The sequence below is a fragment of the Posidoniimonas polymericola genome (genome assembly GCF_007859935.1).
Classification (GTDB): Bacteria; Planctomycetota; Planctomycetia; order Pirellulales; family Lacipirellulaceae; genus Posidoniimonas; species Posidoniimonas polymericola.
Genome location: NZ_SJPO01000006.1, coordinates 57,672 through 463,608, shown reverse-complemented (window position 1 = coordinate 463,608; position 405,937 = coordinate 57,672). Strand labels below are relative to the sequence as shown.

General features: G+C 66.6%; 331 protein-coding genes, 4 tRNA genes and 1 pseudogene (1 of these 336 running past the window's edge). 154 read left to right on the top strand and 182 right to left on the bottom strand.

Annotation, left to right across the window (positions count from 1 at the left end; all coding sequences use genetic code 11):
* Positions 1-192: 192 nt before the first annotated feature.
* Together Pla123a_RS14625 and Pla123a_RS14620 are read left to right on the top strand one after the other, a co-directional pair.
* Positions 193-495, top strand: coding sequence for an HNH endonuclease (locus Pla123a_RS14625; RefSeq protein ID WP_197527979.1), 303 nt, complete (start codon positions 193-195; stop codon positions 493-495).
* 32 nt (positions 496-527) lie between these two features.
* Complete coding sequence (locus Pla123a_RS14620) at positions 528-1,019, top strand: SMI1/KNR4 family protein (RefSeq protein ID WP_197527978.1); 492 nt, start codon at positions 528-530, stop codon at positions 1,017-1,019.
* Between the two features lie 603 nt (positions 1,020-1,622).
* Here Pla123a_RS14620 and Pla123a_RS25300 read toward each other — a convergent pair.
* Together Pla123a_RS25300 and Pla123a_RS25170 are read right to left on the bottom strand one after the other, a co-directional pair.
* Positions 1,623-2,222: an integrase core domain-containing protein gene (locus Pla123a_RS25300; protein ID WP_391542511.1), complete on the bottom strand. Its 600-nt coding sequence runs from the start codon at positions 2,220-2,222 to the stop codon at positions 1,623-1,625.
* Between the two features lie 12 nt (positions 2,223-2,234).
* A pseudogene (locus tag Pla123a_RS25170) lies at positions 2,235-2,363 on the bottom strand (hypothetical protein); the annotation flags it as partial.
* A 933-nt stretch (positions 2,364-3,296) separates the two neighbouring features.
* Here Pla123a_RS25170 and Pla123a_RS14610 point away from each other — a divergent pair.
* The 14 genes from Pla123a_RS14610 to Pla123a_RS14545 all read left to right on the top strand — a co-directional run bounded on the left by Pla123a_RS14610 (position 3,297) and on the right by Pla123a_RS14545 (position 20,062).
* The gene (locus Pla123a_RS14610) at positions 3,297-3,518 is read left to right on the top strand and encodes an ArsR/SmtB family transcription factor (protein ID WP_391542503.1); all 222 of its coding nucleotides are present in this window, start codon (positions 3,297-3,299) and stop codon (positions 3,516-3,518) included.
* Positions 3,519-3,751: 233 nt separating this feature from the next.
* A complete protein-coding gene (locus Pla123a_RS14605) occupies positions 3,752-4,549 on the top strand; it encodes a sulfite exporter TauE/SafE family protein (RefSeq protein ID WP_146588166.1) in 798 nt (265 codons plus the stop codon).
* Positions 4,550-4,600: 51 nt separating this feature from the next.
* Complete coding sequence (locus Pla123a_RS14600; protein ID WP_146588165.1) at positions 4,601-6,040, top strand: MBL fold metallo-hydrolase; 1,440 nt, start codon at positions 4,601-4,603, stop codon at positions 6,038-6,040.
* A 70-nt stretch (positions 6,041-6,110) separates the two neighbouring features.
* Positions 6,111-6,509, top strand: coding sequence for an FAD/NAD(P)-binding oxidoreductase (locus tag Pla123a_RS14595; RefSeq protein WP_197527977.1), 399 nt, complete (start codon positions 6,111-6,113; stop codon positions 6,507-6,509).
* A gap of 343 nt (positions 6,510-6,852) precedes the next feature.
* On the top strand, positions 6,853-8,316 hold the full coding sequence (locus tag Pla123a_RS14590; RefSeq protein WP_197527976.1) for an outer membrane protein assembly factor BamB family protein: 1,464 nt from the start codon (positions 6,853-6,855) through the stop codon (positions 8,314-8,316).
* Positions 8,317-8,333: 17 nt separating this feature from the next.
* Positions 8,334-9,173 (top strand): hypothetical protein, encoded by an 840-nt coding sequence (locus Pla123a_RS14585; protein WP_146588161.1) that lies wholly within the window; start codon positions 8,334-8,336, stop codon positions 9,171-9,173.
* Positions 9,170-9,787 carry a 4Fe-4S binding protein gene (locus Pla123a_RS14580; protein ID WP_146588160.1) on the top strand — a complete coding sequence of 206 codons (618 nt, stop codon included), beginning with the start codon at positions 9,170-9,172 and terminating at the stop codon, positions 9,785-9,787. Before Pla123a_RS14585 ends, Pla123a_RS14580 begins: the two co-directional genes overlap by 4 nt.
* Positions 9,784-10,833 (top strand): 4Fe-4S binding protein, encoded by a 1,050-nt coding sequence (locus Pla123a_RS14575; protein ID WP_146588157.1) that lies wholly within the window; start codon positions 9,784-9,786, stop codon positions 10,831-10,833. Before Pla123a_RS14580 ends, Pla123a_RS14575 begins: the two co-directional genes overlap by 4 nt.
* A gap of 35 nt (positions 10,834-10,868) precedes the next feature.
* Positions 10,869-13,301 carry an NAD(P)H-dependent oxidoreductase subunit E gene (locus tag Pla123a_RS14570; protein WP_231956478.1) on the top strand — a complete coding sequence of 811 codons (2,433 nt, stop codon included), beginning with the start codon at positions 10,869-10,871 and terminating at the stop codon, positions 13,299-13,301.
* The gene (locus Pla123a_RS14565; protein ID WP_146588155.1) at positions 13,301-14,863 is read left to right on the top strand and encodes a 2Fe-2S iron-sulfur cluster-binding protein; all 1,563 of its coding nucleotides are present in this window, start codon (positions 13,301-13,303) and stop codon (positions 14,861-14,863) included. The genes Pla123a_RS14570 and Pla123a_RS14565 overlap by 1 nt, the downstream gene beginning before the upstream one ends.
* A gap of 180 nt (positions 14,864-15,043) precedes the next feature.
* On the top strand, positions 15,044-15,952 hold the full coding sequence (locus Pla123a_RS14560; RefSeq protein WP_146588153.1) for a DUF1559 family PulG-like putative transporter: 909 nt from the start codon (positions 15,044-15,046) through the stop codon (positions 15,950-15,952).
* A gap of 13 nt (positions 15,953-15,965) precedes the next feature.
* Positions 15,966-16,352, top strand: a complete 387-nt coding sequence (locus Pla123a_RS14555; protein ID WP_146588152.1) for a BlaI/MecI/CopY family transcriptional regulator — start codon at positions 15,966-15,968, stop codon at positions 16,350-16,352.
* Positions 16,349-17,443 (top strand): M56 family metallopeptidase, encoded by a 1,095-nt coding sequence (locus tag Pla123a_RS14550; protein ID WP_146588150.1) that lies wholly within the window; start codon positions 16,349-16,351, stop codon positions 17,441-17,443. Before Pla123a_RS14555 ends, Pla123a_RS14550 begins: the two co-directional genes overlap by 4 nt.
* 159 nt (positions 17,444-17,602) lie before the next feature.
* Entirely contained in the window at positions 17,603-20,062 is a 2,460-nt protein-coding gene (locus Pla123a_RS14545; protein ID WP_146588148.1) for a glycosyltransferase, read from the top strand.
* A 57-nt stretch (positions 20,063-20,119) separates the two neighbouring features.
* On the opposite strand, the gene Pla123a_RS14540 is transcribed toward Pla123a_RS14545, so the two are convergent.
* Positions 20,120-20,617, bottom strand: a complete 498-nt coding sequence (locus Pla123a_RS14540; protein ID WP_146588146.1) for a hypothetical protein — start codon at positions 20,615-20,617, stop codon at positions 20,120-20,122.
* A 246-nt stretch (positions 20,618-20,863) separates the two neighbouring features.
* Between Pla123a_RS14540 and Pla123a_RS14535 the strand changes: the two genes are divergently transcribed.
* Positions 20,864-23,050 carry a serine/threonine-protein kinase gene (locus Pla123a_RS14535; RefSeq protein ID WP_146588144.1) on the top strand — a complete coding sequence of 729 codons (2,187 nt, stop codon included), beginning with the start codon at positions 20,864-20,866 and terminating at the stop codon, positions 23,048-23,050.
* Here the strand turns inward: Pla123a_RS14535 and Pla123a_RS14530 are convergent.
* Positions 23,028-24,155: a bile acid:sodium symporter family protein gene (locus Pla123a_RS14530; protein ID WP_146588142.1), complete on the bottom strand. Its 1,128-nt coding sequence runs from the start codon at positions 24,153-24,155 to the stop codon at positions 23,028-23,030. The two genes, Pla123a_RS14535 and Pla123a_RS14530, sit on opposite strands and share 23 nt — an antisense overlap.
* On the bottom strand, positions 24,124-24,741 hold the full coding sequence (locus Pla123a_RS14525) for an ECF-type sigma factor (protein WP_197527974.1): 618 nt from the start codon (positions 24,739-24,741) through the stop codon (positions 24,124-24,126). Before Pla123a_RS14525 ends, Pla123a_RS14530 begins: the two co-directional genes overlap by 32 nt.
* 535 nt (positions 24,742-25,276) lie before the next feature.
* Between Pla123a_RS14525 and Pla123a_RS14520 the strand changes: the two genes are divergently transcribed.
* The 3 genes from Pla123a_RS14520 (at position 25,277) to Pla123a_RS14510 (ending at position 27,971) form a co-directional block, all read left to right on the top strand.
* Positions 25,277-25,936, top strand: coding sequence for a hypothetical protein (locus tag Pla123a_RS14520; protein ID WP_146588138.1), 660 nt, complete (start codon positions 25,277-25,279; stop codon positions 25,934-25,936).
* Between the two features lie 144 nt (positions 25,937-26,080).
* Positions 26,081-26,836: a PDZ domain-containing protein gene (locus tag Pla123a_RS14515; RefSeq protein WP_146588137.1), complete on the top strand. Its 756-nt coding sequence runs from the start codon at positions 26,081-26,083 to the stop codon at positions 26,834-26,836.
* 451 nt (positions 26,837-27,287) lie between these two features.
* Positions 27,288-27,971, top strand: a complete 684-nt coding sequence (locus Pla123a_RS14510; RefSeq protein WP_146588135.1) for a hypothetical protein — start codon at positions 27,288-27,290, stop codon at positions 27,969-27,971.
* Positions 27,972-28,184: 213 nt separating this feature from the next.
* On the opposite strand, the gene fucP is transcribed toward Pla123a_RS14510, so the two are convergent.
* From fucP to Pla123a_RS14460, 11 genes are all read right to left on the bottom strand, one after another.
* Positions 28,185-29,507, bottom strand: a complete 1,323-nt coding sequence (gene fucP / locus Pla123a_RS14505) for an L-fucose:H+ symporter permease (protein WP_146588134.1) — start codon at positions 29,505-29,507, stop codon at positions 28,185-28,187.
* A 248-nt stretch (positions 29,508-29,755) separates the two neighbouring features.
* Entirely contained in the window at positions 29,756-30,307 is a 552-nt protein-coding gene (locus Pla123a_RS14500) for a hypothetical protein (protein WP_146588132.1), read from the bottom strand.
* Positions 30,300-30,905 (bottom strand): hypothetical protein, encoded by a 606-nt coding sequence (locus Pla123a_RS14495; protein WP_146588130.1) that lies wholly within the window; start codon positions 30,903-30,905, stop codon positions 30,300-30,302. The genes Pla123a_RS14500 and Pla123a_RS14495 overlap by 8 nt, the downstream gene beginning before the upstream one ends.
* The gene (locus tag Pla123a_RS14490; protein ID WP_197527973.1) at positions 30,902-31,525 is read right to left on the bottom strand and encodes a PilN domain-containing protein; all 624 of its coding nucleotides are present in this window, start codon (positions 31,523-31,525) and stop codon (positions 30,902-30,904) included. Before Pla123a_RS14490 ends, Pla123a_RS14495 begins: the two co-directional genes overlap by 4 nt.
* Positions 31,522-32,559, bottom strand: coding sequence for a hypothetical protein (locus Pla123a_RS24665; protein WP_197527972.1), 1,038 nt, complete (start codon positions 32,557-32,559; stop codon positions 31,522-31,524). Before Pla123a_RS24665 ends, Pla123a_RS14490 begins: the two co-directional genes overlap by 4 nt.
* A gap of 28 nt (positions 32,560-32,587) precedes the next feature.
* Positions 32,588-33,796 carry a type II secretion system F family protein gene (locus Pla123a_RS14485; protein ID WP_146588126.1) on the bottom strand — a complete coding sequence of 403 codons (1,209 nt, stop codon included), beginning with the start codon at positions 33,794-33,796 and terminating at the stop codon, positions 32,588-32,590.
* Positions 33,797-33,816: 20 nt separating this feature from the next.
* Positions 33,817-35,547, bottom strand: a complete 1,731-nt coding sequence (locus Pla123a_RS14480) for a GspE/PulE family protein (RefSeq protein WP_146588125.1) — start codon at positions 35,545-35,547, stop codon at positions 33,817-33,819.
* Entirely contained in the window at positions 35,544-35,879 is a 336-nt protein-coding gene (locus Pla123a_RS14475) for an STAS domain-containing protein (RefSeq protein ID WP_146588124.1), read from the bottom strand. The genes Pla123a_RS14480 and Pla123a_RS14475 overlap by 4 nt, the downstream gene beginning before the upstream one ends.
* Positions 35,879-37,312 carry an ATP-binding protein gene (locus Pla123a_RS14470; protein ID WP_146588123.1) on the bottom strand — a complete coding sequence of 478 codons (1,434 nt, stop codon included), beginning with the start codon at positions 37,310-37,312 and terminating at the stop codon, positions 35,879-35,881. The genes Pla123a_RS14475 and Pla123a_RS14470 overlap by 1 nt, the downstream gene beginning before the upstream one ends.
* A gap of 183 nt (positions 37,313-37,495) precedes the next feature.
* The gene (locus Pla123a_RS14465) at positions 37,496-37,900 is read right to left on the bottom strand and encodes a response regulator (RefSeq protein ID WP_146588122.1); all 405 of its coding nucleotides are present in this window, start codon (positions 37,898-37,900) and stop codon (positions 37,496-37,498) included.
* A 60-nt stretch (positions 37,901-37,960) separates the two neighbouring features.
* Complete coding sequence (locus Pla123a_RS14460) at positions 37,961-38,374, bottom strand: type II secretion system protein (RefSeq protein WP_146588121.1); 414 nt, start codon at positions 38,372-38,374, stop codon at positions 37,961-37,963.
* Between the two features lie 331 nt (positions 38,375-38,705).
* Between Pla123a_RS14460 and Pla123a_RS14455 the strand changes: the two genes are divergently transcribed.
* The 6 genes from Pla123a_RS14455 to Pla123a_RS14430 all read left to right on the top strand — a co-directional run bounded on the left by Pla123a_RS14455 (position 38,706) and on the right by Pla123a_RS14430 (position 44,783).
* The gene (locus Pla123a_RS14455) at positions 38,706-40,322 is read left to right on the top strand and encodes an HD-GYP domain-containing protein (RefSeq protein WP_146588120.1); all 1,617 of its coding nucleotides are present in this window, start codon (positions 38,706-38,708) and stop codon (positions 40,320-40,322) included.
* A gap of 29 nt (positions 40,323-40,351) precedes the next feature.
* Positions 40,352-40,849 carry a GspH/FimT family pseudopilin gene (locus tag Pla123a_RS14450; RefSeq protein ID WP_146588119.1) on the top strand — a complete coding sequence of 166 codons (498 nt, stop codon included), beginning with the start codon at positions 40,352-40,354 and terminating at the stop codon, positions 40,847-40,849.
* Positions 40,840-41,922, top strand: coding sequence for a hypothetical protein (locus Pla123a_RS14445; protein WP_146588118.1), 1,083 nt, complete (start codon positions 40,840-40,842; stop codon positions 41,920-41,922). The genes Pla123a_RS14450 and Pla123a_RS14445 overlap by 10 nt, the downstream gene beginning before the upstream one ends.
* A 53-nt stretch (positions 41,923-41,975) precedes the next feature.
* A complete protein-coding gene (locus Pla123a_RS14440; RefSeq protein ID WP_146588117.1) occupies positions 41,976-42,602 on the top strand; it encodes a hypothetical protein in 627 nt (208 codons plus the stop codon).
* 16 nt (positions 42,603-42,618) lie between these two features.
* On the top strand, positions 42,619-43,848 hold the full coding sequence (locus Pla123a_RS14435; protein ID WP_146588116.1) for a hypothetical protein: 1,230 nt from the start codon (positions 42,619-42,621) through the stop codon (positions 43,846-43,848).
* 236 nt (positions 43,849-44,084) lie between these two features.
* On the top strand, positions 44,085-44,783 hold the full coding sequence (locus Pla123a_RS14430; protein ID WP_146588115.1) for a hypothetical protein: 699 nt from the start codon (positions 44,085-44,087) through the stop codon (positions 44,781-44,783).
* Positions 44,784-44,806: 23 nt separating this feature from the next.
* Here the strand turns inward: Pla123a_RS14430 and Pla123a_RS14425 are convergent, their stop codons facing one another.
* Both Pla123a_RS14425 and Pla123a_RS14420 read right to left on the bottom strand, forming a co-directional pair.
* Positions 44,807-46,738 (bottom strand): type II secretion system protein GspD, encoded by a 1,932-nt coding sequence (locus Pla123a_RS14425; protein ID WP_146588114.1) that lies wholly within the window; start codon positions 46,736-46,738, stop codon positions 44,807-44,809.
* A 409-nt stretch (positions 46,739-47,147) separates the two neighbouring features.
* Entirely contained in the window at positions 47,148-48,107 is a 960-nt protein-coding gene (locus tag Pla123a_RS14420) for a sigma-70 family RNA polymerase sigma factor (protein ID WP_146588113.1), read from the bottom strand.
* Between the two features lie 171 nt (positions 48,108-48,278).
* Here Pla123a_RS14420 and Pla123a_RS14415 point away from each other — a divergent pair, with 171 nt between their 5' ends.
* From Pla123a_RS14415 to Pla123a_RS14405, 3 genes are all read left to right on the top strand, one after another.
* Positions 48,279-49,151 carry a B12-binding domain-containing protein gene (locus tag Pla123a_RS14415; protein ID WP_197527969.1) on the top strand — a complete coding sequence of 291 codons (873 nt, stop codon included), beginning with the start codon at positions 48,279-48,281 and terminating at the stop codon, positions 49,149-49,151.
* Between the two features lie 161 nt (positions 49,152-49,312).
* Complete coding sequence (locus Pla123a_RS14410) at positions 49,313-50,170, top strand: SpoIIE family protein phosphatase (RefSeq protein WP_146588111.1); 858 nt, start codon at positions 49,313-49,315, stop codon at positions 50,168-50,170.
* 354 nt (positions 50,171-50,524) lie between these two features.
* Entirely contained in the window at positions 50,525-51,037 is a 513-nt protein-coding gene (locus Pla123a_RS14405; protein ID WP_231956476.1) for a fasciclin domain-containing protein, read from the top strand.
* 87 nt (positions 51,038-51,124) lie between these two features.
* Here the strand turns inward: Pla123a_RS14405 and Pla123a_RS14400 are convergent, their stop codons facing one another.
* The gene (locus Pla123a_RS14400; RefSeq protein ID WP_146588107.1) at positions 51,125-52,660 is read right to left on the bottom strand and encodes a cryptochrome/photolyase family protein; all 1,536 of its coding nucleotides are present in this window, start codon (positions 52,658-52,660) and stop codon (positions 51,125-51,127) included.
* 5 nt (positions 52,661-52,665) lie between these two features.
* A complete protein-coding gene (locus tag Pla123a_RS14395; RefSeq protein WP_231956474.1) occupies positions 52,666-53,730 on the bottom strand; it encodes an SAM-dependent methyltransferase in 1,065 nt (354 codons plus the stop codon).
* Between the two features lie 126 nt (positions 53,731-53,856).
* Here Pla123a_RS14395 and Pla123a_RS14390 point away from each other — a divergent pair, with 126 nt between their 5' ends.
* The 5 genes from Pla123a_RS14390 to Pla123a_RS14370 all read left to right on the top strand — a co-directional run bounded on the left by Pla123a_RS14390 (position 53,857) and on the right by Pla123a_RS14370 (position 58,899).
* A complete protein-coding gene (locus Pla123a_RS14390) occupies positions 53,857-54,591 on the top strand; it encodes a DUF1295 domain-containing protein (RefSeq protein ID WP_231956472.1) in 735 nt (244 codons plus the stop codon).
* Between the two features lie 76 nt (positions 54,592-54,667).
* Positions 54,668-55,633, top strand: coding sequence for an acyl-CoA desaturase (locus tag Pla123a_RS14385; RefSeq protein WP_146588103.1), 966 nt, complete (start codon positions 54,668-54,670; stop codon positions 55,631-55,633).
* Position 55,634: 1 nt separating this feature from the next.
* The gene (locus Pla123a_RS14380; RefSeq protein ID WP_146588102.1) at positions 55,635-56,948 is read left to right on the top strand and encodes an NAD(P)/FAD-dependent oxidoreductase; all 1,314 of its coding nucleotides are present in this window, start codon (positions 55,635-55,637) and stop codon (positions 56,946-56,948) included.
* Positions 56,894-57,658, top strand: coding sequence for a DUF1365 domain-containing protein (locus tag Pla123a_RS14375; RefSeq protein ID WP_146588098.1), 765 nt, complete (start codon positions 56,894-56,896; stop codon positions 57,656-57,658). Before Pla123a_RS14380 ends, Pla123a_RS14375 begins: the two co-directional genes overlap by 55 nt.
* 119 nt (positions 57,659-57,777) lie before the next feature.
* Positions 57,778-58,899 carry an SAM-dependent methyltransferase gene (locus tag Pla123a_RS14370; RefSeq protein ID WP_197527968.1) on the top strand — a complete coding sequence of 374 codons (1,122 nt, stop codon included), beginning with the start codon at positions 57,778-57,780 and terminating at the stop codon, positions 58,897-58,899.
* Here Pla123a_RS14370 and Pla123a_RS14365 read toward each other — a convergent pair.
* Both Pla123a_RS14365 and Pla123a_RS14360 read right to left on the bottom strand, forming a co-directional pair.
* Positions 58,896-59,654: an SDR family NAD(P)-dependent oxidoreductase gene (locus tag Pla123a_RS14365; RefSeq protein WP_146588095.1), complete on the bottom strand. Its 759-nt coding sequence runs from the start codon at positions 59,652-59,654 to the stop codon at positions 58,896-58,898. The two genes, Pla123a_RS14370 and Pla123a_RS14365, sit on opposite strands and share 4 nt — an antisense overlap.
* Positions 59,655-59,754: 100 nt before the next feature.
* Entirely contained in the window at positions 59,755-61,272 is a 1,518-nt protein-coding gene (locus tag Pla123a_RS14360; RefSeq protein ID WP_146588093.1) for an SDR family oxidoreductase, read from the bottom strand.
* 532 nt (positions 61,273-61,804) lie between these two features.
* Here Pla123a_RS14360 and Pla123a_RS14355 point away from each other — a divergent pair.
* From Pla123a_RS14355 to treZ, 3 genes are read left to right on the top strand one after another with little or no spacing between them, the layout of a single operon-like run.
* Positions 61,805-64,033 (top strand): HAD-IIB family hydrolase, encoded by a 2,229-nt coding sequence (locus tag Pla123a_RS14355; protein WP_146588091.1) that lies wholly within the window; start codon positions 61,805-61,807, stop codon positions 64,031-64,033.
* On the top strand, positions 64,017-65,999 hold the full coding sequence (locus tag Pla123a_RS14350; RefSeq protein WP_146588089.1) for an amylosucrase: 1,983 nt from the start codon (positions 64,017-64,019) through the stop codon (positions 65,997-65,999). Before Pla123a_RS14355 ends, Pla123a_RS14350 begins: the two co-directional genes overlap by 17 nt.
* 47 nt (positions 66,000-66,046) lie before the next feature.
* A complete protein-coding gene (gene treZ / locus Pla123a_RS14345; protein ID WP_146588087.1) occupies positions 66,047-68,656 on the top strand; it encodes a malto-oligosyltrehalose trehalohydrolase in 2,610 nt (869 codons plus the stop codon).
* 24 nt (positions 68,657-68,680) lie between these two features.
* On the opposite strand, the gene uraH is transcribed toward treZ, so the two are convergent.
* From uraH to allB, 3 genes are read right to left on the bottom strand one after another with little or no spacing between them, the layout of a single operon-like run.
* The gene (uraH, locus tag Pla123a_RS14340; RefSeq protein WP_146588085.1) at positions 68,681-69,022 is read right to left on the bottom strand and encodes a hydroxyisourate hydrolase; all 342 of its coding nucleotides are present in this window, start codon (positions 69,020-69,022) and stop codon (positions 68,681-68,683) included.
* On the bottom strand, positions 69,022-69,567 hold the full coding sequence (gene uraD, locus Pla123a_RS14335) for a 2-oxo-4-hydroxy-4-carboxy-5-ureidoimidazoline decarboxylase (RefSeq protein ID WP_197527967.1): 546 nt from the start codon (positions 69,565-69,567) through the stop codon (positions 69,022-69,024). The genes uraH and uraD overlap by 1 nt, the downstream gene beginning before the upstream one ends.
* Entirely contained in the window at positions 69,564-70,886 is a 1,323-nt protein-coding gene (allB, locus tag Pla123a_RS14330; RefSeq protein WP_146588083.1) for an allantoinase AllB, read from the bottom strand. The genes uraD and allB overlap by 4 nt, the downstream gene beginning before the upstream one ends.
* 66 nt (positions 70,887-70,952) lie before the next feature.
* Between allB and pucL the strand changes: the two genes are divergently transcribed.
* Positions 70,953-71,807 (top strand): factor-independent urate hydroxylase, encoded by an 855-nt coding sequence (gene pucL / locus Pla123a_RS14325; protein ID WP_146588081.1) that lies wholly within the window; start codon positions 70,953-70,955, stop codon positions 71,805-71,807.
* A 9-nt stretch (positions 71,808-71,816) separates the two neighbouring features.
* Here pucL and Pla123a_RS14320 read toward each other — a convergent pair whose 3' ends face one another.
* From Pla123a_RS14320 to Pla123a_RS14310, 3 genes are read right to left on the bottom strand one after another with little or no spacing between them, the layout of a single operon-like run.
* Positions 71,817-73,070 (bottom strand): M20 family metallo-hydrolase, encoded by a 1,254-nt coding sequence (locus tag Pla123a_RS14320; protein WP_146588079.1) that lies wholly within the window; start codon positions 73,068-73,070, stop codon positions 71,817-71,819.
* Positions 73,067-73,837 (bottom strand): (S)-ureidoglycine aminohydrolase, encoded by a 771-nt coding sequence (gene allE / locus Pla123a_RS14315; RefSeq protein WP_146588077.1) that lies wholly within the window; start codon positions 73,835-73,837, stop codon positions 73,067-73,069. Before allE ends, Pla123a_RS14320 begins: the two co-directional genes overlap by 4 nt.
* Positions 73,834-75,084 (bottom strand): allantoate amidohydrolase, encoded by a 1,251-nt coding sequence (locus tag Pla123a_RS14310; RefSeq protein WP_197527966.1) that lies wholly within the window; start codon positions 75,082-75,084, stop codon positions 73,834-73,836. The genes allE and Pla123a_RS14310 overlap by 4 nt, the downstream gene beginning before the upstream one ends.
* Before the next feature lie 168 nt (positions 75,085-75,252).
* Between Pla123a_RS14310 and xdhA the strand changes: the two genes are divergently transcribed.
* Genes xdhA through xdhC form a run of 3 tightly spaced genes read left to right on the top strand, consistent with a single transcriptional unit; the run spans position 75,253 to position 79,913 of the window.
* Complete coding sequence (gene xdhA, locus Pla123a_RS14305) at positions 75,253-76,767, top strand: xanthine dehydrogenase small subunit (protein ID WP_146588073.1); 1,515 nt, start codon at positions 75,253-75,255, stop codon at positions 76,765-76,767.
* A gap of 3 nt (positions 76,768-76,770) precedes the next feature.
* A complete protein-coding gene (gene xdhB, locus Pla123a_RS14300; protein ID WP_146588071.1) occupies positions 76,771-79,140 on the top strand; it encodes a xanthine dehydrogenase molybdopterin binding subunit in 2,370 nt (789 codons plus the stop codon).
* A complete protein-coding gene (gene xdhC, locus Pla123a_RS14295) occupies positions 79,137-79,913 on the top strand; it encodes a xanthine dehydrogenase accessory protein XdhC (RefSeq protein ID WP_146588069.1) in 777 nt (258 codons plus the stop codon). The genes xdhB and xdhC overlap by 4 nt, the downstream gene beginning before the upstream one ends.
* On the opposite strand, the gene Pla123a_RS14290 is transcribed toward xdhC, so the two are convergent.
* The 3 genes from Pla123a_RS14290 to Pla123a_RS24660 form a co-directional block, all read right to left on the bottom strand.
* A complete protein-coding gene (locus Pla123a_RS14290; RefSeq protein ID WP_146588067.1) occupies positions 79,910-81,025 on the bottom strand; it encodes a pyridoxal-phosphate-dependent aminotransferase family protein in 1,116 nt (371 codons plus the stop codon). The two genes, xdhC and Pla123a_RS14290, sit on opposite strands and share 4 nt — an antisense overlap.
* A 168-nt stretch (positions 81,026-81,193) precedes the next feature.
* Positions 81,194-83,587 (bottom strand): response regulator, encoded by a 2,394-nt coding sequence (locus Pla123a_RS14285; protein ID WP_146588065.1) that lies wholly within the window; start codon positions 83,585-83,587, stop codon positions 81,194-81,196.
* Positions 83,588-84,147: 560 nt separating this feature from the next.
* A tRNA-OTHER gene (locus Pla123a_RS24660) sits at positions 84,148-84,228 on the bottom strand.
* Between the two features lie 206 nt (positions 84,229-84,434).
* On the opposite strand from Pla123a_RS24660, the gene Pla123a_RS14280 reads away from it, so the two are divergent.
* The 14 genes from Pla123a_RS14280 (at position 84,435) to Pla123a_RS14215 (ending at position 93,998) form a co-directional block, all read left to right on the top strand.
* Positions 84,435-85,154, top strand: a complete 720-nt coding sequence (locus tag Pla123a_RS14280; protein WP_146588063.1) for a hypothetical protein — start codon at positions 84,435-84,437, stop codon at positions 85,152-85,154.
* Positions 85,155-85,252: 98 nt separating this feature from the next.
* Complete coding sequence (locus tag Pla123a_RS14275; RefSeq protein ID WP_146588061.1) at positions 85,253-85,483, top strand: hypothetical protein; 231 nt, start codon at positions 85,253-85,255, stop codon at positions 85,481-85,483.
* Positions 85,484-85,502: 19 nt separating this feature from the next.
* Complete coding sequence (locus Pla123a_RS14270; RefSeq protein WP_146588059.1) at positions 85,503-86,504, top strand: hypothetical protein; 1,002 nt, start codon at positions 85,503-85,505, stop codon at positions 86,502-86,504.
* Positions 86,504-86,749, top strand: coding sequence for a hypothetical protein (locus Pla123a_RS14265; RefSeq protein WP_146588057.1), 246 nt, complete (start codon positions 86,504-86,506; stop codon positions 86,747-86,749). The genes Pla123a_RS14270 and Pla123a_RS14265 overlap by 1 nt, the downstream gene beginning before the upstream one ends.
* Positions 86,746-87,369 (top strand): hypothetical protein, encoded by a 624-nt coding sequence (locus Pla123a_RS14260; protein WP_146588055.1) that lies wholly within the window; start codon positions 86,746-86,748, stop codon positions 87,367-87,369. Before Pla123a_RS14265 ends, Pla123a_RS14260 begins: the two co-directional genes overlap by 4 nt.
* Positions 87,366-88,370, top strand: coding sequence for a S49 family peptidase (locus Pla123a_RS14255; RefSeq protein ID WP_146588053.1), 1,005 nt, complete (start codon positions 87,366-87,368; stop codon positions 88,368-88,370). Before Pla123a_RS14260 ends, Pla123a_RS14255 begins: the two co-directional genes overlap by 4 nt.
* Positions 88,371-88,420: 50 nt before the next feature.
* On the top strand, positions 88,421-89,449 hold the full coding sequence (locus tag Pla123a_RS14250) for a hypothetical protein (protein WP_146588051.1): 1,029 nt from the start codon (positions 88,421-88,423) through the stop codon (positions 89,447-89,449).
* A 58-nt stretch (positions 89,450-89,507) separates the two neighbouring features.
* Positions 89,508-89,708: a hypothetical protein gene (locus Pla123a_RS14245; protein WP_146588049.1), complete on the top strand. Its 201-nt coding sequence runs from the start codon at positions 89,508-89,510 to the stop codon at positions 89,706-89,708.
* Between the two features lie 94 nt (positions 89,709-89,802).
* Positions 89,803-90,159, top strand: a complete 357-nt coding sequence (locus Pla123a_RS14240; RefSeq protein WP_146588046.1) for a hypothetical protein — start codon at positions 89,803-89,805, stop codon at positions 90,157-90,159.
* Between the two features lie 217 nt (positions 90,160-90,376).
* On the top strand, positions 90,377-90,940 hold the full coding sequence (locus tag Pla123a_RS14235) for a hypothetical protein (RefSeq protein WP_146588044.1): 564 nt from the start codon (positions 90,377-90,379) through the stop codon (positions 90,938-90,940).
* Positions 90,937-92,505, top strand: a complete 1,569-nt coding sequence (locus tag Pla123a_RS14230; protein WP_146588042.1) for a hypothetical protein — start codon at positions 90,937-90,939, stop codon at positions 92,503-92,505. Before Pla123a_RS14235 ends, Pla123a_RS14230 begins: the two co-directional genes overlap by 4 nt.
* 282 nt (positions 92,506-92,787) lie before the next feature.
* The gene (locus tag Pla123a_RS14225) at positions 92,788-93,285 is read left to right on the top strand and encodes a hypothetical protein (protein WP_197527965.1); all 498 of its coding nucleotides are present in this window, start codon (positions 92,788-92,790) and stop codon (positions 93,283-93,285) included.
* Positions 93,282-93,581, top strand: coding sequence for a hypothetical protein (locus Pla123a_RS14220; RefSeq protein ID WP_146588038.1), 300 nt, complete (start codon positions 93,282-93,284; stop codon positions 93,579-93,581). Before Pla123a_RS14225 ends, Pla123a_RS14220 begins: the two co-directional genes overlap by 4 nt.
* Positions 93,582-93,734: 153 nt before the next feature.
* Positions 93,735-93,998, top strand: a complete 264-nt coding sequence (locus Pla123a_RS14215; protein WP_146588036.1) for a hypothetical protein — start codon at positions 93,735-93,737, stop codon at positions 93,996-93,998.
* Positions 93,999-94,086: 88 nt separating this feature from the next.
* Here Pla123a_RS14215 and Pla123a_RS14210 read toward each other — a convergent pair whose 3' ends face one another.
* Entirely contained in the window at positions 94,087-94,602 is a 516-nt protein-coding gene (locus Pla123a_RS14210) for a hypothetical protein (RefSeq protein ID WP_146588034.1), read from the bottom strand.
* Between the two features lie 67 nt (positions 94,603-94,669).
* Between Pla123a_RS14210 and Pla123a_RS14205 the strand changes: the two genes are divergently transcribed.
* Positions 94,670-95,833, top strand: a complete 1,164-nt coding sequence (locus tag Pla123a_RS14205; RefSeq protein WP_146588032.1) for a tyrosine-type recombinase/integrase — start codon at positions 94,670-94,672, stop codon at positions 95,831-95,833.
* Here the strand turns inward: Pla123a_RS14205 and Pla123a_RS14200 are convergent.
* The 3 genes from Pla123a_RS14200 to Pla123a_RS14190 form a co-directional block, all read right to left on the bottom strand.
* Positions 95,834-95,917: transfer RNA gene (locus tag Pla123a_RS14200), tRNA-Leu, on the bottom strand.
* 147 nt (positions 95,918-96,064) lie between these two features.
* A tRNA-Arg gene (locus Pla123a_RS14195) sits at positions 96,065-96,138 on the bottom strand.
* A 122-nt stretch (positions 96,139-96,260) separates the two neighbouring features.
* Positions 96,261-96,554, bottom strand: a complete 294-nt coding sequence (locus Pla123a_RS14190; protein WP_231956470.1) for a membrane or secreted protein — start codon at positions 96,552-96,554, stop codon at positions 96,261-96,263.
* A 370-nt stretch (positions 96,555-96,924) separates the two neighbouring features.
* Here Pla123a_RS14190 and gcvPB point away from each other — a divergent pair, with 370 nt between their 5' ends.
* From gcvPB to Pla123a_RS14170, 4 genes are all read left to right on the top strand, one after another.
* On the top strand, positions 96,925-98,376 hold the full coding sequence (gene gcvPB / locus Pla123a_RS14185; protein ID WP_146588030.1) for an aminomethyl-transferring glycine dehydrogenase subunit GcvPB: 1,452 nt from the start codon (positions 96,925-96,927) through the stop codon (positions 98,374-98,376).
* A gap of 16 nt (positions 98,377-98,392) precedes the next feature.
* Complete coding sequence (locus Pla123a_RS14180) at positions 98,393-99,193, top strand: lipoate--protein ligase family protein (RefSeq protein WP_146588028.1); 801 nt, start codon at positions 98,393-98,395, stop codon at positions 99,191-99,193.
* A 373-nt stretch (positions 99,194-99,566) separates the two neighbouring features.
* Positions 99,567-100,265, top strand: a complete 699-nt coding sequence (locus Pla123a_RS14175; RefSeq protein WP_146588026.1) for an FHA domain-containing protein — start codon at positions 99,567-99,569, stop codon at positions 100,263-100,265.
* A 42-nt stretch (positions 100,266-100,307) separates the two neighbouring features.
* Positions 100,308-100,556: a hypothetical protein gene (locus tag Pla123a_RS14170; protein WP_197527964.1), complete on the top strand. Its 249-nt coding sequence runs from the start codon at positions 100,308-100,310 to the stop codon at positions 100,554-100,556.
* A gap of 107 nt (positions 100,557-100,663) precedes the next feature.
* On the opposite strand, the gene Pla123a_RS25020 is transcribed toward Pla123a_RS14170, so the two are convergent.
* Positions 100,664-101,167: a hypothetical protein gene (locus Pla123a_RS25020; RefSeq protein ID WP_231956468.1), complete on the bottom strand. Its 504-nt coding sequence runs from the start codon at positions 101,165-101,167 to the stop codon at positions 100,664-100,666.
* Positions 101,168-101,518: 351 nt separating this feature from the next.
* Between Pla123a_RS25020 and Pla123a_RS14160 the strand changes: the two genes are divergently transcribed.
* Complete coding sequence (locus tag Pla123a_RS14160; RefSeq protein ID WP_146588022.1) at positions 101,519-102,259, top strand: tetratricopeptide repeat protein; 741 nt, start codon at positions 101,519-101,521, stop codon at positions 102,257-102,259.
* Here Pla123a_RS14160 and Pla123a_RS14155 read toward each other — a convergent pair.
* Positions 102,243-103,541 carry a glycosyltransferase gene (locus Pla123a_RS14155; RefSeq protein WP_146588020.1) on the bottom strand — a complete coding sequence of 433 codons (1,299 nt, stop codon included), beginning with the start codon at positions 103,539-103,541 and terminating at the stop codon, positions 102,243-102,245. The two genes, Pla123a_RS14160 and Pla123a_RS14155, sit on opposite strands and share 17 nt — an antisense overlap.
* Before the next feature lie 208 nt (positions 103,542-103,749).
* On the opposite strand from Pla123a_RS14155, the gene Pla123a_RS14150 reads away from it, so the two are divergent.
* Positions 103,750-104,508: a hypothetical protein gene (locus tag Pla123a_RS14150; protein WP_146588018.1), complete on the top strand. Its 759-nt coding sequence runs from the start codon at positions 103,750-103,752 to the stop codon at positions 104,506-104,508.
* Between the two features lie 559 nt (positions 104,509-105,067).
* Entirely contained in the window at positions 105,068-106,045 is a 978-nt protein-coding gene (locus Pla123a_RS14145) for an SUMF1/EgtB/PvdO family nonheme iron enzyme (RefSeq protein ID WP_197527963.1), read from the top strand.
* A gap of 245 nt (positions 106,046-106,290) precedes the next feature.
* Here the strand turns inward: Pla123a_RS14145 and Pla123a_RS14140 are convergent, their stop codons facing one another.
* Together Pla123a_RS14140 and Pla123a_RS14135 are read right to left on the bottom strand one after the other, a co-directional pair.
* On the bottom strand, positions 106,291-106,539 hold the full coding sequence (locus tag Pla123a_RS14140) for a hypothetical protein (RefSeq protein ID WP_146588014.1): 249 nt from the start codon (positions 106,537-106,539) through the stop codon (positions 106,291-106,293).
* A 56-nt stretch (positions 106,540-106,595) separates the two neighbouring features.
* Positions 106,596-107,315, bottom strand: a complete 720-nt coding sequence (locus tag Pla123a_RS14135; RefSeq protein WP_197527962.1) for a PEP-CTERM sorting domain-containing protein — start codon at positions 107,313-107,315, stop codon at positions 106,596-106,598.
* A 406-nt stretch (positions 107,316-107,721) separates the two neighbouring features.
* On the opposite strand from Pla123a_RS14135, the gene Pla123a_RS14130 reads away from it, so the two are divergent.
* The 4 genes from Pla123a_RS14130 (at position 107,722) to Pla123a_RS14115 (ending at position 112,102) form a co-directional block, all read left to right on the top strand.
* Positions 107,722-108,369 (top strand): PAS domain-containing protein, encoded by a 648-nt coding sequence (locus Pla123a_RS14130; protein WP_197527961.1) that lies wholly within the window; start codon positions 107,722-107,724, stop codon positions 108,367-108,369.
* A 198-nt stretch (positions 108,370-108,567) separates the two neighbouring features.
* A complete protein-coding gene (locus Pla123a_RS14125; protein WP_146588010.1) occupies positions 108,568-109,239 on the top strand; it encodes an RNA polymerase sigma factor in 672 nt (223 codons plus the stop codon).
* Positions 109,236-111,158, top strand: a complete 1,923-nt coding sequence (locus Pla123a_RS14120; RefSeq protein ID WP_146588008.1) for a protein kinase domain-containing protein — start codon at positions 109,236-109,238, stop codon at positions 111,156-111,158. The genes Pla123a_RS14125 and Pla123a_RS14120 overlap by 4 nt, the downstream gene beginning before the upstream one ends.
* A 2-nt stretch (positions 111,159-111,160) precedes the next feature.
* Positions 111,161-112,102 carry a DUF1559 family PulG-like putative transporter gene (locus tag Pla123a_RS14115; RefSeq protein ID WP_146588006.1) on the top strand — a complete coding sequence of 314 codons (942 nt, stop codon included), beginning with the start codon at positions 111,161-111,163 and terminating at the stop codon, positions 112,100-112,102.
* Here Pla123a_RS14115 and Pla123a_RS14110 read toward each other — a convergent pair.
* The gene (locus Pla123a_RS14110; RefSeq protein WP_146588004.1) at positions 112,077-112,703 is read right to left on the bottom strand and encodes a hypothetical protein; all 627 of its coding nucleotides are present in this window, start codon (positions 112,701-112,703) and stop codon (positions 112,077-112,079) included. The two genes, Pla123a_RS14115 and Pla123a_RS14110, sit on opposite strands and share 26 nt — an antisense overlap.
* 237 nt (positions 112,704-112,940) lie before the next feature.
* Between Pla123a_RS14110 and Pla123a_RS14105 the strand changes: the two genes are divergently transcribed.
* The 7 genes from Pla123a_RS14105 to Pla123a_RS14075 all read left to right on the top strand — a co-directional run bounded on the left by Pla123a_RS14105 (position 112,941) and on the right by Pla123a_RS14075 (position 120,295).
* Entirely contained in the window at positions 112,941-113,681 is a 741-nt protein-coding gene (locus tag Pla123a_RS14105) for a peptidoglycan recognition protein family protein (protein WP_197527960.1), read from the top strand.
* A gap of 77 nt (positions 113,682-113,758) precedes the next feature.
* Entirely contained in the window at positions 113,759-114,910 is a 1,152-nt protein-coding gene (locus tag Pla123a_RS14100) for a pseudouridine synthase (protein WP_146588002.1), read from the top strand.
* A 39-nt stretch (positions 114,911-114,949) separates the two neighbouring features.
* On the top strand, positions 114,950-115,870 hold the full coding sequence (locus Pla123a_RS14095; protein ID WP_146588000.1) for a dihydroorotate dehydrogenase electron transfer subunit: 921 nt from the start codon (positions 114,950-114,952) through the stop codon (positions 115,868-115,870).
* Positions 115,871-116,012: 142 nt separating this feature from the next.
* A complete protein-coding gene (locus tag Pla123a_RS14090; protein ID WP_146587998.1) occupies positions 116,013-116,516 on the top strand; it encodes an RNA polymerase sigma factor in 504 nt (167 codons plus the stop codon).
* The gene (locus tag Pla123a_RS14085) at positions 116,513-117,070 is read left to right on the top strand and encodes a hypothetical protein (protein ID WP_146587996.1); all 558 of its coding nucleotides are present in this window, start codon (positions 116,513-116,515) and stop codon (positions 117,068-117,070) included. Before Pla123a_RS14090 ends, Pla123a_RS14085 begins: the two co-directional genes overlap by 4 nt.
* Before the next feature lie 85 nt (positions 117,071-117,155).
* Positions 117,156-118,634, top strand: coding sequence for a hypothetical protein (locus Pla123a_RS14080; protein ID WP_146587993.1), 1,479 nt, complete (start codon positions 117,156-117,158; stop codon positions 118,632-118,634).
* A 68-nt stretch (positions 118,635-118,702) separates the two neighbouring features.
* A complete protein-coding gene (locus Pla123a_RS14075; protein ID WP_146587991.1) occupies positions 118,703-120,295 on the top strand; it encodes a DUF1559 family PulG-like putative transporter in 1,593 nt (530 codons plus the stop codon).
* Positions 120,296-120,435: 140 nt separating this feature from the next.
* On the opposite strand, the gene rpsT is transcribed toward Pla123a_RS14075, so the two are convergent.
* Together rpsT and Pla123a_RS14065 are read right to left on the bottom strand one after the other, a co-directional pair.
* On the bottom strand, positions 120,436-120,708 hold the full coding sequence (gene rpsT / locus Pla123a_RS14070; RefSeq protein ID WP_146587988.1) for a 30S ribosomal protein S20: 273 nt from the start codon (positions 120,706-120,708) through the stop codon (positions 120,436-120,438).
* Between the two features lie 76 nt (positions 120,709-120,784).
* Complete coding sequence (locus Pla123a_RS14065) at positions 120,785-122,362, bottom strand: tetratricopeptide repeat protein (protein WP_146587986.1); 1,578 nt, start codon at positions 122,360-122,362, stop codon at positions 120,785-120,787.
* Between the two features lie 145 nt (positions 122,363-122,507).
* Here Pla123a_RS14065 and cobA point away from each other — a divergent pair, with 145 nt between their 5' ends.
* Positions 122,508-124,016: a uroporphyrinogen-III C-methyltransferase gene (gene cobA / locus Pla123a_RS14060; protein ID WP_231956466.1), complete on the top strand. Its 1,509-nt coding sequence runs from the start codon at positions 122,508-122,510 to the stop codon at positions 124,014-124,016.
* A 64-nt stretch (positions 124,017-124,080) separates the two neighbouring features.
* Here cobA and Pla123a_RS14055 read toward each other — a convergent pair whose 3' ends face one another.
* The gene (locus tag Pla123a_RS14055; RefSeq protein WP_146587984.1) at positions 124,081-124,425 is read right to left on the bottom strand and encodes a hypothetical protein; all 345 of its coding nucleotides are present in this window, start codon (positions 124,423-124,425) and stop codon (positions 124,081-124,083) included.
* A 411-nt stretch (positions 124,426-124,836) separates the two neighbouring features.
* Here Pla123a_RS14055 and Pla123a_RS14050 point away from each other — a divergent pair, with 411 nt between their 5' ends.
* Both Pla123a_RS14050 and Pla123a_RS14045 read left to right on the top strand, forming a co-directional pair.
* Positions 124,837-126,528 carry an ABC1 kinase family protein gene (locus Pla123a_RS14050; RefSeq protein ID WP_146587982.1) on the top strand — a complete coding sequence of 564 codons (1,692 nt, stop codon included), beginning with the start codon at positions 124,837-124,839 and terminating at the stop codon, positions 126,526-126,528.
* 102 nt (positions 126,529-126,630) lie between these two features.
* Positions 126,631-127,149 carry a hypothetical protein gene (locus Pla123a_RS14045; protein ID WP_197527959.1) on the top strand — a complete coding sequence of 173 codons (519 nt, stop codon included), beginning with the start codon at positions 126,631-126,633 and terminating at the stop codon, positions 127,147-127,149.
* Between the two features lie 11 nt (positions 127,150-127,160).
* On the opposite strand, the gene Pla123a_RS14040 is transcribed toward Pla123a_RS14045, so the two are convergent.
* Positions 127,161-130,049, bottom strand: a complete 2,889-nt coding sequence (locus Pla123a_RS14040; protein WP_197527958.1) for a cytochrome P460 family protein — start codon at positions 130,047-130,049, stop codon at positions 127,161-127,163.
* A gap of 438 nt (positions 130,050-130,487) precedes the next feature.
* Between Pla123a_RS14040 and Pla123a_RS14035 the strand changes: the two genes are divergently transcribed.
* A tRNA-Glu gene (locus Pla123a_RS14035) sits at positions 130,488-130,560 on the top strand.
* Positions 130,561-131,015: 455 nt separating this feature from the next.
* On the opposite strand, the gene Pla123a_RS14030 is transcribed toward Pla123a_RS14035, so the two are convergent.
* The 4 genes from Pla123a_RS14030 to Pla123a_RS14015 form a co-directional block, all read right to left on the bottom strand.
* On the bottom strand, positions 131,016-134,138 hold the full coding sequence (locus Pla123a_RS14030; RefSeq protein ID WP_146587976.1) for an efflux RND transporter permease subunit: 3,123 nt from the start codon (positions 134,136-134,138) through the stop codon (positions 131,016-131,018).
* 7 nt (positions 134,139-134,145) lie between these two features.
* On the bottom strand, positions 134,146-135,405 hold the full coding sequence (locus tag Pla123a_RS14025) for an efflux RND transporter periplasmic adaptor subunit (RefSeq protein ID WP_197527957.1): 1,260 nt from the start codon (positions 135,403-135,405) through the stop codon (positions 134,146-134,148).
* A 356-nt stretch (positions 135,406-135,761) separates the two neighbouring features.
* On the bottom strand, positions 135,762-136,835 hold the full coding sequence (locus tag Pla123a_RS14020) for a TolC family protein (RefSeq protein WP_146587971.1): 1,074 nt from the start codon (positions 136,833-136,835) through the stop codon (positions 135,762-135,764).
* A gap of 1,233 nt (positions 136,836-138,068) precedes the next feature.
* The gene (locus Pla123a_RS14015) at positions 138,069-139,259 is read right to left on the bottom strand and encodes an AraC family transcriptional regulator (RefSeq protein ID WP_146587969.1); all 1,191 of its coding nucleotides are present in this window, start codon (positions 139,257-139,259) and stop codon (positions 138,069-138,071) included.
* A gap of 179 nt (positions 139,260-139,438) precedes the next feature.
* Here Pla123a_RS14015 and Pla123a_RS14010 point away from each other — a divergent pair, with 179 nt between their 5' ends.
* Complete coding sequence (locus tag Pla123a_RS14010) at positions 139,439-140,740, top strand: aspartate aminotransferase family protein (protein WP_197527956.1); 1,302 nt, start codon at positions 139,439-139,441, stop codon at positions 140,738-140,740.
* A 47-nt stretch (positions 140,741-140,787) separates the two neighbouring features.
* Here the strand turns inward: Pla123a_RS14010 and phnX are convergent, their stop codons facing one another.
* From phnX to Pla123a_RS13995, 3 genes are read right to left on the bottom strand one after another with little or no spacing between them, the layout of a single operon-like run.
* A complete protein-coding gene (gene phnX / locus Pla123a_RS14005; RefSeq protein WP_146587964.1) occupies positions 140,788-141,606 on the bottom strand; it encodes a phosphonoacetaldehyde hydrolase in 819 nt (272 codons plus the stop codon).
* Between the two features lie 14 nt (positions 141,607-141,620).
* The gene (locus Pla123a_RS14000; RefSeq protein WP_146587961.1) at positions 141,621-142,775 is read right to left on the bottom strand and encodes a TIGR03364 family FAD-dependent oxidoreductase; all 1,155 of its coding nucleotides are present in this window, start codon (positions 142,773-142,775) and stop codon (positions 141,621-141,623) included.
* Positions 142,776-142,783: 8 nt separating this feature from the next.
* Complete coding sequence (locus tag Pla123a_RS13995; RefSeq protein ID WP_231956464.1) at positions 142,784-143,359, bottom strand: phosphonate degradation HD-domain oxygenase; 576 nt, start codon at positions 143,357-143,359, stop codon at positions 142,784-142,786.
* Positions 143,360-143,768: 409 nt separating this feature from the next.
* Between Pla123a_RS13995 and Pla123a_RS13990 the strand changes: the two genes are divergently transcribed.
* From Pla123a_RS13990 to Pla123a_RS13970, 5 genes are all read left to right on the top strand, one after another.
* Positions 143,769-145,427: a PEP-CTERM sorting domain-containing protein gene (locus tag Pla123a_RS13990; RefSeq protein ID WP_146587957.1), complete on the top strand. Its 1,659-nt coding sequence runs from the start codon at positions 143,769-143,771 to the stop codon at positions 145,425-145,427.
* Between the two features lie 156 nt (positions 145,428-145,583).
* A complete protein-coding gene (locus Pla123a_RS13985; protein WP_146587955.1) occupies positions 145,584-149,996 on the top strand; it encodes a PEP-CTERM sorting domain-containing protein in 4,413 nt (1,470 codons plus the stop codon).
* A 121-nt stretch (positions 149,997-150,117) separates the two neighbouring features.
* Entirely contained in the window at positions 150,118-151,251 is a 1,134-nt protein-coding gene (locus Pla123a_RS13980; RefSeq protein WP_197527955.1) for a DUF1559 domain-containing protein, read from the top strand.
* A 73-nt stretch (positions 151,252-151,324) separates the two neighbouring features.
* Positions 151,325-152,554 carry an alkaline phosphatase family protein gene (locus Pla123a_RS13975; RefSeq protein ID WP_146587951.1) on the top strand — a complete coding sequence of 410 codons (1,230 nt, stop codon included), beginning with the start codon at positions 151,325-151,327 and terminating at the stop codon, positions 152,552-152,554.
* Between the two features lie 24 nt (positions 152,555-152,578).
* Positions 152,579-154,477: a LamG-like jellyroll fold domain-containing protein gene (locus Pla123a_RS13970; RefSeq protein WP_146587949.1), complete on the top strand. Its 1,899-nt coding sequence runs from the start codon at positions 152,579-152,581 to the stop codon at positions 154,475-154,477.
* Here Pla123a_RS13970 and Pla123a_RS13965 read toward each other — a convergent pair.
* The gene (locus Pla123a_RS13965) at positions 154,474-155,712 is read right to left on the bottom strand and encodes an iron-containing alcohol dehydrogenase (RefSeq protein ID WP_146587948.1); all 1,239 of its coding nucleotides are present in this window, start codon (positions 155,710-155,712) and stop codon (positions 154,474-154,476) included. The two genes, Pla123a_RS13970 and Pla123a_RS13965, sit on opposite strands and share 4 nt — an antisense overlap.
* Before the next feature lie 155 nt (positions 155,713-155,867).
* Between Pla123a_RS13965 and Pla123a_RS13960 the strand changes: the two genes are divergently transcribed.
* Positions 155,868-157,196, top strand: coding sequence for a DUF5690 family protein (locus Pla123a_RS13960; RefSeq protein ID WP_197527953.1), 1,329 nt, complete (start codon positions 155,868-155,870; stop codon positions 157,194-157,196).
* Between the two features lie 788 nt (positions 157,197-157,984).
* Here Pla123a_RS13960 and Pla123a_RS13955 read toward each other — a convergent pair.
* A complete protein-coding gene (locus Pla123a_RS13955; protein WP_146587946.1) occupies positions 157,985-159,238 on the bottom strand; it encodes an outer membrane protein assembly factor BamB family protein in 1,254 nt (417 codons plus the stop codon).
* Positions 159,239-159,760: 522 nt separating this feature from the next.
* Between Pla123a_RS13955 and Pla123a_RS25295 the strand changes: the two genes are divergently transcribed.
* A complete protein-coding gene (locus Pla123a_RS25295; RefSeq protein WP_391542509.1) occupies positions 159,761-159,991 on the top strand; it encodes a glycosylhydrolase-like jelly roll fold domain-containing protein in 231 nt (76 codons plus the stop codon).
* 151 nt (positions 159,992-160,142) lie between these two features.
* On the opposite strand, the gene Pla123a_RS13950 is transcribed toward Pla123a_RS25295, so the two are convergent.
* The 4 genes from Pla123a_RS13950 to Pla123a_RS13935 form a co-directional block, all read right to left on the bottom strand.
* On the bottom strand, positions 160,143-161,069 hold the full coding sequence (locus Pla123a_RS13950) for an ABC transporter ATP-binding protein (protein ID WP_146588205.1): 927 nt from the start codon (positions 161,067-161,069) through the stop codon (positions 160,143-160,145).
* 50 nt (positions 161,070-161,119) lie between these two features.
* On the bottom strand, positions 161,120-163,180 hold the full coding sequence (locus tag Pla123a_RS13945) for a hypothetical protein (protein WP_146587944.1): 2,061 nt from the start codon (positions 163,178-163,180) through the stop codon (positions 161,120-161,122).
* A gap of 70 nt (positions 163,181-163,250) precedes the next feature.
* Positions 163,251-163,559 carry a MazG nucleotide pyrophosphohydrolase domain-containing protein gene (locus Pla123a_RS13940; RefSeq protein WP_146587942.1) on the bottom strand — a complete coding sequence of 103 codons (309 nt, stop codon included), beginning with the start codon at positions 163,557-163,559 and terminating at the stop codon, positions 163,251-163,253.
* A 31-nt stretch (positions 163,560-163,590) separates the two neighbouring features.
* Positions 163,591-164,400 (bottom strand): SDR family NAD(P)-dependent oxidoreductase, encoded by an 810-nt coding sequence (locus Pla123a_RS13935; RefSeq protein WP_197527952.1) that lies wholly within the window; start codon positions 164,398-164,400, stop codon positions 163,591-163,593.
* Between the two features lie 243 nt (positions 164,401-164,643).
* Here Pla123a_RS13935 and pyk point away from each other — a divergent pair, with 243 nt between their 5' ends.
* Positions 164,644-166,119 (top strand): pyruvate kinase, encoded by a 1,476-nt coding sequence (gene pyk, locus Pla123a_RS13930; RefSeq protein ID WP_197527951.1) that lies wholly within the window; start codon positions 164,644-164,646, stop codon positions 166,117-166,119.
* Positions 166,120-166,210: 91 nt separating this feature from the next.
* Here the strand turns inward: pyk and Pla123a_RS24655 are convergent, their stop codons facing one another.
* Positions 166,211-166,354, bottom strand: a complete 144-nt coding sequence (locus tag Pla123a_RS24655; protein ID WP_197527950.1) for a hypothetical protein — start codon at positions 166,352-166,354, stop codon at positions 166,211-166,213.
* A gap of 518 nt (positions 166,355-166,872) precedes the next feature.
* On the opposite strand from Pla123a_RS24655, the gene Pla123a_RS13925 reads away from it, so the two are divergent.
* Complete coding sequence (locus Pla123a_RS13925) at positions 166,873-167,844, top strand: cytochrome c (protein WP_197527949.1); 972 nt, start codon at positions 166,873-166,875, stop codon at positions 167,842-167,844.
* A 448-nt stretch (positions 167,845-168,292) separates the two neighbouring features.
* On the opposite strand, the gene Pla123a_RS13920 is transcribed toward Pla123a_RS13925, so the two are convergent.
* A complete protein-coding gene (locus Pla123a_RS13920; protein ID WP_146587935.1) occupies positions 168,293-169,981 on the bottom strand; it encodes a sulfite reductase subunit alpha in 1,689 nt (562 codons plus the stop codon).
* A gap of 374 nt (positions 169,982-170,355) precedes the next feature.
* On the opposite strand from Pla123a_RS13920, the gene Pla123a_RS13915 reads away from it, so the two are divergent.
* Positions 170,356-170,718 carry an STAS domain-containing protein gene (locus tag Pla123a_RS13915; protein ID WP_146587933.1) on the top strand — a complete coding sequence of 121 codons (363 nt, stop codon included), beginning with the start codon at positions 170,356-170,358 and terminating at the stop codon, positions 170,716-170,718.
* Positions 170,719-170,726: 8 nt separating this feature from the next.
* Here the strand turns inward: Pla123a_RS13915 and Pla123a_RS13910 are convergent, their stop codons facing one another.
* The 11 genes from Pla123a_RS13910 to hisN all read right to left on the bottom strand — a co-directional run bounded on the left by Pla123a_RS13910 (position 170,727) and on the right by hisN (position 185,498).
* A complete protein-coding gene (locus tag Pla123a_RS13910) occupies positions 170,727-171,842 on the bottom strand; it encodes an EAL domain-containing protein (protein ID WP_146587931.1) in 1,116 nt (371 codons plus the stop codon).
* On the bottom strand, positions 171,839-175,195 hold the full coding sequence (locus Pla123a_RS13905) for a protein kinase domain-containing protein (RefSeq protein ID WP_146587929.1): 3,357 nt from the start codon (positions 175,193-175,195) through the stop codon (positions 171,839-171,841). The genes Pla123a_RS13910 and Pla123a_RS13905 overlap by 4 nt, the downstream gene beginning before the upstream one ends.
* Complete coding sequence (locus Pla123a_RS13900; RefSeq protein ID WP_146587926.1) at positions 175,192-176,553, bottom strand: AAA family ATPase; 1,362 nt, start codon at positions 176,551-176,553, stop codon at positions 175,192-175,194. The genes Pla123a_RS13905 and Pla123a_RS13900 overlap by 4 nt, the downstream gene beginning before the upstream one ends.
* 188 nt (positions 176,554-176,741) lie before the next feature.
* On the bottom strand, positions 176,742-178,316 hold the full coding sequence (locus Pla123a_RS13895) for a DASS family sodium-coupled anion symporter (RefSeq protein WP_146587924.1): 1,575 nt from the start codon (positions 178,314-178,316) through the stop codon (positions 176,742-176,744).
* A gap of 55 nt (positions 178,317-178,371) precedes the next feature.
* Positions 178,372-179,631: a lactate racemase domain-containing protein gene (locus tag Pla123a_RS13890; RefSeq protein WP_146587923.1), complete on the bottom strand. Its 1,260-nt coding sequence runs from the start codon at positions 179,629-179,631 to the stop codon at positions 178,372-178,374.
* Entirely contained in the window at positions 179,628-180,755 is a 1,128-nt protein-coding gene (locus tag Pla123a_RS13885) for an NAD(P)/FAD-dependent oxidoreductase (RefSeq protein WP_146587921.1), read from the bottom strand. Before Pla123a_RS13885 ends, Pla123a_RS13890 begins: the two co-directional genes overlap by 4 nt.
* Positions 180,756-180,761: 6 nt before the next feature.
* Positions 180,762-182,249: an Asp-tRNA(Asn)/Glu-tRNA(Gln) amidotransferase subunit GatB gene (gatB, locus tag Pla123a_RS13880; RefSeq protein WP_146587919.1), complete on the bottom strand. Its 1,488-nt coding sequence runs from the start codon at positions 182,247-182,249 to the stop codon at positions 180,762-180,764.
* Between the two features lie 76 nt (positions 182,250-182,325).
* Entirely contained in the window at positions 182,326-183,864 is a 1,539-nt protein-coding gene (gene gatA / locus Pla123a_RS13875; RefSeq protein WP_146587917.1) for an Asp-tRNA(Asn)/Glu-tRNA(Gln) amidotransferase subunit GatA, read from the bottom strand.
* A gap of 77 nt (positions 183,865-183,941) precedes the next feature.
* Complete coding sequence (gene gatC / locus Pla123a_RS13870; RefSeq protein ID WP_146587915.1) at positions 183,942-184,232, bottom strand: Asp-tRNA(Asn)/Glu-tRNA(Gln) amidotransferase subunit GatC; 291 nt, start codon at positions 184,230-184,232, stop codon at positions 183,942-183,944.
* A gap of 46 nt (positions 184,233-184,278) precedes the next feature.
* Positions 184,279-184,542, bottom strand: coding sequence for a 50S ribosomal protein L28 (rpmB, locus tag Pla123a_RS13865; RefSeq protein ID WP_146587913.1), 264 nt, complete (start codon positions 184,540-184,542; stop codon positions 184,279-184,281).
* Between the two features lie 110 nt (positions 184,543-184,652).
* Positions 184,653-185,498 carry a histidinol-phosphatase gene (gene hisN, locus Pla123a_RS13860; RefSeq protein ID WP_146587911.1) on the bottom strand — a complete coding sequence of 282 codons (846 nt, stop codon included), beginning with the start codon at positions 185,496-185,498 and terminating at the stop codon, positions 184,653-184,655.
* Between the two features lie 266 nt (positions 185,499-185,764).
* Here hisN and Pla123a_RS13855 point away from each other — a divergent pair, with 266 nt between their 5' ends.
* From Pla123a_RS13855 to ccsA, 4 genes are all read left to right on the top strand, one after another.
* Positions 185,765-186,094, top strand: a complete 330-nt coding sequence (locus tag Pla123a_RS13855; protein WP_146587909.1) for a hypothetical protein — start codon at positions 185,765-185,767, stop codon at positions 186,092-186,094.
* A gap of 94 nt (positions 186,095-186,188) precedes the next feature.
* Positions 186,189-187,697, top strand: coding sequence for a helix-turn-helix domain-containing protein (locus Pla123a_RS13850; RefSeq protein WP_146587907.1), 1,509 nt, complete (start codon positions 186,189-186,191; stop codon positions 187,695-187,697).
* A 254-nt stretch (positions 187,698-187,951) separates the two neighbouring features.
* On the top strand, positions 187,952-189,046 hold the full coding sequence (locus Pla123a_RS13845) for a hypothetical protein (RefSeq protein ID WP_146587905.1): 1,095 nt from the start codon (positions 187,952-187,954) through the stop codon (positions 189,044-189,046).
* A gap of 9 nt (positions 189,047-189,055) precedes the next feature.
* Entirely contained in the window at positions 189,056-192,880 is a 3,825-nt protein-coding gene (ccsA, locus tag Pla123a_RS13840; RefSeq protein ID WP_146587903.1) for a cytochrome c biogenesis protein, read from the top strand.
* Positions 192,881-193,657: 777 nt separating this feature from the next.
* Here the strand turns inward: ccsA and Pla123a_RS13835 are convergent.
* The 13 genes from Pla123a_RS13835 to polA form a co-directional block, all read right to left on the bottom strand.
* The gene (locus Pla123a_RS13835; RefSeq protein WP_197527948.1) at positions 193,658-194,614 is read right to left on the bottom strand and encodes a carbohydrate kinase family protein; all 957 of its coding nucleotides are present in this window, start codon (positions 194,612-194,614) and stop codon (positions 193,658-193,660) included.
* A gap of 57 nt (positions 194,615-194,671) precedes the next feature.
* Positions 194,672-195,019 carry a P-II family nitrogen regulator gene (locus Pla123a_RS13830; protein WP_146587899.1) on the bottom strand — a complete coding sequence of 116 codons (348 nt, stop codon included), beginning with the start codon at positions 195,017-195,019 and terminating at the stop codon, positions 194,672-194,674.
* 1,229 nt (positions 195,020-196,248) lie between these two features.
* Positions 196,249-197,613, bottom strand: coding sequence for an ammonium transporter (locus tag Pla123a_RS13825; protein WP_146588203.1), 1,365 nt, complete (start codon positions 197,611-197,613; stop codon positions 196,249-196,251).
* Between the two features lie 513 nt (positions 197,614-198,126).
* Positions 198,127-199,479, bottom strand: coding sequence for an outer membrane beta-barrel protein (locus Pla123a_RS13820; protein ID WP_231956460.1), 1,353 nt, complete (start codon positions 199,477-199,479; stop codon positions 198,127-198,129).
* Between the two features lie 245 nt (positions 199,480-199,724).
* Entirely contained in the window at positions 199,725-200,657 is a 933-nt protein-coding gene (gene ftsY / locus Pla123a_RS13815) for a signal recognition particle-docking protein FtsY (RefSeq protein WP_146587897.1), read from the bottom strand.
* A 92-nt stretch (positions 200,658-200,749) separates the two neighbouring features.
* Complete coding sequence (gene nusB / locus Pla123a_RS13810) at positions 200,750-201,142, bottom strand: transcription antitermination factor NusB (protein WP_146587895.1); 393 nt, start codon at positions 201,140-201,142, stop codon at positions 200,750-200,752.
* A gap of 80 nt (positions 201,143-201,222) precedes the next feature.
* On the bottom strand, positions 201,223-201,693 hold the full coding sequence (gene ribH / locus Pla123a_RS13805) for a 6,7-dimethyl-8-ribityllumazine synthase (RefSeq protein ID WP_146587893.1): 471 nt from the start codon (positions 201,691-201,693) through the stop codon (positions 201,223-201,225).
* 607 nt (positions 201,694-202,300) lie between these two features.
* Positions 202,301-203,794 (bottom strand): transcription termination factor Rho, encoded by a 1,494-nt coding sequence (gene rho / locus Pla123a_RS13800; RefSeq protein WP_146587891.1) that lies wholly within the window; start codon positions 203,792-203,794, stop codon positions 202,301-202,303.
* A 275-nt stretch (positions 203,795-204,069) separates the two neighbouring features.
* Positions 204,070-204,684, bottom strand: coding sequence for a dephospho-CoA kinase (coaE, locus tag Pla123a_RS13795; RefSeq protein ID WP_197527947.1), 615 nt, complete (start codon positions 204,682-204,684; stop codon positions 204,070-204,072).
* Between the two features lie 801 nt (positions 204,685-205,485).
* Entirely contained in the window at positions 205,486-206,580 is a 1,095-nt protein-coding gene (locus Pla123a_RS13790; protein ID WP_146587887.1) for a type III polyketide synthase, read from the bottom strand.
* Positions 206,565-207,752: an NAD(P)/FAD-dependent oxidoreductase gene (locus Pla123a_RS13785; protein WP_146587885.1), complete on the bottom strand. Its 1,188-nt coding sequence runs from the start codon at positions 207,750-207,752 to the stop codon at positions 206,565-206,567. The genes Pla123a_RS13790 and Pla123a_RS13785 overlap by 16 nt, the downstream gene beginning before the upstream one ends.
* Complete coding sequence (locus Pla123a_RS13780) at positions 207,752-208,447, bottom strand: methyltransferase domain-containing protein (RefSeq protein WP_146587883.1); 696 nt, start codon at positions 208,445-208,447, stop codon at positions 207,752-207,754. The genes Pla123a_RS13785 and Pla123a_RS13780 overlap by 1 nt, the downstream gene beginning before the upstream one ends.
* A gap of 108 nt (positions 208,448-208,555) precedes the next feature.
* On the bottom strand, positions 208,556-211,351 hold the full coding sequence (gene polA / locus Pla123a_RS13775; RefSeq protein WP_146587881.1) for a DNA polymerase I: 2,796 nt from the start codon (positions 211,349-211,351) through the stop codon (positions 208,556-208,558).
* Between the two features lie 415 nt (positions 211,352-211,766).
* On the opposite strand from polA, the gene Pla123a_RS13770 reads away from it, so the two are divergent.
* On the top strand, positions 211,767-213,131 hold the full coding sequence (locus Pla123a_RS13770) for a hypothetical protein (protein WP_146587879.1): 1,365 nt from the start codon (positions 211,767-211,769) through the stop codon (positions 213,129-213,131).
* A gap of 13 nt (positions 213,132-213,144) precedes the next feature.
* On the opposite strand, the gene Pla123a_RS13765 is transcribed toward Pla123a_RS13770, so the two are convergent.
* Together Pla123a_RS13765 and Pla123a_RS13760 are read right to left on the bottom strand one after the other, a co-directional pair.
* Positions 213,145-213,558, bottom strand: coding sequence for a hypothetical protein (locus tag Pla123a_RS13765; RefSeq protein ID WP_146587877.1), 414 nt, complete (start codon positions 213,556-213,558; stop codon positions 213,145-213,147).
* Complete coding sequence (locus Pla123a_RS13760; protein WP_146587875.1) at positions 213,555-215,210, bottom strand: HEAT repeat domain-containing protein; 1,656 nt, start codon at positions 215,208-215,210, stop codon at positions 213,555-213,557. Before Pla123a_RS13760 ends, Pla123a_RS13765 begins: the two co-directional genes overlap by 4 nt.
* 205 nt (positions 215,211-215,415) lie before the next feature.
* On the opposite strand from Pla123a_RS13760, the gene Pla123a_RS13755 reads away from it, so the two are divergent.
* Together Pla123a_RS13755 and Pla123a_RS13750 are read left to right on the top strand one after the other, a co-directional pair.
* Positions 215,416-215,688 (top strand): hypothetical protein, encoded by a 273-nt coding sequence (locus tag Pla123a_RS13755; protein WP_146587873.1) that lies wholly within the window; start codon positions 215,416-215,418, stop codon positions 215,686-215,688.
* Between the two features lie 4 nt (positions 215,689-215,692).
* A complete protein-coding gene (locus Pla123a_RS13750) occupies positions 215,693-216,502 on the top strand; it encodes a TatD family hydrolase (RefSeq protein WP_146587871.1) in 810 nt (269 codons plus the stop codon).
* A gap of 341 nt (positions 216,503-216,843) precedes the next feature.
* On the opposite strand, the gene Pla123a_RS13745 is transcribed toward Pla123a_RS13750, so the two are convergent.
* From Pla123a_RS13745 to Pla123a_RS13695, 11 genes are all read right to left on the bottom strand, one after another.
* Positions 216,844-217,809, bottom strand: a complete 966-nt coding sequence (locus tag Pla123a_RS13745; protein WP_146587869.1) for a WD40 repeat domain-containing protein — start codon at positions 217,807-217,809, stop codon at positions 216,844-216,846.
* A gap of 8 nt (positions 217,810-217,817) precedes the next feature.
* Positions 217,818-219,071, bottom strand: coding sequence for a DUF1501 domain-containing protein (locus tag Pla123a_RS13740; protein WP_197527946.1), 1,254 nt, complete (start codon positions 219,069-219,071; stop codon positions 217,818-217,820).
* A gap of 64 nt (positions 219,072-219,135) precedes the next feature.
* Positions 219,136-221,262, bottom strand: coding sequence for a DUF1553 domain-containing protein (locus tag Pla123a_RS13735; protein ID WP_146587865.1), 2,127 nt, complete (start codon positions 221,260-221,262; stop codon positions 219,136-219,138).
* A gap of 2 nt (positions 221,263-221,264) precedes the next feature.
* Positions 221,265-222,197, bottom strand: a complete 933-nt coding sequence (locus Pla123a_RS13730) for a hypothetical protein (protein WP_146587863.1) — start codon at positions 222,195-222,197, stop codon at positions 221,265-221,267.
* Positions 222,198-222,764: 567 nt separating this feature from the next.
* Positions 222,765-223,139 carry a hypothetical protein gene (locus Pla123a_RS13725; protein WP_146587861.1) on the bottom strand — a complete coding sequence of 125 codons (375 nt, stop codon included), beginning with the start codon at positions 223,137-223,139 and terminating at the stop codon, positions 222,765-222,767.
* A gap of 55 nt (positions 223,140-223,194) precedes the next feature.
* The gene (locus tag Pla123a_RS13720; RefSeq protein ID WP_146587859.1) at positions 223,195-223,887 is read right to left on the bottom strand and encodes an AIM24 family protein; all 693 of its coding nucleotides are present in this window, start codon (positions 223,885-223,887) and stop codon (positions 223,195-223,197) included.
* Positions 223,888-223,920: 33 nt separating this feature from the next.
* Positions 223,921-225,261 (bottom strand): alkaline phosphatase family protein, encoded by a 1,341-nt coding sequence (locus Pla123a_RS13715; protein ID WP_146587857.1) that lies wholly within the window; start codon positions 225,259-225,261, stop codon positions 223,921-223,923.
* Between the two features lie 28 nt (positions 225,262-225,289).
* Positions 225,290-226,123: a sugar phosphate isomerase/epimerase family protein gene (locus tag Pla123a_RS13710; protein ID WP_146587855.1), complete on the bottom strand. Its 834-nt coding sequence runs from the start codon at positions 226,121-226,123 to the stop codon at positions 225,290-225,292.
* A complete protein-coding gene (locus tag Pla123a_RS13705; RefSeq protein WP_146587853.1) occupies positions 226,120-227,061 on the bottom strand; it encodes a UbiA family prenyltransferase in 942 nt (313 codons plus the stop codon). The genes Pla123a_RS13710 and Pla123a_RS13705 overlap by 4 nt, the downstream gene beginning before the upstream one ends.
* A gap of 8 nt (positions 227,062-227,069) precedes the next feature.
* Positions 227,070-227,915, bottom strand: coding sequence for a sugar phosphate isomerase/epimerase family protein (locus Pla123a_RS13700; protein ID WP_146587851.1), 846 nt, complete (start codon positions 227,913-227,915; stop codon positions 227,070-227,072).
* Between the two features lie 31 nt (positions 227,916-227,946).
* Positions 227,947-229,146 carry a class I SAM-dependent methyltransferase gene (locus tag Pla123a_RS13695; RefSeq protein ID WP_146587849.1) on the bottom strand — a complete coding sequence of 400 codons (1,200 nt, stop codon included), beginning with the start codon at positions 229,144-229,146 and terminating at the stop codon, positions 227,947-227,949.
* Positions 229,147-229,293: 147 nt separating this feature from the next.
* On the opposite strand from Pla123a_RS13695, the gene Pla123a_RS13690 reads away from it, so the two are divergent.
* From Pla123a_RS13690 to Pla123a_RS13680, 3 genes are all read left to right on the top strand, one after another.
* Complete coding sequence (locus Pla123a_RS13690; RefSeq protein ID WP_146587847.1) at positions 229,294-230,136, top strand: DUF6690 family protein; 843 nt, start codon at positions 229,294-229,296, stop codon at positions 230,134-230,136.
* A gap of 65 nt (positions 230,137-230,201) precedes the next feature.
* A complete protein-coding gene (locus Pla123a_RS13685; RefSeq protein WP_197527945.1) occupies positions 230,202-231,146 on the top strand; it encodes a GNAT family N-acetyltransferase in 945 nt (314 codons plus the stop codon).
* A 568-nt stretch (positions 231,147-231,714) separates the two neighbouring features.
* The gene (locus tag Pla123a_RS13680) at positions 231,715-233,160 is read left to right on the top strand and encodes a DnaA ATPase domain-containing protein (protein WP_197527944.1); all 1,446 of its coding nucleotides are present in this window, start codon (positions 231,715-231,717) and stop codon (positions 233,158-233,160) included.
* A 14-nt stretch (positions 233,161-233,174) separates the two neighbouring features.
* Here Pla123a_RS13680 and Pla123a_RS13675 read toward each other — a convergent pair whose 3' ends face one another.
* Genes Pla123a_RS13675 through Pla123a_RS13665 form a run of 3 tightly spaced genes read right to left on the bottom strand, consistent with a single transcriptional unit; the run spans position 233,175 to position 236,395 of the window.
* A complete protein-coding gene (locus tag Pla123a_RS13675) occupies positions 233,175-234,683 on the bottom strand; it encodes a hypothetical protein (RefSeq protein ID WP_146587841.1) in 1,509 nt (502 codons plus the stop codon).
* A 26-nt stretch (positions 234,684-234,709) separates the two neighbouring features.
* A complete protein-coding gene (locus Pla123a_RS13670; protein WP_146587839.1) occupies positions 234,710-235,444 on the bottom strand; it encodes a hypothetical protein in 735 nt (244 codons plus the stop codon).
* A gap of 24 nt (positions 235,445-235,468) precedes the next feature.
* On the bottom strand, positions 235,469-236,395 hold the full coding sequence (locus Pla123a_RS13665; RefSeq protein WP_197527943.1) for an AraC family transcriptional regulator: 927 nt from the start codon (positions 236,393-236,395) through the stop codon (positions 235,469-235,471).
* A 261-nt stretch (positions 236,396-236,656) separates the two neighbouring features.
* Between Pla123a_RS13665 and Pla123a_RS13660 the strand changes: the two genes are divergently transcribed.
* The 3 genes from Pla123a_RS13660 (at position 236,657) to Pla123a_RS13650 (ending at position 240,435) form a co-directional block, all read left to right on the top strand.
* Positions 236,657-237,511: a phytanoyl-CoA dioxygenase family protein gene (locus Pla123a_RS13660; RefSeq protein ID WP_146587835.1), complete on the top strand. Its 855-nt coding sequence runs from the start codon at positions 236,657-236,659 to the stop codon at positions 237,509-237,511.
* A gap of 79 nt (positions 237,512-237,590) precedes the next feature.
* On the top strand, positions 237,591-238,991 hold the full coding sequence (locus Pla123a_RS13655) for an SUMF1/EgtB/PvdO family nonheme iron enzyme (RefSeq protein WP_231956458.1): 1,401 nt from the start codon (positions 237,591-237,593) through the stop codon (positions 238,989-238,991).
* Positions 238,992-239,046: 55 nt separating this feature from the next.
* Complete coding sequence (locus tag Pla123a_RS13650) at positions 239,047-240,435, top strand: Gfo/Idh/MocA family protein (RefSeq protein ID WP_146587833.1); 1,389 nt, start codon at positions 239,047-239,049, stop codon at positions 240,433-240,435.
* Here Pla123a_RS13650 and Pla123a_RS13645 read toward each other — a convergent pair.
* From Pla123a_RS13645 to Pla123a_RS13575, 15 genes are all read right to left on the bottom strand, one after another.
* Positions 240,432-241,421 carry a D-cysteine desulfhydrase family protein gene (locus tag Pla123a_RS13645; RefSeq protein WP_146587831.1) on the bottom strand — a complete coding sequence of 330 codons (990 nt, stop codon included), beginning with the start codon at positions 241,419-241,421 and terminating at the stop codon, positions 240,432-240,434. The two genes, Pla123a_RS13650 and Pla123a_RS13645, sit on opposite strands and share 4 nt — an antisense overlap.
* Before the next feature lie 34 nt (positions 241,422-241,455).
* A complete protein-coding gene (locus Pla123a_RS13640) occupies positions 241,456-243,036 on the bottom strand; it encodes a glycoside hydrolase family 28 protein (protein ID WP_146588197.1) in 1,581 nt (526 codons plus the stop codon).
* 357 nt (positions 243,037-243,393) lie between these two features.
* Entirely contained in the window at positions 243,394-244,107 is a 714-nt protein-coding gene (locus Pla123a_RS13635) for a hypothetical protein (protein WP_146587829.1), read from the bottom strand.
* Between the two features lie 454 nt (positions 244,108-244,561).
* Positions 244,562-245,713, bottom strand: coding sequence for a CNNM domain-containing protein (locus Pla123a_RS13630; RefSeq protein WP_231956457.1), 1,152 nt, complete (start codon positions 245,711-245,713; stop codon positions 244,562-244,564).
* A gap of 218 nt (positions 245,714-245,931) precedes the next feature.
* Entirely contained in the window at positions 245,932-247,695 is a 1,764-nt protein-coding gene (locus tag Pla123a_RS13625; RefSeq protein WP_146587827.1) for a multicopper oxidase family protein, read from the bottom strand.
* A 296-nt stretch (positions 247,696-247,991) separates the two neighbouring features.
* Positions 247,992-248,399, bottom strand: a complete 408-nt coding sequence (atpC, locus tag Pla123a_RS13620; protein ID WP_146587825.1) for an ATP synthase F1 subunit epsilon — start codon at positions 248,397-248,399, stop codon at positions 247,992-247,994.
* A gap of 213 nt (positions 248,400-248,612) precedes the next feature.
* On the bottom strand, positions 248,613-250,058 hold the full coding sequence (gene atpD, locus Pla123a_RS13615; protein ID WP_146587823.1) for a F0F1 ATP synthase subunit beta: 1,446 nt from the start codon (positions 250,056-250,058) through the stop codon (positions 248,613-248,615).
* Between the two features lie 86 nt (positions 250,059-250,144).
* On the bottom strand, positions 250,145-251,029 hold the full coding sequence (gene atpG, locus Pla123a_RS13610; RefSeq protein WP_146587821.1) for an ATP synthase F1 subunit gamma: 885 nt from the start codon (positions 251,027-251,029) through the stop codon (positions 250,145-250,147).
* Between the two features lie 81 nt (positions 251,030-251,110).
* Positions 251,111-252,649 (bottom strand): F0F1 ATP synthase subunit alpha, encoded by a 1,539-nt coding sequence (atpA, locus tag Pla123a_RS13605; RefSeq protein WP_146587819.1) that lies wholly within the window; start codon positions 252,647-252,649, stop codon positions 251,111-251,113.
* A gap of 56 nt (positions 252,650-252,705) precedes the next feature.
* The gene (gene atpH / locus Pla123a_RS13600) at positions 252,706-253,338 is read right to left on the bottom strand and encodes an ATP synthase F1 subunit delta (protein WP_146587817.1); all 633 of its coding nucleotides are present in this window, start codon (positions 253,336-253,338) and stop codon (positions 252,706-252,708) included.
* Positions 253,339-253,383: 45 nt separating this feature from the next.
* On the bottom strand, positions 253,384-254,199 hold the full coding sequence (gene atpF / locus Pla123a_RS13595; protein WP_197527941.1) for a F0F1 ATP synthase subunit B: 816 nt from the start codon (positions 254,197-254,199) through the stop codon (positions 253,384-253,386).
* Between the two features lie 67 nt (positions 254,200-254,266).
* The gene (gene atpE / locus Pla123a_RS13590; protein WP_231956455.1) at positions 254,267-254,581 is read right to left on the bottom strand and encodes an ATP synthase F0 subunit C; all 315 of its coding nucleotides are present in this window, start codon (positions 254,579-254,581) and stop codon (positions 254,267-254,269) included.
* 77 nt (positions 254,582-254,658) lie between these two features.
* Positions 254,659-255,870 (bottom strand): F0F1 ATP synthase subunit A, encoded by a 1,212-nt coding sequence (gene atpB, locus Pla123a_RS13585; protein ID WP_146587814.1) that lies wholly within the window; start codon positions 255,868-255,870, stop codon positions 254,659-254,661.
* Between the two features lie 49 nt (positions 255,871-255,919).
* Complete coding sequence (locus Pla123a_RS13580) at positions 255,920-256,381, bottom strand: hypothetical protein (protein ID WP_146587812.1); 462 nt, start codon at positions 256,379-256,381, stop codon at positions 255,920-255,922.
* 7 nt (positions 256,382-256,388) lie between these two features.
* Entirely contained in the window at positions 256,389-256,640 is a 252-nt protein-coding gene (locus tag Pla123a_RS13575; protein WP_146587810.1) for a hypothetical protein, read from the bottom strand.
* 600 nt (positions 256,641-257,240) lie between these two features.
* On the opposite strand from Pla123a_RS13575, the gene Pla123a_RS13570 reads away from it, so the two are divergent.
* The 3 genes from Pla123a_RS13570 (at position 257,241) to larE (ending at position 260,265) form a co-directional block, all read left to right on the top strand.
* Positions 257,241-258,329, top strand: a complete 1,089-nt coding sequence (locus Pla123a_RS13570) for a DUF4912 domain-containing protein (protein ID WP_146587809.1) — start codon at positions 257,241-257,243, stop codon at positions 258,327-258,329.
* 218 nt (positions 258,330-258,547) lie between these two features.
* Positions 258,548-259,360, top strand: a complete 813-nt coding sequence (locus tag Pla123a_RS13565) for a UvrB/UvrC motif-containing protein (RefSeq protein WP_197527940.1) — start codon at positions 258,548-258,550, stop codon at positions 259,358-259,360.
* A gap of 77 nt (positions 259,361-259,437) precedes the next feature.
* Positions 259,438-260,265 carry an ATP-dependent sacrificial sulfur transferase LarE gene (gene larE / locus Pla123a_RS13560; RefSeq protein WP_146587807.1) on the top strand — a complete coding sequence of 276 codons (828 nt, stop codon included), beginning with the start codon at positions 259,438-259,440 and terminating at the stop codon, positions 260,263-260,265.
* A gap of 37 nt (positions 260,266-260,302) precedes the next feature.
* Here the strand turns inward: larE and Pla123a_RS13555 are convergent, their stop codons facing one another.
* Positions 260,303-261,880, bottom strand: a complete 1,578-nt coding sequence (locus tag Pla123a_RS13555; protein ID WP_146587805.1) for a S10 family peptidase — start codon at positions 261,878-261,880, stop codon at positions 260,303-260,305.
* Positions 261,881-262,235: 355 nt separating this feature from the next.
* On the opposite strand from Pla123a_RS13555, the gene Pla123a_RS13550 reads away from it, so the two are divergent.
* Positions 262,236-263,777, top strand: coding sequence for an OprO/OprP family phosphate-selective porin (locus Pla123a_RS13550; protein WP_231956453.1), 1,542 nt, complete (start codon positions 262,236-262,238; stop codon positions 263,775-263,777).
* A 70-nt stretch (positions 263,778-263,847) separates the two neighbouring features.
* Positions 263,848-264,480, top strand: coding sequence for a hypothetical protein (locus Pla123a_RS13545; protein ID WP_146587803.1), 633 nt, complete (start codon positions 263,848-263,850; stop codon positions 264,478-264,480).
* A gap of 12 nt (positions 264,481-264,492) precedes the next feature.
* Here the strand turns inward: Pla123a_RS13545 and Pla123a_RS13540 are convergent, their stop codons facing one another.
* The 6 genes from Pla123a_RS13540 to Pla123a_RS13515 form a co-directional block, all read right to left on the bottom strand.
* Entirely contained in the window at positions 264,493-265,788 is a 1,296-nt protein-coding gene (locus Pla123a_RS13540) for a flavohemoglobin expression-modulating QEGLA motif protein (RefSeq protein ID WP_146587800.1), read from the bottom strand.
* Between the two features lie 83 nt (positions 265,789-265,871).
* Positions 265,872-266,279 carry a response regulator gene (locus tag Pla123a_RS13535; protein WP_146587798.1) on the bottom strand — a complete coding sequence of 136 codons (408 nt, stop codon included), beginning with the start codon at positions 266,277-266,279 and terminating at the stop codon, positions 265,872-265,874.
* A gap of 25 nt (positions 266,280-266,304) precedes the next feature.
* Positions 266,305-267,495, bottom strand: a complete 1,191-nt coding sequence (locus Pla123a_RS13530) for an HD domain-containing phosphohydrolase (protein ID WP_146587796.1) — start codon at positions 267,493-267,495, stop codon at positions 266,305-266,307.
* 18 nt (positions 267,496-267,513) lie between these two features.
* Positions 267,514-268,731: a response regulator gene (locus Pla123a_RS13525; protein ID WP_146587794.1), complete on the bottom strand. Its 1,218-nt coding sequence runs from the start codon at positions 268,729-268,731 to the stop codon at positions 267,514-267,516.
* A complete protein-coding gene (locus Pla123a_RS13520) occupies positions 268,728-270,047 on the bottom strand; it encodes a PAS domain-containing sensor histidine kinase (RefSeq protein WP_146587792.1) in 1,320 nt (439 codons plus the stop codon). The genes Pla123a_RS13525 and Pla123a_RS13520 overlap by 4 nt, the downstream gene beginning before the upstream one ends.
* Before the next feature lie 54 nt (positions 270,048-270,101).
* Positions 270,102-270,527 carry a response regulator gene (locus Pla123a_RS13515; protein ID WP_146587790.1) on the bottom strand — a complete coding sequence of 142 codons (426 nt, stop codon included), beginning with the start codon at positions 270,525-270,527 and terminating at the stop codon, positions 270,102-270,104.
* 219 nt (positions 270,528-270,746) lie between these two features.
* Between Pla123a_RS13515 and Pla123a_RS13510 the strand changes: the two genes are divergently transcribed.
* The 3 genes from Pla123a_RS13510 (at position 270,747) to Pla123a_RS13500 (ending at position 273,356) form a co-directional block, all read left to right on the top strand.
* Complete coding sequence (locus Pla123a_RS13510; RefSeq protein WP_231956451.1) at positions 270,747-271,607, top strand: MIP/aquaporin family protein; 861 nt, start codon at positions 270,747-270,749, stop codon at positions 271,605-271,607.
* Between the two features lie 3 nt (positions 271,608-271,610).
* Positions 271,611-272,405 carry a DUF6498-containing protein gene (locus tag Pla123a_RS13505; protein ID WP_146587788.1) on the top strand — a complete coding sequence of 265 codons (795 nt, stop codon included), beginning with the start codon at positions 271,611-271,613 and terminating at the stop codon, positions 272,403-272,405.
* 207 nt (positions 272,406-272,612) lie between these two features.
* On the top strand, positions 272,613-273,356 hold the full coding sequence (locus Pla123a_RS13500; protein WP_146587786.1) for a YbaN family protein: 744 nt from the start codon (positions 272,613-272,615) through the stop codon (positions 273,354-273,356).
* Here Pla123a_RS13500 and Pla123a_RS13495 read toward each other — a convergent pair whose 3' ends face one another.
* From Pla123a_RS13495 to Pla123a_RS13475, 5 genes are all read right to left on the bottom strand, one after another.
* Positions 273,357-274,574 (bottom strand): DNA cytosine methyltransferase, encoded by a 1,218-nt coding sequence (locus Pla123a_RS13495; RefSeq protein WP_146587784.1) that lies wholly within the window; start codon positions 274,572-274,574, stop codon positions 273,357-273,359.
* 60 nt (positions 274,575-274,634) lie between these two features.
* On the bottom strand, positions 274,635-275,084 hold the full coding sequence (locus Pla123a_RS13490; protein WP_146587782.1) for a very short patch repair endonuclease: 450 nt from the start codon (positions 275,082-275,084) through the stop codon (positions 274,635-274,637).
* A gap of 565 nt (positions 275,085-275,649) precedes the next feature.
* Positions 275,650-276,717, bottom strand: a complete 1,068-nt coding sequence (locus Pla123a_RS13485) for a hypothetical protein (protein ID WP_146587780.1) — start codon at positions 276,715-276,717, stop codon at positions 275,650-275,652.
* A 63-nt stretch (positions 276,718-276,780) separates the two neighbouring features.
* Positions 276,781-277,908: an HlyD family secretion protein gene (locus Pla123a_RS13480; protein WP_146587778.1), complete on the bottom strand. Its 1,128-nt coding sequence runs from the start codon at positions 277,906-277,908 to the stop codon at positions 276,781-276,783.
* On the bottom strand, positions 277,905-278,162 hold the full coding sequence (locus Pla123a_RS13475; RefSeq protein WP_197527939.1) for a DUF3302 domain-containing protein: 258 nt from the start codon (positions 278,160-278,162) through the stop codon (positions 277,905-277,907). Before Pla123a_RS13475 ends, Pla123a_RS13480 begins: the two co-directional genes overlap by 4 nt.
* Before the next feature lie 181 nt (positions 278,163-278,343).
* On the opposite strand from Pla123a_RS13475, the gene Pla123a_RS13470 reads away from it, so the two are divergent.
* The 4 genes from Pla123a_RS13470 to Pla123a_RS13455 all read left to right on the top strand — a co-directional run bounded on the left by Pla123a_RS13470 (position 278,344) and on the right by Pla123a_RS13455 (position 280,786).
* A complete protein-coding gene (locus Pla123a_RS13470) occupies positions 278,344-278,841 on the top strand; it encodes a MarR family winged helix-turn-helix transcriptional regulator (RefSeq protein WP_146587774.1) in 498 nt (165 codons plus the stop codon).
* A 114-nt stretch (positions 278,842-278,955) separates the two neighbouring features.
* Positions 278,956-279,654, top strand: coding sequence for a pirin family protein (locus tag Pla123a_RS13465; protein ID WP_146587772.1), 699 nt, complete (start codon positions 278,956-278,958; stop codon positions 279,652-279,654).
* Between the two features lie 24 nt (positions 279,655-279,678).
* On the top strand, positions 279,679-280,101 hold the full coding sequence (locus Pla123a_RS13460; RefSeq protein WP_146587770.1) for a DoxX family protein: 423 nt from the start codon (positions 279,679-279,681) through the stop codon (positions 280,099-280,101).
* A gap of 58 nt (positions 280,102-280,159) precedes the next feature.
* Positions 280,160-280,786, top strand: a complete 627-nt coding sequence (locus Pla123a_RS13455; RefSeq protein ID WP_146587768.1) for an FMN-dependent NADH-azoreductase — start codon at positions 280,160-280,162, stop codon at positions 280,784-280,786.
* An 8-nt stretch (positions 280,787-280,794) separates the two neighbouring features.
* On the opposite strand, the gene Pla123a_RS13450 is transcribed toward Pla123a_RS13455, so the two are convergent.
* Both Pla123a_RS13450 and Pla123a_RS13445 read right to left on the bottom strand, forming a co-directional pair.
* A complete protein-coding gene (locus Pla123a_RS13450) occupies positions 280,795-281,346 on the bottom strand; it encodes a hypothetical protein (RefSeq protein WP_146587767.1) in 552 nt (183 codons plus the stop codon).
* Between the two features lie 389 nt (positions 281,347-281,735).
* A complete protein-coding gene (locus tag Pla123a_RS13445) occupies positions 281,736-282,527 on the bottom strand; it encodes a hypothetical protein (protein WP_146587765.1) in 792 nt (263 codons plus the stop codon).
* 315 nt (positions 282,528-282,842) lie between these two features.
* Here Pla123a_RS13445 and Pla123a_RS13440 point away from each other — a divergent pair, with 315 nt between their 5' ends.
* Positions 282,843-283,946 (top strand): phytanoyl-CoA dioxygenase family protein, encoded by a 1,104-nt coding sequence (locus Pla123a_RS13440; protein WP_146587763.1) that lies wholly within the window; start codon positions 282,843-282,845, stop codon positions 283,944-283,946.
* Positions 283,947-283,995: 49 nt separating this feature from the next.
* On the top strand, positions 283,996-284,913 hold the full coding sequence (locus tag Pla123a_RS13435) for an SDR family NAD(P)-dependent oxidoreductase (protein ID WP_146587761.1): 918 nt from the start codon (positions 283,996-283,998) through the stop codon (positions 284,911-284,913).
* Here the strand turns inward: Pla123a_RS13435 and Pla123a_RS13430 are convergent.
* Together Pla123a_RS13430 and Pla123a_RS13425 are read right to left on the bottom strand one after the other, a co-directional pair.
* Positions 284,897-286,786: a c-type cytochrome domain-containing protein gene (locus tag Pla123a_RS13430; protein ID WP_197527938.1), complete on the bottom strand. Its 1,890-nt coding sequence runs from the start codon at positions 286,784-286,786 to the stop codon at positions 284,897-284,899. The two genes, Pla123a_RS13435 and Pla123a_RS13430, sit on opposite strands and share 17 nt — an antisense overlap.
* A gap of 140 nt (positions 286,787-286,926) precedes the next feature.
* On the bottom strand, positions 286,927-287,439 hold the full coding sequence (locus tag Pla123a_RS13425; protein WP_146587757.1) for a hypothetical protein: 513 nt from the start codon (positions 287,437-287,439) through the stop codon (positions 286,927-286,929).
* Between the two features lie 839 nt (positions 287,440-288,278).
* Between Pla123a_RS13425 and Pla123a_RS13415 the strand changes: the two genes are divergently transcribed.
* The 3 genes from Pla123a_RS13415 to Pla123a_RS13405 are packed head-to-tail and all read left to right on the top strand — an operon-like array spanning position 288,279 to position 291,156.
* Entirely contained in the window at positions 288,279-289,079 is an 801-nt protein-coding gene (locus Pla123a_RS13415; protein WP_197527937.1) for an SAM hydrolase/SAM-dependent halogenase family protein, read from the top strand.
* Positions 289,076-290,428 carry an adenosylmethionine--8-amino-7-oxononanoate transaminase gene (gene bioA / locus Pla123a_RS13410; RefSeq protein ID WP_146587752.1) on the top strand — a complete coding sequence of 451 codons (1,353 nt, stop codon included), beginning with the start codon at positions 289,076-289,078 and terminating at the stop codon, positions 290,426-290,428. The genes Pla123a_RS13415 and bioA overlap by 4 nt, the downstream gene beginning before the upstream one ends.
* Positions 290,425-291,156, top strand: a complete 732-nt coding sequence (locus Pla123a_RS13405) for a type 1 glutamine amidotransferase (RefSeq protein ID WP_231956449.1) — start codon at positions 290,425-290,427, stop codon at positions 291,154-291,156. Before bioA ends, Pla123a_RS13405 begins: the two co-directional genes overlap by 4 nt.
* A 45-nt stretch (positions 291,157-291,201) precedes the next feature.
* On the opposite strand, the gene Pla123a_RS13400 is transcribed toward Pla123a_RS13405, so the two are convergent.
* The 4 genes from Pla123a_RS13400 to Pla123a_RS13385 all read right to left on the bottom strand — a co-directional run bounded on the left by Pla123a_RS13400 (position 291,202) and on the right by Pla123a_RS13385 (position 295,315).
* The gene (locus Pla123a_RS13400) at positions 291,202-291,771 is read right to left on the bottom strand and encodes a hypothetical protein (protein WP_146587750.1); all 570 of its coding nucleotides are present in this window, start codon (positions 291,769-291,771) and stop codon (positions 291,202-291,204) included.
* Positions 291,772-291,887: 116 nt separating this feature from the next.
* Positions 291,888-292,421: a hypothetical protein gene (locus Pla123a_RS13395; RefSeq protein WP_146587748.1), complete on the bottom strand. Its 534-nt coding sequence runs from the start codon at positions 292,419-292,421 to the stop codon at positions 291,888-291,890.
* Between the two features lie 11 nt (positions 292,422-292,432).
* On the bottom strand, positions 292,433-294,385 hold the full coding sequence (locus Pla123a_RS13390) for a preprotein translocase subunit SecA (RefSeq protein WP_231956447.1): 1,953 nt from the start codon (positions 294,383-294,385) through the stop codon (positions 292,433-292,435).
* Between the two features lie 114 nt (positions 294,386-294,499).
* Positions 294,500-295,315 carry a hypothetical protein gene (locus Pla123a_RS13385; RefSeq protein ID WP_146587744.1) on the bottom strand — a complete coding sequence of 272 codons (816 nt, stop codon included), beginning with the start codon at positions 295,313-295,315 and terminating at the stop codon, positions 294,500-294,502.
* A gap of 285 nt (positions 295,316-295,600) precedes the next feature.
* On the opposite strand from Pla123a_RS13385, the gene Pla123a_RS13380 reads away from it, so the two are divergent.
* Positions 295,601-299,479, top strand: a complete 3,879-nt coding sequence (locus tag Pla123a_RS13380) for a hypothetical protein (RefSeq protein ID WP_146587742.1) — start codon at positions 295,601-295,603, stop codon at positions 299,477-299,479.
* 23 nt (positions 299,480-299,502) lie between these two features.
* Positions 299,503-300,777, top strand: coding sequence for a hypothetical protein (locus Pla123a_RS13375; protein ID WP_146587740.1), 1,275 nt, complete (start codon positions 299,503-299,505; stop codon positions 300,775-300,777).
* Positions 300,778-300,788: 11 nt separating this feature from the next.
* Here the strand turns inward: Pla123a_RS13375 and Pla123a_RS13370 are convergent, their stop codons facing one another.
* On the bottom strand, positions 300,789-301,865 hold the full coding sequence (locus tag Pla123a_RS13370) for a tRNA dihydrouridine synthase (RefSeq protein WP_231956445.1): 1,077 nt from the start codon (positions 301,863-301,865) through the stop codon (positions 300,789-300,791).
* A 60-nt stretch (positions 301,866-301,925) separates the two neighbouring features.
* A complete protein-coding gene (gene queG, locus Pla123a_RS13365; RefSeq protein ID WP_146587736.1) occupies positions 301,926-303,086 on the bottom strand; it encodes a tRNA epoxyqueuosine(34) reductase QueG in 1,161 nt (386 codons plus the stop codon).
* Between the two features lie 109 nt (positions 303,087-303,195).
* Here queG and Pla123a_RS13360 point away from each other — a divergent pair, with 109 nt between their 5' ends.
* On the top strand, positions 303,196-303,612 hold the full coding sequence (locus Pla123a_RS13360; protein ID WP_146587734.1) for a hypothetical protein: 417 nt from the start codon (positions 303,196-303,198) through the stop codon (positions 303,610-303,612).
* Here the strand turns inward: Pla123a_RS13360 and Pla123a_RS13355 are convergent.
* The 4 genes from Pla123a_RS13355 to Pla123a_RS13340 form a co-directional block, all read right to left on the bottom strand.
* Complete coding sequence (locus tag Pla123a_RS13355) at positions 303,587-304,687, bottom strand: hypothetical protein (protein ID WP_146587732.1); 1,101 nt, start codon at positions 304,685-304,687, stop codon at positions 303,587-303,589. The two genes, Pla123a_RS13360 and Pla123a_RS13355, sit on opposite strands and share 26 nt — an antisense overlap.
* Before the next feature lie 31 nt (positions 304,688-304,718).
* The gene (locus tag Pla123a_RS13350) at positions 304,719-305,498 is read right to left on the bottom strand and encodes a WecB/TagA/CpsF family glycosyltransferase (RefSeq protein WP_146587730.1); all 780 of its coding nucleotides are present in this window, start codon (positions 305,496-305,498) and stop codon (positions 304,719-304,721) included.
* Positions 305,499-305,584: 86 nt separating this feature from the next.
* Positions 305,585-307,003, bottom strand: coding sequence for an O-antigen ligase family protein (locus tag Pla123a_RS13345; RefSeq protein ID WP_146587728.1), 1,419 nt, complete (start codon positions 307,001-307,003; stop codon positions 305,585-305,587).
* A 51-nt stretch (positions 307,004-307,054) separates the two neighbouring features.
* Positions 307,055-308,560, bottom strand: coding sequence for a GumC family protein (locus tag Pla123a_RS13340; RefSeq protein ID WP_146587727.1), 1,506 nt, complete (start codon positions 308,558-308,560; stop codon positions 307,055-307,057).
* 306 nt (positions 308,561-308,866) lie between these two features.
* On the opposite strand from Pla123a_RS13340, the gene Pla123a_RS13335 reads away from it, so the two are divergent.
* From Pla123a_RS13335 to Pla123a_RS13305, 7 genes are all read left to right on the top strand, one after another.
* On the top strand, positions 308,867-309,970 hold the full coding sequence (locus Pla123a_RS13335) for a GNAT family N-acetyltransferase (RefSeq protein WP_146587725.1): 1,104 nt from the start codon (positions 308,867-308,869) through the stop codon (positions 309,968-309,970).
* Positions 309,971-309,994: 24 nt separating this feature from the next.
* On the top strand, positions 309,995-310,864 hold the full coding sequence (locus Pla123a_RS13330; protein ID WP_146587723.1) for a polysaccharide deacetylase family protein: 870 nt from the start codon (positions 309,995-309,997) through the stop codon (positions 310,862-310,864).
* A 70-nt stretch (positions 310,865-310,934) separates the two neighbouring features.
* The gene (locus tag Pla123a_RS13325; RefSeq protein WP_146587721.1) at positions 310,935-312,398 is read left to right on the top strand and encodes a lipopolysaccharide biosynthesis protein; all 1,464 of its coding nucleotides are present in this window, start codon (positions 310,935-310,937) and stop codon (positions 312,396-312,398) included.
* Positions 312,395-313,627 carry a glycosyltransferase gene (locus tag Pla123a_RS13320; RefSeq protein ID WP_231956443.1) on the top strand — a complete coding sequence of 411 codons (1,233 nt, stop codon included), beginning with the start codon at positions 312,395-312,397 and terminating at the stop codon, positions 313,625-313,627. Before Pla123a_RS13325 ends, Pla123a_RS13320 begins: the two co-directional genes overlap by 4 nt.
* Positions 313,628-313,769: 142 nt before the next feature.
* Entirely contained in the window at positions 313,770-314,387 is a 618-nt protein-coding gene (locus tag Pla123a_RS13315; RefSeq protein ID WP_146587719.1) for a lysophospholipid acyltransferase family protein, read from the top strand.
* 118 nt (positions 314,388-314,505) lie between these two features.
* A complete protein-coding gene (locus Pla123a_RS13310) occupies positions 314,506-315,465 on the top strand; it encodes a phosphatidate cytidylyltransferase (RefSeq protein ID WP_146587717.1) in 960 nt (319 codons plus the stop codon).
* Positions 315,466-316,380: 915 nt separating this feature from the next.
* Positions 316,381-318,675 carry a transglutaminase domain-containing protein gene (locus Pla123a_RS13305; protein ID WP_231956442.1) on the top strand — a complete coding sequence of 765 codons (2,295 nt, stop codon included), beginning with the start codon at positions 316,381-316,383 and terminating at the stop codon, positions 318,673-318,675.
* Positions 318,676-318,682: 7 nt separating this feature from the next.
* Here the strand turns inward: Pla123a_RS13305 and Pla123a_RS13300 are convergent, their stop codons facing one another.
* Together Pla123a_RS13300 and Pla123a_RS13295 are read right to left on the bottom strand one after the other, a co-directional pair.
* Complete coding sequence (locus Pla123a_RS13300; protein WP_146587714.1) at positions 318,683-318,889, bottom strand: hypothetical protein; 207 nt, start codon at positions 318,887-318,889, stop codon at positions 318,683-318,685.
* An 18-nt stretch (positions 318,890-318,907) separates the two neighbouring features.
* Positions 318,908-319,939 carry a hypothetical protein gene (locus tag Pla123a_RS13295; protein ID WP_146587712.1) on the bottom strand — a complete coding sequence of 344 codons (1,032 nt, stop codon included), beginning with the start codon at positions 319,937-319,939 and terminating at the stop codon, positions 318,908-318,910.
* A 296-nt stretch (positions 319,940-320,235) separates the two neighbouring features.
* On the opposite strand from Pla123a_RS13295, the gene Pla123a_RS13290 reads away from it, so the two are divergent.
* On the top strand, positions 320,236-321,660 hold the full coding sequence (locus Pla123a_RS13290; protein WP_146587710.1) for a cytochrome c peroxidase: 1,425 nt from the start codon (positions 320,236-320,238) through the stop codon (positions 321,658-321,660).
* Positions 321,661-321,731: 71 nt separating this feature from the next.
* Positions 321,732-323,126: a hypothetical protein gene (locus Pla123a_RS13285; protein ID WP_146587708.1), complete on the top strand. Its 1,395-nt coding sequence runs from the start codon at positions 321,732-321,734 to the stop codon at positions 323,124-323,126.
* Between the two features lie 30 nt (positions 323,127-323,156).
* Here the strand turns inward: Pla123a_RS13285 and Pla123a_RS13280 are convergent, their stop codons facing one another.
* The 5 genes from Pla123a_RS13280 to Pla123a_RS13260 form a co-directional block, all read right to left on the bottom strand.
* Complete coding sequence (locus tag Pla123a_RS13280; RefSeq protein WP_146587706.1) at positions 323,157-323,540, bottom strand: carbon storage regulator; 384 nt, start codon at positions 323,538-323,540, stop codon at positions 323,157-323,159.
* Between the two features lie 481 nt (positions 323,541-324,021).
* Entirely contained in the window at positions 324,022-324,768 is a 747-nt protein-coding gene (locus tag Pla123a_RS13275; protein WP_146587704.1) for a UvrB/UvrC motif-containing protein, read from the bottom strand.
* A gap of 217 nt (positions 324,769-324,985) precedes the next feature.
* A complete protein-coding gene (locus Pla123a_RS13270; RefSeq protein WP_146587702.1) occupies positions 324,986-325,450 on the bottom strand; it encodes a hemerythrin domain-containing protein in 465 nt (154 codons plus the stop codon).
* Positions 325,451-326,313: 863 nt separating this feature from the next.
* Positions 326,314-326,745 (bottom strand): alternative ribosome rescue aminoacyl-tRNA hydrolase ArfB, encoded by a 432-nt coding sequence (arfB, locus tag Pla123a_RS13265; RefSeq protein ID WP_146587700.1) that lies wholly within the window; start codon positions 326,743-326,745, stop codon positions 326,314-326,316.
* 26 nt (positions 326,746-326,771) lie between these two features.
* A complete protein-coding gene (locus tag Pla123a_RS13260; protein WP_146587698.1) occupies positions 326,772-327,611 on the bottom strand; it encodes a sugar phosphate isomerase/epimerase family protein in 840 nt (279 codons plus the stop codon).
* A gap of 447 nt (positions 327,612-328,058) precedes the next feature.
* On the opposite strand from Pla123a_RS13260, the gene Pla123a_RS13255 reads away from it, so the two are divergent.
* From Pla123a_RS13255 to Pla123a_RS13245, 3 genes are all read left to right on the top strand, one after another.
* Complete coding sequence (locus Pla123a_RS13255; RefSeq protein ID WP_146587697.1) at positions 328,059-329,576, top strand: VWA domain-containing protein; 1,518 nt, start codon at positions 328,059-328,061, stop codon at positions 329,574-329,576.
* 242 nt (positions 329,577-329,818) lie between these two features.
* Complete coding sequence (locus Pla123a_RS13250) at positions 329,819-330,577, top strand: TylF/MycF/NovP-related O-methyltransferase (protein WP_197527935.1); 759 nt, start codon at positions 329,819-329,821, stop codon at positions 330,575-330,577.
* A 178-nt stretch (positions 330,578-330,755) separates the two neighbouring features.
* Positions 330,756-331,766 (top strand): potassium channel family protein, encoded by a 1,011-nt coding sequence (locus Pla123a_RS13245; protein ID WP_146587693.1) that lies wholly within the window; start codon positions 330,756-330,758, stop codon positions 331,764-331,766.
* Between the two features lie 7 nt (positions 331,767-331,773).
* Here Pla123a_RS13245 and Pla123a_RS13240 read toward each other — a convergent pair whose 3' ends face one another.
* From Pla123a_RS13240 to Pla123a_RS13225, 4 genes are all read right to left on the bottom strand, one after another.
* Complete coding sequence (locus Pla123a_RS13240) at positions 331,774-332,934, bottom strand: TlpA family protein disulfide reductase (protein ID WP_146587691.1); 1,161 nt, start codon at positions 332,932-332,934, stop codon at positions 331,774-331,776.
* 77 nt (positions 332,935-333,011) lie between these two features.
* Positions 333,012-334,151, bottom strand: coding sequence for a (E)-4-hydroxy-3-methylbut-2-enyl-diphosphate synthase (gene ispG / locus Pla123a_RS13235; protein WP_146587689.1), 1,140 nt, complete (start codon positions 334,149-334,151; stop codon positions 333,012-333,014).
* 69 nt (positions 334,152-334,220) lie between these two features.
* Positions 334,221-334,931, bottom strand: coding sequence for a YggS family pyridoxal phosphate-dependent enzyme (locus tag Pla123a_RS13230; RefSeq protein ID WP_146587687.1), 711 nt, complete (start codon positions 334,929-334,931; stop codon positions 334,221-334,223).
* A gap of 14 nt (positions 334,932-334,945) precedes the next feature.
* On the bottom strand, positions 334,946-336,796 hold the full coding sequence (locus Pla123a_RS13225) for a hypothetical protein (RefSeq protein WP_146587685.1): 1,851 nt from the start codon (positions 336,794-336,796) through the stop codon (positions 334,946-334,948).
* Positions 336,797-337,015: 219 nt separating this feature from the next.
* Here Pla123a_RS13225 and Pla123a_RS13220 point away from each other — a divergent pair, with 219 nt between their 5' ends.
* Complete coding sequence (locus Pla123a_RS13220) at positions 337,016-337,915, top strand: YdjY domain-containing protein (RefSeq protein ID WP_146587683.1); 900 nt, start codon at positions 337,016-337,018, stop codon at positions 337,913-337,915.
* Positions 337,916-337,921: 6 nt separating this feature from the next.
* Here Pla123a_RS13220 and Pla123a_RS13215 read toward each other — a convergent pair whose 3' ends face one another.
* Positions 337,922-340,174: an FdhF/YdeP family oxidoreductase gene (locus Pla123a_RS13215; RefSeq protein WP_146587681.1), complete on the bottom strand. Its 2,253-nt coding sequence runs from the start codon at positions 340,172-340,174 to the stop codon at positions 337,922-337,924.
* 168 nt (positions 340,175-340,342) lie between these two features.
* On the opposite strand from Pla123a_RS13215, the gene Pla123a_RS13210 reads away from it, so the two are divergent.
* The 3 genes from Pla123a_RS13210 to aroA all read left to right on the top strand — a co-directional run bounded on the left by Pla123a_RS13210 (position 340,343) and on the right by aroA (position 344,054).
* Positions 340,343-341,473: a hypothetical protein gene (locus tag Pla123a_RS13210; RefSeq protein WP_146587679.1), complete on the top strand. Its 1,131-nt coding sequence runs from the start codon at positions 340,343-340,345 to the stop codon at positions 341,471-341,473.
* Positions 341,470-342,714, top strand: coding sequence for a PQQ-binding-like beta-propeller repeat protein (locus tag Pla123a_RS13205; RefSeq protein ID WP_146587677.1), 1,245 nt, complete (start codon positions 341,470-341,472; stop codon positions 342,712-342,714). Before Pla123a_RS13210 ends, Pla123a_RS13205 begins: the two co-directional genes overlap by 4 nt.
* Before the next feature lie 62 nt (positions 342,715-342,776).
* Positions 342,777-344,054 carry a 3-phosphoshikimate 1-carboxyvinyltransferase gene (gene aroA / locus Pla123a_RS13200; RefSeq protein ID WP_146587675.1) on the top strand — a complete coding sequence of 426 codons (1,278 nt, stop codon included), beginning with the start codon at positions 342,777-342,779 and terminating at the stop codon, positions 344,052-344,054.
* Positions 344,055-344,213: 159 nt separating this feature from the next.
* On the opposite strand, the gene Pla123a_RS13195 is transcribed toward aroA, so the two are convergent.
* Positions 344,214-344,453, bottom strand: a complete 240-nt coding sequence (locus Pla123a_RS13195) for a hypothetical protein (protein WP_146587673.1) — start codon at positions 344,451-344,453, stop codon at positions 344,214-344,216.
* Between the two features lie 245 nt (positions 344,454-344,698).
* Here Pla123a_RS13195 and Pla123a_RS13190 point away from each other — a divergent pair, with 245 nt between their 5' ends.
* The 9 genes from Pla123a_RS13190 (at position 344,699) to Pla123a_RS13150 (ending at position 355,632) form a co-directional block, all read left to right on the top strand.
* Entirely contained in the window at positions 344,699-345,235 is a 537-nt protein-coding gene (locus Pla123a_RS13190; protein WP_197527934.1) for a hypothetical protein, read from the top strand.
* Positions 345,236-345,435: 200 nt separating this feature from the next.
* On the top strand, positions 345,436-346,359 hold the full coding sequence (locus Pla123a_RS13185; RefSeq protein WP_146587669.1) for a hypothetical protein: 924 nt from the start codon (positions 345,436-345,438) through the stop codon (positions 346,357-346,359).
* 58 nt (positions 346,360-346,417) lie between these two features.
* Positions 346,418-347,221 carry an ABC transporter ATP-binding protein gene (locus Pla123a_RS13180; protein WP_146587667.1) on the top strand — a complete coding sequence of 268 codons (804 nt, stop codon included), beginning with the start codon at positions 346,418-346,420 and terminating at the stop codon, positions 347,219-347,221.
* Positions 347,222-347,224: 3 nt separating this feature from the next.
* Positions 347,225-349,060 carry a putative ABC transporter permease subunit gene (locus Pla123a_RS13175; protein WP_146587665.1) on the top strand — a complete coding sequence of 612 codons (1,836 nt, stop codon included), beginning with the start codon at positions 347,225-347,227 and terminating at the stop codon, positions 349,058-349,060.
* A gap of 91 nt (positions 349,061-349,151) precedes the next feature.
* Positions 349,152-349,949, top strand: a complete 798-nt coding sequence (locus tag Pla123a_RS13170) for a menaquinone biosynthetic enzyme MqnA/MqnD family protein (protein WP_146587663.1) — start codon at positions 349,152-349,154, stop codon at positions 349,947-349,949.
* 84 nt (positions 349,950-350,033) lie between these two features.
* Entirely contained in the window at positions 350,034-351,170 is a 1,137-nt protein-coding gene (mqnC, locus tag Pla123a_RS13165; RefSeq protein WP_146587661.1) for a cyclic dehypoxanthinyl futalosine synthase, read from the top strand.
* Between the two features lie 94 nt (positions 351,171-351,264).
* Complete coding sequence (locus Pla123a_RS13160) at positions 351,265-352,074, top strand: ABC transporter ATP-binding protein (RefSeq protein WP_231956440.1); 810 nt, start codon at positions 351,265-351,267, stop codon at positions 352,072-352,074.
* Positions 352,071-354,293, top strand: coding sequence for an ABC transporter permease subunit/CPBP intramembrane protease (locus Pla123a_RS13155; RefSeq protein WP_146587659.1), 2,223 nt, complete (start codon positions 352,071-352,073; stop codon positions 354,291-354,293). Before Pla123a_RS13160 ends, Pla123a_RS13155 begins: the two co-directional genes overlap by 4 nt.
* A 97-nt stretch (positions 354,294-354,390) precedes the next feature.
* Positions 354,391-355,632 (top strand): amidohydrolase family protein, encoded by a 1,242-nt coding sequence (locus Pla123a_RS13150; RefSeq protein ID WP_146587657.1) that lies wholly within the window; start codon positions 354,391-354,393, stop codon positions 355,630-355,632.
* Between the two features lie 67 nt (positions 355,633-355,699).
* On the opposite strand, the gene Pla123a_RS13145 is transcribed toward Pla123a_RS13150, so the two are convergent.
* Complete coding sequence (locus Pla123a_RS13145; protein ID WP_146587655.1) at positions 355,700-356,377, bottom strand: response regulator transcription factor; 678 nt, start codon at positions 356,375-356,377, stop codon at positions 355,700-355,702.
* A 429-nt stretch (positions 356,378-356,806) separates the two neighbouring features.
* Here Pla123a_RS13145 and Pla123a_RS13140 point away from each other — a divergent pair, with 429 nt between their 5' ends.
* Both Pla123a_RS13140 and Pla123a_RS13135 read left to right on the top strand, forming a co-directional pair.
* On the top strand, positions 356,807-357,379 hold the full coding sequence (locus tag Pla123a_RS13140) for a sigma-70 family RNA polymerase sigma factor (protein ID WP_146587653.1): 573 nt from the start codon (positions 356,807-356,809) through the stop codon (positions 357,377-357,379).
* Positions 357,376-359,775 carry a transporter substrate-binding protein gene (locus tag Pla123a_RS13135; RefSeq protein WP_146587651.1) on the top strand — a complete coding sequence of 800 codons (2,400 nt, stop codon included), beginning with the start codon at positions 357,376-357,378 and terminating at the stop codon, positions 359,773-359,775. Before Pla123a_RS13140 ends, Pla123a_RS13135 begins: the two co-directional genes overlap by 4 nt.
* Positions 359,776-359,790: 15 nt before the next feature.
* On the opposite strand, the gene Pla123a_RS13130 is transcribed toward Pla123a_RS13135, so the two are convergent.
* From Pla123a_RS13130 to Pla123a_RS13105, 6 genes are all read right to left on the bottom strand, one after another.
* Positions 359,791-361,473, bottom strand: a complete 1,683-nt coding sequence (locus Pla123a_RS13130; RefSeq protein WP_146587649.1) for a hypothetical protein — start codon at positions 361,471-361,473, stop codon at positions 359,791-359,793.
* A 20-nt stretch (positions 361,474-361,493) separates the two neighbouring features.
* Positions 361,494-362,000, bottom strand: coding sequence for a DinB family protein (locus tag Pla123a_RS13125; protein ID WP_146587647.1), 507 nt, complete (start codon positions 361,998-362,000; stop codon positions 361,494-361,496).
* Positions 362,001-362,018: 18 nt separating this feature from the next.
* Positions 362,019-364,067 (bottom strand): transketolase, encoded by a 2,049-nt coding sequence (tkt, locus tag Pla123a_RS13120; RefSeq protein ID WP_146587645.1) that lies wholly within the window; start codon positions 364,065-364,067, stop codon positions 362,019-362,021.
* Between the two features lie 175 nt (positions 364,068-364,242).
* Entirely contained in the window at positions 364,243-365,253 is a 1,011-nt protein-coding gene (locus Pla123a_RS13115) for a Gfo/Idh/MocA family protein (RefSeq protein ID WP_146587643.1), read from the bottom strand.
* A 145-nt stretch (positions 365,254-365,398) separates the two neighbouring features.
* Positions 365,399-366,670, bottom strand: coding sequence for a formylglycine-generating enzyme family protein (locus tag Pla123a_RS13110; protein WP_146587641.1), 1,272 nt, complete (start codon positions 366,668-366,670; stop codon positions 365,399-365,401).
* Between the two features lie 45 nt (positions 366,671-366,715).
* Positions 366,716-367,321 carry a Maf family protein gene (locus Pla123a_RS13105; protein WP_146587639.1) on the bottom strand — a complete coding sequence of 202 codons (606 nt, stop codon included), beginning with the start codon at positions 367,319-367,321 and terminating at the stop codon, positions 366,716-366,718.
* 41 nt (positions 367,322-367,362) lie between these two features.
* Here Pla123a_RS13105 and Pla123a_RS13100 point away from each other — a divergent pair, with 41 nt between their 5' ends.
* Positions 367,363-368,040: an RluA family pseudouridine synthase gene (locus tag Pla123a_RS13100; RefSeq protein ID WP_146587638.1), complete on the top strand. Its 678-nt coding sequence runs from the start codon at positions 367,363-367,365 to the stop codon at positions 368,038-368,040.
* Positions 368,041-368,247: 207 nt separating this feature from the next.
* Complete coding sequence (locus tag Pla123a_RS13095) at positions 368,248-370,131, top strand: Xaa-Pro dipeptidyl-peptidase (RefSeq protein ID WP_146587636.1); 1,884 nt, start codon at positions 368,248-368,250, stop codon at positions 370,129-370,131.
* A gap of 381 nt (positions 370,132-370,512) precedes the next feature.
* On the opposite strand, the gene Pla123a_RS13090 is transcribed toward Pla123a_RS13095, so the two are convergent.
* Positions 370,513-371,403, bottom strand: a complete 891-nt coding sequence (locus Pla123a_RS13090; RefSeq protein WP_391542506.1) for an ankyrin repeat domain-containing protein — start codon at positions 371,401-371,403, stop codon at positions 370,513-370,515.
* Positions 371,404-371,469: 66 nt separating this feature from the next.
* The gene (locus Pla123a_RS13085) at positions 371,470-372,144 is read right to left on the bottom strand and encodes a transposase (RefSeq protein ID WP_146587632.1); all 675 of its coding nucleotides are present in this window, start codon (positions 372,142-372,144) and stop codon (positions 371,470-371,472) included.
* A 569-nt stretch (positions 372,145-372,713) separates the two neighbouring features.
* Here Pla123a_RS13085 and Pla123a_RS13080 point away from each other — a divergent pair.
* A complete protein-coding gene (locus Pla123a_RS13080) occupies positions 372,714-374,111 on the top strand; it encodes a serine/threonine-protein kinase (protein WP_146587630.1) in 1,398 nt (465 codons plus the stop codon).
* Positions 374,112-374,133: 22 nt separating this feature from the next.
* Here the strand turns inward: Pla123a_RS13080 and Pla123a_RS13075 are convergent, their stop codons facing one another.
* The 10 genes from Pla123a_RS13075 to Pla123a_RS13030 form a co-directional block, all read right to left on the bottom strand.
* On the bottom strand, positions 374,134-375,561 hold the full coding sequence (locus tag Pla123a_RS13075; protein WP_146587628.1) for a hypothetical protein: 1,428 nt from the start codon (positions 375,559-375,561) through the stop codon (positions 374,134-374,136).
* Positions 375,562-375,569: 8 nt separating this feature from the next.
* Positions 375,570-377,834 (bottom strand): ABC transporter substrate-binding protein, encoded by a 2,265-nt coding sequence (locus Pla123a_RS13070; RefSeq protein ID WP_146587626.1) that lies wholly within the window; start codon positions 377,832-377,834, stop codon positions 375,570-375,572.
* 7 nt (positions 377,835-377,841) lie between these two features.
* Entirely contained in the window at positions 377,842-381,126 is a 3,285-nt protein-coding gene (locus Pla123a_RS13065; RefSeq protein WP_146587624.1) for an outer membrane protein assembly factor BamB family protein, read from the bottom strand.
* Between the two features lie 34 nt (positions 381,127-381,160).
* The gene (locus tag Pla123a_RS13060) at positions 381,161-381,664 is read right to left on the bottom strand and encodes an ExbD/TolR family protein (protein WP_146587622.1); all 504 of its coding nucleotides are present in this window, start codon (positions 381,662-381,664) and stop codon (positions 381,161-381,163) included.
* Positions 381,665-381,701: 37 nt separating this feature from the next.
* Positions 381,702-382,202 (bottom strand): ExbD/TolR family protein, encoded by a 501-nt coding sequence (locus Pla123a_RS13055; protein WP_146587620.1) that lies wholly within the window; start codon positions 382,200-382,202, stop codon positions 381,702-381,704.
* Positions 382,203-382,241: 39 nt separating this feature from the next.
* Positions 382,242-382,874, bottom strand: coding sequence for a MotA/TolQ/ExbB proton channel family protein (locus Pla123a_RS13050; protein ID WP_146587618.1), 633 nt, complete (start codon positions 382,872-382,874; stop codon positions 382,242-382,244).
* A 78-nt stretch (positions 382,875-382,952) separates the two neighbouring features.
* Positions 382,953-383,831, bottom strand: a complete 879-nt coding sequence (locus Pla123a_RS13045) for a hypothetical protein (RefSeq protein ID WP_146587616.1) — start codon at positions 383,829-383,831, stop codon at positions 382,953-382,955.
* A gap of 34 nt (positions 383,832-383,865) precedes the next feature.
* Positions 383,866-385,353 carry a hypothetical protein gene (locus Pla123a_RS13040; RefSeq protein ID WP_146587614.1) on the bottom strand — a complete coding sequence of 496 codons (1,488 nt, stop codon included), beginning with the start codon at positions 385,351-385,353 and terminating at the stop codon, positions 383,866-383,868.
* 433 nt (positions 385,354-385,786) lie between these two features.
* A complete protein-coding gene (locus Pla123a_RS13035; protein WP_146587613.1) occupies positions 385,787-387,961 on the bottom strand; it encodes an ATP-binding protein in 2,175 nt (724 codons plus the stop codon).
* Positions 387,962-387,983: 22 nt separating this feature from the next.
* On the bottom strand, positions 387,984-389,453 hold the full coding sequence (locus Pla123a_RS13030; protein ID WP_146587611.1) for a sigma-54-dependent transcriptional regulator: 1,470 nt from the start codon (positions 389,451-389,453) through the stop codon (positions 387,984-387,986).
* 443 nt (positions 389,454-389,896) lie between these two features.
* Here Pla123a_RS13030 and Pla123a_RS13025 point away from each other — a divergent pair, with 443 nt between their 5' ends.
* Positions 389,897-391,543 (top strand): alginate export family protein, encoded by a 1,647-nt coding sequence (locus Pla123a_RS13025; protein ID WP_197527933.1) that lies wholly within the window; start codon positions 389,897-389,899, stop codon positions 391,541-391,543.
* A 153-nt stretch (positions 391,544-391,696) separates the two neighbouring features.
* On the opposite strand, the gene Pla123a_RS13020 is transcribed toward Pla123a_RS13025, so the two are convergent.
* Together Pla123a_RS13020 and Pla123a_RS25165 are read right to left on the bottom strand one after the other, a co-directional pair.
* Positions 391,697-392,113 (bottom strand): globin family protein, encoded by a 417-nt coding sequence (locus tag Pla123a_RS13020; protein WP_146587608.1) that lies wholly within the window; start codon positions 392,111-392,113, stop codon positions 391,697-391,699.
* A 412-nt stretch (positions 392,114-392,525) separates the two neighbouring features.
* A complete protein-coding gene (locus tag Pla123a_RS25165; protein WP_146587606.1) occupies positions 392,526-392,993 on the bottom strand; it encodes a c-type heme family protein in 468 nt (155 codons plus the stop codon).
* On the opposite strand from Pla123a_RS25165, the gene Pla123a_RS13010 reads away from it, so the two are divergent.
* Positions 392,913-394,007, top strand: coding sequence for an ISAs1 family transposase (locus Pla123a_RS13010; RefSeq protein ID WP_231956436.1), 1,095 nt, complete (start codon positions 392,913-392,915; stop codon positions 394,005-394,007). The genes Pla123a_RS25165 and Pla123a_RS13010 overlap by 81 nt on opposite strands.
* A gap of 193 nt (positions 394,008-394,200) precedes the next feature.
* Here Pla123a_RS13010 and Pla123a_RS13005 read toward each other — a convergent pair whose 3' ends face one another.
* The 8 genes in view from Pla123a_RS13005 to Pla123a_RS25010 are tightly spaced (at most 49 nt apart) and all read right to left on the bottom strand, a layout consistent with a single transcriptional unit that may run on beyond the window.
* Positions 394,201-395,757, bottom strand: coding sequence for a sulfite reductase subunit alpha (locus Pla123a_RS13005; protein WP_146587603.1), 1,557 nt, complete (start codon positions 395,755-395,757; stop codon positions 394,201-394,203).
* 24 nt (positions 395,758-395,781) lie between these two features.
* The gene (locus tag Pla123a_RS13000) at positions 395,782-397,617 is read right to left on the bottom strand and encodes a NirA family protein (protein ID WP_146587601.1); all 1,836 of its coding nucleotides are present in this window, start codon (positions 397,615-397,617) and stop codon (positions 395,782-395,784) included.
* Between the two features lie 10 nt (positions 397,618-397,627).
* A complete protein-coding gene (locus Pla123a_RS12995) occupies positions 397,628-399,877 on the bottom strand; it encodes a molybdopterin oxidoreductase family protein (RefSeq protein WP_146587599.1) in 2,250 nt (749 codons plus the stop codon).
* Positions 399,874-401,562: a 4Fe-4S dicluster domain-containing protein gene (locus Pla123a_RS12990; protein WP_146587597.1), complete on the bottom strand. Its 1,689-nt coding sequence runs from the start codon at positions 401,560-401,562 to the stop codon at positions 399,874-399,876. The genes Pla123a_RS12995 and Pla123a_RS12990 overlap by 4 nt, the downstream gene beginning before the upstream one ends.
* A gap of 26 nt (positions 401,563-401,588) precedes the next feature.
* Positions 401,589-402,515, bottom strand: coding sequence for a GAF domain-containing protein (locus Pla123a_RS12985; RefSeq protein ID WP_146587595.1), 927 nt, complete (start codon positions 402,513-402,515; stop codon positions 401,589-401,591).
* 37 nt (positions 402,516-402,552) lie between these two features.
* Positions 402,553-403,494: an ABC transporter ATP-binding protein gene (locus tag Pla123a_RS12980; protein WP_146587593.1), complete on the bottom strand. Its 942-nt coding sequence runs from the start codon at positions 403,492-403,494 to the stop codon at positions 402,553-402,555.
* Positions 403,495-403,520: 26 nt separating this feature from the next.
* Positions 403,521-404,378, bottom strand: a complete 858-nt coding sequence (locus Pla123a_RS12975; protein ID WP_146587591.1) for an ABC transporter ATP-binding protein — start codon at positions 404,376-404,378, stop codon at positions 403,521-403,523.
* A 49-nt stretch (positions 404,379-404,427) separates the two neighbouring features.
* Positions 404,428-405,937 carry the 3' portion of an ABC transporter permease subunit gene (locus tag Pla123a_RS25010; RefSeq protein ID WP_146587589.1) on the bottom strand. The gene runs 149 nt beyond the window's last position, so only the last 1,510 of its 1,659 coding nucleotides appear in the window; its start codon lies off the right edge, out of view — the gene reads right to left on this strand; the stop codon is at positions 404,428-404,430.

Below are 405,937 nucleotides of genomic sequence, written 5' to 3'. Positions count from 1 at the left end.
CACGCGACCCTCCTCCTCTAGACCCACGCCACAAACGCTACATATCTTGGGCCGAACAGTATTGGACCTGTCCCCGTTTCCTGCTCTAGTGGGCGTAGTCTGGCCGGGAGGGCCAAGCAAGCTGCATTGCGGTTTGCAAACTACCGGGCTAGCTATTCACATCTGATACATATAGCCGATGCAACGGGATACTTGCACACCGTCAAGGTCTTCCGCCATCCGAAATACGGGAGGCTGATTCAATTTGGGGACGCTGCTATAAAGAGGAAAGTTAAGATCAAGCCGACAGGAAATCCGAGAGCCGACTATGCGGCGGCCAACAGGGAACTTGGAAAGCCTGCTGGATATGACTGGACCAAAGAGCCGGGGATTAATGAACCGATGACTTGGCATCACGATAACAAGAAAGGATGGATGCATCTCGTCCCGTTTTCAGTTCACGACAAGATTGGTCATTCTGGCGGAGCAAAGATCTGGGGCGGTGGATACAGGTAAAGTTGTCAACTCGTACTATCAGGGAATGCAATATGGAATTCGACATGGCGAGACGGCGTGTGCCGATTTCAGAGTCCGAAGTTAACAATCTGGAACTGCAGCTTGATTGTCAACTGCCATCGGAGTACAAGGATTTCTTGAGTTGTCACAATGGCGGCCTGCCGGCGAGGAATGTTTTTGCGATTGGTTCAGATACTGACTATTGGGTGGATTGGCTGTGCTGGGTAGATAACAATCTAGCTAAACCTTCAGAGTTTGCAGACCACGAAAGTTTGGCATTCACACTCTTCAAGTATGCCGGCCTGGTTCCGGACGACACTCTAGCTATCGGGCGATGCTGTCGAGATGACTTGCTCCTCCTTAGGATTGCGGGCAACGAGAAGGGACAAATCGAGTACAAGGAGATCGCTGGGTTGCTAGGGGCTTCGAGAGTGAAAAAGGAGGCAATGCGGAACGAAGGAATTACGGTCCTTGCGCCCGACTTTGCAGAGTTCTTTGACTCTCTCATGCTGCCTCGGCTGTGAAGAGTTGGTCTATCGACACCTTGTACCCTAGTCCGTTGCCTGTCCCTGTCCCTCCCGAAAACCCAATTCGAGAAGCTGGGCAAGGCGTCGCGGAGTAACCTTGGAGAAAAGCGGAGCTGCAAAACAGACGACCGCCGGTCGTCAGAAAGCCCGTCAACGACTTAAAGTGACGCTGCTTTCGCATTCGGCGCAGACGCTGAGGCAGCCCGCGTAGCGGGCGACGAGAAAAGGTACTCTCAGGCCGCGCGGCGTGAGTAGCTGTGGTGCAAACCGCCGAGCACCTGAGTGGCCACGACCGGGCCAAGCTCGGGCGGCTCCTAGTTGCGGCCCGTGGGCGCGTCGCCATCGAGACCTTGGTGCACGCGGCGATCGTTGTAATAGGCGAAGAATTGCGAGAGCACGCGGCGCAGATGGTTGTCCCTCCCGAAAACTCAATCTGGGAAGCTGGGCAACCTCTACGACGCAGGTTCAAGGAAGCATCGTCGTGGAACGCGACCGTGGAGCGAGCGACGCGAAGCCCACGCGCCGCCCATTTTGAAGTGGTTTTCGCACTCAGTGCAGACGCCGAGCCAGACCGCGCAGCGGGCAACAGAAAAGAGACTCTCACGCCGCGCGGCGTGAGTAGCTGTGGTGCAAACCACCGAGCACGGGCGTGGCGACGACAGGGCCACCGTCGGGCGGCTCAGGCTCTCGGCTAAGCGGCGTGTCGCCATCCAAACCTTGATGCGCGCGACGACCGTTGTAGTAAGCGAAGAATTCCTTGAGCACGCGGCGCAGGTGATCCTCCCCCAAGATGATCACATGGTCCAAACATTCCCGTCGCACCGAACCGACCAGCCGCTCGACGTACGGGTTCTGCCACGGACAGCCGGGCGTGGTCGTGCGATCTTCCATCCCGAGCGCCGCGACGCGTTGCTGAAATACCTGGCCGTAGATCGCGTCGTTGTCGCGCAGCAAACAGCGTGGCGCCTCGTCGAACGGGAACGCCTCGGTGAGCTGCTGGGCCGTCCACCGCGCCGTCGGATTGCTCGTAACATTGAAGTGCAGCAAGCGTCGGCGGTCGTGCGACAGCACGACAAAGCAGTACAGCAACCGGATGGTGGCGGTCGGCACGACAAAGAAGTCGCAGGCGGCGATCTCGTGAGCGTGGTTGGCAAGAAACGTCTTCCAGCCGGGCGAGGGATTCCCGCGACGCCGCACCATGTACCGGGCGACGGTCGACTTGGCGACCTCGTAGCCCAAGAGTCGCAGCTCCGCCCGGATCCGCGGCGCTCCCCACAGCGGGTTCTCACGCGACATCCGCCGGATCAACGCACGAACTTCGGCGTCCACAGGTGGCCTGCCGGGCCGCCGCGACTTCCACCGCCAGAAGAGGCGGAAGCCCCGCTGATGCTACCGACAAACCGTGTCCGGCTGCACGAATACCAGGGCCGAAGACCAGTCTCCCCACAACCGCCTCAGCCCCACCCAGAAGACACGGTCCAGCCTCCCGATCCGCGGCCGGCGCCCTGTACGTTGGTAACAAGCCAACTGCTGCCGCAACGCGGCGTTCTCGGCGATCAGGCAGGCCCGCGGAACTAATGCAGCCCTGAAAGCCCAATAGAGCGCCCGTGCGAAGATCATGGAAAGCAGAGACTTGATTCAAGTGGCGGCAGACGGACCTGCTCGGTAGGAGTCTTGTCGATTGTCGCCTCTGTCTGCACGACGGCCAAGCCGCCGTGTCTCCTGCTCAGTCCGGATCTTGCATAACCTCCGTGAGTGCCTTAGCTTGCGAGATCGTTAGCTCGACAAGCCTGCGCAGGAAGAGTTCAACTGGCGTCCAGTTGCCCCGACTTTTGAATCGGTGGCCAGCTAGGCCGTTCTCGCTGATTCGCTGGAAGTGGGTTTCTTCAACCGCTTGACATGCCGCTGCTGCGGACTGTGCCGGGTGGCGGATTGCCCGCGGTCCCCTGCCCTGCCTCCGGTGCTCTTCGACAGAGCGGCAGACGGTCTGCCTAAGTATGCAGGCCGTGGATGGGCTGTCGTTGGGTGTTGTCTTTTCGCCCTTCTCGGGTTGGCTGGGGCAGAACGCGTTGCAGGAAGCTGCGGAGTACAAACTTGGCTACCGGGTGGAAATACTAGTGGACATGTCGTGAGGTGACGATACAATGGTGTGTGAGCGGGACTCATGGCCGCAAAAGCAACCAAGAACGCCACGGGGAGGAAGCTTCCGCCGGCAGATTCAGAGTCGCTATTGAAAGCAGCGGAATGCCTCCGCACCCGGCGCGGATCCGGATGGTGCAATTGCTGCTGCACCATCGGTACACCGTAGGCGAGCTAGCAGAAGACTGCGGCGTGCGAGAGCTACAGAACGTCGCCTCGGAGCTTCTGATGCAGCGGTGTGGGTTCTTTACAAGTGAGAAGGAAGGGCGGAAAGTGTATTACCAGATTGCTGGACCGCAATTGGAGCGTTTTCTCGACCGCATCGAGAGTCGCTTTGAATCGCACGTTGTCGGCTAGCGGGTCTTTTTTTGCGGCGACATGTCGTCATGTCGCTAGTTGTTGACTCGATGGGATTGGCTTTGGGCGTGACCGGCCGACTCGGGCTGATTCCGGCTGCTGAATCGACAGTTCTAGTGGGCTTTGCCGTCGCCGTCTGAGAGTGTGTCGGACAAGGCCGGAGCAACCAGAGTTAGCGAGTTCGGTGTAGCGAGGTGGCGATTGCCGCCGTTTCCTCCCTGGGGGGCTGAATCGTGTTGGGTCTAGCGATAGCAGGAGGCGTCGCCATTGGCTTCGCCCTTGGTCTCACCGGAGGCGGCGGGGGCGTGTTTGCCGTGCCGCTGCTGGTCTACGGACTGTCGTTCCAGCCGCGGGAAGCTGTGGGGGTGTCGCTCGCCGCGGTGGGGACCACCGCGTTTCTCGGAGCGGTGGGGCGGTTGCGTCGCGGAGAGGCGGACCTGCGCACCGGGCTGTTGTTTGCGGTGGCCGGCATGATCGGGGCGCCGCTGGGGACGCGGCTGGCGAGGCTGCTGCCAGAAGCGACGCTGCTGCTGCTCTTCAGCGGCCTGATGCTGGTGATCGCGGCTCGTATGTGGACCAATTCACGAGCCAAGCCGCTCGACGAATCCGACGCGGGCCGCTTTGTCTGCCACCGCGACGAGCACGGCCGGCCGAGCCTGGGCCCACGGTGCGTGGCTTTGCTCAGCGTGCTTGGGCTCACCACGGGGGTGCTATCGGGGCTGTTCGGGGTGGGCGGCGGATTCGTTATCGTGCCGGCGCTCGTGCTGTTCGGTGGACTACAAATCCACGCCGCGGTGGCGACCTCGCTGCTAGTGATCTTCCTGATCAGCGTCTCGGGCGTCGCGTCCTACGTCGCGACTGGTGGGCATCTCTCGTGGGACGTCGCGGGCCTGTTTGCCGCCGGCGGCGTCGTCGGGATGCAGCTGGGGTCGCGGGTGTCGGCCATGATTTCTGGCTCGACCCTACAGAAAATATTTGCCGTCGCGATGGTCGCGGTGGCGGGATTCATCGTGATCAAGTCTCTGGCCTAGGTTAAGGCCTCTGGCAATTATCAGAAACCTGACTCAGAAAAGGAGTTTCCTATGCTACTCCGCTATTTTTATGACCGAACGCTCGCGCACGCCTCGTACATGGTTGGCTGCCAGCGGGCCAAAGAAGCCGTGATCGTCGACCCGGGCCGTGACATCGGTCAGTACCTCGAGGCCTCCGAACGGGAAGGCGTCAAGATTGTCGCCGTGGCGGAAACTCACATCCACGCCGACTACGTGTCGGGGGCGAGGGAGCTGGCCGACCGGATCGGCGCCAAGCTGTACGTGTCCGACGAGGGGCCGGCGGAATGGAAGTACCGCTATGCGGCGGAGTACTCCCACTGCCTGTGTAAGGATGGCGACAAGTTTAGCATTGGCAAGATTGACTTCGAGGTTGTGCACACTCCAGGGCACACGCCGGAGAGCATCTCTTTTGTGCTGACCGACCGCGGGGGCGGAGCCACCTCGCCGATGGGCATCTTCAGCGGCGACTTCGTTTTTGTCGGGTCTATCGGGCGACCCGATCTGCTGGAGGAGGCAGCGGGCATGATGGGAACCGCCGAGGTGGGGGCCCGCCAGCTGTTTCACTCGGTCGAGCGATTCCGCGACCTGCCGGACCACCTGCAGGTGTGGCCGGCCCACGGCGCCGGCAGCGCCTGCGGCAAGGGGCTGGGTGCGATCCCTTCATCGACCGTTGGGTACGAAAAGTTGTTCAACCCTGCCCTTCAGCACCACGACGAAGAGGAGTTTGTGCATTACATCCTCGCCGACCAGCCTGAGGCGCCTAGGTACTTTGCCGTGATGAAGCGGGTGAACAAGGAGGGACCGAAGGTGCTCGGCCCGTATGTCGCCCCGAAGTACTGTGAGCCGGGTTGCCTGGACAAGGTGCTAGATGAGGGTGCGGTTGTCGACCTCCGTGCGCCCGCGGATTTTTCGGCCAATCACGCCCCTGGAACCCTCAACATTCCCGCGGGCATGTTGGCGGGGTGGGCCGGCTGGCTGCTCGACTACGACGAGCCCTTGCGATTGATCGCCGAGCCGGGACAGCTCTCCGAGGCGGTGCGTGTGCTCAACAAGATCGGTCTCGACGAGGTGGTGGGCGTCTTCTCCGCTAACGAGTTGGCCGAGGCCGGACTGATGCAGGGGGCGTACCGCACCGCGACGCCGCAAGAGCTGGCCGAACAGATCGCCGCTGGCGACGTGACGCTGGTTGACGTCCGTGCCCAGGGCGAGTGGGAAGCGGGCCATATCCCCCAGGCAGAGCACTACTTCCTAGGCAAGCTGAAGGACTCCCACGGCGAGATCACCCGTGACAAGCCAGTGGTGACGCAGTGCCAGAGCGGCATGCGTTCGTCGATCGCGGCCAGCGTCTTTACTGACGCGGGCTACGACGTTATCAACATGACCGGGGGCTACGCCGCCTGGCAGAAAGCCGGATTCCCTACTGAGCTCGGGGGGGCTTGCGAGGGCGGCTCTGCCTGCGTTTCGCATTGATGGTTGCTTCTCCTAGAGCTAGAGCTTGCCATTAGAGCAGGGCTCCCATGCAAGCCCCAGTAGCAGCGGATTGGAACACCGTTCGCCGCACACTGCCCGCGGCTGGGTGGACGTCGACAAGCACACGCTGCGTCACACCCGGCGTCCGAACGTGTTTGGGATCGGCGACGCCTCGCGCCTGCCGACCTCAAAGACCGCCGCAGCTATCCGCAAGCAGGCGCCGCTGCTGGTCGAGAATCTGCTGGCCGTGGTCGAGGCCCACGCGCCGACCGCCGCCTACCATGGCTACACGTCCTGCCCGGTTGTGACCGGCTACGATAGCCTCGTGCTGGAGGAGTTCGACTGCGACAAGACGCCGCAAGAGACCTTACCGTTCAACCAGGCGAAGGAACGCACCAGCATGCTGTTGCTCAAGCAGCTCGGCCTGCCGGCATTGTACTGGCACGGGATGCTCACGGGCCGCGTGTAGCTCGCATCGCCCCCTACGTTGAGGAGGTCGCACCGGCGGCGGTTTTTCGACTAACGCCACAGCGGGCCCAAGCCATGAGCAGAGCACAGCCTTGAGGGGGTGCGATGCTGCAGGTCTTCCACAGCGGCCGTGCGTATTCGCACGTTCTGCGTGCGGACTTCGAACGATTCGACGAACGAGCTTGTCTAGTCAAATCCCTCGTGCCGGAGAATCGAGTTGATTTGACACGTGTTTGACGCACGACGATCGGTTCTCGGCTGGTTCGGCATGAATGGTGCTGCCCGTGGACACAAAGTGGATCACTTTGTCTCTAGGGCGTATTTCGTCGCTGCCTCGATTAGCCATGACCGCCAAACAAGTCGCAGTGCTGGGGTTCTCTATTCTTGTCGGGGGGACGTTGGGCTGCAGCCCGGAGCCGGCTGCCGACTCTCCCCGTCCGGCGAACGCCTCGCCGGATAAAGGTGTCGGTCCGGTCGAGCCGCCGCAAACTGCCGATAGCGGCCCACGTCAGAGCGGCGCACGTCAAAGAGGCGTCGTCGCGACCGCAGACCTGCCGAAGCCGGATACCCTGTCAGAGGACGACTGGCCACAGTTCCGCGGAGCGAAACGCGACGGAGTCGTCCGCAGCAGTGTCCGACTGGCCCGCTCGTGGCCCGCTGACGGCCCGCCGAAGCTGTGGGAGGTCGCGGTAGGCCAGGGCTACTCGGCGCCGTCGGTCGTGGGAGACCGCGTCTTCTTGAACGACTACGACGAAGAGCAGAGCGAGTGGATGGTCCGCTGCCTATCGCTGGAGAGCGGCGCAGAGCAGTGGGCGTACAAGGTCCCTAAACGCATCCGCCCCAACCACGCCATCACGCGATCGGCGCCGGCGACCGACGGCGGTTTTGTGTTCTCGATCGACCCCAAGTGCGAGCTGCATTGCGTTGATGCCCGCAACGGAAAGCTGATCTGGAAGGTCCGTCTGCCGCAAGCGTATGACAGCCCGATCCCTGCCTGGTACAGCGGGCAGTGCCCGTTGATTGACGACGGAAAGCTCATCGTGGCGGTCGGGGGCCGGGCCTTGTTGGTCGCGCTCGACAAGGCGACCGGCGACACGATTTGGGAGACCCCCAACCCCGACGCCATCCCGGTTTCGCACTCGTCGGTCATGCCGATCGAGATCGACGGCCAGCGGCAGTACGCGTACCTCACGCTGCAGGGACTGGTCGGAGTTTCGGCCGAAACCGGCGAGCAGCTCTGGTCATTCCCTTGGAAGTTCAACACGGCAGTGGCGCCCTCGCCATTGCCGCTCGGCGAAGGACGGCTGCTGCTGACCAGCGGCTACCACGCGCAGAGCGTCGTCTGCCAGGTAACGCGCGTTGACGGCCAATGGTCGGCCGCGGAGGTCGCGGCGTTCCCGCCCCCGCCCCGTGGGTGGAACTCGGAGGTGCACACCCCGATCTACTACCAGGGCCATGTCTACGGGGTTGGGAAGTCGAAGCGGGGTATGTGGACCTGCCTGGACCTCGACGGCAGTGAGCTGTGGACCAGCGGCCGCGAAGCGTCGTTTGGCATGGGCGGGTACGTGCTGGCCGATAGCATGTTCATCGCGTTGGACGGCAAGAGCGGCGCCCTGCGGCTGATCGACGCCGGGGCGGGTGAGTACCGCCAGCTCGCGGAGGCCGAGATACTCTCGGGGCCCGACGTCTGGGCGCCGCCGGTGGTGTCGGCCGGCAAGCTGCTGGTGCGAGACCTAGGCAGGCTCGTTTGCCTAGATGTCGAGGCGCACGGAGAGCCGCTGGCCGCCAGCCCGGGCCCCAAGAACTAGCGAGGGAAATGCCACCGATGCAACTCGTTCACGCAAGCACGCTCGCCGGCCCCCGAGGCGGCGCCCTCTTCGATATGCGGCTCGCTGGGGTTGCGGTCGACGCAGGCGATCGTTGCTACACGCTAGGCGACAACCTGGTGCGGCGGTACTCGGCCGACCAACAGTTTGAGCACGAGTTCCAGCTGCCCGCATTGGGCTGGTCGGTGTGTGCGGAGGGCGACTCGGTGTGGGTCGGCTTCGACGGCCAGCTGCGTGCGTTCTCGGCAAACGGGGAGGAGCTCGCCCGAATCGACGATCACGAGCGGCTTGGCCGGGTGACCGCGATTGCGGTTGTCGATGGTCTTCTGGCGGCGGCCGACGCCACCCACAAGGAGGTGCACCTGTACTCGACGACAGGCGAACACGTTGGGGAAATGGGGGCGTCCGCCAATACCCGCGGCTTCATGATCCCCAATGGCGTGCTCGACCTGGTCGCCGATCCGCGCACCGATACCGTGCTGTTGGCTCACCCGCAGAAGCACCGCGTGGAGCGGTACGGGGCCGATGGTCGGTTGGTCAACAAGTGGGGGCGGTTTGGGATGCACAGCGCGGCCGATTTCGGCGGGTGCTGCAACCCAACCAACATCGCCGCGGCCGCCGACGGGACCGTCGCGGTCAGCGAGAAGGCCCCGCCACGGATCAAGCTGTACGACGAGGCAGGCCACTTCCTGCTGTCGGCGGGCGAGGAGTGCTTTGATGCCAACAGCAAGAACATCGACCTGGCGTTCGACTCCCGCGGGAGGCTCTACGCCACCGACCCGCTGCGGCGGGAGGTGCACGTGTTCCAACTGCTGAGCGGCGAGGAGCAACAGCAATGAGCGAGTCCTGCCGACGCGATTTTCTGAGCCACTCGGGCCGGGCCGCCTGCGCAATCGCCATCGGCGGCGTCGGGGTCGAGCTGGGCCGTCGGGCGTGCGCCCAGGACGCGTGGACCATCGAGGCCAACCGCTGCGTCAATATTCGTCTGGGCGTGACCGGGGCTTCGAATGTGTGTGAAAGCTGCGCCACAAGCTGCGTGCTGCCGCTCTCCGCGGTCCGGGCCGTCAACGACCACTCGCAGTGCGGCCGCTGCTGCATCTGCCCGGCGTACTTCGATGTGCTCAGCCCGGTTGGCCCGGATGGGCTGCCGACCAAGAAGCTGTGCCCCCGCGATGCGATCACACGAACCGCGATCGGTGAGGTCGACCCCTACGACCCGCTCAACAACTTCTACGAGTACGCGATCGACGAGGAGAAGTGCAACGGCTGCGGCCGGTGCGTAATGGAGTGCAAAGACCCCGCCGGCTTGGGGTCGATCCGTCTGGAAGTGCGCCACGATCTGTGCCTGCGGTGCAACCGCTGCACGATCGCCAGCAACTGCCCCGAGGACGCCTACCGCCGCGTCGGTCCCGAGCCGCCGCCCGCGTCCAAGCTGGAAGGGGCGCACGGGTGACTCCGCTGAGTTCCCTTGCAGCAATCCTCCGACGCGCCGCGTCTCTAGAGATCGTGGTGCTGGCCTTCGCGTTTCTCTTTGCGCTGGCCACGGGCGTCGAGGGGCAGGAGGCGTACGATCGCCCTGTGAGTTCGGCGCCTCAGCCGGACGATATCGGCGCCGGCTACCAGACACCCGAGGTGCAGCGTACCAGCCCCCGCTCGGCGGCATTGCAGATGCTCGACGTGGTGCTGCTAATCGGCGGTATGGCGGCGATCGCCTGGGTCTCCCGCCGCGGTCGTCGGCGGTGGGTGGTGACCGCGGTGACGTTAGCCTCGCTCGCCTACTTCGGCTTCTACCGGCAGGGGTGTGTCTGTCCGATCGGAGCGACGCAGAATGTCGCCGCGTCGCTATCCGACGCATCGCTCGCCACCCCAATGGTGGTGCTGGCCTTCTTCCTGCTGCCGCTGGCAGCCTCGCTGTTGGCCGGCCGGGTGTTCTGTGGCGGGGTTTGCCCGCTCGGCGCCATCCAGGACCTTGTTCTGCTGCGCCCGGTGCAGACGCCCCAGGGAGTTGACCGCTGGCTGGGAATGTTCCGGTACGTGTACCTCGGTTTGGCGGTTTGGTTTGCGGTCCTGCCCGCCGGCCAGCGGGATTTTGTTATCTGCCGCTTCGACCCGTTCGTTGGGTTTTTCCGCCTGAACGGACCGGCCTGGATGCTGGGAGTCGGCGTCGCGTTGCTGCTGCTTGGCACGGTGGTCGGGCGGCCCTACTGCCGGTACCTCTGCCCCTACGGTGGGTTGATATCGGTAGTCTCGCGGTTCGCGATCTGGCCCGTGCGGATCACGCCCGACGAGGAACTCGACTGCGGCCTGTGCGTCGACAGCTGCCCGTTTGGGGCGATCAAAGACCTTCGCGCAAAGCCGAGCGAGTGCCTAGCCTGTGCACGATGTTTCGCACATTGCCCGCGGCAGCAGCTCGCCTGGGGCGAAATCGAACTGGTAGAGCTAGACGAACTAGTTTCGAGCGCGAAATGTGTCGCCCAGAGGTCCGGGGGAAACGAATGAGCCTTCCTCGCAGCGAACTCCGCAGGGTCAGCGCCTTGGCCGCCGTTGTTGCGCTGGTCGTCTGTGTTGGTTGCTTGCTGACTGACCACCTGCGGTGGGCGACGCACCGAACAACCGAGGTTCAGGCGTTGAGCGAGGCCGAGGCCGCAGCGCAGCAAGACGCTGCATCAGCGCCTGCGCTGGAGCGATTGGTCGAGCGTCAGACCAGCCAATCGCTCCGGTTGCGTAACCGTGAGCGGGTCCTGGGCATCACCGCGGTGGCGGCCGCGGCCCTGCTGGTCGTCGCGACCCGGCGGCCAGCCGGGACCAAGCCGCCCCTGCCGGCGACGCTCGACCGCTGCATGCCCCGGGCGCCTGTCGAACCCCTGTCCGACCCAGCAGAAACGCCGGTCGATCCGAATCGCGGCGACGACCAAACCGCGCCCGAGGTCGACCTCATTCCGCTGCGAGAGATAGTCGACCGCGTCGGCCGCGAGGCCCACCGGCTGATCCCGCTCCTGCACGCCGTTCAGGCAGAGTACCGCTACCTGCCACCCGCGGCGCTCGACGAGCTGTGCTACCTTACCGAGGTGACGCCGACACAGCTTGCCGGGGTGGCTTCATTCTACGCCCGGTTCCGCACCAAGCCGTGCGGCAAGCACCTGGTCGAGGTCTGCCGCGGGACCGCCTGCCACGTGGCGGGCGCCGACCGCGTGCTGGAGGAGCTGAAACGCGGGCTGGGGATCGCCCCCGGCGACGACACCGACCCCACCGGGCAGGCCACGGTCGAGACCGTTGGTTGCATGGGTTGCTGCAACCTGGCGCCGGCGGTATCGCAACACGGCGAGCTGGTCGCCAACGTGAGCGTAGAGGACCTGCCAGAGATCATTGCCCACTGCCTGGACAAGTCGAAGCGGCGGAGCGGAGGCTACCGGCCATTCAGGAAAAAGACCGCGGCCCCGATCGAGTCGGGCACACCGCTGCTCGAAGGCCCAAGCGGCCTGCCCAACGTGGTTACTGCCGGCTGGCGTGCTGGCGCGCACTCGACTCTGGAGGACTACGAACGCAGTGGCGGGTTCGCCGCGCTCGCCAGGTGTGTTTCGGCTCTCAGTCCAGAAGAAATCATCGACCAGATCGAGCAGAGCGGACTCCGGGGCCGCGGTGGCGGCGGGTTCCCCACGGCGCGGAAGTGGCGGGTGGTGAGCCAGCAATCGGGTGAGAAATACGTCGTAGCGAACGGCGACGAGGGGGACCCCGGAGCCTATATGGACCGGTCGATCATGGAGTCGGCGCCGGCGGGCGTGCTCGAGGGGATGCTCATCGCCGCCAGGGCGATTGGCGCCAACCGTGGGGTGGTGTACGTCCGGAACGAGTACCCAGTCGCCGTGCAGCGGATGCGCGAGACGGTCGATCAGATGCGGTCCAAGGGCTACCTCGGCAAGGGCATCTTGGGGAGTTCGCTAGAGTTTGACGTCGAGGTGGTCGAGGGGGCCGGGGCCTTCATCTGCGGCGAGGAGACCGCCCTCATCGAGTCGGTGATGGGACGCCGTGGCACGCCGCGCAGCAAGCCCCCCTACCCTGCCGAGTCGGGGCTGTGGGGCCGTCCTACGCTAGTGAACAATGTCGAGTCGCTCGCCTGCGTGCCGTGGATCCTGCGGCACGGCGCCTCGTCGTTTGCCGCCCTAGGCACGGAGTCGAGCAAGGGGACCAAGGTGTTCTCGTTGGCCGGCAAGGTCCGCCGCGGCGGACTGGTCGAGGCGCCCATGGGCGTTACTATCCGTCAGCTGATCGAGGAGTACGGCGGCGGCGTGGCGGTAGGCAGACGCTTCAAGGCGGTGCAGATCGGCGGGCCGTCGGGGGGCTGCCTGCCGGCCGAACTCTCAGACATCCCGATCGACTACGATGCGCTCCGGCAGCAGGGCGCCATCATGGGGTCGGGGGGGCTGGTCGTGCTCGACGACACCGACTGCATGGTCGACGTGGCCCGCTACTTCTTGGAGTTCACGCAGCAGGAGTCGTGTGGGCACTGCACCTTCTGCCGTGTCGGGACACGCAAGCTGCTCGACCTGCTCGAGCGCCTGTGCGCGGGAAAGGGGACGCGGCGCGACCTTTCTGAGATCGAGTCGCTGGCGGTAAGTGTGGCGCACGGCAGCCTCTGCGGGCTCGGCAAGACGGCGCCCAACCCGGTGCTGACGACCTTCCGACACTTCCGCGACGAGTACGAGGCCCACCTGGAAGGCCGCTGCCCGGCGGGACGCTGCAAGTCGCTGATCAGCTACCACGTCACCCAGGACTGCGTTGGTTGCACGCTGTGTGCGCAGCACTGCCCGGTCGCCGCGATCGAACCGACGCCCTACCGCCAGCACGTGATCGACCTCGACCGCTGCACCCGGTGCGACGCTTGCCGCACGACGTGCCCCGAGCAGGCGATCGTCACCACCAGCCCGGCGTCGCCCCGGCGACGCAAGACCCAACCGAACGCCGCCTGATGATTCAGCTCTGGATCGACGACGCCCGCGTCGAAGTCGACGACAACGCGACCGTGCTCGACGCCGCCCGGCAGTTAGGGATTGACGTGCCGTCGATGTGCAGCCTGGCCGACCACGGGCCGAACACCTCGTGCATGTGCTGCCTGGTGCGGGTGGACGGCGCCGAGGGTTTTGTGCCTTCGTGCGCGACGAAGGTCCGCGATGGGATGCGGGTTGAGTCGGAGACCCCGGAGGTTCACGCCCTGCGGAGGACGGGCATCGAGTTGCTGCTTGCGGACCACGCGGGTGACTGCCACGCGCCCTGCCAGAACACGTGCCCGGCGAAGATGGACATCCCGAATATGCTGCGGCTGGTGGCCGACGGCGACTACGCCGCGGCCGTGGCGACCGTCAAGCGCGAAATCGCCCTGCCGGCTATCCTCGGCCGGGTCTGTCCCGAGGTCTGCGAGCAGGCGTGCCGGCGCGGGCAGCACGACAGCCCCGCCGCAATCTGCAAGATCAAGCAGTTCGTTGCGGACAAGGACCGCGCTTCGGCTACTCCCTACCGCCCCAGCACGGCGCCTGACAGCGGCAAGCGGGTCGCGGTGATCGGCGCGGGGCCGACCGGGCTGACCGCCGTGTTCCATTTGCGGCGGCTGGGCCACCGTTGTGATCTTTTGGACGCAGAGTCTGAACCGGGGGGCCGACTGCGGACCGCGTTCGCCGACGAGCTGCCAATCGATGTGCTGCGGGGCGAAGCACAAGCAGTGATTTCACTCGGCGTCGGGACACGTTTTGGAGACTCGGTAGACCTGCCGGGCTTCCTCGAGTTGTCATCGCGTGACTACGACGCCGTGTTGCTCGCCACCGGCAGGCCCCGCTCAGCGGACGGCGATCTTCCCGAACTCGCCGCGACCAAGAGCGGCCTCAAGGTTGATCCGGCGACACGGATGACCAGCCAGAGTGGCGTCTTCGCGGCGGGCAACGCGGTGCGTCCGTACAAGCTGGTGGTGCAATCGGTCGCCGAGGGGAAGCTGGCGGCCGACTGCATCAACAGCTGGCTCCGCGGGGCCCCGCCACCCGACCGCCGCGCCTCCTACGAAACTCGTCTGGCCAAGCTGGCGGGCCATGAGGTGTGCGACTACTGCGCCGGCACGGAGCCGACCGTGCGAGCCGATCGGCAGTTCCTCGAGTGCGACTCGCCAGAAGAGGCAGCCCAGCGCGAGGCCCGCCGCTGCCTAGAGTGTGACTGCCGAGCGCTCGCCAGTTGCCTGCTACACCACTACGCGGCGATGTACGACTGCAACGCCCTGCGCTACCGGGGCGAAGGGAAACGCTACCAGGGGCGCCTGATGGGAGAGCGGGTTACCCTCGAGTACGGCAAGTGCATCCTCTGCGGTATCTGTGTCCAGCTAGCCGCGGACGACCCCGAGGCGGTCGGATTGGCGGTGACCGGTCGTGGCGCTGAAACTCGGATCAACCCGCCCTCGGGCGTTTCGCTCGACGCCGCACTCGGTGGGGCCGTCACCGAATGCGTCGCCAAATGCCCAACCGGGGCTCTGTTGCTCCACGGAACGCTATAGGTCCGGCCCCAGGCTTCGCCGCGGCGTGTGCTAGCAGTCGGCGGTGCGGCTTGTGGAAAGTGGCGGCTCGCAGGCAAATAAGTTCTCACGCAGATCTGGCATAGCCGAATTACTAAAGCGTTAGTAGTATACTGCCTGTACCCGACGAACGCCTCGACGCCGCGGCCAGATTCGCCCTCGATGCCCACCGCCACCCAACCTCGACGCAAGCCGCCAACGCACGGGTTCACCGTGTGTGAGCTGCTGGTTGTGATGGCGTGCACTGGCGTGCTGCTGGCGTTGTTACTGCCTGCGATTGTGTTTGCCCGGGAGTCGGCCCGCCGAGCGACTTGTGGAAGCCAGCTCCGCCAAATTGGCCTCGCGACCCAAGCCTACCATGACAGCCATCGCCGGTTTCCAGCGGCCTGGAGTGACGACAATCGGGAGCCGGGTTTCGTCTCTGGCTGGGCGACCTCGCTGCTTGCCGAGCTGGGGGAGCCGAGCCTGGCGAGAAGGTTCGCCGATCCAGCCCAGTCGCCGAGTCGAATGAACGAGGCGTCGCTGAAGATTTTGGTTTGCCCTTCCGACATTGCCGAGCCCCAGTTTGAGCTGCGGGCCGACACCGACACTGACACCGACGACGATGCGTTCGCCGCTTCCGCCGCCGCCGATCAACTGGGTGACGTGCTGCTTACGCTTCCTACGGCAAGCTACCTGGGCGTATTCGGCACCACCGAGGCCGACGACCATGACCAGATCAACGGCGTGCTGCAGCGGACGCCAAGCGACGGCACAATTGTCCATGACCGGCGGGTCCGATTCGCGGACCTCCGGCGTGGCGCCAGCGCGACGATCTTGGTTGGAGAGCGCACGATGGCCAGGGCGCCGTCGACCTGGCTGGGGGTGGACGTCCTCGGCGAAGACGCGGAGTGTCGCTTGGTGGGGTCGGCGATCACGCGGCCCAATTGCGAGGAGTGCGACGAGTGCGAGTTTGATAGCCGCCACCCCGGCGGCGTCAACTTCTTGTGGGCGGACGGGCGTGTCGAACTCGTGTCGGACAGCGTCGATACCGCGGTCTATCGTCAGTCCTCGCAACGGTTTGTCCGGTAGTCGGAGCCCAGCAATGCCACATCGACCCGAATCAATGATGCTGACCGGCCCCGAAGCCGAAATCATGAACGTGCTGTGGAACGTTGGCGAGGCCACGGTGGCGGAGGTTGTCGAGCGTCTGCCTCGCGAGCTCGCCTACACAACCGTGATGACGACAATCCGCATCCTCGAGGAAAAGGGCTTCGTCGCAAATAAGGGGAAGCGGGGACGCGCGTTTGTCTACGCGGCCGCGGTTGAGAAGTCGGCCGTCACCGGCTCGATGACTAGTGAGGTCGCCAACCGGCTGTTCGGCGGATCGGTGAAGTCGCTTGTGCTGAACATGATCAGCGACCCGAAGGTGAACCACGAAGACCTGGCTGAGATCAAACAGTTGATAGAGCAGTTGGAGGCGCGGAAGTGAACAGTCTTCAATGGCTTCAGGTCTTGCTCTCGCTCTCGCTGCAGGCGACGCTGGTCATCGGCGTCGCCTGGGGCATGGAGCGGTGGACCGACGCCGCTGTGACCAAGAGCCGCGTCTGGAACGCGTGCTTCGTCAGCCTGTTGCTGCTGCTGGCGATGGGGGTCTTGCTGCCGCGTCTCGAGTGGATCCATCCGTGGTCGGGCCTGGGGCCCAAAGGCCTGCTGGCGGTCGCCAACACCGAATTCGTGCTGGGGGCCAGCTTGCTGGCGGTCTGGGTTGGCGGCGTTGGCGTGATGATTGTCAGGTGGTGCATGCAATTCTTTGCGGTGCGCTCATTCCTGTCGCGCTGCCCCCCCTACCCGGAAGCGGTCCAGGAGCAGCTGCGGCGTCGGGTCCCGGCCGAGCTGCTCACCCCGCTAATCGATGAGCTTTGTTACCGGGAATCCCCGCAAGACCTAGGACCGTTCTGCTACCAGTTTCACCGACCGCTGGTTTTTTTGCCGAGGACTCTGGTGGAAGGCGACCCCGTTGAGCTAGAGCATGTGCTGCGGCACGAGCTGACGCATCTGAAGACTCAGCACCCGATGCAGTTGTTCCTCCAGAAGGCGGCCCAGGTGTTCTTCTGGTTCCATCCATTGGTTTGGGTGAGCGGGAGGCGCTCTTCGTTGGTTAGGGAGTTTGTCTGCGATGACGCAGCCAGTGGCGACGCGCAATCTACCGCCCTCTACCTGAGGACCCTGCTGCGGTTGGTCGAGAACCGTTCGGCGCCGCCCGAGGGTTCGCTCATGTTCTGGCGTAGCCAGAGCGAGTTGAGGCTGCGGGCCAGAAGGCTTGCCTTCGCGGTCGATCGCCCGACGTCGGCCGGCAGGCTGGGGCCCGTACTCGTCTGCGCGGCCGCGCTTGCGGTGTCGCAGCTGTGGCTCCCCACCAACCCGCTGGCGTCGCACTACGCAAGCTACTCGCCATGGCCAAGTTGGACCGCGACAGTCGCCCATTCGTTCGGAGTCCGTCTGCGAGACTTCGAGAGTTACGACACGGCCGTGCAGCTCGAGGAGCTACTCGAGGCCCATGAGGCGCTGGCTTCCGAGTGAGTTTGCGTCACTTGGCCCCCGACTTCTAACAAACTCCTCACTTCGAACGCCCTCACCAACTCCTAGAAACTTAGTAGCCCTCTGAAAACTAGCTGGTTCGCCCACGGATGGGGCCTCTGGCATCAAGTTCAAGCAAGCGACAACGCAAGGAAGCGACAAGTGTCAGAATCGACAGCAGGCGTTGCTGGTGAACGGAGTGGACGCACCGCAGCGAGCATCTCGCTCGTCCTGCCCGCCTGGAACGAGAGCGAGGCCCTACCCCGGGCCGTTGGAGAGGCGGACCGGGCGCTCCGAGCCGTGTCCGACCGGCACGAAATCATCGTCGTTGACGACGGCAGCCAGGACGACACGGGCGAGTGCCTAGTAACGCTGCGGGCAGAGTACCCGGCGCTGCGGGTGCTGCGGCACGACCAGAACCAAGGGTACGGCGCCGCGTTGCGGACCGGTTTCGCCGCCGCCGAGTGCGACCTGGTGGTCTTCACGGATTCGGACGTCCAGTTTGACCTGGCCGAGATTAACCGCTTTGCCCTGCTGGCAAGAGACTACGACATCGTCTGCGGTTACCGGATCGACCGCAAAGACGCCCCGCTGCGGTGCTTCTACTCACGGGTTTACAACCTGTTGGTAAGGACGCTTGTGGGGACCTCGGTGCGTGACATCGACTGCGCTTTCAAGATGTTCCGACGCGACAAGCTGCAGCAGCTTCCCGTCACCACTGACGGGTTCCTGGTCAACACCGAGTTGCTGACCGCCGCCAGGCAGAACGGCTTCTCGGTTGTTGAGGTCGGCGTGACCCACCGCCCTCGGGTGGAGGGCGAGAGCACGGTCTCGGTGAGTCACATCCCGGTCGTGCTCGCGAGCCTGGTTCGGTTCTGGTGGAATCGCGTGCAGTTCCCCGGAACGGCGGTCGCCGCGCGAGAGCCGGCTGGCCCGACCCAGTCCGGTCATTCCGATCGCCGCCTCGCATGGCTGCAGGCCTCGCTGCTGGTGGTGGCCGCGGTGCTGCTGCTCTCGGGGTTGTCCTACCCGCTCATCGACCGCGACGAGACCCGTTACGCCGAGATCCCGCGCGAGATGGTAGTCTCCGGAGACTGGCTGGTCCCGAAGCTGAACTACAAGACGTACTACGACAAGCCGCCGCTGCTGTACTGGGCGTGCGCGGCAAGCTATTCGGTGTTCGGGGTTTCGGAGTGGTCGGCGCGGCTTGTCCCGGCGCTGAGCGGCGTGCTGACGCTCGCGATGACGATGGCCTTCGGCAACCGGCTCTTCAACCGCCGTGTTGGGCTCCTGGCCGGGGGGGTGCTGGCGTTGTCGGTCGGCTTTCTCGGCGCGAGCCGCATCCTGCTGATCGACGGCCTGCTGTCTGCATTCGTGGCTTTGGCGCTATTTGCGGCGTGCGAGGCAATCCGTGAGCAACGGCTGCGGCGCGGCTGGTGGCTCTTGGCGAGCTTCGCGGTGGGCGTCGGTTTCATGGCGAAGGGGCCGATTGCTCTGGTGCTGTTCTTGCCGCCGGTTACCGCCTACGCCTGGCTGACGCAGGGGGCGGCTAGGCTGAACGCTGTGAGCTGGCTCTTGCTCACCGCGGTAGTGACCCTCATCGCGGCGCCGTGGTTTATCGCCGTGAGCCGCGAGGTCCCCGACTTCGCTTACCAATTTTTCTACCTGCACAACGTCGAGCGGTTCGGCGGCGCCTTCCACGCCAAACCACTCTGGTTCTTCCTGCCGGTGCTGCTGATCGGTGGTCACCCGTGGTCGTTCCTCGCACTGCCGTGCGCCAGCTACCTTGGCACACGATCGCAGGCGGTCGGCGAGCGGCGGACCCCCATCCTCGGCTTTATGGTCCTGTGGGCCGTGTGGTGTTTTGCCTTCTTCACGATCTCGCGTTGCAAGCTCCCGCCGTACATTCTGCCGGCTGCTCCCGCTCTTGCTCTGGTAGTTGGCAAGTGCCTGGAGGACATCCTCTGGCAGCGGGAGGGAATCAAATGGAGTCGGTACACCACCGGTTGGGCGCCTTGGTTGGCGACCTCCACGACGATCATCGCAAGTGTCGGGTTCATCGCGCTTGGCGCGTGGTCGGGATTCGAATCGTTGCGTCTATTGATCGTGTCGAGCATCATTGGCATTTCGCTGCTGTTCGTGGTCCGGTGGACGCGTCAGAACCTGCAGGGCCCAAAGACTGCCTGGGGGATCTGCGCCGTGGCCACGCTGCTGGCGGCGACTGTCGTGCTTCACCGAGAAATCCCCCGCTACGCCACGGCTCAAACGCTGTTCGGCCCCGCGTCCCCATTGAGGGGCCAATTCGCCGCGACCCCAGACGTCCCCGTGGTCACGGTCGGTCACGAGTGGTCTGGCGTGCCGTTCTACCTGCACCGCGATGACATCGCCAACTTCGATCACCTGGATGGCCAAGAGCTTGTCGAGTGCGCGGACGACGCAGGGCGGGTGCTGTTGATCTACCGAGACCGCGGGCACCAAGAGCTGGCGCCGGCGTTTCTCCCCGCCGGCGCCCGCGTCGTCGCGACCGCCGACCGCGGTCAGGCGAGGCTGTTCCTCATCGAACTCGACGGTCCCGGTGAGCTCGTCGCACGCCCCGCGTCTCTCGACGCGCCGCTCCGCTAGTGGTAGGCCTTTGCGGAGCGGGTCGCCCGTTGCTTCGTCGCACAAGCTCCATTTACCTCACTTGTTAAGGGCCAGTCGCGGCGTGGCGGGGATCAGCTGGACCTGCTTCTCCGTGACCAGGCTCCCGTCCGCCCGCCGGACGGTGAGCTTGGCGGGCAGGGCCAGGTCGAGGTCCATCTCCGGCATCCGGATGCGGACCACCTGGGCGTTCCAGTTGTCGACCTTCACCGGCATGGTGAGCGGGCCGACCTTCATCTCAACGCTCCCCTGATTGCGGCCGAACGGCATGCCGTCGAGGATCAGGCGGGAACCGCTGACGACCGTTGGCAGGGGGGCGGCCGGGGGAGCCGGCTGCTGGGGCGCCGGCTTCGCAGCAACCACGCGTTCGTGGACCACCGGCTTGACGACCACGCGCTCCCGGACCACGGGGTGGTAGATGGGGCGTGGGTAAACGATGGGACGCCCGCCACCGCCGCTGCAACCGCCGGCGTGGGCCGTGGCGGCAGAAGACGATAGTGCGGCGAGCAGCAGAGCAGCGAGAGTCGAGCGGTACATGATTGGTTTCCCTAGTAAGAGTGGTGATTCGGCGCCCGGTTGGCCGTTGGTCGGCGATGGGCTACACCCCTAACTGCCGGTTTACCCCTGCCATCCCGCGCGGGCGGCCAAAACTTTCTAGAAAAAGCTCAAACCCCTGGAATTACAGTGTCTGGCGAGCCGAAGGGGCCCTAGTTAAGATCGTGGGGTGCGGGCAGCTTCGTGGACACGCACCTCTCCTGGAGCCTCAAGAACGTCTGATCACTTATGCCCTCTCGGGACCTGCTGGTAGAGCTTGTCGATCGCTGGGCCGACGCCCACGAGCAGGGCGACGAGCTGAAACCCGAGGAGCTTTGCCACGACTGCCCCGAGCTGCTCCCGCAGCTTGAGCAGCAGATCGCCATGCTGCGGGCGATGGACGCCCGTCTGGCCGGCCAAACCACCAACCGCTCGTCCGACGCTCCGTACGACTCCCTGGCGGCTCAGACCGAGCTCGACGAGCTGACGCTGCTCGCCAAGGGGGGACTGGGGATTGTCTACTCGGCAGAGGACCAGCGGCTGGGCCGCCGGGTGGCGGTCAAGTTTCTGCAGCAGGAGCACTTCCACGACGAGCTTTCTCGGCGGCAGTTCCTGTTGGAGGCCGAGGTCACCAGCCGGTTGGAACACCCCGGTGTGGCGCCGGTCTACTGCGTTGGCGAGGTCGACGAGGGCCGCCCGTTCTACGCGATGCGGCTGATCGATGGTCAGACCCTCGACCAGGCGATCGACGACTTCCACAGCGCCCACCCCAGCGGCGTCTACGACGAGCAGGGCAGCGAGCTGCGGACCCTGCTGCAGCGGTTTATCACCGTCTGCCGGACGATTGCCTACGCCCACAACCGGGGCATCCTGCACCGCGACATCAAGCCCTCCAATGTAATGCTCGGCCGCTACGGCGAGACGCTGGTTGTCGACTGGGGGCTGGCGATGGCGGTGGGCCGTGAGGACGAGTTCAAGCTCGCCGACGAACGGACCCTGATGCCGCAGGTCACCAGCGACTCGTCCAGCAGCGACAGCATGGCCGGCACGCCGGCCTACATGAGCCCCGAGCAGATCTCCGGCGCGGCCGAGCTGCAGCCCGCGAGCGATATCTACTCGCTCGGCGCCACGCTCTACCGGCTGCTCACCGACCACAGCCCCATCGAGACCGCCGACATCTCCGAGCTCCGCCAGCGGGCGATCCGCGGCGAGTTCCCCCGGCCCCGCGTCCACGCGCCGGCGCTCTCCAAGCCGCTCGAGGCGATCTGCCTCAAGGCGTTGGCGACCGACCCGGGCGACCGCTACCGCACGGCCCTCCGCCTTGCGGAGGACCTCGAGCACCACCTGGCCGACGAGCCCGTTTCGGCCTACCAAGAGTCTTTCAGCTACGTCGCGGCCCGGTGGGTCAAGCGGCACCTGCGGGTGGTGCAGACCGCCGCGGCGGCGCTGCTCTCACTGCTACTGCTCACCACGGTGTTCTCTGCCTGGCAGTCCAGCACCGCCCAGCGGGCTAACGCCGCTCGGCGGGAGGGGCTGGTGTCGCGGGCCACGCTGGCCGCCGGCGGGCTGGCGTCGGAGCTCGACCGGCGGCTGCTGGTGCTGGAGGGCGCCGCCCGCGACCAGCGGCTGATCGACGCGGTTCGCGCGGCCTACGATGCGCCCGACGACCAGGCCGCGTGGGAGGCCGTCAACCAGTGGCTCACCAACCAACGCGACTACTGGGCCGGCCAGCGCCGCCTCAAGTCGTACTGCTGGATCGTCAACCTCAACGACGGCCGGGGCACACAGATCGCCCGGGCGCCGAAGCTCGACGAGGCGACCGGCGAGCCTGCCAAGTCGCTCGGCCGGTCCCTTGCGCGTCGCGAGTACTTCCACGGGCAGGGTCCTATCTACCAGGCCGACGAAACCTCGGAGATCACGCCGACCGCCAACCCGATTATCTGCACCCCGTTTCAAGGCACCAACAACGAACCGGTGCTCGCGTTCTCCGTTCCAATCCGCGACACACTCACCCCCAACAGCGATCCAGTTGTCATCGGTGTGCTCGGCATGGCGGTCGAGGTGTTCGACATCACCAACCTCGACGCCCAGCTCGGCGAGGGCCAGGCGCTGACCATCGTGCACCGGCGTCTCGACTTGTTCGACAAGCAGCAGACCCGCCGTGGGCTGGTGATGCAGCACGATTTGTTCCACAAGCAAGGGGGCGACGGCGCCCCCCACTGGGCGCCCTACTGGCTCACCGAGGCGACGCTCGACCGGATCGAGGCCGCCGACTGCGAGCCGATGCTGATGACCGACTACCAGGACCGCCTGGCCGAAGTAAGCCCGGCGCTCGGCGGCGCGTGGCTTGCGGCTGTGGCGCCCGTGCTGCTCCCCTCCCGCGACGACGAGACCCAAGACTCCGGCTGGTGCGTCATTGTTCAGGAACGCCTGTAGCCGAGACCGCCTCGTCGCTGTTGGTCGCGTTCCCGCGATTGAACAACGCGTCGACCACGCCGGCCAGCACGTGCTGCACCAGCGCGTAGCAGATGATCGGCAGGAACACGGTCGACTCCTGCGGCAGCACGGTGTCCGCCAGCAAGAGCGCGACCCCGTTGTTGTGCATCCCGACTCCGTACACCAGGGCCGCGGTGGTGGGCCTGGACGCCTTGGCCAACTTCGCGATCAGCCACCCGGTCGAGAAGGCCGCTACGCACAGCACCCCGGCCAGCATGATCGCGGTCGCCAGCCGCTCGCCGGCGCTGCGGGCCTCGACAATCTGCAGCGACGCCGACGCGAACGCGTAGATCAACAGCAGCAGCAGCCCGCTGCCGGCGAGCCGGATCCAGGGCCGCAGCCGAGCGGTCCGCTGCGGACCGAGCACCAGCCGGACGCCGACGCCCACCGCCGACGGCAGCAGTACCCACAGCAAGAAGTAGCTGCCGAGCACCGCCCGACCGATGCCGTGGGCGACTTCGGGATCGCCGCCGGCCGCGGCGGCGAAGTACGGCAGCCAGTACTGCCCCGCCCACGGGCCCAGCAGCGTTGAGCCGACCACCACGCCCAGGGCGAGCGCCACGTCGCCGGCCGAGGCCTGAGTCCACGCCGGGCAGCTGGCGGCGGCCGGCATGGCGGCCACAATCGCCAGTCCGAGCAGCATCTCGGCCGGCAGCACGCCGCCGAGCAGCGCCGACCCCCAGCCGATCGTCGTCACGACGCCGACCGGAACGATCAGCTTGGCCAGCAGCGCCCCGCCCAGCAGCCGCGGCCGCAGCAGCGACTCCCGCACCCGCGTTGGGTCGATGCCCACGCCGGCGATCGCCAGCAGCAGCGCGAGCAGCACCTGCGACACCGATACGCCGCTCCCAGCGCCGAACTCCAGGTCCCGCAGCCAGACGCCCGCCCTGGGGGCGGCGATCGCCAGCGCGTAGCACAGCGCCAGCAGGCCCAGGAAGTAGTCGTGGACCCGCTGGGCGACGCGTTCGACGGCGACCCGTGGCGGCGGTTGATGGGCTGCTTGCTGCGGCACGTTACTCGCCGCGGGCTCGGAAGTAGGTTTCACGCTCCAGCCAAACCTGTTTGATCTTCGACACGCGGCGCTCGATGTGACCGGTCGAGTAGTCGAGCTCCTTGGCGATCTCGGCGTGGCTGTGCCCCTCGAACTTGAGGATGGCGATCTTGCGGTCCAGCTCGTCGAGCGACTTGAGCAGGTCCTCGCACTGGCTCAGCACGGCGTTCATCGAGTCGGCCGCCTGGGTTTCGGCCCCAGAGAAGCCGTCCAGGCCCGGGCCGCCGGCGTCGCGTTGGCGGGCGAACATCGACTCGCCGCGGAGGTCGGCGCCGCCCCGCTTCTGCGCCTTCTGCTGCCGGACGTGGCCCTGGGCGGTGCGGAACGCGATGCCGCAGAGGATCTTGCGGAGGTCGTCGCGGGTCTCGACGTCGGTGAAGCGGCCGTCGCGGATCCCTTGCCAGAAGATGTAGATCGCCTGCGCGGCGATGTCCTCCTCGTCGGCTACCTTGCGGAACTTGCCGATCTTGCGGCGGCTGTAGGCCTCGACCGAGGGGAGGAAGTTCTCACACAGCCAGGCGAGCGAGTTCTCGTCGCCGTCCTGCAGGCCCCCGATGTGATTGACCGTCGCGTCTCCCATGGCAGCCCCCTCGGGCGTGGTGGTTAGGAACCAGTGTTTGTGGTCGCCGCCGGGGCACGCCGACGCGGCTGGCGGGTTTAGTCCGAAAAAACGAGCGGAGGGGACAAAACCCGGGCCGTGCCGCCCCCCTCGATTCGTTTCAGCCTGGTATCGCAGTGTTTTCTCCAGCGCCGGCCGGCCGTCGTTCGCGGGTTTTGTCCCAGGTGCGCGGCCCAACCGGCGAAACTCGACGCCGCAGGGGCCGGCTACTGGCCGGTCATGGGGCTTCATCAGCAGCTGGCGAGGCGGTTTTGGGACGCGGAGAGCCCGCGGCGTCGCCCCTATTGGAACACGAACCGCGGCTCATTGCCTCTTAAAAATAGGCCCTCGTGGAACTTATCGGGCCGCTCGGGCCGGGGTTCCTCGGCAGCTTGAGAAGTTTTTCTGGAAATCCTTGCCGGCGGCGCGGGATCTCAGGGCGGGACGGGCAGTCAGGGGTGTAACCAACTCCCGCCGAGCCCAACTCGGCCCTCCCGCGAAACGAAGGACCCCTAAGATGAAGACTTCACTCACTGCCCCGTTGCTGACCCTGTTGCTCGCCCTCACCCCTGCCCTGGCAATGGCCCAATCGGCCGAATCGGGCGTCGATGTTGGCCCCGGCGGCTCTGGCGCCTCGGCCGGCTATGTTGGCGACTGGGGCATCGCCGATACCGAGAGCCGCGACGGCTTCGGCCGGGCGTTGGGCGTCGGCGTCTCGAAGGACGGCGTCGCAATCTCGCACAGCATCGGCGCCTCGAACGGCTCGTCGGGCGTCGGACACAACTTCAACATGGCTATCGGCCGCGACGGCGCCCACGTCAGCCAGGGCGGTGTCGTGACCAGCGGCGGCAACGGCCGGGTAGAGGCCGGCGGCAGTGCTTCGCAGTTTGGCGGCGGCAGCGACGTTGTCGGCTGGGGCAACAACACCAAGGCCTGGACCGAGAGCCGTACCCGCCGCTGGAGCAACAACGGCCCGCAGAACGGCGGCAACGGACAAATCGTGCCTTGGGGCGGCGCCGGCTACGGCTCGAACGGCTCGTCGAATTCCGGCGGCTACCAACCGGCCGTGATGCCTAGAAACTCGGGCGGCTACCAGTCGGCCGTGATGCCCAGCAACTCGGGCAGCAGCCGCAGCTTCTCGATCCCGGGCGGCCGCAAGCTCCGCTTCGGAAAGTGATTCCCACCGGCCGACGCCCGCCAGGGCGTCGGCCGGCCTTTTTCTTGATTCTCTGCCCATTCCGCGCTGGGTCTGACTCGCCAACCGCCAGTCAGTCTTAGACGCAAACGCCCTCCCCAACTTCCAAGACAAGGAAACCAAGTCATGTCCCGCACGTTCCTGCTGCTGATCGTCGCCGTCGTCGCCGCCCCCGCAGCCGACACCGCGACCGCTCAACTCCCGTTCAACATCGCTCCCGCCGGCCCGATCGACATCAATCAGCTCAAGCAAGACACGCTTAGCCAGGTGCTGCCCGCGGCAGCCCAACTCCCCGCCGCGGCGCTGGGCGCCAAGGTGGGGGGCCTGCCGGCCGACCCCGTGATGCTCAGCTGGGGACTCAAGACCGACGCCATGCCCGAGCTCTACCACCGCCTGCCCGAACTCCAGCAGCGGGGCGGCATCTACATCAGCCACGTCGAGCCGGCCAGCCCGGCCGCCAGGGCGGGCCTGGTCAAAGGGCTGGTCGTGCTGGAGATCAACGGCGAGCCAGTCGACGAGTCCCGCTCGCTGGGCTTCCTGCAGCAGCCGACCGAGCTGACGCTGCTGACCTCCAAGGGCCCGCAGCGGGTGACTGTTCAGCCGCGGGTCCGGCTGCACAACTACGGCCCCGGCACGATGCACCCGCACCTCGGCAACTCGCTCCGCAACGTCAACGTCGGCCGCCGCATCGGCGGCTGGAACGCCACACCCGGCTCGGCCGTCGCCGTCAGCATGGTCAACGGCGCCTACGCCATTGAGGCGAGCGTCCCCACCGCCGACGGTCAGCAGAAGGTGCAGCTCTCGGGGACTCGTGAGGAAGTCGAAACCCAGCTGGCGAAGCTGCCCGCCACGGTCGCCGACGCGATCCGCAGCCAGATGTAGGCAGCAGGCTTAGGTCAACAACCTGATCCCCGCCGGGTCGGTCTTCCCCGTGAAGGCCGGCCCGGTTTTCGTTGACAAACGATTGAATCCGGCGGGAAGTAGATGGCCACGAAAAGGCACGAAAAGACACAAGAGTAGGGAGGCCTTCGTTTCACCTGAGCACGAGTTCACCTGAGCACGAGTTCACCTGGGCACGGGGCTGATGGCTCTGACGCGTTTGCCCCACCCTGAGTGCTGGAACGAAGCCCTCCTCTTGTGCCCTTTTGTGCCTTTGCGTGGCCAACCTTCCGTCACCACGACCGCGTCGGCATAGCTTCGGCAATTGGCTTTGAAAAACTTTCACATTCTTACCGGTCGTGCGCGGGGTGTCGGGCCTCAACCGGCAGGTAAGGGTGTTACCCGAACCCGCGAGCCGCGACGGCCCGCCTACCCCGAACAAGGAGTTACTACGATGTCTCGCTCACTCGCTCTTGTTGCCCTGCTCGCCCTGCCGCTGATCGCCGCCGACGCCTCGGCCCAGGTCCGCGCCAGCAGCTTCTCCAACGGCGGCGTCGCCCGGGCGACCGCCAGCGGCCGCGGCAACACCAACATCAGCGCCCACGCCTCGGCGACCAACGGCGGCACGGCGATCGCCAACATGCGGGGCGACGGCCGCTACGGCGGGTACGCCACCGGCACGGCCATCGCCGCGGCCGACGGCGGCACCGCGATCGCCAGCGGCAACAGCTCGGCCCGCGGCTGGGGCGCCCGCAGCAACTCCAACGCCATCGCGGCCACCCAGGGCGGCTACGCCCGGGCGACCGACGCGGCCCGCGCCCGCGGCAACGCCTACGCCGACAGCACCAGCGCCGCGTTCTCGACCAATGGTGTGGCGATCGCCGAGGGCGGCGCCAACGCGTCGGGCTACTTCGGCGGCTACGGCGAGGCGATCAACAGCTCCACGGCCGTGTCGAACGGCGGCTTCGCCGTGAGCAAGAGCCAGGCCAACTCGTTCGGCGTGTTCGGCGGCCAGTCCTACAGCCGCAGCACCGGCGTGGCCTTCGCCAATGGCAACTACCGCTCGGCCGACGTGCAGGCCGACAGCGCCGCCATCTGGGGCGTCAGCGAGACCGAAGCGTCGCAGATTTCCTGGTGAGCCTGAAAGCGAGTACGAAACGCCAACAGGCCCCGGCAAACTTGCCGGGGCCTGTTCTTTTTTGAGTTAGGCGGCCTGTTTTTTTGGCTGGGCGGATAGTTGAGAAACGGGGACTGGCTCGATGCGTCGTGGGGCGACAGAAGCCGTTGCTACCAATGCCGCTTCGTGCCTGTCCCCGTTTCTCAACGGGACCTCGGATCTCCCCGCCGGCTGCTACGCCGTGCGGTGGCGACTCCGCAGCCCGTACAGCCCGACCACCACAAAACAGATCAGCGGCAGGATGAACGACACTCGCGTCGACGACAGCGTCATGGCGCCGAAGTTGAAGGCGTCGAGGTCCATGATCGAGGCCTGCAGCGGCGGCATCACGCAGCCGCCGCCGATCGCGCAGATCAGGCCGGCCGAGGCGAGCTTGGCGTCGTCGCCGAGCCCTTCCAGGGCGATGCCGTAAATCGTTGGGAACATCAGCGACATGCAGGCCGACACGCCGATCAGGCAGCCGAGGCCAATCTGACCGGGCAGCAGGATCACGCCGAGCACGAGCAGGATCGCGATCGCGGCAAACGTCGCCAGCATCATGGCCGGCTGGAAGTACTTCATCAGGTAGGTGCAGATCCAGCGACTGCCGATAAAGATGCCCATCGCGACCATGTTCAGGCCCTGAGCATTCTCCTTGGGCATATTCACGACGTCCTCGGCGTACTGGATGATGAAGGTCCAGCACATGATCTGGGCGCCGACATAGAATGCCTGGGCGATCACGCCCTCGACGTACCGGCGATTGGTGAACAGCCGCCCAAGCTGGGCTCCGATCCGCTTATCTCCGACGTCATAGGTTTCGCCGGTGGGCAACGGCGCCAACGCGAACGCCAAGAACACGACGCCCACGACGCACCCCAGCACCACGTACGGGGTGACGATGACGCCCAGGTCGTTCTGCTGAATGGCCAGCAACCCAGCCGGGTCGGTTTCCGACATCGCCAGCCGGGCCGCCTCGTCGGCCTTGTCGAGCCGGGCGAGGATGAACTCCTTGGCGACAAACATCCCACAGATCGACCCCACCGGATTGAACGCCTGCGCGAAGTTGAGCCGCCGAGCGGCGTTGTGGTCGGGGCCCATCGCCAGGATGTACGGGTTGGCGGTGGTCTCGAGGAACGCGAGCCCGCAGGTCATGATAAAGTACGCGCCGAGGAACGCCGAGAACAGCATCGTCTTGCCGGCGGGCACAAACAGCAGGCAGCCCGCCGCGTACAGCGCCAGGCCCATGATGACGCCGCTCTTGTAGCCGAAGCGGCGGATGAACAACGCCGCCGGGATCGCCATCACGCAGTAGCCGCCGTAGAACGCGGCCTGCACCAGCGAGCTCTCGAAGTGGGAGAGCAGCAGCACATTCTTGAACGCCGCGACCATCGGGTTGGTGATATCGTTCGCGAAGCCCCACAACGCAAACAACGATGTCACCAAGATAAACGGCGCCAGGTAGCGGCTCGGCACGACGGCGTCACTGCCGTGACTCGGTGGGGTGGATTGGCTCATGGTCCCTCAAACGAGAATCGCCGGGCGGCTGCCCTGAGTGGGCGCGGCCGCCAGGGCCGTTGACGAAAAGCGAGAAGTCCAGCGGCAGGGGCGCCGCCGAGCCGTGTTGGTATAAACCAACGCGCATGCCGAGGCAAGGCTGCTACGCGAACCGAAAAAGCTTGTCCTAAATCGGGCCACGATTCGCAGTGAAGATGCCGGTCAGGCAGGCGGGGGCAGCCCGCCAGGAGGACGAGCAGGCCCGCCCGCTACTCGCCGACGTACTCGACCCGGACGCTCTGCGGCAGCACCTCGACGATCCGCCAGTGCCCATTAATCGTGTCGTGCAGGCCCGCGATCTGGCCGTCGATCAGCACGGTGGGCTGCGCGGCGTCGTGGATGATCGCCTGGACGGCGACCTGCCTGACGGCGCGGGCCTCGCGTTCGACGGTCGAGACGCCGGGCGCCTGGCCGCCGGCCACGGAGAGGGCCCCGATCCCCTGTTCCGCCAAAGAGAGCCGGCGGGCCGACACGAACGGGTTGGCCGCGATGACCTTCTCGAGCTCTAGCTCCGGCAGCTCGGCCAGCGGGCGGACGTAGCGGGACGCGTCGGGCGTGGGAGCGGCGTCCGTGGCGGGTTGGCCGATGGCCGGTCCGGCTGCGACGCCGGCGGCGGTGGGAGATGGTTTGTCCTGTCCGCCATTCGGCGACGAAGGGAACATCAGCACCGCCACCAGCACCGCCGCCAGCAGCGAGGCGACCGCGAGTTGGATGCGTTGCTTCTTCGCCTGCTCGGCGGGCGCGAGGGTGCGGCTAGACATGGTCGCCCCCCTTTTCTTCGGTCTTGGTGGCGCCGTGCAGCAGTTCGATCTGCAGGACGAAACCGAAACGCTCGCGGTCCTGGCCCTCGGGGCGGATGGTCATCGACGCGAGCCGCGTCATCTGCGAGCGCCCGCGGATCGCGAACAGCACCCTGCAGATGCCCTCGTAGCCGCCGGTCCCCGAGATCTGCAGCGCGCGCCCGGCGAAGGCTCCGTGCGTGACCTGGCCGTCGGGGCGGTAGTTGGTGAGTGAGAGCGAGCACCGGGTCGCCTGCTCGCCCATCCAGCCGAGGAAGGCGACCTCGTCGGGCTGGGCGTTGCTCCGCTCACGCAGCCGTTTCAGCTCTTCGGCGTAGCTCTCGTTGGTGCTGGCCTCGTCGCGGAGCCGCTCGATGAGCGTGGTCTCGGAGTCGAGGTACGCGTACTCGGCGGTCAGGTTCGCCGCGTGGGCGTCGAGCTGCTCGGCGGCGGGGCAGAAGCAGACCAGGTACCAGGCGCCGGCTCCAGCGGCGATCGCCAGAATCCCGAGCCACGACCAGATCCGCCGCACCCTGCGGCGGACCTGAGACAGCGCGTTCTTGTCGTGCGGCGTGCTCATGAGGTGGCTCCTTCTACGGCGGGTCGCGCCGCCGACGGGGTCCACTGGCAGCGGATCTGGAACGTCCGCTCGGCCGCGTAGCCGCTGCTGCTCTGAGAAGACTCGAGGGCGACTTCTGTGAACAGGCCGCTCTTTTTCAGGTCGCGGATGAATTGAGAAACCGCCACATCGGAAACCGCTGCGCCCTTGAGGATCAGGTCGCGCGAGGGCGCAGGGGTCTCGCCGGGGTCGCGCGCGGCGACACGCCCCGCGTCTTCAAACCGGAACAGGTCCAGCTCGATCTCGTTCCGCTGGCAGGTCAACGCCACGACGTGGAGCGTCGCGAGCGGCACGTCGGCCTGCTCGAGCAGGACCCGCTGACTGACCGAGGCCGCCAGCACCGCCGACGACGACTTGAGCGACTCAATTTGCTCGGTGATGCGGTACAGCGGGCGGACGCGGTCGTGCAGCTCCGCGACGGCCACCTTGGCGTCCTCGACGCGCCACTGCAGGAAGAGCTGTGCGCCGACCAGCAGCGCGAACGCCCCCGCCCAGACCGGGGCCCATTTGCGGAGCTGGCGGCGGTGCTCGTGCCGGACGACGATCGCGTCGGGCAGCAGGTTGATCGATGGGGTGCTCACGGGGCCTCCTCCGCGGTCGCAATCGCGGCGGCCGCCGCGAACACCGGCGAGTAGGGCTCCGCGGCTTCCCAGCTGGCGGACGCCGGCGGCGGGCAGGCCCGCACCGGCAGGCTGAGCCGGCTGGAGGTCCAATCGCCAACGCCGCGGACCGCGGCCCCGCCGCCGCACAGCAGGATCGACCCCGGCTCGGCGCCGAGCCCGGCCGCATCAAGGTACGTCAGCGTCCGCGATAGCTCAAAATGCAGGCCCCGCAGCCATTGGTCGAACGCTTCGTGAACGAGTTCCGACACGCCCGCGGATTGCACCCCTCCGCCTTGTCCGGTTGCGATCGTCTCGGCGGACCCGCGGCTGAGGCCGGCGAGCTGCTGCAGGTGGTCCAAAGCCGCGCTCGCGTCGAGCGCGACGCGGGGCCGCGCGAACAAGACCCGCCCGCCATCGACCAGCGCGATGGTCGCGCGGCTGTGGCCGAGGTCGACCACCAGGTGGGCCCCCTCGCCGGCCCCAGCGGCGACCAGGCCGAGGGTGGCCGGCGACGCGACAAGCCGCCGGCACGTCATGCGGTGCTCGTCGAACTCGCGGGCCACGCCGCAGGCGAGGTCGGTCGACGACCACAAGAGGTGCAGCACGCGACGGCCGCCGGACGCGTCGGTGATCCAGTGGTCGGCCGTGACGCGGGCGGCCTCGCCGCCGAGCAGCTCGGTGAGCTTGTCCGAGGCGACCGCCCCGATCGGGCCGGCGTCGGCGTCCAATGGAGACGCCTCGTAATCGATGAGCGACTGCGGCAGCGAGCAGGTAACCCCGCGGACCGGGTGCGACGAGCACCGCCGCAGCCAGTCGCCGATGAACCGGGCCTGCCGGATTGGGTCGCCGGCGGTCGGCGTGTCGTAGACCAGGCGGGCGGCCGCCAGGACGCGGCGGGGCGCGGCGACGCTGGCCAGCACGACCTTGGCCGAGTGGGACCCCATGTCGACGCCCGCGACGCAAGCAACCAGGCTCGCGTCGACGGGGGCGGTCGGTGTTGGTAGTTGGAGCACGCTCATGATCCTGGCCGCCGGTGCGGGCCTACCTACCCCCCGCGGACGAGAGGTCGAGCATCGGCAGCATGACCGCCAGGACGATGCCGCCAACGACAATGCCGAGCAGCACGATGATGATTGGTTCGGCCAGCTTGACGAGCTCCTTGAGCTGCTGCTCGCCCTCGCCTTCGAAGAACTCGCCGACCGTTTGCAGGACCGGCGCGAGCTGGCCGTTGGACTCGGCGGTCGCGACCATCTCGAGCGCGCCGTCGGGCACGCAGCGGGAATTGATCATCGCCGACGACATGTTCTTGCCGACCAGCACCGCCTGCTGCATGTCGTGGTTGAGCTCGCGCATCAGCGTGCTGCGTGAGGCCTGCTGGGTGAGCTCCAGCACCTCGAGCAGCGGCACGCCGCTGTCGAGCAGCACGCCCTGCAGCCGGAACGCGCGGCCGATCGAGAGTGACCGGCACACACTCGACAGCAGCGGCAGGCTGTAGCAGAGGTTGTCGAAGAACCGCCGCCCCGAGGTCGAACGGCCCACCTGCCAGAACGCGACGCACGTCCCGGCGGCGGCCAACGCGACCAGCCACCAGTAGGCCCTGAGCAGCGAGGATCCGTTCAGCAGCAGCTTGGTGACAACCGGCGTGGGGGCCCGCGACGACTCGTAGATGCCGGCGAACTGCGGCAGCACAAAGAACACCATGCCGGTCAGCACGCCGAACGTCACGACCGTCAGCACGATTGGGTAGCTGAGCACCGAGCGGAGGGCCGCCTTGGTGCGGAGCTCGTCACGCATCAGCCCGCCGAGCCGGCCAAGCACCTCGGGGAGCGTGCCGGACGCCTCGCCGGCTGTGACCGAGGCGATCACCACCCCGTCGAACCGGCCCGCTTGGGCGGCCAACGCCTGGGACAGGCACTTGCCCTCCTGCAGCAGCTCGTGCAGCTCTTCCATGGCGGCCCGCAGCGCGGGACGCTTGGCCCGGGCCGAGATGCTCCGCAGCGCGTCCGCGACGTCGACGCCCGAGCGGGTCATGATGGCCAGCTGCGTGATGAACATCACCTGCTCGCGCTTGGTGATCGCCCCGCCCACCGCCCGCGGCGGCGCGGCGGCAGCCGCTTCCGGCGGCTTGGGGCCCGCATCGGCGCCCGGTGGCGGCGCAGCCCCGGCCCGCGCAGGGGGGCCGAACGCAGCGGCGCGGGCGTCCCCGGCAGAGGCGTTGGCGGCGAGATCGGTTGGAGCGGCGACGCTCATGGGCACGTTGATTTCAGGGGTTAATCGCCGGCGATCACTCGCACGACTTCGTCTAACGACACAACGCCGTCTTCGGCGGCCTGCAGGCCCTGCTGCAGCAGCGGCTGGTAGCCGGAGGCGCGGGCGTGGTCGCGGAGCTCGTCGAGCGAGGCCCCGTTGGTGATCAGCTCGCGCAGCGTGCGGTCGACCGACAGCAGCTCGTAGACGCCGACGCGTCCCTGGCAGCCGGTGTCGAAGCAGCGGTCGCAGCCGGAGCCGCGGACGAACTGCCTCGAACGGTCGCCGCCGTAGTTGATGGCGTCCAGCATGGTGGGCGGCGGGTAGTACGAGCCGCGGCAGGCGGGGCAGACCCGGCGGAGCAGCCGCTGGGCCACGACGCCCAGCAGCGAGGCCGAGATCTTGAACGGCGCGACGCCCATGTCGACCAGCCGGGTGACGGCGCTGGCGGCGTCGTTGGTGTGCAGGGTGCTGAGCACCAGGTGGCCGGTGAGCGCCGCCTGGACCGCGGTCTCGGCGGTCTCGAGGTCGCGGATCTCGCCGATCATGATGACGTCTGGGTCCTGGCGGAGGATGGACCGCAGGGCCTTGGCGAACGTCAGGCTGGCTCCGGAGTTGACGTGGACCTGGTTGATCAGGTCCAGGCGGTACTCCACCGGGTCTTCGACCGTGACGATGTTCCGCTCGACCGACTTGATAAGCTCGATCGCGGAGTACAGGGTGGTGGTCTTGCCGCTGCCGGTGGGGCCGGTCGCCAGGATCAGCCCGTGCGGCCGGTCGAGCATGGTCTTGAGCGTGCCGAGCTGCTGCTGCGGGATGCCCAGCTCGTCGAGGCGGAAGGTCACGCTGCCGCGGTCGAGAATACGCAGCACCACCTTCTCGCCGAGCACCGTGGGGAGCGTCGAGGCGCGGACGTCGATCTCGCGGCGGTCGACGACGATGTGGATGCGGCCGTCCTGCGGGAGCCGGTGCTCCGCGATGTTCATCTTCGCCATCACCTTCAGGCGCGAGACCAGCGCCGGGTGGAACTCGCGGCGGGGCTTGAGCACCTCGCGCAGGGTGCCGTCGATGCGGAACCGCACGGTGGTGGTGCGGGGGCCGGCCTCGATGTGGATGTCGCTCGCCCGCTGACGCACCGCCTGCAGCAGGATGTAGTTCACCAGGTTGATAACCGGGCTCTCGTCGACCGCGTTGGCCATCCCCTCGAGGTCGAGCTCGATCGCCTCCTCGTTCAGCGAGACCGCCCCCTCCTCCAGGTCCGCGGTGACGGTCTCGACCTGGAAGCCCTCGCCGTAGACGCGGTTGAGGAACTCGGTGATCGCGGACTCGAGCGCCAGCACCGGCCGCACGCGGAGGCCGGTCTGCTGCTCGACCCGGTCGATCGCGGCGAGGTCGCGCGGGTTGGTCATCGCGAGCGTCAGCTCGCCCTGCACCCGGAACAGGCCGATGCACTTGAGCTGCTCTGCCAGCGGGCGCGGGATCATCCGGGCGGCGACCGGGTCGATGCCCCCTTCGCGGAGCAGGATCCAGGGCGCGTTGCACTGCTGCGCGAGGAAGGGCAGCAGGTCGGTCTCCTCGAGGAAGCCGAGCTTGACGAGGGTCTCGCCGAGCATCTGGCCGTGGCGTTGCTCTTTGAGCGCAGCCTCGAGCTCGGCCTGGGTGATCTTGCCGCTCGAGAGCAGCTGCTCGCCCAGCCTCATCCGCCGCTTGGGCGGCGCCGAGTCGGTCGTCTTGAGGGTGGGGGCGGGGGTCACTTGGTGAATTCTCCCGCCGCGGTCAGGACGTCGTCCGCCACCTGGAGCCGGGCGTCGAGCCCGGTGACGCCGAACACGTCGCGGACCAGCCGGCTGGGGGCGGAGACCCAGAGCTCGCCGCCACGGCGCCGGCAGTCGGCGTGCGTCTTGCAGAGCAGCTCCAGGCCGGCGCTGTCGACAAACTTGACGCGGCGCATGTCGATCACCAGCTGCGGGATCCCCGCGGCGAGCGCCTCGTTCAGCGGCGTGAGCGCCTGGTCGACGTTCTCGATGCTGAACCGATCGTCCAGCGTCACGACGTCGACGCAGCCCTGTCGGTGGAGCGTGGGCATCAGGCCTCCTCCACCGGGATCGTCATTCGGAAGATCGAGCCTACATTGAGCTCGCTGTCGACCGTCAGCTCGCCGCCGTGCAGGCGGGCGATCTCTTGCGTCAGCGACAGCCCCAGCCCGCTGCCCGGGATCTCCTGGATGCGGTCGTCGTCGCTGCGGAAGAAGCGGTCGAAGACGTGCTCGAGCTCCTCGGGCGCGATGCCGATGCCGGTGTCGGCGACCGAGAACTCGAGCATCCCCTCGGACAGGTCGACGCGGAACGTGACGCGGCCGCCCTCCGGGGTGTACTTGACGGCGTTGCCGAGCAGGTTCACGACCGCGGCCGCCAGCTTGCTCTTGTCGGCCACGATCTTCGGGTACTTGGGCGGGGTCTCGCAGCGGAAGTCGATGCTGGCCGACTCGATGCTGGCGGCCACCTTCTGCGTGACCTCCTCGACCATCCGGGAGAGGTCCATCTCGCGGCGGTCGATCGCCAGGGCGCCCGCCTGCATGCGGCTGACGTCGAGCAGGTCGTCGACGAGCTGCGACAGCCGGACCGCCTCGGACTGGATGATGTTGTAGAAGCGTTTCTGAGACTCGGGGTCGATGTCGTCGACCGTGGCGAGCGACTCGGCGTACGCGCGGATGTTGGCGAGCGGCGTCCGCAGCTCGTGCGTCGCGGTGGTCAGGAACCGGTCCCGCATGCTCTCCGCGAGCCGCTGCTGCGTGACGTCGCGCAGGGTCCAGACGTGCCCCGACAGGGTCTCTTTGGCGTCGGCGCCGGGGGTGCGTGTGATCCGCAGGGTGCGTGGGTTTTCGCCAACCGCGGCGGCGAATTCGACATTCACCCGCATCGCGGTCGGGCTGGCCGCGATCTCCTGGCTGGCTTCTTCGGTCAGCGGCGTCAGCGAGGGGACCGTCGCGCCCGCCGCCTCGGCGGCGTCGGCGATCCCGCAGATCGCGGCGAACGCCTGGTTGCAGTAGACCACCCTGCCGGACTCGTCGGTCACCGCCACGCCGTCGGTCAGGCAGTCGAGCACCTCGATGCGCGACTCGCCGCCAGCGGATGCCAGCCCCTGCTGGACGCGTTCGGCCAGTTCGCTCAGCGCGGTCCACTCACGGGCCTGTCGGGCGATGGCGTTCCAGCCGGCCGCGATCGGCGACGCGATGCCCAGCGGCGGCAGCCGGCAGGGCTCGGCGGCGTTGGGGTCGATGCCGGCCAGCAGCCGCTCGACGACCGCGGTGGGGCGGAGCAGGCGGCTCAGCCCCCAGTGACTCGCGAGCACCATTGGCGTCAGGCAGATGGCCCCGAACGTCAACGCCGTGAGCAGCGACGCCTTGCCGGCGAGCACCGTCAGCGCGACCCCGGCGGCCACGGCGAGCGTGAGGCTCGCGAGGTGCAGCCCGATCGCCTTGGAGACGCCGGGCGTGGTGCTGTTGGGTAGGCTGATCATTGCGGGACGCAGCGGGCGTGGTTGGCGGGGAAAACGGCCTCCCAACTCTAGCTCACCACGCGCGGCGGCCGGTGTAGGGCGCGTGGTCTCGGGCGCCGCCGCACCGGGTTGGTCGCGTGGGGGCCGGATCTGCCGGTGCTGACGGCTGGGCCGCCGGTCAGACTACGGGCTCAGGCGATGGGCTCAGGCTACTGGGGCGCGCGACGCGAGCCCCTGCTGCGCCGACTCGGTGATCTCGGCCAGGCTGAACGGCTTGTAGAAGATGGCGTGCAGGTTGAGCTCGCGGGCCATCCGTTCGCAGTTGAGTTCGTACGACTTGGCCGAGCAGAGGATGCAGACCGCGTGGCGCGAGGTCTCGCTCGCCCGCACGCCGGTCAGCAGCTGCTCGCCGTTGACGTGCGGCATCTGGTAGTCGCTGCAAACGACATCCCAGCTTTCGGCGGCGGCCGCCGCGAGGGCGTCGCGGCCGTTGCGGAAGACTTTGGTCTGGAAGCCCTTGCGTGTGAAAGCCAGCTTGAGGACGTCCGCCAGGGCGGGGTCGTCCTCGGCGATCAACGCCCGGGGCGGCGTCTGGGGGGTGAGCGTCATAGGGGTCGTTGCTGCAAGCGTCGGGCCGCCGCTCGAGGAGCGGGCGGCGGTGCGGCCGGGCTACCAGGTAGCGCCAACCGCGTTGTTGACAATAAAGTCGCCTGTGGTGTTATCGTAGGCCCAGCTCTCGCTGCCGCTCGCAGAGAGCGCGGCGCCGGAGGTCTGGATGCGGACCGTCGAGCCGACGTTGCCCACGGAGGCCTGGGGGAACGGGCCGTTGAGCATCGTGGCGAGGTCGGCCACCAAGTCGGCCTCGGTGCCCGCCTCGCCCGGCAGGGCGTTGTTCTGCGCCCGGTACAGCTGGATCGCGTCTCGCACGATGGTCAGCGAGTGCCGCGTGGCGTTGGTGCGGGCGTCGCCGGCGGTGTCGAACATCCGCGGCGCGGCCACGGCCGCCAGGATGCCGAGGATCAGCACGACGATAACCAGTTCAACGAGCGTGAACGCCGAGTTCCGGCGGTGCAGATGGTTCATGGCAATTACTTCCAGCGAGGGTGGATATCGCTCGTTGGTGCGGTCTTGTGCACCCCGGCGACTTTCTCTTCCAGGCTTTGATTCCGGAGCCCGTTTCGGACCCTTTCAAGCGAGCAAAACCTGCATACGTCGCAGGCTCTAGACGAATTTAGGTCACAAATGGTGGGCAGACCGGCAGATCGCATGTTCCGCAGCGAACCACGGCCCCGGCAGGGCCCAGTGAGCTATTAGTCAGGTAGACAAAGCCGGTGTGGGCCGGAGGGTCTGACCGGTCGTGACCGGACAACCGTTCGAACCCGCACGCAACGCACAAGTGGCGCGAGACCCAGCGATGCACGACCCTACCGACACAAGTAGCCGCGAGCTCGCGAACCAGCTGTCGACCCAGTTCGGCTCGCCGTTCGACGCCTGGCAGGCAGCCCCCGAGGGGTGGGCCTGCGGGGACGATCCGCGCGGCACGGCGTCCGCCGAGCTGGCGGCGTGGTTCGACAGCCTCGCGGCGAGCGGAGCGAAAGAGCCGTCGACGACGCGGCTGGCCGACGGTTTGTGGGTCGCCTGCCCGGTGGGCGGGGGGCGGGTAGTCGCCGGGGTTGTCGCGTTGACGCCCGAGCAGATGGCCGGCCGGCTGGCGGCAGCGGCGGTGGAGCACGGCGAATCAAAACAACAGGTTGTCGAGCTCCGCGAGCTCTCCGACGACTACGCGAACAAGCTGGCCGACAGCTTCGAAGAGCTCGCGTTCTTCCGCCGGCTGGCGAGCCATGTCGAGTTCTGCGACGCCACCCGGCGGCTGGAGGAGGTCGCCGAGGGCGTGCTGCCGTCGATGCGCCGCGTGGCGGGGCTCGAGGGGATCGCCCTGGTGCTGGCCGACGAGCACGCACCGGGTCAGGTCGGCGCGATCACCCTGCACAACGGCGACACCGCCGCCGATGACGACGCCTGGGCCGAGGCGGTCCGCGCGGTCTTCGCGCGGCAGTCGGGCGTGGCGGTGATCAACCTCAACGCACAGCACGCGACCCACGACATCGACTTCGAGCTGCCAGGCGTCCGCAACTTTGTCCTGACGCCGATCAGCAAGGACGGGCACCGCTACGGCTGGCTGCTGGGGGTCAACAAGATCGCCGCCGCCGTGGCGGGCCATTCGAGCGACGCCCTGGGCCACGACGAGATCGGCTCGACCGAGGCCTCGCTGCTCGAGGCCGCCACCGTGCTGCTGGCGACCCACGCCGCCAACGTGCGGCTGGTGAGCGAGAAGGAAGACCTGGTGGTCGACGCCATCCACACGCTGGTCGGCGTGATCGAGGCCAAGGACGCCTACACCTGTGGCCACAGCGACCGCGTCGCGCTGTTCGCGCAGCGGATCGCGCAGGAGCTGGGCCTGCCCGCGGCCAAGTGCCACGAGATCTACCTGACCGGCCTGCTGCACGACGTTGGCAAGGTCGGCGTCAGCGACGACGTGCTGCTCAAGCCGGGGCAGCTGACCGACGAGGAGTTGGACCAGATCAAGCGCCACCCGGAGTGCGGCTGGCGGCTGCTGCAGCGGCTCAAGCCGTTCCGCAACTTCCTGGACGGCGTGCTGTACCACCACGAGTCGCTCGACGGCAGCGGCTACCCAGAGGGCCTTGCCGGCGACGACATCCCGCTGCCGGCCCGCGTGATCGCCGTGGCCGACGCCTGGGACGCCATGACCAGCGACCGCCCGTACCGCGCCGGGATGCCGTGGGAGAAGGCCGAGGGGATCCTCCGCAACGGCGCCGGCCGGCAGTGGGACCCGAAGGTGGTGCAGGCGTTCTTCTCGGCCGCCGACGACGTGCACAACATCACCCGCACCTGGCAGGACCACCTGCGGCAGCTCCTCAACCCGGACGCAGACGAGCCCCAGACTCGGCCCGCGCCGATCGACGCCAGCGAGCTGCTGACGCACGCGGTCGCGGTCGACCTCGGGCTGTAGGGGCCGACGCCCGCGGGGGGACAAGCACCATGAGCACACGCAGAATCTTCGACCGACCTGCCCGGCGCCGACGCGGGTTCACGCTCATCGAGCTGACGATCACGGTGCTCATCCTCGGAATCCTCGCCGCGGTCGCCGGGCCGCGGATGATCGGCGCCATGAACCGCGCGCAGGCCCGCTCGGCCGCCCGCTGGGTCGTGGCCGACCTCGAGCGGGCCCGGCAGCACGCGATGAGCCAGGCGGTCAGCCAGCCGGTGGTGTTCGACGCGGCGAGCAATTCCTACGAGCTGACCGGCATGACCCTGCCGGACCGCGTCGGCCAGGCGTACACGGTCGACCTGGCGGGCTCACCCTACCCCGCTGCGATCGAGAGCGTGGCGTTCGGCGTCAGCGGCACGGACACGGGCGTCACGTTCAACCCGTTCGGGCGTCCCGACCAAGGGGGCTCGATATCTGTCAGCGTGAACAGCGTGCAGCAGACCGTCGTGGTCGACGGCGTCACCGGGAGGGCCCGCCTGTGGCCGTGAATCAACGCGCAGCGTACACGCTGGTCGAACTCGTGCTGAGCATGGCCGCCGCCAGCGTGCTGATGGGCGGCCTGGCGGCGTCGCTGTTCCTAACGCTCGAGGCCTGCGAGGGCCAGCCGGCGGCGGCCGCCGCCACGCAAGCCGCCGGCGTCCAGGCCGAGATGCTCCGCGACCTGGGCCGGGCCACCGGCTTCACCACACGCACCGCCAGCACCGTCACCTTCACCGTCCCCGACGAGGACGACGACGGCGTTGAAGAGACCCTGACCTACGCGTACGACTCGGCCGCGGGGACGCTGAGCCTTACCAGGCAAGGCTTCACAGCGTCCCTGCTGACGGGCGTCACCGACTCGACGTTCGGCTACTTGAGCCGCGACAGGACCGGCGCCGCGCCGACGCCCACGCCGTACGACACCGGCGACTGGGGCATGCGGTGGTACGTGGGCTTTGAAGGGTTCGCCGAGGTGAGCGGTAAGAATGTATCAAGCATCGCGGTTCCCGTTCCCGTGGGAGTTGAATCAGGCGAATTGCTTATTTCCGTCGTGGTGACTAACAGCGATGAGGTCGCTACGCCTCCCGCAGGTGGTGGATGGATAGAGATCGATCAGGAGGTGCACTCTTCTTCCGAGATCACTCTCGCGGTGTGGTGGAAGATCGCCGAGGCGTTCGAGCCCCTTGACTACACTTTCTCGACAAGTGCGAGCCATCAGTTTTATGGCTGGATCATGCGGTTCAGTCGCTACGACCGAGACAACCCGTTCAACGCAGTCAGCAGTGTACAGGACGGTTCTGCGTCATCGACGCCTGCTAGTCCTGCGGTTGTATCGACCGTCGAACGGACCATGATTCTGCGAATCGGCGCCTTCGACGACGACGACATCACCACGGGCGATCCAGGATTGAGCGGGCATCGGATTGTGACGATGGGAGCTAGCGGCTCCGGGAGCAAGTCGTGCTCGGGGGGAGCCGGATTCGTCTATCAGGACGAAGCCGCCGACAGCGGGTCCGCAGATTTTAATCTCAATGCCAGTGAAGAATCGTTAACGATCACAATCGCTATCGCGCCCGAATGACGCTTGCGAGAATGACCCCTATGCACACGAATCACCCATACGCAGAATTGCCGATGCGACATCGCGGCAAGCGGCCCGCTCGCCGACGCGCAGGGATTTCGCTTGCCGAGGTGGTGGTGTCGATCCCACTGGTCGGCCTAGTGATGGTCGGCGCAATGAACGCCACCGGCAGTGTGCTCCGCACCTGGAGCCAGGCCCGCGAAAGTTACCAAGGGCACTCGCTCGGCGAGCAGCTGATGGCCGAGGTGCTGCAGCAGGCGTACGAGGACCCCGACGACCCGCCGACGTTCGGCGTCGAGACCGGCGAACCGGTCGCCGTCCGCACCGCCTGGGACGATGTCGACGACTACTACAACCTCTCGCAGTCGCCGCCACGCACGAGGGCGGGCGCGGCAATCTCTGGCTACACCGGTTGGACACAGCAGTGCAGCGTTGTCTACGCGACACTCGCCGACCCGACGCAGGCCTCGGCTACTGACGCGGGGCTGAAGCGGATCACCGTGACCGTGACCGACCCGGCGGGCCGCGCCACCGTGCTGACCGCGTACCGCTCGCGGTGGGGCGCGGGGGAGCAGCCGCCGGCGGTCGACACGACCGTGCAGGGGTACGTCTCGCACGACCTCACAGCCGGCGGCGGCACGCTGCGCGGCGGGGCGAGCCTGTTCAACCACGCCGAGTAGTCGCTGGGACCTCCCGATGCATCGCCATCATCGACAACGCCGCGGAACGCTCTACCTGGCCGTGCTGGGGGTCAGCACGATCGTGTCAGTGATTGCGCTGGCCGGCATGCACGCCGCCCGCACGCAGCTGGCGGCGACCACCCAGGCGGCCGACCGGCTCGAGGCCCGGCTGTTGGCGCAGTCGGCGATCGAGCACGCGGTCGCGGTGTTCAACGCCGACGCCAACTGGCTGACCACCTACGCGGTCGACACCAACTACCCGGCCACGCCGGTCGCGGCCGGGCGCGGGGCGTACAACTGGCGGCTCGGGGGCGCCGGCGGCCTGAACCGCACACTCTCTGGGACCGCCAAGGTCGGCGACGCCGCCTGCACGCTGACGGTCGACCTCGCCCTGCCGGTCGACCTCGGCTGCGGTCTGTTGGTCGAGGGGAAGCTGCAGATTGATGGCGATTGCGAGTTGACCGTCGAGGACGCGCCGGCCGCGTGCAACGACGAGTTCCGTGTCGACGGCGTGGTGACCGGCGATGTCGAGGGCCAGTCGATCGACAACAACGGCACGATTACCGGCTCGCAGACCGCGCCGGCGACAATGCGAGCCCTGCCAACCCCCAGCATGGTGTTCGATTACTATGAGCAAATGGGCACGGTGGTTAAGCCAGCGGTCTTTGGGTCGGCGATCATCAGTATGACCCTCCTCAGCCCAAACTCCAGCTGGGCCGGCAAGAACTCGGATGGGATCTATGTCATTGACACGCAGGGGAAAGACTTATCCATTTCCACCAGTCGCATCGTGGGCACCCTAGTCGTCACCAACTTGGCGCCCGGTAAAAAGGTCTACCTGTCAGACAAGATCAACTGGGAACCCGCCTACCCGCACTACCCCGCTCTGCTGGTTGATGGGGACATCGAAATATCAACCAAGGATGGGAACCTGGCCGAGTGGCTTCTATCGCCGTCTTATAACAACACCGGCACGCCGTACCAGGGCGAGGAAGACACCGACAAGTCCGACTCGTTCATTTCTTCGATTGCCGGCCTCATCTACTGCACCGGCAACCTCACGATCGACGGCGGGGGCAACGACCGCCAGCCCGACCTCCGCGGCGTGGTTCTCGTCGGTGGCGAGTGCCGTCTGCAGAACCAGACGCTGCCTGTCATCAAGTACGACGATGCCTACTCCACCACCCCGCCGCCGGGCTTCGACCAGACCGACCCGGTCGTCATCGTGCCGGGCAGCTGGCGGTAGCGGCGCCCTCCTTCGGAGCGGTACGGCGGGCGATCGCACGCTTGTCCGGCGTTGCGTTTTGGCGACGCCCCCCGGGGCGTTTCCGCCACAGGGCGATTCACGTCGCGGCGGGCGATCGGCTGCAGACACTGCGATAGCAGGCTCAAACGCGTCGCACAGCCCGCGGCGCGGCTCCTGGCGCCCCGATTGCGAACTCTGACTGGCGAACCCCTGGCTCGCCTTTGGAGATTGCCGCCGTGACCCGCCCTGCCCTGGCTGTCGTCCTTGTGTTGATCGCCGGCGCCCTGCCGCCGGCGGGCGCCGAGCCGTGGAGCGGGATCGAGGTAGGCGAGTCGGTGTGGGTCGCTACCGTCGACGGCCGCACCCTGCGGGGCGAGATCGACCCCCGCACCACCAACCAAGAGCTGTGGCTGGCCGTGACCCGCGCAGGGGTTACGCTGGCCAGCCGCACGCCGGCCGCCCATGTGGTAGCGGTCGGTGCGATCAGCCCAATCGAGCTGCCGCCGGCGGGCGACCCGGCCGGCGGGGTGGTATTCGTCGCCGCCCCCGCGCCGACGCCGCGGCCGCCGGTCGCCGCGTTGCAGGCAATCGCCCAGGCCGCCAACTGGGACGCCGACGCCGGCGTCGACGGCGTCCAGCTCTACGTGCAGCTGCGGGACATCGCCGGCAACCCGGTCCCTGTCGCGGCGACCATCAACACCGAGCTGCACCTCTACGGTTTCGGCCGCCACGGTCGGAGCCAACCGGTGGAGGTGCAGCGCTGGTCGGGACGCATCGCCGCTGACAGCGGCGACTTCCGCGGGGCCGCGCTCCAGGTCCCGCTGCGGCCCGTCGACCCAGACGCCATCGCGCCGGCCTACGCGGTGCTGAAGGTGCGGGCGATCGTCCCGGGCGTGGGCGCGTTCGACGCGGTGATTCCCGCTATCGCCCTGTAGGTGCTCGGCAAGCCAGGGGCGTGCTAGTTGATCGCCGGCAGGCGGAGGACTTCAAGTGACTCCGACGGCTGCTCGACAACGGTGGGTTGCATTCCGAGTGGCTCTGCGACAACCGGCTCCGCGACGACCGGCTCCGCGACGACCTCGGTGCACTCCCCTGCCTCGTTGTGCGCGGCTGCTGGCGCCGACTTGATTGCCCACAGCGGGCGGTGGGTCGCGTCCGGCAGCGCGGGTTCCCAGGGCCGGTAGGCCGGGGCCAGGTGTGGCTCGAGCAGCGGCGTGGTGGCCCGGTCGTACTCGGTCGCCTCTTCGCAAGAGCCGCACGGCACAATCCGCGGCAGCAGGGCGACAATCACCTCGTTCCGCTCGCGGTCGACCGAGCGGCGTTGGAACAGCCTGCCGATGCCCCACAGGTCGCCCGCCCAGCCGAGCTTGCTCTGCCGCTCGGTGTTGAACTCCTGGATCAGCCCGCCGATGATGATGCCGTGGCCGTCCGGCACCAGGACCGACGTGTCGACCTCGGTGGTTTCTTCTTCGGGCAGCGTGGTCACGGGGTTGATGTCGCCGCTCGAGACCTTCGGCGCCACCTGCATCAGCACCTGCCCGTCCGCGGTGATCATCGGCGTCACGTGCAGCACGACGCCCACCTCCAAGAACTGGACGTCCTGCAGGGTGCTGGTTTGGGTCGTCGTGGTGACGAAGTAGCCCAGCCGGCTGCCGATTTGAATCTTCGACTCCTGCCCGTTGATCACCAGCGTCTTGGGCGAGGCGAGCGTCTTGGCGTCGGTGGTGTTGGTGATACAGTCGATCACGCTGTTGAAGTCGGTTCCGTCGACCGTGAACACCATGCCCGGGCCGTCCTCGCTCGCCAGGCCCTTGCTCCAGAGCTGCACCTTGGCGCCGCTCAGGCGGGTGAGGGCGTCGAAGTTGACGCCGTGCGCCTTGTCCTTGCCGAGCCGCACCTGCAGGATGTGGGCCTCGATCATGACCTGGCGCGGCATCTGGTCGGCCTGGGCGATGTAGTCGGCGATCCGCTCGATGAACGGTGGCAGGTCCTCGACCACCACCTGCTCGACGGTCCGCAGCTTGTCGGTCGGGCTGACCTGGCGGATGAACACCTTGCCGACCGGCGAGAGCAGACCGGCCACCACCTTCTCGACGTCCTCGGCCGAGGCGTAGTTCAGCGAGAACAGACGCACCTCGCGCCCCTGGAAGAACGGGCTGGAAGAGCCCTCCTTGGTCATCGCCGTGACGTAGATCACGCCGTTGCGGCTGGTCCAGGTGCAGCCCGCGACCGCGAGCAACGCGTCGAGCGCATTCTCCAACGAGGTCGGCTGCAGCGTGACGGTGACCGGCTGGGTCAGGCTGCTGCTGGCGACGATGCTCAGCCCCTGCTGCTGGGCGAGCAGCGACAGCACCGAGTGCAGCGGCGCCTCGCGGACCGCCACCGAGACCAGCTCGCCGGTGGCCTCGACCGAGCCGTTAATCGCGCCTGCTTGATCGATCGGCAGCAGGACTTGCCTGGGCGGCTCGTTGGTCGTCGGAGACCCGTTGGCTGGGGTCGGCGGCGACGGAACCGGCGGCGGCAGCGGCTCGCGGGGCAGGTACTCCGGCGTCAGCGGCGCCTGCGCAACCAGGTACCGGTCCGAGACCACGGGCGTCACGCTGTGCGCGAGCGGGGCCTCACGCCATTCCACGGCTTGATGGACCGCCGCCAGCCGCGGCCCGTCTACTGCCAGCAGGTCGACCGGCCGACGGACCACGGACGCGTCTGCCGCGCCGGTTTGCGTGGCCGCAGGGCTGGGGACCGGCGGGTTGTTCGCGAGCGGGCGCGGGGCGCCGCTCGCCCAGAATCCGACCCAGCCGGCGCAGAGCAGCATGGCGACCAACGCGCCGGGGCCCTTCGGCCCAAGCGAGCGGTGTTTGCCCTGCGGTTGCGACCGTTGGGTTGGCATGAATTCTCGGGTGGCGTGATAGTAATGCTATCGCTTCGCCCTGCGCGCAGCATGGCAGAGTCTTTCGGGTGTATCGGATATTCGGCTGCCCCGGCTTACCCGGTAGTCCGAAGACGATGCCTAATCGCCCGACTCAGCCCATTGCCGTGGTAGCAACCGCGGCCCGCAGCGGAGAATTTCCCGTGAGTGGGGTGGCTGCGTGGGCGAGGGGGCTTGGGAGGTCACTTGAGAGAGAATGTGACCGAGGAACGCTGGCGACAGAAATCACCACGCCGATGCCCTGCTGCCCACTGGCAGAGGGCCACTGGCAGAGGGTTGGGTGCGGGGCAGCAAAGATCGGCGCCGCCAATCGTAGAGCGGGGGCACTGAGTCGCGCCGCGGAGCTGACTCGCGGAATCGCGTCGCCGAGCTAGGCCAGCGCGGCGCCAAACAGCTCGTCGTGGTCGAGCTGAGAGGCCATCTCGTGCAGCTTGTCGCTGGCACGCTTCTCGAGTTGCCTGACCCGCTCCTTGGATATCCCCAAGCGATTGGCGATGTCCTGAAAGCTGCGGACCTTGCGGTGGGCGCCGAGGGCGTAGCGGCTGCGGATGATCAGCTGCTCTCGGCGATCAAGCTTGTCGACCATCGCCGCCGCGGCAGAACGGAGGCGTTCCCCCACGACGTCGTGAGCCAGCGAGGGGCTCTCCTCCGGCTGCTGCTCGAACGCCCAGTCCTCGGCGTCCCGGGCGAGCCGTGACTCTTCCTTCTGGGCGGCAAGCATGGCCCGGTAGACCGTGCGGGCCACCGATCGGTACGCGTAGGTGCTGAACCGGAAACCGCGGCTGTAGTCGAACTTCTCAACCGCGTTCATCAACGTGCAGACGCCGTCGCTGACGAACTCGTCGAACCCGAGCGTGCTGTTCGATCCGAGCGTTTTCTTGACGACCGCGTAAACGAGTCGCAGATTCGAGCGGATAATGTAGTCGCGGACCTGCAATGCCGCCTTGGACAGGCTCTCGATCTCGTCGAGTTCGGCACTCTTCGGGTTGCTCCGGTTCACACCCTCCGCGATTTCGGCGGCGAGCCGCTTCAGCAAGTTGAGCGAGTGGAACAGGTCGCGTTCGTGCTGCGGGGTGAGGATCTCCTCCTCGCACATCTTGCCGACCCGGTCTTGGTCTCCGTCTAGCAGCCGCTCGGCTTGGCGGATTGCTTCGGCGGGCTGGAGGTCTGCCGAAGCGATCGCTTCGCAGCCGATGTAGGTGAATCCCGATGAAAGCAGTTGTTCGCCGCGCTGGACCCTAGCAGCCCGTGAGCGGCGATTGGGAGTGCGGGTAGCAGTGGCGGTCGCCATCGGAGACTCCAAGATTAGTGAAACGTTCAAATCGTTCATTTGAATCGTATCGGTTTAAGGGGCACCTTGCAAGCTGCTTCTACCGAAAAATGTTCTTTTAGTGGTCGAATGCAGAGGCTAAGGTTGAAATAAGGGAGGGCCTGCTCAGCGATGCGGTTGGTTGCAGCGATAGAGAAGCGGGCAAAACGGGCGCCATCGAGACCAAATTCCGTGAGCGGTACCGATTTACAGCAGCTACTCTCTCCCAAGCAGATCGCCCGGGCGCTCGATGTCAGCGAGTCCTCGATCAAGCGTTGGTGCGACGGTGGGCTGATCCGCGCCGAGCACACCGCCGGGGGGCACCGTCGGGTGCCGATGAGCGAGCTGCTCGATTTTCTGAAGCGGACCGATCGGCGGGTGGTGGAACCCGCGGCCATAGGCCTGGTGGCGCCAGCGACTGTCCGCAGGCCCTGCCTGGCGGGCGCGGTCGATCGATTCACGGCCGCCATCACCGCAGGCGAGGAGGCAACCGCCAGACAGATTGGCGTCGAGCTGGCGGTCGCAAGGGTGGGCATGGCCGAGCTGTGCGACGCGGTCCTTGCCCCGGCAATGCACCGCGTCGGCGCCCTGTGGGAAACAGGGCAAGTGTCGATCTACCAGGAGCGCCGGGCGTGCGGGATTGTCGAGCAGACGCTCGTCGACCTGCAGAACCTCTGCCAGCCGCCCGAGCCAGACGCGCCGCTCGCGATCGGGGCGTCGACCGCTGGCGACTACTACAGCCTGCCGAATGACATGACCCGCCTGGTGTTGAGCGACCTCGGCTGGCGGGCGACTTCGCTCGGCGAGAATATCCCGCTCGCCAGCCTGGCAGACGCGGTCCAGAGCGAGCGTCCGAAGGTAGTCTGGATTAGTTGCAGCTACCTCACCGACCCGCCCGGGTTCTTGGCCGAGTTCCAGGCGTTCCGGTCGCAGGTCGCCGACAGGTCGCAAATCGTGGTTGGCGGGCGAGCGCTTACCGACGAGATTCGCAAGCAGCTCCACTACTCGGCCTTCTGCGACACAATGGCTCACTTGCAGGGGTTCGTCGAGGCGATTAAGGCATAGCCGCGGGTTAGAGGGGAGCTGATTGCAAAGTTCTTGGTGGTCGCCCCGGCGGCGGCTGCTACAGTAAAGGCAAAGACACGCATTGGACGCCTGGCTGCCAACTTGCAAGCTCACCGCGCCGCGTGCTCACCCGCGAGCTACCCAAGCTGTCGCTGACGCCCATGACTACCTTCGATGCCTCACCGCCGCCCGTCGACCGTCTCCGCTGCATGGAAGTCTGGGGCGGGAACTCGCCAGGCGAGCACGAGCTGTCACGCCCCGGATTGGACCTGTGGCTGTCTGCCCGTGCGTCGGGCCCCGAGGGCGGTGGGCTGCACTTCGTGTCGTCCTGCGCCTCGGGTCGAATCACGCGGTTCCTGCTGGCCGACCTAGTCCCCGGCCGGGGTGCGTTCGTCGACATCGCGGCCAAGTTCCGCGAGCTGCTCAAAAAGCACGTCAACCGTATTCAGCAGGGCGGCTGCGAGTCGGGCATGCGTAGGGTGCTCGAAGATTCCGCCGACCAGGGCGGCTGCGGAGCCGTGATGATGGCGACCTACTTCGCCCCCAATCGGCGGCTGACGGTTTGCAACGCCGGCCACCCGCCGCCACTGCTGTACCGTGCGGCGCTCCGCGAGTGGTCGCTCTTCCCCGCGTCGGCTTCGGCCGACACTAAGACGACGGTCGACGAGCCGCTGCTCGAGTCGGGCGAGTACCAGCGGGGTTCGTTGCAGCTCGGCCCGGACGACCGGGTGCTGTTCTACGGCGAATCACTGCTCGAGTGCCGGACGTCCGACGGCATGCCGCTGTCGGTAGCCGAGCTGCTCAATCGCCTGCGCGGGTTGGGCCCACTCGACCCGCAGCGTCAGGTAGCGAAGTTGCTCGCGGACCTCGAGCGGGAGCATGAGGATAATCTCAAGCAGATGGACACCACGGTCATTCTCTGCAAGCACGCCGCGCGTCGTTCGACGCTGCGTGACAACCTGCTCGCGCCGCTGCGGCTGATGCTTCCGGTCGGCGACAAGACGCGGTTCTCGAGCTAGCGGTCTAGCGCTCTTGTTCGGAGCAGTGGGCCACGTCTCTTCGGCCTGCCCGCGGTCGGTTCTGAACGCCCTGCTCTTCTAGTCGCCATGTCGGCGACGCGCCTTTCCAGGCGAGCAGCGACCGCCAAAAAATTTATGTCGGCGACTTCCCTTGTCGACGCAGACAACGGCGCTAGTGTCTTTACAGCTGCGAGAGAACGGCGGCCGCCACAGCTTCTCGCCCTCGACCCGGTAGCGCGGGGAAGAATCACCTAACCAAGTTTAACGGGAAGAATAAGACACATGTTTGCCACTATCAAAACGTTTGCGTCATGCCTCACCGCCGTAACGGTCCTGTCACTCTCTTCGGCCGCCATGTCCGCCGAGAAAGACATCGTTGACACGGCGGTTGGTGCGGGCTCATTTAAGACGCTGACCACCGCGGTTGGCGAGGCCGGTCTGGTTGAAGCCCTCAAGGGGAAGGGCCCGTTCACCGTGTTCGCCCCGACCGATGACGCCTTCAAGAAGCTCCCCGAGGGCACGGTCGCCGAGCTGCTGAAGCCGGAGAACAAAGAGAAGCTGACCGCGATCCTGACCTACCACGTGGTCGAGGGCAAGGTGACCGCTGAGCAGGTGACCAAGCTCAAGCAGGCCAAGACCCTCAACGGCAAGATGGTTGACATCGCCGTGAAGGACGGCAACGTCATGATCAACGGCTCCAAGGTTGTGAAGGCCGACATCATGTGCAGCAATGGCGTGATCCACGTCATCGACAGCGTCCTGCTGCCGAAGGAAGAAGCGAAGACGAGCCAGGCCTCGCACGACTCGGAGACCAGCTACACCTCGCTGAAGGCCGAGGCCGCGTCGAGCTGCCCCGCGAGCAAGTAGAGCGAGATCATAGCGTGAAGACAGCGAGGCCGCGGTTCTGCCGCGGCCTCGCTTTTTTTGTGCGCCAACGCGAGCCGCGGAACACGCCTAACGCAGCCGCGCCGCCGCCTCGCGGATCGACGCGAGCTCTTCGTCGGTCTTCCTGTCCAGGTTCTTGACCTGCAGCTTCATCCGCTGATTTTCCTCCAGACGCTCGCGGTTGCGGTCGAGGAAGTCCCAGTAGAGCGTAGTGAACGGGCAGGCGTCGTCGCCGGTCGCCTTGGCCGGGGCGAACCGGCACGACTGGCAGTAGTTGCTCATCCGGTCAATGTACTTGCCGGACGCGGCGTACGGCTTGCTCGCCATCACGCCGCCGTCGGCGAACTGCGACATGCCGAGCGTGTTGGGCAGCTCAACCCACTCGACCGCGTCGACATAGACCGCCAGGTACCACTTGTGGACCTCGCGCGGGTCGACCCCCACCAGCAACGCGTGCAGGCCGGTCACCATCAGCCGCTGGGTGTGGTGGGCGTAGCCGTAGGTGAGTGTCTGACCGATGGCGTCCCGCAGGCAGGCCATCTCCGTTTCGCCTGTCCAGTAGAAGTCGGGCAGCGGCCGGTCGGCGCCGAGCTCGTTCCGCTCGAGGTAGCCCGGCATGTGCAGCCAGTAGACGCCGCGGACGTACTCGCGCCAGCCGAGGATCTGCCGCACAAAGCCCTCGACACAATTCAGCGGCGCCGAGCCGTCCTGGTAGGCGTCGACCGCGGCCTGAACGACCTGGGCGGGGTTGATCAGCTTGAGGTTCATCGCCGCCGACAGCAGCGAGTGGTTGAGGAACGGCTCGCCGGTCCACATCGCGTCTTGGTAGTCGCCGAAGCGGGGGAGCCGGTTCTTGATGAAGTCTTTCAGCGCGTGGGCGGCGTGCTCTGGCGTCACTGGCCAGTCGAACGCGTCCATATCGCCCGGGTGCTCGGCGAACCGCCTGTTGACCAGCTTGATCACCCCGGCGGTCACCGCGTCGGGCGGGAACGCCTTGGGAGGGTGGGGGTCGGGGCCCTGCTTGCCGTACGACTTGCGGTTGTCGTGGTCGAAGTTCCACTTGCCGCCCACCGGCTTACCGTCTTTCATCAGCACGTTGTGCCGTCGGCGTATCTCGCGGTAGAAGTACTCCATGCGGAGCTGCTTGCGTCCCTCGGCGTGCTCGGCAAACTGCTCGGGCGTCGAGAGGAAGTGGCGGTCGGCGCGAAACTCGAGCGCCACGCCAAGCCGCTCGGCGGCGTCCTTCAGCTCCTGCCGCACCCGCCACTCGCCCGGGTCGACGACCACCAGCTTTGAGCATTCGAGCTCGGCGAGTGTTTGCTCGAGGGCGTCACTGAAAGTCTCGATCGAGTCCTTGCCCGTCGCCGGTAGTTCGCGGTACAGCACCCGCAGCCCGCGATCCTCCAGGGCGTTGCGGAAGTGCCGCATGGCGGCGAGGAACATGACGATCCTTGCCTTGTGGGTCCAGACGTGCTCGGACTCGTGGCAGACCTCCGCCATCCAGACGCCGTCGGCATCGCGGTCGAAGCCATCGAACGCGGCCGAGTCGGCGTTGAGCTGGTCGCCGAGCACCAGCACCAGGTTGCGTAGTGGTTTGCTCTTCATGCGGCCTAGGCCTGGTGTGCAAGCGGCCGGGTTTCGCTGGTCTGCGGAGAGGCGGCCTGCTCGAAACGGTAGTGGCACACCAGCCACCGCTGGCCCTCTTCATAGCGGAACAACTCGGCGCACGCCATGAAGAACATCCGCCACCGCTGCAGCATCCGTTTCGCTTCGCCGGCCTCGAGGCCCTCGCCCAGGATCTTGAGCAGCTCTGGCCGAGTGGCGTCGAGGTTCTGCAGCCAGTGCTCGCAGGTCCGCCAGTAGTGCGTGCCGTCGACGCGCCACTGCTCAGCGATGCGGAGGTGTTTGTCGAAGCACGCGAACAGATCGTCCGACGGCATCGTGCCGCCGGTGAAGAAGTGGCGGCTCATCCAGTCGTTCGGGCCGTTGTCTTCAAACAGGTACGGCTCGCCCGCGTGGCAGAACACGTGAACAAAGGCGACGCCGTCCGGCTCGAGCCAGCTCGACACGCGGCGGAACAGCTCCTCGTAATTCCGCATGTGCTCGAACATTTCTACCGACACGACGCGGTCGTACGTTCCTGCCGGCTCAAACTCGGTGACGTTGGCGGTAATCACTTCCAGGTTTTCGAGCCGACGCTCGCCGGCCCTCGCCTGGATGAACTCGCGTTGGCTGTTCGAATTCGATACGGCCGTTACCTGAGCGTCGGGGTATTTCTCTGCCATCCAGAGCGACAGCGACCCCCAGCCGCACCCGAGTTCGAGGATCCGCTGACCATTCTGCAGGTCGGCCCGGCTGCAGGTGAGGGTAAGCATGGCTTCCTCCGCTTGTCGGAGGGTCGCGTTCGGATCGTCGAACAGGCAGCAGCTGTATTTCAGTCGCGGCCCAAGCACCTCATTGAAGAACGCCGCGGGCGCCTCGTAGTGCTGCTCGTTAGCGGCGTCGGTCGCGATGGCGAGCGGGCCCTGCCGCAACTGGTCGGCAAACTCTTGGACCGACGCCCGGCGTTCGGCCTGCTGAGGGTTTTGTTTGCGCTGGGCGAGCAGCCGGCGGATGCCCGCGCGGATCAGCCAGTCGGGCAGCAGCCGGCTTTCGGCGAGATCGATGACGTTCACTTTCGCTCCTGCTTGTCAGCGGGCTGTGGTCGGTAAGAGTAGGATGCTGGGATTGTAGAAGTTCGTGATTGGTGGGCCAGGATGACGATAGACGTGCTCGCGGTTGGTCTCTTAGCAGTAATCCTGTTGCAACTAGCCGCGTGGGGCCTGAGCCTGGCAAAACGCGACGCCAGCGTCGCCGATCCGGTATGGGGTCTGTGCTTTGTACTGATTGCGTGGGTGGCGGTATCTCGTTCCCAGAGCCCGGCGGCCGGCGAGTGGTTAGTCGCCGCGATGGTGACCCTCTGGGGGCTGCGGCTCTCCGGGTACCTAATCTACCGTAACTGGGGACACGGGGAGGACCACCGCTACGCGGCGATGCGCGACAAACACGGTGGGTGGTTCCCGCTGATTAGCTTGGCGACCGTTTTCGGGCTCCAGGCCGCGCTTGCCTGGATCATAGCTCTGCCGCTCCAGGTGGGAATGGTTGAGCCAGACGCAATCGGCCCGCTGACCCTGCTCGGCGCGGCGGTCTGGGCTGTTGGGTTGGCGGTGGAGTCCACGGCCGATCTGCAGTTGGCGCGTTTCAAGGCCGATCCGTCCCACCAAGGGCAGGTCATGGACCGTGGTCTGTGGCGTTACAGCCGGCACCCCAACTACTTCGGCGAGTTCGTGCTCTGGTGGGGAATCTACTTGGCGGCGGCGGAAAGTGGGTCTTGGTGGTGGACAATCATCGGGCCGCTGACCATCTCGGTGCTGCTGTTGAAGGTTTCCGGCGTGACGCTGTTGGAGAAGTCCTTGTCGCAGCGACTCGACGCCTACGGCGACTACGCCCGGCGGACGAGTGCGTTTGTCCCGTGGCCGCCGAAAAACTCACCCTAGACGGGTGGTCATCGGCGGGCGTCCTGCTAAAAATCTGGATCGCAGCGTGCCCGCCCCAACGCCTGGCCAGAGGTTAATGACCAATCTCCCCCCAACCCTCTCCGATAGCCCCTACCAGGTAGAGCCGAGCCCCGGGCCCGCCCCCGCAGTAGAGTGCCTAGCCTGCCAGGGCGAAGAGGACCGCGTCGAGTGGTTCCGGGTCGCCCCATTCCTGCTGCTGCACGCCGCTTGCCTGCTGGTTTTATGGGTGGGGTGGAGCTGGACAGCGGTAGGGTTGGCATTGTTTCTGTTGTTCCTGCGGGTCTTCGCGCTCACGGCGTTTTACCACCGCTACTTCTCGCACCGGGCGTTCAAGACTAGCCGGGCGGTGCAGTTTGCCGGCGCTCTGCTCGGCAGTGCGGCTGCGCAGCGGGGGCCCATCTGGTGGGCCGCCCACCACCGGCACCACCACCGCGCTTCGGACAGCGTCGACGACATCCACTCGCCGCGGCAGCAGGGCTTCTTGTGGAGCCACATGCTGTGGTTCATGACGCGGGAGAACTACGGGACGAACGAGAAAATGGTCAAGGACCTGCTCAAGTTCCCCGAGCTCCGCTGGATTGAGCGGCACGAGTTTGTCGCGCCGGCCGTGCTGGCCGTAGCGACCTACGCACTCGGCGTGGCTCTCGAGGCCTACGCCCCCGGCCTTGGTGTCAGCGGGCCGCAGCTGCTGGTCTGGGGGTTCGTGATCTCGACCATCGCGCTCTACCACACCACGTTCGCCATCAACTCGCTGGCCCACAAGTACGGCAACCGCCCCTACCAAACCAACGACGACAGCCGGAACAATTTCTGGCTTGCCCTGCTGACCTTCGGCGAGGGCTGGCACAACAACCACCACTACTACCCAAATTCTGCCCGGCAAGGTTTCCTGTGGTGGCAGGTGGACGTCTCCTACTACCTGTTGGTGATGCTCTCCTGGCTGGGCCTAGTGTGGGACCTGAAGCCCGGCCCTGCGGAGCTGCGGCGAGAGAATCTCAACCTCCATAAAGCCGAGGCCTAGCATGCGGGTCGCGGTGATCGGATCAGGCGTTAGTGGCTCGCTGGCCGCCCGGCTCCTGGCGAGCCGTCACGAGGTGACGCTCTACGAGGCGGCCGACCACCTCGGCGGGCACGCCCAGACGGTTGATGTTGAGGTGGACGGCGTGCGGGTCGCGGCGGATGTCGCGTTCATGGTGTTCAACCGCCGCACCTACCCCAATTTCTGCCGGATGCTGGAGCTGCTCGGCATCGATTCCCGCGCGAGCGACATGAGCTTCAGCGTCCGCTGCGACGCGACCGGGCTGGAGTACCAGGGGAGCTCGCTTGACGGCCTGTTTGCGCAGCGTCGCAACGCGGTCGACCCGCGGTTCTGGCGGATGATTGCCGACATCGTGCGGTTCAACCGATCGGCGCGTCGGGCGGCCAACAACCCCGCGGAATTGGCCAACCTTTCAGCCGGCGATTTCGTCGAGCAGTGCGGCGTCGGCCGGCGGTTTGTGTCACACTACCTGGCGCCGATGGCAGCGGCTATTTGGTCGAGCCGGCCGAGCGGGGTGCTGGCTTTCCCAGCCCCCTTCCTCATCGGGTTCTTCCAGAACCACGGCCTGCTGCAGCTGCGAGACCGGCCGCAGTGGCGCACCATCACGGGCGGCTCGCGGAGGTACGTCGCGGCGTTGCTGAGCCCGCTCGAAGAAGCAGGCGGAATCAGGACTGGCGATCCGGTTGTCGCTGTGGAGCGGCGGCCCGCGGGCGTCGCCGTCCGCCGGGCGAGCGGCAGCGAAGAGTGCTTCGATGAGGTCGTGTTCGCCACCCACGCCGATCAGACCCTGGCGATGCTCCACCGCCCCACAGCGGACGAGCGGCAGGTTCTCTCGGCATTCCCCTACCAGCCCAATCGAGCCGTGTTGCACACCGATGCGTCCGCCCTGCCCTCCCGCTCGGCGGCTTGGGCAAGTTGGAACTACCGGCTCTCGACCGAAAGCGACTCACCGGCAACCGTTACCTACGACTTGACCCGGCTGCAGGGGTTGAAGACACCGCGGCCGTTGCTGCTGACGCTCAACCCAACGACGCCGATCGACCCGGGATCGGTGATCCGCGAGTTCCATTTTACCCACCCGGCGTACTCGGCAGACTCGATAGGCGCCCAGCCGAGGTGGGACGAGATCAGCGGCCGCGACCGGATACACTACTGCGGAGCGTACTGGGGCTACGGCTTCCACGAGGACGGCGTCAACAGCGCGCTGGCGGTCGCCAAACATTTTGGAATCGGACTAGAAGCATGCACAGCTGCTTGTACGAGGGGGTCGTTGCCCACCGCCGCCGGCAGCCGCTGAAGCACCGCTTCCGCTACCCGCTGGCGATGGCGTGGCTCGACCTCGATGAACTCGACGAGGTTGTCGGCGCCGGCCGGGCAATAGCAAGTAGCCGGTGGTCGCTTGCTTCTCACAGCGCTGGCGATCATCTGGACGGGAGCACACGGGATCTCCGCGAGGGTGTCTGTCGGTCGATTGCGGGGCTGGGAGGACCTTCGCCTGGCGGCCCGATCAGAGTCCTCACGCAGCTGCGGTGGTTCGGGCACTACTTTAGCCCGTTGAATTTGTTTTACGTCTACGACGCGAGCGGCAGCCGGGTCGAGCAGGTGCTGGCCGAGGTGAACAACACGCCGTGGGGCGAGCGGCGGCTGTACTTGTTGTCGAACGCCAACCGGCGGCCCGGGGGCGACGCGCTGCGGTTCGAGCACAGCAAAGACTTTCACGTGTCGCCGTTCATGGGAATGGACGCGGACTACCACTGGCGGCTCACCCCGCCCGGCGACCAGCTCGTTGTAGCGCTCGCTAGCTGCGGCGGCGGCCACGGCCGGTTCGACGCCTGCATGCGGCTCACGAGGCGGCCGCTCACGCGGCGTGCGATCCAGTCGCTGGCCTTCAGGCGGCCGCTGGCGACGACCCAAGTGCTGATGGCGATTTACTATCAAGCGTTCCTGCTGTGGTGGAAAAAATGTCCCTTCTATCCTCACCCACAAAACCTGCCCTCCAGCCCGTAGCCGTTGACGACCGCAGGCCCGCCCGAGCGTCTTGGCTGGAGCGCCGGCTCCGCGCGTTGGTTTTGGGGCGGCTCAAGGGTTTACTGCATGGCGGTCTGACGCTGCGTGAGCCGGGCGTCGTGATTGACCTTGGGCCCGAGGAGCCGACCGCAGAGATTAACGTGCGGAACCCGCGGTTCTACCGTCGGGTCGCCCTGGGCGGGGCGCTCGGCGCGGCCGACGCTTACATCGATGGCGACTGGGACGCGCCGGACCTCACCGCCACCCTGCGGGTGCTGGCCCGCAACGCGACCGCCCTGCAGCAGGTCGAGCGTGGTGTGCCCCGGGCGCTCCGCCCGCTCCGCTCGGCCGTCAACCGCTTCCGCCGGAACACGGCCCACGGCAGCCGCCGCAACATTGCCGCGCACTACGACCTCAGCAACGAATTTTTCGCGCTGATGCTCGACCCGACGATGACCTACTCGAGCGGCATCTTCCCGAGCGCCCACGCCACGCTCGAAGAGGCTTCGGTCGAGAAGTACGATCGCCTGTGTCGCAGGCTGCGGATCGGCCCGGAGCACCACGTGCTCGAAATCGGCACGGGCTGGGGCGGCTTCGCCGAGCACGCCGCCCGCACCTACGGCTGCCGGGTCACGACGACAACCATCTCCGAGAATCAGCACAGCTACGCGAAGCAGCGTTTCGAAGAAGCACGCGTCGCGGACCGGGTCGAGCTGCTTCAGAGCGACTACCGCGATCTCCGCGGGCAGTACGACCGGGTTGTTTCGATCGAGATGATCGAGGCGGTTGGCGAGGAGTACCTGCCCGGCTATTTCCGGCAGTGTTCGGGCCTGTTGAAGCCAGACGGGGCGATGGGGCTGCAGGCGATCACCATCCCCGACTGCCGGTACGAACGCTACCGCCGCTCGGTCGACTTTATTCAGCGGTACATTTTTCCCGGTGGGTTCCTGCCGAGTCCCAGCGCCATTACCGGATGCCTGGCGGAGCAAACCGACCTGCGGCTGATGCAGCAGGAGGACTTCAGCGACCACTACGCCCGGACGCTGAGCGAGTGGCGGGAACGGTTGTGGGGCCAGCTGCCTAAAGTGCACGCATTGGGCTTCGACGAGCGATTCCTGCGTACCTGGGAGTACTACCTTGCGTACTGTGAAGCCGGCTTCCGCGAGCGGCAGGTTGGCGTGTCGCAGTGGGTGCTGACGAAGCCGCTCAACCGCACCGTTGCTGGTGCACCAGCCGCCTAGCTAGGCTTTTTGCGGGCGGCGGTGCGGACCGTGCTCAGGCCGCCGTCGACGGTGAGCACCTCGCCGGTGAGCCAGCTGTTTTCGGGGGCGAGCAGCCAGGCGATTGCGCTGGCGATGTCGTCCGGTTCGCCGAGTCGACCCACGGCGTGCATCGCCTCGGAGGCAGCCCGCGACGCGTCCTTCGACCAGATCTGCTCGGTCATGCGGGTTCGCACCAGGCCCGGGGCGACCGCATTGAACCGCAGGCCGAAGGGGGCGTACGTAGCCGCCGCCGAAGTTGTCAGCCCGATGACGCCCGCCTTGGCGGCGGCAATTGCCTCGTGGTTCGCGAATCCGTGCCGCGCCGCCGCGGACGAGATCAAAACGACTGAGCCACCGCTGCGGCGCATTGTCTGCGCCGCGCCCCGCACGACGGCAAACGCCGAGGTGAGGTTGATGCGGAGCGTGTCTGCCCAGTCGTCGGCGCTGGTGAGGTGCGCCGGCTTCAGCATCAGCGACCCGACGCAGTTGACCGCGCCGGTCAGCCCGCCAAGCTGCTCCGCAGCGGCGCCGAACGCCTCCTCGACCTCGCCAATCTCGGTGGGGTCAATCTCGAAGCACGGGGCGTCGAGCTCCGAGGCGAGCTCTAGCAGCCGATCACTTGACCGGGCGGCGAGCGCAACCCGGGCGCCCGAAGCCGCTAGCCTGCGGGCGGTTGCCGCGCCGATCGAGCCAGATGCCCCGATTACTAGATATGCAGCGGTTGAATCGCCCATCGTGGTCTCGCAATAGGTGGCTACGCTTTGCCGAGCCAGTGCCGGCTCGGTCTGCTGACTTACGATAGAGGTCAGGGCAGCAACGCCAAGCGGCAAGATATCAAGCCGAGTGCGCGTTGCCCGCGGGCACGGGCCGGTCGGCCGCGGTCGCTTTGGCCGCGGATTCGGCCGACGACTTGATGCCCTGCAGCATCCCGCCGAACACAAAGTGGTGCAGCGGCAGCACCGCGTACCAGTAGAACAGCCCGAACAGGCCCCGCGGGCGGAACGAGGCCGCCATGAATAGACGCGTGCGTGCGGGGGCGTCGGTAGGCTCGAGGCGGAACTCGAGCTGCGCATCGCCGGGCAGCTTCATCTCGGCCCGCAGCCGCAGCAGGCGGCCGCGCTCGATGCCGACTACCCGCCAGAAGTCGAGCGCCTCGCCGTACTGGATGTTCTCTGGGTGGCGGCGTCCCCGGCGGAGGCCCGGGCCGCCGACCAATTGGTCCATCCAGCCGCGGATCTTCCAGAGGATGTCGCCGGCGTACCACCCGTGGCCGCCGCCGACCCGGCAGACCGCGTCGAACACCGCGGAGGCCGGAGCGTCGATATCAATCTGGCGCTCGTCACGCAGCACCGAGCCGCCCGCCCAGTCGGGGTCTCCCGGGATCGGGCCGGCGGCCGACCAGTGGGTCTCAACCTGGTTGACTTCGGCGGCGTGGACCGCGGCGCTGATCGCCTGCTCGGAGGTGAGCGGCTCGTGGGGGAGCACCGCCTGCGCCGGGCGGTCGCCAACAACCACGCGGTTGCTGAGGCCGTCGGCCAGGGGGCGGGCAATTCGATAGGTGACCGGCGTGATCAGGCTGATCCAGGCCGAGCTGAGCCGCGGCGTGAGCACCGGAACGCCGAAGATCCAGCGGCGGCCTAAGCCGAGCTGCCGGGCGGTGATCTGCATCAGCTCGCGGTACGTGTGCGAGTCGGCCCCGCCGATATCGAGGGTCTTGCCGACGGCCTCGGGCGATTCCCCGGCGGCGATCAGCCAGTGCAGCACGTCGGTTATCGCCACGGGCTGGCACTCGGTGTCGACCCAGCGGGGCGTAATCATGATCGGCAGCCGATTGACGAGGTAGCGAAGGATTTCGAACGACGCCGAGCCGGCGCCAATGATCATCGCCGCGCGCAGGGTCGTTACCGGCACACTAGTCGACGCGAGCGCCTGTTCGACTTCGCGCCGCGATTGGAGGTGCGCGCTGAGGTCATCGGAGTCCTCGCCGAGCCCGCCGAGATAGATGATCTGCTCAATACCGGCGCGCTCCGCCGCGGTCGCAAAGGACCTGGCGAGCTTGAGGTCTCGCTGCTGGTACTCGTCACCCGCGGAAATCATTGAGTGAACCAGGTAGTAGGCCACTCGGCAGCCGCGCAGGGCCTCGGTGACGCGGTCGGTCTCCATGAGATCGCACTCAACGACCTCGAGCTTCTCCGCGCGGCGCCAGGTACGCTGTTCGATCTTGCGAGGCGAGCGGACGAGGCAGCGGACCCGCTGCCCACGTTCGAGCAACGCCGGGGCTAGGCGGCCGCCGACGTAGCCGGTCGCGCCGGTGACCGCGAAGGGGGCGTCGTATCGTTCGTTAGCGTGCATAGTGAGAGCGAAACCTGTTTCGTCGGGGGTGCGAAGCGCTGCTCGCACCCAATCCAAGCGAGTTGCGTTCCGTCAATACAAACGGCGCACTGGTGTTGTAGCGAGCGACAACACTGCTGGCGAATGCGGTAAGGTAGAAACCACAATGGTTGCAATGCTCTCAGGTGGTTTCTCGGCTGTCAGTGACGAGGCGAGACGCCCATAGCTCCTTTCGGACGGTTGAACCGTTGGGACGGAGATCGTATCCTTATATCTAGCAAAGCTTTATAGCATCGCAGGCGATTCGAACACCGTGTGAAGCCAGAGAGCCGCAACGGTACGGAGACCAAGCCACCCGATCGGGCGGGACTATTTCGCCTCACGGGGCGCTCCCGCAGCCTTTGCGGGCATGCGAACGCCTAACCGTTTGGGGGAAAATCTGAGCGAAGGCACGCCGTTCGCTCATCTGACCGTTCCTGCCAGCCCGCAACCCAGTTGCGGCGACCTTCCCGCCTAAACAGCAGCACAAACCGAGACCCACGCCATTGCTCCAATGGAAAACAGCCTCGAGACCGATTCCCAACTCGCCCCCAGTAAGTTTGCCGCAGCGAGTGACGATGTGCTCGTGCCGTTCACGCGGCCCGGCAAGCTCAAGGTATCGCTGATCAGCCTGCACGGCTTAATCCGGGCGCACGACCCGCAGCTGGGCTGGGACGCCGACACCGGGGGGCAGATCAAGTACGTTCTTGACCTAGCCCGCTGCCTGGCCCGCCAGCCCCAAGTGAGCGGCGTCGAGCTGGTGACTCGACAGATCATCGACTCGTCGGTTGACGACTCGTACGCTCAGCTGGAAGAGCCGATCTGCGAAGGGGCCAAGATCGTCCGGATCCCGTTCGGCCCCAAGCGCTACCTGAAAAAGGAGTCGCTCTGGCCGTACATCGACATCTTTGTCGACCAAGTACTGCAGCACTTCAAGCGGAACGGACTGCCGGCGATTATCCACGGCCACTACGCCGACGCCGGCCTGGCTGGGGCGCAGCTCGCGCGGCTGCTGCACATCCCGTTCGTGTTCACGGGGCACTCGCTCGGCAGGGTCAAGCGAGAGCGGCTCTCGCTCCGCAAGGGCCAGTCGGACGGCCTGGAGTCGAAGTACAAGTTTTCGTCCCGGGTCGAGGCGGAAGAGATCGCCCTCGAGACCGCGGCGATGATTGTCACGAGCACCAACCAAGAGGTGCAGCAGCAGTACGAGATGTACGATCATTACGTGCCGGCCCGCATGGAAGTGATCCCGCCGGGCGTCGACCTCAACGAGTTCTGGCCCGCCGGCGACGACTGGCAGCGGCCGGCGATTGCCGACCAGCTCGACCGGTTCCTGAAGGAGCCGGAAAAGCCGATGATCCTGACGCTCGCCAGGCCGGACGAGCGGAAGAACCTCGAGAAGCTGGTCCAGGTCTACGGCGAGAGCGAGGAGCTGCAGGAGCTGGCCAACCTGGTGCTGATCCTCGGCTCACGCGACAACATCCGCGATCTGCCGAAGGCCCAGCAGGCGATCCTGACGAACATCCTCCACGCGATCGACCGCTACGACCTGTACGGCAAGGTCGCCTACCCCAAGACCCACGCGCCTGGCGACGTGCCCGACCTGTACCGCCTGGCCGCACAAGGGAAGGGCGCGTTTATCAACCCGGCGTTGACCGAGCCGTTCGGCCTGACGCTGCTCGAGGCGGGCGCCACCGGTCTGCCGATTGTCGCCACCAACGACGGCGGGCCCCAGGACATCATCGCCAATTGCCGCAACGGACTGCTGATCGACCCGCTCGACAGCGCGTCGATCGAGCGGGCGTTGCTGCGGACCCTCACCGAGCCTGAGCAGTGGGAGGAGTGGTCGCAGAACGGCGTCACCGGCACCCGCGAGCACTACTCGTGGGACAACCACGCCCAACGCTACCTGCGCGACCTGACCGACATCCTCAATCATTCTCCCCCGCCGGTGCTGAGTCACAAGTCGGCCTCGCGGCGGTTGCCGGAGTTTGACCGTCTGATTATCACCGACCTCGACAACACGCTGACAGGCGACGACGAGTCGCTGCGGCGATTCATCGAGATGATCGACCAGAACGAGCACGTTGGCCTCGGCATCGACACCGGCCGCACGCTCGACAGCGCGATGGGGCTGATCGAGGAGCTGCACCTGCCGAAGCCGGACCTGATCGTGACGGACGTCGGCACCCAGCTGCACTACGGCGAGCACCTGACGCCGGACCGCAGCTGGCGGAAGGCGATTGGCTACGCGTGGAACCGCGACGCGGTCTGCCAGCTGCTCGACGGGCTGCCGGGGTTCTACAAGCAGGACGAGAGCCACCAGTCGGAGTACAAGGTCAGCTACCAGATCGACCCCGAAAAATCCCCTAAGGTCGCTGCAATCAAGAAAATCCTCAGGGAGGCCGGGGTCCGTGCTAAGGTTGTCTTGTCGCTGGGAATGTACCTGGACGTTATCCCGGTCCGCGGCGGCAGCGACATGTCCGTAAGGCATATTTTGTGGAAGTGGAGCTTCGCCCCGGAGGACGTCCTGGTGGCGGGCGACTCGGGCAACGACGCCGGCATGCTGCAGGGCCGCTCGCTTGGGATCGTCGTCGGGAACTACAGCCCGGAGCTCGAGCGGCTGAGGAGCCGGCCGCGGATTTACTTTGCCGAGGCGTCGCACGCCGCGGGCATCATCGAGGGGATTGATTACTACAACTTCTTGGACAAGCTAGTCATCCCCAATGACAGGATTGAATAACAACGGCGTACTGGATGAACTGTCGTTTAAGGCCGACCTAACGTTGCAGCGCCTCCGCCCGCGTCTCGAGGAGCACTGGCGCGAGTCGACGCTGGACGAGGCCTCGCGCCGGTCGTTCGAGCACCGCTTGGCCGAGCACTGGCCGCTGCTGTTCAAGCTGCTGTACCGGCTGTACGGCGGCCGCTACGACTTCTTCTACCACGTCGAGCAGGTGCTGCTGACCGCCGCCCGCGCGTGGGCCGACCGGTCCGAGCGGCTGAAGAAGACCGACCAGATGCGGGCGAACAACCCGGAGTGGTTCTTGTCGGAGAAGATCGTCGGCGGGGCGATCTACGTCGACCTGTTCAGCGAGAACCTCAGCCGGCTCCGCGACCAGGTCGGCTACTTCAAGGAACTGGGGCTCACCTACCTGCACCTGATGCCGCTGTTCGCCGTCCGCCCCGGCGACAACGACGGCGGCTACGCGATCAGCAACTACCGCTCGGTCGACCCGCGGCTCGGCACCATCGACGACCTCCGCCTGCTGGCCGAGGACCTGCACGAGAAGGGCATCCTGCTGGTGCTCGATTTCGTGTTCAACCACACCGCCGACGACCACGAGTGGGCCCAGCTGGCTCAGGCCGGCAGCCGCGAGCACCAGGAGTTCTACTACATCTTCCCCGACCGCACCGAGCCGGACCGCTACGAGCACACGCTCCGCGAGGTCTTCCCGACGGTCCGCCGTGGCAACTTTACCTGGCACGACGGCATGCAGCAGTGGGTCTGGACCACGTTCAACAACTTCCAGTGGGACCTCAACTACAGCAACCCGGCCGTGTTCCGCTCGATGCTGGAAGAGATGTTCTTCATCGCCAACACGGGCGTCGACATCCTGCGGCTCGACGCCGTGGCGTTCATCTGGAAGCGGCTGGGCACCAACTGCGAGAACCAGCCGGAGGCCCACGCCCTCATCCAGGCGTTTAACCGCCTGGCCCGGATCGCGACGCCCGGACTGCTGTTCAAGTCCGAGGCGATCGTCCACCCCGACGAGGTCGTGCAGTACGTCAGCTCGAAAGAGTGCCAGATCTCGTACAACCCAACGCTGATGGCGTTGTTGTGGGAGTCGCTCGCGACGCGGCGGGTGTCGCTGCTGAAGCAGACGCTGTCGCACCGGCACAAGCTGCCGGAGACCACCTCTTGGGTCAACTACCTGCGGTGCCACGACGACATCGGCTGGACCTTCGACGACGCCGACGCCGCCGCGATCGGCGTCAACGCCTACGACCACCGCAAGTTTCTTAACAACTTCTACACGGGCCAGTTCCCCGAGTCGTTCGCCCGTGGGGTGCCTTTCCAGGAGAACCTGCAGACCGGCGACATGCGGATCTCGGGCACGATGGCCTCGCTGGCCGGCCTGGAGCAGGCGATCGACGAGGACGACGAGGAGAAGAAGGAGCTAGCCCTGCGGCGGATGCTGCTGCTGCACGGCGTGACCCTCAGCATCGGCGGCATCCCGCTGCTGTACCTGGGCGAAGAGTGGGGCATGCTCAACGACTACGAGTTCGCCAAGGACCCCGCCAAGGCGGCCGACTCGCGCTGGATCCATCGCCCAAAGATGAAGTGGGAGTTCCTCGAGGAGCTGGACGACCACATCGCTTCGGGCAACGGCTCGATCCGCACCCGCATCTTCACCTCGATGCAGCGGATGATCCGCCTCCGCAAGGAATCGCCGGCGTTGGCCGGCCAGACCATGGAGCTGATCGCCACCTCCAACGACCACGTGCTGGGGTACGTGCGGCGGTTCGAGGGGCACCGACTGGTTGTGCTGGCGAATTTCTCCGAACATGAGCAGGTGATCGAGGGCAACAAGCTCCGCACCGCCGCGCTGGGCCGGTTCTTCCAGGACGAGTTGTCCGAGGCCACCTTCGCGACCAGTGAGCCGATGAAGCTGCAGGGCTACCAGGTCCTGTGGCTCAAGAGCGTCTAGCCCACGGCCCGCCCAGGCAACCCACTCCCCCGCCACCAAGGACCCGGATGTCCACTCCCCCCCGACGCGCGCTCGCGACCGATCTCGACGGCACGCTGATCCCCCTCGACGGCAACGCACAGAACCAACGCGATTTGCGAGCGTTGGGCGAGCGGCTGAAGTCAGGCGGCGTCGGCTTGGTGTTTGTCACCGGCCGGCACTTCTCGTCCGTGCAGCAGGCGATGGGCGAGCACCACCTCCCAACGCCCGAGGCGATCATCTGCGATGTCGGGACCTCGGTCTTCGAAGGCGGCGGCGACGGCCGATTCCAGCCAGTGCAGGCGTACGCCCAGCACCTCGGTGAGATCATTGCGCCGATGCCGATCGGCGAGTTGCGCTCGCGTCTCGAGTCGATCGAGGGGCTGCGGGCGCAGGAGGACGAGAAGCAAGGCCCCTTCAAGCTCAGCTACTACGCCGACGCCGACGCATTGCCCGGCCTGGCCGAGCGGGTGCAGCGGCTTCTCGACCAGTGGGACGCGCCGTACTCGTTGATCCACAGCGTCGACCCTTTCAACAACGATGGCCTCCTCGACCTGCTCCCGCGAGGCGTCTCGAAGGCCCACGCGCTCGACTGGTGGGTAGAACGCTGTGGGTGGGACAACCGCGATGTTGTCTTCTGCGGCGACTCGGGCAACGACCTGGCCGCCCTCACCGCCGGATACAACGCGGTCGTCGTAGGGAACGCCAGCCGCAAACTGGCCCGCCAGGTCTACGACGCGCACCGCGATGCGGGTTGGCGGAATCGGCTCTGCCTGCCCAACGCCGCCGCCACCAGCGGGGTGCTGGCCGGAGCCGGCTGGTTCGGACTGGTCGCCTTCGAGCAAACGCCGCCCGAACCGATGGGCGCGACGCCGGTGTCCGCCAGCAAGACACACTTCCGCGTCTGGGCGCCCAAGTGCAAGAGCGTCAGCGTAGAAATCGGCGAGCCGGGCGACGCGGTCCGGCACGAGCTGACCCCGGGCGAAGACGGCTGTTTTGCCGGCTTCGCCTCCGCCGCCCCGGGCGACAAGTACAGCTACCTGCTCGAGGGGCCAATCGCCCGGCCCGACCCGGTCTCGCGGCGGCAGCCCGATGGCGTGCATGGGCCCTCGGAGGTTGTCGACCCCAACGCGTTCCCCTGGACCGATGCCGAATGGCGAGGCGTCGCGAAGCGGGACCTTGTCATCTACGAGCTACACATCGGGTCGTTCACCGAAGAAGGCACGTTCCGCGCGGCCATCGAGAGGCTTCCCGAGTTGGTTGAGCTGGGCGCTACGGCGGTTGAGGTGATGCCGGTTGCCCAGTCGCCCGGCAAGTGGAACTGGGGCTACGACGGCGTCAACTTGTACGCGGTCACTCACAACTACGGGACGCCAGACGACTTCCGGACGTTGGTCGACGCCTGCCACGCGGCCGGCTTGGCGGTGCTGCTCGACGTGGTCTACAACCACCTCGGGCCGGAGGGGAACTACCTGGGTGAGTTCGGTCCGTACTTTTCCCGCAAGCACCACACGCCGTGGGGCTCGGCCGTCAACTACGACGGGCGGCGTTCCGACCCGGTCCGCCGGTGGGTCGTTGAGAACGCGCTCTACTGGCTCCGCGACCTGCACCTCGACGGGCTGCGGCTCGACGCGGTGCACTTCATGCACGACGACAGCGAGCACACGATTCTCGACGAAATCCGCGCCGCTACGCTCGAGTTCGAACAGCGGTCGGGACGCGCGATCCACCTGATCGGCGAGTCCAACGTGTACGACGAGCGGTTGCTCGCCAGCGTCGGGGGACTGAAGGGGTACGACGCCATCTGGTCGGACTGCCTGATGCACTCGATCTACACGCACGCCTCGCCCGACTTCAAGCTCACCAACCGCGAGTACCACGGCACCCACAACCTGCTCGAGGCGATGGAGCACGGCTACCTGTACGAAAGCAGCCAGTACGTCCGCGTGGCCCGCGAGGCGCTAGGGGGCGACCTGCCCGACCGATCGTACATCGGGTCGCTGGTGACCGCCCTGCAGACGCACGACGCGGTCGGCAATCACCCGGAGGGCAAGCGGCTGCACCAGCTGGCGTCGAAGGACTACCAGCGGTCGGCGGCCGCAATCATGCTGCTCTACCCAAGCATCCCGCTGCTGTTCATGGGCGAGGAGTCGGCCGTCGAGGCGCCCTTCCCGTTCTTCGCCGACTTTCATGACCGCGGGCTCCGCCGCGCTGTCGACCGCGGCCGCATCGCCGAGTACCCACACCACGACTGGTCGAACGCGCCGCTGCCGTCGGAGCGGAAGTCGTTCCGCATCTCGAAGTGCGCCGACCCAAAGCTCCAGGACCCGCAGATGCGGGCGTGGTACCAGCAGCTGCTCACGCTCCGCAGGCACGGACTGGCAGCCGGCTGGCTGACGCCCGACGCGATGCGGTGCGAGCACGACACGGAGTCGCACGTTTTCAAGCTGCACTACTCAAACGCGGATGGCGGGGTAACCGTGCTGGCCCGGCTGACGCCCAACGACCACGACGCCCAGCCGATTGAGATTGAACTGCCCGGCGAAGTGCTGATGTCGTCACTCGAAACGGAGGTCAATGGCGGACAAGCAGTGCTGCGGCCCAACCAGGCGGTCGTTGTTGGCCCGCCTGCGGGGTAGCCGCCGCGGCCTAACTACCGCGACCTAACTCCCGCGATACGTCGAGTAGCCGAACGGCGAGAGCAGCAGCGGAACGTGGTAGTGCCCGCCCGTCGGGTCGAATCGGAACGTAATCTCGACCCGCGGGAAGAACGCCTCGATGCCGAGCGCAGCAAAGTAGGCGCCGGTGTCGAACCTTAGCGTGTAAGTCCCCGCCTCGAGCCCGCCCGGCCCAAGCAGGTCGGCGAGACGGCCATCGGCATTGGTGACGCCCGCGGCGAGCTCGCTTGGCTCACTGTCTTCGCCGGTGGTGTAGAGCTCGACCCGGACGCCGGCCGCGGGCCGGCCGACCGAGGTGTCGAGCACGTGGGTCGTGATCGGGCTCATCAGGTTGGTGGTTCTGGTTTGGGTTGCTGATCCGGGGGAGTAAGCTTGTCGAGTCGCAGCGCGGTGATCTTGCGTTGCTCGCCGCAGGCGACCTCAAACTCGTCGGCGGGGGCGTTCTGAAGCCGCTCTTCCAAGATCTCGAGCATCTCCGCGGCGGACTTGCCGGTCGCGCAGACAATAAAGGTGGCGCCGAAAGTCGAGTGGTAGTCGTCGTTCCCCTCGGCAAGACGCTTGATGGTCTCTTCGTCGGCGCCGCCGGCGCCCGCCTGCTCCGAGGCCGACCACTGCTGGTTGCCGGCGTACTTCATCCGCAGCGAGTCAATGTCGCCGATGCGGGGGTGGCTCTCGAACGCCTCGATCCAGGCGGAGTTCGGCATCGCGTTGAAGGCCAGCCGGGCGGCGTGCTCGGCGGCTGTGACGTCGGGGAACGGCCGGGCGGCGGACATCTTGCGGGCCCAGTAGGTCGACCCGCAGCACGCCTTAAAGGTCGCCTGGGCCTGCTTGTCGGTGAGTGAGTTCAGCCAAGCAATTACCGCAGAAGTCACAGCGTCCTCCCTTCGCCTGCGGCGGCGTCGCGGCCCCGCAGCAGGGTTTGCCTCACAACGCCCCGCAAGTCGCGGCCTTCGTAGGGCGTCAGCTTGTGTCGGTGCAGGAGCTGCTCGCCCCGCACGGTGAAGGTTGCATCCGAATCGAAAACGACGAGGTTGGCGTCGGCGCCCGGAAGGATGCCGCACTTTATTCCGACCAGCCGGGCCGGCGCGGCGCTGAGCCACTCAACGACCTGCTCCAGAGAATGCCCGCGTCGGTGGGCCTCGGTCCAGACCGCCGGCAGCCCGATCTGCAGCGAGCTAACCCCGCCCCAAGCCTGGGTAAAGTCGCCATCCTCGAGACGCTTCAGAGACGGCGGGCAGGGCGAGTGGTCGGTAGCGATCAGGTCGATCACGCCATCGGCGAGTCCCTGCCACAACCCCTCCCGGTTGGCGACGTCGCGTATTGGTGGGGCGCACTTGTACTGGGTGGCGCCGTCGGGAATCTCTTCGGCGGCGAAGGTCAGGTAGTGCGGGCAGGTCTCGACCGTGAGGGGCAGGCCCTTCGCACGGGCGAACTTTAGTAGCGGCAGGGAGCCAGCGTCGGCCAGGTGAACGATGTGGGTGCGACAGTTGAATTTGCGGCATAGCTCGATCAAGAGCTCGATCGCCTGCCGTTCGAAGCTGGCTGGCCGGCTGGCGGCGTACTGCTGGTAGCTGCCTGGATCAGAGGGCGTTGGAGCAGAGTCGCTCGAGATCTCGGCGTGCGCCAGCAACACCGAGCCGCGTTCGGCGATCAGCGGCATCGCCGCGCGGAGGTCGGCCTCGTTCGCGGCGGGAAACTCATCAATGCCGCTGTGGCACAGGAATGCCTTGACGCCGAGCACGCCGGCCTCGAGCAGCGCCGGCAGTTGATCCGCGTTGCCCGGGATCAGCCCGGCGTGGAAGCCGACGTCGACAGACAGCTTGCCGCCGGCGGCGGCGCGCTTCTCATGAAGCGCGGCAAGCGAGGTAGTCACCGGCGAGCTGTTCAGCGGCATGTCGACGAGCGTCGTCACGCCGCCAGCGGCCGCCGCGGCGGTTCCGGTTGCAAAGCCCTCCCATTCGGTCCGGCCCGGCTCGTTCAAGTGGACGTGCGGGTCGACTAGGCCGGGCAGCACGGCGGCATCTTCGGCATCGCGCAGCTCGAGATCGGCTGGCGACGAATCATAGGGCCGCAGCTCTTCGATCTTCCCGGACCGGACTACGATGGCAGCCGGCGCTACGCCGTCGGGCGTGACGACGGCGCGACTGCGGAGGACGAAATCAGCGGCAGGATTTCGGGTCGAGGCTGGCACGGTGGGGCCGATTGGCTATCCTGTTGAGGGTTGCCCCACCTTAGCACGAATCACCGAGCACTGCCTATGGCCAGCCACGTCACCCACAACGCCTACGGCAAGCACGGTGTCCGAATCAGCAAGGTCCGCCGCCCGCGCACGGCGCCGCCCAACAAGGAACGCCACGAGTTCGTCGAGGTGACGGCCGACGTCGAGCTGCAGGGTGATTTCGAGGCCGCCTTTACCCAGGGCGACAACCGCCAGGTCGTCGCGACCGACACCTGCAAGAACACCCTATACGTGCTGGCGAAGGACCACCCACTTGATTCGATCGAGTCGTTCGGCATCGCGGTCTGCGCCCACTTCCTGGGACGGTACGACCACGTCGCTCAGGTCGAGGTGCGGCTGGTCGAACAGCTGTGGGACCGCCTCGGCGGGTCCGACCACTGCTTCACGGCCGCCCAGAAAATGCGTCCGACGGCAGTCGTCACACAGCACCGCGGCGCCGACCCAATGGTGGTCGGCGGGCTCGACCGGCTGACCATCGCGAAGACTACCGAGAGCGGCTTTGAGGACTTCCACCGCGACGAGTTCCGCACGCTGGCCGACACCTCCGACCGAGTTCTGGCGACCGAGATGACCGCCAGCTGGAAGTACGCCGCCGCGGCCGGCTTCGGATCCGCCCGCGCCGCGATTGTGAAGGCGATGCTCAAACGCTTCACTGACCACTACAGCCGCAGCGTTCAGGAAACCATCAACCTGATGGCCGAGGCGGCCCTCGACGCCTGCCCCGCGGTCGCGGAGATCACAATCACGATGCCCAACAAGCACCACATCCTCGCCAACATGGCGCCGTTCGACCGGGAGAACGAGAACGAGGTGTTTGTAGTCACCGACGAGCCGTTTGGCTACATCACCGCCACCATCGCCCGCGACAAGTAGCGGTGTGGGTTACTTCGCAAGCTCGGCGAGCGTCAGCGCAAGCGTCTGAACGCCGGCTTTGATTTGGTCGGGCGTGCTGAACTCGTCGGGGCGGTGCGAAACGCCGCCGCGGCACGGGATAAAGATCATTCCTGTCGGCGCGACCCGGGCGATGAACAGCGAGTCGTGGTACGCGCGGCTGATCATGCGGCGGTGGCTCAGGCGGAGCGCGTCGGCCGCCGCCTCGACCGCGTCGATGATGCTGTCGGCGGCGATCGCCGGCGGGTCGGCGTTGAGCACACGCGACCCGATGGCGACGCCCCGCCGCTCAGCAATGGCCTGAGCCTGAACGCCGATTTCTCTTACGACCGCGTCTCTGTTGTCGTTGTTGATGTCGCGGATATCCAGCGAGAACCTCACACGGCTCGGGATCGAGTTCACTGCGCCCGGGTGCACGTCGAGCTGGCCTACGGTGGCGACCAGGTCGGGGCTGCGGCTCTGCTGGGCGAGCCGCTCAATGGCGAGCGTGACCTCGGCCGCGGCGGTCAGCGCGTCGTGCCGGGCCGGCATCAGCACGCCACCCGCGTGGCCCCCCTGCCCCGTGACCGTGAATTGCAAGGCCGCCGGCGCCGCGATTGCCGTCACGACGCCGATGTCGAGCCGCTCGGCCTCGAGCACAGGGCCCTGCTCGATGTGCAGCTCGACGAACGCGTGGTAGTATTCCGAGGGTAGCTCGACCGAGTCGAGCGGGCCGTTGAACCCTGCCGCCTGGCGGACCTGATCGTAGTCCTGGTCGTCAGAGTCGCGGAGCTGCGCAAGCTCGTCGGGCGTGATGGCGCCGCTCAGCAGGCGGCTGCCGGTGCAGCCCATACCGAATCGCGTCGGCTCCTCGGAAGTGAACATCAACACCTCGATCGACCGTCGCGGCTGCGCGCCAGCCGACTTGAGCGCGCGGATCGCCTCGAGCACGCCCAGCACGCCCACGGTCCCGTCGTACATGCCGGAGTGCGGGATGGCGTCGGTGTGTGAGCCAGAGCCGACAGCGGGCAGCGCGGGTTCGGCGCCTTCCCAGCGGGCGAAGGTGTTGCCGATCGCATCAACGCGGACCGCGAGGCCCGCCTGCTCGTATAGCCCGGTCAGGTAGTCGCGTGCGCGGAGGTCGGTCTCGGTGAACACGACCCGCGTCACGGCCGGGGGCGGCTCGGGGCAGTCGCTGATGGCGGCCAGGCACTGCAGCTCGGCGATCAGGCGGTCGATATTGATTCTTGGATCTGGCTGGCTCATGCGGGCTCGCTGGGGGCGACGAAGTCGCCGGTGCTGAGTGGGTCGCGGTGGATGTCCTTGTAGTAGATGTAGGCGGCCGGTCGCTTACCCATCGCGACAAACCACTGGGTGCAGTACGAGGCCATCCAGATCGCGTCCCCTTTGGCGACAGGCATCCACTCGTCGGCCAGCCGGTAGACGCCCTGGCCCGACTTCATGTACAGGCCATGCTCCATGACGTGCGTCTCGACAAAGGGCAGCGTTGCGCCGGGCTGGTAGGTAAATACGTTCACCGCCATGTCAAACCCGGGGGTGATCGGCAGCAGGGTCGACAGCACCGCATCGGGGTCGCCAAGGAACGCCTCGCTGGGCGCCTTGGCCAGTGTGCCGACGACTCGCCCCGGCGCCGCCTCCGCGGGGAGCGGCTGGTAGCGTTTCTCGAAGACCAGCAGCGTGGTCCCCTCTGGCGGCCGCAGGTCGTGCGGCTCGTCCGGTGGCAGCCACGCAAAAGCGTCGGCCGCCAGCGCCTGCCCGTCGAGCTGAGCCTCGCCCTCGAGCACGTAGACGAGCCGTTGGACGCCCGCTGCTGCGCCGACGCTGCGGGCGTCCCGCGAACCGTGGACCAGGTACTGCACAAACCGCGGCCCGGGCTGCATCACCGGACTGATCAGCACCACGCCCGATGCGTCCTGCCAGCCTGATAGCGGTGAGCTCACGTGCCCGTCCGGCGCAATCAGCGCGTGCGTCGGGCGGACGAGTGTGCGGGTGGATCCGTACGGGCTATTCAAGCGGTGCTCCTTAGCTGGCGGGCGAGACGCAAAACAAACCGGGTCAGCACGTCGATGCCGACCGCGACATCCTCCGCTTCAACGCGTTCATCGGGGTGGTGGCTTACCGCGCCGGGATGCCGCAGGAACAGCATCGACACCGGGAAGCGGCCCGCCATGATCACGGCGTCGTGCCCGGCGCCGCTCAAGATCGATGTGGGCGGGCCCCCACACTCCTCGATCGACTCCCGGAGCAGGCTCGATAGCTTGTGGTCCATCAAGACCGCCGACTGCGAGGTCTCTTCGAGGACCTCGAATCGGGCGCCCTCGCTCGCCGCTGCTTCGTGACCAGCCGCGATAAGATCTCGGACCGCCGACTCCCGTTGCGCATCCTCGGCGTGACGAACGTCGAGCGATAGCTCCGCCGCCGCCGCCACGACGTTTGGGGCGTTCGGAGTCACTCGGACCGAGCCGACCGTCGCCCGCAGCCCCTCGACGCTGAGCGCACGGGCGCGCACGGCGGTCACGAACTGTGCCGCACAGAGCAGAGCGTCTTGGCGGCGGTCCATGGGCGTCGTGCCGGCGTGGGCGGCCGCGCCGTGGAACGCCACCCGCAACCGGCTCTGCCCCGCGATGCCGCTGACCATCCCGACCGGCAGCTTGGCGTGTTCGAGCACAGGACCCTGCTCGAGGTGCGGTTCGATAAACCCGAGAACGTCGGCCGGGTCGTAGATGCAGGAACCTACGGCGTCGGGATCGAGTCCAAAATCGGCGATCGCCTGCCGCATGGAAACACCGGCGGCGTCACGGCGGTCGAGCCACTCGGGGAGGAAGTCGCCTGAGAGGGCGCTGCAGCCGAGGTACGGCTTGCTGAATCGGACCCCTTCTTCTTCGCTGAACCCAACGACGTCGAGGTGGAACGGCAGATCCTCGCCGCGGAGCCGCTCGGCGACCGCCAGGCCCATCAACACCCCGAGGACGCCGTCGTACTTGCCGGCGTTGGGCACGGTGTCGAGGTGCGAGCCGATCAGCAGCACCCGCCGCGTGCCGCGCCCCGACAGGCGGCCGATGAGGTTCCCCGCGTTGTCGACGCGGGGGGTGAGCGACGCGTCTGTCATCCAACCCGCAAGCCGCTGGTGGACGATCTTTGCGGGGGGCGTCAGGTACCGGCGGGTCAGGCAGCCAGGCTCTTCAGAGACCGCCGCCAGCTCGTCGCAGCGCGCCATCACCGCGTCGCTCAGCGAAGGCGAGTCTGCTTGGCGGGACACTTGCGGCGGCACAGGCGGGACCTCTGGCATTGACGACCATGGCGGGCCGACCTATCGTGAAACAAGGCGGTACCTCCCCAGCATATCTTGCGCCCGCGTGTCGGACAATCTGCCCGTGCGTCACGTGGGGCGCCCAGCCGAACCCCTCCGCCCCGCTCTTCTGCAGTCATGCGCGACCACCTAGTGTTCTACTTGAACGGCGCCCGCCAAGAGGTCCGCGGTCCGGCGGTCGGCATGACGGTCACCGACTACCTGCGGTACGGCGTGGCGTGCCGCACGAAGCCGCTCACAGGGACCAAGGTCGCCTGCGCCGAGGGCGACTGCGGCGCCTGCACGGTGCTGGTCGGACGGCCCTCAGCAGACGGCGCGCGGCTCATTTACAATACGATCGACGCCTGTATTGCGTTTGTCTACCAGCTCGACCACGCGAGCGTCGTGACAGTCGAGGGGATCGCCGACGCCGACAAGCTGTCAACGGTCCAGCAGGCGATGGTCGACTGCCACGGCAGCCAGTGCGGCTTCTGCACGCCCGGCTTCGTGATGGCTCTACACGGTTTGCAGGCGGAGCGACCTGGGCAAGAACTCTCTGATGAAGAACTGCGGATCGGGTTGTCGGGCAACCTGTGCCGCTGCACGGGGTACACACAGATCCTCGAGGCGGCACACGCGGTCGACGCCAAGCAGTGCGCGACGGGCGACTCGCGCTATCAAGTTCCAGCGATGCTGGAAGACCTTGTTGAACGATCTTCCGAGTCGGCGCGTGTTAACCCGGCGCCAGCCGCGGGACGCAATGGCGCGCCGGCTACGCACGTCGAGGCCGTGATTCCCGCGACGCTTGCTGATTTGCTCGCCGCCCGCGCCGAGAATCCCGACGCGAAGCTCGTCGCCGGTGCGACCGACCTGGGAGTGCAGCACAACCACGGCCGGTTCACGCCGGAAAGCGTGATCGTAGCCTCACGCGTCGCCGAGCTGATGCGGGTTGAGAAGAAGCCGGGCCAGCTAACGATCGGGGCGGCGGTCACGTGGGACCGCGTTGAGCAGGCCGTTGTAGAGGTCCTGCCAGAGTTCGCTCACATCCTCAGCCGCTTCGGCAGCCCTCAGGTGCGACACGCCGGAACGATGGGCGGCAACCTGGCCAACGCCTCGCCAATTGCAGACTCGATACCACTACTCTACGCCGCCGGCGCGACCCTGCAGTTAGCCAGCCTGGGGAGTGGGAAAAAGGTCGGCACGCGTAGCGTCGAGATCCAAGACTTCTACCTCGGCTACAAGCAGCTCGACCTCCGCCCTGATGAGATCATCGAGAGCATCAACCTTCCGCTCCCCGCCGAGGGGACCGCGGTCAAGCTCTACAAGGTGTCCAAACGCCGCGATATGGATATCAGCACGGTCACGGCCGCGTTCTGGATGGCGTGGGGCTCGGGCCAGGTGAAATCGGCTCGGGTCGCATTGGGGGGCGTCGGACCGACGGTAGTGCGTGCACCTGCTGCGGAGGCGGCCCTGACCGGTGCTACTTGGTCCCTCGAAACCTGCCGGCGGGCAGGCCGGGCCGCCCGCGGCGAGGTCCACCCGATCAGCGATGTACGCGGAGCCGCCGACTATCGGCTGCAACTGGTCGAGAACCTGTTCGCCAAGTGTTTCCACGATTTGTCGGCCGATCTACCCGCGTCGGAGCTCGCCTAGCCCATGCCCGCTGTCGGAAAGCCACTGCCGCACGACTCGGCCCGCGGCCACGTCACCGGCGAGGCCCGCTACATCGACGATCTTCCGCGTCAGGTGGGCGAGCTTTGCGTGGCGTTTGTCGGGGCGCCAGTCGCCAGCGGCGCGATCAAGTCGATCGACACCACCGCCGCGAAGAACTGCCCCGGAGTCGCCTGCGTGCTGACCGCGGCCGACCTCAAGGGCTCCAAGCAGTTTGGCCCGATCATCCCGGACGAGTTTTTCCTGGCAGACGGCGAGGTCGCTTTCCTTGGCCAGCCGGTGGTGGTGATCGGCGCCGAGGACCCGGAGGCGGCCGCCCGAGCGAAGGCGCTCGTGAAGATTGAGTGCGAGCCGCGCCGCCCGATCCTGACGATTGATGAGGCAGTCGCCGCCGGCGCCTACATCGGCCCCGAGCGGCGGATGACGAGCCCGCTGGCCGAAGACGACAGTCAATTTGCCGCCGCGTTTGCCAAGGCGGCGCACGTCGTGCAGGGGACGTTCCACAGCAACGGGCAGGAGCAGTTCTACTTCGAGACCCAGGCCGCGCTGGCGACCCCAGCCGAGGGGGGCGCTATCCACCTGCACGCGTCGACCCAAAACCCCACGGAGACTCAGGCCGTCGTCGCCGAGGCGTTGGGTCTCGAGTTTCACCAGGTTGTCTGCGAGTGCCAGCGGATGGGTGGCGCATTCGGCGGCAAGGAGACCCAGTCCGCTATCGCCGCTGTGATGGCCGCGTTGGTGGTGCAGTGCACCGGGCGGCCGGCGCGAGTGGTGCTCCCCCGCGGCGACGACATGCAGATCACGGGTAAGCGGCACCGCTACCAGACCAACTACCGCGTCGCGTGCGACGCCGAGGGCAGGCTGGTCGCCGCCGAGATGGACTTCTATTCCAACGGCGGGGCGTTCGCCGACCTGTCGACCTCGGTGATGGAGCGGAGCATGCTCCACGCCGACAACGCCTACTACATTCCGAAGATGCGTGTGACGGGCAAGATCTGCCGCACCAACCTGCCGCCGAACACCGCCTTCCGAGGGTTCGGCGGTCCGCAGGCGGTCGCCGTGATCGAGAACGCCCTGCAGCGGCTGTCCGAGCAGTCGGGCATCGACCCCTGGGACCTCCGCCGCAAGAACCTCTACCGCGACGGCGACCCCGACCGGCAGCTCACCCAGTACGGCCAGATCGTCCGCGAGCACGTCCTAGAAGAGCTCTTCGACCAGCTGGAACGAACGTCCGACTACCGGGCGCGGCGAGAAGAGATCGAATGGTTTAACGCCGAGAGCCCTACTACGGTTAGGGGGCTGGCTATCAGCGCGGTCAAGTTTGGCATCTCGTTCACGACCAAGTTTCTGAACCAGGCCAACGCGCTGGTCAATGTCTACACGGACGGCTCCGTGCAGGTGTCGACCGGCGGCACGGAGATGGGCCAGGGGCTCAACACGAAGATCGGTCAGCTGGTCGCCGACGAGTTTGGGCTTGATCCGGCCCTAGTGCGGGTGATGGCGAGCTCTACCGAGAAGAGCAACAACACCTCGCCGACCGCGGCGAGCGCCGGCGCCGACCTGAACGGCGCCGCGGCGCTGGAGGCCTGCCGGCAGATCACCGGCCGCATGAAGCATTTTGCCGCGCAGCTGTTTGGCAGCGCGGAGCGTGGGTTGGTTCCGGCGCCCGAGCACATCGGCATCGCAGATGGACTGGTGTACGACGACCGGGACCCGACGCGGCAGATCCCGTTCGGCGAGTTCTGCGCGATGGCCCGTCGCGAACGCGTCGACCTCGGCGCGCGGGGTTTCTTCGCCACGCCCGGCGTCGACTACAACCGCGAGACCGGCCGCGGCAACCCGTTCTACTACTACACCACCGGCGCCGCGGTAGCCGAGGTCACGATCGACCGCTTCACCGGCGAGATGGTCGTCGATCGCGCCGACCTGCTGATGGACGTGGGCAAGATGATCAACCCGGGCATCGACCGCGGGCAGGTGATCGGCGGCTTCGTGCAGGGGCTCGGCTGGGTCACCAACGAGGACCTCCGCTACGACGACGCCGGGCGGCTGCTGTCTACCGGTCCAACAACCTACAAGATCCCCAATGTCACGGACCTGCCCCAAGTGCTGAACGTCGACTTCATCGACAACCCGAAGCAGACCTGCAACATCCGCCGCAGCAAAGCGGTCGGCGAGCCGCCGCTAATGCTGGGCATCGCGGTGTGGCTGGCGGCGCGGCACGCTCTGGCGAGCCTGTCGGGCGGCACGCCATTCGAGCTCGCAATCCCGGCGACCGGCGAGGAGTTGCTGACCCGCATCACCGAGATCGACCACGCGAAGTCGGCCCCCACGCCCCCGCGGGTGGCGTCATGACCGACCGCGCTCTCTGCGAGCGGCGGCTTCGGCTGCACGACGAGTCGCGCCCTTACGTAACGGTGACGGTCGTCGAGTCGACCGGGTCTACCCCCGCAGACGCCGGCGCGGCGATGCTCGTCACCAAGGACGGCCTTGAGTACGGCACGGTCGGCGGCGGCCGGCTCGAGGCCAAGGCAATCGACCTTGCGCAACAATTGCTGGCGGAGCCGGAGGGGACTCGGCTCGTCGACTGGAGCCTGAAGACCGACGTCGGGATGACCTGCGGCGGCCGGGTGAAGCTCTACCTGGAAGTCGCCGCACGTTCCGACTGGCCAGTCGTGATCTTTGGCGCCGGGCACGTCGCGCAGGCGCTGGCCCGGCTGCTGGCGGCCCTGCCCTGCCAGGTGACCTGCATCGACCCCCGCGAAGACTGGCTGGCTAGGCTGCCCGCCGGCGTGATGAAACGGTGCGTGCCCTCCCCCGCCGACGAGGTCGATCGGCTGGCCGCGAACACGTTTGTGCTCTGCATGACGCGCGGGCACAGCAGCGACCTGCCGGTGCTCGACCGGATCTACAGCCTGCCGCACGCGTTCCCGTACGTCGGCGTCATTGGCAGCAACGCCAAGGCGAAGACGATCCGCCAGGAATTAATCGCAGCGGGTAAGGAAGCCGATCGCCTGCAGTTCTCCTGCCCGGTGGGACTGCCCATCGGAACCAACCACCCGGCCGAGATCGCGGTCAGCATCGCCGCCCAGCTGCTGCAGGTCCGCGACCTGTTGGCCGCCCGCTAGCCAAGTGAGTCGAGCGCCGTCAGGATGGCGCCGACGTTCTCCGAACGGGCGCCGTGGCCCATCAGGCCGATCCGCCAGCACTTGCCGGCCAACGCCCCCAGCCCGCCGCCGATCTCGAGGTTGTTCTCGGTGAGCAATTGCTTGCGGGCGGCTGCCTCGTTGAAAATCGACTCCGGCACGCTGACTAGGTTGAGCATCGGCAGCGAGTGCTCGGGGTCCGACGCGAACTTGAAACCACGCTGCAGCAGCCCCGCCTTGAGCTGCTGATGGGCGGCCTCGTGGCGGGCGAAACGCTCCTCCAGGCCCTCCTCCAGCACCAGCCGCAGCGCCTCGTGCAGGGCGTAATTCATGTTGACCGGCGCGGTGTGGTGGTAGGCCCGGCTGCCGCTCCAGTAGTTGCCGACTAGCGTGAGGTCGAGGTACCAGGAATTGACCTTGGTCGCGCGGTTGTTGACCTTGTGCATCGCCCGCTCCGACAGCGTGACCGGGGCCAGTCCCGGCGGGCAGGACAGGCACTTCTGCGTTCCGCTGTAGGCGGCGTCGACTCCCCAGGCGTCGATCTCGACCGGAGCCCCCGCGAATGACGTGACACAGTCCATCACCAGCAGGCCGCCGTGCTTGTGGACCGCTTCGCCCAGCCGGTCGAACGGCTGCAGCACGCCGGTCGACGTTTCCGCGTGCACGACGGCGACCAGCTTCGGCTTGGTCTCTTCGATCTTGGCGATCAGGGCGTCTTGGTCGAACGCTAGGCCCCAGTCGAGCTCCATGGTCTCGACCACGCCGCCGGCGCGGCCCGCTTTTTCGGCCAGTCGACCGCCAAACACCCCGTTGACGCCAATCAGGCAGGTGTCGCCCGGTTCGACCAGGTTATCCATCAGCATTTCCGCGCCGGCCGACCCGGTTCCCGAGCACGCCAGGGTCATCTCGTTCTCGGTGCGGAACACGGCCTGCATCATTGCGCGGACCTCGTTCATCACCCGCATAAACTCGGGGTCCATGTGCCCGATGCACGGCTTCGCCAACGCCTCGAGCACCGACGGCGCGACCGGTGAGGGGCCCGGGCCGTGCAGCAGACGCGTCGGCAGGGCAAGCGGGGGAAAAGTGGTCGACATCGTCGGGCGGCCTCGTGAGATGGGGGCGTATCGGTCGCCCGGTTTTCTAGCACAGAAGTGGGGGTGGGTCGAGAAGAGCCAGCGGGGACAGGCCGGGCCGGAGGATCTTGCCCTGCATCTGGCCGCAGGCGCCGAATCGACTGCCCTGTCGGCGGGCGGGTCCGGTTATTAGCGGTAGTCGCGTAAGAACGCCAGCAGGTTGGCCACCTCGGCGTGCAGCGACTTGACCAGTGGCGGCAGCGCGTCCGCCCGGCCATCGTGCGCGGCCTGTTCGACGTCGCGGGCGGAGCTGACGGCCGCGACCGCGTCGAACGTCGAGGCGAGCCCCTTGAGGCTGTGGGCCCCGCGTTCGACCTCGGCGAGCTGGCCGCTCTCAAGGTTCTTGTCGACCGCGGCGAGCAGTGTCGGCGCGTCCTGCTCGAAGAAGCCCATCATATCCAGCAGCAGGCCGCGGTCGCCCCGCAATCGCTTTAGCGCTGTGTCCAAATCGGCGGCGGGCGCGGCCATCGGCGACTCCGGCTCTGCGGCGGCCTTGGAAGCCTCAACGTGTTGGGGCTTGGCGGCGTGATTCTTGATTCCGTTTTCGCTCACGCTCTCCACCATCCGGATCAATTTTGGCAGGTCGAGTGGTTTCGAGAGGTAGTTGTCCATCCCGGCCCGGAGGCATTTCTCGCGGTCCCCGCTCATCGAGTGGGCGGTCATCGCGATAATCGGTGTTGGGACGCGACCGCCGGAACGCTCGATCTCGCGGATCGCCTCGGTCGCTTGATAGCCGTCCATGATCGGCATCTGCACGTCCATCAGCACCACGTCGAACTCTTCCTTGCGGAACAGGTCGAGCGCCTCGCGGCCATTCACGGCGACCTCGATCTCGTGTCCCCGCTTGCTGAGCACCCGTTGAGCAACTTTGCGGTTGGCGGGCGTGTCCTCGACTAGCAAGACACGCAGCTTCTCACAGGTGGGGGCGTCGAACAAGGCTTTGCGGGGCGGCCCGTCGAGGCTGGCAACGCCCGAAGCCTGGACCACCGCACTGAGGAGTTGAGATTGACTAATGGGTTTCTGGATGTACGCCGCGGCGCCCGCTTCGGCGCACCGGCGGCTGAACTCCAGCCGATCGGTGGTTGAGGCCATGATAATCGGCTTGGTGCTGATACGCTCGTCGCCCTCGATTTTCGAGGCGACCGTGAAGCCGTCCAGACCGGGCATCAACGCGTCGACCACGGCGAGGTCGAAGGGGGAGTTCTTGTCGAGCGACTTTTCTACCAGCCGCATCGCCTCGCGGCCCGAGGACGCAATCGCCGGCCGCATCCCCCACGCCGCAAACTGCTCCGTCAGCGTGTCCCGGCTCGCCTGGTTGTCGTCGACAACCAGCACGGTCATGCCGCGGAGCTTCTCGGTCGCCCTCGAAACGGTGTCTTCAGGCTTCGAAGCCAGGGGCAGCGTCAGGCAGAAGGTAAACCGACTCCCGACCCCTGGCTGGCTCTCGAGTTCTAGTTGGCTGCCGAAGCAATCGATCAGGTGCTGCGTGATGGTCAGCCCGAGCCCCGTGCCGCTGTAGCGCCGAGTCGTCGCGCCGTCGACCTGAGTAAACGGTTTAAAGATCCGCTCCTGGTCCTTGTCGGAAATCCCAATGCCAGAGTCTTTCACGCTGAACTGCAGCTTGCACCGCTTCTTCTCAATCGACACCGGTGACACGTCGACCACGACCTCGCCGGCGGCGGTGAATTTAATGGAGTTGCCGAGCAGGTTCGTCAGCACCTGCCGCAGTCGCATCGGATCGCCGATTACTGCGGTCGGTACATCGGGCGCGACATGGCACACGAGCTCGAGGCCCTTGGCGTGGGCCGCGGTCCCCAGCACCTTGATGGCAGACTCGGACAGCTCGCGGGGGTCGAACGGGACCTCTTCCAATTCGAAGCCGTCGGACTCGAACTTGGCGAGGTCGAGCACGTCGTTCACAAGGTGGAGCATCGAGTCGGCCGAGTCCCGGATGGTCTCCAGGTAGTCGCGGAGCTCGTGGGAGATATCCTCCTCGAGTGCGAGGGCAGTCATCCCTACGATCGCGTTCATCGGCGTGCGGAGCTCGTGGCTGGCGTTTGCGAGGAACCGCGACTTGGCGGCGTTCGCCTCTTGGGCCTCGGTGAGTGCGATACGCAGCGTGTCGGCCGCCTGCATCCTGCCAGAGATGTCCCGTTCAATCGTCGCGTAGCCGACGACCTCTTCTCTCTCATTGCGGATCGGAAAACCGCAGATGGCCGCCGGGAACGACTCGCCCGACTTGCGGGTCCGCAGCGTGTCGAAGTGCTCGATCGACCTGCCCTGGATGGCAGCCTCGCGAAGGCGGTCGTTCTCGCCGACCCGATCGCGTGGCGTGGTGAGTTCAGCGGGGCTGCCGATCGCTTCCTCTTGACTGAAGCCGTAGATCTCCTCGGCGCCGCGGTTCCAGGCCTCGATTTGGCCGTCCAGCGAGTACGCAATGATGGCATCCCGGCAAGACGCCATCACCGCCGAAAGCAGTCCGCGAGTCTGACCGAATGGCATATCGGCAGCGTTGCTGGTCATTATGGGCTGCTGGATCGCTGACAACACGTTCGTCGGATTGCCTACTCAGAGGAGCCACACGGACAACGGTCCCGGACACCAATTCAACCTACTGACCGCGTCGGGAAAAAGGGAACGGCGACCGCTACGGACGGTCCGCCTACCTAGATGGCGTAGAGCACAATCCGTGCCGCCTAGTGACGATCTTTAGCCGCTTACGGGCAGGAACCAGCGCTGCGGTGGGGATTAGGGGGTGGTTTGACTGGGGTCGGCCAGGCGTCTTACGGGCCAGGTTGGTGTATCTGCGGCCACCGGATGCCTCGCCCGCGGTGGCGGACCACGATCGGCCGCTCTTGCCTTGATTGAATAATCCGATGGTCGGCACGCGAGCCTGACAAACTGTCAGTGGACGTCCCAATCGGTAGGGGCGATCGCCGCCGGTCGTACATCGCCCCGCACGGCGAATCGTAAGCGATCCGAATCGGGCAGTGCCGTCGTGGCCCAAGCCACGGGGGGCGGAGCATCCCGCCGCCTACGCCGATCGATGAGAAGAGCGGCGTGCTCCCCAAGAGCTCGCCGAGTACCGGAGGAGGGACTTGAACCCTCACGGGATTACTCCCACTGGATTTTGAATCTCAGAAAGCGTACCGGTAATGTCCGGTTCGCTCTGAAACCGCTAGGATTCGCACTGGTTGACCCTGCGTTCGCCAGTTTCAAACCGCCGTTGGGGGACACTTGGGGGGACACCCCCGGGGACCTCTGTCGGCCCAAATTGCAGCCGGGGAGTAGCTACCCCACGCTCCGCCCGCTGTCGGCTCCATCCTGCCGGCGCCGGGCGGGGCAGGCTGTTCGAAAAGGATGGTTTTCGATGTCCGAGACGCGTGGCCAGCTGAGTTCGATTATCGCCGCCGAGCAAAAGCTCTGGGCACCGCACCGTGCCGCGCTCAACGCGATGCGCGGCGAGCGATCTGACTCGCCAGTCGAAGTGGCAGAGTGGCTGTGGAAGTGGTGGGGGATGTCAGCTGAACTCTCGGGGGTTCACGCTTGGCTAAGCGAGGAGGAGACGGAGGCGTGGCGTTTGCACATGGAGCAGAACCCGCATCACCAGATGCATCCGTGGTTGGAAACCGCGGAGCGGGCGTGCACTTGGCTTGTTGCTCGAGGGATCGACGCCGCTCCTCTCAGCGATCTCAGTTTTTACCTCGCGCGGCTCATCGAGCCGCACGAGACTGATGACCGCGGCTTGCTCGAACTATCCCTGGCGAAGGTCCAGAACCGCGTTGCGCTGCTAGTTATTCCGGCAGTCGAGGCACTGATCGACGAGGAACACTCGGCGGGCGACGATGAGTCCAACAGCTCTGGGAAAATCGGGAATGAAGTTCGAATGTCACGCCCAATGTCTCTAGCCGAGGCTGGCGGGCTTCTGGGCTGTCGAGACTCGAAGAAGGCGGCCTATGTCCATCTGCTGATGAGAGACGGCACGGTGCGGGGGCACGCCAAGAATCGCCAGAAGTGGGTTTTCGAGTTGGATTCGATCGATATCGCGGTTCGTCACCAATTCGAGATCAACTCGGCTAGTTCGCCCTAACTCGTGCCAGCTTGGCTGATTACGCGTCAGGCGGGATAGATTCCTCGCAAGTGAGTTTGCTCCAGCCGGAGCCAACGAGAACCCTCGCGAGGAATCAAATGGCTTCCCCTACCGCCTACGCGGCCGAGACTTCCGCGATCGTGCCTGGCGTGCTCTACACGCTCACCGGCTTCATCCGGGTGAGCGGCATCTCTAAGAGCCGGATCTCATCCGAGCGGCTCGACGGCAACGTGCTGGCGACGGTGAAGGCCGGGCGTCGGGTTTACGTCCGCGGCGAAGACGGGATCGCGTTCATTGAGCGCATCGCCGCGCAGCACGCGGCCTCCTAGAGTCGCGAGAATTGCCCTCTTGGGAAAGGAGGCCATCGTGAAGGTCCGCACTACTGAGCTGATGAAGTTCAGGCGGCTCTGCCGCACGCTCAACGAGAGCACTCGTGGGGTGGTGGGGCTGCTCGAGCTGCTGTGGAAAGGCGCCGCCCAGAACACGCCGCAGGGCGACCTGGGTAGGTTCAGCAACGTCGATATCGCTCTGCTAGTGGATTGGGAGCACGACCCGGACGCGCTGATCAGCGGCCTCGTCAAAGAGGGGTGGCTGGACGAGCACCCCGAGCATCGGCTGGTTGTGCACGACTGGCACGACCACGCGCCGAGCTGGGTCTCAATGAATCTCCGCAAGCAGGGGCTCGATTTCGTCACGCGTCGACCAAGCGAACCGGCACCCGACTGCCCTGCAGACACTTCTGCGGAGAGCCCCACAGACACCTCTGCTGAAGTCTCTGCAGAAGCAACGCCCGAGCGTTCTAACGAAGCCTCCACCTTACCCCCCCTTTCCTCTCCTAACCTTACCTCTCCTTCCCCTCCCCCACCGCCGGCGTCGGACGACGCCAAGCGATGGGAGAGGGTGGGGAAGAAGCTGGTTGATCTGAGGGTCAGCAAGGCTACCCAGGCAGTGGAGGCTGCCCAGCGGCGTGGCTTGTCAGTCGAGGAGGCGCGCGAGCTGATCCGTGAATTCGAGTCCAAACCCAAAGCGTGGGAAGCGGGGGCATTATTTGGGCGCCTGACCGGAAGCCTCGAGCACTGGCCGCCGACCTCGGACGCCTATCGGCCGCCTGTAGACCAGCGGGCCGCTGCTGAGCGTGCGGCCCGCGAACGCGAGCTCACCGATCTACAGAGCCGTCATGACCGAGAGGTGCAGGCGCTGCCGACGGCCGCTCGAGCGCGACTCTATCGAGAGGCACAACGTCGCGAGCCCGAGGCCCGCGCCGGGCTCCCCCAGCAGCTCGCCGTGCTGCGAGTGTTCGACGAGGACCCGGCGCGTTGGATGAACCCCGAAGTCATGGAGGTCGCGTGATGTCTAGAACCGCCCCCACAGCGACCGAGATGCGCGAACGACGTCGCGCCGTCGCCGCCGACCGCGAGAGGCTCGAGGGCCTGCACGGCGCCGAGCTCGACGCGATGGAACCCGCCGACGTCGAACGCCTTGCCGGATTCCTGTTCCGCGACCCTGCGGCGGGCGACATGGCTCGGCGGGTTGCCCCACGCATGTGGCGGGCCGCGCTGGTGGCGGCATTGGCTACTGGAGGCCCTGACCTGTGAGCCCTGCACCCAAACAAGCCGAACTCTGGGCGGGCGCCCTGGACCAGCTGCCGCCGCACTTGGCCGACCTCGAGGTCGCCGTGCCGACGTGGCGGATCGACGTCGCCAGCGTCGCCGTCGTGGAAGCCTTCGGGGCGATTCGCCACGCGGAGTGGCTGCAGCTCGCCGCGGCGATCGACGCGGCCGTGCAGGCTGGCGCGGCCGGCCTGCTCTTGCGGATCAGTTCGCGAGCCCAGCAGCTGCGCGGCTTCGGTGTCGCGCTGATGCGATTGGAGGCCGCGGCCGCGAAGGTACCGACCACTGCGTTCATCGAGTCCGCCGGGGTCGCAGGTGCGGCCGCAGCTCTTGTTCAACACGCTGGGACCGTCGCCGCCGATGACGAGCGGGTCCTCCTCGGCGTCGGCGAAGTCGCCGGCCGGTACCCGACGGCCCAGCACGATCTCGTCGACGCAGGTGCGGCCCTACTAACGGCGTTGGCCGGCCGGCTGCGGGACGACACTAACCGGCCCAACTTTGCGCAGGTGCTGGGGCATCTCGTTGCCGACAGGGCGGTCGCCACGGGCGACGCCCGGAGATTGTTCGCCCTACTCACCGACATTCGACCGGAGCAGTCCAAATGAGCACGCACTCAACCCCCGGCATCCAATCCGTGCGGCCGCTGGCCTGCCTGCCCATGTCGTTCGAAGCGATCGAGGCTCTGCGAGCGGCCCCGCGCGAGACCGTCGCAGCGAGCTACCGAGAGGGCCGCGGCAGACTCGGGCACGGTCGGGCAGCTGTCGTGGAGCTGGTCGGCTATCTCGACGGCGAATACCTGCGATCGGTCCGACGCCAAGTCGACCGGCTGGCCGCGGACGACGGCGTTGCCAGCATCGTGCTGTGGGTCAACAGCGGCGGCGGGTCGATCGAGGGCGTGCCCGAGCTGGCGGCCGCGATCCGAAAGGCCCGCGATCGTAAGCCGGTGGTCGCCTGCGCCGAGGGGCTGTGTGCGTCGGCCGCGTTCTGGATTGCGGCGGCCGCTAGCCCGTTGGTGGTGGCGCCGAGCTGCTTAACGGGCGGGATAGGAGTTTTCCTGCTCGCAGTCGACGACCACGAGCTGCACCAGCGCCTCGGCGTGCGGGTCGTTAGGGCACGCACCGGGTCGTTAAAGGCTGTCGGCGTCGCTGGTCAGGCGATCAGCGACGAAGAAGCCGCATGGATGCAGTCCCACGTCGACAGCCTGCTCCGGCTTTTCCACCTGGACGTTTTGAAGACTGAACGCATGAGCCCGAGCGAGTTGCTGAGGCTCTCGACTGGCGAAGTGTGGGTCGGCGCCAGCGCCGTGAGTCTCAAGCTTGCCGACCGAGTTGGTCTGCTCGAGGACGTGCTCGCGGAAGCCGACGCAGCGGCCGAGAAGCGCCACGACCAGCAGCTCGCGAGCGGCAAGCGGGCGTTGGCAGAGTACAACGCGCTCGTTTGTCAGCTCGCAGGCGTGAACGACGTCGAGGAAGCGTTCCAATGCGACCACGAAGAAGTTCGGGAATCTCATCCCGAACTGGCCGCCGAGGTCGACGAGTATCGAGCGCAGGCCGGTCTCAAGAAGTACGAACCACCCAAGCGGTACGAGCGGCCACGGCAAGCGTAGGCTAACGCCCGCGACCCCATTCCCCCCCACACAGGAGGCGACCCTACCCTATGCCACCCTTCGACCCAAAAACGTTACACGACGGAGAGACCACCGACGCGGCTCCTGCCGCAGTTGTCGCAGTCGAGGAACCGCCGAAGCGGAAACGCCGCACCGCCAAGAAAACGCCGCAGCGTGCCGAGACGGGAGCCGGCGACCATGTCGACGAGATTCTGCACGAGGAGTCACTGCGCGAGAAGCGTCGGATCGTCGCCGCGCACGCGGTGCTCAACCGACTAGCCGACCGAAACCAGGATGCGGCGAACTGCCAGCGGCTGGACATCGACCCGGAGGAGTGGCGGTTGGTAGCGGCGGTGTTCGACGACGTGCGGAACGAGCCGGAGCTGCGACGCGTGATCAGCTCACGGCAGGGAGTCCTGCAGGCGATCGCCAACGGCGCCACGCGAGAGGAGATCAGCGCCGCAGAAACCGCCCTGGCGGAAGCAGTGCGGGCGGAGAACGAGGCGGCCGCGACTGTCGATGATCTTGCCGGCGTCGAAGCGGGGCCGGTGCTGCTGCAACAGATCCAACGCCTCGAGGCGAGGCTCGCCGGGTTGCGCAAGACGCGAGCCGAGGCGCAGTCACATCTAAACCGGGCGCGGAGCCAGTTTGCGATGGTGTGCAGCCGGGCGCCCAAAGAGCTGCAGCGGCGCCGCGACGAGGGCGTCGCGGACGTGCACCGCAGCGAGGAGGGCGTGCGGCTGCAGGTGCTGGATCGAAAGATCGACGGCATTCGCAGTCGGTGGGCCAGCGGTCGCGTCTACAAGTGGGCGCATGAGGCCACCAGTGGAGCCTGGTGGTGCTTCCTCGCTCGCGAGTGCCCCGCGGCGATCGTCACAGGCGGGCGGCACGGCCCGGGGCGACACATTGATGCAACCGTGATCGAGGAGTTTCGACGGGACCAGGTGCAACGCGTGCTGCCCGAGCTGCTGGCCGAGGCAGACGAGCTGCGGCCGCGTGTCGCGGCCATGCTCGAGGAGGCCGAGGCGCCCGTCCACGCGTGGGCGGCGACCGGCTGTCTGACGTTGGAAATGTTGTAGTCAACCAAGTCGGCGGCGGCGTGCTGCCGGATCTTTGAACCGATAGGAGGAACCCCAGATGCCCAGTCACTCAAGAATGGTCGACCGCGAACCCGACCACCAATTCACCAGCGTCGCCGAAATCAAAGCGGCGGCTGCGGAGCTCGCCGAGGAACGTGGGCTGCGACCGCGGCAGGCGTTGCACGCGGTTCTCAGCGCCTACCCGAAGGCCCGCGAGCTGTTCGTCGCTGAAGGACGCAAGAAGCCCTTACCGCTGTAGGTGTTGGGAACGTCGTCGGCCGCCCCTTTTTGATCGGCTTTCGGGGCGGCCGGCGGCGCCTTACCTCACCTCTCATTCCCAAGGAACTAGTACGATGACAACCAGACTCGAGGAACTAACGGAACCGCTGGCGTGGTTCCCAGCCAGCGAGCGCCTGCCAGGCGCCCGGCTGGTGCGGCTCGACGGATCAGGCGAGCTGGCCCTCGCGGCGGCGGCGTCGACAGACGTAATCGCGGCCACGCTGCCCAGCGACGCCCTTCACGGCGATGGGCCGACGCGGGTGGCGATGCGGTCGGCGGCGGCGGTGTTGGTGGTGGAGGCGTCGGGCGAGGTCACGCTTGGCGCGGTCTACCAGGCGGCCGACGGCAAGGTGGCGGCGTCAGGGACCGTACGCGTCGGCGTGGCGATCACCGCGGCGACCGACGACGTGGTGAGGGTCGTGCCCGACTAGGCCCGCGAGGCGGCCTGCTGGGCCGCTGAGACGCAGGGCTTTTGGCCTCGGCGGAGGCCGTCGGGCTGCCCCCGGGGGGGGCGGGGGGGGCTTGGGGTCCTTCCCCGGGCCCCCCGCGGGGGCTCCGCCAGGAGCGATCGACAGGATTTTTTGCGTGCAGGATCTGGGAAAATCGGGTCCGGCGGATTCTCTCTCTCCCCCATAACCGGAGCAGCTAATGGCGAAGACGAGTAGGGCAGCGGGCGGGAAGCCGGCAAGTCTTCTGCGGCTGCCGCAAGACGTGGCGGCGCAAATTGCCGGCGTGCCGCGACACAAGTTAAAGGACCACCCCGAACTCCGTGGACGGAATCTCGACGGCACCTGGAACCTGATCGAGCTCGTGCAGGGACTCTGCACAGACTACAGGCCGGCAAAGCTCAACGACGACGAGCTCGAGGTTGTGCTCCGCGCGGTTGAAGACATGACCGTCGAGGTGCCCACGAAGCTTGTCGACGACATCGAACGTGTCGCCGCTCGCCACGGCGCGGCCGGCCTGGCCGCGATTGGCACCGTGGTGCTCGACGAGCTCAAGCGGTGGCGGTGCACGAGCACGCGATGGGAAGAGGCCGGCGTGCTGCGAGACCCTGGCGAAACAGAACGCAGTGAGGCGATCGCCAGCGGGCAGACGATCGCTTGCTGCGTCCACTGCGGCAAGTACAGGTGGGGCTCCAAGTGGCGTAAGAAGCCGGAACGGAGCGGCCTGGTCGAACTCGAGACCGTCTGCCCGGACTGCCACGCATGAACACCAGCCCCACCTACGCGAGCGTCCTGCACCGCCTGGCCGCCGGTGAGGCGATCGACGGCGCCGAGCTGCTCGCCGGCAAGTACCGTCAGCAGATGGAGCGGGTGACGACGGCGAGCAATTCCGCCTTTAGTTCCAAGCTGCTCGGGCAGGTGACGTCAATGGCGACCGGGCTCCTGTCTGCAGGCTCGGCCGTGCAGCTGGTTCGACGCGAGCTCAACCTGCTGCGTGAGGCGAGCGAACGAGTCAATGCAACTCAGGTTGGCGCGGCGCAGGCCCGCGAAACCTTGAAGCAGAATATTGCGGTCCTGCCCGCGGCGCAGCGCACCGCCTTCCTGGCCCGCGCCGACAAGCTCGGATCGTCGCTCGGTCAGGATCAGAATGTTATCGACGTCGCCCTTGCCGACGCGTTCAGCGGCTCAGGCGGCAACGTGAACGCCGCATTCAGTAACGTGCGAGCGGCCGCGGGCTACAACCCAAACTCTCCGGGAAATATCGCCGTCACGGCCGGCGGCCTGTCGGACGTTTCCAAGGCGACCAACCGCGTCGACCCGGCGTTCAATCTGGGCGTGCTCAACAAGGTGGGCGCCGCGTCCCGCGTGATCGACCCAAAAAAGCAGCTGCTGGCGATCCCTAAGACGATGGGGGGACTGGCCAACAGCGAGTTCACCTATCAGGAATCGGGTGCGATGTTCGCCGCGCTGTCGAACCGGCTGGTGGACCCCGAGGGGAACACCACCAGGACCGCCGCGCTCAACTTCGGCTCTCGGCTCGAGCAGTTCGTCGCCGAAGCGATCAAGTCGGGGAAGGTCGCTGGAAACGTGGACACATTTGGTGAGCGTCTGCAGGCGGTGCGGTCTAACAAATCGCTGGCAGATGACTTTCTCGGCAGCCTAGGCGGCCCGATCGAAGCGCAGGGCGAGCTCGAGCAGTTCGTACGCAGTAGCCGCTCCCCGCTCGCGATGGAGTTCAGCCGTGTGAAGCAGAGCCTCGCAGACGAGGCGAGCATTGCGTCGCACGGGCGAGGGCTTCTCGATTGGGTGGGCAGCGGTAAGTTTTCGCGAGCCGCGAGCACCGAGCTCGTGGTGGCCGCCGGCTCGGACAAGGTTCGACGGGTGTTCGCTGACGCCGAGCTGAGCTTGAATGCGGCCAACGACGTGTACGATCTGCTGGGTGACACCTCCTCGCGCGTACGCACCGGCAAACTAGGCCGATCCACAAACTGGTTCCCGCGGGCAACGACCGAGGCTGGCATCTACAGCCGTGTCGGCGAAACCATGAGCCGCAGCGAGGCGATCGCGGAACTCGACAACAGGGTCCGCGAGCTCGAGCGGATTTCCCCTGCGGTGCCTCGAGGATCATTGACCACCGCTGAGCGTACCGCGTGGCACCTGCAGCAAAACGATCCGGCGTTTGCGAGCGAGACCAATGAGATGCTGGAAGAGCTGCGGGCGATGAGGAGCAGCCTAGTCGAGCTGCAGGAGCGAGCAGCGACCGCCGCCGAGCGAACTGCCGACGCGGTCGAATCCGCCGACCGCGTCGACCGCGGTTCACGTCAGGAGTAGCCTGCTAGCGGCCGCGTCTGTCGGTCCTTCCCCCCGCCGACGATTTGAGCAATAATCCGGGGGTCAAAGCTACCCGGCTGGCGGCTGCGATTGCTCGCACCTGCCGACCACAGCACGTAGAAGAAGAGATGTCAAACTCTCGTAGAAAACAGAGCGCCGAGGTGCGCAGGTGTGGGGAGTCCGTAAGGCCCCCGGGTGGTTCTACGCCGCCTGACAACGCCAGTGCACCTCGGCGCTTTCTTTATGCGCCGACATTCTGCCGGCGCTGGAAAGGCCAATACGATGGCAACCGCAGCTCTGCGGACGCGTACGCTATCGCCCGTCTCAACCCCCTCCGCCCCAGCGTGGAGAGACCCCCACAGCAGCCTGCCCGAGATCGTGGGCTCTGCTCGTGAGGAGCTCGCCGAGGGCAACTTCGAAAACGCCTGGTCGGGATTCCAGATCGCCCTGGACCACTGGCTCCGTGTGAAATGGGTCGAGCATTCGGGCAAGCCCGGCTCGCCGATCGCGGAACGGTTTCAGCTGGTCGACAAGCTCACCTCGGGATGTGCCTTGGACGACTGGACGAACAAGGCGATTCGACTGGTGCTGACTCGCCCTCTGCCAGTTGAGGCATGGCACGCCGAGGTTGTCGCCGCCCTAGTAACCGCACTGGCGGTCGACGGCGTCGACAGCGCTCCCAAGCTGGCCGGCAACGTCCGGCGCCAAACTCTCGAGGACTCGTGTCGCGGGCAACGGGCGGCCTCCGGCGCCCTGACGAGAGGGGGCATGCCCCGATGAAGCCTCTCAAAACACTCTCCGAGGCCAAGGTCGCCGAAGTCGAGCGGCTGCTCGAGACCGGTGCCGCGTGGATCGACGTAGCGACCGCGACTGGTCTTGCTGGCACGACCGTACGCATCATCGCCAGAGGCCAGCATTACCACCAGCAGCCTAAGGAGGAGCAAGCCCGACGCAGCAACTGCCATCTACGCGGGTGGGTCCCCTCCCTCGAGGAGATCGCCCGCGAGTGCGAGCGGATCCGCCAGCAGGCGCCGCGTCTGACGGTTGGGGATCAGTCCGTGGAGTTCAGCTGGTAGCCATTTCGAGCCCGTCGCGCCAGACGCACCGGATAGCGTCTGGCGCCCGGGCCATCGATTCGAGAAGTATCCCTGCAGGGCCGCCGAATTTGGCGGCGAAGTACTCGCCAGCCCCTGTGAGAACGCCCCTCGTCAACGATCACGGAGTCAATCATGGAAAGTGCCAACTCGCCCACCACGCGGCCGCTGAGCCTCCCTATCGTCTCGATCGAAGCCCTGGCGGCCGAGCTCGGGCTAACACGTCGCTGGATCCTCGAGCACTGGTGCAGCCAGGAAGCCCAGCAGCCGCGCGCCCCGCACTTCCGCGACGGCAACCACGTGTTTTTCGAGGTCGAATCCCTCCGAGCGTGGGGGCAGCAGCGAGCCGCCCAGCAGCTCGATAGGTATCCCTGCAGGGCCGCCGACAACGGCGACTAGCGATCGACGCCAGATCCGGCGGCGCAACCAGGTGGGGCGACAAGCGATCGTGACGAATGACGCCGGCTGCTCACTGCTGCGGTCGGGCTCATTGAAATTGATCCGCACCCGCCACGAACACTCGAAAGGAACTGTCGAGGTGCTTGATCTTCGTTCGAACTTCGAACCCACATGCTGTCTTTGCCCAGACGCCCGTATAGGTCATGCCTTTCTCAGCTGTCTCCGGCTTCGCCCGCATAACGAACGAGGCGGCCTCTCTGGGTCCGATGGTTGCCGGGATGTTTTCGCCCATGACGGGCGGCTGGTCTGGAATCACGTGGGCGCGATGCTTTTTGGCTTCCACCTCGGGGATGATCCAACCAGCGCCGGTGATCGTGAGGGGGAAGGTCGACATGTTGACCACATGGACACCCACAAACCTGACGCCTGCGCGATTCCCGACCCCAATTGCCTGCGTCGGCGTAACTCTCAGCTTGGGGCGATCGCGGACCACATTCCGCCAGAAGTTGAGTATTCCGAGAACCGTACCGATGGCACCGAGAGCGAAGCCGGCAATCGGTAGCCAGGTGGGTGCGGCGTCGGCCAAGAAAAGAGCAATCTGCACAGCGATCTCCGATCGTCGGATCAGTGGTGAAGCGCCGAGATTCTAACCCAAAACGAAAGGTTGAACGATGCACGCAATCAAGGTGCACGTGGTCAGCAAGGGCCGCAAGTACCTCTACATGCGGTTCCGGTGCCCGCTGACCGGGGAGGAAGAGACCCGCAGCACCGGCGAGACCAGCCCCAAGGAGGCCGCCAAGGCCGCCGCGAAGTGGGAGGCCGAGCTACAGGAAGGACGCTACCGAAAGTCGGCGGCAATGGCGTGGGACCAGTTTCGCGAGTTCTACACCGACAATTGGCTGGTGACTCTCGCGCCCGGTACCGCGGTCAACTACTGCGCGACGCTCAACAAGTTCGAGGAGCACTGCAAACCGAAGCGGCTGGGCGACCTCACGACCCCCAGGGTGACCGCGTTCGCCGCCAAGTTGCGGGAGGCCAAATGTCGGCCAGCGACGATTGCCAGGCACCTGCGTTGCCTGAAGGCCGTCAGCAACTGGGCCCACGGCGAGAAGCTGCTCGCCGCGGTCCCCACCTTCAAGATGCCCAAGCGCGTCGCCGGCGCCAAACTCATGCGGGGGCGCCCGATCACGCTCGAGGAGTTCGAGCGGATGCTGCAGAAGGTCGCCGAGAACGCCCCCGACGAGGCTCTGTGGACGTTCTACCTGCGGGGGCTGTGGTTGTCTGGCTTGCGGCTTAGCGAGTCTCTGACGCTCTCCTGGGACGCCAAGCCGGGGGCGATCGTGGTCGACCTGTCCGGCGCCTACCCGATGCTGAGGATCCCTGCAGAGGCCGAGAAGGGGCACCGAGACCGAATCCTGCCGATCACCCCAGACTTTGCCGAGCTGCTGCAGAGGGTCCCGGACCCGCAGCGGCGTGGCCGAGTCTTCAAGGTGGAGGGCAACCGCACGAAGGTAGGCAGCACCGTGTCGGCGATCGGCAAGGCGGCCGGCGTGGTGGTGGACGATACCGACGGGAAGCGGAAGTTCGCATCGGCGCACGACCTGCGTCGCGCGTTTGGGGCCCGCTGGTCCCGCAAGGTGATGCCGACCGTACTACGCGAGCTGATGCGGCACTCGAGCATCACCACAACGATGGGCTACTACGTCGGCGACGACGCGGAAGCGACCGCCAAGGCCCTGTGGGAGGCCCAGGGGGACACTTTGGGGGACACTTCGCAAAATCGAGCGTTGCAGAAGAGCGGCGAAAATCGCCGCAAGTCGTTGCACAGTCAATAGTACCGGAGGAGGGACTTGAACCCTCACGGGATTACTCCCACTGGATTTTGAATCCAGCGCGTCTGCCAATTCCGCCACTCCGGCAATGTGCGACGAGTGCAGTAGATCCGGAATTATGGTGAGTCGACGCCCACGCCGCAAGCGTGGATGGCTGTCGTGGTAAGAATCGCGGGCGGGCCGTTCTGGCGAGCCGGAGCGGAGATCGCCACCGAACGGCGGCGGTTGCGAGAGTATCCCCGACAGGATTCGAACCTGTAACCTTCGGCTTCGGAGGCCGACACTCTATCCAGTTGAGCTACGGGGACAAGCGATTTCGCACGCCAGACTGGTGGCGATTTCTGCCTTACGGGCCGGGCCGCGGCCCGTGAAGCCCGAATGCGGCAAGCCAGTATTCTCTTGCTACCGGCGTCCGCTGGCAAGGCCCCGCCTAATAAGCGTTGGAGCTGGCCTGCGGAGCTCGGAACAGCCTGCCCCGCGTGACCTGCGGCACCTCACGCTGGTACTCACGCGGACGGCCGCCGACGATCTCGGGGGCGACGTCGTTGAGCGGGTAAGGGTCGTGGTAGATGGCGTCGTACTGCTGCTGGCCAGCGGTGCCGGGGTGGAACAGGCTGGGCATCCGCGTGCCGGCCCCACAGCCCGTGCAGCAGGCGATCGCGACAGCCAGCGACCCGCTGAGTGACAGCTGACGGCGGCGTTGGGTTCGGGGGAAGCGACGCACGGGGAACTCCTTTTCCGGGGCGAACGCCGGGCGCACCGGGCGCCCCGCGGTCGGGCACGGTACCAAGATCCGCCGCAGGCGTCCAACGGGATTACTGGGACCGCTGGCGCCGGACGAGTTGTCCCGACTGTCAGTGCATCGGCTTGGCGGCGGCGCCGCTCGACTCGTTTCGACAGCGACGCGTTCCCCCCTGTGGCGGTCGGCCGGGTCACGCCGGTCGCGGAAACCTTGCGGCGCCAGACCGCTGTCGACTTGGTCGGCAGGCGGCTATAATCCCTGCTATCACCCGTCGCGTTCCCAGATCTGTTGAGGGGGACCCGGCGCGAGACCCCTCCCCACCCGCCATCCAGTCACGGCACGAAGCCCCCCTATGAAGAACACGCGTGATACGCAGCTGCTGTTCGAACTCTCCAAGCCCGGACGGCGGGCCACGCGACTGCCGGTCTGCGACGTACCCGAGAGCCGTGTCGCGGACCTGCTGCCCAGTTCGATGCTGGCGGAGAACCTGCCGGCGCTGCCGGAGCTTTCTGAGCCGGCGGTGGTGCGGCACTTTGTTAATTTGTCGACCCAGAACATGAGCGTCGACACGCACTTCTACCCGCTCGGCTCGTGCACGATGAAGCACAACCCCAAGCGGAACGAGCGGGCCGCGGCCCTGTCGGGCATGGCGGACGTGCACCCCTACCAGCCGACGGAGTCGCTGCAAGGGATGCTCCGGCTGCTCTACGAGATGCAGCAGTACCTCAGCGAGATTTCGGGCCTGCCCGCGTGCAGCCTGCAGCCGGCCGCTGGGGCGCACGGCGAATTGGCGGCCTTGTGGGTGGCGGCGGCGTACTACCGCGACCGCGGCGAAGCCCGCACCAAGGTGCTCGTTCCGGACAGCGCCCACGGCACCAACCCGGCCAGCGCGGTGATGGCGGGTTTCCAGACGGTTACCGTCAAGACGCTGCCGACCGGCGCGGTCGACATGGACGATTTTCACTCGAAGCTCGACGATCAGATCGCCGTCTTCATGATCACCAACCCGAACACGGTAGGCGTGTTTGAGCCGTCGATGCGGGCGATTGCGGACGCGGTGCACGCCAAGGGCGGCCTGATCTACCTCGACGGAGCCAACATGAATGCGGTGCTCGGGGTGGCCCGGCCCGGCGACTTTGGCGCCGATATGCAGCACTACAACCCGCACAAGACCTTCAGTGGGCCGCACGGCGGCGGTGGGCCCGGAGCCGGCCCAATCTGTGTCAGCGAGGCGCTCGCGCCCTACCTGCCGACTCCGCTCGTGGTAAAGCAGGGCGACGCCTACGCCCTGGAGTTCGACCGCCCCAAATCGATTGGCCGCGTGCGGTCGTTCTTCGCGAACACCGGCGTCCTGGTGCGGGCCTACTGCTACATCCGCGCCCACGGGCCCGACGGCCTGCGGCGGGTGAGCGACATGGCTGTCCTGAACGCCAACTACCTGTTGAGTAAGGTGAAGCACTTCCTGCCGGTTCCTCAGGGGGACCGCTGCATGCACGAGTTTGTCGCGACCGGCGCCAAGCTCAAGGCAGAAAAGGGCGTCAGCGCGATGGATGTCGCCAAGCGGCTGCTCGACTATGGCTACCACGCGCCGACGGTCTACTTCCCGCTGACCGTCAAGGAAGCGATCATGGTCGAGCCGACCGAGACTGAGAGCAAAGAGACCCTCGATCACTTCGCGGAGACGCTCTTCCGGATCACCGAGGAAGACCCCGAGTTGCTGCACGACGCGCCGCACACCACCACGATCAGCAGGCCCGACGAAGTCCAGGCCGCGCGGCAGCCGGTGATGTGCTACTGTGGCTGAGCGTGAGGAGGATGCGATGCGTCTGGCGTGCGGCCTGCGGAACGATTCCCCTGCCGACGGGGCGTGGAACATGGCGCTCGACGAGGCCCTGCTCAATCTGGCCGCCGAGCAGGGAGTCGCCACGCTCAGGCTTTATCAGTGGACGCCCGCAACGTTGTCGCTCGGCTACTTTCAGAGCGAGTCCGATCGCGCCTCGCACGAGCAAAGCACCGGATGCCCGGTGGTCCGCAGGCATAGCGGCGGGGGTGCGATCGTTCACGATCGCGAGCTGACGTACAGCTTGGCGGTCCCGCCAGTGCTGGTATACTCCCGCGACCCCTACGCCCTCTATTTCGCCGCGCACGAAACCTTACGGGATACTCTGCAGCAGGACTTCTCACCGCCCGCGGGAGTTGCGGTCGAGCTGTGCCAGCCGCCGCCGTCGCGGCCGCGGTCGGAAGACCCCTTCCTCTGCTTTCTTCGTCGCTCAGTCGGCGACCTGCTGATCCGCTCCGCGGCGGCGGGGCTGCCGGAAACGGTCGACCAATGCCACAAAGTGGGAGGGAGCAGTCAGCGGAAGCGTCAGGGGGCTATTCTCCAGCACGGCAGTATTCTGCTGCAGGCCTCTCCGCGAGCGCCCGAACTCCCTGGTATCGAAGAACTTATCGGTCAGGAGATCACAGCCGGTGGGCTGGCCGAGGCTTGGCTGCCTCGGTTATCTAGCAGACTATCGCTCGAACTCCACACTTCAGAGTGTCCCCAGACTAAGCTTGAAGAGGAGGCTCAGGGGATTTTGGCAAGCAAGTTCGGGAGCGACGCCTGGACCTACCGGCGCTAATCGCCGGGCGTCAGGATGGTCGATGAGAGCCTTGGAGCACGATTCAGACGCCTGTCGTGCAGGAAGCCGCAGGGTTGCCGCGTGGAAAAAGAGTGACAAGAACGCGCAATAATGCAATCCCAAGAGCCATTTTTGCGTATACAATTTGCGTACTAGTCGTAGAGGGTGTCCGGGACGAGTAGCCCGAGAACGCCCACCCAGCTGGCAAGCCGGCTGGCGTTGGAGGTCGAATGCCGAGTCGCAGGAGCTGTCATCCATTTCTTAGTACCCACTCCGCGGTAAGGCTGTAGGCAAGATTGATCGAGTATTTCTCCGCACGCACGTCGCTATTTTTTGTTTGTAAACTCCTCGTGCGGAGGAATGGGGGCTCAACATGAAGTTGAAAGTCTTGGCGGGCGCTAAGGAGGGAACCGAGATCCCATTGAAGCGATCGAAGTTCCTGATTGGGCGCTCCAGTGAATGTACGTTGCGAGCGGGCAGCGACGCTATTAGCCGTCGGCACTGTGTCGTGCTGACGCGTGAGAGCGGCGTAAGCGTGCGCGACCTCGGCAGCCGGAACGGAACACTCGTCAACGGCGAGCGTATCGAGTCCGAGACGCCGCTCAGTATCGGCGACCGGCTGAAGGTCGGTCCGCTTGAGTTCGAAATGATCGCCGCCGGCGCCGAGCTCAAGTCGGCGAAGAAGCCGCCGGTAAAGAGTGTCGCCGAGGCGGTAGACCGCGCCGCGAATCAGGCTGCTGGCGACGTCGCGGAAGACGACATCAGCAACTGGCTGCTGGGCGGCGACCCGACGTCGTCGGTCTCAATGCGCGAGACGATGAGCTTCCGCGTCGACGAGACCCGGTCGTCGAAGATCGCTGCTCCCGCCGGAGAAGCCGCAACGGACGCCGACGCTGAAGATGTCTTGGCGGAGGGCGGCGAAGAAGCCGAACACGACAGCGGCAGTGACAAGAAGGACAAGAAAGACAAGAAGCGCTTCGGCAAGCTGCCCGAGCTCCCTAAGAAGCCGGGCACAAAGGACAGCCGGGAAGCCGCGGCGGATATCCTTCGCGAGATGTCGCGGCGACGTTAAGCGCGGCGCCGCTGGTTTTCTTTCCGTACGGGAACGATCGAATTGAAGTCTAATCAGCCTAAGCAGAAGTCGGGCGTGCTCGGCCTGGCGTTCGACGCCGAGGACGGTCACAAGAGACTGACCCGCGGCAAGGACTTCCTGCTTGCCGGCGGGTCCGAGGAGACCCACGGCCGCATGCAGGAAACGCTCATCAAGGTTGGCGAGCGGCTCGAGCAGCGGGGCAAACGCATCTCGGACGCGTCGACCAGCGAACTCCGCGACGTCTTCCACGACGTGCAGTCGACCAGCTGACGCGGCGCCGCTTGTGGCGGCTGACAGTAAACAGACACGAGGCCCGCTCGGCAGAGCGGGCCTCGTGTTCTTTTGGTCGCTGATGGCCGGCGGCGCCGGATAATCGGCTACTCGGTAGCGGCGAGCTCGGCCGATTCGGCCAGGGCTTCTTGGGCCTCGGTCTCGGCCTGGGCCTCGAGGTCGGTCTCTTCGGCCGGCGCGCGAGCGGCGAGTTCCGCCGGCGAGAGCTGGACGTAGCCTAGGCCGCGGATCACCTCTAGCACCTCGCTGCAGGTCGGGAACATGCGGCCGCTCTTCCGCTTGTAGTCGTCCAGGGCGTTCATGAACTGCACCTCGCAGTCCGAGTAGTCACGCTCGCAGGTGGTCGGGTCGATCTGGCGGCGCCGGCTGACTTTCTCGCGACGCTCCAGCTTTGGGGCCTCCGCGGGCTGCTCTGCGGTCTCCTCCTTCGTGCGGCGGGCGGTGCGGCGGCGGTCGACGCTGACCTCCTTGGCTCCCGCCTTGCTGCTGGCGGCTTTCTTCTTCGGAGAGGCCTTCTTGGTCGTCTTCTTGGCGGTCTTGGTTGCGACTTTCTTGCTGGTGCTCTTAGCTGCGGTCTTGGTCTTGGCCACCTGGTCTCTCCTTGTCGGCGTGGGTCTGATCGCCCGGGCGGGGCTGACGGTTGGGGAAAGCCGTCGGGCAGGGCAGTCAGGGTGGGATGGGGTGTCGCTAGGGTTCCAATCGGGGGCCGGGGCCTGCGTTTTAGAGGGTCCTGGAAAAATACACAGTTCGGGCGGATTTGCAGGTTTGGCCAGTCGTTGCGTGTGAGTCAAACATGCGCGACAGGGCGCGCCGTGCGGCCGATCTAGCGCGAAAACGAGGGCCATTTCGCTCGCCTTGCGTCCGTTTGGGCGGGTTGGTACGGTCCGCGGGTCCTGGGCGGTCCCCGCCCACCCGATCCGGCCGACGCGGAGAAACCGAACGTGCTCTCAAACTGCCAAAACCCGCGCCCCTGGGCCGCCCCCGCCCTGCTGCTCTCGCTCGTCTGCCTGAGCGGCTGCAACACGGTCAACAGCCAAGCCAATAATGCCGAGGGCGTGCGGCTCTACACGCAGGGGGCTTACGACCAGGCGGCCGCCAAGTTCCAAGAGGCGATCGCCACCAACCCCGACTCCCCCGACGGCTACTACAACCTGGCCGCCTCGCTCCACAAAGCGGGCTCGATGTACCAGCGCCCCGAGGACATCAAGCAGGCCGAGGTGCTCTACAATCAGTGCCTCGAACGCAACCCGAACCACGTCGAGTGCTACCGCGGCCTGGCCGTGCTGCTCAGCGAGACCAACCGCCGCGAGTCGGCCTTCCGCCTGCTCAACAACTGGAGCTCCGCCAGCCCGCAGAACCCGAACCCGCGGATCGAGCTCGCCCGACTCCTCGAGGAGACCGGCCAGCTCGAGCAGGCCAAGGCCCAGCTGATCGCCGCGCTGGAGGTCGCCCCGACCGACGCGCGGGCGTTCACGGCGCTCGGCCGGCTGCGGGACCAGGCGGGCGACTACCAGCAGGCGCTCGCCAACTACCAGCGCTCGCTCTCGATCAACGGCGCCCAGCCGCAGGTCGCGGCGCGGGTCGCCGCGCTGCAGGCCGCCACCGGAACGGCCGGTTCGCTGGCGCCCGGGACCGACCCTTCGCGGGTCGCCAACCAGTACCAGTCTACGGTCCGCTACTAACCACCGGCTTGATGGTAGGCGGACGGTCGGCGTCGGCCGCAAGCAGCCCCTCGAGCAGGTCGCACGCCCGGTCGCGGGCGGCGCGGCCATCGCACTGTTCGGCGTAGCGGCGGCAGCTCGCGCCGACCGCTGCGGAGCCGATCAGCCGCCCGAGCGCCTCGGCCGCCGATTGGCCGGCGAACCGCCGCGGCGAGAGCTCCTCCGCCACCCCCAGCCGCCGCAGCCGCTCGGCGTTGTCGTGCTGGTCGAACGCCAGCGGTCGGATCAGTTGCGGCACGCCCGCCGCCAGCCCCTGGGACGAACTGCCGATGCCGCCGTGGTGCACGAACGCCGCGCAGCGGGGCAGCAGCTGGCTGAGCGGCTCGAACTCGAACCGCCGCACGACGTCCGGCAGGTCCGCCGGCAGCTGCTCGGCAAACTTGGTCAGCAGCACCCCCCGCCGCCCGAGCCGCACGCACGCGTCGACCGCGTCGGCGAAGAACCGCTCGCCCTGCCGGTTGGCAGTGCCCGGCGTGAACGCAATCGGCGGCTCGCCAGCGTCGAGGAACGCCTGGCAAGCGTCGCTCAGTGGCCGCTGCTGGCCGCCGTCCCACTGGGGGAAGCCGACGCACGCCGAGCCGCTCGGCCAGTCGGGCTGTGGGGCCGCGAACCACTCCGGGAACAGGCACACGTTGCACGCGCCCGCGTACCACCAGTCGGGCATCAGCCGGCCGGCGGGCGGCAGACCGAGTTCCCTCCGCAGCTTGTTCAGCTCCGGCGCGATCAACGGCCGCAGCCCCAACCGCTCGCCGATCGCAAACTGAGTCGCGTTGACCCACCGCGGCAGCCACGGCCTGGCCAACGCCACCGGCAGCTTGGGCGGCGCGGTGCTGCTCCACACGGCCAGCGGCGCGAACGTCACCGAGGCGACCGGCGCCAGGCCCTGGTCGCGGACCACGCGGCTCGCCAGGTCGAGGCCGTGGGCCGCGATGACGGTCTCGCCCGGGCGGCAGCGCTCGGCGACCGTGCGGTGCATCGGCGCCAGGTACTTGAGGCTCGCCTGGCGGACGATCATCGGCAGGCTCTGCCGCGGCCGCCACAAGTCGGGGTGCCGGGTCAGCTCGAGGTACTCCTCGGCCGTGCCCATCGGAATAAAACCGAGCCCCGCCCCATGAACCTCCTGCTCGAAGTACGGGTTGGCTAGCAGCTCGACCTCGTGCCCCCGCCCCGCCAGCGCCGAGCCGAGGCCGATCATGGGGTGCACGTCGCCGTAGCTGCCGAGAGCGGTGAGCAGGAAGTGCATCGGTCTGAAGTATCTCCGTAGGTCAATCGACTAGTCTGAATGTAGGAATGCGCCCCGTCCCCGTGAAGCGGCCCCAGGCGGGCGTCCGGCGGCCGAATACTCCCCGTTGCCCGCGCTGCGGTTGCCTGCCGCGGCCGCGGATGGGAAACTGGGGCAGCCGCACGATACTAATCGAGCCCTTGCCCTCCCGATCGACCGTCCCCGTTCTATGCCGCACGAACCCCTCTCCCACGACGCCGACGACGACTACGAGCTCGAGGCGCCCGACGAGTCGGTCGAGCAGCTCGCCCGTCAGCGGGCCGCAGCCGAGTTCCGCCACGCCACCGACTCGCTGGAGATCGACAACGCGCAGCGGGCGATGGAAGAGCGGCACATGCTCGACCCTTCCGACAGTTTCCAGTTCCAGTTTCAGACCAAGCACCTGTTGATCGCCACCGCGGTGCTGGCGATCGGCCTGACGCTCGCCAAGCTGACCAACGGCTTCGCGGTGCTGATGGTCGGCACGACCGTCGCGCTGATCATCACCCACTGGTACCTCAACCGCCGCGAGCAGCAACGCATCGACGAGGCCGCGGCCCGCCGCGCCGAGGTAGTCCGCCGCTCCCGAGAGCGGCAGGCCACCGAGAACATCGGCGGCCCCCCCACGATGTACGACGAAGAACTCGAGGAGGCCGACGCCGAGCTCGAGGCCGCCGTCCAGGAGTCCCGCTTCCGCCTCAGCTTCTCCTTCCAGGACATGATGATCGCCGTCACGGTGGCGGCGGTGGTGATGGGCATTGGCGCCGCGATCGGGGCCAAGGCGCTCGCGGTCGTGCTCGGCCTGGTGGCGGTCACCGGCCTGCTGACCTACGCGGTCGGCGTGCAGCCCCCGGCGCGGGTCGTGATGGTGTGGTGGGTCACCCTGCTGCTGTACATCGTGGTCTGCGTGCTCCAGGCAATCGGCACGCTCGGCGGTGCGGCTGCCTAAGCGTGCCGGCGGAATATTGTCCCCGTAGAGTTTTGTCCGCTATTCCGACATCGATTCATAGCGACAAAAGTCGGGCCCCATTTCCGGCGAAGATCGCCGTAAGTCGTTCCAGTTGTGGCCGTTGCGAAAACAGCCCTGATCCGCCTCCGCTGACTTTTGTCCGATCCTGCCCGCTAGCGCGGACAAAAGTCGTTTCGCGAACGCGATCGGCCGCTCGGGGCCTAGCTTCTGCAGCCCCTCTATTGGACCGCGCTACCGGCCCTATTTCTACCGAAATCCGGTGAGAAGTCGGGATCGATGCAGCGCTAGAAATCGCTCTCAACGGCGGCAATAAAAAGGGGGAACACTGATCAACGCTAATCGATTGCGACCCCCGCGCTCAACCTAGCGTGGGCCGTCAGGCCCACCCCGTGCCGCGGTCGCTCCAACCACCGGCGATCACCCGCTCTCTTTCCCCACCGCGCGAGTGCTCGTTGGCGGCCCCCACCAACTTCGGGCTAGAATGACCCTCACCGCCGCAAAGCCAAGCCCCCCAACCGCGACCCGAGCAGGAAAACTGATGGCCGATCGATCCACGCAGCGTGTCTGTTTGCTGACACTGATCTTGGTCGGCCTACTCTTCGTTGACTTGCTCCCGGGCGCCTCGCCGGCCCACGCCGACTGGTTCGGCTCAGGCGAGCACCGCTTCGAGATCCCGTTCGTCACGATCGGCGCCCCAGGCAACCCCGCCGACACGACCGGCGCGCCCAACCCCGCCGGCCGGGTCGACTACGTCTACCAGATCTGCAAGTACGAGGTCCCTGAAGAGGCAGTCCGCAGCGCGAACGCCCTCAGCGAACTGGCCGGCGAGCCGCTCGGCCTGACACTCGACGACCGCGGACCGCAGAAGCCGGCGACCAGCCTCAGCTGGTTCGAAGCGGCCCGGTTCGTCAACTGGCTCAACGCCGACCAGGGCCACCCGCCCGCGTACAAGTTCGATGAGCAGGGCGCGTTCCAGCTCTGGTCGCCCGACGACGCCGGCTACAACCCGGCCAACCCCTTCCGCAACCGCGCCGCCGTGTACGTGCTGCCGAGCGTCGACGAGTGGTACAAGGCGGCGTACTACGACCCCATCGCCCAGGTCTGGTGGGACTACCCTACCGGAAGCGATGAGCCGCCAATTCCGGTTGCCAGCGGAACGGACCCTGGCACGGCCGTTTGGAACCAGGTGACCGGGCCCGCCGACGTACAACTTGCAGGTGGGGCGAGTCCTTTCAGGACCATCGGGCAGGGTGGGAATGTGATCGAGTGGGAGGAAACAGCGGCAGACTTGGTCAATGACAGGGGTGGGGAGTTGCTCGGCCTTAGAGGAGGCGACTCAGGACCAACGATCGGAGCAATAGATCTTTCGTCATCTTTCCGTAATACGTTTCCGCCGACTGGGAATCCCGTGAATGTTGGATTCCGAGTTGTTCGTGTTCCGGAGCCGACAGCATCCCTATTCCTTCTTGTATTCGCACTACTAGCAGTCCCTCGCCGTGGTTGCAACTTCGAATGAATCCACATTCGAACTTGCAAAGGTGTCAGGAACCAATTGCAGGGAGATTCTTGCGGCCGATATTCAAGGAGTCTTCGTTCCCTTCTGTTCATCCCGGCGAGTCTCAAGGACAGAAGGCAACGAAGAGCGAAGGCGGCAACCGGCCCGTCCGTTTGCTGGGGAACACTAATCAGCGCTAATAGCCGCTAATCATTGGGGGCGACGCCACTGGCGGATATCAGTGCTCCCCTCTCTGATTGGCCACCCTACCCCAGCCAAGCGACCAGCAGCCGCAGGACCACCAGGCCGCCGAGGACGAACAAGACCGCCTGCACGATCGACTTCTCGGTCGAGTCGCGCTGCGCGGCGCACTCGAGGCAGACGAGGCGGGTCTTGGTCTCGGTCGGCTCGCCCGCACGCCCGGCCGGGCCGCTCTTCTGGCTGAACTCCACCGTGCGGCACTTGTCGGGCCCGCACCGCCGCCCGCACTGTTCGCAAGGTCTTCCGGAAGCCATGTTGTGGTTGATCCTCTGGTGCGGTCCAGTTGGACGCAAGTTCGACGGGACACAAATCAGCGCTGAGGGCGATAATCACCGCGCGAGCCGTCATTAGCGAAAATCAGCGTCGATTGGCGTTCCCTTGACTTTCTAGGCGTCCGCCGCCGCAGCAGCAGGGTCGCGGCGGCGCTCGCCAGCAGGCCGAGCTGGGTCGGCTCGGGTGCGATGGTGGTGATGACGGCCGTGAAGCGGGTGAGGTCGGCGTAGTCGTCGGCGGCCGGGTTGATGACGATGTCGATGATCGAGCCAACATGCACGTCCGCCTCGATCGAGTAACCGATTGGCAGCGAGCCGTCAGGCAGGTTGGTGATGAACCGCTGCACCCCGTCTACATGAATGTGCCCGCGGGCGCCGAGCGTGCCTGGGTACGGGTCGCGGTCGGCGAGCTCGCCGGCGATGGTCACCAGGCCGGCGACCTCGCTCACGTACCTCCGCGCGGCCCGGTGCTCGGCGGGTGTGCGGCCGCTGCTGGTGTACGAGCCGTTGGGGTGCCCACCAAACCGGTCGAGCATGGTCCAGTAGACGGGCGCCGGCAGGCTATCGTCGACCTTCCAGGCCTGCTCGATGGGGTCGTACTCGGTCATCGGGATGAAGTCGTCGGGGGAGCTGGGGGCGCCGGTGTAATAGCCGTAGTACCAGCCGTCCTGCCCCTGCACGCTTGAGAACTCGGCTACCGAATCGGCCACCACAATTGTCGCCGGCGCCGCCTGAGCCTGCGTGGACCAAGTGCTCAAGATCCCGACCGACGCCAGAACCGCTACCCCGCCAAACCTCATGAGACCGCCCCTGTGCTAGGTAAGCCGAACGTCGCAAGACGTGCTGCTCGCCATTGTACGACCGGGTCGCACGGGTCTCAACGAAGCGAGGGGACTGGCAGCCGAGCGAGCAGGAGCGGGGAGTCGCATGGGTTGCGGATTCTCGGGCCCCGTCGGGGCGTTGCTTGCCGAGAATGCTATTGGAATAGAGGCGTCAGGAGGGCAGAATTGGGGCGTGGCGTGTGGCGCCCGGCGGGCGTCGCGGCACGCGACGGAACCTCTTCTCTTCTGATCCAGCACGGGTGTCGGCGTGGAAAGCGACGGTAGCCTTAGTAGGCAGTCGGCCGAGCAGTTGCGCGACCAAGTCGCTGAACTTAGGCGGCAGGTGACCAATCTAACGGAGTCTGCCGAGCTGTCCGCCGACCGCGAGACGCGGTGGGCCTTCGCGATGGAGGGCAACCGCGACGGCGTGTGGGACTGGAACGTGGTCACCAGCGAGGTGTTCTTCTCCAGACGCTGGAAGCAGATGCTCGGGTTCGGGGAGCACGAGATTTCGAACGACCTCTCCGAGTGGGACAAGCGGGTGCACCCCGACGACCGCGAGGCGGTCTACGCCGACCTGAACGCCCACCTCAGCGGCGGCTCTCCCTTCTACCACAACGAGCATCGGGTGCAGTGCAAAGACGGCTCGTACTTGTGGATCTGCGACCGGGGCAAGGTCATGAGCTGGACCGAGGCCGGCGAGCCGCTGCGAGTCGTCGGCACCCACACCGACATTACTGCCCGCAAGCAGGTCGAGCTCGAGAACGAACGGCTGATGCGCGAACTGCAAGAGGCAGTCGACAACGCCCGGGTGCTGCGGGGGCTGCTGCCGATCTGCGCCGGCTGCAAGAAGATCCGCGACGACGACGGCTACTGGAATCGGATTGAGGCTTTCATTGCCTCGCACACCGGAGCCGACTTCACCCACAGCATCTGCCCCGAGTGCGTCGAGATCTATTACCCCTCGAGCGGTCAGCCGGCGGCAGAATAAGCTGCGTCAATCGGTTGGAGAATGCCCCGCGGGCGATGCTCGTGATTGGTTGGGCAAGGCTTCGATGGCGTGCTCGCCGTCGGTAGCGCGGGGCTAGCGGCCAAACTAGTTGCGGCCATTGCGAACGGGCGCTTAGAATCAGGGCAATTCCGCGGTAAACGGCCCGCAGACGCCCATTTTCTCTTCCAGGCCTGCTTGATGAAATGCTCCTCCGTTAGTCCTGCGGACGAACCTGTGAGTGTGACGTCGTTGACGCTGCTGCGTGCGGCGGGCGACCAGCAGCCTGCTGCCTGGGAGGACCTGGTGAGAATCTACGGCCGACGCATGTACCGCTGGTGCCGCGTGGCCGGCCTGCAGCCGGCCGACGCCGCGGACGTGGTGCAGGACGCGCTGGGGGCTGTGGCGCGGAACCTGGCCACGTTCCGCCGCGACCGGCCGGGCGACACCTTCCGCGGCTGGCTGCGGCGGATTGTGGACAACAAGGTACGCGACCACTACCGCGGGCTCGCCAAACGGAACGACCAGGCGCTCGGCGGGACCGATGCGCTGGGCCTGCTGGCCGCGGCGCCCGCTGCCCCACCGCAGGCCCAAGCGGCGCCCCAGCCGGAAGCATCACGGGCCGTGGCATCCCCGACGCTCGACCCCCGCGCCGCCGCCGCGATCGAGCGGGTGCGGCGCGAGGTCGGCCCCCGCAACTGGCGGTTCTTCTGGCGGGTGGCGGTCGACGGCCAGTCGGCGGTCGAGGTGGGCAGCGAGTTCGGAGTCTCGGCCAACACGGTGCGGATCGTCAAGATGCGCGTGCTGCGGAGGCTGCGGGCCGAGCTCGAAGGGGGCGGAGCGCCGGGCGAAGCGAAGCCGGAACCGTCATGAACGCCGCCCCGCCCACTGACGCCGGCGGCCGCTGCCCGCTCAGTGCGAGGGTTGCCGAGTACTACGCCGGCACGCTCGATGACGCCCGCTGCCGCGAGCTCGAGCAGCACCTCGAAGAATGCGACGCCTGCGCGCAGGCGGCCGACACGCTGACCGACGCGAGCGACGCGACCATCCGCGCGTTGTCGTCGCTCACCGCGGTGGACGACGACGAGCCGGAGTTCCAACGACTCGAGGCGACGCTGCTCGGCACGCCGGCGACGGCGGTCGGCTGGCCCCGTGCGGGCCGTCCGGCCGACCCGCCGGTGGGCGCCCTGCCCTGCCAGTTCGGCAACTACGAGCTGCAGCGCTGCATCGGCCGCGGGGCGTGGGGCGCGGTCTACCACGCGCGGCACACGCGGCTCGACCTGCCGATCGCCGTCAAGGTGCTCGACCCCGGCCGGCTGCCAGACGCCGAGGCCGCTGAGCAGTTCCTCCGCGAGGCCAAGGCGGCGGGCCAGCTCAGGCACCCGGGCATCGTCCGGGCGACCGACGCCGGGCAGCACAACGGGCTGTACTACTTGGCGATGGACCTGATCGAAGGCGTCGACGCGGGTCGGCTCGCGGGCGAGGGGCCGCTGCGTGTGGCCGACGCGTGCGAAGTGGTGCGGCAGGCGGCCGAGGCGCTCGACCACGCGCACGCTCTGGGCTGGGTGCACCGCGATGTGAAGCCCTCCAACCTGATCGTCGACCACGAGGGCCACGTCCGGCTGCTCGACCTGGGGATCGCGGGCCGGCACGACGCGCCGCCCGCCGCCGCCCCGCCCGTACGCCCGCTCGGCACCGCCGAGTACATGGCGCCGGAGCAGTGGACCGACTTCGACCGGGTCGACGGCCGGGCCGATGTGTACAGCCTCGGGTGCACGCTGTGGCGGCTGCTGGTAGGCCGCCCGCCGGTACCGGGCGGCGGCAGTCTGCGTAGGGAACGCCCCGACGCGAGCCGCCGCCTAGAGCGTCTGGTGGCGCAGATGCTAACGCGCGAGGTCGCCCTGCGGGTCGGTTCGGCGGCGGAGGTCGCCAAGCGGCTCCGCGGCCCGGCCCGGACGGCGAACCTGGCGGCGTTGGTCGCTGCGGAATCTCTCTCGCAGGACGGCAAGGACTCACGCACAACCTCCGTAGTCCAGGAGCGGGCGGGCGTGAGCCGGCGGCGTTTCGCCGCCGCGGCGGCGGCAGGTATCGGCGGCATCGGGATCGGGGCGTGGTCGAACGGCGCGTGGCTGTTTGCCAAGTCAGAGCAGCGGCTCCGCCGGTCGCACTGGCGACCGCTGCAGCCAACGGACGGGCTGTGGCTATCGTTCGGCGCTGCCGAGGAGGTCGAGCACAAGCAGCTCGCCGACGGCACGCTCCGCCTCGACGCTGCCGAGCTCGCCCTGCTGAGCCTGGGCCACGCGGTGGCAGCGCCGCTGGGCGTGCGGGTGCGGATCCGGCAGAACGAGTGGCTCGGTGCGTCGGGGGTGTTCTTTGCCGGCAGGCAGTTGGCGGATGGCGGCGTCGAGTCGTTTCAACTGATCGAGCTGAGGCCGCCCGACAACCCAAAGGATCTGTCCGCCCGGCGGCTACTGTGGAGCGCGTGGTCGGTTGGCTCCGACGGCGGTCCGCCGACGCGGACGCCGCTCGCCGAGACGCTGGTGCGGCTCGACCGCGCGGCGGGCGATCAGCTGCTCGAGGTGACAATTGGAGCCGGCGCTTTCCCCGCGGTGCGGTGGAACGGCGGGCTGGCGCCCGAGGAGGCGTGGACGCTGTCGGCCGAGGGGCAACGCCGCGCCGCGAGGGGGCCGCGGGGCGCTGCGGCCGCGTGCGTCGGACGCATCGGCGTGGCGGCGGCCGGCGGGGAGAGCGTGTTTCTGCAACCCGAGATGACCTACTTGAGGGTGTCGTAGCTATGGGGTCCCGCAGGGCGATGTCGCTGGTAGAGCTGCTGGTAGTGATCGCGATCATTGGCGCGCTCGCCGCGCTGATGCTGCCCGCCGTGCAGGCGTCGCGCGGGGCGACCCGCCGGATGGCGTGCCTCAACAACCTGCGGCAGGTCGCCCTGGCGATTGCCAATTGCAGCGAGGCTCACGGCGGTCGGCTGCCGGCCATGTGGGCCAGCGACCACGCGGCCCCGTGGGAAAATTTCGGCTGGCGGTCGGCGATCCTCGGCGAGCTTGAAGAGCAGCCGCTGGCCGATCAGCTAGACCGCCAGCGGCCGCCGCTCGACCCCGTGAATCGCCGCGCGGCCGCGACGCCGATCGCGGTCTACGAGTGCCCGTCGGCGCCCGGCTTCCCGCGGGTCGTGACCGGGCTGGGCGTGTCGGCTAGCGGTGGGGTGCTGCAGGACGACTTGGCCCTGGCGGCGGCGGACTACGCGGCCTGTTTCGAGGTGACCGCCGCGCCGGACGCGACGCCTCAGGCCGGGGCCTGGAGTCCGGGGTGCGGCGTTAGGGACGCCACCCAGGTCCCCGGCGTTGAGATCGCACCGGACGCGGAAGGCCTGCGGCGGCGGACTGAGCGGGTCCCGCTGCGGGCGATTGCCGATGGGCTCTCGCAGACCATCCTGCTGGTGGAGCAGGCGGGCAAGCCGTCCCGATTCGACGGCGGAGGCGTCCCCAGGCCGGCGTCGCCGACCGAGGGCCCGTGGGCGACCGCCGAGATGGCCGCTTACTACACGACCGGCGTCAACCTCGACAACTATTCGGGGCCGTACGGGTTCCACGCCGGCGCCAACGTTGTGATGTGCGATGGGGCTGCACTCACGCTTGGCGCCGACGCGGAATGGGGCGTGGTGGCGGCGCTGATGAGCCGCCACGGAGAAGAGATCATTGACGACGGCGACTGGCGATGACGCCGAGCCACGCAGAGCAAGAGAGCAGCAGCATGCCGGCGGCGGGCTCGGGCACACGGAAGCCCGTGAAGTCGCCCTCGATGAGTTGGCCGCTGACCGCGAACACGACATCCGGCTCCATGGGCGAGGTCGCTTCCTGCTGGATACCGCCGGTGAGCGACAGGCTCTGGCCGCCGTTGGTGATGTCGACCAACAGTTCCCAGCCGCCGCGGATCAGCCCGTCCGGCACGGTCGGCGTGAACACCAGAGAGATGTCGCCCTCGTTGGCCGGGGCGGCATACACACCGGTTAGCAGGTCGAAGTTGCCCCACACCTCGGGGCTGATCGCCGCTGGGCTGTTGGGCGTGCCGCCCGGGTGGAGCATGATGTCCGACTGCACATTGATCAGCCGCGGCGTGACCGGGTCGAGGTCGAGCTGCAGCCCTCCACGGATGGGGTAGGTTTCGAAGTAGATCCCGGCGGGGAACTCGGTGGCGGTGCTGGTTTCGGCGCCGTTCCAGGTGAGGTCGTACACGCCTGTCAGTTCTGCCCGAGTCTGCGTTGGGCAGACGAGCGCAGCCGCCGCGACAGCGACGCCGGCAATGCTTCTTAGCGAATTCATGGGATTCAACTCCGTTCGTTGGTAGCGGTAGTGATTGGGGGCCGCTCGGCCCCTTCAACTGGTTAACGCCGGTGCATTTCACGCCCGCGGCGATCGGCCCGCGTAAAGATCGGCAGCGATTTGCGCAAAACGCCCGCGGCGGCCAGATAGGCAATTGCGGGCGTCGGGGGCGTTTCCTTAGTGTGGGGTGAGAGCGGCCGCCCGGTCGCCCCGCACTTGCTTACGCCGAGATCAGTCGTGATCAGAACCTGTCTTGCTATCGGTCTTCTCGCCGCCTCGGTCGGCCTGTCGTTCTCGACCGCGGCGCGTGCCACGGGAGCGGAGGTCGACGTTCCCAGGCCCGAGAGGTTTGTGTCGGCCGAGCAGTGGGGCTCGGACCCCGACCCGATTGACGACAGCCGGCGGCACACGCCTAAGTACGTGACCCTGCACCACGCCGGTGTGAAGTGGGACGCCGGCCGCGACCCGGTCGCCTTCATCCGCAACATGCAGTCGTGGGGCAAGCGCCGCCCGGAGGTCGAGCCGCCGCCGCGCAACACCTACTGGCCCGACCTGCCGTACCACTTTTTGATTGCGCCCGACGGGCGGATCTACGAGGGGCGGCCGCTCGACTACGAGCCCGAGTCGAACACCAAGTACGAGCTGGCGGGCCATATCGGCGTCGAGCTGATGGGCAACTTCGAGGAGCAACGCCCCAGCCCGGCGCAGGTCGACTCCGCGGTGCGGCTCACGGCCTGGCTGCTCGGCAAGTTCGAACTGCCGCTCGCGGCGATCAGCACGCACGGCAAGGTCGCCAAGGGGCAGACCAGCTGCCCAGGGCGGGACTTTGCGCGGTACTTCGAGGGCGACCCGCCCGAGTTCAATACTTGGGTAGGCCGGGTGCTCGACGGCGAAGAGCCGCGCATTGAACTGGGGGCGCCGCTTGCCGAGGGGCCGAAAAAGCTGATCACCGAGTCCGAAGGGGTCCCCCAGGAGTAGTTGAGGGCGCGATCGTCCCTGTCGAGGGACAGGCGGCCAGGGTACAATGGGCAACCCTCCCGCCGCACAGAGAAACCATGCCCAAACGCGCCTCGAAACCCCGCAAGAATACGCCCATTGGTGGCAAAGGCCCCAAAGCAGGCGGCAAGCCCAAGCGTCCCGGCCGCGGTTCGAAGACGGCCGGCGCCAAGACGGCAGGTCCGAAGAAAGGCGCCCCAAAGAAGGCCGGCGCGAAGGCCACTGGAAAGCCTGGCGGCAGTAAGCCCAGCGGCAGCAAACCCAGCGGCAGTAAATTCAGCGGCGGCAAGCCCAGCGGCAGCAAAGCGCCCTACGCCAGGAAGCCCGCAGCCGGCAAACGCCCCGCCGCGCAGAAGCAGCACCCCGACGACGGCAAGGACCGGCTGCAGAAGGTGCTGGCCGCGGCCGGGATCGCCAGCCGGCGGGAGTGCGAGCAGCTAATCCTCGAAGGCCGGGTGATGGTCGACGACCAGCCGATCACCGAGCTTGGCGTGCGGGTCGACCCCTCCAAGCAAGAGATCTGGGTCGACGGCGAGCCGCTCAAGAAAACCAAGAAGGTGTACTTCGCGGTCAACAAGCCCGAGGGCTATGTCTGCACCGCCCGCGACCCGTCCGGACGGCCGCGGGTGACCGAGCTGCTGCCGCCGCAGATGGGCCGCGTGTTCAACGTCGGGCGGCTCGACATGGCCAGCGAGGGGCTGATCCTGCTGACCAACGACGGCGAACTCGCCAACCAGCTCGCCCACCCGCGGCACGGCGTGCAGAAGACCTACCTCGTGCAGGTCGCGGGGCACATCACGGCCGAGGAGCTCAAGACCGCCCGCGACGGCATCTACATCGCCGAGGGGAAGGTGCACTTCGTCGGGGCCAAGATCAAGTCGCGGCACAAGAAGTCGACCCTGCTGGAAGTCGTGCTCGACGAGGGCCGCAACCGCGAGATCCGCCGCGTGCTGGCCGCCATGGGTCACAAGGTGCAGAAGCTGACCCGCGTCGCCCACGGACCGATCAAGCTGGGCGAGATGCCCGCCGGCGCCTACCGCCCGCTGACCCGCGAAGAGGTCAAGGCATTGCGGCAGTGCGTCGTCGACTCGGAGGCCGCCCAGGAGGGCAAGCTGGCGCCAAAGAAGAAGCGGAAGCCGGCCGTAAAGAAGCCGGGCGCCAAGAAGTCGGCCTCCGCGACCAACAAGGCCGGCCGGCGAGTCATCGAGTAAGCCCGCCGCCGCCCCCTCGCGGGAGAGAAAAGGTACGCCATGGACGACGCCCCCGACTGTCACGTTGCCAACGGGCACGACTCGCTGCACGCCGCCCACTACGCCGACCATGCCGCCTTCACGCCGGCCGTGGTGCTCGAGAACGAGCAGCTCGCCCGCGGCACGTACCGCATGCGTATCGACGCCGCCGGGATCGCCGAGCGGATCGTGCCTGGTCAGTTCGTGATGGTCCGGGTGGCCGGCCAGGTCGACCCGATGCTAGGCCGCGCCTTCGCCATGTACGACGTCGTGCGGGACGGGTCGGGCGCCGCGGTGGCGCTCGACTTCGTGTACCTGGTGCACGGCAAGCTCACAACCGCACTGGCCGCCTGCCAGCCCGGCCGCACGGTCGAGCTGTGGGGCCCGTTGGGCAACGGGTTTGATCCGGTGGAGTGCGACCGCCGCATCCTGGTGGCCGGCGGCATCGGCTACACGCCATTCCTGGCGGCGGGCAAGGAGTCGCTCGGCGCCGCGCGGTACGGGGCGCCGGCCCGTGTGGGAGGCGCCGCCGCCGAAGTCGTGATGTGCTACGGCGTCCGCACCGCCGACCTGCTGGCGGGCGAGCCCGCCTTCCGCGCCGCCGGGCTCGACCTCCGCATCGCCAGCGACGACGGCTCGGTCGGCCACCACGGGCTGGTGACCGACCTGCTCAATGAGGCCCTTGACGAAGCGCGCGACGATTACGCCGGTAAGCGGGTGCAGGTCGACTGCTGCGGGCCCGAGCCGATGATGGAGGCGGTCGCCAAGATCTGCCTCGACCGCGGCGCGCCATGCCGGGTGTCGCTCGAAACGCCGATGGCCTGCGGCATCGGCATCTGCTTCTCCTGCGTCGCGAAGGTCAAGCAACCCGCGGGCGACTGGGACTACAAGCGGACGTGCGTCGATGGCCCGGTGTTCGACGCGGCGAAGATCGAGTGGTAGTGTTGCAGCTGACGCCGCTGCGGCTGCCCCGACCCTCTTCGTGACGCGTCCTTTCCCTTTTCTGGGCAATTTCGCGGCCCGGTAAGAAATCCGCTAGTCTGGCGGTGACTCTCTTCCAAACGGATGGTCACGGGGTCGCCGGATGCCTGCTTCACACGAATCGCCTTCGCCTGAGCTGATCGGCCGACTGCTGAACCAGCAGGGCGCTGTGCTGGCGTTGTACGCCTCGCAGTGGACGGCGTCGCCCGACGACTGTGTGCAGGAGGCGCTGGTCGAACTCGCCCGGCAGCCGCGGACGCCCGACTCGCCGGTCGCCTGGTTGTACCGGGTGGTGAAGCGAAGGGCGCTGAACGCCGCGCGGGGCGACCGCCGCCGCCGCGAACGCGAGCAGGCCGTTGGCCAGAGCCGCGTCGCGACCGCCGGCTCTCAAGCGACCGACTTTGCCGAGATCGCCGAGCTGCTCGCGCAGCTCGATGGCCCCGACCGCGAGGCGGTGGTGCTGCGGCTGTGGGGCGGGCTCACGTTCGCCGAGATTGCCGACACACTCGGCCTGTCGACCGCCACCGCGCACCGCCGCTACGAGCAGGCGCTAGAGACCCTCCGTCAAGTTTGTGACGCCACGACCCCTACCGAGCGCGAACCATGAACGAGCACTCCAACAACGACTTCGAGGCGCGACTCGCCGCGGTCCGGCCGCCGGCCGTGCAGATCGACCGCGACCGGCTGATGTACGAAGCGGGCTGGGCCGCGGCCGAGGCGCAGCTCGCGCGGCCCACGATTCAGACAACCAACTGGTGGAAGGCCGCGTCGGCGGTCTCGACGCTGGCCGCGGCGGCGCTGCTGGCGGTAGTAGTGCAGCAAGCTTCGCCATCGACAAGCGGGCACACCGAGCAAGCGGTGTCGCCGGTCGCGTCGGCAGTCGTCGAGGTGACCGAACCTGTCGAGGTCCCCCCTGTCTCGACACTTCAGAAGACCAGACCGCAAACGTCCACGCCGCCCTGGGCCGCGCCGCTCCGCTCCAACCCATCGGCGCCGTACCTAGTACTGCGGCAGGCGGTGGTGGCGGGCCAGTTTGACGAGTTTGGAATCGAGCCGGACAAGGGCGTCACGGTTGTTGGCCAGCCGCGTGTGCTGACGACCTCACGCGAACTTATGAAGCAGATGCTCGCCGAGCAGGGGCTCGACGGCAGTCGCTCCTGACTCGTGGCGTTCGAGACGCTCGACTCGGACGTACTGCTAGGCATTCCAGTCAATCCAATTCGCTCCTCTCGGGAAGGGTCTCTCGATGAAACTATTTGCTCCTATCCTCCTGCTAGCTCTAACGGCGCCGCCGTGCTTTGCGGAGCTCGTAACGACCGACGAAGACTCCAAAGACGGGGACCACCAGGTCGAGGTCTTCCGCCTGACGGTCACGCCGGCGGCGGAGCCGACGCCGGCGTTCGCGTACCGTTTGATCAAGCCGCTCGACCAGCTCAAGGAGGGCAACGCCCCGGCGTACTATCGCCGGATCCACGCCGAGAACATCCTGCGGGGCGCCCAGTCCGCGATGGAGCAGAAGGTTGGTCGGGAGTGGTACGACTGGCTCGACGCCGATGTGCCGATTAGCCAGTTGCCGCTCGACAAGGTGCGTCAGGCTGCCAACCTTTCGGAGAAAGTCGTCACCCACGGACCCCGCGCTGGGGCCGACTGCAAGCGGGTCGACTGGGGATTCGCACCGGAAACGCTGGAGGGAATGGAGGCCATCGAGTTCTTGCTTCCCGAGATCCAGGCAATGCGCGAGCTGACGCGGATGGTCGCTCTGCACACCCGCCTGGCCATCGCCGAGCACCGCTACGCCGACGCGGTCGATTTGATGCGGATCAACTACCGCATGGGCCACGACACGGCCCAGGTCCCATTTCTTGTTTGTGGTTTAGTCGGCATCGCGGAGATTGGCATCACCAACAACAACGCGCTCGACTTGATCGCTGCGCCGGACTCGCCCAACCTCTACTGGGCGCTCGCCGAGCTGCCCGAGCCGAACCTCTCGCTGCGGGAGGCGGTGCAGTTCGAGATGTCGCTCGGCCCGCGTGTGTTTCCGCTGCTGCGTGATCCAGAAAACGCCTCTTACGCACCCGCAGAGTGGAACCGGCGGTTCAGCGGAGCGTTCGCCCAGCTAGAGCGATTTAACGGCAATTCGAGGGACGTCTCTAGTCAGTTGTCCTCGACGTTCGGCGGCGTTGGGGCCGGTGTGCTTGGCTACTCGCACGCCAAGGAGCGGCTGGTCGACTGGGGCTACGGCCGCGACGAGGTCGAAGGCATGGCGGTTGGCCGGGTGCTGGCGATCTACAGCGCGCGGGTCTATCGCGTGCACGCCGACGCGGCGGCCAAAGACATCTACCTGCCGTGGAGCGAGGTCCGCAAGGGTGACCCCGCGTGGGAGCGGCTGCGTCAGTCGGGCCCCTTCTCGGACGACCCGGACCGGGAACTGATCCCGATTGCCCACATGCTGACCCCAGCGGTGAGAACGTGCTGCAACGCGGTGGCCCGGACCGAACGCGAGACCGCGCTGCTGCGGGCAGTTGAGGCCGTGCGGATGCACGCCGCCGAGGCCGGTGAGCTGCCGGCCGAGCTGGCCGACGTGACGTGCGTCCCCGTACCGAACAACCCGTCGACCGGCGAGCCGTTCGAGTACACGCTGGAAGCCGGCGTAGCTACATTCAACCTGCCGTGGTCGGACGGCCACCGTGTGAATCGTCGGTACGAGATCCGGCTCGCGGATTAGCAGGCGGCGCCGACCGTAACCTGACTCGACGCCGCTCCGAAACTTTCCTCGTGAGGAGAATCATAGCCGTGCTCACAAGAATCGCTGTTGCTGTTGTCGTCCTGATTGGTGTCGCCACGTCGCGCGCCGCGGACACCGTCTGGCGCCGACTTGCCGACGACCAGACGCTGCTGGTCGCAACGGCCGAAGTCCAGAACGCCGAGCCGCCCACTATTGCGAGAGAGCTCGCCCGCTACTCGCCGGAGGTGGCTGACGAAGCACGCCGCGCTCTCGAGGCCCTGCGAGAAGTCGGGGTGGTCAACGCCACGCTGGTGCTCGGCGTGCAGGACCTGCAGACTATGTCGGGCCCAGTGTTGGCGATTAGCCTGGCGGAAGACGCCAGTACGTCTGACGCGGCGGCCCGCCTAGATGAATTGTTCGCCGGCTTCGGCTGGCCCCGCGACACGCCGCACAGCCTGCGGATTCAGCAGGCCGACAAATGCCTGCTCGTTGGATCCCAGCGGGCACTCGACCGCTACAAGTCCGAATCAGAAGTCGATGCCAAGCGAGAAGAACTTGCTGCCGCATTGCAGGAGGCTCGCGGCGACGAACCGGCAATCACCATCGTCGTGTCGCCCGGCCAGGACGCCCGACACGTGATCCGCGAGCTGTGGCCCGCGATGCAGACGCCCTGCGAAGCGTTGACCGGCGACCTAATCGCCGACGCCCGGCACGCGTCGGTGACAGTTTCGCTTGACCCCTTTGAGGTCGAACTTTCGGTTGCGGGTAAGGATGCGGCTGCCGCGCAGGAGTGGAAGCCACTGGCGTCCGCGGGACTGTCGGCGTTGGATGGACTCCTCGCTCAGTGGCGGAACGGGGGGAGCGAAGCCCAACCGCTCTCCACCGCGTTTCCTGCTAAGGTCGACGGGGCGAGCATCACGCTGTCGCTCCGCGGCGGCTCGCCAGCAGCAGATGAACTGCTCGGCGCTGTCTTGCCTTCCGTCTATCGTCAAGTCGTCGAACGGGCCCGCACCGAGGGGCGGATGCAGCAGTTGAAGCAGCTTGCGTTGGGCATCCTCAACTTCGAGAGCGCCAACGGCAGCCTGCCCGCGATGGCCGCCCTCCGCGACCCTAAGGGCAGACCGCTGCTCTCCTGGCGGGTCGCGATCCTGCCCTATCTTGAGGAAGGCGACCTCTGGCGCCGCTTCCGGCTCGACGAGCCGTGGGACAGCCCGCACAACTTGGCCCTTGTTGCGGAGATGCCCGACGTGTTCGCCAACCCGGCCCGTCCCGACCTTAACCGCCGGGGAATGACGGTCTACCAAGTCCCGGTAGGGCCGAGGACCATCTTCCCAACCGCCGCCGATGCCGAGCTGATTGAGAATCGTGGCTTCACGATGGCCAAGGGGCTGACATTCCGGGATATCACCGATGGCAGCTCCAATACGCTTATGATCGTCGAGGTAGCGCCGGAGCACGCCGTTCCTTGGACCAAGCCGGCCGACTGGCAGTTTCATGAAGCAAACCCACTAGCAACGCTGCGACAGGAGGGTCGGAGCAGCTTTGTCGCCGCCCGGGCTGACGGCAGCGTGAAGCCGGTAAGTATCGAGATTCCCCCTGCCGAATTTCTGAAGGCGCTCACGCGGAACGGCGAAGAGATCCGTGACCTCAGCCAATGGTAGCCGCGTTGCGCATGCCGACGCCGCCAACGCAAAAAGCCGCGCTCGTCAGTTGACGAGCGCGGCTTGGTTTGTGTCGCCACGCGTAGGTGCGCCGGCCGCAGCTCCGCCACGGCTCGTGATTGGCTTGCTGCCGACCGGCCTTAGCTGGCGGTCTTGATGCCCTTGATCGCCTTGCTCAGGCGGCTCTTGTAGCGGGCAGCCGCGTTGGCGTGGATCAGGCCCTTGGCGGCCGCCTGGTCCAGACGCTTGGTCGCGGTGATGAATTCTTTCTCGCTGGTCTCGACCTCGCCGGCCTCAATGGCCTTGCGGAGCTTCTTCAGCTGGGTGCGGACCGAGGCCTTAGCCGAACGGTTGCGGAGGCGACGGGCCTGGTCCTGACGGAGACGCTTACGAGCACTGGCGGAATTTGGCATGGCCGACGAAAAAACTCTTGGGGGTGAATGGCGCAGACTTGAACGGCGCTGGGCGATCGCAGCCTCCCGCTGCGAGTCACGCATTTTTACGCAAATCGGCGATCTTGTCCAGCCGGTCACTAACATCCCGGTAGCCAAAATCGTGCCCGGCCAGCTCGGTCAGGCGGTTTTCGGCCCGATCGAGGTCCCCCAGCCCTAGGGCGAGCACCCCGGCGCGGTACAGGGCCAGCTTGTGGGTCTCCTCCGAGGCGTGGGCCGACTCGGTCGCGGAGGCCTTTATCGCGGCTTCGTAGCTGCTGGCCGCGAGCTTGAACTGCTCGATGTGCTGGAAGCACTCCCCAAGGTGCAGCTGCACCTCGGCTTCCCGCCGTGCGTCCCCGCGGGCGGCCTGCAGGGCCTTGATCGCCTCACGGTGGTTCCCACCCCGCTTGAGCCTCAGCCCGAGCTCGAGCTGGTCCCGCACGCTGGCCGGGTTCCGCTTCGCCCGGGCTGCAAAAACCTCCAGCTCGGCCTGGTTGGACAGCACCATCGCCTGCTTGGCCTGCTTGATTTCCGCCGGCTTGCGGGTCGCCTTGGCGCGGTCCTGAGTCGCCTCGACGTGCTCGCGGGTCATTTGGAGCTGGGCCTCTTCGAGCTTGGCCTGTTCGGGCGACTCGGGATCGGGCGACTCGGGATCGGGCGACGCGGCGAGCGTCCGCCGCAGCAGCTCGATCGCGGCCGTGCTCTCCCCCGCGACGTGCAGGATACGGGCGAGCTGCCCTGCGGCCGTCAGGTTCTTGGGCTCTTCCTCGACGACCTCCTCGAGCTCTTCGCGGGACAGCGGGGGGACAATTGATTCTTCGGCTGCTGGTTCGGCAGAGATTGTTGCCGGGCGGCGGGGCTGGCCGTCGGACTCTTTGGAGGCAAGGTCCGACACGCGGATGGCCGGCAGGTCGGGCGTCGCGCCCTCGCCCTTCAGCAGTTCGTGGTCGTAGCCCCCCTCGTGCAGGGTCTGCTCGACGCTGAGCCGCGAGATGGCCCGACGGGCCTCCTCGTCCTCGGGCTTCTGCTTGAGGACCCGCTGCCAGCAGGCGATTGCCTGCTCGTACTGCTTCGACTTAGCGGTCGCCTCGCCGCCGAGTCGGTTGGTCTCGACGTCGTGCAGATCGAGGTCGAGGGCCCAGCGGAGGTAGAAGAGCTGGGTCTCGGTGTGGCCGAGTTCCCCGCAGCCGGTCGCGAGTTCGCGCAGCACGGGCAGGTCGACAGGGTTCTTCTTGAGCGCTTGGCAGCCGGCGGTGAAGGCCTCGGTCCAGGCTCCCTTGCCGGCCGCCTTGGCGACCGCGGCGCGGCCGGTTTTGCCGACCAACGAACCGAACATCGAGCTCTTCTTGCCGCCGCCGGCGTACTTCTTGGCGATATTCGCCCGGAAGGTCTGGGCGTAGATCAGCGATCCAGGGTCCTCGGCGATGCACTGCGTGAGCAGGTCGTGGGCGTAGTCGTGGTCGCCCCGCTCGAGGCACGCCTTGGCCCGGGTGTGCAAGGCCTCGAGCCGCTGTCGGGTGGCGGCCGTGACGCCGCGTCCCGCGCGGGGGGCGAAGTCGGTCGGGGCTTCTGAGGGGTCGGACATGAATGTCGTCGACGCGGTGCGGTTGAAGAGCGGGCTCGTACTATCCATCGTATCACCGCGGGTTGGCTAGGGCTGCGCCGGGGCGCCTCGTTGAGGCGGCTCCGAGGCGGCATAATGCTGTTCAGGCCGCTGGTATCGATTAACGCGGTCGTCGGCTTGGAATCCACACCCCGCGAGCAAGTCTAGGCGCCACATGAATCCGCAACCGGGAATGGTCTACCTGATCGGCGCCGGCCCAGGCGATCCGGGCCTGATCACGGTGCGGGGACGCGAATGCCTCGAGCGGGCCGACGTCGTGCTGTACGACTACCTGTCCGGCCCGCGGGTGCTGGAATGGACTCGCCCCGGGGCCGAGCTTTATTGCCTGGGCCGCCACGGGCACGGCAAGCTGTGGAAGCAGGACGAGATCAACGCCAAACTGGTCGAGTGCGGCAAGGCGGGCAAGACCGTAGCGCGACTCAAGGGGGGCGACCCCAGCATCTTTGGCAGGCTGGCCGAGGAACTCGACGCCCTAACCGCCGCCGGCATCCCATTCGAGATCATCCCCGGCATCAGCACCGCGGTCGCTAGCGGCGCGTACGCCGGCGTCACCATCACCGACCGCGACCAAGCGAGCTGCGTCACGTTCCTCACGGGGCACGAGAAGCCGGGCAAGGACGAGGACTCGCTCGACTACGCGGCGCTGGCGAAGCTGCCCGGCACGCTGGTCATCTACATGGGGGTCACGACCGCCGAGCAGTGGAGCAGCAGGCTGCTGGAGCACGGCAGGCCCGCCGACACGCCGGTGCTGCTGGTGCGGCGGTGCTCGCTGCCCGATCAGCAGGCGTTCGAGTGCACGTTGGGCGAGGTAGCCGGTGTGCTGGCGCCCGGCAAGGTGCGCCCGCCGGTGGTGGCGATCGTCGGCCCGGTGGCGCGCCGGCCCGAAGCGATGGAGTGGTTCAGTGGCCGGCCGCTGTTCGGTCAGACCGTGCTGGTCACCCGACCCCGACACCAGGCCGCGCCTATGGTCGAGCGGCTGCGCGAGCTCGGCTCGGAGTGCCTGGTGCAGCCGGCGATCAAGATCGGACCGCCTCCGCAGATCGAGAACCTCCACGACGCGGCGCTCCGCTGCGGCGACTTCCACTGGATCGTGTTCTCCAGCAGCAACGGCGTCGAGTCGTTTATGTCGGCCGTGTACCAGTGTGGCGGCGACGCCCGGCGGCTTGGCGGCGTAAAGCTGGCGGCAATCGGACCCGCCACGGTCGAGACGCTGGCCGAGCACTACCTGACCGCCGACCTCTGCCCCGCGGAGTACCGGGCCGAGGCGCTCGCCGAGGCCCTGGCGCCCGAGTGCAGCGAAAAACGCGTGCTGCTGGTCCGCGCGAGCCGAGGGCGTGAGGTGCTGGCCGAGATGCTCGCCGACGCCGGCACCGAAATCGAACAGGTCGTGGCCTACCTCAGCTCGGACGTTACCACGCCAGATCCCGATATCGCCGAAGCCCTGAATACTGGCCAAGTCCCATGGACAACGGTGACGAGCTCGGCGATCGCTCGGTCGTTGGTCGCGTTGTTCGGCGAGGCGCTCCGCAACACCAAGCTGGTGGCGATCAGCCCGCTGACCGCGGGCGTGCTCGAGGAGCTCGGCTACCCGGCGGCGCTGGTCGCCGACGAGTACACGGCCGACGGCGTCATCAAGGCAATCCTCCGCGGCTGCGGCGCATAGAAAAAGCCGCCCCGCGTGGTTACGCGGGGCGGCTGCAACTTTTCGCTTGGTCCCTCAGGGCCAATTACTCCTTGTCGGCGTCGACGTCGACGTTGACGTCTCCGGTTACCGGATCCTCGCTTACGTTGACATCGCCCAGCGGGCTGTCGACGTCGACCTTCTCCTCATCCGGGACAACCGCGTCGGTGGCGTCCTCGGCGGCCTCCTTGGTGTCATTCCAAGCCTCTTCGGCGTCGTTCTCCATTGCCTCGCCGGTGGCGTCGAGGTCGGCCTCGGTCTCGTCGTACTCGTTCTCGATGACCGGCTTGTTCATCTCGTGACGCTCGTCGTCGACGCAGCCGGTCGACAGGGTCAGGCCGGCGCCCAGTAGACTCGCAAGGCCAAGGCTCAGCAGATTCGTAACGCGCATGGGTAGCTCCTTTTCAGTAGGTGACGACGCAAGCCTCCGGTCGCGACAAGCGACTCCGTCCTCAGGCAGCCCGCGTCGCCTTGTTTTAGTCGCGGGGTTGAGACCCTGGGAAGCAACAGGCGTGCCACTTCCGAAAACCCGGCTTTCCTAGGCTTAGTTGGTCATCGGTGGACCAGGCTGGCCGCCGGCCGGTCGGATGCTAGGCAACCACGCCGGCATTGGCTGTCGGATTTGACGGCCACTGGCCTCGCGACGTCCTGAATAGCGGCAAATGTGCCGGTTCCGGGCACGCAAACGCCAAGAAAACGGCCGCCATCTTACCCATTGTCACAGGAATTGCTTCTCCCTCGCTGCGGCGTCCCGACAGCGGTCGGTCGCCGTCGAGCTAACTCTCCCTCCGACCCTGGATTTATGAGGCCCGCCTTGATCGCTCTGCAGCCTAAAAAACTGTCTCGCTATGCAGCAATCACGAAACTGCTAGTCAAGTATGGCCGTTCTGATCTACTCGACGACGCCGGGCTTCGTGACCAGTGCGGCGACGTCCAGGACACGGCCGCGTCGGAGGATGAACGGCAGCGGGCAGAGCAACTGGCTAACGACCTCGAGCAAATGGGGCCGGCGTTTATCAAGCTGGGCCAGCTCCTCTCGACCCGCGCCGACCTGCTGCCGCCGGTTTACCTGGCGGCGCTCGAACGCCTGCAGGACGACGTCGAGTCGACTCCGTATGAGACGATCGAGAGGATCGTATCCGAAGAGCTTGGCGTGCGTCTTTCCCGCGGGTTCTCTGAGTTCAGTGAGCGGCCGCTGGCGACCGCCTCGATCGGCCAGGTCCACCGCGCCAAGCTCCGCGACGGCCGAGACGTCATCGTCAAGGTGCAGCGGCCCGACATCCGCGGCCAGATTGTCGACGACCTCGACGCGATGCACGAGATGGCCGAGCTGCTAGAGGCACGCACCGAATTCGGCCGCCAGGCGGGGTTGGTCGCCCTGATTGAGACCCTCCGCGAGAGCCTGCTAAACGAGCTCGACTACCGCCAAGAGGCCGCCAACGCCGCCGCGCTCCGCGAGAACCTTGCCGACTACGAGCAGTTCATCATTCCCGAGGTGATAGACGACTACACCTCGTCGCGGGTGATCACGATGCAGTACCTGTCGGGCGCGAAGATCACCGATGTCAGCCCGGCTGTGCTGCTGGAGGTCGACCGCCGGGGCCTGGCCGAGGCGCTGGTCGCCGTCTACCTGCACCAGCTGCTGGTGGACGGCGTGTTCCACTCCGACCCGCACCCGGGAAACCTCGTGCTGACGCGTGACCATCGCATCGGCCTGCTCGATTTCGGCATGGTGACCCATGTCCCGAAGGACCAGCGGCGGTCGCTGCTGCAGCTGCTTTTGGCGCTAGCCGATGGTGAGGGGGACGAGGCTGCGCGGGCCGCCCTCGATATGGGCGCGGCCGGACGTAGCTTCGACGAGGGGGCGTTCCACAAGCAGATCAGCCAGCTGGTTGCCGAAAACGAGAGCAAACGCGTCGACCAGCTCAGCGTTGGGCCGGGCATCATGGAAATCCAGCGGATTGCCTCGAGCTGCGGCCTCCGACTGCCGCACGCGCTCCACATGCTCGGCAAGACGCTGCTGAACCTCGACCGCGTGGTCGAGACGCTCGACCCAACGCTCGACCCGACCGAGATTATCCGTGCGCAGTCCACCGAGATCATGCGGCTGCACAGCCGGCAGCGTCTGTCGCTGCAGCAGGCCTACAACGCGATGCTCGAGGGCGCCGACCTGCTGCAGCACCTCCCGCAGCGCGCCAACCGGATCACCGAACTGATCGCCAGCAACGGGCTGAAGGTTGAGGTCGACGCGATTGACGAGCACAAACTGATCGCCGGCCTCGAGAAGGTCGCCAACCGGGTCACTACCGGGCTGGTGCTGGCCGCGTTGATCGTGGGGGCGTCGCTGATGATGCACCTCGAAACCTCGCTCACCCTGCTGGGCTACCCAGCCATCGCCCTGGTGTTCTTCATCTCGGCCGCGACTTTCGGCCTGGTTCTCGTGTACCGCTCGATGACGACCGACCAGGCGGACCCTACCGGTCAAGGGAAATAGGGCAAACGCACGTTTTGGGGCTTGCCTGGCCGACCCCGCGGACCGAAATTACTCCTTAGAAACCCCACCGTTGATCTGCCGCCCTGGGCCGGAGCCTCACCCGTGATCCTCGACGACTGGTGTATACACACCGCCAACCTGTTCTACCTGGCTTCGTTCCTTGGCCGCGATATGCTTTGGCTGCGGATCCTGACCTGCTGCGGTCTGGCATTCGGCGTGGTGTTCTTCACGACCTGCTCGCCAACGCCAATGTACGGGCCGACGTTCTGGCACGTCGCGTTCCTAATAATCAACTTCGTGCAGATCCACCGGTTGATTGTCGAGCGGCGGCGGCTATCGCTGTCGCGCGAGCAGGAGGTGGTCCGCCGGGCGATGCTCGAAGGGCTTACCGACGAAGAGCTCGCCAACACGCTCGCCCACGCGGTCATGACTGCCAACGACGACATCCCGCTGATCACCAGCGGCAGCAGCGTCGTGCTGAACGCCGACGAGCTGGCGCTCCGCGACATCGCGTTCAGCCGATTGAGCCGCACCGAGATCATCAACCTGTTGTCGCGGCGGGTCTGGAGCTCACTGGAGGGGCTCCGCATGCGGCACGGCATCGAATCCACCCTCGCCTGAGCAACCGGCGCCTACTCGCCAGCAGGCTTACTCACGGCGTTGGCGATCAGCAGTTTCCAGTTTTCGATCGGCGTGCCGGCCAGCTTGGCGTTGCTGAGCAGGAAATGCAGCCGCTGGGTCGCGGGCCCATCGGGCGAGCGGTCGAACAGGTTCTTCAGGAAGTACGGCGGCATCGCCTGGTAGTACAGCGCTGCCCGCACTTCGACTCGCTCCGCGTCGACGCCCTCTGGCAGCCGCACCCGGTAGGTCACCTTGTCGGCGCCGCTGCCGTCTCGATAGAGCGGGTCTTGGGCGGCGTCTCCCTTGGGGTGGGTCGCCTCGAGGTACCGTCCGGTGAGGTCCGGCGAAGGCCCGAGCGGCGTCCAGCCCTTCGGCAGCAGGCGGTTGTCCTTGATGGTCTCGCAGCCGCGGAGGAAGCTGGTGGTGAAGCGGCCCTCGGCGTTGCAGAGCAGCGACTCGTAGATCTGCGCCTGGTCTTCTTGGGTGATCTCGGTGTGGTGGGGCTGGTGGCGCTGTTTGTCGAGCAGGTCCTCGTCGAACAGCTCGGTGGGGAGTGGCCGCCCCCGCCCGTCGACTAGGACGCCGACCGAGTTGGTGCGTCCCGATCCCCACACCACCCGCTCTTCGCCCCCCTGCTCCGCCGGCAGCTCGACCACCGTCAGCTCCACGAATGCCCGGCGGAACCCGACTCCCGACGGGAAGCGGTGCCCGGCCTTGTTGCGGACGGTCACCGTGGCCACCAGGTCGTCGCCGTCGCGCCGAGAGGCTACCTCTAATTCGGCGGTCTTGTTCCGCGCGGTGTTGAGGAAGTTGCGGCGGGCGTTCTCAATCTCGAGCTTCGACCCGGTCATGTAGTCCTGCGTGCGCACGCCGAGGACGTCGTCGAACTGCTCGAACAGCTCTAGCAGGAACAGGTTGAGTCCCGAGAAGTTGTGCCGGGCGTACCCCTCCTCGCGGACCCGGACGTCGATGTCCTTGTGCGACGCCAGGTTTTCGGCGTCGGGGTAGGTGACGTCCTGAATGATCGCCATCCGCGTCGGCAGCGAGTCCATCGCGATGCCCTGCTCCTCGTCGTGCAGGCCGCGGGACATGTGGCAGTCCTGGCAGGTCTGGGCGTCGGGGTTGGCGGTGTTGAATTCGTTCTCGTAGCCGCTGTTGAGCCACTCGAGGTAGGTCGCCTGCTCGACGTGGTGATGGAACGAGGCAAACTCCTTTACTACCTGGCTGGCGTTCAGCTCGTCGGCCGCGTGCCCCCCAAGCGGCGCGTCGACCGCCGGCAGCGTCACGGTGTGACAGACGCCGCACATCCGTGAAGTCTGCAGGAATCCGCTGTGCTTCGGCGTGATGCCGAGCGCGTGCTGCATCGGGTACGCGGTGATCTCGTTGTCCTTGAAGGGCCCGTACAACTCGTCCGGCGGGCCGAGGTACAGGTTGCCGGTGACCGAGGTCTCGAGGAAGTACTGCAGGTACGGGCGGTCGTCGTCCTCCGGCTGGGGGCGCTCCTGCATCCGGTGGCAGACCATGCAGCTGATGCCGTCCCGGGCGAGCGCGCCGAGGCGGGCGTCGCCCTCTCCGATCGGCGAGTTGGGGTCGTGGGTAGCCTCGCACAGCTCAAGCCCAAACGTGTCGCCCTGGCGGTCGCCGCAGGCGTGGAACTCGTGCCGGCCCATCGCGCCGTGGCACTTCAGGCAGGTGTCTTCCAGCAAGCACGACAGCCGCGACGCCTGGTCGGGGTCTTTGCCGAACTCGCTGGCGAGCATGGCCTTCTCGCTCTCGAGCTGCGCCAGGAACACCGGGTCGCGCCCCGCCAGACCCATTGGCGTCCACTGCCACTCGCCCTGAGGCGAGATGTTCCGGCCCGTGGCTCCGTAGGCGTGATCGTCGCCCGTGGGAACGAACATGGTCGGCCCGTATGGTTCCATCAGCCCGGCGTGGCAGCTCATGCACTGCTTGGAGGTGACGAACTGCTGCGGCTCGCCCGCCTCCTGCTTGGCGACCCAGTCGTGCGTGGTCGGCGGCAGGTCCTGGACCTCGGCCCGGTCGATAGACTGGTAGCCGTCGTAGAACGCGACAAAGTCTGGGTTCACGCCCGGCACGCACGGCGTCATCCCCCCCGAGCGTGTACAGCTGGGGTGAGAGCCGGAGGTCGACTCGGCCATCTGCTTGCCCGACTCACCCTCGGAGGAAGGGGCGGACTCGGTCGGCCTGCGCCACGACTCGTCAACGCGGAACACAATCGGCTCGCCGTCGTAGCCGGCGATGTTGCGGAGCGAAGAGAACGTGAACTCGTTCTCGGGGCTAGCGGCCGCGACGCCCGGCGACTGAGTCGAGGCGTGGCAGCGGACGCAGTACAGCCCGAAGCCAGAGATTGGGTGTGAGAAGTCTTGATGGTTGTCGACCACCTCCTGCTCGGCGCCCGGGTTGCTCCAGAACCACCCGTCGTGCGACCCCTTCGAATCCTTCACCATGATGGTCCACGACTCGAGCGAGTCGCGTAGCTCTTCCTCACTCTTGCCGGCGTGCCTGGCCGCCGGAGGCGGGTACTGCTCCTTGATGATTACGGCGCCGTCCGGGATTGCGCCTTCGCGTCCCCCCTCGAGCCACGCAATCACCTCTGGCGAGTAGAACACCCGCACTGCCGGGTGGGTGCCGTAGTAGACGCCGCGGATGTACGGGCCCGTATCGCGGACCCGCTTGTCCCGTTTCCAGTCGAGTTCGACATACCGCCTGTCCTTCACAAAAGCAAACAGCTCGGCCTCAAACGCGGCGACCGAAATCTCGCTTGGGGTTGGCAACCCCGCCGCCGCGGGCGCCGCAGTCTTCTCGGCGTTAGCCGCCGGCCGTTCGACACAGCCTGCGGTCGCCTGCAAAGCGGCCGCCAGCAACAGCCATAAAATCAAGCGGTGAGGGTTCGGTGAGGGGGGCATCAAAGCAGGTTGCTCAGGCGGGTGGCGTCACAGGCACAGACGCCCTATTGTAGCCTCGTTCTGGCGGGTCGCAGGACGTTTGACGCCACGAGATGCCGAGAAATGACGAGTGATCGCTCGCCCGATGGCTCCGCAGCTCGCGGCAGAGCGTCGGGCCCCCAGCGAGACCGCCGCACGACCAGGAGTCGACCCCCGTTAGGGCTTGTGCAGTCCCAGCCAGATCGGCATACTGACGCGTTCTTGGGAGGTGAGCGGCGTCCACCGGCGGCGGCGATCACTGGCAGAATCACTAGCCCTGCCGTCCGAGATCTGGTGAACCCGACCCGATTGCCTGATGTCAGGTGCTCGTGTCAGGTTTACCACCGCTAGCGGCAGCGAGGCCTACGCCTCGCTACCCGCTGCGTCCAAGATGCCCCGTTCGTCTAGTGGCCCAGGACACCGCCCTCTCACGGCGGAGACAGGGGTTCGACTCCCCTACGGGGTACTACGTGTTCTTGCACGCTCTCGCAGTTTGAAGCAATCCCCGGCAATCCCCGGGGGAAACTGCCTTCTTCGCTTTCTTCTTGCGAGGCGTTTCCACCCTCTGAGTGCGCTTGTTGCGTCGGATTTTGCGTCACATTCTCGGCCGCAGGCCGGTCGCCGGCGGCTTTCTCACGGTCAGACTTGCGGGATAGTCGTCCGACAGCTCTGTCTGGCGAGTCGCCCTCAGGTTGTAAGAGAGCTCAGCGTTCCGAAGGATTCACTGAATCTGCGTCCGGAGGTTGGGTTTGGATCTCCGGTAGCTGAGGATCACGTACCACGCGTCCGGCTCAGGCTGATTACGCACCGCTTCTAGGTCGGGCGGGAGTTCAAGAAACAGCGGCATCGTCCTCGACTCGCCATCGACGTGGTGTTATGCGAGAGGGGCGCCTTGGCGTGGCGCTAGGTGGCGCCGTAGCGTTAGCTCGCTGTCGGCTGAGATTCTTCGTTGACGACGGCAAACACCCCGTAGAGGACCGGCAGCAGGAACAGGTTGACTATTGTCGCTCCTGCAAGGCCGCAGAGGATGACGAGCGCCATGGGGTGCTCGATTTCCTGCCCGGGGAGCTCACCAGTGATAACCAGCGGCGTGAGGGCCAGGCCGGTGGTCAGGGCGGTCATCAGGATCGGGGCGAGTCGCTCCTCGGCGCCCTGGAGGATTAGTTGCTTGCGGTCGGTGACGCCTTCTTCGGCCTGCAAGTGCCGGTAGTGGCTGATGAGCATGATGGCGTTGCGGGCGGCGATCCCCAGCACGGTGACAAACCCGACCAGCGAACCAAGGGACACGATCCCGCCGCTCGCGAAGACGCCCAGCACACCGCATAGCAGCGCCATGGGCAACGCGGTGAATATCAGACCGACGGTCCGGAGGTCGCCAAAATCGATGTAGAGCAGCAGGGTGATCGCTACGATCGATCCCAGGCACAGGTACAGCATCCGCTGCCGGGACGCTTTCGCTTCGCGGTACTCGCCTAGGAATTCGGGGTGATAGCCTTCTGGGAACTTCACGCCGGAGTTTACTGCATTCTCGATCTCAGTCGCCACCGAAGCGAGGTCGCGCCCCGACACGTTGCAGGTGATGTCGAGACGCCGGGACGCGTTCTCGCGGAGCACCTGGTTGGGCGCCGGGACTACCGTGACGGACGCCAACGCGTCTAACGGCGCCTGGGCGCCGCTGGGGGTGTCGATCATCAGGTCGCGGAGGCTTCCAACGTCGGAACGCAACGACTCTTTGCCGCACACCACGACCGGGTAGATCGCCTGGTCGCGATAGATCTCGCCGACCCGCGTGCCGTTCACGAGTGTGGCGACGCTCTGCATCAGAACGCCCGGCGTGATGCCGAATTGGGACGCCGCCTGGGGGCGGATCTCGACCGCGATCTGTGGCACAAGCACCTGCGGCTCGACCTTGAGCGTCGTCACGCCCTCAATATCAGCGATTTGGCTTGCTACGTCGGCCGCAGTCGCCCTGAGTTGATCGAGATCGGGACCGTAGACGCGCACCACGATCGACGCGCTCGTCCCGGTCAGGACCTCCTTGATGCGTTCGCTCAGATACGTGAGCAGGTCGCGGTAGAGCCCAGGGTAGCCGTCGACCACCGATTGAACCTGTGCGACCGTCTGGTCGTAGTCTTGCTCGTCGATGCTGATCCACAACTCGGTGAAGTTTGGGCCCACTACCTCGTCGGCGACGGTCGCGCGCCCGATGTGGGAGCCAAAGTTGCGGACCCCGGGGACCTCCAGTAGTTCCTGTGACGCCCTGAGGGTGATGCGGTCCATGGCGTCGATGCCGATGCCGGGCTTTTCAACCCAGTGCATCAGGAAGTCGGTCTCTCGGAACTTGGGCATCAGTTCCTCGCCGAGCCAAGGCGTCATTGCCGCGACCGCAGCAAAGAACACCAGCGCGGCGCCAAGGGCGAGGCGGGAGTGCCGAAGTAGCCCGCCGAGCACGCCCCGGTACCACCGCTTGAGCTTTGCCACCAGAGGACCATCCTTCGAGCTGTGCTGGGCCGATTGCGGCAGCAGGAACAGCGACATCGCTGGGGTGACGGTTAACGCCACGACCAAAGAGGCCAGTATCGCGAGGATGTAGGCGGAAGCGAGCGGGCGGAAGAATGAGCCCGCGAGCCCGGTCAAGAAAAAGACCGGCAGGAACGCCAGGATGACGATGATCGTGGCGTAGACCACAGCGCTCTGCACCTCGAGGGACGCCTCGAGCACGACGAGGAACGCGGGTTGGGGGCTGGCGGACTTGGCGTTCAGCCGGAGTCGGCGGATGATGTTCTCCACGTCGATTATCGCGTCGTCAACCACCTCGCCGAGCGCAATCACCAACCCGGCGAGCACCATGGTGTTGACCGTTCCGCCGCGCCAAGAAAGAACCATTACGGCGGCCAGTAGCGACAGCGGGATCGCCGTGGCGCTGATCAGGGCGCTCCGCCAGTCGAACAGGAATAAGAGCAGCACGACCACGACTAACACGCAGCCGGCGATCATCGAATGGCCTAGGTTCGTAAGGGCTCGTTCGATGAAGGTCGCCGGGCGGAAGATCGTGGTGTCGTACTCGATGCCCGGGAATGCCGGCCGTAATTCTCGCATCGCATCCTCGACGCCCCGCGTGACGTTGAGCGTGTTGGCCCAGGGCTGCTTCTCAATTATTAGCAGCAGCCCCGGGCGGTTGTTGATGATGGCGTCGCCGATAGGCGGGGCGTGGTCGTACTCGACGATGGCCACGTCGCGGATCCGCAGCGGGGACGGGGCGTTGGCCGTGGCGCCTGCGGCGGGCTGAGACGGCCCGCGGAACGACACCACAATCTCCCCCAGCTGCTCGGGGGTGTAGACGGCGGGCACATGCCGCAGGGCGAGGCGTTGGTTCGGGGTGTCCACAAACCCACCGGTCCCAACGGCCGTCGCGTCTCTTACGGTCTGCAGAACGCTGTCGAGGGTCAGGTTGTTGGCGCGTAGCCGGTCCGGGTCGACCGTGACTCGGAGCTCGGCCTCCTTCTCCCCCCAAACCGCCACATTCGCGACGCCCGGCACCGCCATCAATCTCGGCCGGATCGTCCAGCGAGTGACCGTGGTCATCTCCATCTGCGATTTTGTGTCCGACCACATGCCGATCTTCAAGCAGCGGCTGAGCGACGAGAGGGGTGGCAAGATCACCGGTGGTCGCGCCACAAGCGGCAGCTGTCGAGCCGCGAGCGCGAGTCGTTCCTGCACCAGCTGGCGGGCGGTGAGCAGGTCGGTCCCCGGCTCAAAGATCAGGCGGACGCTCGACAGGCCGAGCACCGACTTGGACCGCACGGTCTGCACGTACGGGACGCCGTTGAGTGAGTTCTCGATGGGAACCGAGATCAGACTTTCGATGTCCTCGGTCGCCATGCCGGGGGCCTCGGTCTGAATCTCGACCAGCGGCGGGGCGAATTCCGGGAACACGTCCAGGGGGATCTCGTCGGATGTGCGGACGCCCACGACGACCAGCGCAATCGCCAGCGCAATCACGAGAAGTCGCAGACGCAATGCGTTTTCGATTAGCCAGCTCATCGCGTCGCTACTTTCCTGCGCCGAATTCAGAGCCAAAGAGTTCCGCCGCGCCGTTGGTAACGACTGGCATTCCTGGTTCGGGCCCGGAGGAAAGGACCGCGTTGGCGCCGTCTACCCAATCCAGAATTACGCGCCGCCTGGTGTACTCCAGGTTCGCGGTAGCGGCGTAGACCCAAGTCCCGCCGTAGATGTCGTAGATGATGGCGGCGGCCGGAGCGACAAGTGATTCCGAGTTGCCGATGAGCGGCAGGTCCATTCCGACCCGCTGCCCAGGCCGCAGCCCAACGCCCTGGTTGCGGAGCTCGTAGTACAAGTCGGCGGACGAGGTCATCGGGTCCGCGCTGGGGGGCGCGGCAATCGGCCGGGCCTCAATAGGACCGGCCGATGCAGTCCGGGGCAGCGGCTGGCCGCTGAGCATTGCCAGGTAGGCCGGTTTTTCCTTGTCGATGGTTCCTAGGAGGTCGACGAAGACCGGCACTCGAATCCAGATCGTGTCGAGATCGACTATCTCAAACAGCGGGGCTCCAACCGAAACCGCCTGGCCAACGCGGACGTTTACGGCCCGCACAACCCCGCTGATGGGCGCCGCTAGTGCGAGTGGGCTCGCCGCCGATGAGTCGCCGTCCCGCTTCAACTGTTCCAGCATCCGAGCCAGCTGCTGCTCCCGCGTTTGAGCCGCCTGCAGGTTCGACTGGGCAATGTTGAGTTGCGCCGTCGCGTCGTCGACTGCCTTGCGTGCGCCAGCCCCGTCCCGAAAGAGGTTTTCAGCGCGTTCGAGAGCGATCTGAGCCCCGTCTACCTCGGCCTGGCTCCGCTGGCGGTCGCCCAGGGCGGTCTGCTGGCTGGCGACGACATTGGCCCTGGCCGCCACCAATTGGACGCGCTCGGCAGGAGTCATGAAGTCGCGTTCTGGCGACAGTAGTGGCACAAGGTTGGCAACCACTTGGTTGCGCTCGACCTGAGCGCCGGGGAGTGGCACTGCCGCGCCGGCATGTTGGGTGATGACGCCCGGGACGGGAGCGGAAACGACGAGCGAGTTTCCCAGCGGCGCCATCGCCTCGCCGCCCAGCGTTCGGCGTTTCGAGACGGCGCGGCGTTCGACCGGGGTCGTGGCGATCCCCAGGCGTCGCGCCGCCTGCTCGGTGAGTCGGACCGTCGCTAGCTCGGTTTCTACGGGGAGCTTCTCAACGACCGCCGGCTTGGCGTCCCCGTCGTGCTTGGCATCCTGGCTCTTGCGACAACCCGGCGTCGTGACGGTGGCAGCCACGGCGAGCAGCAACGCCGCAAGCGACCGGGTGCGCGTACCGAATCGCCGCAGTCGCCTGGGTAAGAGTCGCCAAGATGGGGCCGCAGAGGAGTTCACCAATGGAATCCGTTTGGGAGTTTGGTGGCGGAGCCTCTCGAGTACCAAGCGGAGACTTCTGGGCGCTGCCAGCAGATAGCTGGAACCGGTGTACCCCCGCCTCGACTGTCCGGAACTCTCGCCTTCGGAAATCGCGGGATTGATGAGCGGCGGAGTGACCTCTTCTGGCGGCGACGTCGCTTTTAGCATCTGTTCAATATTAATCGGGCCGGCGCCAAGGCGGCGGCCCACGCTCCGCTCCAGCTGGGCGACCGCGCGTCCTATCGCCGCGGTCTGGTCGAGTACGCGGCTCCTGATGTCCAAGTACTGGCTCGAGGTTTGCAGAACGAGCAAGTAGTCCGTACCACCGTCGGCGAACCCCTTCTTGGCGATCGACAACGCCTCGGCGATCGCGGGCGAAACTTCCCGTTCCAAAATACCGAGGTTCTCCCGGGCCTGATGATACTGCCGCGCGCGGTGCGTACATCTTGCACTACTTGATCGCGAATTGCATCACGTGAGTGCAGGGCGGCGTTCAGTTCCCAGTCCGCCCGCACGATTCCGCCCTGATTGCGATTGAAGATCGGCAAATCGAACCGGACGCCGCCGCCGGTTCGCGAGGGGGCGGACCGCACGTCAAGCAGCCCGTCCAGCCGGAGCCAAGTCCAGCGCGACAGCTTCGAACGCTGCGAGGCAGCGGCGACAGCCCAGCGGGCCGCGTGGTAGTCGGGGCGGCACGCGAGCGCTTGTGCCACAAGCGCCCGCTCGTCCAGTTCCCCCAATTCGGGGCGCGGCAATCCCGCAGGCAGCAGCGGCTCCTCAACAAGCGGTATCCCCATGAGCGTGGCCAGCTTGGCCTCGGCGATCGCCACGTCTTGCTGACGTACCCCTTCGGTCGCCGCGGCGTTCAGCTTGTCAACCTGAGCACTAATCGACTCGAGCTGGCTGATGTCGCCCTCTGCGAGCCGCTGGTTCGTCAGTTCGAGCACCTGCTCGCGGATTTCGATTGCCTCGTGAGCGAGCCGCGCCTGAGCATCGGCCAACGCCAGATCGATGGAGGCGAGCCGCGTGTCACGTGCAACGTCCAAACCGTTCTGCACCAGCTGCTGACCGACCCTGCGGTACTCACGATTAGCGGCTTTTACTCGCGCCGGTCGCAAGAAGTACGATTCAATCGGCGCGTACAGTGTGTACTGTCCTTCTTTGATGCTCGTAGGAAAGTAGATCAGCACGGTCGGATTGGTGATCAATCCCGCCTGGATCGAGTCGCCGCAGGCCATGCCGAGCTGCGCGAGCGTTGCGTGGAAGGCAGAATTGTTCGCAAGAGCGGTTTCGACCGCCTCGGCTTCGGTCACACCGTCCCCGTGAGTGACTCCTGACAGGGGGGCAGCCGCTCGATCTCATAGCCGGTGCGGCAGACAAGTTGCCGGGTAGGCCAGCAGGGATCGCAGGCCGGCTTCGCACAACGGCACCCCACCTGCGCCAGCAATGCCATTAGGGCAAGGCCGCCGGCTACAAACCTTGCGGTTCCACCCGATGGCGATATGCATTTCGGGATGCTGGCGGGCATCGGTGACCACTGGGTACGGGAGAGGGCGTGCAACTACTATAGGCGTAGTTGAAGGATCGACCGTTGCAACGCGAACCAGTGACCCCAGGCGGAAATGCCGTTGGCAATGCCGTAATCGTCAAGGTGGCCACCCCCTGCATGGCTTTGTTCTTAGCAAATTGCTTCGAAAGTCAGTGCGTACCACGCGGCGGCGGCCGTGAGCCTGTCGGCGAGCTGTAGGAGTAGCGTTGTCTTCTCGTCGATGATCTCTGACCATCTCCGCGAGCGCCTCTTGGGCGTGCGGTCCAGCAGAAACTTCGCCAAGATTGCCGGCGGGGAGCGGCCGACGCCGCCGTCGCCGCCAGACCGCCACCAGATGACGTTGTTAACCCCACCAAAGCGCCACGTGAGGGCGACTAACGGACCGCCTCTGTTTTCGGAGATTACAGACGCGTCCGATGGGACGGAGTTTTTTCGTTGGGCAAACCCAATGCTACGAGGAGTAACGGTGACGACGCCCCCGGCAAGGCTCGACCCCCTAGAACCTGTTGCGGAGTAAGCCAGCCACGGCGGTTGCGCGTTCAGGTGGAGAAAGTGCACCGGCGGCTCTTTCTTTCTACTCGGTGGCGAGCCCTTCAGAACTATGCCGCAGCGGGAATTGTCCCGTCATGCCTACAGGGCAACTCGTTGGGCCAGCGTGCTACCGCTCATCGGCGATCGCCAAGCCTCACTATTCATGACTGCGCGGCGAATGAACCCGCCGTATTGAGCCTGCTCACACGGAAACCGGCCTTCCGTTGGTCAGCCTCGGTCCATTGGCGGCGCAGGGATCAGTAGTAATGCGGCCAATGATCTGACCACTAGAACTTCGCGTCGCGTTCTAACGTTTTCTTGACCGTGACCATGATCAGTACGTGCCCATCAAGGCTCACCTCAGGCCCTAGCCGCTATGGCTGCCAGACTCTGCTGTTGGCCTGGTCCGAGTGTCGGGGGCTCAGACCTTGGTCCCCTTTCTCGAGGATCGGAATGCTCGATCCCGTCACGCGTCACATTCTGATTGAGTATGCGCTGGGCGTCCGCCGCGCTTGCGGAACTTTGATGGCGTGGTGTCGAGTTCCCTGCGGAACGCGCGGGTGAGGAGTTCGGGGCGATCGAAGCCGCAGGCGCTGGCGATCCGCGTGACGGGCCAATCGGTGTCGCACAGCAGCTGCACGGCGCGCTCGATACGGGCGCGTCGGATCTCTTCGCGGGGCGATCGCCCGAGGTGCTTGCGGAAGCCGAGCTCCATTGCCCGGCGGCTGATCGGCACCTCGGCAAGCAGGTCCTCGATCTGAAAATTCTCGCCGGCGTGTTCGCGTATGTAGCGCACCGCCATCGACAGCATATCGTCGGGCAACGCAATCTTGTCGGTTGACCGTCGGGCCACGACCCGCCGCGGGGGGAGCATCTGGTTGAACTGCTTGAGAGGCTCTCCACGTAGCAGCTGGTCGAGCATTTCCGCGGCGTGGTAGCCGACCTCGAGGGGGTCCTGGTCGATGCCCGAGAGTTCTGGCGAGGAGATACGCGAGCTGAGCTGATCGTGCTCGCCCCCCAGCACCGCAATATCCTGCGGCACCAGCAGTCCCGCCTGCGCGCAGGCCTCGGTGATCTGGCGCCCCTGGATGTCGTCGAAGGCGAGTACAGCCAGGGGGCGCGGCAGCTCGACGAGCCAGTCGGACAGTCGTCTGAGCTGGGCCTCGCTGTCGAGTTGGGCGAACTCGGCCGGCTCTGGCTGGAAGCTCCGGCACTCGCGTCCCCGGTTGGCCAAGGCGCTTCGAAAGGCTTCGCCAAAGCGGTCGTGGTAGTTGGTTCTTAGGGTCGAGCCGCAGTAGGCAAACTGCCGGTACCCCTGCCCCAGCAGGTAGTCGGCGGCGAGCTTGCCAGCCGCCTGTTCGTCGCAAGTGCAGCGGGGGATTACGCTGGCGCCGAGCGAGTACCACGAGACGTTGACCGCGGGAATCTTGAGGGAGATCAGCTGATTTGCAAGGTCTGCGTGCGTGAGCCGGGCGATGACGCCGCTGCCTCGCCAGGTGGGGGGCAGCAGCATGCGGTCGTACTTGCCACGCGGCTCGATGGAGAACAGCCAGTTGCGTTCGTGGTCGCGTGCAAAGCTCGCGATGCCCTCGATTAACCCCTGCCCCCAACTCGTGGCGGTGTCGATGAGCAGCGCGATTCTCTTTGCCTGATTCATGCAACGTCGCCATTCCTGAGTTGCGTTGCGGATGAAACACGCCCGCCCCCCTCGCCACCGACACACTGCGCAAACAAGTTGACGTGGAGCCCACACGCGTGGCCGAGGCGTCGTGGCGCCGGTATTCTAATGCCGGTCGTCGAGGATGAAAGCTTCTCTTGCAAACGAATGGAGATTTAGTGGTCGACGCAATCAGCAAGCGCGCCTGGGCCGCCTTCCCGGCGGGGAGCAACGGCGAGTTCAATCTTCCCGAAGTCTTAACAAAGGTTGTTGTCCGCGGAGAAGGCCCTCGGCTCTGGACCGCCGACGGCGCCGAGATGCTCGACTTCTCGATGGGGTGGGGTTCGGTCCTCGTGGGGCACGCCGACCCGCGGATCTGCGTGCCGGTCGCCGCGCGGATCGGCCAGGGCGCCAACTTTGCCAGCGTCACCGACGCCTCGCTGGAGCTGGCCGAACGCCTGATCGACCTCTCACCGGCGTGTGACCAGGTGCGGTTTTGTGCGTCGGGCACCGAGGCCACCATGTACTGCCTGCGCCTGGCTCGGGCGGCTACCGGGCGCCGTGCAATTCTACGTTTCGAGGGGGCCTACCACGGGGCCCACGACGTGGGCGTCACGAGCCTGTTCCCTGACAAGCCAACCCCGTTCCCGACCGCTGCGCCCTCGTGCGACGGGTTGACCGCGCACGAGGAGAACGGTGTGCTGGTTGCGCCTTTCAACGACCTAGACACTACAGCCGCGATCATCGAGCACCATCGCGAGACCCTCGCCGGCGTCATTGTTGAACCGCTGCAGCGGTGCCTGCCGCCCGCTCCGGGCTTTCTGGAGGGGCTGAGAGATATCACTTCGCGGTGCGGGATCAAGCTGATCTTCGACGAGGTCGTGACCGGCTTCCGGCTTGCCTACGCGGGCGCTCAAGAGTACTACGGCGTGGTCCCCGATCTGGTTGCCTACGGCAAGGCGCTCGGCGGGGGGTTCCCGATTGGCGTCTTTGGCGGCGTCGAGGACGTGATGAACCTGGCCGCCGAGCACCGCATGGGAGCCGACGGCCCGTACGTCTGGACCGCGTCGACGCTGGGCGGCAACCCAATCTCGGCGACCGCCGCGTTGGCGACCCTCGACGTGCTGGAACGCGACGGCGTGTACCAGCAGCTGCACAGCCTGGGCGACTACCTGCGTGCCGGAATGCGGCGGGCCCTGGACGAAATCGGCGTCGAAGCCCAGGTCCTCGGGGACGGCCCGCTGGCTCAGTTTGCCTTTACTGGGACGCACCCTGTCGACTTCAGGACGAGCCAGCACCGGGACAAGCAGTTTGCCCGGCGATTTATGCTGCGGCTGTTCGAGCGGGGGATCTACCTGAACCCTATGGGCACCAAACTGTACCTGTCGCTGGCCCACGACAAGGGCGTGTGCGACCAGATGCTGGTTGAGCTCACCGCCGCACTCGCAGAGACTACCGAGGCCAGGCCCGTGTCGGCCTAGAGGGTTTGTCGGCCTAGAGGGTTTGCGCTGTTCGGTGGCGCGCGTCATCAGGGCGTCTCGCCTCGGCCTAGTCTGGAATTGATTTCGGTAATGACGCCGGGCAGATCGGCAATCGTGTCGATCAGCAGGTGCGCGCCGGCGGTTTGCAGCCGCTCTGACGCAGCCGACCGGCGATCTAATTGATCCGCGTCGGATAACGCGTGCCACTGTTCTAGGCTAAGTCCAACTTCGTTGCCACTGACGACGACGCCAACGACCCAGGCGCCTGCGTTGCGACCCGCCGTAACGCCGGCCGGCGTGTCGTCTACCTTCACAACTGACGACATGGGAAAGACGCCAAGCAGGCGGGCGTTCTCAAAGCACAGCCAGGGCTCGGGGCGCCCCGGCGAAACATCTCCCGCGCACACGGTCGCGTCCGGACGGTATCCCAATGCGGCCGCCCGCTCCGCTACCGGTCGCAGCAGGGCGGGTGTGTACCCCGTGCTCGAACCGATCTGCATTCCGGCGGAGCGGCACGCCGCCACCGTCTCGAGGCAGCCATCAATCAAATCGGAGTGGGACGTGATGCAATCTTCCTGCAGGTGCAGGAAGCCTTCGTAGATGCGGTCGAGGTCGGCCGCTTCGGCGGGCTTGCCGTGGCGCCCCTCCCACGCGTCACGCACGCGGGGAAGCTCCAGGATTGCCGACAAGTGTTCGCGTTTGGCCTTCCCCATGTGGGCCCGCACTTCCCGCTCAGTCACCGGCACGCCCTGTTCCTCGAAGGCGGCCAGCATAGCGAGGACCGGCGCGCGGCTCCCGAAGTCAACGGTGACGCCGGCCCAGTCGAATATGACCGCGGCGAGTCTGTCGGGAGGGGTGAATGCCATCGTTCTGCTCGGTTCTAGGTGAGTGCTGGGACGCCTGAGAGTGTGCGATCTCCGCTGGCGAGCCGCTCCGCGAGCCCAAACGACATCGTCATGCCGGCGCCGCCGGTTGCGACGACAATCGTCACTCTCTCGTAGGGGCGGTAGACGAACTGCACCTCTCCCGGCAGGGTTGAGTAGACGCCGTGCCAGCGCTGCTCTACCGACCAGTCGGGCAGGTGGAGGAACCGCCGCAGCTCGCGCATCATTAGATCATCAATGGCCGATTTGTCGAACGGCTCGATTTCTTGGTTGTGCTCGTGCGAGTCACCCAGCACGACGTTGCCGTCGCCGTTCTGCGACGCCATGACGTGGATTCCGTAGGCGTCGAGTTCTGGCGTCTCTTCCGCGACGCGTCGTTTTAGCGACTCTAAGGAGTCGCAGATCCCGAAGGCCAAGTAGTGCCGGAGCGTAAGTCCGCTGGCCAGCATCGGTCCGATCCGCCAGCCCTCTGGCTGCGGCACGGTCCGCATCATTTGGAGCTTGCAGGCCCCGAGCCCCGCGTTGGCGTGGACCTCAGGAAACAGCGACTTCAGATCGACCCCGCTTGCTACGATGACCTGATCGAATTCCCAAACCCGTCCGCGATCATCCACCAGCCCAGTGGGCAGCACCTCGCGAACGGTGACCCCGTACTGCAGTTCGACGCAGTAGCGGTCTCGCAGCCAGCCGGGGGCCTGGCGGATCACCTGCCTGGGGTCGACGCACATCTCGGTTGGGCTCCAGAGGGCCCCGACGAGGTCCTGGGCGCGGAGTGCGGGGCTGGCCGCGGCTGCCTTTTCGGGGGTGAGCAGCTCGCACTCGTAACCGAGTTGCGACGACTTCTGAGCAAACTCCGCCAGCACCTCGAACTCGTCGTCCCGCGTCGCGACATGGATCGAACCGCACGGGTTGCTCCACGCGCGGGCGCCGACGAGCGCCTCGTCCCAGAGCTCACGACTCCGCAGGGCGGTCGCGTGCAGCGGCCCCTTCGGTTGACCGATTGGCCAAACCATGCCGAAATTGCGCACGGACGCTCCGCAGGCGACTGGATTTCGTTCGAACAGCGTTACACTCGCACCAGTCTTCGCAAACTGCCATGCATTTGCAATACCGACAATTCCCCCGCCTATTACCGCGATTTTCTCGGCCATGAATAGTCTTAGTTGGTCGGGGTGCTTGCTTGTCTGACGCACGCCTGCTGGACGTACTGCATGAAGTGGTCAAGGTTCGGCGTTTGCATATCCGGGTCCTTGGCAAGGTCGTCCCAGCGGCGGAGTCGTACGGCGTCCTCAAAGTGTGGATTCGAACGAAAAGCCTCGCATTCGACCCGGTTCATCGGTCCCCCCTGCAATTGCAGGCTGATCTCGGAGGGCTCGCTCAGACCAGCCCGGTAATTCGGGTCGGCGGCGCAGAGGTATCGCTTCGCGTCGACGTGCATCCGAACCGGCTCGAGAACGCTTTCGGGAAAGCGATTCCCCAACCACTCAGCGCCCAGCACTTCGTGAAGGTCGTCGACGCCGTTGTCGGGCGCGTCGTCGGGGAGATTGTGCAGCAAGTGTCCTACGTCGTGCAACAAAGCGGCGGTGATTAGCTCTGCCGAGGCGCCTTCCCGTTCGGCCCAAGTCGCGGCCTGAATACCGTGTTCCAACTGCGAGACGGCCTCCCCACCGTACTGTGATTCACCGTGCTCGGCAAACAAGCTCAAGACTTCCCTTACGTTTTCTTCTTTGGGCACGGTTACTCCTCGCTGAATTGGCGTCGCGTTTTCGGGCACTGCGATCGTAGACGCGATCTTTGACTCGGTCGTGGTGATCCTGCGCAAACGATTTGACATTGTGTGCCGCGGCGCTACGAGGCGTTGCTCGCCTGCGATCTGCCGGCCGGTGAATTGGGAGGAGCGTCGCCGTGGTTTCCCGCCGCCGCCAAAAAGGCAATTTGGCTGGTCGGCGTGCGCTGTTGGTCAATTCCGGCGCGGTGACACGCATCAAAATCTGTGATTAACACGATTTGCTCGATTTCCAACGAGAGATCTTCACATTTAAACCTCATCATCCTGGCCGTTGACGCAGGGGAGGTCATCAGTCGCTCGCGATGCTGGCTGGGCCCCGATCGGTTCCGATGTTACGCACCCCAGGGAGAGAGTCATGCTCAGGAGACTAGCGAGTGGCGCGATGTGCGCGGTTTTGTTGGGAGGGGCAGCGCACGCCCAGTACGGTACGGTTCTCTGGTCCGAAGACTTTGAGGGCGTGACCCTGCAGGACAGCACCAACGAGCGCGTTGGTGCGGCGATCTCGGAAAATGTCGCGACTGAGCCCGGCACCTCGCCGATTGCCGGCGTCTGGAGCGCCACCGGCCCTGCGGGCTGGACTGTTGACAACACAGTGAGCACCTACGACGGCGCGGCCACGGTAACCCCGGGCGTCCCGGGCACCGGCTTGGCCGACTACGGTGTCGACGAGTGGGATGGATGGGGTTTCGCCAGCAAGGAATTCTGGTCTGCCGCCGCCGGCGACCAGGACCGCTCGCAGTTCGGCACGACCAGCGGCGCCTCCGGCACCGTGGCGATCGCCGACCCGGACGAGTACTTCGACCTCGGCAGCCAGAACGACCCGGTCAACGGCGGCTACTACAGCACCGCGATGACCACCCCGTCGTTCCCGGTTTCCGGCGGCCTGCCGCATGGCGTCGGCTTCGACTCGAGCTGGCGCGACGAGGCATTCGACGACTCCGCCCTGGGCGACACCTACGTCGACCTCAACAACCAGGCCGTCGAGGTGATCGTTACCTACAACACCGGCTTTTCAGAGAGCTTCCTGAAGTGGAATTCGGACAGCGCTGATGGGGACTTCAAAGATGACGCCGCGGATGAGAATTTCCCGGGAGACGGCTCGGGGCCGGCGTTCGTCGCCCCCGGCGACGCCACTAGCGCTACGCTGACCTTCAAATTGGCCAACGGCGGCAACGACTGGTGGTGGGCCGTCGACAATATTGAGGTGAACGACCTCGGCGGTGGCCAGGGTCGGGTGTTCTTCGAAGATTTCGAGGGGGTCACGCTCGGCGACAGCGTCAACGAGCGTCTGGCCGCCGGAGCCAACGTCACGACGCCCTCTACCGGGGTGACGAACATCCTCGGCGTTGACTACCCAACCCAATCGGTGCCGAACGCCTACACCCACGATTTCCCGGCGGGCTGGAGCACCGGCAACGCCGGGACTCCCGGCGCCGGCGGCGGCGACGACGCCTTCGGTGTCCTCGAGTGGGAGCAGTGGAGCATCACCGATAAGGATTTTTGGGCCGAGGTGGGCGGCTCTAGCCGCAATCAGTTCGACAACGCCAGCGGCGCCGTCGCAGTGGCCGACGGCGACGAGTGGGACGACATCGGCAACCCCGACGCCGACGGCGTAGACGAGCTCACTACATTTATGCGTTCGCCTGCGATCGACGTATCGTCGGAAGACACCATCACGTTCGATTTCGACTCGAGCTGGCGTCCGGAAGACAGCCAGGCCGCCAGCCTGGTCGCCTACTTGGACGGCGTAGCGCAGGAGCTGTTCAGCTGGAGCAGCGATAGCGCCGCGGCCGACTACAAACCGTCCGCTGTGAACGAGAACCTGATGTTCGTGATCGACACGACGGGCGTCTTGTCGGTCGAGTTCGAGTTCTCCTACGCCGGCAGTGACGACTGGTGGTGGGCCGTGGACAACCTGCAGGTTCGTTCGGGCGCCATCCCCGAGCCGTCGGCAGGTCTGCTCGTGCTCGCCGCCATCAACGGTTTGGGCCTTGTCTCGCGCCGCAAGCGCTAGCCTGATTGCTGCCCCGCCGCCGCGCGTCGTCGCGGCGGCGGGGACTTTCTGAGTGTCGCCGCCATGTGCTCTAGGCCAACCAAAGGCATCGTGTTCACGAAGAACGCCGCCCCCCATAACGCCCTTGAACCTCACGGTCCTTTCGAAGCTCTCACCATGAACCACACGTCCATCTTGTTGCGACGGCTCGCTCGATCTGTACGGGCGGCCTCCTTGGCGGTCACTTTCTCTGCCTGCGGCTACGCGCCAGCGGTCGACCTCCTGTACGAGGACTTCGAGGGCGTGACCCTTCAGCCGACCGTGACCTTCGAGTCGGAGCTCCGCAGCCGCGAGGCCTGGCAGCAGGTAGGCGCGAACGGGCCGACCGGCTGGACCGAACTAAACCTGACGACCTCCGTCGGGAACACCGAGAGCGGCGTCCTCGAATTCGAGGGCTGGCGGTTCGTCGACAAGCAATGGTGGATCGAGACCGCCGGCGATCAGGGTCGCTCAAACTTCGTCAGCGGCGTGGGCACCATCGCGGTCGCCGACCCCGACGAGTGGGACGACTTTGGCAATCCCAGCGGCAGTAGCGAAAGCGACTTGGACCCGTTGGACGGGGTTTTTGACTCGACCTTGATCACCCCGACGGTCTCGATTAGCGGCGTCACCGAGCCCGTGCGGCTGGCGTTCAGCTCCTCATGGTTCGACGAGGACCAGCAGACCGCCACCGTCACCGCCCGCTACAACAACGGCGCGGTCGAGGTGCTTGACACCTGGACCTCGGATGTGGCCGATCCGAACTTCAAGAACGAGGCCTTCGACGAGAGCCTGACCTACACACTCCATTCGATCCCCGCCGGGGCGAGCAACGTGCAGTTCGAGTTCCGTCTGCAGGGTAATAATGACTGGTGGTGGGCGGTCGACAACGTGCGGGCCTACACCGGGGACGCCACCGGGGCAGATGGCGTCCTCCGCGCGGTGCTCGACCGCGACACCGGCGAAGTGACCATCACCAACAACACCGGCGCGGCGGTTCAACTGCGGGGGTACTCAATCACCTCGGAGGAAGGGGCCTTCGACGAAGGAGCGGCTAGCTTCCTCTCCGCCACCGACTCCAGCTGGGTCCAAGCAACCCAGGTGGGTGGACAGATCAACGACCTCTCGGAAGTCCACCTCAGCGCCGCCACGCTCGCCGCCGGAGAGACGATCGATTTCGGATCGGACGTCTGGCTGCGGTACTTCGAGGAAAGCGGCGATGTCGCGTTCCACTACCTGATAGACGGGAGCGACGATCAGATCGAAGGCGTCGTCGAGTTTGTCGGCAACGGTGGGGCGTCGTTCGAATTCCTGGATCTCAACTTTGACGGCGCGGTCGATATTGGCGACTGGTCGGAGTTCATCGCGATCACCGACACCGCCAACCTCTCTGACCTCCCGACCGCCCAGGCCTACCTGAAGGGCGACCTCAACGACGACGGCCGTCTCAACGCCGCCGACTTCGCCACCTTCCGCAGGGCGTTTGACGCCGCTGTCGGAGCCGGCGCCTTCTCGGCCATGCTGAGTTCCGCCGCCGTGCCCGAGCCGGCCACCGCCGCGGTCCTCGCGGTCGCGGGCGTCGGTCTGCTGCTGCGGCGGAAGCCGCGGGTCGCTCCCGGTTTGATCGCCGCACTGGCGTTGATCTTGCTCGCCGTGCCCGCCCAACAGGCCCAGGCCCAAAGGCTCAGCGACGGCGTCGGCGTGACGGAGTGGGAGGAGTGGGCGTTTGCCGACCGCGAATGGTGGTCCGACGTCGCCGGCGACCAGCAGCGTTCGCAGTTCACCCTCGGCTCGGGCGTTGTGGCGATCGCCGACCCGGACGAGTGGGACGACATCGGCGGCCCCGGTGGCGCCACGACCCTGAACACCCAGCTACGCAGCCCGGCGATCAATATCAGCGGGGTCGGCGCGAACTCGCTGACCCTCTCGTTTGCGTCTAGCTGGCGGGACGAGGACACGCAGGGCGCGAGCCTGGACGTCTTCTACGACGGCGTTGCGACCGAAGTCTTCCAGTGGAGCTCCGACCCGCTCAGCGCGAACTTCAAGGACGACGCCCCCAACGAGATGGTCACCATCACCCTCCCGGACTCCGGTGGCGCTTCCACGATGCAGCTCGGCTTCAACATGTTCAACGCCACCAATGACTGGTGGTGGGCGATCGACAACATCAGCGTGAGCGGCAACACCGGATCGCTCTTCACGGAGGATTTCGAGAGCGTTGTTCTCGGCGACCCAATCGACGAGAACAACCCGCCCGCCGAGGGACCGGTCTACTCGCAGGACGGCCCTGCGGGATGGGTGATCAATACCGACAACTACAACCCGCCGGTCACCCCGTTCCGTGAGCGGCACGTCGAAACCATCACCCGCTTTATCCCGCCGCCCCCCCCCGCGACGCTTGAATTGCAGGTCAACACCACGACCGGCATGGCGACGCTGGTTTCCGTCAGCGACGAGCCCGTGGTGCTGACCGGCTACTCGGTCAGCAGTGAGAGCGGCGACCTCAGCCCGACCGAGTGGGCTTCCACAAACCTCGACGCCCGCGGCGTCGACCAGTCGGGCCCGGGCGCCGGCGAGGCCTGGGAGACGGTCGTCGCCAACGGGGGCATTGTCTTCGAGGCCTTCTTCGACGGCCAAACGACGATCGCGCCGGGCGAGTCCCTAGAAATTGGTCGCCTGTTCGCTACCCCAGGCGGCATTGAGGACCTGCTGCTGACCTACGCGTTCATCCAGGAGGACCAGTTCGGCCAGGTGCTTGACCAGTCCTCGGACGTGGCGTTCTCCCCGGTTGTGGTGAGTTACTTCTCGGTGGCGCTGCCGGGTGACTTCAACGGCAATGGCGTCGTCGACGCCGCGGACTACACCGTCTGGCGGGCTAGTGTAGGCACCGCCAACGACCTAGCGGGCAACGGCAACGAGGCCGGCGGTAGCGCCGGCGTTGTCGACAACGCCGACTACGCCCTCTGGAAGGCCAACTACGGCGCGACTGTCTCGTCGGCGGCATCGGCGGGTCAGGCTCCCGAGCCAGCGGCGGCCGTGCTGGGACTGCTCGGCGTGCTCGCGCTGGCGGTCCGGCGACGACCCTCGATCGCCGTGGTTGTGCTAGTGGCGGCCGCGGTAGGAGGCGGCGCCGACCACGCGTTCGCCCAGGCCGACGGGCCCGCCCCGTTTGTTGACCGCGACTACGGCTTCGGCGACGTCGACCCGGGGGCAACCGTCGGCCAGGTGATGAGCAACACAGACTCGAACGGCAACGTGGTAACCTACGACAACGCGGGTCAGACGGGCGCGAACCAGCTGATCGACCTCGTCGCCAAGGGCCGCTTCAATTTCTACCCGAAGTACGTCGACACGACCGACCGGCCGGATGGCCAGGGCGGGATCGGCATCGCCCTGAACCAGCAGACCTTCGAGCGACAGTACCTCCGCACCGGCTTCAGCGAAGCGCTGAATAATCCCGAGCAGTCGCCGTCCTCGGTGGCGACTCTCACCAGCTTGGAGTACGGCCCCGGCACGCTGAACTACTTCCGAGTCAGCGACCGCGGCTTCCAGCTGTGGACCAAGCCGACGGATGTTGCGGCGGGCGAGCAGCACATCGTGATGGACACGCAGCAGCACGGCGTGCTGATCAACTCCGACGGAAAGTTCGCGATGCGGTACGCGAGCGAGTTCGACATCGAGATCACGATTGATCCGGGGCTGGACGGCGTCGAGGGGACCGAAGACGACGAGCTGATTACCGGCGAGCCGATGATCACGCCAGCCGACTACGAGACCGATATCTCGCCCGTAGACAACCAGTGGTACCACCTCGCGGTTGTCCGCCCCCGCGGGCCCGGCAACGGCTCGATCCTCTATGTCAACGGCGTCGCCGAGGCGGTCGGTTTTGGCGCCTACGCTATCGAGACGGTGGTCAACATCGGCGAGGGCGACAACTTCACCAACATCGCCGCGGTCGACCAGAGCCCGCTCTACATCGGCGCCCGCACCGACGCCGACAGCCTCGACCGGAACCTCAACAGCAGCACCCCGGACGACGACCGCTACTACCACGGCGTCGTCGACGACCTCGAGATGTTCGTCATGGGACTGAACGACAACGACAACATCGGGGGCGGCGGCGACAACGTGCTGAACGACTGGGGCGAGTGGTACTTGCCCCGCGACAACCAGTACGCCCAGGCGTTCGCCCCGGCGGTCGACGGCGATCTCAATGGCGACAACCTGGTAACGCTGGCCGACGCGAACCTGTTTGCCAGCAACTGGCTCGCGGAGAAAACGATCTCCTCGGTCGACCCGTTCGACGGTTTCGTCACCAGCCGCCGCATCGGCGACCTCGAGACACGCGCCCTCGGCGACTTCAACTACGACGGCCTGGTGGACCTTAACGACTGGGCGGTTCTGAACAACGCGAACCCGGCGGCCGGCGTGGCGGCGATGCGCCTGATCACCGGCGCCGTGCCGGAGCCGAACTCCAGCTTGCTGGTGCTAGCGATTGCGGGCTGCTGCGGATCTCGCTGCCGCGGTCGGATCAAGAAGGATGCGCAGTGAGTGCTCACGCCCCCGGCGCGAACGCCTGAAAATGCCACGGAACGCCCCCCGGCCTCACCCGGGGGGGCGTCCTCACCCATCTCTGCCCAGAGCGGGCGCTGCAATCAACGGAGCAAACCCAATGCAGCATTTATGCCACAAGGAAACGGCAGCATTCCCCCGTGCTAAGCGGGTCGGTTTCACCCTGGTCGAACTGCTGGTGGTCATCGCCATCATCGGTGTGCTCATCGCGCTCCTGCTGCCGGCGGTGCAGGCCGCTCGCGAGGCGGCCCGACGGTCGCAGTGCTCAAACAGCCTGAAGCAGATGGGGCTGGCCTGCCTGAACTACGAAACCACCTACGGCACGCTGCCGCCGGGAACCTATCTTGGCGAAGGCAGCGCGTGGAGCGCCTTCATCCTCCCCTACCTCGAAGAGGGGTCGATGTTCGAGTACCTCGAAATTGGCGAGGATAAGAACGGCAACTATCAATGGGCTCACCCGGGCGCCTACGACAACGTCGCTGACCTGGGGAAGACCTACCAGAACATCGTGCTGTGCGAAACGGTGCTGCCGGTCTACCGTTGTCCGTCGATGGGTCTGCCGGAACACATGTACGACCTGTCGGCGGTAAGCTGGGTAGTGAACCAGCGGGTGCCCGGCTCGTACATTGGCGTCGCGTCCGGCCTGATCCGATCTCAGTACCCGACCTACTGGATACGCGGCCGCCGTTCGCCCGACGCCCCGCCGCTTTACAAGGGCGCCGACGGGGTGCTGGTCGGAGTGCACCACCAACAGGACCGCAAGAGCGGCTCGATTGCGCTCCGCAAGATAACCGACGGCACGTCCAAGACCGCGATGATTGGCGAGGCGGTCTCTGACTTTGAGACCAACGAGACACTCGGTCACGAGAAAGAGGCCCGCGAAGGCGACCGCAAGGACCACTGGTACGGCGGCAGCGACGATATCGACACCACCATCAGCGGCAGCGAGAACGACTTCAGCGACCCGTCTGAATTCCTCGGCTCGACAGGCGTCGGCATTAACCTGCTGAGCGAACCGGCGGAGAACCAACGGCTCTGTCGCACGGCGACCTCGCCCGAATGCCAGGCGCTGCAGCTCAGCTTCGGCAGCTCGCATTCCGGTGGCGTGGTGCAGATGGTGTTCGTGGACGGGCACGTCGAGACGATCAACGACTCGATCGAGGCCGAAGTCTGGAGCGACCTTGGCAGCCGCGCCGGTCAGGTGCTGAGCACCGGCGGCGCCGACCGTCGGTAGCGACTAGCTTTAGCCACGCACCGGCGGCGAGCCGGAGGAGAATGCCTTCTTGTTTCGCTATTTGACGATTGTTATGACGGTTGCGGGAGTGCTTGCCTGGCAGAGTCGTGGGCAGGCGAGCAACCGCGTTCTGGTGATCGGGATCGACGGGGCCGGCGGCCAGTACGTGACGCAGGCGAGCACCCCAACCCTCGACGCCCTGGCGGCCGCCGGCGTGGCGCGATACGACTTCCTCAACGAGGGCGCTTTGGTAGAGTCGCCGCCGGACGGCTACGGCGCCAGCGGCGTGAACTGGTCCACTATCCTCACCGGCGCATCGGCGGCGCACCACGGTGTATCCGACAACAGCTTCGCCGGCCAGAATTTCGACCAATTCCCACATTTCTTCCAGCACGCCAAGCAGCACGACAGCTCGCTCACGACGGTCTCCCTGGCCAACTGGACGCCGATCAACACCCATATCGCTCCCGATCAGTACACAGACATCGAGGTTGGCTACGACCTCGGAACGGTCGAGCAACAGGACCAGGCCGTCGCGGACGACGCGGCAGACCTGCTCGGGTTTACCGACCCGGACGCCCTGTTCCTGCACTTCGATCAGGTCGATCACGCGGGGCACGCCTACTCCTGGGGGAGCCCGCAGCACCTATTGGCCATCGAGAGCGTGGACTCGCTGGTAGGCGCCGTTGTTGACGCGGTCAACGCGCGCCCCGGCGTTCTCTCTGGCGCCGAGGACTGGCTGATTCTGGTCACCGCCGACCACGGCGCGGCTCCGGGCGCGTTCGGCCACTACGCCAGCCAAGGCGAGCCCAACTGGGAGGTTCCGTTCTTCGCCAGCGGCCCCAGCGTAGCGCCGGGGACCTCGCTGCAGCAGGGGACGCTCCGCGACGTTGCGGCGACCGCGCTCTGGCATCTGGGGGTCGACCCGTTTGCCGCCGGGCTCGACGGCGCCGTTCGCGGGCTGGAAGTGCCTGCCCCCAACGGAGTCGCCGGCGACGTCAATCAGGACGGCCTGCTGTCGGGCGACGGCTCAGGCCTTGCCGCGGAGGACGACGTCACCGCGTTTCTCGACAACTGGCTCGTGCGTGGCGTAGGCGGCGTCGAGAGCCGCTACCGTCGAGGCGACCTGAACTTTGATGGCGTCACGGACCTGTCCGACTGGGCATTGCTCAACAAGCTAAACCCCGCCATCGGCCAGGCGACCCTACGGGGTCTGTCCGGCATGGCGCCGGAGCCGAGCGCGGCAGTCTTGTCGCTTGCGGTTTCGTCGCTGCTGGCGAGCCAACGGCCGCCTCACAATTAATCCGCCAACGAAAGAGGAATTCGTATGCTTAGGACCACGCTCGCCTGTGCTCTGGCGGTCGGCGCCTCGCTCGCTGCTCTCCCAGCCAGCGCGCACAAGGGGCCCGACCCACTCGCCCGTTGGGTGTTCAACAACGACGCGGTCAACGGCCGCACTTGTAAGGCGGTTATTGGTCCCGACGCCCGCATTGAGGGCGGCGCGGAGGTTGTCGCCGACGGGCTGGGCGAGTCGCTCCACTTCAGCGGCCGCGGATCGATGGTCGTAGTCGCCGACGACCTGCTCGCCGTAAAAGACAAGCTGCCTAGCCGGGCGATGACGGTGTCGGCCTGGGTGTCGATCGAAAAGCCGCAGGAGTTCGGAGGTCTGTTCGGCGTGCTCCAGGACAACGGCGGGGCAGAGACTGGCTGGCTGTTGGGTTACGACCGCGAGCACTTCTATTTCGCCCTGGCCACCGACGGGGCCGACGACGGCGACGGTCAGATGACCTACCTACGCGGCTCGGCGAGGCATGAGCGCGGCCGCTGGGCGCACGTCGTGGCGGTGTACGACGGCGAGACCATGGAGCTGTACGTCAACGGCGAGCTCGACGGCTCATCGGACGCACAGTCGGGTGACATCCTCTATCCCGAGCACGCGGCAGTCACGATCGGCGGCTACCGCGACGACAACGAGAACTACCCGCACGCAGGCTCTGTACGCGAGGTTGCGGTCTACGACTCGGCCGCCACCGGCGCCTGGGTCGAGCACGAGTTTTCCCATCGCAAGAACCTGGTTGCCCTCCGCCCCGAACGGACGCGTCCGCCCGGCCGGGCCGACGCGTTCAATTTCCTCGTGCGGCCCTACCTGCAGTACGGCACAAAGCACGAGATGACCGTCATGTGCCAGACCACCACGCCCGGCACGACGGTAGTCCACTACGGCCCGACCGCGGACTGCGAGCTGAGCGAGAGCAGCGACAACCTGAACGAGATCCAAGAAGTCACGCTCTCCGGCCTGGACCCTGAAACCCAGTACTTCTACCGGGTTGAGTCGCAATCCGATACCGGCGAGACGGTGCTCAGCGACGTCTCTACGTTCGCCACCGCGGTCAACGACGACACCCCATTCGCGTTCGCCGTGTTCGGCGACACCCAGTGGAACGCGGTAGTCGCGGCCCGCGTCGCCTCGCACGCTTGGGCGCAGCGGCCGAGTTTCCTCCTGCACGCCGGCGATCTGGTCGACACCGGCACGAACGACTCGCACTGGACACAGCACTTCTTCCCCAGCATGCACGAGCTGATCTCCCGCGTGCCGCTGTTCCCGGTGCTCGGAAACCACGAGCAGGACGCCGAGAACTACTACCAGTATATGTCCCTTCCGGATCCCGAGCACTACTACAGCTTCCGCTACGGCTGCGCCGAGTTCTTCATGATCGACAGCAACCGCAACGTGGGCGCCGACTCTGAGCAGTACGCGTGGCTCGACCGGCAGCTCGACCAGTCGACAGCGAAGTGGAAGATCGTTTGCCACCACCATCCACCCTACTCGTCGGACGAGAACGACTACGGTGACCTCTGGAAAACCAACCAGAGCACCCGGGGCGCCGAGCGGGTGCGACCCCTCACCCAACTCTACGACGCCCACGGCGTCGACATCGTCTGGAACGGCCACATCCACTCGTACGAGCGCACCTGGCCTGTCCGCGACGGCAAGGCGGTCGAGGCCGGCGCCGGGCCGGTCTACATGATTACCGGTGGCGCCGGCGGCGGGCTAGAGACCCCGGCCCCCACCCGCTCGTTCTTCCAGAACGTGGTCCGCCGCGGCCACCACTACGTGATGGTGCACGTGAACGGCGACACGCTCGAGATGCGATCGTTCGACATCGACGACCGCATGTTTGACACGCTGACGATCCAGAAGCCCACGGCCAAGACGGCAGACTAATCGTCGACCGCGGCGGTCCTGTCTCTGACGTTCCCATCCCAGGCCTGGCGATAGATGGCATGCAGCTGATCACTCGTGAACCGACGGGGGTTGTTGCCCAGCCGGGTCGGGTCGACCCCCGCGGCCAGCGAGGCCAGGTCGTCGGGATTAACGCCCGCGTCCCGCAGGTTCGTGGCGAGCCCAAGCTGCTCGAGCAGCGAGGCGACTCGTCCAGGAAGACCGGCGGGGGCGACCCCCAGCCAGGCTCCCGCAGCGCGGACCGACCGCCGCACGTGCTCGTCTCCGCCGGGGTGGTTGCAGTCGCCCGCGGACGCGACTGCATTGGCGGCTCCGACCCAACCGAGCAGCAGGGCAACGGCGTGGCCGTGCGGTATCTTGTAGCGGGAAGTAAGCTGGTACGACATCGCGTGCGCCGCGGTGGTCTTGCTGCGGTTGATCGCCTGTCCTGCGAGGAACGCGCCGATCATCATCCGCAGACGCGCGGACTCGGTCCCCGCGGTGACACTCTCGACCAACGAGCCGGCGATCAGGCCGGCGGCCGCGGCCGAGTACTCGATCGAACGCTCGTCCGCCCCGACCGCCCAGCGCGATTCGAGCGACTGCGCCAGGGCGTCGAGCCCCGCTGCGGCGGCCAAGCCGGGCGGCATCGCCAGGGCGAACCGGCGGTCGAGCAGCACGTGCCGTGGCCGCAGCGTCGGGTGGGCGAACGACTTCTTCTTGGCGTTGGCGTAGGCCACGGCGAAGTGCGTCGCCTCGCTGCCAGAGCCCGAGGTCGTCGGCGCGGCAATCAGCGGCGCTCCATCGCACCCGTCGGACGACGGTGGGATCGCAGCCAGGTCGAGCCCGCCGCTCTGCCGAACCCCAACCGCGGCAAGCTTGGCGACATCCAGGCACGAGCCCCCGCCAACCGCAACGACGCAGTCCGCCCGCACGTGTTTCGCGGCGGCCGTGGCGGCGGCTGCGTGCTGCACTGTTGGATTCGGCCCGAATTGGGTGAAGAGCTCATGCGGGTAGCGATCGAGGACGTCCTCGAACTCGCGTGCGACGCCGGCCGCCCGCACGGCGCCCTCGTCAACGACTGCAAGCACGCGGGTCGCTCCGCAAGCCGTCAGCGCGGCGGGGAGTTCATGAAGCCCGCCGTGCACCGCCTGCCCGACGCCCCGCACCAGCGTCAGGTCTTTTGTGCCGATCCATTTGGACCAGGTTGTCGGGGCGTCGCTGTCGGCGATGGGCATCGATGCTTTGGTTGTCAGCTGGGGCTCGGTAAGGGACCGCGTGTACTACCACCGGATCATATTCGCTGACTGATGTGCGGACAACCAAGCCCTGCGCAACTCACCCAACGGACTGCACCTCCAGAGACGATTGGCAGACGACAATGTTCCCCCGCGTGACCCGCTGGCTATCGACCGCGCCGGCGCCGCTGTTCTCGGCGTACTGCATTGTTGCTGCGTTCGGCGCCTACTTCTGCATGTACGCGTTCCGCAAGCCGTTCACCGCCGGCACGTTTGCCGACGAGGCGCTCTTCGGCGTCGACTACAAGACCGTGCTCGTGATCAGCCAGGTAATCGGCTACACAATCTCGAAGTTTGTTGGCATCAGAGTGATCGCCGAACTGCCGGCGACCCGCCGGGCCGTTGGCATCGTGGCGTTGATCGCTGCGGCCCACGCGGCGCTGCTGCTGTTCGCCCTGACGCCCCGCCCGTACAACTTTGCCCTGTTGTTCCTGAACGGGCTGCCGCTCGGCATGGTGTTTGGGCTGGTCCTCTCGTTTCTCGAGGGGCGCAGGATGACCGAGTTGCTTTCGGCCGGCCTGTGCGCCAGCTTCATCATGTCGTCGGGGTACGTGAAGTCGGTCGGGCAGGCGATTGTGCTCAACACGTCGATCGGCGAGTACTGGATGCCGTTCGCGACTGGCCTGGTCTTCTGGCCGCCGCTGCTGGCGTGCGTCTGGATGTTGGCGCACGTTCCGCCCCCCGGTGAGCTGGACGTGGCGGCGCGCTCCGAGCGGGCCCCAATCAACGCCCAGGAGCGGCGTGGCATCCTGCGGAAGTACGGTTTTGGGCTGGCGGCGCTGATCACGATCTACACCCTGCTCACCATTCTCCGCAGCCTCCGAGACGACTTCGCGGTAGAGATCTGGGCCGGGCTTGGCTACACGGAGACCCCTAGCGTCTTCGCCATCTCCGAAACTCTTGTCATGGCCGCAGTGATCGCCGTGAACGGCGTCGCGTTTCTCATAAAGTCTAACCGTGCCGCGTTCTTTACGGCGCTGCACACCATCACTTTTGGCGTGCTGCTGATCGCCGCTACCACCATCCTGTACCTTGCCGGGGCCATCAACGGGTTTAGCTACATGGTCGTGATGGGGATCGGCGCCTACGTGCCGTATGTCGCGTTCCACACGACGCTATTCGAACGGATGATCGCCCTGTTCCGCGACAAGGCCAACATCGGCTACCTCATGTACCTCGCGGACGCGATTGGCTACCTCGGCTACGTCGCCGTGCTGCTGCTGAGGAACTTTGCCACGGTCGACGTCGACTTCCTGCGGGCCATGACGCTTACCGCCGCCGTCATCAGCGTCTGCAGCCTACTGGCAGTCGCGGCGGCCGCGATCTACTTCCGCCGAATGGATCGCGAGCGCGCATCGGAGCATGGAAAGCATTCCCTCGCCCCATCGAGCGGTGTTGCCTCAGCGCAAATTGAGACAGCTTGAGTTCCGCGCGGCGATTGAGCCCCTAAGCTTGCGGCTCCTAGCGAGCAGGCAATCCAATCACCCGATGAAATGCGACAAGTCGGCATCGTCCAATCCGGACAAGTCCGACGAAGATCGGTTGACCTACGGTATGGCGACATTAATCAGCAACTGCAGTCCCTGATTTGCGACTTATTCCACTAGGCACTGCGAGACGAACCGAATCTCGAGTGGTTGTTCTCCAACGAGCAGATTGAACCGACCGCCGTGAAAAACCTAGAGAAGGTCAAGAGCGGTAAGCGGGAAGTAATGAACTATTCAGTGTCGTTCGAGAGAGCCGCTGCGGGAAAGTTCCCGGTCGATTTCCGGGCCATCAATCGAAGCGACGGTGAACGACGGCTAAATGTAGCAGTAGCTCGCGCTAGGCAAGCGCTACTCGTCTATTCGTCTTTTTCCTCCGACGAATTGCAAGTGGAGTAAACCGCCTGCCATGAATGGGACGAATTCTCCCCGGTGATAAGGCAGCGACGAAGTAGGGCCCGACGACCTTAGGTGCGTAGCCTCGGCCTGCGTTATCCGGCAGAAGTGTCGGCGCATCGGCAACGTGGTCCGGAAGACGCCGAAGCCTGCGGAGGCGCATAGTCCTGGTCTACCGGTAGCAAACACAGGGCCGCCGCGTGCCGCCTTGACGCTCGTTCGCCAACGGCTGAAAGCAATCGAGAGCTCCCCCGCAGATGCCGCAACGCAGGCGCGTCGTTTAGCTTTGGATCCGAGCTGCCCGGTTGGCAACTTGGCTCACTCATCTTGGCTCACTCATCCGCAATGCAGAATAAATGACGCTCACCGCGGATGAAGAGCTGATTGTCGACCGGGGCCGGTGTCGCGTCGATGGTTTCACCGATGTTGTTGGTAGCGACCTCCTGGTACTCGTCGGCGTCCTTGATCACGAGCGTCGTGCCGTCGCGATCTGACAGGTAAACGTAGCCGTTGGCGGCCACTGGCGAGGCGTAGGTCGTCCGCAGCTTGGTACGCTCAGACGCGTAGTGCGGCTCCCCAGTCGCCGCGTCCAGGCAGGTCAGAATACCGGTCTTTGCTTTGAAGTAGTACAGCCGACCGTTGGAGAGCAGCGGCGAGGCAATGTCGGGCGTGTCGCGGCTCTTTGTCCAGAGCACATCGGGGGTGCCCTCGATGTCACCGCGGCCGTCGAGTTCGAAAGCGCCGAGGAATGATCCCCGAAAGCCGCTGGTCACGAACACCGTGTCACCCATCGCCACCGCCGATGCCGCCGGTCGCTGCGTCTGGCCATCGCACCGCCAGAGCTCGTCGCCGGTTTTTAGGTCGTAGGAGCGGGCGTAGTTCTGACCATTCATGACGACCTGCTCGCCGCCGTCGTGCTCGACGACCAGCGGCGTAGACCAGTTGGTGGGCTCGTCCCGCTCGACCCGCCAGATGACTTCGCCGGTCTTCTTGTCCAATGCGTAGAGGAACGACGGGCCCTCGTGATCCCACGGCACGAGGATCTTGTCGCCGGCGATGGTGGGCGAGCTCCCCTCGCCGAACTCATTGCGGGTCCTCATCTCGCCAAAAACACGGCTCCAGACGGGTTGGCCGTCGAGTGTGAAGCAGTACAGCCCCTGAGAACCGAAGTGGGCGTAAACGTGCTGGCCATCGGTGGTCGGCGACGCCGAGGCGTAATTATTAGTGCTGTGAGTTCCCTCGTGCGGCGTGCCGGTCGTGGCGGTCTGCTTCCAAAGGAGGTCGCCAGATTGGCGATTAAAGCAGAGCACGACAAAGTCGAGGGCGCCGCGTGCGCCGCCTTCGGCAGGGACGCCGGTCACGACAAACACCTGGTCTTCCCAGACGATTGGCGACCCAGAGCCGCGACCAGGAATCGCCACCTTCCACTTCACATTCTTAGTCTCTGACCACTCGGTAGGCGGCTTGGCGGTTGTTGAAACCCCGTTGCCCCCTTCGCCCCGCCAGTGCGGCCAGTTGTCGGCGCGCGTTGGCGAGCAGACGAGCGAAAGGGACAAGAGAGCGAACAGCGATCTGAGAGACGACATCGGCAGGACTCCGGTCGATCGTGAGGGCGGCTTCAGGACGACGGCACTGCAGCGGATTGTAGCAGACCCAACCCCTCCATGGCATTTCGAGGGTTGGCCACCGGGGGCGATCCGTAGTTTTCGATTCGGACGCAGGAGCTGGCAGATCGTAGGCAGCGAGGCGCCGCTGCGACTAGGCCAGTTGTCGCCGTGCCACTCGCCTCCGCAACCCCGGGGAACCAGCAGCTGCGGTAGTCCTTGGCGGTTTGGAAATGCCATGATGCCTAGGGCAACGGACCGTGCCTTGCGGTTCTAATTCGTATCTGCCGGCCCGCCCGCGAATCCAAACTTAGAATCGGAAGCTTGGCCAATGCTGGCGAAAGCCGCATCCGTCTCCAGTGGCGGCGGGGCGATCAACTTGTCCCGCTGCTCACTCGCTACGATTGATAAGCCGTCCGGCGCCAGCTGATCCCAAGTGGCCGCGACAGCCGATCTGTCCGATAGCAACAGCAGCAAATCTGAGCGGCCGCTCATGAATGCGGCCTGCTCACGCGGAACACTGCCCCGTGCACCCAAGGGGGGGCGAAGATAGGCGTAGCGTGGAGGACGCCCTACCGACTGGCCACGAAAGACGCTCTGCACGCCGGCGACAACACGTTGGAAGTCGAGGTCGCAAACCTTTGGCCCAACCGCCTGGTCGGCGATTCGCAGCCCGGCGTTAAGCGGACCTACGCAAAGACCAACATTACCCGTTCACCGCGGACTCGCCACTGAAGCCGTCCGGGCTCCTCGGGCCGGTGAAGGTGTCTACGACCAGCGAAGGCGAGCTGGTCGAGGTGATCGCAGGAGAACGGGACCTGAAACGCGACTAGCATTCACTAGCGAGAGCACAACGGTGCGCTGCCGCAGGAGGCCGCGATCCCGGCTACGCCGTGATGCCCTTGGTGAGGGTCATGAACGCGGTTTCCAGGTCGATCTCCTTCTCCGCGAGGAGCTGCACGCGGTAGCCTTCGCCGACCAGCTTGGCGGACAGGTCGCTCGGGTCGCGCGAGCCCTCCTGCAGGGTTGCGTGCAGCTCGTCGCCGACGGTTTCGACTTTGTCGACGACCGGCAGCATGCGGAGTGACTCGGCCGCCTGGTCTTGGCTCTCGGCGACGCGTACGCGGATGACAAGCTGCTTGCGGAGCAGGCTGAGCAGGCTCTCGACGGTGTCGTTGTAGACCAGCTCGCCGCGCTCGATGATGCCGACCTTGTTGCAGATGTCGGCCAGCTCCGGCAGGATGTGGCTAGAGACCATGATCGTCTTGCCGAGTCCGCGTAGCCGCTTCAGCAGATTGCGCATCTCGATGCGTGCGCGGGGGTCGAGGCCGCTCGCCGGCTCGTCCAGCAGCAGCACCTCGGGGTCGTGCAGCAGCACCCGAGCCAGACCCAGTCGTTGGGTCATGCCGCGTGACAGGCTGGTGGCGAGCGCCTCGCGTTTGAACTCGAGGTCGACCAGGCCAAGCACCTCGTCGCACTTCTTGCGGCGGGCGTCGCCGTCGATGCGGTAGGCGGCGGCGAAGAACTCGAGGTACTCGATGACTTTCATGTCGTCGTACACGCCGAAGAAGTCGGGCATGTAGCCGATGGTGCGGCGGATTTCTTTTGGCTTGGTGTAGATCGAGTGGCCGCCGACGTAGGCCTCGCCCCAAGTCGGGGTAAGCAGGGTCGCCAGGATCCGCATCGTGGTGGTCTTGCCGGCGCCGTTGGGGCCGATGAAGCCGAACACGTCCCCGCGGCAGAGGTTGATGTTGATCTCGCGGATCGCGAACAACTCGCCGTACTTCTTGGTGAGGCCGCGGGTCTCGATCATCGGCTCGCCGGCAGAAGGATCGGGGCTGGGGGCGCTGTCGGACATGGTAGTCAGGGTTGGGGCTCGGTGATGGGCGGGCCAATAAATCGGTAGTACGTCCCGCCGGCGTCGCTCGGCGCATCGAGGTCCAGGACGTCTTGCCGCAGGTCGCACCGGGGTTGCTCGGAGCGCGCCACGAGGATCGGCCTGCCGGCGGCGAGCGCGTGGCTCAGGTCGACCCGCGACTGCCGGAAGTCGGGCAGCGGCGACGTGTCGAGTCCGCCGAGGGCGTCGTAGAACATCAGCAGGTAGGCGATCGACGGCGCCGTCAGTCGGTTCGCGGAGAGCCGGCGGTCGGTCTGATTGGCGTCGCCGAAGTCGTTCAGCAGCAGCGTGCGGAGGCGCGCCGGCGAGCCGCTGGCGTCGATGCTCGCGATGTCGCCGGGGGCGAGATCGGGCAGCCGCCAGGCCCAATTGCCAGCGATGAGCTTGACGTCCTTCAGCTCGAGCTGCGAGTCGTTCGTCAGCACCCCCTCGACCAGCCCGGTGCCGGTCGCCGCCAGCTCGAACGCCACCGAGGGTCGGCCGTCCATGAGCCAGCGGGCGGCGAGGGACTTGCTCGCCCGGCGGTTGATCGGCACGCCGGTCATGCCGTCGAGGGCGGCGTCGGTGTGGTAGCTCACTTCGCCCGCCAGCAGCGACTCGGCGGAGGTCTGCATGCCGCCGAGGCCGCGCCCCGGCAGCCCGCACCAGCTGAGGTAGCCGATGGTCGGCTGAGCGGAATCGCGCGGCTCGCAGCTCAGGTCGTAGAGGTTGGCCTGCGGGCTGAGCAGCTGCCCCCAGACGGTGGCCCGTTCGCGGCCGCTGGCGGCGTCGATGTCGATGACCTCTAGCTTGTTGAGGCGGGCCGTGTCTCCGGTGGACTGCTCGCCCCACCAGAGGGCGGCCCCGGCAACGGCCAACGCGATAAGCGGGTACGCGACCCAGGCGGTGGTCATCCGACCGGTGACGTTCTTGCCAAGGTAGTACGCGCCGGGCCCGAGCAGTGCGAGGTAAACCCCTGCCGCTGCGACGAGCATCAGGATGGAGGTCGACTGGACTCCTGCAAACTGCTGCCCCAGCTTGGTCTGGAGGGCGCCAGAGAGGTCGCTGTAGGCGCTGGTGACCAGCGCCCCCGACCCGCCGTCCGAATCGTCGGCGTTGCGGGTCTGCAGCAGCAGGGACCAGAGGCGTTCGCGGCTGGGCCAGTTGGTGAACGCCGGGTCGTACAGGTCGAACGCGGCGTAGGTGACCGAGCCGAACCCGTGCACGGTCCGCACGACCAGCGGCATCTCGACCGCCCGGCCGCCGGCGTGCAGCTCGACAACCCCGCGGACGTTGTCCAGCCGGGCTGCCGTCAGGCCGCCGAAGGGGGCGTCGATCGGCTCTTCGGAACCGGCGTAGTCTTCGATCACGCCGGTGTTGCTCACCCGCACGGTCTCGCGGTGCTCGCCCGGGGCGAGTGTGCGGAGTGGTCCGTCGGCGCCAACCAAGTCGGCGGCGTGCTCGCCGCCGCCCAACAGAATCTTCCCGCCGCTGGCGACCCACTGCTCAATTGCGGTTGCTTGCTGGTTGGTCAGTCTCGCGATCTCTTCTGGCGAGACCCCGGAAACGACTAGTGCGTCGACCCCCTCGTAGGCGAGCGGATTGGTGGGGAGTTCGGCGAGGGGGGTATCTCGCCCGGCTTCGACAATCAGGGGTTCGGCGACCGGGAGTCCACGGACCGGGGCGTCCAGGTCGCGGCCGCTCCGCCACTGGTCAGCGAGCCGGTCGCCATCGAACAGCCGGCAGCGGATGACTGCGTCGCGACGGCCGACCCGTGTCAGCGAGTGGATGCGCCCCGACGCGTCAGGGGGGCCCAGGGTGGACACGGTGGCCGGGGCGCCGTCGCCGTCGGGGGCCGTGATCTCCAGACGCAGATCGCCGGCTTCTCCGGCGACCGTGACGACGACCGGCGTCCAGCTGCCGAGCTTGTACCGGCCAGCGAAGCCGACCTCGACCTTTGCCAGGCTTGCCGGCTCTCCTGCGGCCGCGTGCGCAGCGGCGATCAGTATCAGCAGCGGCGGTAGTTTCTGGAGAAGCCGGGAGAGCATAAGCGTGCGGTGCGTGCGGGTAATCCCTTATTGTGACCTACGCACCACAGGGCGCCTAGTTCTGCGTCGGCTACGGTTTTTCGCCTTCGCAGCAGCAGACCAACGCGCCGCAACCGGGGCAGCCGTCGCCGTACTTCTCGCGGACGGCCTGGGTGAGGTCGATGTCCGCGACGTTGGCGATGGTGGTCAGCCAGGCGAGCACGTCGGCGAATTCGCCCCGCAGCTCTTCGGGGGTTCCCTCCCGGAGCGCGGAGGCCAGCTCGCCTACCTCTTCCATCAGCCACATGAAGGTGGCGTCGACGCCACGCTGGCGGTCCTTCTCAAGGTACATGTCCCGGATCAGTTGTTGAAAGTCAGAGAGAGAGAGCTGGCTGGCCATCGGGAGACTTGGTGTGAGTGAAGTGCGGTGACTACTTGCTAGTTTGTTTGCTGAGCGCCCAGTCGCCCCACTTGGGGCTGAGCTGCGTCAGGGCGGCGAGGATCCGGGCCTTGGCGGGGATGACCAGCTCGCTCTGACGCTTCTCGCACGCCGCAAGCAGCTTTTGGGAGAGGACGTCGGGCGCGATTGACTTAACCTTGGCTCCGCCCCCCGGCCGGTTGGCGGCCTCTGGGAGGTCGCTCGTTTGCTGCTGATAACGCTGCCCACCATCGGGGCGGGCGATGGGGCCCGGGCAGACAAGCAGCACGTGCAGTCCCTCGGGGCCGCGTTCGAGCCGCAGCTGCTGAGCCAACGCCGCGACCGCGTGCTTGCTGGCGGGGTAGGCGCCGAGGTACCGGGGGGCGAACTTGCTCGCCAGCGAGCCAATAAACGTCAGGTGGCCCCGATTCGCCTCGAGCAGCGGCCCGGCCGCGTGCGCCATGTCGACCGCGGCCAGGAAGTTGACCGCCATCAGCTCCTCGAACCGCTCCCGCGAGGTCGAGATCACGTCGCCCCGCATCGATTCTCCAGCGCAGCAGCACGCGAAGTGGAGCCCGCCAAACCGCTCGGCCGCAGCGTCGACCGCCCGCCGGGTCTCGCCGGCATGAGCGACATCGCACGCAACGCAAAGGACGTCGCCGCCGAGGCCGCGCAGACCGTCGGCGGCCTTCTCGAGCCGATCGGGCCCGCGGCCGCAGATCGTCACCCGCGCGCCCTCCGTGACGAGCGTCCGGGCCAGGGCGAGCCCCAGCCCGGCCGAACCGCCGGTCACTAAGGCCGATTTACCGTTCCAGTAGCTCACAGTGCGCGAATCCTGCCGCAGGCGTGTGGTTATCCGGCGACCATCTTAACCTGCGGGGCGGCTGATGAGCTACGGTTGAGGGCGCCGTGTGCGTCGCGAGGTTTGTGCAGTTCCCGTTAAAAAGAAGACGGTCCTATGTCGCCACCATTCCCAGACACGTGCCCAACGCCCACAATAGGGCCCGGCGACCCTCACCTGGCGCCGACCATTGCAGGCACGAAGCCCACCTCACCCGACAGTATCATGCCCCTACCCAACGATATCCGTCACCTCGCCCGCACCAAGATTGTCGCCACGGTCGGCCCTAGTTCGTCGGACCCGGAGACGCTGGCCGCGATGATCCGCGCCGGAGCCGACGTGTTCCGGCTGAACATGGCCCACGGGGGGCCCGAAGAACAGCAGATTAATGTCGACAATATCCGCCGGGTGAGCGAGGAGCTGGATACCCCGATCGGGATCCTGGTCGACCTGGCTGGTCCCAAGTTCCGCCTGGGTGAAATCGACAACGATCGGATCTTCTGCGAGACCGACGCCGAGTTCTGGTTTGTCGAGGGTAAGGAACGCAAGGAGCCCAACGAGTTTACCTGCAGCTACGCCCCGTTGGTGCGCGAGCTCTCAGTAGGCGACCAGGTGATGCTGGCCGACGGCACCGTCAGCATGGTGGTGATCGGCAAGGAGCCCGGTCGCGCCCAGATGCGGGTTGTGCAGCGGGGCGTGATCCGCAGCCGCCAGGGCATCAACCTGCCCGGCGTAAAGCTCAGCGCGCCGGCCATCAGCGTCGTCGACCACCAGCACGCCATCTGGGCCGCCGACGCGGGCGTCGACTTTGTCAGCCTCAGCTTCGTCCGCGCCCCGGACGAGGTGCGGGCGCTGCGTGACATCCTCCGCTCGAACAACTCCGAAGCGTACGTGGTCTCGAAGATCGAGAAACGCGAAGCGATCGACCGGATCGAAGAGATCGTCTCGGCGAGCGACGCGGTGATGGTCGCCCGCGGCGACCTGGGCGTCGAGATCGACGTGGCCGAGATGCCGGTGCAGCAGAAGCGGATCATCCAGACCTGCCACCGCTACCAGAAGCCGGCCATCATCGCGACCCAGATGCTCGACAGCATGCACGAGTCGCTGCGCCCCAAGCGGGCCGAGGTGACCGACGTGGCCAACGCTGTCCTGGACGGCGCGGACGCGTGCATGCTGTCCGGCGAGACCGCGATCGGCCAGTACCCGGTTGAGACGGTCGCCATGATGAACCGCATCTGCTTGGCTACTGAGGCCAGCATCGCCGATCAGCCGCCCCGCCACAACGACGGTGGCGTGTCCCCGGTGCTGCACGACATCACCCGCGCCGTGGTGCGGGGGGCTGGCGCCATGGCGCACTCGCTGCGGGCCAAGCTGGTGGTGGTGGCCAGCTACTCGGGCAGAACCGCGTTGGCGCTCTCGCAGCAGCGGCACACGACGCCCACAATTGGGGTCAGCCAGAACCAGCAGACGCTGCGGCGGATGTGCCTGTACTGGGGCGTGACCCCACTGACCGGCGCTCCCGCGGAGGACATGCAGCAGCTCATCCGACACGCGGACACCTGGGCCTGCCGCGTCGGATTTGCCTCCAAAGGCGACCGGATCGTGATCCTCGGCGGCAGCCACCTGGCCGCAGGGCCGGGCGGAAACGCCAAGGGCGTGCACGACGTGGTCGTCGTGCACGAGGTCGAGGGCGCGGTCTAGGCTGGCGGCTCCGCCTCGTTCCCGGCGACCACAACTCTTGCCAGCCGACCAGCATCGTTGGCCGACCAGGGTGGTTAGCCGACCAGCGTGGTTAGCCGACGAGGCGGCGGCCCTCCAGGGCCGTCAGCAGGCGTCGCTGCATGAGCCGCGCCATTTCGGTGCGGCGGCGTTTCTCTTGGTCGGTCCAGTGGCGTCGAATCGTGTTCTGGACCGAGTGGATGTTGGTGCGTCGCAATCCGGTACTCCCCGACCCGGGCGGTAGCCCTGCTGCAATGGACATGTTGGCGTCTCCTAAGTGGCGGGGTCTCCGCTAGCGTCACGCCAGGGAAATCCCGCTGCCAGCCCCGTTGGTCTAGAAAAGCCTGTCGTTGTTAAAACGCTTCTAGCCGCGTCCCGCTTGCAGGACAGCGCCCCGACAGCCGAATCGCTCGGGGCTGCATAACCAACGCTCGAAACTCATCCTTGACCCGCTTCCGCGGGAGGGTGCCTAGTCGACCGTTCTACGCGAGAGGGTTCGAACAGGTTCGAACTGCCTGCGTGATCTGCCCGCACGAGCGACTAATCCCAATAACAACTGCCAGTTTAATCACCGGCCGCCTTGGAGTATTCAAAAACGGGCCCCAAAATTCCAAAAAAGGTACGCGACGTTGAAGTCGTGCCGTCGCGCTGCCGCTCCTGTTCCGTTCTCGTAAACGTGCTAGTATGGCAATCGCTCGTCGATCGTCGTTTTCTTCCCGAACCCGCAGAGAAAGCATGAGCAACGCGAGACCGCCCGCCGCGTTTCGGCGGTCCTGCTTCTTTTTGGCCTGCCTCGGGCTGGCCTCGCTCGCACACGGCAGCCACGACTGGGCGCCACAGCCCGTTGCGGAGCCCGCGCTGCCAAACGCGATGTGGCTCACAGAACGAGTTATTTCTGGCGGTTCCCCGGTGGGGGACGAAGGCTTCGCCGCGCTCAAGCGGCTTGGCGTAAATACGGTGCTGAGCGTGGATGGCGCCCGGCCCGATATCGCCGCCGCCAAACGCCACGGCCTGGCGTACGTGCATCTACCGCACGGGTACGATGGTATCCCCGCTGTGCGCGCGAAGGAACTCTCCAAGGCGGTCGCCGACCTGCCGGGGCCAATCTACATTCATTGCCACCACGGCAAGCACCGCAGCCCGGCGGCGGCGGCGGTCGCCTGTATCGGCGTAGGCAAACTGAGTGTCGCTCAAGGCAGCGAGGTTCTAGCGGCCGCCGGCGCGAGCCCAAGGTATATCGGGTTGTTCGCGTCCGTTAGGGCTGCTGAGCGATTCGATCGGGCGACGCTCGACGCGCTGTCTTCGGACTTCCCGGAAGTCTCCGAGCCGCCGCTACTGGTGCAATCGATGATTGATCTCGAGCACGCCAGTGACCGTGTCGCCCAAATCCAGCAGTCCGGCTGGCAGACGCCGGCCAACCACCCCGATCTTGCGCCTGCCCACGAGGGGTTACTCCTCCGCGAGCACTACACCGAGCTGCTGCGTCTCGAAGAGGCCCAGGCCAAGCCCGAGGGATTCCGAAAGCTAGCCCAGCAGGGGGAAGAGGCCGCTGCCAGGTTGGAGGACGCCCTGCGGCAGGCAAACAGCGAGCGGCAACGGCGGCTAGCGAACGACGCCTACGCTGGCGTGACGCAGAACTGCCGCGATTGCCACGCCCGATTCCGCGACGTCTCGCCGGCGTCGCACAAAGTTGTTTCGGATAAGTAGCAGCTTCTGTGTCTAGAGCGGGCCGGGCCACCGCGGTTGAACGGTGCGTAGTGTCCGTGGGCTGGGCGTGACGCCTCGCAATGACCGCCCTTGCTCTTCCGACTCCCGATCTAGTCGTGGCCTGCCATGTCGACACTCCGCGCAGTCACCTACTGTGCTCGGCTGGTATGTTGATCGGCCCCAGACCAAACTGAGCCACTCTGACGGGACCCTGCCGAACGACGTTAGTCGCGGGGTTCTCTGACTCGCTCAGTTCCAGACCTGGCGTGCAAGCTAAGGCGCCAAGGCGGGGCCATCAAAGAACGGCGGCATGACAATGCCCAAGCCCGGGGGGTGCCCTGCCCTCTTGGCCGAGATCCTGTGCAAGCTGCACTAACGCCCGCGGAGCCGCTGATCCGACGCGGTACGGTGTCTGCGGGATTGGCGGCGGGCCAGCCGCGGCCAAGCTCTAGTAGACGTCGCGGACGTAGCGGTGGGTCTTCCGCAGGTTCGTGACGTACTTCTTGGCGTCTTCGGGGCTCATGCCGCCGTGCTCGGCGACAATCTCGTGCAGCGCCCGGTCGACGTCGCCGGCCATCCGCTTGGCGTCGCCACAGACGAAGAACCAGGCGCCCTCTTCCAACCAGTTGTAGAGCTCGGCGCCCTCTTCACGCATCCGTTGCTGGACGTAGATCTTCTCTTCCTGGTCGCGGCTGAAGGCGGTGCTTAGCTTCGTGAGCAGGCCCTGCTCCTGCATCTCGGTGAGCTCGCCCTTGTACAGGAAGTCGGTCGCCTCGTGCTGGTCGCCGAAGAACAGCCAGTTCTTGCCGCGGGCCTTGAGCGCCTTCCGCTCCTGCAGGAACGCTCGGAACGGGGCGATGCCGGTGCCGGGGCCGACCATAATCATCGGGGCATTCGAGTTGCTCGGCAGCGTGAAGTCGGCCGATGGCTGGACAAACACCCGCACGGTGTCGCCGACGCCGATGCGGTCGGTGAACATGGTCGACGCGACGCCCTTGCGTTCTCGGCCGCCGAGCATGGTCGTGACCTTGGCGATTGTCAGGTGGACGCTGTCTGGGTGGGCCCGTAGCGAGCTGGCGATCGAGTACAGCCGCGGCGCCAGCGAGCCGAGGGTCAGCGAGAACGCCCCCTTCGAGATCCGCGCCGACGGGGCGAGCCGCAGGACGTCGAGGACGTCCATATCGTCGAGTTCATCGCCGTCGCCGTCGACCAGGTCGCGGAGCCGCTGCTTCTCGTCGAAGTCCGATGTGCTCGAGGCGATCAGGCGGACCAGGTCCTCGCCGACGTGCTTCAGATTGCTCTTCACCGTCAGGGCCTCGCGGAGCGGCGCCTCGACGCCGTCGCACGCGGTGACGTGCTCGGTCCCGTGGGCCTTGAGGGCGAACAGGATCTCGTCGACAAGATCAGGGCAGTTAGTCGGGAAGGCGCCCAGCGAGTCGCCCACCCGGAACGAGATGTCGCTGCCGGCAAGGTCGAGCTCGACGTGGCAGGTGTGCTTGGCGGACTCTTCGCCGTTGAGATTGTAGAGTGTGTTGACGCGGGCCCGGTACGGTTTCGCGCGGCTGTAGGGGATCGGCCCGTCGGCCACGGCGACTGCCGTCGCCTTGGCGTCCGAGACGGGCGCCGGCTTGATGCCGCCGTTATCCTTGACGACCTTCTTGAGCATCTTGGCGGTTTCTTTGCCGCCGGGGGTGCACAGCGCGGTGCTCTTCTCCTTGCCGCTGGCGATGGCGATCGCGTAGGTGTCGCACATGTAGCCGCAGGCGCCGCAGTCGAGCTGCGCCATGGCGGCCATCAGGTTTTTGGTGACGCCCTGGCCCTCGGCGAGCTTCATCCGCTCTTCGATGTCGAGGTTGGGGTCGTGCCAGGCAAAGTCGCCGTCGTCAAGCGACGTGTCGACCGCGACAGCCGCCGATTCCGCGGCGGGTTCGACCGGCTTGGCGGCCGATTTCTTGGGGGGGGCGCCGTTCGCGCCGCCGGCGCCGTTCCTGGGCGCCTCTTTCAGCCCGGTGAGGTCCGATGGCAGCCGGCTGCCCGACTGTTCGGCCACGCCGGCCCAGGCGGCCAGGAAGCCGTTGAGCCAGGCGCGCTGCTCTGGGGTGAACGGGGCGGAGTCGGGGATCGAGGGGATCGGCATGGGTGCGGCGGGGCCTTCAATGGCTCCCGGGGGGTTGTCTTCTACGCCCAGCATGGTCGGCACATTTCTGTCGGCGGTCAAGCGACACGACTATAACGGTGAAACATAGCACGCCGGGCAGGATTTGGCAGCCGCAAAGCAAACCGTAAAGGTTTTTCTGCGCCAATTGAGGCCCCTTATAGCGTGACCGAGGGGCCGACTTCTCCCCCTATGGTACGCGTTGCCGGTGCAATCATCCATTGCCACATTCCCGGCGCCACCGGACCGGCAGCAGGCGGTTTGCTTGCGGGTCGCTCCATCGTCTATAATCACGCCAGTCCGGCGGCTGATGCCGCCCGGCCCCCTCCCACCGGATCCCCTCTCGCAGAGTCCCCATGGCGATTGCAACCCAGTCTCGCGACGGCATCCTCATCATCCAGGTGAAGGACCCCCGGCTGGTTGACGAGGTGGTGCTGGAGCAGCTCGAGAAGGACGTCCTAGGGGCGATCGACCAGTCCGAGGCCGAGCGGGTGATCATCGATTTCACCCCCGTGCAGTTCATGTCGTCTTCGATGCTGGGGAAGCTGGTGAAGATCCACAAGAAGTGCAAAGAGTACAAAGCCAAGCTCAAGCTGAGCGGCGTCACGCCGGATATCCGCGAGGTGTTCAAGATCACCCGACTCGACAAGCTTTTCGACTTTGAAAAGGACCTCGAGTCGGCGCGCAAGGCGTACCTGAAGCGCGGGCTGTTTGGCTGACGGGAGCGTCAGCTGGCGCCCGTGTCCTTGAGCCCCAGGATCTTGCCCGCCGAGGCGGGCCGGCCGTAGAGGAAGCCCTGGGCGCAGGCGAAGCTCATCTGCTGGCAGGCTTCGTGGTCGGATTGGGTCTCGACCCCCTCGGCCAGCGGGATCGTCCCCAGCTCGATCGTCATTTGGACGAGCCTCGCAACCATATTCTGGCGTTCGCGCGGCGCCGATCCGAGGCCGCGGATCAGCGAGATGTCGAACTTCAGGTAGTCGGGGGGCACGTCGGCCATCTCGACCAACCGCGCCTGCCCGGCGCCGAAGTCGTCGTAGGCGAGCCCGATGCAGAGCTCGTTGAGGATCTCCCGTACCTGCCCCATTACCTCGCCGTTGGTGGCGGTCGCCTCGTGGATCTCAAGGACGATCGGGCGGTTCGGCGCGATCTCGCGGGCCTCCCGGAGCGACAGCTCCAGCAGGCCGGTGTCCTCCAGCTCGGAGGGGTGCGTGTTGACGAACAGCAGGTGGTTGCCCGGGAGCGGGGCTCCGTCTCTGAGGGCCTCGTCCCGCAGGATGCGGCTCAGCTCGGCTTCCAGGTTCAGCACGGCCGCCGCGGAGAACATGGTCTGCGGGTCCGACAGCCCAAAGAGCTTGCTCCGGCCTAGCGCCTCGTAGGCGAAGGTCTGCCTCTGCATCGTGACGATCGGCTGGTAGTGCGGGGTCACCGCCCGTTCGGCCAGGAGCTTGTCGAACTGAATCAACGCCAGAGCGCGGTCGGACGAATCGTTCTGCATGGTCTGGCACTGGGTCGCGGGTTTGTCGACCCCCACCCGCAGCACCACCTGGGCGAACTGCACCAGGTCGCCTGGGTTGAGCTCGCAGAGGTCGTTCACCCGGACGCCGTTGACGAACGTTCCGTTGGTGCTGCCCAAGTCGTGCACGAACAGCTGATCGCCTTTGGTCAGCAGCTCGGCGTGGCAGCCAGAAACCGAAGAGTTGCCAAGCGTGAGCGAGACGTCACGCCTGCGTCCCACGACGAACGGGGTCCGGTCGATAAGCACCTGCCGGACCGGAGAGTCCTCTTCGAACTGCCCGCTGAGCTTCCAATCGGAGACGCCGGTTATGGTCAGTGTGTCAATCATTGAACTGCCTCAGGCATGGGAGACGCTGGTGCAGTGCCTGAGACAGACCCGCACTCGATGTTGACTTGCAGGGTGCCGCAGGAATCCGTGGACTCGCTGCGAATTTGCGTCTGGGCTAGGAGATCGTTCCAGGCGACGTCGCGACGCGTCGCGACACGCTTGGCGAACTCCGCGTAGTCGCGGCGTCCTCCCACCAGCGCCACGGCGGCGTGGGTGGCCGAGAGTCCCTCGTACTCGCTGACCGCGTAGGAGTCGTTGGTGGTATTCTCAATCACGATTGCCGCGTCGCGGGACTCCGTCGGCTCCGACGCCCCGGGCGGGGAGAGCAGTATGCGTCGGAAGCCGGTGCAGCATTCGGCCAAGGGCGACACGCTCACATCGGCGTTGAACTCGACAGCCTCTCCGCCGCCTCGCGTCATCAGGGCCTCGCGGACGCACTGCTGGGAGTGTCGTTTGACAGCCGACACGATCTCACGACGCCCCTCGTCCGACTCGAGCAGCTGCGCGAACGAGACGCTGCCGCCCTGCCACTCCTGTTGCAGCTGGCCGTCGAGCTCAACGGCCAAGCGGGCGGGGGAAGTGTTGGCGTCGGCCAATATTCGATGCGTCTCACGCGGGTCGCCGCGGTCCTCTGTGGAGAGGTCCTTGGCGACGCTGCCGGCCGCGACGCGGAGCTCGCTGAGCCGGCCCATGATCTCGCGGAGCTCGGTCTTGAGCCCCGCGGTAATCAGCGCCGCCCCTTCGAGCGCGGCGAGGTCGGTCTTCAAGTGCGTGTACCGATCCTCGACTGACCTGGGGTCTGCGTCCGGCGCCGACGCCTGCTGCGCGACCTGCTGAAGCTTTTGCTGGGTGGCGGAGCCGTATCGTTGAAATTGCGAGGTCAACGACTCGCAATGGTCGTGCAGCCAGTCCGCGGCCTGCCTCCCCCCATTGAGTCGGTCGCCGGGCTTATCCAGCTGCGAGAGGACCCACTCGGCAATCGACGCCTGGAGCTCTTCCGCGAAGGGCCGCACCAGGTCCACTATCGAGACCTCCCCAATCTGATTTGTCGCCGACTCACCCAGGAGAGGGGTGTTGAGGTCTGGCGAGGGCACGAAGAACGCGTTGATCGCTTCTAGACGTTCCAGCATGCTGGTCGACTCGCCGGTATCCACGGCGAGGCTTGCTGCTTGTTCTTCCACGATTGCTCGGCTTTGCGTTGCGATGTGGGCGGCGTCGAGTTTCAGCCGCCCGACCAATTCGCCGGCGCCCATGACCACGCGGTTGGTGCCGGAGGCGTCCTTCGCAGAGCGGTCCGGCTTGCTCTCCCCGAGCCACGCCGAGAGCAGCAAATTGATCAGCAGCTGCTCTGCGTCCCGACGGGCGTCTGCCGGGGCGGCCTCGTGCCGCTTCACGGCAAAGGTCCGCAGTTCCAGCGGCGAACGGTCCTCGCCGCTCGCTTGCCGGCACGCTTCCAGGCACGGCGCCGCAGGCGTGGAGCTGGTGGCGAATAGGTAGTCGGCGACCGACTTGCAGCCCTGCAGGAAGGCGCCGTCGTCAAGGCGTTCCCCGAGGTGCGCCAGGTAGCTGTGGTCGAACGGGCGCACGCCCTGCTCGTGCGGCGGGAAGCCGGCGGCGTCGTCTCCCAGGTAGGCGTTGGCGGGGTGGCAGAAATGTTGGTGTTCGGTGAGCCACGAGTAGGCGTTGACCCTTGCCAGCCCCGCGCGTTCCGCCTCGCGGCCGGTCGAGAACAAGTTGATCCCGACCAGCTGGGTGTCGGCCAGCCCCAGTTTTTCGAGGAAGCCCCTCACGGCGTACGCGACGTCCAACGCCATGCCGCCGCCGGTTGCGCCGGCGATCGAGGAGACGATGAACACCCGCACCGCGTCCCGTCTGAACTTGCGTCCGGTGAGCTCCTCAGAGGCGTCGATGTTCTCCGCCGAGACGCACTCCGCCAGGGCGCCGCGGATGCGTTGCAGCGTGCGGCGTGAGTTGTCGACCAAGGCGAGCCTCCCTAGCGGCCGGATGCCTTCAGTCTGCAGGGACTTCGGGATATTGTAGAGCCAGCGGCGGCCGAGCCACCCCAAGATCTTGTCCGACTTCTCACGGTACTCCTGCGGGCGCCTGAGATTGAGGCAGACGGTTTCTTCGCGTTTCAGTCCGGCGCCGCCGTCGGCGTTGCGGCTCACGGCCGAGATGGTCCGCGGGTCGGTGTCCATCAACAGCATCGGGCCGGCCGGGATAGGGCCGCTCAGCTCGTACCGCTCGCTCTGCTGCTGACGCAGCTCTCTTAGAACACACGCGGCGGCGCCGCCGATTCCCAGATAGAACGTGGGCACGGCGGCCTGGTCATGGGAGTCCCATTCCGGCTCGTCCAGCTCGGTAATCGGGGGCAGCTCGGCGTCTGGGAGCTGCATCCGGAGGTCGGTGCTGATCGGGCCGCCCTGGTCGGCGCACGGCACGGTCGCCTGAACGTCTCGGTGGCGCGATGCCTGGTCCGAATCACCGGCTTGGGCGGCGGGCGCGGAACGACCGAGCTGAACCGGGCCCTCGCTCTGGGGGGTGAACGTCCGCTGCGGAGCGGAGAGGGCCTGCACAAACTCGGTGCACGTGGAGTAGCGGTGGGCAGGAGTCTTCGAGAGCGCGCGGGACACGACGTAGCGATCGTCGGCGGAGAGCACGTCGAGGCTCGGCTCGTCGTGCAGGTGCTGCATCGTGAGCTCCGCCGCATTCTCGCCGTTGAACGGGAGCGTGCCGGTGAGGAGCTGCTGGTACAAGACCGCGAGGCTGTACTGATCGCTGGTCCTGCCGGGCGCGCCCTTGAAGACCTCGGGGGGCGCGTACGCGGGGGTCATGCCACCGACGATCGACTGGGTTCGGTCGTCGATGGCCTTCACGAGACCAAAGTCCGCCACCTTGGCGTGCCCGGCCAGCAGGAGGATATTCTCCGGCTTGATGTCCAGGTGCTGCAGCCCGTGTTTCGACGAGAGGTAGTCCAGGGCGTCGGCGGCGTCTCGCAGGTACCGGAGCAGCTCTTCCCGAGGAATGCCGCAGAGGCCCATCTGAACACAGTCGCGGTGCCGATCCCGCAGGCTCCCCTCGGCCAACTCGCTCACCACGACGAGCCGGTTGTCGACAAACTCGACCCGCTCGAGAGAGACAACAAACGGGTGCCGGACCTCGCGGATCCGCTCGAGGGACTTGAGCTCGTTCGCCGCGCGCGACTCGTCATGCCGGCCGTGGATCACCTTAACGGCCTTGATAAGCCCGCCGGGGACCCGCGCACTCCACACCTCACCGTACCCACCACTGCCGAGGTGATCGAGCAGCTCGTAACCGGTTAGTTGCGGCTTGTCTGCTTGTTCGCTGCTCATGACTGACCCCCTGGCGTTGCTGGCGACGTCGCGTTGTCGCCGCAGGTGGCAAAGTAGCCCGCGACCGCCCGGTCCAGGTAGTCGGGGCGAAGCTCCATCGGCAGCCCGCGGTAGACGCAGTAGTTCTTGATCTGGGTGAGCAGGTCGCGGGCCTGGCAGCGGCGGAGCGGGCGCCCCAGCGGGCGGTAGTGCTTCTGCACCAGGTAGTCGACCGCCTCGGGCCGGTACTGGCAGCCAAGCGATTTGCAGGAGAACTGGAACAGCATGCGGAACTCTTCGATGCTCGGGTCGCCGACCTCGACCTTGTACGGGATGCGGCGGAGGAACGCCTCGTCGGCGAGGTCCATCGGCTCGAGGTTGGTCGAGAAGATGATCAGCTGGTCAAACGGGACCTGGATCTTCTTGCCGCTGGCGAGTGTGAGGAAGTCGTGGCGGTTTTCGAGCGGCACGATCCAGCGGTTCAGCAGCTCGGTCGGCTCGCACTTCTGGCGGCCGAAGTCGTCGATCAGCAGGCAGCCGCAGTTGCTCTTCAGCTGGAGCGAGGCCTCGCTGATGTTGCTGACCGGGTCGTGGCGGATCTCGAGGGCGTCGAGGGTCAGCTCGCCGCCCACCACCACGGTGGGACGCTTGATCTTGACCCACCGCTGGTCGGAGTTGCCGCTCTTGAGCAGCGACGACTTGCTCTCAGTGACCCGCTCGTGGAAAGCGGCGTCGTAGAATTTGACGATCTGCCCGTCTTCGATGATGGTGTGCGGCACCCAGATGTGCGAGCCGAAGCACTTGGTAATCCGCTTGGCGATGGTGGTCTTGCCGTTGCCTGGGGTCCCGTAGAGGAACAGGCCAGCGCCGGAGTTGATCGCGGGGCCGAGCACGTCGAGCATCTGCGGCTCGACGCTGATGTCGCTGAACGCCTGGGCGAGGGCGTCCTCGCCGGCGGCCTCGGCGCGGATCGACTGGGCCTCGACCGACAGGATGTAGTCGTCAAGCGGGACGGGGGCCGGACCGACGTAGGCGTTTGAGGCCATAGCGGCCTGTGCGCGGTCGACGCCCTGTTCGGTTAGCGCGTACTGGTAGTCGCCCAGCTGCGCCTGCCCCTGGTGGAACAGCAGCTGGCGGCCGCGGAGGTCGGCGAACATCGGCTCGAGCAGCGCGAACGGCAGCGCGATGCTCTCGGCGATCCTACGCCCGGCCGCCGAGCCGACCTGCAGCAGGTACTTGCACAGCAGCGATTCGATCAGGACCGGACTGAGGCCCAGCTCGCGGACCGACTGCGGCTCGGATGGCAGGTAGACGTCTTCGCTATTGAACAGCGTGTCTAGCAGACCGCCGCCAACGATTTCTGACTCGACTGTCGACATAGGGGCGAGGGGGCTCGGTGGGCATCGGGCGCAGTGTTCCACAGAAACCTAGGTCGCCTGGCGGCCCGCGCCTGCCGCGGGGGTCAGAGAACCGCGGCTGGCGAGCAACGCCCAACGCCGAGGACTGTCGCAATCGGATCAGCGATAGTCGTCCCAACCGGTCCAACCGTCACGGCCGGCATGAGGGGCTACCACCAGCCGAGCAGCTTCCAGTAGGGGAGTCCCACTCCGAGCCAGACAGCCAGGTGCACCAGCCCCACCACAAACCCGACATAGAACCACTTGGGAGCGGTGACATACCCCAGCCCGTAGTAGATCACAACAGGACCGGTCGAGTAGTTGGTGGTGCAGCCGCAGAGGTTCGAGAAGTAGGCGATGAGGGCGACCATCAATAGCGGCGGCGCGCCGGCCGCCAACGCCGTCGCGAAGAAGACCCCGGCGAACGCCATGATGTGCCCCGTCAGCATGCTGAACGCGTACATCGAAAAGAAGTACACCAGCGTCAGCGTGACCGCCAGCACCAGCGGCGAGAGCCCGGTGACATGGCCCCCTACCGAATCGGCGAACCAGCCGGTGAAGCCGGTCTCGCGGAGGGCGTTGGCCATGCTCACCAGCCCGCCGAGCCAGATCAGGGCGTCCCAGGCGCCGGAGGTCGAGGTGACTTCTCGCCACGAATCGACCCCCAGGACGACAATCGCGGCGACCCCCAGCAACGCGACTAGCGTGGTGTGCAGCGAAAACCCGATCCACATTTGCTGCAGGGGGGCCGTCATCCAGAGCGTCAGCATCGAGACCAGAATCGCCCCCATCGTCAGCTGCTTGGGAGTCCAGGGGCCCATCTCTTGGAGGTCGGCCTGGGCCTTCTTGCACGCCTCGCCGGAAGCAGTTGCCTCGGGTCGGGCAAGCCAGTAGATCACCAGCGGGAGCAGCGCCAGGCTCAGCAGCCCGGGCGCCGACGACCCGAGCAGCCACTGCCCCCAGCTCAGCTTAGCCTCGGGGCCGAACACGTCCTCGGCCGCCTTGTTGACCAGCGGGTTGGCAGCCATGCCGGTCAGGAACATCGCCGCGGTGATGAGGTTGGCGTGCGCGCCGACCAGCACCAGGTATTCCCCTGCCTTCTTCGGCGAGTCTTCTGGCCGGGAGCCAAGCACCTGCGACAGCGAGTTGACAATCGGCGCCATCACGCCGCCGCCACGGGCCGTGTTGGAGGGCACGAACGGGGCAAGGATGAGCTCGGCCGCTCCGATCGCGTAGCCGAGTCCCAGCGTGGTGCGTCCGAACAGGGTCACCATAGAGAGCGCAACTCGCTGCCCCAGCCCCGACCGGATCATGGCGCCGGAAATCATGAACGCCGACACCACGAGCCAAGTGGTGGTGTCCGCGAAGCCGGCCAGCGCCCTGCCGAGCGCCTGCTTCATCCCCGCGCTGTCGAGTGTTTTGTGCTCTGCCAGCCACTCCCGCGCAGCAGCGACTTCGTCGGCAGTCGCCCCGTCGGCCTGGCCTGCGAGGACGACGGCATAGTCGTCGGTCGCGAGACGCAGGTCGCCGGAGGTCGTCAGCGCCAGCAGTCCCAGCAGCACACACGGTCCCATCGGCAGCGGCCGGATGAGGAAGCTGAAGATGGTCGCGGCAAACACCGCGAAGATGTGCCACGCGGGGGTCGTGAGCCCCACAGGGGTCGGCAGCGACCACAGCGCGGCCCCAACTGCAACGCAGACCGCTAGTCCGACCAGGCTGCGTGGTTCGCTAGCGTGCGTCTGCATGAGGACTCAGGCTCGAGGAGAGACGCGCTCGCAGCCGCTGAATACGATGTAAGCGCTAAGCAGGTAAACGCGACGCGTGCGCCCAGAGGCCTAGCGCGGGGTTCGCGATGTAGAAGATACGCTCCCCCCGAACCTCGTTCCAGCCGTGCGTTAAATTCTCGGGTTGGTATTGCGCATTCATCTGGTCGAGGTCGCCGTAGCCGTAGCCGACCCCCTCAATCTCGTCCCGGCTCAGATGACCGGGGCAGTAGGTCACGCGGAACCGGTTCTCGGGCGAGCCGTGGATCAGGTGGGCCGCGGCGGACAGATTGCCCCGCAGGTCCTCGTTCTCGGCGACCAGCCGCTGGACCTCTGCCGAGGGCCGGTAGCCGTACTTCCGGATCAGACGGTCGATCTCGGGGTCCTCACCGAACATCCGCACGCCCGGCGCCAGGACGATCAGCTCGCCCTCGTCGGCGATTGCCATGCGGGTTCGGTAGATCGACTTGTTGCCCAGCCACGTGCTGTGGAACTCGTGCGGGTCGAGGCTCACGACGACCTTCTTCGGCGCCCGGTCGAGGATGTCGAAGTTAACCTGCAGCGAGAGCTCCGCCGCCCGCTCGAAGCAGTCGTGGTGGTCGCCGATGAACAGCCCGCGGATCTTGCCGTCGCTCACGACGGTCATCACGTACACGATTGGCAGGCCGCCGCAGTACAGGTCCTGCGCCCGGTTCATGATCCGCCGCAGCGGGTTGTCCGCGCGGCCCATGATCCGCTCCATGCCGTAGGCGGCGCTCAGGTAGTGGCTCTCGTTGATTCCCCGCACGCCGCCCGCGCCGACAAAGATGTTCTTGTTGTAATTGGCCATGCCGATCACCTCGTGGGGCACTACCTGGCCGATCGAGAGGATCAGGTCGTGCCCGCCGTTGGCGATCAGGTCGTTCGTCTGGGCCGGCCAGGCGTCGGTCCAGGCGCCTTCGGTCTGCTCGCTGACGTAGTCGGCGGGCACCTCGCCGAGCGTGACGATGTCGTCCCGCCAGCGGTGAACCCGGATCAGCTCCCGCGGCACAGCGGGGTACATCTCGGCGAGTTCCGCGTCGGTCATCGGCTTGTGGGTGCCGAGCGCCGGCATCACGTCGGTCAGCCGCTCGCCGAGCAACTCGTGCAGCAGGCAGGTGATTGGGCCCGCCTGGCTGTGGGCCCGCGACATGTCGGGCGGCACCGCCATCACGCGTTGGCGGTCGCCAAGCTGTTCCAGCATGCTGGCGAGGGCGGAGCGGAGGTCGTCGGTGGTCAGGTCAATGTCGGCGCTGCCGTGGGCGTAGAAGAGCGTCATCGATCAATCCGGAAGGGAGAGACATCCATGGTGGGCGGCTGCCCGAGCATCTGCTCTCTGATAAGCATCGCCGTGGCGCTGGCGAATTGCAAACCCGCACGGAAGTGCCCCGCCGCAACATAGGTGCGTTCTGACGCAGGCCCGATCAGCGGCAGCTCGTCGGCGGTCGCCGGACGCAAGCCCGCCCACGCCTGCTCGAGACGCAACCCGCCCAAGCCGGTTTGATTGACAAAATGCAGCAGCCGTCCGCAGCCCGCGGCGGTGGTCGACTTGTCGAATGCCGCCTCCTCAACCGTCGCGCCGGCCAGCACGCGGCCGTCGGTACGGGGGGCCAGGTAGTGCGGGCCGACGTGCAAGTTCATGCCCAAGGGCTCGATCGACTCGGGCCGGCTGAGCAGCAGCATCTGTCCGCGTACCGGCCGCACCCAATCGATTCCGTCCCGCTGCGGGAGAAAACGCGACGCCCAGGCGCCGTTGGCGATGACGACGCGTCCCGCGACGAAGCGATCGCCATCCGCCAGCCGCAGCGTCACCTGCTCCGGGCTTTCCGCGATCTCTACCACCTCGCTGTGTTCAATCACCCGACCGCCCCACGCCTGGCACAAGGCCGTCAGAGCTCGCAGCCGCCGTGGGTTACGGGCCTGCGACTCGCTGGGCACGTAGTGCGCGCGACCCTCGGCCGCGAACCGCTCGAGTTCGTCCGAAGCGTACGGCGCCAGATCGGCCAGGTCGGCTTGGTCGATCACGTTGACCGCGATGCCGCGTCCCCGCCAGCGGTCGTACATGGCAGCTAGTTCGCGGTGCTGCCGGTCGTCGCCGGCAAAGTAGAGCGCGCCGCACCGCCAGAACCCGTCGTCCAGGCCCGTGAACTCGCGAAGCCGCTGGGAGAGCCGCTCGTTGAGCGGGTCGGACAGGGCGGCAAGCTCCTCGATGGCCGGATGCGAAGAGTAGCGGGACCCGGGCGGCAGGATGCCGGCGCCCGCCCAGGAGGCCTCGCGCCCTGCCCGCTGGCGGTCGAACACCGTAACCGTCAGGCCGTGGGAGAGCAGCTCTTCCGCGACCGACAGTCCGACGACGCCGGCGCCAATCACAGCGACATCGCAGCTCGGTTGGCTTGCGGTCACGTGGGATCAGCCTTTGGCGATCAACGCCAGGCAGGTCGCGCGGAACTTGCCGGGGTCGATGTTGGGGTTCTTCTTCTTGGCCTGGCCGATCAGGGCTCCGATCGCCTGCTGCTTGCCGCCCTGCACGTCCGCGACCACCTTCGGGTTGGCGTCCAGCAGCTCTTGGCAGAGCGACTCAATCTCCGAGTCGTCGACCTGCGCAATGCCGAGTTTGTCCATGGCAGCGTCGACCTCGAGGCCGTCGTCGGCCATCAGCTCGAACACCTCTCGGCCCCGGGCGCTGGGCAGCTCGCCGGCCCCGATCTTCTTGACAAAGTTGGAGAGCCGCTCGGCGGGGATGCTGAACTCCTCGATCGCGAGCTCACGATTCTTGAGGGTGCGGAGGACGTCCTGCGTCAGCCAGTTCGCCGACGACTTGGCGTCGCCCGAGCCGTCGGCGACCGTCAGGTAGTAGTCGACCGTGGGCCGGCCCTGATTGACGATGACGTCCGCGTCGTAGAGCGACAGTCCGTAGTCGGCCACGAGCCGCTTGCGGAGGTCGGCCGGCAGCTCGATCAGCCGCTCGCGGACCTTGGCGACCACTTCCGCGGAGATCACCACCGGCGCGAGGTCGGGGTCCGGGAAGTAGCGGTAGTCACTCGACTCCTCCTTGCTCCGCTGGGCGCGGGTGACGCCGGCGGCGTCGTCCCAGCCGCGGGTCTGCTTGGGCGACTGCCCGAGTCGGCGGCCGGTCTCCTTCCACTCGCGGTACTGGCGGTCGGCCTCGTAGTCGATCGCCCGCTCGACCGCGCGGAAGCTGTTCATGTTCTTGATCTCGACGATGGGGGTCGCGATCTTGCCGTCCTGTGCGTTGTCGTCGTTGGCGGCGGCGTCGGACGGGATGTGCAGGTTGACGTTGGCGTCCACGCGGAGGCTCCCCTCCTGCATGTTGCAGTCGGAGACCCCCAGGTAGGTCAGCAGCAGCCGCAGCTCGGTCAGGTAGGCCTTGGCCTCGGCGGAGCTGCGGAGGTCGGGCTCGCTGACGATCTCCAGCAGCGGCGTGCCGGTGCGGTTGAGGTCGATGAGCGTGTCGCCCTTGCCGGCGGACTCGTCGTGCAGGCTCTTGCCGGCGTCTTCCTCGAGGTGAGCGCGGAGGATGCGGATCTTCTTGGGCTCGAACGCGCCCTTCGGGTCCTCGATCTCTAGCCAGCCGTCGTGGGTGATCGGCAGGTCGTACTGGCTGATCTGGTACCCCTTTGGCAGGTCGGGGTAGAAGTACTGCTTGCGGTCCCACTTGGTGAATTTGGCGATCTGCAGGTTGAGCGCCAGCCCGGTCTCGATGGCGAGGGCGACCGCCTCTTCGTTCATCACCGGAAGCGACCCCGGCATGCCGATGCAGACCGGGCAGGTCTGGGTGTTTGGCTCGGCCCCGTACGCCGTGCTGCAGCCGCAGAACAGCTTGCTCTTCGTGGCGAGCTGCACGTGGACTTCCAGGCCAATGACGGTGGTGTACATAGGGAAGCTGTTGGCTATCTGCTGTTGGCTGTCGGCTGCGAGCCCGTCCGGCCCACCCCGCCGGGGGTGGGGCAATCTACAACGCGCACCGTTTGCTCTTCCACACGCCGCTCTGCTCGAACATCCGGGCGGCGCGCAGCAGTCGGGATTCTTCCAGCGGCGGCGCGTGCAGCTGTAGACCGATCGGCATGCCGCTCTTGGTCGCTCCGCACGGCAGGCTCATCGCCGGCAGTCCGGCCAGGTTGGCGCTGACGGTGTACAGGTCCAGCAGGTACATGCCGAGTGGGTCGTCGGCGAACTCGCCGAGCTTGTTTGCGGGTCCGGCGGTCGTGGGGCCGACGATCATGTCGACCTTCTCGAACGCCTGGTCGAAGTCCTGGCGGATAAGCCGCCGGACCTTCAGGGCCTTGAGGTAGTAGGCGTCGTAGTAGCCGGCGCTGAGGGCGTAGGCGCCGAGCATGATGCGTCGCTTGACCTCGGGGCCGATCGCCTCGGAGCGGCTCTGCCGGTACATCCGCACCAGCGCGGTGTCGATGTTGTCGAGGGCGTCGGCATCGCCCGCTTCTTGAGCGGCCTTGCGTTCTGCCTGCAGCGACGCGAGCATCGCCCGCTCTTCGGTGCGGCGTCCGTAGTGGGCGCCGTCGTAGCGGGCCAGGTTGCTCGAGGCCTCGCACGGCGCGATGACGTAGTAGGTCGCGACCGCGAAGCGGCTGTGCGGCAGCGAGAGCTCAACGATCTTCGCGCCCTGCGCTTCGTAGGCGGCGATCGCGGCCCGCACGGCCGAGTCGACCTCGGGGTCGAGCCCCTCGCCAAAGTGTTCCTTGACCACTCCTAGCCGCAGGCCCTCGAGCGGCTTGTCGACGTCGGCGGTGTAGTCGGGCGTCGGGGCATTGAGCGAAGTCGAGTCGCGCGGGTCGTGCCCGGCGATCGCCTGCAGCAGCAGCGCGGTGTCGGCGACCGTGCCGGAGATGGGGCCGGCCTGGTCGAGGCTGCTGGCGAAGGCGACCAGACCGTAGCGGCTGACCCGGCCGTAGGTTGGTTTCATCCCCACGACGCCGCAGAAGGCCGAGGGCTGCCGGATCGAACCGCCGGTGTCGGTTCCGATGGAGAGCGGGGCCATGCCGGCCGCCACGCACGCGGCGGCCCCGCCGCTCGACCCGCCGGGGGAGCGTTCGAGGTCCCACGGGTTGCGGGTCGGCTGGAACGCCGAGTTCTCGGTCGAGCCGCCCATGGCAAACTCGTCCATGTTGGTGCGTCCCAGCAGGACCGCGTCGGCCGCCTTGAGCTTGGCGACCACGGTTGAGTCGTAGGGGGGCCGGAAGTCTTCCAGCATCCGCGAGGCGCAGGTCGTCGGCTCGCCGGTCTGACAGAGGAGGTCTTTGACAGCGACCGGCAGGCCGCCCAGCACCCCGATTTGCTCGCCCGCGCCGCGGCGTCTATCGATTGTGTCGGCCTGCTTGAGAGCCGCCTCGGCGTTGACGCGGAGGAAGGCGCCGACCCGCGCGTCGTGCTGCTCGATCTGATCCAGGTACGCCTGGGTGAGCTCGCGAGAAGTCAACTCGCCCGCGGCGAGCTGCTTGAGCAGGTCGGCGGCGGATTGTTCGACGAGGGTCATACCCAGGCAGACGGTTAGCGGGGTTGCCGGCAGCGACGCCCCACAGCCGGCGCCACTGTACCCGGTGGAACGGGGAGCTAGTCGCCCAGCACGGCGGGCACGAGATAGCCGGCGCCTGAATGCTTGGGCGCGTTGGCTAGCGCCGACTGACGGGGAAGGCTGTCGCGGACCTCGTCGGGGCGGAGGACGTTGTGCACCTCGATGGCGTGGGCCATCGGCTCAACGCCGTCGGTATCGACCTGCGACAGTTCGTCGACATAGGATACAATGTCGTTGAGCTGTCGCGTCATCAGCTGCGCCTCGTCGTCGCTCAGCGTGAGCCGGGCGAGCAGCGCAACCTTCTCGACCTCTTGGCGGGAGATGGACATCCGCGGTCCGTCATTCCTGACTTGGTGGCAGCGATTCGCAGCGACGCTACTTGCTGGGCACGACGAACGGCGCCTGGCGGACGACCTTCGCGATCGCTCCCGAGCGGATGCACGACACGCAAACCAGCGCGTGGCGGTTCTTGCCGTCTGGGCCGGCAACCTTCACGCGCTGCAAGTTCGGCTTGAACCGCCGGCGGGTGATGCCGGTGACCTTGGTGCCGACGCCGCCGAGGTACTTCTTCTTACCACGGGTCGTGACTTGATTGCCCATCTGGGCCTGCTTCTCACAAATCTCGCACTGCCGAGCCATCTGCTCCGCTCCTAACTCGTGTGTGTTGCTTTGCTTCGGTCTATCCGAAGTCCGCCAATATAGCCGATTCTCGGGATGCCACAATGGCGAGAGGCCCCCTTAGACCCGGCCTACTTCCCGCGAGTGAAGCCAAGCACCTGCTCGGAGACCCGCCGGTTGGTGGCGACCGCGTCTCCCGAGTGGATGCTCGGCTCGCCCTGCCAGTCGGTGTAGACCCCGCCCGCCTCTTCGATGACTGGTTTCAGCGCCGCGGCGTCCCAGAGGCTGAGCTTGGGATCGATCATTACTTCGGCACGCCCGGTTGCCACCATGAGGTAGCCGTAGGCATCCCCCCAAGTTCGGCTGAGACGGCAGGCGTGCATCAGCTCGAGGTAGGCGTCGAGCGCTGCGGGGTTCCGTTCTCGCGCCATCGCCGCGACATCGGTCGTCAGCAGTAGTGAGTCGCTAAGTTGTTCTGTTTCAGAGACTTGCGTCTTGGTTGGGGGGCTGTCTCCGGTGCGGTACCAGCAGCCCCCGCCGGTCGCGGCATAGACGGTTTCACGCGTGGCTGGCGAGTGGATGACGCCGATGAGCGGCTGCTCGCTCTCGGTGTCGCTCTCGTGGGGCGGAGTGTAGGTAACCGCAACCAGTGTGGTGTAGAGCGGGGCCCCGTGGATAAACGACTTGGTGCCGTCGATCGGGTCGAGGATCCAGCGGAATGGCGAGGTCCCGGCGGTTTCGCCGAACTCCTCGCCCAGGATACCGTCGTCTGGAAAGGCGGCCGCGATACGCTCACGCAACAGGGTTTCGGAGGCTCGGTCAGCCGCAGTCACGGGCGAGCTGTCCTGCTTGCGGTCGACCTTTAAGTCCTTGTTGCGAAAAAGCTTAAGTGTTTCTTCGCCGGCCTCCATCGCGATCGCAACCGCGGTGGCCAAACGGTGCGTAACCTCTGCGGAATTGGCGGGGATGCTGTTCATGCCAATCAGCCTACCGGGCGGCGTCTTCTCCGCAAACGGTCGGTATGGCTGTGCGGGGCGCCACGGTCTAAATTCACAGGGTCCGCCCGGGCGGGATTTGCGTGTCGCGCAGGATACGCGGGTCGTCTCAAATGCCTTGCGGTAGAGGATTTAGCTTGAATCGGTTGGGCGCCCTTTTAGAATGAGGTTACGCCTGCCGGTTCTTACCAGGAACGGTCTTCGGCCGCCGCCGCGCGGTTCGAGACACACCCGAAGGAGCCGTCAAGATGACCGGAACGAGCCGCGTTTTGCTGATTGCGATCCCTTGCTTGGTCGCCCTCTCGTGGGGGAGCCAGTGGTTGGGCGCCCAGCAGCCTGTCACCCTGCCGCCTGCCCAGGTGGGTTTAGTCACACACGTGATCGAGCAGGAGGGTCGGCCCCACACGGTTGTCGTGGCGGACGTAAACCGCGCGGTGGTTGCTGTGTATCACATCGATCCGCTGAGCGGTAAGCTAGCACTCAAGAGCGTCAGGAACGTCTCTTGGGACCTGCAGATGTTGCAATTTAATAGCGAGAGCCCCCTGCCAGAGGAAGTGCGGAGCGGGCTTGAGCGGTAGGAACGCTTAGATAAACCATCTGACGCCCACGCGGAGGAGCCGTGCTGGTGTCTGGAGTCCCGGTCTAACGGACCGGGTTAGACGACAGAACGCCATGGCAAACAAGTTCATCGGACTCGAAGACGCCGCGACCCAGCTCGGGATCAGCAAGGATCAGCTCAACGAGATCCGCGAGTCGGGCAAGGTCCGGGCCTACCGTGATGGCGCGAGCTGGAAGTTCCGCACCGAGGAAATAGACTCCCTCGTCGAGGACATCAAGAGCGGCAATCTGCCGTCTGGGATCGATCTCGGCGATTCAATCTCGCTAGATTCTGACGAGAGCACCGGGCTGAGCTCGCTCGCCCTGGCTTCCGAGAGCGACTCCATCGAAATCGACGAGCCGGCCGAGAAGAAGGAGGCCTCGGCCGAGGTTTCGGACCTCGACCTCGCCGCACTCGACGAGCCCACCGTCGAAGCCGAGGGCGACGACGACAACGAGTCGATCCTGCTGAGCGAAGAAGAGCTCGGCGACTCGCCCGACCGGCCGCCAAGCACGATCATCGGACGCTCGCAACTCCGCAACGAACCCTCCGACGACGACCTCCAGTTCGCTAGCCCCGACGAAGCTGCCGGCATGAGCGACGTCCGCCTGGCCGACGACGACGACCTGCTGGGGGCATCGGGGTCGGGTGCGGGCAAGTTTGAAGACCTCGAGGAACTCGAATTCGACCTGGAGGCCGAATCGAGTCGGATCCTCGAGGCCCAGGACATCGCCGCCGCGCAGGCCGCGGCCAAGAGTGCGGCCGAGGAATCGGCAGTCAAGCCGAAGGCCGATGCGCCGTCGGGCATGGGGAGCGAGCTTTCGCTCGAGTCGCTCGACGAGGGCTCTTCTGCCTCGGGTGCACCGGCCGCTAGCGACGCCTTCTCCCTCGCCGCGGACGAAGACGACGAGCTCGAGCTCGACCTGGCCGCGTCGGACGCGGGCCTGCAATCGGGCTCCGATCTCCAGTCCGACGGGTCGGACGACATGGTGCTGGACGCCTCGGACGACGACTTCACGCTTTCTGGCGGCGACAGCGGCATCAACCTCAAGCCGTCGGACAGCGGCCTCGCGTTGGACGATGGTTCGTTCGCGCTCGGCGGCTCGTCGCTGGGCTCGTCGCTCGACCTGGGCGACTCGCTTGCCGCCAGCGGCGACTCGCTCGCGATTGGTGGCGCGTCGGAGGTCTCGCTGGAAGGCTCGACCGCGTTTGCTTCGAGCCCCGACTTCAATCTGCAGCCTTCTGACGACGGCGACGATGAGGACGAGGACGACAGCTCGCAGATTATTGCCCTCGACGCTGTCGAGGAACCAGGGCTGGAGGAGGACGACGAGGTCCAGCTGACCGACGCCTCGGCCGTGACGATGGGCGTGCCCGGCGCTACGGCTTCTCCGGTGATGGCTCAGGAAGCCGTGTTCCCGGTTTGGATCGTCGCCTTCTTGGGGCTGAGCGCCATGCTGATGGCGGTCTCGGCTATCATGGCGGCCGATCTCCTGCGGACGATGTGGGCGTGGGACGAGCCGTACTCGCTCGGCAGCCCGCTGATCGAGGGCTTCCTCGGCCTTATCGGCATGAACAACTAGCCGCTCGGCTAGCGGGGCCGACCGAGGGGCGCGTCCGACTGCAGGAAGTTGCAGGCGGGTGGGTCTTGCCTCTGCGGTGGCTGACGGCAGGTGCGACAAACCGACGCGGGTCGAGTCGGGTAGGAATCGCCGAGCCGAAACTCCTATAATGCGGGATTGAAACCACCGGCGGCAGGCTGCTTGCCCCGGCGCGTCTTTCCTCACCCGCGTTTTCTCACCCAAGGCCGCCGGCGCCTACGTGCCGACGGACCCCGATGACCCGCCCTGCTCTGCCCCTCTCGGCGACGCTGTCGTTGGCGCTGCTTGCTGTCCTGGCCGGCTGTCAGCCCGCCGACGAAATCCGCACGTACACGGTTCCGAAGGAGCGGTCGGCGCCCGCCGCTCAGTCGGCGCCGCCGGCCCAGGCGACGCCGAGTCGGATGATCGCCGCCATGCTCGAAGGCGAGCAGCGGGCCTGGTTCTTCAAGGTGATGGGACCGGTCGAGTCTGTCGATCAGGTTGCCGACTCGGTTAAGCAATTCCTGAATTCCGTTGCGTTCGACGAGCAAGCCGGCCGGCCCGTGTGGGAGACCCCGGCTGGTTGGACCGAGCGGCCGGCGTCGCAGATGCGGCTGGCGACCCTGGTGATTCCGACCAGCGGCCAGCCGGTCGAGCTCTCGGTGATCGGCCTCGGCCTGGCCGACGACTGGGACGCCTCGGTGCTGGACAACGTCAACCGTTGGCGGGGCCAACTCGGGCTAGAGCCCATCGCAGCAGGCGACGCCGAGCAGCTCGAATCGATCAAGCTGGGCGACCGCCGCGCAGTGATTGTTGACCTTTCTGGAGAAGCCGAGGCCTCGGCCATGATGCCCCCAATGGCGGGCGGCATGCCGGGCGCCGCTTCGACGCCCCCGATGGCGAGCGCCCCGCCGAGCGGTCTTTCCAAACCCCTTGTGCACGAGCTGCCCGACGGCTGGCGTGAGGTCGCCCCGACAAGCATGCGGGTCGTGAATCTCCGCGTTGGCGAGGGGGAAAGTGAAGCAGAGGTTACGGGGATGGCGTTCCCGGCCGGAGCGCCCGATATCGCAAGCGTGTTGAGCAACGCCAACCGCTGGCTGGGGGAAAACAGCATGTCACCGGTCACCGAGGAGGGCCTCGACGCGATCACCGATTCGATCCGGCTCGACGAGCAGGACGCCACCTACTTCGAGCTGCTGTCGGACGACCACGAAAAGAACACGCTGGCCGCCATGGTCGAACGCGGGCCAATGGTTTGGTTTTTCAAGCTACGCGGGCCGGCCGCGACCGTCAGTGGGAATCGCGATACCTTCCGCCAGTGGCTGTCGACCGTGCACTTTAATGTTCCGTAAGGAGGCCTCATGGCCACAGGCGAGATTGTGCAGGATGAGCAAGCGGCGGCCGTAACGAGCGGGCGCACTACGCCCCCGCGCGCGTCGTCGCAGCGGTCGCCGCTGATGGCGGTGCTCGAGGTCGTCGCCTCGCTGCGTCTGACCGTGACGCTGTTCGCTCTGCTGATCTTCCTGATCTTCATGGGCACCCTAGCCCAGAAGGACCAGGGCGTGTGGCAGGTGGTCGAGCAGACCTACTTCCGCGTTTGGTTTGCGTGGATCGATTTCCAGGCCTTCGCCCGCCTGTTCGAGCTTTGGACCCGCTCGCCGATCGACAACGTGCCGGGCGGGTTCTGGTTCCCCGGCGGCACGCTGCTCGGCGCGTTGCTCGGGATCAACCTGCTGGCGGCCCACTCGATACGCTTCCGCGTCAACGCCCGCGGCAGTCGCCTGGTGGCCGGAGTGGCGATCACGGCGATTGGGGTTGGCCTGGCGGCCGCGCTGGTCATCGCCGATCAACGCGGCGCCGTCGAAGGGGTGTTCACCGCCGGCGTGCAGTCGCTGCTGTGGCACGCGTTGCGCGTGTCGGTGGCTGGGGTCGCGTTGTTTGCTGGCTACCTGTTCGCTGCCAGCACCAGGGCGTACCTGTCCCCTCAGCGTGCGCTCGCCGGTGGCGTGGCGCTCGTCGTTGGCGCGGTCGCAATCTGGTTGTACGCCAACCCCGAGGTCCGGCTGAACCCGTCCGGGCTCCGGATTTTGTGGCTGCTCGCGGTCTGCATGGCGGTCTCTGCGATCGGCTACGTGGGTTGCGTGCTGCTGTTCAAGAAGCGGAGCGGCGTCGTGCTGCTGCACGCGGGCGTGATGGTGCTGATGCTCGGCGAGCTGATCGTTTACACGGCCGACGAGGGCCAGATGCTCATCCCCGAAGGGGGCAGCAGCAACTACGCCGTCGATAGCCGCACCTCGGAGCTGGCGATTGTTGACGCTTCGGATCCCGGCCACGATGTCGTGACGGTGGTGCCGCAGGGTTACCTTGCGAACAGAGGTGTGGTCGAGGCCGAGGGGCTGCCCTTCAAGATCAAGCCGCTCGAGTTCCAGCTTAACTCGTTCCTGGTTCCGCTTAATTCGGGAACCAAGTACCCATCGACCAAGGGCGCCGGCTTGGGTATCAGCGCGGCGGGGGTGAAGCAGGTGAGCGGCGTCGACCGCAAGCAGCGGTCCGATATGCCGTCGCTCTACGCGGAGCTGCTGGACCCCGAAACCGACGAGTCCCTGGGCGTGTACCTCTTCTCAACCGCGATCGACCGCGAGAACCGTGGGCTGAACCCCCAGCCGGTAGAGGTCGACGGCAAGACCTACCAGGTTGCCCTGCGGATGAAGCGGCAGTACAAGCCGTACTCGGTCGAGCTGATCGACTTCAGCTTCGATAAGTTCATCGGCACCTCGACCGCCAAGAATTACTCGTCGGACGTCATCATCCACGACGACTCGCGGAGCGTGGACCGGCAGGCGCACATCTCGATGAACAACCCGACCCGCCACGCGGGCGACACGCTCTACCAGTTGAGCTTTGACCCAAGCGAGACCGCCACGGTTCTGCAGGTCGTCACCAACACGGGGCGGTTGATCCCGTACCTGGCGTGCACCATGGTCGGTCTGGGGCTGTTCTCTCACTTCGGGCAGACGCTGCTAAGGTTCTTCGACCGCCGCGAGCGAGAGCTTCTGCCGGTTGGAGATCGCCCCGAAAAGAAGCGTGGTGGATCGTGGAGATCGCCCGCGGCGCTCGTGCCGGCGGTGGTCGCGGTTTTGGCGGCGGGGTACGTGCTCGGCAAGGCCCGACCGCAGGACCGCGGTCCTGGGGCGATGCCGGTCGAACGCTTCGGCGCCCTCGCTATGGTTGAGGGTGGGCGGGTCAAGCCGTACGACAGCTACGCCCGGACGGTGCTGCAAAAAATCTCCGAGCGGCAGGAGGTCGGGCTGTCGCGTCTGAGCGAGTCGGAAGTCCCGGCGTGCGCTAAAGACAAGAAGAAGGTCACCGCGGTCGAGTGGATGCTCGACGTCATCTCCGGTCGAGAGGGCGCCGACGACTACCGCGTGTTCCGCATTACCAACCTGGACGTGCTCAACGCACTGGGCCTGGAGCCCCGCACCGGGTCGTTCCGCTACAGCCTGAACGAAGTCAACGAGAAGACCGCGGTCGTCAAGCCAGACGACCCCGCTAATCCCGAGGGCGGACAAACGGCGCCCGAGCTCAGCCGGCAGGTGGACCTAGCGGTTCAGGTCCCCGAGGAACAACGCTCGCTGTTTCAGCGGCAGGTATTAGAGCTGGCCTCGAAGGTGACCCAGTACCGTGTGATGGACGGGGCATACCGCTCGTTTGATATCCTCAACCGGGAAGAGATCCCCAGCGGCTTTGCCACCGCGGTCGCCCAGGCGGCCGTGAGCCTACGCAATGCGGGCGCCCCACTGGTTGTGCCCCCGTCGGGCGTGGAGGACACCTGGAAGACGGTGGTCGACGCCGAGATCCAAGCCTTTATGCAGCGACGCGACGGCGGCGCGGGCGAACCCCCGGTCGTCGCGCTCGACAGCGCGATCGCCGCGTACCGCGAGCAGGACCTGCGGGCGTTCAGCGAGAGCCTCGACGAACTCGAGGCCGAGTACGCCAAGTTCGAGAAGCAGCTGAACTCGCCGCTCAACATCGAGGCGGTCGGCGCCCTCAAGCCGGCCGAGCGGCTGAGCCTCGCCAAGGCTCGGTTCGAGCAGTCGTTCAACGAGTTCAGCCCGTTCTCGGTCGCCGCCGCGCTCTACGTGGCCGCCTTTGTCGCCGCCGTGCTGTCCTGGGTGGTTGCGCCGCGCGTGCTGGGCCGCACCGCGATGGCGATCGTCGCGGTGACACTCGCTTTGCACACCTACGCGATCGTGGGGCGGCTCTACATCTCGGGCCGGCCGCCGGTCACCAACCTCTACTCGTCGGCGGTGTTCATCGGCTGGGCGATGGTCGTGTTCGGCCTGCTGATCGACGGCGTCTACCGCGTGCGGCTCGGCACGGCCCTCGGCGCCGCGGCCGGCTTCCTGACGATGATCATCGCGTACTTCCTCGGGCAGGACGGCGACACGTTTACCGTGATGCAGGCGGTGCTAGACACCCAGTTCTGGCTCGCGACCCACGTCGTGTGCATCACGCTCGGCTACAGCGCCACGTTCATGGCGGGCGCGTGTGGCCTGGCCTACCTCGCCTCACGGACGCCGGCATTGTTCGGCTTCGTGCTGGCCGCCGGTCTGCTGACGCTCCGGCCGCTGCTGCACATCGGAGCCGATGAAACTTGGGGGATGGCGATGATCGGCGCCGCGGCCGCATCGATCGGCCTCTCTCTGCTGGTCGGCAGCAGGCCCCGCCAAGGCGACCCGGTCGAGGTTGAGCGGCTGCTGGAGCGGGTCACCTACGGCGTGCTCTGCTTCGCCCTCTTCTTCAGCTTCATCGGCACCGTGCTCGGCGGCCTGTGGGCGGACGACTCGTGGGGGCGGTTCTGGGGCTGGGACCCGAAGGAGAACGGCGCGATGATCATCGTGCTGTGGAACGCGTTGATCCTGCACGCCCGTTGGGGCCGGATGATCACCCCCCGTGGGTTTGCGGCGCTCGCGGTGCTGGGCAACGTCGTGACGACCTGGAGCTGGTTCGGCACCAACGAGCTCGGCGTCGGCCTGCACGCCTACGGCGGCGTCAGCGATGAGATGTCGCTTGGGCTGGCGATCATGACCACCGCCCTCGTGACGCACCTGCCGCTGCTGCCGCTCGCCAACTGCCCACGCGACGCGTGGCGGGTCTGGTTTGGGGGCTCGGCCGCCCAGTCGTAGGCGACCGACAGTTGCCCTACGGCGAGCACTAGGTTGCGGCGCACGTTGGGGTTGTCTGAGTGTTGAGTTCAGCAATCAACGCGTCTACTAGGTTCCCCATGGAAATCTCGGGGGGACCAGGTTTGTTGTAGAGAACGGCCACCCGGCGCGGTCCAATAGCGGTAGTCGTAGTCCTTGGCCTGTTCGGTTCGCCCGTCGCCCTCCGCATAGGCGTGACGAAGGCGGCCTTCTGGCAGTCATTCCCGATGCTCGTTCGGCGGTGTCCCCTCTCATACGCAGTGGGCTGGGCGTGCTGCTGCGCGATTGGCGTTTGCTGGGCAGTTGGGGTGACGCGAGGCTCCTCCACGGAGACGCGGACAAAACTCCCCCGGCGGGCAGGTCGCCCGGTAGCGAGAAAGGCTGCTATTCAAGCGGCAAGTGAGATAGCGGGGCGTCAGGTCGGCCGGGGTTTTGTCCCCTCCGCCCGTAATTCCGGACAATAACTACGGCGCCCGGCTGCCAGAGGCGCCGGGCAGAGCCGGCTTGCGGGGCTCGTGCGACACATGTTTCTTCCGCTCGGGTGGCGTGGACAAATCCCCTCGCGGGCGAGTCTCCTCAGGAGCAAATAACGCTGCCATGCATGGAACAAACGAGTCCACTGGGCATCAGCGCGGTGGGGGTTTTGTCCCCTCCGCGGGTTTTAGCGGACAGAACCCCGCCGGCACGACCAATCACCGCCCGTGCGGAGAGATTCCGACCTTGGCAATTCGTGGGACGGCAACTGCTGTGGAGCTACTCTTAGAGAGGCAGGCCCGCCAGCCTCGCGGTCGAGCCGTAGTCGCCCAGGGCGGTTGTGGCGCCCATTTCCGTGACGCACCGCGCGCCGCACGCGGCCGCCAGCCGACCGGCGTCGGGGAGGGGCAGGCCGCGGAGGACCCCGCACAGCAGGCCGCCCAGGAAGCAGTCGCCGGCGCCGGTAGTGTCGACGACAGGCCCCGGCGGTTTGACCGCTGCGACGCTGACGAACTCGCCGGGCTTCGAGCTCAGCAGCGCGCCCTCGCAGCCGAGCTTTACGCCAATCGTTCCCGTGGCGCCGGCCTCGCGGTAGGCGGACAGGATCTGTTCCGGATCGGTCAGGCCGGTTTGGTGCGCGGCCTCGTTGAGGCTCGGCACGTAGAGGTCCAGCCACGGCAGCGAGGGGGCCAGTCCCTCGAGCGTGCCGCCGTCGCCCGCGGCGTCCATCGCGGTCAGGCAGCCCGCGTCCTGGATGAACTGCAGCACTTCCGGGAGGTCGGGCCCCAGCTTCGGGAGCAGCGGGAAGTAGCCGAGCAGCATCGCGCGGCTCGCGGCGAAGAGCTCGCGGTTGGCGAAGAACGCCTGCTTGTCGAGCAGCTTCGGCGCGCCGACCGCGTGCAGGAAGCTCCGTTCGCCCGCCGGGTCGACCAGCACGGCGGTGGTGCTGGTGGGCGCCTGGTCGTGCGGCAAGAGCCCGCGGGTGTCGATCCCTTCGCCTTCGTACCGCGACCGGAGCAGCTCGCCCCAGGCGTCGCGGCCGACGTAGGTAAAGGCAGCCACCCGCATCCCGAGCCGCGCCAGCGTCACGCCGGCGTTCGAGACAATCCCGCCGGGCGCGAGCTCGAGGGGCTCGGTCCGCACGAGTTGCCCGCCGCCGATTGGCCGGTCCAGCGGAACGGGACGCACCAAGACGTCCACCACGCACGAGCCACACACCACAACGTCACGCGACGCTTGCACCGTCCGCCTCGCCTGGTTGGAGGAGTCGTGTCGCAATGGCCGCCCACGTGGGGGCGGTCAGATCGCTTCGGGCCCGCGTTCGCCGGTGCGGATCCGGACGCAGTCTTCGAGCGGCACGACAAAGATTTTGCCGTCGCCGATTTCGCCGTGGTCGCCGGTGCGGCCCCCCTTAAGGATCGCGTTGACGGTCGGCTCGACGAAATCCTCGTTCACCGCGATCTGCAACTGCACCTTGCGGAGCAGGTTCATCGAAACCTCTTTGCCGCGGTACAGCTCGGTCTGCCCCTTCTGCCGGCCAAAGCCCTGGACGTCCATGATCGTGAGGCGCACGACCTCGACTTCCGAGAGCGCCGCCTTGACGTCCTCCAGCTTGGTCGGCTGTATGATCGCGATGATGAGTTTCATTGAGGGAGCGAGAAGGGATCGTGGTGTTGCTAGAAGCCTTCATGATAGCCCGACCGCCCACAAGGGTGGTAGGCCTTGCCAAGTTCTCCGGCACGCGGCTGCCAGACGCCGAGAACCGCAGCCGCCGGCTGCCCTGCGAGACAAATCGCAGCAGAGGACGCGGCCTGCCGCCCGATTGATCAAGGACACCCCGGCTTGGGCAGGTTAGGCGGAAAACCCACCCAAGCCTTACGGGGCATCCTTCTGGATCGCATGCGGTCGAGGTCCGCTGCTCGGTCGGGGAACCGGCAGCCGGACCGGCGCGGGGATTGGGGTCGGGCCCGGGGAGAACAATCGGGCGGCGAGTTCCAGGATCCTCGCCAGGCTGTTCCGAAGAGCCGACGAGGCGATGGGGCGTGGCATCTGCATTGCCAGACTACCGGGCGTAGGCCGCGGCAAAGATAAAGTCCCACCAACTCGGGCGAGCCAGGCGGATAACCCGCCCGAGTTGGTAGGGACACTCGGTTGGACGCTCTTGTTTCGTAGCAAAGGTTCCCAGCCCGGGTGAGCCAGGCGGATAACCCACCCGGGCTGGAAATGAACCTTATTTCATTGGGCCCGGTTGTTTGGTCGGGCCGCGTTTGACTCTTTAAAAGGTTCCCAACCCGGGCGAGCCAGGCGGATAACCCACCCGGGTTGGAAATGAACCTTAGTCGTTGGGCCCGACAGGGGTCGGACCAGTGATTGGTTTGAGAGGCTTCCAACTCGGACGAGCCAGGCGGTGAACCCGCCCGAGTTGGAAGCGACACTCGGTTGGACGTCGTTGGTTGCGGTTAAAGGTTCCCAGCCCGGGCGAGCCAGGCGGATAACCCACCCGGGCTGGTAATGAACCTTGGATCGTGTGAGTGTCGCCTCGTGAGAGGCCCCCAACTCGGGCGAGCCAGGCGGATAACCCGCCCGAGTTGGAAGGGACACTCGGTTGGATGGTTAGTAAAGGTTCCCAGCCCGGGCGAGCCAGGCGGATAACCCACCCGGGCTGGCAATGAACCTTGTCTCGTTGGGCCCAGTTGTTTGCTTGGGCCGCGTTTGATTCTTAAAAAGGTTCCCAGCCCGGGCGAGCCAGGCGGTAAACCCACCCGGACTGGAGATGAACCTTGTCTCGTTTGCCTGAAGCTCAGGCAGGTATCTGTTCGACGTTCTCTATCCGCTTGGTGTCGATGGTTTCAAATCGCGGCAGCCGCTGTTTTCGACTAGTGAGTCGAGTAGGCCTGCATGCCGTGCTCGCTGATGTCGAGGCCCTTCTGCTCGTCCTCAGCCGAGACCCGCAGGAGGCCAGCGGCCTTCAGAGCCCCGAACAGGACCAGCATCGTGACGAACGACCAGCCGCAGATCGACACGGTGCCAATCAACTGCGTCATGAAGCTGGTGGTGCCGTCTTCGAGGTAGCCGTTCGGCAGGATGCCGATGGCCATGCAGCCCCACACACCGCACAAACCGTGGACCGGCCAGGCGCCGACCGGGTCGTCGATCTTGAGCTTGTCCAGCAGGATGATGCCACCGATCACCAGCACGCCGGCGACGGCGCCGACCAGCATCGCTTGCCAGTCGCTCATGCAATCGCAGCAGGCGGTGATGCCGACCAGACCGCCGAGGATGCCGTTGAGGCCCATCGACAAGTCGGGCTTGCCGAACATGACCCAGCTCAGCAGAGTGGCGGTCAAGCCGCCGGCTCCAGCCGCGAGGGTCGTGGTGACGGCACAGTGCAGCGTGCCATCCATGTCGCCGGTGGCCTGGAACGCCAGCATCGAGCCGGGGTTAAAGCCGTACCAGCCGAACCACAGGATGAAGACACCCAGGCCAGCCAGTGTGATGTTGTGGCCAGGGATCGGCACCGACTTGCCGTCGACGTACCGACCGATTCGCGGGCCGAGCAACATTGCGCCGGCCAAGCCAGCGAAGCCACCCACACCATGCACAACCGCGGAGCCGGCGAAGTCCTGGAAGCCCATCTCGGCCAACCAGCCACCGCCCCACTTCCACATGCCGCTGATCGGGTAGATCAAGCCGGTGAGAATGGCGCTGTAGATCAAGTAGCCGCTGACCTTCATGCGTCCGGCCACGGCGCCGGAAACGATTGTCGCCGCGGTGGCGGCAAACACCGCCTGGAACAGCCAGTCAACTTCCGGGCTGAACGTGCGGTCTGGCTCGATAACATAGTCGTCGAGTCCAAAACCGCCGAACGCCGCGAACTTGGTCTCGATCCCCTCGACACCGTAAAGACCGGGGTACATCAGCCCGAATCCGACGATGAAGAATAGCAGCACGCCGACGCAGATGTCCATCGAGTTCTTAAACAGGATGTTTACGGCGTTCTTCGAGCTGTTGAAACCAGCTTCGACCATTGCGAAGCCGGCCTGCATCAGGAAGACCAGCACGGCAGCGATAAACAGGAAAGCGTTGTCGAGGGCGTATCCGACACCCAGGTCGACGTCTTCAGTCGCGGCTTCTTCTTCAGCTGGCGCGTCGGCCTCGGCCGTCTCTGCGGCCTCGGCTTCTTCTTGCGCAAGGACCGCCGGCGTGGCGATCAGCGTGACGGCGAATCCCAGCAGCATCATCGCTGCGAGACTACGCCAAGAAAAGTCGGTAGTCATGAAATAGTCGTCCTCAGAAATTAGTGATCGTTCAGAAGGATTTTGGAGACGCTTCAGCGACGCAACTCGGTCTTCCACCAACGTCGCTGAAACGCTTGGCCCACTTGGGCCGGGGAGGGATAGCTAGCTATGACGAGGCGATAAAGCAACGGTTGTGCCAGAACAGCAGGCGTCGGCGTGCGCGAGGTCGTAAGTCGTTTGTGGAGAGTTGTTTAGGTTTTTTCGATGGCCCGCCAACGGGGGGGGCCGCGTGCCGCGAACCCCTGATGTCGCCGGCTTTGCGCGCACACGAAGCTTGCTCATTGGGCACAGCTTTTTGCGCCGGGAGTTGCTAGGCGTATTCGCTCACAACCTGTAGGCGCCAACGCAAAGAACCCCCGGACGCAGCGCGTCCGGGGGTCTGTGAGGTCAGTCAGCCGGGTTGTTCGTCTTAGAAGTAGTTTCGTGCTCTGCGTTGGTGAATCTTTGTGGCGCCGCCTAGTAGGTGAGAATCCAGTCGATGCCGAAAGTCGTTTGGTGATCAGAGTTGTCTGCGTAGGCGCCCGAAGTCGGGCTCCAGTCGTGTCGGATTTCAGGCCGCAATATCATGTTGGAGTTCACGCGGTAGTTCATTCCGTAGGTCATCTCGTAGTAGGAAACGCCGTCGCTCTTCCACCACTCCAAGCGGGCCCCCAGGGCGACGCAGTCGTTCAGGTCGTAGAACACGTACTGGTTGATCCCCAGCTGGTCGTCGCTCAGGCCCGCACCGCTCTGGTCGACGTAGTCAACGTAGTCGCTCTGCAGCACATAATTCAGGCTGTCGGTCAGGGTGAAGTCCAGCACGATGCTGTGCGAGTAGCCGCTGCCGCCCGAAGACCGGGCGCCAAAGTTGCCGATTGTCGAGATGTACGTCACGGTGATGTCGTCGCCGATGTCGCCGCTAAAGCCGCCCAGGTAGTTGCTGCCGCCGTTGGCCTGGTCGAAGCCGGTGTCCCAGCCGGCGGTCCAGCCACCGTACAGCGTCACCCCATCGAGCCCGCTGTAGGTAGCCAACACGCCCGTATGGGCGAACGGCTCGCTGTTGAACATCGTCAGCGAGTGGCTGTAGAAGAAGTTGTCCGGCGCGGTCACGACCTCGTACCCAACCAAGGTGAAGAAGTGGCCCGCGATCACCGACCAGTCGCCGAAGGCGACCTCGCCGTACAGCTGCGGCATCGCCCAGCCGTACTCGCCGTGGTCGAGCGACGCGTCCCAGCTGCCGAAATAGCGGTTGGCGGCGCCCGGGTTCCCAAACGCCTGGGTCTTCTGCGCGTCGGAGCCGTACATCACGTCGAAGCGGAACCCGAAGTCGAGCCCGCACGAGCCGTCGGCCACCCGTTCAAAGTAGAGCCACTGCTGGTGGAGGTTCAGGCGGTGCGGCATGTCGTTGAACGACAGCCCCTGGTTGCCGGCCCCGGGCCGCGAGAGGGGCGTGTAGTCGCTGTGGTAGCCGAGCTGGGTCCAGCCGCCAATCTCCATCCACGGGTCGCAGCCGCAGACCGCCTCGCCGAGCGACCACGGCTGACTGTCACGGCGGCTGCACGAGCGCGGCACGCATGTGTCGCACGGTTCGGCCGCGCTGGGGGGGGCGACCGGAACCGGGGTGATCGGCGCCGCGTTGCTTGGGGGCGCTGGCGTCGGGGCCGGCACGGCGTCGCTGGGGGAGGTCTCGTCGGAGTAGTACCGTTCGTACTGGAACGACGACGGCCTCACCGATCGAGGCTGGGCGATGTCACTCGCCGAGGCCCCAACGCCGGTTAGGGCAATCAGGCCGGTCGCCAGGGCGACCTGGCGAGGGGGGAAGGAGGGCATTGCTGGAAGCTCCGCGGGTAGGAAAGCGGGGAGGGAGCCGGCCAGTCAGGGGGGTCGGATTCAGGATCGAGACCGGCTAGAGGAGGAGTATCGGAGCCCCGGCCAGTCCGCCTGCTAGCATCTCTGGCGGAATGAGGGGAATCCTCGCTCCGGGCGCGCAGCAACGCGGCGCAGCGAAGGGTTCCGGGCCGCTCAAACACGGACGGTGGCGCCCGTGCAGCCGGTTGTGGCGGTCGTGCGGCGGGCTAGGCGTCGGCGCTCATCACGTCGGCGAACAGGGCCTCGACGAACTCGTCGGGCACGAAGGGCGCCAGGTCCTCGTGCTTCTCGCCGACGCCGATGTACTTGACCGGCAGGCCGAGCTGCTGGCGGATCGCGACCACCACGCCGCCCTTCGCGGTGCCGTCGAGTTTGGCGAGCACCAGTCCGGTGCAGCCGGCGGCCTCGGCGAAGCTGTTCGCCTGGCTGATGCCGTTTTGCCCGGTCGTGGCGTCAAGCACCAGGAGGGTCTCGTGGGGAGCGCCGGGCACCGGCTTGCCGATCGACTGGCGGATCTTCGTCAGCTCGTCCATCAGGTTCCGCTGCGTCTGCAGGCGGCCCGCGGTGTCGACGATGCAGACGTCGATGCCGTCCTTGGCGGCCTGCTCTGCTGCGCGGTACGCGACGCTGGCCGGGTGGCTCTGGGGTTCGCCGGTGACGATCTGCGCGCCCAGGCGGTCGGCCCAGATCGTGAGCTGCTCGACCGCCGCCGCGCGGAACGTGTCGCCGGCGCCGAGGATCACGCTCTTGCCGTGGCTCTTGAACAGGTGGGTCAGCTTGGCGATCGAGGTGGTCTTGCCGGCGCCGTTGACGCCGCACACCATCACCACCGTGGGACCGCTGTCGGCGAACTCGATCGGCGACTCCGGCTGCGCCATCAGCTCCTTCAGCTTGACCTTCAGCGCGCCGACCAGGTCCTCACGGTGCACCACGCGGGCGCGGAACTGCTGGGCGATCTCGGCGACCAGGGCCTCGACCGAGTCGTAGCCCATGTCGGTCTTGAAGAGGATCGCGCGGATATCTTCCAGGAACTCCTCGTCGACCAGCCGGCCCTCGCTCTTGAAGAGGTCCCGGATGTCGGTCTTCAAGAGGTCGCCGGTCTTCTTGAGTCCCTTCTTGAAGTTGTCGAATAGGCCCATTGCAGTCGTTGAGTAGGAGTTGTCGGTGGGAAGAGGGTAAAGGCCGCAAGCCAACAGCGGCCCACCCCGCCAGGGGTGGCGCCCCCGCGTGCTTACTTCTTCATCTTGTCGAGGATGCCGTTGACGAACGGCGCCGAGTTCTCGCTGCCAAACCGCTTGGCGAGGTCGACCGCCTCGTTGACCGCCACCTTGAAGGGCGTGTCGCCGTACAGGATCTCGAAGGCCCCCAGACGCAGCACGTTGCGGTCGGTCGCCGCCATCCGGGTGAGCGACCAGTTCTGGGCGATCCGCTCGATCTCCTGGTCGATCTCGCCGCGGTTGCGGCGGACCCCCAGAATCAGCGTCTGGGCGAACGCCTCGGCATCGGGGTTGTTGAGTCGCCCGTGCAGGAAGTCCTTCAGCTCGGCGACCGAGTCGCGCGAGTTGTGCTCGTCCTCGAACAGGATCTGAAGGGCGACCTCGCGGCTGCGGCTGCGGACGGACATAGGAAAGGGGCCGGCCTAGGGGGCCGAGTGCGGGGGTCGGGGGCGACGCGGTGCCCGCCGACGTGGCGGGCAATCCCTTATTATCGCGTTGGGAGGGCCGCCAGCAAGCCGGCCATGTGAAGGGCCGCCTCGGCGCACTCCGAGCCCTTGTTGCCGACGCTCCCGCCCGCCCGCTGGATTGCCTGCTCCAGCGTCTCGCAGGTCAATACGCCGAACAGCACCGGCAGGCTGTGCTCAATGCCAATCCGCATCAGGCCGTCCGTCACACCGGCGTTGATCCAGTGGTCGTGCACGGTGTCGCCCTTGATCACCGCCCCCAGCGTCAGGATCCCTGCGTACCGGCAGGTGTCCGCCAGCCGCTGGGTGATTACCGGGATCTCCCAGGCCCCCGGCACCCACGCGACATCCACTGCGTCCTCGGCCACGCCCCGTTCGGCGAAGGTCGCCACGGCGCCGTCGAGCAGCTTCTGGGTGATCGACTTGTTCCACTCGGCGACCACAATCGCGAAGCGGCAGTTGTCGGGTGCGTCCACGGGGGTAATGACGTTCATTGGCTTATTGAGGGTGATTGGCCTGACTCAAGGGCCGATATTAGCACGGAGTCTGTGGGCGCCAGACAGTGCGTTGCCTGTCGGGATAGGAAATCCAACCCAGCTGCTTCGAATTCTCGATCTTGATCGAGGTGTATTCCATAACATTCGAACAAGCCGGACCGAGCACCCGCGCCTGGCGACTTCTTCCTGATCGTAGTCGCCAACTCGCGCGCCCTTGACCTCGGTAGCACCATGACCTCCCCACCAGGCGTCAGCCAGTCAAGGTGTGACAGATAGTCAGGGTGGTAGCCATCCGCGGAGTTGATCCTGTGCACCACCTGCAGCCAGTCGTGCAGGCATTCCCACATGTCGATGGTGTAGCCCTGCAGTTCATCGACCGCGGTCATGGCCTGCAGCGATCGCCAAACCGGTAGTGCTGGGTCGAGTGACAGCAGCTCGCCTTCCGAAATAACAAACGATTGGATGGTTGCTTCGGCGGCTAGCTCCCTTTTGCACGCTGTCTCTTGATGTAGGGCGAACCCCCTCCCCTAGCCCCTCCCCCTGCCGGGGAGGGGGATTCTGGAGTTCGCTTGCGACTCAATCCGCAATCTGAAATCTAGAATCGCTAGGCTTCCTTCATGCTCATCAAGAATTCGGCGTTGCTGCCGGTCTTGAGGAGCCGCTTGGTGAGCATGTCCATCGCATCGGCCGGGGCCAGCTCGTTGATGACCCGACGCAGCAGGCAGACCCGGCGGTACTCCTCGGGGTCCATCAGCATCTCCTCCCGCCGGGTGCCGGAGCGGTTGATGTCGATGGCCGGCCAGATCCGCTTGTCGACCAACGCCCGGTCCAGCATGATCTCCTGGTTGCCGGTCCCCTTGAACTCCTCGAAGATCACCTCGTCCATCCGGCTGCCGGTGTCGACCAGCGCGGTCGCGACAATCGTCAGCGAGCCCCCCTCTTCGACCTTGCGGGCCGAGCCGAAGAACCGCTTGGGACGCTGCATCGCGTTGGCGTCGATGCCGCCGGACAGCACCTTGCCGCTCGACGGGCACTCGGAGTTCCACGCCCGGGCCAGCCGGGTGATGCTGTCCAGGAAGATCACGACGTCCTTGCCGTACTCGACCATCCGCTTGGCCTTCTCGATGACCATCTCGCTGACCTGCACGTGGCGGGCGGCGGGCTCGTCGAAGGTGCTGCTGATGACCTCGCAGTTGGGGCCCTTAACCTCTCGCTCCATGTCCGTGACCTCTTCGGGCCGCTCGTCGATGAGCAGCATGATCACGTAGGCGTCCGGGTAGTTTGTGAGCACCGAACGGGCCATCTTCTGCATCAGGATCGTCTTGCCGGCGCGGGGCGGGCTGACGATCAGGCCACGCTGGCCGAACCCGATCGGCACGATCATGTCGACCACCCGCATATCAACCTCCTCGGGGGTGGTCTCCATGCGGATCCGCTCGCCCGGGTGGCACGCCGTCAGGTCGTCGAACGAGACCTTCCGCGACAGCATGTTCGGGTCCTCGTCGTTGATGGTCTCGACCCGCAGCAGGGCGAAGTACCGCTCGTTCTCCTTGGGCGGGCGGATGGCGCCGGCCACCGTGTTGCCGTTGCGGAGGTTGAACCGCCGGATCTGGCTCGGCGACACGTAGATGTCGTCCGGGCAGGAAAGGTAGTGGTAGTCCGGGCTGCGGAGGAAGCCGAACCCGTCCGGCAGGATCTCTAGGGTCCCCTCGCCGAACATCAGGCCGTTGAGCCGGACGCGCGACTTCAGGATCTTGAAGATCAGCTCCTGCTTCTTCAGGCCGGCGCAGTCCTCAATGCCCTCTCCCTTGGCGATCTCGATCAGGGACGGCATGGTCTGCTTCTGCAGCTCGGCAACGTGGATGTTGCTGTCGAGCTCCTTGGCTTTACCCAGGGCCGGGCCGGCGCGGCGGACCCGCTCGGCGGCCTTGTCGAGTTCTTCGGCCAGCGACAGCGGTTCTTCGCGGTCGAGGCGGCGGAGCAGCTCTTGGTCGATGTAGCGGCTGTTGTCGCTGCCGCCGCTAGAAGTTCGGTTGGGGCGGCGGTGATGGGGCGGGCGCACGCCGTTGCGTGATCCGCGATTGCTCGCGTCAGCCATGATGAATTTTCACTCCTGAACAGGACGAGTGGAGGGGTGGCCGAGGTGTGAGACCGTGGGCCGGTAGGTGGGGGGAGGGATCGAGGGCGCCCAAGCTGCTTATCGCCCGCCGCCAGGCCAGAACAGGCCCGCACGATCAGTTCGCTTGGGAACTCTCAGATAGCTCTAGTATGACAAAAATAGTCGCGATGGGGATGCTTATTTTTGCGATTGTTCTAAACGAAGGGGTTACGGATCCCCTCAAGCGGGTCACCGAATCGGTCGGCCAGCGTTCGTCAGCCCGCTAACCGGGGGGCTATCTCTCGACTCCAGAGCTCAGCGATCTCACGCTCGAGGGTCGCGAGGTCGGCGTCGTTGCTGATCACCAGGTCCGCACGCGACCGTTTTCGGTCTATCGGCAGCTGTGCCTGCTCTCGTTGACTCAACTCAGCGGAGTCCCAGCCGCGTGTGGAAGTCCTATCCGACCGTGCGGATTGGGGGGCATCGACAAACAGGACGAGGTCGCAGTCGTCGGCCCAGCCGGCCTCGATCAGCAGCGGGATGTCGAGCACCGCCACCCGGCCGCCCGTCGCCGCGTAGTCGCGCAGGGCTTGCTTCAGCAGCTCGCGGACCCGCGGGTGGACGATCCCCTCGAGGAAGCGCCGCTCGGCGGTTGCCTCCGGCGATTCGCCGAATACCCGTTGGGCGACCTGCCGGCGGTCGAGCTTCCCCGCGGGGGTCAGGATCGCGTCGCCCCACCGCTTGGCAAGCTCGGCGAGCACCTCCGGCTCGGCCAGCACCTGGTGGGCAAACTGGTCTGCGTCGAGCACCTGGGCGCCGTGCTCGGCCAGCAGCCGGCCGACGGTCGATTTTCCACTGGCGATCCCGCCGATGAGTCCTAGGGTGAGCACGTTCGCGGTAGGGTTCCTGGTTGGTTGCTGGGGGCCCCGGCCCGCGGGGGGCGGGCGGCCGACCGTTTTGTCCGAAATATCGATCGGAGGGGACAAAACCGGCGGCTGTGAGGCAGCCCGGTTGTAGTAAGGTACTTGCCAGTAAGGCTTTTCGAAGGTTGTTTCGCTAGGGCCGCTGGGGTTTTGTCCCGTTTCGTCCCGTTTTGTCTCCGGCCAGACGCCCCTCGAGCCTTGGAACCTCCGCCCCTCATTGGACGCTCGACGCTGTCGTGTAATCGGACCCAATGAGGCCGAGTGGGTGCGTGATCCAGTGATTCGGGCTACCCCCATTTGACCGCGCAGAGCGGTAATTTTCAGCTCAGAAGTGGCCCGGTTTTTGAGATTCTTGGGCGCCCCGCTGCGGGGCGGCCTAGCGCGCCGGCGCCCACAGAAACGCGACCATCAACGCGCCCGCCGCAAGGCCCGTCATCGCTAACACGCGGACTGTCGAATTCAGCCGTCGCCACCTCAGCAGGACCGCCACGCTGCCGGCGCCGCCGAAGACCGCCAGCACGATCGCAGCGATTGCCGGCCCTTGGTGCTCGGTTGCCGGCGGCAGCACGCGGTAGACCACGGCCAGGAGAATTGCCCAGCTCAGCAGCGAGCAGGCAGCGGCCAGAATGGCGCCGAGCAGCAGCCGCGTTAGGGTGCGCGGGGGTATCCAGAAGCGCCGAGGCTGGTGATTGGTAGGGGTTCTCGTCCCTACTCACGAATTGGCGCCCAGCTTGTGCATTGGGATGGGTACGCGACGGGCGACCCTTTTTACCCGACCAACGCCGCCTCGATCGCCAAACCGGGCCCGAAGCCGAGCATCACCGTCGGCCCAGGGCCGTTCGAGCGGAGCAGCTCGCGGAGCACGAACAGCACGGTCGGCGACGACATGTTGCCGTACTTGCTGAGCGTCGCCCGCGAGGCGGCCAGGGCGCTGGGCGGGAGCTTGAGGGTCGACTCGCACGCCTCCAGGATCTTCGGCCCGCCGGGGTGCACCGCCCAGTTACGGACGGTCTCGACCGTGAGGTCGTGGCGACCGAGCCACTGCTCCATGCAGGCGGGCAGCGTTTGATCGATCAGCGTCGGGACCTCGGGAGAGAGGGTCATCTCGAAGCCGTGGTCGCCGATGTTCCAGGTCATCGCGTCCGCCGAGTCCGGCGCGACGTGCGACCAGTTGTCGCGGACCGCCAGGCCGTCTTCGCCCGCATCGGCGCCGCGGACCACCAGGGCGGCGGCGCCGTCGGCGAACAGCGAGTTCGAGACAATCCGCTGCGGCGTCCAGTCGTACTGGTAGTGCAGGCTGCAGAGCTCGACCGCCACCAGCAGCACGCACGCCGAGGGGTCGGCGTCGGCCATCATGCGGGCGACACGCAGGCCGTTCAGTGCGCCGTGGCAGCCCATGAACCCGACGTGCGTACGGCCCACCTGGGCGTCCATCGGGAGGCCCTGGATCAGCGACACGTCGAAGCCCGGCGCGTAGAAGCCGCTGCACGAAACGGTCACCAGCTGAGTCACCTGCCCCGGCTCAACGCCGGCGTCGGCCAGGGCCTCGCTGGCGGCCTGGTGGGCCAGCGTGCTGGCGTACGCCCTGTACGACTCCATCCGTTCGGCGGTCGACGGGCCGTTGCGGTACTCTTCGCTCGCCGGGGAATAGTAGGACTGCTGCACCGGCTCGCCCGCCTGGGAAGAGGCCTCCAGCAGCACGCTGTGCCGCGACATGATGCCGGCGTTCGAGTAGACGCGCGCGGCGAAGTTGCGCTGGCCGTTGCTTGCAAGTGAGGTCGCCAGGGCGTGCTGCGTGGCGTCGTCTTGGGTGACCCAGTGCTCGGGGAGAGCGAGGCCGATTCCGTTTATCGTGGCGCCCATGCGGCGTAATCCTTGCGGTGCGACGAAGTGGAGCTGATACGTTTGGCGGTGTGAGCGCCGAGAGCGGGCCAGTACTCCAGCAACCGCAAAGTGAGGTGCGTCATGCGGGGACGGCGGAGCAGCCAGGCGAGGCGTGAGCAAGCGCGTTGGCGTGTACGCACCGACGCAGTGTAGGTGGTTTGCCAGGATTCCGCCATCCTTGGGCGCCAGTCGTTGCCGGATTGCGCGAGCAGGTCCGCCGCTAGCACGCTCCCTTCCAGCGCTGCGGCCATCCCCTCGCCAGTGAACGGTTCCACGTAACCGGCGGCGTCGCCGACCAGCAGCAGGCGGTGGTCGGCAACTCGCCCCACCCGCTGAGACAGCGGCTTGGTGCCACGCCACGCGGCCTCTTCCAGCGCCGGCTCGTCTGCCACGCGCGCCTCGCGGAGCACGGCCCGCAGCGTGTCGGCCGGCCCGTTGCCCGTGGCGATTGCCCCACGGTCGACCGCGGCGGCGATGCTGACTCGGCCCGCTTCGCAGAGCGAAAACCCGACGTAACCGCTACGCCCTACCACCATCTGCAAGGCGGCAGCTGGGTCCAGCGACTTGAGCGACCCGGCCGGGACAATCGCACCCAGCCCCAGCCGGGAGTTGCTGGACACCGCCGGCATCAAGCCCGGCAGTTCGGCGAGTGACGGCCGGCCGAGCCCGTCGCAGGCGATCACGACCCGCGCCCGGACCGTCTCGGGGTTCTCTGCCCGCGGGCCGCCGAGGCGAACCTCGCGGTAGTCGTCCTGCGCCGCGGCGGCGACCCGGGCGCGGACGCCGTGCTGGAAGGTGACGCCGGCGCCAACGGCCCGCTCCACCAGCAGCTGGTCGACCGTCTCGCGGGTGGCAGCCAGCCCCGCGGGGATAGGGAGTTGCACGCTCCGCCCGTGCGCGTGCAGCCGCATCTGATCGTAGGGGCGTGCGCCGGCCGATTCGAGCAGGTCGCCGAGGCCGATCTGACGGAAGGCGTCGATGGCCCGTTCGTTGAGGCAGCCGCCACAAACCTTGCCGCGCGGGAACTCCTTGGCTTCGACGAGCAGCACCCGCTTGCCCCAGCGGGCGAGCTGGTAACTGGTCGCCGCGCCGGCCAACCCGGCGCCGATCACGACGGCGTCCCAGATCTCGGCGGCGTGCCCTTCGCTCATCAGGCCTCCCAGGTTAGCAGGTACCGCTGCGGCCAGTGGAGCTTGCACCGCGCGCCCGGCAGGCCCGCCTCGGCCGCCAACGCGACCGCCTCTTCCGGCGTGAAGGCGCCCCGCACTGACACCGGCCCGTCGTTGTGAACGATCGTGCTGCGCGACAGTATCCTGCAGCCGGTCCAGGCGAGCCAGTAGCCGATCCGCGAGCGGATCAGGTCGTCGACCAGCACGGCCGCCTCCGCCGCTGCCGCCATCTGACGGAACAGGGCAACCCCCTGCGACTCGGTCATGTGGTGCAGGAACAAGGTGCACAGCACTACATCGTAGCGGTGGGGGAACGGGGCGGCGAGCGCGTCGTGGACATAAAAACGTGTACCGGTTTGGCCGGCTCGGTCGGCGAGCTGCTGGGCCTGCTCGACCGCCGCCGGGCTGATGTCGCAGCCGTCGACTTCCAGCCGTACGCCGCCGGCAAGCGGCCGGGCGGCAAGCGACCGCGCCATGTCGCCGCTGCCGCACGCCACGTCGAGCACCCGTAGCTCTGTCAGCGACCGGTGGGCGGCGATGCGCGACAGCTCGCGACGCAGGTAGCTAGCGGTGCGGCTCCAGGTGTTGATCCGCCGCAGTCCGGCGTAGGCCGCTTGGTGCAACGATTCGTCGAGTGCGGGGTCGTCCAGCAGCTCGGGCGTCAGGACTCGTTGCATCGGCAGCAGCTTCACTCAGAGAGGATGGTCGGTGGGGATCGGTTAACTGTCAGGCAGGGGCAGGCAAACGTCAACCCAATCGGGGGGCCTTGGGCCGGGTCTCCGCGGCTAGCACTCGGCCCAGTTATCGCCGCTTCCGATGTCGACCCGCAGTGGGACGAGCAGCGACATCACGCCCTCCATCTCTTGCTGCACGAGCTGGCTGAGCTGCTCGAGCTCAGACTCGGGGGCGTCGAAGACCAGCTCGTCGTGGATCTGCAGGATCAGCTTTGACTGCAGCTTCTCCTCACGCATGCGGCGGAAAACGGCGAGCATCGCAAGCTTGATCAGGTCGGCCGCGGTGCCCTGAATGACGGTGTTAACCGCGGTCCGCTCGGGCAGGTTGAGCTGCAGCGGCGCGGGCCGGTCGTCGAACAGCCGGTCCTTGGGGGGCTCGATCTTCCGCACGCCGGCGATCGCCCGGCGGCGGCCGAGCAGCGTCTCGACGTAGCCCTGCTCGCGGCAGGCGTCGAGCGTCTGGTGCATGAACTCGCCAACGCCCGGGTAGCGGGCGAAGTACTCGTCGATAAAGCGGGCGGCCTCGTCCTTGGGGATCCCGAGCGACTTGGCGAGCCCGAACGCGCTCTGCCCGTAGATGATGCCGAAGTTGACCGCCTTGGCTCCGCGGCGCATTTCGCTGGTGACCTCCTCCAGTGGCACGTCGTTCACCTGGCTGGCGACCAGGGTGTGGATGTCCTGCTCCTCGCGGAAAGCGCGGCAGAGGGTCTCGTCTTCGGTGAAGTGGGCCAGCACCCGCAGCTCGATCTGCGAGTAGTCGGCGGTGAGCAGCTTCCAGCCCGGCTCGCCGGCGGTGAACGCCGAGCGGATCTCCTTGCCCTCGGCGGTGCGGATCGGGATGTTCTGCAGGTTGGGGTCGCTGCAGCTAAGCCGGCCCGTGGCCGCGACCACCTGGTTGAACGAGCAGTGGACCCGGCCGGTTTCTTCGTTGATCAGCTCCGGCAGCGCGTCGACGTACGTCCCCTTGAGCTTGGCGTACTGGCGGTGCTCGACGATCAGCCGCGGCAGCGGGTGCATCTCGGCGAGCTGCTCGAGGACGCTGGCGTCGGTGCTGGGGCCGGTCTTGGTCTTCTTGAGCACCGGCAGCCGCTGCTCCTGGAACAGCACCTCGGCCAGCTGCTTGGGCGAGGCGATGTTGAACGGGTGGCCCGCGATCTCCTCGATCTCCTCCGCCAGCTCCTGCAGCCGGTCGGCAAACCGTGTGCTGAGCTCGCCCAGCCGGTCCCGGTCGACGCGGACGCCGTTCCACTCCATCTCGGCGAGCACCTCGATCAACGGCGCCTCGACGTCGTCGTTCAGGGTGACCAACTCGGCGTGGTCTAGTCGTTCCTCCAGGATCGGCTGCAGGCGGAGCGGCACGTCGGCGTCCTCGGCGGCGTAGTGCCCCACCTTGGCGACCGGCACCTCGTCCATCCGCTTCTGGTTCTTCCCCTTGCCGATCAGCTCCTCGATCTTGACGTTCGTGTGGCCGAGGTAGCGTTTGGCCAGGTGGTCGAGGTTGTGCGTCCGCTCGCCCGCGTCGAGCAGGTAGCTGGCGACCATCGTGTCGAAGCGGATGCCAGCAAGGTTGACGCCGGCGCCGCGGAGGACGATGGCGTCGTACTTGAGGTTCTGGCCCAGCTTGGGGACCTCTGGGTCCTCGAGCACCGGCCGCAGCAGGTCGAGCGCCGCCTGCTCGTCGAGCACCGTGTCGCCCGCCGGGCCGCGGACCGGCAGGTAGTACGCCTGGCCGGGCGCCGTGGCCAGGCTGATCCCGACCAGCTTGGCGGCCCGCGGGTTGATGGCGGTGGTCTCGGTGTCGATCGACAGCCACTCCGCCTCGCGGAGCTCAGGGATCAGCCCCTCGAGCGCGGCGAGCGAATCGACAATCTGGTAGTCGCCCGAGAGTTCTTCCTGCGGCTCGGCGGAGTCTCCGTCGAGCTCGGCGGCGCGGTCGGCCAGGCTGCGGAATCCAAAGTCGGCAAACAGCTCGGCCAGCCGCTCCTGGTCCCGGCCGCCGACCCGGGACGCCGGCCAATCGACTTCAATCGGCACGTTGTTGTCGAGCCGCACCAGGTCGCGGGACAGCATCGCCTGGTCGCGGTGGTTGCGGAGGTTCTCTTGGGTCTTCTTGCCGCGGGCCTGCTCGGGCTGGGCCAGGATCTGCTCGAGGGTGCCGAGCTCGGTCAGCAGCGTGCTGGCCGTTTTGGGGCCAATCAGCGGGACGCCGGGCACGTTGTCGATCTTGTCTCCGACCAGCGCCTGGAAGTCGACCACCTGGTCGGGACGGATGGCCCAGTCACCGAACAGGGCTGTGGCGTCGTAGACCTGGTCTTTGCGGATGTTGTAGACCGAGACATGCCGGGTAATGAGCTGGCGGCAGTCCTTGTCGCCGGTCACCAGCAGGCAGCGCGCGCCCGCCTCGTCGCACTGGCGGGCGAGCGTGGCGAGGACGTCGTCGGCCTCGAAGCTGGGGACGCTGAGCACCGGGATCCCGAGCGCCGTGACGACCTCGTGGATCTTGGGGATCTGCGAGCGGAGCTCGTCGGGCATGCTGCCGCGGTCGCCTTTGTAGGCCTCGTAGAGAGCGTGGCGGAAGGTGTCGCCGGGCGGGTCGAACGCACAAATGAGTGCGGTTGGCCGTTTTTCGTGCAACAAATAGAGCAGGTCTCGCGTAAATCCAAAGACGGCGTTAACCGGCTCGCCCCTTGGGCTGGTCATCTCTGGAATCGCGTGAAACACCTGAAAAATCAGGCTGTGCGCGTCAATGACGTACACGGTCCAGTCGGGCCCGGGGGCTCCTGCGCCGGCATCCGTGTCGGTGGGCCCAGTTTCGGGCGAGGGGAGGAGATGCTCGTCGGTCGCCATCAATTTGCTGGTCGGTGTCGCTGATCCGTGACGCGGTTGGCAGGGCGACGGGGCCCGGCAGAGGACCGCGGTCGACCGGCCGCAGCGGTTGTGGCGGTCGGCCGGCCGCTCGCGGACCGTCTGTGCCGGTTATAGCCCGTTCGTTGACAGGCGCTAAGCCTCTAATTATTTTGCACTTATGCCAATTCGGGCAGGTTGTTCCGGAGGGCGGACCTTTTGACGGTTGCCGACCTCGCGGAGGAAGCTGTTGCCCGAGCGGGCTATCGGAACAGCAGAGTACAAACCAGTTGAGTACGGAACAGCGACCGTCGCCCAAGCGCCCAAGCTAGCGACGACCCCCAAACGCACCCGACCCGCCTTCTCGCCGCGACAGCACGACCCGTTGTCGCCGTAACGCGTCCTAAGAGGTAGATGCATGGCTGCTCGCCAAGATCAAACGCTGCAGATTGTCACCATTATCGTGTCCGGCCTGGCCGTGGTGTTCTTCGCCCTCGCGGCGTGGAAGTGGTCGCAAGTCGACGCGCTGCGTCAAGAAGCCGCCGCCGCCGCGCAGAGCGAAAGCAGCACCAAGGGCGCGCTGAACACCAAGCAGAACGAGGTGGACGCCTTCAAGGAGATGATGGGCTACAAGCAGGCCGACAACCTGACCGACGTGCAGGCGCAGTTCGAGAAGGACATGCAGAACTACGGCGGCACCTTCGCCGAGACCGACCGCAAGTACCGCGTCATCCTCGAGACCCTCGCCGCCGAGATCCAGAACAGCGCCGAGCAGGAGAGCCAAGCCAAGAAGCGGCTCGAAGAGGCCGAGGCCGAGTACGCCGCCAAGCTCGCCCAGAAGGACGGGCAGATCACCGAGTTCAAGAAGAAGTTTGACGAGGACGCCGCCGAGACCGCCAAGCTCCGCAGCGAGTTCGCCGAGTCGCGGGCCGCGTTCGAGAACAAGGTGAAGGAGCTCGAGCAGACCCTCGCCAACAGCCGCTCCGCCTACGCCAAGCAGCTCGACGACAGCAAGCAGCAGCTCACCAGCACGCAGGAGACCCTCGAGAGGAAGGACGCCAGCCTCACCAAGCTGATGGAGGAGCGCAAGCAGGAAGACCCCAGCTTCGAGGTGGCCGACGGCCGCATCACCTGGGTCAACCAGCGTAACCGCACGGTCTGGATCAACCTCGGCGAGGCCGACTCGCTCCGCCCGCAGGTCACCTTTAGCGTCTACGAGCAGGACCTGGCCGACGCCGGCCGCAGCGACAAAAAGGGCAGCATCGAGGTGGTCCGCCTGCTCGACGACCACCTGGCCGAGGCCCGCATCACCGGCGACGACATCCGCGAGCCGATCATGCCGGGCGACCACATCTACAGCCCGGTTTGGCACGAGGGCAAGCAGATCCACTACGCCCTGACCGGCGACATCGACCTCGACAGCGACGGCGCCAACGACATGGACACCGCCAAAGACCTGATCCGCATGAACGGCGGCGTGGTCGACATGGTGCTGGAGTCGAACGGCGAGGTGACCGGCGAGATGTCGGTCGAGACCCGCTACCTCGTGATTGGCGATTTCCCGCGGAGCGGCGCCGCCAACGCCGCCGCCAAGCGGAAGGGCTACGCCGACATGGAGAAGGAGGCCGCCACCTACGGTGTCGAGACCATCACGCTGCAGGAGTTCCTGAACCAGATGGGCTATAAGCCGCTCGACAGCACGACCGACCTGAAGGGCGGCACCAAGTCCGGCGCGAAGAGCCGCTTCCGCCAGCGGTCGGCCTACGTGCCCATCGGCGCCTAGCGGGGCTTCATGGCTAGTGCGGGCTCAGCTCCGCGAAGAGCTTCTTCTGCAGCTGCTTGAACGCCACGGGCATCGCCTCGGCATCGGGCGGCAGCGGCGACGCGCGGAACGCGTCGGGGCGGACAAACACCTCGGCCGGCTGACGCAGGCCGAGTCCCTCGCCCATCTCACGCAGCAGCTTGCGTTCCCAGCGGTTCAGCCGGTGTGCGCGGCAGAGGTCGTTGAACAGCCGCCGCGGGTTGGGGCGCTTCAACCGGCCCTCCTGCCAGCGGGCCGCCACGCGCAGCAGCCAGATCAGCAGCCCCGCACCGACCACCACGGCGAGCAGCGTCAGCAGCTCCTCGGTCTGCAGTTCGGCGGCCTCGCCGCTGAAGCGGTCGCCCATCCGTTCCCAGTTGGCTCGCTGAGCGAGGATGAGAGCATTCAAAGGGGAAACTCCTGCTGCATGTCCGAAACCAGCCCCGACGCGAGGTCGATCGGCGGGAGCGGTCCGAGGGCCTGATCCGCGGCCTCGCGGACCGTGCTGTTCTTGTCCTTGAGGGCGGCGGTGAGTGCTTTGCGGGCGGCCTCGTTCTTGGCTCCGCCCAGCGCCCTGGCCGCGGCCGCACGGATGGCCGGATCGTCGTCGCTGATGTGTTCGAGCAGCGCCTCGGAGAGCTGGTCCCCGATGCCCAGCGCGCCGGCGACTTCGAGCGTCCGCAGCCGCTGCTTGGGCGAGGCGGTCGACAGGTCCCGCCGCACGGCGGCCGCGCACTTGGGGTCGGCCTTGCCGACCAGCCGCCCCTGCACCTGCCGGGCCGGCTCTTCGAGCAGGTCGAACCGCTCGCAGAAGGCGCGGTAGTTGTGCTCCGGCAGGCTCGACTGGGCCGCCCCCTGGGCCGCCTTCTGCACGGACTCGTGCTGGTGGTCCAGCAGCGATATGAGCTTCTCGGTCGAGCCGTCGATGCCGCGGTTGCGGAGCTGCGTCGTGGCGGCGGCGACCACTGCGTTTTCGGGGTCGGTCAGTGCGCGGGAGATAAGCGACGAAGCGACCCGCGAGTTGAGCCCGCCAATCACGTGGCAGGCGCTGACCCGGCCCTCGACCTTGCCCGACTCGAGCATCGCCTCACAGAGGGCGGACAAGCGGCGCTTGCTCATCGAGGTCGCCGCCAGCAGCTTGAGCGCGGTCGCCTGCTGCGGGCCGGTCAGCTGCATCAAGGTTGGCTGGTGCTGCGGCTCTCCCCAGGCGAAGCCGGCCAGGCCGCGGGCAGACTCGAGCGCCCGCAGCGGCGGCTGCTCGCCGAGGTCGGTGAGCAGGTACTCGACAAACGCTCGGTCGGTGCGCGAGGTTAGCACGCCGATCAACGGCGCCGGCGGGTGCTCCTGCAGCAACGCCGCGCACACCACGTGCATGGCGCCGGGCGCGGTGCTGTTGGCCAGTGATTCTAGCATCGGCTGGTGCGCCGCGTGGGTCGGGTCGGTCAGCACCCGGCGGAGCACCAAATCGTCGGGCACGACCAGGAGCAGGAACGCCTCGACCAGCTCGAGGTGCCCGTGCTTGCCGAACAGGTCGACCGCCCGGATCAACGCGTTGAGCGCCGCCCGGCGGGGGAACGCGGGGTCCTGGACCGGCCCGTCGGGCGCAACTTGATCGGGCGTGTAGATCCGTTCGGAGAGCAGCTTGGCCAGGTGCAGCGCGGTTGTCGCGAGTCCGAGGCCGTACGGGTGGTCGGGCCTGCTGGACTGCTCGGCGAGGGTCGGCAGCACGTAGGCGTCGCCGGCGTCGTGCGCGTAGCGGGCGGCCCGTTTGCAGAGGTGCAGGTCGTCCCCCTTGATGGCGGACAGAACGCCGGGCCTCAGCCGCAGCGCGGCGTCCGGCGTGGAGACGGCCCGCTGCACGTCGGGCGGGGTCTCGGCGAGGGCCAGCAGCAGCGTGTGCACCGACGCGGAACCCCGCCGCCGAGACAACGCCCGGGCGGCGGCCTCGCGCATGACCGGCTCGTCCGACCGCAGCCCCGCGTCCAGCACCTCGATGGCGGCCGGGTTGGCGGTCCTGGTCAGAAGGCGGAGTGTTCTTTCGATGCCGCGGGTGGTGGCCATGCGTAGCGGTTGGGTAAGCGGCGCTGGTGAGCGCGCAGCGGCGCTCCGACCAGTAGCATCGGCCGGCAGTCGCCGCGGTTGCGACACAAACGCCGGCCGTTACGGTTATGACGGTCGAGTTGCGTCGCCGGGCCGATCGGGCGAAGATGCACAGACAGCGTCGGCGGACAACCCGCCGCCGCGCCGACTAAGCAGAGGTGAAGCGATGCCGTCCAACCGCCCCGCCCCGCAGGTCCTCGACGAGGAGTTTCTGATCATCCGCGCAAAGGTGCTCGAGGTCGCCGCGGCGCTCGACCGGCTCGACCGCGGCGCCGGCGAACTGGCCGCCGAGCCCCGCCACGCCAAGCTGCGGCAGGCGATCGAGCTGCTGCTGGACGATCAGCCGGGCCGCGCCGAGCGGCTGCAGCTGCTGTTCAGCCGTGAGTACGAGCCCGACTGGCGGGCCGCGATGGGGGTAGGACGGGAGGACGGGGAGTAACCACATGGACTACATCGACCCCCACATCCACATGGTCAGCCGCACCACAGACGACTACCGCACGCTCGCCCAGATGGGCTGCGTCGCGGTGAGCGAGCCGGCGTTCTGGGCCGGCTACGACCGCGGCAGCGTCGACGGTTTCCGCGACTATTTCGAGCAGCTCACCGGTTTCGAGCCAAAGAGAGCCGGCTGGTACGGCCTGCAGCACTACACTTGGCTCTGCATCAACGCCAAGGAGGCCGAGGACGTCGCGCTGTCTCGCGAGGTCATCGCGATGATCCCCGAGTTCTTGGGGCGGCCGGGCGTGCTGGGGATCGGCGAGATCGGCCTCAACAAGAACACCAGGAACGAGGCCACCGTGTTCCTCGAGCACGTCGACCTGGCGACCCGCACCGACGAGCTGATCCTGATCCACACGCCGCACCTGGAGGACAAGCACCAGGGGACGCGGATGATCCTCGACATGCTCACCGGCGACAGTCGCATCAACCGCGGCCGTGTGCTGATCGATCACGTCGAAGAGCACACCATCCGCCCGGTCCGCGAGGCCGGCTTCTGGGCCGGCATGACCCTCTACCCGACCTCCAAGTGCACGCCCGAGCGGGCGTGCGACATGGTCGAGATGTACGGCCCCGACCAGCTGATGGTCAATTCCGCCGGCGACTGGGGCCCGTCCAAGCCAACCGCCGTGCCCGACTTCATCCTTGAGATGCGTCGCCGCGGCCACGAAGAGTCGCTGATCCGCAGGGTGGTGTATGAGAACCCCCTGGAGTTCTTTGGGCAGTGCGAGCGGTTCGAGTTCACGCCCCGGTAACGGCGGCGGAGTGCATCGCCGTTTTTCCCGAACGGCCGTGCCGCAGGCGGAAGCGTGCTCGCGGCAAAGCCGAGCTCAAACACCACTCCGCGCCGAATGAGGAGGGCGGGGATTTGAGTGTTAAGCCATCACGCCCACGCCGGATTTGGTGGGAACCAGGCAATTCCGGGAATTGTGAGCGGGCGCGGGCGTTTCGCTTCATCGCTGCGACTTCGCTGGTTGGAGCACGTGGTTCGTCAAAACCTGCCCGATTTCCCGCCCGGCGTGTTAGATCGCAAGTCTCACTTGGGTGCTTGGCGTTGCCTCACCCACTACCACCGGTGAGTTAAATCGGCCAGCGATTACTCGCTCGACGGCACGACGCGGGTGATTAGGCCGTGCGTTCCACCAACGACGAAACTGCCGTCAGTCGCGGCACAGACGCTGTAAATCCAGCCGTCGACGCCGTGGCAGGTTTGATCGACTTGCACTGTCGCCGGGTTGATAATACGCAACTTGCCATCCGCGCAACCAGCGGCAAGCCGGGTCCCGTCGCGGCTCCAAGCCAGGCAAGTCGGTTCGACCGGCGACCTTGCGAACTTCACCAATCGGCCGATGGTGGGCTGCCACAGCCGGACTGTCTTGTCGACGCTCGCCGAGGCAAGCAGCGGAAGCGGCCGTTGGACCGGGCACAGGGCAAGAGCGCACACGGCGCCGGTGTGATTGTCGAGTTTGCGGATTGGTTGTGGCGACTCGACTTGAGGCAAGTCTGCTGGCCAAACCCTCAACACCTGATCGACACCGGCCGTAACGAATAGATTATTCTCCCGCAAAGCTTCGACACTTAACACGCTCCGCGAATGGCCGTCGATCGCCACGACTTGTTCCGCGGTCTCCCCACTAAGTTTCCAAACAATGCATCTGCTATCGGCGCCGGCGGTCACGAAACGATCGTCCGCGAGCCAGGCGACAGAATCAATCGAATCATCGTGCGAGATGCTCTTGGCGACGACTTCGAGCGCTGGCCAAGAGACGATCTGCCATTCGCCGTACTCGCTTGGTGCACCGCCGCCGACGAGCAGCCGACTGCTATCTGGCGAGAAGGCTAGATCGTGAATGCTGCGAATTTCGAGATCTCGCCTGGCGACCGGTTGTAGTTCGGGCCATCGACGGATTTCGATGCCCGACTGCGAACCGGCGACGAGCCGCGTCTCATGAGGCGCGAACGCTAATGCTGTGACAGGCGATTGTGCCCGAGCAGGAGTGCAAGTCAGCGTAAGGGCGACGATCAGAGATACTGCGAGACTCGAATTTGCGGGGACGGACATAGAGTTCTCTACCCCACCAGTTCTTTGAGCGGGGTTCCGTCGTGGCTGACCTGCACGGGGCGACCGTCGGAGGTGTAGAGCGTGTGCTGCGGATCGATACCAAGCAGTTGATAGATGGTGGCGGCCAGATCGGCTGGGGTGACCGGTCGTTCAATGGGGCTCTCGCCCATGCTGTCACTGGCGCCGATGACCTGCCCGCCGGGGATTCCAGCCCCTGCCAGCATCACACTAAAGACGCGCGGCCAATGGTCGCGGCCGGCTTGCGTATTCAGCTTCGGGGTCCGCCCGAACTCGCCCATCACCACCACCAGTGTGTCGTCGAGCAAACGCCGCTCGTGCAGATCGGTAATCAGCGCCGAGTAGGCCATGTCGAGGGCGGGCACGAGGCCAACCGGAACTTTCGCGCCTGTGTAGCCTTCCTTGAGTCGCGTGACGAGGTCGTTGTGGGTATCCCACCCCCGGTTGTTGACAGTGACAAACGGCACGCCGGCTTCGACGAGCCGCCGGGCTAGCAGGCAGCACTGGCCGATCGATCGGTCGCCGTAGCGACGTTTCGTACCGGGGCTCTCGTCCGCCAGATTGAAGGCCCGCTTGGCGGCGGGGGAGGTCATCAGTCGATAGGCTTGCTCGAACGCGGGATCGGAAGGCGCGGCGGTTTCGGCGGCGTGCTGCGCACCGTTGAGCCGGTCGAGGTAGCGACGGCGTTGTTCGAGCCGCTCGTCGACGATGCCGGGGAACATCTCGAGATCGCGGACACGGAAGTCCGGCTTGGCCGGGTCGCCACCCACTTCGAAGGGAGCGACCCCCCCTGGCAAATAGCCGGGGGCGACAAACTTGCCACCACCCACACGCATGTCGGGGATGGCGACGTGCGCCGGGATATCGCCGATTTGGGGCTGGAGGTGCGACACCACCGACCCGATCGCGGGGTAGTTGAGCGCGGGGGTGGGCTTGAAGCCGGTCAGGAGATAGTGTGTGCCGAAGTTGTGCTCGCCGAGCGGCGAGGTCATCGAGCGAATGACCACCGAATGCTGCATGGCCGCCGCCGTGCGTGGCATGAGTTCGCTGACGTGGATGCCCGGAACCGAGGTGGCGATGGAGCCAAACGGCCCACGGACTTCTCGGCTGGCTTCCGGCTTCGGGTCGAGAGTCTCGAGATGGCTGGGCCCGCCATCGAGCCAGATCAGAATGCACGATTTGGCGCGTGCAGTTGTCGCTGCAGCGGCAGACCGCGTGCAGTAGCTCGCGAGTCCGAGCCCCATGGACGCCAGTCCGCCGACCTGCAGGAAGTCGCGGCGCCCCAAGCCGCGGGACGACGCTCGGACTCTAGTTGTTCGTGGAGAATTCATGGCAATTCAGCAGTGCCCAGAGAAAGTCTTCGAGCCGCGTGGCTCGCAGTTGTTCGTTGTCAGTCGAGTCGACCTGCTCAACCCAGCTGGCTAGCTCGGCGTCGGTCGGTAACCGTTGGAGCGCGCGTAGGTAAAACTCTCGGACGATCTGGTCTGTCGAGCTCTCCAACTGCAATAGTAAGGCGAGTCGACCATCGGGGTCTTGGATTTTCTTGTTCAAGAGATCGCCATTCATCAAGTGCAATTGAGCGGCGACTCCCCGGGTAGCGATTTGCTCGCCTTGGCACGCTTCGCCTGGCAGGCATTGGTCAAGGAATTCGAGCTTGGGGGCGGAGACGGTTCGATCGACCACGTTGATGGCCCGCGTGGCGCCGGCGTAGTTGTCGGGCACACCGGTCACGTCGCTGATCGCATCGGCGAGCACCTCGGCCGAAAGCGGTTTTGGAAGCGAATACGAGTAGAATCGGTCGTCTGCCGAGCTGGTATCGCCGGTGTGGCGACCTCGCTGGTAAGCAGCCGAATTGCAGATATTGCGGATGAGCGGCCGGAGCCGATAACCTCCCGTGGCGAAGTCGTCGGCCAGGCGATCGAGAAGCTGGGGGTGGGTGGGCGGATTGGTCGACCGCAAATCATCAACCGGCGTCACGAGGCCGCGCCCCATCAGCGCCTCCCAAACTCGCCCCGACATGGCTCTGGCAAAATAGGGGTTGTCGCGACTGATCAGCCAATCAGCGAAGGCTCCGCGGGAGTCGCCCTCGCGAGTCAAGAAACCTTCGCCCGGCAACTTTGCGACCGCGGCATCGCCGGTGCGGGGGTGGGTGACTTCACCCCCCGGACGGAATCGCACCACCTGCCCCCGTTCGAGCCCGGCGAACACTGCCGCGAGGCCGTGGTAGTCGTCCTGCGTCCAGAGGTCCAGCGGATGGTTGTGGCAGTTCGCACAGCGGAGGCGAACGCCCATCAGCGTTTCGCTCATGTACTCCGCCTCCTCCCGGGCAGTCGGAAAGAACCGATGGACGGTCGCCGCTCCGACGCGATGCGAGTCGCCGGTTGAAAGGACGATCTCGCGGGCGATATGGTCCCATCCGACGCCATCGGCAACCTGCCCCCGCAGCCAATCGTAGAGGGCTCCGGCCGCTTGTGTGTCGGCGCCCGGCGTTTGCACCCGTAGCTGCGTCGCCAGGCGATGCGTCCAGTAGTCGATAAACTCGTCAGAGCCGAGCAACTCGTCGATAAGCTCTGCTCGCTTGTTTGGGTTGCTATCGGCCAAGAACTTCTCGACAACCTCAGGCGCCTGCAGGCGGCCGGTGAGGTCGAGCGAGACCCGGCGCAGGAATTCGCTGTCGCTGGCAGTCGCAGCCGGAGCGAGGCGGAGGGACGCCAGCTTGGCATTGATCTCGTCGTCGATCCAATTGCTCCGCGACGATTCTGGCAATTCTGGCACGGTCGTGCCGAGCGGTGAAACGATCGTCACGGCCCGCACCTGATCGGCAAATCGGACGATCACCGTTTGCTGCCCTGGCTTTCGCACGGCAACGCGCCCGGCCGGATCGACCTGTACCGCATCGTCGTCTTGGCTGACATAGACCGTGTCTGCCGTGACACGGCGTTCGCTCCGGTCGTCGAATTGGGCCAAGACGTGGAGCTGAAACTCCGCCGGCAACTGGTCCGTTTCAAAACTTGTTGGCGTGACAACGATACGCTTAAGCGTTCGCGACTCGCGACGCGTTGCGCCTTGCTTGATCCATCGCTCGATGGTTTGCGCGGTCTTGCCGCCAACTTCTAGCACCTCACCGCCGCCGTGGTCCAGCACGCCGGTTGGTTTGGCGAGCAGCAGGCTGTCGGCCGGCGACGGGTAGTCGATCCGCCTGGCTTCAAACTCATGGGCTATCGAGCGGTGGTCGAATTCCGGGTCCCCGCCAAAAAGCGAGAGGCGAAAGCCGGCTTGGCCGGCCGAGCTGCCGTGACAACTGGCGGCGTTGCAGCCCGCCTTAGAGAGCAGGGGGAGGACCTCCGTATCGAAATCAATCGCCTCGGCGGCCACGGCGGCCACGGCGGTGACGCAAGTGCAGGCGAGTACGAGGATGGAAGCGGCGTGGTGCATAGCTACCCGTTGTCGCCAGTCGATGCTTCGGTCGACTCGTCTGCCGACTCTGCGGGGGGGGACTCGCCACGCGGTTCTTCGGCGGCAGGTTGGCCGCTGGGAGCATACTGCGTGGCCCACTTCTTGAGGTACTCCTGAGCCTTGTCCGTGCCATACTCGGTGAGCCGCGGGCCTTCGGTGATCTGTTTTGATGCTCTGTGCACACGTTCCTTGAACCAGGGGGTAGAAGCGGCGAATTCCTCCACCGCCTTCGCTGCAGCCACAACGTCGTTGGGCGTCGCCGTTTTTTGAATCACTGGAGCCATGTACTGGCGATACAACGCGTCGCGCTCGGGGACCTGCTGCCGGCGAGCCATTCCCATCCGCTGCTCATCGAAACCCATCTCTTTCAGCGTTGGCGCCTCGGCGCCGCCCAGGACTTTTGCAATCTCGTAGCCGATCTTTGGGGCGTCGGCCTGGATGCTGGGTTGAACCAAGGGGAAGTTCGCTGTCACCACGCCTTTGGAGGCCACCAGCACAGTGAGCGTTATCTTGCGGTTCAGTCCGTAGGCGCCGGGGCCCTCGATACCTTCGGTCGAAATGCTCGGCTCGACCCCGCGGGGAAGCGCGCGGCGGGCCCGCTGCAAGAAGGCCTTCGTGTCTGTTGGGTCTGCGGTTAGGAAGACCAGTCGGGACTGGAGTCCTGTTGTCTGCTTGGTCGCCGCGTACTCCATCAGTAATCGCGTGAGACCAATCGAGGGGCGAGTGACTTGGTGGACGAACACCAGCAGCACCGGCCCGTCCATGGCGCCGTCGAGCACCGCGACCTTTTCTGCCTCACCGAAGGCTGGCAGCGCTTCGAAAGGGGGGAGCTCTTCGCCCACCTGTGGCCCCGAAAACAACTGCGCGAACTCATCCGCCGCGTCGGCCGCGGACGTCGCAAGGAGGAGGGGCAAACACGCTAGCGTAAGTCGCCATAACATAGTCATCGCCGGACCTCAAGAAGAACAGGGACTCAGCCGAAGATACGCCAGTTATTGTATCAACCCTGGCCGAAAGACAACGCGTCGAAGAATCGAGCCGACGCAGGGTAGATCGATCGGGACCCGAACCGCCGAAACGCCCCCCCCACGAAATCATGGCGTTTTTGGCAGCCGCTAGCCACCGACCGCCGCGACCTGGAAGTCAGCCGGGGCGCCACGAGTAGCGGCAAACGCATTCGTTTGTCGCGACGATCTGGTCCCGGAAAGGTCGACTGTCAGGGCTGGATTCGGCGCCAAGTGACACCACGTTCCCCCCAAAACGGCTTCGACCAAGACCACCGTGCCCGACTCTATCCTCGCGATGCGCCGCCGCGGGCGCGAGCGGTCGCTGATCCGGGGGTGGGGTACGAGATCCCCCTGGAGTTCTTCGGCCAGTGCGAGCGGTTTGAGTCCAAGCCGCGGCGAACGGTGGCTGAGTGTGTCGCCATTTATCCGAAACGGCGAAATGCTGATGCCCTCAGAGCGACTGAAGACTGCGGGCTAGTCGAGTTCGAGCGTTGCGCCGCCGATTTCCAGTGTCGCACCTGACCAGGTGGTTGATAGCGACACGTTCTCGCCCGGCCGGACGACGTGCTTGCTTCGGACTCCGTCGACGTCGATCGAATAGGTGTCGGGTATATCCGTCGCGTGGAACTCGATCTCGTAGCCTGCAATACTGATCCTCGTAAGGCTCTTGAGCTCGCCGACCCCGAATCCTCCGAGACCCGCGACGATCTCGATTGGCATGCCATTCGGCAGACTTGCCGAACCGGTCACCCTGGCGGTCGCCAGCAAGAACCCGGAAACCCCGAGGAGGATCGCCAGTACCAGACATGCCAGTATTGGGGTTAGTCGAACTCTGCTGCGATGAGGCATTTGCCAAATCCTTGGAGGGGCTGGGGGAAGAAGCCGAGTCGACGCGCACCGAGTGCTACGCCCCGTGCTGCATCGCGACCTCTTCATACGGCTGAACCACCACAAAGCCGTCGCCCTCGAACTTCATCTGGAACGACTCGCCGCTGCCGCGGCCCAGGAACGTCTTGAACGAGACGTCCGTCTTCAGGTCCGGCTGCAGGTTGCCCGACCACGCGACCGTGGCGTTGGGGTCGGTGAACACCGGCTGGCCGGGCGAGACGCGGAGCGTCAGCGGGTCGTAGTGCGAGGTGATCGCCAGCAGTCCGGTCCCCTCGAGCCGGACGTTGAACAGCCCGCCGGCCAGCACGCCCGTGAGCCGCTTCATCATGTGGATCTTGTTGGAGAGCGAGGTCTCGAAGGCAAGCACGTCGTTGCCGTTGACATAGATTGCCTCGCTCTGGAGCGTCAGCACGGTGATCTTTTTGGCGCTGTCGGCCAGGTAGACCCGCCCGGCGCCCTCGGCCTTGGTGAGGCGGCAGCCCTCGCCGCTGATCGACTTCTTAAACAGGTTGCCAATGCCCTGGTCGAGGATCCCCTCTCGCGTGAACCGGACGCTGCCGTTGTAAGCGACCATCGCGCCCATCTTGATCCAGACCGAGCCGTTCAGGTTGACCTCGAGCATCCGCTCGGTCTCGAACTCGAACAGGCCTTGGCCGCGGTCGGTCTCGCTGGTGCTGGCGAGGAAGTCGTCGAGCGTGTAGCGGTTCATAACGCGTCCTTACGTTTGAAGGGGGAACGGTGGTTACACTCCGAATTGCCGCAGCACCAAGTCCGCGACGTCGGTGTCGGTCATCGTGCGTTCGACGAACGCGCCGCGTTGGGACGACAGGATCACCCCGCGTTGCTCGTCCGTCACCGGCGGCGCGCCGTGCGAGCCCTTCACCAGCGAAGTGTCGAGGGGCGTCGGTCCAAGGCCGGCCTGCATCGCCGCCGGGTCGAGGTACATCTCGACCGGGTCGTAGCCAGGCTTGCGGTGGATGTCGACCGAGCGGGCGAATGCCGGGGCGAGGTTGTCGTCCCGCCAGTAGTAGTAGGCGAACCACGCGTCGGGATCGGCGACTAGGATGATGTCGCCGCTCCGCTCGTGCACCAGGTCGTACTTGCCGCGGTCGTCACCGGTCAGGACCTCGGCAACCCCGGGCAGGCCCGATAGCGCGTCGACAGCCGCGCTGGTGGTCGCCATGTTGTGATCGCGGACAAAAACGTGAGCGATCTGGTGGTCGACCAGCGCCCAGGCGGGCGTGCCGGCGAAGTCGATCAGCTCGCGGCCGTCGGCGTCTTGGGTGACGTTCATCAGCCCCGCGTCACGCAGCGCCCGGTTAGGGTAGGCGACTTGGCTTACCGGGCGGATGACGTACTCGCTGGCGGCCAGCCAGAGCGGCGGCTGGTCGTAGGCGTCGGCAAACCCGGCGACGAGCCGGGCGATCTGCTCGTCCAGCACACAGCAGGCCTCGAGCCCTTCGGACGAATCGGGCCCATGCTTCTGCGCGGCGTAGTCGAGGTGCGGCAGGTAGACGAAGAAGAAGTTCGGCTGATGCTGCTGCGCGGTCCAGACCGCCGAGTCGACTATCCACTTTGTCGAGGCGACGCTCGCCATGGGGCCCCAGAAGTTCTGTAGTGGGAAGTGCCCGAGCGCGTCACGCAGATCGCCGTACAGCATCTGGGGCTTGGTGTAGCACCACAGCGACTCGCTGCCGTCGGGGTTGTGGACCGGCGCCGGCAGGCAGACGTAGTCGGCGCCGCAGCCCTTGGCGAACATCGGGAACCAGACCGCTGACGTGATCGACGCGTCGTGCTCGTGCAGCAGGTCCCACAGCTGGGGACGCTGGATCTTGTCGTTCCAGGCGGTCCACATCTCGACTTCCGACGTGTCCCGCCAGAAGTAGCCATTGGCGACCACGCCGTGCTCGCTGGGCGGCAGCCCCGTGGTCATGTTGGCCTGCACGGGCAGCGTTACCGCCGGGAAGCTGGCCGCCAACGCGGCGCGGTCGCCATCCGAGGTCAGCCCGCGCAGCGCCGGCATGTGGTCGAGGTCTTGGCCGCGGAGGCCGGGGATCGAAAGCAGGACGACGTTGTCGGGCATGGGCGGCGGGCGGCAGTGGAGAAGAACTCTAGCCAATGAGCGGGGATAGAAACTCGAACGATTCACGCGCGACGGTCGGAGCCATGTGGCTGTGCCTGCTGAGCTCGACGCTCAGCGGGCCCTCGTAGCCCGATTCCTGCAACGCGGCGATGACCGGCGGGAAGTCGATCTCGCCGTGGCCGAACCGCAGGTGCTCGTGGGCGCCCGCCCGCATGTCCTCGATGTGCACATTGACGATCTGGTCGGCCGCCGCGCGGATGGTGTCGACGACTGGCAGTTCGCCGTTGCAGTGCAGGTGCCCGACGTCGAGCGTCAGCCGCAGCTCACTCGCCGCCTCGACCCGGCCGGCCAGGGCGCGGTAGGCCGCCACGGTGTCGATCAGCATGCCGGGTTCTGGCTCGAGCGCAACAGTGACGCCCCGCTCGGCGGCGTGGTCGAGCACCTCGCGGAGGGCGGGCAGCAGCCGCTCGAGCGCCTCGTCGTGGGACGCGCCGTCCGGCACCACGCCCGACCACAGCGAGACGCACCCCGCGTTCAGCCTGGCGGCGACGTCAATCGCGTAGCGGTAGAAGGCGACCCGCTCGCCGCGAGCCCGCTCGTCGGGCGAGACCAGCGTCGGCTCGTGCTTGTGGAGTGGGTCGAGCAGGAAGCGGCAACCGGTCTCGATGTCGCACCGCAGGTTGCACTTCTGCAGCAGGTTGGCGGTGCGGTCGAGCTGCTCAACATTGCGGCTGTCGAGCGGGTTGAGCGCCGAGTGATCGATCGTAATCGAGACGCCGCCGTAGCCCAGCGAGGCGAGCACCTCGATGGTTTGGTCGAGTGAGTGGTGGGCGAAGCCGTTGGTGTTGTAAGACAAGATCATGTTTGCGGAACGCGTCGTGAGAGGAGCATCGTCGGGGGGAGGAGGGCGAGGATTGCTAGTCCCCACAGCTGACCAGCGTAACCCCAGGCGAGCGCCGCGTCGATGACGATCACCCCCTGAATCGCGTTGCCGACCGCCGCCTGCACGGTGGCGGGACGGGGCTGGAGCAGCGCAGCGGCGAATCGGCGAGCGATTAACAGCGCCGTGACCACCCACAGCAGCCCCCACGCGAGCGGGGCGACACGCAGCTCCACGCCGGCGCCGTTGGCGGGCAGCAGCGGGCCAGCCGCGAGCACCGCGACGCCCAGCAGCGCCGTCAGCGACCCGCGGGCGAGCGCGGCGCGGCGGCTGACGGCGGCCTCGTTCCGGGCGAACAGCGTGACGCCGACAATATAGATCAGCAGGCCGAGGGGGATTGCCGCCAGCCGCGGCCCGAAGCCGACCGTGTCGCCGCCGACCGACGACTGCACCAGCGACATTCCCAACAGCGCGTTAAGCCCACGGCACGCGCCCATCAACAGCGGCTTGAGCGGGCTGGGCTTGGGCCACGCGTCGTACGCGTAGATTGTGCAGGCGAGCGCCACGCCGACCGCCGCCGGCAGTGGGCTGCTCGTGAGCACCGACGCCAGCCCGGCCGCGACGAGCCCGGCGCCCATCAGGCCCAGCCCGAACGTCATCGCCTGCTCGCGGCCGACCCTCCCTGACGGGATTGGCCGCGTCGAGCGGTCACGCGCGTCATGGGCGGCGTCGAGCACGTCGTTGAGCACCATGCCGCTGAGGTACAGGCAGACAGATGCAACCGTGATGCACGCGGTCAGCGCCGGTCCCGGCAACGCGCCGAGCGACACCGCCATCCCCATCCAGACATCGGCCACCGCGGTCAGCACGTTCGAGAACCGCATCAGCTCCAGGTATGCCGCGAGGGCGCCCCTACGCATGACTGATCCTAGGCTTGTTCGAGCAGTGGCAGGAGGAACTCGCGGGCCTGGTTGGCGGCCGAGTCGGGGTCATCGCCGTACGGGTAGAGCTCGACCGTCAGCCAGCCCTCGTAGCCGGTGGAGCGGATCGCGGCGAGCGTCGCGGTGAAGTCGATCGCGCCCTGGCCGGGGATCAGGTGCTGGTGCACGCGCGTCGGCGCGATATCCTCGAGGTGGTAGTGCACGGTGTGCGAGTGCATGCGCTCGACCCAGTCCTCCGGGTCTTCGCCGACGCAGTACGCGTGGCCGATGTCGAAGTTGAGTCCCACCACCGGCGCGTCTAAGCGGTCGACAAACTCGAGGTACTGGTCGAACCGCTCGATCAGCAGCTCCGGCTCGGGCTCGATGAGCAGCCCGACGCCGAGCTCGCTCGCCAGCTCGACGCACGGCATCAGCTCCTCGTAGAAGCAGTCGACCGCGGCGCCACGCGGTTGACCCTCGAAGGCGGGCCCGCCGGGTTCGGTCGTGATGTGCGGCGCGCCGAGGTCCTTAGCCAAGCGGAGCGAACGCAGCGTGTGCTCGCGGCGGATCGCGCGGTAGTGCGGGTCGGGGTCGGTCCAGCTGGGGTGCCAGTACGGCTGCCGCGGGTCGGCCACGGCGTTCATCATGAACGCGTTGATGTTGGAGATCGTCAGGCCGTGGCGCTCGAGCGATTCGCGGATCGACTCCTTCTGGCACTCGAGCAGCCCGGCCGGCCAGGCGTGGGGGACGTCGGCCAGGATCTCGATGCCGCTGTACCCGGCGGCGGCGATGCGGCGGCAGGTCTCGTCGAAGGGGAAGGCGAGGTAGGCGTTGCTGCTGAAGGCGAGTTTCATGCCCCTATCGTAAGCTCCCTGCCCCGGTTCGTCAGGGCTGGTCGGGCGTGACGCGTTCGGCCAACGCCGCGACGCCGCCGCTTGCGGTGGGGAACGCGATGAGGATAGCCGCGTTGTCGCCGCGGAGCTTGAGCTGCTTGCGGAAGGTGTGCGGGTCGAGCCGCACGCCGCGGTGCTTGATCTCGAGCCTGCCGACCGACCGGGCACGCAGGGCGGCAGCGATCTGCTTCTGTTTGAGCGGCAGGGTCTCGAGCAGGCGGAAGACGCGGCACAGCGGGTGGGCGGGCGGAGCGTCGCCGGTCAGGTAGGCGATGCCCCGCGAGACCCGCTTCAGGTCCAGTTCGGCCGCGAAGGCATTGGTGAGCTTGGCGGCCAGCACGGCCGCGTCGGGCTCGACGAGGAACTCGCCGAGCTTCCCCGCGATCCGCTGCGGCCCCTTCGGTTTGCCGTCGAAGGCGCCGGCCAACTCGCCGGCTTGGTCGACGCTCGCCGCGCGGCGGCTGCCGGGGCGGGCGGCCAGGGCGCCGGTCCACACGCAGAGCTGGCGGCACTCGCCGTCGCGGCTCAGCCACTCGAGCTCGTGCTGCTCCTCCCACTCCGGCGGCGGTTCGGCGGCCGGCGCGAGTTTGATCGCCGCGCTCGGCTGAGCGGCGAGCATCGCCTCGAGGGTCTCCCGGCCGGGCGAGTGCAGCTCGAGCTGCGTGGTCCGGCGGCCGTTGTTCCTGCGGTCGGGGTCGGCGTGCCACGCGGCGGCTTCGCTGAGCGATTCGACCCCGGCCTGCGTGACGACCACTTTGGTTTGCCCGTGGCCGCAGACGGCGAGGTTCGCTTCGGCAATCAACGCGCACGACGGGTCGTTGTCGACTCCGACCGCGTCGGCATGGCCCGCCAACGCGATCAGGTCGCCACCGATGCCGGTGCAGACGTCTACCACACGGGACCCGGCGGCGAAGCGACTCGCTTTGTACCGTGCGGCTGCTTCGTCGGTCGCCTGCTGCAGGCCGACACGCGTGAAGAACATCTGCTCGGCGCGACCAAACTTGGCGTGGGCGCGGCCCCGGAGCTCGTGCTGCTCGAGCAGCAGCGCGGTCCGCTCCGCCGAGTGGGTCTTCCGGAGCCGCGCGGCCTGGGTGTGCAGCGGCGCGTCGTCCGCTGCGACGCCGGCGAGCGCGACGCGGCCCTCATCGCTCAGCAGCCAGCACAGATCGGAGAGGTCGGCGGGGGTGGTCATCGTAGCGGTTGCGGAGACGTTGCGGCCTGTGCGTGCAGGATGCACGCGGTGGGTTGAGCCGTCCTCTCGCAGGGCGGCAGCCGATACAGGGGATAGGCGTCGTTGTGGCGTGAGGTGATTCCCTAAGGTACCCAAAGGAGCCGTGCTGTGCTTGCCAGACCCGTCGTGATGACCGGTATGCTAGGCGCCGCGGTCGGGGTGCCGTACGCGATCCACAACCCGCCGGACGAGTGGCCGGCCTGGCCCACGCAGCAAGCCGCACCGGTCGCCGAGCAGTCAATCGAGGCCGCCGGCGCCCCTGCGCCTGCCGTGAAGTCGCTCCCCTCGGTGCAGGGCCCGCAGTTCCCCAACTCGTTGGTCTACGAGAGCCCGATGCCGCTCGAAGGGGGCGGGTTCTACTCCATCGAGCAGGTGCTGAGGATGGACATCACCAAGGACTGGGTCTACCAGCACTGGGCCCGCAAGTCGACCGGCCTGTCCGAGCCCGACCTGTTCGGGATCCGCGTGCCGCTGGTGACCGGCACCGGCATGGCCGACCTGGCCGGCTCCCTCTCGTACTACTTCAACGGCCAGGGGCAGGTCGACAAGCTCCGCTTCCGTGGCGTCACGGCCGACACGTCGCGGCTGGTCGCGCTGGCCCAGCAGCAGTACGGACTCACTTGGCAGCCGCCACGGGTTCCCGGCGAGCAGCTCCTGCAGTCCCGTGCGGGAGACAAGGTCGTCAGCCAGCTGCGGACCTTCCCGGAGCCGGTCCTCTGGAGCACCAAGCCGCATGGCAGCTTCGGCGTCGACCTCGAGTTCAACCGCCCCGGATCGAACCGCTTTGTCGACTCGCTAGGGCCGCGTCTGCAGGTTCCCGAGGCGACCGCCCAGGCCCCGCCGCCGGCGCCCGAGCCGCAGCAGGCGTCCGCGTCTCCCGGGGCGCCGGCCGGGGCGTCCGGCCCGCAGCTGCAGAACGCCCAGCGGCCCGATTTTCGCTGGCCGAACTAGGCTCACCTTCCGCATTTTCTGGGCTGGCGGCGGCTTTCTAGATGACATCGCCGCGGGCGTCCGCTATGCTCCGCGCTATGCTCGGTAACTTCCAGATCGACCGTTGTGGGCAGAGCGACCTGCGCGAGGCGCTGACGCTCGTGCTGCGATCGCTGCCGGCGGACCAGCGGGCGCCGCTGGTCGACTCGCTCGCCAAGCTGCGGGGCGAGCCGCTCGGCGCGTTCGACGCGCTGCTGGTCGCCAAGCAGTCGGGCAAGATCGCCGCGGCCGCTTGGGGGCAACCCCAGTCGGGCAAGGGGTGCTCGCTGTGGCCGCCCCAGGCGACCTCGGGCGAGCCTTCGGTCGAGCTCTCGGCCGAACTCATCCAGCGCGTCACCGCCATTGCCGACAAGGCGGGCGTGGCGCTCATTCAGACCCTGGCCGAGCACCGCCACGGCCCGCTGCACGCGGCGCTGGTGGCGAGCGGTTTTGTCGATCTGGCGGAGCTCCGCTACCTGCAATGGAAGCCGCAATCGACCTACCCTTCCCCACCCGCCCACTCGGTGAGCTTCGAGCCGTTTGACGACGGTCGTCAGGCGCGGCTGGAGCGGATCACGAGCCGGACGTACCTCGGCACGCTCGATTTCCCTGAGCTCGACGGCATGCGCGAAGTGCGTGACGTGCTGCACGGCTACAAGTCGGTCGGCGAGTACGACCCGGAGCTGTGGAGCTACATCCGCAGCAACGGCGAAGACGTCGGCGTGCTGCTGCTGGCCGAGCACCCCGATTCGCGTCAGCTGGAACTCGTCTACGTGGGCGTCGCGCCCGAGGCCCGCGGCCGCGGGCTCGGCGTGGTCGCGGTGTCCGAGGCGCAGCGCGTCGCCTGCGAGCGCCGTGTCCTGCGGCTGGTGCTGGCGGTCGACGCACGCAACAAGCCGGCGCAGGACATCTATCACCGGGCGGGTCTGCGAGAGTGGGCGCGGCGTCACGCCTACCTACGCAAGAACGGCGCGCCTCCTCCGGTTGGGTGACACTTTATCCACCGCGGTGCGATTCGGTTTGGGGGGGCGCTGACGGCTGTTTCTGCAGGGATAGCGGCGGCCGAAGACTTTCTTCACGACTTCTTCATTGGCCGGTTTGACAGGCCTGCTAGCAGTCGTACAATCGGGCTCTCGGGTGACAACGACAGCCGCAATTCAGCCACGAGCGGGAACGCAAAAGGCATGCAAAACTTCGCCAGTCTTTCACAACGCGAAGTTGCAACGCCGACACGAGTGGCCACGCCGCTGCGACCGGGTGTTCGGGTAACCGGGCAACGGGGTGATCGAGAGAGTGCGGGCGGGGTGGTTGGGCCTGGGGCCTTTGGGTCTCAGGCCGAGCAGCTTGCCGGCCTCGCCGACACTCTGGTGATGACGTAGTTCGATGGGCAGTTCGCCGGGTTTCTTTCCCGGCGTTATCTAATCGCGTAGCGGATTCCAAACGAGCGACGGGCGCCAACGCCGTCGCACTCCAATGGCCAAGACGGCATTGGTGCGTGGGGATGCTATGCGCGGTTCAGGAGGCGCACAGGAAGTGGTCAAGGACGATGCTGCGGCAGTGATGCCGCGTCACGATGATAGCGATGACTGCTCGAGGTTCGTCTCAACCCTGCGGCAGTTAATCGGCGAGAAGCGGCACCGCGCCTGGTTCGCCGGCAGCGTCGAGTTCGACTTGACCGTCGAAGGCGCACTGACCGTCCGTGCCGGCAGCACGATGCAACGCGACTGCCTGAAGAAGCACTTCAAGGCCGAGCTCCGCGAGGCGTGCCGGCGGGCCAACCTGGGCGCCCGCACGGTCGAGTTCGTCGTCGACGCCGAGATGACGCCCCAGCAGCTAGGTGCGGATCAACCGGCCGCCTCGGCGTCGGCCGTTGGGTCGTCGGAGAATGGGTTGTCGGAGAACGGGTCATCGGCAAACGGGTCGCAGGACAACGCCCCCACGGCTAATAAATCTCCTGTCGGCAAACCACCCGCGCCCGCCAGGAAGGCCCCGCCGTACTTGGTCAGCGACTCCAACCGCGAGGCGGCCCGGCTGGCCGAGCTGGTCGCCGCCGGCAGCCCGGCGCCCTGCCCCGTCATCCTCTGGGGGCCCGGCGGGTCGGGCAAGACGCACCTGCTGCGGAGCATCGCCGAGGGCTTCCGCAGCCATCACCGCCGCAAGCGGGTGGTGGCGCTCACCGCCGAGCAATTCACGTCTGGCTTTGTCGAGGCAGTGCACGGACGCACGCTCGCCAGCTTCCGCGGCCGCTGCCGCGGCGTCGACCTGCTGCTGATCGACGACATCCACTTCCTGCTCGGCAAGCAGAAGACGCTCGAAGAGCTGCAGTACACGCTGGATACGCTCGCCTCGCAGGGGGCGATGGTCGTGCTGACCAGCGACCGCAGCCCGGCCGAGCTCCGCAAGATGAGCGGCGAGCTGCTCTCGCGGCTCGGCGCCGGCGTGGCGGTCGAGATCGCCGCCCCGGACCTAGCCCTCAAGCACCGCCTGACCGAGCGGTTTGCCGACCAGTCGGGCGTGCGGCTCGAGGAGTCGGCGGTGCGGATGATCGCCTCGGGGGTGATCGGCGGGGCGTGGGAGATCCGCGGCATTGTGAACAAGCTCGGCGTGTCGAGCCGGCTGTTGGACCTGGACATCTGCGACACGGCGGTTGGCAAGGCGATCGACGACATGAACCGGGTCTGCATGCCGAGCGTTGGCGTCAAGGCGATCCAGGACGCCGTCTGCCAGGTGTTCGGCGTCGAGTCGGGCGTGATCAAGTCAAAACGCCGCACCAAGAGCGCGACCGAACCCCGCATGCTCGCCATGTGGCTCGCCCGCAAGTACACCCGCTCGGCGCTGAGCGAGATCGGCGACCAGTTCGGCAGCCGCAGCCACAGCACAGTGGTCTCGGCCTGCAAGCGGGTCGAGCAGCTGATGGGGAGCGAGGCCTCGGTCCAAGTCGCCGGCGGCGCGTGCCGCGTTCAGGAAGCCGTGCGGCTGGTGGAGTCGATCCTGCGGACGGCGTAGGGCACCGTCACGCTTTATTGAGCCGAGGGAGGTTGCTCCATCGGTTTGGCCTGGAGCCAGATCCACTCTGGTCCCGCTTTGAGGTCGACCTCGATCTCTTCAAAGACCGCGCCGCCGGGAAAGGCTTTCGCTTCGACCATTGGGTCCTTGTTGAGGGCTTTTGCTCGGAGCGTCGGCTTGAGCTCCGCCGGGACCCGCATTCCGGAAGAAAGGGGCAGCCCACCGTAGAGTCCCATGCCCGCGTAGGGCGGCTTGGTACGCTCCACGATCTGCAGCGGCAGGGTCTCGTTGGTTTGCCACTTAAGAACGGTGTCTTCGGAATTGTCGGTCGCAAGATCTAGCCAGATGGTCTCGCCGGTCGGCGTGGCTGCGCCGTTGTCGCCCGCGTTGCCGGCTGTGATCGTTCTGTCGCCGACCTTGAGCTGGCGCCAGAGGTGGTCGGTTCCGCCTAAGAGCCGGAGCCGCCAGCGAGTAATCTCGTCATTGGCGGGCGTGTCCGCTAGTCGCAACGCTGCCTCGTCCGGTCGGTTAGTATCCCACATGATCTCGACAACCGGGGCCCGCGAGTCGACCGATCCGAATAGCGGGTGGAGGAAGGCCGAGTACGTTAACTGCTTAGGGTCCGCTTCCCAGCTCAACGCGTCTTGTCCGGTGGCGTCGTTGCGTATCCGCCACGATTGAAACGTTTGGCTGTTGCTCGACAGCACCACGTCGTCGCCGGCAAAGAATGTGGCGGCGATCCTTATCGCCGGATCGTTCGATTCCAAACTCGGCCGCGTGAAGTCCCACTCGTATGGCTTGCCGCTGATTGGTCGGAACCGCAACCCATCTCGCAGGCCGATCCCTTTGTAGGCCGGGTCGCGGCCGATGCCGATCATCGGCGAGCCCGATTGGTAGACGTTGTCCGAGGCGTCGATCCAGAGCCGGTAGCCGTTCCGCGTCACGAAGTTGTCGTAGCCACCGTTAAAGTAGCGCCCGCGACCCTCGCCAAAGTCAAGTCGAGGGGTGTAGCTGCGGGCGGCGAGTTGCAGGGGGGCCGGATCTCGTTCTGGTTCACGCGGCCACCCAATACCACCGGCCGAAGACCAGCCTTCCGGCATCCAATCGCTGCCCATCGTTTGTTCGATCGCCTGTTCGCCGTCGACGTAGACAACGAAGCGATACTCTTCGCTGGGAGAGTCGCCGGCGTAGAGCGTGACCCGGTGTCGTCCGGCAGGGATCTTCACTCCTGCTGCGATCGGCGGTATTCCTGTGGTCGAGATTTTCCCCAGTCCCAGACGTAGTTCGTAGTCTTCTCCCGCTGGTATGTGGACGTTCCACGAGTTGAAGTTGCCGGCGACCTTGGGGAGCGCGGACGATGCTAGTTTGTCGGCGTCTTCAACCAGCAGCCGACTGGAGAGGGAGAGCAGTGTCTCGCGGTACTGCAGCAGGGAACGGTGCTTGCGATAGGCTGTGCCGGCAGCCATTCCAATCGCAAGCACAGCGGTCAACGCCAAGAGGTTCAGCAGAGAGAATTGCGGCATCAGTGATCGGTTCGACGCGTCATCCGTCATTGAGCGGTCCCCTCTGCAACCCAGTGTGCTTCGAACCCATCGGGGGTCTCACCGCGTCGCAGCTGGCCAAATGCCTGCTCGCGTGAACCTGGGAAAATCGCGAACATCCCGCCGTCGTAGGTCGTCAGGGGCTTGCCCGCCACGTTCCTCTCCTCGGCAGAACTGGGGTCGTATATCTTCAGGAAGGGGAGGATGGCGTCGGTGGGAAACGATTGTGGCCCTTGTTCCTTGTTCACGAGTTTGTGGACCACCAATGCCTCATCCAGCCGCTCGGGTGCGAACCCCGGCCAGGAGGACGTTCCGGACGACCCGCCGAATGCGTTGTAAACCTTGAGGTGATCGCCATCCCGATAGAAGCTCACCGTTAGCAGTTGCTGGATCGCTTCGGCTTGGGGAGATTCCGAGCCAGAACCGAAGCCGCCTTGGAAGTAAAGGCCGGACTCGGCGACTCGGCCCTCCCCGCCAAACCGCCTCATGTCGTAGCCAGCGGGCAGGTAGCAGCGGAACTGCCAGACGCGCTCGAGCTGCGAGGCGACCTCGGGAGGCACCTCCGGCGAGCCGATCTCGGCGATGTGCACCCGGTCTGGGTCGCCGATCGGCATGTGTCCGAGCTCGGCTTCGAGTTGAGTGATCTGCTTGCCGAGGGTGTTGTTCTCAACCGATAACCAGATCAGGGCGCCCACTCCGACGAGCAGGGCGAGGGTTACCGTTGATCGCTGCAATAGCTTCATTGATGTCGCCGGATGATGTGTAGGTCAACCGCTGCCTATTCGCTGGTCGGCGTCAAATCTTGGATGCTTTTCCTGCCGCCGAAACTCCCGCGGCGACGCCCCTGCCGCCCGGCGGAACTGGCGGTTGAAATTCGACAAGTTTTCGAAGCCGACGTCCAGGGCGATCTGGCTCACGGCGTCGGCCGTTTCTAGCAGGCGGCGGCGGGCGTGGTCGATGCGGGCCTCGTTCAGGAACGCCACCACGCTGCGGCCGGTGTAGCGGCGGAAGTAGCGGCACAAGGTCGCCCGGGACAGGCCGACCGCCTGGGCGATGTCGTCAATGCGGAGCGGCTCGTGGTGGTGCTCGAGCAAGAGGTCGATGGCGTCGCGGATCTTGTCGGCGTGCGCGGCGGACGCGGTGATCGTGCAGGGCTTGTCGCACAGCGTGTTAGCTTCGGTCAGCCCATCTGCGAGCAGCGACACCACCTGCATCAGCTCGGCGAGTCGTTTGACCGACCCAGCGCCGCGCAGCCGCGCGAGTCGCCCGCCGATCTCGATTGCCAGTTCTTTCCCGAATATCGCGCCACGCGACGCGTGGGACCACAGCTCGGAGAGCGCGCTCAGCTCGGGCAACGCCCCTAGACCGGCGGCCGGAGCCAACGCGAACTGCACGGCGGCGCCCTCTGAGTCGTCGAGCCCTCGCCAGTAGTGCGGCAGGTCAGCGCCAATCAGCACGAGCTCGGGTGGGTTGATAGCGCCGATGTGGTCGCCGATGAACCGTGTGCCGGCGCCGCGGTGGATGTAGGTCAGCTCGACCGCCCGGTGGGCGTGCCAGCGCTCGCCGCTGCCGGTGATCGGCTCCCACTGCTCGGGGCCGGTCGAGGTCTGTACCTCGGCCAACGAGTGTTCCCAGTACAGCAGCCGGAACGACTGGTCGGCGGGGGTCTCGATCGTCTCGCGGTAGACGCCCATGGTGCGATTGTACCCATTTGGAACGCCTGTTTCAGTGCATTTGGAGCCGATAGTACCAGTTTGTGCCCCGAAACGCGGAGACGCAGCAGTCAACGGGCGGGTAGATTCAGTCGCATAGGACCGAGGGCGGACCTCACCCCGCGGCATTCGCTGCGGTTACGCCCGCGTCCGGTCAACTGCTTCAAATCACCTGACTAGGTCTCGACGCGCGCTCCGGTGCGCGGACGTGTCGTCGCCTATATCCTGGAAGGAAGAATCCCAATGTCGGTAGATCAACAGACTCAGTACGGCGCGGTTGGCAACGAGTACCTGCTCCGCGAAGAACAGATCCGCGAGTTCCACGAGCAGGGTTACGTCGTGCTGGACGACGTGCTGACCGAGGAGGAGCTCACTCCGATCGAAGAGGTGTACCAGTTGTTCATGGAGGGGGGAGTGCCCGACATGGGCCGTGACTTCTGCGACATGAGCGGACCCTACACGCGGGCATTCGAGGACTTTCAGATCGTCAACGCCGTGCTGCCCCGCGTCTACCGCCCCGACCTGCAGGGCAACATCTACGAGCTGCGGGCCGCGTCGATCTCTCGGCAGCTTCTAGGCGACGATGCGACGCTCGATTACGACCAGTTTCTTGCGAAGCGGCCTAAGAAGGGCGGCGCGCAGTTCGCCTGGCACCAGGATCTGGGCTACTGGCCGAGCACGCCGCAGTTCGACACCCTGACCGCGACCTGCTCGCTCGCTCTCGACGACGCCAAGGACGACAACGGCTGCCTGCAGGTGGTGCCGGGCTCGCACAAGGAGCCAAGGCTGCGGCCGCACCGCCCGATGATCAAGGCGAGCACCGTGGGCAACGAGCGTGAAGAGTCGCACACGCTGGCGGTGCAGCTCGAGGATTCGGACGAGCGGGTCTCGCTGCCGGTCAAGCGGGGAAGCGTCAGCGTGCACAACGAGCGGATCCTGCACGGCTCGCCGGGGAATGGCTCCGAGCGGTGGCGGCGGACCTACATTATTGCTTATCGCCACAAGGACTTGGTGGATTACGAGCGGAGTGTTGGCTTTACGCACTCGCACAATGATAAAATCAGCTGGACCACCCACCTCGAGGCGTTGGAGGCGTAGCGTACTCCCGCCCCGCGTGCGGCAATAGCAGCTCAGGTTTCGTATGCAAATGTTTCAGGCAAGGCGACACGCGCTCGGTGTGTGGTCAGTACCGGCGGTGATGGTGGCGGCGCTGTGTAGCCGCGGCGCCAGCGCGGTCGACTTCGCGTCGGATGTGCAGCCGATCCTGGAGCAGCAGTGTTTGTCGTGCCACAACGGCGAAGACGCCGACAGTGGGTACGACTTGTCGACCCGCGCGGCGGTGTTCGACGACGATTATGGCGAGCCGTTGGTGGCGCCAGGTAAGCCCGACGAGAGCCCGCTGTTCACGACGATGAATGCGTCTGCGGACGCCGACGAGCTGATGCCGCCGGCCGACGCGGGCGGCCCGCTCGACAAGCAGTCGATCGAAACGATCCGCGTATGGATTGCCGACGGCGCCCAATGGCCCAACGGCGTCACGCTGCGTCCGCGTGCCAAGCCGGTCGACCGCTCGGCGACGCCCGACAACCGTCAGCTGCTCGAGGAGATCCACGCGAAGATCGTGAATACCGCCGCCGAGTCAGCGGGCGGCGAGATGGCCGACTACCGCGGCGAGATCCCGCGCACCGGCGTGCCGTACGAGATGAAGGCGATCCCCGCCGGGACTTTCCCGATGGGCAGCCCCGCCGACGAGGCGAACCGCCAGGCGAACGAGGGCCCGCAGACCGAGGTCGGCGTTGGCGCGTTCTGGATGGGTGCCCGCGAGGTTTCGTGGGACGAGTACGAGCCGTTCATGATCTCGTCGATCGAGCGGCGGAAGAACGGCGCCCGCAAGGACTACGACCCCGCCAAGCATACCGCGGTGGACGCCGTCAGCGCGCCGACCGCGCCGTACATGGAGATGAGCTTCGGCATGGGGCAGTCGGGCTACCCGGCGATCAGCATGACGCAGCACGCGGCGAACAAGTACTGCCAGTGGTTGAGCGCCCAGACCGGGCACTTCTACCGGCTGCCCACCGAGGCCGAGTGGGAGTACGCCTGCCGGGCCGGCGCCACCACCGCGTACTCGTTCGGGGACGACCCCGCCCGGCTGGGCGAGCACGCCTGGTTCTACGACAACAGCAATGAGAAGTATCAGAAGGTCGGCATGAAGAAGCCCAACCCGTGGGGCCTGTACGACATGCACGGCAATGTGAGCGAGTGGACCGCCGACCAGTACGCCGCGGACTACTTTGCCCAGATCAGCGGCCAGGCCGAGAACCCGTTCCTGAAGCCAACCACCCTCTACCCGCGCAGCGTCCGCGGCGGCAGCTGGTACGACGACCCGGAGCAGCTCCGCTCGGCGTACCGGACCGGCTCCGACCCAATCTGGAAGCAGCAGGACCCGCAGCTGCCCAAGAGCATCTGGTACCACACCGACGCGCAGTGGCTGGGATTCCGCATCGTGCGGCCGCGGCGGCTCCCGACAGTCGACGAAATGGACGCGTTTTGGAACAGCGCGGCAAACCTGATAAAGTAGTTCTGCGGACTCTTCTTGAAAAATCACTCATCCAATCTCTTGGGAGACCCACGCCGTGCCCGATAGCAATCAAAGTGAGTCCAGCCGACGTGGTTTTCTGAAAACGGCCGGCGCGTTGTCGTTCTTGTCTGCCGTGCCGCGAAACGCGTTCGCGCAGCAGGGGACCGACAACACCATCCGCTGCGCCCTGGTTGGTTGCGGCGGGCGTGGCACCGGCGCCGCGGCCGACGCGCTTTACGTACAGGGCACGCCGCTCAAGCTCGTAGCGATGGCCGACGTGTTCGAGCACCGGCTGAAAGGCAGCTACGACGCACTGACCCAGGAGTTCGCCTCCTCGCCCAACAAGATCGACGTGCCAAGCGATCGCCGCTTCGTCGGGTTTGACGCGTACCGCGACGCCCTCGACCAGCTGCGTCCCGGCGACATCGCCATCTTCGCCACCCCGCTGGCGTTCCGCGGGCCGCACTTCGAGTACGCCATCGAACGTGGCCTCAACGTGTTCATGGAGAAGCCGCTGACGGCCGATGGACCCACTTCGCTCCGGATGCTCGAGCTCGCGAAGCAGGCCGACGACAAGAACTTGAAGGTCGGCGTCGGGCTGATGGTCCGCCACTGCCGCGGCCGGCAGGAGCTGCACCAGCGGATCGCGGACGGTGAGATCGGCGACATCATCTCGATGCAGGGCTACCGCATGCACGGCCCGGTGGTGACCTGCTTCTCGACCCGCAAGCCGGAAGGCCGGCCCGAGCTGATGTGGCAGGTCGAGCGGTTCCACAGCTTCCTGTGGTCCAGCGGCGGGTTGTTCAGCGACTTCAACATCCACCAGATCGACGAGCTCTCTTGGATGAAGAACGCCTGGCCGGTCAAGGCGGTTGGTATCGGCGGCCGCCACTACCGCGGCGACTACGTCGACCAGAACTTCGATAACTACTCGATCGAGTACACCTACCCCGACGGCTCGACCATGCACTTCGGCACCCGCATCATGCCGGGCTGCAAGAACGACATGTCGAGCGTCGCGCACGGCAGCAAGGGCTCGGCGATTGTCAGCGCCTCGGGACACTCGCCCGGGCGGGTCCGCACGTTCAGCGGGCAGCGGCAGAACCGCCGCGAGGTCGTGTGGGCGTACCCTCAGCCAGAGCAGAACCCCTACCGGCTAGAGTGGGAAGACCTGGTCGATGCGATCGTCAACGACAAGCCGTACAACGAAGTTCCGCGCGGGGTCGAGGCGAGCCTCGTGACCAGCATGGGCCGCATGGCGGCGCACACCGGGCAGGAGATCACGTTCGAGCAGATGCTTAACTGCCCGCACGAGTTTGCGCCAGGCGTAGCAAGCTTCACGCCCGACGGCCCGGCGCCTGTTTCTCCCAACAGCGAGGGCCGCTACCCCGAGCCGATGCCCGGCATCATCCGCGACACCGAGTACGAGGTGCAGGACGCCTAACCGACGTCGCCCTCCAATAGCTCGTCGGCGTAGGCGTGCAGAGCTGACTCGTCCCCGGTGTGCCAGTACAGCACCCGCTGGCCGGCAGCGACCTTTCCTTGGGCGATCATGTCGAGCAGCGCGCCGAACCCCCGGCCGCTGTACACCGGACCGAGCAAGATGCCTTCCTGCCGGCCCATTAGGCGGATGGCGTCGCGTTCGGTGTCGCCGACCACGCCGTAGCCGCCGCCGAGGTAGCCGTACTCAACTTCGAGTTCCGCTGGAGATATAAGGACGCTGTCCCCCAGCATCCCGGCCGCTTCGGTGGCGACCTGCGCGACTTCCTCTAGGAACGCGTGGTCGGTTGGCGCGGCGTCGATGCTGATGGCGGTCACCACACCCCCAAAACCGGCGCGCTTTGCCCCCAGCGCCAGTCCGGCATGCGTGCCGCCCGAACTGGTCGGGAACACGACGCGGTCGAACGCCACGCCCGCTTCCTCGGCCTGGCCGAGCAGCTCGTCCATCGCGGCCACGTAGCCGACTGCGCCGATCGCGTTGGAGCCGCCGATCGGGATCACGTACGGCGTGCGGCCGGCGGCGCCAAGCTCCCCGGCCAGCTCCTGCATCCTGGACTTGCGGTTCGGCTTGGGCGTCCAGTGCACCTCGGCGCCGAGCAATCGGTCGAGCAGCAGATTGCCGAGCGGCGGCTGGGGTTCGCCGCCGAGCACCAGGCAGCACGCGAGGCCGTGCTGCGCAGCGGCCGCCGCCGTCTGGCGGCAGTGGTTCGACTGGGGGCCGCCCGCGGTGACCACGCAGTCGGCGCCCCGCGCGAGGGCGTCGGCGATTAAGTACTCGAGTTTGCGGGTCTTGTTGCCGCCGGTCGCCAGGCTGGTGAGGTCGTCGCGTTTGATCCACAGATCGACGCCAAGCTGGGCGGACAGCCGCGTCAGCCGGTGCAGCGGGGTCGGCAGGTTGGCGAGGGAGACGCGGGGCAGGCGGTCGGTCATCGGTCGGGTGGCGTGGGTGCGGGTGGTTTGCCTCCTATTGTGACCTCGACGGCGAGTTGCGGAAGGCGCCGGTCTGCCAGCCCGCCGGGCGTGGCGGTTGGCAGTCGCGGAAACGGATTTCGGAGCTGCGGTCGCCGGAGATACTTACCTCGACCTGGCCGCCCGGCACGTCGAATGTCACGTTGTCGAAAAGCAAGCCGCGGGCGTCCGTCAAGTGGAGCTGGCTGATCTGGCTGTGGATCGCGACGTTGCGGAACGTCATCTGCTCGACGTCGTCGGCGGTGATCAGCAGCTCGCCGCGGATGTCGGCGTTCTCGATTGTGAAATCGGTGAGCGGCGACTCGGGGATGCCGGTGACGTGCACCATCCGTGTGGCGCCCTCGACCAGCACGTTGCGGATCGTGACGTTGCGGAAGAACGGCGTCAGTTCATCTACTGGCCGCGGCGGCAGTCGGGTTGCGAGTTCGCCGACGTACATGGCGCTGCCGAGCATGTCGCAGCGGAACATCTTTCCCGACAGCCGCATCCGCAGCCGCTCGTAGGTCAGGTGCTCGCCGCCGCCGCCCCGCGGCCGGCGCGTTTTTAGTCGGATGCCGACGTCGGTATCGTCGAAGACGCAATCGTGCACGTACAGGTTGCGGATCACGCCGGCCGTTTCGCTGCCGACCGTTACGCCGCCGTGCCCCTGCTTCGCTAGGCAATGCCGGATCACGACGTTCTCGGTCGGTCGGTTCACCCGGACGCCGTCGGCGCCGCGGCCTGCCTTGAGCGTGAAGCAGTCGTCGCCGCAGTTGAGCGTGGAGTACTCGATCAGCACGTTGCGCGACGACTCGATGTCGATGCCGTCGCCGCGGGGGATGCCGACCGAGTTGACGGTCACGCCGCGGATGATCACGCGGTCGCAGTACACGGGGACGATGTTCCAGAACGCGGTCTGCTCGAGCGTCACCCCCTCGATCAGCACGTTGGTGCAGCGGGTGGGCGAGATGAACATCGGCAAGAAGACGGGCGCCCCGCCCTGCCCCTCGTACACCCGCTCGGCGACCGGTTTGTCGAGCGGCACGAACTTCTCGACCACCGCCTGGGTCATCATCTGGCGTTTAACCGGCCCGTCGGCTGGCCCGTACAGCGTCCCCCGACCGGTGACGGCGATGTTGTCGGCGTCGAGCGCGTAGATGCACGCCCCCAGCGACATCAACTCGACCCCCTCGTGGCGCGTGAACACCGCCGGTCGGTAGTCGGCCAGTTCGCCGCTAAAGTACAGCTCGGCGCCCTCGGCCAGGTGCAGGTTGACGTTGCTCCTGAGCGTGATCCGACCCGACCGCCATCGGCCGGCAGGGATCAGTACCGTCCCGCCCCCGGCGCCGTGGACCTCCGCGATCGCGGCGTGGATGGCGTCGCTCGCCTTGCGGTCGGGCGTCGCACCCTTGTCGCGGATGTCGACCGTGAGCGGCGGAAACTCGGGACGGCGAAGCTGCGGCATTGCAAACGGCGCGTCGATTGGTGCGATCGTGTCGGGCAGGCACGCGGCGCCTACCTGGTCGATTGTTGGAAGCGGAGCTTGCCAGTTTTGGGCGCGTGCCTTGCCAGCGGCGATCGGAACGTAGCCCAGCATCAGCAGCACCAGAACACGCGTGGTAGGAGCAGCAGACCTTTGCACGATGTTTGCCGTGGGTGATCGTGACCGAGGGGCAGGTGTGGTAGAGATGACCGTTCGGTGAAGACAAGGTCGGCCGGGCAGGATTCAATCGTAGCCTGCCGCAAGCCGGGCGAACGACGGCGCGTCTCAAAACAACGCGGGCCGCAGCGAATGGCTGCGGCCCGCGTGAGAAAGGCGTCGCTGTCCTGGCGTGTTGCTGCGATTGGCCGCTTGCGCCGTCAACGGAGTGTTGCGACTGGCTCCGCGAGCGTCCGCAGGGCCAGCAACGCCGGCACTGGCGTTGAGGACCGCTGACGACGCTGCTCGATGCGGCTACGCTAGTCGGCGGCGACGAGACGGTGACAGACCACTGCAAACCACCAGCGTAACCGCCAATGCAGCGGCGATCGGTTCGGGCGTGATCGTGATCACCCCGCCCGCGAGCACCGATCCGACCACCGGGTCATTGATAGGGTCGATCGTCGGGCCGAGCTGGTATCGCACGTCGACGTCTTGGGTGCCGATGAAGATGTCGCCGGATTCAAACGGCAGCGAGTCCACCGACGCCACAAACACATACGGGTCCACGGTGTACAAGGTAGCGCCGTTCGCCAGGACCTGACGGAACGGGCCGCCGACGCTGCGGAACGCTGAGATCAACTCGCCGGTCACTGGGTGATTGACGATTGACGTCAGCGACCCAGTGAAAGCTCCCAGGTCGGGCGCTTCGTTGATGCCGCCGTAGAGGTCGAACGGGACCGGGGGCATGCCGGCGATGAAGCCGGACGACAGGATGCTCGTCAGTTCGTCTTGGATCTCGTCGCCGACCTGCTCGCCCCAGACTTGGGTAAAGGCGCCTTGGGCGAAAACCGGCACGTCCACTGCGGAGGCAGTTGGGTTGAACGGCGTCCCCGGGTAGAGCCGGGTGAAGAACGTGTTGTCGAATGTGTAATCGGCGGAGCCGGCCAAGATAGGCCCGGCCTGCGCGACCGAGCCGGCGGCGAGCGCCGCCAGCAGGGCAACTATCAACCTGGATGTGTGATTCATTAGACGCTCGCGAGTTGCTCGACCTGGCGAACCGGCAGCTGCATCAACTGTGCCGTGGTCGATATGATGTCGGGTGAGGTGCTTCAGGGAAGTGCGGCTGTCCGTTGGGCCGAGTACATGCGGCGCCACGCAGCTTGCAAGCATCGAAATGTTGCGTTTCACGACTTCTTAATCGAATCGCCGGATCGATCGCCACCAACATCGGGGAATCCTAGAGTGAGTGGTCCAGCGGCAGGTGCCCGACTGGATTGCGATCCCTGCGGCAGCCGCGGTTAGCACGCAGCCCACAAACGCCCGGAGTGAGCTCGAAACGAAGTTCGGCGTGCGATGGCGTCGCACTCGGTTCGTTCAGCGAACCGGCGCCACGGCGTGAGATCACGGCCCTGCCCGGGCCGACGGCGGTTGGGACTCTGCCGCCGGGACCGAGTGGAGTGGCGCGGTAATGCCGTAACGGCTACGACGCGTCGGCCGGGTTGTCGGCTGCAGCGTTCGGCTCTTCCACCTCCAGCCCGACCGCCTCGAGGCGTTTTTTCCACTGCCGCCGCGCCACCCGCTGCATGTCGGCGGCCTGGTCGTGCTCGTCGATGATCTCGGCGCCGAGCAGGGTCTCGATGACGTCCTCCATGGTGACCAGTCCGTCGGCCCCGCCGTACTCGTCGACGACCAATGCGATGTGCTCGCGCTGGTTGAGCAGCAGCTCCAACGCGTCCGACAGCGAAGCGGTCGCCGGGATCGCCTTGAGCGGCCGCCGCAGCTCCTTGAGTTTGGTGTCCGGCTGGTCGTTGGCCTGGGCGAGCAGCACGTCGGTCTTGAGCACGAATCCGGTGGTGCGATCGATCGAGTCTTCGAACACCGGGATCCGCGACACCGGCAGCTTGGACCGTTTTGAAAGCAGCTCGCCAACCGTCGTCTCCTCGGGGAACGCGAAGATGACCGTCCGCGGAGTCATGATGTCGTCGACCTGCAGCGAGCGGAGTTTCAGCAGGTTGGTGAGGATCCGGTGCTCGCCGTGCTCGAGCTCGCCCGCCTCGCTACTCATGGCGGCTGTCGCGGCGACCTCTTCGCGGGTGACAATTTCCTGCTTTTCGCCGGCGATCAGCTTGGTCATCAGCTCCGACATCCAGACCAGCGGGAACAGCAGCCAGATCAGCACCTCGAGCCCCTGGGCGACGCTAGGAGCGAGCTGCCGCCAATAGACCGCGCCGATGGTCTTAGGGATGATTTCTGACAGAATCAGGATTAGCAGCGTCATCAAGGCCGACGCGTACCCGACCGCCGAGCTTCCCCAGATGCCCGCTGCCTGGGCGCCGACGCCGGCCGCGCCGACGGTGTGGGCGATGGTGTTAAGGCTAAGAATGGCCGATAGCGGGCGGTCGACGTTCTCCTTCATCCGCTTGAGCCGCGCCGCCGAGCCTCCGCCCGAGTCTTGGAGGGTCGCGATGTACGAAGGCGAGACGCTCAGCAGCACGGCCTCCGCGACTGAGCAGAGGAAAGAGAAGCCGAGCGCCACGATCGCGTAGATCGTGAGCATGCCGTAGCTTCCCTCCTGCGGCGCGTCGCCCGTCGTGGGGATCACGGCCAGCAGGTTGATTGTCAGTTCTGCCACGCACTCGCTCCTTGAACCGCGTTTGCTCTTGGGTTACCGCACTATGGTAACGCAACCGCCGCAACTACGGCGCCCAAACCTAGGGGAATCTTGCAGTGTTCTCAGCAGCAAGAGAGCCCATTGGACATTTTCTGTCGAACGCCGTCCTCGAGCGCTGCCTAGCTGCGTGTCGCCAGGCTGGGGGGCGTCTCGCAAGGCGTCGACGCCGCGCTCCGATTTTATCGGGTCCGCCGCCGAGTCCGGCGCAGACTGCCCGCTGCGGCTAGCAGGCCGGTCAGCAGCGCGGCTCCGGGCTCGGGCGCGTCCACGATCCGGAAGGTTCGCATCATCTCGGAGTCTTCGTGCTCTAGGATGTGGCAGTGCCAGACAAAGGTGCCGGTGTACTCGTCGAACTTGACGGCGATCCTGAGGGTCTCGCGTCCGCCGACGTTGACGGTGTCTTCCCAGCCCAACTCCCACGGCTCGAGGGCCACATCGTTGCCCGATAAGTCTTGCCGCCCGACCACCTGGAAGGCTTCCATATGCAGGTGCATTGGGTGTTCCATGTTGGTCATGTTGACGAACTCCCAGATCTCGAGCTGCCCCCGCTGGATAATCTCGGTGGTTTCGTCGGACCACTTCTTGCCGTCCAGCAGCAGTTCCATGCGGCCGTACTTGTCAAAGTCGCGGACGAGTTCCAGGCGACGCACCGGGGCGTTGTCAAGCTCTTCTTGCGAGTACCGGGAGATCGACGACAACGCGTTCGGCAGACTGCTGGCGTCCGGCGCGCTCAGGTCCTTGATGCGGAACTGCATGACCTCGTCGGTGGTCCCGGCCACGGCCCGGCGATCGTCGTTCTTGAGATACACGGTGTCGCCGGGGCTGAACTGCGAGAAGTCGACCACCACGTCTACCCGGTCCGCCGGGGCTAGGAACAGGTCGTCCCGCTCGGCCACCGTGCTGAGCAACCCGCCGTCCACGCCGATCTGGGAGAACCCCAGCGAGCTGGCGCCGGCGCCTGCCGCGGGCTCGAGCGTCAGGTTGTAGTTGCGGGCGTTGGCCCCATTCAGCAGGCGGAGGCGGTACTTGCGGGGCTCGACCTCCATGTACGGCCACACAACGCCGTTCACCACGTTGGCGTCGGCGTAGAACGACGACACCTGCGACGCCGCGCTCGGGAAGTCATCACCTAGCGGCCCGAGCGGGTCGCTTATCGCTCCTGGGCCTTCGGGGTAGTACAGGGACCCGTCGTTGTAGAACGAGCGGTCCTGAATCAGTATTGGGATTTCGTATTCGTCGGACGGCAGGTTTAGTGAGTTCTCTTCTGCGTCGCGGATGAAGTACATCCCCGCCATGCCCGCGTAGACGTTCAGCCGCGTGATGCCCATGGAGTGGTCGTGGTACCAGTTGCCCGCCGCCCGCTGGTTGTTGGTGTAAGTAGCGACGAAGCTGTTGCCGGCGGGTCCCGAGGGGGCGTGGGTCGTGATGCCGTTGGCCGGCGCGTTGGGGTCCGACGAGAACCACTGCTCGGGGAAGCCGTCGCTCATCTCGTTGGCCACCGCGCCGTGCACGTGGGTCACGGTGCGGGCCTGCGGGAACTGCGGGCCGGCGCCGTGGATGGTGGTGTCGTACGGCAGGATGTGCTGCAGCCCTTGACCGTTGTCGTCGCGGAGGTTGTTGGTCCACTCGACCTTGATGGTCTCGCCCGAGTTGACGTTGAAGGTCGGCCCCGGGAAGACGCCGTTGTAGCCCCAGAGCGTGGTCGGTGCGAGCTGGCTGTGGAGCTGCTGCTCGAACTGCTTGATCTCAACCTCGTAGAGCGGAGCCCCGTCGAGCGTGCCGGTCGGCGTGAGCACGTTGCCCGACGCGAGCGGGTTCGGCGCCGGGTCGAGGTACTTGGTCAGGGTGCTGACGTCGAGGATGTTCTGCGCGCGAGCCGCGGCCGGGGCGAGCAGGAGAAAAGCAGACGCGGTGAATAGCGTCAGTGATCGGAGTCGGGTCATCGTGTGTGGGGCGTCGGGGGAAGCAGATGCAAGGAGGCAAGCCACCTCAAGGAAGGGGTAGGCGTGACAAGCGTGTTCGCTGTCAGAGACGCAAACAGAGCCGCGAAGATAAAGAAGCGCCCGCGAGAGAAACGTGGGGGGGGCGCAACGGCGGCTAGAAGCAGAGCATTAGGCGAGCGGAATCGGCGATTGAGTCGGGGCTGGCTACCAACTTAGGCTAGCCGCAACGGATGGCCGGGTCAAACAAGAAACCGGCGTACGGGGGCCCTGTCGGCCGATTGCAACCAAAACCCCGACTAGTGCGAGGAGCCGCCCTTCGCGACCCGCAGCTTGCCGCGGGCCTGGGCGATGTCGCGGTCGCGGGCGGCGGCCTCGGCCCCGGCGGCCGATCGGGCGATGGCCGCGTCGAGCTGCTGGCGGGCCTCGGCGACGTCGATTTCCGAGACCAACATCGCCTTGCCGGTCATGACCGAAACGACGTCGTCGGCGATCTGGACGAAGCCCCCCTCGACGAAGTAGCGGTGGTTCTCGCCGCCGATGCGGTAGCGGAGCTCGCCGTAGCCGAGCCGACCGATTACCGGGGCGTGGCCCGCCGCGACGCCCAGCTCGCCGTCGAACAACGGCGCCACGACAAAGTCGACCGACTCGTCAAGGACGGTCATCTCGGGCGTAACGACAACTAGTTTGATGGGGAGGTCGGCCATGGCATTTCAAGGCGAGGACCGAAGGTCCTCGGTTGATCCCCCTCCCTCTCAGGGAGGGGTTAGGGGAGGGTTGTCGTTATCCGTTAATGTTGCTCGCGATTTCCGGAAGCACTTTGGCCAAAAGGCGTTCACACGGGCTGCAACCGTGCTACCCTCCCCCGGCCCCCCCCTAGAAGGGAGGGGGGAAAGGTCGCCTGCCGGCGACAGTTTGCTCTACTTCTTGTCCTTCTTCCACTGCTCCTCGGCCTGCTCGATCGGGCCGACGTACATGAAGGCCGACTCGGGGAGGTGGTCCCACTTGCCGTCGCAGATCTCGTTGAAGCTGCGGATGGTGTCGGCGATCGAGGTGAACTCGCCGGACTTGCCGGTGAACACCTCGGCGACGAAGAACGGCTGCGACAGGAACCGCTCGATGCGACGGGCGCGGTGGACGATCTGCTTGTCGTCTTCCGACAGCTCGTCGACGCCGAGGATCGCGATGATGTCCTGCAGCTCGCGGTAGCGCTGCAGCGTGGTCTGGACGCGGCGGGCGCAGTTGTAGTGCTCCTCGCCGACGTACTGCGGGTCGAGGATCCGGCTGGACGACGCCAGCGGGTCGACCGCCGGGTAGATGCCCTTCTCGGAGATCGACCGCTCCAGGTAGATGAACGCGTCGAGCTGGCCGAACGCGGTGGCCGGCGCCGGGTCGGTTGGGTCGTCCGCCGGCACATACACCGCCTGCACCGAAGTGATGGCGCCGTTGTTGGTCGAGGCGATGCGCTCCTGCAGGGCGCCCATCTCGCTAGCCAGGGTCGGCTGGTAACCGACCGCCGACGGCATGCGGCCGAGCAGCGCGGAAACCTCGGAGCCGGCCTGCGAGAAGCGGAAGATGTTGTCGACAAACAATAGCGTGTCGGCGCCGGTCTTGTCGCGGAAGTACTCGGCCATGGTGAGGGCCGACAGCGCCACGCGGAGGCGCGAACCCGGCGGCTCGTTCATCTGCCCGAACACCATGCATGTCTGGTCGATGACGCTCTTGTCGCCGTCGCCGCCCATCTTGGTCTCTTGCATCTCGAGCCACAGGTCGGTCCCCTCGCGGGTCCGCTCGCCGACGCCAGCGAACACCGAGTAGCCGCCGTGCTCCTTGGCGATACGGGCGATGAGCTCGGTGAGAATAACCGTCTTGCCCAGGCCGGCTCCGCCGAACAGGCCGGCCTTACCACCGCGGACGAACGGCGTCAGCAGGTCGACGACCTTGATGCCTGTCTCGAAGATCTCGGTGCTGGTCGACAGGTCCGCAAGCTTTGGGGCGTCGCGGTGGATGGGCCAACGCTCTTCGGTGTCCACCGGGCCACGCCCGTCGACGGTCTCACCGATGACGTTGAACACGCGGCCGAGGGTCGCCTCGCCGACCGGCACGCTCACGGGGGCGCCGGTGTCGACCACCTCCTGACCGCGGACCAGGCCGTCGGTCGAGCCGAGGGCGATGCACCGCACGCGTCCGCCGCCCAGGTGCTGCTGGACCTCGGCGGTGAGGTTGATCTTCACGCCCTTGTGCTCAGAGACGATCTTCAACGCGTTGTAGATCGCCGGCAGGCTGTCGTCCGGGAACGCGACGTCGAACGTCGAGCCGATGACCTGGGTGATGTGTCCGACGTTGTTGGCGGTGGCAGTGGACATGGTTCGCTATGCGGTGAAAGAGGTGTTTGGTTTGACTGGTGTATTGTCTCGGGTCGGCCCACCCCGGCGGGGGTGAGACCCCGGCGTTAGCTGATCGCTTCGACGCCGCCGATCAGGTCGATCAGCTCCGAGGTGATGCGTCCCTGGCGGGCGCGGTTGTACTGCATGCTCAGCTTCTTGATGAGGTCGTTCGCGTTTTCCGTGGCGCCCTTCATGGCGATCATGCGGGCGACCTGCTCGCTCACGGCCGAGTCGAGGAAGCACTTGAAGAGCTTGATCTTGAAGCTCATCGGGATGACCTCCTCCAGGATGCTCTCCGGCGAGGGGAGGAACTCGTATAGCGAGACGCCCGACTCCTCCACGGCGGGGTCGGCTTCGTCGCCGACCACTGAGCCGAGCGGCAGCAGCGTCTCAACCGCGACCTGCTGACGCGCGACGCTCTCGAACTTCATGTAGACAACGTCCAGCCGGTCGAGCCGGCCGGCGATGAAGTCGTCGAGGTAGCGGGTGGCGATGTCGTCGACTTCTTCGAAACGCGGCTTGTCCTCGAAGTGCGTGAAAGACTGGTCAACGTCGAGCCCGCGGAACTTGAGGCCGGTGATGCCCCGTTTGCCACTCACCTCGAGCGTGCAGTTGGGGACCGCCGCCTTCAGCTCGGTCCATGCGCCGAGGCTGGCCCGGATCAGGTTGCCGTTGAAGCCGCCGCACAGGCCGCGGTTGGCGGTCAGCACCAGCAGCTTGCCGTGCTGCGGGTTGTCCCGCTGCTCGAGCAGCGGGTGGCTCACCTGCAGGCCGGCCTGGGTCAGGTCGCGGACCAGCTTCGACACGCGGTTCGTGTAGTCGGTGGCCGCGGAGGCGCGGTCCATCGCCTTCTTGAACCGGGCGGTCGCGATCAATTCCATCGTCCGAGTAATCTTGGAGATGTTCTTGACCGACTTGCGGCGCTTGTCGAGAACTTTTGGGTTGGCCATGTTTGGCAATCGGCTGTTGACTGGAAGCTATCGGCTGCTCGAAAGCCCACCCCGCCTGGGGTGGGACGACGTCAAGCTGGGCTAGCTCGCCGCCCCGGCGGTCGCCTTCGCGTGCCCGGCGAACTGCTTCTGGAACAGCGCGATCGCCGACTCGATCTGGGCGACAATCTCGTCCGACAGGGCCTGCTCCTGTTCCAGCTTCGTGCGGAGCTCGGGGACCTGGTCGTGCAGGAAGGTGACGAACTCGCTCTCCCACTGCTGCACCTTGTCGACCGGGATCTCGTCCAGGTGGCCCTTGGTGCCGACGTAGATCAGGATCACCTGGTCCACCATGTCCAGCGGCTGGTACTGACCCTGCTTGAGCAGCTCGACCATGCGGTAGCCGCGGTCCAGCTTCGACTGGGTGGCCGGGTCGAGGTCGGTGCCGAGCTGGGCGAAGGCCTCGAGCTCGCGGAACGCGGCCAGGTCAAGACGTAAACCGCCGGCCACCTTCTTCATGGCCTTGGTCTGGGCGTTGCCGCCGACGCGGGACACCGAGATGCCCGCGTTCATCGCCGGCTTGACGCCCGCGAAGAACAGGTCCGGCTGCAGGTAGATCTGGCCGTCGGTGATGGAGATCACGTTTGTCGGGATGTACGCGGAGACCTCGCCCTCGAGGGTCTCGATGATGGGGAGCGAGGTCAGCGATCCGCCGCCCAGCGCGTCGGAGAGCTTGGACGAGCGCTCCAGCAGGCGGCTGTGGCAGTAGAACACGTCGCCTGGGTACGCCTCGCGGCCCGGCGGGCGACGCATCAGCAGCGACAGCTCGCGGTACGCCACGGCCTGCTTCGAGAGGTCGTCGTAGACGATCAGGGCGTGCTGGCCGTTGAACATGTACTCCTCGGCCATCGCGGTGCCGGAGTACGGGGCGATGTACTGCAGCGGCGCCGGGTCGCTGGCGCCGGAGACGATCACCGTGGTGTAGTCCATCGCGCCGTTCTCGCGGAGCTTCTCCACGATGCCGGCGACTGTCGACTCCTTCTGGCCGACCGCGACGTAGAAGCACTTCACGCCGGAGTTCTTCTGGTTGATGATCGCGTCGATCGCGACGGCTGTCTTGCCGGTCTTGCGGTCGCCGATGATCAGCTCACGCTGGCCGCGCCCGATCGGCGTCATGGCGTCGATCGCCTTGATGCCGGTCTGCAGCGGCTCCTTGACCGGTTGACGCTCGGACACGCCGGCGGCGATCACCTCGACCGGGCGGCTCTTGCTGGTCACGATCGGGCCCTTGCCGTCGAGCGGGTTGCCCAGCGGGTCGACCACGCGGCCGAGCAGCTCGTCGCCGACCGGCACGCTCAGCAGGGTGCCGGTGCTCTTGACCTCTTCGCCCTCGGAGATCTTCAGGTAGTCGCCCAGGATGATCACACCGACCGAGTTCTCTTCCAGGTTGAACGCCAGGCCGGTGACGCCGCTGGCAAACTCGACCATCTCGCCCGCCATCACGCCCGACAGGCCGTAGACCTGGGCGATGCCGTCGCCGACTTCGAGCACGCGGCCGACCTCGCGGACGTCGATCTGCGAGCTGAAGTTAGAGATCTCTTGCTGAATGACCGACGCGATCTCGTCGCTGTTAAACTTCATCCGATAGCTCCGAAGAAGCTGGGCTGTGTTGTGGCAGCTGCCGGGGCAGCTTGTGACTAGTTGGTCGAGAAGAACTGCTGTGGGTTCTGCTCAATCTGCTGAATGGTCGAGTTGACGATCGCCCGCCGCGCCTTGGCGAAGGCCGTCCGCAGCGAGCTGTCGTACACGGTGTCGCCGACGTGCACCTGCATGCCGGCGATCAGGTCCGGGTCGACCTCGGTCGTCATAATCGGCTCCTGCCCCGTCTGCGAACGGAGCGCGTTGGTGATGTCGCCTAGCAGGGCGTCGTCGAGCGGCTCGGCCGACACCACCCGGACCCGAACGTTGTTGTTGCGATCCTGATACAGTCGCACCGTCTCGCGGACGATGGTCCTGAGGATGCCCAGCCGGTTGTGGGCGGAGAGCACCTTCAGGAAATGGAGCACGGTATCGGATACCTTGCCCCCGAACACCCTGTCTAGAATCTGCCCCCGCTCTTCGTGCGAGACGAACGCCGATCGCAGCGGCTCGATAAAACCGGGGTGCGGGTTTAGGATCTCGTCGACAATCGCCTGCAACTCCTCCACAACCGTCCACTCGTTCCCGGCGGCGGCGCCGAGAACTGCTTTGGCGTAGGTCTTCCCGATCTGCTCTTCGGTGACGTCGAGCACGGTGTCGTGGTTCGGCAGGTTTTGCGGGTCGATCGGCATGCTTGGCAGTTGAAACGGAGTGGCTGCGTTCGGAAGGACGCGTGGCTAGTTCGCGTTGGAGCCGGGGCCCATCAGGCCGAGCGCCTCGCGGACAATCTCGCTCTGGCGGTCGTGGCTGATCTCCTGGCGGACCACCTTCGAGGCGAGGTCCACCGCCAGAGCAGCGCTCTGCTCGGCCAGGCTCTTCACGGCGCCGTCCTTGGCGTTCTCGATGTCCCGCAACGCCCGTTGACGCTCGGCGTCGGCGGCGTCGCGGGCCTCGGAGACGATCTGCCCCTTGGTCGCCTCGGCGTCGCGCCGGGCCTCCTCGAGCATCTCGCGGACCTCGTCAGCCGCCGCGTCGATCTTGGCCCGGTGTTCCGCCAACAGGGCGGCGGCCTGATCGTGCTTCTCCTGGGCCGCGGCGATGTTGTCCGAGATCGCCCGCTCACGCTGGTCGAGCGCCTCTGCGATCTTGGGCCAAGCGAACTTGGCGAGCAGCGCCATCAGCACCAGGAACACGAACAGCGAGTAGATCGCCAGGTCGGCCTGCAGCTCCGAAGGGCTCATCAGGCTCTCGTGGGCGTTGCCGTGGCCCAGCTCGTGGCCGTGCCCGCCGGCGTGCTCGTCATGAGCCGCGTCGCCGTGTGCGACTCCGTCGTGAGCCGCCTCGTCATGCTCATCTTCGGCATGCCCGGCGTCCCCCTCTTCGCCCGAGTCCTCAGCCTCCGTCGTGGCTTCCTCCTCGGCCTCAGACTCGGTGGCTTCTGCCGCCGCGGGGGCTTCGCCTTCAGCGCCTTCCGTCTCTTGCGCCTGCAGCCCCTGACTGGCGGTTAGCGCCAAGCAGGCGAGCACGAGCAACGCCAGTCGCAGCGATGGCATCAGTTTCAACATCGTAGACAACTCACAGGGACGAAACGGAAAGGAAGCCTTCACTCGGGTTCGGCGACTAGCCGGCGGTAAACGGATTCTGCGTCGAGCAGACGTAGATCGCGTAGAACGTGAAGCCTTCGATCAGGGCGGCCGAGATGATCATGGCTACCTGGATGCCGCTGGCCATCTCGGGCTGGCGGGCCATGCTCTCAACCGCCGAACCGCCGATGCGGCCGATGCCGAGGCCGGCGCCAATCGCGACCAGGCCAGCGCCAATGGCTCCCGGGATCGCGCCAGCGTAGTTTCCGCCGGCTTCCTGAGCGGCGGCGGGCGAGACCATGATCAGGCCGGCCACGATGGCGTAAGCAGCAATCTTTGTGAAGTTAAACACTCTGGCACTCCTCGTTAAATCGGAAGAACAACTGGATCAAGTTTGAAATCGCAACGGGCCGGCCCGCCAGCACCTACTTAGTGGTGATGGATGGCCGCCCCGATAAACAGACCGCTTAGGAACGTAAACACGTACGCCTGCAGGAAGGCGACAAACAGCTCAAGGCAGTCGATCGCCACCGCGCCGAAGATCGACAGCGGCGCCGCGATCCACCAGCTGGCGGCCCCCGCCGCGCTGACGGCAATACCCATCAGGGCGAGCAACACCAAGTGTCCGGCGACCATGTTAGCGAGCAGACGAACGCTTAACACCGCGTGTTTGATGAAGAAGCCGGCGACCTCGATGATCCAGATCATCGGCACGATGAGCAACGCCATCGTCCAGTGCAGGTCCATGCCCGGCACCTGGTTTTTGAGGAAACCGAAGACGCCGAACCGCTTGATGCCTGAGCCGATCGACACGGCGATCACCATCAACGCCAGTGATGTGGTCACAGCGAATGACGCAGTTGGGGCGCCGAGGAACGGGATGATGCCCAGCAGGTTCATGATCAGGATGAACAGGAACAGCGTCCACAGGAACGGCACGAAACGGTGCGCGTCCTTCTCTCCGATGGTCGGCTTGGCGATTTGGTCGCGGATGAACTCGAGGAACACCTCGATGATGCTTGTGACGCGGCTCTTTTGGCCGCTGAGCAGCATCTCCCCCGCCTTGCGGCACAGGTAAAAGATGACGATGGCGCCCACCGTCAGCAGGATCATGTACTTGGAAATTCCAATGCCCGAGTCCATCGCGTAGTGGTTACGCAACTCGCCGAATGGCTGCGGGATGACCAGCTTGCCGCTGAGCTGGTGGTTGTAGTCGGCGATCTTCTCGGGGGACCACTCGTGGGTCGCGGTGTAGCTGTCCTCGCTACCGCGGACATCCTCCGCCGCCGCCTTGATCCCCTGCCACTCGGTCTTCGCGGCCGAGTTCTCTTCGATGATGGTTTGGAACCACTTCTGCGAGGGGGCCTCCTCGAGGAACACGTCGAACGGCTTGGCGAAATTCGCGTCGGCGCTCCGCCACTGGTGGTACTCCGCGAGCAGCGCTTCGGGGCTCTCCGGCAGCTCGATCGAGGATCCCTCGAGAGCGTCGACCTGCCGCTTGGCTTCCCAGTCCTGGTAGTCCGGGTCGAGCCGGATCCAGTAATTGTCGAACTCGCTGAGGTGCTGCTTCTTGCTCGGCGCAAAGACCTTCGGCACCTCGAAGTAGTAGCTGTCCTTAATGTGAAGGATGGCGCTAGACATAGGAGCCGTTCAGTTTGGCAACGAGTCGAAGGTTAAGGGCGGAATTGGATCAGGCCGCCGGTTTGGTGGCCGCCACATCGGTAGCCCGCGCGCCGATCGGCTGAAACTTGCTGGCGAGCCTCGCGGCCACCACGGTTTCCACCGCTAGGCCCGCAAGATAGTTCAGCATCAGCATATGCACTAGGCCCGACGCTAGGATCGGGAGCGAAGTTAGTTGGGGCACCGCGGCCGGGGCCGCTAGGACCAGCGTCATGGTGCAGGCGAGACGCACCAGCATGCCGGCGAACACACTGGCAATGCCGTGCCCTGCCTGGGTCATGCGGAGCATCACCTCGAGCGATGCCAAGCAGATCAGCCAGACCGCTGCGGAAGCGGCAGTGGCGGCAATCCAAACGGTGGGCGAACCGGCTCCCCACCACCAGGCGGTCGCTACCAGCACTGCCGCGGAGACCCCGGCCATGGCGAGCATGGTGCGGGCGGGGGTGACAGGAAGCGTCCAGTGGGGCGTCATGCGAGGTTTAGTCGCGGTCCGGCGAGTCCGAGGAGGGAGTCTCGCCGCGGCGGGGTGATTTGCGATAGGCGACCAGCAGGTACGTCAGCCCGATCGGCGGCCCGATCATGAAACCAACGAAACCAATCCAGTCGACGCCCCAGCGGGCGCCTAACCAAGAACCAAGGATGCCAGGCAGAGCCATCATGGCGCTGGCGGCGAACACACGGCCCAGGGCGTCGTAGGCGGCTGCGTTAGGCGAGGGTCTCTGGTCGTTCACAGGCACATCTCTGCTGTCGTTGTGCCGCGAATGGCCAAGAGAGGGGCGGTGAGAGCCTCAAATCCTCGCTTTGCAGGCCGCTGAGGGGTGAAGTCTATTTGGCCCAACCCTAGAGCGTCAACGCCCTTGCGGCGAAATTGTGCTTTTTTTCACAAACTTTTCAGCGTCCGAGAGTCGCGTTCTTGCGCAAGACGCGACAGTTTGGGGGGGCCGTGCAAAGATTGACGCCCCAATTTCGCCTGCGGAGACCTGCCTTACGCGGATATAAGTCTTTCGGCAGAAGTGGTTTGCGACCTGCGTTGTGGTCGCGCTGGACGAGGATTTTGTTGCGGAATACGGCAGGTCAGTTATACTAAATATCACGAGTTAGATGATGCGAAGGCCTGTGCAGCCCGTAGGGTTTCAACGGGGCCCGGTGAGCCCCCGCTCGCTGGGGTGCACAACGCCTTCTCGGACGATCGCTTTCGCCATCCGTGCTGAACGCCTCTGCCCTCCTCTGCTCTACCCGCCCGCTCAACGAACGGCGTCCGCCGTTCGGACACCGCGCCCAAGACCGGGGCGCGCCCACCGCGATCCACATAGATGCGGAGACTGAAAGCAATGACCGCTTCCACGCTGAAGTCGTACACGTGCAAAGACCTTGCTCAAATGGCCCGCAGCGAAGGGATCCCGGGCTGGCACTCGATGCGGAAGGACGAGCTGATTGCCTCGCTGGTGCGAGCGAAGCGAACAGCGTCGTCGAAGCCCACCGCGAAGGCAATCCGCAAGCCGCCGGCGGCCCAGCCGGTTCAGAGCCCGGAGCGTCGCCGCGTGCAGCGTGAGATCAGCCGCGTCCAGCAGCAGACCGCTGAGCGCAAAAACCTGAGCAAGGCGGTCGAGGGCCGCCCCGAGCCGCAGAAGGACCGCATCGTCGTGCTGGTCCGCGACCCTTACTGGTTGCACGTCTGCTGGGAAATCACCCCTCAGAGCGTCGAGCGGGCCCGCTCGGTGCTCGGTCAAGACTGGCACAGCGCGGCCCCCACGCTGCGTCTGATCCGCGTGCTGGACGACGGCGGCGGGCGGCTCGAGCGTTGCATCGAGATCCACGGCGGCGTTTCGAACTGGTATGTCGATGTGTCGGATCCGCCAAACTCGTACCGGGTTGAAATCGGCTACGCGGCGACCGGCGGCGAGTTCTACTGCCTGTCGCGCAGCAACACGGTCACCACCCCGGTCCCTGGCTCCGCGGACGTGGTCGACAACAATTGGACCGACGTCGCCGCGAACGCCGACCGGATCTACGCGATGAGCGGCGGCTACAGCTCCGACGGCGCGAGCATGGAACTGCAGGAGCTCCTCGAGGAACGCCTGCGTCGCCGGCTCGGCCGACCCTCGGAGATCCGCTACGGCCTGGGCGCCGCTGGAGTTGGTCGCGACGGCAGTGAGTTTCACCTGGCTGTCGACACCGAGCTGGTAGTCTACGGCTCGAGCGATCCAAACACCCACGTGACGGTGTCGGGCGAGCCGGTGGCGGTCGGCCCGGACGGCGGCTTCGCGGTCAAAGTGCACTTCCCGGACCGCCGCCAAGTGATCCCAATCGTCGCCAGCTCGGCCGACGGCGTGGAGCAGAAGACCATCATCCTGGGGGTGGAACGCAACACCAAGATGCTCGACCCAGTCGTCCGCGACACCGCCAGCGTCAGCTCCTAGCCCAGGCGGTCTCGTCGCTACGGCCATAGGCGGGGATTCTACGCATACGCCGTTGCGCTGGTTGGTACGCGTTCCCCGTATGCCCCGAATCCGCTACCATCGGGGGAAGCGATGCATCGCCCCCGCTGAGGCGGTCCGGCCGTGGGTCGGCTCGAGGTTGGGCGAGCGGGGCGGCCGCACGCGCAGGGTTCGCACTTCTTCTGACCTGGTTGTGATCTGTGACTCGCGATATCCGGAAGATCATCGATGACTGGAACTACGCTCCCGACACGGTCACGACCCGCCTGATCACCGGCGACGACGGGCGAGAAAAGGTCCAGCTGCGGCTCGACCTGGGGCTGCTGCAGATGGAGCTCGAGGGGCGGCCAGACGGCCAGACGATCCAGGGCGCCGAGTCGCTGCTCACCCATCACCAGATCCGCCAACGCGAGCACGACGCCGCCAATCCCGACGGCCTCCCCTACCTGCTCGAGAGCGAGGACTGCACCGAGCTGATGCGCGAGGGGGTGCAATATTACCACCGCTACATCTGCTTCTGGCAGCTAGAGCGGTATGAGTTGTGCGCGCGGGACACCAACCGCAACCTCGACCTGTTCCGCTTTGTCCGCGAGCACGCCCGCTACGACCGCGACAAGGTGCAATTCGATCAGTGGCGCCCCTACGTCACGATGATGCACGCCCGAGCGGTGGCGACTCCGCTGGTCGAGCTGCAGCAGTGGGAGGCGGCGATCGGTGCGATCGACGCCGGCATCCGCGGCGTCGAGGGGTTCTTGTCGGACTACGGGCAGGTGGACCAGGCCGAGCGGATGAGCGAGCTGGTGTTCCTCAAGCGGTGGCGGCGCGAGCTGGTCCGCAAGGCGGCGCCCGAGTCCGAAGAAGACGACTCGGACGACGACCCGGTCGCCCAGGTCAAAAGCGATCTGGAGAAGGCGATCGAAGAAGAGCGGTACGAAGACGCCGCACAGCTGCGGGACGAACTCAAGCGGCTCGAAAACCCGCCCCCGCCTACCGGGCACGGCGGGCCGCAGTGACTTGCCCGCTGCAGGTCCGCGTCGGACAATAGCATCAGGCCTGTCCTTTCTTTAGCTGCTCGTACCCAGCCCCCACCATGCGCGAAGCCCAGCAACTCGTCGAGCAACTCCGAGGCTACAGCAGCTGCGCGGTGGCGTTCTCGGCGGGCGTCGACAGCACGGTGGTCGCCAAGGCGGCCCAGTTGGCGTTGGGCGAGCACGCGGTAGCGGTGACGGGCGTCGGCCCGGCGCTCGCCGAGGGTGAGCTGGACGAGGCCAAGCGACTAGCCTCGCTGATCGGCATCCGGCACGAGGTGGTCGCCACCGACGAGATCAACACGGCGGGCTACATCGCCAACGCGCCCGACCGGTGCTTCCACTGCAAGACCGAGCTCTACACCCACGTCGAGCAGATCGCCAAGGGGTTGGCCCTGGCCACCCTCGCCAACGGCGCCAACACCGACGACCAGGGCGACTACCGCCCCGGGATGCAGGCCGCCGCCGACTTCCAGGTGCGCAGCCCGCTGGTCGAGTGCGGCTTTGGCAAGGAGGTCGTCCGCGGCCTGGCGGCTTACTGGGAGCTGCCGGTCTGGGACAAGCCGGCCGCCCCGTGCCTGGCGAGCCGTGTCGCCTACGGCCAGCAGGTCACCCCCGAGCGGCTGCGCATGATCGACGCCGCGGAGCGTCGGCTCCGCGAGCTCGGCATCCGCGAGCTGCGGGTCCGCTACCACGAGGGCGACCTCGCCCGCATCGAGGTCCCCGCCGAGTGGCTGCCCCGCCTCGTTGAGGACGGCCCGCGGCAGACGCTGCTAGCCGACCTCAGGGCGTTGGGCTTCAAGTCCGTAACATTCGACCTGGCGGGCTTCCAGAGCGGCAGCCTCAACCAAGTGCTCGACGCCGCGACGCTCACCAAGTGGCGGCGCTAGATCCGCCGGCCGTTGCGCCAGGCGACGGGGCGCGAGGCTACGGCGCCGGTTCCTGGGGCGATGCACCCTGCGGCGTCGCGTCCTGGTAGAACTGCAACAGGTCCTCGCGCAGCTGCTTCAGGGCGGGGTCGTAGATGTACATCATGTGGCCGCCCTCGTAGAACTTGGTCGTGAAGTTCTTCTGCAGCGACTCGTCGAGCAGCAGGTGGTCGCGGGAGTGCTGCATCGCGAACTGCGGAGTGGCCAGGTCGTAGTAGCCGCAGGCCGCGAAGACCTTCAGGTACGGGTTGACGCTCATCGCCTCGCGCAGGGCGGTGGCCGCCTCGACGTAGCGGTTCTCGAAGGGGTCGTAGTTCCAGGGGCGGACATCGCTCGTCAGGATCTCGTAGACCCGGTCGTCCTCGTACTTCAGGGTCCCACGCAGGTAGGTGTTCATCCCGCTGGTGAAGATGCCGAACGCCGCGGCGCCGCTCGGGTCGAAACCGGTATGCTCTCCAATATCTTCCGAATCCTCGCCCGTGTAGCGACCGTCGAACCGGCCGACAATCTGGCCCCGCTCGCGGAGCAGCTCCTTGCCGAATCGGCTCATGCTGACCCGCAGGTTGGCGTCCCACAGGTACTCCTCGGAGAGGCCCGTCAGCCGCGCCATCTGCCGGCAGATCCGGCGGCGTTGCTCCTCGGGCATCGAGGTCGCCTGCAGCAACGCGTCTGCGTAGGGGCCGTAGGCAAACTCCTCGGCCTCGGCGACCACGTCGGCTACTGGCCGCTTGAGCAGCTCTTCGCTGAGGGCTTTGTGGTAGTGGGCGGTCGCCGTGTAGCCGGGCAGGAACAGGACGTACGGCAGGTCGTTGTTGGGGGCGAAGGCCAGGGTCGAGAAGTCGACGACGGCCGAGACCAGCACCACGCCGTTCAGGTACAGGTTGTACCGGTCCTGCAGCATGCCACTCAGCCCCGCCGCCCGCAGGCCGCCGTAGCTCTCGCCGAGCACAAACTTGGGGGACCGCCAGCGTTGGTGCTGGCTGGTGTAGTCGTGGATGAACTGGCCGACGCTGCGGAGGTCTTCTTGGTATCCGTGGAACTGCTTCTTGTCTTCCCCTTCGGCCGGTCGGCTGTAGCCGGTGCTGACCGGGTCGATGAACACCAGGTCGGTGACGTCGAGCAGCGAATGCGGGTTGGGTTCAATGCCAAACGGGGGACGGGGCTGGCTCGCGTCGTCCGGCATGCGGACCCGCATCGGGCCGAGCATCCCCATGTGCAGCCACACCGAGGACGACCCGGGGCCGCCGTTGAAGCAGAACGTCACGGGCCGGGACGCGTCGATCTCGGCGCCCTCGCCTCCGAGCGTGTAGGCGACGTAGAACATCTGCGCCTTGGACTTACCGGCGTCGGTCTTCATCTCCATCTTGCCGGCCGTGGCGGTGTACTCGATGGCGCGGTCGCCGATAGTCGCGGAGCCGTAGGTAATGGATGGCTTTTCGGGCTCGGGCGCCTTTTTCGCCCCATCGGCTGCTGTCGACGCCTGTTTCTTGTCGTCGCCCTCAGATTCTTTACCAATTGCCACCCTACCCGGCAGGCAGGCGAGAGCGGCGAGCAGAGCGAGTAGGCAAATCGGCATCCGGCAGGTGTGCATGTTGTGGATCTAAGCTGTTAATGGTCAGTGACTTACGCTGTAGCAGGATACGTCAAGATATCGCTTGAGGGGCGGTATTGCGACCCGGCGAGGTCCGATCGTGAGACGCTGCTTGGCGGTCTTCACCGGTGTAAAGAAATGACGGTTGGTGCGGTCGTGCGAAGATCTTAACAAGATCTTCATCGTCGGTGTGGCTAGACCCCTCCCATTGGCGCGATTGTCACGACGATATCAAACCTGTCGCCCATCTTGGTTGCGGCGATTCTCAGCTCTGTAGGGTCCGCGATCCGTTTAGCGGTTGTGCGCCCCATCCTTTGTCTCTCGCTGAAGGACCCCCACCTTGTCTTTTGCACTAATTAAGAGCCGCCGTCGCCAGGTCGGGGCTTGGGTAGCATTGTCGGCGGCATTTGGATTGGGCGCCACGGCCGGCGCCGAGGGATTCCGCCCCCTCCCGGCGGTCCCGTCCACCAAAGTCGTCAATCAGGTGGGCTACAACTCTTGGCTGGCAGAGGGCGAAGATGTTCCCGGCGCCAACATCGACGACAAAACAATCGAAGACCGCATGGGCGAGTTGGAGAAGAACTACAGCGCCCTGCAGGAAGACTACGACTCGCTGTCCAAGACGCTGGCGGGCTACGCCAAGACGGGGCACAGCAAGGCGACCATGAAGGTCAACGGTCGCATCCACGCCGATATGTGGACCTTCCCCGATTCTTCGCCGGGGGTGAACGAGATCGAAACCGAAGACCCGAACGTATCGCCGGCCGACCGGGTTGGCTTCCGTCGGATGCGGTTCGGCGTCAAGGGCGACCTGCCGTACAACATGGTCTACAAGATCGAGATGGAGTTTGCCGGCGGCAACGACGCCGAGTTCCGTGACGCCTACCTCGGCTGGGAAGAACTGCCGTTCGTCCAGACGCTGCTGATCGGCAATCAGAAGCGTCCCTACGGTTTGGACCACCTCAACAGCAGCCGCTACAACGTGTTCATGGAGCGGCCGTGGGTTATCGAGAGCTTCAACCAGGACGCCCGGCGGTTCGGCGTCTGCTCGTATGGCATCTCGGACGACCTCGCCTGGAACTGGCGGTACGGCGTCTACAATCAACGACTGATCCAGGACGAGGGCAACTACGTCAGCGACAACTTCCAGGCGCAGATCGCCGGCCGGCTGGCCAACACCATCTGGTACGACGAGTGCTCCGGCGGCCGTGGCTACGCCCACTGGGCCGTGGCCGGCACCTGGGCCGACACCGACGACGACGCCCTGACCAATAACTACGCGGGTTCGGGCGTCAGCGAGGCCCGCTTCCGCCACCGCCCCGAGGCCCGCTCGGCGAGCCGCTGGCTCGACACCGGCATCATCCCGGGCGGCGACGACTACACGCTGCTCGGCCTCGAGGGCGTCGTGAACGTTGGCGCCACGCAGCTCGTGGGCGAGTACCAGTTCGTCGACATGGACCGCACCGTAGGAAATGACGTCAACCTGCACGGCGGCTACGTCTACCTGTCTTACTTCCTGACCGGCGAGCACATCCCCTGGGACCGCGAGACGGGCTGTCTCGATCGCGTCGTGCCGTTCGAGAACTTCTTCCTGGTCGACCGCTGTCGCGGCGGCAGCGGCTGGGGCCTCGGCGCCTGGCAGGTCGCCCTGCGTTACTCGTACGCCGACTTCAACGACGAGGACATCTTCGGCGGCATCGGCGAGAGCATCACCGCCGGCATCAACTGGCACTGGACCCCCTACGCCCGGATGCAGTTCAACTACATCTACGGCGAGGTGACCGACCGCGACGCCGACAACGGCGAAAGCACGCCCGCCCCTGTGAACCTCGTGTCCGGCGATTACCACATCCTCGGCACCCGCCTGATGGTGGACTTCTAGTCGACCGGCGATCGTTCTCACAGGACCGAGTCCAACCTATCAACACCAACGGGTGAAACCGATGAAATCGATGCTTAAACTCACTGCCGCGGCGCTGCTGGCGCTAGTCTCGGCGCCGGCGATGGCCTCCGACGACGCCCTGCAGCAGCCTGACGTTACCGTGGCCGGGTACGACTGCTGCGAGCCGGCCTGCGACTTCCCGGCTGGCGGATGCTGCGGCGCCGCGGGCGACTGCGGATCTTGCTGTGGCGCGGGGGGCTGTGGTGACAACTGCTGCGGCGGTCGCGACTGCTGCGTGGCGACCGTGGAGAAGGTCAAGGTCGAGAAGCACTGCTGGTGCACCGAGACCAAGAAGGTGTGCGTCCCCAAGGTGGTTTGCCCGTGGGGCGAAGGCGGCTCTGGCCTGACCATCTTCAACTTCCTCCACAGGTCGAAGAATGGCGGCGGCAGCTGCGGTGACGCCTGCTGTGGCGACGCCTGCTGCGACACCGGGTGCTGCGGCGGTGGTTGCTGCGACAGCGGTTGCGGCGGCAACGGCTGTGGCTGCCTCAAGCCGCGGTGCGGCAAGGTTAAGTGCGTCAAGGACCTCGTCAAGAAGACGTACGAGTGCGAGGAGTGCGTCTGCAAGTGGGAGGTGCGTCGTCTGCCTCCGTGCGGTGACTGCTGCTCAACCGTGGACGCGTGCTGCGGCTGCGTTGAGTAGCGCCGCCCGGCGTTAGAGGATCGCCGAGTAGTCGGCCTCGATGCTCTCGAGCCGGAGCTTACGCAGGAACCCCGAGTAGCACATCCAGGCCGCCAGCCCGTGGAGGTTCTGGAACACGGGGGGGAGGTACGCGGGCGGTTGGACCAGGCCTTCTTCCACCAGGTTCGCCAGGACGTGCAGGTCGCCGAGCGTCGTCTTGCCGCAGAACAGCAGCGGCGCTCGGTCGAGCTTGCCCTTGCGGATCGCCAGCTGAAGGTAGTTGTAGACCAGCACGAAGCCCTTGCTGTAGCTGACGTCCTTAGTAAAGGGGCCGCCGTCGGGGGTGCTGCCGCGGAAGACGCGTGAGGCGAAGGTGTAAGCCTCGTCCTCACCGATGCCCTGGTCGCAGAAGAAGCGGTAGACCTCGATGAAGTCGGCCCCGTTCTCGGCCATGTTCACGGCCAGGATCCGGTTGGTGACCCGGCGGAGCCGTTCCGGGTAGCTCGCCAGCGAGACGTTCTCCACAAACACCGCGAGCCCCTCCTGGGTGACGGTCGCCGAGGGGGGGCCCTTGCTGAGGAAGGTACACACCGGCTGCGACTTGCCGTTGATGGTCGTGCCGAGGTGCACCCACCCCTCGTGCACCTCGAGCAGGCGGAGGTCCCGGTCGTTGAACATGGCGTCGGTGCGGAGCTTTATATAGTCGGAGCCCGCCGCGGCGTCCGACACGATGCCGTCGCTCGGCATGACCGTGACCTGCTCGTGCACGTCGGGCATCGACTCGGCGAGCCGGGCCTGCAGCACGGCGACCGCATCGGCGCCGCGGATCGTGCGGGGCTCGGGTTCCAGCAGGCCGCTGCGGTCGATCTCGCCGAGCGCCTCGGCCATCATCATGCCGAAGTCGGCCAGCGTTGGCTCGCCGGCGTGGAACGCGTCGAGCGGGCTGCCGTACAGCTCGCGTGACAACAGCGAGAAGGTGGGCGTGCCCCGCGAGGCGAGCATCTGCACAACCTCGCCGTACTCGCGGCACATCCGCCGCATGATCGCGCCGGCCGGGCTGTACTCGCCCAGCTTGCGGCGGATCTTAAGCTCCAGGTCGAGCAGCTCTTCACGCTTGCTCGCGGGCTCGAACCCGAGGTCCCGCCGGGCGTAGTAGTCGGCGTCGACCCGGGGCAGCCGGGACGCGCCGCCGGCAAAAAAGTCCGCCCGGACCGAGTCGTCCCAGTTCACGGCGTCGAGGATCCGCAGCGGCTGCTGCGCAGCGACCAGCTGGTCGCTGAGTTCGCGGATGGTTTCTTGCTGCTTAGTGAGCGTCGATATGTCGGGCACGGTGGGGCTCGGGAGGTGGGGCAACTGACGCCTGCCCGAGCATTAGAGCGTGCGGCGGCGGCCGCGTGAATGCCGACCGCGGGCTAGACCGCCGCCACGCCGCGTGCGGCGGCCTTTTCGCGGTGGTGGATCTCCAATCCTTGCAGGATTGCCTCGGCCAAGTCGACGGTGTCGAAGGGCTTTGAGAAAAATCGGAATACCTTGCCCTCTCTCACCGCCCGGCGGACGATCTCGGGGTTGGGGAAGCCGGTCAGCACGACCCGGACGATCTCGGGGCAGTTTTCTGCCACCCAGCCGAGCATCTCGGTGCCGGACTTGCCCGGCATGTTCTCGTCCGAGACCACTACCGACACCGGGTGCCGACGGATGACCTGCTCGGCCTCGTCCGCGGTCCGCGCGGTAAGCACGTGGTACGGCTGATTCCGCAGGGCGCGTGACAGGCCGTGGAGTAGGTTGATGTCGTCGTCGACGAGCAGGACAAAATCGTTCATTGCGATCCTCGCTTTCACTAGTTGACTAGGACGCCGCGGCGACCTCGGGGGCCATCCTGAGCCGTTCGGCTGCCTGCCTGCTGGCAAGCACGTGGATCGGTTGCTTGACGGAGTGGGTCTTGCAGTAGTTCGACAGCCGCTGGCGGAGCGTGAGGGTCACCTCCTGCCCCTGCGAGACGAGCATCGCACCCTCGGTGGTCACGACGTCCTCGGCCAGCTCCATGCCGTCCTGCAGCTCGGAGACCCGCACCTCAATCAGCACGTGGTCCTCGGCGCCCTCCAGGTGGCTGCGCATCCCCGCCAAGAGCTCGTGGTCGTGGCGGTGCGACGAGTCGCCCAGTTGTTCCAGCGCCAGCAGCGGGGTGATCCCCTGCCCCGCGGTCAGTTCGTCGAAGCTCTCGGCCAGGTCGATCAGTGCGCGGCCCCGTTCGATGGGGTCGACGACCTGCTCGTCGTGGTTTGCGGTGGCCGCGGGCGGCGTGCCGCACCGGCGGACGATCTCCGCTACGCGGTCGAGCTTCGGGCACTCGGCGATCAGGTCGGCCGCGGCGTCGAAACGCGAGTCGAGCGTCTGTCGCTCCTCTTTGGTCAGCTTGGCGCCGGAGCGGTGCTTGTTGAGGGTCTCCTCCGGCACGGTGATCCACCCCAATTGCGACAGCACCGCTGCCGTTTCGTACTCCCAGGCCTCGGGCAGCTTGAGCTGTTCGGCCAGCGAAGCGACAAACTTCTTGAGCCGCGCTGCGCGTCCGAACGCCTCGGGCTTGGTGATCGCCAGCACCCGGGACATCATCTCGATCGAGCCGCTCACCGCCTGGCGGACCAGCTCCAACTCTTCAATCCGACGTTGGTGCTCGTGGATGGCGTCGTCGATGGCCTTGGCGAGGTCATCGGCGTCGCAGGGCTTGTTGAGGAACCGGAAGACCTGCCCCTCGTTGATGGCGGCGGCCGCGGTCGCCTGGTCGGCGTTGCCGGTCAGCATGATCCGGACGCTCTCCGGAGCGACCGACGTGATGCGTTGCAGGAACTGCGCGCCGTTCACGCGGGGCATCTGCATGTCCGACACGATCACGGCGAACGGACCCAGGAAGTTGACCGCCGTCACGCCCTCCTCGCTGCAGAGGGCGGTCTCGAGGTCAAACCGGCGGCGCAGCCTGCGCTCGTACGCCTTGAGCACGTTAGCGTCGTCGTCGACGATCAGCACTTTCGCATTGGACATGGACGTGGTCGCGTGGGGCTAGGCGTTTGTGAGGTTTTTGGCGGGGTGGTCCCACTCTGCCTGCCAGGCCTCGATCCGGTCGGTCTTGCCGACGCGGTGCAGGTACTCGGCGTCGAGGCTCTCGTGCTCCGGCACGCCCTCGTTCTCGGCGTTGACGCCGACCTCCGCTACGTGGATGGTGGTCAGGGTGTCGAACTCCTCGCCCAGCGACCGCTGCGGGTCGTGGTGGTAGGTGACCGCGTTGACGATGTCGCCCGGCAGTCCCCACAGGCTCAGCAGATGGCCGCCGATGTCGGCGTGGGTGAAGCCGAAGGTTTCGGCCTCGAGCCGGGCGAGCGGCTGGCCCGAGGTGCACGCGAGCTCGATCGTGGCGTCGTAGTCCTCGGTGAAGTTCTCCGCCATGATGATCTGGCCGACGTCGTGCATCAGGCCGGCCAGCAGGGCGTTGTCGACAAACTCGACCGGCGACGACTCGGCGACCGCAATGCGGCGGGCCATCATCGCCACGCACAGGCTGTGGTCGACCAGGCCGCTCAGCGAGAGCCTGCCGAGCGACGCCTCCTCGAACTGACGGAAGACATTCGCCGAGAGGACCAGCGGCCGGATGATGTTCAGCCCCAGCAGGGCGGTCGCGTGCTCGACGTCGGTCACGTGGACCGGCAGGCCGAAGAACGACGAGTTGATCAGCTGCAGGATCTTGGCGGACATGCCGAGGTCCTGAGAGATAATCCGCCCGGCGCTCTCGATCGAGGCCTGCGGCGAGTTCATCTCTGCGATCAGCTCGGCGTAGGCGTCCGGGAGCGAGGGCAGCGACGAGAGCCTCGCGACAGCGCGGCGGACGGCCTTGCTGCGCGAGTCGTCGTGGGCGGCGCACGCCCGCTCGATCGTCTTCTCCAGCAGGTGCGGGTCGCAGGGCTTGGTGAGGTACTGGTGCGCGGGTCCGACGGCGCGGAGCGTCAGCTCCTGGTCGCTCTGGCCGGAGAGCACCAGCCGGATGGCGTCGGGCCAGTCCTCGCGGATGGCGCCGAGCAGTTCGGCGCCGTTCATGCCCGGCATACGCATGTCGGACACCACGACGTCAAACGGCTGCTCGCGCATCGCGGCCAGAGCTGCCTCGCCGCTGCCGGCGAAGGTCATGTCCCACTCCCGGCGTTTGCCGTGCAGCATGCGCCGCAGCCCCGCCAGGACGTTCGGCTCGTCGTCGACAAAGAGGACCCGAATGTTTCCGTTGCTCATTGCTTTTCACTCCCTACGGGGACGCGGATCGTGAACGACGCTCCGCCTTCTGGCCGGTTGCTTGCTTCCAGAGAACCGGCGTGCTTGTCTACGATGACGCTGCGGCTGATCGCCAACCCCTGACCCGTTCCGACGCCAACGTCCTTGGTGGTGAAGAAGGGGTCGAACACCTTAAGCAGCACATCCTCCGGGATGCCTGTGCCGGTGTCGGACACCTCGATCTCAACCGAGTCGCCCGCCGCGCGGGTGGCGATCCGGATCAGCCCCTTGTCGCCGCCCTTGCCCACGACGTCGCTGATGGCGTGGGCGGCGTTCACGACCAGGTTCAGAATCACCTGGTTGAAGTCGCCCGGCAGCACGGGGACGCTCGGCAGGTTGGGGTCGCAGTCGATCTGCACCTCCGCGACGTACTTCCACTCGTTCGTGGCGACCGTCACGGTGTTCTTGATGGCCGCGTTCAGGTCGGTCGGGATCTTTGCGGCGGTTCCAGGGTGCGAGAACTCCTTCATGGCCCGCACGATCGACGCCACGCGGTTGACGCCCTCGAGCGTCTGCGAGACCGCCGCCCCGATCTCCTCGGTGAGGTACGCGATGTCGGTCTCCTCGAGCAGCCGGTCGACCTCGGCCAGCGCCTGGTCGACCCCCTCGCCCGACCGGGCGGCCTCGGCGAGCCTGCCGTAGGTGTCGATCACCGCGAACAGCTCGTCCATGGTCTCTTGGACAAAGCGGGTGTTGTCGCCAACGTACTGGGTGGGCGTGTTGATCTCGTGGGCGATGCCCGCGGACAGCTGACCGATCGACTCTAGCTTCTGGGCGTGGGTGAGCTGCAGCTGCAGCTCATGCCTGGCCGAGATGTCGTGGATGAAGGCGTTGAAGCGGATCGACGAGCCGCACTGCATCATCGAGACCGAGGCCTCGACCGGCAGCTCTCTCCCGTCTTTTGTGCGGGTGTTGAGCTCGTGCCGCTTGCCCGCGCTGCTCGCGCAGATGAGCGTTTTGAGCCCACCGTTGGACTTGCCGCTGGCGTTGACAGAGAAGATCGTGTCCGCGAGCCGCAGCCCGACCGCCTCGTTGGCGGTCCAGCCGAAGAGCTGCTGCGCCTTGATGTTCCATTCGAGAATCAGACCCGCGGCGTCGGTGCAGATGAAGGCGTCGTTTGAGGTGTCGATCACCTCACGCCAGTCGATCACGCACTCGACCTTACCGCTGTCGGGGCGGTCCTTGTCGCGTTCGAGCGCCTCGAGTTGCGAGTTCAGGGCGGCGATGCCGGCGCTCAACTTACCCTGAGTCAGAGTGTCTTCGGTGAGTAGCGTCATGTGTCCCCTAAAGAGCGAATCGCGAGTACTTGCTATAGACTCCGCCACGGATCCCTATGAAACGCACCGTCGCAGCACTGCCTCGAGCACCTTAAAGTCAACCGGCTTCTGCAGCACCGCGACTACATTCTTGGCCGCCAGCCCGTACCCCTTCGCCTGGTTGGCGTAGCCGCTGAGCACGATTGTGGGAATCCCGGCGGTGGCCTGGTTCTCTTGTAGGCATTCTAGGAGATCTTGGCCCTCCCACCGTGGCATCCGCAGGTCGGTCACAATGACGTCAGGGCGGTTCATGAGGGTGAGCCAGTAGCCCTGCATGCCGTCGCTGGCCGGGGTGACGTGGAACGAGCGGCGGAGCAGCCGGCGGGCGTACGCGGCCGTGAGGTTCGGGTCGTCGTCGACCCACAGCACCTCGTGCTTCGCACGCCGAGACTTCGGGGCAGGGGCTGGGAGCTTGATCATTGGCAGGTCGATCGCGGACATAGGGCAGGACTCCGTGCGCTTTGCACTATCGATTAGTGGGGCGACCCCACGAGCATGTGGGGAGCGAAAAGAGAAGCACAACACGAGGCGCCATAGGCAGGGGCTGGCCCGCGGGCATGGCCGTGGACGCGCCGGCAACGTTGGGTGGTGGGTGGTGTAGACACCGCCCCTGCATCGAAAGAATAGCTTGCAAAAGACCCCCGGGAGAAGAATTTCGGTGTGGATTCTACGTGGTTCGCCGAGGCCGCGGCGCTGACAACCGCGGCGCCGGCCGGTATCTTGGTGGCCTGGACGACCTCCTCTAGCCCGCTGGTAATGATGCACCCCTACGTAGGCGAGTTTGTTGGCACAATGCTGCTGCTGATGCTCGGCAACGGCGTCAACGCGAATGTCTCCCTGCCGCGAACCGCCGGAGAGGGTTCGGGCTGGATTGTGATCAGCATCGGCTGGGGCATGTCGGTCTTTGTGGCCGCCTGGTGCGTGGCCGAGGTGAGCGGCGCCCACCTGAACCCCGCGGTTACGGTCGGGCTGGCCGCGGCCGGCAAGTTCGACTGGATGATGGCGCCCGGGTACATCGCGGCCCAGCTCTTGGGCGCGATCGCCGGCGCAGGAATCATGTACGCCATGTACCGCGACCACTTCCACGCCTGCGACGACCCCGACACCAAGCTCGGCGTGTTCTGCACGGCGCCCTGCATCAGCAGCCCGCTGCGCAACCTGTTCACCGAGGCGGTCGGCACGGCGATGCTGATCCTGGCGATCCTTGTGGTGGCCGACCCGAGCATCGCCACGCCGCTGGACTCGTCGGCCCCGGTCGGCGGCGGCGGCGAGGTAAAGATCGGCTTGGGGACGCTCGGCGTGCTGCGGGTCGGACTGCTGGTGGTGGCGATCGGGCTGTGCCTGGGCGGGCCGACCGGCTACGCAATCAACCCGGCCCGCGACCTCGGCCCGCGGATCGCCCACGCCCTGCTGCCAATCCCCGGCAAACGCGACGCCAACTGGTCGTACAGCTGGGTGCCGGTGGTTGGTCCCTTGCTCGGCGGGGTTGGCGCCGCATTGGCCTACTTGCTGTTGTGGTGACGCATGCAGTGGTTTGGTGAGATGATCACTCGGGAGCGGCTGCTCCAACGCCGCTGGTCGGTGGCGTCGCTGCTGGCGGCGAACCTGCTGCCGCTGCTGGGCGTGGTGTTCTTCGGCTGGAGCACGTTCGAGGTTGTCATCCTGTACTGGTTTGAAAACGTCGTGATCGGCGTGATCAACGTGCTGAAGATGATCACCTGCGCTCCCGATTCGTACGAGGAAAGCCTCGCACGCCTGACCCGTGGCGAGGACGAGGTCACCGCCCACCTGATCAAGGAGCAGGCCAAGGCGATCTCTGACTCTCCGTGGCTCAACCACGGCGCCAAGTTCTTCTTCGTTCCGTTCTTCATTGTGCACTACGGGATGTTCTGCCTGGTGCACGGTGTGTTTGTCGTGGTGCTGCTCGGCGGCGACAAGCCGCTCGAGGGCCGCATGGGCCCGCCCTCTGGATGGCTGAGCCCCGGCCTCTTGGTGGCCGCCGCGGCCCTGGCCGCCAGCCACCTGGTGTCGTTCTTCCGCAACTACCTGGCAGGCGGCGAGTACCGCCGCACCATCCTTCCCGAGCTGATGGCCAAGCCGTACCCGCGGATAGTGGTCCTCCATATGGCGATCGTCCTCGGCGCGTTCGTTACGCTGATGCTGAACAGCCCGATCCTGCTGCTGGTAATCCTGGTTGTCGGCAAGACGCTGCTGGACCTCAGCCTGCACCTAGCCGAGCACCGAGAGCCCGACGCCGACTCGCCCGGGCTTGGCGGACCCGCCGCGCCAACGACGGTCCCTGTGGCGGACGGCGAGTAGGGATCTGTGACGGACCCCGAGTAGGGCTGGCGAGCCTCCACCCTCTCCCGCACCACCGGCACGACCCGCACGCCCCGCCGGTAATGCCGCGGGGATTCCACGGTGGCCACCGCCCCGCCGCCGTAGCGCTGCCGCGGGAAGCTACCTCTTTACGTTGCGGTCCCGAGGCGGGGCCGCCGCCAGAGCGACTCCCCCAAGGCAGCCCGCATGTCCTCCCGCCAGCCCAGCGTGACCCTCACCTTCGGCATCCCCGCGGTCCCCGACTTTTGTGTCACCGAGGACGCGATCCGGGTCCGCTGCAAGGACGTCGACGCCGCCGGCATTGTGGCCAGGCGGCTGCTGCGTTCGGCCGATGTCCGCTCGGTGGTGTACGACGCCCAGCAGTCGCAGGCCAAGGTCTGCCTCCGCAGCGGCGCGTCGGCCAGCCGGATCCTGGGCGAGGTTGCGCTGCTCGCCAACAACCAGACCACTGCGCTCAAACGGGCCGCCGCCACCCTCCGCCAGGTCGACGATGTGGTCACCTGGACCGACGTCGCGCTCGGCGCCACCAGCTATGTCCGGGCGCCGTCCCAGGCGACCGGCCTGAAGCGGGCCCTGCTGTTGTTCGGCGCCGCGGCCTCCTTTGCGCTGGCCGCGATCGGCGTTGTGGTGCCTGGTCTGCCAACCACACCGCTGCTCTTGATCACCAGCTACTGCCTGCTGCGGACCTCCCGCACGCTGCACCAGCGGCTGATCAACTCCCGCGTGTTCGGGCCGTTCCTGAAGGACTGGCACGCCCACCGCGCGGTGCGGCCCGGCGTCAAGCCGACCGCGCTCGCCACGATGGCGTTGGTCCTTGCCGCTTCGCTCTGGTTGGGCGGGCTGCCGGCCGCGGCCAAGGTGGGCATTCTGGCAATGGCCGCCATCGGCGCTCTGGTCGTTCTGCGGATCCCGGTGATCAAGCACACGTAGTCAATCGCTCTGGGCAGCCGGCGCAGCCGCGTGCGGCTCGAGCCAGTGCTCGGCCAGCCACGCCACCACGTCGACGCACACCGCGTCGCCGAAGCCAAACAACGCCTGGTTCAGCCGCGTCGTGACGTTGTAGCCGTCCGCGCCCATCAGCCGGGCGCACTCGTCGGCGTTCAGCAGCCGCACCCGGTGCTCGCCGTGGCCGGCCTGGAACAGGATCTGCCGCCCGCTGCCCCCCTTGGGCGTTCGCAGGCAGCCGGCGATGCCGTCGGTCCGCAGCTCGGCCATGCTCTTCTTGTTGCGGACCCGGCGAAACACGGTGCCGTAGCTCCACCGCTTGCCGGCGATCATCTTGTCGGCGGTCGCCCGGTGCCGCTCGCTCATCTGGTTCAATAAATAGTCCGCCCGCTCCCGCGACCACCACTCCGGCGAGTCGTCCGCCGGGTGGTCGAGGATCTCGTCGAGCTTCACCTGCCCCCGCTCCGGCGGCTCGGGCAACGCCGCAATCGACCACCGCGCGTCGGCCGCCGATTGCATCGCCGCGATTAGCTGCTTCGGCCGCAGCGCCGACGGCTGCAGCGTCTCCAGGTCCAGTGCACCCTCTGCCCTGCCCTCCCCTTCGCTCGACTGCACACCGAGCACAAACAGCCGCGGCCGGCTCTGCGGCACAAAGCACGCCGCGTCCAGCACCACCGAGTCGACCGCGTAGCCCTGGGCGGTCATCGCCGTGAGCAGCGAGCGGTAGTCGTCGCCGTTGTGCGAGGTCAGCAGCCCCGTGACGTTCTCGATCAGCAGCAGCGGCGGCTTCCGCTCGCCCAGGTTCTCCAGCAGCCGCATGAAACCCCAGAACGCGGACGACTCGCCCTGGTTGATGCCCCGCCGCGCGCCCGCCAGCGACAAGTCGGTGCACGGGAACGACGCGTGGGCCAGCGTCGCCGAGGGAATCGTGTCGGGCCTCTCGGCCAGCTCGTGGATGTCTTCTAGCAGGTAGTGCGGCGAGGGGCCGAAGTGCCCCTCGTACAGCTGCTTCTTGTCGGCCGCTAGGTCGTTGGCCAGCACCACCTCCCACCCCGCCCGCTCGAAACCCATCCGCGCCAGCCCGACGCCGGCAAAGAACTCCAGCACCGTCCGACCCTCCCGCGGCGGCGGGCACGGCGTGGCGTCGAACAACGCCCGCTGCTTGCTGGCGGCGGGTTGCTTCGCGGCGGCTCGGGTAGGCATTCCGTTGCACTCGATTTGGGGAGTAGGGAACGGCGATTATCCTGTTTCCTCAGACGCCGATCAACCGCCTCGCCGGCGGACCTCGTTCAGCAGCCGGGTCGGCAATTCTCCGGACTTTTCTATTGGCTTCAGCCCGCATTCCCACAGCGTCCAGACCGCGTAGCCCGCCTCACGCAGCTCCCGGGCGACCCGCCGGTCGCGGCGGCGGTTGCGGGCGATCTTCGCCAGCCAGTAATCACGGTTGTTCTTCGGCGCCCGGGCGCCGCGGGGGCAGTCGTGCCCGTGCCAGAAGCAGCCGTGCACAAACAATGCGATGTCGGCCTCAACCAGCAAGAAGTCTGGCCGCCCGGGCAGCCGCGCCACATCCCGCCGGTAACGGACCCGCGCCCCGCGCAGCAGCCGCGCGACCAGCAGCTCGGGCCTCGTGTCGCGGCTCTTGACCGCCCGCATCGTGCGGCTCCGCTGCAGTGCTGATTCGCGGGCCGATGCCTGGACTGATTCCTTCGCCATACCGCTCACTAATTCACTCCGCGCGAGGCGAGCGACTCTTGTCCTGGCTGAGTTTTGTCCGCAATTACGGCATTGATTTATAAGGACAAAAGTCGGGGGCCATTTCGGGCGCCGGTCGCCCTAAGTCGTTTTCTTGGTTGTCGTTGCCGCGCTGCCCCTCCGCGTCGACCGCCGAATTTCGTCCCTTTTTGCGCGCCGCAGGGACAAAACTCGGACGCCGCGTCGGCGCCAGACACGAACCACACGCCGCACGGACGTTCCCCGAGCCCCCTCTTCAGAGGCGGCAGAGAACCCCCGGTAATGCCCTTATTGGACCGCGCTGGGAGGCATTTTTCTACCAGAAACTGGCGAGAAACCGGATCGATAGGATTCGTTACCTGTGCTGACTCTTGTTCCCAAAGTCGTATGAGAACAGGAGGAAACAAAGCAAACAAAGAGCAGGGTGCGATGCCGATACTGGTTGTCGCAATGCAAACGGAAACCAGCTGCGGCGAGAAGCCCGCCCAGAACCTAATTCGCATGCCTACGTAGGCGTGGCGCCCGGCGTCGATCGGTAGTCATCGCATCAGTCCAACACCATCGGGTCGTACGGGCTGTCGCCGTACTCGAAGCGGAGCGACGGCTTCGTCCGGTGGTCGATAACCTGCAACCCCTTGCGGATGCCGGGCCAGTGGTGTGCGTCGAAGTAGTTGGCGGGCAGCTCGAAGTCGCCGTACTCGACGGAGTCGATCGTGAGTTCTGCCTTAGAATCCTCGGCTCGGTTGTCCACTTCGGCGAGCGTTCCCGCTTCGCGCTGGGTCCAGACGCCGCGCGAGAGGAAGAATACACCCGGGGCAAGTTCGGAGTACTCGCTGGTGATGCGCCGGTGGCTCACGTAGTCTCTTGGCGTTCGACCGCCCGATTGCCGCTCGATGAAGTCGGTCATGAGGAAGCCCCTGGCTGGGTCGAGCGTAACTTCGGTGAACGCGTTGTGCGGAGGTTCGGTCATTTTCCCTTCGACAACAATCCGAAGCGGACTTCCTTCGACCACCCGAGTAGTCCAGTGTTCAGTGTCGATTTCGTTGCCACGGATCGTGCTTGCGAGCTCGCGGCAGAACTGGCTGACCGTCAGCACCTCTCCGTTCCAAGCAACCCCGAAGAACAATGCCAGCCGGCTGGAGAGCCACGCCGGCATCCGCTCCCGCTGCGCTAGCGGCGGGTCGATGACGAGCGTGTTGCGGCTCGAGCTGTAGAAGGCGACGCCGTCGTCGAGCCAGTAGGTCGTGGTCCCCGCCGACGGCCTCTTGGTGAAGTGCAGGTCGAGCCGGCCCCGGCCGTTCTGCACGGCCATGTCGTACCGCTCGCCGCGCGGCTCGATGTGGGCCTTCACGTGGAGGTTCGCGAACTGGCGTTCCCGCTTGGCGGCGGCGTCGGCGATCTGCGTCAGCCGCTCGGCGACTTCCTGGAGCGAAGTGGCCGCCTGGAGCGAAGTGCCCGTATCGCGCCTACCGGCCTGCCTAGGCTCCTCGGCCGGCAGCCGCTGGGGCGCCAGGCATAGCCCAAAGCCGACAGCGCAGATGGCAACGGGTACGAGGCGGGCGAGCGGCGCCCTGGATTTGCAAATGTTTACGCTGCGAGAGATCCATCCGGACATCCTTGCCTGACCTTCCGTGAAGCCGTTTGTTTGTCGTTTAGCGACGCCACCGCACCGCTTCAGTTACCACAGGTAGTTCGTCCAGGCCGTCATCCGCAGCATCACCTTTCGGATCACGTGGGCGAAGGTGACGTGGTCGGTGTAGATCGCCGCGACGCCGACTGCGCCGCCCGGCAGCGTGTTGGCGTCGACGCTCGGGTCGGTCAGTTCGAGCACCACCTGGTAGGGCTCGGCGCGTTGCTGTTTGGCGGTGATGTCTTCCACCACGCCCGAGGTGCGCACCTGCCCGCCCGAGGTGACTGCCGCGACTCCCACAACCTTGGCGGCGAAGGTGCGGCCCGGGCGGAACTTCAGGACGACCTCGGCCGGCTGGTCGGCGCGGACGTAGCGGAGCTGGTTCTGCTGGATCGCCACCGCGATCCGCGTGCGGTCGGTCTCGACAAACAGCAGCGAGCCCCGCATCGGCATCGCCGCCACCCGCGTGCCAGGGCTGAGGGCAAGCTGCTGCACGACGCCCTTGGTTGGCGCCCGGACCGTGGCGTGATCGAGGTCGTACTGCGCGCGGGCGAGGGCCTGGGTCGCCTGGGCGACCGCGGTGTTCTCGCCCTCGGCGGTGACCGAGTCGAACTGAACCTGCGCCTGGTTGAGCCGCGCGGCCGCCTCCTTCACTGCCCGATCGGCGACCACAGCCGAGCGGAGGTCGGCCTCGTACTCTTCTTGGGTCACCGCGCCGCTCCCGACCAGCCGCTTGCTGCGGCCGAGCTTAGCGCTGGCCTGGTCACGCTCGGCCTCGGACCGTGCGACCGCGGCCTCGGCTATTTCTACCGACGCCTGCAGCAGCTTGGGCTGCTGGCGGGCCTCGTCGAGCGCGGCGGTCAGTCGGCGGACGTCGTCGCGGAATGGCTCGGGGTCGATCTGGAACAGGGGGTCGCCCTCCTCGACCTCGGTGAGCGGTGTCACGGGCACCTCGGTCACCTGTCCCGACACGGCGGGCACGATCTCGATCACGTTGCGGAACACGCCAACCGGTCCGGCGGGAGCTCCCCACTGCAGCGGCACAAATAGCGTCACGTTCAGCAGCAAAAACCAGGCGATCGGCGACAGCTTCCAGGCCAGGTTCAGCCGGATAATGCCGGCTGCCTTCAGCGCGAAGAGCAGACCGATATACAGCAGCGTGAGGAAGATGATCATTGCTCTTGGCCCTCGCCGGTCGTGGCCTGGTGAGCCGGCGTCGACGGGTACCGCCAGAACGCCCACACGTACGCCGCCGGCAGCAGCACGCCGGCGGTCAGCAGCCCCAGCCAGCCACAGACGCCCACCGCCTCGGCCTGCGGGTGGTTGCGCCCGCGGGCGATCTGCCCCGGCAAGTAGCCGAGCGTCAGCACGACGGCGATCGCAGTCGCAACCAGGACTATAAGGATCAACAGGGCGAAGTAATCGAGCATCGCTAGCACTCCATCTGGTGGCACGAGGCAGCAGCATTCTAGCGGATGACCAATGCCGCAGAGAGTCATTTCTCCGGAAAGAACCTTCTGTGGGCTTGCCGCGTAAATAGTTTATGTGTAAACTAAATGGCGGCCGATAAGACTGGCTGCCCAGCATGTTCTGTTCGTGAATTGTCCCCCCATGCCCGACCGCCTGCGGCAAGAACTGAAGAAACGCGACCCGTTCGACTCGATCGAGCAGGAGGCGACGCTGTCGTTGGTGCGGACAGCGGACCAGCTGGAGAACCGCTTCGGGCGGCTGTTCCGCGAGTTCGGCCTGACGAGCTCGCAGTACAACGTGCTGCGGATCCTCCGCGGCGAGGGCGCCCCGCTGCCGTCGCTAGAGATCGCCAGCCGGTTGCTGTGCGTCGCGCCGGCGATCACCGGCCTGATCAACCGGCTCGAAGACCAGGGCATGGTCAAGCGGCGGCGGTGCGAGCAGGACGGCCGCGTGGTGTATGTCGAGATTACCAAGCCGGGGCTGGCGGTGCTCGGCCGGCTCGACAAACCGCTGTTGGCGCTGCACAAGTGTGCGATGTCCCCCCTAAGCAATACCGAGCAGAAGCAGTTGATCGCGCTGCTAGAGAAGTGCCGGCAGTCGTCCGCGCTGACCGGCGACGCACCAAGCGGCGCTCCGTAGGGTGTTCTGTTTTTTTGAGTGGGTTCTGTTTTTCAGTAAATAGTTGATTGGTTAAGTAGTTGGCCGCGGCACTTCAACCAGGGCTCTGCGGCGAATCGAGGGAGTTCGGAAGAAATGATCCAGATCAGAAAAGCCAATGAGCGGGGCCACCTCGACCACGGCTGGCTCGATACGTACCACACCTTCTCCTTCGGCGACTACTACGACCCCGACCACACCCGCTTTCGCACGCTGCGGGTGATGAACGAGGACCGCGTCGCCGCCGGGCAAGGCTTCGGCATGCACCCGCACCGCGACATGGAGATCGTCACCTACGTGCTGTCGGGCGAGCTCCGGCACGAGGACTCGATGGGCAACGGCGAGGTCATCCGGGCGGGCGAGCTGCAGCGGATGACAGCGGGCTCGGGCCTGCTGCACAGCGAGTTCAACCCTTCCTCGAGTGAGCCGACGCACCTGTACCAGATCTGGCTGCTGCCACGCGAGAAGGGCCTCACGCCGAGCTACGAGCAGCGGCTGTTTGACCCCGCCGGGCGGCGAGACCGGCTGCAGCTGGTCGCCGGGCCCGACGCCGATGAGGGCGCGCTGCGGGTGCAGCAGGACGCGCGGCTGTACCTCGCCGACCTGACCGCCGGCGGCGCGATCGAGCACCCGCTCCTCCCGAACCGGCACGCCTGGCTGCAGGTGCTGCGTGGGTCGGCGGCCGTAGACGGCAATAACCTGTCCGCCGGCGACGGCGCCGCGGTGAGCGACGTCGAGCAGATGCGCATCATCTCAGCCGACGGCGCCGAGGTGATGCTGTTCGACCTGAACTAAACCCGTAACCAGTTGGAGTTTGCGATGTCTGCCAATGCAGTCCTGACCGTTGTTGGCCGCGCGATGATCGCGGTGATCTTCTTGATGAGCGCCGTCGGCAACAAGATTCCACAGTTCAATAACGTCGCGGGCTACATGGCGTCCGAGGGCGTGCCCGCGCCGCAAGTCATGCTGTTCGGGGCGATTGTCTTCTTGATCGCCGGTTCGCTGTCGATCATTGTCGGCTACAGGGCCCGACTCGGGGCGGGACTGTTGCTTGTGTTCCTGATTCTAGCGACCTACTTCTTCCACGACTTCTGGACCATGGACGACCCGCAGGCCAAGCAAGACCAGATGATCCAGTTCCTGAAGAACCTGTCGCTGATGGGCACGATGTTGTTTCTGATTGCCAACGGCTCCGGTCCCTTGAGCCTAGACTCGCGGCGAACGTCGCCGGGGGGGGACTGAGCGGTTGCCGTCCACCCAAATTTACAAGCTTCCGATTCCTTAATCCCTAAGCACGATCATGGCCAAGCTCCTGCACATCGAGGCCTCGCCTCGCAAAGAACGCTCTCACTCGCTTAGTGTCGCCCGCGCGTTAATCGATGCCTATCGAGAGGCGAACCCAAACGACGAGGTCGAGACCTGGGACCTGTGGTCCACGCCGCTGCCCGAGTTCGACGACGCCGCGATCAACGCCAGCTACGCCGCCAAGCGAGGCCAGCCGCTGACAGCCGACCAGCAGGCCGCCTACGACCGGCTCGAGCAGGTGTTCGACCGCTTCGCGGCGGCCGACAAGTACGTGTTCAGCCTGCCGATGTGGAACTTCGGCGTCCCCTACAAGCTGAAGCACTTTATCGACGTGGTGTCGCAGTCGGGCATGGCGTTCAAGATCTTGCCCGAGGGGGGCTACGAGGGGCAGCTCGGCGGCCGGCCCACCGCGGTGGTTTACGCCAGCGGCGGCGACTACAGCTCGGAGCCAATGACGGCGATGGACCACCAACGATCCTACTTCGACCGCTGGCTGAACTTTGTCGGCATCACCGACGTTAAAGTCGTCAACGTCGCGGCGACCGCGGCCGACCCGGAGACCGTCAAGGCCGCCAGGGCGAAGGCCGAGCAGCAGGCACGGGAGGTTGGGGCCTCGCTCTAGAGGGGCGATCAACGCAACGGCTTGGGGAATTCCCCCGCGATCGCGTTGTCGATCGTCTGATGATAGACCTCGTCGTCCCAAGCCTCCTTGGCCTGGGCGGCGAGTTTCTTGGCTTGCTGCGGCTGGTTGGTGACGGCCATCAGGGCGATGAGGCTGGCCGCGTCGCGCGTTAGCCTCTTCCGCGCAAACTCCCAGCGGAGCTCGTCGGTGACTGAGAACACAGCGATATTGCCAGCTAGTTCTTCGCGATCCCACCGAAATGACTCCAGGACCAGCCGCAGTTCTTCGGCCGGGTAGGAATAGTGCGCGCAGAGCTCGTAGCGCTGAGATCCAACAAGCAGGTCTTTGGCGAGGTAGTAGACCCGCGACGCGATCGGCTTTGATTCTGCGTGGAGCTGGAGGAACAGGTCGATGGTGTCGCTGTCGGCTTTGAGGTAACGGTTGAACGCGCGGTATTCGTGGAATTGTCGCCAGCAGTCGTCGTCGGCCAGCACCCTCTCTCGGGTTCGCTCGCGAGCCTGCAAGAATGCTTCCAACGCGGCCGGAAGGAATCTGGTCAAATCGAACCATTGTTTCAGCACCATGAAGCCGTGACAGTTGGGGCCGAGCCGCGTGGCATTCTCGTAGCACCAGACGACCTTTTGGAGCGCGAGTTCGACGCGTGATGCGTACCTGTCGCGCTCCGCCTCGAAGAGGATTGACTGTAGGTCAGGTTCGTCCGGCGGACGCCAGGCTGGGGCTCGCATCTAACTTCTCAACTCGGCTCGTAGGGGAGCTAGCTGTCGGCAATGCCCGAGGGGGCGTGCCGAGAGCCATTCGATCGGCCGGCCTCGGCGTCAGAGCTCGTAGCTGCGTTTGCTGATGCCTGCGACGACGCGCCAGGGCTCTGAGCCGCGTCCTCACACCGCGTTCTGCTGGAGGACGCATTCTCCTCGCGAAACCGTTCCTCTCACGGCCAAGCCTTGGGGAACTTCCCTTCCACCGCGCCGTCAATTGTCTGGTGAAAGGCCTCGTTGTCCCACGCCTGCTTGGCTTGGGCGGCCAGCTTCTTGGCGACCTCGGGCTGGTCCGTAACGGCCATCAACGCGATCAGGCTGGCGGCGTTGTGCGTCAGCGAGTCGTGGGCGTACTCAAGGTGCGACTCGGCGAACTCCTTATCTTCGGAGGCGGCGTAGTCGAGATTCCATTGATAGTCCCTGAGGATACTCTTGATCTCTTTCGCCGGCTCCGCGTAGCGGGCGGCTAGCTCATACTTCTTGGCGGGGAGCAGCGCATCCTTGGCGATGTCGTACACCTCGCGGGCCGTCTTGGGATGCTCCTTGTCGAGCGTTTCGAACAGCTCGACCGTCTTGGCGTCCTGTTCTAGCACCTCGTTGAGCGACTGGAAGTCGTGAAACGATTCACGGGCTTCCTTGCCCGCCAAAACCCGCTGCCCGGCGGTGTCGCGCTGCTTCTTGAGTTCCGCCAGCGCGGGAGGGTAGTCATCGGCCAGGTCCTTCCAGTAACCCAGTGCAAACGACAGCCGCACGCCGTACTGCGCGGGTTCGATGGCGAGCGCGTTTTCGTGGTACCAGACGTGCTTTTGGAGCGCCTCCGCGTGCCGGCCCGCCCGGGCGTCGCGCTGAGCCTCGTTGAGGATGGCGCCCGGATTGGCCTTTTCGGGGGGCGACCACTCGGCGGCGTTGAGCCGTGCTAGCGGCAGCGCAGCGACAAGTGCGAGGGCGATGAGGGCGTTCTTCATGGGTACCTTTGGCTGGCGGAAGGTTTTACTGTAGCAGCTTTCAGAGGCGGTTTCACGCAGTGGCCGACGCCCGATTGCTGGCTGACTGTGGTTTTTGCCGGCAGTTGCTGAATTGACCGCCACTGCCCTGGCAGGGCGCCTGCGGCGATAGCGGAGCTCGCACCGAGTTTCATTCTCGGGTTTGTCGAGGGCTGCTAATCTCCCCGCCTGCAGATTCCGATAACTCTCTCTAACCGGAATAACCTGCCAGTGTGCCGCTGGCGTTCCGACCGTACAAAGACCCACCCTCCCCTTGTGAGTCGCAGGAGCGTTGCCATGAACATGCACCCCAAAGTCCGTCCTCTTTGGCAGCGGTTGCCCCTTTGCGCCGGTCTGGGCGGCCTGATGGGGTACAAGGCCCTCGGCCTGCCGCGGAACATCCTGCCCCGCGACATAAAGGCGATCGTCAACAACTGGGACTACGAGATGTTCCGCGAGCTGATCGGCAGCGGCCTGACCAGCGCGTACATCGACCAGCCCTGCTACTTCAAGATGCCGGAGAAGATCGCTCCGAAGGCCGAAGTCGCGCCCGAGTACCGGATGAGCCAGGAGCAGCTCAAGGGCTTCTACACCAACGGCTTCGCCGGCCCGTTCGACGCGTTCAGCCGCGAGCAGATGCTCGACTTCAAGGCCGACCTGCTGGCGATCGAGGGCCGCACCAGCAAGACCTACAACTTCGTGACCCCCCGCGACCGGCACTTCGAGATGCCGCGGCTGTGGAACTACATGAAGAGCCCGGCGATCACCGAGCGGGTCGCCCAGATCCTGGGAGCCGACCTCAACTGCTGGCGTTCGCAGATCTTCTACAAGGGCCCCGGGGCCCCCGCCATCCAGTGGCACCAGGCCAGCACGTTCATGGTGGAAGATTACCAGGACCCCGCCATCTTCCCAGCCGACCGCAGCGAGATCTTCCAGGTCACTGTCTGGGTGGCGGTCGACGAGTCGACCCACGAGAACGGCGCCCTGCGGTTCGCCAAGGGGACGCACGACCGGGTCCGCAAGATCAAGTTTGGCGGCAAGGAGGGCTTCTACAACGCCTCGTACGACCTCGACTTCTCCGAGGACGAAACCGAGTGCGTCGAGGTCCCCTGCAAGCCGGGCCAGTTCATCATCTTCACCGAGCGGTGCATCCACGGCTCGGCCCCCAACACCACCAACCGGCACCGCCTGGCGTTCAACCTGCGGGTCACGCCAACCAATGTGGCGGTGTACCCGGGGAAGAAGTACTATCGCAGCGTGTACAACGGCGGCAAGTACCACCTCGACAAGTGGGGCGTCTGCCTGCTGCGGGGCGAGGACCGCTGCCACCTGAGCCGCACGATCCCGGCCGAGGCGCTCGAGCGGGGCGAGTTCTCCCGCGTGCTGGCGCCCGCCGCCTAGGCGGCGCCGGTTGCCACCCGGAAACCATCCTCCGATCCACCGACTATCAATGCGAAAGCTTGCTGGAAAACGGGCGCTCGTCACCGGCGCCGCGTCGGGCATCGGACGCGAGATCGCGCTGCGGCTGGCCAGGGAGCACGTCGACCTGTACCTGTTGGACTTCAACCAGGAGGGCCTGCAGGACGTCGTGGACGAGGTCGCGGAGCTGGGCGTCGAGGTCGAGGCCCACGTCTGCGACCTACGCAACCAGGACGAGGTCGAGGGCGCCGCGGAGTTTGCGATCGACTACTGGGCGGGCGTCGACATCCTGGTGAACAATGCCGGGGTCACCTACTACGGCATCACCCACCTGATGCCGCCGGAGGAGTGCCACAACCTGCTGGCCACCAACCTGGTCAGCGGGATCACGCTCACCCAGCGGCTGCTGCCGTGGATGCTGGCCCGCCCGCAGTCGCACGTGCTGAACGTCTGCAGCGTGCTGGGACTGGTGGGGCTGCCGCGGGTCGCGTTGTACTGCACGACCAAGTTCGCGATGGTCGGCTACAGCGAGGCGCTCCGCGCCGAGTACGGCCGCCAGGGGCTGGGCGTCACGGCGCTCTGCCCCGGGTTTGTCCGCACCAACCTGTTCAGCTCCGCCCGGCCCATGGCCGAAGGCGCCGAGCCGCGGACCCCGCCGAGCTTTATGTGCGCCAAGCCCGAGTGCGTCGCGCGGCGAGCCGTGCGGGCGATTGAACGCAACCAGCGGCGGGTCGTGCTCGAGCCGTTCGCGCGTCTTGCCTACGGCGTCAAATCGATGGCGCCCGGCTTGCTCGACTGGGCGCTGCGGCTGGGCGAGCAGAAGAAGATCGCAGGCAAACGGCAGCGTCTTGCAGAGCTCTCCAGCGATCCGACCGAGGCGCTACGCCTGGCGGTCGGCAACCAGGCGATGCCACGGGCCTACGAGCCGCCGGCTAGCCGCGCCGCTTGAGCGACGCCGCCCACTGCTCGGCGACCTGCCGCGGCGAGGCGTTGTAACGCTTGCCAAACGCCGCGCCGAATCCTTGCCCGCCACCGACGTCCTCGAGCAGGCCGTGAAACGCCTTGCCGTTGCGGGCCATGCCGGCGACAAAGTGCATCGCGACCACGCCGGCTTCCTCCGGCGGCATGCCGCCGGCCATGAAGGCGTCGGCCTTGGTCATCCGCTTCGCCGCGTCGACCAGACCCGCGATCCAGGCCTCGCTGAGCGGGTCCTTCGGCATCGCCTTGGCGACCGCGTAGCGGGCAGCGCCCTCGACAAACCAGTCTGGGGCTTGGCCGCCCGCCTGCTCGGCAACGGCCAACGCGGCGACCTGCTTTGCGAGCGCGGCGCCGGACGGGTCCTCGTCATCGGCCAGGGTGAGGCACGCGTACGGCTCGACCGGGTCGAAGCGGGCGTGCCCGACGGCGTCGTCGCCGAGCTGCCGCTTCTCGACCATCAGCACGAACTCGCGGTAGTCGATCCGCTGGTTGAATAAATACAGTGTCTGCTTCGATTTACCGAGCGGCGCGCCGGGCGCCAGGCCGAGGGTCTTCTGCATGTTGTCGGTCAGCGACTCCGCGGCGGCCGCCACTGCTTCGAGGCGCGACTCCGGGATCGAGCCTACCACCAGAAACCGCTCGGACGTTGCTTCGCGGGCCTGCTCATCGGGGATGCCGAGCCGCCAGCTCTCCAGCGCCAGCGCCGCCCGCATGGTGGTCAGCTCATCGGGCGTGGCCCGCTCGGCCCGGACCACGGCGGTGCTGCGGCTGAGCGGTTCGCCGGGCGCCCGGCCGTCGAACTTGGCTCCCTCCTGCACCCAGGTGGTGATCGTTTGGATCTGCTCGGCGGTGAGCGCCGGCCCGTTCGGCGGCATCCGCTGCTCGGCGTCGGGCTGGATGCGGCGGACCATCTCGCTGCCGGCGGGGGCGCCGGGCGAGACAATCGACGCGTCGATCAGCTGCTGGTAAGCGGCAAAGCGGAGCTGACCGCGGTTGTCGTTCACGTGGCACTCGGCGCAGCGGTCCGTCAAGATCGGGGCGACATCGAGCGCGAAGCTGACAGTCTCATTGCCGGTGGCCCGGCTGGCGGCCGGCTTCGGCTGCTCCTGCATCGGCTCGCCCGGGCTTGGACCGGCCTCGAGCCGCTTGAGGTTGGCGTCGGGGTCGGCGCCGTCGAACTTGGCGCCCTGCGTGATCCAGCGGGAGATGAGCGTCATCTCTTCCGGGCGGAGCGGCGCGCCGGGGGGCATGGCGCCCGACTCGAGGTTGTCCATCATCACGCCGCCGGTCCCCTCGCCGGGGATCAGCACGCGGCCACCCTCAGAGCCACGCATCAGGCTGTTGTAAGTCGCCAGGCTGAAGCCGCCCTGCGAGCGGTCGACGTGGCAGCGTCCGCACTTCTGCGCCAGCAGCGGGGCGACCTGCTCGACAAAGCTAACGTCGCCCTGGTCGAAACGGCCCCGGCGCGGCGGACGCCCTTCGCCCGCGGGCTGCTCAGGCATGGTGGGCTCGGTCGAGCCGAGCTCCGGCAGTGTGAGCCCAGCGGTGGTGAGCTGCTGGTGCGTCTCGGCAAGCTGCTCGGCGGCCCGAGCGTAGGTCCGCTGCAGCTTAGGGTCGAGTTCCTTGGCGACCTCCTGGATCTTCTCTTGGGCCTCGGTGAACTGGGCCGTCGCGTCGTCGCCGCGGTCACGCTCGGCCAGCCGCACCGCCGCTTTGAGCAGGGTGGTCGCGCGGCGGAGCTCGTCCCGTTGTTCCCGCAGCGTCGCGGCGAGTCCGAGCGTAGGCAGCAGCAGGGCGAGGAGCGCGGCGGCCGCGCACAGATTCCACGAGATTGAGCGTTGCATAGGCCCTGCCATTGGTGAGTACCGGGACGCCAGGCCTGTAATTCTAATCAATCCGCCGCCGCCGCGGCAAAATAGCTTTGCGTGGCGTGGTCCGCTGGGCCTCTTTCGGCCTTAGGCGGCAAGCAGGGCCCAGCAGGGGGCTAGCTGGCGTGGTGCCGCCGCTTCACCTTCTGGCGGGGGCGGCGGCTCTGGCGGCCGCCGGTGGCCAAGTAGCCATAATGGATCGCGAACCACTCGGCGTACCGCTCGCGGTCAGTGTAGGACGAGTTCCGCTCGTCCAACAGGTGCCCCAGCTCGTGGATCAGGATGTTGTTGAGGTAGTAGTCGCGGACCGTTTCCTCGGTCCAGGTGAGGGTCCACACCCCCGGCTCCGGCTGGCCCCACCGACCGCCGTACATCTGCGATTCGGTGACGGTCTCGGGCCGCGGCGGGCTGTAGAAGGTCTCGACCAGGGATTCCTCGAGCGGGTAGAGGTACAGCGTGGCCCCCCACTGCATGCCGTAACATGGGAAGCTCTGCTTCTTGCGGGTCACCCGCGAGAGCTGGATGATCTCCAGGCCCTCGAGGAAGTGCTCGGGGAGCTGGGCCAGTCGGTCACGCACCTCGTCCGGGGTGACCACATGGCGGTATCCGTAGCCGGGGTCCTGGACCACGACCTTGTAGGGATCCCCTGCTCCTACTGGCTCGTGCCAGTCTTCCGGTGGGCTGAACGGCTGCGCGACGTCTTGGCTGCCAACACAACGGCGCGATTGGGGTCGTGCGCGCTGTTTGAAGCGTGCAGCTGGAGTCGCGTTGCGGCCTCGGGCGACTGCCTTCGATGTTTTGGCACGTGCGTTGCTGTGGTGCTTCATGGTTAATAGCGCGGGCGTTCAAACGAACCACACTCACGCGATGCTAGAGGGGCCCTCGAGGCGTCTTACCAAGAGGAGTGACCAACGAGGTCAGCGTCGCATCGCTGGGCCGTTCTCCGACGGCTAGATAGGGGGGCCGACGCCCTGGTTGAGCGTCACTTCTATGGTAGGCTCTCGCCCAGAGGGCAAGCAAGGAGATTTCGTAAGTCGTTTCCTCGAAGTGGCTTGCGTTTGCTGGACACCCCTGGGAAAAGGGCCGCGAAGGCACCGGATGCGGCCGTCCGCGATGGGTGGTTTGAGCTCACTTGCACGCCAATCTTGGAGGGTAGAGGACACTGCTTTTTGGTGATGCTCATAGCGTGGAAGGTCCATCTGGTTGGCCCCATCAAGATCGCGCGCAGCGCGACAGCGCCGAGCTCTTGCAGCGCGTTGGAGTGATTGATGAAGCACGAGCGCAGACCGCCGACGTTGCCACGCAAGGAGCGCGCGACGATGCGTTCGTTGAAAAAAGTCAAAAAAAAATTTGCCCGACGCGCGGAGCCAACGTCGCTTCACAGCGCGACTCGTTGGCGATCAATTGGAGGAGTCTGAAGGGGCCATTCGGCGCCAACCATGGCGAGCAAGCGTTACATTGAATGACGATGGCCTTGATTACGCTCACCACCGACTTTGGCGAAGGCAGCTACTACGTAGCGGCGATGAAGGGGGTCATCGCGCGGATTAACCCAGCGGCCGTCGTTGTGGACCTGACCCACAGTATTCCGGCCCAATCGATCGCGGCGGGGGCGGCGGCTCTGGCGGCCGCTGCGCCCTGGTTCCCGGCGGGGACGATCCATGTGGCGGTGGTCGACCCCGGCGTCGGCACCGATCGGCAGATTGTGTACGTCGAACTCGGGGATTGGCGGTTCGTCCTGCCCAACAACGGCCTGCTGACAAGGTTGGCCTCGATGTACGCGGCCTCTAAGATGGTGGTCATCGAGAACCGGGAACACTGGCTGCCAGAGGTGAGCTCAACCTTCCACGGACGCGACATTATGGCGCCTGTGGCGGCCAAGTTGGGCCTGGGACTATGCCCTGACTCGCTAGGCCCTGATACACTCGATAAACCAACGGATAAGCTAATACTGCTTCCCGAACCAAGGGCGGAACGCGTGGGGGATCGGATTCAAGGCGAGGTGGTGGAGGTCGACTCCTTCGGCAACCTCATTACGAACATTACTAGCGTGATGCTGGAGGGCGCCCCGCGGGACGAGACGCTGCAGATCCACTGCGACGGGCACCAAACCATGGGCCTGTACTCGACTTACGGCGATCAGCCCGAGATGACGCTGATCGCACTCGTTGGCTCGACAGACCGGCTCGAGCTGGCCATCGTCAACGACAGCGCCGCCGCGATGCTCGGCGTCAGGGCCGGCACGCCGGTCGAGGTGAGCTGGGGATGAGCGACCCGCCTGGCCGTGATGCGCCGACCCCCGAGCAGCTGATTGACTGGGACGTTGCCCATTTCTGGCACTCGTTCACCCAGATGCACGAGTACGAGCCGCTGGTGATCGCCGCGGCCGAGGGCTGCGAGCTGATTGGAGCCGACGGCCGGAGGTTCCTCGACGGGGCCAGCAGCATGTGGTGCAACGTGCACGGGCACGCGCACCCCGCGATCAACCAGGCGATCAGCGAGCAGCTCGCCCGCGGCGCCCACATCACGTCGCTCGGCATGGGCTGCGACACCACCGTGCGGCTCGCGAAGCGGCTGGTCGGTATCGCGCCAGCGGGGCTCGACCGGGTGCTGTTCTCGAGCGATGGCTCGTCGGCGATCGAGGTCGCGCTGAAGACCGCCTTCCAGTACTGGCAGCAGTGCCCCGAACCGCGGCCGGCGAAGACCCGCTTCCTGGCGTTCGGCGCCGCCTACCACGGCGACACCATCGGCGCTGCGAGCGTTGGCGGCATCGACAAGTTCCACGCCCTGTTCAAGCCGCTGCTGTTCGACGCGGTCTACGCGCCGGGCCCCGACCGGCACAAGCTGCCCGCCGGCGTTGCGCCCGAGGCGGCGTGCGACTACTACCTGGGCGAGACCGAGCGGCTGCTAGCCGAGCGCGCCGACGAGGTGGCCGCGGTGGTCATTGAGCCGCTGGTGCAGTGCGCCGCCGGCATGGTGATGCACCCGCCCGGCTTCCTGGGAGGCCTCCGCAAGCTGTGCGACCGGTACAACGTGCTGCTGATTCTCGACGAGGTCGCGGTCGGCTTCGGCAAGACCGGTCGGATGTTTGCCTGCGAGCACGACGGTGTTTCGCCCGATTTCTTGTGCCTCGGCAAGGGGCTAACGGGCGGCTACCTGCCAATGGCGACCACCCTCACCCGGACCAAGATCTACAACGCCTTCCTCGGCGACGCGGCCAGCGGCCGGGCGCTGTACCACGGCCACACCTTCTGTGGGAACCCGGCGTCGGCGGCTGCCGCACTGGCGAGCCTCGACCTGTTCGAGAGCGAGCAGACGCTGGCGGGTCTCGAGCCGAAGATCGCCCGCCTCGGCGAGCGGTTCTGCCGTCTGGCCGAGCACCCGGCGGTCACCAACGCCCGGCAGACCGGCATCATCGCCGCGGCCGACTACGTCGCCGAACACCAAGTGGGCCGCAAGGTCGCCGCCTACGCACTGGAGCACGGCCTGTGGATCCGACCTCAGCCCGGCATGGTCTACGTGATGCCGCCGCTGGCGATCAGCCTCGAGGAGATCGACCGCATGATGGACGTGATCGAGGCCGGCATTGTTGAAGTGACGGGGATCGCCATCAAGTGAGCCTGTCCGGAAACGCCCGCTTCTTGCTGCTGCAGGTCCGCAACGAGGGCGACCCGATCATTGGGCAGGAGATTAACTGCTTCGCCGCGGCGCTGGGCTGCGACGCGTCACGGGTTACGCCGCAGAGCGTCCTTGGCGGCTTCCCATCGCAGTCGCTCGTCGACCAGCACGACGCGGTGCTGATCGGCGGCAGCGGCGACTACTCGGCGGCCGGCGAGGGGGAGTGGCTCGAGCGGATCCTCGACGGGCTCCGCCTGCTGCACGATCAGGGCAAGCCAACGTTTGCCTCGTGCTGGGGGTTCCAGGCCTTTGCCCGCGCGATCGGCGGCTGCTGTGAGCACGACCCCGCCAACGCCGAGCTAGGCAACGTCGAGCTTACGCTGACCGAACACGGCCGGCAGGACCCGGTGTTCGGCGCCCTGCCCCCGCGGTTCCTCGGCTTCGCCGGTCACGAGGACCACGTTACCCGCCTGCCGCCCGACGCGGTGCTGTTGGCGTCTACCGATCGCGTGCCAGAGCAGGCCTACACGTTCGCCGACAAGCCGATTTACGCCACGCAGTTCCACCCCGAACTGACTCGCGACACCATCCTGCAGCGGCTGGCGGCCTACCCGCGCTACGTCGAGCAGTTCGCGGGGATGACGCTCGCGGAGCTGACGGTGCATTTGCAGGAAACGCCGGAGGCGAATGGGCTGCTGTCGCGTTTTGTTGAGTCCGTGCTGGCCTAAACAGCGTGCTCAAGTCTTGAAATCGCTTTCGGCTGACAGGCCCGCTCACTTGCCGCGAGCGTTTTGGAGCAGCTCACGGAACGCGGGACGCACCGACTGGTGCAGCTTCCGCTCGAACGAGCGGTTGAGCTTCTTAAGAGCGATCAGCTCGACAACGTCGGCAAAGTCTTTGTGCATCCGCCGGGCGTCGCCCTGCCCGCAGGCGATTTTCGATTCAATGAGCCGCGCGAGGTTGAGCACCGGCAGACCTTCGAGGACAGTGACCGAGTCGGCGTCATCTGGGTCTGGTAGGCGGACGTCGGCGCCACGCCCTGCGCGTTCTCCCGCGATCAGGAACTGGACTACAGCGCCCGACTCACTTGAGAACTGCTTCTGGTCGGCGTCCCAGGTCCACCCTGATGCAGTGAACGCATTGCGGAGCTTCTCCGAGTCGTCGTTGCGGACCAGCAGGTCGATATCGATGGTGTTGCGCTGATACCCGTGTAGGCAGACGGCAACCCCGTCGACGATCGCGTGAGACACGCCAACGCCATCCAGCAGCGCGTGCGAGGACTCGGCCGCCTGCCAGAGCGTTTCTTTGCCGAGCATGCTGTAGGTGCCTTTAGCGGATAACATGGGAGTCCACGCGGGCGGCTGGAATAAGGTCGGTCACATGTACTTTACCATGCCAAGGGCCCGTTGGCGGCGCCTCTTTCTATCAGCGGGCAGTATCGGCTCCCAAGGACCACCAGCTACTGGGCTGATGGAGCAGCGGTCAGCCCGTGCTCGCTAACTGCCTCCCGGTATCGCGTTGCCGGCAGCACGGAGGTTTCTCTGCTGCCTATTTGCTCGTCGCCCCGGTAGGAGTAAATCTGCTCGCACTCGAAGCAGATGGCGATGTCGAGGGATTGGTCGCCGCTGGTGATGCGGACGCCATGCCGCGGATTGAAGCAATCGGGCGGCGGCAGATCGGGGCGGGTAGCGACGCCAGCGCGGAGGGCCTCGAAGAAGGCAGCAGACTCCTCCGCCGTCAGCGGCGTCTGGCCCAGGACCTCGAAGCGATGGAAGCTGTCGTCGGGCGGGTCGTCTAGCCACTCGGGGTTGAGCGACAGCAGCTCGGTTTCGTGCGGCGCCGACAGGAGGGCTTCGACCTCTGCGGGCAGGTACTCCTGGTTGGGATCGAGCTTCGCGATTGCCTCGTTAAGCCTCGACTCCTCGCTTGAGCAACCGGTGACGCCGGCGAGCAGCAAGGCGGCAACGGCGAATGGCGGCGTACTGCGGAGCATGGCAGGCCTTGTTAACCCGGCGAGTCCAGATACGGGTCCTGGCTCATCGCCCGCTGGACCTTCTGGCGTTCCTTGTCGTGGTACAGCAGCACCTTGCGGTCGCGGAAGTGGCGGCGCTCGATCTTGGCCTGGGCCTTGTAGAACACCGAGTCGTAGCCCGACAGCCGGCCGACCTTGTTCGCGCCGATCGCCGTCATCTTGGCGGCCTTCTTGGGGCCGAAGCCCTGCAGGATGATCTCGTCGTCGAGGGCGAGGAACTGGCGGAAAGCGCCGGGGTCGCCCTGGCGGCCGCAGCGGCCGACCAGCTGGCGGTCGATGCGGCGGCTCTCGTGCAGCTCGGTGCAGATCACATACAGGCCGCCCAGCTCGTGAACGCCCTCGCCCAGGCGGATGTCGGTGCCGCGGCCGGCCATGTTGGTCGCCACCGTGACCTTGCCCCGCTCGCCTGCCGCGGCGACGATCTCTGCCTCGCGGGCGACATGCCGGGCGTTGAGCACGGTGGCCTCGATGCCGCGCTCGCCGAGCAGCTTGGCCAGGTGCTCGCTCTTGTCGATCGAGCGGGTGCCAATCAGCACCGGGCGCCCGTTAGCGTGCTGCTCCGAGACGTCCTCGACAATCGCCTTCCACTTCTCATCGGCGCTGCCGAAGACCAAGGTCGGCAGCTGCTGGCGGATCGGCGGGCGGTTGGTCGGGATCGGCGTGACGTACACCTCGTAGATCTTCGATAGCTCGCGGGCCGAGGTGCTGGCGGTGCCGGTCATGCCGGACAGTCGCTGGTAGCGGAGGAACAGGTCCTGGATGGTGATCCGCGCAGCCTGGTTGGTCTCGAAAGTAATCTCGACCCCTTCGCGGGCCTCGATCGCCTGGTGCAGGCCGGCCCGCCACTTGCGGCCCTCCGACAACCGACCGGTAAACTCGTCGACGATGACAATCTCGCCGTCGCGGACGACGTAGTGCCGGTCGAGGATCATCTCGCGCTCGACCTTCACCGACCGCTCGACGTAGTCGTAGATCTCGGACAGCGGCAGCCGGTCCATGGCGGCCGGCTTCTTCAGCTCGCGGACCAGGCGGCGGCCGGCCAGGTTGAGGTCGACCCGCTTCTCCTTGTCCTCGTAGTCGAAGTGTTCGTCCTCTTCGAAGCGGGGGGCGACCTCCGCGGCCCACAGGTAGGCCTCGGCGGCGATCTCCTCGTCCTCGCCTGGCGCGGCGCTGATGATCAGCGGCGTGCGGGCCTCGTCGATGAGGATGCTGTCGGCCTCGTCGACCAGCATGAAGTGGAGGTCGCCCTGCACGGGCTTCTCGCTGTCGCGGCCCTGGCCGCCGAGCATCTCGCCGAACAGGTCCCGCTCGCCCTCCTCGATGCGGCGTTTCAGCAGCCGGTCGCGGAGGAAGTCGAAGCCCATCTCGTTGGCGGTGCCGTAGGTGACATCGCACGAGTACGCCTTGCGGCGTTGGTCAGAGGCCTGCTGCTGCTGGATCACGCCAATCGACATGCCGAGCGCCTTGTAGACCGGCTCCATCAGCTCGGCGTCGCGCGCGGCAAGGTAGTCGTTGACGGTCGACAGGTGGGCGCCCTTGCCGTCGAGCGCGGCGAGGTACATCGGCAGCGTGGCGGTGAGGGTTTTGCCCTCGCCGGTCTGCATCTCGATGATGGAGCCGTGGTGCGCGGCGGCGCCACCCAGCAACTGCACGTCGAAGTGCCGCATGTTTTTAGTGCGTCGGGCGGCCTCGCGGACCAGCGCGAAGCCCTCGACCAGCAGCCGGTCGAGCGGCTCGCCGCTGCGGGCGCGGTAGCGGAGCGACAGGCTCTCTTTCCGCAGGTCGTAGTCACTCAGCTCCTGCAGCTCCGGCTCGCGGGCGGCGATGGCGGGCAGGCAGGCGGACCACTTCGCCAGCCGACGGCGCAGCGGGCTGCCGACGAGGCGCTGGATCTGACGCGATGAGCCGGTGGGGACGGTCGACACGGAGGAGCAGTCGCCTGGCGTGAGGCTGGTGGCGGATGCGCGGGCAAGCGGCCCACGGGAGCGGTCTGCCTCAATCGTAGGTCATGGCGGCCGGCAGGGGAACGGTTGCCCGCGTCAGAAGACGCTCGGCGTGACCGGCGTCGGGGTGCTGCGGGGCGACGCCCCGCGGGGCTGGAACCCGTCGCCAGTGGCGGCGGCGTTGGTGGGCGCCGGCTGCTGGTAGTGGGGCGTGGGGAGTTCGGTGATTTGTACTGTGCCGATTGGTCCGGCGGCGGGTTGGCTGGTGGGGGCCTGGCCAACCGGAGCCTGGTAGCTGACCGGGGTCGCGTAGCCTGGCAGACGGACCCGCGGCGCCGGCTGGTAGGCCATAGCGGGATCTGCTGGCGGCGGCGTCACCGCGGCGGGCGACGCTGCGTAGGTGGCTGGTGGAGGCGAACCGGCGCCCCAGGCGAGGCTTACCGGCGGCGTGACGGGAGAAAAATCGGGGCTAGTCGGCGGTTGCTGTGCCTGCATAGCCGCCGGAGCCATGGCCGGCGGAGAGGAAGCGGCGGCCAGTTGAGCCGACGCGCCAACCTGCGCCGGCGCGGACTGCTGCGCCGGGGTACCGAGCCTGAGCGGTTGGTTGTCGGTCGGCAGGCCAATTGCGCTCTCGCCGGCGGCGAAGGTCGCGGGCGGTGTGGAAGCACGCTGCGTCGGCTGCAGCTGTTGGGCGGTGGGGGCCGCAACGAACGTGGCAGGCGGCGCAACGTCGTCGTCGGCGCCCTGGTAGTAAGGCTGGGGCGCCGGTGAGGACGGGATGCGTGTCGCTGGGGGCGGCACCCGGTCTGCCGAGGCAAACGGGTTGGCCGCGGCGCCCTGCTGGTTTTGGCACCCCGTGGCAAGCAACGCGGCCAGCGCGACGCCCAGGAGTGATGTGATTGCGGATGGCATGGCAAGATTCCTTTCAGCGTGCGGTTCTGTTCCGGTTTCCGCAGGCGTGAGGGGGAGCTAGCGAGCGGCGGACCATAGTCCGCGGCGTCGATGCTGTAAAGGCGAAAGCCGGGGCGCCAGCATGGCGATTGCATTCGAACCAACGCGGTGACCCTATACCTCGATCGCTATGGCGTGCTGGCGTCGACGCAACTACAATCCGCCGCAGGTGTTGAACCGGTCCCAAGGATGGGGCCGGAGTCACGGGCGGTTCGCATCAGCCCGCGTTTGGACAAGGAAGTCCGCATGCCGTCCCGGTATCGCCCCTTGAGCGGGCGTCACTACCGAATCGCGTTCCGGCCGCTGATGGTCGGGCTGGGCTGCTGCGCCCTGATGCTGCTGTGCGTTGGCGGTCTCCCCGAGTCGAATGGCCAGGAAGCCGCGTCGGACGTGACCCCGACCGAGAACGCGAGTGCGATCCGCCTGCGGCTGCGTGTCTACTGGGACGGCGGCCCGGACGCCACCGCCTGGAGCGGCGAGGCGTCGATCGACGGCGGCTCGCTCGCCGAGCTCCGCCCGTGGGGCGGCCGAGCCGACACCCCGACGATCGCCATCGAACAATCGGGCGGCGTGCAGATCTCGCCCGGTGGTCCCCGCTCGAGCGGCGCGTTCGACGTGACCGCCATTGGCCCGCCGGACGGGGTGTTGCGGGTCCGCCTCAGCTCGCCCGGCAACGAACCGGTGATCTCCGACGCCCGCCTGCGCGACCTCGCGTCGGGCGCCTACCAGGCAAAGCTTGCCGAAGGCGGCGTTGTCCGCATCTACCGCGCCGCCGACGACCTGCTGCGGGTGGTCTCTGACCGCGAGCAGTTTATCTTCCAGCCCGGCGAGAGCTTCGCGTTCGAGATTGACTCGACCTTGGCGGGCTTCCCGCCCCACACGCCGATCGACCTGCAGGCCGAGGTTTCCGCGGGCCGCGGCGGCGATCCACTCGAGACCGCCGTGCAACGCGCCGCCGCGGACGCCGACGGCAGTTGCCGAGCGCCGATGACGCTCTCCATGCCGCAGGGCGAGGGCGTGTACACGGTGAGCCTTGCTGCCCGGCGGCCCTCGGGCTTCATGCGGGGCTGGGGCAAGGGGGCGAGCAAGCCGCTCGCCGAACGCACCTTCCAGGTGGTCGTGTGGGACGACTCCGCCGCGACGCAGTTATCGGACGCGGCGACCACAGTAGTGGAGATCGACCCGACCAACTCGCGGTGGTGGATGCGGATGCCGGAATGGAAATGGACCCGGCGGGTGCCGTGGCTCCCCAAGGGCCCGCTCGGCAGCGAGCCCGCGGAGCTCGTGACCGAGGCGTCTGGGAAGTGGGTCCGCCTCGCACCGGCGGACCGCCCCGAAGAGCGTCGCTGGCAGGCCTACCCGCTGCCGATCGACCACCCCGGCGCGGCGCACCTGCTAGAAATTGAAGTGGCCGATGGCTCGGCCCAGACGCTCGACCTGTCCCTTTTCGACCGCGACGCCATCGGCCGTGCGGCGCCGCTGGGCGATTCGCTGACCGCGGTAACCGGCGAAGGTCGCGGCGGCGGCGATGGCCGCGTGGTTGTCCGGCGTTTGTTCTGGCCGAAAACCGACTCGCCGATGCTGGTGGTGAGCAACCCGGGCGGAGCCCCCGCGTTCTACGGCAGCGTGCGCGTCAAGTCGCTGTCAAGGGAGCCGCTCGTCGCGCAGGGCCGTCACGCGGGAGAACGCCCGCTGCTGGCGAGTTTCACCAGCGGCCAGCTCACTAAGCTGGTCGGCGCCACCCAGACGCCGGCGGCCGACGGGCGGTATGTGTTTGAGGACTGGCGGTGCTTCTACGACGCCGCCGTGCGGGCGGCCGATTACGTTGAGCAGGGCGGGTACAACGGCGCCACGATCACCGTGGCGGCGGCAGAGGGCGTCGTCTACCCAACCCGCGTGCTCGGCAGTCAGAGTGGGATGGACTGGCAGATTGTCGCCACCGGGGTTGTAGACACTCCGCGCAAAGACCTGCTCGAACTGCTGCTGAGAGAGTTCGACCGCCGCGGGCTGAGTCTGACGTTGGCGGTGGACTTCGCCTCGGCGATGCCGGCGGTCGAGGCCGCCCTGGCCGCGGGCGATCCAACGCCCAGGCTGGTCGACGTCGACGGGCGGACGCCTGACGATTCGCTTGTGCAGTACAACCCCCTCCACCCGATCGTCCGCCGCGAGTCGGTGGCCGCCGTTGCCGAACTGGCCGAGCACTGCCGCGGGCACGAGTGCTTTGCGGGAGTCGCGGTGCGGCTGAGCCCGCGGAGCCACGTCGCGCTGCGCGGCGACCTGTGGGGCGCCGACGCCCGGACGGTTGACGAGTACCTGGCCGCCAAACGGATCGGCTGGCCCGCCGAGACGCCCCGCACGCCCGAGAACGTGCGACGCGCGCTGGCCGGCGACCCTAAGGACCCGTGGCGCGAATGGCGCGAGTGGCGGGCGATGTCGATGGCGGCCCTCTACGGCGAGATGGCCCGCGCCATCGCCGCGGTGGAGCCCTCCGCAAACCTCTACCTGCTAACCGATGACCTGCTGGACGACGCCGCGGGGCGCCGGTTGTTGCGGCCGCGGCTCGAGCAGCGTCTAAGTCTTGACGTACTGCTCCGCGAACGCGGCGTCGACCGCACGCTGCTCGCCGGCCCGCCGAACCTGGTAGTCTCTGTGCCGCGGTACGCCGACTTGTCTGACAACCTGAACCTGGCGGCGCTCCCCATGCAGCAGAACGCGCTGCACTGGCACGACTCGGCGTCTAAGCTCGACGACCCGCACAGCGTTTGCACGCTGCTGCGCGGCAAGCGTCTCGACAGCCTACCAGGCTTCAAGGCCCGCAGCCCGTTCGGCTCCGAGCGGACCTTCACCGCCGCCACTCACCAGCGGGTCGCGTTCGGCCGTCAGGCACCCGCCGCGTTGACTGCCTTGGTGAGCGACGCGCCGGTCGGCGGCCTCTGGGAAGACTGCACCTGCCTCTCGCTAGCCGACGGGGCAATCCCGCTCCGCAGGTTAGTCCGCCAGACTCCGGCCGATGGGTCCGCCGCGTCGGCGTCGCCTGCCCAGCCACTGGCGGGTTGGACGATTGCCAGCGACGAGCACGTCGTGCTGCTGGTCGGCAACCCGAGCGACTGGCCGCTGAAGGCTACCCTAACACTTGACGCCCCCGAGGCGAGCACGGGGCAGCGGCTGACGGCCGACGCCGGCGAGGCGATGCCGCTCGCCAAGCTCGAGCCCGGCAAGCACGCCTGGCCGCTCGAATTGCCGCCCCACGGCGTGGCCGCCTACCGCTTCGACAACCCACGGGTGACCATCGCTGGCGTCCGCAGCGAGACCCAGCCCGGGGCGCTCAAGACGCTGTCGGCCGAGGTCGATCAGCTCGGCCTCCGCGACCTGAACGCGAAGCTCCGGTTTGCAGGCTGCCCGAACCTGTCGTTCGAAGAGGTCGCCGCCGACGGGCTGCCGACCGGGTGGCGGCGGGCCGGCCCCGCAGCGGCGGGCACGATCGCCGTCAGCACCGACAGCGCCGTCGACGGCAAGTCGAGCGTGTCGATCACCGCCGGTGGGCAGCCGATCAAGCTTTCGAGCGCGCCGTTCACGCCGCCCGACACGCGCCAGCTCGTGATGACCTTCTTCGTGCGGGTCGAACGCCACTCGGAAAAGAGCGCACTGACGATCAGGTACCTTACCGGCGAGCCGGGGGAGGAGCTCTTCACCACGATTGCCGGAGATACCCTCTCCAAGAGCGACGGCTGGCGGCAGTTTGTGTTTGCCGAGGACCTGCCGCTCGGCCCGGCGCGTCCGATGCAAATCGAGTTTGAGGCCCGCGACCTGGAGGTCTCGATCGACAAGCTCGAGCTGCAGTCGCTCTCGTTCCCGCTCGACTACGAGCTCGGCGGCGAGGCCCGCCGCCAGCGGCTGGCGCTGGTTCACGTTCTGCAATCGGCCAAGACAGCGCTGGGCGACAGCCGCGTCACCGACTGCCAGCGCACGCTCGACTGCTACTGGGCCGAGTTTCTGCAGCAGCACACGCCGATCGTCGAACGCAAGGTCGAGGTGGCGGCCGAGCAGCAGGCGCCTGCCGAAGAAGAGGACGAGCCGAAGAACGCCCGGGGCTGGAAGTCGTACCTGCCGTCATTCCTCCGCTAGACCGCTTCGCCTATGCTGGTGGCGTGAGCGATCTCCCACCCGTAACCGACGAACACTCGACCGGCCGCGCCGCGTGGCTGGCCCGGTTGTGGGCCGTCGCGACGCCGCTGCTGGTCGGGGTGACCTGGCCGCTGTGGTCCGGAGCCGCCCGCCTGCCTGCAGTGCCGGCCGCCGACTGGCTCCGCACGCCGCCGTTTGTTGGCCCGTTGCTGTTGGCGGGCGCCGCCTGGGGCGCGCTCTGCGTGCTCCGCGGTAAATGCCAGACCGGCCTGGCTTATGGGGTCGTTTGCCTGGGCGGCTTGATGCTGCTTGATCAGCTCCGCTGGCAGCCGTGGGCCTACCACCTGCTGATCATGGCCGTGGTGCTGCTGACCGCTGGCCCGACCTTGGCGGTGCGGCTGCTGAGGGCGTTGGCGGTGAGCGTCTACTTCTACTCGGCGGTAGCAAAACTAGACTACGCGTTCGCCTCAACGCTCGGCCGGCAGATGCTCGAGGCGGCAACCGGTTGGGTTGGCCTTTCACCTCGGGAGTGGCCGGTCTGGCTGGTGTTCGGACTAGCGCTCGCGATGCCCGTTGCGGAAGGACTGATCGCCCCGCTGTTGTGCTTCCGCAAGACCCGCCGCGTAGGACTGCTGCTGGCGACCGCGATGCACGCCGGCGCCGTGCTGGTGCTCGGGCCCTTGGGCCTGGGGCATCGTCCCGGCGTGCTGCTGTGGAACCTGGTCTTCCCCACGCACCTGTGGCTGCTGTTTGGGCCGCCGATACGCAGCGCAGGCATGCAGGCCGTTCGGGCCCGGCCGAGTTGGGCGCCGGCGGTCGCGGTCGGGATCGTTGTGCTGGCGATTGTTGGCCCGCTGACCCGGCCGCTAGGCTGGTGGGACCGTTGGCCATCGTGGGGGCTCTATGCACCCGGCGGCGAGCGGACCGAGGTCTTAGTGCACCGCAGCGTAGTGGATCGGCTGCCCGATTCGCTGCCGCTCGACAGTCCGGACGAGGCGACGGGCCGGGCGCCAACACCCGATGCGGACGAGCAATCCGACTGGCGGCGGCTGCGGCTTGACGAGTGGTCGCTGGGCAACTCATGGGCGCCGCTCTACCCGCAGCGGCGGACGACCATCGCCCTGGCCCGAAGCATTCAGTCTTCCGCTAGGCTGGGCGATTTCTTGCGGGTGGACCTCTACACGGCCGCCAACCGCTTCTCGGGAGAACGCCAGGTCGAGACACTCCTCGGCGCCAAGGCGATCGACGCGTACGCCGAGCGCTACTGGCTCAACGCCAAGAGCGGTCCGCTACCCTGACGGCGTGCGACTCAGCCGCAGCTGGCGGCCAGCGCAGCGTCGCGCGACAGCGGGTTAGGCTCGTCGATCTCAGGGTGCACGCCGGGCAGGTCCTCGGCGTACCACTTGTCGAGCACCTCGCGCCAGGCGCCCGCCTGATTGACGCGGCAGAAATCGCCGCGGACCTCGGCGTGGTTCGGGTGCAGCTTGGAGTACTTGATGCAGAACTTCCGCATGTCGGGCACACAGCGTTCGGCGCCGTACAGTTCTTCGGCCAGGCGGTAGTGCTCGGCGATGACATCCCGCTGCTCGAACAGCGATGGCGGGTCCGGCATCGCCTCGCCGGCGGCGAGCGCCCGGGTCTGCTGGAAGATCCACGGATTGCCGATCGCGCCGCGGGCGACGGTCACCCCGTCGACGCCGGTGTACTCGATCATGTCCAGGCAGCTCTGGGCGGTAAACAGGTCGCCGCTCCCCAGCACCACGCGGTCGCCGGCGTGCTGCTTGAGTTCGCGGAGGAACTCCCACCGCGACGGGCCGTCGTAGCGCTGCTCGACCGTGCGGCCGTGCACCGTCGTGGCCGCGACGCCCAGCTCGTACGCACGGTCGAAGATGTGGAAGAAGTTGTCCCGGCTCTCGGAGGTGTCGTCGATGCCGCGGCGCATCTTGACGGTCACCGGGATGTGGTCCGGAACGGTCTGCCGGACGATTTTGATGATCTCGATCGCGACCTCGGGCTGGCTGAGGTGGAACCCGCCCCGGCAGCGGCCAAGCACCTTCTTCACCGGGCAGCCGAAGTTGATGTCGATGACGTCAAATCCGGCCTCGACCATCCGCTCCGATGCGGGGCCGAACATGGCGGGGTCGGAGCCCATCAGCTGGCCGCCGACCGGGTGCTCCTCCTCGGCGATGTGCAGGAAGTGACGCGTCTTGCGGCGGGGTTTGAGCTCGGCGACAAACTTGTCAAGCATCACCTCGCACAGCGTGTACGGCGCCCCGTGCCGGCGGGCGATCTGCCGCATGGGTCCGTCGCTGTAGCCGCTAAGCGCGGCCTGGACCACCGGGAAGTCGAGCGAGATCGGGCCGATCTGGAGAGGTTTGAGCTGCATGGCGACCATTGTGACTGCCGTGGAGGCGGGGCGTCAACACGCGGTTTCAACGCTTCGGGTTCAGCACGCCGCAAGCGCCGCGTCGATCTCTGTCTGCACGCCCGCATCGGTTTCCACGCTTGCCCGCTCTGACAGGGCGGCGCGGGCTGAGTCGCTGGCGTATTGCCCCAGGGCCCAGGCCGACGCGCCGCGGACAATGGGTTCGTTGTCGTGCAGCCCGGTGCGGAGCAGCTCGACACCCCCCGCTGGTTGGGTGTTGCCGAGCACAATCGCGGCGCTCCGCAGCAGCCCGCGGCGGTGCGCCCGCCAGAGCGGCGTCTTGCGGAAGCGTTGTCGAAAGCCGGCCTCGTCGAGCGCGAAGAGCGGCGCCAGCTCTATTGGGTTCGCGCCGGGCTGCGGAGAGAAGCTAGCAAGCGGGGATTCGGGCGACCGCCGGTTCCACGGGCAGACGTCCTGGCAGACATCGCAGCCGAAGAGCCAATCGCCCATGCCAGGGCGGAGTTCAACGGGGACCTGATCGCGGAGCTCGATGGTCAGGTAGCTGATGCACCGCGAGGCGTCGAGCACGCCCGGCTGAGGGAACGCGTCGGTCGGGCACGCGTCGAGGCACGCCGTGCACGTGCCGCAGTGCGAGGCCTCCATCGGCGCGTCGTAATCTAGCTCGACGTCGGTCAGCAGCGCGGCCAAGAAGAACCAGCTCCCATCCGGCTTGGTCAGGAGCAGCGTGTTCTTGCCGATCCAGCCAAGCCCGGCGAGCCGGGCGAAGTCCCGCTCCAAGAGCGGCGCGGTGTCGACCACGCACCGTGTCTGGGCTTCGGGGACCTCCTGCCGCAGGGCGTCGGCCAGCCGGTGCAGTCGGTTGCGGATTAGGTCGTGGTAGTCGGCGTCGCCCCAGGCGTAGCGCGAGACCCGGGCCTGGCCGGGCCCGGGATTGGCGGGCGCCACGGTGCGGTACGACATCGCCAGCATCATCACGCTCCGGCAGCCGTCCAGCACGTGGCTCGGGTGCTCGTAGGCGTGTCGGCGGTCGGCCAGATAGCTCATCTGGCCGGCGTAGCCCGCCTCGAGCCAGTCGTCGAGGTGGTCGGCTCCGGGGGGCCGCACCGCGGGGCAGACGCCGGCGTAGGCAAAGCCGAGCTGTTCGGCCTGCCGCTTCAGCCGAGCCGTGAGACTGTGGCGCCGGCCAGCGGAATAATCGTCAGAAGCAGGGGGATTCGTCAATTTCTTGCAGGCAGGCGGTGGGCTGATTAGCGTGGAGTAGGAGGGCGAATCCCTGCCCCCTCACCATAGCACCCCCGCCCTTGTTTCAACAACGCTGAGGATTGTCGTCATGGCCCGCCGTATTCTGCTGACTTGTGCTCTCGCCGCGGGCCTGCTGGGCGCCGCCTCCTCCGCGCTCGCTTACGACGGCTGCGGCGGTGGCTACGGCTTCGGCCTGGGCTACATGTACGGTTCGCTCGACTACCGCGTGCCGTACTTCGCCGCTCACCCGCCGGTTTACTACAGCGCCCCGGTGCCGCGGACCTACGGCCACAGCCCGTTTGCGTACCCGCCCCACTTCCGCACCCCGGAAATTGTCGAGACCATTCAGCCGTTGACGATCAACAACCCTTTTGTGCCGAGCGATTCGGTTGAGGCCTCCGTGGATGCCGACCAGACCGCCAAGGCCGCCGCGCCGCAGCCGCTGGTGGTAATCAACCCGTACGTCGAACAGCCCCGCGTCATGCAGGCTTCGCATTCGCTGTAGTCGATGCATCTGTGAGAGCGGCCTGCAGCTCTTCGACCTCGTGCCGGTGGCGAACGGCGACGTCGTTCATCTCCCACGTGTCGTCGGGCTTTGAGTACAGCTCTGGCTCCGCGTCGCTCGGAACGCACAGCTTCCAATGCTCATCCTGCACGGCCCCGCCTTTGGGGGCGTGCAGGATTACTTTTTTTCTGGGGGACGGTTCTTCGCCCAGCAGCAGCGCCGGGAGGTCGGCGTTCGTGAGCAGCCCCCGTCGCCGCGCGTGCGATGGCTCCTGCGAGCGGTGCAGCAGGACCGGCAGCTGGCGGCACTCGTTGTAGGGGCGGTATTCGTCTCCCAGGCGGCCGTGTTCGCCGAGGGCGAACCCACGTGTGCCGAGCACCGCCAGCCGGTAGGGCCGGCCCTCGAGCACTTCCGGCAGCGCCTGAAGCACGATCCCCAGGCAACGATCGAGCGCGACCACTTGGGCCGAGTAGCGGAGCGTGGCCAAGAACCGGGCGTCGTCCGGTTCGGCGAGGTCGGCCAGCGCGCCAGACGGCGGCAGGAGCGACGGCTCCGCCTCGGGGTCGTCGTCGTCACGCAGGTCGTCGACCAGCGACAGCGGTGCGTCCCACGGACCCGCTGCGAACCGCAGGTGGGCCCATGCCAGCAAGGGCCGGTCGCCGGGCGTCAGCTCGATCGCCTCGAGCAGGGCCGAGAGGGTCGCCGCCGCGGCGGTCTGTTCGACAGAGTCCGCCGGCGCCTGCAGGTCCGACGGCGGCACAATGTCGGCGGTCTCGAAGCCTGAGGCGGCGTCCAAATCGGCCGCGGTCGCGTCGTCGGTTACGAGGAGCGAGCGCCAGCCCAATTCGAGCGCGTGTGACGGCAGCGACTGCCGACTCCCGTCGGCGTTTGGACCCCAGACCGAGGACCAGAATTGCTCCGGCGCCCAGTGCTCGGCCAGCAACTGCGAGCAGACGGTCGACTGCGCCGCGAGGGCGTCAAAGGCCGGCGTCTGGTGCCAGGTGTTGCCGTAGGCCCCGAGCGCCGAGGCCCGCAGGCCGTCAATCGAGATCACTATCAGGTTGTCGGTGCTCATGGGGCCGAGTATACCTTGGCCCCGTTCGCTGCTAACAGAGCCCGCGCCACTCGCGATACACCAGCGGCGGGAACAGAAGCGCGTCGACCGCGTACCGCTTCGCGAGCCGGCCCGGCTCGCTCAGCAGGCGGTGCGTCCACTCGAGCCCAGATCGACGCATCCAGACCGGCGAGCGGCGCTTCTCGCCTGCCAGGAAGTCGATGGTCGCCCCGATGCAGAGCGCCACGCGGGCGTGGATTTGGCTGCGGAACCGGTGGGCCCACAGCTCTTGCTTTGGCGCGCCCAGCCCGATCAGGAGCACGTCGGGCGAGGCGTTCGCCACCGCCTCGAGAGCGAGGTTGTTCTGGTACTGGTTGTCCTGGAAGCCGAGCGGCGGGCAGTAGGTGCCGCAGACCTGCACGTTCGCCCAGCGGTCGTGGATGTTTTTGGCGGCCCGCTCGGCCACGCCCGGTCCGGCGCCGAGCAGGAACGCCCGCAGGGGCTGACCATGCGACTCGCCCGCCAGGTCGAACAGCCGCGGCGCGAGATCGCTCCCCGCGACGCGTTCCGGCAGTCCGCGGCGCAAGATCCGCGACACCGCGATCAGCGGCGCACCGTCGGCCAGCACCAGCGACGCGTCCGCGTACGCGGCGCGGAGGTCGGCCCGGCTCTGGAACATCACCGCGTGGTCGACGTTCGGCGTCACAACAAACCGGCAGCCCGCCGGCGAGTCCTCGTGCGACCAGTCGAGCACCTGGTGGGCGGCCTGGTCGAGGCTGAGCGGGTCGATCTGCATCCCGAACAAGCGGGAACGCTGCGTGTCTAGATTCATGGATCGGGCAAGCAAGAGAGGCAAAGGAGAAGAGGATCGGCAAACCACGCCACGCCGTTTGCGGCGGCATGGTTGTCCGTGATCGATTACTGGAGGCCGGCTGCGCCCGAGAACGCCGGCTCCTGGTTGATGGCGGGTGACTCGCACTGCGCGGCGCCTGCCCCACTCAAGCCTAGCCTACGTTCGAAGCCGAGGGCGGCCCCGGCCACCAAGAACAGCAGCCACTGGTCGCTGTGCACAAGCGAAAGGTCGTGAAACACCGCCGATGGCAGGTACCCAGCAATTGCCGCAAAGCAGAGTGCGCCCAGCCGACGCCCGGCGTCGGAGGCCTCGTGGCTGTTGGCCAACCGCCACGAGGCGCGGAGCAACCCGTACAACACGCCCAGGTACGCGGCGAGTCCGATCATGCCGGTCTCGGTCAGCAGGCTCAGCAGCGTGTTGTGGTGGTGCAGCTCGCGGAGCGACTCGAGCTCGAACGTCTGCGACCGGTCGGACAGGTAGGGGAGCTTCTGATCGTAGAACCGTCCGAAGCCAACGCCGGTAAGCGGGTGGTCCTGGAACATCTTCCAAGAGACGTACGCAAACGCCGTCCGCTGCTGGACCGAGTGCTGCGACATGTGGCCGGAGTCTTCACGCTTCATCGCCACCAGGCTGGTGGCGGCGATCGGGCCGGCGACGATTCCGAGCACCGCCAAGCCGGTAAGCACCGGGCCGCGGAACCGCCGCGGGATCTGCACTGCGAGCATCGCGACGCCGCTCGCGATCATGCCCAGCCAGACCGACCGGGTGAACGTCAGCAAGATGCCAAGCACCATCAGCGGGCCGAGCACCAGCAGCGGCAGCTTGGCCCACTGCGGAGCCCTCGGCAGCAGCAGCCAGGCCGCCCACACGCAGACCGTCAGGTGGATGCCGAGACTCACCGAGTTGAGCGCCGGGCCGCGGGCCCGGCCGTAGTGCAGCCCGAGCATGGGGTCGGAGATGTAACGCGGGAACACCAGCGACCACACGCCGGCGGTTTCGGCGACCGCGGTCAGCGCCAGGTAGCTGCCCAGCGCCGTCAGCCCGGCCAGGAACCAGTAGGCGGCGCGGTTTGATTCGTTGGCGCCGCGCCCGATAAACAGCAGCAGGGCCGGCGCCCAGAAGCTGAACAGCAGCCGCCACAGCGGCGAAGTTGGCAGTTGAACGTCCCCGCCTGGCTTGGAGGTCAGGGCGCTGAATGTCAGCCACACAAGCAACGCGGCCAACGCCCACTCCACGCCGCCGATGCGTCGGGGCGCCAGCTGTCCCCGCCATGCACGGTAGGCGAACAGCCCAGTCACCCCGGCCAGCAACAGCCGGTCGAGCGTGAGCGGCAGCGGCCCGATGTGGGCGTTCCAGAAGCTGTGCCCCAGCACGTAGCCCACCGCCGCGGTCGCCAGTGTGGCGAGCAGCAGCGACGACCGCTGGGCCAGGAACAAGGCCCACAGCATTCCAGCGATCGCGGCTAGCAGCAGGACGACAGGCATCGATACGTTGGGCGGGGGTGGGGCGATTCAGGGGCGGGTGGTCTCGCAAGCCTAGCTCCCGACAAACACCGAGCCGCCGGTCAGGCCCGCCTCTTGAACGAACGTAGCGATTGTCGGGGAGAGAGCGGCGGCGGCCGCGGCTCGGCGAGCGGGGACCGGCTTGCGGGGAGCGGGCGACTCGGCCGGGGTCTGGACGACCATTGGCTGGGCGTCTGGGCGGGGGGCGAAGAAGTAGAACACGGCGCCCAGGCCGGCAATCAGGCCCAGCAGGCCGCCCGCGGCGGCCGTGGTGGTCCGGCCGGGGCCGATCGGGAACAGGCCGGCTTCGGCGTTGTCGATCCGGGCCAGCACGCTGGCGCTGGTCGAGCCGGCCTGATGGGCGTTGGCGTCGGCCAGCTGCTTGCGGCCCTCTTCAACCACCCGCGACTGGTTCTCGACGTTCGACAACAGCTGCGAGTACTCGGCCCGCTTCTGAGCGAGCAGCGACTGTGTGGCGTGCAGGCCGACGAGCTCCTTGGCCAACGACGCCTTGCGGGCGTCGGTGACGGCCAGCTCCATCTCGACACCGCGGATCGCCTCGGGGGCCTGCTCGTTGATCTGCTGACGCAGGTGGTCCTGGGTCTCGATGGCGGCCTTGACCAGCGGGTGGTTGGCCGAGCGGACGCCCATCAGGTCGGCCGTGCGGATCTGGGCGTCGACCAGGCCCTGCTTGAGCCGCTGCAGCGTGGGCTGGGTGTCGAGCAGGCTGCTGGGGGTCGCCTGCAGCCGCTCGGGGTTCTCGGCGGCGGCCTTGAGGGTCAGGAGCAGCAGCTCGTTCTTGCGGCGGTTGGTTTCGAGGCCGCGGATCTCTTGCTCAACAGCGGCCGCCTGCTGCTCGAGCGAGCCCTGGCTGCCGTTGGACGAGATTAGGTTACGCAGCTCGCCGAGTTGCGGGCCGAGGGTCGACTCGTACTCGGCCAGGCGTTCGACTTCGGTCGAGAGCGACGCTTCGGCCATGCTGACGCTCCGCTGCAGCTCGTGTACCATCGAGGCCGCCCGCTCTTCGCGGAGCGTCTGCAGACGGTGCTCGAGCTGATTCGAAAGGGCGGCCACCAGCTTCTCGGCCCGCAGCGGGTCATGGTCCTGGACCTCGACGTAGAAGACCTCGGTGTTGCCGAATTCGGCTCCGCCGGGCGGGGTAATGTTGAGTCGCTTGCGGAACGACGCGACGTCGGCCTTCGACGGCCAGTCGCCAGTGCCCCACGAGCTGCTCGGGCCGACCTCCAACAAGACCGCTGACAGCACGCTCTGGCTGCGGGCCAGTTCGAGCATGGTCTCCTGCACGGTCTTCATCTCGGACAGGTCGGTGAACTTGCCGAGCCGCTGGCTGGCGTAGCCGGCCGCTTCGCTGCGGATGATTAGGCCCTGCCGTGCCGACCAGGTGCGGGGAGTCATGAACGAGCACACCGCGGCCAGGAAGAAACCGGCGATCGCGGGGGCGATCCACAGCGTGCGGTGCTTCCGCAGCAGGGAGAAGACAACGGCCGGGGTCAGCGAGAGGGGCGGAGCGGTGTTCATCAAGGCTTTCTCGTCGAATGGCGTGTGGGCTTGATCGGCTTGCCGGGTCCAAACGCAAAGCCGGCGCCTACTCACGAGGGGCCCGCTAAAAAAGCACAATCCCCGCTGTCCGCCGGGGTTTGGCGGAACGGTGGTCGGGTTGTAGCGGCGGGGCCGTTGTCGCACGCACGCATCAAGTCGCGAAAAAGCATCACCTCCGACCGATCTGGCAGACTTGATTTGCCTTCGGCTGAACGCAGGCCAGAGTTGTGGGTTGAGGCGCCGCTGCGCGCCGCGTCCTCGCCCCACCCCACGGCGCCGTTGACTATGAGTCTCCGTCTGCTAACGAGCATCGACGAACTCGAGCCCCTCGCAGGCGACTGGGAGCGATTGGCCGGCGGCGTCCCCATGCGCGGCCCCGACTGGCTGATCGGCTGGGCCCGGCACTACGAAGCCGACCCGTTTGTGCTGAGCGTCTGGCGGGGCGACCAGCTGATTGGCCTCGCCCCCTGGCGGACGGACGCCTCGGTTCGTTCGGGGCGCGTGCTCTGCTGGCTGGGCGACGGCGAGGTCTGCACCGATCATCTCACCCTGATCTGCGCGGAGAGCGACGCCGCCGAGGTCGTGGCTCAGATCGCCGACTGGCTGGTCGACGAGTCGCAGGAGTGGGACCTGCTGTCGCTCGACCACTGCGACCAGACCGACACGACGCTCGGGCTGCTGTTCGACGCGCTCGCCCACCGTCAGTGCGAGACCACCGCCCAGCCCGACGACGCCTGCTGGACTATTGAGCTGCCGCCCGACTGGGAGGCGTACCTCGCCCTGCAGTCCAAGAGCCACCGCAAGCAGCTCCGCCGCGCCGAGCGGCGGGTGCTCAACTCCGACGCCTGCGTCTGGCGCCTTGTCGAGACCCCCGACGAGCTGCATCAGGCGTGGCCGATCCTGGTCGACCTGCATCAACGCCGCCGCAACAGCCTCGGCGAGCCGGGCTGCTTTGCCTCTCCGCCATTCGCGGCCTTTCAGCGAGAGCTCGCCGAGCGGCTGCTGGCGAAGGACCAGCTGCGGGTCTCTTGGCTGGAGCTCGACGGCCGCCCCGCCGCGGCCGAGTTGCACTTTGCCTGCCCCAACCACATCTACGCCTATCAGGGCGGCGTCGACCCCGACCGCCTAGACGACGAGCCGGGCCGGCTGTCGACCATCGCCACGCTGCACCACGCGATGCAGCAGAGCCGGACCAGCTTCGATTTCCTCCGCGGCGACGAACCGTACAAGGCCCACTGGCGGGCGTCGCCCCAACCCACCCTATGCCGCTGCGCGGCCGCGCCACGCCGAGCCGCCCGCCTGCGGGCGCAGGCCAACCGCGCCGCGGACTCGCTGCACGACCTGCTGAAGAGCGGTCTGCAGGGAGTCCTGAGTCACCCCCAAACGTAGCAACGTCAGCGAAAGACGACCGTTTTGCCTTACTGGAAAGAAGTCCTGCTCGGATGCTACTACCTCGCCTCGCTCCCTGCGCGGCGGCGGGCGGCCGTCGACCGCGCCGCACTCAAGAGGGAGCCGGTGTGCACGCTCTTCTACCACCGCGTCGCCGACGACCACCCCAATGAGTGGACCATGTCGCGCGACGCGTTCGAGCAGCAGATCGAGTGGATCGCCGAGCACTACGACGTCATCAGCCTCCAGGAGGCCCAGCGCCGCATCGCCGCCGGCGAGAACCGATGGCCCTCGGTCTGCCTGACGTTCGACGACGGGTACGCCGAGAACTGCGAGTTCGCGGCGCCGCTGCTGCTCCGCAAGAACCTCCCGTTCACGTACTTTGTCTCGACGAATCACGTCCTGGGTGGCGAGCCGTTCGGGCACGATCTCGAAAACGGCGTAGCCCTGCGACCCAACTCGATCGCCGAGCTGCGGGCGCTCGCCGAGGCGGGCGTCGAGATCGGCGCCCACACACGCTCGCACGCCAACCTGGGCGCCATCGCAGACGAGCGGGTGCTCCGCGACGAAATCGCCGGGTCCAAGACCGAGCTCGAGGAGCAGTTGGGCCGGTCAATCCGGTACTTTGCCTTCCCGTTCGGTTTGCACGCCAACCTGAACCGGGCCGCCTTCCGGATTGCCCACGAGGTAGGGTTCCACGGGGTCTGCTCTGCCTACGGCGCCTACAACTGGCCGGGCGGCGACCCGTTCCACATCCGCCGGATCCACGCCGACCCCGAATTAATCCGCCTCAAGAACTGGTTGACGATCGACCCCCGCAAATTGGAATCCGCGGAGTTCGACCCCGGCGACTACCGCGCCACGCCCGCTCCGGTGGGAGTCAACAGCCATTAGCACGCCCGCCCGCACCACGAAACGCCGCGCGCCGCTCCGCCCCGACACGCTCTCCAGCAGCATCGTGATCTTGCTGACCGTTGCCGTGGTGCAGCGGTCGGTGGGGTTTGGCCGTGGCATCCTGTTCTGCCGCTGGCTCGACGCCGAGTCGCTCGGCCACTGGGAGATGGCCTACGGTTTCCTGCTGCTCGCCGCTCCGCTGGCGGTGCTCGGGCTGCCCGGTTCGTTCGGGCGGTACCTGACCCGCTACCGCGAAGAGGGGCGGCTCTGGATGTTCCTCCGCCGCACCGCCACGTGGACCTTCTGCCTGGCGGGCTGCGCGGTGGCGGCGCTGCTGGTGTTTCGGCAGCAGTTTGCGCAGCTGGTGTTCGGCGACCCGACCTCCACCGGCATGATGGCCGCGGTGGCCGCGTGCCTGTCGACCGTCATCCTGATGCACTTCCTCGAGGCGGTGTTCGCCGGGCTGCGGTTGTTCCGGATCGTCTCGACGATGCACTTCTGCCAGAGCATGCTGTTCGCGGCGGTCGCCCTGAGCCTGATACAGTTCCGCGCGGCGGACGCCGTGAGCGTGATCCTCGCCTACTCGGCGGGGTGCCTGGTGACCTCGCTCGGCGTGCTCGCCTGGGCGTCCCTCCGCACCGAACCCACCCCCGACGCCGCGCCGCAGCTGTCGCATCGGCAGTTCTGGCCGCCGCTGATGCGGTTCGCGGTGTGGGTCTGGGTAACCAACCTGCTGAGCAACCTGTTCGCGGTGGTCGACCGCTACATGATCGTCCACTGCGGCGGTTTCGCCCCCGACGACGCGCTCGCCCAGGTCGGCAACTACCACGCCAGCGCCCTGGTGCCGATGCTGCTGGTGTCGATCTCCAACCTGCTGGTCGGAGCGATGACGCCGCACCTCAGCCACGACTGGGAGGCGGGCCGCCGGGAGCAGGTCTCCGACCAGCTGAACCTGACGCTCAAGCTCGGCCCGCTGGTGATGATGGTCGCCGGCGCCGTGGTGCTGCTGTTCAACCCACTGCTGTTCGAATTGGTGTTCGAGGGCCGCTACCCCAACGGCCAGGCCGTAGCGCCCTGGACGCTCGCCACGTGCGTCTGGTTCGGGATGCTGCTGGTCGCACAGACGTACGTCTGGTGCGCGGAGAAATCCCGCCGCGCCGCGTGGCCGCTGGCCGCCGGCCTGACGGTCAATGTCGTGCTCAACCTGGTGCTGCTGCCGCGGCTCGGCCTGCTGGGCGCCGTGGTCGCGACCGCCGTCGCGACGCTCATCGCCTTCGCGATCCAGATCTGGGTCAACCACCGGGTTGGCATGCGGGTGTCGATCGGCTTGTGCCTGTGCGGCCTGAGCCCGCTGGCGCTGGCCGGCGGCCCGCGGGTCGCGGTCTCGGCAATCGCGGTAATGACGCTCGGCGTCGTGTTCACCAACCTGGTGATTAACGGTCAAGAGAAACATCTCCTGGCGTCGGTGGCGCGGGGCTACCTTGCGCGGCTCCCGCTGCACCGCACTCCTCCGAACCCTTCGGTGACAACATGACCAACCCACCTCGCCCGATGCGGGTGATGTTCTTGCAGACCAGCATGCCCGTCGGCGGCGCCGAGGTGCTGCTGGTGAACCTGGTGCGCGGGCTCGAACGCGAGCGGTTTGCTCCAGAGGTTGTCTGCCTGAAGGAGCCCGGCCCGCTGGGCGAGCAGCTGGCGGCCGAGCTGCCGGTGCACTCTGGCTTGCTGGGTTCGAAATACGACCTCACAATCCTCCCGCGTCTGGCCTCGTTGATGCGCGACCGGCAGATCGACGGCGTGGTGACCGTCGGCGCCGGCGACAAGATGTTCTGGGGCCGGCTCGCGGCCAAGGTGGCCGGCGTGCCGGTGATCGCCAGCGCGCTGCACAGCACCGGCTGGCCCGACGGCGTCGGGCGGCTCAACCGGATGCTCACCCCGCTGACCGACGCGTTCATCGCCTGTGCGAAGCCCCACGGCGAGCACCTGATCTCCGGCGAGCGCTTCCCGGCCGCCAAGGTGCACGTGATTCCCAACGGCGTCGACACCGACCGCTTCTCGCCCTCTGCCGAACCGCTGGCCGCCCGCACGGAACTCGGCATCGACCCCACCGCGCCGGTGGTCGGCATCCTCGCCGCCCTGCGGCCCGAAAAGAACCACGAGATGTTCTTGCACGCCGCCGCCAAGGTGCGTGAGGAGATCCCCGAGGCCCGCTTCCTGATCATCGGCGACGGCCCGCGGAGGGGTGAGCTGGAATCGCTCCGCACGCGGCTCGGCCTGAGCGAGGCCGTGACCTTCCTCGGTTCTCGCTCCGACATCCCCGGCGTGCTGGCCGCGATCGACGTGCTCGCCCTGACCTCGCACAACGAGGCCAACCCGGTCTCGATCCTCGAGGCGATGGCCTGCGGCAAGCCTGTCGTCGCGACCGACGTCGGCTCGGTCGGCGAGACCGTCATCCCCGGCCAGACCGGCGCCCTCTGCCCCGCCGGCGACCCCGACGCCTTTGCCGCGGCCCTGGTCGAGCTGCTCGACAACCCGCTGCACGCCCGCCAGCTCGGCGCCGCCGGCCGCGAGCTCGTGGTCGCTGATTGGTCGCTCCAGGCGATGATCGATGGGTACCAGCGGCTGTTGTCCGGCCTCTTAGAGCAGAAGACCGGCCGCGTGCTGCCTGCCTCCGAGCGGTCGGATTTGCCCGCGGTAGCCGCAGGCGAGCCCTCGGAGCCAGTGGATGCGCCCGCCGGCGAGCTCGAAAACTGCCTCTCGTAGCGCGGCGGTTCTGCGGTCATAATGGGGGATCGGGCCGTGCGGAGCGGCCCCAGTTCTGTATGACGCTGCTAGTTGACGCTGTTTGTACAGCGGCGTTCTGTTGGCCTCGTCGCTCACGACGCGGCCGCGACTGACCCCACCGATGATCACCGAGACTGCGCTCACCCTGCTGGCCCGATTCCTCAGCGGGGTCAGCGTGCGCTGGGTCGATTGCCAGCCCGACACGTGCCAGCGGGTCTACTTCGCCAACCACACCAGCCACATCGACGTCATCCTGGTCTGGTCCGCCCTCCCCTACCGCGTCCGCCGGCTGACCCGCCCGGTCGCCGCCAAGGACTACTGGAGCAAGGGCTGGATCCGACCGCGGCTGGCCAAGGTTTACAACGCGATGCTGATCGACCGCAAGGCGATCAAGGTCCACCAGAGCCCGATCCAGCTGATGCTCGATCAGATGGGCCACGAGTTCTCGGTGATCCTGTTCCCCGAAGGGGGCCGCCAGTCGGGCGAACGGGTCGGCGAGTTCAAGAGCGGCCTCTACTACCTGGCCAAGAAGCGCCCCGACCTCGAGCTGGTGCCGGTCTACCTCAACAACATGAACCGCGTCCTCCCCCGCGAAGAGTACCTGCCGGTCCCGCTGCTCTCGAGCTGCACGTTCGGCCCCCCGATCTGGCTCGAGGACGGCGAGGGGAAGAACGACTTCCTCGCCCGCGCCCGCGACGCCGTGATGAAACTAAGCCGGTTTGATGTCGACGAAGAATGAACTGATTGCGGATTGTGGATTTGGGATTTCGGATTGCTCTTGTGAAGTACTGGCTCCCAAAGAATCCGCAATCCCCAATCCGAAATCTGCAATTAACCGCCCCCGCTAAGCAAGAACCATGGACCCTTACAACTGGGCACTCGCCGCGACCGTGGTCACGCTGCTGGCCATCGCGACGCTCATTGGCCGCATCCTGCAGCGGCAGCCGAACCTGGGCCTCAACCCGGCCGCGGTCGAGGCCTTCAACGGCCGGCTGCGCGCGTGGTGGATCATCTGCTGCCTGCTGCCGGTGGCGTTCCTCAGCCGCCCGCTGACGGTGTTCGTGTTCTTCGGCCTCAGCTTCTGGGCGCTGCGTGAGTTTATCACGCTCACGCCGACCCGGCTGTCGGACCACCGCGCGCTGTTCTGGGTGTTCTTCCTGTTCGCGCCGCTGCAGTACGTGCTGGTCGCCTACGACAACTACCAGCTCTACAGCGTGTTCATCCCGGTGTACGCGTTCCTGTTCATCCCGCTGCGGGTCGCCATCGCCGGCGACCCCCGCCGTTTCCTCGAGCGGGTCGCCAAGATCCAGTCGGGCCTGTTGATCTGCGTCTACTGTTTGAGCTTCGCGCCGGCGCTCTTGTACCTCAAGTCAAAGAGCGGCGTCACCAATCCCCTCGACCAGAGCGACACCGCGCGGCTCTTGTTCTTCTTTGTCACGATGGTCATCCTCAGCGAGGCGGTCCAGTTCGCCTGGAGCCGCCTGTACGGCCGCAACGTGATCGCGCCGGAGATCAACAACAGCCGCACCTGGGAGGGCTTCCTCGGCGGCGCGGCCACGACCGGCCTGCTCGGCATGGTGCTCGGCATCTTCGCCCCCTATCACGAGCTGTGGCACGCCGGCATTACTTCGATGCTGATCTCGGTGATGGGCTTCGCGGGCGCGATGACCATGAGCGCCATCAAACGCGACCGCGGCGTCCGCGACTACGGCACCCTAATCGAGGGCCACGGCGGCGTGCTCGACCGGATCGACGCCCTCTGCTTCGCGGCTCCGGTGTTCTACCACTTCAGCCGCCGGCTGCTCGACGCGATCTGATCGGCCGCCGCCTGAGTTTCGTCCCGGCCGGCTTTTGTCCTCAATTCCGATAACGATTTGTAGGGACAAAAGTCGGGGCCCGTTTCGGGCGTCGCTCGCCGTAAGTCGTTTGTGTTGAACCGGTTGCCACGAGTAGCCTCGCCCGCGCCCGGCGGCTTTTGTCCGATTGTGCACGCCGACGCGGACAAAAATGAGACCCAGCCCGCGTCGCCACCCGGTCTGCGGAGGGCCCGCAGCGGACCTCTATTGGACCGCGCCCGGGGGCGCGTCGCTACAACAATCCAGCGAGAACGATGGATTCGCAGAGGCAGTTTCCGCCCGTCAGCCGCCGGGCGTTAGCCCCCGGTTTTGGTGAGCGAAGCCATTACACAACGCAGAGTTCTCGAGTGCGAAGACTTCGGAATGGTAATCAAGAATTCGCCAAGTTTTTGGATGGAGAATAATCAGGCATGCAGCCATTTTCGTTTGCCTGTGTCGCCCTGCAGCGTGTCTGTCCAAACGTTGCGACACTTGCCCTGAAGGGGCAATCTACTCCAGCCCAGGGCGCAGCCCTGGGTCACCGTTGGTGTGACCCCATCGAGGCCTGAAAGGCCGCGCTAGTTTCGGTAGCGCCCCAGTTGGGGCTTTGGTTGGATGATGCCGTCCGCAATCCCAGGGCGATGCCCTGGGCTGCGGTAGCGCGCCCCTTCGGGGCTGGTGCTCGGGTCTGCGCATTCCAATTGCTGTCCGGAACTCTCGCCGGCTGGCTCGGTTCCGAACACTTCGCTCCACGATTGGATTCGCCCCCGCCGGTTCGCTAAGCTGGAACCCATTGTTCCAAGGCGCGAACCCTAGGCAGAGAGCAGGCAATCGATGGTGCAGAGATTCTTCGGGCTGGCGCCCTTGTTGTTGGCGGCCGCGCTGACGAGTTGCGGATTGGCCACCGCCGATGACGCCCGGCTCGAGGCGGCCCTGGCTGCTGCGGGGGACAGCGCCGGTCAGCTTCAGAAGGCGCTCGACGCGGCGCCGGCCGATCAGGCCGCCGGCGTGCGGTTTTTGATCGAGAACATGCCCGAGCGTGACCTTCGGTCACTTTCGGCCGAGTACCTGCTCGAGAATACTAAGCTCGCCTACCAGGCGTGGCGCGAGGCGCCGTGGCGCGCCGAGGTCGATGAGGCGACCTTCCTCAACTACGTGCTCCCCTACGCGTGCGTGAACGAGCGGCGGGACCGCTGGCGGGCCGACTTCTATGCTCGGCTCAAGCCGCTGGTGGCCGACTCGAAGTCTGCCGGTGAGGCCGCAACGGTGCTCAACAACCAGGTGTTCAAGCTGCTCGGGGTCCGCTACTCGACCAAGCGGGCGAAGGCCGACCAGAGCCCGTACGAGTCGACCGAGAGCGGCCTCGCCTCGTGCACCGGGCTCTCGGTCATCCTGATCGACGCGTGCCGCGCGGTCGGCGTGCCGGCCCGGTTTGTTGGCGTGCCGCTCTGGTCAGACCACAGCGGCAACCACTCGTGGGTCGAGGTGTGGGACGACGGCTGGCGGTTCACCGGCGCGGCCGAGCCGACCGGCATGCGGCTCGACGAGGGCTGGTTCACCGGCCGGGCGGCGCTCGCCAAACGCGACACGCCCCGCTACGCGGTCTACGCGGCGAGCTTCGCCCGCACGCCGCTGACGTTCCCGTGCGTGTGGGACCGCTCGATCGACTACGTCTGGGCGACCAACGTCACCGACCGCTACACGAAAGCCAAGGCGTCAGACTTGAGCGGCGAACAGGGCTACGCCCGGCTGCAGGTGCTCAACGCGGCGGGCGAGCGGCTCGCCTGTGGCGTGCGGCTTGTCGACAGTGAACAGCAGGTCGTTGGCGAAGGCGAGACCCGCGACGAACGGTTCGACGCCAACGACCACCTCAGCTTCGTCGTTGAGCGAGGCAAGCCCTACACGGCCAAGGTTTCGATTGGCGAGGCGGACGTAGACGCCGAGCTGACGGTCGGTGACCGGGAGCAGCTCTTCACGCTGCACGCGGCCGCTCCAGCGCCGGCAGACGAACCGAAGAGCCAGCAAAGCGTTTCGGGCGACAAACCCGTGCGGGCGCTCCGCCGATGGCTCGAGAAGCCCGCCGGCGAGCGGCCAGCGCTGGCCGAGCAGGCGTTTGCCGACGCGCCACTCTCTCGCAAGCAGGCCGAGTCGGCCAAGAAGCTGCTGTGGGCCGACCACGCTGAGCGGATCCGCAATGAGCGCAGTCAAGAGATCAAGGACCGCGTGATCGTCGATGGCGACCGCAAGATGCCGTTCTTCTACCAGACCTTCGGCCGCCAGCCGAAGGCCGGGCGGCGGCTGTTCATCTCGATGCACGGCGGCGGTGGCGCGCCGGCGGCGGTCAACGATCAGCAGTACCGCAACCAGCAGCACCTGTACGAGCCCGCCGAGGGGGTCTACCTCGCGCCGCGGGCGCCAACCAACACGTGGGACCTGTGGCACCAGGAGCACATCGACCGGATGTTTGCGCGGCTAATCGAGGACCTGATCGTGCTCGAGTCGGTCGACCCCGACCGCGTGTACCTAATGGGCTACTCGGCCGGCGGCGACGGCGCGTACCAGCTCGCGCCGCGGATGGCGGACCGGCTGGCGGCGGCGGCGATGATGGCGGGTCACCCGAACGACGCCTCGCCGCTGGGGCTACGGAACATCGGCTTCGCGATCTACATGGGGGGCAACGACGCGGCCTACGACCGCAACCAGGTCGCCAAGGAGTGGGGCGACAGGCTCGACAAGCTGGCCGCAGAGGACCCGGACGGCTACAAGCACCAGGTGACCATCTACCCCGACAAGGGGCACTGGATGGACCGCGAGGACGCGTCGGCCGTGCCCTGGATGAGCCAACAGCGACGCAACCCAACGCCCGACCGCGTGGTGTGGAAGCAGGACGACGTGCTTCACCAGCAGTTCTACTGGCTGGCGACCGACACCCCAAAGCAGGGCGCTCTGGTCACGGCCGAGCAGAAGGGCCAGCAGATCACGGTCGAGCCAAACGAGGCGCCCGCCCTGCGGGTCCGGCTGTCCGACGCGATGCTCGACCTCGACGAGCCAGTGACGGTGGTCGTCGACGGACGCACGGTTTTCGACGCGGTCGTGCCACGAACGATCGGCACGCTGGCGGGTACGCTCGCCGAGCGGGGCGACCCAGGGCTGGTGTTCGCGGCCGAGATTGCCTTGCCGGACGACAAGTAATCTGGGGCTACCGCGGCGCGGCGGCGACGCGCGGCTCGTACTGCTCGTACACCTTGTAGGCGTCGATCTGCGCCTGGTGTTGCTGGAACTGCTCGACAGCGCTCAGCGATGCGCCGGGCCCCGGCATCGGCCGGCCGAGCAGCCGGGGCAAAGTCGCCCGGCAGCCACCGGCCGCAAGGGCGAGCAGCGTCAGGGTTGCCAAGGGTCTCCGCATGATAGGTCTCAAGCTGGTCTACCTGCGGATGATGTCGTGCGACCGCGAGTCGTACACCGACGCGCGGCTGGCTGCGGCGCCGCTAGTCGACGCGCTGTTGGCGGTCCGCGGCGTGCGGTTCAGCTTGGCGTAGACCGAGTCGCCCGACGACGCGGTAGCGGGCTTGGCGGGCGTGATCGGCGTCGTGTTGGACGCGAGCCGGACGCCGCCGGTCTGCTGCGACGCGTTGCCGGCGATCGCCCGTGGGTCGGGCTCCATGGCGAGCCGCGGCCGGCCGTCCTTGACCCAGCCGAGCCAGGTAGCCTGCAGGTCGAGCAGCCCCTCGTTGCCGTAGTGGGTGCGGATGGCCCGCTGCCAGTTCTCGTCCTGCATGCCGTCGGCGATGAACTCGAGGAAGGCGGCCTTGCCGCGGCGCTCGATCAGGAACTGCGTCAGCGAGTGCCCCTGCGAGTACAGCGGCATGACGTCCGGCGGGTACTCTTTCATCTCGAACATCTTGTCGAACGGGATGCCCTTGCCGGTCTTGAGGAACTTGATCAGCAGGCGTTCCTGTACGGCGATCTCGCTCTTGTGCTCGACCGTGGTGCAGGCTCCCTCGTCGGCCCAGCGCGGCAGCGGCCGGCGGAAGTGGCTGGCGAACACGGTGTGGGTGATCTCGTGCGGCAGGACGCTGTCGAGCACCCGCTCGCGGCTCCCCTGCACGTTCATCTCCCAGCCGTAGACCTCGCCGCGGTCGAACAGGAAGCTGGTCGCGCCGCCGGCGCCCAAGCGGGGCGAGACTTTGGTCTTGATCGGGCACGGTTCTGCCCAGTGCGGCATCTCCTTGCCGAGCCACTCGATGGCGAGCTTCTTCCGCCACTTCTCGGCGGAGAGGCCGATCTCCTGGGCGAGCTGGTTGGTCTGGGCGTAGACCACAAAGTTGTCGGTCCGGTAGACGGCCGCGTCGGCGGCGGGCGGCGCTAGACCGCTAAGTCCTAGCAGCACCGCGGCGAACAGGAATCGGCAGCGCCGCCACGCGTGCGCAGCGGGGGTCGTCCAGTGAGCATCCATGCTCGGCTCCTTGTCGCAAGGTCGGTCGAAAGGCGGGCGTCTCCATGCCCAACGCGGGGAGGGGAAAGTACCACGGATCCGGCGATCGTAGCCAGAGCGGAAATGGCCGTGCTAGCACACGGGGTGTGCCCGGCAAACGCGGCCTTTTCTGCGGGCAGGTGTAGACCGGCCGCGGGCCCGTGCGTTTGGAGAGTCAGGGCAACTCACCAATTCTTACGCAGGCGGGACGCGTGGCACGCGGGTCCGGCCGAGGGCGGCAATCCGGGGCGCCGCCCGCTGGAACAGAGAACGAAACCATGCGCACCGCGACACTGGTCGCCCTGGCCGCCGCTTGGCTGTTGGGCAGTCTCAACGCGAACGCCCAGTCTTCCGTGACGGGGGCGGCCGGCGTCCCGGCCCTGCCGACCGACCTGGCGGACTTTGTGGCCTACGCCGAGACCGACCTGCCCGCGCACTTCCGCGCCGGCACGCCCAGCGGCGACCTAATCTCCGCCCGTGACAGCACGCCGGCCGACAACCCGATCACCAACGCCGGGGCGACCCTCGGCCGCGTGCTGTTCTACGACCCGCGGCTGTCGCACAACAACGGCACGGCGTGCGCCTCGTGCCACCAGCAGCAGCACGGATTCACCGACCCCGAGCCCAAGAGCACCGGCTTCGAGGGGGAGCAGACCGACCGGAACTCGATGGCGCTGGGCAACTCCCGCTACTACTCCAATGGCGCCTTCTTCTGGGACGAGCGCTCGCCGACCCTCGAGCACCAGGTGCTGCAGCCGATCCAGAGCCCGGTCGAGATGGGCGTTACGGACCTCGGCGACCTGGAGGAGAAGCTGGCCGCCACCGACTTCTACCCCAAGCTGTTCGAGCAGGCGTTCGGCACGCCGGAGGTGACCAGCGAGCGGATGTCGTTGGCGATGTCGCAGTTCGTGCGGTCGATGGTGTCGTACAGCTCGAAGTACGACGAGGCGTTCACCGGCCGCGGGCCGCCCGATTTTGCCGGCACACTCAACGTGAGTGAAGAACGGGGGCACCAGCTATTCGCCGGCGCGTGCGCCGGCTGCCACGGCACCAACGCCCAGGTCGCCTTGGCGACGCACAACATCGGCCTCGACCCGGTGTCGGACGAGGAGCTCGGCACGGACGAGGGCGCCGGCGACGGCGAGTTCAAGGTCCCCTCGCTGCGGAACGTCGCGGTGCGAGGAACGTACATGCACGACGGCCGCTTCGAGTCGCTCGAGGAGGTGGTGCGGTTCTACAGCACCCAGATCCAGGACAACCCGAACCTCGACCGCGTGCTCACCCTGCCGAACGGCCGCCCGGTCCGCTTCAACTTCACCGACCAGGAGGTCGACGACCTCGTGGCGTTCCTCGGCACGCTGACCGACGACGTGCTGCTGACGTCCGACCTGTTCAGCAACCCGTTTGTCACGCTACCCGGCGACTACAACGACGACGGCGTCGTCGACGCGTCGGACTACATCGTGTGGCGATCTACCCAAGGGACCCCGGGCGACCTGCTGGCCGACGGCAACGCCGACGGCCTGGTCGACTCTGCCGACTACGACCTCTGGCGGGCCAACTACGGCGCCACCTGGGAGTCGCTCACGCTGGCGGGCGACGTGGCGGCGGCCACTGCCGCCCCGGAGCCGGCGACCCTCACGCTGCTCGCCGCCGCAAGCTGGTTCTGGCGACGGCGGCCGCGAAAGTTGCCGGCCGGGTAGGCGGCGGGTAGCATGGCGGCTCGGGGCCGGACGGTTCGGTCCCGCCCCGCGACCTCTGCTCCGAACGGTCGATGCCGGACCCCAAGCCCAACTTCCGTGTCCGCCTGCGGACGATGCTGATCACGTTGGTGGTAGGCGGCGCCGCGTTCGGCCTGTCGGGCCGGTTGCTGCAACGCAACCCGCAGCTCCTGATCGGCTTGCTGTGGGGCGGCGCCGTCCTCGGGCCGCTGGTGGCCGGGATCGTGACCGTCGTGTGGCTGGGCGTCAAAGAGCGACGCCGAAACCTACTGATTTGGGGCGTGCTGCTTGCCGTCACGCCGTTGGTTGGGATGTTTGCCGCGTCGGCGTTGCAGTCGATGGCCCGCGGGCCGGGCGGCATCGGCATGTTATCGAACACGCAGCTCATCCGCAACGAGCTGCCCAAGCGGTGGGACGAGCCGTGGGTCTGGCAGGAACTCGAACGGCGACAGCAGGCCGGCAAGCTGACCGCCGCGGAGTCGAACGACGCTATTCAGACGCTCGCCCTGGCGATGGCGGCCGCCCACCCGAACGGCTACGGCAGCCCGCTACATTGGGCGCGACAGTTTCTTGAGGCTGTCGTCCAGGAGGGCCAGCTCTCCGACAAGTCTCTCTTGGCGTTAGCCGACGCGTTCTATGGAGCCGAACCGAAACTCGAACCGCTTGCACGCCGGCGCGCGGGCGATGGAAGTCTGCCGGTCGCCGTCAAATTCGGGAGCGTTTGGGCAGAAAACTCGGCGGGCGTGCCGCTGCTGGTTTGGCGGGTCAAGCAGGTCTCGGTCGACGGCAAGCCCGCCAAGTACCGCGAGGACTGGCGCCGCCGCGACGGTTGGAACGGCTCGCTCACCGAGCCGCTCGCCGCCGGCGAGCACGAGCTCCGTATCGACGTTGAGGCCGCCTACGCGCCCTACGACAAGATGGTCGGCCTGAACCCCGAAGAGGTCGACCCCGCCCGAGCGCCGCAGCCGCTCCGCCGGTGGCAGACCAGCGTGACCGAGAAGCTCACGGTTTATGCGGAGGACGAGGCCCTCGTGAAACTGATTACCGACCCCCGCCAGCTCAGCGGTGGCCACGGCGTACAGGTCCAGCGATTGGTGATGCAGCAAACCAAGGACGGTGGCAAGCTGGTGCTGCTAATCGATACGCGGGGCGGCTCGGCACTCAACCTCGGCTTCTCTGCCGCCGTGCATATCGACGGACAGGCCTACCCGCTCGAGGGCGCCGTGATGCGTTTGCACCTCGACGGCTCGGAGATGACCGGGGGCAACCAGCTCGAGGCGCCGATCCCCGTGCTGATTACCGACGCGCGGCAGGCCGACGTCGTGCTGACGCCGAACCCGGCGATCGTCGAGCAGCACCCAGAGGTCGACGCCATCTGGGGCAAGCCGATCACCTTCACCGCGGTCCCGCTAGAGCGGCTCGACCTCGAGGAGTCGAGCAGCCCCTAGCCGCGGCCTGCCCGGAGGCCTCGGGGGCACTCAGAACTCGCCCGCGGTCGCCCGGCGGTCGAGCATCGCCCGCAGAGGCCCGGCGTCGCCGAGCATCTGCGGCAGCACCGTGGCTACCCGGTTGCGGGGCACGCGTGCGTGGGTGACGCAGTTTCGCGATTCGGTTGGCCATTCGGCGTTGGGGGCGTCGGTCGGCTTGGCTGCCGGCTTCGGAGCGGCGGCCTTGGCGGCAGGCTGCTGGGGCGCGGGCTCGTCTTCGGGCTGCTCGAACGCCAGCTCGCCACGCAGGACGGCGACCTCGTTGGGCGCCTCGATGCCGACGCGGACCGTCTTGCCCTTGGTGCGGAGGATGGTGATGGTGATGTTGTCGCCGATCCGGATCTTTTCGTTCGCCTTGCGAGTAAGAACCAACATAAAACACTCCCTTGGTTGGTGATGAGGGGCCGCTGCCCGGCGGCCTTCGCAAATCATTGGAGTCGCTCGAAACTCTCAAGCAGGCGTCGGCCTGCTCCCCCAGAGCAACGAGAGCATCTAAAGCAGAGGGCGTGCCAAACCGGCGCCCGGGGCGGGTAGATTTCCCTAAGACACGCTGCGAACGGGGTTTAGCGGGGCGCCGACTTTGCTGGCATGTTCAGTGGTAGGTGAACAATTGCAAATCGATTGAAAGAACCGCCAAGCGTGCTGGCGTCGCGGGCCCGACTGTGCGGGTTGGGAAGAGTAGCGAATGCTAGCTCGATCGGAAGTCGCTGCGAGAGGATCCCTGGAATGAGGTTTCTGGCTTTGCACGGCAACGGCCAGCGGGCAACAGACGTCTATGCCACGCTTGGACGGCGCCGGGCCACGCTTGGACGGCGCCGGGTAACGCCAGTCGCTCGTCCGAATGCTGGGCGTGACGCTAGGCGTCGGCGCCTGCGCGGCGGGCGATGCGGTCGCGGATCTCGGCGGCCAGCTCGTACTGCTCCTCGGCGATCGCCTCGGCGAGCTGCTGCGACAGCGGGGCCTCGAGGTCGTGCTGCTCGGAGAGCGTCTCCTTCATGTCGACCAGCTTGACGACCAGCTCGTCGTCCTCGAAGTCCTCGAGCAGGTCGTGGCGGACAAAGACCTGCCGCATCTTGCACAGCCCCTCGTTGAGGGCGGCGACCGCGTGCTCCGGGCGGCTCAGCTCGAGCTCCCGCAGCGCCGCTGCCTGGGTGCGGTGGAACAGCACGAACGGGCGGTACTGCTCGTGCAGGTCGGCCCACTCTTCGTCGGGCGCGTGCGCCGAGCTGAAGTCCATCAGGGCCAGCGTGTGGTCGGCGTCCTGAACGGCGTTCTCGAACTCCCGCAGCGCCAGCCACGCCAGGCGGCGGTGGTAGAACTGCACGAACTCGCGGTCGATCTCGACGCAGCGTTCGTCGTCGAGCTCGAAGGCCTCGCCCTCTTCGAAGGCGAGCGACATGAGTCGGTCATAGTAGGTCTCGGCCCCGTCGGGGCGGCGGCCGTCGGGTCGGCCGGTCGTTTCCATCTGCAGGACGCCGAGGTCGATGCGCAACTGGATCACCTGCCTACCGTCCGCGCCGCTGACGCACCGGGCGGTGACCTCGCCGAACTCGTAGGGCCAATCTTCTAAGAAACGATCCAGGTGCTGCGGCCGTTTTCCCATCTGGCGAGACCTCGCTTCGACTAGGCTGGGCTTCTGCATTGGGTGACAGGCGGCCGGAGAAAATGCCCCCGACTGCTGACCCACTCCATTTTACCCCGTACCTAAACAGGCAGAGGAGTGGTTTTCGCAGAAGAAGTTGGAAGTAGTTGCCGTCAACAGAAGCTTGACAGAACGGTTCCTTGTGCCCAAGCCGGAAATCCGGCTCGCCGAGGTGCGGTTAGCCCTCGCCCCCTTCGTCGTAGGAAAGCAGCTCCTGGAGGATGCGGACCTCCTCCCGATCGTGCTGATCGACCTCGGCAAGCAGCTCGCGGATCTGCAGGCAGCAGTCGTCGAATTCGTCGGCCTGCCACTCATCGAGCTGCTCGAGCCGCGCCATGAGGGTGTGGGTCTCGCGGCGGAACCGGTCGTGGTCCGCTCGCAGCCGCCGAACCTGCGGCTCCAAGTACGGTTTTACCTCACAGAGTTCCTCGAGGTAGTTGTCGCGTTCCTCGATCCGCATCAGCCGATCGAGGTGCCGGCAGAACGACTGGAACGAGAACCGGACACTCGACTTCTTACGCTGCATGCTGACGCTGGGGGCGTTCCAGTCGAGTGTGACCCGCAGTGCGCCCTTCACGTGTTCGAGCATCTGGTGCTCGATCCAACTGACGCTGCTAGTCGACTGTGCGTGGAGCACTGCCATGGCGATCCCTCCTTCGTTTTGTTGCGCCTGTCTGCGTCGACCGACTCTTGGTTTCGATCGACAAAAATAGCTGAAAAGTGGGGCCGGACGCGTTTCCGACCGCCGCGCTCTGGCCGCGGTGATCGTCCGCGTCGACCCCGTATCTGTCGCCTGAAGCTTGGCCCTTGCCCGGATCCCATTGGCGGCCGAGGCAGCTGCTGCGCTGACTGTCGCCTGCCGAACGGACCACGGTATCCGCTACGCCTGGCTGATCGAATCGGCCGACGTTATCCGGCCGACCGTGATCCCGCCGACCGTGTCCGATCGAGCCAGTCCAAGCTTGTGGGCCGGTCGCCGTGCTCTGGAAGCCGTAGCCTGTCGGCGGAGCATTAAACTCCCTTGCGCCGTAGAACAGGTTTCTGGAATTCTGGTCCCAGCTGTACGTGGCAGGACCGCATCAGGATCCGCGCGTCGCGGGATTCAGGAGTCCTGCGCCGCCCGCCTGCCGTAAAGCTGTCGTCCGTAAAGCTGGCTCAGGTAGCCGCTGCTCAGCAAGGTGTCGCGTCTGCTTGGTTGGCGTCCGTACGCGGGCTAGACGGCACAGCAAGCGATCAACGAGTTTTGATTATGACGACGATGAGAAAAGGAGATCGTTGCATCCGCTATATCCGCTAGCCGGACGCAAGGATAACCAGATGGCCGGCCAAAGCCAAACAATTTCGGGCAAGAAAACTCGGCCCTACCCGACATCTCGTCCTAAGCCGGCCTGGCAGAATGAGTTGGGCGCAGAGAGAAAATCTTCCGTCAGCCTAGCTGGAGTTCGGCAGAGCCCGCAGGTTGCCCAGTTTGGGCCGTGTCGGTCGACAGGTCGCGCGCGGTTGGCGCTAGTCGTCGGTTCGCGGTTTACGCCTGAGCTGCTTGACCTGCGAGCGCTGCTGCTTGGACTGCAGGCGGCGCTCCTTCGAGGCGCGGCTCGGTTTGGTGGGGCGTCGCTGCTTCGGGGGGCGGGCAATCGACAGCACCAACGCCCGCAGCCGAGCAAGGCACTCCCCAGTGTTGCGGGCCTGTTCGCGATGGGTCCCGCTCTGCAGGACCAGCTCGCCCTCGCCGGTGAGCCGTGACGCGAAGCGCTCGAGGAAGCGTCGCTTCACGGCGATCGGTAGCGACGGCGACTCACCGGGGGACCAGCGGAGGGTCGCCTTGGTGTTGAGCTTGTTGACGTTCTGCCCGCCGGGGCCGGAGCTGCGGGCGTAGCTGAACTGCAACTCACTGCCCGCGATGGTGATCTGGTCGTTGACGACGAGGTCTTCAGGCACGGGGGTCTTCGGGCACGGGGGCGTTACTAGCGGTTCGGCGAGGCGGCCGTGATTGGCTCGGCCTGGCAGATCATCGCGTCGTAGGCCTGGCGGGTGTGTTCGAGCAGGGTGGCGTAGTCGATTGCCTCGACCGAGGGGCCGAGCAGCTCGGCGTCGAAGTACCCAGTATACCCCGCGGCGTTGAGGGCGCGCACCGTCTCGGCGACCGGCAGCTGTCCCTCGCCGAGGGGGCAGCGGTCGAGGTCGATGCCGTGCGGCGTCCGGGCGTCGGCCAGCTGCACCAGGCTGACGAGCGGGATCAGGTCGCACAGGGCGGCGAGCGAGTCGCCCCGCAGCGGGAACTGGTAGGTGTCGTAGACCAGGCGGAGCCGCGGGCTGTCGCAGCGGCGGACGACCTCGGCCGCCTCCTCGACGCCGGTCAGGAACGACCACTCGGCGGCGCACGCGGGGTGCATCGGCTTGAGCGCGAGGGTGACGCCCATCGCCTCGGCAAGCGGCAGCAGGCAGTCGAGGGCGGCGTCTAGTAGCCGCTCGGCGTGGCGGGTGGTGTGGCCGTTGCGGCCGCCGGTGAACAGGATCAGGTTCTCGGCCCGCGCGTGGGCGGCCAGCCGGATGGCGTCGCAGGCGTCGCGGAGGCTGTCGTCGAAGGTGCGGCCGTCGATGCCGGTAAAACCGCCGGCCCAGGTGAGGCTGGCGACCGTCAGCCCGCTGTCCTGCAGCAGCTCCAGGCCGCGCTCAATCCCAAAATCGACCAGCTTCCGACGCCACAGGCCGATCGTTTCGAAGCCGGCCTTGTGGTAGTGGTAGAGGTCTTCGTCGAGTGACCAGCGGAAGGTGCTTAGCTGGCTGCACGAGAGTCGAGGCATAAGGCGGTGGCGCGCGGGGCGCAGCGATTCTGCGGTGTCGTTAGCGTTCCGGCGAGTAGCTGCCGGGGGGTGAGTATGCGACACTTCGAGCCCCGAGTAAACCTCGCTATTTGCCGCTCGGTGCTAGCGTTTCACGGAGCCCTGTCGACGCTGCGTGGGCCGTTTCGTTTCACCTATCAGACGCCCCTTGCCGCGGGCGGCGCGCCTCGATTTGGTAGCGCCGATTGCTCCGGCTGTGCGTCGTCGACAGCCCCAACCAATCGATGGCGGGACACCGTGCCCGGCCCGCTTGTGAGATAGGTTTGAGAGACTGCCCGCCCGCCGGGCGCCCTCCCCGCTTTTCCGCTGCTGATCTCTTCACTTTGTTCCCTCCTACGCCCCGCACTGGTCCCTGCCACAGGCCGGCGGCTGGCGTTCCTCCCCATCCTCCTCCGGAGCCCTCCCGCCATGCGATTTGTCCTGCTGACTGCGCTCGCCGCCGCGCTTCCCCTGCTCACTCCTGCCACCCCGCGGTGCGGGGCGGCAATGCCCGAGGTGCTGTTCGTCCTCGACTCCTCCGGGAGCATGTCCGAGGACGCCGGAGGGCAGCGGAAGATCGACGCCGCCAAGCAGGTGATGCACGACATCACGCCGGCCCTGCCCGAAGAAGTGCTGGTCGGGCTGGTGGCGTACGGTCACCGGCGGCCGGGAGACTGCACCGACATCGAGGTGCTGATGCCCGCCGGCAGCAGCGACCGGCAGGGATTGTTGTCGCAGGTCGACCGCCTCGAGCCCCGCGGCAAGACACCGATCACGTCGGCCGTGCTGACCGCGGCGGGCATGCTCAAGGGGAAGGACGCCGTGACCAGCATTGTGCTGGTAAGCGACGGCGTCGAGACCTGCGCCGGCGACCCCTGCCGGGTGGTCCGCGAGCTGAAGTCGACCGGCTGCAAATTCGTGCTGCACGCGGTCGGGTTCGCGGTCGACGCCGCCGCCGCCAAGCAGCTCGGCTGTCTGGCCAAAGCGGGCGGCGGCAAGTACTTTGCCGCGGCCGACGGCGACGCGCTGCTCGCGGCCCTCAACGCCGTCAGCCAGGAAGTGGCCGAAGACGTCGAGCAGGCAAAGATTCAGACCGTCGCCGGTGGGACCGGGCTCGGCAAGCTGAGGCTGGCGATGCCCAAGGGCGCCCAGGAGAGCCTCCGCTACGTCGAGATCGCCCGCGCCAGCGACGGCAAGGTCGTCAAGACGATCACCAACCTCCAGGCCGACGACACGCACCCGCTGTTGTCCGGCGAGTACCGTGTCACCGCCGGGTTCGCGACCCCGAACAACGGCGAGTCGACCCGCACCGAGTTGGGCGTGTTCACAATCGCAACGCAACAGACCCGCGACCTCGAGCTCGGCTCGATCGCGTTCAACCTGCCGGAGAGCCTGGCAAGCGCCAACAACTGGAACGACCGCCTGCACGTCGAGACCGTGGTGGTCAAAGACTCTGGGACCGGCGCCGTAGCGGCCACGGTTTCGTCGAACGGCAACGGCTACTACACCTTCAAGGACAAGCCGCTGCTGCCCGGCGTCTACGACGTTGAGTTAATCTACTCGGCCAGCGAGGAGCCGTCGGCCGTGGCCCGGCGGGTGGTGGTAAAGCCCGGCTCCAAGTCCACCGTGACCCTCGATAGCGGCGTGCGCTTCGTTCGGCCGGAGCAGAAGATCAGCGGGTGGCGGGTCTACCGCCGGCCCGAGCAGTCGGCCGACGCCGCCGAGGACCAGGGCGCCGCTCCGGAGCGTGAGCTCGTCCTGCAGGCGCAGGCCCGGCCCGGCATCGGGGCGTCGCTCCGCGTCGACGGGCTGTACTACCCGTACCTGCTGCCCGCGGGGACCTACGACTTCGAGATTGATGTCGTAGGGATGACCGAGCCGCTGCCGGCCGGCGAGGCGGTCGAGATCCACGCCGGCGAATTGCTCCGCTTCGAGACCGGCCTCTAGACCACGCGTCCGCCAGTAACAGACCAGAACCCGTCGCGTACCAGGGGTGCGCGGCGGGTTTTCTCGTTGGCGGTTTCAGGGAGCAACCTGGACCCCCCAGGCAGGCGATTCCACCGCGCGGCGTCAAAGTTTCTTGGCCAGACGCAGTCAGGGTGGCTTGACCGGGGCTTCGGCTGCACGCAGGATAGGCCAATCAGATCTGCGGCATGCCGAATCGCCATTTCCAATTGGGGGATCCTCGTATGTGGTTGCGAAACAAGATTGTGCAACGGATGGGCGGCGGCGGCTTCATGGAGCAGGTCGGCCTCGACGCGTGGTCCATGGTGCAGATGGCGTCGCTCGCGTCCCGCAAGCCGGGGGGCGAGGTGAAGCTGCTCCGCAAGGTCCGCCGCGAACGCAAGTGCCTCAACAGCGCCTGGGAGTGCTACAACGTCATGACCCTGGCCCGAGCGATGAGCCGCCTGCCGGGCTCGTTCGCCGAGGTGGGCTGCTACCAGGGGACCACCGCCAAGCTGATGTGCGAGGTGAAAGGCGACAAGCCGCTGATGCTGTTCGACACCTTCGAGGGCCTGCCCCAAGACTGCGACAAAGACGCCCGCGTTCACAGTGTCGGTCAGTACGCGTGCAGCATGGAAAAGGTGAGCGGCTACCTCGCCGAGTACGACAACGTTACTTACCACAAGGGCCTGTTCCCCGACTCCGCGGCCGACGTGCCGGAGCAGCAGTATGCGTTTGCACACTTTGACGTCGACCTCTACGAGGGGACGCTCGGCTGCCTGGAGTACTTTTACCCCCGGATGACGCCCGGCGGCGTCATGCTGTCGCACGACTACGGGATGCTCAAGGGGGTCGAGCAGGCGTTCCACGACTTCATGGCCGACAAGCCCGAGCCGATCATCCCGCAGGCGACCACGCAGGTGATGATCATCAAGCAGGCCGGGGTCGCCGCGGCGGTCGAGCCAACGCAAGCGCTGGCGCCCGCGATGCTCGCGCCCCGATAGACTGGAAGTCGGCGGCTAGGGGTCCGTTAACCGGGGCGCCCGTCACCAGGGGCCGATAGCCACGGGGCAACAAAGCCCTGTGCCGACTTTGTGGATTGCGCCGCGGGGTTGCCGCATGCCGTCGGGGCGTGTTTGGTGACCTAGGCTTGTGGGCCCCACCTCGAGCCGACCGCCGCGTATGCTGCTCCGCACCCCTACAACCTCGATCGCACGGTGCATCTCGCTGCTGGCGGGGGTGCTGCTGGTGGGTACGGTTGGCTTCTACCACATCGAAGGCAAGTGGACCCTGTGGGAGTGCCTGTACTTCACGCTGGTGACGATCACCACGGTCGGCTACGGCGACTACGGGCTCAGCCACAACGGGCAGGTGTTCGCCTCGCTGCTGCTGGTGTGCGGCATCAGCGTGTTCACGTACTCGCTGACCACCATCGTCCAGATCGCCTCGGACCCGGAAGCCTCGCGGAAGAGAATCATGAGACGCCGAATCGCCGACTGCTCCGACCACATCATCGTCTGCGGATACGGCCGGATGGGCCGCACTATCTGTGAAGAGATCACCCGCGAAGGCGTCACCTGCGTCGTGATCGAGAACAACGAGAGCAGCATCCGCCGCGCTGTCGAGGACGGGCTGGTCGTGCTCGAGGGCGAGGCCAGCGACGACGAGCTGCTGCTGGCCGCCGGCCTGGAACGGGCCCGCGGCGTGATCTGCGCGGTCGACAGCGACGCCGAGAACATGTTCATCACGGTCACCGTCCGTGAACACAACCCCAACTGCTACATCATCAGCCGGGCCGAGAACGAGATGGCCGCCCGCAAGCTGCAGCACGCCGGCGCGTCGCTGGTGGTGTCGCCGCACCAGATGGCGGGCCGGACGGTCGCCAGCGCGGTGATCTGCCCACGCCTGGCCAAGTACACCAACGGGTACGACGATGACGACCAGTCGTTCCGCCTTGGCGAGACCCACATCAAGCCCGGCGCTCCGTTGGTCGGCCAGTCGGTCTCGGAGTTCGGCGGCACGGTCGACGGGCTGGTGTTCGTTGCGATCGAGCGGGCCAACGGCCTGACGATCCTCCGCCCGCGGGGCAGCGAGGTCTTCCAGCAGGACGACATCGTGATCTACGCCGGCGGCCACGACGACATCGCCGCGATCAAGAACGCCGCGCTGAGCCCGGCGCTGTGCCGGCTGTAGCCCCGGGCTACTCGGCCAGCAGATCGCGGATCGCCTGCCGCTGCTCCTCGGTGTGGTAGCCCATGGAGCCGACTACCCTGCCCTGTCGATCGATCGCGATGGCCGTGGGCCACGCCCGAATGTCGTACTCAGCGGTGATCACGCCTCGATCGGGTCCTGTCGCGTCGGACGTTGGTGGGGCGTCGCCATCCAGGGCGACGCGGAACGGGAAGTCGCGGCCGGCCCATTCTTGCTGCACAATCGGAGCGAGCTTCTCGTCGAGCTTCGCCAGCGTATCGACACCGTTCTCGCCCGCGGTAAGGTCGTCGTGCACTGCGATGATCACCAGCCCCTGGTCCGCGAGCTCGTCGTGCAGCTCGAACAGCGATGGCATCGCGTCAATGCACGGCCCGCACCAATAGCCCCAGAAGTCGAGCAGCACGACCTTGCCCTGCAATTCGTCCAGCGTAATTGGCTCGCCCTTCCAGGCCGCGACCTGCTCGAGCGGTGGCGCCGGTTTGCCGATTAGCTGCGCCAGCTTTGAGGCCGGCAGGTCGATGGTGACCTCGAGGTCGGCGTCCCCGGGAGTGACTGTGAGCTCGGCCTCCTGCTTCTCTACCAGTTTCGAGCCGTACGCCTGCAGGCGGTACTCGCCAGGCGGCAGCATGAGCTTATTGGGGCCCTCGCCAGCGATGCTCAAGAACGGCCGGGCGTCGCCGGCAAAGGCGTAGCACATGGTGGCGCCAAGCTCCTGGTTGAGCGACGCCAGCTCCTGGCTCGTGACGGTGACTTCAACTTGCCGCAGTGGTTTGAGCTGCACGCCGATCGCTTCGGCCGTGGAATCCGGCGGAAGGACCAGCAGCAAACCCTCCTTGCAATCGCCGCTCAGCACGATGGCGGTTCCGTCCCGCGAGTCCACCAGGGTGGCGAACTCTGCCGCAGGGATGACGATCTGGCCTTGCTCGTCGGCGACCAGGGGCTCTCGAGATGCAATGCCAAAAAGCACCACTTCGTCGGAGCGGTTCCAGGCTGCGGAGGGGCCCAGCTTGGCGCCGGCGGCAGGGGAACCCGCGGAGTCGACAACGGTGACGGTCAGGCCACTGGGTGAGGGAGCGGCGGTTTCATCGGCTGCGAAGGATAAGCCGATCGGCAGCAGGCAGGCAATCGCCAGGCAGGGGGGCAAACGCATCGGCGCTTCACGGGGGGAGGGATTGGTCGTCTACGAATGCTAATCGCCCCGGGCGGCCGACTCCCGCACGCCTTGGGCTATACCTTCGCCGCGATGATCGCGTCGAGCTCGCTCTTGAGCCGGGGCAGGATTTCCTCGTAGCCGAATTGGCCAAGGGTCTCCTCGCCCTTCTTGAGATTGACCGTGTTGGGGCCGCACCACAGTCCGAGGTCGGCGTCGTCGGTCTCGCCGGGGCCGTTCACGCGGCAGCCCATCACGGCGATCGTCACCGCGTGGTCCTTGGCGTATTGGGTCATCTCCTTGACCTGGGCGGCCAGCTCGACGAAGGCCTCGTTCTCGACGCGGCTGCAGCTCGGGCAGCTGATGATGTTGAGCGTCGAGAGGCCGTAGTCGACTACCGAGCGGACGCGGCCGGCGGCGATGTCGGCCAGGATATCACGCCCGGCCCGGATCTCCTCCGGCTTGCGGTCGTTCGGCACGGTGAGCGACACCCGCAGCGTGTCGCCCATGCCCCGACCGATCAGCTGCTCGAACGCGATGCGGGTCTTGATGACGCCGTCGGGCGGCATGCCGGCCTCGGTCACGCCGAGGTGCAGCGGCACGTCGGGACGCCGCTCGGCGAAGCGGGTGTTGACCTCGATCACCTTCTGCGGGTCGGAGTCCTTGAGTGACACGCAGTACCGCGTGAAGCCGAGCGAGTCGAGCAGCTCGCAGTGCTCCCACGCGCTCTCGAGCATCGGCGAGATCGAGTCGGCCGGGTCGTAGCGTTCCTTCTTGGCCGGGTCGACGCTGCCGCAGTTGACGCCGACCCGCATCGCGCAATCGTTGTCGGCGGCGACGCCCGCCAGGTACTTCACCTTCTCTTCCCACGGCTTGGTCCGCTCGTGGTGGTACAGGTGCCCGGGGTTGTAGCGGACCTTGTCGACGTGCGGCGCCACGAGCTCTGCCAGGCGGTAGTTCTCCTGCAGGTCGACCGACAGGTTGGCCGAGGTCTGCCGGCGGATCTCGGCCAGCGCGGCGGCGTCCTGCTTGCTGTCGACCGCGATGCGGACCACGTCGGCCCCGGCGTCGGCCAGCGCGTTGACCTGCGCAACGGTGGCGTCGATGTTCTGGGTGTGGGTGGCCGTCATGCTCTGGACGGCGATCGGGGCGCCGCCGCCGATCGTGATCGAACCGATCGCGACGCTACGGGTCGCATTGCGCTGGATGTCTGGCATAACAGGTATCTTAACCGGCCGGCGGCGGTTCGGCCCAGGCCTCGGTTTCTGACCTGTGATTCGAGTTTGTTAGCGGAGCCCTTCCCACAGGGTCGAGCCGACGCGGACCATGGTGGCGCCCTCGGCGATGGCCTCCTCGAAGTCCCCCGACATGCCCATCGACAGCTCGGTCAGCGAAACCCCATCGGGGGCGTTCGGCGCGACCCGTTCCCGCAGCTCGCGGAGCAACGCGAAGTTATTGCGGGCCTGGTCGGCGCCCCCCTCGCGGGCGGCCATTGTCATCAGGCCGTGGATCTCCACATCGGGGTACTCGGCCAGCGAGCCGACGACCGCGTCGAGCTCGTCGGGCGCGAAGCCGTGCTTCTCGGCGTCGCCCGAGCAATTGACCTCCAAGAGCGCCCGGGCCGGCTGGCCGATCGCCGCGGCCGCCTGCTGCACGGCCTTCAGCAGCCGTAGGCTGTCGATCGAGTGCAGCAGCGCGACGTGCGGCAGCGTCTGTCGGACCTTGTTCCGCTGCAGGTGGCCGATCAGGTGCCACTCGATTGACCGCCCGGCTAGCTCGGGCGAGTCGGCCTTCTCCCACAGCTGCTGCGGGCGGCTCTCGCCGAGCGTGGAGCAGCCGGCGTTGGCCAACAACGCGGTGGCGTCCGCGTCGACGTACTTCGTGACCCCGACCAGGCGGACCTCGTCCGCGGCGCGGCCCGCCCGCTGGGCTGCGTCGGCGATACGCGATTGAACCGCCTGGAGGTTCTGTCGGACGAGCGTAGAACGATCGGTCATGGCGTTGCGCCGGGTCAGTCGTTCTCGATTTCGAAGAACTCGTCGACCTCGCCGGTGTCGAGGAAGCGGCCGAACAGGCACTCGGACGCCAGGTTGTGGCCGATCAGCGTGCGGTTGGCCGGTTTGTCGAGCGACCGGTAGGTGACCCACTGGTCCTTGCCCGATTGGAACCGGTAGCCGACCGCCACGTCGGGCCCGACCGGCTGCAGCGACTCGGCGACCGTCAGCTGGCGCCAGGTCCGCTGCTTGGCGAACCGGCTCGGCGCGGCGTCGAGGAACAGCGGGCAGCAGAGGTTGCGGCCCTTCACGGCGTGACGCATGACCAGGTGGTCGTCCTCCTGTGTCAGCTCGCCGACCCGCGGGTCGACCCGCCACTCGGGCAGCGCGGCAGGGACGACGCCGGCCAGGCGTTTGTCGCCGGCGGCCAGCCAGCCGTCGCGGGTCTCTTGCTCGGGGGCGAAGGTAATCCCTGCGGCGAGCGGCAGCCGCGTGATGACCTCAATCGAGCGCTGCCGGTCGCTGCCGGTCTGCACGATATCGGCCAGGTACGCGACGCGGTCCTCCCGGGCGATCAGCACTTGTCGTTCGAGCTTCGCGTCGCCCTCAAGGTCCAGGCTCAGCTCGAGGTAGTCGCAGTCGTCGTCAGAGAACCAGCACTGCTCATCCCAGTCGGCGACCGGCGCGAGCGTCTTGCCGTCGACCTTGACTTCGCTGGTCCAGAGGCCAGAAATCAGCAGCGCGCCAGCCACGGAGTACTCGATCCGCGACTCCTGGTCGGCGTAGCTGACCGTGGCGCGTTGGGCCTTGGCCTGCCAGTCTGCAGCGAGCACCGACATCGCCGACCACTCGGAGTTGACCGACGGCTCTGGCGGATCGGCCTTGCCGGCGATCTTCTGGTAGGCCTTCACGCCGAGCCGCTCGGCCGCCGCCGCGTTGTCCGAGACGTCTCCGGCCATGTCGAGGGCCAGATCGAGCATCGCCCTACCGCCGCGGATTCCGGCTGGGGTCAAGGCCAGCGAGCCATCGCCGCGGCAGAGGCGCAGCGCCTGCCGGACGAGCCACTCGTACTGGGTCTCGGCGTCGTTGCTCCAGCAGGGCTTGCCGGTCTGCTCGGCCCACGCGCGGCAGCGGGTCCAGCAGGCCAGCAGCAGCGGCAGCCGCTCGAACACGCGGGCGGTCGGCATACCCTCGCCGTCGGTCAGTGCGAGGATGCCCTCGGTGAGGGCCGCGGTGGCCGGCTTGCGGAGCTTCCGCAGCGGCTGGGCGTCCGGCAGGGTCTGGCTCAGCACCAGCGGCAGCTCGCCGCCGAGAACTTGATGCGCGTAGGCCATTTCGGCGGTCGGCTGGTCGCCGAGGCTGGCGTCGACCGCCTGTGCGGTGACCTCGAACAGGCAGTCAACCACGCCCCACCAGGCGCGGCTATCGAACGTGTTGGCCAGTTCGGGCAGGGCGTACGCCCACCACAGCGACTCCAGCACAAACGCCGGGTCGGTTTTCCCTCGGCGGCTGGCAGCCTGCCAGGCTTCGGCGGCCTGCTTGAGCTGGTCGGACGGCGCACCGCACCAATCGGGCGGCGTGGCGTCGGCCGCGGCGCCCCACTGCAGCGGGCTTTCCGCGGCCTTGCCGCCGGTGCGGAGGGACTTTGGTGGCTTGTGGTCCGAAAGCAGCTTTCCGAGCCGTTTCCAGGCGTCGCCGTGCGGGTCCTGCTTCCAGGCCGAACGCAGCCCATCCGCGGCGGTCGAACGCCACAGCTGGCGTGCCGGCAGGTTTGAGATGCCGGGGACGGCGTCGCCCTCTTGGTGAGACGGGGCCTGGCCATTGGGTGAAGGCTGCTGCGAGACCTCTGCCTTGGTCGGTGCGCTCATCGTTGACTTCCTTGCTCGCCTGGTTTGCGTCGCGTCGTTTGGTTGGGAGGCGTACGCAATCGCACGCCCCACTGGGGCCGGCCCGGATGGACCAGCGACTCCCGAGACCCTATCGTTTCGTATCGGGGCGTCGGCCGCTTGATGGCGGGCGCCGTCGCGGCAAACGCCGGCTGCCCAGCAGCCGGCAACTCAACGCCTACAAGGGTACGGAGGTCCTGCGTGTCATCTTACAATTGTCTGTTCAGCCTGGGTAGTATTGGTGGATTGCGCGGGCTTTTGCTCGCGGCGTTTGCGTGGTGCGCTATTACCGCGGCGAGTTTTGCCGAAGCCCCGACCGCTGACGCCACGGATTCGACCGCGATCAAGCCGGCCGCTGACAAAGCCGTCGAGAAGGCTGACGAGCAGACCGATAAAGCTAAGGCCGTGCCCAAGCGGCTTCCCCCGCCGGCAGACGCCCAGCCGATGCCGGGCGCCAAGAACGTCTGGATCAACCGCAACACTCACACCGTCTACGTCGACGGGGCCGTTTCGCTGCGGCAGGGCGTGCTAGAGATGTTCGCCTGCCCCAAGGGGACCAAGGAGCACGAGTCGGTCGTTGCGCTCGACTGCAAGGCGTACCTGGTGCACACCTCGCTGTTGGCGGTCGGCGCCAAGAGCGGCACGCCGGTCAGGTTTGTCGAGGAGTACATCCCCCCGACCGGCGATGTGATCGACGTCAGCGTGCAGTGGATCGACCCGGCCGGAAAACGCCAGACCGCCCGGGCCCAGCAGTGGGTCAAGGACGTCAAGACCGGCAAGGCGATGACCTGCGAATGGGTCTTCGCCGGCAGCGGCTTCTGGAAGGACGAGCAGACCGGCAAGAACCACTACATGGCGGAGGGGGGCGACCTGATCTGCGTGGCCAACTTCAGCACCGCCACGCTGGACGTCACCGCCGAGAGCACCCAGGCCAACGACGGCCTGATGTTCGAGGCCTTCACCGAGCATGTGCCGGCCCTCGGCACGCCGGTGCGGGTGGTGCTGACGGCCAAGCCCGCTGCCGACAAGCCGGCGGACGGGTTGCCAGCGAACGGTGAGCCGGCGGACGGGGTTCCCGCCAAGCCGGTCAAGCTGCAGTAGCGAGGGCTAAACTGACGCGATCAGATCGGCGCCCGGGACCTGCTCCTGCGGCGTGACCCGCACCACCACGCACTTGAAGGCGGGCGTCTTGCTGCGGGGGTCGAGCTGGCGGCTGATCAGCGCATTGGCCTCGGGGAAGTACATGGCCGCGTTGCCGGCCCGGATCTCTGGGTGGGCGACTACGGTGATGTGCTGCATCCGCCCGGCGGGGCCGCCGACGGTGACCTTGCCGCCGGCGCTGACGCCGAAGCGGCCGATGTCGTCCGGGTGCATGAGGATGACGTCGCGCCGCTCGACGCCGCGGTACAGGTCGTGCTCCTCGTAGACCACGGTGTTGAACTGGCCCTCGCTGCGGATGGTCATCAGCCGCAGCTCCCCTTCACCGGCGCCCCGTAGTTCGGGCAGCGCGTGCGTTTGAAGGTTCGCGCGGCCGTCGGGCGTGGCGAACCGCGGCGTGTGGAACGTGCGGCCGTCGATTTGGAACTCTTGCTTGGTCGCGTCGATCTTGGCGATAGCGTCGAAGCCGGGCACGATCTTGGCGATCGCCGCGCGGATGGCGCCGGTGTCGCGCATCGAGTCCCAGTCGATCGCCGCCAGCCCGCCGGTCTGGGGGGCGGACTTGTCGCTGAGCAGCTTCGTCACCCTGGCCGCGATGTCGGCGATGACCTCGACCTCGCCCCGCGGGCCGTCGAGCCGCCGCGGCCCGCCGTCGCTCAGGCGGACGTAGTTGAACATCGACTCCTGCGTCGTGGCGTAGGGCTCCTCGTCCCGGGCGAGCACCGGTAGGATGAGGGTCTCCTTGCCGACGCCGTGCGCGTGGCCCGTGTTGAGGGTCGTGCTGAGGTACACTACCTGCTCTAGCTGGGACATCGCCTGGGCGGCGTAGGCCGAGTCGGGGTTCGAGCCGTACAAGTTGCCGCCCAGGCAGAAGCCGACCTTGAGTTCGCCCCGTTCCGCGCCGACGATGCAGTCCATCGTGTCGCGTCCCGGCTCGGTGGGGAGCTTAACTGCAAAGTGCGACTCGAGCCGGTCGAAGATCGCCTGCTTGAGGACCGGCGTCACGCCGATCGAGCCCATGCCCTGGACATTCGAGTGCCCGCGGATCGGCAGCAGCCCGGCGCCGGGGCGGCCGACCATGCCGCGCAGCAGCGCCAGGTTGGCGATCGCCTGCACGCTTTCGACCCCGTGCGTCTGGTGGGTGATGCCCATGGTCCAGCTGAAGACCACCCGCTTGGCGGCCGCGTAGTCGGCGGCCATCTGGTCGATCTCGTCCCGCGTGACGCCCGACTTGGCGAGGATCTCTTCCCAGCTGGTCGCGGCGAGCTTGCCGCGCAGCGCTTCCCAGCCGCTGCAGCAGCTGGTGAGGAAGCCCTCGTCGTGGGCACCGAGCTCGACGATCTGTTTGGCGATGCCGGTCAGCATGGCGAGGTCGCCGCCGATGTGGGGCTGCACGTAGCGGCTGGCGATCTCCGACCCGAACAGCAGGCTGCGGACGTCGCTCGGCACGGCGAAGCGTACCATGCCGGTTTCGACCAGCGGGTTGACCACCACCACCTTGTCGCCGCGGCGACGCAGGTCCATCAGCGTCCGCATCAGCCGCGGGTGGTTCGAGGCCGGGTTGCCCCCGATCACGAACACCAGGTCCGACTGGTCGAGGTCTTCGAGGGTCAGCGTCGCGGTGCCGCTGCCGGTGACGCTGGTCAGGCCAACGCCGCTTGCTTGGTGGCAGTAGTAGCTGCAGTTGTTGACGTTGTTTGTGCCGTACAGCCGCGCGAAGGTCTGCAGCAAGAAGCCGGCCTCGTTGCTGCTGCGGCCGCTGAAGTACCAGAAAGACTCTTGCGGGGTCACCTCGGCGAGCTTCGCCGCGATCCGCCCGAGCGCATCTTCCCACGCAATCGGCCGGTAGCCCGGCTGACCCGGCTCGTGCAGCATCGGCTCGGTCAGGCGGCCGGCGTGCTCGAGCTCGCGGGGGCTCATGGCCCGCATCTCGCGGAGGCCAAACCGCCTCCAGAAGTCGGGCTTGATGGCGCCCTGCATGTCGGCGGCCATTGCCTGCATCGACTTCTTGCAAACCTCGGGGAAGTGGCCGAGCTCGTTGACCATGCCGCCGCTCTGGCCCCCCATGCCGAGGGCGCAGGTCTTGCAGGCATTGCGGCTCCGCATGGCCCGCCAGAACCGCAGCAGCCCGCCGGCCTCGCGGGCCTTGCGCAGCGTGTACCAGACCGCGGGCCAGCCGCCTCCCTGCTTAACCTTCCGCATGTAACTCCCCGACCGGCCAAGGCGCCCTCGAACGGGGCCCAAAAAAGAGGTTCACGACTCGTCCCACGGATTCCGCTATGATAACCGACCCACGCACGGCGCTGCCACAGCGGTTGGCGGCGAGCCTCACAACGCACCCCGAGCGGTGTTGGTTCACGGAGCGATTCGATGCGATTAACACACTTCCTCCACGCGGGCCTGTTGGGCGCGGTCCTGGGCGCTGCGGCCGGCTCAGACGCCGCCGACCTTAGTCCCGCGATTGAACGCCTGGCGGCCGCTTCCGGAGCGTCGTCTGCCAGTCCCGACCTGCAGCAGGCGTGGCGGCGTGTGGCTGCCGGCGACCCGCAGCGGATGACCGACGTGCTCGCCGCGATGGACGCCCCCTCCGCGACCGCGCAGAATTGGCTCCGCACCGCGGCCGACGCGATGGCCGAGCGGGCCCTCGAGTCCGGCGACGGCTTCCCTGAGGCCGAGCTGCAGCAGTTCCTGTTCAATCCCGATCAGCCCCCCCGCGGTCGCCGGGCGGCGTACGAGTGGCTGGTCGAGAACCGACCGGAACTCAAGGCAGAACTGTTGCCCAAACTGCTTAACGACCAGAGCGTCGAGCTCCGCTACGACGCCGTGGCCGCGCTGATGGACAAGGCGGAAGCGGCGAGCGGCGGCGAGCAACGAGAGCTCTACGAGCAGGCCTTCGCGTCGGCGCTCAACTTAAAGCAACTCCAGAAGTGCGCTGAGCGGCTGGGCGAGCTAGGCGACAAGCCCGACATTGTCGAAGCGATGGGCTTCATCGCCGACTGGAAGATCATCGGCCCGTTCGACAACGTCGACGGCGTCGGATTTGATAAGGCTTACCCGCCGGAGGAGCGGGTCCAGCTCGACGCGACCTACCCGGGCAAGAACGGCGTCGTGGCGTGGCAGGACGCCGAGGCCGAGGGCGCCCTCGGCGAGGTCGACCTCACCGAGCCGCTCGGACCGGAGAAGGGAGCGACCGCGTACCTGTACGCCACGTTCGACTCGCCCGCGGCGGTCCCCGCTCAGGTCCGCTACGCGTCGTCCAACGCGACCAAGCTCTGGGTGAACGGCGACGAGCTCGCCAGCAACCAGGTCTACCACGCCGGCAACCCGCTGGACCAGTTCCGCTGCCCGGTCGAGCTCCGCGAGGGCGAGAACACAATCCTGGTGAAGGTCTGCCAGAACGAACAGACCGAGGGCTGGGCCCAGGCTTGGGACCTCCAGCTGCGAATCACCGACCCGATCGGCAAGGCCTTGCTGCCTGCAACCAAAGGAGGCGAGCAATGATCGCCATCGCACGTCTAGCAATCGTCGCCGCTGTGATGCTGCTGGCGGCAACCGCCCAGGCCGACGACTGGAAGCGCTTCCGTGGCCAGGGCGGCGCGTCGGCCGGCCAGGTTGAGCTCCCCTCGGACTGGTCGGTCGAGACCGGCGAGAACATCTCGTGGCAGGCCGACCTGCCCGGCAAGGGCGTGTCGTGCCCGATTGTTGTCGGCGGGCGGGTTGTCGTGACCGCCTCGGGCGGGCTCGACGAGACGCGTCTTTACGTGCTCGCCTACGACTCCCGTACCGGCGCCCCGCTCTGGCGCCGCCAGTTCTGGGCGACCGGCCGCACCAACTGCCACGACACCTCGGCGGTCGCTGCGAACACGCCCTCAACCGACGGCCAACGCATCTTCGCGCTTTACTCCTCTAACGACCTGGTCTGCGTCGACCTGGACGGCAATGTCCAATGGATCCGCTCGCTAACCGAGGACCACCCGGGCGTCGGCAACGACATCGGCATGGCTAGCTCGACGGCGGTGCTCGGCGGAGTGGTTGTGGTGCAGTGCGAGTGCCAGCAGAACTCGTTCGCCGCCGGCTACGACGCCAAAACCGGTGAGCAGCTCTGGCAACAAGAACGGCCCTCCCAGGCCAACTGGGCCAGCCCGGTCGCCATGCACGGCCCGGCCGGCAAGCCCTGCGTGCTGCTGCAGTCGGGGCGGCGGCTCACGATGGTCGACATCAAGTCCGGCGAGCAGCTGTGGGACGAGACGATTAACTGCGCCACCATCTCCAGCGCGACCGTGGCTGATGGACGGCTGTACGTGCCGGCCGATGGACTGCTGATGGTGGACCCCACCAAGCCCGAACTCGACGTAGTCTGGAAGGAGACCGCGCTCGGGCCCGGTTCGCCCAGCCCGGTGGTCGCGGATGGTAGTCTTTACATTATTAACGGCGCCGGCGTCATGACCTGCGCCGACGCCGAATCGGGCCAGCGGAAGTGGAAGACCCGCCTCGCCGGCTCGTTCTGGGCGACGCCGGTCTGCTCCGCCGGCAGGCTGATCTGCATCAACAGCAAGGGCGACGCGTTTGTCGTCTCAGCCGCCGACGGCGAGGTGCTCTCCAAGCCGAAGTTGGGGGCCGACATCTCCGCGACCCCCGCGGTCGCCGACGGTGGGATGTTCGTCCGCAGCAATTCAAAGCTGTGGAAGATCGCCCCGCTCCAACAGGCGTCGCTCCCCGCGGCGCCGACCCGGATCGAGTGACGCGGCAGCCAAGCCGAGAACGACCATTTCCTGCCAGCGACGCGTAAACCCTGCTTCGACCTATGACCGCTTCGTACGCTGTTCAGCCTGCTACTGCGCCCCTCAACGCCACCATCCGTCCGCCCGGGTCGAAGAGCATCACCAACCGCGCGCTGGTCTGCGCCGCGTTGGCCGAGGGGCAATCGCGTCTGTCCGGCGTGCTGCACAGCGACGACACACGCGTGATGATCGAAGGCCTGGGTAAGCTCGGCATCGGCGTCACGGCCGACGGGCCGACCTCGCTGGTAGTCTCCGGCTGCGGCGGGCAGATCCCGGCGCTGGAGGCCGACCTGTTCATCGGCAACAGCGGCACCACGATTCGCTTCTTGACCGCCATGGTGACGCTCGGCCACGGCGCGTTCCGCCTGGACGGCGTACCGCGGATGCGTGAGCGGCCGATCGGCGACCTGGCAGACGCGCTCAACACGCTCGGCGCCACGGTGCGGTGCGAGGGCGACAGCGGCTGTCCGCCGGTGTCGGTGCACGCCAACGGGCTGCCCGGCGGCGAGGCGACCGTCCGCGGTGATATCTCCAGTCAGTTCCTCAGTGGACTGATGATGGCCGCCGCCGGCGCCGAGGGGGAGGTCAGCCTTGGGGTCGTCGGAGAGCTCGTTTCGAAGCCGTACGTGGCGATGACGCTGGAGGTGATGCGTTCGTTTGGCGCGTCGCCTTCGGCCGACAACCAACTGGCCAGTTTCACTATCCCAGCCAGCGGCTACCGCGGGTGCGACTACGAGATCGAGCCCGACGCGTCGGCCGCGAGCTACTTCTGGGCGGCGGCCGCGATTGTCGGCGGCACGGTCAAGGTCGAAGGGCTGAGCGTCGACGCCCTGCAGGGCGATGTAGGCGTGGTCGACTGCCTGGAGTCGATGGGCTGCCACGTGCAGCGAGACGCCAACTCCATCACAGTGACCGGCGGCAAGCTGCGCGGCGCCGAACTAAATATGAACGCGATCAGCGACACCGCCCAAACGATCGCCGCGGTGGCGTTGTTTGCCGAGGGGCCGACGACCATTACCGGCATCGGGCACAATCGCCATAAGGAGACCGACCGCATCGCTGACTTGGCGACCGAGTTGCGGCGACTGGGCGCCGCGGTCGACGAGCACGAGGATGGCATGACCATCACGCCGGGCCCGCTCCGGTCTGCCCAGGTCCAGACCTACGACGACCACCGCATGGCGATGAGCCTGGCCCTGGTTGGCCTGAAGCAGCCGGGCGTCGTGATCCTCGATCCCGGCTGCACGTCGAAGACCTACCCCGAGTACTTCCGGGATCTTGAGACGCTCCTCCAGTCGTAGGCCTCAATTCGTAGACTTCGGGTCTGTAGTCGCAGCGACCGCTCGTGCCGCTGTAAACACGGACGGACTGACACCGTTGGCGTGCGCCGCGGGGGGTACGTTGAGAGTGGGGCAGCGAGAGTTAAGCGGCCGTGGCTGCCCGGCAGTTCCTGATCCGGGCTACTGATCCTTGGGCAGGCCGATACCGCTGGCCGCCGCCGATTGAAGCAGAACTTCGGCCCGCTTCATGATGTCCGATGCCGAGGCGTCGCACTTGCTGCCGCGCGAGGAAGGCTCACAGGCCTCGAATCGCGAGCTGCAATGCTGACAGACCACCCGCCGGCCCAGGTATTCCACCCTGACCTGCAGATTCCTGCCGCATGTGGGGCATTCTTGGACGAAGTAAGTTGTGCGTGGCATCGGATGGCCTCCTTGTGTGCCGGTCCCTACCGCATTCGCAGATGAGTGAATCGTAGAGTAATTGAAGGGACGCTTTTAAGCAATCTTTTTCGAGCTCAAAATCGGCTGTCTTTCGGACTCAGAGAGGCTTAAGTGCTATGAATGCAACAACTTGCGGAAATTCGGCTAGCCGTAAATGGGTTGCTGATTGGCGTGGTGTCGCCAACACGCCAACTGGCTTGATGCCGTACGCACTCGCAGCCCTAATGGTTCTGACGTTCGTTTCGGATTCTGGCGCGGCGGGGCCCGAGGTCGAGATCCGAACTGCGGTAATCCAACATTTCGGCTCCCTTCCGGATTTTCGCCCGACCGACCTGATTCGCCAGCAGGACCTCGCCGCTGTCATCAGCCTGCTGGAGAAGACCGACGTCCCCGTCGATCGGTTCGCGGCGTTAAAATCGCGAATTCCCGCAGATTCGAGCGAGATCCAGCGCCTCAACACCGACGCCAAGGGTCGGCAATTCCTGCGTAAAGTTGCGGACGTCCCCAAGGGATACGCCGGGGTCGAGGACCTGGGCAGCCGCCCCAAGGGGGCCCGCGACCTGCGGAAGCTCTCAAATTCGCCGGGGGGCGAGGAGATGATCGCCTACATGACCACCACCCCGGGCGGCGCCAAGCTGATGGCGATGACCCCACAAGGCAAGGCGACCGACAAGCCGGCTGGCCCCCGGATCTACACGCCGTCCGACCTCTACAAGGCGATGATCGAGCTCAGCCGTGCAGACGCCCGGGCGGCCCAGTAGCCGCACCAATCGTGGCGCCGCCCAAGTGGTTTTCGACTGCGAACAGCGAGAATCCTCGCTTGTGTCCGCAAATTCCGCTAAGCTACAGGAGACCTGGGAGGGTCCCCACACGCTACGGCCCTGGTTGGGTTGCGGCGACGGAAATCCGTAGCGGCCGGCATCTTTAGCGGCCGGGCTTCGTAGCAGCGGGGAATTTTTGGATGGGCAACAAAGTCTTTGGACTGACCGTGTTCCTGCTGTGGACGGCGTCCATGTCCTGGCTGACGATGTCCAAGATCATGCCGGCCTACCTGCACGGCGACGCCCCCGCTAAAAGCCTCACTGCCGCCGCGCTGCCGGTGGCGTGGGACATCGAGCTCTCCGGCAATTCGTGCGGCCTGGCGATCACGCAGACCGTCGATGGGGTCGACCGGGTAAAAGAAGTCCACAGCCGGGTCATGCTCGACAACGTCTCGCTCGAGGCGGTCGCCCCGCAGTGGATGCGGACGCTGGTCAACGGCATGGGGGCGGTCCGGCTCGACATGCGCAACAAGTCGACGCTCGATTCGTTCGGCAACCTCGCGAGGATTACCTCACGGGTTAAGCTCAACGACATGCCCGCGGTCGTGCGGGTTGACGGGCACGTCGCCGAGGGCAAGCTGAAGTTGCGGATCCGGTCGGGCGAGATCAGCCGGCTGCTCGAGTACCCGTGGCAGAGCGGAGACCTGCTGGGCGAGCTCGCGCCGGAGCCGCACATGATCCAGGCTTATGTCGGCCGTTCGTGGCGATCGGAAGTCTACTCGCCGTTTGGTTCGCCAACCGACCCGGTCGAGTTGGTCGAGGCCCGCGTGGTTGAGGAGCAGGAGATGTACTTCAACGACAAGGTAACCACGGTGCGACGGGTCGAGTACCGCACGGTGTCGGCGGCGGGCGTCTCTTCTAAGAACCGGTTGCGTTCGGTAGTCTGGGTGGCGGAAGACGGGCGTGTGCTGCGGCAGGACGTCTACTTCCTCAACACCAGGCTGCGTTTCGCGAGGCTCTCTGACGAGGAGTCCGCCCAGATGGCGGACGCCCATCTCGAGCTCGACCGTTACGCGGCCGTCACCCAGCCCGAGTCCTCACCGGAGCACGACCTAGGCGACTAGCTTCACGCGAATGGCCCTAGGCGTCGCGTCGCTAGCAACCGGCCGGACGCCTGACTGCATGATTGAATTCCAGGACGTCTCGCGGAACTACGGCGCTAAGGTGGCGGTCAAGGACCTCTCCCTCTCGATCCAAGCGGGCGAGCTCTTCTCGATGCTGGGGCACAACGGCGCCGGCAAGACCACCACCATCAAGATGCTGGTCGGCCTGCTGCGTCCGGCCTCCGGGTCGGTCATGGTCGGCGGCTACGACGTCGTGACCCAGACACGCGACGCCGTCCAACTGATCGGCTACGTGCCCGACCAGCCGTACCTGTACGACAAGCTCTCGGGGCGGGAGTTCCTGCGTTTTGTCGCGGAGATGCACGGCCTGAGTCCGGACGCCGTGAACGATGGGCTGGAGCGGGAGATCGATCGCTTTGGCCTGGGCGGCTTTGTCGACGACCTCACCGAAAGCTACTCGCACGGCATGAAGCAGCGCACCGTGTTCGCGTCGGCCCTGCTGCACCGGCCGAGCGTGCTGGTCGTGGACGAGCCGATGGTGGGCCTCGACCCGCAGAGCATTCGCCTGGTGAAGGACCTCTTCCGATCCGAAACCGCGAACGGCCTCTGCGTGCTGATGTCGACCCACACGCTGACCGCCGCCGAGGAGGTGTCCGACCGGATCGGCGTCATGGACCAGGGCGAGATGATCTTCCAGGGCACCGTCGACGACCTCAAGGCGATGCACCCCCAAGAGGGCGCCACGCTCGAGACGCTCTACCTACGGATGCTCAACCAAGAGGAGCGGGCCGAGTCGCCGGTCGAGCCGGGCGCCGCTGAGCGGGCCGCCGGCAGCATCCTCGACGCCCCCCCGAGCCACTAGGCGATGCCGCAGCAGCCGACCGTCGACGAACCTCGCAAGGGCCGGCGCCCGCCGTCCGGCAAGGTGCTGCCGTCAGAGGACGGCGAGGCGATGCTGTTCTGGCGGGTCCGGGGCGCCTCGTTCAAGACTTCCGTCAAGCAGCTCTACGACGCCAATCGGCTGCGGACCTCGCTGGTGGTCGGGCTGAGCCTGCTGTTCTGGTGCGGCCTGTTCGCGTTGTTCTACGAGGGGTTCAAGTTCCTCGTGCAGTACGTCGGCGGGCCCGGCGACACCTACCACGCGCGGACCGTGCAGTTCATCTTCCACATGTTCTTTGCGTCGCTGAACCTGATGCTGGTGTTCTCGTCGGCCATCATCACCTACGGCGGGTTGTTCGCGTCGCCGGAGACCCGCTTCCTGCTGACCCAGCCGGTACGCGCCGAGCGGATCGTGCTGCACAAGTTCCAGGAGGCGGTGCTGTTCAGCAGCTGGGGGTTCTTCCTGCTCGCCAGCCCGCTGGCGATCGCCTACGGCATCGTGACGCACGCGATGTGGTACTACTACGCGCTGGCGGTCCCGCTGATCTTGTCGTTCGTCTACATCCCGTGCGGGATCGGTTGCTTCTTGTGCCTGGCGTTGCTGCGGGGCCTGCCCAAGCTCTGGAAGGCCGTGGTGGCAGGCAGCGCGCTGGCCATCATCACGCTCACCTCCATCAGCATCTGGCAGAGCGTCCACAGCCCTCGCGACCCGCTCTTCGGGGACGCGTGGTTCAAGGCGACCATCTCGCGGTTCCGCTTCGCGCAGTCGGACTGGCTGCCCAGCAGCTGGCTCTCGAGCGGGCTGCTAGAGGCGGCCCAGCCGCTCGACGGGCTGGTTGATCAGCCGCTCGAGCTGCCGTACGTGCAGAGCTGCTTGTACCTGGCGGTGCTGATCAGCAACGCCCTGGTCTGCCACGTGCTGGTGGTCTGGTCGGGGCGGTGGTGGTACCGCCCGGCGTTCAGCATCCTCGAGTGCCGCACCCGCCGCGTCCGGCGGGGCGAGGTGGCGTGGCTCGACCGGATCGCGATGGTGGTCGTGTCGCCGCTGCCCCACCAGGTGCAGCTGCTGCTGGTGAAAGACTGGCGGCTGCTGCGGCGCGACCCGGTGCAGTGGTCGCAGTTTCTGATCTTCTTCGGGCTGCTGGGGCTCTACTTCCTGAACATCGACCGGTTCAGCGCCAAGTCTTCAGACGTCAGCTACGTGACGTGGGTCAACATGGTGAGCTTCCTGAACCTGGCGGTGGTGGGGCTGATCTTGTCGACCTTCACCACCCGGTTCATCTTCCCGATGCTGAGCCTTGAGGGCCGGCGGTTCTGGGTGCTGGGGCTGATGCCGGTCTCGCGCCGCACGCTGGTGATCAGCAAGTTCGTGTTCGCGGGGATCGGCTCGTGGGGGCCGTGCGCGCTGTTGGTCCTGCTCAGCGACCTGATGCTGCGGCTGCCGATGATGGTGCTGCTGGTCCACCAGCTGACGACCGTGATGCTCTGCTTCGGGCTCGCGGCGATGGCGGTCGGCCTGGGCGCGATGATGCCGGACTTCCGCGAGTCGTCGCCGTCGAAGATCGCCGCGGGGTTTGGCGGCACGCTGAACCTGGTGCTGAGCGCGCTGTACATCATTGTGATGGTGGTGTTGACCGCCCTGCCCTGCCACTTCTACCACATCGCGACCCAGAGCTCGCTCCACAACCGCCTGTTCGATCCGGACTCGCTCAGGTGGTGGCTGCTGGGCGGCACAGTGACCGCGGTGATTGTCTCGGTGGCGGCGATCACCATAGCGCTGAAGAAGGGTGTGCGGGCATTCGAGTCGCTGGAATTCCACTAGCAGTGGCCGCCCGCGTCCAGGGGCGGCCCTCTTCAGACATGCGGCCGAGGGCTATAATCCAGCAGTCGCCTCACGCACTCCCACGTCGCCCATGCCCAGCCCCCCCCAGACCGACGCCCGGCTCCGTATTGGGGCGGTCAACTACCTCAACTCGAAGCCGCTGGTGAGCCGGCTCGCCGAGCTGGCGCCCGGGTGCTCGCTGCTGCTCGACCTGCCGAGCCGGTTGGCGGACTCGCTGGCTGCCGGGCGGCTCGACGTCGCGCTGATCCCAACCGTCGAGTACCTGCGGGCCGACGGCTACCAGATCGTCTCGGACGCGTGCGTCGCGAGTGACGACGAGGTCCGCAGCGTGAAGGTGTACTTCCGCAAGCCGCCGGAACAGGTCGAGAGCCTGGCGCTCGACGAGGGGTCGCGGACCAGCGCGGCGCTCGCCCAGGTGCTGCTGGCGGTCCGGCACGGCCGCCGGCCGCGGCTGTCGCCGCTGCCGATCGGCGACAACGCCGCCTCGACCGACACCGACGCCGTGCTGATCATCGGCGACCGGGCGATGGCGCCCTTGGCCGACGACTTCCACAGCGAGTGGGACCTCGGCGCCGAGTGGCGGCGCGAGACCGGGCTGCCGTTTGTGTTCGCCTGCTGGGCCGCCCCGCGTGACTCGCCGGCGGCCCGCCTGGCGCCGGTGCTGGCCGCCGCCCGTGACCACGGCGTCGGCGAGCTGCAAGCGATCGCCAGCCGCGAGGCCCCGAAGCTTGGGCTTCCCACCAGCATGGCCTACGAATACCTTAGCCAGCACTTGCACTACCGCCTGGAAGAGCCAGAGCGGCAGGCAATCAAGCTGTTCGAGTCGCGCTGCCGCGAACTCGGCCTGCTGGCGCCGATCGCGTGCTGAGCCGGCGCCGCACCCCAGACAACGCGTACCCCAAGTGAATTCCGCGCCGCCGACCCGGCGGAGCGTCAGCTCAAGAGCGAACGAATGGTTGCCATCACAACGGTCGACAACATCCTAGCCAAAGCAGTGAACGGCGAGCGGCTGACCCCGGAAGAGGGCGTGCGCCTGCTGCGCTCGACCGACCTCGCCGCGCTGGGCCGCGCCGCGGACGAGATCACCCGCCGCAGGCACCCCGAGCCGTACCGCACGTACAACATCGACCGCAACATCAACTACACGAACATCTGCACCGCGGTCTGCGATTTCTGCGCGTTCTACCGGACCCCGAAGTCGGGCGAGGGGTACGTGCTGCCGATCGAGGAGCTGCTCGACAAGGTCCGCGAGACGGTCGAGCTCGGCGGCGAGCAGATCCTGCTGCAGGGCGGCCTGCACCACGAGTTCAAGCTGGAGTGGTACGAGGAGATGCTCCGCACGATCAAGTCGGAGTTCCCCCAGGTCAATGTCCACGGGTTCAGCCCGCCGGAGATCTACCACTTCACCAAGATGAACAACCTCTCGGCCGAGGAGGTGCTGAAGCGCCTTAAGGCCGCGGGCCTCGGCAGCCTGCCCGGCGGCGGGGCCGAAATCCTGGTCGACCGCGTCCGCAGCGAGATCACTCGCGGAAAGGTGATGACCGACGATTGGCTGCACATGAATCGGGTCTGGCACCAGCTGGGAGGACGCAGCTCCGCGACGATGATGATGGGCCACGTCGAGACCCTGGAGGAACGCGTCGAGCACCTCGACCGGCTGCGCGATCTGCAGGACGAGACCCACGGCTTCACCGCGTTCATCTGCTGGACCTTCCAGCCGGACAACACGCGGCTCTCGCACATCCCGCCGGCCGGCTCGTACGAGTACCTGAAGACCAATGCCGTGGCGCGGCTGTACCTCGATAACTTCGACAACCTGCAGTCGAGCTGGGTCACGCAGGGGCTGAAGATCGGCCAGCTCGCCCTGCTGTACGGCGCCAACGACATGGGCAGCCTGATGATCGAAGAGAACGTCGTGTCCGAGGCCGGCACGGTCCACCACCTCACGCTGGACGACATCCGCGGGGCCATCGAGGAGCTCGGGTTCGAGCCGCGCCAGCGGGATGTCTTCTACAACCCGATCGACCGCGAGTACCGGCCCGTCAAGAACGACGACGGTCACCTGCCCCGGCTGCCGATAGTGAGTTAGGCTCAAGGAGTAGCCTTTCTTCTGTCCGCGGCCGCGACGCCCTGCCGGGGTGCGGCGGCTAGCCGCGATCATTGTTCGGAAGCAGCTGGTACGCATGGATGACGCCACTGGAATGCCCGCAACCGCCAAGGTGGTCGTGCGTGGATTAGTAAAGGAGTACGACGACTTCCAACGGGGGAAGGTGCGGGCGGTCGACGGGCTGACGTTCGAGGCCCACGCCGGCGAGATCATGGGCCTGCTGGGCCCCAACGGCGCGGGCAAGACCACCGCCCTGCGGATCCTCTCGACCCTGCTCCACCCGACCGACGGCGTCGCCCTGGTGAACGGGTTCGACTGCCAGCAGCAGTCGGAACTGGTGCGTCGGCAGATCGGCTTCATCTCGGCCAACACCGCGGTCTACGACCGCATGACCGCCTACGAGTTTGTTGAGTACTTCGGCAAGCTGCACGGCATGGGCGGCGTCGAACTGACCCGTCGCATCGACAAACTCTTCGACCAGCTCGAGATGCAGTCCATGCGGGACACGCTCGGAGCCAAAATGTCGACCGGCATGAAGCAGCGGGCTTCGATCGCCCGGGCGCTGATCCACGACCCGCCGGTCCTGATCTTCGACGAGGCCACCAACGGCCTCGACGTGCTGGCCGCCAGGGCGGTGCTCGACACGGTGTCGCACCTGCGGGAGCAGGGCAAGTGCCTGATTTTTTCAACCCACATCATGCGCGAGGTTGAGCGGCTGTGCGACCGCGTTGCGGTGATGCACCGCGGTCGGATCCTGACCCAGGGCAGCATCGAGGAGCTGCGCGGGCAGCACGAAGAGCAGGACCTAGAAGAGCTGTTCTTCCAGTTGATCCGCGAGGCCGAGGCCTCGTGCGAAGCGCCCAACGGGGAGGCGGCCCAGGCGTGAACTGGCGAAACATCCAACTCGTGTGGTCCCGGGAGATCCGTGACCAGCTCCGCGACCGCCGCACGCTGTTCATGGTGGCGGTGCTGCCGCTGTTCATGTACCCCCTGCTGGGGGCGAGCTTCTTCCAGCTCTCGCAGTTCCTCAAGCAGCACAAGGCGACCGTGGCGGTCGTCGGCTCCGAGCAGCTGGACGAGGTCGAGGGCGTGCCGCCCTTGATCGTCGACGGGGCGTTCGCGGCCGACCTGTTCCTCGACCCGCAGCAGGCCCGGCTGCTCGATGTGCAGACGATCGCCAGCGACAGCCCGGAGGCCGAGATCGGCCAGCTGCAGCGGCGGCTCAAGGCGGGGACCATCGACGCCATCGTGCAGTTCCCGGACGACTTCGCCGAGAGTCTGGGCCGCGTCCGCGAGCAGTCGAAGCACCTGCCCGAAGGTGAGGCCACCCAAGACTCTCGAGTCAGCACCATCCCGGTGCTCTCCAACACGGCCCGCGAGGCGTCGCAGGTGGCCCAGTTGCGGGTAGACCGCGTGCTGGGTTCGTGGATCGAGCGGGTGGTGCGCCGCAACCTGGCCGATGGCAACGTGCCCGAGAGCATCACGCGCCCCATCCAGATTGTCTCGAGCGACGTCGCCGACGAGTCGCAGAAGCGGGCCGGCGTGTGGGCCAAGCTGCTGCCGTTCGTCGTGTTTGTGTGGGCCCTGACAGGGGCGTTCTACCCGGCGGTGGACCTGTGCGCGGGGGAGAAAGAACGCGGCACCCTCGAGACGCTCCTCTCCAGCCCCGCCCAGCGTGGCGAGATCGTCTGGGGCAAGCTGCTGACGGTCATCTGCTTTAGCATGGCGACCTCCCTGCTCAACCTGGCGAGCCTGGGCGCGACCGGGCAGTTCCTGCTGGGCCAGATCACCAATGCCGCGGGCGGCGACGCCGGGCTCGGCATGCCGCCGATCACATCGCTGCTGTGGCTGATCGTGGCCCTGCCGCCGGTCGCCGCGTTGTTCAGCGCCCTGAGCATCGCCTGCGCGTCGTTCGCCAAGAGCACCAAGGAGGGCCAGTACTACTTCATGCCGCTCTTTATGGGCGTCATGCCGCTGATGATGTTCCCGATGTCGCCAGGGGTGGAGCTCAACTTCGGCAACTCGCTGGTGCCGCTGATGGGCGTGGTGCTGCTGCTGCGGTCGCTGATCGAAGGGCAGTACCTCGAGGCGTTGCGTTACGCCGTGCCGGTGGCGGTCGTGACGCTGCTGTGCTGCATGCTGGCGGTCCGCTGGGCCGTGCACCAGTTCAATCAGGAGTCGGTGCTGTTCCGCGAGGGCGAGCAGTTCAGCGTTGGCCAGTGGCTGAAAAAGCTGGTCCGCGAGCCGCAACCGGTGGCCACCGCCGGCATGGCGATGGCCTGCATCGGATTCGTGTTCCTGCTGAAGTTCTTCGCCGAGATGGCGGTCGCTGGCTACGCGGCGTCGGCCCAGCCGGGGGTCTCGCTGTTTGCCGTCATGGTGCTCATCAGCCAGGCCTGCATCCTGGCGCCCGCGGTCTTGATGGCGCTGGTGCTGGTGAAGCGCAAGTCGGCGGCCCTGTTTGGCGCCCGCCGTCCGACCCTGCTGGCGATGGGGTCGGCCTTTGTTCTGGCCCTGCTGGCCCAGCCGGTAGGGATGGAACTGGGGGCGTTGATCCAGCGGGTCTACCCGCCCTCCGAAGAGCTGCTGTCCCAGACCGGCTGGATGCAGGAGATCATGCTTCAGACCCCCGTTTGGGCCTTGATGCTCATGATCGGCGTCCTGCCCGCCCTGTGCGAAGAACTGACGTTTCGGGGCTTTGTGATGGGCGGACTGCGGTCATCGCTCCCCTCGTCGTGGGCGGTGCTGATCTCCGCGGTGGCGTTTGGAGCCGCCCACACAATCCTCCAACAGTCGATTTCGGCGGGGATTCTGGGTGTTTTGCTTGGGTACCTGGCGTTCCGTTGGGGCAGCGTCTGGCCCGGAGTGGCGTTCCACGCTACGTATAACTCCCTGATGGTTCTCTTTACCTCGAGCGTCCCGTGGATTTCCGATTGGGTCCAGAAAACCGGTTGGCGCGGCGTGTTTCAGTTGGATGATAAGGGGCAAGTCAGCGGGTACCACGGGGCGGTGGTTGCCCTGGCGGCCGTGGGCCTGTGTGCGATGCTCGTTTTCTTCGAGCAAACGCGGCCCCGGGCGGCTACAATGGCGGACCCCGCCCAGTAGTTCTGGCTCGTAGCAGGCCGGCCCGCAGCATTGGCGTGCGGATAGCCGTGAATTCCTGCCCACCGGAGTCCTCCCGCCCTAGAAACGCTGCCGCTGAATGTCTGCGATTGCTCTTCGTGCCCGCGTCGTCTACCCAGTGGTGGCGCCCCCAGTTGAGGGCGGTGTCGTCGTTGTCGAGAACGGCAAGATCGTCGAGATTGGCCGCCGTGCGCCCGCTGGGGCCGTCGAGCAGGACCTCGGCGACATGCTCCTGCTCCCTGGGTTGGTCAACGCCCACACCCATCTGGAGTTCAGCTCGCTCAAGAAGCGGCTCGGCAAGCCCGGCCTCAGCCTGCCCGAGTGGGTCCGGCTGGTGATTGCCCAGCGGCCTACCAGCCGCCAGGTAGACAAGGCGGTTTCTGCGGGGATTCAGCAGAGCATCCAGGCCGGCGTCACGACGATCGCCGACATCTGCCGACTGCCCAGCAACGCATACGGCGACGCCGCGGTCTGCCCCCGGGCGGTGCTGATGCAGGAGTCGATCGGCTACTCTCAAGCTCGGGCGGCGTCGGCGTTGTCGGCGGCCAAGCAGGGACTCGACGAGCTCGACGCTGCCTCACGGCGTCCGGACGATCGGGTCTCGCTGGGCGTTAGCCCGCACGCCCCGTACACGGTCTCGCCGCACCTGATCCGGGAGCTGGTGTCGCTCGCCTCGGAGCGGAAGCTGCCGGTGGCCCTGCACCTGGCGGAGTCTCCCGAAGAGCTGGAGCTGATGAACTCCGGCACCGGACCCTTCCAAGAGCTCTTGGAAGAGCGGAGCATGTGGGACCCTTGGAGCGTGTCCCGCGGGGCGACCCCGCAGGACTACCTGCGGATCCTCAACCTGGCCCCGCACGCGCTGGTGGTTCACGGCAATTACCTGGACCACGCCGCGCTCGCGATGATGGGCCGCCACTCCGACAGCATGTCGCTGGTCTACTGCCCGCGGACGCACAGCTACTTCAAGCACCAAGAGTACCCGCTCGCGGACGCCCTCACGCTCGGCGTCCGGGTCTGCCTGGGATCGGACAGCCTCGCCTCGAGCCAGGATCTGTCCATCCTGAGCGAGATGCGCGAAGTCGCCGCCAAGCACCCTGCCGTTTCGCCCGAGGCGATCCTGCGGATGGCGACCCACGCCGGAGCCGAGGCCCTGGGCGTCAACGATCGGGCCGGCAGCATCCGCCCCGGCGCGCCCGCCGATATGGTCGCGGTGCGTGTCCCCGGCGGCATCGATGGTCGGGCCAACTCGCTCCTCGAGTCGGTGCTCAATGACGACCAGCCGATCGCCCACTGCTGGATCGGCGGCCAGTCGGTAGCGTAGGCCGGGTGTGGCTAGGCCTGTAGTGGGGCGTGGCCGGGCCTGTAGTGAGGCGTGCGGCTCGCCGCGGTTAGCAACGCGGCTCGAAGCAGGTGTCCAATGCCCTTGCGCCAAGCGGGATGACCCGCTCGGTCAGCACCTGCAGTTCGGTCGCCCTGGCGGCCAACTCGGTGGCGTTCTCGCAGCGGAACTTCCGCAGGATGCGGGCACGGATCTTCTCCACCGTTCGCACCGACACATCAAGATCGCCGGCGATAACCTTGTTGAGCTTGCCGCCGATGACCGATTCCATCACCCGCTTTTCCTGAGCGGTCAGTTCGCTCTGTGAAGACCGCAAGGCCTTGAGTCGCTGCTGCAGTTCGTAGCACTTGGCGTCCTGCACGAGGGCCTGCTTGATAGCGGCCACGATGTCCGATGGTTGAGCGGGCTTCTCCAGCACCGTGACTGCCCCGGCCTGCATGTAGGCCACGGCCACGGCCACGGTAGCGGCAGAGGTTAGCACCACGATCGGCGTTGTATCGCCGCGGTTCTGCAGTTCTTGCTGCAGCTGCAGCCCGGTGCCGTCAGACAGGTTGTGTTCGGTGACGATGCACTGCGGACGCTGGTTGCGGCTGGCCGATAGCAGCGAGGCCAGCGTCGCGAAGCACATTGATTCGATCGGGAGTTCCCCCAGTGCGTGCTGCAGTAGGCTAGTCGTGTGTTGTTCGTCATCAAGGATGTAGGCTATTGGCTGACTAAGATCGCTCATTCAATGGGTCCCCCGATTTGGTTTATTGATTCCGCTTATGAATTCACAAGGGACTACGACAAACAGGTCGGTATAGCGCAATAATTTGTAGAAATGGGTTCGGCTGTCCGATCGGTTGCGGTCATAATGCTTTACCCAGCAACGACTTCTTGCTACCATTCGGAAATCCGCTGGGGCAGCGGAACACGGCAATCGGGGCCCAGCCTGAGGTTCCGCAGCCGTGTTCATCCGATGGGAGATCGGCCGTGGTGGCCTTTCTAGAAACGTTTGGCGGAACGTATCTCTGGCCTGCCTCCACGGGTTCGTTGGGCTTGTTCAGCGGGGTGCCTTTCCATCGATGCGGCTGCGCTTTGGTCATCCGGGCCGAGCGGCCGTGCCGCAGAACGTCCCTCAGGCAGAGTTTCCGACGGACTATAGGGTTGCTGGCAAGTGGCCGATTCTGATCAGATCACCGCGGTGCTCCAGGCGCTCGGCAGCGGCGATCAGAAGGAGATCGACCGCCTGATGCCGCTCGTCTACGACGAGATGCGCGAGATCGCATCCCGCTACATGAGCCGACAGCCGTCGGGGCACACGCTGCGTTCGACCGCGCTGGTCAACGAGGCCTACCTCAAACTCTGTTCCGGAGCCGACGCGAACTGGCAGGGGCGTAGTCACTTCTTCGCCGCCGGCGCGCAGGCCATGCGTCGCATCCTGGTCGACCACGCCCGCTCCAAGCAGCGAGACAAACGCGGCGGCGGCCTGCAGCGCGTCGAGTTGGACGACGACCTCCTGGGCCGCGAGCAGAAGCAAGAAGACATCCTCGCCCTGAACGAGGCGATCACCAAGCTGCAGGACCTCGACCCCCGCCAGGCGAGTATCGTGGAGCTGCGGTTCTTCGGCGGCATGACCGTGCAGCAAGTGGCCGAGGCGCTGGGCGTCTCGAAGCGGACGGTCGAGTTGGAGTGGAAGATGGCCCGCGCGTGGCTGCGGCGAGAGCTGGCCGCGGAGGACGCGCCGTGACCCCCAGCGAGTACCGCCGGCTAAAAGAGGTGTTCTTCGACGCCTGCAAGCTCTCGCCGTCCGAGCGTGAGGCCTATCTTCTCGACGCGCTCGGTGGCGACACGGCGTTGCTTGCCGAGGCCCGCGAGCTGTTCAAGTTCAACGAGAGCGAGACCCTTGTCGGCGGCCTCTCGGACACCGCGCTGTTCGCCGTCGGGCGGCCGGCACCCCCTACGGCGGGCCAGGTTGCGTGGGAAGGGCGCAAGATCGGCAAGTACCAGGTGACCCGCGTCCTCGAGTCGGGGGGGATGGGCACCGTGCTCGAGGCGCAGGACACCACCATCGGACGGCGGGTCGCCATCAAGGTGCTGCACGCGGAGCTGGCGGAAGACGATGCCATGTGCCAACGGTTCCTCGCCGAAGCCCGCGCAGCCGGGGCGATCAACCACCCCAACGTCGTCACCCTGTACGACGTCGGCGAGGAAGAAGACCTCCGCTACCTCGTGATGGAATACGCCGAAGACGGCAGCGCCGAGGACCTGGTTCAGCTCACCGGCGCTCTGGGCGTCGAGCGCGCGACCGACCTGCTGCTGCAGGCTTGCCACGGGGTGGCCGCCGCTCACGCCGCGGGCCTGGTCCACCGCGACCTCAAGCCGGCAAACCTGCTCATAAGGAGCGATGGGACCGTCAAGGTGACCGACTTCGGGATCGCCAAGCTCGAGGACGCCAATGCCCAGCGGCTCACGCTAGACGGGCAGATCATCGGCACGCCCAACTACATGAGCCCTGAGCAGTGCCAGGGCGCAGAGATCGACGCCCGCACCGATATCTACGCCCTCGGCGCCACCTACTACACGCTTCTGGTCGGCAGAATGCCCTACGCCGACCGCAAGAACCTGGTCAGCCTGATCAACGCGCACTGCTCGGCCGAGCCGCCCGACCCGCGCAGCTACGACCGCGAGTTTCCGGCCGCGCCCGCGATGATCATCCGCAAGGCGATGGCCAAGTCGATCAGCGAACGCTACCAAACCGTCACCGAGCTGATGGACGACCTTTGCCGTCTCAAGCAGGGCCCCGTGCCCGAGCCAGCGGGGCGCCCGGCGAGTCGGGCCTCGCTGGGGGCCGCGGCCGCGGCCCTGGTGTTGCTGGCGGTCGCTGGCTGGTCGTTGTACGGGAAGGGCCGGGGGATCGACCCACTAGACGCGGCGCGAGGTAGCGAGTCCTCGGCCGCTGCTGCTGCGGCTGCCACGGAGCAGGAACCGATTCGGGTAGGCATCCTGCATTCGCTGACCGGCACGATGGCGCGCACCGAGGAGATGAGCGTCGACGCTTGCCTGCTGGCGCTCGACGAGATCAACCGCCGCGGCGGCGTGCTGGGCCGCCGGGTCGAACCGGTGATCGCCGACGGCGGATCCCTCGGCGTGACGTTTGCAACGCAGGCGGCGCGGCTCATCGACGACGACCAGGTCGTGACCATCTTCGGCTGCTGCACGTCAGACAGCCGCAAGGCGGTCAAGGCGGTTGTCGAGGCAAAGAACCACCTGCTCGTGTACCCCACCAACCACGAGGGCCTAGAGACCAGCCCCAACGTGGTCTACCTAGGGGGCGACCCGAGTCAGACGCTCATCCCGTGCGCGCGCTGGTCGTACGCGTTCGGCGGCAAGCGTCGGTTCTTCTTGGTGGGTTCCGACTACGTCTACCCCCGCTTGGCGAACGAAATCCTCAAGGATTACCTCGCGTCGCTTGGCGCAGAGATCGTCGGAGAGGAGTACCTGCCGCTCGGGTCGTCGAGCGTCGGCGGGGTGGTGCAGAAGATCGAGGCAGCCAGCCCCGACGCGATCATCAACACGGTCAGCGGCGACACCCAGACCGCGTTTGTCCGGTCGCTGCGTTCGGCGGGCGTGAGCGCGACACAGTTCACCACCGGCATGGGTGAGCAGGAGGTCCGCAATACTAGTGTCCGCCTGATGGTGGGGGACTACTCGGTCAGCACCTACTTCCAGACGATTGGTTCCCCCGCCAACGACGCTTTTGTGGCCGCCTTCCACTCGCGGTACGGCAAGCAGCGAGCAATCAGCGCACCGATGGAAACGTCCTACATCAGCGTGATGATGTGGGCGCAGGCGGTTGAGGCGTGCGGCAGCCTCGAGCCGCCGGCGATCACCGATTCCTACACGAAGCAGCGGTACCAGGCGCCGAGCGGCGAGATCCATATCGACCCCGAAAGCCACTACGCCTTCCGCAACTCCTACCTGGGCGAGATCCAAGACGACGGCAACTTCAAGATCGCCTGGCAGAGCTCCGGGCCGGTTCCTCCTCAGCCGTACCCAGAGAGCCGCCCGGCCGCGGATTGGGAGCAGCTGCTAGAAGATCTTCGAGAGCAGTGGGGCGGCGGCTGGGCCGCCCCTGAAGAGTAGGCGCCGGTCGTCGGCTTACTGCTCTTCGGAACGGCGGTCGGCCCGCTTCGTGAACAGCGCGGCCAGTCTCGCGAGGGTCGACTCCGGCGCCGCCAGCTTCAGGCGCCAGGACCCGTTCCCCTGCCCCACCTCGAATGAGAGCGGCGCCTCGTCGAGGTTGGCCGGAGGCGAGTAGCCGATGGCGTCGGCCATGTAGTGGTTGAGAATCGCGTTCTGCCAGTTGGCGTAGCGGTCCAAGCGGACGCTGCCGCCGAGTGTCTGCTCGACAAGAGGGCTCGACTCGTCGGCCTGCTCGACGACCTGCTCGACGACCTTGGCGAGGTCTTCGTCGGCGACATCGGCCAGCAGCACTCGGTTCCCATCCAGGCGTACCAGCTTCGTGACGTGCAGGCCCGACTTACCGTAGTACTTCTGCATGATCTCCCGGGTCGCCGCCGAGGGCGGCGACTCGATCGCCGCGCCAAGATCAGTCGTGAACCGGGTTTCCATGGGCTGGTCGGGCCGACCCTCCCGGCTGACCTCGATCGACAGCCGCACCCGGGCGTCGGACGCGGCCACCAGCCGGTTCCAGGCGTCGGTCGCCGCTTCGAGGTGGGCGGCGAACTCGGCCGAATCGGTAGTCTGCAGCCCGATCAGCCGGTTCGAGTAGAAAGGGTCGGCTTCGCTGCGGGCAAGCAGGGTCGCATCGACCCCGGTGACCATGTCGACCGCTGCCAGGGCGTGCTCCTCGACCTCGGCATACTCCTTCTCCGGGTAGGTCGAGGCCTCGATCTCGTCCGGGCGGCCGCGGGCGTAGGCGAGCGTCAGGCCGACCAGCGGCCTGAGCGACCCATCGGTCGCATCTCCGCTTAGCGTAGCGATCGGTTCGCGGGGCGCGGCCAACGCGATCGGTGGTTTGGGGTCCGCCGCCGCTGGCGGTGGACCGGCGTGCGGCTGTCGCAGGGCGGCGGTAATTTCCGCGGCGACGCCGCCGTCATCCTGCAGCGTGAGGCCGAACGTCCCCGCCTTGAACAACTCGGCGACGCGGTCGGCCAGCGGCAGGTTGCCGCCAATCGCGGCGTCCACCCAGGCCGCCGACGGGGGCCAGGCGAGGCGGGTGAGGGCGAACCTCCGGTGGGCGTCGCGGGCGATCGACTGCTGCTCGACGCGTCCCCGCAGCAGGTCGAGCCCGCGCTCCGACAGCCGGACGGTCAGGTCGTGGTCGGGGGACGGAGAATCAGTAATCGCGTCGTCGTCGGCCTGGTCGAGGAGGATCGCCTGCTCGGCGAGCGGGACGACCAGCGTCGCGCCCCGACGCTCCCGCGCGGCGAAGTCGACGCCGTTGATCGAGAAGATCGCGATCTGACCGGTGAGGTCGCCGCCGAACGCCGCCGCCAGCGTCGCTGGCGTGGTCGGAACCGCAAAGAACGGGTACATCCGGGCAACGTCACCGGACGGCGCCGCGAGCCCGACCGCGATGTTCTTACCGGCGAGTTGGAACTCGGGCGATTTGATCAGTTCTAGGAACGCCGGGTCGATCCAGGGCGCGCCGAGCTGGCCCGCCAGCCTCTGCCCCTTGGGCGCGACCGCGAGCGGGTCTCGGACCGTGAGTGCTGCGATCCAGTCGCCCGGAATGGGGGACCGCGCCGCGGTGAACCCGTCGAGGGAGAGCAAACAACTGGTGGCCAGCACCAGGGCAACGCGGCGCGGACTGAGCATGACGGCGACCGAGTGGGCGGTTAGCCCGGCTCGTCGGCAGACGGGCCGTAAAGGCCGGGCACGGGGATGTCGTTAAGCCGCAAGTAGACCGTCAGTATAGCACGGTGGTGGATCAGGTGGTTGAGGATAAACGTCCGCACGACGTTGGCGCGGGGTTCCTCTATCCACGCCTGGCCCTGGTTGAGCAGCCGCCAGGTGACCTGCATCTCGTCGTCCGACACCCGCTCGATCGCGGCCCTAGCAGACTCGACATTCGCGTCGAACTCCGCCAGCACCGCCGCTGGTGTCGGATGGTTTGGCGACTGGTACGGCTCGCCGCCGACTGGGTTGATCTCCCACTCGGTCTGCGTCAGGGTCCCCTCCACCCAGCCGACAATCTCGGCCAGGTGGTTGGCGTTCCAGCCGATCGTGCGGCTCTTGGGGTGCGGGCTCCAGTCCCACTTGTCTGCCGGCGCGCGCTCGAGGACGCGTCGCGTCGACGCGGTTTCGCGGAGGAACTCCGGCAGCACTAGGTCGCTGTAGTCCATCGGGGCCCCGCGTGGCGGCTAGAGCTGAGCCTTGGCGGCGGCAACCATCGCTTCCGCAGTGATGCCGCGGGCCTTGTACACGTCCTCGAAGGGGCCAGAGTCGCCGAAGCTGTCCATCCCGATGAAGGCCCCGGTCAGTCCGAGGTAGGCGTCCCAGCCCTGGCGAACGCCCGCCTCGCAAGCCACCCGTGCGGTGACCGCTGGCGGCAGCACGCTCTCGCGGTAGGAAGCGTCCTGGTCCTCGAACAGCTCGAACGACGGCACGCTCACGACGCGGGCCTTGACTCCGTCGGCGGTGAGCTGCTCGTAGGCCTCGACAGCCAGGCTCAGCTCGCTGCCGGAGGCCATCAGGATGACGTCCGGATTGCCGCCCTCGGCGTCGGCCAGCACGTAGGCGCCCTTGTCGACCCCCTCGACGGCGGCGTACTTGTCGCGGCACAGGGTCGGCATGTTCTGGCGGGTCAGCACCATCGCCACCGGGCGGTGCTGCTCGGCGATGGCGACATGCCACGTGCGGCTCGCCTCGTTGGCGTCGCCCGGTCGCATGACGACCAGGCCGGGGATCGCGCGGGCCGCGGCCAGCTGCTCAACCGGCTGGTGAGTCGGGCCGTCTTCGCCAACGCCGATCGAGTCGTGGGTGAATACGTACGTGACCGGTAGCTTCATTAGGGCGCTGAGCCGCATCGCCGGACGCAGGTAATCGCTGAACACAAAAAAGGTCGACACGTACGGTCGCAGTCCCAACAACGCCATGCCGTTACCGGCGGCGGCCATGGCGTGCTCGCGGATGCCAAAGTGCAGGTTGCGGCCGGCGTGGCTGGTGGGGCCGAAGCTCCCCTCGCCGTCGATCAGGGTCTTGGTGCTGGGCGCCAGGTCGGCCGAGCCGCCCAGCATCCAGGGCAGGTTCTTGGCCACGCCGTTGAGGGCCTTGCCGCCCGAGCCGCGGGTCGCGGTCCCCTTGGGGTCGGCCGGGAACACGGGCAGGTCCTTGTCCCAGCCCGCCGGCAACTCGCCGGCCCAGATCTTATCGAGCTCGGCGGCCAGTTCCGGGTGGGCGGCGGAGTAGGCCTCGTAGGTCTTGTCCCAAGAGGTCCGGGCGGCGGCTCCCCGCTCGCCCATGGTCGAGGCGAAGTGCTCAAGCGTCTCGTCGGGGACGTAGAACTTCTTGTCCGCCGGCCAGCCGTAGGCCTCCTTGGTGAGCTTGACCTCCTCGTCGCCGAGCGGGGATCCGTGGGCTCCCGAGGTGCCGGCCGCGTGGGGCGCGCCGTAGCCGATGACGCTGCGGACGATAATCAGCGTCGGGCCGGCTTGGTTGGCCTTGAACTTGGAGAAGGCCTGGCCGAGCGCCTTGAGGTCGTTGGCGTCGTCGACGCGGTAGACGGTCCAGCCGAGCCCCTCGAAGCGGGTCGCGACGTCCTCGCTGAACGCCAGGTCGGTGTCGCCCTCGATGGTGATGTGGTTGTCGTCGTACACCCAGCAGAGGTTCGACAGCTTGAGGTGCCCGGCGAGCGAGGCCGCCTCGCACGCGACGCCCTCCATCAGGTCGCCGTCGCTGCACTGGACATAGACATCAAAATCGAACAGCTCCTTGCCCGGCTTGTTGTAGCGGGCGGCCAGCCAGTTCTGACCGATCGCCATGCCGACGCTGTTCGCGCAGCCCTGGCCGAGCGGGCCGGTGGTGGTCTCGACGCCGGTCGTGTGGCCGTGCTCGGGGTGCCCCGGGGTGAGGCTGCCGTACTGCCGGAAGTTCTTCAGGTCGTCGACCGTCAGGGCCGGCTCGTCGAGGACCTTGCCGCACGCCTTGGCCTTCTTGATGCCCGACACGTGGATCATCGAGTACAGCAGCATCGACGCGTGGCCGCACGACAGGATGTAGCGGTCGCGGTTCGGCCACAGCGGGGCGCCCGGGTCGTAGTCCATCTCCTGCGCCCAGATCTGGTACGCGACCGGCGCCAGCGCCATCGGCGTGCCGGGGTGGCCACTGTTGGCGGCCTGAACGCCGTCCATCGACAGCGTCCGGATGGTGTTGATGGCGGTCGTGACAGTGTCTAGAGCGGACGTGGACATTGGGAGGGCTGTCTCACCTGCGGTTTCTGGGCCTGTTATCTGCTGGCGGTAGTCTATGTCTGGCGTGATCGGGCTGTCAACGATGCCCAGCGGCAGTATCGCCGGCAGATTCGCCCGCAAGGGCGGGATCGCGAACCGGGGCCGACCTGCGTTGCAAGCATGCCCCTCCGGAGAGTCAGGTGATCTCGATCCGCCTGCCCTCGCGGTGGCTGGTCTGGCCCGCGATGACCAGCGCCGCCGCGCGGTAGGCGTCCTCGAGTCCCGAGCTCTTCAGCACCAGGCTCGACACCGCCCGATGGAACTGCATCAGCAGCTGCTCGCCGACGGGGCGCTCGGCGTCGAGCGCCTCGGTGTGCTGGCCGGCGTCGTCGAACCAGACCAGCCGGTTCGGCAGGTCGAGGAACGCGATGCCGCGTTCGCACACCACCTGCAGCTCGGCCGGCCGGCGGAACGACGCCGCGTCCGACCAGTTGTTGGGGACGTAGCTGCCGCAGGCGATCTGCGCCATGACCCCGCACGAGTCTTCTGGCCCCGGGTGGAAGTCGAGCGTCATCAGCGAGTAGTCGCCGCAGACCTCGTTCTCGGGCGCCGGGGCGGCCGTCACGTCATGGGCGGCGCCGGTCACGCAGCGGACCTCGCGGCCCGCGACGTAGCAGCACCAGTCGACCATCTCGACCAGGCGACGCATGTTGGCGGGGCCGTCGCCGTCGTCGCCACGCGAGGCGTAACGCTCGTTGCAGAAGATCAGCCGCGGGCGGCCGAGGCGGGTCGCCATCAGCTCTTGCAGGCGCGTCGTTGCGGGGGCGAGACGCTTGGGGAACTCGGCCATGAAGGCGATGCCCGCCGCCCGCACCCGGTCTCGGAGCGCCGCTGCCTGCTGGGCCTCGAGGTTCACCGAGGCCCCGCAGTACACCGCCTTGCCGTAGTCGCAGGCCGCAAAGATCGGCAACGCCCCGAACCAGCGGGCCGACAGCAGCATCACCGCGTCGACGTCCTCGCAGGCGGCCAACGCCCGGAAGCCCTCCATCGGGCGGGCGCCCAGCTCGCTGGCGATCTGCTCGGCCCGGTGGGCGACCGGGTCGCAGACCGCGCGCACCTGAAATCGCGAAGACAGGGCGTGCAGCGCCGGGCGGTGCCGTGTCGCCCAAGAAGGGCCGAGTCCGATGAGGCCTAGTCTGAATCTCAAGTGCTGCTGTCCGCTGCCTGGCTACGGAAATACGGCGTCGTGCCGAACCGGACAAATATAACCAATCGCCTCGCGAAACCCTAATTTCAATCGGCTCCGCGCCATCCACGGGCGTGTGGTCGGCAGGCGGGCGATTGGCGCCGCCCTACTCCATCAGCTTCCGGATCTCGGGCTCGTTGAGCTGCTCGACCACCTTGGGCAGATCGGGGGTGATGACCTGCATCTTGCCACGCCCCCCCTGAACACGCTGCTTAACACCGTTTTGGAGGTCGGGGGAGGACGCCTCCCACGCGATCTGCTTCTGCTCGTCGGTCATCGGCTCCAACTGCCGGACCACCCGGAACCCCACCCCCATCGCCGGATCGTCGGCGAACCACCACGGGCTGAGCGGGACGTTCGGGTCCGAGGCTTTCCAGTCTTCATCGGCCGACAGCAGCCGAGACGTGAACGTCAGTTCTGCCGCTTCGCTCTCGTAGTAGCCCCCCTTGGCGATCCGCGGGTCGACCTGCTGCGGTTGGCCGACCGACTCGCTCCACGGCATTGGGTCGCCCGCTGCCGGCGCCTCGGTGGACGGGACATCCAGCACCCATTCGGCGGCATTGCCGAGGGTGTCGTAGAGGCCGTTGGCGTTTGGCTCCTTGAGCCCGACCGGCTGGGCCTCGTAGTCGCTGTTGTCGTCGTACCAGGCGATCGGATCGAGCGGCTGCCGCGGCGCGTCGCCGCTGGCGTCTGCTCGGGCGGCGTGCTCCCACTCGGCCTCGCACGGCAGCCGGTAGGCGCCGCCGGTCAGCACGCTCAGCCATTTGGTGTACTGCTGCGCGGCGTAGACGGTCATCGTCACCGCGGGCAGCTCGGGTTCTTCGCCAGAGTAGTAAGTCGTGCTCGGGTCGTAGAGCGCCGTTGGGGCCGTGATGCAGTCGACCCCCTGAGGCATCGCGTCGACTGCTTGCTGCAACGCGGGTCGGTCGGCGAGGGCCTGCTCGAGCTTCGGGCTGCCGTCGTACAACTGCCCCCGCAGGAACGCGATTTCGCCAAAGGTCGTGTTGAGCTCCATGTACGGCCGGTAGTCGGCCCAGGTGACCTCGTGCGTGCCGATCCAGTACGGCTCGAGCCGCACCTGGCGCGACGGCGACTGCGGGTCGTCGTCCTCGTCGGCGCTGGCGGTGCGAGGTCCCACAGAAACCACCCCGCCGGCGATCGGCGTCATCTTGAACGTCGCACCCGAGCCGGGGACCTTCACCTCGTAGGGCACCATGTACCCGCGGTCGGTTTTGACATACGGGCCCGCGGCGGGCTGCTTTTGGGTGAGGCCCGGAGTCGGGGCGTCCTCGGCCAGGCAGGCGCTGGTCAGGCAGCCGGCGATAATTGCGAAAACCGCGGAGATCATGAAGCGGGGCATCATCGTGAAGCGGGGCATAGTAGTCCAGGGCGGTCAAAAGGGCGGTGATAAGTGCCGCTGCTATTATGACTCGTCCCGCAGTCCGTTCCAACCGACCCGCTGGAACATGGCCCGCACCTCGTCCAGCGGCAGCCCCACCACGTTCGACTCGCTCCCGGCGACGATCCGCACGAAGACCAGCCCGTCCTGGTAGCCGAACGCGCCGGCTTTGCCCTCCCACGCCCCGCTAGCCAGGTAGTCCTCGAGCCACCGGTCGCCGAGTCGGTCCATCTCGAGCTGCGACTCGGCGTGCCAACACTCGGCCGGCGCCGGCTGGTCGCTCCGCCACAGGCAGACCCCGGTCAGCACGCTGTGCCGGGTGCCGCTCAGCGCCTCGAGGATCCGCCGGGCGTCGGCCGCGTCGTCCGGCTTGCCGAGCACCTGCCCGCCGCACTCGGCGATGGTGTCGGCGGCCAGCACCCAGGACGGCTGTGGCTCGCCGGCCAACCGCTTCACGACATCCTCGGCCTTGCGTCGTGCGAGGTCACACACCAAGCTGGTGGGGTCGGGCAGCCGGGGCGCGTCGGCCTCGGCCGAGTCGTGCGGCGGGATCACCTCAAACCGGTACCCCGCGTCGCTCAGCAGTTGGCTGCGGCGGGGCGAGCCGCTCGCCAGGATCAGTCGCGTCATGCTCTCGCTTCCCTTGATCTCCTACAAAGTCTCTACGTGCCATGCAGGTGCTCTACGAGGATAATCACCTGTTGGCGGTCGTTAAACCACCGGGCGTCGCGACGATGGGCACGCCCCAAGGGGTCGAGACGCTGCTCGACCGGGCCAAGGCGTACCTCGCGCGGAAGTACAAGAAGACCGGCAATGTGTATCTGGGCGTTGTGAGCCGGCTCGACGCGCCGGTCACCGGCGTGGTGCTGATGGCCCGCACGTCGAAGGCCGCGGCGCGGCTCAGCGCCGCGTTCCGCGACCGCGAGGTGGGCAAGCAGTACCTGGCGCTGGTCGAGGGCCGGGCCGAGCCGCCCGAGGCCCGGCTTGAGCACTACCTCCGCAAGGACGAACGCCACCGCAAGGTGCACGTCACCAACAGCGAGGCCGACGACGCCACCCGCGCCGAACTCAGCTACGAGACCCTCCTGAATCGCGGCGAGCACACGCTGCTGCTGGTCAAGCCAGTCACCGGCCGCAAGCATCAGATCCGCGTGCAGCTCGCCAAGGTCGGCCACCCCATCGTCGGCGACCGCAAGTACGGCAGCGACACGCCACTCAAGCAAGGCATCCGCCTGCACGCCTGGCGGCTCACGATCGAGCACCCGGTCCGCCGCGAGAAGATGACCATCAAGTGCCCGCTGCCCAAGGGCTGGCCCGAGTGGGCGCAGCACGCGGCGGACAAGCTCTAAGCGGCGTCCGACACGGCAATGGCCCTGCCCGGCCAGCCCCCGCGGCGTGGCTGTCGGGTTGCCCGGCCGCGATTGGCGTCGGCGCCCGCCGCTACGCATAATAGGACGGCGCGAACCCGAGCCCCTCCCGTCGACCGACCGCACGCCGGTCCCCCCTCCGTCGCCCGACACATGCAACCCCGGTTTATAGGCCCTGCTGTGAAGTTGATGAACCGATTAATTCTTGCTGCGTTAGTGTGCGGTGCCAACGTGGCCCAGGGGGATGACAACGAGGACGAGTACGTCGACCCAATGACCGCCGTCCCGGTGTTCGAGGACGGCGAGGCTCAAATCGTCGATGGGTTCAAGGACCCCGACTACTGGCTCCGCGAGGACCTGTGGGTCGAGACCGAGTTCGACTCCGACAACGACGACCGCCCCGACCGGGTGCACGTCAGCGTCACGCGGCCGCGGCAAACCCAGCTCGCCGGGCTCAAGCTGCCGGTGGTCTACGTCTCGAGCCCCTACTTCGCGGGCACGGCGCCCGCCGGCAAAGAATACTTCTGGGACCCCCACCAAGAGCTCGGCGGCGAGCCCAAGAAACGCAAGTCCGCCCCGTCGGTCGTGCGGAAGGGCATGCGGCCGCTGATCTCCAAGTCGCACACGGAGAAGTGGGTGCCGCGTGGCTACGCGGTGGTGCACTCGTCGTCGCCCGGCACGGGCCTGTCGCAGGGCTGCCCGACCGTCGGCGGCGAGAACGAGTCGCTCGCCCCCAAGGCGGTCATCGACTGGCTCTGCGGCCGCGCGGACGGCTACACCACTCCCGACGGCTTTGAACGCGTCTCCGCCGGCTGGTGCAGCGGCAAGGTCGGCATGGTCGGCACCTCGTACAACGGCACGCTGCCGCTAGCCGCGGCGACGACCGGCGTCGACGGCCTCGAGGCGATCATCCCGGTCGCGCCCAATACGTCGTACTACCACTACTACCGTTCGAACGGCCTGGTGCGTCACCCCGGCGGCTACATCGGCGAGGACATCGACTGCCTGTACGAGTTCATCCACTCTGGCCCCGAGGAGCTGCGGGCCGACTGCGACTGCCAGGTCCGCGACACCCTGTTCCGCGCGAACCAGGACCGCGTCACCGGCGACTACAACGACTTCTGGAAGAGCCGCGACTACCTGCACCAGCTCGGACCGATGAAGTGCGCGCTATTCATGTCCCACGGCTTCAACGACTGGAACGTGATGCCGGAGCACAGCTACCGCATCTTCGACGCGGTGCGGGAGAAGGGCCTGCCCGCCCAGATCTACTACCACCAGGGGGGCCACGGGGGCGAGCCGCCGATGAAGCTCATGAACCGCTGGTTCACCCACTACCTGCACGGCGTCGACAACGGCGTCGAAGACGACAGCAAGGCGTGGATCGTCCGCGAGGACGACAAGCGCGACGAGCCGACCGAGTACGAACGCTACCCCCACCCCAAGGCCAAGCCGGTCGAGCTGCACCTGACCCGCGGCGCCCCCGAACACGGCAAGCTCCGCCGCCGGGTCCGCCGCGAGCAAGGCGTCGAGACCCTCGTCGACAACTACTCCTTCAACGGCGAAGCGCTCGCCCGCGCCGAGTGGACCCGCCACCGGCTGCTGTACGCCACCCGCGAGCTCAAGCAGCCGCTGCACCTCTCCGGCGTCGCCGAGGTCACGATCCGCCTGGCCTGCGACCGGCCGGCGGCAAACCTCTCGGTCTGGCTCGTCTCGCTGCCGTGGAAGGAGGGCCGCGGCGCCAAGATCACCGACAACATCATCACCCGCGGCTGGGCCGACCCGCAGAACCGCGACTCGCTCACCGAGGGAAAGCCGCTCGTGCCGGGCGAGTTCGTCGACGTCACGTTCGAGCTTCAGCCCGACGACCAGGTCATCCCCGCCGAGCAGCAGATCGGCCTGATGATCTTCTCTAGTGACCAGGATTTTACTCTTTGGCCCAAGCCGGGCGCCGAGCTGACTGTCGACCTCGACGCCACGTCACTCACGCTGCCGGTCGTTGATGGCAAGAAGGGCTGGCGCCGGGCGTTTCGTGAGCCGAAGCCGGAGGAGGCAGAAGAGGCGGGTGATTAGTAGGTGGTTAGACACCTTTGCGGCCCCCAAACGGTCAAACAAGCGTGGCCACGGGGCCCGGCGAGCAGGGTTGGCGCCGGGCGTTTCAGGGGCCCGAGCCGGGAGAGGGAGAAAAAGAGGCCAGCGAGTAAGGGCGACAGCAGCCCATCTAAGGTTCTTGAGCGATTCCTCCCTGCCGGCTCCCGCGGGCCTCGTGGATTTGGGCGTCGACGTCGAACCCAACTCGGATCACCGCCCCGTCACACAGCGCCATGAAGAAGCAGGTTGGGTGGGCCGACCCGAACGCGAACTTGTTCCTCTGCCCGGGATTAAAAGGTGTCAGACACCTTTTTTGCCCCCGAACTGCCACGTGGTGTACACCCCGTTGGGCAGCGTGCGGGCTCATTCTCGCTCTGCCGGCCAGTTGCCAATGTCAATCTGGTTCTGCCTCATCTTCTCTGCTTGCTTCCGCAGCTTCTTCTCTGTTAGCGGATAGAGGAAGTCATACATTTCTGGATGGCAGCCCATCGCGGCGTACAACAATGGATAATTCCCGTAGATATCTTTGCGATTAATGTCTGCGCCGCATTCCAGAAGCCACCGTACGATCTCCATGTGGTTCTTGTTTGCCGCGCGCATCAATGCAGTCTTACCTTGCTCATTAATTGCGTCTGCGGCAACACCGCTTTCAACTATTGCATGAACCTCCTTATCATTGCCACGAGTGGCGGCCAAGATGAGGCTGCTGATCCGCTCGTCAGCGCCGCCTTGCGCATATATTTCCAATTGAATCTGTGCTTTTTGTCTCTCTTGGCTCGTGGACAGCGGCATCAGAACTTCGCAAAGCCGCGTGTGGTTCTTTTCCACCGCACTTGCAAGGGCCGTTTTGCCGCTCTCATCTTCGAGCTTTGGGTTGGCGCGGCTTTCCAGCAGTTTCTCCACGGCGGCGCGGTCTCCGTACGCCGCGGCGAGCATCAGCGGAGTCGACCCGTCTTCGTCTCGTGTATCCACTTCAGCCCCCGCTTCAATCAGCGCAGCGATCGTATCAGGTGACCCCGAGACCGCCGCCGCGCACAATGGCGGTGTAATCGACCGTCGATTGTTCGGATCGGCCCCCAACTCGAGCAGCAGCCGGACGAGCTCAGGCTGGCCTGTAGCAGCGGCAACCGACAACGGACACTCGTCGCATTCAGAAAACGAGCCGTTCACGTCGGCGCCTGCCTCGACGGCCTGACGCACTGCGACAGGATCGCCTGCTTCAACAGCTTCGTGCAACATCATTGGATGCTCCAGCTTGCTTTGCTCTTCTTGGTTTGCTTGATCGAGAACACGAACACGAGGTCAGGACGCTAAAAGGTGTCAGGAACCTTTTCTCGGCCGTCCGCGCGGACGCACCGTGCTCTCCAACGCCAACTCATCGATCGCCTGCTCGCTCCACTCGGGGCCGCCGTACGGCGCGCCGCGTGCGACGCTCCTCCGGATGGCCGTCAGCTCGGGCTCGTTCAGCGGGCGGTTGACGTGCTCCAGCCAGCCTGGACTGCGGCGGACTGGCCAGGCAGAGAGCAGCCGCTGCTGTTCCGCGTCGCCGTGCCGCCACCGCCACAGGCTGTCCCACCGCCAGCGGTCGGCGCTGCGGACCAGGTTCGCCCGCAGCGGGTTGCGTTCGACATACCGGCAGACGGTCAGGAAGTGGGCGTCGTCCTCGACCGGGAACGACTTGAACCGCCCCTGGTAGACGTGGCCGCTGCCGACCGTTTTCCGGTGGGCGTGCCACCGCTGGGTGTGGGTGAGCGTCAGCCAGCCGGTAAAGCGGGAGAGGTCGCCGTCCTCGCGGGGCCACAGCACGAGGTGCCAGTGGTTGGGCATCACGCAATAGGCGAGCAGCCGCATTTCGGCGCGGTCGACGGCCTCGGCCAGAACCTGCTCGAAGGCCTCGTAGTCCTGGTCGGCTTCGAAGATGGTCTTCCGGGCGTTAGCGCGGTTGAGCACGTGGTAGATGTAGCCGCCGAGGGCAGCGCGAGTAGGTCTTCCCATGCGGTGAAGCGTATTCGCCCAATCGCCGGGAGTCAAGAAAAAGGTGTCTGACACCTTTGGTTCGTTTTTTGAGGGGCGCCACACTTTGTTGCTGAACCGGGCCGCCCAGCGCGGTCTAATAGGGCTGTCCGGGAACGCCCAACCGTCGGTTGGTCGGGCGTGCGGTGCTGCGCGCCGGTGTGCCTGGGGCGGTCTGGACGGGCGAACTCGTTGTTGATGTCGCCTGAAACTCACCGGAGAAGTGGCGGACAAAACCGGACAAAACCCCGCCTGGCGGTGACGCTGTAAGTCCCTTTGTTGCAGTTGTTTACGGCAAGGGCGGGGCAGGCCTGCGTTCGGGGTTTTGTCCCCTCCGCTGAGATATTCGGACTATACGATTCGGCGGGGCCGACCGGCGGGGCGTCGTTCCCCGGCTGGGGGGCGGCAGCCACATTCGTTGCGGCAGACGGGGCGGTGGAACGTGCAATAATGAACCGGGGACCCGGCGAAGAACGCATCGGGGCTATCTAGCCAGATCCACGGGGCCCTACTGGAGAATCATCGATCGGACCGAGCTACGAGGCGACTACTTGAGACCCCTAGGACAGTCACCGTTCGAGCAGGCCCTGCTCGCCAGCGGCTTGGTGCCGGCTGCGCAGGTCGGCGAGGCGCGCGAGCTGCTGAACGGTGACTGCAACGACCACAGGTTGGCCGCGAAGCTGGTCGAGCTCGGGCTCCTCAACGAGTGGCAGGTCGACCAGCTCAGTGAGGGACGCACCAAGTTCTCGCTCGGGCAGTACGCCATCATCGACACGGTCGCCAAAGGCGGCATGGGGCACGTCTTCAAGGGCGAGCACCAACTGCTCGGCCGGGTCGAGGCGATCAAGGTGCTGCCCCGCAGCAAGAGCCGGCCCGAGGCGATCGCCAGCTTCCGCCAGGAGATCCGCGCCCAGGCCCAGTTGAACCACCCGAACTTGGTGCGGGTGTCGTACGCGGACCGCGACGGCGACACCTACTTTCTGGTGACCGAGTTTGTGCCCGGCGTCGACCTGCGGCGGCTGGTCCGACGCACCGGGCCGCTGCCGACCGGCGCCGCCGCGTGGGTGGTGCTGCAGGCCGCGCAGGGGCTCGAGTACGCCCACCGCCGCGGCATCGTCCACCGGGACGTGAAACCTGGCAACCTGCTGGTCACCCCGGAGGGAGAGGTCAAGCTGGCCGACCTGGGGCTCGCCTGGTACCTCAACCGCGAGGTGCCGACCGACCCCGGCGGGCGGAAGAAGGTGGTGGGCACCTGCGACTACCTGGCGCCCGAGTCGATCACCGACCCGACCCGGATCATCCCGGTCAGCGACCTCTACTCGCTCGGGTGCACGCTGTACTACGCGGTCACCGGCAAGGTGCCCTACCCCGGCGGCAACGCGGTCGAGAAGATGCGACGCTGCCTCCGCGAGGCGCCGCTGCCGCCGCAGAGCATCCAGCCCGACCTGCCGGACAATGTCGTGGCGGTGATCGCCAGGCTGATGGACAAGAACCCCGAGACCCGTGTCCCCTCGGCGACCGCCGCGATCGATCTGATCCGCCCACTGGTCGGCGACGGCTCTCGGGCGGAGGTCGCGGCCGGGATCCGGCGGTACGAGGTCGCCAAGGCCGAGCGGGCGCGGAGCGATCGGTCGGGCCCCCACGCCGGCGCCAGCCTCATCAGCGAGACCCTCACCGATTCCGATTCGCACGCCTACCACGGAACGCACGACGACGCGTCGGACCCGGCGATCGACGCGCAGCAGACGAGCGGCGCGTTGAGCTCCGGCAGCGGCGCCATCCCCGCCCTTGAACCGGCGGGCGAAGAACCGGGCGTCCCCAGTCCGGAGGCCCCGCTGCCGCCGTACCCGGTCCAGCCGCTCGACGTCGCGGTGTGGGTCGTGACGGGCGTCGCGGTGCTGGGGGTGGTGGCGATCGCCGTCGCGGGCCTGGCGAGCTACCTGGGCTGACTTAGCCCCGGCGGACAAGCAGCTACTTGCGGGCGTTTGCCAAGCGGTTCTTGACCAATTGAATCTCGCGCGGATTGAGGAACGCTGCGAGTACGCTGCGGGTGTCGTCGAAGATCCGGTCGATCCGCTGCTGGATCATCGCCGTGTCCGAGGTGCTGGATTGCTCGAGCTGCCTCAGCTGCCGATCGAAGAGCGCTCGGGCGGGCAGCCGCTCGAGGTCGGTAACCAGGCGGGAGGCGCCCTCGTAGTTCTTGGCGGCAATCGCGGCGTCGATCCGGGCGATCAGGATCTTGCGTCGGGCGACCAGGTCGATCAGGTCCTCGCGGAGGATGCCGAGCTTCGCCTCGGCGTTGAGGCGAGTAGTTTCGTCGAGCAGCGGCACCTCCAATTCGTCTGTGGACCCGGGCGTGATCGGCAGCTTGGCGATCAGCTGCGAGCCGCTCTTCACGTAGGCCATCAGGATTGGGTGTTCGCCGGGCTCGATCGTCAGCCGGCCGTCGGGGCCGGTTGCCCCCACGAGCTTCCGCTCGGCGTCGTCGCCGTCCTGCACGAACACCTGATACCCTACCAGCGGGCGGGACTCGTCCTCTTTGGAGTGTGCGCGGAGGGTGATCGGGGCAGAGCGTCGGGGGAGCCGAACCGCCAGCCGCTCGATGCGGCCGCGTCGGCGCGACGACAGCGGCCGGCGGGTGTGGCTGACGAACCGAGCGGTCGGCCCGGAGTCCTGGTCCTCGCCCACCAGCAGGTAGGTCCAGGGGACGTCGCGGATGCCCTCGGCGGTGGCGGCGCCGTCGCGGTCGAGCTGCCGCAGGACCGGCAGCATCACGTCACCCTTACGCACCCAGTCCGGGGCGCCCTCTCGCCTGGGGAGCTGGTCGCCGCGGAAGTCGAGCTCAATCAGGTTGGGGTCGTCTTGCGAGAAGCGGAACTCGGCGAGCGGAGAGAACACGGTGCAGGCCAGGCGGAACACGGTCTCGGGCACGCCGCCGAGCATCGCCACATCGCGGACCTCGGGGCGCCCCCAGCGGAGGAGCGTGGCGTCGTACTCGACTACGGTGGCGGTGATGCCGCGGGCGGATTCACGAACGTGGGCCAGCAGCAGCTTGTCGGCATTCCCTGCGCCGGAGGCGAGTTGCTCGCGGGCCGCCGGATCACCGGCGACTGCCAGCTTGACGAGGCCGGCCTCGGCCGGGCCGGCGGCGTGCAGGGTGAGGTCCCAGAAGGCCCCGATCGAGGCGTCCGCGCGGTCGGCGAAGTGGTCGCCGATCTGCTGGCTCAGTTCGTCGTCGCCCATGGTGCTTGCATCAGCGGCGACGACGAGCGTCACCCGATACGGTGCGAGGGTCCACGAGCTCGACTGCGCGGCGCAGGTGCCGGCGGCCAGCAGGGCGACCGACAGCGCCGCCCCTAGCAGGCGGCAGAGCGAGTTGAACGGGGGTGCGTGGCCCATGGTGCGGGTCAGAGTTCCCATCCCTCCAGCGTTTGGTACAGCGAGACGCAGCTCTCCGTGGGGCCCTTGAGGTCCCGGCGGTAGGCGTAGTGATTGACCGTCTGCCACAGCGGCAGCACCGGCAGGTCGCCCGCGGCGAGCGCGTGGACGCCGCGCAGGGCCTCGCCGACCTCGACCCAGTTGCGGGCGTCGTCGAGACGCTTCAGGGCGGCGATCATGGGGTCGCTGCAGCGGCCGGCGATCCCACTTGGTCCCAGCAGCAGCTCGGCGTCGACCAGCGGCTCCCAGACCGCAAGCTCTGCGTAGCGGAGGTCGAACTCTGGCTCATCGGCCAGCAACTCGTCCTCACTTAATTCCGCCAACTCGACCGAGATGCCGACAGCCTTGAGCTGCATCTGGATCGACTGGCACGCGGTGCGGGCGATCGGATCGCTGTTGTGCGCCAGGCGGAGCGTGGGGAACGGCCGGTCGGCGGGGTCTTCTTTGCCGTGCTCGGCCCGCTGCGCCTGCGACCACGACAACGCCGACAGCAGCGCCCCGAGGCGCGGGTCGTACGGCCGCGGCTCGACGCCATCGTTGTAGGCGTAGCGGACAGGATCGCTGAGCGAACGCCCCGCCGGGAAAGGACCGCTGACGACTTGGAAGCCAAGCTCAGAGCGGCCGCCGAGGATCAGGTCGGTGAGGATCTTATCGCGGTTGATGGCGTACAACAGCGCCCGACGCAGCGGCCGGTCGTCGAGCAGCGGGTTGCGGTGCGTCGGGATCAGCACGTGCACGGTGGGCAGCTCGTACGAGCCGATCGCCAGCCGCCGGTCCTTGCGGACGGCTTCGAGCTGCCACGGCATCAGCCGGTCGAGCACCTTGACGTCGCCGCGGGCGAGGGCCGTCAAGGCTTCGCCGTCCTGGTCGAGCAGGCGCTCCTCTAGCTCGGCAATCGCCGCCGAATCGGCGCCGTTGACAAACTGGACCAGCTTGTCGCTGGCGTCGCCCATGGTGAAGGCGCCCTGCGGCGGCGAGATCCCCGCCTGGGCAAGCGGCGACAACCGCAGCAGGCCCTCGGGTCGGATGTGCGGCCGCTGCAGGTTCACCGCAAGGGAACCGGTCAGCGAGTCGACCGCGACCGACGACGCGACCGAAGCGAATGGCCCGGAGTAGACCGCGCTCCCCGGCGTGGCGGCGCGGAGCATCCAACGAGCCAGCTCGTAGGGCGTTTCCTGCGATAGCTCTTCGGGGAAGCCAAACCGCATCGCGAGCCCGCTGTCGTCGAGCGTTACCCGGCCGACGGGGCACGAGTAGACGCCCCCCTCAGGGCTGTAGCCGCTGAGCTCGGTGATCGTCCGATGAGCAATCCGGCAGGCCCGCAGCGACGCGGTCGAGTCGATCCGCGGCGTCGCGATGGTGGGCGACAGGGTCCGCACGCCCACCGCCAGCGTTGGGTATTTTTCTGAAACCCGACGCAGCAGCTCGTTCGCCATCGGGTGGTCGGGCTGGATCGCCATCGCGTCGTACGCCGCGTCGCGGGCCTGGCGGTAGTCGCCCGACCGCAGCGCGGCGGCGCCGGCGCGGACGCGGTCGTCGGCGTTGCGTTTGAAGATCGCCCGCCACCTGTCCACGACGGTCAGGTCGGCGTCCTTGAACTGTTTGTCCACCACGTTGACCACGTCGAGCGCCGCACGCAGGTTCTTTGCTTCGACGTGGTCCTGGATGATGCGCGAGGCGACCGTGTCGACCGCCCGCCCGATGCCGCCCGCCTTCGGGTTGCGTTCGTACAGGCTGAGCAGGATCGCCAGCGACAGGTCGTAGTTCTTCTGCTGGAACGCGTCGAGCGCGTTGGCCTGCAGGTAGCGAGCGGTGGCGTCTTCGAGGCCCGGCAGACGCTTGTAGTTCTTGTTCAGGAACGCGAAGTGGTCGAACGCCTCGTTGAACTTCTTCTGGCGGGTGAGGTCGTTGGCCTCGTCGATGAGCATCTGCTCGTACAGGTTCACTTCTTGGATGTCGGACCACAACACCTCGTAGTCCTTGGCGGGCTGATCGAGCAGGCGCACGGTCAGCCGCCCGTTGGGGAAGGGCCGCGGCACCCGCCGCCCCTCGAGTTGCAGGGGCGTGACCTCGAGCATCGTGCCGCCGGCCGACTTCTTCAGCACAATCTGGTCGAACGGCCGCCGGTCAACGACCCGCTGCCCCGCCTGCGCGCAGGCGGGCGTCGGCCACGCGGCCGCGGCGAGCGACAGCACGGTGGCTTGCAGAATCAGGATGGAGAGACGGCCGTGCAAGGGGGACTCAGGGCTGAGGGACGATGACAAGGGCGCCGTCGGGAGTTACGAGTGCGACGTCGGCGCCGAACACGGCCGGGCCGGCCGCCAGACGCTGGCCGACGTCTAGCGAACCCGACGGTTCGCCGGTCGCCAGGGCCAGGCTCAGGAGCGAACCGGTGCGGGTAGCGATCACCAGCGCGCCCGAACGGAGCAGCGGGGCGCCAACCAGCTCAGCGGTTGGGGCCTCGACGCTCCAGGCGGGCTCTCCGGGAGCGTCGCGCCGCAGGCAGACCAGCCTGCGGTCGGCGGTCCCGATCACCGCTGCTTCATCCGAGACCGCGAACGGGCCCCAGACGATAGGTACGCCGGCGTCGAACACGCCTTCGGCTTCGAGGGTCCCGACCGCCAACGCGGTGACGCGGCCATCGGCCCGCGCAGCGAAGGCGGTTTCACCGACGACTGCGAGCCGGCCGCGGACCGTGTCGCTCCCTGTGGCCTCGGTGCGGGCGATTTCTTCTAGCCGCGGCGGGTTATCCTGCTGCAGTTCTAGAGTCAGGATCGAATCGGCGTTGGCGAGCACCACCCGCCGTCCGCCGACCCCGGGGACGCGCCACTGCTTCTGCTCGCCCGGCTTGAGCACCGGCTGGTAGGGCGACGCCAAAGCGTGGCCGTCCTGCCCGCTGATGTAGTGGACCTGACCGATTGCCAGGGGGACGATCCATCCGGGACCCATGGGGGCCGGCTCGCACGCCAGTTCGCCCGGCAGCGTAAAGGCCGGGGCGTCGGCCTGGCCGGAGTACGCGGCGCGGCCGTCAGTGGCGTCCCAGTAGACGGCCGCGCCGTCGGGTTGGGCGCCCGCGAGTTCGAACACGATGGCGTCGCTGTCTGTACGCGCCGCGGCGTTGTCGACGGCAAAGCGGCCCGGCGTCTGGCCGACTCGGAACACCCGCCCAGTGGCGGTCGCGTGCAGCACGCCCTGACCGCCGGCCTGAGAAACCGGGGCCCCCGCGGGCGGGGCCGCCAGGTCGGTCTCCCAGTACGACTTACCGCTGTTGAGGTCCGTAGCGCCGATCGCCACGCCCGGACGGCCCGGTCGTTTGCGGGCGTGGATCAACACGCCGTCGCGGACCAGCAGCGGGTAGATGAAAGTGTCGCGGCGGAACGGCTCCTCGACATCCCGGACCGGCAAGCGGTTGCCGCTGGGTGAGATCGAGTAGCGGAACAAGCCGACCTCGGCGAGCCACAGCTCGCCGTCGTGGACGGCGGCAAAACGCGGACCCCGGCGGACACGCGTCGGCTGCCGCGAGGCGAGCAGCACGATGGGCTGCGCATCGTCGTCGGCCGAGACCTCGAACACGTCCACGTGCCCGGTGTCGCTGGCCACCGCGACGCGGCGGGCGAACACGGTCGGCGGCGCCGTGACGAGGCCGTCGATCCGCTGCGTCTTGAGGCTCCGGTCAACGGCGCCCTGCCCGCTGGTCCCCAGCACGTGCATGGTGGAGGTTTCGGCTCCGTCATTCTCGAGCACCAGCACGCGGCCTTGCAGCGCAACCGGCGGAGCCGCGATGCTGCCCTTGGCGTGCCCCATGTAGAACACGCCCAGGCAATTAAGGTCCGCGGCCGAGAGCGAGTAGAGGCTCGAGTGCTCGCCCGTCAGAAAGATGGCGCCGCCATCGGCCGATGCGGCCGGCGTGGTCCGCAGCGGTTGGGCAAACTGCACGTAACCGGCGGTCGCCCCGGATTCGACGTCGGTCACGTAGAGCCGTCCCGAGACGCCCGGCGTCAGCAGGCGGCCGTTGACGAGCGCCGGCGGGGCGAGTTCGTCGTCGAGCGGAGCCCGCCAGACCAGCTTGCCGTCGGCGGCCTGCAGCCGGACCAGCTCCTTGCGGCGGGCGTCGACAGCGATGAGGTCGTCCCCCACCCGCAGCGGGGGCGACGAGGCGGCCGAGTTGCCGACATAGCGGCGCCACCGCAGCTGACCGTCCTTCGCGGAGACGCCGTACAGGCCGCCGGCGAGACGCAGCACCTCGACGCCACTGGCCGGGGCGTTGGCTTCCACCCGCGGCGCGGCGACCGCCAGCTCCGCGATCACCGGCGACTCGGGCTCGCTCGTGAGCCCGGGCCGAGGCTCGTCGACGAACGACACGAGCGACTCTTCCGCCGTTGCGGCCGCGGCGACCGCGTCGATAACCCGCTGGTCTTGCGACAGCTGGGGGTGTTCCTTGATGAACGCGGTGTGGGCGGCGTACGCCTCCTTCGGGTCGCCCGAATCGGAGGCCTTCGCCATCACCTCCAGGGTCGACTCGAGGCTTTCGAGCGCCCGCTGGCGGAGCTTGATCCGCTCGAGCACTTCGCGGACCGCATTGAGCTGCCCCTTGTCGCGCAGGTTGCCGGGGATCAGCTTGCCGTTCTGGCAGAGCACGAGGGCCTGCTCGGTGAGGCCGACGTACTTCTCCATCTCGCTGACCTCGGTTGCCTTGTCGGCACGCTCGGCGAGCTGCTCGGCGATCTCGGGTAGCAGCGCCGCCAGCTCGGCCTGCGCGTCCTTGTAGGCCTCCTGGTCCTCGATGATGTCGGTTTCCTCCTTGGCCACCGCCACCGCGTCCTCAAAGTCGCGTTTGACGTCGGTCACCAGCCGGATGCGGGCCGTGCCGAGGCGGACGCGGGCCTTGGGGGCGTCGTCGCCGTTGGGGTGCTTCTCGAGGTACTCTTCAAAGTCGGCGATCGCCTGAGGGTACGAGCCCTGGTCGTACGCCTCCTGGGCGTTCTTGAAGCGTTCCTCGGCGGACTCGTACCCGAGCAGGTACAGGATCGCGCCGCCGATGAGCAGCATCAGCACCAGGCCGCCGCCGCCGATCAGGATCAGCGGCGAGTCCCACTCGTTCTGGCGTTTGCTTTTCTTGCCCTTCTTTTTCGACTTCTTCTTCTTGGACTTGTCTTTCCCGCCGGCGTTGTCGTCGGTGGACTCCGACAGCACGCCGCCGGTGAGTCCCCCGTCCGCCTCACCGCCGTAGGCGCCCATGTTCATGCCGCTCAGGCTGGGCAGTTCATCGGAGCCCGACGGGTCGTCATCGTCGACGTCGAGCCGTTGGCTCTCGAGGATGGCGCTCTCTTCAGGGGTGAGGATCGCCTTGAGGGCCCGCTTCGCCTGCGCCGCGGTGAGGTGCCCCTTGTCGACCAAAAACTTGGCGACCGCGCGCGGCGCGGGGACGTCGCTCTTGTCGGCGAGCTTCTGCTCGAGCTTCTTGAGCACCGACCGCGACACGACGTCGCGTTTGGCGAGCTCTTTTAGTAGTCTATCTGTGTCCATATCCGGGTATCGCTTCTTGCGTGCGGCGGGGTCCCTACAGGTCCCCGTCCTCGTAGATCATGAATCGTACTTCGGGCATCTGGATGTCGGCGCCCGCGTCGAGCGCGGCGACGGCAAACTCGTACATCGCGCCGCCGTGGGCCTGCACCAGCATCTTGGTCGGCCCCTTGCCCATCTTGCCTCCCTCGCCGCCGCGCGCCTCGCGGACCTTGCTCCGCATCTCTTGGACGCTGGGCGCCTTCTGCTCCTCGCCCCACATCGGGCTGCCGACCCAGAAGATGTTGTCCTCGTCGATCCGGATGACGATGCTGTCCTTCTCGAGGTCGTCGATGGTCTGGCTCGCGGCGGCCTGGTCCTCGTCGACCGGCGGCACCTCGAGCGCCTTCTGCAGGGCGAAGGCCGCGGTAATCATAAAGAAGATCAGCAGCAGGAACGTGACGTCGACCATCGGGGTCATGTCCAGCTCATCGTCGACCCGATGCGCCTTCTCCTCCCCTTCTTCGACCATGTGCTCCAGGTCGTCTTCGATGTCGCTCATAACGGTTCTCTGCTGGTGGGCCGCCCGGTTGGCGGTGCTACTCGACTTCCAGGATGGCGAGGTGGATCTTCATCCCTTCGACCTGAGAAATCGCCTTGATCAGGTTGTGCACCTCTCGGCAGTTGATGCTCTTGTCGCCCTTGATGACCGCGTCGGTTTTGGTCTCCGCGAAGCCCTCCTCGACCGCCTGCTTAACTTCCTCTTTGCGTTTCTCCGGATCGTCCGAAAGCCGGAACTCCTCGATCTTCCCGTCGGCCTTGTAGACGGGCGCCGTGTCGAGCCCGCCGTCGCCGATGGTGAACACCACCGAGGTGAGCTGGCTGACCGGGCTGCCGCTCTTCGCATCGGGCAGCTCGATCGCGGTCTGCTTGTCCGGCGTTGAAGCGACCAGGAAGAAGATCAAGAGCAGGAACGTGATGTCGATCATCGGGGTGATGTCCATCTCGTCGTCGGAGTCTTTGCGCCGGCGGCGCAGCGGCGGACCGGGGGCTTCGTCCTCGATTTCTTCTTGCGGCGGATTGTCGGTGGCGGGGCTCATCTCGTTCCGAGTTGCGGTAGTTTCGAGGACAAACGCTGACTAGCCGCGACCCACGACGGTCCGCATGTTGTCGAGCAGCCGCGCCAGGCCGACCGACACTAGGTCTTCCATCTTGCGGATCTGGATGTTGATGCTCGCGCTGCCGAGCACCAGCGGCACGGCGATCGCCAGGCCCATGGCGGTGGTGATCAGCGCGAACATAATGTCCTCGGCCATCTTGCCGGTGTCGACCTGGGCGCCGGAGCTGAGGTTGCTGAACGCGCCCATCATGCCGATAACGGTGCCGAACAGCCCGATCATCGGCGCGCTCTTGCTCACGGTCGAGACCCAGCTCAGCCGGTGCTCGATGTCGGCGAGCACGTCCTGCTGGAACCGCTCGACCAGCCGCCGCTGCAGGCGGTTCATGCCGACCTTACGGTTCTCGATGGCGTACAGCGCCAGCTGGGGCATGGCCCTGCGGTCGTCGTCGCACAGCTCGGCCGCGACGTCGAACTTGCCGCCGTTGAGCGGGGGCTCGAGTTCTTCAAAAAACTCGTTCTGCTCGGCCTCGTTGCGGAACCGGGTCTGCGTGACGCGGCGCCAGGTGAGGATCAGGCAGAACGCCCCCCACAACGCCAGCGACGCCATCGCGCCGTAGACGACGTAGCCAATCAAGGTGAACAGGATTGCCATCTCGGTGTTCTCTGTTTGCGGTGGTTGAGTGGTGAATGGTCGGCGGTGGGGCCGTGTGTGCCGGTGTCGTGGGTCGGTCTAGTAGTACAGCTGCTCTTCGAGCTCCCAGCTGAACTCGGCGCCGTCGCGGACGACGCGGAACACGGTCCGCTGCACCTGGTCGAGCGAAGTCTTGCCGGCCTTCTGCATCTCTTGATTCTCGAGCCCCAGCAGGAAGCCCGCCGACTCGTTGGGCCAAAACTGGATAATGATGTTTCCGCGTCCCGCGATGCCGGCCTGGGTCACAAGGTTCCGGTCGAGCGCCTCGAAAGCGGTGCCGTTGGAGATGAAACTCACGCGGTTCTCGGGGTTCTTCGACGGGTCCGCGTTGCGGACCTGGGGGCTGCCGCCGGTGAAGTTCGAGGCGTAGTACACCATATTGTTGCGCTGATCAAGGACCGCCAGTTCGACCTTCCAGAAGTCGAGGAAGCGGGCGTACTCGCTGCGGTCGGCGGGCTCGAAGCGGATCTCCCGCTGCGGCTCGTTGACCGGCGGCCCGTCGCCCCCCATGCCGGCCTGACGCGAGTCGCCAAACCCGCTCCCCTTGCCCGCTTCCGAGTCCGAGTCGATCGCGTCGTCGGCGAGCAGGGCCGACTTGGACGACAGGTCGGACAACGCGGTCAGGGTGTCCTGCAGCTGGGGCTCGGTCAGCTCGGGCGCGTCCTCAACGCCGGGCGGCTCGATGTCTTCCTTCAGGCCCATCGCCGCGTCGGCCGGGCGGCTGGCGGGGTTCACCGGCAGCAGGAACGGCGGCACGTTGCGGCGGTTCAGGTGGTTGGCGTACCAGATGATCACCAGCGCCCCGACCCCCACGCCGACCATGACCAACAACGCGATCAGCAGGCTCGCGCCCCGATCGTACGAGTTGACGCTCAGGCGGTAGCCCTGGTCGTTCGGGTTGTGGTCGATCGCTGGCATCGAGTGCGTTTGTCGTGGCTCGTTTAGTGGTGGATCAGTTTAGGTTGATCGCGCCGTCGGGACGGATCGACAGGTACCAGTTCTTCCACAGCTCGATGACGTCGCGCAGCTGGCGGTCGTCGTAGCCGTCGGGCAGCCCGTAGCCGTCGAACTTGCGGCTGATAAAGCGGAGCCCGTCGCGGGCCTCGCGGACGACCCGCTTGTCGGGGTCGGTGAGCGCGAAGATCAGCGTTGGGGCGTAGTCGAGGTCGCCGCTGCGGCCGAGGGCCCTGACGGCCAACACGCGGGCGGCCGGGGCGCCGCCGCGGGCGATCTGCTCGAACCGCCGCCCGTTCTGGTCGTTGATCTCACCTACCAGGGCGGTCGGGTCGTTGACCATCGCGTCCAGGGCGGAGCCTTCTTCGTCGCTAAGCATATTGATGAGGTCGTCGATTTCGGTGGCGGCCTGCTGGGCGACAATCTGACCGCGGCTGAGCTTGATCGAGTCGAGCCGCGCCGGCAGCCCGCGCCCGCTCAGCAGGGTCCCCTCGCCCAGCCCCTTGCGGATGCTCTTCAGGGTTGACCGCTGCAGGAACAGGATGGCAAAGCCGGTGTCCACGCTCTCACCGCAGTTGCCGCTCCAGGAGCCCTTGCCACTCTGGTTCTTCTGGAGCCACTCGTAGCCCTTGTTGTACCATTCGGGCTCGTCCGGCGCGTCGCCCTCGAGCTGTCCGTAGAAGCTCTTGTAGCGTTCGAGCGAGTACATGTAGTAGAGCTGGTAGCGGTTGATGCTGACCTCGTACTTCTTGGTCATCCAGGCGTCGCCGTCCTTGATGGCCTTGAATAGCAGGTCGCGCGGCAGGTCGCCGGCGCTCAGCGGGGGCGCCTTTTTGCGCTCCTTCTCGCCGGCCGCTTGGAGGGCCTCGGGGACGTTTGTTTCTGACGCCAATTCGGCGCCCGGCTGCAAGATCCCGAACAGGTCGGCGGCAATCAGCACGCTTCCCATCGCCGCGGCGCCGATCGAGATCGTCATCTCGCCCTGGTCCTGCGCCTGCCGCTGGCCGAGCGGGGCCGTTTCGCCCTTGTAGGTCCAGCCGCCGGCTGGGTCTTGGGAGCGGATTAGCCAGTCCGCCATGCCACGCGCGGTGTCGTCTTCGGGGCGGAACCCGTGGCGGTGGGCCTCCCACAGGGCGAGCGCACCGTACTGGGTTTGCGATGTGTCGCCGATCTGCTCATTGGTGTAGCCCCAGCCACCGTGCTCCTTCTGACGCTTCTGCAGCTCGCCCAGGTAGTAGCGAATCATTTCTGAGTGGCCACGGGAGTCGTGCTCGCACAAGAAAATAACGGCCATCCCGCAGCTGTAGATTGTCCGGGGGTTGCCGGCGTTGCCCTGGCTAATCGCCGCCTGGCAGGCGGCGACCGCCTCCTTGACGCGGGGGTGGTCGGGCTGGTCTGACTTAATAAAGGCCAGGCCGATGACGCATTTTCCGCCCAGCCGCGCGTCGGTGTTCTCTGCGAGGAACGCTAGGCCCTTTTCGACCAAAGCTTGGACTTCCGGACTCTCAGGCGTGTAGGCACTGGCGGTCGACGCCAACGCAAAAACCGCCAGCGCCAAGAGTGCGGCAGTTCGAACGCTTCGGGGGCGTAGTTCCGTCATCGCAAGCAGCCAGGATGGGATCGGCGGGAACGGTCCCACAAAGGGGGGAGTCCGTGAGAGGCTTCTTGCGGCCTTTCGCGGGAGTTGGGCGACGGGTGTTCCAGGCCCTCGCCCTTTGGGACCGAACTACCATGGTAGCTGGCCTTTACGGCGAAAGTCAACAAGCGGCCCGGAAACTTGGCGGCCCGTCCCGCCCAACCTAGCACGTAGGCACGGCTCGCCGAGGGCTGTGGGCCGTAAACCGCTCAGCAAAGGACGCCATTCGCCCGTTGAACCTGTCGCCCGTCGAAGGGGAGAGCTACGGGAGCGTGTTGCAGCCTCAGGTGACGCTCATCGCCTTCGACAGGAGTTGCTCCCGCAATCCGGCAAGCGATTGCAGGCACTCTTCGGCCAAGACCACCGCACCCCCAGCGTTGCAGGTCTCGCAGGCGTGTTCGAGCTGTCGAAGGCGCTCCACGAGCTCAGGGTTTTCAAAGTAGGCGACCTGCCCCGCCAGTCGGTGGGTGATGACGCGGGCGTCGCTCCAGTGGCTTGCGGTTACCGCGTTGGCCAGGCTCGATTCTTGCTGTTCGGCAACCGACAGGTAGACCTCCGTCAGCTCTCGCTGCATGTCGGCGTCGGGGTCTGATCCGGTTCCGCTTTCCAGCGTCTCCGCAAGCGGCGGATGGACGAGCATGAGTTCGCTCGCCAGGTCGTCACGCTGGAACGGCTTGATCAGCACCGAGTCGAAGACCGCATTGATGCGTTCATCGCCGAGGGACGACCTGGCGTCGGCCGTGACGCACACAACGCGGATTGGGCGCCCGGTTTCGATTGCAGAGCGGCGGAGCTCTTCCGCGGTAGCGACCCCGTCGATGCCAGGCAACTGCAGGTCGACAAACGCGATGTCGAACGGCGCGTGGCGCGCCGCCAGCACGCCGTCCTCTCCCGTGCCAACCACCGTGGTCCGGCAGCCCAGACGTCGAAGATGGCCTCGGAACAGGGGCTGAATGACCTCGGTGTCCTCCACAACCAGCGCGCGGAGCCCCTCTGCCACGCCGACGAGCGTGGTTGAGGCGGCAGGGGCTCTTACGCGCGGCGCCACGCAGAAGTCACATGTCAGCCGCACAGTGGTTCCCACTTCCGGGCGGCTGGTCAGAACGAGCTCGGCGCCCATGGCGTCGGCGATCCGCTTGCAGATGGCCAGGCCGAGGCCGACGCCCCCCTGTGCCGTGCTCTTGTCACCGGCGACTTGGGTGAAGGGTTCGAACACCTTCCGGTGGTGCTCCCGGCTGATGCCGGCGCCGGTGTCTTGGACGCTGTAGCTGAGCGTGACGAGTGAGCCACGCGGGGCGGCGTTCTCGCAACGTATCGAGACGGCGCCGTCGGTGGTCCACTTGATCGCGTTCGAGATTAGGTTGAGCAGGACCTGCTCGAGTCGCCTGGCGTCGCCCAGCACGCGGAGGCTCTTGTCCACGCCCACAATCGGGACCATCTTCAGGCCCTTCGCGGCGCAAGCCGGTTGCATCATGCGGATGACTCTGTCCAGCACTTCGTACGGCGAGAACGGCTGGATGACGAGCTCCAGCTTGCCAGAGTCGATCCGCGCGAAGTCAATCAGGTCGTTCAGCAGGCCGAGGAGCAGCTCGCCCGACTGCGAGACCGTCTTGAGCTGCTCGTCGCGTTGGTGGGCGTCGGATTCGCTCCGCGCCAGCTCGGTCATGCCGAGCACGGCGGTCATGGGGGTCCGCAACTCGTGGCTCACGTTAGCCAGGAACCGTGACTTGGCCGCGTCGGCGTCTTCGGCGCGCAGCTTCGCGGAGCGGAGGCGTCGGCTCGTGCGGCTGAGCCGGTTGAGCGTCCTCTCGATCTGACGCACCGCGGGGCGGAACACGATCAGGCCCTCCGCAGCCAGCACCGCCAGGGTCAGCATCAGGATGCCGGCCTCGAGCGACCGGAGCCGCGCCACCTTCTCCTCCGCCTCGAGCACGTACTGAGAGACGATCGCATCCATTCCTTCGAGGAACAGCTTTTCCTTCGCCTGCACCTGCTCCACGGCGCGCCGCCGCATGGCCTCGCTAGACGAGGCGTCGAGCAGCGTAAGCGTCGACGAACGCAACGCCCGGTAGTAGGGGGAGATTGAACCGAAAAGGCGTTGGATTTCTGCCGAGTTGTCGCCGGGCAAGCCGATTTCGGCATCGCCGTGCTGCAGCGCCTCGTGGCTCCTCGACCACAGTGCGAGCGTGCTGCTGAGCTCCCGCCGGTCGGCCGGGGCGTCGTACGAGGCGGCCGCGAGCCGCAGGGTCGATTTCGCCAGGCGTTGGCTCAGCATCCGCTGCCTGCCAGCGATGTTGACAACGCGAGAGTCGCTCTCGCCGTTCACGAGCTGCCGCTGCACCAGCCACTGGCCACAGCAGGTGAGCAACGCAACCGTGCTTAGTGCGCTGACGTACAGCACCGTCAGCCACGGGCCGCGGGTTAGTGATCGCCTGACGCGTCGGGTGTTGCTGCTCATCGGGGCCTGGGCCGGTGCTGTCTCAGGCGCCGTCTGTCGGACGGGCGGCCATGCTGTACATGCGGAGCTTCTTGCGGAGGCTGGCCCGGGTAATCCCCAGCAGCCGCGCCGCGTGGGCCTGGTTGCCGCCCGTGTGTCGCAGCACGCGGGCGAATACCTTCCGTTCGGTCTCCTCGATGGCGTCGGAGTGCAGGGTGTCGGTGCCGCCGTCGATCCTCAACTGCGTGAACGAAACCCAGTCCGTGATGAACTGCCCGCCGTCCGACTCTTCGGAAGCCTGCACTACCGGGTCTCCGGAGAAGACCTCCCGGAGGTCGGCCGCCAGCAGGATGTGCCCCTTCTGCTCAACCAGCGCGCGTTTGAGCACGCTCTCGAGCTCGTCGATGTTGCCGGGCCAGACGTGGCTGCACAGCGACTGCATGGCCTCGTCGGAGATGCTGGGCGACTGCACCCTGAAGCCTCGGTAGATCGGTGCGAGTTTCGCTAGGCTGTGCCGGACCAGCAGCGGCAGGTCACCTCGACGCTGCCGGAGCGGCGGCAGCGTGATGACGAAGGCGTCCAGGGTGTAGTAGAGGTCGGAGCGGAAATCGCCGCTGCGGACTCGCGACTCGAGCGACTCGCCGGTGATCGAGATCATCCGCGCGTCGACCGGCTCGGGGCTGCTCGAACCGACAGGCAGGTAGACCCGGTCACGAAAGACAGGCAATAGCTTGGATTGCAGCGATAGGCTGACCCCGCCGATCTCCTGCAGCACAAGCGTCCCCCCGGCAGCCTTCTCAATGAGTCCGGGTTGCGCATCGGTCCCAAAAATCTCGAGCTCGAGTTGCCGCTCGTCGAATGCGGGGCAATGGATTTTAAGCAGCGGACCGTCGCTCCGCTGGCTGTGGCGGTGGATCTCGCGGGCGATCGATTCTTTGCCGGTGCCGTGCTCGCCGCGGAGCAGGACCGCCACATCCTGCGACGCGACCTTGCCAATGGCCTTGAACACCGCCTGCATGGCGGGGCACTCACCCACTAGCGAATCGGAAGCCTCGGCGGAACAGTCGGCGGACGCATCCGGTACGGTCGCGTTGCGATCAGAGTCGGCGGACACCATCTGCCTGAGTGTCAGCGCGCGACGCAACTGGCTCTTTAGTCTCGATGGGTCCAGCGGTTTGGGGAGGTAGTCAAACGCGCACAGCTTCATCGCCTCGATGGCGGTGCTGCCCGAGCCGCGGGCCGTCACGAACAGCACGGGGACCTGCGGCGCCATCTGGTGGATCTGCTCGAGGACGCCTACCCCCAGACCATCCGGCAGCACGTTATCGAGCACGATGACGTCCGGCTGCTCGGCGGAGATCGCGTCGAGGCCAAGCCGCCCGTCCAAAGCAGTCCGCATGCGGTGCTGGATGCCATCCATGGCGCGACGGACCACGACAGAAATCAGGGGGTCGTCATCAATCACGAGAATGGACGGCCAACCGGCTGTCGGGGTCGCGGTCGCGGGGGGCATATTCTTGGTCTGGTGGAGGGAGCCGGCTTCAAGCTCTCTTGGCTGGCAGTAACCAGGAAACCGATGCAATTGCTGCGCCTGTCGGCGTAGCGGGGCGTCTTCGTGGTCGCAAGCTGTTGCAGTGAAATGCTTTAGGGCTCCCTTGGCATAGCTGCAAGGGACTGCGCACGGCCAGTTTGTCGGGCATGCCTGCCCATAATGTCCGCAATCGGCGAGCTCGGCCTACCTGGTAGAGAGAACGCCAAATGCCCGGGTGGTAACTACGTGTCCACAACGTAAGTGCTTTTGCAGTAGTGGTTTGTAACCTTGGTAAGCCATGCTGGCAAAATGCCGGAGGTTGGAGGTTTGGGTAGAGTCAAGCCGAGTAGTCAATCTGAGCAGCCCTGGTATGTCCCAACGGGCTGATGGAACGACGCTCGACCGCCCAAATAGCGAGACGCATGATGCGTAAGCCCCTTAAATCTTATCCGACTCGGCTGGCGCTCGCGTTGGCTGTGCTGGCGGCGACCCCCGTGGTCGCGACCGCCCAACAACCGCTCCAGATGCCGAGCGACTACCTGTTCGACTCCGTGGCCTCGCCGGCGGTGGCTGTCGACAACGCAGAGCAGATTTCCTATCTAAGCGGCTGCTGTGACGAACCGTCATGCGGTTGCGACTCGGGCGATTGTTTCGACTGCGGCGACGATTGCGGCGCCGGCTGTGGCGACACCTGCGGCTGTGGCTGCCCGACCTGCAAGAAGAAGGCCGCCAAGCCGAGCCCGTGCGCGACCAGCCACAAGGGCGTGTTCTACGCCAACGACTTCAGCTACCTGAAGAAGCCGTGCGGGCCGACCTGTCTCGGCGACTGCATGAAGCTGATGGACGCGCCGATCGGCACGCTCGACATCGGCGGCCAGTTGCGTCTCCGCTACCACCACGAGGAGGGCATGGGGCGTTCGGCACTCAGCACGCCGAGCAACTTGGGCTTCCTTGACACCACGAACGACTTCATGCTGACTCGGTTGCGTCTGTACACCAATTGGAAGGTTAATGATTGGTTCCGCGTGTACGCGGAAGGCATCTCGGCCGACGTCGTGTCGAACGATTCCTACAATCCGCGCCCAATCGATCGAAACTCAGGCGACTTCTTGAACTTGTTCTTCGATGTCGGACTGACGGATTCGACGACCGTTCGGGTCGGTCGTCAGGAGCTGATCTACGGCGCGCAGCGCCATGTTTCGCCGCTGGACTGGGCCAATACCCGCCGCACGTTCGAAGGCGTCAAGGTGATGCACAAGTCGGACGACTGGGCCATCGACGGCTTCTACACGAATTACGTGCCGGTCTCTGCGGACGACTTTGACGAAGCAGACTACAACCAGTCGTTCTACGGCGTCTACGCCACCTACACCGGCGCCAAATCGGCTAGCTACGATTTGTTCTACTTAGGCTACGACAACGAGAACCCCTACGCCGCCGTGCCGCCAGTGTTCGGGGCCAGCGCGGGTAGCGCAGACTTCTCGATCCACACTTTCGGCGGACGGATGTTTGGCGGCTCGGGCGACTGGCTCTACGAGATGGAAGCCGCGTTGCAGACCGGTCGCCAGAGTGGGCTGGGCCTTGATCACCGTGCCGGAATGTGCACCTGCGGCGTTGGCCGCAACCTGGGCGGCAGCTGGTCGCCGACCCTGTGGGTCTACTACGACTACGCGTCGGGCAATGACTCCCCCGCCGATGGTGTGTTCAACCGCTACAACCAGCTGTTCCCGCTGGCCCACAAGTACCTCGGTTTTATCGACGCGGCCGCCCGCTCAAACATCAGCTCGCCGAACTGCCTGCTGACGATGAAGCCGAGCAGCAAGCTCTCGCTGCTGGCCTGGTACTACTACCTCGGCGCGGCCGAGGCGGGAGACTCGATCCCGGGCGTAGCGGTTCCGTCGGCGCAGGTTGCGGGAACAGACTTCGGCAACGAGCTCGACCTGATCGCCAAGTACCAGCTCGATCCGCGGTCGAACATCCTGTTTGGCTACTCCAATCTGTGGCGAGGCAGCAAGATTATTGGCACGGACAACGCTAACTTCTTCTACACCCAGTTGGAGTTGGATTTCTAAGATCGTCATGACCGAGCCGCTCAGGTCGGACCGGGGATTCTGACGACGCGGCTAGATGACAACCTCTTTCGGAAGCTATTGAGACCTCCTTCCCCTAGGGCCGCCCGTGTGGCGGCCCTAGGTTTTTTCTGCGCCGGATCGCGGTTTCAGACGCTAGGCGGCCGCAGCGGCCGCGGCGTCTTTCATGACGGTCGCCAGAGTGACGTAGGTTTCTGTCCATGCCTGTCTTACCTCGGGGGTATAGTCCTCGCCCAGGCCCTGCTCGAGGGTCCACAGCAGCGCCGCTCCAACAGAATCGTAGTGCTCTGGCTTTACCCGGTAGTCGAGGTGCCGCACGCCCATGTCCTGCACCGCGGGGACGAGTGCCTCGAGCTTTGGCAGTCCGTTCACTGCCAGCGACAACATCTGCATCAGCTTCTTGCCCTGCTCCTGCATGTCGCCTTTGAATAGCGGCTTCACCTCGGGCGCAATCTCGAACAGCCGGTCGTAGAACAGCACCGCGACCTGATCGGCGTTTGGCGCCACCCTCGCCCAGGTGCCCTGTACGAGCTCGATTTTTTCCGGGGTCATTTCTTGGGTCCTCTTGTCTTGGTATCGAGGGCGGGCTAGTGTCCCGCCAGGATGTTGAGCTCCGCACGGTAGGTAACGTAGGCAACCGCTCGGCGGAGTTGTTCGTCGGTTACGTCCTCCAGATCGCCGCGGGGCGGCATCAGCCCTCGCCATTAATCACAGTGACGACGAGGGCCTTACTGCCTTTGGTTAGGCGATTCTCCCACGCAGGCAGGTAGCCGAGCCTGGGTGCCCTGCCACGACTGCTGTCGTGACAGGATGCGCAGCCCGACTCGCACACCACTGGCCAGCGGCGTGCTCGCTAGGGGTGGGGGGGAGCCTGGGGCCGCTGTGTTCGCCCTCCGGAGAGCAGCCACAGAACGCCGCAAATGGGATCAGCGCCGACCGGACGCACTGTTGTCGGGCCCACGTGTTATTCGACCGGCACATAAACCACCACAGCGCCCATGACGTCTTCCTTGGCGAACTCGGGGTAGTCGTCGCCTCGGCGCTCGTGCTCGTTGTGGCACTCCCAGCACGCAGCAGCGACCGCGCGGTCGGGGTAGTACTTGGTGAACAGCTTGTTGCCGTCGGCGTCCGCGACCTCGGCGGTGTAGGTCTCGCCCGGGTGCTCACTCAGGAACTCGAACGCCTTGGTTTCCTCGTCGTTCACCGGCTTGTGCTCTGGGTTTAGTGGCCAGAGCGACTTCAGGCTGTACTTAAAGCCCAGGGCCAGCGCGCACTCTAGGGAGCCAGGGCAAGGTAGCGCGAGTAGCCTTCTGTTTGTAGGATAGCGGCTTTTCGTTCGAGGAGCCCCCCGATGTCCGCCGCTTCTTTGTGTTCGCTTGCCGAGCGTCTGGGTAGCTTGCCGGACCCGCGTAGCGAGGTGAACCGACTGCATCTTTTGGGCGAGGTGGTCGTGATCGCGGTTTGCGGGGTGATTGTGGGCGCTGAGGGTCCAACCGCGATCCACCGGTGGGCCGACGCGAAACGGGATTGGCTTGGCGGCTTCCTCACGCTTCCCAGGGGCCTGCCGTCGAAGGACTGCATCCAGCGGGTGTTGTCGCTGCTCAGGCCCGAGGCGTTCACGCGTTGCTTCAGCGAGTGGGTGGCGGAGAACCTGTCGAGTGACGCGGCGGGCCGGCTGATCGCGATCGACGGCAAGACGCTGCGTCGCAGCCACGACAAGAAGAAGGGGCTTGGGGCGATGCACATCGTGAGCGCGTGGGCGAGTGAGGAGGGGCTGTCGCTGGGCCAACTGGTGACCGACGAGAAGTCGAACGAGATCACGGCGATCCCCGAATTGCTCGAGAATATCAGCGTCCAAGACGGGGTGGTGACGATCGACGCGATGGGCTGCCAGAAGGAGATCGCGAAAAAGATCATCGACGCCGGCGGCGACTACGTGCTGGCGCTCAAGGGGAACCACGAGAAGCTGCACGCGGCGGTCGCCGGGCACTTCGAGCAGCTCCACGAGGAAGACTTCCAAGACAGCAACTGCCGTCGCCGCCAGACCAAAGAGAAGGTCCACGGCCGGCTGGAAAGCCGCTACTACTACCACACGCCGCTGCAACCAACCGCCCCTACCTCTACCATTAATGAGTGTCAGATCAAGTCCTGGCTAATGCAGCTCACGCGACCGCCGCCTGGCCGACAACCTGGCTGCCCTCCGACGCTTCGCCATCGGCCTCCTCAAGCGACACCCCGCCAAACACAGCCTCAAAGGGAAGCAGCAAATCGCCGGATGGAACGACAACTTCCTCGCCGAACTACTTGCACTGGAAACAAGTTAGTGTGCGCTGGCCCTGCCGTCAGAATCCGCACGCCATTCTTATCGTACCACTCGCGTGGCGACAGCAGCAGGTCGTCCGGGGTGGCTCCGGAGAAGCAGCTGGTCAGGTTCACACGGTCGTAGCAGTGGCGGGGCTCTTCGCCAACCACGGTTACGCTGTAGTGTGACAAGCCACCGTTGCGGCTCGGCCGCTGCAGCAACGCATGGGTGGTCATGCCGGCGCCGACAATCACGAGTGATTGACGGCCCCGTTCGTGTTGGGGACGCAGCGTTTCTGGCACTGCTCCGCGGGTGACTTGGGGAGTTGATCGCCTGATCAGTAGACGTCGCGAACGTAGCGACCCGCCTCTTTGAGCTTGGCCACGTACTTCGTGGATTGTTCTTCGCTCATGCCGCCGTGCTGGGCAATGACGTCGTGCAGCGCGCGGTCGACATCGACCGCCATCCGCCGGGCGTCGCCGCAGACGAAGAAGCTTCCGCCCTCCTCCAGCCAGGCGAACAGCTCTGCCCCTTCCTCACGCATCCGGTCCTGCACGTAGACCTTGGTTTCTTGGTCACGACTAAACGCGGTGCTCAGCTTGTCGAGCACGCCCTTTGCCGCCATCGACGCGAGCTGCTCCTCGTACAGAAAGTCGGTCGCGGCGTGCTGATCGCCAAAAAACAGCCAGTTCTTGCCCGCGGCGCCGGTCGCTTCGCGTTCCTCTAGGAAGGCGCGGAACGGCGCGATGCCCGTCCCCGGCCCGACCATGATCATGGGGGCATTCGGATCGGACGGGACACCGAAGCCGTGCGACTTGTGCACGTAGACCTTCAGACGGTGATCGGGCAGCGAGCGGTCCGCGAACATCGTCGAAGCCACACCCTTGTAGACGCGTCCCACGCTCTCGAAGGTCGCGCGGCCAACGGTCAGGTGGACTTCGCCTGGGTGGGCCGATGGCGAACTAGCAATCGAGTAGAGCCGCGGCGTTATCTGCGACAGACACTCGATCAACTGCTCGGCGGTGATCTGCGCCGACGGCGCCTTCCGCAGCACATCGAGTACGTCGAGCACGTCCAGCTCGTCGGAGTCAATGAGCCCGCTGATCACCGCACTCTCGGCGACATCGGAGGCGGCCTCGGCCAGCAGTTCGAGCAGCTCGTCGGTGACGCCACGGAGGCAGTAGTTCGCGACGAGCTGTTCCTTGACCGCCTCGTTGCCACCGGCCCCGACCAGCGGCAGGATCTCGTCGACGAGCTCCGGGCAGTTGGTTGGGAAGACTCCCAAGGCGTCGCCGGCGACGTAGTCGAGACCGCTGTCGCCCAGTTCGATCTCGACGTGCGATGTTGCCTTCGACGAGCCCGCGGCGTTGAGGTTGTAGCAGGTCTTGATTCGGGCCGCGTACGGGTTGGTGCGACTAAAACCGGTGGCAACCGGGACGGCCGCGCCATTGGTCGCCGGCTTGGCGGCGCCGTTGGCCGTGGCTCCCCCGCTCTTGACCAGCTTCTTCAGCATCTTGGCGGTCTCTTTGCCGCCGGGCGAGCAGAGGGTGAGATTCTTCTCGTCGCCGCCGGCAATCGCCTCGGAGTAGGTCTGGCAGACGTAGCCGCAGGCGCCGCAGTCTAACTGGGCCATGGCCGCCATCATCTTGCGTTCGAGCGGCTTCTTCTCGGCGAGCTTCATGCGCTCTTCGATCTCGAGCGCGGGATCGTGCCAGGGGAATTCCTCTCCTTGCTCAACTTCGGCCTCGGCGGGCGGCATCAGGGCCGAAGCCAGCGCCTGGCCACGGGCCTGCGGGTCAGCGACGACGCCGGCCCAGCCGGCCAAGAATCCGTTGAGCCACGACCGCTGTTCGGGTGAGAACGGGGCGCTTTCGGGGATGATTGAGATGCTCATGTCGGGTGGGGTCGTGAGGGGACGCTAGGTCAAGGCGGGGGACGCCAGGCACATTTCGCGGAGCGCGTCGATGTCGACGCGGTGGGTGAATTCGACGAACGACTCGTCGGGCGAGATGCGGTTGTCGAGGTACGCCTGGAGCAACGCCGCGATGCGCGAAGGCGTCTGCTCGAACGGCAACGCTGGGAACAGCTCGCGACCGATTGCTCGGCGGACGCCGTACCCGCCCCCGACAAACATGTGGTAGCCCTCGACGGTGTCGCCGTCCGGGTCGGAAGGGTTCTCTACATTGGCGGCAATCAGGCCGATGTCGCCGATGTAGTGCTGGGCGCACGAGTGGTGGCAGCCGGTCAGATGGATATTGACCGGCACGTCGAGCTCCAGCCGTTGCTCGACGTAGTCGGCGATGGTCAACGCGTTCGCCTTGGTGGGGGCGGCGGCGTACTTGCAGCCGGCGGCGCCCGTGCAGGCGATCAGGCCGGCCCGGATGCTGTTGGCGATGTGGTCGAGCCCGAGGGCCTCGATGTCCGACTTGACCGCCTCGACGTCGAGGTCGGGGATGTTCGCGAGTAGCAGATTCTGCCAAACGGTCAGGCGGATATCGCCATCGCCGTAGCGGTCGGAGATCTTTGCCAAGCCCCGCATCTGGTCGCTCGTGACCCGCCCCACCGGGAAGGCCACCCCGACGTAGTTGAGGCCCGGCTGGAGCTGAGGGTAGACGCCAACGTGGCCCTGCCGGTCGTCCGAATCGCGTGGCTGGCACGTGTCGAGCGGCGCCTTGCGGAGCTTGCGTCCGAGGTCTTCTTCGACGGCCTTTACAAATCTGTCAAAGCCCCAGTCGTCGAGCACGTACTTAAGCCGGGCCTTGTTGCGGTTTGTTCGGTCGCCGTTCTTGAGGAACACCCTCACTACGGCCGCCGCTACCTCGACGCACTCGTCTGGATCAAGCAGCACACCGGTCGGCCGAGCGAAGTCTTTGTGCCCGGTGATGCCGCCCAGGGTGAGCTGGAAGTAGACGCCCTCGGGCAGGTCGGTCCCGGCGGCGCGGACCGCTGTGAAGCCGATGTCGTTGGTGTCCTCGAGGGCGCTGATGGCGCCGCCGCCGTCGAAGGCGATATTGAACTTCCGCGGCAACCCGTTGAACTCCCGGTGGTTGAGCAGGTAGTAGTGCATCTTCCGGGCGAGCGGCAGCGTCTCGACAAGCTCGGTCGGATCGATGCCGCTGAGCGGGCTCGCGGTGACGTTGCGGATATTGTCGCCGCCCGCGCCGTAGTTAATGATGCCCAGGTCTCGCAGGCCGGTGAGCACGTGGATTGGGTCGGCGGGCCCGATCTCACGCAGCTGCAGGTTAGCGCGGGTGGTGCAGTCGGCGTACCCGCCGGCGTGCTTGTCGGCGAGTTCAGCCAGCCCGCGGAGCTGGTAGCTCTTGATGGCGCCGCCGGGGAACCGGAGACGGCACATGTACGAGTCCTGAGCCGGGGCGACGTAGAACATGCCGTGGAATTTGGTCAGGAAGACGTCGGTCCCCTCGGGGAATTCGCCGGCGTTGGCGCGGGCCTGCATCTCGTCCCACATGTCGCGTGGCGGCTTGGCGCGCTTGGCCTTTTCCTCGGCGACCAGCTTGCCGCCGGCCGCGACCTGGCGGTCCTGCGCGTCGGCGTGCAGGTCCATGACGTCGGTCGGGAGTTCGCCGGCGGCCCTGGTCGGGCCGGCGCCGACCGTCACGGTCTGGCCGTTTGACGCGGCGCCGCTGTCTGAGATCACCGGCAGCCCGCGCACTTTGCGTGCGACGTCGGACCCGAGCGCGAAGCCCTGGAGGAAAGTCTGCTGTTCTTTTGTGAAGCCGTTTTGCTCGCTCATGACTCTCTGCTCAGTTAGCGGGGGCGATAGCGACCGCGCAGTCTTTGTAGCTCGGCTGGTGGGAGTACGGGTCGAAGTGCGGAAGCGTTAGGCGGTTGGTCTCCTCGTAGTGCATCGGGATGAACAACTGCCCCGGCTGCACGGTTGGCGTGACGAACACGGTCGCCTTCAGCTCGCCACGGCGTGACCAGACGCTCGCCTTGTCGTAGCTCTCGAGGCCTGCGATCGCGGCGTCCTCCGGGTTCATCTCGACGTACACGCCCTGGGGGTAGAGCTTCCGCAGCACAGCCGACTTGCCGGTGCGGGTCTGGGTGTGCCACTGCGAGGCCGCGCCGCGGCCGGTCAGCAGCAGGAATGGGTACTCGGTGTCGGGGGGCTCGGGCATCGCCCGGGAGTCCTCGAACAGAAACTTGGCGCGGCCGTCCTCGTGGTAGTAGTGCCCGTCCTCAAAGAGGCGACGCTGTTGGTCGATCGCCTCGGGCGACTCCGTGCACGGCCACTGCACCCCGCCCGCGTGGTCGATCGTGGCGTAGTCGCCAATCTCGGTGATGTCGCACGGCTGGCCGCGTGATAGTTCCTTGAGGATCCCGAGTGTCGCCTCGGGGGTTTCCCAGCGGCGGAACATCTCGCCGACGCCCCAGTATTCGGCAACAAGTCGAAAGATCGAGAAGTCGGGCAGCGCTTCGCCCGGCGGGCGGCGGACCCGTTTCACGACCCCGTACCGGCGCTCGCTGTTGATAAAGGTGCCTTCCTTCTCTCCCCACCCGGCCGCCGGCAGAACCAGGTCGGCCTGCTGTGCGGTGTCGGTGGTGTGGTACATGTCCTGAACCACAAGGAAGTCGAGCTTCTCCAGCAGGTCGCGGGCGTCCGACTGATGGATCCAAGAGTGGGAGGTGTTGGTGCAGATCACCCACAGCCCCTTGATCGTACCGGTCCGGATCCCTTCGAGGATCTGGTGGTAGGGGAGGCTGTTCTCGGTGGGCAACTTCTCAACCGGGATGTCGAGGATGTCGGCGACCTCCTGCCGGTGGGTCGGGTTGAGGAAGTCACGCCCCGCCAGCAGACCGGTCGTGTTGCTGAAGATCCGCGACCCCATGGCGTTGCACTGGCCGGTGACGCTGTTCGCGCCGGCGCCCGGTCGGCCCATGTTGCCGGTCATCAGGGCGAGGTTGATCATGCTCTGGGCGATCCGCACGCCCTCGTAGTTCTGGTTGACGCCCATCGTCCACCAGAATGAGACCCGCTTCCCCTCGTGGATCGTCAGCGCGACCTTCTCGATGGTTTCGGCCGGGATCCCCGATTCAGCCGCCGCCCGCTCCGGCGTGTAGGCCTGGACGAACTGGGCGAACCCGTCGAAGCCGTTTGTGTGCGCGTCGACGAAGTCGCGCAGGATCCACCCCTCCCGACACAGGATGTGGGCGAGCGAGTAGAAGAACGCCAGGTCCGACTTAGGCCGGATCGGCAGGTGCAGGGTAGCGGCCATGGCGGTCTCGGTCCGCCGCGGGTCGACGACGATGATCTCGGGGTTGTTCGGGTTGCGGCAGACGCGTTCCCACATGATCGGGTGCGCCACGCACAGGTTCGACCCGACCAGCACGATGACGTCCGATTCTTCGAAGTCCTGGTACGTGAACGGCGGGGCGTCGAATCCAAACGACTGCTTGTAGGCGGTGGCCGCGGTCGCCATGCACTGGCGGGTGTTGCCGTCGCCGTGCAGCATCCCCATACCGAACTTGGCCAGCGATCCCAGCAGCGCCATTTCTTCCGTAACGAGTTGCCCGGTGCTCAGGAAGGCGACCGACTCTGGTCCGTGCTCCTCGCCAATCTGCTTGAACTTGTCGCAGAAGGTCCGCAACGCCTTGTCCCACGAAACGGCCTTCAGCTCGCCGCTCGCATCCCGCAGCAGCGGCCGCGTGGCCCGGTCGTCTGCGTCGAGCACATTGAGGGCTTCCCAACCCTTCGGGCAGGCCATGCCAAGATTAACGGGGTACTCGGTTGTCGGCGTCAGGTTGACTGCCTCGCCCTCTTTAAGGTGTACGCGGAGGCTGCAGCCGGTCGAGCAGTAACCGCAAACCATGTCGGTCGTGGCGTCCGGCTTCAAGCGGTCGGGTACCTGACCGAGCCCAAATCGGCCCGGCGATCGGATCAGGTCGCGGGTGAGCACCCCGTCCTTCTGGTGGATGATGCTCAGCACCGTGTCGAGCAAGCCGGCACGTGCTTTGCCATCGTTCGGAGAATCTTTAGTAAGCGTGTGGCTCATGACCTGACGCCTCCGGGCATCTTGAGCGGTATCACCGCGCTGAAGTAGAGGGCCCGCTCGGCGAGTTCACCGAGGAGCAGGCAGCCAAACCCGACCGCCGCCATCGCTGCGCCGCCCCAGGAGCCCACGCCGGTGATGCTCAACACGATCGGTGTCAGGACGCCGCCAAACAGACCCAGGCCGAAGCGGGCGAGGGTCAGCGGAAGCAAGTCGCGTTTCATCAGTCGGGCGGTCAGCGGCAGCGATCCCTCGGTCTGGGCAAACACCAGGGCTTCGTAGGTAAGCTTGGTGAGCGTCGCTACCAGGACAACGGCGAGGAGGACGCCGCCGCTGGTCGACTCGCGGGTGGCTGCTGCGTTGGAGGCGACGCAGGCCAGCGCGAATGCGGGCCCGAGGACCAGCGCGACGCCCGCAAACTTCGCAAAGGTCCGCGGTCCGCGCCAGAACTCCCGACCGGTGAAGATGTAGATCATTGCCGAGCAGAACACGCCCGCTGCCCCAGCGAGCACTGCGGCCGCCTCGGCCAGGGGCCGCGCCGGAGCGGGCAGCACGGTAGCCAGGAGCCCCTCTGCTGACTCCGGCAGGTAGCTTTGGATGTAAGGGAGGACAACGTAAGCCGCGGCGTTCATCGCCATCGGTGCGTAAGCGCCAAATACCAGGGCTTCGCGGCTGAGCCAAGAGTGGCGCCATCCGAGGATCGACCGGAACGCCAAGTGCGGGCGTCCCAGGTGCAGCGGCGCCAGCCCGAGTCCGGTGAGCCCGGCTAGCACGCCGAGCACGATTGTGAACCCGGCGCCGGCGTTCATGCCAGACCAGCGGGCGGCGGAGCCAAATGCCACCGCGCCGACCGACAACTGCGTCAGAACCAGCATGACCACCAACGGAACGTGGGCGTGCTGCGGCTTGGCAAAGTTGGCGTCGGCCGCCTGCAGATCGTCTGGCAGCGGCTTCGCGCTGTGGTAGACGGTTGTCGGGTTGGTGAGCGACGCCGGGGGAGTCGCCGGCAGGAACGTGCCCGCGTTGGTCCGGGTGACCGTCTGCCCTACATCGACGATGCTGATCTTGATGGCCTGGTTCGGGCACGCCTGGACGCAGGCGGGGGCCTCGCGCTCGGCCAGCCGCCCGTGGCACATGTCGCACTTGCGGACGATGCCCTTGGAGGGGCTGTACTGCGGGACCTCGTACGGACAGGTCATCGTGCAGTACTGGCAGCCAAAGCACTGGTCGTCGAGGTGGCGGACGATCCCGGTGACCGGGTCTTTCTCGTAGGCGTTGGTTGGGCAGCCGTTCAGGCAGCCGGGATCGACGCAGTGGTGGCACGCGGTCGTGACGTGCTGGATGACCGGCAGCCCGTTCTGCCCGTACAGCTGGCCGACGCTGCGCCAGGTCTCGGACGGCTCGAGTCCGTTGAGGCTGTGGCACGCGCTCACGCACGCCTTGCAGCCGCTGCACTGGTCGAGGTCGACCTCGAAAGCGTACTGCTGGCCTTCGGTGGGCGCGGTGAGCGGTATGAGGTCGCGGTAGTGCTGCGACTGCTCGGGCAGCGCGTTGTCGTCGTGCTGCTTGGCGAAGCGCTCGACCGCGGTCAGCTCGCGGGTCTCGGCCAGCAACGCCGACAGCAGATCGCCGGCAGGCGGTCCGCTTTCAGCGATCTTATCCGGTTGTGTGTCGGTGATGGCCGACATGCGATACCTCTCCGGTGCGGCTTGACCTATCCGAACATTGCGACCGCGGCGACCAACTGGTCACCGACGAACACAGGGACGCCGAGCCCCCATTGCATGCCGTACTCCTGGAAACCCTCGCCGCGCGGGAACTCGACACCCTGCAGATCGGTCGTCAGTTTGGGTCGCAGATCTCGGTAGACGAGCCCCGCGACACCGTCTCCGAGTTTCAGCCGGCGGCGGCGACTTTCCGGCGCCAAATCGATGTAGGGCCCGTAGTCGGCCGAGACGATCTTCAGCGACTTCTCTTGCGGCTCCTTGGCCCAAACCTCGACGACCTTTGCCAGCGGCGTCCGCGACGCCGACAGCAATACCAGGACCGCTTCCAGGTCCATCGCGGACTTCATGAACGGGATGCCGATCGCCGTCGACAGGCCTTCGGCTTTTGCCCCGGCCGCGCGGACGAACGCCTGCGAAGTGGCAAGCGACCCCATCACACGCGGGAAGCGGTCGGCCCAGACCTTGCCGGGGAGGCCCGCGCGGCGTGGGAACTTCACCAACTGGCTGATGCGGCCGAACCGATCAAGATTGGAGTACCAGTTCTCGGCCAGGCCGAGCTCGTTGCGTTCGTTAATTCGCCACAGCTCGGCTGCGGCCTGCCCCTGGTCGTCGCAGGCCAGCAGCGCGACGCCAAGGCACTCCCCGCCGCGAACGGTGGGGATCGCAATCAGTTGCGCGGGGGTTTCCTCGAGGAACTGCCCGTCGAAGTCGCCTTGGGTCGCCGCGCCAAACACGGGGACGCCCGACTCCCAGGCGCGGCCGATCACTCCCTGCCCCGGAGAGTACCGGAAGCCGCACCGCGTCTCGCCGCCTGATTCGTGCGTCGTGCCACCGAGCTCGAGGTGGCCGCCGTCTTCGGTGGGGCGCCAGACCTCGACCCACCGCACGAGGTTCGCCGTCAGTTGTAGCGTCATGTTGTCCAAGGTTGAATTCCCGCGTGGGGTATTGGGCCTAAACGCCGGCGTCGACTAGCTGGGTGGGCGAGGACTCGAGCGCAAGGTGCGGCGTTGGGACGGTGTACTGCGTGGCGGCCATCGCCTCGACCATGTGCATGGTGTCGTCCCAGGAGGAGGTGTCTTCGGCGGCCTCCTGAGGCTCTTGGCGGTGGTCTTGCTGCTCGAGGAACGAGACCAACGCCCCCCGCAGGTCGTAGTAGAGCGGGTGCTCGAGCACCGCCTCGCGGCGGCGTGGGCGTTCAAACGGCAGGTCGAGCAGCTGGCCCACGTGGGCCTTGGGGCCATTAGTCATCATGCAGACGCGGTCCGACATGTAGATCGCCTCGTCGACGTCGTGGGTTACCATCATGGTGGTGATCCGCTCGCGGTCGAGGATGCCGAGGATCACGTCCTGCAGCCCCATCCGCGTCAGCGAGTCGAGTCGCCCAAACGGCTCGTCGAGCAGCAGCATCCGGGGCTTCAACGCGATGGCGCGGGCGATGCCCACCCGCTGCTGCATGCCGCCGGACATCTCGCGGGGGTACTTGTCCCTCGAGTGCGTTAAACCGACCGCGTTCAGGTAGTACTCGACAATCTCCCGCCGCTGGTGCTTGGTCCCGTGCGGGTAGGCCTTGCGGACGCCGAGCATTACGTTGTCATAGGCGGTCATCCACGGAAGCAGACAGGGCGATTGGAACACGACGGCCCGGTCGGGGCCGGGGCCGTCGATCTCGCGGCCCTCGACCGCGATGCTGCCGCCGGAAATCTCGTTCAGTCCGCCCACCATGGTGAGGACCGTGCTCTTGCCGCAGCCCGAGTGACCGATGACGCTCACAAACTCGCCGCGGCGCATCACCAGGTCGTACCCGTCGACAACGCGCACGGCCTCGCCGTACGGGTTGGGGTACGCCTTGATGAGGTTGAAGATCTCAACGTAACGGGCGTCGTGGTGACTCATTCCAATTGCCTTGCGGATTGGGCGTATTAGGCGATGCTGACTTGGGGGCCGGGGCGGACCGGTTGGATGTCGGGGAGCGGGAGCTCTACGGTCGACGACAGCCGGCGAGCCTCCTGGTCGAGCGACACCATGTAGTTGGTGACCTGGTTGCGCAGATGCTTGAACTCTGGGTTGAAGTTGAGCGTTGCGCGGTCGCGGGGACGCGCGAGGTCCACCGCAAACTCTCGCCCAAACGTCGCGGAAGGGCCCGGCGTGAGCGGCACGATCCGGTCCGCCATGATCACAGCCTCGTCGACGTCATTGGTGATCATCACCACGGTGCGGCGGTCGACCTCCCAGATGCGGATGATCTCGTCTTGCAGCTGCGAACGCGTGAGCGCGTCGAGCGCCGACAGCGGCTCATCTAGCAGCAGCACCTCGGGCTTGATCGCCAGCGTGCGGGCCAGGCTCAGCCGCTGCCGCATGCCGCCGGAGAGCTCTCCGGGGAGCTTCCACTCGCTCCCGCTGAGACTGACCATGTCGATGTAATGCTGGATGTAGTCCTTGCGTTCGTCGCGGCCCATTTTGGGGAACACCTGCTTGACCGCTAGCTCGATGTTGCCGTAGACACTTAGCCAAGGAAGGAGCGAGTAGTTCTGGAACACGACGCCCTTGTCGGGGCCCGGCTCGCCGACCGGCTTGCCGCCGATACGCACCTCCCCGGAATCCGGCTGCTCCAGGCCGGCCAGCAGCGAGACCAGCGTCGACTTGCCGCTGCCGGAGAAGCCAATCACCGCGACAAACTCATTCTGCTCAACGCTCAGAGTCGCCTGCTCGAAGACCTCGTAGCGATTGGACATCGGGCCAAAGCCAAAGCTCACGTTGTCGAGTTCTAGATAGGGCATTTGTGGTTTCCTGCCGTCTGGCGGTGGTCGAGAACGCCGCCGTTGGTTGCTAAATCGCCGTCGGGGCGCCGTCGAAGCTGACCAGTCGCTGGAAGACAATCATCATCCGGTCGAGCGCCAGGCCGATCACGCCCACCACAAACACCACGACGACCATCTTCGCGAACGAGTCGCTGGCGCCGTTGTTGAACTGGTCCCAAACAAACTTGCCGATGCCCTCTGACGAGCTCAGCAGCTCGGCGGCGATCAGCACCATCCAGCCGACCCCCAGCGAGATCCGCAGGCCGGCGAACACCAGCGGCAGGGCCGACGGCAGCACGATCTTAAACAGCCGGTCCCAGAAGCCGAGCCGCAGCACGCGGGCGACGTTGATGTGGTCCTTCTCGACCGACGCCACGCCAAAAGCGGTGTTGACCATCGTGGCCCACAGAGAGCAGAGCGCGACCGTGATCGCCGAAGCGATGAACGCGGGGTTGATCTGGTACTTGCCGAGCCACGGCAGATCCCACAGCCACTGGATCAGCGGGTTCTTGTCGGGGTCGGGGATGAACCCGCCGACGATGATCAACGCGACCGGCAACCAGACAATCGGCGACACCGGCTTGAAGGCCGCGATGAAGGGCGTCATGGCCGCCATGAAAGTCTTGGAGAGCCCGCACAGCACGCCAATCGGGATGGCGATCGCGGAGCCGAGGAAGAACCCGAAGAACACACACAGCACGCTGCGGGCCGTTTGGAACGGCAGGGTGGCCGGCTTGGCGTACTCGGACGTGGCGATGCTCTCGATACGGTCTTCCGATCGCACGACCGACGTGGCCGCGCGGTAGAGCTCAGCGGGCGGGGCCGCGTCGAGTTTTGCCTCGGCGGCGGCCAGCTTCGCTTGTTCCTTCTCGATCTTGGTCGTGCGGTTGCTGGAGGTGAGCTGGTCCTGCATCTTCTGCAGGTACTGCCGTTCCTCAGCCACGGCTGTCTGGGCGGCCAACGCGGCGGCGACCTCAGGATTCTTGACCGCCCGGAGGGCCGAGATCTCGGACTTCAGGTCTCGCAGGTGGTCTTTTTCGGTATCGAGCCGCTTCCGGTGCGACCGCACCCCCGCTAAGTAGTCGGTCTTGGAATCCTGGACGGCGGCGGTTGCGGCGAGCTCTTTCAGCTCTGTTTCTCGAGTCTTCTTGGCCGCGTCATACTTCTGCTTCAGTTCGTCGTACTTAGCCTGCAGCGGGGCGATCTGTTCGGTTAGACTGTCGGCCGCCGACTGCTTGGCCTCGGCTACCAGTTCGTTGGCGGAGTCGACGCGAGATTGCAGACCCGCGAGCTGCTCTTCGACCTCCTTCAGCTTATTCTCACGGTCTTCGCCGGTGAGGTTGTAGGCCTGCTGCTTGTCGTTCTCACGGGTGTGGAACTGCAGGATCGACTTGGCGGACTGCCAGGTCTCGAGCGGGTCGGGCAGCTTGCCACTCTTGGTTTGGATCTTGTCGGACACGACAAACCACGCCGCCACAAACACGCAGACGGCGAACGCTGGCACCACAATGAATCGGCCGATGTCCTTAAGCTGCTTG

What these genes read in the sequence shown, in the direction of transcription:
- Pla123a_RS13280 (WP_146587706.1), bottom strand. Translation starts at nt 323,540, where the DNA reads ATGTTGGTTCTTACTCGCAAGGCGAACGAAAAGATCCGGATCGGCGAC.
- Pla123a_RS13850 (WP_146587907.1), top strand. Translation starts at nt 186,189, where the DNA reads ATGGCAAACAAGTTCATCGGACTCGAAGACGCCGCGACCCAGCTCGGG.
- Pla123a_RS14540 (WP_146588146.1), bottom strand. Translation starts at nt 20,617, where the DNA reads ATGTACCGCTCGACTCTCGCTGCTCTGCTGCTCGCCGCACTATCGTCT.
- Pla123a_RS13515 (WP_146587790.1), bottom strand. Translation starts at nt 270,527, where the DNA reads ATGTCCGCGATCGACCTGCCAATGATCAAGCTCCCAGCCCCTGCCCCG.
- Pla123a_RS13525 (WP_146587794.1), bottom strand. Translation starts at nt 268,731, where the DNA reads ATGAGCAACGGAAACATTCGGGTCCTCTTTGTCGACGACGAGCCGAAC.
- Pla123a_RS14380 (WP_146588102.1), top strand. Translation starts at nt 55,635, where the DNA reads ATGCGGGTCGCGGTGATCGGATCAGGCGTTAGTGGCTCGCTGGCCGCC.
- Pla123a_RS13925 (WP_197527949.1), top strand. Translation starts at nt 166,873, where the DNA reads ATGAGCAACGCGAGACCGCCCGCCGCGTTTCGGCGGTCCTGCTTCTTT.
- Pla123a_RS13460 (WP_146587770.1), top strand. Translation starts at nt 279,679, where the DNA reads ATGTCTGCCAATGCAGTCCTGACCGTTGTTGGCCGCGCGATGATCGCG.
- gcvPB (WP_146588030.1), top strand. Translation starts at nt 96,925, where the DNA reads ATGAAGAACACGCGTGATACGCAGCTGCTGTTCGAACTCTCCAAGCCC.
- Pla123a_RS13055 (WP_146587620.1), bottom strand. Translation starts at nt 382,202, where the DNA reads ATGAGCCCCGCCACCGACAATCCGCCGCAAGAAGAAATCGAGGACGAA.
- Pla123a_RS14250 (WP_146588051.1), top strand. Translation starts at nt 88,421, where the DNA reads ATGCCACCCTTCGACCCAAAAACGTTACACGACGGAGAGACCACCGAC.
- Pla123a_RS13095 (WP_146587636.1), top strand. Translation starts at nt 368,248, where the DNA reads ATGAACCGATTAATTCTTGCTGCGTTAGTGTGCGGTGCCAACGTGGCC.
- Pla123a_RS14405 (WP_231956476.1), top strand. Translation starts at nt 50,525, where the DNA reads ATGTCCGCCGAGAAAGACATCGTTGACACGGCGGTTGGTGCGGGCTCA.
- Pla123a_RS13950 (WP_146588205.1), bottom strand. Translation starts at nt 161,069, where the DNA reads ATGATCGAGACCCGCGGCCTCACCAAGAAGTACGGCGAGTTGTTCGCG.
- Pla123a_RS13415 (WP_197527937.1), top strand. Translation starts at nt 288,279, where the DNA reads ATGGCCTTGATTACGCTCACCACCGACTTTGGCGAAGGCAGCTACTAC.
- atpC (WP_146587825.1), bottom strand. Translation starts at nt 248,399, where the DNA reads ATGGCCGACCTCCCCATCAAACTAGTTGTCGTTACGCCCGAGATGACC.
- Pla123a_RS13740 (WP_197527946.1), bottom strand. Translation starts at nt 219,071, where the DNA reads ATGGGGCTCGGACTCGCGAGCTACTGCACGCGGTCTGCCGCTGCAGCG.
- Pla123a_RS14410 (WP_146588111.1), top strand. Translation starts at nt 49,313, where the DNA reads ATGACTACCTTCGATGCCTCACCGCCGCCCGTCGACCGTCTCCGCTGC.
- Pla123a_RS14475 (WP_146588124.1), bottom strand. Translation starts at nt 35,879, where the DNA reads ATGCCCACGCTCCACCGACAGGGCTGCGTCGACGTCGTGACGCTGGAC.
- Pla123a_RS13910 (WP_146587931.1), bottom strand. Translation starts at nt 171,842, where the DNA reads ATGATTGACACACTGACCATAACCGGCGTCTCCGATTGGAAGCTCAGC.
- Pla123a_RS14150 (WP_146588018.1), top strand. Translation starts at nt 103,750, where the DNA reads ATGCCGCACGAACCCCTCTCCCACGACGCCGACGACGACTACGAGCTC.
- Pla123a_RS13395 (WP_146587748.1), bottom strand. Translation starts at nt 292,421, where the DNA reads ATGCTCCGCAGTACGCCGCCATTCGCCGTTGCCGCCTTGCTGCTCGCC.
- Pla123a_RS14470 (WP_146588123.1), bottom strand. Translation starts at nt 37,312, where the DNA reads ATGATCAGCCTACCCAACAGCACCACGCCCGGCGTCTCCAAGGCGATC.
- Pla123a_RS13520 (WP_146587792.1), bottom strand. Translation starts at nt 270,047, where the DNA reads ATGACGCTACTCACCGAAGACACTCTGACTCAGGGTAAGTTGAGCGCC.
- Pla123a_RS14030 (WP_146587976.1), bottom strand. Translation starts at nt 134,138, where the DNA reads ATGAGCTGGCTAATCGAAAACGCATTGCGTCTGCGACTTCTCGTGATT.
- Pla123a_RS13735 (WP_146587865.1), bottom strand. Translation starts at nt 221,262, where the DNA reads ATGCACCACGCCGCTTCCATCCTCGTACTCGCCTGCACTTGCGTCACC.
- Pla123a_RS14420 (WP_146588113.1), bottom strand. Translation starts at nt 48,107, where the DNA reads ATGAACGATTTGAACGTTTCACTAATCTTGGAGTCTCCGATGGCGACC.
- Pla123a_RS14385 (WP_146588103.1), top strand. Translation starts at nt 54,668, where the DNA reads ATGACCAATCTCCCCCCAACCCTCTCCGATAGCCCCTACCAGGTAGAG.
- Pla123a_RS13195 (WP_146587673.1), bottom strand. Translation starts at nt 344,453, where the DNA reads ATGCCACGCACAACTTACTTCGTCCAAGAATGCCCCACATGCGGCAGG.
- Pla123a_RS13890 (WP_146587923.1), bottom strand. Translation starts at nt 179,631, where the DNA reads ATGACGCTCTTCTACGCCCACGGCAGCGCCGACATTGACCTGACCACC.
- Pla123a_RS13145 (WP_146587655.1), bottom strand. Translation starts at nt 356,377, where the DNA reads ATGAGCGATCTTAGTCAGCCAATAGCCTACATCCTTGATGACGAACAA.
- Pla123a_RS13205 (WP_146587677.1), top strand. Translation starts at nt 341,470, where the DNA reads ATGATCGCCATCGCACGTCTAGCAATCGTCGCCGCTGTGATGCTGCTG.
- Pla123a_RS13000 (WP_146587601.1), bottom strand. Translation starts at nt 397,617, where the DNA reads ATGAGCGAGCAAAACGGCTTCACAAAAGAACAGCAGACTTTCCTCCAG.
- Pla123a_RS13130 (WP_146587649.1), bottom strand. Translation starts at nt 361,473, where the DNA reads ATGCTCAGTCCGCGCCGCGTTGCCCTGGTGCTGGCCACCAGTTGTTTG.
- Pla123a_RS14450 (WP_146588119.1), top strand. Translation starts at nt 40,352, where the DNA reads ATGAGCACACGCAGAATCTTCGACCGACCTGCCCGGCGCCGACGCGGG.
- Pla123a_RS13570 (WP_146587809.1), top strand. Translation starts at nt 257,241, where the DNA reads ATGACCGCTTCCACGCTGAAGTCGTACACGTGCAAAGACCTTGCTCAA.
- Pla123a_RS13580 (WP_146587812.1), bottom strand. Translation starts at nt 256,381, where the DNA reads ATGACGCCCCACTGGACGCTTCCTGTCACCCCCGCCCGCACCATGCTC.
- Pla123a_RS12995 (WP_146587599.1), bottom strand. Translation starts at nt 399,877, where the DNA reads ATGAGCCACACGCTTACTAAAGATTCTCCGAACGATGGCAAAGCACGT.
- Pla123a_RS13665 (WP_197527943.1), bottom strand. Translation starts at nt 236,395, where the DNA reads ATGGGCGTCTACCGCGAGACGATCGAGACCCCCGCCGACCAGTCGTTC.
- Pla123a_RS13230 (WP_146587687.1), bottom strand. Translation starts at nt 334,931, where the DNA reads ATGACCGATCGTTCTACGCTCGTCCGACAGAACCTCCAGGCGGTTCAA.
- mqnC (WP_146587661.1), top strand. Translation starts at nt 350,034, where the DNA reads ATGGTTGCCATCACAACGGTCGACAACATCCTAGCCAAAGCAGTGAAC.
- Pla123a_RS14525 (WP_197527974.1), bottom strand. Translation starts at nt 24,741, where the DNA reads ATGGGAGACGCGACGGTCAATCACATCGGGGGCCTGCAGGACGGCGAC.
- atpG (WP_146587821.1), bottom strand. Translation starts at nt 251,029, where the DNA reads ATGGCCAACCCAAAAGTTCTCGACAAGCGCCGCAAGTCGGTCAAGAAC.
- Pla123a_RS14290 (WP_146588067.1), bottom strand. Translation starts at nt 81,025, where the DNA reads ATGTCGACCACTTTTCCCCCGCTTGCCCTGCCGACGCGTCTGCTGCAC.
- polA (WP_146587881.1), bottom strand. Translation starts at nt 211,351, where the DNA reads ATGGCGACCGACGAGCATCTCCTCCCCTCGCCCGAAACTGGGCCCACC.
- Pla123a_RS13400 (WP_146587750.1), bottom strand. Translation starts at nt 291,771, where the DNA reads ATGTTATCCGCTAAAGGCACCTACAGCATGCTCGGCAAAGAAACGCTC.
- Pla123a_RS13380 (WP_146587742.1), top strand. Translation starts at nt 295,601, where the DNA reads ATGCCGTCCCGGTATCGCCCCTTGAGCGGGCGTCACTACCGAATCGCG.
- Pla123a_RS14155 (WP_146588020.1), bottom strand. Translation starts at nt 103,541, where the DNA reads ATGCACTTCCTGCTCACCGCTCTCGGCAGCTACGGCGACGTGCACCCC.
- Pla123a_RS14515 (WP_146588137.1), top strand. Translation starts at nt 26,081, where the DNA reads ATGTCCCGCACGTTCCTGCTGCTGATCGTCGCCGTCGTCGCCGCCCCC.
- Pla123a_RS13290 (WP_146587710.1), top strand. Translation starts at nt 320,236, where the DNA reads ATGCGCACCGCGACACTGGTCGCCCTGGCCGCCGCTTGGCTGTTGGGC.
- Pla123a_RS13720 (WP_146587859.1), bottom strand. Translation starts at nt 223,887, where the DNA reads ATGAACCGCTACACGCTCGACGACTTCCTCGCCAGCACCAGCGAGACC.
- Pla123a_RS14590 (WP_197527976.1), top strand. Translation starts at nt 6,853, where the DNA reads ATGACCGCCAAACAAGTCGCAGTGCTGGGGTTCTCTATTCTTGTCGGG.
- Pla123a_RS14580 (WP_146588160.1), top strand. Translation starts at nt 9,170, where the DNA reads ATGAGCGAGTCCTGCCGACGCGATTTTCTGAGCCACTCGGGCCGGGCC.
- nusB (WP_146587895.1), bottom strand. Translation starts at nt 201,142, where the DNA reads ATGTCCGTCCGCAGCCGCAGCCGCGAGGTCGCCCTTCAGATCCTGTTC.
- Pla123a_RS14495 (WP_146588130.1), bottom strand. Translation starts at nt 30,905, where the DNA reads ATGAGCACGCCGCACGACAAGAACGCGCTGTCTCAGGTCCGCCGCAGG.
- Pla123a_RS13350 (WP_146587730.1), bottom strand. Translation starts at nt 305,498, where the DNA reads ATGAATCTAGACACGCAGCGTTCCCGCTTGTTCGGGATGCAGATCGAC.
- Pla123a_RS13255 (WP_146587697.1), top strand. Translation starts at nt 328,059, where the DNA reads ATGCGATTTGTCCTGCTGACTGCGCTCGCCGCCGCGCTTCCCCTGCTC.
- Pla123a_RS13275 (WP_146587704.1), bottom strand. Translation starts at nt 324,768, where the DNA reads ATGGGAAAACGGCCGCAGCACCTGGATCGTTTCTTAGAAGATTGGCCC.
- Pla123a_RS13635 (WP_146587829.1), bottom strand. Translation starts at nt 244,107, where the DNA reads ATGAATCACACATCCAGGTTGATAGTTGCCCTGCTGGCGGCGCTCGCC.
- Pla123a_RS13640 (WP_146588197.1), bottom strand. Translation starts at nt 243,036, where the DNA reads ATGCTGGGCTACGTTCCGATCGCCGCTGGCAAGGCACGCGCCCAAAAC.
- Pla123a_RS14255 (WP_146588053.1), top strand. Translation starts at nt 87,366, where the DNA reads ATGAGCACGCACTCAACCCCCGGCATCCAATCCGTGCGGCCGCTGGCC.
- Pla123a_RS14565 (WP_146588155.1), top strand. Translation starts at nt 13,301, where the DNA reads ATGATTCAGCTCTGGATCGACGACGCCCGCGTCGAAGTCGACGACAAC.
- Pla123a_RS13170 (WP_146587663.1), top strand. Translation starts at nt 349,152, where the DNA reads ATGCCCAGCCCCCCCCAGACCGACGCCCGGCTCCGTATTGGGGCGGTC.
- Pla123a_RS13210 (WP_146587679.1), top strand. Translation starts at nt 340,343, where the DNA reads ATGCGATTAACACACTTCCTCCACGCGGGCCTGTTGGGCGCGGTCCTG.
- ccsA (WP_146587903.1), top strand. Translation starts at nt 189,056, where the DNA reads ATGGCCACAGGCGAGATTGTGCAGGATGAGCAAGCGGCGGCCGTAACG.
- Pla123a_RS13900 (WP_146587926.1), bottom strand. Translation starts at nt 176,553, where the DNA reads ATGTCGACAGTCGAGTCAGAAATCGTTGGCGGCGGTCTGCTAGACACG.
- Pla123a_RS14280 (WP_146588063.1), top strand. Translation starts at nt 84,435, where the DNA reads ATGTCCGAGACGCGTGGCCAGCTGAGTTCGATTATCGCCGCCGAGCAA.
- Pla123a_RS13820 (WP_231956460.1), bottom strand. Translation starts at nt 199,479, where the DNA reads ATGCCCTCCTTCCCCCCTCGCCAGGTCGCCCTGGCGACCGGCCTGATT.
- phnX (WP_146587964.1), bottom strand. Translation starts at nt 141,606, where the DNA reads ATGGCATTCACCCCTCCCGACAGACTCGCCGCGGTCATATTCGACTGG.
- Pla123a_RS14050 (WP_146587982.1), top strand. Translation starts at nt 124,837, where the DNA reads ATGAGGCCCGCCTTGATCGCTCTGCAGCCTAAAAAACTGTCTCGCTAT.
- Pla123a_RS14240 (WP_146588046.1), top strand. Translation starts at nt 89,803, where the DNA reads ATGACAACCAGACTCGAGGAACTAACGGAACCGCTGGCGTGGTTCCCA.
- Pla123a_RS13060 (WP_146587622.1), bottom strand. Translation starts at nt 381,664, where the DNA reads ATGAGCGACATCGAAGACGACCTGGAGCACATGGTCGAAGAAGGGGAG.
- Pla123a_RS13440 (WP_146587763.1), top strand. Translation starts at nt 282,843, where the DNA reads ATGAACATGCACCCCAAAGTCCGTCCTCTTTGGCAGCGGTTGCCCCTT.
- Pla123a_RS13110 (WP_146587641.1), bottom strand. Translation starts at nt 366,670, where the DNA reads ATGCCCCGCTTCACGATGATGCCCCGCTTCATGATCTCCGCGGTTTTC.
- Pla123a_RS14460 (WP_146588121.1), bottom strand. Translation starts at nt 38,374, where the DNA reads ATGAACCATCTGCACCGCCGGAACTCGGCGTTCACGCTCGTTGAACTG.
- atpF (WP_197527941.1), bottom strand. Translation starts at nt 254,199, where the DNA reads ATGCCATCGCTGCGACTGGCGTTGCTCGTGCTCGCCTGCTTGGCGCTA.
- bioA (WP_146587752.1), top strand. Translation starts at nt 289,076, where the DNA reads ATGAGCGACCCGCCTGGCCGTGATGCGCCGACCCCCGAGCAGCTGATT.
- Pla123a_RS13455 (WP_146587768.1), top strand. Translation starts at nt 280,160, where the DNA reads ATGGCCAAGCTCCTGCACATCGAGGCCTCGCCTCGCAAAGAACGCTCT.
- Pla123a_RS13285 (WP_146587708.1), top strand. Translation starts at nt 321,732, where the DNA reads ATGCCGGACCCCAAGCCCAACTTCCGTGTCCGCCTGCGGACGATGCTG.
- Pla123a_RS13020 (WP_146587608.1), bottom strand. Translation starts at nt 392,113, where the DNA reads ATGACCCCGGAAAAAATCGAGCTCGTACAGGGCACCTGGGCGAGGGTG.
- atpB (WP_146587814.1), bottom strand. Translation starts at nt 255,870, where the DNA reads ATGTCTAGCGCCATCCTTCACATTAAGGACAGCTACTACTTCGAGGTG.
- xdhB (WP_146588071.1), top strand. Translation starts at nt 76,771, where the DNA reads ATGCCCGCTGTCGGAAAGCCACTGCCGCACGACTCGGCCCGCGGCCAC.
- Pla123a_RS13985 (WP_146587955.1), top strand. Translation starts at nt 145,584, where the DNA reads ATGAACCACACGTCCATCTTGTTGCGACGGCTCGCTCGATCTGTACGG.
- hisN (WP_146587911.1), bottom strand. Translation starts at nt 185,498, where the DNA reads ATGAACAGCATCCCCGCCAATTCCGCAGAGGTTACGCACCGTTTGGCC.
- Pla123a_RS14000 (WP_146587961.1), bottom strand. Translation starts at nt 142,775, where the DNA reads ATGGCCGAGAAAATCGCGGTAATAGGCGGGGGAATTGTCGGTATTGCA.
- Pla123a_RS13385 (WP_146587744.1), bottom strand. Translation starts at nt 295,315, where the DNA reads ATGCCATCCGCAATCACATCACTCCTGGGCGTCGCGCTGGCCGCGTTG.
- Pla123a_RS13150 (WP_146587657.1), top strand. Translation starts at nt 354,391, where the DNA reads ATGTCTGCGATTGCTCTTCGTGCCCGCGTCGTCTACCCAGTGGTGGCG.
- Pla123a_RS14360 (WP_146588093.1), bottom strand. Translation starts at nt 61,272, where the DNA reads ATGCACGCTAACGAACGATACGACGCCCCCTTCGCGGTCACCGGCGCG.
- Pla123a_RS14215 (WP_146588036.1), top strand. Translation starts at nt 93,735, where the DNA reads ATGGAAAGTGCCAACTCGCCCACCACGCGGCCGCTGAGCCTCCCTATC.
- tkt (WP_146587645.1), bottom strand. Translation starts at nt 364,067, where the DNA reads ATGTCCACGTCCGCTCTAGACACTGTCACGACCGCCATCAACACCATC.
- Pla123a_RS13530 (WP_146587796.1), bottom strand. Translation starts at nt 267,495, where the DNA reads ATGTCCAATGCGAAAGTGCTGATCGTCGACGACGACGCTAACGTGCTC.
- Pla123a_RS14100 (WP_146588002.1), top strand. Translation starts at nt 113,759, where the DNA reads ATGCCCAAACGCGCCTCGAAACCCCGCAAGAATACGCCCATTGGTGGC.
- Pla123a_RS13215 (WP_146587681.1), bottom strand. Translation starts at nt 340,174, where the DNA reads ATGCGGAAGGTTAAGCAGGGAGGCGGCTGGCCCGCGGTCTGGTACACG.
- Pla123a_RS14520 (WP_146588138.1), top strand. Translation starts at nt 25,277, where the DNA reads ATGAAGACTTCACTCACTGCCCCGTTGCTGACCCTGTTGCTCGCCCTC.
- Pla123a_RS13700 (WP_146587851.1), bottom strand. Translation starts at nt 227,915, where the DNA reads ATGAAACTCGCCTTCAGCAGCAACGCCTACCTCGCCTTCCCCTTCGAC.
- Pla123a_RS13920 (WP_146587935.1), bottom strand. Translation starts at nt 169,981, where the DNA reads ATGCCGATCCCCTCGATCCCCGACTCCGCCCCGTTCACCCCAGAGCAG.
- atpA (WP_146587819.1), bottom strand. Translation starts at nt 252,649, where the DNA reads ATGAAGTTTAACAGCGACGAGATCGCGTCGGTCATTCAGCAAGAGATC.
- Pla123a_RS13005 (WP_146587603.1), bottom strand. Translation starts at nt 395,757, where the DNA reads ATGAGCATCTCAATCATCCCCGAAAGCGCCCCGTTCTCACCCGAACAG.
- Pla123a_RS14355 (WP_146588091.1), top strand. Translation starts at nt 61,805, where the DNA reads ATGGAAAACAGCCTCGAGACCGATTCCCAACTCGCCCCCAGTAAGTTT.
- Pla123a_RS14275 (WP_146588061.1), top strand. Translation starts at nt 85,253, where the DNA reads ATGGCTTCCCCTACCGCCTACGCGGCCGAGACTTCCGCGATCGTGCCT.
- Pla123a_RS13340 (WP_146587727.1), bottom strand. Translation starts at nt 308,560, where the DNA reads ATGAACACCGCTCCGCCCCTCTCGCTGACCCCGGCCGTTGTCTTCTCC.
- Pla123a_RS13370 (WP_231956445.1), bottom strand. Translation starts at nt 301,865, where the DNA reads ATGCAGCTCAAACCTCTCCAGATCGGCCCGATCTCGCTCGACTTCCCG.
- Pla123a_RS14620 (WP_197527978.1), top strand. Translation starts at nt 528, where the DNA reads ATGGAATTCGACATGGCGAGACGGCGTGTGCCGATTTCAGAGTCCGAA.
- Pla123a_RS13225 (WP_146587685.1), bottom strand. Translation starts at nt 336,796, where the DNA reads ATGAGCGCACCGACCAAGGCAGAGGTCTCGCAGCAGCCTTCACCCAAT.
- Pla123a_RS13905 (WP_146587929.1), bottom strand. Translation starts at nt 175,195, where the DNA reads ATGAGCAGCGAACAAGCAGACAAGCCGCAACTAACCGGTTACGAGCTG.
- Pla123a_RS13830 (WP_146587899.1), bottom strand. Translation starts at nt 195,019, where the DNA reads ATGAAACTCATCATCGCGATCATACAGCCGACCAAGCTGGAGGACGTC.
- Pla123a_RS13360 (WP_146587734.1), top strand. Translation starts at nt 303,196, where the DNA reads ATGGCCCGCCGTATTCTGCTGACTTGTGCTCTCGCCGCGGGCCTGCTG.
- Pla123a_RS13755 (WP_146587873.1), top strand. Translation starts at nt 215,416, where the DNA reads ATGCCGTCCAACCGCCCCGCCCCGCAGGTCCTCGACGAGGAGTTTCTG.
- Pla123a_RS14220 (WP_146588038.1), top strand. Translation starts at nt 93,282, where the DNA reads ATGAAGCCTCTCAAAACACTCTCCGAGGCCAAGGTCGCCGAAGTCGAG.
- Pla123a_RS13465 (WP_146587772.1), top strand. Translation starts at nt 278,956, where the DNA reads ATGATCCAGATCAGAAAAGCCAATGAGCGGGGCCACCTCGACCACGGC.
- Pla123a_RS13345 (WP_146587728.1), bottom strand. Translation starts at nt 307,003, where the DNA reads ATGCCTGTCGTCCTGCTGCTAGCCGCGATCGCTGGAATGCTGTGGGCC.
- Pla123a_RS13705 (WP_146587853.1), bottom strand. Translation starts at nt 227,061, where the DNA reads ATGCGTAGGGGCGCCCTCGCGGCATACCTGGAGCTGATGCGGTTCTCG.
- Pla123a_RS13495 (WP_146587784.1), bottom strand. Translation starts at nt 274,574, where the DNA reads ATGCCTACCCGAGCCGCCGCGAAGCAACCCGCCGCCAGCAAGCAGCGG.
- Pla123a_RS13125 (WP_146587647.1), bottom strand. Translation starts at nt 362,000, where the DNA reads ATGGACTACAGCGACCTAGTGCTGCCGGAGTTCCTCCGCGAAACCGCG.
- Pla123a_RS13250 (WP_197527935.1), top strand. Translation starts at nt 329,819, where the DNA reads ATGTGGTTGCGAAACAAGATTGTGCAACGGATGGGCGGCGGCGGCTTC.
- Pla123a_RS14055 (WP_146587984.1), bottom strand. Translation starts at nt 124,425, where the DNA reads ATGCGCGTTACGAATCTGCTGAGCCTTGGCCTTGCGAGTCTACTGGGC.
- xdhA (WP_146588073.1), top strand. Translation starts at nt 75,253, where the DNA reads ATGCGCGACCACCTAGTGTTCTACTTGAACGGCGCCCGCCAAGAGGTC.
- Pla123a_RS13855 (WP_146587909.1), top strand. Translation starts at nt 185,765, where the DNA reads ATGACCGGAACGAGCCGCGTTTTGCTGATTGCGATCCCTTGCTTGGTC.
- pucL (WP_146588081.1), top strand. Translation starts at nt 70,953, where the DNA reads ATGGCCAGCCACGTCACCCACAACGCCTACGGCAAGCACGGTGTCCGA.
- Pla123a_RS13085 (WP_146587632.1), bottom strand. Translation starts at nt 372,144, where the DNA reads ATGGGAAGACCTACTCGCGCTGCCCTCGGCGGCTACATCTACCACGTG.
- Pla123a_RS13535 (WP_146587798.1), bottom strand. Translation starts at nt 266,279, where the DNA reads ATGAACGATTTTGTCCTGCTCGTCGACGACGACATCAACCTACTCCAC.
- Pla123a_RS13010 (WP_231956436.1), top strand. Translation starts at nt 392,913, where the DNA reads ATGTCCGCCGCTTCTTTGTGTTCGCTTGCCGAGCGTCTGGGTAGCTTG.
- Pla123a_RS13825 (WP_146588203.1), bottom strand. Translation starts at nt 197,613, where the DNA reads ATGATGCTGCTGGGATTCGCCGTCACGCTGATCGCCACGCCGGCGGTC.
- Pla123a_RS14175 (WP_146588026.1), top strand. Translation starts at nt 99,567, where the DNA reads ATGAAGTTGAAAGTCTTGGCGGGCGCTAAGGAGGGAACCGAGATCCCA.
- Pla123a_RS13035 (WP_146587613.1), bottom strand. Translation starts at nt 387,961, where the DNA reads ATGAGCAGCAACACCCGACGCGTCAGGCGATCACTAACCCGCGGCCCG.
- Pla123a_RS14145 (WP_197527963.1), top strand. Translation starts at nt 105,068, where the DNA reads ATGGCCGATCGATCCACGCAGCGTGTCTGTTTGCTGACACTGATCTTG.
- Pla123a_RS13190 (WP_197527934.1), top strand. Translation starts at nt 344,699, where the DNA reads ATGGTTCTGACGTTCGTTTCGGATTCTGGCGCGGCGGGGCCCGAGGTC.
- Pla123a_RS13075 (WP_146587628.1), bottom strand. Translation starts at nt 375,561, where the DNA reads ATGGGCCACGCACCCCCGTTCAACTCGCTCTGCCGCCTGCTAGGGGCG.
- Pla123a_RS12990 (WP_146587597.1), bottom strand. Translation starts at nt 401,562, where the DNA reads ATGTCGGCCATCACCGACACACAACCGGATAAGATCGCTGAAAGCGGA.
- Pla123a_RS13295 (WP_146587712.1), bottom strand. Translation starts at nt 319,939, where the DNA reads ATGGATGCTCACTGGACGACCCCCGCTGCGCACGCGTGGCGGCGCTGC.
- Pla123a_RS13260 (WP_146587698.1), bottom strand. Translation starts at nt 327,611, where the DNA reads ATGCCTCGACTCTCGTGCAGCCAGCTAAGCACCTTCCGCTGGTCACTC.
- Pla123a_RS13955 (WP_146587946.1), bottom strand. Translation starts at nt 159,238, where the DNA reads ATGTCGTCTCTCAGATCGCTGTTCGCTCTCTTGTCCCTTTCGCTCGTC.
- Pla123a_RS13555 (WP_146587805.1), bottom strand. Translation starts at nt 261,880, where the DNA reads ATGCCGATTTGCCTACTCGCTCTGCTCGCCGCTCTCGCCTGCCTGCCG.
- Pla123a_RS13695 (WP_146587849.1), bottom strand. Translation starts at nt 229,146, where the DNA reads ATGACCACCCCCGCCGACCTCTCCGATCTGTGCTGGCTGCTGAGCGAT.
- Pla123a_RS13505 (WP_146587788.1), top strand. Translation starts at nt 271,611, where the DNA reads ATGCAGTGGTTTGGTGAGATGATCACTCGGGAGCGGCTGCTCCAACGC.
- Pla123a_RS13270 (WP_146587702.1), bottom strand. Translation starts at nt 325,450, where the DNA reads ATGGCAGTGCTCCACGCACAGTCGACTAGCAGCGTCAGTTGGATCGAG.
- Pla123a_RS14500 (WP_146588132.1), bottom strand. Translation starts at nt 30,307, where the DNA reads ATGTCTAGCCGCACCCTCGCGCCCGCCGAGCAGGCGAAGAAGCAACGC.
- Pla123a_RS13645 (WP_146587831.1), bottom strand. Translation starts at nt 241,421, where the DNA reads ATGACCGACCGCCTGCCCCGCGTCTCCCTCGCCAACCTGCCGACCCCG.
- Pla123a_RS14585 (WP_146588161.1), top strand. Translation starts at nt 8,334, where the DNA reads ATGCAACTCGTTCACGCAAGCACGCTCGCCGGCCCCCGAGGCGGCGCC.
- Pla123a_RS13435 (WP_146587761.1), top strand. Translation starts at nt 283,996, where the DNA reads ATGCGAAAGCTTGCTGGAAAACGGGCGCTCGTCACCGGCGCCGCGTCG.
- Pla123a_RS13300 (WP_146587714.1), bottom strand. Translation starts at nt 318,889, where the DNA reads ATGCGGAGACCCTTGGCAACCCTGACGCTGCTCGCCCTTGCGGCCGGT.
- Pla123a_RS13185 (WP_146587669.1), top strand. Translation starts at nt 345,436, where the DNA reads ATGGGCAACAAAGTCTTTGGACTGACCGTGTTCCTGCTGTGGACGGCG.
- Pla123a_RS13945 (WP_146587944.1), bottom strand. Translation starts at nt 163,180, where the DNA reads ATGCTCTCCCGGCTTCTCCAGAAACTACCGCCGCTGCTGATACTGATC.
- Pla123a_RS13990 (WP_146587957.1), top strand. Translation starts at nt 143,769, where the DNA reads ATGCTCAGGAGACTAGCGAGTGGCGCGATGTGCGCGGTTTTGTTGGGA.
- Pla123a_RS13760 (WP_146587875.1), bottom strand. Translation starts at nt 215,210, where the DNA reads ATGGCCACCACCCGCGGCATCGAAAGAACACTCCGCCTTCTGACCAGG.
- Pla123a_RS13470 (WP_146587774.1), top strand. Translation starts at nt 278,344, where the DNA reads ATGCCCGACCGCCTGCGGCAAGAACTGAAGAAACGCGACCCGTTCGAC.
- Pla123a_RS13750 (WP_146587871.1), top strand. Translation starts at nt 215,693, where the DNA reads ATGGACTACATCGACCCCCACATCCACATGGTCAGCCGCACCACAGAC.
- Pla123a_RS13710 (WP_146587855.1), bottom strand. Translation starts at nt 226,123, where the DNA reads ATGATCTTGTCTTACAACACCAACGGCTTCGCCCACCACTCACTCGAC.
- Pla123a_RS14435 (WP_146588116.1), top strand. Translation starts at nt 42,619, where the DNA reads ATGCATCGCCATCATCGACAACGCCGCGGAACGCTCTACCTGGCCGTG.
- Pla123a_RS13975 (WP_146587951.1), top strand. Translation starts at nt 151,325, where the DNA reads ATGACGGTTGCGGGAGTGCTTGCCTGGCAGAGTCGTGGGCAGGCGAGC.
- Pla123a_RS13980 (WP_197527955.1), top strand. Translation starts at nt 150,118, where the DNA reads ATGCAGCATTTATGCCACAAGGAAACGGCAGCATTCCCCCGTGCTAAG.
- Pla123a_RS13940 (WP_146587942.1), bottom strand. Translation starts at nt 163,559, where the DNA reads ATGGCCAGCCAGCTCTCTCTCTCTGACTTTCAACAACTGATCCGGGAC.
- larE (WP_146587807.1), top strand. Translation starts at nt 259,438, where the DNA reads ATGCGCGAAGCCCAGCAACTCGTCGAGCAACTCCGAGGCTACAGCAGC.
- Pla123a_RS13445 (WP_146587765.1), bottom strand. Translation starts at nt 282,527, where the DNA reads ATGAAGAACGCCCTCATCGCCCTCGCACTTGTCGCTGCGCTGCCGCTA.
- Pla123a_RS13685 (WP_197527945.1), top strand. Translation starts at nt 230,202, where the DNA reads ATGCTCCGCGCTATGCTCGGTAACTTCCAGATCGACCGTTGTGGGCAG.
- Pla123a_RS14560 (WP_146588153.1), top strand. Translation starts at nt 15,044, where the DNA reads ATGCCCACCGCCACCCAACCTCGACGCAAGCCGCCAACGCACGGGTTC.
- Pla123a_RS13725 (WP_146587861.1), bottom strand. Translation starts at nt 223,139, where the DNA reads ATGCCTCATCGCAGCAGAGTTCGACTAACCCCAATACTGGCATGTCTG.
- gatC (WP_146587915.1), bottom strand. Translation starts at nt 184,232, where the DNA reads ATGTCCATCTCCCGCCAAGAGGTCGAGAAGGTTGCGCTGCTCGCCCGG.
- ispG (WP_146587689.1), bottom strand. Translation starts at nt 334,151, where the DNA reads ATGCCAGACATCCAGCGCAATGCGACCCGTAGCGTCGCGATCGGTTCG.
- Pla123a_RS13475 (WP_197527939.1), bottom strand. Translation starts at nt 278,162, where the DNA reads ATGCTCGATTACTTCGCCCTGTTGATCCTTATAGTCCTGGTTGCGACT.
- Pla123a_RS12980 (WP_146587593.1), bottom strand. Translation starts at nt 403,494, where the DNA reads ATGAGTCACCACGACGCCCGTTACGTTGAGATCTTCAACCTCATCAAG.
- Pla123a_RS25165 (WP_146587606.1), bottom strand. Translation starts at nt 392,993, where the DNA reads ATGCAGTCGGTTCACCTCGCTACGCGGGTCCGGCAAGCTACCCAGACG.
- Pla123a_RS14455 (WP_146588120.1), top strand. Translation starts at nt 38,706, where the DNA reads ATGCACGACCCTACCGACACAAGTAGCCGCGAGCTCGCGAACCAGCTG.
- xdhC (WP_146588069.1), top strand. Translation starts at nt 79,137, where the DNA reads ATGACCGACCGCGCTCTCTGCGAGCGGCGGCTTCGGCTGCACGACGAG.
- Pla123a_RS12975 (WP_146587591.1), bottom strand. Translation starts at nt 404,378, where the DNA reads ATGCCCTATCTAGAACTCGACAACGTGAGCTTTGGCTTTGGCCCGATG.
- Pla123a_RS13490 (WP_146587782.1), bottom strand. Translation starts at nt 275,084, where the DNA reads ATGGCGAAGGAATCAGTCCAGGCATCGGCCCGCGAATCAGCACTGCAG.
- Pla123a_RS13050 (WP_146587618.1), bottom strand. Translation starts at nt 382,874, where the DNA reads ATGGCAATCCTGTTCACCTTGATTGGCTACGTCGTCTACGGCGCGATG.
- Pla123a_RS13680 (WP_197527944.1), top strand. Translation starts at nt 231,715, where the DNA reads ATGCCGCGTCACGATGATAGCGATGACTGCTCGAGGTTCGTCTCAACC.
- Pla123a_RS13100 (WP_146587638.1), top strand. Translation starts at nt 367,363, where the DNA reads ATGCAGGTGCTCTACGAGGATAATCACCTGTTGGCGGTCGTTAAACCA.
- aroA (WP_146587675.1), top strand. Translation starts at nt 342,777, where the DNA reads ATGACCGCTTCGTACGCTGTTCAGCCTGCTACTGCGCCCCTCAACGCC.
- Pla123a_RS14510 (WP_146588135.1), top strand. Translation starts at nt 27,288, where the DNA reads ATGTCTCGCTCACTCGCTCTTGTTGCCCTGCTCGCCCTGCCGCTGATC.
- Pla123a_RS13320 (WP_231956443.1), top strand. Translation starts at nt 312,395, where the DNA reads ATGACCAACCCACCTCGCCCGATGCGGGTGATGTTCTTGCAGACCAGC.
- Pla123a_RS13105 (WP_146587639.1), bottom strand. Translation starts at nt 367,321, where the DNA reads ATGACGCGACTGATCCTGGCGAGCGGCTCGCCCCGCCGCAGCCAACTG.
- Pla123a_RS14400 (WP_146588107.1), bottom strand. Translation starts at nt 52,660, where the DNA reads ATGAAGAGCAAACCACTACGCAACCTGGTGCTGGTGCTCGGCGACCAG.
- Pla123a_RS13025 (WP_197527933.1), top strand. Translation starts at nt 389,897, where the DNA reads ATGCGTAAGCCCCTTAAATCTTATCCGACTCGGCTGGCGCTCGCGTTG.
- rpmB (WP_146587913.1), bottom strand. Translation starts at nt 184,542, where the DNA reads ATGGCTCGGCAGTGCGAGATTTGTGAGAAGCAGGCCCAGATGGGCAAT.
- Pla123a_RS14285 (WP_146588065.1), bottom strand. Translation starts at nt 83,587, where the DNA reads ATGACCAGCAACGCTGCCGATATGCCATTCGGTCAGACTCGCGGACTG.
- Pla123a_RS14090 (WP_146587998.1), top strand. Translation starts at nt 116,013, where the DNA reads ATGCCTGCTTCACACGAATCGCCTTCGCCTGAGCTGATCGGCCGACTG.
- Pla123a_RS13045 (WP_146587616.1), bottom strand. Translation starts at nt 383,831, where the DNA reads ATGCCAGCGATCGACCACAACCCGAACGACCAGGGCTACCGCCTGAGC.
- Pla123a_RS13065 (WP_146587624.1), bottom strand. Translation starts at nt 381,126, where the DNA reads ATGGACACAGATAGACTACTAAAAGAGCTCGCCAAACGCGACGTCGTG.
- Pla123a_RS13430 (WP_197527938.1), bottom strand. Translation starts at nt 286,786, where the DNA reads ATGCAACGCTCAATCTCGTGGAATCTGTGCGCGGCCGCCGCGCTCCTC.
- rho (WP_146587891.1), bottom strand. Translation starts at nt 203,794, where the DNA reads ATGGCTGACGCGAGCAATCGCGGATCACGCAACGGCGTGCGCCCGCCC.
- Pla123a_RS13715 (WP_146587857.1), bottom strand. Translation starts at nt 225,261, where the DNA reads ATGCCCGACAACGTCGTCCTGCTTTCGATCCCCGGCCTCCGCGGCCAA.
- Pla123a_RS13485 (WP_146587780.1), bottom strand. Translation starts at nt 276,717, where the DNA reads ATGTCCGGATGGATCTCTCGCAGCGTAAACATTTGCAAATCCAGGGCG.
- Pla123a_RS13845 (WP_146587905.1), top strand. Translation starts at nt 187,952, where the DNA reads ATGACCCGCCCTGCTCTGCCCCTCTCGGCGACGCTGTCGTTGGCGCTG.
- Pla123a_RS13355 (WP_146587732.1), bottom strand. Translation starts at nt 304,687, where the DNA reads ATGAGCACCGACAACCTGATAGTGATCTCGATTGACGGCCTGCGGGCC.
- Pla123a_RS14080 (WP_146587993.1), top strand. Translation starts at nt 117,156, where the DNA reads ATGAAACTATTTGCTCCTATCCTCCTGCTAGCTCTAACGGCGCCGCCG.
- Pla123a_RS14350 (WP_146588089.1), top strand. Translation starts at nt 64,017, where the DNA reads ATGACAGGATTGAATAACAACGGCGTACTGGATGAACTGTCGTTTAAG.
- Pla123a_RS14110 (WP_146588004.1), bottom strand. Translation starts at nt 112,703, where the DNA reads ATGAATTCGCTAAGAAGCATTGCCGGCGTCGCTGTCGCGGCGGCTGCG.
- rpsT (WP_146587988.1), bottom strand. Translation starts at nt 120,708, where the DNA reads ATGCCAAATTCCGCCAGTGCTCGTAAGCGTCTCCGTCAGGACCAGGCC.
- Pla123a_RS14375 (WP_146588098.1), top strand. Translation starts at nt 56,894, where the DNA reads ATGCACAGCTGCTTGTACGAGGGGGTCGTTGCCCACCGCCGCCGGCAG.
- Pla123a_RS14015 (WP_146587969.1), bottom strand. Translation starts at nt 139,259, where the DNA reads ATGAATCAGGCAAAGAGAATCGCGCTGCTCATCGACACCGCCACGAGT.
- Pla123a_RS13770 (WP_146587879.1), top strand. Translation starts at nt 211,767, where the DNA reads ATGGCTGCTCGCCAAGATCAAACGCTGCAGATTGTCACCATTATCGTG.
- Pla123a_RS13915 (WP_146587933.1), top strand. Translation starts at nt 170,356, where the DNA reads ATGGCGATTGCAACCCAGTCTCGCGACGGCATCCTCATCATCCAGGTG.
- Pla123a_RS14235 (WP_146588044.1), top strand. Translation starts at nt 90,377, where the DNA reads ATGGCGAAGACGAGTAGGGCAGCGGGCGGGAAGCCGGCAAGTCTTCTG.
- Pla123a_RS14120 (WP_146588008.1), top strand. Translation starts at nt 109,236, where the DNA reads ATGAACGCCGCCCCGCCCACTGACGCCGGCGGCCGCTGCCCGCTCAGT.
- Pla123a_RS14365 (WP_146588095.1), bottom strand. Translation starts at nt 59,654, where the DNA reads ATGGGCGATTCAACCGCTGCATATCTAGTAATCGGGGCATCTGGCTCG.
- Pla123a_RS14485 (WP_146588126.1), bottom strand. Translation starts at nt 33,796, where the DNA reads ATGAGCGTCGCCGCTCCAACCGATCTCGCCGCCAACGCCTCTGCCGGG.
- Pla123a_RS25300 (WP_391542511.1), bottom strand. Translation starts at nt 2,222, where the DNA reads ATGGTGCGGCGTCGCGGGAATCCCTCGCCCGGCTGGAAGACGTTTCTT.
- Pla123a_RS13660 (WP_146587835.1), top strand. Translation starts at nt 236,657, where the DNA reads ATGTCGGTAGATCAACAGACTCAGTACGGCGCGGTTGGCAACGAGTAC.
- Pla123a_RS14065 (WP_146587986.1), bottom strand. Translation starts at nt 122,362, where the DNA reads ATGGATAGTACGAGCCCGCTCTTCAACCGCACCGCGTCGACGACATTC.
- Pla123a_RS13310 (WP_146587717.1), top strand. Translation starts at nt 314,506, where the DNA reads ATGGACCCTTACAACTGGGCACTCGCCGCGACCGTGGTCACGCTGCTG.
- Pla123a_RS13745 (WP_146587869.1), bottom strand. Translation starts at nt 217,809, where the DNA reads ATGTCCGTCCCCGCAAATTCGAGTCTCGCAGTATCTCTGATCGTCGCC.
- Pla123a_RS13675 (WP_146587841.1), bottom strand. Translation starts at nt 234,683, where the DNA reads ATGCCGCAATTCTCTCTGCTGAACCTCTTGGCGTTGACCGCTGTGCTT.
- Pla123a_RS14465 (WP_146588122.1), bottom strand. Translation starts at nt 37,900, where the DNA reads ATGACGCTCACCCCCCAGACGCCGCCCCGGGCGTTGATCGCCGAGGAC.
- ribH (WP_146587893.1), bottom strand. Translation starts at nt 201,693, where the DNA reads ATGAACGTCATTACCCCCGTGGACGCACCCGACAACTGCCGCTTCGCG.
- atpH (WP_146587817.1), bottom strand. Translation starts at nt 253,338, where the DNA reads ATGCCGATCGACCCGCAAAACCTGCCGAACCACGACACCGTGCTCGAC.
- pyk (WP_197527951.1), top strand. Translation starts at nt 164,644, where the DNA reads ATGCCCCTACCCAACGATATCCGTCACCTCGCCCGCACCAAGATTGTC.
- Pla123a_RS14600 (WP_146588165.1), top strand. Translation starts at nt 4,601, where the DNA reads ATGCTACTCCGCTATTTTTATGACCGAACGCTCGCGCACGCCTCGTAC.
- Pla123a_RS14245 (WP_146588049.1), top strand. Translation starts at nt 89,508, where the DNA reads ATGCCCAGTCACTCAAGAATGGTCGACCGCGAACCCGACCACCAATTC.
- treZ (WP_146588087.1), top strand. Translation starts at nt 66,047, where the DNA reads ATGTCCACTCCCCCCCGACGCGCGCTCGCGACCGATCTCGACGGCACG.
- gatA (WP_146587917.1), bottom strand. Translation starts at nt 183,864, where the DNA reads ATGACCCTCGTCGAACAATCCGCCGCCGACCTGCTCAAGCAGCTCGCC.
- Pla123a_RS13895 (WP_146587924.1), bottom strand. Translation starts at nt 178,316, where the DNA reads ATGCAGACGCACGCTAGCGAACCACGCAGCCTGGTCGGACTAGCGGTC.
- Pla123a_RS14115 (WP_146588006.1), top strand. Translation starts at nt 111,161, where the DNA reads ATGGGGTCCCGCAGGGCGATGTCGCTGGTAGAGCTGCTGGTAGTGATC.
- Pla123a_RS14440 (WP_146588117.1), top strand. Translation starts at nt 41,976, where the DNA reads ATGCGACATCGCGGCAAGCGGCCCGCTCGCCGACGCGCAGGGATTTCG.
- atpD (WP_146587823.1), bottom strand. Translation starts at nt 250,058, where the DNA reads ATGTCCACTGCCACCGCCAACAACGTCGGACACATCACCCAGGTCATC.
- gatB (WP_146587919.1), bottom strand. Translation starts at nt 182,249, where the DNA reads ATGTACACCACCGTCATTGGCCTGGAAGTCCACGTGCAGCTCGCCACG.
- Pla123a_RS13245 (WP_146587693.1), top strand. Translation starts at nt 330,756, where the DNA reads ATGCTGCTCCGCACCCCTACAACCTCGATCGCACGGTGCATCTCGCTG.
- Pla123a_RS13240 (WP_146587691.1), bottom strand. Translation starts at nt 332,934, where the DNA reads ATGCGTTTGCCCCCCTGCCTGGCGATTGCCTGCCTGCTGCCGATCGGC.
- Pla123a_RS14140 (WP_146588014.1), bottom strand. Translation starts at nt 106,539, where the DNA reads ATGGCTTCCGGAAGACCTTGCGAACAGTGCGGGCGGCGGTGCGGGCCC.
- Pla123a_RS13175 (WP_146587665.1), top strand. Translation starts at nt 347,225, where the DNA reads ATGCCGCAGCAGCCGACCGTCGACGAACCTCGCAAGGGCCGGCGCCCG.
- Pla123a_RS14205 (WP_146588032.1), top strand. Translation starts at nt 94,670, where the DNA reads ATGCACGCAATCAAGGTGCACGTGGTCAGCAAGGGCCGCAAGTACCTC.
- Pla123a_RS14225 (WP_197527965.1), top strand. Translation starts at nt 92,788, where the DNA reads ATGGCAACCGCAGCTCTGCGGACGCGTACGCTATCGCCCGTCTCAACC.
- Pla123a_RS13790 (WP_146587887.1), bottom strand. Translation starts at nt 206,580, where the DNA reads ATGGGCGCCACGATAAACGGAATCGGCCTCGCTCTCCCCGAGCACTGG.
- Pla123a_RS14555 (WP_146588152.1), top strand. Translation starts at nt 15,966, where the DNA reads ATGCCACATCGACCCGAATCAATGATGCTGACCGGCCCCGAAGCCGAA.
- Pla123a_RS13315 (WP_146587719.1), top strand. Translation starts at nt 313,770, where the DNA reads ATGATCACCGAGACTGCGCTCACCCTGCTGGCCCGATTCCTCAGCGGG.
- Pla123a_RS13625 (WP_146587827.1), bottom strand. Translation starts at nt 247,695, where the DNA reads ATGACCCGACTCCGATCACTGACGCTATTCACCGCGTCTGCTTTTCTC.
- Pla123a_RS13780 (WP_146587883.1), bottom strand. Translation starts at nt 208,447, where the DNA reads ATGCAACGAGTCCTGACGCCCGAGCTGCTGGACGACCCCGCACTCGAC.
- Pla123a_RS14425 (WP_146588114.1), bottom strand. Translation starts at nt 46,738, where the DNA reads ATGCCAACCCAACGGTCGCAACCGCAGGGCAAACACCGCTCGCTTGGG.
- Pla123a_RS14095 (WP_146588000.1), top strand. Translation starts at nt 114,950, where the DNA reads ATGGACGACGCCCCCGACTGTCACGTTGCCAACGGGCACGACTCGCTG.
- Pla123a_RS14085 (WP_146587996.1), top strand. Translation starts at nt 116,513, where the DNA reads ATGAACGAGCACTCCAACAACGACTTCGAGGCGCGACTCGCCGCGGTC.
- uraH (WP_146588085.1), bottom strand. Translation starts at nt 69,022, where the DNA reads ATGAGCCCGATCACGACCCACGTGCTCGACACCTCGGTCGGCCGGCCC.
- ftsY (WP_146587897.1), bottom strand. Translation starts at nt 200,657, where the DNA reads ATGGGCCTATTCGACAACTTCAAGAAGGGACTCAAGAAGACCGGCGAC.
- Pla123a_RS13335 (WP_146587725.1), top strand. Translation starts at nt 308,867, where the DNA reads ATGAGTCTCCGTCTGCTAACGAGCATCGACGAACTCGAGCCCCTCGCA.
- Pla123a_RS14535 (WP_146588144.1), top strand. Translation starts at nt 20,864, where the DNA reads ATGCCCTCTCGGGACCTGCTGGTAGAGCTTGTCGATCGCTGGGCCGAC.
- Pla123a_RS13970 (WP_146587949.1), top strand. Translation starts at nt 152,579, where the DNA reads ATGCTTAGGACCACGCTCGCCTGTGCTCTGGCGGTCGGCGCCTCGCTC.
- Pla123a_RS13545 (WP_146587803.1), top strand. Translation starts at nt 263,848, where the DNA reads ATGCTTAAACTCACTGCCGCGGCGCTGCTGGCGCTAGTCTCGGCGCCG.
- Pla123a_RS13480 (WP_146587778.1), bottom strand. Translation starts at nt 277,908, where the DNA reads ATGATCATCTTCCTCACGCTGCTGTATATCGGTCTGCTCTTCGCGCTG.
- Pla123a_RS13180 (WP_146587667.1), top strand. Translation starts at nt 346,418, where the DNA reads ATGATTGAATTCCAGGACGTCTCGCGGAACTACGGCGCTAAGGTGGCG.
- Pla123a_RS13785 (WP_146587885.1), bottom strand. Translation starts at nt 207,752, where the DNA reads ATGAGCGAAGGGCACGCCGCCGAGATCTGGGACGCCGTCGTGATCGGC.
- Pla123a_RS13500 (WP_146587786.1), top strand. Translation starts at nt 272,613, where the DNA reads ATGTCCTCCCGCCAGCCCAGCGTGACCCTCACCTTCGGCATCCCCGCG.
- Pla123a_RS14125 (WP_146588010.1), top strand. Translation starts at nt 108,568, where the DNA reads ATGAAATGCTCCTCCGTTAGTCCTGCGGACGAACCTGTGAGTGTGACG.
- fucP (WP_146588134.1), bottom strand. Translation starts at nt 29,507, where the DNA reads ATGAGCCAATCCACCCCACCGAGTCACGGCAGTGACGCCGTCGTGCCG.
- Pla123a_RS13670 (WP_146587839.1), bottom strand. Translation starts at nt 235,444, where the DNA reads ATGAAGCTATTGCAGCGATCAACGGTAACCCTCGCCCTGCTCGTCGGA.
- Pla123a_RS13030 (WP_146587611.1), bottom strand. Translation starts at nt 389,453, where the DNA reads ATGCCCCCCGCGACCGCGACCCCGACAGCCGGTTGGCCGTCCATTCTC.
- Pla123a_RS14180 (WP_146588028.1), top strand. Translation starts at nt 98,393, where the DNA reads ATGCGTCTGGCGTGCGGCCTGCGGAACGATTCCCCTGCCGACGGGGCG.
- Pla123a_RS14320 (WP_146588079.1), bottom strand. Translation starts at nt 73,070, where the DNA reads ATGAGCCAGCCAGATCCAAGAATCAATATCGACCGCCTGATCGCCGAG.
- Pla123a_RS13160 (WP_231956440.1), top strand. Translation starts at nt 351,265, where the DNA reads ATGGATGACGCCACTGGAATGCCCGCAACCGCCAAGGTGGTCGTGCGT.
- Pla123a_RS14230 (WP_146588042.1), top strand. Translation starts at nt 90,937, where the DNA reads ATGAACACCAGCCCCACCTACGCGAGCGTCCTGCACCGCCTGGCCGCC.
- Pla123a_RS14265 (WP_146588057.1), top strand. Translation starts at nt 86,504, where the DNA reads ATGTCTAGAACCGCCCCCACAGCGACCGAGATGCGCGAACGACGTCGC.
- cobA (WP_231956466.1), top strand. Translation starts at nt 122,508, where the DNA reads ATGAATCCGCAACCGGGAATGGTCTACCTGATCGGCGCCGGCCCAGGC.
- Pla123a_RS12985 (WP_146587595.1), bottom strand. Translation starts at nt 402,515, where the DNA reads ATGACGCTACAACTGACGGCGAACCTCGTGCGGTGGGTCGAGGTCTGG.
- Pla123a_RS13965 (WP_146587948.1), bottom strand. Translation starts at nt 155,712, where the DNA reads ATGCCCATCGCCGACAGCGACGCCCCGACAACCTGGTCCAAATGGATC.